This is a genomic window from Wenyingzhuangia gilva, assembly GCF_030519655.1.
Taxonomy (GTDB): domain Bacteria; phylum Bacteroidota; class Bacteroidia; order Flavobacteriales; family Flavobacteriaceae; genus Wenyingzhuangia; species Wenyingzhuangia gilva.
On sequence record NZ_JAUMIT010000004.1, the window covers coordinates 1 to 346561 of the forward strand.

Here is a 346561-nt window from a genome sequence, read left to right on the forward strand (position 1 = left end):
ACCTCTTCCCATTCCGAACAGAGAAGTTAAGCCTATTAGCGCAGATGGTACTAGCATTGCTGGGAGAGTATGTCATCGCCTTTTTTTAGAAACCTCATTCATTAAATTGAATGAGGTTTTTTTTATATCCTTCTTTTTGGGGAGGTAGTGAAGTTTGGGATTATAGAATTGTAGTGTTATAGATTCTAGTTATGCTTTCACTGTAATCATTAAAAGCTATTGAATGATTATTTTATCATTAAAAAAACTTCGTAATTAAGTTTTTCGGTCGTTTCATAGTAAATTCATGTTGACCTATTTTAAATATTTTTTACTTTTGCTTGAAAACTTTTTAGAAACGAAAAGCGATTCATTATCAATAATGAATCGCTTTTTGTTTTATAATTCGTTCATTATGAATTATGCTTTAATTTTTTTTCAATTGCTTGAATAATAGTACCAGCAATATCTTTTCCAGTTGCATTTTCTATTCCTTCTAAGCCAGGAGAAGAATTTACTTCTAAAAGCAAAGGGCCTTTGTTAGATCGAATTAAATCGACACCCGCTACAGGTAAGTTTAAAATTTTAGCTGATTTTAAAGCTAATTTTTTCTCTTCTGGAGATATTTTAACAATAGAAGCTGATCCTCCTTGATGAATATTAGCTCTAAATTCTCCTTTTGCAGCTGTTCTTTCAATAGCAGCAACAACTTTACCATCAACAACAAAACATCTTAGGTCTTTACCATTGGCTTCACGAATAAATTCTTGAACTAAGATGTTTGCATTTAAACTTTTGAAAGCATTGATTACAGATTCAGCAGCTTTGTTGGTTTCTGCCAATACAACTCCTTTTCCTTGAGTACTTTCTAATAATTTAATGATTAGTGGAGCTCCACCTACCATGTGTATTAAATCTTTAGTATCTAAAGGTGATTTTGCGAAACCTGTTGTAGGTATATGAATATCGTTTTTTGAAAACAATTGAGAAGAAAAAAGTTTATCTCTAGAAGAACTAATGGATTCTGCTTCATTTAAACAATAAGTACCAAGGGTTTTAAACATTCTTAATAAGGCACAACCATAAAAAGTCATACTGGTCTTGATTCTAGGAATGACTGCATCAAAATCGTTGATAACATTACCTCCTCTATAACGTATCTCAGGAGTCGCAGTATCTAGTTTCATATAACATTGTTGAACATTTAAGAAGACCATTTCATGTCCTCTTGCACGACCAGCTTCCATTAATCTTTTGTTAGAATAAAGTTCTGGGTTACTTGCCAAAACAGCTATTTTTAATCCTGATTTTGTAAGTACAAATGATTTATACATTTGATCAATTTCTTCAGGACTGATTTTTCCTAAAACAAATTCATCTGATGGATTTACAATCATTCTATTTTCCATGGCTTGCCTACCTAAAAGCATTTTAAATTCCATGTTATCTCTATCAGCAAGTGTAAGTTCTATTTCCCAAGAATCATCACCCATGGTAACATATGATTTAATTACATATCTTTTTTCAGGTATTCCCGAAGAACTTTTAACGATTCTATTACCAACAACTTTTGCTTCACATTCAATAGAAATACTTCTGTTTTCTGTTAGTGGTTGAATATTGAAACGAACCCAATTTTCTCTGTTTTTTTTGTACGGTGTAATATCTGTTGCTTGAATTGAAGAAGTTTTAGCTCCAGAATCTATTCTAGCTTTAATTGCAGGTATTCCTAAATGATTAAAACGACACCATTCTTGATTTCCTACTACTTTTAATTGATTCATAATCTGCATGTTTTGATATAATTAACCATGATTGTTAGTTAATTATGTTGACTATTTATTTATTTTAAAGATATGGTATTTTCTTTATTTTAAATGCTTTTAAAATCATATTGAATTGTTATATTTGTTGAATAAAATTTAGAACATGAATTCAGTAAAATTACATCATCATCACATCCAGTACTGCGCTTAAGCGAGTTGGAAGGATTATGTTGTAATATAAACATATATTTTCAAACCCGTTTGAGCTGTCTCGAACGGGTTTTTTATTTTAAAAATTGATATAAACTATATACTAATGAGCACGTTAAAAATTGCCATTCAAAAATCAGGAAGATTAAATGAAGATTCTTTACAATTATTAAAAGAGTGTGGAATTTCTATCGATCATCGTAACGCACAGTTAAAAGCTACAGCGAGAAATTTTCCTTTAGAAGTTTTTTATTTAAGAAATGGAGATATTCCTCAATATTTAGAAGATGGAGTGGTAGATATTGCAATTTTAGGAGAGAACACTTTAATTGAAAAAGGTGAAAATTTACCTATTGTTGAACGTTTAGGGTTTTCTAAGTGCAAAGTTTCTTTAGCGGTGCCAAAAGGAGTAGATTATAAAGATATTTCTTATTTTGAAGGTAAGCGTATAGCTACAAGCTATACAAATACACTAGAGAAATACTTAAAGGAGAAAAAGATCAATGCAACTTTTCATAAAATTGCAGGATCTGTAGAAATTGCACCAAATATTGGTTTGGCTGATGGTATTTGTGATATTGTAAGTTCTGGAGGAACTTTGTTTGCAAACGGTTTAAAAGAAGCTGAAGTGATGTTTTGGTCTGAAGCAGTATTGACAAAATCTCCAGTTTTATCGGCTGAAAAACAAGTTTTGTTAGATAAGCTGCAGTTTAGAATTCAAGCAATTTTAAAAGGACGTGCTTTTAGATATGTATTATTAAATGCACCAAATAATAAGGTTGAGGATATTATAAAAGTAATTCCTGGAATGAAGTCTCCTACAGTTTTACCATTGGCAGAAGAAGGATGGAGTTCTGTACATACCGTAATTCCTAAAGATAAATTTTGGGAAATTTTGGATGAGTTAAAAGCTTTAGGTGCAGAGGGTATTTTAACTACGGAGATAGAGAAAATGGTATTATAATTAAGTATCAGGTAACAAGTAGCAGGTATATAGATGAAGATTATTTAAAAATACCAGGTACCAAATACCAGATACCAGATACTAATAAAAGAATGAAAACATATAATAATCCAGCAAAAAGTACATGGGCAGCAATTACTCAACGTCCGGCTAAAGAAGCTAATACTTTAGGAGCTACTGTAAAAGCTGTGTTTGATGATATAAAGGAGAAAGGAGATGAAGCTTTAAAAAGCTACACTCAAAAATTTGATGGTGTTATTTTGTCAGATTTAAAAGTTTCTCAGCAAGAAATAGATAATGCAATTCCTTTAGTTTCTCAAGAATTAAAAGACGCTATTGTATTGGCTAAAAATAATGTAGAAAAGTTTCATGCTTCTCAAAAAATTGAGAAAAAAGTAATTTCTACAGTTAATGGTGTAGATTGTTGGCAAGAAATGAAACCTATAGAAAAAGTAGGTTTATATATACCAGGAGGATCAGCTCCTTTGTTTTCAACAATTTTAATGTTAGGAGTTCCTGCAAAAATTGCTGGAGCTACTAAAATCGTTTTGTGTACACCACCATCAAAAGATGGAAGGATTAATCCGGCAATTTTATTTGCAGCTCAGTTAGTAGGGGTTACAGAAATTTATAAGTTGGGTGGAATTCAAGCCATTGCAGCGATGACTTACGGGACGGAATCTGTGCCAAGTGTGTATAAAATTTTTGGACCTGGTAATCAGTTTGTCACGGCAGCTAAACAATATGCATTAACTCAAGGTTTGGCTATTGATATGCCCGCAGGTCCTAGCGAAGTAATGGTTGTTGCCGATAAAGATGCCGATGCTAGTTTTGTGGTAGCAGATTTATTATCGCAAGCGGAACATGGTGCGGATAGTCAGGTAATTTTAGTTACTGCTTCTCAACAATTAATTGATGAAGTTCAAGTTGAATTAGACAAACAATTAGCTGAATTACCAAGACAAGAAGTTGCAAGGTTGGCTATAGAAAATTCTAGTGCGATTTTAATTGATAGTATCGATGCTCAAAATGAGTTGATTAATGAATATGCACCTGAACATTTAATTTTAAATGTACTGAATGAAGATGTGTATTTAGATAAAATTGTAAATGCAGGCTCTGTTTTTATAGGCCCTTTAACACCTGAAAGTGCTGGGGATTATGCATCAGGAACCAACCATACATTACCAACCAATGGTTATGCAAGAATGTATAGTGGGGTAAATTTAGATGCGTTTACTAAGAAAATCACTTATCAAAAAATAACAGCAGAAGGGATTCAAAATATTGGACCAGCTATTGAATTGATGGCAGCAGCGGAAGGGTTAGATGCCCATAAAAATGCAGTGACATTAAGATTAAAGAGTTTAAAAAAATAGTTTATGGTTGATGGTTTTTAGTTATTAGTACTAACAACCAACAACTAACAACCAACAACTAAGATGAAATTTAATTTAAAAAATATAATCAGAGAAAATGTAGCTAATATGAAGGCTTACTCTTCGGCAAGAGACGAGTTTCAGGGAGCTACGGATGATATGGTGTTTTTGGATGCGAATGAAAATCCATTTGAAAATGGCGTGAATCGTTATCCTGATCCGATGCAGAAAACTGTAAAGTCAGAATTGGCAAAAATTAAAGGTGTTGCTCAAGAAAATATTTTACTAGGAAATGGTTCTGATGAAGTGATTGATTTGATTTTACGTGCTTTTTGTGAGCCAAAACAAGACAATATCATCACTTTGCCACCTTCTTACGGAATGTATGATGTGTCGGCAAATTTGAATAACATCACCATTAAAGAAGTTCCTTTAAAAGAAAATTTTCAGCCTAATGTTGCTAAAATATTAGAAACAGTTGATGTTAACACAAAAGTAATTTTCTTGTGTTCTCCTAACAATCCATCAGGAAATTTGTTTGATTATGCCAATGTAAAAGCCATTGTAGAAGGTTTTAATGGTTTGGTTGTTATTGATGAAGCGTACATTGATTTTGCTTCTGAGCCAAGTTGGATTACACGTTTGGCTAAACATCCAAATTTAATTGTAAGTCAGACTTTATCAAAAGCGTTTGGAATGGCAGGAATCCGTCTTGGGGTTTGTTATGCGTCTGCAGAAATTATTGCAGTTTTAAACAAAATTAAACCTCCTTATAACATCAACGAATTAACACAACAAAAAGCTTTAGAGCGTTTATTGGCTTATGAAGATGTACAAGAGGAAATTGAAGCTGTTTTAGTGGAGCGAGACAATTTAGAAATTGCTTTAAAAGAGGTTTCTTTTGTAGAAAAAATTTATCCTAGTGATGCTAATTTCTTATTGGTTAAGGTAGATGATGCAACAAAACGCTACCATCAATTAATAGAAAAAGGAATTGTGGTACGTAACAGGACCACTCAAACATTATGTGAAAACACCTTACGTTTTACAGTGGGAACCATTAAAGAAAATGTTTCTTTGATGAAGGCATTAAAGGAGATTGAGTAAAATAGAAGTTAAGAAATCAGAAGTTAAAAAGTCTAGATACTTTCTACCTGATACTAGATACTAAACACATGAAAAAAGTTTTATTTATAGACAGAGACGGTACCCTATGTATTGAACCGCCTGTAGATTATCAATTAGATAGTTTAGAAAAGTTAGAGTTTTACCCAAAGGTTTTCCGATACATGGCAAGAATTGCTGAGGAATTGGATTATGAATTGGTGATGGTAACCAATCAAGATGGATTAGGAACAGATTCTTTTCCAGAAGATACATTTTGGCCTGCTCAAAATAAAGTGATTCAAGCTTTTAAAAACGAAGGAGTAGAGTTTGCTGCAGTGCATATTGATAAAACTTTTCCTCATGAAAATGCGGAAACCCGTAAGCCAAGAACAGGTTTGTTAACTCAGTATTTTGACAAAGAAAAATACGATTTAGAAAATTCTTTTGTGTTAGGTGATAGAATTACCGATATGGAATTGGCTAAAAATTTAGGAGCCAAAGGAATTTTTTTATCAGAAAATTCAGAATTGGGAGCAGATGAAATAGAAGCGGATAAAAAAGCAATTCATAATTGTATAGCCTTAACTTCTACAGATTGGAAAGAAATCTATGAATTTTTAAAACTGGAAGATAGAGTTTCTGAAATCACTAGAAATACCAACGAAACTAAAATTTACATCAAACTAAATTTAGACGGTTCAGGTAAAAATGATATTGATACAGGTGTAAAATTCTTTGATCACATGTTAGATCAAATTGGTCGTCATGGTGCTATGGATTTAACCGTAAAAGTTGATGGAGATTTAGAGGTTGATGAACACCACACCATAGAAGATACTATGATTGCTTTGGGAGAATTATTCAACAAAGCACTAGGAAATAAATTAGGAATTGAACGTTATGGTTTCTGTTTGCCAATGGATGATTGTTTGGCACAAGCAGCTGTTGATTTTGGTGGAAGACCTTGGTTGGTTTGGGAAGCAGACTTTAAACGTGAAATGATTGGAGATATGCCAACTGAAATGTTTTTACATTTGTTTAAATCGTTTACAGATGGAGCAAAATGTAATTTAAACATCAAAGCAGAAGGAACTAATGAGCATCATAAAATAGAAGGAATTTTTAAAGCCTTTGCTAAAGCAATGAAAATGGCTGTAAAACGTGATGCTAATAAAATGTTTTTACCAAGTACAAAAGGGGTACTTTAGTTTTTAGTTGATGGTTTTTGGTAGATAGTGAATACCGATAACCAAAAACTAACAACCAACAACCAATTAAAAAATGAAAATAGTAATTATAAATTACGGAGCTGGAAATATACAATCTATCCGATTTGCTATAGAGCGATTGGGATACGAGGCTATTTTAAGCAACGATGTTGAAGAAATAAAAAATGCAGATAAAGTAATTTTTCCAGGAGTGGGAGAAGCTAGTTCTGCTATGAAGATGTTAAAAGCTACTGGATTAGATACTATTATTCCAACCTTAACACAACCTGTTTTGGGAATTTGTTTGGGAATGCAGTTGATGTGTAACTATTCTGAAGAAGGAGATACTACAGGTTTAGGTATTTTTAATGTAGATGTAAAGCGTTTTGAAAACATTGTAAAAGTTCCTCAAATAGGATGGAATCAAATTAAAGGATTGGGATCTAAGATTTTTAACGATGTAAAAGAAGGAGCTTATATGTATTTGGTGCACAGTTATTATGCTCCATTAACAAAAGAAACGATTGCTACTACTGAATACGGAGTGCAATATTCTACAGCTTTGCAAAAAGCTAATTTTTACGGAGTGCAATTTCACCCAGAAAAAAGTAGTACTGACGGAGCAAATATTTTAGAGAATTTCCTCAATCTTTAGATTGAGAGTACAGAGTAGTTAGTACAAAGTAATGAGTCTATGAATAAGTATCAGGATTTAAAAATATGGGAAAAGTCAATGGAATTGGTTGAGAAAACCTATTTACTAATGAAACTATTACCTGATGAAGAAAAATTTGGACTGATTAGTCAAATTAAAAGATGTAGTGTTTCTATTCCTTCAAATATTGCCGAAGGAGCCGGAAGAAATTCAAATAATGAGTTTAAACATTTTTTAAGTATCACGAATGGTTCTACCACAGAATTAGAAACACAAATATTATTAACAGTTAGATTAGATCTAGTTGATAAAAATGAAATTCAAGAAATATTAAATTTATGTACTGAAATAAAGAAGATGAATTATGCTCTTCAAAAAAGTTTAAGTTAAAAACTTACTACTTTGTACTCAGTACTTAATACTATTATAAATGAGAATAATACCAGCCATAGACATCATTGACGGACAATGTGTTCGTTTGTCAAAAGGAGACTATAACACAAAAAAAGTTTACAACGAAAATCCATTAGAAATTGCAAAGCAGTTTGAAGCTCATGGAATTGAATATTTACATTTGGTAGATTTAGATGGTGCGAAAGCGAGTCATATTGTAAATCATAAAGTTTTAGAGGAAATAGCAACCAAAACAACTTTAAAAATTGATTTTGGAGGAGGATTAAAAACAGATGAAGATTTAAAAATTGCTTTTGAATCTGGAGCTACCCAAATCACTGGAGGAAGCATTGCCGTTAAAAATTCCGATATTTTTAAAAGCTGGATTACTAAATTTGGAGCTGATAAAATCATTTTAGGAGCCGATGCCAATAACGAAAAAATTGCAGTTAGCGGTTGGTTAGAAGAATCTGATGAAGATTTAATTCCTTTTATTCAAGGTTATCAAAAAGAAGGAATTCAATATGTAATTTGTACAGATATTGCTAAAGATGGTATGTTGCAAGGACCTTCTTTTGATTTGTATGAAAAGATTTTAAAAGAATGTCCAAACGTGAAGTTGATTGCAAGTGGAGGAATTTCTACTTTTGATGAATTACCTCGTTTGAGAGATTTAGGATGTGAAGGAACCATTGTTGGAAAAGCAATTTATGAAAACAGAATTAGCTTAAAACAATTGGAAGAGTTTATTTTAAATAGTTAATAGTTTTTAGTTGCTGGTTGTTGGTAAAACCTAACAACTAACAACCAATAACAAATAACCAAAATTATGTTAGCAAAAAGAATAGTTCCTTGTTTAGATATAAAAAATGGACGTACTGTAAAAGGGGTCAATTTTGTGGATTTACGTGATGCAGGAGATCCTGTAGAATTGGCAAAAAAATATGCAGAAACAGGAGCAGATGAATTGGTGTTTTTAGATATTTCTGCAACCGAAGAGCGTAGAAGAACTTTGGTAAATTTAGTGCGTGATGTTGCGGCACAGGTAAATATTCCGTTTACGGTAGGTGGTGGAATTTCATCAGTAGAAGATGTAGATATATTGCTTCAAAATGGTGCAGATAAAGTTTCGATCAACTCATCAGCAGTAAAAAGACCAAAATTGGTGAATGAATTGTCTCAAAAATTTGGGAGTCAATGTGTTGTTGTTGCTATTGATGCAAAGAAAATTGATGGAGAATGGATCGTGCATTTGGTGGGAGGTAAAGTGCCAACCGAATTAAATTTGTTTGATTGGGCAAAAGAAGTTGAGCAAAGAGGAGCTGGAGAAATTTTGTTTACTTCTATGAACAACGATGGAACTAAGGATGGTTTTGCAAACGAAGCTTTGGCACGTTTGTCAGAAGAATTAAACATTCCTATTATTGCAAGTGGTGGTGCTGGAAATATGCAACACTTTGTAGATACTTTTAAAGATGGAAAAGCAGATGCAGCTTTGGCAGCAAGTGTGTTTCATTTTCAAGAAATTGAAATTCCAGATTTAAAACAAGAATTAAAAAGACAAGGAATACCTGTAAGAATATAATAAGTTTTTAATGTTGAAAGTTTAAAAGTTTGTAAAGTAACTTTTTCACTTTTTACTTTAAGACTTTATAAACTTAAAAATATGGAAATCAAATTTGACGAAAAAGGATTAGTTCCTGCAATTATACAAGATGCTGAAACAAAAAATGTATTGATGTTAGGATACATGAATCAAGAAGCATTTGACAAAACATTAACCACTAATAAAGTTACTTTTTACAGCAGATCTAAAAATAGATTGTGGACCAAAGGAGAAGAAAGTGGGAACTTTTTAGAGTTGGTCTCTATTAAAAACGATTGTGATAAAGATACTTTGTTAATTCAAACAAAACCTGTAGGACCTACTTGTCACAAAGGAACAGATACTTGTTGGGCAGAAGAAAATACTGAAAATTTTGGGTTTTTATCTACTTTAGAAAATGTCATCACCGAGCGAGTAAAAAACAAAGATGTTCAAAAATCTTATGTGGCTAGTTTGTTTGCCAAAGGAATCAATAAGGTGGCTCAAAAAGTTGGTGAAGAAGCTGTGGAAACTGTAATTGAAGCCATGGATAATAATGATGAATTGTTTTTATATGAAGCGGGAGATTTGTTGTTTCACTATTTAATGTTACTTCAAGCAAAAGGATTTACCTTAAAAGATATTACGGCTGAATTGAGAAAACGTCAGAAGTAAATTGTTTATAAATTTTACATTCAAGCCCTAGAAATTCTATTTTCTGGGGCTTTTGTTTTTTATATTTGTGTTCTATTGCAATTATGAAAGACACATACAAACATCAAGGATTAAGAAATAGATTGGCCACCGTTTTACAAGAAAAAGGAGTGACAGATGCTGCCGTTTTGTTAGCGATCAAAGAAATTCCGAGACATTTGTATATGGATGCTAGTTTTGAGGAATATGCTTATCAAGATGTTGCTTTTCCTATTGCTGCAGAGCAAACCATTTCTCAGCCTTATACGGTTGGATTTCAATCACAATTATTAGAAATCAAACCTGGAGAAAAAATTCTAGAAATAGGAACAGGTTCAGGATATCAAACTAGTGTTTTGGTTCGCTTGGGTGGTGTGGTTTATACCATTGAACGCCAGCAAGAATTGTATAAAAAAACACAGTTATTATTGCCTAAATTAGGTTACAAACCTAAGTACATGTATTTTGGTGATGGATACAAAGGTTTGCCTCAATTTGCTCCTTTTGATAAGATTATTGTGACTTGTGGAGCCCCTTTTTTACCAAAAGCTTTATTAGCTCAACTTAAAATTGGAGGTAGAATGGTGATTCCTGTGGGAGATGCGCAACAAATGATGACTTTAATCACTCGCAATTCTGCCAAAGAATTTGACAAACAAATTATAGAAGAATGTGCTTTTGTTCCTATGTTAACCGATAAAAGTCTTAAGAATTTTTCTTAATCGTTCTTAGATTTCTTTCGCGTTCATCAAAAGTTTTTTCGGAAAGTGGTAATACGGTTTCTTCAAATAGTTTCATAAATTTAGGACTGTGTTCAGTAGTTCTATTCTTTTCTAAATCAAAGTGAACAAAACTAATCCAAGCAATAGATTTTAGCACGGTTTTATCTTTATTAAACATTCTTACTTCAGCTTGTAAATGTTTTTTAGAATAAGCAATGGTTTGTGATTCAAAAGCAACTTCTTCCATGGTGTAAGCTGGAACCAAATAAGCCAATTGAGTGTTAGAAATTACCCAACCTATTTTTTCTTCTCTAATCATTTTAAAAATATCAAGACCATATCCGTTTAAAATTTGATCTTCTCTTTGATTGATAAAATAATCAATATAACGACCATTGTTTAAATGATTAAAAGGATCACAATCTTGAAAACGAATTTTAGTACTACTAGTTAATATTTTAGGTCTATCCATTTTTTAATTTTTTGGGGTTAAGATTACGCAAGGAATAATCATTTCTTCTAGTGATATTCCTCCATGTTGATAGGTGTCTTTATAATATTTTGTATAATGATTTTGATTGTTTGGATACACAAAAAACAAATTGTCTTTGGCAAAAACAAAAGAGCTATTCATGTTTTCCTGAGGTAAAAATATTCTTTTAGGGTCGTGTTCAGCGTATACATCTTTTTCTTGATAAGTAATGCTTCTACCTGTTTTGTATCTTAAATTAGAAGCAATGGCTTTGGTACCAATTACTTGTGTTGGTTTGCTACAATTTACAGTTCCATGATCCGTTGTGATGATTAATTTTATATTGTCTTTTTGTGCTTTTTGAATCAATTCCAACATAGGGGAATTTTGAAACCAAGTATCTGTCAAAGCTCTGTAGGACTTATCATCAGAAGCTAATTCTTTAATTACCTGTGTTTCTGTTTTGGCATGTGATAACATGTCTACAAAATTAAACACCATTATATTGAACTTGTTGTCTTTGTATTGGTTGTAATTTTGAATAAGATCTTTTCCAGATTTTTGAGAACTTATTTTATGATAAGAAAAAGGCAATTCTTTTTTAAGCGTTCTTAGCTGTCTTTTTAAAAACTCTTCTTCCTGCATATTTTTTCCACCTTCATCATTTTCATTCAACCAAATATCTTTATGTTTGGTTGCCATTTCTAAAGGTGTTAAACCTGAAAAAATAGCATTACGAGCATAATGAGTTGCCGTTGGTAAAATGCTATAAAAAGGAATCTCCTGTTGTTTTTTATAATATTTTAAAATGGTTTTTTCTAAAACTAAATATTGATCATATCGTAAGTTATCTACTACAATGACCATGGTTTTTTCACTATTTTCTATCTCTGGTAAAATAATTTTTTTAAATAGTTGATGTGATAACATTGGAGCATCTTGATCGTAAAACCAATCTGCATAATTTTTTTTAATGTATTTAAAGAAAATTTGATTGGCTTCTTGTTTCTGACTTTCAAGAATACTTAGCAAACCAGCATCGCTGATGTTTTCTAATTCAAGTTCCCAATAAATTAACTTTTTGTAAACTTCTACCCATTCTGAATGAGAGTTGACAGAAGCCAATTCCATAGAAATTTTTCTGAATTCTTGTTGATAATTAATAGTGGTCCTTTCACTCACCAATCTACTATGGTCTAAATTCTTTTTTAAACTTAGAAGAATTTGATTTGGGTTTACAGGTTTTATTAAATAATCAGCAATTTTAGATCCAATGGCTTCTTCCATCAAATATTCTTCTTCACTTTTGGTAATCATCACCACAGGAATATTGTTCTGAATGTTTTTGATACCTGTCAAGGTTTCAAGTCCACTTAAACCGGGCATGTTTTCATCTAAAAAAATAATATCATAATTGTTAGATTTTACCAAATCAATGGCATCAGCCCCGTTGGTACAAGGAGTAACATTGTAGTTTTTGTTTTCTAAAAATAAGATATGCGGTTTTAAAAGATTGATTTCATCGTCAACCCAAAGAATTTCAATATTATTCATATGGTAAGAATATGTGATTTACTAAATATAAAGGATTTAGATTTTTATATTTGTGGAACATTAAAAGTACAAAAATTGAAAACCCCCACCAATAAAGTTAAAATTATAAACGACCCTATCTATGGGTTTATTACAATTCCTAACAAATTAATTTTTGATTTAATAGAACATCCTTATTTCCAGCGTTTAAGAAGAATTACTCAAATGGGGATGTCTAATTTGGTATATCCTGGTGCCCACCATACAAGATTTCATCATGCCGTAGGTTGTATGCACCTAATGCAAAAAGCCATTACGGTACTAAAAAACAAAGGCGTTGTTATTTCTGATGAAGAAAAAAATGCAGTTTGTATGGCTATTTTATTACATGATATTGGTCATGGACCTTATTCTCATGCTCTAGAACACAGTATTGTTGATGGAGTAAGTCACGAAGCAATTTCCTTGTTGTTTATGAAAGAGTTAAACAAAGAATTTAAAGGGAAATTAAGCTTGGCTATAGAAATTTTTGAAGGTAAATATCCTCGTAAATTCTTAAATCAATTGGTATCTAGTCAGTTAGATATTGATAGAATGGATTATTTAAAAAGGGATAGTTTTTATACTGGAGTTGCCGAAGGAAATATTAGTTCAGAACGTTTGATAGATATGTTAAATGTGGTGAATGATCAGTTGGTGGTTGAAGAAAAAGGAATTTACTCTGTAGAAAAATTTATTGTTGGTAGAAGGTTGATGTATTGGCAAGTATACTTACATAAGGCAGGAGTTGTGGCTGAAAAAATGTTGGTAAACCTATTGGCAAGAGCTAAATATTTAGCCAATCAAGGAATAGAATTACCAAGTAGTAAAGCATTACATTATTTTTTATACAAAGAAGTAGAAGAAACTTTTACTTTACAAACCTTAAAAACGTTTTCTAGGTTAGACGATTACGATATTTTATCAGCCATAAAAGACTGGATTAGCCATGATGATAAAATTTTATCTCAATTATCAGAAATGATAATCAACAGAAAACTATTAAAAGTTCAATTAAGTAATAAAATTTTTGATGTTGAATATGTTGAGAATATCAAAAATAAAATGTTAGCACAAGGATGGTCTCAAGAAGATTTAAAATACTTTTTTGTGTTGGATACTATTTCTAATCAGGCATATAATGATACTTCTAGTAAAATATATTTGTATTATAAAAACGGAGATATTGTAGATATTGTAGAAGCATCAGATCAATTGAACATACAAGCATTAACAAAGCCAGTTATTAAACACTTTCTTTGTTATCCTAAAGGCATCAAATTAGCCTAAATAGAATTTAATTTTATATTTTTGCCGTTAATGGAATTTAAAGCAACACAAATAGCTGAGATTTTAGGAGGTGATATTGTTGGAGATGCCTCTGCAACAGTTTCAACGCTAGCTAAAATAGAGGAAGGAGAAAAAGGATCGATGACTTTTTTATCCAATCCCAAGTACACTTCATACATTTATACAACAAATGCATCAATTGTAATTGTTAATAAATCTTTTGAGCCTACTGCTGAAATTAGTGCTACGCTAATTAAAGTTGAGGATGCTTATCAAGCCTTTACTCAGATATTAGAATTTTATAATGAGTATAAAAATCAAAAGGTAGGAATTGATATGAATACATTTATATCAGATTCTGCTAAAATAGGTCAAGAAATCTATTTAGGAGCTTTTGCTTATATTGGAGAAAATGTAGTAATTGGTAACAATGTAAAAATATATCCACAATGCTACATTGGAGATAATGTAGAGATTCAGGACAATACCACATTATTTTCAGGCGTAAAAGTGTATGCTGATTGTGTCATTGGTAAGAATTGTAAAATTCATTCAGGTACAGTTATAGGTTCTGATGGATTTGGTTTTGCTCCAACAGAAACAGGAGAGTATAAAAGTATTCCACAAATAGGAAATGTTGTTATAGAAGACCATGTTGATATAGGGGCTAATTGTACCATTGATAGAGCAACGATGGGAACTACTTTTATTAGAAAAGGAGTAAAGTTAGATAATTTAGTACATGTTGCTCATAACGTTAGCATTGATGAAAATACAGTCATTGCTGGCCAGTCAGGAATTGCAGGTTCTAGTAAAATTGGAAAATACTGTATGTTTGGAGGTCAAGTGGGAATTTCTGGACATGTAAGTATAGGCGATAATGTTAAAATTTCTGCCAAGTCAGGAGTAACTAGAAATATAAAGAATGATGCAGTCTTAAGAGGAATTCCTTCTATGGACTATAATGAATATAATAAGGCTTACGTAATGTTTAAAAAATTACCTGAGATTATTAAAGAGTTAAAAAATAAATAAAAGCTTTAAAAGTAAAAAGGATGCTAAAACAAAAAACAATCCAAAAGGAGGTTACTTTAACAGGTGTGGGTTTACACACTGGAAAAGAAGTTACAATGGTTTTTAAACCAGCTCCAGAAAATTATGGATATGCATTTGTTCGTGTGGATTTAGAAGGATGCCCAACCATAGAAGCCAAAGTAGAATATGTTACAGAAACTGAAAGAGGTACTAATCTTGAAAAAAAAGGAGTAAGTATTAATACTTCTGAACATGTATTAGCTGCTGCAGTAGGTTTAGGAATAGATAACTTAATCATAGAAATCAATGCATCGGAGCCACCAATTATGGATGGTTCTTCTAAGTATTTTATAGAAGCTTTAGAGTCAGCAGGTCTTTTAGAACAAAATGCACCAGTTGATGAATATATTGTAAAAGATATTATATCATACAAAGATGAAGCTACAGGTAGTGAGATTATTTTAATGCCTGCAGAGGAATATCAAATTACTACAATGGTAGATTTTGGAACCAAAATATTAGGGACCCAAAATGCTAATTTAAACCATATTTCTGATTTTAAAGAAGAAATATCAGCAGCTCGTACTTTTAGTTTTTTACATGAATTGGAAACATTATTAGAACACAACCTAATCAAAGGAGGTGATTTAAACAATGCAATTGTATATGTAGATAAAAAAATATCAGATGAAACTTTAGAAAAGTTAAAGAAGGCATTTGGTAAGGATGATATTAAAGTAACTCCAAATGGAATTTTAGATAATTTAGAATTACATTGGGCAAACGAAGCTGCTAGACATAAGTTGTTAGACGTTATTGGTGATTTGGCTTTGGTTGGAACTCGAATTAGAGGAAAAGTAATTGCTAACAAGCCAGGACATAAAATAAATACTTCCTTCGGAAAGCGTTTGGCCAATATCATCAAACAAGAAAAAAGAAAAAGTGTTCCTTCATATGATTTGAATCAACCACCTTTGATGGATATTCATCAAATCATGAAATTGTTACCACACAGACCTCCGTTTTTATTAATTGATAGAATTTTAGAATTAACGGATGATTATGTGGTTGGAATGAAAAATGTTTCGATGAACGAGCCATTTTTTGTAGGACATTTTCCAGATGCACCAGTCATGCCAGGAGTATTACAAGTAGAGGCAATGGCACAGTGTGGTGGAATTTTGGTATTAAGTACCGTTCCAGACCCTGAAAATTATTTAACATATTTCATGAAAATGGATAACGTTAAATTTAAACAAAAAGTATTACCAGGGGATACCCTTATTTTTAAAGCGGAGTTAATTTCACCTATTCGTAGAGGAATTTGTCATATGCGATCTGTTGGTTATGCTAATGGAAGAATAGTAGTAGAGGCTGAATTAATGGCTCAAATAGTTAAGAAAAAATAAATAAATATGAATCAACCACTAGCTTATATTCATCCAGGTGCAAAAATTGCACGTAATGTTGTTATTGAGCCATTTACAACTATCCATAATAATGTAACCATTGGTTCAGGTACGTGGATTGGTTCTAATGTAACCATTATGGAAGGGGCTATAATTGGAGAAAATTGTAAAATTTTTCCAGGAGCAGTAATTTCTGCTATGCCTCAAGATTTAAAATATGATGGTGAAGAAACCACAACCGTTATTGGGAATAATGTTACTATTCGTGAGTGTGTAACCATTAACCGTGGGACTTCTGATAGAATGAAAACGGTTATAGGTGATAACTGCTTAATTATGGCTTATTGTCACGTTGCACACGATTGTATTGTGGGGGATAACTGTATTTTTTCTAACGGAAGTACTTTGGCAGGACACACCAATATTGGAGACAATGTTATTTTAGCTGGGATGACTGCTATACATCAATTTTGTTCTATCGGTGATCATGCATTTGTAACTGGTGGATCTTTGGTAAGAAAAGATGTACCTCCTTATGTAAAAGCAGGAAGGGAACCATTATCTTATGTAGGAATTAATTCTGTTGGACTAAGAAGAAGAGGTTTTTCTGTAGAGAAAATAAGAGAGATACAAAATATTTACAGAATCTTGTTTCAAAGTAAATACAACAATTCTCAGGCAATTAGAATTATAGAAGCAGAAATGGAAGCCTCTAGTGAAAGAGATGATATTATCAAATTCATCCAAAACTCACAAAGAGGAATTATGAAGGGATATTTTAGTAATTAAGAATAAAATTTTTTAGATGGCAACAACATCAGATATTAGAAATGGATTGTGCATTGTATATAACAGTGATACTTTCAAAGTAGTAGAATTTCAACACGTAAAGCCAGGTAAAGGTCCTGCTTTTGTAAGAACTAAATTAAAAAGTTTAACCTCAGGAAAAGTAATTGACAATACTTTCTCTGCTGGACATAAAATTGACGAAGTTAGAGTGGAAACTAGAAAATATCAGTATTTATATGCTGAAGGGGATACTTTTAACTTTATGAACACTGATGACTACAATCAAATCACTTTAGACAAAGCTGCTTTAGATGCTCCAGAATTGTTAAAAGAAGGAGAAGTTGTAACAGTAATTGTTCGTGCAGAAGATGAAATGCCATTGTCTGTAGAAATGCCTCAATCAGTAATTTTAGAAGTTACTTATACAGAGCCAGGTATTAAAGGAAACACAGCAACCAACGCAACCAAGCCAGCAACTGTAGAAACGGGTGCCTCAGTAAACGTACCTTTGTTTATTAACGAAGGAGATATGATTAAAATTGAAACAGCAAAAGGTACTTATCAAGAAAGAATAAAGGCTTAAAACTGTTAAAATGATAAGATGTAAATACCCAAAGTGAATTTTCATTTTGGGTGTTTTTTTATAAAATTATTACAGGTTCTTTAATTTTGTGATAAAAAAATTAAAAGGACAGATATTGTAAACAAATATTTATATTTGTTTGCAATGAATTTCAATAAAAAATAAATATAAATGAGTGTTTTAGTAAATAAGGATTCAAAGATTATTGTTCAAGGGTTTACAGGTAGTGAAGGAACTTTTCACGCTTCACAAATGATTGAATATGGAACAAACGTAGTGGGTGGTGTAACTCCAGGAAAAGGAGGACAAGAACACTTAGGAAAGCCAGTTTTTAATACTGTACAAGATGCAGTTGATAAGGCAGGAGCTGATACTACTATTATTTTTGTACCACCAGCATTTGCAGCTGATGCAATTATGGAAGCTGCTGATGCAGGAATTAAAGTAATTATTTGTATCACCGAAGGAATTCCAGTTGGAGATATGGTAAAAGTAAAAGCTTATTTACAAAATAAGGAAGCTCGTTTAATTGGACCTAACTGTCCAGGAGTGATTACTCCTGGAGAAGCTAAAGTTGGGATCATGCCAGGGTTTATCTTTAAAAAAGGAAATGTAGGGATTGTTTCTAAATCAGGAACTTTAACTTATGAAGCTGCTGACCAAGTAGTAAAACAAGGTTACGGAATCACGACTGCTATTGGTATTGGTGGAGATCCAATTATTGGAACTACTACTAAAGAAGCTGTAGAATTGTTGATGAATGACCCAGAAACGGAAGCAATTGTAATGATTGGTGAAATTGGAGGTCAATTAGAAGCAGAAGCTGCTAGATGGATCAAAGCTGATGGTAACAGAAAACCAGTGGTAGGGTTTATTGCTGGACAAACTGCACCTGCAGGACGTACAATGGGACACGCTGGTGCTATTGTAAGTGGTGAAGGAGAATCTGCTCAAGCTAAAATGGAAATTTTAGCAGAAAATGGAATTCACGTAGTAGCATCACCTGCAAAAATTGGTGAAGCAATTGCAAGTGTTTTGGCAGGAGTAGCAAAATAAAAAAAGTAAAGAATGGGATTATTACAAGATAAAACAGCCATCATTACTGGTGCAACAAGAGGAATAGGTAAAGGAATTGCATTAGAATTTGCTAAGCAAGGAGCAAATATCGCTTTTACATACAGTTCATCTGTTGAAGCAGCAAATGCTTTAGAGGCTGAATTAGCTGCTTTTGGTGTGAAAGCCAAAGGATATCAATCTAACGCTGCAGAATTTGATGCTGCTCAAGCATTGGCAGCAGACGTTTTAAAAGAATTTGGAACGATTGATGTATTGATTAATAATGCTGGAATTACAAAGGATAATTTGTTAATGCGTATTTCTGAGGAAGACTTTGATAAAGTAATCGAAGTAAACTTAAAATCTGTCTTTAACTTAACAAAAGCTGTAATTCGACCAATGATGAAGCAAAGAGCTGGTTCTATTATTAACATGAGTTCTGTTGTTGGAGTTCAAGGAAATGCAGGACAAACAAACTATGCGGCTTCAAAAGCGGGAATGTTAGGATTTACTAAATCTGTGGCTTTAGAGTTAGGATCTAGAAATATTAGATGTAACGCAATTGCTCCTGGATTTATTGAAACTGAAATGACAGCTAAATTAGATGAATCTGTTGTAGATGGATGGAGACAAGCCATTCCTTTAAAAAGAGGAGGTCAACCAGAAGATATTGCAAATGCATGTGTGTTTTTAGCTTCTGATATGTCTGCATATATTACAGGACAAACATTAAATGTAGATGGTGGTATGATTACTGCATAATTTACCTTTATTATAATTTTAAAAACCGCTTTAAAGATTTTCTTTAAAGCGGTTTTTGTTTTTAAGGATTTTAAATGAAACACGAAATTATTAGTTAACAGCCCCAATAAATCGTAAATTCAGAATTATTAATCTTTTATTAAATTAAGTTAAACAATGACAAATCAAAATATAAAAATCCCTAAATCCCTTCCTATTATTATAGTTGCTGTAATTGTAGTTTTGGTGTTTATTTCAAAATCAGCCATCAGTATAGATTCTGGAAAGGCAGGAGTAAAGTTTGAAACTTTTGGGGGAGGTGTTGTAACCGATGAACCTGCTTTAGGAGAAGGATTTCATTTAATAGCTCCATGGAACAAGGTTTTTGTATACGAAGTTCGTCAGCAAGAATTGTTTGAAAAAATGAAAGTACTGTCTTCTAATGGATTGGATATTTTATTAGAAGTAAGTGCTTGGTATATGCCACAAACTGAGAATTTAGGAGAATTACATCAACAAAAAGGGCAAGAATATTTAAGTAGAGTAATATTACCCTCTTTAAGATCAGCAGCTCGTTCTGTAGTAGGAAGATATACCCCAGAACAAATATATTCTAGTAAACGTGATGTAATTCAGAGTGAAATTTTTGATGAAACCAAAAAAATATTAGACGATCAATTTGTTCAGCTAAACGAGGTGTTGGTAAGAGATGTAACGTTACCTACTACAATTAAAAATGCTATTGAAAAGAAACTAAAACAAGAGCAAGAGTTTTTAGAGTATGAGTTTACCATTCAGAAAGCTCAGAAAGAAGCAGAACGTCAAAAAATTGATGCTGAAGGAAAAGCAACAGCAAACAAAATTTTAAATGCATCTTTATCAGAAAACATTTTAAAAGAAAAAGGAATTCAAGCAACTTTAGAGTTGGCCAATTCCCCAAATGCAAAAGTAATTGTAATAGGCTCTTCTAAAACTGGAATGCCCATTATTTTAGGAAATCAGTAAAGGATTGATTTGCTAAACAAGTAAATCAAACAATTAAAATATTAAGCTCAAAGATTTTCTATCTTTGAGCTTTTTTTATGCTATGATAAATTCCCTAAAATATTTATTTAAAAATTACCTATACTTCTTGGTTATTTATGCCATTTCCAGAATTGTATTTATTGTTTATAACTTAAATAGTTTTGATATTTCTTTTAAAGAAGCCATTCTTTCTTTTCTGTATGCGTGGAGGGTAGATACCGTAATGGCATGTTATATTTTAATCATTCCAACTTTATTATTGAGTCTTCATTTCTTGTATCCAAATAAAGCCACTCATTATATAGTAAAAACTGTAGTGATGATTTTTACTTTAATCAATGCTATGATTATGATTGGGGACATAGGGATTTATAAAGAATGGAACACCAAAATTAATTACAAAGCACTTACGTATTTAAAAGATGTTGATGAAGTAATGAGGACATCAACCAATGGTTTGTTGATTTCGGGTACTGTTTTGTTTTTGTTGATGTTGGTTTTATCGTATTATGTATATCAAAAAATAGTTCCTAAAAACATCCATGTAAAACAAAGTTATATGCTTCCTATTCCTTTTTTCTTGTTAGCAGGTGGAGTTGTTTTTTTAGGATTAAGAGGTACAGGGATTACGCCTATTGATCAAAGCGATGCTTACTTTTCTGAAAATGATTTTGCCAATGCTGCAGCTATTAATTCAACCTTTAACTTGGCAAGAAGTGTTGAATCTAATATAAAAGTAGGAGATGAAAATCCTTATCAGTTTTTTACCAAAGAAGAATTAAATAAAAGGATTACTAATTTATACGAGGTTAAAAAGGACACAACCATTTCAATTTTAAAAACTTCAAAACCCAATATTGTTTATATTATTCTTGAAGGTTTTTCAGCAGATTTAATTGGAGCAGATGGAGGGTATAAAAGTGTAACCCCAACTTTAGATTCTATAATTAAAAACGGGTATAATTTTACCAATGTAGTTTCTCCAGGCTTAAGATCTCATGTAGGAATGATTAGCATTTTTAGTGGTTTTCCTGCTTTACCAACCGTAAATGTTGCTACCCAAAGAGATAAATTTACCAACTTACCCAACTTTGTAAAAGACCTTAAAAAACAAGGATATGAAACGGGTTATATTTTTGGAGGAGATTTAAAACATGGAAAAGTTTTAGACTATATTTTTAATTGTCATTTTGATCATTTAATCAAAGGAGAAGATTTTTCATCTGAAATTCCTACAGGAAAATTGGGGGTTGCTGATGAATATTTATTTGAAAGAAAAATTCAAGAAATAGATAAAATGAAAGCCCCTTTTATGATGGCATCATTTACTTTAAGCACTCATTCTCCATTTGATTATCCTATGAAAGATGTGTTTAATTTCGGAGGCGGATATCAACAATACATCAACTCAGGTCATTATACAGATAAAAGTTTAAAACAGTTTTTTAAAGTTGCTGCTACCAAACCTTGGTATAAAAATACACTATTTGTTATTACGGCAGATCATAGTCATCCAACCCCAAATCATTGGGAAGAATTTGTGGCCAATAAAAGTAGAATTCCATTGGTGTTTTATGGAGAGGTTATCAAAGAAGAATTTAGAGGAATCCAAAACCCAAAATATGCTAGTCAGTTAGATATTTCATCAACAGTATTACATCAATTAGGTTTAGAGGCCAAAGAATATCAATGGAGTAAAAATTTATTCAATCCAAACACCAAAGATTTTGGTTTTTATGTATATAATGATGCTTATGGTTTGGTAAGTCAAAACGAAAATGTATTTTATCATCATGAAACAAAAAAGACGGTTTATCAACCTGAAGAAGCGTTTCAGAATAAAAATAAAGAAGAAGATCTTAAAGCATTGTTACAAGCTTTGTATGATGAGTATTTAAAATTATAGAAAATGAAAATATCCAATATTAAAGAAAAGGTGTTGTCTAATAAATGGAAGCCTTTAAAATTGTTTTCTTATCAATACACTCGCACAGACGGAAGAACCGAAGAGCAAGTAAGAGAAGTTTATGACAAAGGAGATGGAGCGGCCGTTTTTATGTACAACAAGAAAGCTAAGAAAGTACTCTTAACCAAACAGTTTAGAATGCCCGCATATATTAACGGAGTAGCTTTAGGGATTGTTACCGAAGTTCCAGCTGGGATGTTAGATAAAGATGATCCGGAAACTTGTATTATTAGAGAAATAGAAGAGGAAACGGGCTATAAAGTTCCAAAAGTTAAAAAAGTGAGACATTGTTTTATGACTCCTGGAGCAGTAACAGAAATCACCCATATGTTTGTAGCAGAATATGATGAGAGTATGAAAGTAGCAGCAGGTGGTGGATTGAATGATGAACAAGAAGATATTTTTGTTTTTGAAATGAGTTTTGATGAGGTAAAAAAAGCCGTAGAAAATAATGAGTTTAATGATGCTAAAACATTAATATTGTTACAATACGCTTGGATTCATAATTTATTAGAGGATTAGGGCAAAAAATCACAGAAAACCGTAAATTTGAGTTTCACAAAATAATAAAGTTAATTAATGGCACAAGTAATTATCAATAGCTTTGAAGATTTTAAAGCGTATGAGGGTAAAGAGATAGGAGTTTCAGAATATTTGGCAATCCCGCAAGATAGAATCAATCAATTTGCGGATGCAACTTTAGATCACCAATGGATTCATTGTGATGCTGAAAAAGCAAAAGAAGGTCCTTTTGGTACGCCTATAGCCCATGGTTACTTAACATTGTCTTTAATGCCTTATTTATGGGAACAAATTATAGAGGTAAACAACAGCAAAATGTTGGTGAATTACGGAATTGAAAAGTTAAGATTTAACAAGCCTGTTACTGTTGATAGTAAAGTTAGATTAAGAACCAAGTTAAAATCAATAGAAAATTTAAGAGGAATTTCTAAAGCCGTTCTTTCTATAAATATAGAAATTGAGGGAGAGAGAAAAACAGCTTTAGATGCTGATATTGTTTTCTTATATCATTTTGTGAATTAATGCATACTGAAGAAGAAATAAAACAATTGGTTCAAAAAAACATTCACCAGATTAAAATAAGTGAGTTTGTAACTGAAGGAGGTTGGCCTAATATTGATGAGGTAGATGTGGCTATATACAGTCAGAAAGAAATGGAAGGTGTGGAAACTATCCATTTACAAATATTGTACACGGTAGAAAAAGCTGGTTGTTGTTTTATTCCTGGAGGTGAAGAACAAAAGAGATTGTCTAAAATTGTCACCATTAGTAATAATCAGATTACAATTGTCTGAGTTGTTTTTAAAATATAGATAAGCCTGTTCTTTAATTAGAACAGGCTTTATTGTACAGGATAGTTTATTTTAAAATCTATTTTATATTGTGTCACAAAAATAAATTTTACAATGACAAAGTTTAAATCTTTTCTATTCACATTATTTATTCTCTCTCAAGTTTCTTTTTCTCAAGGAAGAAATGTTAGAGTATTAGATGTTAATTGGAAGTTTCAAAAAGGAGATGTTAAAAATGCTCAACAAGAAGCGTTTAACGATTCAAAATGGGAAAAAGTAACCGTTCCTCACGATTGGGCTATTTATGGACCTTTTGATAAAGAAGTAGACAAACAAACAGTTGCCATAGTGCAAAATGGTGAAAAAGAAGCTACTGAAAAAACGGGAAGAACAGGAGCTTTGCCTCACGTTGGTACCGCTTGGTACAGAAATAAATTTTCTATTTCTGAAGCTGATTTAACCAAAAAGACAATCATTCTTTTTGAAGGAGCTATGAGTGAACCTCAAGTGTATTTAAATGGAGAAAAGATTGGAGAATGGGCTTATGGTTACAGTTATTTTTATTTCAACATCTCTAAATTTCTTAAAAAAGGAGAGAATACTTTAGCGGTAAAATTAACTAATAAAGCGTTTGCTTCTCGTTGGTATCCTGGAGCTGGATTGTACAGAAAAGTAAGTTTAATTACTAAAAATAAAGAGAGCATTAATCAATGGGGAGCTTTTATCACCACTCCTTTTATTAGTAATGAGGAAGCAAAAGTAAATATCAAAACTAAAACATCTGTTTCAAACGGATCTTTGGTTACTACTATTTTTGATGCTGATGGAAAAAAGGTAAGTGTTGATACAACTACTTTAGAATTTGGAAAAGAATTTGATCAGAATATAAAGGTTAAAAATCCAAATTTGTGGAGTCCAGAAAATCCTTATTTATACAAAGCAGTCGCTCAATTATATGTTGGAAAAGATTTAAAAGATGAAGTAACTACTCGTTTTGGAATTAGAGAAATTAAGTACGAAGCTAACAAAGGGTTTAGTTTAAACGGAAAAGTAACCAAGTTTAAAGGAGTTTGTTTGCATCACGATTTAGGTCCTTTAGGAACGGCTATTAATAAAGCTGCTTTAAGACGTCAATTGACTATTTTAAAAGAAATGGGATGTAATGCCATCCGTAGTTCTCATAACATGCCCTCTTTTGAGCAGTTAGAGCTGTGTGATGAAATGGGATTTATGTTTTTGGCTGAAAGTTTTGACGAATGGGCAAAGGCAAAGGTAAAAAATGGATATCACAGATTTTTTAACGAATATGCTGAAAAAGACATTGTGAATTTGGTGCATGCTACTAGAAATCATCCGTCTATTGTCATGTGGAGTTCAGGTAATGAAGTGCCAGACCAGCATGGAGAAGCAGGAGTGAAACGTGCAAAATGGTTACAAGATATTTTCCATAGAGAAGATCCTACAAGACCAGTAACTGTTGGAATGGATCAAGTAAATTCAGTGATGAAATCTGGATTTGGAGCTTTGTTAGATGTGCCTGGGTTAAATTACAGAGTGCATTTATACGAGGAAGCAAATAAGAAATTTCCTCAAGGATTTATTTTAGGATCTGAAACTGCTTCAACGGTAAGTTCTAGAGGGATTTATAAATTTCCTGTAGTTCAGGAAAAAATGAAACAATATCCAGATTTTCAATCTTCTTCTTATGATTTAGAAGCGTGTAGTTGGTCTAATGTTCCGGATGAAGATTTTGTGTTACAAGATGATAAAGATTGGGTTATTGGAGAATTTGTTTGGACAGGTTTTGATTATTTAGGAGAACCGACACCATATGATACAAGTTGGCCGTCACGTAGTTCTTATTTTGGAATTAATGATTTGGCAGGTTTACCAAAAGATAGATATTATTTATACAGAAGTCGTTGGAACAAAGAGGCTGAGACTTTACATATTTTACCGCATTGGAATTGGGAAGGTAGAGAAGGAGAAGTAACGCCGGTTTTTGTATATACTAATTATGATAGTGCTGAACTTTTTATCAATGGAAAAAGTATGGGGGTTCAGAAAAAAAATAACAAAACCCCTCAAAACAGATATCGTTTGATGTGGATGGATGTTAAATATGAACCAGGAACCGTAAAGGTTGTTGCATTTGATAAAGATGGAAAAGCAGTAGCTCAAAAGGAAATTAAAACAGCAGGAAAGCCATATCAATTGGTTTTAAATCCGGATAGAAAAACCATCAAAGCCAATGGAAAAGATTTGTCTTATGTAACCGTTTCAGTGGTAGATAAAAATGGAGTTGTTTGTCCAACAGCTACCAATCAACTAAAGTTTAAAGTAAAAGGAAAAGGAACTTACAGAGCAGCTTGTAATGGAGATGCTACTTCTTTAGAGCAATTTCACTTACCAACCATGAAATTATTTAGTGGAAAATTAGTTGTGTTGGTACAATCTGAAAAAGAAGCGGGAAATATAGAATTAACAGTAACAGGAAAAGGATTAAAAACAGGAAAAGTAAGTTTGATTTCAGAGCATTAAAATAACTTAAGTAAATATTAAAAATTCCATTATATGTTAGCGTATAATGGAATTTTGTTTTATGCTATTTTGATGGAGGTCATAGAAAGAGAACCCCCCAACATATTGATCGTTAAAAATTGAAATTTCTTCATTTTTATTATCTTTTAAAGCCAAAGTATAAATCAAAGGCATATAATGTTCTGGTGTTGGAATAGACAAATTAAAAGCAGTTCCTTGTTTGTTAAAATTGATGAGGTCTTTGTGATTGTTATTCAAAATAAAATCTTTCATTTTTTCATTGGCTTCAATCGCCCAATCAAATCCATAGGAACCCGCATTCATTTTATCCCAAACAATTCTTCTTAGGTTATGAACCATATTTCCGCTTCCTACAATTAAGACTCCTTTGTGTCTAAGTTGTTGAATTTCCTTAGCTAAATCATAATGATATTGTGCAGGTTTAGAATAATCAATACTCATTTGAATTACAGGAATATCGGCATTTGGATATAAGTGTTTGATGACGCTCCATGCTCCGTGGTCTAATCCCCATTTGTCATCTAAACCAACTTCTGTTTGGGTAACTAAATTTTTGGTTTCCACAGCTAGTTCTGGACTTCCTGGAGCAGGATATTGTACGTCAAACAAGGCTTTAGGGAAACCACCAAAATCGTGAATTGTTGGTGGATGTTGCATAGCGGTAACAAAAGTTCCTTTGGTTTCCCAATGAGCAGAAATGCATAAAATAGCATTGGGTTTTGGCAATTCTTGTCCAAGCTTTCTAAAAGAGGCTACAAACTCATTTTCTTCAATAGCATTCATAGGACTTCCATGTCCTAGAAACAGCACAGGCATTTTAGGCGTATTGCTTAAAGAAGAGGTGATGTTTTTTAAATTTTGTAGACTCATTTGATATTTCTTAGATATGCATATTTGGTCGTCTCTTTTAATATAAAATATCAAAAGAAACGTGTTTGATGTATTTTCTGTTGTAAGTATATAAGATGTGAATTTTTTTATCAGAAGTTTGAATGATGGCCGGATAACTAAACTCACCTTCTGTTTGATGCTCTAAATCTAATAATTTTTTCCAGTTCAAGCCATTTCTAGAATACTCCACATCTAAGATGTTACGTCCATTAAACCAATCGGCACCTCTTGGTAAAGGATTATTTACCAGTAAAAAGAAGTTTTTACTTAAAGCAACACCGTCAATACCAGAATTAGAGTTTACCACGTTAATACTATCCATTTCAGACCACGTTTGTCCGTAATCACTTGACCAAGAGTTGATCACTTTATCGTGTTTACTTCTGCAAAGCATCTGAATTTTATTATCAGCATGGACTAAAAAAGTGGGTTGGATTACATCGAAATTAGCTTTATTATCAACCTTTGTTTTTTCCCAAGTTTTGGTAGATTCGATATAAGTTTCTACATGTACTCTCCAATTATCACTGGTGTTGCTTTCTGTACTACTACCACATAAAATCACTCCTGGAGTAACCTCTATAGGTTTGTTTTTAATAGGTCCTAAAAATCCATCAGGTAAATAAGTAGTTTTGCTCCAAGTTTGTCCGTCATCTTTAGAACTAATCATAGCACCAAACCATTCTCTAGGGTTTTTACCAACTTTATAAAACAGATACAAAACATTGCTTTTGCTTTTAAATAGTACTGGGTTCCAACAAGGTAGCGTGTCATTATTTTTCAACAAAGGTTTAACAATACATTTTGGTTTAGACCATTTTTGATTGATAAAATTAGAGGAGTAGATACCGACGTCTTTAGCACCCTCATAACTACCTCCAAACCAAGCAGCCATCAAATGGTTAGGACTCACTTCTTCTATAGTAGCAGAATGTGAGTTGTTGGTAACTGGTGGAGCTGCAATGTAAGTTTGTGTAATATTACTTATTAAAGGAGTTTTAATTGTTGTTTTACAAGAGATTAATAATGTTGTAATAAGAAACAGTGAAGGGTATTTAATTTTTAATTTCATGGGGTTATAAGTAAAATGAGCCACTAAATTAAGTATATTTTTTTTTAAAATATGAGCATTCAAACCATATTATTTGGTGTTTTTAAGAAATAAGAGAATCTTATAAAATAAGAGTGATTAATGAATAATAGATAATTAGATAACTTAATAAATGAGAAATAAATAATAGTAAATAATACAAAACCTCCTAAAGATTTGTCTTTAAGAGGTTTTGTATTAGGTATTTTGGTTCTATGTATAAGTTAAAATTTAACGTTATAAATTTCAACATTTTGAGCAGGCATATTTTGTAAAGTCTCTCCATCACCTTGTCCTACTTTTTGCACATATAAATTCAGTTTTTTCTTAGTTCTCCAAAGTTCTGTATCATAACTAGGTTCCCAACTATCTAAAGAATAATCAGTAATGGTTTTGGTTTCCCAAGAGGTTAATTCATCGTTGGTACTATAAGTCAATACCGCTTTGTTATCATATTCTATATCACGATAAATAAGCATGACTTTGGTTTTTCCTCTTTTGTTATTTACAATAACCTGTGGTCTAGAAATAGGAATTTTTTTAGTTCCACCACCTCCTAAAGTAAATGGCGTTTTACGGTTGGTCATGGCTGTGGTTTTCCATCCTTCTTTATTCTTGAAGATTAAAAAGAATTGAGGAACTGTTTCTCCTTTTTGGGTAAAGTAAGTTGCAATATATGGATTTCCATTTGCATCAGCATACATGGAAGTTTGGTTGATTAAGGTACTTTTTTGAGGAATAATAGAAACATATTCTGCCGATGCTTTGGTAATTGGCAAATTGTATTTTGTTCCATTAGATTTTTCCCAAGTCTTTCCAAAATCATTGGTTTTTGCATAACACATATCGTGGTTTGATGACACATCCCAAGTTTCTCTCCACACCCAAGAAATATGAAAAGTTCCGTTATTATCTAAAGTAGCCTGCCAATAAGCATTACGTTTGTCTTTACCATCAATTAAAGAAGAATGTACTCTTGTCCAATTTCCTTCTTTGGTATGATATCTATTAATGACCAAATTTCCGTGACCAGAACCTCCATCTCTATATAAGAAAAACAAATCACCATTAGGAAATTTGTAAAACTCAGGATAGGTAACAAAATTCTCATTTTCGCCAATCATGCTTTGTTGTTCAGAGAGTTCTAAACAATTTGGTTTTATAGATTTTGCATACAATAATTTGTTATTATGATGTCCCCACGAAACATGTAAATATCCTTTCCCATCTACAGTAAGACTAATGCTACAATGTGCATCCAATACATTTCCTTTGTATTGTGTCGTATGAACTTCCCACTTGTTAGATTTTTGTTTTCTTTTGGCCAATGTTAAAAAACCTTTAGCATCATAATAAGCTACATATTGATGTTTTTTATGAGAGATGACTGAGTTTTTTCTAAATACAGTTGCGTTTACTGAGTTTTGAGACCATCCTTTACCAACCACAGAAACTTGTGCTACAGATTTATGAAAAGGAATTAAAAGAAACAAAAACGATAAAATGAGATATTTAATTTTCATGCTTTTTAAATGATGTATTATATTTTTTAATAGGATGGGATTTTCCTGTTTGTTTAAGGGGAACAAACAAATATAAACAAAACAAGTAAGAGGGAAAGTAGGGGAATTGGTAAAATAAAGGGGAGGGAAATATGTTGGTTCAATTACCCCTTGTGTTTAGGGTTGATGCTAAAGATGCAAAAACAAAAGAAAAAAAATAGTTTAAAATTTAAACTATGCTATGAAGAAGAAAAGCTCAAACATACGTTTGGGCTTTTTGTATGTGCTTTTACCATAATTTAAGAGTTATAGATGATATTGTAATACCAATCATAAAATTTCATAACTTTGCAGTATTATGAAAAATAGTTTTCACAAATACCTGGCCGTTGTTTTAGCTCTTATTGTAGTCTTTTCTACAGTATCGGTTACGCTTACCATGCACTTTTGTGGAGAAAAAATATCTGATATAACTGTTTTACAAAATGTAAAAACATGTTGTACTGATACTCATGAATCTGATGGAATTACACAAGTATCTAAAAAAAGTTGTTGTTCTGATGTAAAAATCACCAAAGATTCACAAACTGAAATCCAGACTCAAAACACAGCGTTGAGTATCCATCAAAAAGTATTCTTTACTTCTTTTGTAACTGCTTATGTATTGTTGTTCGACAATCAAACCAAGCAAGACTTTAACTTTTTAGATTACTCACCACCTCTGGTTGTAAAGTCTATTTACAAGCTAGATGAGGTTTACCTTATTTGATTTTTTTATTTTTTAGAAGTTTAATCCTAATCTTAATTATAAGATTTAGGAAGTTTTATTTGTGCGTTAGGCACTAGTTTCTAATGAATAAAATCAAAAAATCATGCTGAATAAAAGCATCAAATTTTTAATAGAAAACAAATTGGTAGTATTCTTATTGCTACTCATATTTATAGGTTGGGGTATTATCAACGCTCCTTTTGGTTGGGATACCAAAATTTTACCTAGTAACCCTGTGGCGGTTGATGCCATTCCAGATATTGGAGAAAATCAACAAATAGTTTTTACCAAATGGGATGGAAGGTCTCCTCAAGATATCGAGGATCAAATTACCTACCCATTAACTACTTCCTTATTAGGAATTCCTGGAGTAAAAACCATTCGTAGTTCGTCTATGTTTGGTTTTTCCAGCATCTATATTATTTTTGATGAGGATGTTGAGTTTTATTGGAGTAGAAGCAGAATTTTAGAAAAATTAAATTCTTTGCCAAGTGGATTGTTGCCTAATGAAGTCAATCCAGCTTTGGGGCCTGATGCTACAGGATTGGGACAAGTATTTTGGTACACTTTAGAAGGTAGAGATAAAGATGGTAATGTCACCGGTGGTTGGGATTTACAAGAACTCCGCACCACACAAGATTATTACGTAAAATACGCTTTGTCATCAGCCAGTGGTGTTTCAGAAGTCGCTTCTATTGGTGGTTATGTACAAGAATATCAAATTGATGTACAACCAGAATTATTAAGACAATACAATATTGATTTGCAAACGGTGGTCAAAGCGGTTAAACAAAGCAATAAAGATATTGGAGCGCAAACTTTAGAAATTAATAAAGTTGAATATTTGGTTCGTGGTTTGGGCTATGTAAAATCTATTAGTGATATAGAAAATGCAGTAGTCACTTCTAAAGATTTTAGATCAATTAGAGTAAAAGATATTGCCAAAGTTCACTTAGGACCAGCAGCCCGTAGAGGAATTTTAGATAAAGAAGGTGCAGAGGTTGTAGGTGGAGTGGTGGTGGCTCGTTATGGTGCCAATCCATTAGAAGTCATCAACAATACAAAGGAAAAAATAAAAGAACTAAGTAAAGGGCTACCATCAAAAGTTTTAAAAGATGGAAGAACTTCTCAGTTAACCATTGTTCCTTTTTACGATCGTTCAGAACTAATTCAAGAAACCTTAGGGACTTTAAATGAAGCTTTAACCTTAGAGATTTTGATTACCATTTTGGTGATTGTAGTGATGGTCAATAATTTAAGAGCCTCTATTTTAATTTCTGGCTTGTTACCTGTGGCAGTCTTGATGGTTTTTGTAGCCATGAAAATATGTGGGATAGATGCCAATATTGTTGCCTTATCGGGAATTGCTATTGCCATTGGAACGATGGTAGATGTTGGAGTGATTTTATCTGAAAATATTATTAGACACTTAGATGAAAATAAAGAAAAGTTAGCAATAAATACAGTCGTTTACAATGCTACTAAAGAAATATCTGGAGCCATTGTAACAGCGGTTTTAACAACTATTATTAGTTTTATTCCAGTATTTACCATGATTGGTGCAGAGGGGAAATTGTTTAGACCTTTGGCTTTTACCAAAACTTTTGCCCTTACGGCTTCATTAATTGTAGCGTTGTTTCTTATTCCGCCATTTGCAGCGTATTTATTTAAAAAGACAGAAATCAAAAAAAAGGCTCAAAAAAGCATTCAGTTCTTGTTGTTAGTCATAGGTTTGGTTGGGGTGATTTATGGAACTTATTTAGGATTTGTATTGATAGGATTTGCCATCATTACCTTATTGAATTTGTTTGATAAAATAAAATCAAACTTAGTAAGTAAATTGCATATGTATTTGATTAGCATTACAATTGTGATTTTATTAACGGAGTTTTGGAGGCCTTTAGGAATTGACAAAAATTTATTTTTAAACTTCCTTTTTGTAGCCATCCTTTGTTTCGGAATTTTAGGTGTTTTTGCCTTGTTAAGAAAATATTACAGTGCTATTTTAACTTGGGCCTTACATCACAAAATTTTGTTTTTAAGCATTCCAACCACCATTGTAATTTGTGGTTTTATAATTATGAAAAATACAGGAAAAGAGTTTATGCCTTCTTTAAACGAAGGTTCTTTTTTACTGATGCCAACGTCTATGCCTCATGCAGGTGTTGAAGAAAACAAACGAGTGTTACAGCAATTAGACATGGCGGTAGCAAATATCCCCGAAATTGAAACGGTAGTAGGAAAAGCAGGGAGAACAGAGTCTTCTTTAGATCCTGCTCCTTTGTCTATGTATGAAAATATCATTCAATACAAATCAGAATATCAATTAAATAGTCAAGGGAAAAGACAGAAATATAAGATTGATGAAAATGATTTTTTTGTGTTAAAAAGTGGGAGGTTAGCTACGGATGGAAGTGAAAAGTTTAAAGACATCCAAGGTTCAAAATATGCATCTTTTGTAAATAAAGATGAATTGATTCCTGACGAAGATGGAGCGTTTTATAGAAATTGGAGAACCAATATCAAATCCCCAGATGATATTTGGAATGAAATTGTAAAAGTGACTAAATTACCTGGAGTTACATCAGCTCCTAAATTACAACCTATAGAAACTCGTTTGGTGATGTTGCAAACAGGAATGAGAGCTCCTATGGGAATTAAGGTAAAAGGAAATAATTTAAAAGAAATTCAAGCTTTTGGAGAACAATTAGAAACGATTTTAAAAGAAGCTGAAGGTGTAAAAAAAGAAGCAGTTTTTGCAGATAGAATTGTAGGGAAGCCGTATTTATTGATTGACATTGATAGAGAAAAAATTGCTCGTTACGGAGTGTCTATAGAAGAGGTGCAAGAAGTTTTAAAAGTAGCTGTTGGCGGTATGGAAATTACTCAGACAGTTGAAGGTAGAGAACGTTATGGCGTGAGAGTAAGATACCCTAGAGAGTTAAGATCAAATCCAGAAGATTTAAAGAAGATTTACATTCCTGTAGCGAGTGGAAAACCAGTTCCGTTGAGCGAAATGGCAAGCATTAGGTATGAGCAAGGACCACAAGTGATTAAAAGTGAGGATACTTTTTTGGTAGGTTATGTATTGTTTGATAAACAAGACGGTTTTGCAGAAACCAATGTGGTAGAAAATGCTCAGGATTTGATTCAACAAAAAATTGATTCGGGAAGTTTAACTGTTCCTAAAGGAATTAGTTATCAATTTACAGGGACATACGAAAATCAGGTAAGAGCAGAAAAAACCTTATCTTTTGTAGTGCCTTTGGCTTTGTTAATTATTTTCTTGATTTTGTATTTCCAGTTCAAATCAGTAGCAACTTCTTTCATGGTGTTTACAGGAATTACCGTGGCTTTTGCCGGAGGATTTATCATGCTTTGGTTGTATGGTCAAGATTGGTTTTTAAACTTCAGCTTTTTTGGAGAAAACATTCGTGATTTGTTCAATATGAAAACCATCAATTTAAGTGTGGCGGTTTGGGTAGGTTTTATTGCTTTGTTTGGAATTGCTACCGATGATGGTGTGGTGATGGCTACTTATTTAACCCAAACTTTTGATAAAAACAATCCTACTACGATTCAAGAAGTCCGAGCTTCTGCCATGTTTGCAGCAGAAAAAAGAATCAGACCTTGTTTGATGACTACCGTGACGACCATTTTGGCATTATTACCAGTATTGACTTCTACAGGTCGTGGAAGTGATATTATGATTCCTATGGCCATTCCAAGTTTTGGAGGAATGATTATAGATATCACCTCCTATTTTATTGTACCAGTGTTGTTTAGCTGGAGAAAAGAAGTTCAACTTAAAAAAATGTTAAAATGAAAAATATAGCTATTATTTTGTTTTTCACTTTTCACTTCGCAAGTGGACAAGATTTGCAATCATATATTTCAGAGGCTTTACAAAACAATCCAACCATTCAGAAGTTTGAATTGAAGCATGAGTTGATGCAAGAAAAAACCAATGAAGTTAACAGTATTCCAAACACAGAATTTGGTGTAGGTTATTTTGTGAGCAAGCCAGAAACTAGGGTGGGAGCACAAGATTTTAAACTGTCTGCAAAGCAAATGTTTCCTTGGTTTGGAACCATTACTTCTAGACAAAATTATGCAAATTCCGTAGCAGCAGTTTCTTTTGAAGATATTGCCATCGCCAAGAGAAAATTGGTGTCAGAAGTATATCAATCTTATTATAATTTATACACGCTTAAAGAAAAAAATAATATTGTTGATGAAAATTTAGAACTGTTAAAAGTATATGAAACCATGGCCTTGGCCTCTGTAGAATCAGGAAAAGCAACAGCAGTACAAGTGCTAAGAATTCAGATGAGAGAAAATGAATTGATTGCTTTAAAACAAGAGTTGTTAGAAACTTTTGCATCGGAAAAAACGGTTTTTGCCAAATTATTGAACAGAAGTCATCCTGATGGTATTTCAGTCGTTGATACATTGTTTATTCCAAAAGAAGAAATGGTTGTGTTAGATTCTTTAAGTATTCACCCAGAGTTGGTTAAGTTTGATAAATTATATACTTCTGTGGAAAAATCAGAATTATTGAATCAAAAAGACAAAGCACCTATGATTGGTGTTGGTTTGGATTATATATCGGTCACAGAAAGACCCAATATGACTTTGGCAGACAATGGAAAAGATATTTTAATGCCTATGCTAACGGTGTCAATTCCTATTTTTAATAAAAAATACAGTTCTAAAACCAAGCAAAATGAGTTAGCTCAGCAAGAAATTTTATCTCAAAAAAACGAAAGACAAAATGAGTTAGAAAGCTTGTTAAGTAAAGCAGTACACGAAAAAGCATCGGCAAGAATTAATTATGAAATGCAAGTAGAGAACATCACCAAAACTAGAAATGCCGAAGAAATTCTCATCAAAAAATATGAGACAGAAAATATTGATTTTTATGAGGTGTTAGATTTACAACAATTGCAATTAAAGTTTCAAATGAATCAGATAGAAGCTTTGAGAAAGTACTTTATGGCAGAGACCATCATTAACTATTTAAGTGCTAAAAAATGAGAAAACATCTTTACATAAAAAACATGGTTTGCGATCGATGTAAATCTACCTTAAAGAATGAAATCGAAAAGTTAGGGGTTCATATTTATAGTATTGAATTAGGTGAGATTTTGATTGATGAGGTGGAAGATACCGTTTTGACTCAAATAGAAAATGCTATCAAAAAAAACGGTTTTGAATTGGTTAAAGAAGAATCAGATTTGTTGATAGAGCAAATCAAAGCCATTTTAATTGAACGATTAGAGAAAGGAGTGGATGCAAATTTATCAGAAGAAATTGCTTTAAAACTTCACAAAGATTATTCGTGGGTAAGTAAGTTGTTTAGTAAAAAAATGGGGATGACGATAGAGAAGTTTTACATCAATTTAAAAATAGAAAAAGCCAAGGAATATTTGCAATTGAGCGATTTAAATTTTTCGGAAATTGCTTATGGTTTGAACTATAAATCTAGCAGTCATTTGGCAAAACAATTTAAATCTATTACAGGAATGTCTATGAGTGAATATAAAAATTCAAAGCAATGGAATAGGAAAAATTTTGACAAAATTATATAAACATTTACCAGAATGGTCATAAGAGATTAGCGTATCGATGTATAACTTTATATAATAAAAGATGAACGAGATGATACATACTTACCATATAAAAGGAATGAGTTGTAATGGTTGTAAAAATCATGTGCAAGAAGCTTTAAACACTGTAAATGGAGTAAAAAAAGCTACGGTAGATTTAGAGCAAGCCACAGCAACCATAGAAATGGAAAGGCATATTAAACTACAGACTTTTCAAGAAAAATTGAGTAGTACTGGGAATTATAGCATTCATTTACTAGAAGAAAAAACAGCTTGTTGTTCCTCTGCACGTGAAGAGGCATCAGAAAAAATCAAAGAAAAACAAAAAGGAAAAGGAACAGGTGTTTATTATTGTCCAATGCATTGTGAAGGAGATAAAACCTATGACAAAGCAGGAGATTGTCCTGTTTGCGGAATGGATTTGGTAGAAGAGGTAAGTTTGGAAAATAAAGCAAGTCAATTTACCTGTCCTATGCATCCAGAAGTGATGAGTGATGAACCTAGTGCTTGTCCAAAATGTGGAATGGATTTGGTTCCTGTAGAAGCAGATGTTTCTGAGGAAGAGAAAACCTATAAAAAGTTGTTACATAAATTTTGGATTGCAGTAGGATTTACGTTACCAATATTCATGATTGCAATGTCAGACATGTTGAATAAGAATCCGTTGTACACTATTTTTTCTCAAAAAACATGGAATTATTTTCAATTAATATTTTCTATTCCTGTTGTTTTTTATGCTACTTGGATGTTTTTTGAACGTGCCTACAAATCCATCAAAACCATGAATTTAAACATGTTTACTTTGGTGGGGATTGGTTCTGGAATTGCGTGGTTATTTAGTTTGGTGGCTTTGTTTATACCCAATGTTTTTCCGAATGAATTTAAAACAGTTGAAGGAAATGTATATGTGTATTTTGAAGCGACTACCGTCATTTTAACCTTGGTTTTGTTAGGGCAATTGTTAGAAGCAAGAGCTCATAGTAAAACCAATGGAGCCATTAAAGCCTTGTTAAAATTAGTGCCTGCAACGGCAACTTTGGTTAAAGATGGAGAAGACAAAACCATTGCCATTGATAAAATTAACAAAGGCGATGTGTTAAGAGTAAAACCAGGAGAGAAAATACCTGTAGATGGATTTATTTCTAAAGGACAAACCTCTGTAGACGAATCTATGATTACAGGAGAACCTATTCCTGTAGATAAAAAAGAAGAGGACAAAGTAAGTGCAGGAACCATTAATGGGAATACTTCGTTTTTAATGACAGCTGAAAAAGTGGGTGGAGATACTTTGTTGTCTCAAATTATTCACATGGTAAACAATGCGAGTAAATCCAAAGCACCTATACAGAAATTGGCAGATAGAATTTCCAAATATTTTGTGCCAATTGTGATTGCTGCTTCCCTTATCACTTTTGTGATTTGGGCTATTTACGGACCAGAACCGGCTTATGTTTATGCTTTTGTAAATGCCATTGCCGTATTAATTATTGCTTGTCCTTGTGCTTTAGGATTGGCCACTCCAATGTCTGTAATGGTCGGTGTAGGTAGAGGAGCACAATCTGGAGTGTTAATTAAAAATGCGGAAGCTTTAGAAAAAATGAATAAAGTAGATGTGTTAATTGTTGATAAAACAGGAACTATTACAGAAGGAAAACCATCAGTAGAAAATGTAGTGGTTTTTGAAGAGTCAAGAAAAGAAAACATTACCATGATGATTGCTTCCTTAAATCAATACAGTGAGCATTCTTTGGCAACTGCTGTGGTAGATTATGCTAAAGATCAACACATAAAATTAGTAGAAGTAGAAGATTTTGATGCTATTTCAGGAAAAGGAGTGCTTGGTAAGATTGATAAAAAACAGGTAGCCTTAGGAAACGATCGTTTGTTGGCACAATTGTCCATTGAAATTCCAAAAGAGATTCAAGAGCAAGTAGTTGAAAAACAAGAGCAAGGTAAAACGGTTTCATATATTGCTATAGATAAAAAAATAGTTGGATTTGTAGTTATTTATGATGTCATTAAAAAAAGCAGTAAACAAGCCATTACGACTTTACAAAACAAAGGAATTGAAGTGATCATGTTAACGGGGGATAATATAAACACAGCTAAATCAGTAGCGGAAACCTTAAACTTAAAACATTTTAAAGCTTCTTGTTTGCCAGAGGATAAATTGAATGAAATTAAAAAATACCAAGAGCAAGGAAAAATAGTGGCCATGGCGGGTGATGGAATTAATGATGCTCCTGCGTTGGCACAAGCTGATATAGGAATTGCTATGGGAACAGGAACTGATGTGGCGATTGAAAGTGCAACGATTACTTTGGTAAAAGGGGATTTAGATGGCATTGTAAAAGCCAAAGAATTAAGTACAGGCGTACTTAAAAATATCAAAGAGAATTTGTTTTTTGCCTTTGTTTATAATGTGATTGGAGTGCCTGTAGCGGCTGGAGTTTTATATCCATTTTTTGGCTTGTTATTATCGCCTATGATTGCAGCAGTGGCCATGAGTTTTAGTTCAGTATCGGTAATTACAAATGCCTTAAGATTAAGAAATTTAAAAATTTAAAATGAAAAAATACGTTGTATACATATTGCTTATAGCATTAGGAGTGTTATTAGGTAGAGTGTTGTTTAGTGTAACAAATAATAATACAGAAAAACATGAGCATTCTTCTGTAAAACATGAAAAACAAATGTGGACTTGTTCCATGGATCCTAGTGTGATGAAATCTGAACCTGGAGATTGTCCTATTTGTGGTATGGATTTAATTCCAATAACTGTTAGTGATGAAGAGGAGGAAGCAATAAATCCCAATCAATTTAAAATGACAAAAAACGCCATAGCTTTGGCAGATGTTGAAACCATAGTAGTTGGAAATAGTCAAAGAGAGGAGAAAAATGTTGTTTTGTCTGGATTGATTTCAGAAAACAAAGACAAAACAGCCACACAATCTGCCCATTTTGATGGACGTATTGAAAAATTATATGTTAGCTCATTAGGACAGATGGTTACCAAAGGTCAACCTGTTGCAGAGGTGTATGCTCCAGAGTTGATTACGGCTCAACAAGAATTAATCATAGCAGCTAAAACTAAAGACAATCAACCATTATTATATAATGCAGTAAGAAATAAATTTAAAAATTGGCAGATACACACTCATCAGTTAGATGAGATTGAAAAAAACGGAAAAGTAAAAACCAATTTAATGATTTATGCCCATGTGTCTGGAGTAATCACAGAAATTTCGGTTGATCTTGGAGGACATATTATGACGGGGAAACCTATTTTTAAAGTGGCTGATTTAAGTACCGTTTGGGCAAATTTTGATGTGTATGAAAATCAATTGTCATTGTTTAAAGTGGGACAAGAAATTGACATTACCACCAAATCTGCTCAAGGAAAAACAGTCAAAGGAAAGGTTGATTTTATCGATCCTATTTTAGATGAACGAACAAGAACGGTAAGTTTAAGAGTGGTGATGGATAACAAAAATAGATTATTAAAACCTGGAATGTTTGTTGAAGGAACTATTGAAAATCATATGGAAGCATCTCAACAAATACAAGTTCCAGAAACGGCTGTGTTGTGGACCGGAAAAAGATCTATTGTGTATGTGAAAGTTGAAAATGAAGCTCCTGTTTTTGAGTTGAGAGAAGTGACTTTGGGAAGTAAAGTAGGAAACTATTATATTATTTTAGACGGACTACATAGTGGTGAAGAAATTGTAAGTAAAGGAACTTTTACCATTGATGCTGCTGCACAGTTGCAAGGAAAAAAATCGATGATGAATTCCGATGGAGATACCGATTCAAGCTCCCATGAAATGCATATGAATCATTAAATAAAAATCAATAACTTTTAAATAAAAATAAAAATGAGAAAATTAGTTTTAAGTGCCTTATTTATAGGCTTGATGACAGTAGTAAGTTGTGGAAGCAAATCAGAAAAAAAAGCAGCTGTAGTAAGTGAGAATACCACAAGTATGAATGTAGGTGTTCGTGGTAATTGTGCCATGTGTAAACATACCATAGAAACGGCAGCTAAAGATGTAGATGGAGTAGTAACAGCGGATTGGAGTGTTGAAAAGAAAAAGATTGAAGTAAGTTATGACAAAACAAAAACCAACCAAGCAGCAATAGAAAAAGCCATTGCTGAGTCTGGTTACGATACTGAAAATGTAGCAAGTAACGGGGCTTCGTATGAAAAGTTACCAGGTTGTTGTCAGTACGACCACAGTATGGAAATGAATCAATAATTATAAAGGCGATATTATTAAATATCGCCTTTTTTTATTTCTTTAATTTGCTACCAACCCAAAGTGTGATAAGTGATAAACAAATCCAAAAAACATCTATAAAAAATAATTGATATTGATGATTTTGAAATGTATTCCAAATCCAATTTCCTGTACAAATACCATTAGCAACAGGAATACATAAACCTATATAACTTCCTAGTTTTAAAGTCCACTTATTAGTAAAGTAGATATCTTTTTTTACAATGAAAAATACGGTAAATAACAGCCATCCTATAAAGTAAAATGTATAAATAAAAGATTGACTCATAGATGCAGCAAATACTTTAACCACAATAAAAGACAATGCAGTAATAGGATACATACTTAAGCAAATAGCTAAGTAAACAATTACTACTTTTTTGTTAAAGCGTTTTCTTTTTTCGGGCACATTCTTTTTATCTCTGGCAATCAACCAAATCATGACTCCAGAAATAATCACAAAACAAGAAGTCAATCCCAGTAAAAAACTGATGATTTTTAGCAAATAGCCACCATAATCAGCAAAATGAATTCTATAAAGAATACTCTTAACACTCTCTAAATAAGAAGTTGTTTCTTCTGGTTTTTTCTGAAATACAACTTTCTGACTGGTTACGTTGTAAGTTATTTTTCCAAATCCATTAAATTTTAAACTTCTATCTGAATGTCCTTCAAAAGTGATATGTTCATTAGTATCTCCAAAATTTTGAATCAATATTTTAGTAACGTTAAAAGAAGGCCATTGTTTTTGTAGCTCCTTTAAATAAAGGTTGTAATCAACTACTTTTTCTGTTTTTTGTTGATGAAAAGTGTAATCGGTAGGAGTATAGCCCAAATCTTCATACAATTCTTGTTGATTTCCATTGTAAATCACCATCACATTGGGAGCCACCAAAAGTAATTTAATCATAAAAAAAGCTCCGGTAACGGCATAAACAAATTGAAAAGGCAAACCTATCATTCCTAAAGCAGTATGGGCATCTGTCCACATAGCTTTTAATTTTGCCAAAGGTCTAAATACATAAAAATTAGAAATGATTTTTTTCCAGTGAATTAAGACCCCTGTAATGATGGCAAATAAGAAAAAGAAAGCCGTAAAACCTGATAAATAATAACCTACAGGATATTTAATTTGCGCTAAAAAATGCAATCGATATAAAAATTCTCCTAAAGAATAAGAGTCGATATAGTTGTGTTGACTAAAATTTTGAGTATCTAAATAAAAGAAAGCACTTTGCTTGGCTTCTTTAGTTGCCAAAGTATCTTTGGTAGCAGAAATGGAAACATTTACCCTTCTTTCATGTCCGTGTTTTACAAAAGTCACATCACTCCCAAATAGACTTTTAGTTTTCTGAATGGTATCAATTGCTTGGTTGATGTCAAAAGAAATATTTTCGGAAACTTTTGTGCTTTCATTTCTTTCCCAATTAATGATATCATCTCTAAAAAAAGAAAAAGACCCCGCAAAAAAGATGATGTATAAAACCACACTAATTACAATTCCGCTAACGGTGTGTGTGTGAAATAAAATATTGTGTTTTCTATTATCCATAAATTTATTGAATAGGAAAGTAAAGCTTACTTAAGTAAATAATACTAGAAAAGATGAAAGAAATGAAAAGATAGATTCCCCAAATTTTCCATCCATTTTTTGCTAAAAAAGCTAAAACTAACAAAGTTGTCCAAAGAATAAAGCCCGTAAAAGTTGCTGTAATAATTACGTTTACGTGGTTAAACCAATAACAAATAGCTAAATGAAAGGTGATGCTAACAAGATAACCTCCTAAAATTCCTGCTGATATTTTTGCAAAACGTTGCCAGTTGGATGCGGTTAAATATTTTGGATTTGCAGGCATTTTAAATAGAAGTTATTTGTTGAAACCATTCAATTAAAAAACATAAAACAAAGGCAATGCAAATGTTTTTATATGTAATGAGTTGCAAAGGTGTTAGTAAAACAATCAAGCCTCCAATAGTCATAAAACCAATCACGTTGAATAAGATTCCGACACAAAAACCTAATTGATCTATTGAGATGATAAAACTTATCAGCATAAGCATCAATCCTATCTTTTTTGCTAAAGATGGATGTGCTTGAATGTTTTTTTCGAATCTTAAATTAGAGACGATATTTATCCTCTTGGTGGTGACATAGAAAATATAAAAAGTAAAAAAGAGGAGTATGATTAAAATTGAAATCATATATTTTAAAAAATTATAATATCCCTAAGAGTCATAACAAACTCTTAGGGATATTTTTTTAATAATTGAGTTTATAAAATAGTGTAGGTTACACAGTGCCAAATAAATTCATACTCTTTGTTGTTGTATTTACCAGGAGCTTCCTCTTTGTAGGTAGTTTCTACAATATATTTGGTTTCCCATGGCAAATTAAAAATTACAAATCCATTTTCATCTGTGGTTAAAGTTTTTGTCCATAAATCGGCAACATAAACTTTTACTTCGTTTTTCGGCAATGCTTTGTTTTTGTATAGTACTTGTAGTTTTACTGTTCTTTTGCTTTCTGAAATATCTTTTACAGTAATACCCTCGTCATTTAAAGTAGCAGTAGCATTGTCTTTTTTACCTATTTGTATTTTTGCAACGGAATGATAGTGTGTTTTAAAAATTCCAAAGTTGTATTGTGTATAATCAATAACATCAATATTATTGTTGTCTAAAATTACTGTATAAGTTCCTTTGTTTTTTGGAGTAAATTCAGCAACAAAATAAGTGTCCTTTGCTACGGTTTTTAATGCCGTTTTATTTCCTTGAGCATCTATAGCCCATAAACTAAAGTTTTGAACTTTTTTAAAAGCATCTCCATTTGCTTCTTCAATTTCTCCATAAGTATATTCTCCAAAGAAAACTTTTACTTCTTGTGATTTTCCAACTTTTCCATTCGGATTGGTTTCTACCCACATATAATGTGCAAAACTTTGTAAGCTAGAAAAAATGACAATACTAAGCGTTAATATAAATTTGTTCATGATGTTTGTTTTTTAATGTTTTTAGAAAGTATAAGAAACAGTGATTCTTCCGTTAATACCTGGTTCAGATTGCCAGTATAAATAGGTTCCGTAGTTAGAACCAGAATACAGATACTCATTTAAGAGATTGTTAATATTGGCCTGTACTTTTATTTTATCATTTTTCCATGAGATGGCTCCATCTAATCTAAAGTAATCGGGCAAATCAGTTTGATTATTTGCTCCCCAAGCCCAAGAAGATCTATCTATTTGATATTGATATCCTAAAGAAGCTCCAAAACCATTTAGTTTAGAATTTTTAGAAAAATTGTAGTTTACCCATGCATTGGTTACATGTTTAGCATGTCCTGCTATTCTTTGCCCCACTTTAGTAGCATCTGTATCCTCAGTAATTTCTACATTGGTGTTTGCATAATTTAGGATAACATTTAATTCAGGTGTAATTTGTCCTTGCATATCAAACTCTACCCCTTTAGATTGAATTTCTCCAAGTTGTACTGAATATGGAAAAGACTCAGTATCATCTGCTGTACCAGGAATTCCATCAGGCCCATCGCCTGTTAAAGGATTATCATAATCTGTATTCGCTACATTTTGTTTGGTGATTTGATAAACCCCTAAAGAAGTTTTTAATTTTCCACCAAAAAATGTTTTTTTAACTCCTCCTTCAATATCTACTCCATCAACAGGGGTTAATGGATCTCCGTTTGCTGTGATTCCATTTTGAGCAGTAAAAGCTTGATCGTACATAGCGTATGCTGTAAACGTAGGTAAAATGTCTACACTTAAACCAATTCTAGGAGTAAATTTGTTATCTATTTCATCCTTACCATTGGTAACCAATTCGGTGTATCTACCAGCTAAAGTCAATCTTGCTTTATCATTAAAAAATCCTAATTCATCTTGTACATAATAAGATCTAACTAGATATCCATTATAAGGTTTTCCTCCATTTCTGTATTTTAAAGCAATAGATCTATCAAATACTGGAGCATCGGTATTTCCATATACAGGATTATAAATATTAAATGGTTGATTTTGGTCTATACTAACGGATTGATTAAAATCAGCCCAGTAATTTTTGTCAGTAAAATCAAATCCACCTAATACTTTATGAACTATTTTTCCGGTATGAAATTGACCAGATAAATAAGTTTGGAAATATTTACCAACTGATAAGGCATCCCAAACACTAATAGATCTACTTGCATCACCTGTATCAGTAATACTAGCCCAAGCAGAATTACCAACTTGATCGTACTTTAAGTAAGCAAGTTTTGTTTCAAAAGACCAGTTTTTAGAAATTTGATGTTTTAAGTTGGTGAACACTGTTAATTCCTGAATATTTGTAACAGGATAATTATTGTCCGTAAATTTAAAGTCTCTATCTAAACTTCCGTATCCATCTCCAACGGGTGCAAAAATATAAGCCGAACCAAGATAACTTTGAGCATCTTGTAAATTTAATTCAGTAGTAATAGAAGTTTTATCACTAAAATTATAAGTTAGAGCAGGAGCAATACCGTATCTCTGTGTGTTTTCATTTCCTCTGTGGGTATCAGTAGTTTGGAACATTCCATTAAAACGATATAATAATTTTCCATCCTCAGTTAATTTCCCCCCAAGGTCAATAGTTGTACGTAAATAATCAAAACTACCAGCAGATACAGATATATTAGCCACTTTGTTAGCTGTTGGTTTTTTAGTCACCACATTATAGAAACCACCGGGTTCTCCAGCAGACATCATAAATCCAGCAGGTCCTTTAACAAACTCAATTCTTTCAACGGTATTCATATCCTCTGACAATGGCCCCCAAGAATCTTGAAAATTAAAACCATTTCTAAATGCTGGTAATCTGAAACCACGCATATTAATACGTGCAAAATTTCCCCAGTGTTCAATCATGGTAACACCACTCACATTTCTAGTAACTCCGTCCATAATATTCGTGGTTTGTTGGTCTGCCAACAATTCACTACTTAGCACTTGTACGTTTTGAGCTAATTTTTGAATTGGTGTATTAATTCTTAATGAGTTTGAAGGAGCTTCAACAGTGTATTTATTTTGTTTATGACCTTCTAAAACAACTTCTTTTAGCTCTTCTTGATTTTCTATTAAGACAATAGCAGGAAGCGTTGTAGTTTCATTTGGATCTATAATTACTTTGGATGTATATTCTTTATAACCTAAAAATTTTACACTTAAGATATATTCTCCCAATTTGATGTTTTCTATGCTAAACTGACCTTTCCCATCTGTAATAGTTTTATAGTTGGTATTGTTTAACTGAATATTAGCATAAGAAATAGGATAACTATTTTTTGATATTATTTTACCAGATAACGATCCTGTTTGTGCATTTGCAAAAACACTTATCAATGTTACAAATGATAAGATGATTAATTTTTTCATTATAATTATTATTTAGATTTATTTAAAACAAGACAAAAGTATAAACAATTTGTAGATCTATAAAACTTATCAAGACTTATTTTAAATAAACTTATATTAAAATAAAATTCACTTCAATCCACTACTTTTGGATGATGATTTGGAGAGTTCTTAAAATCATAAAAAACTAAAATAATTACCCCATGAAAAAACTATGTACACTGATTTTGTTCTATTTAATTTCTAATTTTTCTTTTTCCCAAATCATTGGTAAAGTGACAGATAAAGAAAGTAAGGATGTTTTAGAATACGCAACAGCAACATTATATAATCAAAAAGGAGAAGTTGTTACAGGTGTTGTAACCAATCAACAAGGAATGTTTTTTATCGAAAATGTAAATTCAGGAACCTATTCTTTAGAAACTACATTTATTGGATATCAACCTAAAAAAGTTGAAAACATTAGAGTTGATAAAAAAAATGCTTTTATAGATTTAGGAACATTGGTATTATCAATAGCAAGTAGCCAATTAGATGCTGTTGTTATTAAAGGACAAGCAGCAACTGTATCTCATAAAATAGATAGACAAGTTTTTGAAACTAGTAAATTTCAGACTAGCCAAGGAGGTAGCGCAGTAGATGTAGTTAAAAATTTACCATCGGTAACCGTAAATGGTGAGGGAGCTATTAGTGTAAGAGGTAGTAATAGTTTTGCTGTTTTATTAAATGGAAAACCAACCCAAGGTGATGCGGCCTCTATTTTAGCACAACTTCCTGCAAATGCTTTAGAAAAAGTTGAATTGATTACGGCTCCATCTGCCAAATACGATCCAGAAGGAACAGCAGGTATTTTAAACATCATTACCAAAAAAGGAGCAACCAATGGAGACTATGCTCAAGTAAATGTTCGTGGTGGTTTTCCTCCCATTCAAGATTATAATACCAAGGAATATCCTCAACGTTATGGAATTGATGCAACCTACAATACCAGAACCGATGATTGGAACTTTTCTGTTGGAGCTAGTTACCAACGTAATGATATTTCTGGTAGAAGAGAAGGAGGATTGGATATTGTGAATACTACTAATGATACTCATAGATTTTTACCTTCTGATGGAGAACGTAGTTTTGATGAGGTAAGCTATAACGGTAGATTTACAGTTGATTATACACCAAACGATGCTGATGAATTTTCATTAGGAATGTATGCAGGAAAAAGACAAAAAGATAGATTGGCAGATATTTTTTATAATAATTATACAGTGTCTCCAATTGGAAGTGGAACTATAGAAAATGAATTTTCTTATTATAATCACAACTTAAGAACTCGTAAAGGAGATTTTGCTTTGGCAAGTTTTGATTATGCCCATAAGTTTTCAGATAAATCTAAATTATCGACTTCTGTTTTATATGAGTATACTTTTTTAGGTGGCCCAACAGAAAATGATAATGTTGAGGGAACCGATTTGTCAGATGATTATTTAACAGATGATAGTATTAAAATATATCAGCAAGAAAAAAACACCAATGACAATCCACTAAATGGTATTCGTTTTAACTTAGATTATCAATGGAAACCTATGAGTTTAGGAACCTTAGAAACAGGCTATCAATTTAGACATCTAGACCATAAAGGAGATTTTGATTATCAACGTAAAAATGTAAGTCAAGGAGAAACAGATTTTAGTCAAGTACCTGAATTCTCTAGTAATATTGAACTAAAAAGAATTATACATGCTGCTTATGCTCAAGTAACAGGAACAAAAGAAAAGTGGAATTATAATGCAGGGATTAGAGCAGAATTAATGAATAGAGAGTATAAAGAAAAGTTGGTTTCTGAACCCAATCAAAATACATATCAGTTTGATTATTTTAAATTGTTTCCATCAGCATCTTTACAATACAAAGTTGATGATAAAACCAATATTAAAGCAGCTTATAGTAAGAGGGTAGATAGAACTACTACATTTAAAATGAATAGTTTTGCAGAGCGAGAACACTCAGAAGTTTATGAACAAGGGGATAACAAATTAAAACCAGAATTTATTGATTTGGTTGAATTAGGAGTCTACAAAAAGTTTAAAGGAGGAAACTCAATGTTTGCAACAGCTTATTTTAGACATACTAAAAATGTAATTAATAGAGTAAATGCATTGGCTTATGAATCTAACGGAGTAGTGATTGACAGTATTTTAAATAGAGTGTATTCTAATGTAGGAAAAAGTAACGCTATTGGACTAGAAATAGGAGCAACCATAAAACCTTCAAAAAAATGGACAAATTTTATTGGAGCAAATATTTATAATTATGCTATTGATGGAGTGATGAGTTTTAATCATAGAGATGGTATTAGAAGATTATACAATATAGATAGTAAGGCTACTATTTATTCCTTTAATGTAAACTCTACTTATTCATTTTGGAAAAACGCATCACTACAATTTACCTTAAACTATATTTCTGATAGAAATACAGCGATGGGACAAGATTCTAGGTTTTACACACCAAATTTAACTTTTAGAAAAACGTTTTGGAATGATAATTTAACAGCCACCTTACAATGGCAAAATATAGATATGGGACTGTTAAATAGTAATGAGCAAAGAATTACTACTTCTAGACCTGGTGAGTTTTATACCACCACTAATTATGTGTATGAGGTAGATGTAGTGTCTTTAAACTTAACTTATACTTTTAACAAACTAAGAAACAAATCTAAGTTTATTGAAAGTGAATTTGGAAAACGAGAATTCTAATCACTCAACAAAATAAAAAAGGCGAATCTTATTTAAGATTCGCCTTTTTTATTTTATCTATTTTAAAAGATTCCTTGGTTTTTAAGAACCTTTTTTATTTTCATTCTTAGTGTAATCATACGCCCTACAATAATACCAGCAGAAAACCACATTACATAAGTTGATAATTGATGACCTGCCAACCAATGAGAAAAAAAATGCTTTTTAAAAACGACAATTAAGATGTAAAAGATTAGAATTAAGATTCCAAAAACATCCATTTTGGAAACTGCTTGTCCTACTTCTTCATTCCAAACAATACGATGCATTCTCCCAATAAAAAAACCAAGCCCCATACCTCCTAAAAAGTATAAAATACATTTATAGACTGGGAGTTCCCAGGCATAAATATCATAAAAACCAATGGCACTCATCCCTAAAAAAATAAAAGTCAAAATACGTAGTCTATAAATAAGTTTACGTTGTAAATATTTTTTCTTTTCTTTTTTCATTCTTTAATTTAACATCAAAGATAGTGTTTATGAAAAAACAGTAAAATAAATAAAGGCAGCATAAGTAGCTAGTAAAACAATCCCTTCTTTAAATCCAAATTTTAACTTGGTAGGAATAAAGCACAAAGGAAAAACCAATAAAGCCACACCTAGCATCCAATAAATATCATTGGTTATAATGTTTAAATCTCCCACTTTTACTGGAGTAATCATTGAGGTAATTCCTAATACTGCTAAAATATTAAAAATGTTAGATCCTATTAAGTTTCCTAAAGAAATAGCTTTTTCTTTTTTAATGATGGCAATAATAGAGGCTGCAAGTTCTGGAATACTAGTTCCTACAGAAACAATGGTTACGCCTATAATACGTTCACTTATTCCTAAAGCCTCAGCAAAACCAACAGCTCCTTTTATTAATAATTCTGAACCACCCCATAATCCAATACCACCAATGAATAATAAAAACAATGTTTTTATTAGAGGTGTTTCATCATTTTGTATATCTAATTCTTCATCCGTAATGGTTGTTTTACTTTGTAAGCGTAGCAAATAATATAGGAAAGCTATGAGTATTAAAAATAAGACGGTTCCTTCAGTTCTGTCTAAAATCAAATCATAACCAATAAATAAATAAAGTAGCACAGATGCAACCATCATCATAGGCCAGTCAATGGTGTAAAAAGATTTTCCAACATCAATGGTTCCTAAACATATAGTAACTCCTAAAACCAAAGCTAAATTGGCTATGTTAGATCCTATTACATTTCCTAGGGCTAAATCTGGAAATCCATCTAAAGCAGACTTAATACTTACAATCAATTCGGGAGCTGAGGTAGCAAATGAAACGACCGTCATTCCTATCACTATTTTGGAAATATTTAATTTTAAGGAGATGTTTACAGAGGCTTTTAAAAGCCAGTCTCCACCCAAAATTAGTAGAACCAAACCGATAATAATGTAAAGTATGTTCATTTTTTATTAATTTAGTGCGAATATACTTTTAATTTATATGCCATGAAAAAAAGAATCTTTAGATCTTTAGCTAAATGTAACAAAGTATTATTGCCCTCTTATGGACGTAAACAATTGGATATTAGTAGAGCATCTAAAACACAATTATTATTAATAGGTTGGAGAGCTTTTGTGACTAAAAATTCTCTATAAAAAGTTTATATTTATTTTGCGACATTGTAATAAAGCACTATATTTGCATCCGCAATCGGCCTCGTAGCATAACTGAATAGTGCACTTGATTACGGCTCAAGAGGTTGGAGGTTTGAATCCTCCCGAGGTCACAAAAAACTCATCATATTAATTTATGATGAGTTTTTTTATGTATTTAGATGTATAAGATTTATGAATATTATTATAAATAAAAAAGGAAGCTACTTATAGCTTCCTTTTTTGTTAATTATAATCTAAATATTGTTGTACCACTTTTCGATGATCATTATCGTCAAGTTTAAAGTCTTCAATTAATGTATTTAATCCATTAGGCTTTTGTTTTCCAATGTCCTCCTTGGAATCGTAGCTAGTAAAATGTACGTTGTAAAGTTCCTCTTTTTTTTCTAGTACAAGATATAAGTCATCTTTAATCCAAGCATAGGCAATGGTATCAAAAAAAGAAGAAAGGTCTTTACTGAAATCTGAAAAGTTGTAATAGTCTAAAAACTGTTCCATATTATTGTATTTCAGCAGACAATCCTAATTCTAATAGTTTAGAACATTTAGGTTTTAATTCTTCATAACTTCCTGTTTTTACAGCGCATTTTCCTTTGTAATGAACCAGCATGGTACATTGCTCAGCTTGAATTAGATCATGCTCACAAACGTTTATCAAAGCATCTATTACATAGTCAAATGTGTTTATATCATCGTTGTATAAAACAATTTCATAGTCCTTAATCAGTTGTTCAAGGACATCTATACTTTCTGATTTTTTTTCTATAGTACTCATAATCAAAGTAAAAATAAGAATTATTTATCTAATTGTAAACCAACCCAGTTATTTTTAGTATAAGTTTTTTGAATGGTCAACCCTAAATCTTTGGTTTTTTCTTCAAGAAATGGAATGTCTTGTGTGTAAAATCCGCTTAATAACAATTTACCACCTTTATTTAAACATTTATTATAAGTTTCCATATCGTTTAACAGAATGTTTCTATTGATATTGGCAATAATCACATCGTATTTTTGATCTACCAACATAGAAGCATCTCCTTGGTAAGCTGTAATATGTTTACAGTTGTTTTTAATCACATTTTCTTCAGTATTGATAAAACACCACTCATCAATATCAATAGCATCAATAGGATGTGCTCCTTTCATTTCAGCAAAAATGGCTAAAATTCCAGTTCCTGTTCCCATATCTAAAACACTCTTATCTGCTAGATCTAATTCTAACAAATGTTTGATCATTAAATGAGTAGTTTCATGATGACCTGTACCAAAACTCATTTTTGGTTCTATCACGATTTCATACTCCATTTCTGTTTTTTCATGAAAAGGAGCAATGACACTTACTTTATTATCTACATGAATTGGTTCAAAATTCTTTTCCCATTCCAAGTTCCAGTTAACTTGTTCAATTTCTTTATAAGTATAAGAAATGTTAAACTCCTCAGATTGTAAAGCAAAAACATCGTCTAAAATATCTTCGTTCCAATCTTGTGTCTGAATGTAAGCTTCTAAACCTGTAGTTGTTTCTTCAAAACTTTCAAAACCTAATTCACCCAATTCAGCAATTAAAATTTCAGTAGCGGGTTGTAGTGGTGTAATGGTAAAAGTGTAACCTGTGTAATTCATTTGTATATGATATTTCTGGATACAAAAATAGCTAAAAGCAAAAGCTTTTAGCTATTTAAGAATATATTTTGTTGTTTTCTTAGATTGCCTTAATCACAGCAGCAAAATCAGCAGCAACTAAAGAAGCTCCACCAATTAAACCTCCATCAACATCAGGTTTAGAGAAAATTTCTTCAGCGTTAGATGGTTTACAAGAACCTCCATATAAAATAGACACGTTTTCAGCAACTTCAGCACCGTATTTATTAGCAACAAATCCACGGATAAATGCATGCATTTCTTGTGCTTGATCTGCAGAAGCAGTTAATCCTGTTCCAATAGCCCAAACTGGTTCGTATGCCAATACGATGTTAGACCATGCAGCAGCATCTAAATGAAATAATGCTCCAGAAATTTGTTTGGCAACAACTTCTTCTTGAGTATTAGCTTCTCTTTCTTCTTTTACTTCACCAAAACAGTAAATTACTTCTAATCCGTTTGCCAAAGCAGCATCTGTTTTTTTAGCTAATAAAGCTTCATCTTCACCAAAGTATTCTCTTCTTTCAGAGTGACCTAAGATGACAGTTTTAATTCCTGCACTAGTTAACATTTCAGCAGAAATTTCTCCTGTATATGCTCCGTTAGCTTCTTGGTGCATGTTTTGAGCAGCAACTTCTACAGCAGAACCTTCAGTAGCTGCTAATACAGTAGTTAAGTTTACAAATGTAGGTGAAACAATAACTCTTGTGTTGTCTAAAGCAACATCTTTTAATTCGTTTACCAATCCTTCTGCTAAAGCTTTAGACTCGGCAACGTTTTTGTTCATTTTCCAGTTACCTGCTACAATTTTACTTCTCATTTTATATAAATTTAGTTTTCTAATACTTTTATTATTCTAGAATCATCAGCCTCAATGGCTCTGTAGATTAGTACTTTTCCAGTTTCATCAATGACAATGTATCTTGGAATCCAATCAAGGTCTATGTTTTTAGCAAATATACTTTTCCATCCACCTTCTACATAGTAATGATTTCCTTTTATACTAAAACGATTGATACCCTTTTTCCAATCAGTTTGATTCTTGTCCAAAGATATAAATACATAGTCAGCATTTGGGTGTTTTTCTTGAAGTTTTTTAAGTTTTGGAAGCCCTTTGATACAGTCGCTACACCACGATGCCCATACTTCTATAACGGTAGTTTTTCCTCTTTGGTTATCTATTAATTCTTGAAAAGTAAGATCATCACCAGCCAACGTGACCATTGGTGCGGCTAATACTTCTTTACTAAATGCTGTTTTTTCTTGTGCTTTGCAAGCAAAGAAAATAAAGGCGACTAAAATTAAGGTGATTTTTTTCATAATATTTTATTTTAATTCAACACTTGGGTCTAATATGCTGTAAGAAATATCTACCAAAATATTTAGGAGGATAAAAAATGCAGCAATGGTTAATATACTTCCTGAGATTACAGGTAAGTCGGAAGAATTTAAAGCGTTTACAATTTCTTTTCCTAAACCGTTCCAGTTAAAAATATACTCTACAAAAACCGCACCAGCTAATAAAGAAGCAAACCAACCAGATAGTGTGGTAATTACTGGGTTTAATGCGTTTTTTAAGGCGTGTTTTTTAATGATGACATAAGTAGACAATCCTTTAGATTTGGCTGTTCTGATATAATCTTTACTTAAAATATCTAACAAAGAATTTCTAGTTAATTGCACAATAACAGCTAAAGGTCTAATTCCTAAAACAATACTTGGTAAAATGGCATTTTTCCACACAATTTTAGTTCCCTCTCCAAAATCATCAACTTCCACAATATTACCTGTCATTCCTAAACCTGTGTATTCGTGTAGCACAAACCCAAAAAACCAAGCGAATAAAATGGCAGAGAAAAAAGAGGGTAAACTCATTCCCAAAGTACTAATCACCATAATACATTTGTCTAAAAAAGTATTGACTTGCAAGGCAGATACAATTCCTAATAACAATCCAATCACAAAAGCAATACTAATGGCTGTTATAGCTAACAACAAGGTGTTTGGCAATGTTTCCATTAAAATACTACTCACTTCTTTGTCGTTTTTTTGAAAAGAATTTCTAAGATTTGGGAATTTTAATACTCCTACAAAAGTATCAGTATTTAAAAAGGTAATTCTTGATTTATCCTCAGGTAAAAAAGAATAATCATTTAGATTTTTACTGTGAAAAGAAATAGGAGACAAATCATTTAAATAATTAAAATACTGCGTGTGTAAAGGTAAATTTAATCCGTATTTTATTTTGATGTTCTCCAATTGTTCTTGATCTTCTCTTTGGTCTAACAACATTCTAGAAGGATCTCCCAATAAATTAAACAAAAAGAAAAGTAGTGTTGCTACTCCAAACAAGCTGATAAATCCTTTAAAGATGTTTTTAATTAAAAATGAAATCAATGGAAATGTGTTTTAATCTCAAAGATATCATTTACAATAATTATATACACAGGAAGTGTTTAAAAGATTTGAAATAATTAAATTGCTATCGTTAATCAAAAAAGCACTTATCAATGTCAAAAATCATCAAAACAGGATTGTTATCTTTTGGACTTTCAGGAAAAGTTTTTCATGCACCTTTTGTAAATGAGCACAAAGGATTTGAACTAACGGCTGTGGTAGAAAGAAGTAAAAAAACAATCAAAGAGGTGTATCCTAATGTAATTAGTTATGATTCTTTAGATGCTATTATAAATGATGATAATATTGATTTAATTGTTGTAAACACGCCCAATAACACACATTACGATTTTGCTTTACAAGCTCTACGAGCAAAAAAACATGTATTGATGGAAAAGCCATTTGCCATTACATCAAAACAAGCAAAAGAATTGTACGACGTGGCAGCTGAAAATAATTGTAAAATTTTAGCATATCACAATAGAAGATATGATAGCGATTATCTTTCTGTTAAAAAAGTATTGGAATCAGGTGATTTAGGCAAAGTGGTAGAAGCACATATTAGGTTTGATAGATACAAAACCGATATAGGTCCAAAAGTTGCGAAAGAAACGGCAACTATTCCAGGGAGTGGAATTACTTATGATTTAGGTTCTCATATTGTTGATGCAGCAATTTCATTATTTGGATTGCCTGTAAGTTGGCATAAAAAGAAAGGGTATTATCGTGAAAATACTCAAGTAGATGATTTTATGTATGCTTTTATTGAATTTCCTAACAACGTTCATGTTCATGTAACGGCAAGTATGTTGGTCCCAAATCCGCAACCGTCTTTTGTGGTACACGGAACCAAAGGAACTTATATAAAACAAAGAATTAATTTACAAGAAGAACAGTTAATGGCAGGCATGCAAATTACTGATGTAAATTATGGTACAGAACCCAAAGGAGTAGAGGGAGAGTTAACCATTGCTCCTAATGAATTAGATAGAAAAATGATTAAAATTCCATCTGAACCTGCAACCTATATGCATATTTTTGAAGCTGTTTATCAAAACATTGTTAATGGAAAAGAGTATCCCATCACAAAAGAGCAAATTATTAAACAATTAGAAATTCTAGAGGATTAATTATTGTTGCTGCTGCTGTTGTTGAGAAGCTGATCCCGGAATTTGCATTTGTGTTTGTTTATAACCACCATCAGGTCTAATATCTACAGATACTTTTAAGGTGCTTTTTCCACTACTATATAACACTCCTTTTAAGGGAGCAACATCGTAATAATCCCTTCCCCAGGCCACTACAATGTGTTGGTTTTTGGGGATTTGATTGTTGGTAGGATCAAAATCTAACCAACCAAAAGTAGGAATGTAAACAGAAAACCAAGCGTGAGAAGCATCGGTTCCAATTAATTTTTCTTTTCCAGGAGGCGGTAAAGTTTCTATATAACCACTCACATATTTTGCAGGTAATTTTACAGATCTTAAACAAGCAATAGCAATTTGTGCAAAGTCCTGACACACTCCTTTTTTTTCTTTCATCACCTCACTAATAGGTGTTGCTACGTTAGAAAAGGTAGTGTTAAATTCAAAATCTTTAAAAATTCTTTGCATTAATTCATAACTAGCTTCATACACAGATCTATCTGGTTTAAAAGAAATTTCTGCATAAGCTTTGATGTTTTCATCAATGTTTTTGATGAGTACAGATTCTAGCTGAAATTGTCTTGCTTCTAAAATATCATCACTTACTCCTTTTAAAACTTCTAAGGCTTCCGTTAGAGTAATGTTTTTAGCAGATTCAAAATCATCAATGTTTGGAGCAAGTAAAATATTTCTTTCCACTTTACTAACAGCAGTTACTTTTAATTGTTTGTGATGTTCCTGAATGGAAAAACGAGTAATAGTGTTCCCAAAAAAATCAAGCCTTTCCGAAAATTCTACAGGTTTTGGACTGATTTGCAAATCGTATGAAATCAATCTTTGACCAGGAATATTCTTTGGTTTTAAAATTGCCATGTTGTGACAAAAGGTTACACCTTCCTCATAATCATATTGGGTAGTATGGATGACTTTATAAACCATTATATCACAATTTTTTGTTTAACCATTTGTGTTTGCTGATAGGTATGATCAAAATAAGTGTTAGAAATTGACAATGAAGTTTCGTGTAACAAATCACTTAATTCAGACAAAAGATCTTCAAGGTTGTTTCTAAGCGTTAAATCTTCATTTAAACTTAGCAAAGTTTCAGAATCAATATTGTTGATAATTTTATTGGCTACTCTTATGGTTTCTACAGATTTAGAAAAACCTAAAGTTCCTTTTGGAATAGGCAATCTTTCTATGTCTTTTTCTATTCTTTTTAATTGATAGGATAAAGATTTTGGATATTCTTTGTCTAACAAAATCAAATTGACCACATTGTCTATACTTAGATAAGAACGATAACTATATCTGTAAATATTTAAACTTTCGTGACTAGATAATAGCGATTCTAAGATTTCGTAGTTTAATTGCTCTTCGTAATTAAAAACAATTAAAGATCTACATTTGGCAATATTCATGGTAGCTTGTTCCATTTGTAAACCAATAAAATAAAGTAACAAACCTTGGTTTACTAAAATACTTTCTTCTATTAAGCCCATAAAAGCAATCAACCTTGTAATGGTTCTGTCTAATAATTTGGTTAACGAAGCAATAGAGGGTTGTTCATCTGTATTGTAGTTTTTCCATAGTTTTTTAATACTATCAAAAACCCTCCACATATCTTTAGACCAAAGGTTTCTTAGGGTGTAATATGAATTGTTAAAACTATTTAGGGTTTGAGCCAAACTACCTATTCTGTTTTCATCTAGAATTAAAGATTGAATTTCGTTTAATGGATTTTCTAAGTTTTTTTCAGAACCTTCTCCCACAAAACCAGGAAAAGTAGAGGTGATGTTTGTAATGGCTTTGTATAAATAAGTTAATATTTCTGATTCTGATTTTCTTGAATTGTATTGCTCATTGTTCATGTTGTTCAACACCATTCTAATAAATCTAGAAGTTACCAAAGCTCTACCTAAATATCTTCCAGACCAAAATAAATTTTCGGCTGTGTTACTTGGTAAATCATTAATATCAGACACCGAAATGTTTTGAGAACTATTCCATGTGTATTGCTGAATGTTGGTTTGTAGTTCATTACTAATTACCCAAAAATCTTTGCTAACGCCTCCACGTTGATTGGATACTCGCAATTCTTGACGTTCTGATGCCACACGCACCAAACCACCCGGCATTACTGTATAACCATTTTCTTTAGCAATGGTAAAGGTTCTGCATACAATTTTTCTAGGTTCTAATTTTCCGTTGATATAAGTTGGTGCTGATGAAAATGATATTTTTTCTTGAGCTACAAATCGACAAGGATTTTTTAGAATTTCTTTTTTTAGGACTTCAATTTCTGTTTCTGATAAAAACTCGCAAAAGTATAAACTTTCTCTGTTAGATCTATCGATCCTTTTGACAACAAAATTTTTGATGTTTTTAAGTACAAAATTCAATTCCTTTTCTTGTCCACACCACCAAGATGCAATTTGAGGAAGAATTAAATCTTCTTTAAAAAAGTAGTTACAAATGGCGTTCATAAAAGGAACCAAACCAGAATTTTCTATTACGCCACTTCCTACAGGATTAACAACAGTAATGTTTTGATTTCTGACCACTTCTAACAAGCCAGCAATTCCTAAATAGGAATCTTCTCTTAATTCTAGTGGATCCACAAAAACGTCATCGACACGTCTTAAAATAACATCAACTTTTTTAAGTCCGTCTAAAGATTTCATCCAAACAAAACCATTACGAACAATTAAATCATTTCCTTTTACCAAGGGATATCCTAGTAAAGAAGATAAATAGGCGTGTTCAAAATAGGTTTCGTTATGAGGTCCAGGTGTTAAAATAACAATATTAGGGTTTTCAACATCTTTTGGAGCAGCATCAATTAACATTTGATTGAAGTCATTAAAGAAGGCTGAAGGTTGTTTTACATTGATATTATTGTATAATTCTGAAGCAATTCTACTGGTTGTAAATCTGTTCTCTAAGGCATATCCCATTCCTGATGGTGCCTGAGTTCTATCATTCACCACCCACATTCTTCCATCAGGGCCTCTAGAAATTTCTGCAGAATAAATCATTAAAGATTTTGCAGTAGTATATTTTATGTTGTCACATTGTCTTAAAAAACCTCTGTGTTCATAAACAACTTCTGGAGGAAGAATTTTGTTTTTAATTAATTTTTTTTCTCCATAGATATCTTTTAGGATTAAATCTAAAAGCTCAGCTCTTTGTTTAATCCCTCTTTCTACCTCTGTCCACTCATCTTCATTTATAACAAAAGGAATAATGTTTAAGTTCCACGGTCTGTGTAAACCATTAGGGTCATTATATACGTTATAAGTAACCCCGTTCTCAACCATTAACCAATCAATCTCACTTTGAAGGTTTTTTAATTTATCATCACCAATGGTGTTGATGTTTTCCAATAATGCATTCCAATTTTGGTTGATTTCTTTATTGGGTTTTAAAACTTCATCATAATTCTTAATATCAGATAAATAATCTTTAAAAAGTTTATTCGAATTACTAGTCATTTAGGGTACTCTATTTTTTACGCAAATCTAAGGTATTTGGGAATTCTTTGTCGACTGGAATTGTTTTATATCTGAATTTTTTTGAACTACCTAATTCTTCAACAGTTCTCTTAGGAGCTTCTGTTTCACTTTGGGTGATTTCCTCTATGTTATCAACATAAGTTTGTGTTTCACCAATGTCCCAAAAACGGTTAATTCTTCTAGATTCAGCTTCAAAACTATTCACAGGGAAGGTTTCGTATGATCTACCACCAGGGTGTGCTACAAAATATTTACAACCTCCAATAGATTTTCTACTCCAAGTATCTACAATATCAAAAGCCAAAGGAGTATCTACTCCAATAGTAGGATGCAAAGCAGAATATGGATCCCATGCTTTGTACCTAATTCCAGCTACAAACTCACCTTTTACTGGTGTAGGTTGCATTTGTACTTTTACGCCATTACAGGTTAGTACATACCTTTCATTCACAAAGTTAGATACTTTTACTTGCAAACGCTCTAAAGATGAATCTACATAACGAGCCGTTCCACCACCAGTCATTTCTTCTCCTAAAACATTCCAAGGTTCAATACCTGCTCTTAGTTCTAAGTGGATGTTGTTGATGTCTACCATTCCGTGTAAAGGGAATCTAAATTCAAAGAAAGGATCAAACCAATCTAACTCGAACTTGTATCCAGCTTTGTTTAATTGGCTAACAATGTCTTTAATATCTTCTCTAACAAAATGTTCTATTAGGAATTTGTCGTGTAATTCTGTTCCCCATCTTACTAAATCATGTTCGTATGGTTTTTTCCAAAACCAAGCTACTAAAGTTCTAACCAATAACATTTGCATCAAGCTCATTTGTGGATGAGGAGGCATATCAAACCCACGAAGCTCTAATATTCCTAATCTACCCGAAGAAGAATCGGGAGAATATAATTTATCAATACAGAATTCTGCTCTGTGTGTATTTCCTGTTAAATCGGTTAATAAGTGTCTAAACAATCTATCGGTTAACCAAAAAGGAACTTCACCATCTTTAGGAATTTGACTAAAAGCAATTTCTAACTCATACAAGTTTTCCATTCTAGCTTCATCAATTCTTGGTGCTTGACTCGTAGCTCCAACAAAGGCTCCAGAAAATAAATAAGACAATCCTGGGTGATGTTGCCAAAAGGTAAGTAAACTTCTTAACAAACTAGGTTTTCTTAATAACGGACTGTCGGCAGGGCTTGTTCCTCCAAGAGTTACGTGGTTTCCTCCACCTGTTCCAGTATGTTTTCCATCTAACATAAATTTTTCAGTACCCAAACGAGACTTTTTAGCTTCTTCGTACAAGGTCAAAGTATTGTTTACCAATTCTTCCCAAGTTTTCATTGGATGTACGTTGATTTCAATCACTCCTGGATCTGGTGTAATTTTCATAGACTCCACTCTGTTGTCATGTGGAGGGTTGTATCCTTCTAGAATAACAGGGATGTTTAATTCTTTTGCAGTTGCCTCAATAGAAGCAATTAAGTCTAAGAAAGCATCTGCTGAATCTAAAGGAGGTAAGAATAAATACAGTTTATTGTCTCTTATCTCTGAACAAATAGCTGTTCTTACAAAATATTTAGGTTTGTTAGTGTCTAAACCATTAATACAGAAATCCTTATATCTTGTGTTTACCAATCTTTTAAAACTAGGTAAAGGTTTACGTTCTTTAAATAAATCAGGCTCGTAAATAGGAAAAACTTCGTATTCTGGTTTGGTGATTAATGAGCTTAAAGGTAGTCTTAAGCCAATAGGAGAAGTTCCTGGAGTTAAGTGCAAGTTTTTACGTCTAAACACCCATTCACTTGTAAACCATTGTTCTTTGTGTTTGTTTAATGGCAGTACATATCCTACTGCTTTATGAGTTCCTTGTGCTAATATTTCAGCCAATCTTTTTCTAATTAAATCTTCGCTGTCTTCTTTGCTAATATCAATATCTACAGGAATATTTCCTTCTTCCCAAAGCATATAAAAAGCATCTTCGTAAGTAGGAATTATATGTTGATGGGATACATTTAAATATTTAGTTAGAGTTTTTAAAAATTTAAGATCACTCCCTGCTGGAACTATTGGATTAGGAGCAAAGCAAGAAAGTAATTCAGGATTGTGCCAAATGTTTTTTCCATCTTTTCTCCAATACAATTGAATTTCCCATCTAGGTAAAGGTTCTCCAGGATACCATTTTCCTTGGGCATGATGTAACATTCCACCCACACCAATTTTTTCCATCAACCTTTTGGTTAAATCGTTGGCTAATTTTCTTTTATGAGGACCATCGGCATCGGTATTCCATTCTGGAGATTCCATGTCATCAATAGAAACAAAAGTAGGTTCTCCACCCATGGTTAATCTAACATCTCCTTTTTGTAAATCTTTTTCTACTTTATATCCTAATTTTTCAATGGCTTTCCATTGTTCTTCTGTATAAGGTTTTGTAACTCTTGGTGATTCTAAAATTCTAGTGATTGAATTTTCAAATTCAAATTCGGTATTAATTTTTTTATCACTAAGAATTCCTCCACTAACAGCAGCTGCACTTTCATAATGTGGTGTACAAGACAAAGGAATATGTCCTTCACCTGCTAATAAACCAGAAGTTGAATCAAAACCAATCCAACCAGCACCAGGAATATAAACTTCTGTCCATGCGTGTAAATCCGTAAAATCTTCTTCTGGACCAGAAGGACCATCTAAAGATTTTTCATCGGCTTTTAACTGTACAATATATCCAGAGACAAACCTTGCTCCAAATCCTAAATGTCTCATGACCTGTACAAATAACCAAGAGTAATCTCTACAAGAACCTGTTCCACAAGCTAAAGTTTCTTCAGAACTTTGTACTCCGGGTTCTAATCGGATGTTATATTTTAAAAACTCATATATTTTTCTATTGATATCAATTAAAAAATAAATGGTTTTTCTAGGGGTATAATCAATGGTTTTTAAAAACTGCTGTAATAAATCACTATCCTCATTCACTTCTAAGTAAGGAGCAAGTTCTTTTTTAGTAATTTCATTGTATTCAAATGGATATTCTTCAGCACTATCATCTACAAAAAAGTCAAAGGGATTAATTGTTTTTAAATCTGCTACAATTTCTACCGCAATGGATAATTCTTTGGTTTTTTCAGGAAAAACAACTCTCGCTTGATAATTTCCAAAAGGATCTTGTTGCCAATTAAAGAAATGATCTTCAGGTTCTATTTTTAAAGAATAAGATTCAATAGGTGTTCTACTATGTGGAGCAGGTCTTAATCTAAATATATGTGGCGATAGGTTTACTGAACGATCGTATTTGTACTTTGTTTTATGAGAGATTACTACTTTTAAAGCCATGTGTTTTTACTTGTTGATGGTTTGTACGGGCTTATATGGCCACTTTCTATAACAAACTAAGTTAAATGATTTCTATTATATATTATCTGTGTTTCCTCAGTTTTAACAAAGATTTATTGATAGGTCAATCTAAGGTTTAAAACTTTATGGCTTTGTTAATATAGAATGTTTTTATAAAAGTTTAATTTACATGTTTTGCATAGTGATTAGGGTGGAGTCCTTTACCATATTTTGAGGCATATACTTTTGTAAATTCTGCCCCTAAAAACAGAATTAAACAAGAGTAAGAAACCCATAAAAGTATTAAAATAACAGAACCAGCAGCCCCAAAAGTAGAACCAGGATTTGTAGTGCCAAAATAAATACCTAATGCAAATTTACCTATACTAAAAAGCAAGCTAGTAACAAAAGCACCTAACCAAACATCTTTCCATGAAATAATTACATCGGGCAGTATTTTAAAAATAAAAGCAAACAGTACAGTGATTAATCCTAAGGGGATAATAAAGTTTATGATTTGAAAAAGATATAGAATAAAATTAGAAAAATGACTTTGAATCCAATCTGTTAGGATGGTGATTAAAGTAGTTAGGACCAAAGAAATTAATAGTAGAAATCCTATAATTAAAACCACACCTAATGAAAACAATCGATCTTTTACAATTTTATAAAAACTGTTATTAGGTAAAGGTGCTACCTTCCATATGTTGTTTAGAGCTTTCTGCAACGCAATAAACATTCCTGTAGCACCATAAATTAAAGTTGCTACACCAATAATTAAAGCGATTTTGGATTGTTGGTCATCAAAAGAGTTTTGAAGCATGGTTTCAATTAAATTAGCAGAGTCATTTCCTAAAACACTAGATATCTCATGAATAATTTTATTTTTCACTTCGTTTTTATCATAAATCAGTCCTACAGAATGAATGGAAATAATCAGTAGTGCAGGAAATGAAAATAAAGCATAATAACTAACAGCAGCACTCATTTGAAAAGGACTGTTTTTATTCCAATTTTTATAAGTTTCAACACTTAGACTTTTAAATATCGCAAAATAAGTTAGGAGTTTTTTCATTGTTAATGTCTTTAATGTGTTGATAATATTAACGAACTTACTTTTAATTTTATAAATATTAAAGAATTCAATTTAATAGCGTTCATGTTTAATTTATATGGGTTCATAAAAGGGATGATTAGTGTTTAACTTGTAAATAGTTATGAAAACAAAGAACAAAATCATTTTAATCTTACTTTTTCCTATCACATTAGGATTTTTCTACAGCATGAATTCAAAAAAAATATCACATAAAATTATACCGAAAACAATTAAGGAAGAGGCATTAATTGCTTTGTCTCATTATCCTGATTTAAAAGATACAGCTATCGAGTTTGTCATCAAGCCAAGTTTAAAAACGTCTTTTATGAAAGCGCAGCCTGTTTTTAAAACCATTTTAAATCCATCAAAAAACAGAAGTTATAAAATTTATATCAGTGAGCATTTTATGGTTGAAAACAAAAAAGTAAGTCTTAATGAAATTCCTAAGAACGTATTAATTGGTTGGTTAGGTCATGAGTTAGGACACATCATGGATTATAAAAATAGAAGTGGAGTGGATTTAATTGCTTTTGGAATTAGGTATTTGTTCTCCAAAACGCATATTAGAGAGGCTGAAAGGGTAGCAGATTCATATGCAGTTTCTAATGGAATGGGAGATTATATTTTGGCAACCAAAAATTACATTTTAAATCATGCAGATTTTTCTGATGCTTATAAAAATAGAATCAAAAGATTGTATGTATCTCCTGATGAAATTTTAGAGTTGATTGCAGAAACAGATAGTATTAATAATTTAAAAGAATAGAAATGGCAATTATAGGAAGTATTATAAAAACAGCAATAGAGTTAAAAGAAACTTTAACACCAGAAATAGAACCCAAAGAAGCTCAGTTAGAAGTTTTAAAATATATAATTGAAAGAGGAAGAGATACAGAGTTTGGTCAGGCTTATGGATTTAAAGAAATTTTAGCATCCGACAATATTCAAAAAGCCTTTGAAGAAAAAGTACCTTATTTTGATTATCATCAAATGGAAAAAGAATGGTGGCATAAAACCATTAAAGGAAGACCAAACGTTTCCTGGCCTGGTAGTCCTCATTATTTTGCATTGAGTTCAGGAACTACAGGTAAAAAAAGTAAGAGAATTCCTGTAACCGAAGAAATGATTACGGCTATTAGAGATGCAGGAATTAAACAAGTAGAAGCTTTGGCTAATTTTGATTTGCCTGCAGAATTTTTTGAAAAAGAAATGATGATGTTAGGTAGTTCAACAGATTTACATGAAAATAATAATAAGTTAGAAGGAGAAATTAGTGGAATTTCTGCAGCCAATATTCCGTCTTGGTTTAGGGGATATTACAAACCAGGAGAAGACATTGCTAAAATTGATGATTGGGATGAGCGTGTAGAAGAAATTGCAGAAAGAGCCAAAGATTGGGATATTGCAGGATTGAGTGGAATCCCATCGTGGATGGAAATGATGATGCAAAAAGTAATTGAATATCATGGAGCAAATGATATCCATGATGTTTGGCCAAGTTTACAAGTCTATACTTCTGGAGGAGTGGCTTTTTCTGCTTATGAAAAAAGTTTTAATAAATTATTAAAACATCCTATTACGGTTATTGATACTTATTTGGCTTCAGAAGGTTTTATTGCTTTTCAAGAAAGACCAGAAACTTCTGCTATGAAATTGGTGTTAGACAACGGAATTTATTTTGAATTTGTGCCTTTTGAACCAGAGTATATTCTAGAAGATGGTTCTTTGGATCAGAAGGCTCCTGTGTTGAGTATTGATGAGGTTGAAAAAGATAAAGATTATGTGTTGTTAATTTCTACCGTGGCAGGTGCCTGGCGATATTTAATTGGAGATACCATTGCATTTACAGATGTTGAAAGAGCAGAAATTAAAATTACGGGTAGAACTAAATTCTTTTTAAACGTTGTAGGATCTCAACTATCCGTTAGTAAAATGGATGCAGCACTAAGAGAATTAGAAACAAAGTATGAGGTAGAAATTCCTGAATTTACTTTGGCAGCTACCAGAATTAATGAAGAGTTTCATCATCATTGGTATTTAGGAATTGATGATTCTTCTTTAAGTAATGAGGATATTGCTAAAACTTTAGATGAGTTGTTGTCAGAAGCTAATAACAATTACAAAGTAGCCAGAACAAAAGCATTAAAGGGTATAAAGATGAGTATTGTACCCACAAATGTTTTTACGGAATGGAATGCACATCAAAAGAAAAAAGGAGGACAGGTAAAAATGGCCAGAGTGATGAATGAAGAAAAATTTAAAGAATGGGAAGATTTTGTTTTTTCATTAAACAAAGTTTCATAAAAAAATAGAAGTAAAAGTTCAAATCATAAAATTTATGATTTGAACTTTTTTTTAGTTTAAAGTATCTAAATATTTGTTGATTTCTTCTTCCTTAATAGCAGGGTTAGCTCCTTGGCTACTAGCTACAATAGATCCTACGGCACAAGCAAAATCAATGGCTTTTTGCGGATTACCATTACTTAATAGTTGACTAATTAACGAAGCTAAAAAAGAATCTCCTGCACCAACAGTATCTGCTACTGTAATAGGAAATCCAGGATTGTAATATAATTTTCCTCTCCACAACAACACTGCTCCATCTTTTCCTTTGGTTACACATAAAGAATCTGTCTGGGTGTGTTTTGAAATAAAGTCAATATTATCTTCAATAGAAGTAAAAGTAGATCCTAGCTCTGAAGAAATTTCTAATAATTCTTCATCATTAAATTTTATAAAATCAGCATGGTTCATTAATATTTTTAAGGTTTCCATTTGGTAATGAGGAGCTCTTAAATTAACATCAAAAACTTTATAAGGCTGTTTGTTTTTTAATAGATGATATAACGTGTTTCTAGAAACTTCATCACGACAAGCCAAACTTCCAAATAAAAAAACATCGGATGTTTTTACAATTTTATCTAAGGTCTCATTAGGCTCCATTTTATCCCATGCAGACGGATGTTCAATAATATAGGTTGCTGATTTATGTTGATCTAACTCAACATTCACCAATCCTGTTGGATAGTTATTAGTTATAATACCCCTTGTGTTGATACCATTTTTTTGTAAATAATTAAGCAATGTTTTTCCATCCTCATCATTTCCAATAGCGCTAATCATAGACACAGGAAAACCAAAAGAATTTATTCTAGAAGCTAAATTTAAAGGAGCTCCACCAATTTTTTTTGCATGTTTAAAAACATCAAATAATATTTCACCGTAACTAACAAACTTTAGGTCTTTATTTTGAAACATATTAATAAGTAAATTTATTTTTAAAATAAAAAACCAGAGAAATTTCTCTGGTTTTGGAGCATATAAATTTAGGTTTTTATTCTTAAACTTAAATGAGGGTAAGTATTTATCTTTTTATAAATTATTCAGCAACATCTTCTGCTTCATCAGCAACTTCATCGGCTGCATCTTTTACAGCATCTCCAGCATCGTGTGCAGCATCATCGATGTCATCACCTACTTGTTCTATTTTATCTTCTACTTTTTCTGATTTAGATTTTTCTTTACAAGAGAAAGAAATGATAGATATAAATAATACGATTGCAATTGGTAAGATTGATTTTTTCATGATTTTTTTGTTTTTATGATTAATATTTAAGTTTTTGATTTTATTTAATAGGTTATTCAGTAGCATCTTCTACTTCATCTGCAACTTCCTCGGCAGCATCTTTAATTTCATCTCCCGCATCGTGTGCAGCATCCCCTATGTCATCACTTATTTCTTCTATTTTGTCTTCAACTTTTTCAGAAGTTGATTTCTCTTTACAAGAAAAAGTAAGGATTGAGGTAAATAATATAATAGCGATTGGAATGATTGATTTTTTCATAACGTGTTTTTTAAAGGTTGATAAATAAGTGTTTAAATCATTCTTTTCCCAAATAAAAGGGAGAGTACAAATAGAACGATAAAAATAAAGAATAGTATTTTTGCAATACTAGCAGCTCCTGCTGCAATTCCTGTAAATCCGAATAAACCTGCAATAATAGCAAGGATAATAAATGATATTGTCCATCTTAACATAGTATTTTTTTTAAAATTAATTACAGGTAAAGGCTTGCTTAAACCTGCTACTGTAAAGATAGTGAGAGAAGAAGGTTATAATTAACCCAATCGGTTTTGATCTGAACTCAATAGATTTTGGATTGTAAATTTTTCATGAATAATAAAATCCATAAGCTTATCTTTACATAAAAAATCCCTACTATGATAGAAATTAACATTACCGCCACCAATTTAAAAGAGTCTGTAAAACAGATACAACTTGTTTTAGGTGGTGAGATTAAAGAAAGATGGGGAGAGCATACCTTAACGATTAACAACCAAAAGGCTTTTGGGACCATTCGTTATATTGAGTTTGATAGAGGAGTGAGTATGTTTGAAATAGATATGCTTTTTAAGGAAGAAGTTTTATTGCTTAGAGATACTTCTTTGTACAATCCTATTCGTTTTTCTTATTGTTTGGAAGGATTTTACGAACATCATTTTCATCATACAACTGTTAGAAAAAAGATAGATCAGTTCCAGTCTGTTATTATTTCTGGTAAAGATGGTGGATATACTTATAGTTATTTGCCTAAAGAAGTAAAGTTAAGAACTAATGAGATTCAGGTATTGCGAAATAAATTTATGGGGAGAGCTTTAACACCTATGGATACCTTGAACGATCAGTTGCATGAAGTATTTTTAGATACAGATCATGAGAATAAGTTTTCTTATTTTGGAGCACATAATTTAAAATTGGCAGATCATATTAACTTTTTATCGAACATTAAAAAGAAAGGGTTGATTAAAATGTTGTTGATAGAAAGTAAGGTTTATGAAATTTTATCGCAACATATTTTTCAGCATAACCAGGCTATGAATGGTCAAACATTGGAGACTTCTTTATTAAAAAGTGAACTAAAGTTGGTTAGAAAATATGCTAAAAAAATAATAAAAACACCTGCTGTTAATTATTCTTTAGAATCTATATCCGAAGAAACAGGATTAACTCAAGCCAAGCTTCAGGAAGGTTTTAAGTTATTATATAACAGAACTGTTACCGAGTATATTAGACATATTAGATTAAAAGAAGCTAGAGATTTGATGAATACTACTGATTTGAACGTATCTGAAATTGTATATACGGTTGGTTTTAGTAGTAGAAGTTATTTTTCAAAAATATTTAAAGCTAAATTTAATATTAGTCCAAGTGAATATTTAAAAATGAGGAATGAAAAAACGCTTCTTCAAAGTGAAGAAGCGTAATGTTTATTGGGCTTTGTTTCTATTTCTAAATAAAAAATCAATTCCATATTGGGTTGCTTTTTTTAAGAAATAAGTTTGAAGCCATTGGTAAGGTTGAAAGTTTTCTACGGTACTATTTTTTACGTACTTTAATTCTTCAATCGCAATTTTTCTTTTTAGCTGCAATACTTTTAAGTCTCTATTTATTTCCGCTAAGTTTTTATACTCTTTCATGTTGATGATATTATTCTGTTGAGAAAAAAGTTTTAGAAACCATTTTTATTACACGACCTTCTATTAGTGGTTTTCTAAAAAGATAAATAAGAATTGTAATTACAAATAAAACTCCGGAAGAAAGTAATAATGCATAATGAATACTACCTAATAAGTCTTCAAGTAACATGATACTTTCTATAATTAGTAAAATAAGTACCATAAGAAGTAAAGAACCAATAATAAAGCTTTTAAAGAGTAAAGCAAAAACTTTGTTTATTTGCTCAAAAGTTTTTAACTCAACATAATCTTTGGTAGCATTTATATAGTCCTCACTGCTTTTGGCAATTTGCCTCGAAGTTTTATTGATGTTTTTTAATAAACTCATTATGATTTCTGTAATTTCTTATTTTTCTCTTTCAAAATTTCTAACTGTTTTTCTAAGGATGTTATCACATCTTCTGCCTTATGGCTTCCAGTAGAAACTAAATCCTCTAATTGCTCTTCTAAAGTTTCTTTTTTAGAGCTAATGCTATCAGCAACACTGTTTCTTAAAGATTCTGCTTCGTTCACTAGTGTTTCTCCAGTTTCAGTTACTTTGTCTTTAATTACTTTTCTTGTTTTACTTCCTTTTGCAGGGGCAAATAAAACTCCCAAAAGTGCTCCAGTAGTTAATCCTGCTAATATTCCCAATGCTGTGTTTGTATTCTTACTCATGTTTTTGATTTTAAAGTTAATAATATTTTTTTTGATGATGCTATGAATACTCCAAAGAGTCTTTCACTTGTGTAATATTTAGTGGTAGGCAAGAAGAATTTGGAATAAATCCTTCTATTTCATCTATGCTTATATCATCAGATAACCATAAATTTTTATCATTACTATTTATAATAGTGGGCATATATTTGGTCAAGTTTTGATACTTTTTTATTGCTTCATTTTGTGGGGTAAGCAATAATGTAAAAGTTAAAAAACCATCATTTAATTTGTTGTAATAACCTGCTAAATAAAAAGGTTGATTTTCTTTAACAGAAACGAAGTATTGATGTGTTTTACCATTTTTTAAATAAGTAGTAAAAAAACCTGTGACTAAAATTAAACAACGATTGATGTTTTTAATTTTATTAATAAATTCACTGTTTTTTAGTTCATCACTTTTAATGGTTAAAGTATCTACCAAATTTTGAAACTCTAGCCAATCTTCGTTATAATTTTCAGGTAATAATCCCCATATGGCAAAAGATATTTCATGTTGATTTTCTTGCGTAATAATGGGAACTATGGTTTCTTCTTTTCCAGTAATCATATAAGATTCTTTATATAGCTCTGGATGCTTTAATGGAATTCCTGTGAACTCTATTAAGGCATTTTTTGTGGCCATATTTGAAATTTTAAATTTCATAAAAATCTTGTTTTAATTTCTGTATTCCTTGTTTTTTAACTAGGCAGTTTCTACTTCTTTTTTGGTACTTTTTTTAGACCAAGCATTTAACATCCAACTTGTTTTTTCAAGCTCTCTAATGTATGCACCAATCAAATCAATAGTTCCTTCATCTTCTGCATTTTCACAAACTTTAATGATGTGAGACATTTTGGTGATTAAAATTCCGTGGTCAGATAATAAGGTTTCTACCATTTCAATATCTTCTAACAAAGTATCAGATTCTTCAATTTTAGACATTTCTAAATAATCACTGTATTTACTTACAGGGTGATGTCTTAAGGTTAAAATACGTTCTGCAATTTCATCAATTTTGGTTCTTGCATCAGTGTACATTTCTTCAAACTTTTCATGTAAGTCAAAAAAGTTTCGACCTTCTACGTTCCAATGAAAATTTCTTAGTTTTTGATAATAAATATGATATTCGGCCAATAAGCCATTTAACTCACTTACTACAGGTAGTAATTTTTCGTTATTTTGATTTAAATAATTCATTTTAAAAATGTTTTTTTGAGTTCATAAATAGGTTGTTAATAAGTACCTAACAACTGTGTATTACAAAGGTAATGTAGATGTGTTTTGAAGCTTAGCTCATATAATTTACATATGAACTCTTATGCTATAAAGATTAAGAATCTTCGTTGTTAGATGAGTTAACGGTAAAGTTTTTGGGCATGTCCAAAGTTCTAATTGGGAACGGAATATTAATATTGTTCGCTTTATAAGCTTCTTTAATTAACATAATACATTCACTTTTGGCTTTGGCAACTTCTAAGGCAGAAGTAGAATTGATCCAAAACCTTAGTTCGTAATCAATAGAACTATCTCCAAACTCTCTCCATAAAAACAAGACTTCTTTTTGATTGGTTACCACATCAAAATTTTTTACAACTGTATCAATAGTTAAATCTTTTACCTTTCTTAAATCCGATTCATAACCAACGCCACATTCTAAAATTACTCTAGATTGTGCTGTAGAAGAAAAGTTTTTTATAGGATGTTCTACCACTAATTTGTTTGGAATGTAAACCAAATTGTTGTCAATTTGTTTAAGGGTAATGGCTCTTAAATCAATATCAATCACTTCCCCTTCATAATCATTGGTTTGAATCCAATCTCCAAATTTTACTTGTTTGATGTAGGACAATACAATTCCAGAGTATGTATTAGATAATACTCCTTGTAAAGCCAAACCAACAGCCAAACCAGCAACCCCAACACCGGCTAAAATGGTGTTTAAAACTTTGTTAAGATTAAGGATTCCTAATATTAGGAAAAGACCAAATAGAATAACTACAATGGCGATGAACTTAGAAATTAAGCTCTTCATTGAATGTTGTAGCTTGGTTTTGTGTAAGAGTTTTAAACTGAATCTGCTAATGTATTTAGAAGCGATGATCACAATAAAAAAAACTACAATAGCAATTACCACATTGGGTAAGTTTACCACAATAATATCTAACCAAGAAATGATTTTTTCGGTCATTTTATCCCAAGCATCATTAGCTCTATTGGTAATCAATTCTGTAATGTTTGGAGCCATTTTGTAGTTTTTAAGTTTGTTTCCACAAAACTAAAGTATCATTACAGTTTGTCTTGGCTCATATAATTTTGATGTGAACTCATTTACTATTCATAAATAATTAACAATTTAAAAACCTTCAAAAACCCCCAAGCCGAATAAAGCAAAGTCATATTTAACAGGATCTTTCTTATCTAGCTTTCTTAGGTTGATGTCTAACTCTAACAAGGCTTTGGCATCATTTTGTTTTCGAGTAATCAAACCTAGTTTTCTGCCAACATTTCCGGTGTGTACATCTAATGGACATGATAAATATGATGGAGAAATATTTTTCCAAACACCTAAATCTACACCTAATTTGTCTTGCCTTACCATCCAACGTAAAAACATATTAATGCGCTTGGCAGCAGAACCTTTAAAAGGATCGGAAACATGTTTGGTTGTTCTGGCAGGGTGTGGAATTTCAAAAAACACTTTTTTAAACTCGTGTATGGCTGGTTGTAAAGAGTTGTTAGAAATATTATTCGCAAAAATTTGTTCCAATCCACCGTGATTTGTGTATATGTTTTTTAAAGATTTTATAAAAAACTGTAAATCAATTCCGTTAAAGGTTCGGTGCTTAAAATCCGTTAATTTTTCTAAATTTTCTTCGGTGTGATGCATCACAAAATCAAAAGGAGTATTGCCAAGTAAATCCATCATTAATAAACAGTTTTTAATAATCATGGGGCGTTTTCCCCAAGAAATAGTAGCAGCCAAAAAACCTGCAATTTCTATATCTTCTTTTTTAGTAAATAAATGTGGTATTTGTACTGGATCACTATCAATAAAATTTCTGTTGTTATATTGTTGTGCTTTTTTGTCTAGAAATTCTTTTAATTCGGTTTGGGTCATGTCTTAAATATATAAAGCATACTAAAAGTACAAATTTGCTCTAAGCCCAACCTTTTAAATTCAATATTCATCAACTTTTAAAACTATTTACTTTTTATTTTTTGAGTTTGTAAACCTTTATAACCAATATAAATAAGTGTGTAAATAAGTGTTAACACCGTAAATCCCTTAAACATAAGGGTTCATGAAAAAAAAGGTAGGTCAGGGTAAACTTTTCTTAACAAACTTTACATAGAACTAACAAAAATAGCAGGTTTTCTTAAAGCTTAGCTTACATACTTTATTAAGATCCACCGTTATGTTTGTCACATCAAAAAACAAAACAAATTTATTTAAAATGAAAAAATTATTAAGATTATCATCATTAGCTTTAGTTGCTGCAGTGGCAATTTCTTGTGGAGAAGATGGTTTAGACGGAATGAATGGAGTTGATGGAGCAAATGGAAAAGATGGAAAGGACGGTCAAGATTATACACCTCCTACTACAGAGACTATGTTTGAGAACAAATCAAATTTATACCCATTGGTTAAAATGCACTCAGACTTTAGTGGTGTAGAAGCTTATTCTTTGTTAAGTTCTTCAGACAAATTATCTAACGGATTTCAATTGTTAGGTGCTCAAGACGGAGCAGGTTTATTAAATGATCCAAATAGTGATGGGTATTTATATCTTTCAAATGCAGAAGATGATTATGCAGTATCTCGTATTTATTTTGACAAAAACATGAATCCAATCAAAGGAGATTGGTTGTTAAACGGAGAGGTTGCAGATAGAGCACGTCAATGTTCTGCAACTATGTGGGAAGCTGCCATTCATGGAGGAGATAAAGATTTATTTTTATCGGCATCAGAAAGCATTTCTTATGACGTAAAAGGAATAGATCCTTATATAGAAACACCTACACCAACAGCAGATTTTGGATTAGACGCTTTAGGAGAATTCTCATGGGAAAATGCAGTGCCTTTACCAAAAGATGCTTTTTCTGGAAAAACGGTGATTATTGGAGGTGACGATGATTCTAGTGGTTCTGAAGGACAAGTAACTATGTACTTGTCAGAAAATGGAGATGCTGATTTAGAAAATGGAAAAATTTATGTGTTAAGATTAAAGCAAATTTCTGATGGAGCAGGAGGAGTTCAAGCGGTAACTCCTGGAAATATTTATAACGAAAGTAACTTAGATTTTCAAAAAACTTACGATGTAGAATTTGTAGAAATTGTAGATGGTAAGGATATGACTAAAGATGAAATGGAAACAGCTTGTATTGCTGTACAAGCTTCTGCTTTTATGAGAGTAGAGGATGTAGATTATCAAAAAGGTTCTGACGCAAATGGTAGAAATGTGTTTTTTGCAGTAACAGGTCGTGGACCAGGTAAAGGTACCTATAATGACTGGGGAACAGTATATAATCTAAAATTAAATGAAAACAATCCTTTAGAAGGAACATTAACTCAAATAGTTAGTGGAAATACGGATTCAAACAATGCGGATGGAAATGTAGCTAGTTTACAAAGTCCTGACAATATTTGTGTCACAGAAAACTACGTATATTATCAAGAAGATCCTAATGCTTTTTCTAGAGGACATGCAGCTTACATTTATCAATCTGATTTAGAAGGTAACAATAGTAAGGTTGTTTTGGAGTTGATAGTAGAGCAAAATTTAGCTGAGAATGGAACTACTGGGTTAAGTGGAGAATTTGGAGCTTTAACAGATGTTTCGGATAAAGTAGGAGAGCCAGATACTTTTATGTTAAACTTACAGCCACACTACTGGAAAAGTGCAGATTTTGTAAAAGGAGCTGCCTTTCAACACAATCAAGGTGGTCAAATTGTATTGTTAAAAGGATTGCCTAGATAATTTTAGACCAAGCAAAATATAATAAAAAAGGCCTCCATTATATCCATGGAGGCTTTTCCTATAATTTATAATTAAATAAAAAATGAATCAATATAAATATTGGCTGTTAGTAGTAATGGTTTTTCTTGTTTCTTGTAAAGAGAATCATGATAAACAAGAAAAGAAAGTGAATTTTGAAAAAGCCCATAAATTTTATAGTGATCACATCAATCAATCTTTAGTGTACATAGATTCTTTAGCTATGTATTCTAATGATGATTCTATGGCAAAAGAAATTTTTAAAAAATTAAGAATTGAATTTAAAAAAGCAGAGCCTTTTGCGGCCTGTTTAAGCCCAGAAGTAGGACATCAGGCAAATGGACCAGCTTTACCATTTTTCACGGATGATACACAAAGAGTACTAAGTCCTATTGGACTTCAAAAAATAGAAGAATCCATTTATGAAGGAGGCGTACCAGAAAATGTTTACCAAGAAGAAATAAAGTTAACCAAAGGGTTGTTATATGTTTTGAAAAAAGCAATCGATAAAAGAGAGCTAACTCCCCAACGTTTTTTTGTAGCAACACATCAGCAACTAATGAGAGTAGTAAGCTTGGCTATGGCTGGTTTTGATACACCAGTAAGTCAATTAAGCATACAAGAAACAGCAGTCTCTTTAAATAGTTTGTTATATGTATATCAAAATTCAATTCAACAGTTAATTATTGATAAGAATAAAAAGTTAAATGATGAATTTGTTGTAAACGTCCGAGAAGCTGTAAAATATATTGCTAATCATCCTGATTTTATCACTTTTGATAGATTTACTTATACTAGAGATTATCTAAATCCAATTACCAGAAATTGGGTGGCTATAAGAAAAGCAAGTGATTTGTGGGAACCATCTGAATACTATCCTTTTAATTTTGATGCTCCTACTTTTTTTGAGGAAGATTCTTTTAATAAAAAATATTTTGCAGAACCTAATAACAGAACGCCATCAGAAGCACAAATAGCTTTAGGAGAAAAATTATTTTTTGATAAAAACTTATCAAAAAATAATGATATGTCTTGTGTTACTTGTCACGCTCCAAGCAAAGCTTATATAGATGGAATAAAAGTTAGTAAAGACAATCAAGGAGGTTTCCAGCTCAGGAACACACCAACGTTGATTAACTCAGCTTTTCAGAAAGCTTTTTTCTTAGATGGGCGTTCCACTACTTTAGAATCTCAAATAACAGGAGTCTTTATAAATAGCAAAGAGTTTGATGTAACTGTACATCAGTTTTCTACCGATATTTTAAAAGATTCTAGTTATGTAAAAGATTTTAAAAAAGTATTTGGGAACGTACCTAGTAAAAACACAGATATTATTAAGGCTATTTCTTCTTATGTAGCGACCTTAAATGGTTTTAGTTCTAAGTTTGATAAAAATATTAGGGGAGAAGAAAATACGTATACAGAGAGTGAAAAAAGAGGCTACAACTTATTTATGGGAAAAGCATTGTGCGCAACATGTCATTTTATGCCTTTGACTAATGGAACAGTTCCTCCCTTTTTTAATCAAACAGAAAAAGAGGTGATTGGAGTTCCTAAGACAAATAAAAACAAAGAATTAGATGATGATTTTGGTTTTTACACAATGTATAAAGAACCTATTCATAAAGGTATGTTTAAAACACCAACACTTAGGAATATTGAGTTAACAGCTCCTTATATGCACAACGGAGTCTACAATACTTTAGAAGAAGTAATGGATTTTTATAACAAAGGAGGGGGAGCTGGTTTAGGTTTTGATTTGCCACATCAAACCTTACCTTTTGATGAATTGAATTTATCGGAACAAGAAATTAAAGACATTATTGCTTTTATGAAAACGTTAACGGATGTTATATAAAAAACTATTTTAAAATAAAAAACATGAAAAAGAATGGTTGGTAACAACTATTCTTTTTTGTTTGAAAGAGGTTTTAAGCTGTTTTTTTTTTAATTATATTTATAAATAAAAAAAAGCAAAAAATGAAAGAAAAATCTATTATAACATTAATAGCCATTATGTGCTTCTTAAGCTCGGTAGCTCAAGACACTGAAAGTTTTAATAAATTATTATCTGAAAATCAATTGGTTTTTGAAAAGCCTGAAGGTTTTACAGAATGTGAAGTCGTTAAGAATCCAAATTTATTTTACAATTATGCTATGAAACATAATCAAGATTCATTTGAGGTTAGATATAGTATTGTTCCATTGGACTCCATAAATAATAGAGTAGGAGATGCGATGTTTATTGCTACTCTTGTTAATGTTTCTCAAGCAAAAGTTGAAAATTTGCCTAAGAACGGAGCTATACCTCCAAAAGACGTTAAAACTCAGTATGGAGCTGATTCTGCAAGAGTAACTGCAATTTTTGAAGCAAATTCAACATTTGCAAAAGATTATAAATATTGTATGATGGTATTTTTACATAAAGAGAATGCCGCGAATGTTTATATGTCATATCTTAGTAACGATAATAATCATGAAAATTATAAAAAAAATCTTATAAAAGTTTTACCAGCACTGAGATTTAAACAAGGTGTTATAGGATATAAATAATAAAAGAACCTCCTCTATTTTAGGAGGTTTTTTTGTATAAATATGTAGCTAATAAAAATAATAGTATGCCTCCTAGAGTAGAAACCATCAAGTTGATAATAAATGGAAATATGTTTATCTGATGATTCATCATAACATCAGTTGGAGTAAAACCCAACCTACCAAAAGTTTTCATCAATAAAATACTTCCAAAAACACCAATAATGGTATTTCCTGTAAAACCAAATTGCTTTTTGTTTGAGATATAAGCATATAGGTTTACGCTTATAATTCCAACAAGAATACTTAATAAAGAAATAGAAGTTTCAGTCATATTAGTGTCCGTAATCCATATCATCAATTTTACCTGCTAATAATTTCTTTTGAATGATGAAATAGATAATTAATAATAGAATTCCAATAATCATCCATGGAACAGCAACAGACATTCCGTAATCGCTTGTAGCGGTATTATAAATAGTTAAATCTGGATTTACATCATTGGTAGAAGGCAATAAGGTAGGGAACATGGTTGCTAAAGTAGACGTGACTCCTCCTGTAATAATCAAACAAGAGCAGATAAATCCATATACTTCTTTTTTAAATTTTTTGATGAAGAACAAACCAATCAATCCTACAAAATATACCATAGGAAATATTAAAAAGATGGGGTATTCTAAATAGTTTGCCAAAGGATGAGGTTCTATAATATGCCAAATACTTACCGAAAAAACTGTTAAAACAGTCAACGTGATGTTTAAATTAAAGATGACAGATTTTAATTTTGTATTGATACTAGCATTGGTTTTTAAAATAATCCAATTGGCACCATGAATGGCCAAAGTAACTACAGCAATAATTCCGATGACAATAGTAAACCAATCTATTACGCCAGGGTGAGTAGTAGAAGGACTAAAACTGGCATTCCATAAAGGCAAGAAAAAATAATGAGCTTCATAAATTGAAGTACCATTTTCTACTCCTCCTAAATTAACTCCTCTAGCAATATTTCCTAAAGCAATACCAAAAAACAAAGCCAATAACAAACTAGAAACACCAAAAGATTTATCCCAAATGGTTTTCCAAATAGGGTGGTCTATTTGACTTCTTAGTTCTAATCCTATAGCTCTAAAAATAATCAACCAAAGCACAATAATTAATGGTAAATAAAATCCACTAAAGGCAGATGCGTATAAAGTTGGAAAAGCCATGAATAACAATCCACCAGCAGCTACTAGCCAAACTTCGTTAGAATCCCAAAAAAGTCCTGCTGCTTTGGCAATGACTTCTTTGTCCTTTTCTTTTTTAGCCAAAAATAAATGAATAATTCCTGTTCCAAAGTCGTACCCATCTAAAATAAAAAAGATGGTTAAAATAATTGCTATGATAACAAACCAAAAGATTTCCATAGTTTAATGTTTTTGATGTTGAGGTCCGTGATAAATTGTTTTTCCTACCAATACTAAAAATAACAAGCCTAAAAGCATGTAAAGGGCTACAAATCCTAATAAGGTGAATAAGGTATTTCCTGATGATACGGTTGGAGAAACACCATCAACAGTTTTTAACAATCCATAAACCAGGTAAGGTTGTCTTCCTAATTCTGCCACATACCAACCGGTTAAATTGGCTATAAAAGGAAAGGGAACTAAGAATAAAATAGTCCACAATAAAGGTTTAAAACTGTATAGTTTTTTTCGGTATAGAAATAAGACTGAAACGGCCATAATTCCAATAAAAATAGTTCCCAAACCAACCATAATATGATAGGAATAATACAACGCAGGAATGTTGTCTGGTAATTCACTTTTATCAAAATGATCCATTCCAATAATTTGCTTGTCCCATTCTTGATAGGTTAAAAAGCTAAGAATGTTTGGAACGGCTATTTTGTTGTCTAATTTTTTTTCTACCATATTGGGTTGACCAATCAATACAATTTCTGCTCCAGCATCTTCTGTTTCAAAAATTCCTTCCATAGCAGCAAAAGCAGCAGGTTGATATTTTGCTACATTTTTAGCATTTAAATCTCCTGTTGGAAAAGCGACTAATAAACTTGAAATCAAGCCGATGATGACTCCTGTTTTTAAGAATAATTTTCCGTGAGCTTCGTGTTTTTTAATCAATAAATAAAAAGCACCTATACTTCCCACTACAAAAGAGGAAGTAACCAAAGAGGCCATTTGATTGTGCAAAAAGGCTGGTAATAACCAAGGATTATTAAAGAGTTGAGAAAAATGTGTCAATACAAATTTTCCATTTTCTAAAACCTCAAATCCTACTGGGTGTTGCATCCAAGCGTTGGTGGCTAAAATTAAATATCCACTTGCCCATGAACCTAAAAAAACAAAAAATCCTGTCAAAAAATGAAGTTTTTGTCCCATCAACTTTTCACCAAAAATAAAGAGTGCTAAGAAAGAAGATTCTAAGAAAAATGAAAAGGTTCCTTCCATGGCCAATGTCTGACCAATAATTCCTCCTGTAAGTTCAGAAAATTTAGCCCAGTTGGTTCCAAACTGAAACTCCATCGGAATTCCAGTAATAACTCCCATTGTAAAATTGATGGCAAAAATTTTCATAAAAAATTTAGCTGCATCATTATAAATTTCTTTGTTTGATTTTAAATAATATCCTTTAAAAAGAATAATTATTAAAGAGAGTCCCATGGTTAATTGTGGGAAAATGTAGTGGAACGTGATCGTGAATGCAAACTGCAAACGATCATAAAAAATCATGTCTTCCATGCTTGATCTAATTGTGACTATGAAGTCTATAAAATTGGAGTCTAAAACACTAGATTTACTAAGGTTTTAGCGTTTAAATTGAACACTTAAATTTAAGTTATTTTTTTAGTTTAAACTTTATTTAAAAGAGAAAATGAAGTGTGTTTTCGCATGAATTTGTACATTTATAAAAATCAAAAACAATACAGCATGTCTATACAAATTCAACCGTCTATTTTTAAATTTTTGAATGCTTTAAAAGAAAATAATACTCGTGAATGGTTTGCAGAAAACAAGGCTTGGTTTACCGAGGAAGAAATTCAGTTAAAAGCCTTTTTTACCAAAATTATGGAAGGTTTAAGAATAGAGGATGATATTGAAGGAATGAAAGCTTATAGAATTTACAGGGATGTACGATTCTCTAAAGACAAGTCACCTTATAAGATTTACAGAAGTTGTAGTTTTAAACGAGCAACAGAAGCATTAAGAGGAGGATATCATGTAGAAATTACTCCTGGTGGTTCTTTTCTTGCTTGTGGTTTTTGGGCTCCTAGTAAAGAGGATTTGTTAAGAATTAGAAAAGAGTTTGAAATGGATAGTGATGAAATTAATGAAATCATCAACTCTGTAGCCATTCAGAAAACTTTTGGAGGTTTTCATAATGGAGAGGCTTTAAAAACAGCTCCCAAAGGTTTTGATAAGGAACACAAGGCTATAGATTTGATACGCAAAAAAGATTTTATCCTATTAAGAAAATTCACTGATGAAGAAGTACTTGATCCAAATTTCTATAATGAAGTGATAAAATCTTTTAAAGTTGCAAGACCTTATTTAGATTATATGAGTGATGTGCTAACGACTAACTTAAACGGAGAGTCTTTAATTTAAATTATTTTGTTTTGGAGGTATTTCCGTTCTTAACAGCTCTACGATTGTCGTAACATTCTAAAACAGCTTCGATTAATTGTAAATCGGTAGCCTTAGTTATAAAATAAGGAGAGTAATCACAATCTGATAAAACTTCGGTTAGCTTGTTAATATCCATTTGTAAATAATCTAAAATAATCTCTCTATCAAATCGATCTGCTAATATTTTACGAGTAGCATCTTTGTCTTTTAATTCTTTTAAATCTTTAAGTTTTCTGGGTTTAGATCCAAAAAGGTTATAAACAAAATCAGCAGGATTGCTAATGGTAACTCCACCAGCTCCTAAACTTGTTCCAACTCTACTGTTTTGTGTTTCATAGGTTTGTTTTAAACCATTGATATGAATTCTATTATATCTGTCTTTAGGGACATTTTTAACGTCAATTTCTAAAACTCCAATAATTTTATAAGCTTGTACATTTACTTCTGGTAATTGTTCTACTCTTGGAAATAAATCAACATTTAACTCTGTTCCTTTGGACAAATCTCGGGTAATTTTTAATTTGATGGATTCAAATCCTAAACTAGAAATTAAAAGGGTATCACTTTCAGTAACATCAATTTCAAAAAGACCTTCTTTGTTAGACACAACACCATCAATATTTGTTAAATTTAACAAAGTTGCTCCTTGAATAGAAGTACTATCTACAGCACTGGCAATTTTTCCTTTAATGGTAAATTTTAATAAATCTTGTGCAGAACTGTAAGTATAGGTTAAAAGACAAAGTGCAAGGGTTATATATGTAATTTTTTTTCTCATAATCTAGTATTTGTAAAGTGTTATTTACTTTGCCTGTAGGAATTTTTTTTATATGGTATGTCTCCTTTTTGGCATTTGTCAATAGCAGGAGTAATGTTAATAAATTCAGAATCTAATACTTCTTTAGGACCTCTGTCTAAATACCAAAAAGTCAATCTGATTCTTTTTCCATTTCTACATCTAAAAGTATACATTCCTTGGTCTGTAACCCAACCATTGTATCTTAGGTCAGAGGTGTTGATGTTTTCTCTGACAGGAATTCTAAAATCATTAAATATAGAATAAACTTCTACTTCTTTTTGTGCATCAATTTCTTGATATTTTTTTTCAATATCTTTATCAGTCTCTTTTACTTCTTCCTCAAGTGGTACCTCTCTTTGCGAAAAAGCATCCATACAGACAAAGCTACAGAGGATGTAAAATAGTATAAAAAAACGTTCTTTTATCATTCTAAAATAAAGATACTAATTATTTAAATTGATTCTTGCCATCACCGGATAGTGATCCGATAAATTTACATCATAAGTTGTAAACTTACCAACTTCCATGCTATTATCTGGTAAAATAAAATCTATTCTAAATGGAAAGAAATAATGATAAGATTTACCAAAATTGATGCCAGCTTCTACAAAAGCATCTTTTCTTCCCTCCATAATTTCATGATAATTCCATGAAAAAGCAGTATTGTTGAAATCTCCAGCAACAATGGTTTTATAAGGACAATCTTGAATGTGTTTTTTTAAAACTTTAATTTGATGTGATTGTTCACTAAAAACAGATTTAAACCTTTTAATCAAAGCTTCGTTATCCTTGTCTCCGTAATGTTTTTTTTGGGTGTCTAGCCTAAAAGACTGTAAATGAACATTGTAAACTCTAATGGTTTCTTTGTTTATTTTTAAATCAGCATAAATAATATTGTTCGCTGTATTTTTAAAGTTGATAGCTCCTTTGTCTAAAATCTTGTATTTGGTGTAAATTGCAATACCGCTAGCACTTGTTTTGTAAACATATGAATTGGTTATTTTAATGTGCACATTTTTTTCATTGGTATATTCTTGAAAACAAACAATATCGGGGTTTTGTTTATTAATAAAATCACTAATGTCTTGCTTTACAGTTGGAGACTTTATCCAATTATAAACATTAAAACGTCTTACATTAAAAGACAATAGTTTGATGTCATTGTCTTTAATTACTTCTTTATCATCAAAAGAAAAGAAGGCGTTAAAAGTTGACAAACCAATAAGTAATACAATGGTTGATAGTAAAAATTGAACTTTAAGTTTGAGGATCCAAAAAACCAGAAATATACAATTTGTAATTACGATAGCAGGATAAGCCAAACTTAATATAGCAATGGTTGGATGTTTTTCGGGATCTATAAAAGGCAAAGCGTAGGTAAATAACAATAAAACAGCTACAAGACTGTTTATAAAAAACAGCAACTTGTCAAAAAAGTTTAGTTTTTTCATTTTTTACCTTGTTGAAACAAAAATTCCTTTTCTTCTTTGCTCAAAGAGTCATAACCAGATTTACTTATTTTTTCTAGAATGATGTTTATTTTCTGTTGTACCTCACTTGGTGTAGGTGTTGGTTTTCTTTTGTTAGTTGATTTGTAACTTGTCTTCAACGGAGATTTTCTTTTAAAAGTGTTTTTAAATGGGTTAGAAAAAGAAATTTTATTTTGATAATAAATGGCTAAAAAACCATACAAAGCTCCTCCTAAATGAGCTAAGTGTCCGCCTGCATTTCCATCGGGTAGTTGAACCAAGTCTAAAGCCACAAAAATTAATGCAATGACCCAAAGTTTTACAAAACCTATAAATCTAAGTTTTAGTTCATAATTAGGCATGTAGGTGGTCAATCCAATTAAAATAGCCATAATTCCAGAAGAAGCTCCAACCAATGTTGCATTTTGACTTTGTAATGCAGGAAAATAATTATAACTAAAAATAAAAATAAGTCCTCCAAAAACAGTTCCCCATAAATAAAAAGAAAGGAGTTTTTTAGGAATAAAATAATCAACAAATAAGTTTCCTATATAGTATAGAAAGATAAGATTGAACAATAAATGAATAAATCCACCATGCATAAAACCATAGGTAATCAATGTCCATGGCTTTATTAAAAATGCATCAACAGAAGCGGGTAAAGCTAGCCAAGTATAAAAAACATTGCCATTACTACCAAAAAGCCATCCCAAACTACCTAATAAATAAGTAAGTATAAAGACAGCAATGTTTACAAATATGAGTTTTTCAACCACTGACCCATATTGGTACTTATGTTTTATTTGTGCAAAAATATCGTTCATATTTTAATACATTCTATATTGATTTTTCTTCCAAAAATAAGCCATAATTAAACCAATAACGGCTCCTCCTACATGAGCAAAATAAGCGGTGTTTACAGGACTTAATAAAGGTTGTCCTGTAATTCCAGAAATTAAATCGGCAATAAAAATTACAGGAATAAAATACTTGGCTTTTACAGGTAATACAAAATATAAGTATACTTCGGCATTTGGAAAATACCAAGCATAAGCGGCTAACAAACCAGAGATGGCTCCAGAGGCCCCTAACATTTGCATGTTGTATATGCTGTTGGCAGTTTCTAATTGTTCATTTTTATAAATTTTTGTAGCACTGAACAAATCATAAATTTCTTGTTTGTTAGATCCCATATTTATCAAAGCATCAACAGCTCCAGTAAATTCAAAATGACGTTCCAATAAATAAATCAAACTGGCTCCAATTCCTGCAGAAAAGTAAAAGAATAAAAACTTATTCTTCCCAAATAATTGCACCATTGGAGTTCCGAAAAAATACAAAACCAACATGTTAGAAAAAATATGCATAAAACTACCATGCATAAACATACTGGTTACCAACTGCCAAGGTTTAAAATCAGGGTTTTCAAAATAATGCAAGTTAAACATCGCTCCAAAATCTACATTTTGCATGCTCATTGTAGCTACAAAAAATAAAATATTGATGATGATAATATGTTTAATAATGTCTGGTAATCTGTTCATAATCCTAGTCGGTATTAAAAATAATGTCTAGTTTTTTACTGTTAACCGTTGTGTAAATTTTCTTTCTAAACGGCGATATATTGGCTTCTTTACAGGCAAATAAATCTTGTATCAAAACTTCTTGTTCTACATCCGTTAATTTTGTTCCTGTCTTTATAGCTAGTGTTTTGGCTAATGATTTAGCTATCATATCTAACTGACTAAAACTGTTTTCTTGAATGTCTTCTTGAAAATCTTCTATCAATTGTTCAAAAACCATGCTAATCTGACTCTCACTAATCGTGGTAGGAATACCTGACACAATTACATGGTCTTTAGACATATCTTCAAACATAAAACCAGTACTTTCTAGTTCTTCTTTAATATTTTGTAAAATGTATAACTCTTGTTTGCTGTAATTAATGCTAATAGGAAAAAGTAGTTGCTGACTAGAGGCTTCTTTTACCGTAATGTTAGCTAAAAAGTTTTCGTACAACACTCGTTGATGTGCCAAATGTTGATGTACCAAATACGTTCCTGTATTTAAATTGCATAAAATGTATTTGTTCTGAATTTGAAAGGTATCCTTAACCAGTTTTGTTTCTTTGGTTTCAAACAATTGAGGATTCAATTCGCTTTCTATCACAGGCGTATTGGCAATAGATTCTAAACCATTGTATAAAGTTTCCCAATTTCCTTCGTTCTTTTTTGATGATAAAGATTTACCATTACTAAAACTACTTGTGGTAGATTTTGTTTCTTTTTCTTGAAAAGGGTTAAAATTAGACTCCGTTTTAAAAGGATTAAAATCAGGATCTACTTCAATTCTTGGGGCACTAATAGGTTTGTCTTTGTAACTGTAAGGCGTTTCTAAATTTTTGTCTTTGGTAAAATCTAGTGCAGGCATAATATTATATTGACCCAAACTGTGTTTTACTGCAGCTCGTAATATTTCGTATAATACTTTTTCGTTATCAAATTTCACTTCTGTTTTGGTAGGGTGAATGTTAATATCGATGGTATTGGTAGGTACTTTTAAATATAAAAAATAACCAGGATGCGTTCCTCTTTCCGTCAATCCTTCAAAAGCTGCATTGATGGCATGATGTAAATAAGGACTTTTGATGAATCTATCATTTACAAAAAAGAATTGTTCTCCACGTTTCTTTTTGGCAAACTCAGGTTTCATAATAAATCCACTAAGTTTTAAAACATCAGTATCTTCATTAATAGGAATTAAACGTTCGTTGGTTTTTCCTCCAAAAATATTGACCACTCGTTGTTTTAAATTCCCTGCTGGAAGATTAAAAATTTCTGAGTTATTATGATTTAACACAAAATGTACATCTGCATGAACCAAAGCCACGCGTTGAAATTCATCAATAATATGTCTGGTCTCTACCGCATCAGATTTTAAGAAATTCCTACGAGCAGGAATGTTAAAAAATAAATTCTTTACCGCTGTATTGGTGCCAATAGGAGTAGGGACAATTTCTTGATTGATAATTTTACTTCCTTCAATTTGAATACAAGTTCCTAATTCGTCATCAACTTGTTTGGTTTTCATTTCTATTTGAGCAATAGCCGCAATAGAAGCCATGGCTTCTCCACGAAAACCTTTGGTAGATAAATTAAATAAATCTTCTGCTTCTCTAATTTTAGAGGTTGCATGTCTTTCAAAACAAAGTCTCGCATCCGTTTCAGACATACCCGTTCCGTCATCAATTACTTGAATAAGGGTTTTTCCTGCATCTTTTAAAATTAGGTGTATGTTTTTTGCTCCAGCATCAATAGCATTTTCTAATAGTTCTTTAACTACGGATGCAGGTCTCTGAACCACCTCACCAGCTGCTATTTGATTGGCAACATGATCAGGTAATAGTTGAATAATGTCAGACATTAAGAATATGAATTATCTTAGTATGTAAATTGCTGTGATGGATAAAATGGCAATGATAATAGCCAATCTATAGGTAGATTTTCTATCTGCATTTGAAGCAGATCTACTTCTATTCCATTCGTGTTTTAGATTGTTTTTAGAAAGCGTTACAGTATAATCAATATCTTCATCTTCCTGCCTTTCTCTTTTATAACGTTCTTCTAAAGCCTGTAAACGTTCCTTACGCTCGTCGTAATAACGAGGTTTGTAGTTAAATACATAGTGACCTATGGGTTTGAAAGGGGTTTTAAACATGGCTTATAAAAAAAACATTATTGTCAAATTTAAGAAAAATTCGACAATAATGCTTAGTATTTGGTAGGGGATTAGCGTTTGTTTAAAGCAGCCATTTTAATAGCAGCCACAGCACACTCAATTCCTTTGTTTCCTAATTTTCCTCCAGATCTATCTAGAGATTGTTGTTTGGTGTTATCTGTAAGTACACAGAAAATAGTTGGCGTATCGTATTTAATGTTTAAATCTTTGATTCCTTGAGTAACCCCTTCGCAAACAAAATCAAAATGTTTTGTTTCTCCTTGAATTACGTTTCCAATCGCAATGATAGCATCCACATTTCTGCTTTCTAGCATTTTTTTACATCCGTAAATCAACTCAAAGCTTCCTGGAACTTTCCAAGTGATGATATCTTCTTCGGCAACACCGTTGTCTAACAAAGTATCAATAGCTCCTAAAGTTAAATTTTCTGTAATCTCAGGATTCCATTCAGAAGTAACAATTCCAAATCTAAATCCTTTTACATTAGGTAAATCATCTTTATCGTATGCTGATAAGTCTGTAGTAGCCATGTTTTTTTAGTTTATAGTTGTTTGTTGTTAGTTATTAGCTATGAACTAAGAACTAGAAACCAACAACTAATTATTAGCGTATTTAGCTTGATTGATATATAAATCGATGTTTTTTGCTTGAGATGAATTTGGGTAATTTTCTTTTACATATTCAAATAAATCTTCAGCCTTATCAAAGTTTTTCAAAGTTAAAGCAACTTTACCAGCTTTCATTAAGTAAACAGGAGCAATCGCATCATTTGTAGCGTTTTCACCAGCTTTAGCAAAATATAATAAAGCTTCGTTAGGATCATTACTAGCCAAAGATGCATCTCCAATATTTCCTGCCACAATTGCATTTAAAACAGGATCTTTAGTATCTACCCCTTTTAAATATTCAATTGCTTTGCTGTATTCTTTTAAGTTCATGTAAGAAATTCCTGCATAATATTTAGCCAAGTTACCAGCTTCAGTACTAGAATAGTTTTCAGCAATATCAATCAATCCGTAATTTCCTTCAGCACCTTCTAAAGCAGTGGTAAATAATGTTTCATCAGTACCAGCTGTTGCTTTTGTAAATTCTTGTTTTGCAAAAAATAAGGCATCAGCAGCTTCTTTTTCTTTAGGAGCAGCAATAAATTGACTGTATCCCATGTAACCAAAAATGATTAATACAGCAGCAATCAATCCAATAAATAGTGGTTTGCTATTTTTCTCAATCCATTTTTCAGAAATGTTAGCGGTTTCATCTAAAGTGTTAAACACTTCTGCTGTAGTACTGTGTTCAGCATTTCCTGCATTGTCTACGATTACTTCTTCTTCAACCTCATTCGTCTTTTTGTAACCTCTTTTTTGATATGTAGCCATTGAAATATGTTATGTTTTTAATAATTAATTTAAATCTGAGTTGGACAAAAATAGTTTTTTTAATCGAATATCAAAACACAGGATTCAGCAAAAAAAATGATAAATTGCACTTCCTTTTTTAATCACGTAAAAACAAACATGCATCTTCAGAAATTATCTTTGGTAAATTATAAAAATATCACATCAGAAAACTTTGATTTTGATGCGAAAATTAACTGTTTTATTGGAAACAATGGAGTGGGGAAAACCAATGTGTTAGATGCCATTTATTACTTGTCCTATACCAAGAGTTATTTTAATGCGGTAGCTACCCAAAACATTAAACACGGAGAAGAATTTTTTATTATTGAAGGTGATTATTTGTTAGAAGATGAACGTATAGAAAAGATTGTTTGTAGTCTTAAAAAAGGAACAAAAAAAGTAGTAAAACGCAACGGAAAATCTTATGATAAGTTTTCGGATCATATAGGAAATTTCCCTTTGGTGATTATTTCTCCATCGGATAGAGACTTAATTATAGAAGGAAGTGAAACCCGAAGAAAGTTTATGGACGGGGTCATTTCTCAACAAGATAATATCTATTTACAAAGTTTAGTGAGCTACAATAAAATATTGGCACAGCGTAATGCTTTGTTAAAGTATTTTGCGGCCAATAGAACTTTTGATGCGTTAAATTTGAGTGTTTACAATGAACAGTTATTAGAATTAAGCGATTATATTTATGAGAAGCGTATTTGGTTTTTAAAAGAATTTGCTCCTATTTTTAATGAGTGTTATCAAGAAATTAGCAATTCTAAAGAGGAGGTTAGTTTGTTGTATAAAACGCAGTTGGATGAAGCTCCATTGTTAGAGTTGTTTGAACAAAATTTAGGAAAAGACAGGGTGTTACAATATACATCTGTGGGAATTCATAAAGATGATTTGCAGTTTGAATTGAATGGATATCCTATCAAAAAATTTGGTTCTCAAGGACAGCAAAAATCTTATTTGATAGCTTTAAAATTAGCTCAGTTTGAGTTTATGAAACAAGTAACAGGTAAAAAACCGATTCTTTTGTTTGATGATGTTTTTGATAAATTAGATGAAGATAGAGTAACACAGGTCATAAATTTAGTAAACAAAGATCATTTTGGTCAGATATTTATTACCGATACTCATGGAGATAGAACTGAAAACGTAGTTAAAAGAACAGATCAACCTTATAAAATATTTCACTTGTAATGGCTAAAAAAAGAATAGATCAGCGAACTGTTAGAAATAATGAAGCCAATCCTTTAAGTGATTTGATGAAGCATTTTATCAAAGCAAACAATTTAGAAGAAGGGTTTCGAAAAATTAATGTAGAAGAGGAGTGGGTAAAATTAATGGGACCTGGTGTAAAATCTTACACTGAAAAAATAAGTCTTAAAGGAGGAACCTTAATTGTTAAAATATCATCTTCATCATTAAGAACGGAGTTGAGTTATGGAAAGGAAAAAATCTTAACCATGATGAACGAAGCTCTTGGAGAAGAATTGATTAAAAAAGTAATTTTAAATTAATTACTTCTTCCTCTTAGCAGCCACGACCAATTCAATTTTGTCTAAGGTAGTAGCGGTGGTAAACATTCCGTAGTTAATGGTTACTTTTTTCTTGTCTATTTTTTCTATAATTCCACTAGCTCTACCATCAATCAATCTAACTTTGTCGTCTACCTTAAACACATAGCTAGCTTTTTTCTCAGCCGCTATTTTTTCTTCTTTTATTTTTTCTTTTCTAACTTCAATTACTTTTGTTAAAACTTCTTCTTCTGTTTTTTTCAAAGCGATTTCGGCCTTTTTCTTAGCCACCTTTTCCTTAACTTTTTGTGGTTTTGATTTTTTTACTTTTGGATGTGCTATGTCATATTTAGACTTTTCTATCATCACCCATTTGTCCAATTCCGTTTTAAACTCTTTTTTGTTATTGGTTTGGAAATATTTATTAATCAATTCATTTATTTTTCTACCAATGCTCAATATTTTTTGATTGGTATCATATAAAGTTTGAAAACTCTCAAGTTTTTCCTGAATTTTATTTTCTTTTTCAGCCAATACATCAGCGTACTCTTTAGCCTTAGAACTTTGTTGTTCCATGTCTAAAGTATTGCGTTGTAAATTGGTGCGTTCTTGTTGTAGCTTAGAAATGGTTTTGTCAAAACGTACTTTAGATTTGTCAATTTTCTTTTTAGCACGGTTGATTAAACTGAATGGAATTCCGTTTTTTTGAGCAACCTCAAAAGTAAAAGAACTTCCAGGTTGACCAATTAATAAAGTAAACAAAGGCTCCAATGTTTTACTATCAAAAGCCATATTGGCGTTTACCACATTTTCAAGTTCATCAGCCAAAACTTTTAAATTGGTGTAGTGAGTGGTAATCACTCCATAAGCACCAACTGTATAAAATTCTTCTAAGAAAATTTCTGCCAAAGCTCCTCCTAGTTCAGGATCAGAACCCGTTCCAAATTCATCAATCAAAAACAAGGTGTTGTTGGTGCATTTTTTTAAAAAACCACGCATATTTTTTAATCGATAACTATAAGTACTTAATTGGTTTTCTATAGATTGATTGTCTCCAATATCCGTTAAAATATGATCAAAAAAGTGAGTCGTACTGTTTTCATGCACCGGAATTAAAATTCCACTTTGAATCATAACTTGTAGTAATCCAATGGTTTTTAAGGTAATACTTTTTCCTCCTGCATTGGGACCAGAAATCACAATAATTTGCTGTTTTTCTGCTAATAAAAGTGTTTGTGGTACCACAGGTAATTTTCTCACTTTGTTTTTTTCTAACAAAATAGGATGATAGGCATTGATGTAGTTAACTTCTTTAGTGGTAGAAAATTCAGGTTTTACTCCTTCAATTTCTTTGGCATAAAAAGCTTTGGCTTTTAAAACATCTAAGGCTACTAAAAGCTTGATGTATTCTTCTATTAAAGGAGCAAAAGGTCTAATGTCTTGTGTAAGAATTCTTAAAATTCTATCCACTTCTTGTTTTTCTTCTAATAACAGTTCTTGTAATTGTCTGTATAAATTTAACGTGTTTTGTGGGGCAATAAAGACAATGCTTCCTGTTTTAGAAGTTCCTAAAATACTTCCTTTTACTTTTTTTCTGTGAATGGCTTGTACTGCTAAAACAGGTTGATTTTCTATGATAGATTCTCTAATGTCATCTAAATAACCTGCTTTGTTATATTTTGATAATTCGCTGTTAAAAGAAGTGCTGATTTGACTACGAACATCATTTAATCTTTTTCTAATTTGATTTAATAATTCCGATGCTTTACTTTGAACTTCTCCATAATTGGTGATAATTTTAAAAATAGTATCCACAATTTGTTTGGTAAATTCAATGTTTTCAGTCAGCAAAGATAAAGTAGGGTAGTAGTCTTTAAATTTTTGAAAATGTACAATAAGCTCATTAGAGGTATTAGAAATATTGGCAATTTTTAAAAAAGCTTCAGGTAAAAGTTTACTGTTTTCAATTTTTAAAAGTTTTACCTCTTTGTCAACATCATCAAAGTAATGATTTGGAATTCTGTTTTCACTAACCAAAGAACCCAAGTATTCGTTTACTTGTGCTAAGGCAATTTCTAAGTCAGGTTTATTTGCATAAGGAACGATGTTTGAAATTAATTCTTTTCCCTTATCCGAAGTACAATGTTTAGAAATACTTTCTAAAATGATAGAAAATTCTAAATCTTGTAATGTTTTACTGTGTATTTGACTCATGCTTTAATTGTGTACTTACGGTAGATGTTGTTATTTTGTGAGTAGTACAAAAATACACATTCAAAACAAATATGCAGACCCTACTACCAAATGATTGGCAAGAACTATTAAAAGAAGAATTTACCAAAGCATATTGGTTTGATTTGGTAGAAAATGTAACGCATGCGTATAAATCAAACACTTGTTACCCAATTAAAAATGAGGTGTTTAATGCTTTTAAATATTGTTCTTTTAAGGAGGTGAAAGTCGTAATCATTGGTCAAGATCCTTATCACGGAAAAGGACAAGCAAACGGATTGTGTTTTTCATATGTTGGGAATCAAAAGTTTCCACCATCACTTAAAAATATTTATAGAGAAATTTCTAGTGATTTAGAAGTTGAGATGCCTAATGATTTTGGTGATTTAACTGCTTGGGCAACACAAGGGGTTTTGTTGTTAAATGCTACTCTAACTGTAGAGGAAGGGAAACCTAATAGTCATCAAAAATTTGGATGGAATCATTTTACAGATGCTGTGATTCAGAAAATATCAGAAGAAAAACAAGACATTGTGTTTTTACTTTGGGGGGGATTTGCTCAGAAAAAAGAAGCTTTAATTGATTTGCAAAAACACAAAATTTTAAAAGCTACACATCCTTCACCATTAGGAGCCAATAAAGGCGGATGGTTTGGTTGTAAGCACTTTTCTAAAACAAATGAGTATTTAAAAAGTATAGGGGAAAAAGAAATAAAATGGAAGTTAATTAATGAAAATCAACCTCCAACTCTTTTTACTTTATAACCATCTTTGGTTAAAATTTCCATGATTTTATCTCGGTGATTTCCTTGAATGATGATTTCGCCATCTTTAATACTTCCACCTACACCACACTTGTTTTTAAGATTTTTTCCAAGCGCTTTTATATCTTCATCAGTTCCTACAAAACCTCTAATAATAGTTACTATTTTACCACCACGTCCTTTATTAGAAAAAACGGCTTCTAGCTGTTGTTTGTTATTTGGTAAGGTTTCAGTAGTTTCTTCACCGTTATCAAAATAAACATCTTCGTTGGTAGAATAGGCAAAAGCTCCTAAAGCTGATAAATCATTTAATTTTTTAGCCATTTAAATCTTTATTTGTTTTTGTTTTACAAATATAAGGATTGATAATAACTCAAGAAACAATCCAAAAATTATTGGATAATAAAAGGGTAGCGTGTATTCAGATATTTTTACCTCTCCCACAAATACACCAAATAAAATAGAAACGGTTCCTAGTAATATAAATAATAGCTTGGGTCTGTCTAATATCCTGTTTTTTCTTTTAGAGGTTCTTTTTCTTCTATCATGGGGCCTTTTTTCACGCATTCTTCTTTTTTTAACTAATTTAATGAAAAAAAATCATTAAGTGGGGTTGTTTATTGCTATTTGATTAATCCTAAGTCTTTTAGTCTTTCATATAAGAACTCTCCAGCAGTAATATCTTCAAAACTTTTAGGATTTTTTTCTGATACACAGTTATCTAAACAGGTTAAGTCCATAGTTGGCACAGGATGCATAAAAAATGGAATGGAATAACGAGAAGTTCCCCAAAGTTCTTTAGGTGGGTTGATGACTTGGTGAATGGTAGATTTTAATTTGTTATTGGTTAGTCTTGATAACATATCTCCCACATTAATCATCAATTCATCTGGTTGTGCAATGGCATCAATCCAGTTTCCTTGTAAATCTTGTACTTGTAAACCTTTTCCTTGAGCTCCCATTAACAAAGTAATCAAATTGATGTCACCATGGGCAGCAGCTCTTACAGCTCCTTTAGGTTCTGATTGAATAGGAGGGTAATGTATAGGTCTTAAAATACTGTTTCCGTTGTGAATAAATTCATCAAAATATTGTTCCTCTAATTCTAAATAAATAGCTAAAGCTCTTAAAACATATTTAGCTGTTTTTTCTAATTGCTGATAAACTTCTTTTCCTACTTTATTAAAATTAGGAAGTTCCTCAACCATAATATTTGGAATCAATACTTTTTGTAAAGCCTCTGACAAAACTTCATTTTGATCCACATATTGGCCAAAATGCCAAAATTCTTTTAAATCTCCTTCTTTTTTCCCTTTGGCACTTTCTTTACCAAACGAGGTATAACCACGTTGTCCTCCCAATCCATCAATTTCATATTTGTCTTTGATTTCTTGAGGTAGGTTAAAAAAGTTCTTAATTTCTGTATATAATTCTTCTATCAATTCCTCTGATAAAAAATGTCCTTTTAAGGCAACAAAACCAATATTACTAAAAGCACTTCCTATTTGTGATACAAAGGCTTGTTTGTCTGAAGTGTTGTTTGATAAAAATTGTTGTAAATCAACAGATGGAATTTTTTGCATGATTTATTTTTTATATAAAGGAATTCTGTATGAAATGGTGTAATTAATATTTGCTCCTGATCCGTTTTTGGTTATTTTTCCAATTCCGGGACTGTAGGTGCTTTTGTAATTATCAGGATCATTGGTAGATATAACTTTGCTAAAACTAACCATAAATCCTAAAAATAAATTCTTAAAAGTTTCTACTTTAATACCTGCAACAAATTCAAACCAATGCGTATTGATATTGTTGTATTTTTGTCCCTCTACAGTTTTAGGAGGAAAATATTCACCGTTTTGAGCAATAGTATAACTGCTTAAATTGTCGTTATAAATACTGGTACCATATCTAGCTCCAAGGAAAGTTTCATTGTCCATGTCTAGCCAATTGGTATATAAATTATAGTTTACTCCTAATTTTAAATAGCTTCCGTTAGCGGTGTGATTAAAATAATCTTCTTGAAGGGTTCTTTTGGTGTATCCCATTTCTCCAGCAACAAACAAACGAGTATTGATTCTGTAATCAGCAACAATCTCACCACCACTAAAATCATTTTGACTAAAAGATAAGGCAGGTTTTACCAAATCAACTCCAATACGCAAACCGTAGGTTTTTGGATTGTAAAAAGCTCCAACACTATCTCTTTTAATGGTTTTAATGGTATTTATAGTGTCTATTTTTTTACTTTGTGCAATGCTAACTAAAGAACAAAGTAAAATAGAACAACTAATGAAATATTTTAACATGCGCTTTAGTTTGATCTGTGATATTAAATGTTGAAGTAGGAGTAGCAGTAGACAACCAATCGTTGTTGGTGGTTGTAATATTAACCTCTTTAAAAATACTTTTATAGCCACATGCTTTAGACACAAATACATCTTCAATCGTATAATTAATATCGATGTCTTCCTGACTATTTTCACTGTCTAAAATAGAAAAGTGATACGTAACATTATTATTTTGTGTGTCTAAAGGAATGGATAAAGAATCTGTTGTCACACCATTATATAAAGTGTCTTTTGAATTAGCCCAAACAATTAATTTAATTGATTTGGTTTTTGTAATGGTGTCTTTATCGTAAAAACGAATAATTAGATTAGGCGTAGTTGCATCTAAGCAAAATTCATCTTGACAACTAAATATAGCTGTAGTGAAAGTTACTAAAAAAAGCAATGATAGTAATTTTTTCATGTTGTCAAAGATAAAAGATTTCATTAGAATGTAAACGGAGAACGACACAACTTAGCATAAAAAAAGAGGACCATTGATAGTCCTCTTTTTTTTATATGTTTTGTGAAAGATAATTAATCTCTTTTACGCCCCCATGATTTGTTTTGAACACGTCCTGAAGCAGCACTGCGGCTAGAAGTTTCTCTACTTCCTGATCCTTCTCTACGTTTTCCTTTAAAATCACCACTGTCTCTACGAGGTCTATCGTTTCTATCTCCACTACGGAAATTTCCACCATCTCTACGTGGTCTTCTGTCTCCACCACGTCCACCACCACCGCCTGAACGACGTTTTTTAGTGATTTCAACATTTACACCTCTTCCTTCAAATTCAGGAGCATTTGCTAAAAAAGCATCAAGGGTTTCTTTTTCAAAGTTTTTGTCTAACTCAAAGAAAGAAAAAGTATCTAAAATTTCAATTTGACCTATTTCTACATTATTTGTAATGTTTTGATCGTTGATCAATCCCATCAAACGAGGAGGGGTCAAATTGTCTTTTCTACCAATGTTGATAAAGAAACGAGACATGTTTTCGTCATCTCTTTTTCTTCCTCTGTCATCACTTTCTCTAGCTGGTCTGTTGTCGTTAATGTCATTTGCTTTAGAGTAGTATTCTAAGAAAGCATTAAATTCAACAGATATAAATTTTTGAATCAACTCTTCGCGAGACAATCCTTCAAATTGTTCGTATATATTATCTAAGTATCCAGAGATTTCTTTGGTGTTGATTTCAGTATTTTTTACTTTTTCAACCAATTTAAACAATTGAATCTCACAAATTTCTTTTCCGCTAGGAACTTCTTTTTTGATGAATTTCTTTTGAATTTTACGTTCAATAGGTCTTAGTTTACCAACTTCTCTCGCTGTAACTAATACAATAGAAACTCCTTTGTTACCAGCTCTACCTGTACGCCCACTACGGTGTGTGTAAGCTTCGTTTTGGTCTGGTAATTTGTGGTTAATTACGTGCGTTAAATTGTTGACATCTAATCCACGAGCAGCAACATCTGTTGCTACCAACATTTGAACTGTTTTGTTACGGAACTTTTGCATTACGTTATCACGTTGTGCTTGTGATAAGTCACCGTGTAAAGAATCTGCATTGTAACCGTCAGCGATTAATTTTTCTGATACTTCTTGACATTCACGTCTAGTTCTACAGAAAATAATTCCATAAATATCAGGATTTACATCCGCAATACGTTTAATAGCAGCATAACGATTTCTTTCTGTAACAACGTAATATTCGTTACTTACATCATCAGAACCAGTATTCTTTGTACCTGCAGAAAGTTCTACAGGTTGGTGCATATAATTACGTGCAATGGCTTCAACTTCTTTTGGGAAAGTTGCAGAAAACAATAAGGTTTGTTTGGTTGATGGAGTAGATTCTAACACAGCATCCAAATCATCTTTGAATCCCATGTTTAACATTTCATCTGCTTCATCTAAAACCAACCATTGTAAGTTTTCTAGTTTTAGTCTTCTTCTGTTGATTAAATCAACAGTTCTACCTGGAGTTCCCACAACAATTTGTGCTCCTCTGTTTAATTTTCTAGTTTGGTCTTCAATACTTGCTCCTCCGTATACAGTCACAACTTTTAAACCTCTAATGTTTTTAGAAAACTTTTCAATTTGATCTCCAATTTGAACAGCCAACTCACGTGTAGGAGACAAAATAATTGCCTGTACATTGTTGTTGTTAACATCAATTTGTTGAATAATTGGTAAACTAAAAGCAGCTGTTTTTCCAGTTCCTGTTTGTGCAAAAGCCTTTAAATCATCAGTGGATGATATTACTTGTGGAATTGCTTTTTCTTGAATTTCTGATGGAGTTTCATACCCCATCTCTATCAAAGCTGAAAGAATTTCTTCTTTCAACCCTAATTCGCTAAATGTCGACATATAAGTTTGTTTATGATCCACAAACCTATACGACAAGTTTGCAAATCTGATTATAAAAATGCAAATGTACGCTATTTACTTAGAACTACCTATAGATTATGCAACTCTTTATATTCTAACCAATCTAAGTATAAATTTTCTGTACGTTTCCTAGCCCAAGGCATGGTTCTTAGGAACTTTAAGCTACTTTTAAAGGTAGGATTGTTACCAAAACATTTAATTCCAGTCTCTTTTTCCATCTCTTCCCAACCTAAATTTTCAATTAATTCAGTAAGAATATCAGCTAATTTTATTCCGTGTAGTGGATTGTTGGGTTGTTGGTTTGAGGTCATTTCTTCGTTTTTGAGTCAAATTTAAGTTAAATCTCTGTTTAGAAAGACAAGTTTGTTGCTAAAATAAATTGAAATCCACTAGAATTATTTCCTAATAGACTTTCTTTTAATAGATGTGAATATCTAATTCCGACTGTGATGGGTAAAACATTAAAGTAAACATTATCAAATAAAACTTCTGTTCCCACAGAATTATAAGTTTGTGTTTTAAGTTCTTTTATGATGTTTTCATTATTTAATTTCCCCACACCATAATCATAAAATAAATTGGCTCTAATACGTTTAAAATAGATCAAACCTGCAAAACCAAAATCAGGATAAGCCAATGGCATACCATAGTTAAAGCTAATAGATTTAAATTCGTCATTTAAAGGAGCACTGTAACCCCTAGGATAAATATAATAATCACTAAACTGATAAGTGTTGCTTAGTTTTTCTTTTTGATATGCTCCTCTTATCCTAAGGTTATGGTTTTTATAAATCCCTGGTAAATAGAGCGTTGTGTTGATGTTAAACTGGTCAGCATTATCAGCATTTACAAAGTCAGCCTTTTTACTCATGTCTATGGCAAAACCCATGCGAGGACCAATATTCTGTAAAGCGGTTCTTTTATAGGTACTAAAAGTTAGCCCTGTGTTGTATGCGGTAAAACTCTTTTGATTAAATACAGTTTTAAAATTGTTTAAAATAAATTGATTTCCTTCTATATAGGGCTCAAAACTAGTGATGTAATTTCCTTTGTACCAAGTAAGCGGAATACCTATTTTTAAACCTAAATTGGTTTCATCAAAATCTAGAATATTGTATGGGGGATTCACATTGTTTTCAACAATAGTTTGTCTATTTGTTTTGCTGGCACTAAACTTTATTTCGGGATAAAATCTTGAAACCACAATATTTCCATTGTAAAAAATAGCATTATTTTCATTATGATTGATTCCACTACTAAAATTTAGAGCAACATCATTCAACATATTTACGGCTCTTAGGTTTATAGAAGATACTGAAGGTGATGGAGCAATGCCCCAAGTATGTAATTTTAATCCTTTAAATAACCCATTGTATTTTTTTGCGTTATAGGTAGTTGTTGTATCAATATTACTTAAAATATTTCCTCCTTCTGTTTGATTGGCTACTGTCTTGAATTGCTTCATTTTATTAGGTTCTTGGTAACTAATAAAAGAATTATTTTGTCTTATTTTTTGTGATGAAATTTGAAAACCTTTTGAGCTAAATTCTGTAAACATCAATTGATTCTTCTCAATACTAGGCTGAAAAGCCCCAACTTTTACAGAAGTCTCTTTTTTAACTTGTTTACTTCCAAGTAAATCAGTACTGTAAATATTATCAATTCCAGAATAGCTAGCGTTAAAATAAACCTTATTTTGAGTCACAAACGGAGTTTCTATCGTATGCGCAGTCCATGGTGTTAATTCTGTTATTTCTCCATTTTTAATATTTATTTTAATCAAACAAAGTTTTCCGTTTTCTTTAAGGATAGTAACTATGTTTTTTCCATCGGTGGTCCAAGCAGTTCTAGATAAAAAGTTGTTTTTAGGATTGTCAAAAGTTTTTTCTATCTGTCCCGTTTTACTGTTTATGATGCAAAGGTTGAATTCCTCCGAAGGACTAATATTAATGATGGCGATTTGGCTTCCATCGGGAGAAATAGAAGGTGAAAAATAACGAGTTGATTGGGTCAATCTTTTTTTATGATTTGTTTTTAAATCATAAAGAATGATGTCAGAATAATTTTGTGCTCCTCTACGAGGATTTTTAGTGCTTTCTGTCCATGCCAATAAATTGTCATTGTACGATAGAAAATCATCATTATTAATACCGATGGAAGTAATTTTAGTTTCTTTTCCTTTGCTAATTTTTACCAATTCATCCGTTGTATTGTAACTTTTTTTTCTGGCAATTACAGTGCTGTCATTTAAAAAAATAGGATAACTATAAGTCGTAATTGTTTTTGGTAGTTTTTTAAGGAGCGGAGTTGTGGGAATCAACTCTGTGTTTTCTATTTGAGTTTGTGTTTTGTCTTTGAATTCTTCCCAAGCTTTTTTGTAAAGTTTTGTGGTGTTTTTAATCTTTGTATGTCTTTTAATGGCTTTAGAAAAAGGATAAATCAGCCCGTCAAAAGCGGTTGATTCCTTTAAAATATCAGCAATGACATCATTCCCATAATGATTTCTTAAATAAGTCAACATCATATAGCCTAAAGGATAATGATTTGGAAGCATGTCTTTATAAGATCCATTTCTGTTTTTTAAATAAGAATAATCAATGTTTTCAGCAATCAAAGCTCTTTGTTGTAAGGTGAAATAAGGACTTCTACCTCTACCAGCATCACTCAAAGCAGTTTCTGTAATCACTGCATCTCCCTCATAATACCAATTGGGCAACACCAAATTGTTTACTACAGCCCAATAAGATTCTCCTCCCAAATAATAGAAAAAGTTAACAATTCCATTTTTTGCATTGATGTTTTGCAACACATGTCTGTATTCATGAATAGACAATACATCTAACCAATTTAAAGATCCAAGAGACAAATTACTTTGTGGAGGTGTTCCATAAAATTCACTTCTAAAAGGAGCTAAGCCTACATATCCATTAGGAATGGTGGTTTGGGTTTGCAAAACAATGTCAATCTGTTTTTTTTTATCTCCTACAGAGCGTCTGTTGTTTTGATCGATGTAATTAATAATTCTAGCAATCCTTTCTGCTTCAGGATTCATTCCATTAGGATAAATAATTCTAACAGCCGGAGAACTTATGATTTGCCAATTTTGCCCCAAAGGATGTCCTCCAAAATATTGCTGTGCATTTACATATGTTGATAGGAGTATGAATATTTTGATGAATAGTTGTTTATTCTTCATGATGATGTAAAATCTAGTTTTTAGGAGTTTTAATGTAACTATCAAAGTTAAAATCATCTTTAGGAATAAAACCTTTAAGAGTCATAAAAATCCCAAAAACAATTAAGATAATTCCCATTATTTTTTTGATTTGAAACACCACTTTTGGAGTTAATTTGTGTTTTAATTGTTTGGCTAAGATTATTTTTCCAATGTCAGTCATAAAATAGCTGATGATAATAATGGTAAAGTACCAAAAGATTGAAGTAGCATTCATGTCTAAAGCAGGACCAATTACAACAATTAATCCTAACCAAAAAGCCAATACACCAACGTTGATAAAATTCAATAGAAATCCTCCTATAAAAAGTTTTAAATATTCATTGGTAGAAGATATTTTAAGATTGATTTCATTGTTAGGTTCTTTTTTGTTTTTCTTATTAAATACAGTCAACAATCCATAAATAATTAAAATAATTCCTCCGACTAAAAACAACTTAGGATCATTTTTAATCTCTTTAAGCAAAGGTCTGCTTCCAAAATAAGCGATTAAAATAAAAGAAATATCACCCATAATAACGCCTAAATCAAAAGCAATAGCATACCTAACTCCTTTTAAAATACTGGTTTGGATAAGTTTGAAAAATACAGGTCCTATCATAAAAGCTAGAAAGAACCCAATAAATATTGCGTTTTTAATGTGAAAAAAATCCATTAATTAAAGATATAAATTCTTGTGAAAGCTCTTTGAATTCTAAGCATTTTTCTTTATCAATTTTGTACTTTTGCACCAAATTAAAAATAAGAGTCATGTTAACAGTTTCAAATTTATCGGTACAGTTCGGAAAAAGAGTGTTGTTCGATGAAGTGAATACAAAATTCGTACAAGGAAATTGCTATGGTATTATAGGTGCCAACGGAGCGGGAAAATCTACTTTTCTAAAAATATTATCAGGAAAAATGGAACCAACTTCTGGTCATGTTACTTTAGATCCTGGAAAGCGTATGTCTGTATTAACTCAAGATCATTATGCTTTTGATGAATATACTGTTTTGGAAACGGTGTTGATGGGGAACAAAGAGTTACACAAAATCAAAACAGAAATTGATGCTTTGTACGCTGATTATACGGATGAAAATGCAGAAAGAATTGGAGAGTTACAAGTTCGTTTTGAAGAAATGGATGGATGGAACGCCGATGCTGCTGCAGCAACCATGTTGTCTAACTTAGGAATTAAAGATGAGTTACATTATACTTTATTGGCCGATTTAGATGGTAAAACCAAAGTACGTGTGTTATTAGCACAAGCCTTGTTTGGGAATCCAGATGTATTGATTATGGATGAGCCTACCAACGACTTGGACTTTGAAACCATTGCTTGGTTAGAAAACTTTTTAGCAAATTATGAAAATACGGTAATTGTAGTATCGCATGACCGTCACTTTTTAGATGCTGTTTGTACACATATTTCAGATATCGATTTTGGAAAGATCAATCATTACTCAGGAAACTATACTTTCTGGTATGAGTCTTCTCAATTAGCGGCAAAACAACGTCAACAAGCCAACAAAAAAGCAGAAGATAAAAAGAAAGAGTTAGAAGATTTTATCCGTCGTTTTTCTGCCAACGTAGCAAAGTCAAAACAAGCTACTTCTCGTAAAAAAATGATTGAAAAGTTAAATGTTGATGACATTCAACCTTCTAGCCGTAGATATCCAGCTATTATTTTTGATAGAGATAGAGAAGCAGGTGATCAAATTTTAAATATAGAAAATTTATCAAAATCTTTTGAAGGAGAAACATTGTTTAAAGATGTAGATATCAACTTATCAAAAGGAGATAAAGTATTAGTGGTTTCTAAAAATTCTAAAGCAGTGACTTCTTTCTACCAAATTATTATGGGGAATGAGTCTGCTGATACCGGAGAATACAAATGGGGGATTACTACGAACCAATCTTATTTACCATCTGACAACTCATCATTCTTTGTAGATGAGAAATTAAACTTGGTAGATTGGTTACGTCAATACGCAAAAACTGAAGAAGAAAGAGAAGAAGTACATTTAAGAGGTTTCTTAGGGAAAATGATTTTTAGTGGAGAAGAAGCTTTAAAAAAATGTAATGTATTGTCTGGAGGGGAAAAAGTACGTTGTATGTTGTCTCGTATGATGATGACTAGAGCAAATGTATTGGTGTTAGATGAACCAACCAACCACTTAGACTTAGAGTCTATCCAGGCTTTAAACAACTCATTAAAAAACTTTAAAGGAACGGTCTTGTTTTCTACACATGACCACGAGTTTGCCCAAACTGTAGCGAATAGAATTATAGAAATTACCCCAAAAGGAGTGATTGATAAATATGCTACTTTTGATGAGTATTTAGATGATCCAAAGATTAAAGAATTAAGATCTAAAATGTACGAATAGTATATTTATCCAAATAAATAAAAATCCCCATTTGAAATTTCAAATAGGGATTTTTGTTATTATATATTGATTATTCTTCGGTTCCCTGTAAAGCTAAATCTTTAGCACCTTTAATTTCAGTCGAAAGTTCCCCTAGAAAGCCTAAACTTTCTTGAGCTCCAGTATATACTTTTATAAAGTCAACTCCTTGTAAAGAAACAGGATTTAGATTCTGATCTACAGCCCAATCAATATCAAAAACATTTCCATTACCATTGGCTTGGTAGTTAGCGTTATAATTGTCTACATATCCCCATTCTAAAGGTTCTGTACTAATAATACCACCACTGTTTATGGTTGGAAAAATTCTAGTTCCAGAAAAAGTTACTTGTTCTTGTTCTACAATAAAAAGAGGATATCTATTGGTGGTTCCTGCTTTAATTGTTCCTGAACCTCCGTTATTATCTGTCCATATAACTTCTTCAGTATCACTATTTGGATTTACGTATGTAACATTATAATTGTGTAAAGTCTCTTCATTAGAATGCGCGCTACCAGCTATTTCATACCAAGTATCATCGGCAATACCGTTACCATTTTCATCAAAAGAAACTTGGACAATTCCTGGTTCAGAAAAACCAGAAAATGCATTTCCGTAGATAATGAAGTCATTTTCATTTTCTTTATTTATAACCGTATGATCAAAAGTAAAAATGATAGAACCTCCCATGGCTCCAAGAGAAACCAATCCGGTTTTATTTCCAATAATAGATTCAGACGATTCAATGTTTCCAAGGTTTTTATTAGTGTATTGTCCAGGTCCAGGTCGGTAAGATAAGACTTCAGAAATATACTGACTACTTTCAGTGGTGATTGGTCTAGAGTACATTTCAAAGACATCTACTTCTTCAATAGATTCTTCTTTTTCACAAGCTGTAAATGTACTTAATGAAAGGCCTAATAAGGCGATTAAAAATGGTTTGTTGTTCATTTGTTTGTATTTAAAATAATTAATAATATTTTTTATTTTAAAAACAAAACATCAAGGAATAATCGGATAAATCCAAGAAAAATTTACCCAAAGCTATAACTCCCGAAAGCTTTGTTTTTTCGATTAATGGCAGGTATTCTGACTCGTTTCATTTGTTTAACCCTTCCCATCAAAAAAGACAGTGGTATTGTTAACAAACTTTTTCTAAGTAAATAGAGAAACTTACAGCAGCGGGTACTGTTCAGGATTTACACCTGATTCCCTTTTCATTACTATTCTATAATATCTTAAAGAATTAGTAAACCAAAAATCAGCGCGAAAGTAGTTTATTTTAAGAGGATTGTACCAAGGTTTTATGAAAAAAAGCCCAACTTTAAATGTAAAGTTAGGCTTATATATAAGTTGTTATTGTTCTTTACTTTACTTGTAAGTATTTTTTATCAGCGTAAAAAGTTCCAAAAGGCAAAATGGAACACACCAATATAATTGCAAACTCTTTTGTAGACCATTTTTGTTCACTTTTTAACAAAAAAGCCATGATTATATAAGTTACAAATAACAAACCATGTGGCATTCCTAGAGTTCTAACCAAAACATCATTCCCTGTAAAATGTTTTAAAGGAGATCCTATTCCTAATAGTAATAAATATGAAATACCTTCTAATAAGGCAATAATCTTAAAGTTTTTTAATGTAATCATCTGTTTAAAAATTGAGTAGCTCAAAAATACTAAAACAAAAAATCCCAACCTTTATAGTTGGGATTTTTTTATGAATGTTTTATCAAAGATTCAATTTTGTGTTTTTTCCAATATTGCATTAAAATAAAAGTACTAATAACACAAGAAGCCATAGCTTCTATGGTCATAGAAAAAACCACTTTGGGTAAGGTTAAATTATTTCCCCAAAAAGATGTGCTTTGCAAGGTCATCATCAATGAACTATCAATAAAAGTAATGTATAAAACCATAGAAGCAATCACCCCTATAATACCTAATAAACCGGTAGAAAATCCCATGGATAAGTTGGTTAAATAATTATTATCCATGTTTTGATGAATATTGTTTTTTATAGAACTGTTGATTCCCCATATTACAAATAGAATGTTTAAAATTCTAAATTCTACAACGTCAGACATTCCAATAAGTTTCATAAAAAAGTAAAAACCAACAATAGCTGCGTATATTTTAGCAGCATTCTTTAATACTATTTTTTGATTTGTCATAATGATAATTTTTAGGTTGTTCTACCTAATTTACTTAAAATTAATGAGATAACAAAATACAGATTAAGGACTCAATGCAAAATATTAATAAGCTCTTAAAAAAGAAAAGAGTGAATGATGACGACTTATTTTATGAATTCTCTTATTTTTGAAAACATAAGATTTTAATAGGTACCTAATCAATTATAGGAACATAAAAATTAAACATGATGAATGTAAACAACTCAAATTTCACAAGAGACGAAGACCATAACAATGTGTGGTTATCACAAAAAAACAATCAAGATTTTAGTTTTACGGATTTTGGAGTGAAGCCTACTGTTCTTAACACTGAGGCAGAAGTTGGAAAGGCAATGTTGAACGAACTATACAATACCGCAGCATCTAAAGAAGGAGATATTAATATTGCGCTTCTTGGAGGTAGAGGAGCTCAGGAATTACATCGTTTGTTAGGAGCATTGGCAAAGTCATCTGAACAAGATGCATTGCTTGCTAGGTTGAATGTGTTTACGCAAGATGCACTTGCTCCTATGAGTATGGACAATGGTTTTAGTTTTGTGAGGGATTTTGAGCGTATTTTGGGTGATGCCTTTTTTAAGAAAATAAAAAGCTTTACCCCAATGAGAACGGATACAGAAGATTTAGAATATGCTTTGATAGAGTATTTAACCAAATTAGAATCACTAGGAGGCTTGGATATTTTTTTTATTGGTCATGGGCCAGAAGAAAATCAAGCATCACATCTTGCTTATATTAAGCCTTTTTCTGGGGCAAAAAATCATCATGTTGCTGGAATCATTCCGATATCTAACAGTATTTTAGAACATCACATTAGTAAGTTTAAAGCAGGGGGAAGTGTTGTAAATGAAAGTGATGAAAAGGAATGTAGAGAAGCTAAGTATATCCTTACTTTAGGACCAGCCGCAATATTACAAGCTAAAAAAGTGGTTCAGTCTGTAGTAGATGCTGATTCTGCTCCTGCTAAAATTAAAACTTATGCAAATGTTCTTAATACTGCCATAAGTTCCAACATAGAAGAAGCCATGGAGCAATTAAATACAAACCCAGGATTGTGGATAAGATTACATGCCAATAGTAAATCTTTTGTATTGCCAAATTTAGGTTTTTAACAGATAGGTTGTTAAATTCTAGATGAATTGGTTTGTAACAGATAAAAGTAAGTTATTAAAGCTTTGTATTATTAATAGGCTTCCCTTTAAAGTTAGAGGGCATTAAATCAATGTTTCTCTTTTCTGCTGCTTTCAATAAAAAAGGAATAATAATACTGGCACCTGGTAATAAAATAAAAGGGATTCCAATTCCCGCTATTTTTAGCATATCATAAACATACAGTTTTAAAAACTTTTCATCTTCTTTGGTAATATCACCACTGTGAAGAATATATTTTTGGATAATGCTCGTTGTTTTTTTAGTGTCTTTGGCTCCAGTTTTTAATCCGTAAAAAAAAGTATCTAAAGCATGAGATACTTTGGTTCTGTTTTTAAAGATAAATATCCTAAAAAGTCTATAAGACCTACTGTGTTTTTTGGTTGACATCTTATTGTGAATGATGATATAAAAATACGACTTATCTTTATTTTATGATATAAAAATAAGAGCTTATTCTAAAATTGAATGATTATAATTCATTGTCATTTTTAACATAGGTTAGTTTTGGCATAGTATATGTACATTTTAAAGTGAATTAATTTTAAAAGGATAGATTATGAAAATGGAAACAATTAAATTAAGTTTTAAAAAAATGGCACTTACGGTAATGTCATTAACTTTAATAGGTTTAATGCAAAGCTGTAGTGATAATGACGGAACTGGAACAGCTCAAGTTAAATTTAAACTAGTGGATGCTCCAGGAAATTACGAGCAAGTAAATGTTGAAATTATAGACATTCAATACAATACAGGAGATGATGATGGATGGCAAAGTTTAGAAACTTTTGAAGGACCTTTAAATGTTGATTTAACAACTTTAGTAGGTGGAGAAAATGAAATTTTGGCTGATGAAGTGGTAGAGGCCAATACCATGCATCAAATTAGATTGGTTTTAGGAGATAATAATACCGTAGTTTTAAAAGGGGAAACAGAGGCAAAGTCTTTAAGTACTCCTAGTGCGCAACAATCAGGTTTAAAAATTAATATAGATGAAGCGCTTGAAGCAGGTTTCTCTTATACTTTTATTTTAGACTGGGATGCGCAAGAGTCTATCGTAGCTCAAGGAAATGGAAGTTATAGTTTAAAGCCAGTCATTAGAGTAAATGCTGAAAAGAATTCCGGAATTATTCAAGGAAAAGTTTGGGAGGATTTAGGAGATCAAGTAGAAGACAATCCAAAGGTCATTGAAGGTGCAACGGTTTCATTATATTATACTGTGACAGAAGAATTAGTAACAACAACAGAAACAGATGCCTTAGGAACTTTTGTTTTTCAAGGAGTTTCAAGCGGATCTTATAGTTTGGTTATTTCTAAAGATGGTTTTGTAGAATATACTTCAGAGAATGCTATAGAAGTAACTGTTGGTGAAACAGAAGAGTTAGGAAACATTAAATTACAAACCGTTCTGTTGACACAATCAGCAATATAATTTGAAATTATAGTTAAAAGAAAAGCCTTTCAGTTTTACTGAAAGGCTTTTTTGTTTTTTATATTAATGCTAATAAAAAGACCAGCCAAGAGAGTAGTAGACTTAGTCCTCCTAATGGAGTAATAGGCCCTAAAGCTTTTGCTGATTGTCCTTTGCTTTTTAAAATGCAAATACCATATATACTTCCTGAAAACAAAAAGACACCGATGATTGCAAATATAACAGCAAACTTTTCGGTACTTGAATCAAAAGGTAAAATGATTCCTACCAAAAGCAAGAATAAGGCATGGTACATTTGGTATTTTACGCCAATTTCAAAACTGTCTAAAATTTCTTTAGACCATTTTTTCTTGAGTAAATGACTACCAAAAGCTCCTAGTACAATGGACATAAATCCAAAAAGCCCTCCAAATATAAATGCTGTTTGTTGCATTAGTCTTCTATAGGTTCTTCTTCTTCCTCTTCTTCAGTAAACTCTTCTTCTAATGCTTCATCATCAATGTTTTCGTCTTCAGAAAAAGAATCTTCCGTATAAGTTTGTGGAGTAGCAGCTACAGTTGGTTCTTCATCTCCATCAAAGAAAGGGAAAATATCAATAATTGGAGATTCTGTAATACTTGGAATTGAATAATCAGAAACGGTATCAGCAAATTGCTCTGTTAAGTAGTCATAAGCATCCTTTACATCATTTGCCTGAACCAAAACATAAGTATTTGTTCTACGCTCTAACCCTTTGTCCTCATCTAAAGTAACTAAAGAAACCTTACACTTAAACCAACGATCTCCATTTTCATTAGGAAATAGTTCAGAAAAGTTGGCTACTTTGATGTTGGTAATTTTAAAACCTTCAGACAAATATTTACCCATTTCCTCTGTAGCACGAGCTTCTGCTTCGGTAAAAGTTAAGGCATCAAATAAATAAGGTTGGTTGAAAGTTTTGATTCTTTCGTTATCGTCTATTTTGCTGTATTTAACTTTTACTTCGTACCACATAAGATTTGTTTTTTAAGAGTGACAAATGTAAAAACAAATCCGAATTTTGAAGAAACAAATTTAAATTAATTTACAATTTACTTTTCAAGGCTTTGATTTCATCACGGAACTTGGCAGCAGTCATAAAATCTAAAGTTTTGGCTGCTTTTTCCATGGCTCGTTGTTTTTCTCTAATACGTTCTTCAATCGCAGCTTTAGATAAGTAACTAAGATCTTCTTCTGCAGCTAAATTTTGTTGAATATCTTCGTAATTGGTTCCTTGGTTATCTGTTAAATTGTTTCCTAAATCTTTTTTGATTTGAGTAGGCGTAATACCATTGGCTTCATTATAAGCAATTTGTTTTTCACGTCTACGAGCCGTTTCATCAATGGTTAACTGCATACTTTTGGTAATTTTATCAGCATACATAATAGCCATTCCGTTAACATTACGTGCAGCCCTACCCACGGTTTGGGTAATAGACCTATGAGAACGTAAAAATCCTTCTTTATCTGCATCTATAATAGCGACCAAGGAAACTTCTGGTAAATCCAGCCCTTCACGTAATAGGTTCACTCCAATCAACACATCAAACAAACCTTTACGTAAATCTTGCATGATTTCTACACGTTCCAAAGTATCTACATCGGAATGTATATAACGACAACGTACCTGAATTCTGGTTAAATATTTGGCCAATTCTTCCGCCATACGTTTGGTTAAAGTAGTTACCAATACACGTTCATCAACCTCAATACGTTTGTGAATTTCTTCAATCAAATCATCAATTTGGTTTTGACTAGGACGAACTTCAATGATAGGGTCTAACAATCCAGTAGGACGAATGACTTGTTCTACCACCACACCACCAGATTTTTCTAATTCATAATCAGCAGGAGTCGCAGTTACATAGATTACTTGATTTTGAATGGCTTCAAACTCCTCAAATTTTAACGGACGATTGTCCATGGCTGCAGGCAATCTAAAACCAAATTCTACTAAATTTTCTTTTCTAGAACGGTCTCCACCGTACATGGCATGGGTTTGTGGAACGGTTACGTGACTTTCATCAATGACCATTAAAAAATCTTCAGGAAAATAATCAATCAAACAGAAAGGTCTTGTTCCGGGTTCTCTACCATCTAAATATCTAGAATAGTTTTCAATTCCGCTACAATATCCCAATTCACGAATCATTTCTAAATCAAATTCCGTACGTTCTTTTAAACGTTTGGCTTCAAGTGTTTTCCCGATTTCATTAAAATAATCGTATTGTTTCATCAAATCATTTTGAATTTGATGAATGGCATCTTGTAAAATATCGGGAGAAGTCACAAATAAGTTGGCAGGATAAATATCCAAATTATCAAAACGTTCAATGACTTGCTTATTTTCTAAATCGTAAGACTCTATATCTTCTATTTCATCACCAAAAAAATGAACTCTGTAGGCATATTCTCCATAAGAAGGAAAAATGGTAACCGTATCTCCCTTTACTTTAAAACTTCCACTTTTCATATCAGCTTCTGTACGTGCGTAAAGACTTTGTACCAACATGTGCAAAAACTTAGTTCTACTTAAAGTTTGATCTACTTGAATACTGATGACATTTTTTTTGAACTCTACAGGATTTCCAATACCATACAAACAAGAAACAGAAGCTACCACCAACACATCTTTTCTACCTGAAAGTAAGGCAGAAGAAGTACTGATTCGCAAACGTTCAATTTCATCATTGATAGATAAATCTTTTTCTATATATACTCCAGAGGAGGGAATGTAAGCTTCGGGTTGATAATAATCATAATAAGAAACAAAATACTCAACCGAATTGTTAGGGAAAAAGTTTTTAAACTCAGAATACAACTGCGCAGCCAAGGTTTTGTTATGTGCCAATACCAAAGTAGGTTTTTTTACTTCTTGAATGACATTGGCAACCGTAAAAGTTTTACCAGAACCTGTAACTCCTAATAGAGTTTGGTATTGATCTCCATTATTGATTCCTGCAACCAATTCTTTAATAGCATTGGGTTGATCTCCGGTGGGTTTGTATTTAGAAACGATTTTAAAATCCATAAAGCAAAATTACACAATCCATTTAAGAATTAAGCTATGTTAATTAGTTGTAAATACAATGTTTTTAAATTGTTTAGTTAACATTTAGATAATGGTTTGTTGGGGTTTTAGTTATGATTTGTTAAACAGCAGTGTTGTTCTTGTTGTCTAGTTTTACGGCTCAAAATAATAAACAATAACAATGAAAAAACTAAGACTTTTAATTTTAACATCATTAATGACTGTGGTCAGCTTTGCACAAAGCAAAGGAAGTATTGTAGGGCATGTTACAGATCCAAACAATTTACCTATTCCAGGAGCTGTTATTAAAATAGAATCTCTAAACATGATGGCAGTGACTGATTTTAATGGAGATTATACTTTTGTAGGAATTGCCAATGGAGATTATCTATTAAAATCTAGCTGTCTAGGATGTAAAGACTTAACAAAAGTGGTAAAGGTGAATGGAAAAACTGTTGTAGCAAACTTTCTATTAGATTCAGCATTGAATGAGTTAGATGAAGTGGTTTTAAAAGGAAGTAATTCTAAAGGGCAAGCAAAAGCATTGAACAAACAAAAATCTAATTTTAACATTACTAATATTGTGGCAGCCGATCAAGTAGGGAAATTTCCAGACGCAAATATTGGAGATGCTGTAAAAAGAATTCCTGGGATTGCGGTTCAGAATGATCAAGGAGAAGCAAGAAATATCATCATTAGAGGAATGGCTCCTCAATTGAACTCTGTTACCTTAAACGGAGAAAGAATCCCATCTGCAGAAGGAGACAATAGAAATGTACAAATGGATTTAATTCCATCGGATATGGTACAAGCTGTTGAGGTAAACAAAGTATTGACTTCTGATATGGAAGCAGATGCAATTGGTGGTTCTGTAAACTTGGTTACTAGAAAAGCAGGAGAAAAAACTAGAATCACTTTAACAGGTGCTTACGGACAAAACCCTGTAAGAAATACACCTATGTACAATGGTGCTGCGGTACTTGCCGGGAGAATGTTTAATAACAAATTAGGAGCAGTGTTAAGTACTTCTATTCAGTCTAATGAATTTGGTTCTGACAATATTGAGTTTGAATGGGATAAATATCTAAATAATACAGCTGTAGTTGTTGCTCAAGACATCAGAAAATACGATGTTACTCGTGTAAGACAGAGTGTTGCTTTAAATTTAGATTATAAAATAAACAACAACAACACACTTTACTTTAATACAGTTTTAAACAATAGAAAAGACTGGGAAAATAGATACAGAGTACAATATAAAGATATTGAAGAAACAACTCCTGGGGTATATGAATCTGAAGTGAGGAGAGAAACCAAAGCAGGAACTAAGAAAAATGCAAGATTAGAAGAACAACAAATTAAAAAGTATTCTTTGTTTGGAGAGCATATTTTATTTAACTCTGTGAAATTTAATTGGAAGACAAATTATTCTAAAGCTTCTGAAACCAGACCTGACGAAAGATATATCAGCTACCGTTTAAAAGATGTTGAATTGACTCAAGACTTATCTGATACAAGATTTCCAGGAATCAACCCAACCGGAACAGATTTTAACAATCCAAGCGCACTAAAATTAAAAGAAATTTCTGAAGAAAATCAATACACACAAGAAGAAAACTACGGAGCTAAGTTTGATTTAGAAATTCCAATGTTACAAGGAGATTTTGAAAATACGTTAAAAGTAGGATATCGTTATAAAAATAAAGAGAAGAGTAGAGACAATACTTATAGTGAATATGAGCCAGTTTCTGGAATGGACAATATGAGTGATGTTGCTTATAGCGATCAAACCGTAAATGGATTTTTACCAGGAGACAAATACAAGTCTGGTTTCTTTGTAGATAAAGAGTTTTTAGGTTCATTAGATTTAAAAAACACCAACTTATTTGATGCCAAACCTATTTTAGAAGAGTTTGTGCCTGTAAATTACAATGCTAAAGAAACGGTTAATGCTGCTTATGGAATGATTACTCAAAAGTTAACACCAAAATTATCTGCATTGATAGGACTTAGAGTTGAAAGAACAGATTTAGATTATACGGGTTATAGAATAGATATTAACACAGCAACAAGTGTAAATGATGCGACTAAAATAGAAGCTTCTAAAAATTATACTAATTTTTTACCAAACTTACAGTTTAAATATAACTTGCAACCTAATACTATTTTTAGAGCAGCTTATTCAACTTCAATCGCTCGTCCTAATTATTATGATTTGGTTCCTTATCAAAACATCAATTCTGAAGATTTAGAGTTTGAAGAAGGAAATTCAAGTTTAGAAGCAAGTTATGCTAACAATTTAGATTTTATGTTTGAGCATTATTTCTCGTCTGTAGGAATTATTTCTGGAGGTGTTTTTTATAAAAACATAGACAAATTTGTATTCACTTATGTAGAAGATAATTATACAGATGCTGCTTTCCCAGGAGAATCTTTTGAATATTCTCAACCGAGAAATGGAAACAAAGCAAAGGTTTATGGATTAGAGTTATCCGTACAAAGAAGATTAGATTTCTTACCTAAGTTCTTAAAGAACTTAAATGTATATGCAAACTATACTTATACAGATTCTGAAGCAGATGGTGTAGAAGGTAGGTCTAAATTGGCTTTAGCAGGAGCAGTTAAAAATATGTTCAATGCTTCTTTAGCGTACGAAACAAAAAAATTAACGGTAAGAACATCTTTAAACTACGCAGGAGCTTATATTGATGAATATGGAAGTGAAGCTTTTGAAGATATTTATTATGATTCTCAAATGTTTTTAGATGTAAATGCTACTTATGAAATCTTTAAAGGATTAAGGTTGTTTACAGAGTTTAAAAACTTAACCAATCAAGAATTGAGATATTACCAAGGTAAAAAAGACTTAACGGCACAGGCAGAGTACTACAACTTTAACTGGAATGTTGGGGCAAAATATAATTTTTAATTAATTAAAAAACATCATAAATGCCTATATGATTTTAGTATAGGCATTTATGTATTTATATATATGAAAAGAATTTTAATAGTAGGATTGATTGCGTTACAAGTAATTTCTTGTCAATCAGTAAAAAAAGATGCTAATTTGGTTTTTCCGGTACAAGCAGTAAGAGAAACCACACCTGTAGAGAGCTTAGAGGATGCAGCAGATGATGCTTGTATTTGGATCAATCAAAAAGACGTAAATGCTTCTTTAATTATTGGAACCAATAAAAAACAAGGTTTATGTACTTATAATTTACAAGGAGAGTTGTTAAATAATGATCCTGTAGGAAAAGTAAACAATGTAGACATAAGAGATCAGTTTTATTATAAAGGAGATACCATTTCTGTCGTTACTGCTTCTAATAGAACCAATAATACCATTACAGTACATCGAGTACATGCAGATGGAACTTTCGAAAATATCGCTAAAGATGCTATAAAATCTAACTTAAATGAAGTGTATGGCTTGTGTATGTATCAAAACTCAGGAAATACTTATGTGTTTATTTCTGGAAAAGATGGAGAGGTAGAAAAATGGCAATTAATTGCTCAAGAAGATGGAGTTGTGGGAGCATTGATAAGTACGATTTCTGTAGGTTCTCAAACTGAAGGAATGGTGGCTGATGACGAATTAGGATTTGTTTATATTGGAGAAGAAGATGTGGCTTTGTGGAAATACAACGCAAACAACTTAGAAGAAAATAGAACTTTGGTGGCTAAAACATCTGACGTAAATATGAAAGATGATTTTGAAGGAGTAACGCTTTACAAACAAGAAAACAATACAGGGTATGTAATATTATCTTCTCAAGGAAACAATTCTTATGCGATGTTTGATAGAGTGACTAATCAATACATCAAGAGTTTTACACTTGTAGATGGAGAGATTGATGGTACTAATGATACCGATGGTATTGATGTAACTTCAGTAAGTTTCAAAGATTTTCCAAAAGGATTTTTTATTGCTCAAGATGGAACCAACATGGATGGAGAAGTAAAGAAAAATCAAAACTTTAAAATAGTAGATTTTAGAGAGGTGTTAAAGGGACTTTAATTCCTCTATTTAAATAAATTTATACAAAAAAAAATCCGCTTCATTCACGTAGCGGATTTTTTTTGTATAAACCTATATAATCATTAACCAAAAATCCTATTCAACATTTGTTTGTCTGCATTTTTAATACTCCAATCGCAATTTGGATAATTAATTTCTATGCATACATTTTTCTCATTCATATCGTGAATAAGACTTTTATCTTTTCTACTTAATAATCCATTAATCATTAATAGTTTTTGTGTTAGCTTAGAACGTTTGTTTTTTAACATTCGGTGCATCATTACACTTCTATCACTAGATTTGATAATCACATTTTTAATAAATTTCATAACGGTTTTGTTTTTTAAGATTCCTCATTAATATACAAAAAACCAATGAATTAATCAAGATATGTTTAGCCAAATATTCTATTGATGAGTTTCTTACTGGCATTTTGTATTTTCCATTCTCCGCTATATCTGTATATGTAAAGCGTAGCATTTTCTTCATTTATCAAACGGATGATTTTTTTATCTCTGTTTTTTAAATAATTGATAATTCTATCTAAAATAGCTTTAGATCTGTCGTACTTTTTTAAATCAGGATTGTGTAGTTCAAGGCTACCGTCAAAAACTACAATGTTGTTGATTGTGTTCATAACTTAAATGATTTTAAGACCTCTTTAAATTACGAAAAAAATGTCTAATTAAATAAAAAACACAATATTTAAAACAAGCTAGAACAGTATCTTTATCCATCAAAATAACAAAGCATGAAATCATATCAAGACAAAGCATCTGATAAAAAAAATAAAAAATCTAAAATAACCATGGCTGCAGCTTTTAAGAGCATTATTTGGCCAAGACGTAAACTGGTTTTTATAGGTTTGATTTTAATAGTCTTAAGCCGTTTGGCAAGTTTGGTTTTGCCATGGAAAACAAAGATTTTGTTAGATGAGGTCATTCCTAACAAAAATTTTGAGGAGCTTAAAAATTTATTGTTAATCGTGGCTGGAGCTATATTGGTACAAGCCGTTACGTCTTTTTTGTTGACCAAAATATTAAGTGTACAAGCTCAGTTTTTAATTTCTGAGTTAAGAGCACAAGTGCAAAAAAAAGTATTGTCTTTACCCATTAGTTTTTTTGACAACACCAAATCGGGAGCTTTGGTTTCTAGAATTATGAATGATGTAGAAGGAGTTCGTAATTTAATTGGAACTGGTTTGGTGCAATTGGTGGGAGGAACTATTACGGCCGTGATTTCTTTGATTTTATTGATTAAAATTAGTTGGTCCATGACTCTTTTTGTCTTGGTTCCCGTTGGAATTTTTGGATTTATTGCCCTAAAAGCTTTTGCTTACATAAGACCAATTTTTAAACTAAGAGGAAAAATAAATGCTGATGTCAATGGTCGTTTAACGGAAACCTTGGCGGGAGTTAGAGTTATTAAAGCCTTTAATGCCGAAGAGCAAGAAAATAAAGTGTTTGAAAAAGGTGTTGATTTGATGTTTCAAAATGTAAAAAAGAGTTTAACGGCTACGGCTTTAATGACTAGTACTTCTACTTTTTTATTAGGAATTGCTTCTACTGGAATTATGGGGATTGGTGGTTATAAAATCATTCAAGGCGAATTAACCATTGGAGACTTTTTATCATTTACTTTATTATTAGGATTTATGATTGCTCCCATTGTACAGATGAGTAATATTGGGAGTCAGTTAACCGAAGCTTTGGCAGGTTTGGATAGAACGGAAGAGTTGATGAATATGCAAGCTGAAGATGAAGATGAAAATAGAACAGAGGTCATCAACTATTTTAAAGGAGACATCGAGTTTAAAGACGTCTCTTTTGCTTATGAAGAAAATAAAAATGTGTTAAACAACATTAGTTTTAAAGCAGCTTCGGGTTCTGTGATTGCCTTAGTAGGTAGTTCAGGTTCTGGAAAATCTACCATTGCAGGTTTATCAGCTACTTTTTTAAACCCAAAATCAGGGACGATTACCATTGATGGTCATGACTTGTCTAAAGTAAAATTAAATAGTTTTAGAAAGCATTTAGGAGTGGTTTTACAAGATGAGTTTTTGTTTGAGGGAACGATAAAAGAAAACATTATGTTTCCCAGACCCAATGCGACTGAGGAACAATTACAAAATGCCGTAAGTGCCGCTTATGTAAATGAATTCACAGATAGATTTGAAGATGGATTGGATACTTTGATCGGAGAAAGAGGGGTGAAGTTGTCGGGTGGACAAAGACAGCGTATTGCCATTGCTAGGGCTATTTTAGCAGATCCTAAAATTATTATTTTAGATGAAGCGACTTCTAATTTAGATACAGAAAGTGAAGTATTGATCCAAAAAAGTTTGGCACAATTAACCAAAAATAGAACAACTATTGTCATTGCACACCGTTTGAGTACTATTAGAAAAGCAGATCAAATATTAGTAATAGAAGGAGGGCAAATTGCAGAACGTGGTACGCATGATGAATTAATAGCTTCTCAAGGGCGTTATTATGATCTGTACACTTATCAAGGAAAGATTTAACAATCATTATCTATACAACAAAAAAACAGCCTTAAAAAAGGCTGTTTTTTTGTTGTCACTATTTTCTCAATTATAGTTTTTCTTTTAACCCTTCCATTAATTTAATTAGTGTTTTCTGAAACTCGATAGCTTCCGATAACGAAATTGTATCTGTTTTAAATGATTGTATAATCTTTTCAGGAATACAAACTGCTTTTTGTTTTAGGTTTTCTCCTTCTTTAGTAAGTGATATCAATACGGTTCTTTCATCTTTAACAGAACGTTTTCTTAAAATAAGTTTTTTTTGTTCTAATCTTTTTAATAGGGGAGTTAAAGTGTTAGATTCTAATAAAAGTTTTTGACCAATATTGCTTACACTCTGTTCTTTGTATTGCCACAAAACCAATAAAACAAGATATTGAGGATAAGTAATATCTAGTTCCTCTAAATAGGGCCCATACATTTTTGTGGTGAGTCGTGAAACTGCATAAAGAGGAAAACATAATTGATTTTCAAGATGTAGATTTTCATAATTTTCATCCATCCTTAAAGAATTTTTGTAATCAACTTTTCCATTTTCTCAGGCTTGGTAATGGGTGCAAAACGTTTGACGGGCTTTCCGTTTTTATCAACAATAAACTTGGTAAAGTTCCATTTAATTTTGCTGCCAAAGCATCCTCCTAATTTTGACTTTAAAAATTTAAAAATAGGATGCGTGTTAGTTCCATTCACTTCAATTTTCTCAAACATAGGAAAACTAACCCCATAATTAATTTGACAAAATTCTTGAATATCCTCTGAACTTCCAGATTCTTGTTTTCCGAATTGATTACAAGGAAATCCTAAAATAATCAATCCCTGTTCTTTGTATTTCTGATATAAATTTTCCAGTCCTTCGTATTGAGGGGTTAGCCCACATTTACTAGCGGTGTTTACTATTATAATGGTTTTTCCTTTGTACTGTTCCATGGAAACAGTTTCACCGTTTAATAACGTTGCTTTTAAATTGTAAAAATTCATTTTATTTTTTCTTAAGGTTTAATAAATATTTAAAGGCTCCTGTAGACCAAAGTACCCACATGATTAAAACAGGTTGAAAAAACAATCTGATGAGTCTTTTTCTATCAGTGTCTAACCCAAAAGCATCAATCCCGTTGGTGTACTGTGAAATATTTCCAGGAAAAATTAGAACATAAAAAATGGCCAAACCAATTCCGATTTTCACTTTGTTTTTAATCCAAAAAATCAAAGCCAAGCCAAGAGCTATTTCTAATATCCCCGAGGATATAACTACAAAGTCCATGAATTCAGGACTGCTAGGAAGCCATCTAGGAACTTGAGCTTGAAACTCTTGTCTTTGAAAAGTTAAGTGTCCAATACCCGCTAAGGTCATCAAACCACCTAAGAATATTCTCATTAAATTTTGAATGTTATTTGTTTTCATAAGTATCTTTTAAGATTATATCGTTTACGATATAAATGTACGGAATAAATATTAATAAAAAAAGCGTCTAGTTGAACAACTAAACGCTTTTTCATGGATGATAAAACCTTAAAACTAAGGTTGTGTTACTGTGCTACCTTCTAAAGTAACGGCAGCAATTCTTGCCAATAACCTACCATTAACAGTGGCTCCAGTGTTTAACGAAATAGATTGATCTGCCAAAATAGTTCCTTTAAAGACTGCAGTGCTCCCTAAGGTTGCTGAAGTTCCAACTTGCCAAAAGATGTTAGAAGCCAACGCACCCCCCGAAAGAATCATTCGACGACCAGAAGTCATATTCAACGTAGAGGCGATCTGAATGATGAATACTGCGTTTGCATTTCCTTTAGCATCAAAAGTCAAATCCCCTGAAGAAATTTCTAAAGAACCACTAGATTTATATAAACCAGGACTTAATGTTAGACCACCAATATTGCCCGCCAAAAGTACCACATCAGTTGAGGTACGTCCTGCAGCATCATTATAGGCAATGGTTAAATCTCCTTTAGCAGCCGTAAGGGTGGTTGCATCGGGCACTGAACCAGCAGGTCCAGAAGCATCAGAAGTATAAACCGTTCCTGTAATTTCATTGTCACCAAACCCACTAATATAACTACCTGCAGCCGGACTCAACCCAATGTTACCTGTAACGGCAGAAGTCGGAACATTTGAAATTAATGAACCTGCAAGAATGGTAAAATTAGCAGCAGATTGCATATTAATAGTTGTTTGAGTTATAGTTTGAATAGGAATGTTAATTTTGTCATCTTTTGTAACATCTTCATCTTTAGAACATCCAGAAAGCATTACAGCGAATACCAATGCCGCACTTATCATTGTGTATTTATATGTCATATTGATTTGTTTATGTTGGGAATGAATTTTCTCAACCTAGATAAGGTACGATGGCTTTAGGTCTTTGTTGTTACATACAAATCAGAATAATTTACATAAATCACACTTTTTCTAAGTTCATTCTACGTTTTTTGGCAATGCCTTTATAAAAAGTAGGCGTTAATCCTGTAATTTTTTTAAACTGATTGGACAAATGTGCTACACTGCTGTAGTGAAGGAGTAAGGATATTTCTGTAAGAGATAACTCGTTATAAAGCAAGAGTTCTTTAACTTTTTCAATTTTATTCAAGATGATAAAATGCTGAATGGTAATGCCTTTTACTTCGGAAAAAACATTAGATAAATAGGTGTAATCATATCCAAGTTTTTCACTGATATAATCAGAATTGTTGACCAATGGAATTTCATCTGAATAATGAATCATTTTGGTGATGATGTTTTTGATGCTTTCTACCAAAATACTTCTTTTGTTATCTAGTAATTCTAAGCCTGATTTTCGCAGGTTTATTTTTAACTGATCGTGTTGTTCTTTAGTAATGTCTTTTTGAATTTCTACCAAACCAAGATCTACAGCATGATAAGAAATTCCTAATTTTTTTAATTCTTCTTTCACCATTATTTTACAGCGAAGGCTTACCATGTATTTAATATATAATATCATTGATTTGTTTTTTTAAAATATTGATTATCAATATTTAAAGTCAGCTTTTTTTCTAGGAGCTTTTGGTGGATAGAGAATGCTCTAAAGTACTTCCTTTTAGAATCTATTCAATTTTATTTGATGAAAAAATACATCATGCTGTGTTAGGGAAACTTTAAATAAATATGATTTATTCCTAAGCGATTATTAAGACGGAGAGTTTCATACCTTTGCTCAAATTATTTTTTATGACAAAGCTGTTTTCAGATTTAGGGTTATCATCTACACTTATCAATACTTTGGAAGGTTTAGGAATTACAGAACCTACAGAAATTCAAATACAATCCATTCCCGTAATTTTAAATCAAAAGGATGATTTTGTAGGACTGGCTAATACAGGTACAGGTAAAACAGCTGCTTTTGGATTGCCCTTGTTACAAATGGTGGATGTTTCAATCGAATCTATTCAAGTCGTTATTTTAGCTCCGACCAGAGAATTGGGAAAACAAATTCATAACAATTTAACAGATTTTGGTGCAGACATTTCTGGACTGTTTATTGCTGAGGTTTGTGGAGGAACTTCTGTAAAACCTCAAATAGAAATTTTACAGCAAACTACCCATGTGGTAGTAGCCACTCCAGGTCGTTTGATTGATTTGATTCAGAGAGGAAAAATTGACTTAAAACAAGTAAAATATTTTGTGTTAGATGAGGCCGATGAAATGGTATTGTCTTTAAAAGAAGGGTTGGATAAAATTGTGGAGGTAATGCCTAAGCAAAAAAGAACTTTTTTATTCTCGGCAACTTTACCAGGTTCGGTAAAACAATTGGTTCAGAATTATTTGTCTAAACATGTAACACAAGTTGGTGCTGAAACCAATTATACGGCTCATAAAGATGTAGCTCATCATTATGTAGTGGTAGAACCTATAGAAAAACTAAACGTGTTATTGCACTTTTTGTCTAGTAAAGAAGGAGAACAGGGAATTATATTTTGTAAAACCAAAGCAGCAGTTAATAAGTTGGCAAAGAATTTAGCCATCAATAAAATTTCTTCGGGAGCCATTCACGGGAGTTTAACACAAGGAATTCGTGACAGAATAATGGAGCAATTCCGTGAAGGGTATATCAATACTTTGGTAGCGACAGATGTTGCAGCGAGAGGAATTGATATTAAAAATGTATCGTACGTAGTTCATTACCATTTACCAGATGCCATGGAAACGTATATTCACCGTAGTGGTAGAACAGCTAGAGCAGGAGCAAAGGGAATGTCTTTAGCCGTATTACAAGCCGATGAAGTTGAAAAAATGAAGTTTTTAGGAGAAGAGTATGAAATTGATTTACATACTTACACCAAACCCAATGCAGTGAGCATTGAAGAAAATAATACAATTCTCTGGGCAAAAAAGATATTTAAAACCAAACCCAATAGAGCAGTTTCTGAGGAGGTAAAAGCAGCGGTAAAAAATGTATTTCATCATTTAACCAAAGAAGAGTTGGTTGATAAAATTTTAGCCAATTATTTACTAGAAAACAAAACAGCTGATTTGTTAGCAACAGACAAACCAATAAAGAAAAAGAAGAAAAAATAATATAATAGATAACGTATCCTAATCCATGCCTAAAAAGATTACCATCCTTGGAGAGAAAATTTTACCTGGTATAACGTATCAGATAAAAACAGATATAGCTCGTTTACATACACGAACAAAAGTAGAGGTGCCTATTATTATCAGTAGGGCCAAAGTAGATGGTCCTTGTGTTTTATTGAGTGCGGGGATTCATGGTGATGAAGTGAATGGAGTAGAAATTGTTAGACAAATAGTGGCAAATAAATACAACATTCCAGATGCAGGAATTATTATTTGTGTTCCCGTAGTAAATGTTTTTGGTTTTTTAATTAAAACCAGAGAGTTTCCGGACGGTAAAGATTTAAACAGGAGTTTTCCAGGAGCAAAAAATGGCTCTTTGGCGAGTAAGTTTGCTCATTTTTTTATGAATGAAATAGTGGATCATGTAGATTATTGTATTGATTTTCACACAGGAGGAGATTACCGATTTAATTATCCTCAAATAAGAATTTCAGATGATGATCCATACACTTTTAATTTGGCTAAAATATTTGGAGCTAAGTTTGTCAAGTATTCTTCAGAAAGAGAAAAATCATACAGAGCCTCGGCAGTAGCTTGTGGTAAAAAAGTATTGTTGTTTGAAGGAGGAAAATCCTTAAACATCAATCCTAAAGTTACAGAGGTTGGAGTCACAGGTGTTTTAAATGTGTTAGATGCTTTGGGAGTGAAAAGTTTTCCAGAAGCACATACGCCTTTTAAAGAAGAAAAGGAGCAGGTGGTTTTTAATGAATCTAAATGGATTAGAGCCAATGCCTCAGGAATGTATAGGTCTTTGGTAATTAATGGAGAGCCTATAGAAAAAGGAGAAGTCATAGGCTTGATTACCGATCCTTATGGTTTTTTTGAAAAAAAAATAAAATCTCCAGTATCAGGTTATATTATTTGTTTAAACCATTCTCCTATTGTCAATCAAGGAGATGCCATAGCGCATGTAGCAATTGAAAATATGGAAGAATAAATGAATAGGTTTTTATATTTAATTAGTGCAGAAAGACACGTTTTTTCCAGAAATTATTTTTCTCTTTAAGATTTAAAATATAAAATCCAGGGGTAATTCCTTCTATTTGTCTTTGATTTATTCCCATTTCTAAATTGGAAAATCTCATTACAACTTGCCCCATTGAATTTATTAATTCAGCATTAAAGTCATGGTTGTTTCCGTCCTTTATATCAATATAAAGAACACGTTGGGTAGCGTGCTGCCAAATTTTTAAAAAATGATCGTTTTCTATTTGATTCACAGACATAGATTCTTGGTAAGTGAATTTTAATATTGCTCCAGGGTGTTGCAAGGTTGTTTCAATATTCATTCCAGATTCATCTGCTGTTTTTCCAGATTCATCAGTGATGACATAAATAGATTTTCCATCAGGATCTATAGCGATGTCTCTGTATCTGTTTGTTGTGTAAAAGTATGCCGTCGGATTTCCAATAACACTAGTCCCTTCTTCGTTTAATTGTACCCTGTATATTTTTCCTCTTTTTAAACTGGTAATTAGTAAAGAATTTTTCCAATTAGGGATTCCTTCTCCTTTATAGAAAGCAATACTAGAAGGAGCTATATTAGGTCGGCACATCCAAGAATTGGTACAGTTAGGGTCTTTTTCTGAGTTTGGTGGGAATAAAGAAATAATAGGATCTTGATAATTAGCTTCTGTAAAAGAGGTTTCATTAGCATGACAACCATCAGAATCATAGACTAAATTGTCTTTTAATCCAGCAACATATGGCCAGCCATAATTTTTTCCAGAATTGATAATATTTATTTCATCATCAGAACTTGGGCCGTGTTCATCTGAATATAATATTCCATTACTTCCATAAACAAGTCCTTGAGGGTTTCTGTGTCCATAAGAATAAACATGACTTTTAACACCGTTAAGGATAGGGTTATCTTCTGGAATAGAGCCGTCCAAGTTAAGTCTTAAAATTTTACCTGGATAATTTTGCCAGTTCTGTTGATTTATTTCTTCTTGAGTAGGTAAAAATTGTGCTAAGTTACTAGCACAAACCTTTACGGCTTGATCTCCAATGGTATGATAAAGTTTTTTGTCAGGTCCAAAAATCAAACGTCCAGATTGATGGTCATCAGAGGAAGGAAGGTTGTCAAAAATGACTAAGGGGGAAGATAAATAACCATTATCTTGATTTATATTGTAAGTGTATCGGACTAATTTTTGTTTGTTTTGTCCAGAAACTTTGTGAGTGTAGGATAAATAAACATATGGGCTTCCTGTTTTAAACTCGTTATGAAAAGCCATTCCTAAAAGCCCATCTTGGTTACCACCAAAAGATATGTCAGAGAGTGTAATCAACTCGTCTCTTTGACCATTTATTGGATTTATTCTAACAACAACCCCATTTTTTTCTGTAACCCATAAATAATCATCTGGACCATAGTGTAAATCAAAAGGTTTGTTTAGTAAAAAGTCTGAGCCAATTTGTGTCATCAAAAAAGACTCATTTTGTGAATATGATATTTTATTTAATAAAAGGGTAAGGGATATATAAAGAATACGTTTTATATATGAAAAATTCATTGTTATATTTTTGTTTAAAGAAACGAAATAATATTTATATGGTAATATATTTACTTTTAAATTCGGTCATTTTTGTTTGAGTTTTTTTAATACTGTGAGCAACTTCCAAGTTCCTAAATTTTCTTAGAAATTTATTTTTTATCAAGCTAGTTTATTTCTCTCTAAGCAGTTACATTAATAATAGTTTGTTTTCATTTACTAGATTTCTTATAAGTTGAAAAATAATAAAATCATAAACTTTTGAGGTGTTTTAAAGTTTAGCTTTTAAAACTTCAGGCATTAAATAGTATGCGCTTTTTAGTTAAAATATTGCCCATAGTAAAATATAATGGTTCAGTATAAGCGTTCGTATCGGAAGGTAAGAGAGGTAAGGACTAATTTTAAGATACTACACAAATGCAAAACGATCAAATTAGGTTTGACTAAAGGCTTTGTGTCCGTTAAAGTAATTTTTGGTATTGTTATGCACTTTTGCATGTGCTAACAATTCTTGTTTGCTAGCCCACCAATATTCAGAATGTTGTGCTTTTGGGAGTTCGATGTTTTTTTGCTTTAAGGTCACATGAAAAGCATTCACAATATAATGGGTACCAAAACCTTCAAGCTCTGCATAGTTGGTAGGGTATAGGTGCTCGTAAACCCCTACAAAAGTAGCTTCGTGTAATTGAATTTTAAACCCCAATTCGGCTTCAGATATGCGTTGAAAAGCCTCGGTAAAAGGTTCGTTTTTTCTAATCACACCTCCAGGAACAAACCAAGTGTGTTTTGCTGGACTATTCAAGCGGTACCCCAATAATATATTTCCCTCAATATCTTCAATAATTAAATCTATGGAAACCAAAGGCGTGTTTTTTACCACTTCGATGTATACTTCTTTAGGGAGCTTTTTCATGTTTTTCTTGTAAAAATAGTTATAAAAGTCTAAATGTTAGTTCTGTTATAATTGCTCTTTCTAAAAGGTTAAATTTTTTGATGACGGTCTTTGCAGATCAATTTAACTTATTTATGTTGCGTTTTATTTTATAAATTCCAAAGCTTTAAGTGTTAATTCTTTTCTTAGTTTAGGAAATAATTCTTTGTTTGTGTTTTCATTAGGTTCAATATTAGTAGCGAAAAAGTAAGTGTTGTTTTTTGTTTCTACATAACCTACAAACCAACCATTGTAGTTTCCGTTTCTAATAGATAATCCAGTTTTTCCGTATAATTTATATTTTTTGTTGTCTTCAATAAAAGAGATTCTTTTTAGAATTTCTTCTGTCCTTTTAGAAATTTTTAATTCAGAATTCACCAGACGTTTTAAAAAATCTATTTGTTGAAATTGATTGATTTTTGAGGTTCCTTCTAGCCAGAATACGTCTAAATTTTTAGAAGTAACATTCATCTCTCCAAATTGTAATTTTTTGAGATATTCATTCATTCTTTTTTCTCCAATTTTATTGGCAATTTCTTGGTAACACGGAACGCAGGAGTATTGAAAAGCATCTCTTAACATTAAATCTTGCTCCCAAATTTTATAAGCTCTTTTTTCTCCATTCCATTTAAATAATGTACTGTCATTTTCTACAACTTTAGTTTCTAAAGCAATTATAGAGTGCGGAATTTTATAGGTAGAAGCAGGCAAACGACCTGTTTTAGCCCAATCAAAGTTATTTGAGTAAAACACATCTTTTTGTGCATCATAAATCAGTATGGAACCTTCTACATGATTTGAGTTTATTATTGATTGAAATTCGGACTTCAGTATTTCTTTTGTATTGTTTTTTTGATGACAAGAAATTAAAATACCTACCGTTAAAATAATATTTAATATTTTCATAATGTTACTGTTGTTAACCACTTTGTATAAAGAGTGGCAAAAGTAAAGAATACTACTAAAAAACGGTTTGGATAAGTGTTCAAAACCATTGTTTATTGTTGCAAAATATTTAGGGTGTTTACTTTATTTTTTTTCCTAAGTTGAATATTTTATCCAACCACTTTTTTCTAAAATCAGGGCTTGAATTTTTAATGGGTGAAATATAAGTTACTTTAACAGGATTGATGCCGCAAAATTGCAAAGTCCCTTTTTTAAATTGATTGATAGTTGGGCTTTTCATGATTAAATAATCATACCATTTTGGGGTGTCAGCCGTAATAATTAAACGTGCCGATTTTCCTTTTAAGAGCTTTTTAGGCAATGGTTTTCCCTCAATTGGCTGATAAGTGATTCCAGGTAAAAATGTTCTGTCTATAAATCCTTTCATTAATGCAGGATAACCATACCACCACATTGGAAAAACCCATACTATATGATCTGCATTTTTTATCTTATCAATGGCTTCAACCAAATCGGGTTCTAATTCCATTCTTTTTCGATACCCAAATTTTAAATTAGGATTAAATTCTAATTCAGAAATGTTCATTTGAGTTATTGTCGCCTGTGTATTACTGACTCCTTTTACATAAGCTTCGGATAAAGCATTGTTAAAACTCTCTTTGTCAGGATGTCCATTTATGATGAGTACTTGTTTCATGTTTGTTCTATTTTTTTACAAAGAACTACACTATTAAATTTCTTTAAAAGGACATTTGTCTAATTTGAAATGGACTTTCTTATTCGACTCAAATGTCTTTGAGTAATCCCCAAATATGAAGAAAGAAAATGAAGAGGGATGAGCTGTAAATATTCTGGTTGATTGGTCAATAAATCGAGATAACGTTTTTCAGCACTTTCTCTTTGTAACATAAAAATTCTTTTTTCCAATTTGATGTATTCTTGCTCAGCCATCATTTTTAAAAACGTTAACCAATTAGTACTTGATTGTTCTAATTTTAAAAGCTGATCTTTGGATATTGTTAAAATTTCAGTATCGGTTAAAGCTTGGATGTTTTCTACCGTTTTATTTTGAGACAAAAATGAAGAATAGGCACTCACAAACGAATTAGAAAAGGTAAAACAATAGGTAACTTCTTCTTCTGTAGAGGAATGATAAAATGATCTAAATAATCCAGAAACGACAAACCCTACTTCTTTGCAAGTTTGACCTTCTTTGATGAAAAATTCTCCTTTTTTTAGTTTTTTACGAACTACTTTTTTTTCAAAAAAATCAATTTCATCCTTGGTAAGGATATTAAATGTTTCTAAATATTTTTTCATTTTCGTCAAAAGCTAAATCAAAAAGGATTTGGCAACCCGCTAAATATACACAAAACTTTAGGGTAGTACAGAACTAGGGTTCGTTGTAGTATTTTTAATCCCATATTTGGGGTCTATTAATTTTCATGGCTCTTAAATATGAAAGAAATTGTCCAGCGTGTACAGATTCGTGATATCCAATTCGTAATAAATATTCTCCTAGGTTTTTTTGATCTCCATTTCCAGGGTGAATGATTTCGGTTTCTTTTAATGCGATATCTGAAAATTGTTTAACACTTTCTAAAAATGTTTTTCTATAGGGGGCAGCAAATTCAAGTTCGTCTGCCACACTTATAAAGGGTCTATTTTCCCAAGGAGTTTTATACTGGGTCATGTCCTCATGATTAATGATCATATTCCATCCATAATCGGCTTCTAAAACGTGTCTTACAATTTCTATGGCAGTCATTGCTTTATCGTCAGGTTTCCAATTATAATATTTTACAGGCAACCCATTCCAAAGTTTTATACTTCTTCTCCTTATTTCTGTAAAATTTAAAATGATGAGTTCAGATTGAGTCATTTTCTTTATTTTTCGAGAGTCTTGTTTCGGTGCTAGAGGAATTTTTGCTTAGGGGTTGTTACGTGTTTTATGCACTAAAATTAATAAATATTACCGAACAAAATATCCGAAAGGTTTTTATGAAGTAGGCAATGAATGATATGCGATGAAGTCTTAAGGCTTTATTTTGATTGTAATAATTCGTTTATAATATTTTTTTGTCTATTGCTCAGTTTTTTAACCCAATATGTAACTATAACATCGTAACCCGCAGAATGAATTTTTTTCAATTTGTTTTGTATTCAGTTCAACAACCCAAGTTGCGATTTTATTTCCGTTTTTATTCCATTCTTTGATATAGTCAAAATAGTTAGATTTAGTTCCAATTGTTTTTCCACTAACTCCAGTGATAAAAAGTACTTTTTTTCCAGTAAAATCAAAATCTTTTCTTTGGACATCGTTCATATACTCGTTTAGAAAATTAGATTCTGTTTGAGTGAATTTCGGATTATTATCGATTCCACATTCAGCTAGGTTTTGTCCAATTGAATTGATTGAAATGAACATTAATAATAATATTGCAATTTTGTTCATAAGTTTGATTTTCAGTATGTAGGAACGTGTTTGTATATGAAAAGTAGCGGATTTTTATAAGCTAACTTTTTCAGATTATAATTGACCTTTAATTTGTTCATTTTATTTCGATTAAGCGATTAAACCGCTATTTTTTATATACGTTGTTAGGTGTAGTTTTTTATTATTTCAGATACATCATTATCAATATGAATTTGAGTTGGGTAATAATTCCTTTCTGATAATGGAATTTTTATATTATTGTATATATATGATGAACATTCGTCAAACGTTCCATTTGCATCGTAGAATTTAAAAAAATCCTTGAATCCAATTATTAAATTAGTCGATTCTAACAATTTAAGAAATGCTTTTTTGAAAACTAAATCTCTTTGATGCCATATATTATTTAAAAAGAAAATGATAGCTCCAGGACTTTCATCAAAGTCTGGTTTTTCTTCTATGAGTCTATTAAAAAAAACACTCCAAAAATGCTCGTCAAATTGTTTAAAATTTTTATTTAAAACTTCAAAATAATAATTAGGATGTGTTGATAAACACATTAATATTGCTGTTTCATTTGGTAAGTTTTTTAACACCTTTACTTCGGGAATTCTTGGTGAAGCACTCAAATATTTTGCTGTTAAAAATTCTTGTAATGACTTATGTGAAAATTGATAAGAATTATAACCCGTTTGAACAAAAACACCAGTATGGTTTTCTAATTCAGTTACGACTTTTTTTGCTTGGGAACTAGGCAAGTTATGGCTTTTATGAATTTTGTTATAACATTTACGAATATCATCACTACTGAATACATTTTTACCCAAATGAAATGAAAGCCAATATGATAAATGAGCTAAAAATTCTTTTTTCTTTTCAATATAAAAATCAGCATATTTTGATGGTCGTACAATACTTCTTTGTTGATCCCAAGCCTCCAACAAAAGGTTTAAAACAAAATCATAAATATACCTTGGTTTTGGCGGAATAGTTTTTTTTCTCTCATAAATAGCGCATAAATGAGACAGTGTTAAAGGTCTCATTGTAGTGTCATAATATGGTGAATCTTTGATTTTCTCAAATAGGTCTTTAGATTTTTTTCTATTTGTAATCCATTTTTCAATTAGTGATTTTATTTGTCGGTCATTTAAAGGACAGATTTCATAGGTGTTCGTGTTAGTTAATTGCAATAAAAAATCATTACTTCTTGACGTTAAAATAAATTTTGAGTCAACAAGGTTTAAGGATAGTTCTTGAAATTCCTTTTCAATTCTAGATTTTAATTTAGAATCAGGAATTTCATCGAACCCATCTGCAATAAGAAGTACTTTACTCTCATTGAAGAATGATATAACAGTATTTTTAAGCAGATTATAGTATTCAAATCCAAAATCCTCAAGATATTCTGCCGGAAATTTTATATGTATTCCAAGTAAATCAACCAATATTTTGAATAGTCCAAATGATTTTTTATTGATATGATTTTCATAATCCAATTCTCTAAATCTAATAACTAATGGGAAGGAAAAATCGAATTCTTTATGGTTTGCTAGGTAATCGTTAAATACCTTTTTAATCAAAGTTGTTTTGCCAGCACCAGCTCCTCCATAAACTATTTTGTTTTTTTGAAATTCTTTTAAAATTTTTTTGCTACTTATTTTATTCGTTTCCTCATCTATATCAAAACGTGTTTTTAAAGGGGATAGATATAAATCTATATCTACGAAAATATTTTTCAATTCTTTGGAAGATATAGCAGTACTAAAGTTAATTTCATTAGACCAAGTTATAGCAGCATTTAAATTATTTTTGACATGTGTAATGACGGTAGATTCAGAAATATCGAGGTCATAATTTTCTTTGAAAAAGTTAAATTCTTCTGTTTTTAACTGCTTTTTTGCTTTAGAGTTAATATTTACTAGTTGCTTATCAAAGAAAGAGTCAACTCCTTTGATACCTTTATCTATTAGGTTTTTAAATAAAACTTGTGCAAATATTGTTTCTATGTCAATCATTAAATTTCAGAATTATTTTTCAAATTACACCTAACTTCCGAATATCCCAACCTTTAATAAAACAGGGTTTCCAGAAAAGTATATTTTTATAAATCTACAGATATTAAACCATGAATCATAGACTAACTTATTCACAACGGTTAAAAGTTTTTAACAAATAACCAAAGTCTTATGTTTTGGTATTTTTCTTGGTTACGTGTTTTAAAAAAAAATATCTCATAAGAAGATGCTTTTGAGGTCTTATTTTTTGTAAAAAAGGGCATGCAAAAAAAAGAAACGTTCCTTTTTTTTATTGGTACGTTGCTCTTGATTAAGAGCAACGTTGCTCTTTTTAAACTGAAACGTTCCTCTTTTTAAACTGAAACGTTGCAGTTTACTGAGAGCAACGCTTCTTTTTTTAAGATTAAGTGGTTTATAAAACAAAAAAACTCCCTTAAGAAGTTTCTTAAAGGAGTTGTAGTGTTATACGTTTTTGTTTGGAATAGTTACAGACCTATTCGTTCTTAACCAAGTCTAATTCAGTAACAATATTAAATTTTCTATATTCTTTAATTCTTGCATCAAAAAATTCTTGAGTTACATAAGCTATTTTTATGTTTTTATCTTGTAATTGAGAGTAGTTATCAATCAAATCAGTCGTAGATTTTATAAAAGTAAACCAATAGAATTTAATGGTTTTTCCAGTGTTGTCTTTTACTGAAAATTCAATAAACTTGTTGTCGTCTATGTTTGTTACTGTCCCCTCAAATGTAAGTTTTGCAGATTTATTTGGTTCTTTTTTTTGCATTTGATCATTAATTTTTAATAATATATCAGGACAAGACGTAGCCATTTTTGTTCCAATTAAATTTCCTAATTTTTCACCATCAATACTTAAATTATCAAAGTCAATTCCATGGTCTTTTTTTAATTGTTTGGCATAAGGAGCTGCACTGTTAATCATACATACACCTATTTTAAGGTTGTATTGATCAGTACTTAGGGTGTCTGAAATACTATCAGAGCATTCACAAGATTTTAAAACGATTTTTTCTAAGTAATCCTGACTAAAGACAAAAGAATGAAATAATAAAAAGGTTACTGATAAAAGGATAGTTTTTTTCATGTTGATTTTTAAGAGTGTTTGTAAAAGAATTAAATATACTATTTTATGTTTTTTTTAATAGTTGAGTATTTATACAGTTTAAGGTTTTTTATTGATGGTCTATTTCACTTATTATTTTTTTAACTCTTTCTAGCTCATAAGATTCTACTTGAAGTTCCATTTCTAATGTTGGCACATAATTCATGATTTGAGTTGATAGCTCATTTTTTAAGAAACATTTAATTCCCTCTGATTCTAATCGGCTTTTTAATATTGATAAATCCGCCTCAATGTTTGATGTTTTGATAGTAATTAAACTCATAGTTTTTAAAGTTTATAGTAGCCTGTTATTTTATGTTTTCAAAATTAATTATTAAGTGGTTTACCTCTGCAATAGTATCAGTCAAGTTAAGACCATAAATTGAACGTAATTGCTTTTTAATATCTGTTGTGTCTGCGGTGTTTAGTTTTATGTTATATCGTCCGTCTATCTTATCTTTCAGAAATATATTTTTCGATGTTGATTCTTGTATTGCATAAGCAATACCATTCAATTCCACCCTATGAATTGATGCACTATCTTTTGAAACATTAACATAACTTCCTCTAACAGAATCGGTTCTATACGATATTAGTTTCAAAGAATCTTCAACAACCAATTTCCAACTTTTAGTTGGTCTCGATTCCCAATTTATTTTATAGTTGCATGAATCCATTAAATATTTGTTGATTACTTTTCGATTAATAAAATTAGAATCAGATTTATTTTTGTAAGTTAGATTATACTCCTTATCCATTTTTCTGATGTTATTCGATTCCACAAGAAATACGTTTGTATTATTTGTGAAAGCAATAATATTCTTCAATTTAGCTTTTCTTACATAGATAGAATCTCGATATATGTTAAATTTGGGGTTTGTTTCTTCTTGAACTGTTTCTTCTATTTTAATGAAATAATTATCTGTGTTTGTTAAATCATCATAGTTATTTCCAATAAATAGAAATGGTAGAACACACACTAAGTTATGAATGGCATGTAATAAATATCCCCAAATTAAATTAAAACGTACTCTTAAATAGCCAGCTAAAATCCCAACAAAAATTTGTGGAAGTGTTATTATTGGCATAAAGATTAGTAGATTTTTGTTTAAATCATAATTGAGAATATGTACAAATCCAAATAGAATTGCAGAAAAGTAGAATATATAGCCATATTTACTGTACCATATTTTTTTAATTCGTTTTTCGATGAGATTTTTTCTATTTCTTCCGGTTATATAAAACAATGAGACTAAAAGTCTAAGAAGGTAATTGTTCTTATATCTTAGATACAGCCTGAAAATTAGTTCTTCAATTATAGGTATAACAATTATACACAAAATAATAACTTCACTCTTAGACATTGACTTAAGTAACTCTAGTTTATAATTTTCTGTTGAAAACAGTCCATATTTCTCAAGGATTGATAACAATAATATAATTATAGTACTAATTACAAGGTCTAAAATTAAAATCAAAAACAGTTTTAAAATTTTTTCATTTAATGTTGTGTTATTGTCAGGTTTGTCAACAGGTTTTTTTAGAAATAAAAATAATTCTCTATAGGAGTTTTTAATAAGTTTAATCATATTTAAAATTTCAGTCGTTTGTATTTGATAATTTCTGTTTTCTTCCTATTATAAAATACAGGATAGCACCTATAAAACTTGTAAATAAAACAACTAAAAGCCATGCAATTTTATTATTTCCAGTGAACTCATTTTTTAAAATATCAATAAGAGCCAGTATTGTAGGTAAAATTACAATCAGCATTATTGTTACTAAAACTAATTCTCCAATACCAATTATTCCTAAATACATCATTCTATTATTATTATTATTGTATTTATGCAAAACTTTCTATAAATGAACTTTTAAAGTTCAATATTGTTTTTAAAGATACTTTTTAATGTTTTTATAAACAATTGTGTTTTTACACAGTATAAAATTCTATAAAAAAAATCCCGCTAGAAATACTAGCGGGATTTTAGTTTGTTTTATGATATTCTGAAACGAGTTCAGAATGACGAAAAGTTTTACTAACCTATTAATACTCAATACTATTTATTCAGTACTCTATATATTACTTCGTTAACCATTCTTTAGCGTTTACAAAAGCTTCTAACCAAGGAGAAACTTCATCGTTTCTGTCCGTAGGGTAGTTTGCCCAGTTCCATTGGAAAATAGAACGTTCAATGTGTGGCATCATTACCAAGTGACGACCATCTGTAGATGTCATCATTGCAGTATTATAGCTAGAACCGTTAGGGTTAGATGGATAACCTTCATAACCATATTTAGCTACTAAGTTATATTTACTTTCTTCGTAAGGCAAGTTAAATTTTCCTTCTCCATGAGAAATCCATACTCCTAAGGTACTTCCAGCCAAAGTGTTTAACATTACTGAATTGTTTTCTTGAATGCTTACAGAAGTAAATCCAGATTCGTGTTTATGAGAATCGTTGTGTAACATTACAGGTTTTTCTGCATGGTCTGGGTTGATCAATCCTAATTCTATCAACAACTGACATCCGTTACAAATTCCCAAAGACAAGGTGTCTTTACGAGCGTAAAAATTGTCTAAAGCAGCTTTGGCTTTTGGGTTGTATAAGAAAGCTCCTGCCCATCCTTTGGCAGATCCTAAAACATCTGAGTTAGAGAAACCTCCAACGGCTGCTAAAAAGTTTACCTCTTCTAAAGTTTCACGACCTGTAATTAAATCGGTCATGTGCACATCTTTTACCTCAAAACCAGCTAAGTATAATGCGTTGGCCATTTCACGTTCAGAATTCGATCCTTTTTCACGTAATACTGCTGCTACGGGTTTTTTAGCTGCTGCTATTTTAGGTAATTTTCCTGTAAAATGAGTAGGGAAAGTAAAGTCTAAGGCTTGATTTTTATAATTGTTAAATCTTTCTGTCGCTTTTGCTTCTCCAGATTGTTGCTTGTCTAATAAATAAGAGGTTTTGTACCAAACATCTCTTAGCTCAGCTACATTAAATATTTCAGAGGTTTGTCCGTTAACCAAAGTCACTACTTCAGTTTCAACAGTGCTACCAATATTTGCAAATTTTAGTCCTGCTGCTGTTAAAATAGTTTCTACTTCTGAAGGATTTAAAGTTTGAACCAAAACCCCTGCGTTTTCTGCAAACAATACTTTGGTTGTATCTGCTTCTCCTAATCCAGTAATATCAATATTAGCTCCTAAGTTTACATCAGCAAAACACATTTCTAATAAAGCTGTGATCAATCCACCTGCAGAAATATCGTGTCCTGCAGTAATCAATCCTTTTTCTATTAAAGTTTGAATTGTATTAAAAGCCTTTTTAAACTTGGCTGCATCTTTAACATCTGGTGCTTCGGTTCCAATTTTGTTTAAGGCTTGTGCAAAAGAAGAACCTCCTAATTTGAATGCATCAGAAGAAAAATCGATATAGTAAATAGCATTTCCTTCTTTTTTAGAGAAGACAGGCTCTACTACTTTTTTGATATCGTTACAGTGTCCTACTCCAGAAATAATTACAGTTCCAGGAGCAATGACATCCTTATTAGGATATTTTTGTTTCATAGACAAAGAATCTTTTCCTGTTGGAATGTTGATTCCTAGATCAATAGCAAAATCAGAAACTGCTTTTACAGCATTGTACAAACGAGCATCTTCTCCTTCATTTTTACAAGGCCACATCCAGTTTGCAGATAAAGAAACTGAAGTCAATTGCTCTTCTAATGGAGCCCAAACCAAGTTGGTTAAACATTCAGCAATCGCATTACGAGAACCTGCAGCTTCATCAATCAAGGCAGCAACAGGAGCATGTCCAATGGAAGTGGCAATTCCTTCTTTACCATTGTAATCTAAAGCCATTACCGCTACATCATTTAACGGTAATTGTAAAGGCCCTGCACATTGTTGTTTGGCAACTTTACCACCCACACAACGGTCAACTTTGTTGGTTAACCAGTCTTTACAAGCCACGGCTTCTAACTGTAAAACAGTCTGTAAGTTTTGTTGTAAGTCTTTATTGTCATAAACCACTTCTTCGTATTTACGAGGAGTTGTTTTGTCGTGCATAAATGTTTTTGGAGAAGATCCAAACATATCATTTAAATCTAAATCCATAGGAGCAGCTCCTGTAGTGCTAGATTTAAAAGTAAAACGGTTGTCGTTGGTTACATCTCCCACTGTGTGCATTGGAGAACGTTCACGAGACGCCACACGCTCTAAATAATCAATATCTTTTTGGTTGATGACCAATCCCATTCTTTCTTGAGATTCGTTACCAATCAATTCTTTTGCTGATAAAGTAGGATCACCTACGGGTAATTTATCTGTATCAATCAATCCCCCAGTTTCTTCTACCAATTCAGACAAACAGTTCATGTGTCCTCCTGCACCATGATCGTGAATAGAAACAATTGGGTTGATATCACTTTCTACCATTCCACGAATGGCATTGGCAGCACGTTTTTGCATTTCTGGGTTAGAACGTTGTACTGCATTTAATTCAATTCCCGAATCCATCGCTCCAGTATCAGCCGAAGATACTGCTGCACCTCCCATACCAATACGGTAGTTGTCTCCACCAAGAATCACAATTTTATCTCCTGCTTTAGGGTCGTGTTTTAGCGCTTGTTCAGCTTTTCCGTATCCAACTCCACCAGCTTGCATGATTACTTTATCAAACCCTAAAGTTCTTAAATCAGCATCAGCAAAATCTTTATTTGCTTCTTCGTGTTCAAAAGTTAATAAAGAACCAGAAATTAAAGGTTGACCAAATTTGTTTCCAAAATCAGAAGCTCCATTAGAAGCTTTGATTAAGATGTCCATAGGTGTTTGGTACAACCACTTTCTTTCTTCTAAGTTTTCCCAAGGTCTGTTGGCTTCTAATCTTGAATAAGAAGTCATGTAAACAGCAGTTCCTGCCAAAGGCAAAGAACCTTGTCCACCTGCCAAACGGTCTCTAATTTCTCCACCTGCACCTGTTGCAGCACCATTAAAAGGTTCTACAGTAGTAGGGAAGTTATGCGTTTCTGCTTTTAAAGAAATCACAGACTGGTATTCTTTGGTTTCGTAAAAGTCTGGTTTGTCTGCTGTTTTAGGAGCAAACTGAATAGCTTTAGGTCCTTTTACAAAAGCAACGTTGTCTTTGTAAGCAGATACAATTCCGTTAGGGTGTTCGTTAGAAGTTTTACGAATCATTTTAAATAATGAAGTTTCTTTTTCTTCACCATCTATCACAAATGTTCCGTTAAATATTTTGTGTCTACAGTGTTCTGAGTTGATTTGTGAAAATCCAAATACTTCAGAATCTGTTAATTTACGTCCAATTCTTTTAGACATGTCTTCTAAGTAAGCAATTTCTTCATCACTTAAAGACAATCCTTCTTGTATATCAAACGCTTTGATGTCTTCAATTTCTAAAATAGGTTGAGGTTTTACATCAATCGTATAAGTTTCTTGATTCAATCCTTCGTACATTTTTTGTAACATAGGATCAATAGCTGCTTCTTTAGAGTCAACTACGGTGAATTCTTCAATTCTTTCAATACCGGTGATACTCATGTTTTGAGTAATTTCTACAGCATTGGTACTCCATGGAGTAATCATTTCTCTACGAGGCCCTATAAAGAAACCTTCAAGATGATTACTATTTACTTGTTTAGCGTTTCCAAATAACCATTCTAGTTTTTGAATGTTTTCAGGAGATTGAGCTGAAGTTTGTACTGCAAAAACAGTCGTATTTTTTTGAAAGAATAATATCATTATCAATGAAGTTTGTTCAAATTTTACTTAAAGCGCAAATTTAGATAAAATCAGGGACTTTAAAGGAGGTATTTTTCAAAGATTTTTAACAAAAAACGAGACTATATAGAGCTTGTTCTATATTGTATTTTTCTTTTCACTATTTTAAATCTGACTTTTAGTCTTTGCAACTGATTCACCAAAACAGGCTCGTATTGTGTCCAAGCTAAAAAGAAGAATACAAAGGTAATGGCTCCAGAGATGGCAAAAAACGGGTTTAAATTGTCTTTTAAATAAGCACCAAATTTAAATCCAAAAAATCCTTGATACAAAATAATTACATGAAGTACATAGACCGATAGTGTGTTTTGACCAATGTTTAAAAACGTGGCATAATTCCATCCTGTTAACTTCCAAAGCGTAATCACAATAGGAACAAAAAATAAGGTATAAGCAATGATGTTTTGTGAGGTGCTTTCTAAAGGAAAAGTAAAAGAATAACATCCCAAAGCAAATCCAACCACTAACAACACATGAAAGACCAAACTAGGCATTTGTAGTTGTTTGGATTCTTTGATAGTAATGATGATTTTATGTAACAATACAATAATTCCAATAAAAATTAAAACCTGAGAAAAACGAACAGGTTCATATTCATATTGAAAAGGTTTTAAAGAGCTAAATCCTGGTAAATATTGAATTCCGGTCAATATAGGATAAGTAAGGTATTTGATTAACAATCCCAAACCAATCAGCCCAAACGGAAAAGCAAAGTGATGTGCTTTGTCTTTTAATTTTACGATGACACTTCCCAAAGCACCTCCCATAAAAACATATCCACACCAAGGGAATAATGGAAAAACAGAGGTGTTTAAGTTGGTGTTTTTGCTCACGATTAATATGTTTTCTAAAAAACGAGGAACGTAAGCATAGTTCAACTCATAAATAGTAGGGGAAATGATAATAACAAAAAGTCCCAACACGCCTAATATAAATCCCAAAGAAATTTTTAAGACATAATGATTGAAAAGATATAGGCTGATTAATAAAAACAATGACAATCCTATACATTGCAACACATGGAATATTTGGGTAAGACTTGTAAACAAAGGTCTGTCCCCAAAAAAGTGTGTGTATAAGTTAAATTGTAATAAGTATCCTAATAATATTAAAACACCAGTTCTTTTAAAACCTTTTTGAACCCTAAGGTTGTTCCAACCTTGTGTTTTGTTTTTTAATAGTAAATAAGTAAAAATTAATCCTGAAATGGATAAAAATAAAGGAGCCGTAATTCCCCTAGAGAATTTCCAGAAACTATAAATAGGGTTTTCCGGATCTCGAAAAGCAGGTTGTAAACTAAGGGTCATAAAATGTCCCTCTAACATCATGATAATAGCAACAGATCTAACAATGTCTATAAAATCTAATCGATTTGTTTTCAATAATTTAGGTTATTAATTTTCGGCAAAAATACAAAAAAAAACATAGCTATTTTATTAATTCTTGATATGCTGAAAAATATCTTTTTCCTAGTTCTCTTTGCCCTTGGGCATCATAATGAATTTCATCAACAGTGTTGTTTGTTTTATGAATAACAAAAGGGATTTCAGGATCAGCATAACTCGTGTTTGAGATTCTATTAGGAGTATCTTTAATGATGTTTTGTTGATGGATTCTACTTTCTTGTTGATTCACCCAGTATGGAACCATACCTCCTAAAATAAAAGGAATATCCTCGTTTAAATCTATTCTTACTTGTTTTATAAACTCATCTAACATTTTTTGATAATCTGAATTAGTCACATCAGATTCTCCTTGGTGCCAAAGAAATGTAGTAATGGTACTTTTGGGATATTTTTTTTGAATGAATTTTACACGTTCAATCAAATCTTGATATAAAAAGTTTTCAAACTGCCAATCTTTTTTTAAAGAACTACCTCCGTATCCGCAAGGAATAATTAAAATAGGATTTTTATTTGCCTTTTCAGTTTTGTTATACAGTTTGGCAAAAGTTAATCCAAATCCAATTTTATCATCGTCAGAAGTATGGTGTTGTAAAGGTTCATGGGCAGGAATAATAACGTGGTTGTATAGAGAATAACGGCCTAGTTGATAAATATTAGAATCGGTTTTGTCAATCTCAGAGTTCATACCATATCCTTGGTTTGTGTTAGATTGTCCAGCAATGATGATGATATCATAAGCGGTATTAAAATCTTCTGTTTCCAGGTTGCATGAACAGATACTTAGAAATACAAAGAGAATTTTAATTTTATTGAACATGTTATTAAAAATAAAACCTTAGAATAATACTACTTGTGGTTTGTAAATAGTTCTCATAGGTAGTTAAATAGTTTAATCCAATTTCATTACTAATAGACCAAGATTTGTAAAAGAAATATTCACCTCCTATGTGAGCATTGAATAATTTAGTTTCATTAGTGTTGTAACCTATTTTAGGTCCAAAATAAATATTGACCTTGTCATTTAGAGGTTTTAAAAAATCAAAACCAAATGTAATAGAACCTCTAGATTTTAAAATTCTATCTTCTTTGTTGTCGATGATTGACAAGTTTAGGATGGTTTCTATTCTGTATTTTTTATTGATTAGTAGGCTTACAAATACAGGGCTGGAATTGTTATAAAAGAATAAATTGTCAAAGCTTTCATTTAAATTGAATAAGGAAGTTCCCAATCCAACTTTAGTAGATTTTGTTTGTTCTTGAGCGTAGGTGTAAACAACACTTACAAAGAATAAAACAATCAGAAAATTAAAAGATGTTTTCATGAGATAAATATATGTTTTTTTCATCCGCTAATAAAGTCTAATTTTGCATCATGGAAGAATTTAAAGAACTTTTTGAAGAGATTCAAAGCAGCATTGTGGCTGATACGTTTGTAAAGATGACGTTTAGCAAGCCGATTCGTAAAAACGATGGTTTAAGAAATATATACGTTCGTTTGGTGACCATTCAGGATCAACAAAAATTTCAGTTTACGTATCGTAACAAAACCAATGATGTGGTGAAGAATTTTTCTATGGAAGAGGCTTTGGAACAAATTTCAGATTTGTTGATGAATACTTTTCGTTCTGCGGTGGTATTTACTTTGCCAGATGACATTCAGGTGTTTGTGTCTAAAAAGAAAGCGGTAACGCTTAAAAAAGTAGCTCCTAGTTTTACCAACAAGTTGCCAGAAACGCACGACAGGCCTAAAGAAAAACGTGCTGCTAACAGAGAGTATTTGTTTCATTTAGGAGTCACCGACAAAGAAGGAAATGTTATTCCTAAAATGGCGGATAAATATCGCCAGATAAATAAGTATTTAGAAATTATTGAAGGTTTAATCAACGGTGCAAAATTGCCTAAAAAGATTCAGATTGTAGATATGGGGTCTGGAAAAGGGTATTTGACTTTTGCCTTGTATGATTATTTAAAAAACGATAGACATAAAGAAGTTTCTGTCACGGGAATTGAATTGCGTGATGGTTTGGTAAAATATTGTAATGATGTGGCAACAAAATGTGGATTTGAAGAATTGCATTTTGAAAACAAATTGATTCAGGATTACGACAATAAAAAGATTGATATATTAATTGCCTTACACGCTTGTGATACTGCCACAGATGATGCTATTGCCAAAGGAATTGTAGCCAATGCAAGTTTGGTAATTTGTGCTCCTTGTTGCCATAAACAAGTCCGTCAACAATTAAAAGGAACAGAGCAGGAGAGTCCTATTTTAAAGTATGGGATTTTTAAAGAACGACAGTTTGAAATGATTACGGATACCATTCGTGCTTTGATTATGGAAAAACATCAATACAGTACCAAAGTGTTTGAGTTTATTTCTAACGAACACACTCGTAAAAATGTGATGTTGGTGGGTTCTAAAACCACTAAAAAAGTAGATGCCAAAGACATCAATAATAAGATTAAAGATTTAAAAGATCAATACCATATAGATTTTCATTATTTGGAAAAACAACTGTAAAAAAAAGCGCTTAGAAATTTCTAAGCGCTTTTTTATTGATTATTCATTTTTGTCTTTATGAATATTTACATTAAAACTAGGAGCCTTATAGTTTTTATCTAAATAATCTTTTGGAATGGTGGTCATGTTTCCATCTCTATTGGCACGGTAGTGAGGAGATAAAATTTCTATGCCCATTTCGTTACAAACATCTTGAATGTTTTGATGTAATTCTGAATAAATAACGGCTTGTTTTGCTACTATTTTGGTGTAAGCATTTATTTCGTAAGACACATAATTGTCATCCAAACTGGTTTGTAATACAAAAGGTCTTGGGGTGTTAGATAAGGCTTCGGTTCTAATAGCAGCTTCAATCAAAGCTTCGTGAACTGTTTTCCAAGGCACATCGTAACCAATGGTAACTGTGGTATGTAGTATCAAACCATTTTCATCGGCAATACTAGAATAGTTGATGATATTACTCGCTAGAATAGTAGAGTTTGGAACAGTAATGATTTCATTTTTTACTGTTTTTAATCGGGTAATTAACAAGGTTTTTTCAATCACATCTCCTTTTAAATCATTCACTTTTATCCTGTCTCCAATTTTAAAAGAACGCATATAAGTAATCACCAAACCAGCCACCATGTTTGCAATGGCAGTAGAAGAACCTAAGGAAAATAAAATACCAACAAATACTGATACCCCTTGGAATACCCTGGAATCATTTCCTGGTAAATGAGGAAAAATTAACACAATGGTAAAGGCATATAATAAAACCCTTGCAATTCCAAAAGTAGGCATGGCCCAATCTGGATGAAAACCATTGATTTTTAATTTTTCGTTTTTAATTTCATTAAAGATATAGCGTACAAATCTGATGAAATATCTCATCACCACATAAATAACGGCAATACTAAATAAGTTGGGTAAAAAGGAAACAAAGCTACTAAATACATTGGTTAAGGGATTCCAAATCAATCCAAACAAAGTATCAGCCCAATCTCTTGTAAATGGAAAAATACTAAAGATAATGGGTAGGGTAATGTAAAGTAAAAGGAAATAAACAATAATCTTTAAGGCTGTAAAGATATATGAAACCAATACCAAAGCTTGTTCTGTTGAAACCAATACATAATCATTGTATTTTAAATCTTTTAGCCAATTTTCTTGATTTTTTTTGATGATATTATCAAGCCTTACAAAAAGGCGAGTCACCATTTTAATGATGAACCAAGTAAGCAAAATAGCCCCTAAAGTTAAGGCAATACGAATCAATAGTTTTTTTAAACTGTTTTCTTCTCTAGCAGTAATGATGGCTTTTTGAATGGTGTTCTTAAATCTATCTGCAGTGTCTTTAATGGTGTGATTGTACCAAATACCATCTGCCTCAGAAATACTCATAATGATGATTTCTTTATACACAATATCATAGCTATTCTCGTATTTTGTTACTTGAATTTCTTCAATATTTAGAAAATCATCATTGTATAAATTTTCAATTTTTTTAGAAATGTTATTCGCTCTTTCTTTTGGAGTTGAAGATCCAATTTTGGTGTAAATAGAGAATAAAGTATCTTGTAAAACGCCTACTACAGGAAAACCTTTGGCTGTTTTTCTAAGGGCATCAATTCTGGCTTTTTTTTCAGAAATTCTGTCTAATTCACTTTGCTCAATTTCTTGCAACTGCTTTAATAATTCTTGTTTTTGAATATTATCAGTTGTTTTAAGAGATTTTAAAGTATTTTCTAATTCTACTTTTTTAATAGAATCGGCTATTCTTTTTATCTGAATTTCTTGAAGTTTTTTGTTAAAGCTATCTAACAAAGCAAGATTGATAGAATCATTGTTTTGGGCAATACTATCATTAGATTTTTGGATGCTATCTGTAACAATTTTGTCTTGAGAAAAGACTAAAGTGTTAAAACAAAGTAAAAAAAATAGTATTGTATGGGTAAAAATATGCTTCATGTTTGATCTTTCAAATAATAAACAATAACAATATACATTTTTTAAAGAAACCCTTAGGCAATTTTTTCTAAAGGATTTGGAAATGGTCTGTAAGCATAATATTGTAGTACTTCTTCTATGGCTATTTTAAGTGCTTTGTTGACTGGTAACATTTGATTTCCCAAATGAAAATCTATTTGATTTAATTGCATATAGTAATCGGTAAAAATAGGCACAGACAAACCATTGTTGATGGCTTCTACAGTACTGTTGTAGTTTTTAGACTGACCTTCTTTAATAATTTTACAAGTAGCCAGTCTTAATTTTCCGTACTTGTCTGTATTGGCTGCAGAACCAAACAAGCGACAAATTAATCCTCTGTATTTATAATTGCTACAACTACCACTGTTATTGTCTATAATAGAAAGAGGTGAGTATAACAAACAAGTAGGGGATTGTCTTTCGTTAAGCGTATCTAGCATTTTTTCTGCTTCTCCGTGTAAAAATAAATGAAATGCCCATGGTAAAAATTCCAAAGGAGAGGCTTCAATAGTTGGGTGTGTGCAACATTTTCCGCAACCAGCAACACAACCAATGCCTGATGCTTTTTTAAATTGAGCGGTATCTTGCTCTAATTGGTAAAACAAATTTTCTACCAATTGTACTTTGCGTTCCATCGACTATATTTTTATCGAATGTAGGTCAAAAAAACATAGGTTGTTAAAATATCTTGTAAAGAATTTTAATGATATTTTTTTTTCTTTAATAAGTATAAAAAAGTTAAAATAATGGTTGCAGCAACAATACCAATGACTTCTGCTTTGGTTAAACTAAAAAGCAAAGTAATGATGATGATTGCAGATAAAATTGGAATGGTAGCTCCTCCAGGAAGTTTAAAATCATTCTTATCAAAAGTTTTGTTTTTTCTAAGTTTGATCACAGATAATGAGACTCCCAGATAGACCAAAAGGATGGTGGCACTTGCAATAATGGCCAATTCTTGAAAACCACCTAGAAGACTAAATACAAAAGCAACTACACTGTAAACAATCACAGCCGTATAAGGCGTTTCAAATTTTGGATGAATTTTAGCCAACCATTTAATTGGTAAAGTATTGTCTTTTGCTGCTTTGTATAAAACCCTAGGAATTCCCAAAGATTCACTGCTTAAATAACCAAACATAGAAACTCCTGCTCCAATGGTTAATACCGTAAAACCGATAGGTCCAACCAAATGATTGGCTACTTCGCTCAAAGGATTTTTACTAAAATTAGGAAGCGTATCTCCCAAAACTCCCTGAGATACGGTTTGTATTAAAATATAAAGGATCAACACCCCGGTAATACTTATGAATATAGCTTTTGGGATGTTCTTTCTAGGATTAATGATTTCACCACTAATAGACAAAGCCGATTCTGCTCCTTGAAAAGCAAAAAATAACAGTAATGATGTTTTCCCAATTTGAGTAAAATCAGGAATGTTATTAATAGCAAGATTCTGAACAGTAACATCTTGCCAAGAAAAGAAGACCAATAACAAAAGAGGGATTAACTTAATAATGGTAATGATTTTAATCATTCGGATACTCTCTTTAATTCCAATCACATTTAAGTAGCCTAATCCAAAAAAGACAAGGAAAGAGAATATTATTTTTACCGTTTTAGATTTAAAAAAAGGAAAGATAGAACTTAACAAATCTGTAATGGCATTGGTAACGGCAGCATCGGCAGAAATGGCAGAAATCACAAATAGTATGGCGGTTAAAAAACCAAAATAAGGGCCAAAAGAAGATTTTATATAAGAATAAACCCCTCCTGATGAGGTAACTTTACTACCCACTTCTGCAAAACAAAGCATGACCAAGGTAATAAGAATTCCACAAAATAAATAAGCATATATACTAGCCGATCCTAAGTTTGCCGCCACAATAGCAGGTAAAGCAAATATTCCTGCTCCTACAATGGTGTTGATAATGTTTGCACTAAGACCTAATACGCCAACTTTTCTCTTTAAGCTTTGCATTGATTTTTTTTGGTTGATAAAATTTTTCCGCTAATCTAACATATTAAATATTTAGTTGATAAATATTATGTCATGTTTACACTTGTGATAAGACAGTTATTTTAGGTTTTTACTGATCCAATCTAAGATACGATGACGTGTAGTGGTAGACACCCAATGTTCGTTGATAGGGGTGATTAGTTTTTCTTTTTTGCTATGAATGGCATTGTATACAATATAACTGGTGGTTGGTGGACAAGTATTGTCGTTATATCCCCAGGTCATAAATACAGGTACATCAATGATTTTTGCAAAATTTACCACATCATAATAAGACAAAGTATTTATTTTTTCTGGAGTCAACATATTGTCAAATTTATTCGCCAAATGAGGGTAGCCTCCAGCTCTGTTGGCTTTGTAACCAGCCATGTCACTTAATGCAGGATGATTGGCAGCGCAGGCGGTAATTCTTTTGTCTAATCCTGTGGTGATTAAAGCCAAGGCACCTCCTTGACTTCCCCCTTGGGCAATTACATTTTTACCATCCCATTCTTTTAATGAGGTTAAGTAATCAATGGCACGAACGCAAGATAAGTAGACTTTTTTCATGTAATAATTGTCTCTATCATCTAAACCATTTACCAAATAACTGTTGTTTTTATCTCCAAAAGCTTTACTGATTTCTTTGTAAGTTTCTTTGTCTAAATTAGGTCTAATACCATGAATTTCCATATCAAACCTAATATAACCACTTTCTGCATAAAACAGGTGTTTTAAAGGATTCATGGGTTTGATTCCAGCTCCTGGAGGAGAGAATACCACAGGAAATTTTCCAGATTTTTTAGGAATTGTTAAATAACCGTAAACATAATTTCCTTTTTCAAAAGTTTGTAGCTTGATTAGATAACAATCTACTTTGTTATTAGAGTATTCTGGAACAAATTCTTTGGTAAAGTCCACTGGGCATTCATATGCTTTTTGTTTGTTATTTTGCCAAAATTGAACAAAATCACTAGGGAACATAGTATAAGGTCTCAGTTTTTCAGGATCAAAACCAAGTTTGATATGATGTTTGTATTCTTGTCCGTTTAAAGTAAGTTTTAATTGACAATCTTTAAAACCAGGTTCAGTCATGGTTCCAATGGAAAGTAATCCTTGTCCGTTCTTAAGCGTAATGGTTCCTTTGTTTTCACTAGGCATTAATTCGGGTCCATAACTATAGGCAACTTCAATATCTTTTTGTAAAATACCATATTCATAAACTGAAATGGTAATGCTTGCTTCTTCGTTTGTGTGGTATAACCAATCTAAATGGTTGGGAGTGGTTACCCATAAAAGATCACTTCGATAAGGTTCATTTTGTGCTTGATTGTTAAGGGTAATGAAAAAACAGATAAATAATAATAATACTTTCTTCATTTGAATATAGTGTTGTATTAAGTTTGGAAGATGAAGATAATGAAAAAAGAAAAAGGATGAAGTTTTTACTCCATCCTCTTTTTTTGATAGCATTGGACTAAAACCATGCGTTTTTTTTTATATCAAGCTCATTATTATGGGAAGTGAACTGGCAAGCGCTGTAACAATTCCGGTGACAATGATACAAATCCCAATCCATTTTATGATTTTGTGAATATCTTCCTTTTTCTTTAAAGGAGTTTCATGGTCGGGTATAAGTTTATTGGTGATGAGTAATAACAAAAAATCATGATGTTTGTAAATTAAGATTCCAAAAGAAATCCAAATCCCTGCTTTTGCAAGAGAAAGGATAAAAGAGGATAAGAATGTGATGGCCATGGTTTTTAGTTTTTATTGTTTATTTAATTCTTCCTCTAATATTTTTTTGATATCACTATTGCTGTGATGTCCCAATTTAGGATTTACCAATTCACCTTTTTTATTCACCAAAGCATAGTGAGGAATTCCTGAAATTTTGAACTTATCTTTTAAATAATTCCATTCATCTTGGGTAACTCTGTAATGTTCTCCTTTGATATTTGGAATGGCATTTTTCCAAGTTTTTTCTGGGGAACTAGGAGCAGAGATGTATAAAAACACCACGTCTTTATCTATCATTTCTTCTTTTAAGGGAGCAATTCTCTGAATCCCAGATCTACACGGTCCACACCAAGTAGCCCAAAAATCTACATAAATCACTTTTCCTTTGAACTTAGCAATCATACTTTCAAAAAGTTCATCACCTTCTGTTTTTTCCACTTTGTTCACGTGGTAACCTGTTTTGGTTTTGTTGGCTTCTAAAGTCTCAATGGTTTTGTTGTTGGCAATATCTATATAATTGGCTAGGTCTTTATTTGTAATATCTTTTTTTATGTTTTTTAATTCTGTAGCGCTATAAGGGACTAGATCGGTAGTCAACGGTCTGGCATACATTTGTAAGGTGAATATATCAAACACAAAAGAAGTGTCTAAACCTAAAATTTCTTTCATGTTCTCTCTTTTAGATTCGTAATACTTTTTAGTTGAAAGACTAATAAACTTACTAGAATACTTGGTTTTGAATTCTTTTAGAGCTTCTCCATGCTTTTCTTGAAAGGCTTTTACTGCTGCTTTTTCTTCTGGAGAAGTTATGTTATCCATTGCAATCAACATTTCTTCGTCTAAAGGACTTAGTTTTCCTTCATTTTTCAGTTGTTCTTTTAAAATTTGGTAAGTATCTTCGTTAGGTTGCTCTTTCTGTATTTTTTGAATCGTAGCCAAATTTGTTCTGTAAAAAGAATTTAACCTCATGCCATACTTTTGATTAAAAACATCTTGTCTTTCTTGTTTTTCAGGAGTGTTTAAAAGTTCATTAGCTTTAACAGCAGCTACTTGCTCTTGAGGAATATTGATGTTTTGTGTTTGTAGATATGTTAAAACATCATTTGATGTAATAGGGTGATTTACTTTGCTGTTAAAGATATCTAAAAAAGTAAAATAATTTATAAAAAAGCTGTAACCATTAGCCATGATTGCTTTTTTATTATTTAAAATCTCAGGAGTAATTTCTGAAAGATAAGTTTTATCTAGTTTATAATTAGGAAGATCTTTTAATTCTTCTGGTTTTAAATTTCTTTTGGCTGATCTTGAATACATATCGTAAGAAAGCACCTGTGTTAAAGTTCTGTATTCTAGGGCTAGTTTTTTTAGTTCTAAAGCTTTTTTACTGATAAAGGTTGTTTGGGTTAGTGTTTCTAACTCTTGTAAAGCTTCCGCGTGTTGTTTGGTATAAATCGCTTTAAAATCTTCTGGTTTTATTTGTAAGATGTTTTCTCTTGTTTTTTGATCAATTCCGTTTATTCTAATATCCTTCATTTTCTCTAAATCGGTATTTACTTGCGCTAAATCACCCATAAATAAGTTTTCTTTTCCGTTAATTACATGAAAAGTTTCTTTTCCTGGGGAGATGTAAAATGAAGTACTATTGTTAAAAACTCTAGAAAAAATAACTTGAGGATGTCCAATAGAAAGTTCTACTTTAAATGTTCCGTCTTCTGCTATTTTAACAATATGTTGCTCTTGATCTCCTGTAAAATTATTATTTACATAAACCATTCCTGTTTTAATTCCAACTCTAGGGGTGTAATCTTTAATAACTCCACTATAAATAGCTTTTCCTAATTTAATATTTGGCGTTTCTAATCCTCTATTGCTTTTTGAGGTATAGTTTGCATTGTTTTGTAAGGTTTTGGTATAGCTTCCTTTTTTGCTTTTATCTTCTTTAATGCTTAAAAGTCCATCTTTCTCTAATTTAGCTTTGATGATTTTTTCTTTTCCATCTTTTTCTAAAACTAGGGTGTATTTGTTTTTTTTAGATTTTACGGATTTGTATTTCCATAATTCTTTATTAATTAACGCTTTTTGATTGTTAAAAATATAATCACAAAGTCCACTTCCATTGGTTTGTAACCAGCTTCCTTTAATTTGTTTAGGAATGGTAGGTAAATCTTTGTTGTTAAGAACTAAGTCATAAGTAAACCATCTTCCTTCTTTAAAGTCTATTTTTGTAAGGTGTTTAGGGATTTTAGGAAAATAAACCTTGTAGTCAATTTCTCCTGTTTCATCTAAATAATGTTTTTTGTTAAAAGGAATTCCTTCTGTTTTTATAGCAAAATATTCTTTACCACTCTCAATTTCTACCAAACGAGTTTCCTTTAAAACTTTAATCCAATTTTTAGGTTTAAATTTTATATGGAAGTGTAAAATTGTAGCATCATCTAATAACTCTATTTTTGTGATAGAACCAGGAATACTATTTAAACCGTAAATAGGATCATCAATCGTTTTGTTAGCAAAAACTCCAAAAGTAATTAGAGCTAATAAGTAAGTAAAAAGTTTCTTTTTCATTTTTTTGAATTTTATTAATTAAGTGGATTTAACTTTTATTTATGTGTTGTGATGATGTCATTTAATAAACGATCAAAGTTGTACATAGGGAAATCACCATCAATCACATCTCCTTTTTTATCAATGACTACATATCTTGGAATTCCATTAAATTTAAAAAGTTGACGTAAGTAGTTATAGTCGTCTGTAGGTAGTCTGTAAATGTTTTTTAGATCTTGTTCTTTTACAAATTTATCATAGGTTTTTTGTGGAGAACCTCTTTCGTCAGTAATAAATACAAAATCAAAATCTGGGTTGTCTTTGTATTTTTCTCTGGTTTCTTTCATGCGTTTAATTCCACCCACACATGGTCCACAAGAGGTTGCCCAAAAATCTACAAACAATATTTTTCCTTTGTGTGGAGCAATAATTTTATTAAAAACATCTGTAGCTGTACCTTTTGGTAGTTTAGTAGTTACGTTGGTGTTATCGGATGATGGAAATGCTTTGTTGAACATTCTGTCTCCTTCTTGTTTTAAAAAGGGACTTGTAATGTTTTCTTGTAGCTCATTCCAATACTGTACAGCATGTTCTTTTTTTAGACGACCAAATTCAAATTTAAGCCCTCTTATTTTGGCTGTTTCATACACTAGATTGTTCTCTAATTGCAAAGTGTTTTTTAAGATGGAATCTTTTTGTTTCCAATGTTTAATTTTTACACTATCGTATAGTATTTCTGAATGACGATATTGTTTGTATTCCTGTTCATATTTTTTTTGGAATACATTAAATGTTTCTTTGTGTTTTTTAAAGAAGTTTATTTTGTTTTCTCCGTCTAATTCATTGTGTGATGTCAATAAATTTTTATACGCTTCATCAATTTGAATATTGTTATCAGTTATATATTCAAGAAATGTTTTTCTATATTTAGATATTGAATATAAAGGTCCGGTTTTAAATGCCTCACAATACTCAAAACGGTTGATGAATTCTGAAAAATCTCGATTTACCAATAAACTTTGGTTATTTAAATCCATATCCTGTAAAAAATCATAATAATTAGTAGGAACAGGTACTTTTAAAACTTTGTTTAATGTGTCTTGCTTGGCGTAGTAATCTCTGTTCATCACAAAATTAAATAGGTGGTTTGCATTTTCTAAAGCATTTTTATTTCTCAATATAGTGGCTGCTTTGTCAGAAACTTGGTGTGTAGTTAAGTGTTTTAACAAACGGATGCTGTTGTTTTTGTGAGTTCTTGTTTGTACTTTGCTAAACTCTTTTGGTGTGATGGTTTTTTTTTGATTGCTAAATGTTTTATAATCAAAATCATTTTTATCATAAGCCAATAAATCGTAATTAACTTGTGATAAAGGACCGTAAAAAGTAATATCCTTAAATTGATGACGATCGTTTTTAAATCTATCTGCAATTAAAAATTCTTCCCAATCTAAAACCATAGCAAGCGTTTGCTCAGGTTCTATGTATATAGAAAAAACGGCTTTGTTTAATGAAACATAAGTGTATTCTGGATGTATTAATGGGAGTTCAGCTTCAAAACGACCATCTTCATAAATTTCTACAACAATAGGATAGTCTTCTCTTGTAATGTTATTAGACATGTACATAATTCCTGTTTTAAAGCCTAGTCTTGTGTCGTATCCTTTTATGTATCCAATTAACTTGGCAGGTTTTTGGTTAAAAAAGTCAGGACTGTTAAAATCTTTTAAAGGAGTGGTTTTAACTTTTGACAATTCTTTTTTGAACCATTTTTGTACTTTTTTAGGAACTTCATTTTCTTTTTTTTCTTCTTGTTGTTTTGATAATGAAATTCCAAAAATGGTGTTGTTATAATCTATTTTTTTAACGCCTTTGTCTAGAGGTGAAAAAATAACAATAGTGTTAGTTTCTCCAGAATCAGGCATCCATTGTTTTTCATCAAAGTCTACTCCTTCTACTTTTGTAATGGTATATTTTTTACCAGTATCACAATCTTTTAGATAGGTGTCTGCTTTATAAGTAACCCACCAATTAGGTAAAAAAGTATTATTTATATACACTTTGGTTTCTGTGTCCGTAAGTTCTATTTTGGTAATGTTAAATAGTCCGGTTTTGGATACTTCATAAGCAGGATTTTCAATCGTTTTTTGTGCAAATGCCCCAAAAGATATAAGGATCATGATACAGATAAGGAGTTTCTTTTTCATTTTTCTTTTTTTTATAATTAATAGCAGTTATATTTCTATTTCAAATTCATAGTAATCGGGTACACAGCCTTCTTTGTTACAAGCCATATAATCAATTACTCCAGAAATTTTAAAGTCTTTTTTAGAGGTTTTAATACGTTGTTTAAAAGTAGTTTTGTCTTTAAAATAAGTGACATTCATTTTAAAAACTTCTTCGTATTTGCTCATTCCTTTTTCTTCGGTGGTTTTTCCTAAAAGTTGAATGTCAGCATTTTTATCAAAGCTAAAAACGGTAGGTAAGGGACCATCTTCTGGTAAATTCATGGAATATAATACCCAGTCTTTTTTAATCATAGCCGTGAAAATTAGCAAGTATTCTGTTTCTGTAATTTTTTTGACTGAAGTTTCCCAAGTGACGGGTTTGTGAATTTGTGAAAAGCTGAGACAGCTAATCAATAGCATTAATAAGAAGATCTTTTTCATAGCTCTTTTTTCTTTTTGATGGCAATTTGTTCTTTGTGGGGTAAAAGGGGAGGGTTGTTGTTTTAATAGAAAAAACTGTAAAACGTTTAGAAATAAACAATTATAATGCCATTTTAGTGTTTGTTATATAGTTGGCACTGGTTTTTGTGGCTTTTACGTGTTGAAAATAATATTATTCTTCTTTTTTGAAGATGACAAATTATTATGTGGTACTTTAAAAGTTGCTATGGGTAATTCAGCATTAGAATTTGGAAAGGGTAATATCCATATTTTATGATGAAACTTTTTCTTCATTTTTTTGAATAGGAACCATATCTTCTTTTTCTTTTTTGCTAAGTGCTTTATGAATGACTTTAAAGCTAATACCTACAAAAATTAAGATAATTCCAAACGTAAGATATTCCCATTCTCCAGTAATTTTAAAATTTGGTATTCTAGAATTGCTATCAGAGATTTCGGAAAAAATCATTTGAAGAATGTTTGCAATTACAAATCCAAAACCAGAAATATAAAACAGTTTGTTAAGGATAAAAATTAGATCATTGATGTTGTTTTTTGCTGTTGCTTTTTCTTGGTTGATAAACTTGTCTCTTAAAAAGTTTAAAATCAATATGATAAGATAAGTAGTAATGATAATGAATACCAACTTTACAAACAAATAGCTAAAATTATTTAAGATGTCTGTGTTTAGATTAAATGATTGATTTTCTTTCATAGTTTTTTGTTTTTAGTTGTTTTAAATAGAGTGTTTTTTGATTAAATCTAACTTTACAAATGTTTCATCATTTATGTTTAAATGTAACACACCATCATAAGTATATGGAATGGTAAATTGATGTTTTGTATTGTAAAAAAATATTTTTTGATTGGTTATTTTGTATTGAAATTTAGGATTTACTTCAATAGAATCTTTTAATAGGTATTGAATCATTTTAGGAGAAACTATTACAGAATCTTTTGATATAAAGTCAAAAACAGCATGATTAAAAAAATGATTTAAATAAGGTTCAATTTTTTGATTATCAGTGTTTTGTTGTTTGGTAAAACTAACAACAACGTATTTTTCAAGATTTAATTTTAGTTTTAAACGTTCAAAAAATAATGTTTTAAATTTTTCATGATTTACCTCAATCACAATGTCTTTGCTTTGAGAAATATTTAAAGGGAAACTTTCTTTAAAAGAGTTGTTGTACAAGGTAATAATGTTGTTGTTTATTTTATAATTAAATTTATTGTGACCGAAAAGAGTTTCTCCAATACTTTTATATCCTGTAAACTCTAAAGAATCATGATTAATGACATGGAGTGTTCCACTTACAAAGTTTAATGGGATAACAGAGTTCTTTTTAGCTGTTGATGATGTTAATTGATAATATCCTTCTTCTAATGTAGATTTTTTTCCTGTAGGATTGCAAGAGGATAGTATAACACTTATGCCAGTAATTAAATAGAGCTTATTCATTCTTTTTCTTTTTATAACGTATATATGTATGCTTTTGGTATAGTTTTTTTCTTAGTAATTATTAATTCACTAAGTTACTTTTTTTTGTACCTAGTAGTTTTTTTTACACCTGTGTTTCTTAGTTTTTTAAACTGTCAAAATCAAATAAAGTTGCAAATGGATTTTGATATAATATATTATCGTCTTTGTCAATCACAGTTGTAAACCCAGTAGCAGAGCTGTTTTGAAATAATTCATTAATATAATTCATTTCATCATCTGTAATACGAATGCTGTTTTTTAGATTGTTTTTATTAGTGAAACTTTGAAAGTAGCTTTTAGATGCAAATTTTGGACTTGTGATAAAGAGAAAGTTTGCCTCTTTTTCATACTTTTTTGAAGCAGGAATAATTTTATTATACATTTCTTTTTTTAAGTAAGGACTAATGAGTTCTCCATATACAATAAGCACTAATTTTTTATCTCTAAATTCTTTGGTGAATTGATTAAATATTTTGAATCCTTTGTTGTTTTTAGGAAGTTTAGGATGTTTTTTTGTATGTTCTGCAGCAATATTTTGTGCTGTTTTTAGAAAAATAGGATGATTGTTTTTATGAATTTTATTCCAATAGCTAATTAGTTTTTCTTTGTTATCAAACCTATTAACTTCTGATTGTAAAGCTCTGGTTTTAATCATTTCATAAATAAAATCATGTGTATTGATACCGTAGCTATAGGCTAAAGAATCTGTTAAATGAAATGCTTTTGTTTGATACTTAAGTTGCTCTAAAACATTCTTTGCATAATGGAGGTTTTGTACCATAAAACAAGGTGTGAATTCTAGTCGATTGATAAATTGAGAAAAACGAGGTGACATTAAAAAACTATGTTCGTTTAAAGGAATGTCTTTTAAAAAATGATAATACGCATCTGGGATGTCTAGTTTTTTAATTTTAAAATTGTTATTATCTTTAAATAAGAGTTGATACGATTCCTTAAAAGGATGGATCATGGTGTAATCTAATAAATTACCATAATTATATACCAAAATATTACTCTTTAAGATGTTTTTTGTTTTTTCTGAAATTCCTCTTTTTTGAGTGTAAATTTCTAAGTCTTTTAAATCTTCTTTAAAGTTTTTAAGTTGTTGTTCTTTAAAAGGCAAAGGATCTAGTTTTTCGGCTAACTCATAAAACTTATAAGGCTCATAATTAGAGGGGATAAAATTTGATAAATCATCATTTACTTCCGCTAAAGAACCTTGATAAATGATTTTTGGAATTTTTTTCACATCTATACGAGTATCTAATAGATAGCCATTGTTTAATATAATTCCTAATGTTTGTCCTGGTTCTATGTAGAATTCAACAAATTTATTATTAATCAATAATGAACTATGTATAGGGTGATGTAGTGGTAATTTTATTGTAAACCTTCCATCGGGTTCAATAGGACTAGTTTTTATAAAATTTTCATTTGTAAAATAATTTTTTAAATAAGTTATTACAGTTGTAAAGTCTAACTCTTGATTGCCATTATAGAAATCTAAATATCCAACAATAGTAGCGGTATCTTCTTTAAAAAAATGATTAATATTAAAATTAGCCAAAGGTTTTGTGGTGTTTTTTGCTAATTTTTTGTCCATCCATTTTGTAATGTGTTTTGGGATTAATGACAATTTTTCTTCTTTAAAAAAAGCTTCAACTTTTTGTGCTTTTTTTAGATCTCCTAACTCATACAAAAGATTTATATAAATTTCACTGCCATAATCTTTTTGTTGATTATATACTTTTTCATATTGTTTTGTGATAATTTTTAAAGCCTCTAGATCGTTAAAATACTTATAGTTATTTAATATGTAATCAGCTCTTTTGTATAGTTTTTCAGCACTTATGTAATTGTCTATATTAATGTCTTGGTTTTTCTTAACTACCGCTATAAAATCTCTCCATTTTTCTCCATTGGTTCTATCGTTTACGCTGTTATCATAGGCAACAGATAATTCAGCATTCATATACTCAATTTCGGCACTTTTTTTATTTGCTTCCTCACGTTCAGCCTCGTGTATTTCGGAGTCAACATAATAAACTGTAATTGCTGTAAATACCAACAAGGCAAATGCAATAAAAATGTAAGTACTTTTTTTGCGTGTATGGGTTATTTGTTTTTTCTTTTTCATAACAATTCTCTTTATAGATAACTACAATGTTTTATTCTTTAGTAATTGCTTTTTGTATTTCTGTTTTAACATTGGTATAGTATAATGGAAAATCATTATTCATAATTTTTCCTTCTTTGTTTATGAATACCCAAAAATCAGTTTTAGCGTTTTTAAATAATTGTTGAATATGATGAGTTTCATCTTCAGAAATTTTAAAATTATTGCTAAGGTTGTGTTCCTTTACAAAAACGGTATATTGGTCTTTAAAGTTCTTGTCATCTTCTGTGATGTAAATAAAAACTACTTCGTCTTTATATTTTTGTTGAATAGGATTGATCGCTTTTTCTAATTCATTTTTTAATGAATGTGTCCCAGTAGCGTATGTCCAAAATTTTAAAAAAATTGTTTTGTTTTTAAAAGGTTTTATAATCTTTTTTAAAATAGTTCCAGCTTTGGTATTTGGTATCTCGACTCCTTGTTCTTTTTGGATAAAATATTGATTGATAATTTGTAAAGCTTTTTTGTTTAATATTGGATTATTGGTTGTTTTAACAGTGTTCCAAAACGTAGTAACCTTTTCTTCATTTTTTACAAATTCAATCACATATTTTAAACGTCTTATTTTTGGTAGATTATATACAAAACTTGTAACATCAATTCCTAATACGTTTTTGGCTATGGAATCTTTAGCTCGTAAATCTTTTGTTAGTTTAGGCACGTAATCATCATCAGAAGAAAAAGTCATAACACTATTGATTTGTAAACGATTCAATGTTTCAAAACGATTGATAAAAGTACTAAATTGATCTGCTAACAAAAGACTTTGGTCATTCCAAGGAATGGTGTTTAAAAACTCATAAAAATCATCTTTAGCATTGGGTTTGTAAATTTTATTTAAGGGTTCTAGTAAAACATCAGTAGGGTGATGCTGAAGAAAATCAAATAGATATACTGCATTATCTACTAAAATGGTGTTCTTTAAAATTTTTGTTGCTTTGCTAGTAATTTGTCTTTTGAAAACATAATTATGATAATTTTCTAAATTCTCTTGTAATTGCTCTTGTCTATATTTTTTATATTCATCATTAGAGAGTTTTTGTGTTTTTTTATAGTAGTCATCATAATTAAAATCTTCATGATTGTAGTTGATCAAATCATAATTTACCTGTGCCAAACTCCCTAAAAACAAGGTGTTTTTAAATCCATTTTTTCTAGGTTCTTTAGGGTATAATCCTTTAGCATCAATAACCATTGCCAATGTTTGTTGGGGTTCTAAATAAAAAGGAATCCATTTGTTGTTGATAAATATCTTTGAAAATACAGAGTGAGATAAAGGAATATCTGCTTCAAATCTACCATCAGGATGTATGTTTATTAAAATTGGAGTTCTACTTCCTTGTTCAAAAACATTTTCTGCATAAAACATCCCTGTGGTAAAGTCTAATGCTTGATTTCCATTGTATCCTTTAATATATCCAACAATTCTAGCAGGGCTGTCATTAAAAAAAACAGGAGTATCAAGACTGGTTAAAGGTATTTTAGTGTTTTTTGCCAATTCACTATCTATCCATTTTTTTACTTTTTCAGGAACTTTAGCATATTTTTCATCATGATATTTTTTTTCAATTTTCTTGGCTTGCTCTATTTTTCCTAATTCATATAAAACTTCGGCATACAAATTTGCGTTATAATAAATTTTAAACTCAAGAATACTATGATGAACTTTTTCTAATAACCTTAAAGCATTGGTATCTTTGAAGGTTTTATAGTTTCTTATAATATAACTTGTATTATGGTCTACTAAATTTATTTTGGTAGAAATTCCATAAGTTTTATTGATGTTACTATCTTCATAGTATTCTTTTATTTTTTGAATATATGATTTCCAAATCTTTTTATTTGTAGGGTTGTCTATAACTTTATATTTTGCTTTAACTATTTCTTCTCCTGAATTTATAATAATAGACTCCATTATTTCTGATCTAATTTCTTCTTTGTGAATCTTAGTATCAACAAAATAAACGGTAATAAAAATCAATATAAAAAGAACTGAAGTAATAAGGATGTAGTTACTTTTTTTCATCGCTAGTCGTTGTTTTTCAATTCGTTAAAAATTTCTTTAAAATCAGTACTGTTTAATTTTAACAGTCTTATTTTTTCTATGATATAAGGCATTTCATTTTCAAAAAAATCTTTTTTATCCTTTTCTTCTATTTTTTTTAAAGCGATATCATTCACAAAAAAACCTATTCCTCTTTTGTTTACAAATATTTCTTCATCATTTAAATAACTATAACTTCTCATTACGGTGTTTCTGTTTACTTCTAATTCAATGGCTAAATCTCTTACGGACGGTACTCTGTCTCCAGGCTGTAATTTTCCTTCTAGAATCTGATTACATAAGTTATCAGCTATTTGAAGAAAAATTCCTTTGTTTGATTTAAACTCCATATTACAGTTCTTTTTCTTTTAATTTAAAGTAGGCTAGGGGCAATAGAAGAATACTGGTTACACAGCTAATAGCTATCATTAATAAAATCATGGTATTGTATTCTTGATAAACATTTCTAGGTTGTAATTCAGGATAAAATCCGTGTGTGACTTCTGGATTAAATATATGTGAGTAAATTAATAACAGTATATAAATACCAAAAAGAAAAGCAAAAATGGTAAATACGGTTTTGAATAAGGCAAACTTTTTATAAATGGCCGACCCTGTAAATACCAAAAGACATATCGATATGATTAAAGAGAATAGAGAATATGATTTAGAAGAGTATCCGTTTTCTAAGGCAGAAAAGAAACTATAATCATAAATAACAAAGTGTTTTTTGTAATCGGTTAACATATAAAAATGATGTGCTAATTTTAAACTTATCCAAAACAAAACATGGTAGATAATAGTAAAACAGATAATTCTTATAAAAAACTGAACCAAATATTTTTCTAAAATAGAAGCTGGAATGGTTATAAAATAAATGGTTTTTGATTTGGATCTTAGTTCTGGAAAGCCTGTTCCTATTACTAAAACAGCACTTAAACAATAAGATAATGTATATATAGTAACATGTGTATTGGCTTTGTATTCATGATTAGAACACAAATAAATATAATTAGTGCAAACCAATCCTATTAACAAAATAATACAAGTAATAAAATAGGCTTTGTAATGTATGCTTAGGTTGTATCTAAAATATTTAGAAAACCTTGTTGGGTTAAAGTATTTTTCCATTTTTAAATATGTATAGCAATGTTATTAATAAGAGCATTAAACAAAAGCTCCATGTCAACTTCGGTTTCTTCGTTTTTGTTTACAGATGTGATAATATGATATCCTTCAGGACATTTTTCCGAATAAAATACTTGTTCTTCACTTTGTAGGCTTGGTACTTTTTTAAATTGAAGTTTTTCGGCTATCTCATACAAATCATGGTTAAATGTTATTTTACCATGGTCAATCACTATTATTTTGTCTATAATATTTTCAATGTCTTTTACCTGATGGGTAGAAATCAAGACCAACTGATCTTCATTAATAGATTCTATCAATACTTTTCTGAATATTTTTTTTGATGGAATATCCAATCCATTGGTTGGTTCATCAAGTAATAATAATTTGCTATTGGTAGCCAAAGCAAAACCAATGATGAATTTTTTTCTTTGTCCGTAAGATATTTTATCAAGTTTCATGTTCTCGTCCAATCGAAACTCAATCAAAATATTTTTCAGTTTATCAACATCAAAATTTGGATATAATGGAGCAAAATTCTTTATGAATGATTTTATTTTAATATTTGGAACATAAGGTTCATCTGTAACCAAATATAAGTCAGATAAAAAATGAGGATTCTTGTCATAAGGTTCAAAACCATTAATATCAATACTTCCCGATTTTTGACTTAATAATCCTGATAAAAGTTGTAATAAGGTAGATTTACCCGCTCCGTTTTTACCTAGCAAACCAACAATGCTTCCTGAATGAAGTTGTAATGTTAAATCCTGAAAGAGTTGTTTTTCTTTTGAATGGTTAAAATTTAAATTTTCTATTGTAATCATAGCAGATTGTATTAGTGTCATATTTAACTATAACACGAAGATAGTAGTAAAATTTAAATATCAAAGAGTTTTCTAAATATTTTTAAATAATGAGGAATAAAAAAACGCTCAATAACTTGATATTGAGCGTTTATAGAATGGAAATTGTTTTTTGTTTAATAAGAACCACGAATGTGTTGGTGAACTTTTTTTTGGTAAAACTCCGAAAGTTCTTTCATTGTTTTTTCTGATAAAGGAGACAAACTACTTGCTTTTGCATTTCCTTCAATGTGCTTAGAAGAACTTGCTCCAGGAATAATTGTAGTAACCGCATCGTGATCTAAAATCCATCTTAACGATAACTCTGTTAACGATAAATTATCAGGGCAAATGCTTTTTAGTTCTTCAGTTAATTCAACTCCTTTTTCAAACGGAAGTCCAGCAAAAGTTTCTCCAACATTAAAAGCTTCTCCATCTTTGTTAAAGTTTCTGTGATCGCTTTCTAAAAACTGAGTGTCTTTGCTAAATTTACCGGTTAACAATCCACTAGCTAAAGGTAAACGAACAATAATTCCCACTCCTTTAGCTTTGGCTTGTGGTAATAATTCTTTGACTAATTTTTGTCTAAAAACATTAAAAATGACTTGTAAAGATTGGATTCCCTCTTGTTCCAAACATAAAAGTCCTTCTTCTACACTTTCTACACTAGCACCAAAATGAAGAATTTTACCTTCTTCTTGTAAAGTTCTTAACCAATTAAAAATATCTCCTTTTTTTAAAGCATCTAAAGGAATACAGTGTAATTGAATTAAATCTAGTGTTTTAACACCTAATCTTTTTAAAGAACCGTCTATATGGTTTCTTAATGCTTCTTCGGTGTAATGATTTGGAAAAACTTCAGCACTTCGTCCAAACTTGGTTGCTACTCTAATTTTAGTCTCGCAATTTTTTATAAACGCTCCAATTAATTCTTCACTACGTCCATCACCATATACATCTGCTGTGTCAAAAAAAGTAATGCCTTTTTCTACAGCTTTGCTAAGAATGTCAAAAGCTTCTTCTTTGGCTATTTCATTTCCCCAATTGGCACCAATTTGCCAACATCCTAGTCCAACTTCACTTACATTAAATCCTTTGTTTCCTAATGTTCTAATATTCATTTACTTCTGTTTGTTTAATTATATATGTGGTGTTTCTTCTAAATGTTTTTGTTTTTTCTCCCCTTTATAAGCATATAGAAATAAGGCACAAATAAAAATAATGATAAATAGAAAATACAATCCGTAAGTTTTTAACCATGCTGCAATGGTTTCAAAATGTTTACTAGCCCACCAATAGTAAAATAAACCAGCTACGACTCCAATAAGTCCGCTAATTCCATATTTTTTACTAGAGGTTAAACTTTTAATATTTTGTAATAATGCAGAAAAAGAAAAGGCAATAATCACCACTACAACTAAGGTGCTTACAAAACTAAGTGTACTAGATTGTATGTCTAAAGACATCATCATTAAGATTAATAATTCGCTTATAAGTATGGTTAACAAAGCTCCAGTTTTCATATTAATTTAATTTTAAGTTTTAAAAAATAAATATAAGGATAGTATATAAATTATACTGTGTTTTTGTTTTTTATATCAACTCAAGGTAATTCAGATAAAGAATACTTTTATGATTTGTAATCAATAGTTTTATTGTGATTTGTTTAATAACGAGGTGTTTAAATTATTTTTTTTTCACATATAGGTTTGTTTTGTTGATGATATGTTTAAAATTTAAAAGTATTTGATTAAAATTTAATAGAGGTTAGGACTTTGTTTTGATATTTTCGTAATCGATTACTTTTGTTATTGATGGTTTTTAAACAATCAATAATCTTAATTAAAAAGCTAGTGCTAATATCAATAAGATTTCGTACTAGCTTTTTGTTGAAATTTTAAGAAATAAATAATAGAACCATGATGAGAATTAGATTTAAGAATATCGCCTATTTTTTAAGTGTATTATTGGTAGCAGTGTTGTTTTCCTGCAAAACCAGTAAAAAAGAAGAACAGCATAAAACTGAAAAAACGGCTACAGAATTAAAGTGGTCCGAACGTATGTTGATTTCCGAAATGAAACGTTTTCCGGAATCTTGGATGTTAGATTTTCATAAAAAACCAAAATGGAGTTATCCAAATGGATTGGTGTTAATGGCAGCTAAAAGAGTATATGATGAAACTCATAAGGAGGAGTATTATAACTACATTTATAGTTATCCTGATACGATGGTAAATCCACAAGGAGAAATTTTAACCTATTCTTTCGAAAAAACAAATTTGGACATGTTAAAGTCTGGAGATGTACTGTTGTATGTTTACGAAAAAACCAAAGAAGAAAGATTTTTAAAAGCGATTCAGACCCTAAGAAAACAAATTGATGCACAACCAAGAACTTCAGATGGAGGATTTTGGCATAAGAAAAGATATACACATCAAATGTGGTTAGATGGATTGTTTATGGCTCAGCCTTTTTATGCACAATATACTAGTATGTTTAGTAAAGGAGATGATGCAAAAAAAGCTTATGACGATATTGTTCATCAGTTTGATTTGATTCAAAAACACACCAAAGATCCAAATACAGGATTGTTATATCACGGTTGGGACGAAAGTAAAGAACAAGCTTGGGCAAACAAACAAACTGGGACTTCTCCTAATTTTTGGTCAAGAGCCATGGGATGGTATGGAATGGCTATTGTAGATGTCTTAGATAATTTTCCAAAAGATCATCCAGGAAGAGAAAGACTAATTACTTATTTAAACGAATTTTCAGAGGCATTGATAAAGGTTCAAGATGAAAAAACAGGATTATGGTACCAGGTCTTAGACCAAGGCAATAGAGATGGAAACTATTTAGAAGCAACAGGTTCCTCAATGTTTGCTTATGCTTTTGCTAAGGGAGCAAACAAAGGCTATTTACCAAAAAAATATAAGAATATTGCTTTAAAAGCCTATAACGGAATCTTAAATAATCTGATTAGTGTTGAGGAAGACGGAACGGTCAATTTAAATCAATGTTGCGCGGTGGCTGGTTTAGGAGGGAATCCTTATCGCGATGGAAGTTATGAGTATTATGTAAACGAACAAATTAGAGCCAATGATCCCAAAGGGACTGGTGCTTTTATTTTAGCAAGTTTAGAATTAGATAAATAATTAAGATAAAAAAGAGTATAAAAGATGAAAAAATTCAGTTTACTAACTATTTTTTTGATAACTGCTTTTTGTTTTGCACAAAAAAATGAAGTGTATAAATCACAAGTTTGGGTGGCAGATCAAGGAGATGGAACTTATAAAAACCCTATTCTTCATGCTGATTATTCAGATCCTGATGTGACCAGAGCAGGAAACGATTATTATATGACGGCCTCTAGTTTTAACGCTGCTCCAGGATTGCCTATTTTACATTCAAAAGACATGGTCAATTGGGAACTAATTAATTACGCATTGCCACTACAAGTGCCTGTAGAACATTTTAATATTCCGCAGCACGGTAATGGTGTTTGGGCTCCAAGTATTAGATATCATAACAATGAGTTTTATATTTATTGGGGAGATCCAGATTTTGGAATTTACATGGTAAAAACCAAAGATCCTGCAGGTGAATGGGAAGAGCCTGTATTGGTCATGAAAGCCAAAGGAGCAATAGATCCTTGTCCGCTTTGGGATGAAGACGGAAAAGCTTATTTATCAGTAGCATGGGCGGGAAGTCGTGCGGGAGTAAAAAGTATCTTAACCCTATTTAAGTTAAGTCCTGATGGAACGAAAGTATTAGATCTTGGTCGTCATGTGTTTGATGGACATGAGGATCATCCAACGGTAGAAGGAACTAAAATGTACAAAAGAAATGGATATTATTACATTTTTGCTCCTGCAGGAGGAGTGGCAACAGGTTGGCAATTAATTTTAAGATCTAAAAACATTTATGGTCCTTACGAAGAGAAAATAGTGCTAGAGCAAGGTAAAACTAGCGTTAATGGTCCTCACCAAGGAGCGTGGGTAGAAACTCTTGAAGGAGAAGATTGGTTTTATCACTTTCAAGATGTAGATGCTTACGGTAGAATTGTGCATTTACAACCTATGGATTGGAAAAATGACTGGCCTGTCATGGGGAAAGATCATGACGGAAATGGAATTGGAGAGCCTGTTATGACTCATAAAAAACCAAACGTAGGAAAAACATATGCTATTGAAACCCCAAAAGAAACAGATGAGTTTAATGGTGATGGTTTAGGAATACAGTGGCAGTGGAATGCAAATCCAAATATTTTATGGCATGCGCAGTTGCCAGGAAAAGATTATTTAAGATTGTTTAGCATGGCCATACCCGAAGAGGCAAAGAATTTATGGGATGTACCAAATTTATTGTTGCAAAAGTTTCCTGCACCAAATTTTACGGTAGATACTAAAATAACATTGACTCCAGAAGATGCCAAACAACCACGTAAAGCCGGGGTGATCGTGATGGGAAGAGATTACGCAACGGTAACTATTACTCAAAAAGAAGGGGAGTTTTACTTAGAGCAAACTCAAGCGATTAATGCTGACAGAGGTGCAGAGGAAACTATTAATGAAGAAATAAAACTAAAAGATAATCAAGTATTTATTAAAGTTGAAGTAGTAGCACCAGATGCCATGTGTCAGTTTAGTTATAGTGAAAATGGAAAAAGATTTAAAAAAATCGGAAAACCATTCAAAGCCAGAGTAGGGAAGTGGATAGGAGCAAAAGTAGGATTGTTTAGCATTAGTACACCTGAGGCTAAACGTGGAGGTTATGCAGATGTAGATTATTTTAGAATTACAAAATAAATAAATAAAGAATGAAATTATTAAAATCAGTCCTAAGCACTGTATTGGTATTAGGAATAGGGTTTGTTCAAACAAATCATGCTCAATCAAAAGAACAAGAAGCGTTGAGCACCATATATAAAAATATAGAGTTTGAAATGGCTGCTGTAAAGCAAGTAAAGTTTCTGAATAATGAAGTGAATATTAAAGATTTTGGAGCTATTGGTGATGGAGCTTTTAAAAACACAGAAGCTTTTAAACAAAGTATTGAAGCTTTGGTGAAAAATGGAGGAGGAACTGTGGTTGTTCCTGCGGGAATGTGGTACACAGGACCTATTACTTTAAAAAGCAACATCAATTTGCATTTAGAAGACGGTGCTTTGATTCTTTTTAGTGATAATTTTGATGATTATCCAATTGTAAAAACCAGTTTTGAAGGTTTAAATACAGTACGTTGTGTCTCTCCTATTAATGCAAATAATGCAGAAAACATAGCGATTACCGGTAACGGAATTATTGATGGTAATGGTGATGCCTGGCGTCCTGTTAAAAAAAGTAAAATGACAGATCAGCAGTGGAAAAAATTAGTGAATTCTGGAGGTGTACTTTCTCAAGATAAAAAAATATGGTTTCCTTCAGAAGGTTCAAAAAAAGGATTTGAAAGTAGTACAAATTTTAACGTTCCTGATTTAATTGGTGATGAAGAATTAGCTACCGTTAAAGATTTTCTTCGTCCTGTGATGGTTAGTTTGATCAATTGTAAAACAGTTTTGTTAGATGGTCTTACGTTTCAAAATTCACCTGCATGGAACCTTCACCCGTTAATGTGTGAGGATATTACTATTAGAAATTTAAGCATTCGTAATCCTTGGTATTCACAAAATGGAGATGGGTTAGATTTAGAATCTTGTAATCGTGCATTGATTTATAACAATACTTTTGATGTTGGAGACGATGCCATTTGTATAAAATCAGGAAAGGATAAAGACGGTAGAGATCGTAACATGCCTTCACAGAATGTTATTGTAAAAAACAATATTGTTTATCATGCTCATGGTGGTTTTGTGGTTGGTAGCGAAATGTCTGGTGGAGTTAAAAATGTACATGTATCTAACTGTACATTTATAGGGACAGATGTTGGTTTACGATTTAAAAGTACCAGAGGTAGAGGTGGAATTGTTGAGGATATTTATATTTCTAACATTAACATGGTTCATATTCCAACAGAGGCCATTCGTTTCAACTTATATTATTCAGGTAAATCGCCAGTTTTAGAGGAAGGGCAAGAAACAGATACTAAAATTCAAGATCAGGAATTGGTAGCTGTGACAGAAGAAACGCCTTCTTTTAGAAATATATTTATGAAAAATATTCATGTAGCTGATTCTGAAACAGCAGTGTTTTTTATGGGGTTACCAGAAATGAACTTAAAAAATATTTCTATTGAAAATTCTGTGTTCGAAACTAAAAAAGGGATTACAGCAATAGATTCTGATGGTATTACATTAAAAAATGTTACCATAAAAGCTTCGGATGATTTTGCTTTAACTATTTATAACAGTAAGAACATTACAACAAGTGGTTTTAACTTTACTGATAGTAAATCTGCTATTAAAGTTTTAGGGCCAAAAACAAATAATGTTCAGTTTGATAAAAAAGATGTTTCTAATGAAAAGGAGCAAATTCAAAGAGGGATGGGCTTAGGTAAAAATGCTGTAAAAATTAAATAAGCGAATGAAGCTTGTACAGATGTTTATCTTTAATATTTTTTTGTTCAATGCTTTCGGCCCAAGAAATAATTCCATTATGACAAAATGGTAAAATTCCTAATTCCAAAGGATTAGAACTTGAGGATGTTGAAGAACGTCAGAGAATTACACAAGTTTCTCAGCCTAATATGTTGGCTTTTTTTCCACCCAAAGAGGAGCAAAATGGTGCTAGTATTTTAAGGTTACCATCTGGAGGTATCAGAAATTGACCTATAATTTTTACGCTAAAAAATAATAAAAATGATTAGAAAAATATTAAGTGGATTTGTGATTGTAACTTGTTTCGTTACGACCATTTCATGTGGTTCTGATAAGCAAAAAGAAACAACAGAATTAAAACCAACGGTAACCACTATTTATTTAATTGGTGATTCAACGATGGCTAATTATGCGAATGACTATGATGAAAAAGACTACATGAAAACAAGATATCCGGTTACAGGATGGGGACAGGTTTTTCAGTCGTTTTTTTCTTCGGATAGTTTGAATCATGTATCAAATTTGATAAAAACAGATAGTGTTTTGGTGGATGATAGAGCTAGAGGGGGACGTAGTACTAGAACGTTTTTTCAAGAAGGAAGATGGCGTGGTGTTTATGAAACTCTAAAAAAAGATGATATTGTCATCATGCAATTTGGACATAATGATGCCGCAAAGGAAAAGCATGAAAGGTATGTAAATATTGAAGGTTATAAAGAGTTTTTAAGGTTGTATGTTTCTCAAACAAGAGAAAAGGGAGCGATTCCTATTATTTTAACTCCTGTGGCTAGAAATTACCCATGGAAAGATGATGTTTTAAATGATGTACATGGAGAATACGACCTTGCTCCGAAGGAGGTGGCTAAGGAAATGAATGTACATTTAATAGATTTAAACCTAAAATCTCGTGATTTTTTTACTAAAAAAGGAAAAGACTTTGTGTCACAAAATTACTTTATGAATTTACCAGCAGGGAAATTTGAAGCATATCCTGACGGGCAAAATGACAATACTCACTTTCAGCCAGAAGGAGCTAAGGAGGTAGCAAAATTAGTATATAAAGGAATACAAAAATTATAGAAAATATAGTCATGATAAGAATTAAGATTCAACAATTGATAGCTGTTTTGCTATTTGTTTTTTTTACCGGTGTTTCAGTAAATGCCCAAGAATTAATCCCTGATTATACGGTAGCTAAAGATGGTTCTGGAGATTTTTTAACAGTTCAGGAAGCTATTATGGCAATTCCTGATTTTAGAAAACAAGAAACGGTTGTTTATATTAAAAATGGAGTGTATAAAGAAAAACTGATTCTGCCAGCCTCCAAAACAAAAGTTACTTTTATTGGAGAAGATATTGATAAAGTAGTATTGACATATGACGACTATGCTAGTAAAAAGAATGTTTTTGGAGAGGAAAAAGGAACTACTGGATCTACTTCTTTTTATGTGTTTGGAGATGAGTTTAAAGCAAAAAACATCACTTTTGAAAATTCATCGGGACCTGTGGGACAAGCCGTGGCTGTTCGTGTAGATGGAGATATGGTGATGTTTGAGAATTGTAAATTCTTAGGTTTTCAAGATACTTTATATGTTCATGGAGAAGACTCTAGACAGTATTATAAAGATTGTTATATAGAAGGAACCACAGATTTTATTTTTGGATGGTCTGTAGCTGTTTTTGAAAACTGTGAAATTTATTCAAAAAAAGGGGGAAGTTATATTACTGCCGCTTCAACAAATCAAGGAGCGAGTTCAGGTTTAACTTTTATTAATTGTAAATTAACTGGAGATGCTCCTGAGAAAAGTGTTTATTTAGGAAGACCATGGCGTAATTATGCACAAACAGTTTTTATAAATTGTGAAATGGGAAAACATATTAAAACTGAAGGATGGCACAATTGGGGAAAAAAAGAAGCGGAATCAACAACTTTTTATGCAGAATACAATTCTTCGGGTGAAGGAGCTTCATCAGAAAGAGTTTCTTGGTCTCATCAACTTTCTGATACAGATGTTCTAAAGTATAATTTAAAGGAACTTTTAGGAGATCAGTAGTTTTTAATATTAGCAAAACTAGAATGAAAAATAGCTGTAAAATTTTAAGAATACTGTGTTTTATAATAATTAGTGGTAATACTTTTGCTCAAAAAGAAAAAGTAGATATAAGGCCTTATACTATAGAAACCACTTATAATAAGTTAAAAAAATATTATGATTTTATTTCACCAATAGCACTTACAAATTCAGAAGATGTATTGGTTGATGATCATATTGTGTATAAAAAAACAACGACATCTAATCTAGAGTTAGATGTATTTTATCCAAAGCAGCATAAGGAAAAAAAGCTACCAGGAGTTCTTTTAGTTCATGGTGGAGGTTGGGTTTCTGGAGAAAGAGAAAACCTATCTCCATTGGCAGAAAAGTTAGCAGAACATGGTTATGTTGCTGTGGTAGCATCTTATAGGTTAGGACCGGAAGCAATTTATCCGGCAGCGATGTTAGATTTAAAAGATGCTTTAAGATGGATGAAAGAACATTCAGAAAAATATCATTTAGATGTAAATAGAATAGCTAGTTTAGGAGGTTCAGCAGGAGCTCATTTAGCCATGCAGTTAGGCGTAACGCCAAATTCAAAAATTTATAAAGAAGAAAATGAAAAGACTTCGACCTCGATACAGGCTATTGTAAATATTGATGGAGTAGCGTCTTTTGTACATCCTGAAACGGGAAAAGGAGCTTTACTAGATTTTTGGTTAGGGGGAACTTTTAAAGATAGTTTAGAGGTTTGGAAAGAAGCTTCCCCTTTAGAACATGTCACCAAAAACACACCACCCACCATTTTTATCAATAGTGCTCAACCTCGTTTTCATGCAGGGAGAGATACTTATGTAGAATTACTAGATAGATATAGAATCTATAATGAGGTCCATACATTGCCCAATACGCCACATTCTTTTTGGTTAATGAATCCTTGGTTTGAGACTACTTTAAGGTATACGGTTGATTTTTTAGATAAAATGTTAAAAGATCCTTACAAAGAACCTTATAAAACCATTACAGTAGCGCAAGATGGAACAGGAGAGTTTAATTCTATTCAAGAGGCTGTAAATTCAGTAAGAGCCTTTGGTCCTTCAGAAGTATTAATCAATATAAAAGATGGCGTTTATCGTGAAAAAATTGTAATACCTTCTTTTATGCATAAAGTTACTTTAAAAGGACAAAGTAAAGAAAATACCGTCATTACTTTTGATGATTATGCAGGTAAAGTGAGTCAAATTACTCAAAAAAAATATGGAACGTTTGATTCTTATACTTTGTTGGTTTTAGGAGCAGATGTTCATTTAGAAAATTTAACAGTAAAAAATGAATCTTGTCATCAAGGGCAAGCAGTTGCGTTACATGTAGAAGGAGACAGGTTTGTGGCTAAAAATTGTAGAATTGTAGGTTGTCAAGATACATTATATACTGCTACAGAAGGGGGAAGGCAATATTATGAAGATTGTTTTATAGAAGGAACTACCGATTTTATTTTTGGACAAGCAACTGTTGTTTTTGAGAAATGTATTATTAATAGTGTGTCAGATTCTTATATAACTGCTGCTGCAACACCAAGAAATCAAGAATTTGGATATGTTTTTTTTAATTGTAAACTAACTTCAAACAAAAATGTTCATAAGGTTTACTTGGGAAGACCCTGGCGTTCTTATGCTAAAACGGTTTTTATAAATACAGAAATGGGAGATCATATCCTGCCTGTTGGATGGCATGCTTGGCCTGGAGATAAAATGTTTCCTAATAAAGAAAAAACTACTTTTTACGCTGAGTATAAAAGTGTTGGTAAAGGAGCATCTCCTGATACTCGTGTCAATTGGTCACATCAATTATCTAATTATGAATTGGATAAGTATACTTTTAAAAATATTTTTAAAGGATGGGTTCCTGTCTTAAAGGAATAGAAATCAAAGAATAACAATCAATTTGAGGTGTATTATTTATTAAATTATGATTTTAGGTGTATAAAACACACTAATTTGTTAATTTGCTAACTACTATTACTTAAACTTTTTAAATGATTCAATTCATCAAAATAAAACATTTTGTTCTTATTCTAATGCTGCTTTTTGTGACGAAAACAAAAGCACAAGTTAAATGTATTGTAGAAAGTTATTCAACTGAAAATGGTCTTTCTCATGATGGTATTATGGACATACTAAAAGGAAAAGATGGTTATATGTGGTTTGGAACTTGGGATGGAATTAATAGGTTTGATGGAACTAATTTCACTGTTTATAAAGCAAGAGCAGGGTATAAAAGTAAGTTAGATAATAATAGAATTAATAAAATAAAAGAAGATGATTTAGGCTATTTATGGGTAAAAGCCGATGATGATCAGATTTATCGATTTGATAAAAAAAAGGAGATCTTTATGGCTCTTTCTGATTATACTGGAACTCAAAAAATCAACTTTTTAAAAATTATTCCTCGTAGCGGAAATGTTTGGTTAACTACAGAAAGTCATGGGGTTTTTCTTGTAACATATAAAGATTCAACCAATATTGAGTTAACAAATTTTAATACAGCTAATAAAACACTTCATTCAAATAACGTTCGTTTTGTTTTTGAACAATCAGACGAAAATATATGGATTGGAACTTCAAAAGGATTGTCTCTTTTAAAAAAGGATTTTCAAGGAAATTTTACAAGTATCAATTACTTTAATTTATACGATTTTACAAGTATTAAAGAAGGAGGTAACAAAGTTTGGTTTACTACTAAAAATGGAATTGTTATTTATTTTGATAAAGTTTTACAAAAATTTTATCAAAATAAAATTTCTGAAAATAGCTTAAGAGATTTATATATATCTAAAAAAGTAAACACCACTTATGTGGTGAGTTCCATGGGGGAAATCTTTAAAATTAATGCCTCTACTTTAGAAATAGAAAATGTAAACAGGCTTAAAGAAGAATCTTTTTATAGTATTTATGAAGATCAAAATGGATTGTTGTGGATAGAGCCCAAAAATAAGGGCGTAATAAAATATGATCCTCAAACAAACGTGTTTAAAAGTTTTGTCCAGAAAAACGATGCAACGTTTCAAGTTTATGAAAAAAGCTACGACGTTTTTGAGGATACATTTGATAGACTTTGGGTAAGAATGAAAGGTGGGGGTTTTGGTTATTATGACAAAACTAATGATGAAATTCATCACTTTTATAATAAAAACGGAGAGACTAATTATCTGAATTCTAATATAATAACAACTAAGTTTTTAGACCCCTCTGGAATTTTATGGTTGGTTACCAATGATAGAGGAATTAATAAAGTTATTTTTCAAAAAGATGATTTTAAACATCATTTGCTTTTTGAAAAAACAGATAACAAAACAGATAATGAAATAAGAGGAATTTTATATGATTCTAATGATAGACTTTGGTTAGCTTCAAAATCTAGCAAGTTATTTGTAACTAAAAATGGGGAGTTGGTTAAAGACTTGTTTGTCAATTGGCCTAAGGAAGGAATTATGCTTATTTATGAACTTTTTGAAGATAGTAAAGGGAATATTTGGATAGGAACAAAGGGGAATGGACTGTATAAAGCTGAACCAATTAACATCAACAGATCTAAATATAAAATTACACGTTTTGTTCATGATGAAAACGATATTAATAGTATCAGTGGTGATAGAATATATAGTGTTTTTGAAGATAGAAGCGGAAATATTTGGATAGGAAACTACGGATCTGGAATTAACCTTGTTATGGAACGACATGGAGAAACTATTTTTAAAAATCCAAACAATAGTTTTAAAAACTATCCTATCAATACTTCAGGAAAAGTGAGGTTTATAAATCAAGATAAAAAAGGTAAGATTTGGATTGCGACCACCAATGGTTTGTTACGAATGAATCCTGATACTGATGATTTTGACGAGGTAAAATTTGATTCTTATCATAAAATTTCAGGAGATGTTTCTAGCATACCTAGTAATGATGTTTTATATATTTATAACGATTCTGATAGTAATATGTGGGTTTCTTCTTCAGGAGGAGGCTTAAGTAAAGTAATGGATGAAGGAGATTCGCTAACGTTTAAAAATTTTACAACCAAAGAAGGCTTATCAAGTGATTTTATTTTAAGTATGATTGAAGACAATCATAAGAATTTATGGTTAGCTACAGAAAATGGAATGTCTAAATTTAATTTGCAAGATTATACTTTTAGAAATTACGATTCTTATGATGGATTATCTAAAACAGGGTTTTCGGAAAGTTCTTGTATAAAATTACCTAACAATCACTTGTTGTTTGGATGTGTAAAAGGTTATTTGGAGTTTAATCCAGAAGAAATTACTGATTCCAAAATAAATGCTAAGATGAGTTTTACCAAGTTAGAGATCAATAACAAAGAGGTTGATTTGTATTCTGACAATACTCCATTAAAAACTAATATAAATTACAATAAAACCTTAACTTTAAATTATACTCAAAACACCATAGGAATTAACTATCAGGTATTAGATTATAGATCAAACAACAAGCAAATTTACGTGTATAGACTAAAGGGGTTTGATAAAACTTGGCACAATGTTCAAAATCAGAAAAAAGCTACTTATACTAATTTGTCTCCAGGAGATTATGTTTTTGAAGTAAAGTGTTTAAATCAAGAATTGTATTACAATACACCTTATAAAACCTTAGCCATTACTATTACTCCTCCATTTTGGAAAACTACTTGGGCTTATATTGTGTATGTTTTATTAATTATTCTTTTATCAGAAATGATAAGAAGAATTGCGTTTTCAGTCATTCGCTTAAGAAATAAAGTAGCGATAGAGCATCAATTAACAGAGTTAAAACTAAATTTTTTCACCAATATATCACATGAATTAAGAACGCCATTAACCCTTATTGTAAATCCAATTGAAGAAATTGCTATCAACGAAAATTTATCTGCTAGGGGTAATGAATACATGGAAGTTGTTAGAAAGAATACAAGCAGAATGGTTCGTTTTGTCAATCAGTTACTTGATTTCAGAAAAGTCCAAAGTGGAAAAGCAACTTTAAATGTTAAAAAAATTGAATTGATTTCTTTTGTAAATGAAATAGCTTCTTTGTTTTCCGAGGCCGCGTATGAAAAGAATATAGAATTAAAAATTGTATCAAATACAGATAAGTTTTTTGTTAGAGTTGACGATAAAAAAATAGATGTTGTTATTTATAATTTATTATCAAATGCTTTTAAATTTTCACCAAAAGACAAAACAATTACTGTAGAAATTATTAAAAATAATGATGATTCTTTTGTGGTCAAGGTAATAGATCAAGGAGTAGGTGTTGAGGAAGATAAGTTAAAAGAGATTTTTAAGTTGTACTATGAAGGAGAAGGAAACAAAGTAGAATATATAGAAGGAACAGGAATTGGTTTGGCTCTATGTAAAGAATATATAAAATTACATAATGGAGATATTTATGCAACTAACAATGAAGGTGAGGGGCTTACTGTTACTTTTAAAATGAATTCTATAAAAGAAGAAGAAAAAGAGTCTAACACCACTTTAACAACTTCGTATCCTATTAAATTAGAAAAAAATGATAACGATCGCATAGAAACAAAGGTAACTCAAGAAGAGCCTCAACAAGTAGAAGAAGAACCTCAAGAAAATTTACCATCGGTTCTTATTGTAGAGGATAATAATGAATTAAGAAGATTTTTGTCTAATCAGCTAAGGAAGTCCTATAAAGTCATTAGAGCAAGTAATGGACAAGAGGGAGTTGAAAAAGCCATGGCCAACATTCCAGATTTAATTTTAAGCGATATTATGATGCCTGTAATGGATGGTTTAGAACTTTTAGATAAACTTAAAAACAATGAAACTACAAGTCACATTCCTATTGTATTACTAACGGCAAAATCTACAGTTGATAATAAGATTCAAGCATTAAATTATGGTGCAGATTTTTATATTACAAAACCTTTTGATACAGAGTTTTTAAAAGCCTCTATTGGTAATTTAATCCAGAAAAGGAAAAAGATGTTCGATTCTTTAGTATCAGATTCTAAAACGATTGAATTATCTCCTAGTGAAATTGTGGTTACAACCAAAGACGAGGCGTTTTTAAAAGAAGTTATAGCTGTTGTAGAAGAGCAAATGGTGAATCCAGATTTTAAAATAGAGTCTTTTGCAAAATCTATCAATATGAGAAGAGCTACTTTTAATAGAAAATTTAAAAGTCTTACCAATATGACTCCTGTTGAGTTTGTGAGGGATATGAGGTTAAAAAGAGCCAAACAAATGTTAGATGCTGGAGAGAAGAATATCTCTGAAGTGGCTTTTGATGTAGGCTTTAACAGTGCAGGGTATTTTAGTACCTGTTTTAAAGATAAATACAACGTATCACCATCAGAATATATCAAACATATTTAAAAACAAATAGTGTTTGCACTATTCACTTATATCGCTATTGTTCTTTTTTAAGAATGGTAGCGATTTTTTTATGATATAAAGAATTACTTTATAAGATTGGTAAACAATAATGGAACTTTTAAGATTTTCTAAACTCAGATAGTTAAAAATTTTGACACAAAAAGGATTATAATATTTTTTTAAGAAATAATCATTTAAGTGTGTCTGTAATTGGTTATTATTTAATTAACAGTGTTTTAATTTAGTTTTTTGATTAAAATATTTTGTTTTTTTAGTTAAATGTTCAAAATTTAAAAGTATTTGATTAAAATTTAATAGTATCTAGAAAATCATTTTGATATTTTCGTAATCGATTACATTGATTATTGCATAGTTTTTAAGAATTAATAATTTTTTTTAACTTATCAATACTAATAGAATCATTAAAAACAAATATTAATTTATTTAAACAATCATTTATGCTAAACTATTATTTTTCAAACTATTTGTTTTTCTTACTGAAAGTGAGAAAAAAGAAAAGATTTACATTGAATAAAACAGGTTTGTGTTTTATAACCTTGGTGTTATTATTTTCTTTAAATGAAATGAGTGCGCAAAGCAAAACTGTTACAGGTACGGTTACAACAAAAGATTCAGAATTGCCTTTACCTGGAGCTACGGTAATGGAAAAAGGAACATCCAATGGTACTTTAACTGATTTTGATGGGAATTATTCGCTGAATATTACGTCAGCAAATCCAACCCTAGTGTTTTCATATGTAGGTTATATTACTCAAGAGGTACCAGTTGGAAACCGTAAGGTAGTAAATTTCGTTATGGAAGGTGATGAGTATAAATTAGATGAAGTTGTAGTAATTGGTTATGGTACAGCAAAAAAATCTGATTTAACAGGTTCAGTAGTTACTTTAGGTGGTGATGAATTAAGAGAAAGACCAGTTGCTAATGTTGCCGAGGCATTACAAGGTCGTATGGCAGGAGTACAGGTAACATCCACCGATGGTTCGCCAGATTCAGAAATCAACATTAGAGTTCGTGGAGGTGGTTCTCTAACTCAAGATGCTTCTCCACTGGTTATTGTTGACGGTTTTCCTGTAAACAGTATCAGTGATGTTGCTCCATCTAACATAGAAAATATTTCAGTGTTAAAAGATGCGTCTTCAACCGCTATATATGGGTCTAGAGGGGCTAATGGAGTAGTTATTATAACTACAAAGTCAGGTAAGAATGGTAAAATAACAACTAATTTAAATACTTTTTACGGTGTAAAGACCATAGCAAATACTATTGGGGTTTTAGGTCCTGAAGACTACGTAAATTGGCAATATGAATACGCATTGCTTACAGATCCTAAAAACCCTGGGGAGTCTGGTTATTTACAGTCTTACACAGATTATTTTGGACTTTGGCAAGATCGTGATCAATATAATGGTCAAAAAGGAAACAATTGGCAAAAGCAAATGTACGGTCAAATGGGAGAGGTGCATAGCCGTGATTTATCTGTTCGTGGAGGTACTGATAAGTTTAATTATAATTTTAACTATGCTCACTATAATGAAAAATCAATCATGGTTGGTTCTAAGTTTAAAAGAGATAACTTATCATTGGCTTTAAAAAGCAAAGTAAATGATAAAGTTGACTTGGCTTTTACCATTCGTTATTCAGATACTGGAATCGAGAATGGTACAGGTGCAGAGCAGTCAGAGGGTAGTACTCCTAGAGATTCACGCTATAAACAAACAGTTTTATATTCTCCTATTCCTATTTCAGGTCTTACTACAAGTAATACAGATGATGCTTTGTCTAATGATTTAATAAATCCTCTAGTAGTATTAGCTGATAATCAAAGAGAAAAGCAAAGAAAAAACTATAACTTATTAGGGAAACTTGATTGGGAGATTGTAGATAATTTAAAATTTCAAACAAGTTTAGGATTAGATAATTATAATGATTTAGATTTTCGTTATTATGGACGTTCTACTTATTATGTAAGTAATAATGCAGCAGCAGAAAATCAAGGAATGCCAGCGTTGGTTTTTTCTGATCAAAAAAGAGATCGTTTTAGAAACGCGAATACTTTAAATTATGACTTTAAGAATGTTCTAGGAGATAATCATAGTTTAAAATTATTGGTAGGGGAGGAAATGATTATTTCAAAAAATAACGAAGTTACAAACACTATTCAAGGGTATCCTAAGTTTTTTGATTTTGAAACTACTAAAAGTTTAACTACTCAAGGGGTTCCCGTTGCAATAGACAATAATTATAGTCCAGATGATAAACTGTTGTCATTCTTTGGTCGTGTTAATTATAGCTTTTTAGACCGTTATTTGTTAACAGCTACATACCGTGCTGATGGATCTAGTAAGTTTTTAGGAAACAATAAATGGGGTTACTTTCCTTCAGCAGCTATCGCTTGGAAAATTTCTGAAGAAGAATTTTTAAAAGATTCAGACTTTTTAAATGCATTAAAGTTAAGAGTGAGTTATGGTGAAGTAGGTAATAATAATATCCCTTCAGGTCAACAAGTTCAAACCTTTCAGTCTAAAAACACAACCTATTTAAATGGTGTTTCGAGTTATTGGGCAGCTTCTACAATTTTAGCTAATCCAGATTTAAAATGGGAAACTACCGTAACACAAAACGTAGGGTTAGATTTTGGTTTCTTTAATAATAGATTAACAGGATCTTTAGAAGCATATAAAAACATAACTCAAGATTTATTAATTAATTTCCCTACACCAGGTACTGGTTATAATTCTCAGTATAGAAATATGGGAGAAGTTCAAAACTCAGGTCTTGAAGCATCTTTTAATGCAGTTGTATTAAGTGATAAAGATTATGGATTAAGTTTTGGGTTAAACGTTGCGATGAACAAAAACAAAATCAATTCTTTAGGAGTAATGGATGATTTTGGTCAGGCTACAAGCTGGGCCTCTACACAAATCGGGAATGATTATGTTGTGAATGTAGGTCAGTCTATTGGAGCTATGTATGGATATCAAAATGATGGACGTTACGAGGTTTCGGATTTTGATTATGATGCTTCAACAAGTACTTATACTTTAAAACCGGGAATTACAGATGCATCAGCAGTGGTTGGTCAAGTTATGCCAGGTACCATGAAATTAAAAGATGTTAGTGGTCCTGGTGGAGTGCCAGATGGTATTGTAGATATAAATGATAATATGATTATTGGAGATGCTAATCCAGATTTTACAGGAGGTTTTACGATGAATGCCAATGCTTATGGTTTTGATTTATCAGCTATATTTAACTTTAGTATTGGAAATGATATTTATAATGCTAGTAAAATTGAATACGCAACTGCTACAGAAAATGGACAGTATAGAAATTTAAGCGATATCATGGCAAGTGGTAACAGATGGACTAATTTGGATGCTGCAACAGGTCAACTGGTTACAGATCCAACTCAATTAACAGCTATGAATGAAAACACGACTATGTGGTCTCCTTATATGCAAAGAAATGTATTTAGTGATTGGGCAGTAGAAGATGGTTCTTTTTTAAGATTGAATACCATTACATTAGGATATACCATACCTGAGGCGAAGCTTTCTAAAACAGGGATTTCAAAATTACGTTTTTACGCAACCACAAATAATGTTTTTGTTCTTACAAATTATTCTGGTCCAGATCCTGAAGTTTCTACAAGAAGAAATACGCCACTTACGCCAGGAACAGATTATTCTCCGTTCCCAAGAAGTAGATCGTTAATTTTTGGTTTAAACCTTAATTTTTAATCACAAATACTTTAGAAAATGAAAAATATATATAAAATAATAATTTCAGGATTATTGATGACAAGCCTATTTACGGCTTGTGAGGATTCTGAATTTTTAGAAGCTCCAACAAAATCTACGTTAGATGAATCCATTATTTTCTCTACACCAGGATTGGCAAGTGGAGCTATAGATGGAATTTTGGAACCTATGGGGCAAACAAATTCCTATAGAGGAAGATTTATTCCTTTTTATGGATTTAATTCAGATGTAGAATATCATTTTAGTTCTAGTCAAGCAGGGAGTTCTCAAGGGGAATTGATGATATATGATGCAAAGCCTAACAATACACAGATGAATTCTACAAACAATGCTTGGGCAATGATGTATTCAGGAATTGAACGTGCTAATATTTGTATTCGTGGTTTACGAGCTTATGGTAATCCAACACCAGGTACTGAACTAGGACAATTGCTAGGAGAAGCATTAACATTACGAGCTATTTATTATGCAGATTTAATGAAAACTTGGGGAGACGTTCCCGCTCGTTTTGAGCCTATTAACTCAGAGACTATTTATATAGCAAAATCTAGTAGAGATATTATATACAAACAGATTATAGAAGATTTAGGTGAGGCTGCTACTTTAGTGCCATGGCCAGGTGAATCTACAAGAACTAGTTCTGTAGAGAGAATTAATAAGGCTTTTGTAAAAGGGTTTAGAGCACGTTTAGCCATGGTAGCTAGTGGTTTTCAACAATATCCAGATGCTGTTAGAAGAAGTAATGATCCAGATTTATCTGTCGCTAATATGTATGCTTTGGCTTTAAGTGAAGCAACAGATGTGATTCAAAGTGGTAAAGCTTCACTAAACCCATCATTTGAACAATTTTGGAAAAATTATAATAAAGAAATAATAACAGCAGGAGAAGAATCTCTTTGGGAGATTCCTTTTGCAGATGGTCGTGGTAGAGTTTTATTCTCATTTGCGGTAAGGCATCGTAGTCCAGATCAGTATACAGGTCAAGGTAGAGGAGGTTCTGCAGGTCCTATACCTACGGTATTTTATGATTATGATGAAGAGGATAGACGTAGAGATGTAACTTGTGTGCCTTACCAATGGGGAACAGCCATTAATGATGTATCTGTACAAGAATTAACTGCTTCGGATACTTGGTATTTCGGTAAATACCGTTATGAGTGGATGGATAGATATGTAACTTCTACCAATGATGACGGAGTTAATAAAATTTATATGCGTTATGCAGAAGTATTGTTAATTGCAGCAGAGGCAGCAAATGAATTAAATGGACCTCAAGCAGCTGCACCTTATTTAAAAGAAGTTCGTAGAAGAGCTTTCCCTACAAGCTCACATGCTACAAAAGTAGATGCATATGTTGATAATTTATCAACTAAAGAATTAATGTTTGATGCCATTGTAGAAGAACATAAATATGAGTTTACAGGAGAGATGGAACGTAAACAAAATCTTATCCGTTGGAATTTATTGAAATCTAAACTAGATGAAGCAAAAACTAAGATGACAGATTTTATGAATCGTACAGGAGATTATGTTGATGTGCCAACTACATTATATTATAAGTACGAAGCCGATGGAGAAACACTAGATATTTATGGATTAAACAGGGGAGAGACCACTAACCCTGGAGTAGATTATTCTGCAAAATCATGGGATGCCTTAGATGATACTACTATTAATTCTATATACAAAGTAGGAGTAAATCCTGATGAAAGACAATTCTGGCCAATTTGGCAAGTGTTCATTGATGGTAGTAATAATCAATTGTTAAACGATTATGGTTATTAGAATTTTAAAAAATTAAAAACGATATTTATGAAAACAAAATATATATATAAAGGGTTCATAGCACTCTTGATCTTTATGGTAGCTAGCTGTAGTTACGATGAAGAAGTAGTAGAAAGTTTGTCTATCTCTAGGGAGTTTGCTCCAGTAAGTCTTAGTACGATTGTAAGAAATCAAACATATGTTGAAATGAGCTGGACTGTAAATGAAAACATAGATAATTATACAGTTGAGTTTAGTGCTGATGATCCAGATTTTACAACAATTTACAAAACTGTGGAAGTTACGGCTGAAGAGTTACCAATTACTGTAAGGCTAGAAGGAGAAACAGTTTACTCTGTAAGAGTTAAAGCTAAAAGTGCTAGAGAGTTAGATGATTCTTCATGGGCTTTAGGAGAGTTTACAACATTGTCTGAGCAAATTATGCTGCCATATGAACTTGGTGATGCTAATGATGATAATGTAACATTAAGATGGGAGGCAGGATTGAATGTAACTCATTTTATATTACAGCCAGGAGATGTTAGACATGACATTACTGCTCAGGAAAAAATAGATGGAGTTGCTAATATAACAGGATTAACATCTGAAACAGATTATCAAGCTACTTTGTATAATAATGCAAAACAAAGAGGTTATACTGAAATTACAACAGGAGTTGCGGTAGGTAATAATACTTTAGTTTCAACAACAGACGATTTAATTCAAATAATTAATAACGCCCAAGATGGAGAGATTATCTTAATAAATCAAGGAGATTTTACTGCACAAACAGGTACAGTTACTTTAGACAAGTCCATTACTATTAGAGGATTAAAAACAGACTTTAAACCTCAGTTAAGTATCAATTTTGAAATTGAAGCAGGAGCAACAGATGTAAATTTAATAGACTTAGATTTAAATGGTTTAACGACCATACAAGATGTTGTTAGGTATACAGGAGTAGGAAACTATAATTCGCTTTTAATTAAAGGATGTATGGTTCATGATTTTGATCGTTCATTTATAGCTGGTAATACTACAGATGCAATTGTACAGTCGGTAACAGTAGAGGACTGTGTTGTTACGAATATTGTAACCAATGGAGGGGATTTTATTGACTTCCGAAATTCTGATGTATTTAATGTAACGGTAAGAACAAGTACCTTTAATAATTGTGCTCCAGGTCGTGATTTCTTTAGAATTGATGATGCAGGTACTTCAACTCAAAATGGTTTGGTTTGTAATGTTTTATTAGAAAACAGTACGCTATATGGATGTTGTGATTCATCAAGTAAGAGAGTGTTGTATGTTAGATTCCAAACAAATGATATAATTGTACAAAATACTTTAATTACTGATACTAGTTCTGAAGGATATTCTGATCAAAGTAGAACAGATGATACAGTTACTTTTAGTAATAACAATTACTTTAATGCTGATGGATTCTTTGACCCTAGTCAAACAGTATTTGATGGTTCTGGTACACAATTAGATCCTGAATATGCGGATCCTTTAAATGGAGATTTTACTATTGGAAATCAAACAATAAAAGACAATTTAATAGGAGATCCTAGATGGATAAAATAAAAGAGTAACATTTTCTTAATTATATAGAAAAGAAGTGGGTTGAATATTGAAAAATACTCAACCCACTATCTTTTTTGTTTTAGATTAAAGTTAGTTTACTATTGATATAATCTTAGATGGATTGTGTTCAATTGTAAAATAATAATAAGTAAACTTCAGATTATATTTTAAAATTTAAATAAAATAGGATGAAATTATGATGCATTTAAATCTTCATAACATCATTAAAATAAAAACAACACACATAAAAAAAAGGATAAGATTATTATAATCTTATCCTTTTTCTATTTATAAGAGATTGAATTAACTAAGCAATTCCGTCTATAATTGTATTTAAAGTTTTACTAACTCTCATAACATCAAAAGTTAACTCTTGATCTAATTTGTAGTAACCACCAATATTTACAGCTTTACCTTGAGCAGAAATCATTTCTTCAACAATTTTAGCTTCGTTTTGAGTCATTGCTTCAGCAACAGGAGAAAAGATTGCTTTTAACTCAGCATCTTTATCTTGAGCAGCCAATTCTTGAGCCCAGTACAATGCTAAATAAAAGTGAGATCCTCTGTTGTCAATTCCTCCAACTCTACGTGTAGGAGATTTGTCATTGTCTAAAAATTGACCAGTAGCTGCATCTAAAGTATCTGCTAATATTTGTGCTTGTGCATTGTTATATCTACCGCTTAAGTGTTCTAAAGAAACGGCTAAAGCTAAGAATTCACCTAAAGAATCCCAACGTAAATAGTTTTCTTCAATTAATTGTTGAACGTGTTTTGGAGCAGAACCTCCGGCACCAGTTTCAAACAATCCACCACCATTCATTAAAGGAACAATAGATAACATTTTAGCAGAAGTTCCTAATTCTAAAATTGGGAATAAATCTGTTAAGTAATCACGTAATACGTTTCCGGTTACAGAAATAGTATCTAAACCTGCTTTTACTCTTTCTAAAGTGTATTTAGTAGCGTCAATAGGAGATTTGATTAAAATTTCTAATCCAGTAGTATCATGATCTTTTAAGTATTTGTTTACTTTTTTAATAATTTCAGCATCATGAGCTCTGTTTTCGTCTAACCAGAATACAGCAGGAACTCCTGTTGCAGTAGCTCTGTTTACAGCTAACTTAACCCAGTCTTGAATAGGAGCATCTTTTACTTGACACATTCTGAAAATATCTCCAGCTTGTACTTCTTGAGATAATAATACATTTCCGTTTTTATCTAAAACCTCCACAGTTCCAGCTTCATCTAATTGGAAAGTTTTATCGTGAGAACCGTATTCTTCAGCTTTTTGAGCCATCAATCCTACGTTAGGAGTAGTTCCCATAGTTGTTGGATCAAAAGCACCGTTTTCTTTACAGAAATCGATAGTTGCTTGGAAAACTCCAGCATAACATCTGTCTGGAATTAAAGCTTTGGTATCTTGTTGTTTTCCGTCTTTGTTCCACATTTGACCAGAAGTTCTAATCATAGCTGGCATAGATGCATCTACAATTACATCAGAAGGTACGTGTAAGTTTGTAATTCCTTTATCAGAGTTTACCATAGCTACATCAGGAGAGGTCGTGTAAACAGCTTCAATAGCAGCTTTTACTTCAGCTTCTTTAGCATGTCCAGCAATTTTAGCATACACATCTCCTAAACCATTGGTTGCGGTAACCCCTAATTCGGCAAACAAATCAGCGTATTTTTCAAAAACATCTTTGTAGAAAACTTCTACAATTGCACCAAAGATAATAGGGTCAGAAACCTTCATCATGGTTGCTTTCATGTGTAATGATAACAATACACCGTTTGCTTTTGCATCTGCAATCTCTTTAGCAGCATATTCTTTTAAAGCACTAATACTCATTACAGAAGTATCAATGATTTCACCAGCTTTTAAAGGAGCAAATCCTTTTAAGTCAGTTCCGTTAAAAGTAATTTTAAACTCAGTAGCGTTTTCTATGGTAGTAGATTTTTCAGAACCATAAAAATCATTAGCTTCCATAGAAGCTACATGTGTTTTAGAGTCTTTTTCCCATTTCCCCATTGAGTGTGGATTTTTCTTAGCGTAGTTTTTAACAGCTTTTGGAGCTCTACGGTCAGAGTTTCCTTCACGTAACACAGGGTTTACAGCAGAACCTAATACTTTAGCGTATTGAGCTTTGATGGTTTTTTCCTGGTCGTTAGTTGGGTTTGCAGGATAATTAGGAATGTTATATCCTTTTTCTTGTAATTCTTTAATAGCCGCTTGTAACTGAGGGATAGAAGCAGAAATATTAGGTAATTTAATAATGTTTGCTTCAGGAGTTTTGGCTAATTCTCCCAATTCAGCCAAAGCATCAGAAATTTTTTGATCATCTGTTAAAAACTCAGGGAAGTTTGCTAAAATTCGTCCTGCTAAAGAAATATCTCTAGTTTCAACCTCAATACCAGCCTTGCTAGTAAAAGCTTTGATGATTGGTAATAATGAATACGTAGCCAAAGCAGGAGCTTCGTCCGTAAGTGTATAAATGATTTTTGAATTTTCTGTTGCCATTTTAATTCTTTAAATTTTGTTTAATGAGTTTTAAAAATTATAAACATTAAGCTTATAAAGTTTTGCAAATGTACTAATAATATTATCTTTTTTTACAGGGTGTTAAAAACATAACACCTTTTATAAAAGCTGTGCTATTTTTTATACAAAAAAAGCTCAATACATGTAGTATTGAGCTTTTAGATGTTAAGAATAAAAAGAGATTATTTACGTCTAATTTCTTTAATTCTTGCTTTTTTACCAGTAAGTTCTTTAAAGTAGTAAATTCTAGCTCTACGAACTTTACCTTGTTTGTTCAATTCGATTTTTTGAATAGCTGGTAAGTTAATTGGGAAGATACGCTCTACACCAACAGTACCAGACATTTTACGAATTGTAAATGTTTCTGTTGCTCCAGTTCCTCTTCTTTGGATTACAACTCCTTTAAAGAACTGAGTTCTTGTTTTAGCCCCTTCTTTAATTTCGTAGTACACAGTAATAGTGTCTCCTGCTTTAAAGTTTGGTAATTCTTTTTTTGCTACAAATTCATTTTGTACAAATTCTACTAAAGATGCCATCTTTTATTATTTATAATGGTTGAAATCTGAAACAACATTCACGAGTTTCGTCAGAGGTTAATTCAGGACTGCAAAAATAATAACAAAATATTAGATAATCATAAAAAAATAAATATTTTATTCTTCTAATAAATCAGGTCTTACTCTTTCTGTAAGTTCATAAGCTTTGTCAGCTCTCCATTCTTCTATTTTTGGAAAGTTTCCACTGGTTAATACTTCGGGAACTTTATGTCCTTTGTAATCTGCAGGTCTTGTGTACACAGGTGGTGATAACAAATCATCTTGAAAAGAATCAGTCAAAGCAGAAGTTTCATCCCCTAAAACCCCTGGAATTAATCTAAGGATAGTATCACATAAAACAGCTGCTCCTAATTCACCACCACTTAAAACATAATCTCCTATGGATATTTCTTTAGTAATAAACAAATCTCTTACACGTTGATCAACTCCTTTGTAATGTCCGCATAAAATAATCATGTTTTCTTTCATAGAAAGATTGTTGGCCGTACGTTGGTTTAGTGTTGGGGCATCGGGAGTCATGTAAATAATTTCATCATAATCTCTTTCTGCTTTTAGTTTGCTAATACAAGCATCAATAGGTTCAATCATTAGAACCATTCCTGCACCACCACCAAATTGCATGTCATCAATTTTTCCATAATCATTAATGGCATAATCTCTTAAATTATGAAAGTGAACTTCGGCCAACCCTTTTTCTTGCGCTCTTTTCATAATAGAGTGTTCAAAAGGACTTTTGATTAATTCTGGAGATACCGTAATGATGTCTATACGCATGATGATATTTTTTTGCAAAAGTAAACTAAAAGAGTTGTAAAGTTAAAAGGTAGAAAGTAAAAAAGTTTATGGGAAGTTAAGTAATTCAGAATTTAAGAAGGTTTTATGATGTTTTAGTTTTCTTGTTTTTTTGAGCGGTTAAACAAATCAACTTTTTAAAATGTAATTGTAGAATTTCTAAATTTCATTAACCATTAACCATTAACCATTAACCATTATAAAGTAGCTTTAACCATTCTATCGTTTCCAAACATGTCTTTTTTTAGTTCGATGTTTTTAAATCCGATTTGTTTTAACAAGTCAACTGTTTCTTTGCCTAAATATTGATTGATTTCGTAGTACAAAGCTCCTTTTGGTTTTAAAGAGTTGATGGCCAATTCTGCAATTTGTTTATAAAAAATCAAAGGATCATTATCTTCTACAAATAAAGCTAAGTGAGGTTCAAAATCCAATACGTTTTTTTGCATTTCTAATTTTTCAAGATTTCTAACGTAAGGTGGGTTGCTCACAATTACATCATATTGTTGAGAAAATTGAGTGGTTGTTAAAATATCTTGATGAATAAAATGGATGTTGGTCTGATTGATTTTTGCATTTTCTTTGGCGGTTTCAATCGCTTGAATAGATACATCAATCGTGTTTACATTTGCATCATTTAAACCTTTATACAAGGCAATAGGAATACAACCAGAACCTGTTCCAATATCTAAAACCTCTAATTTTTGAGTGTTAGAATAATCATCTAGTATCCATCTAATCAATTCTTCGGTTTCTGGTCTTGGAATTAAAACATACCCGTTAACTTTTAGTTTTAAATCCATAAATTCTGTAAAACCAATTAAATGTTGAATGGGTTGATGTTGCACTAATCCATTGATAATTGAATCAATTTCAAGGCTTTCATTCTCAGAAATTAGTTTATTGGGTTCTAAGGCAAAATCAATTTTAGAAAGGTTCAGTACATCTTGTAAAATGAGTTTAAAAAAAGAATCGATTTCTGAAGTAGGGTAATGACTTTCTAAAGCTGCGTATAATTTTTGTTTAAATGAGAGTAAAGTCATTAATTGGCTTATTTATTGATATTTTTGCGAATACAAATATACAAATATGAAGTTCGTAAAGTTATTATTCGTTTTTATTAGTGTTGCCTTAGTGGTTTCTTGTTCCAATTTAAAAGCTCCAGAATATGTTGGAGTTGGAAAAGTAAATGTTTCAAAAATTATCAATGACTCTATTACCATTAAAGCAGGCTTAAAATTTAACAATCCTAACAGAATGGGAGGGAAAATTGCTTTGAGCGATTTGCATGCTGTGGTAAATGATATTGATTTAGGGAATTTGAAAAATCAAGAAGTAAAAGTGCCATCAAGAAAAGATTTTGAAGTTCCGCTAGAAATTAAATTGTCCTATGGACAAATTTTTGATTCCAAAAAAGGCTTGTTAAACTCTATTTTGAGTAGTATTTTAACCAACGAAGTAGCAGTTAAGTTTACCGGAAAGGCTACTTTTAAAAAGTTTCTGTCGAAAAAAGAATATCCAATTGAATTCAACGATAAAATTAAAATATTAAAATAATGCTTTCTATTCACGAAACATTTATGCAACGTGCTGTTTCATTAGCAAAAAAAGGAACTCGTTTGGCTTATCCAAATCCATGTGTGGGAGCAGTGATTGTTTGTGATGGAAAAATTATTGGAGAAGGTTATACTAGCGCTTATGGTGGTCCTCATGCGGAGGTAAATGCTATTAATAGTGTACAAGATGAAAGTTTATTAGGTAAATCTACTTTGTATGTTACTCTAGAGCCTTGTGCGCATTACGGTAAAACTCCCCCTTGTGCTAATTTAATTGAAGCCAAAAATATTCCAAAAATTTATATTGGTTGCATAGATACTTTTGCAGCAGTATCGGGCAAGGGAATTGAAATTTTATTAAAAGCGGGTAGAGAAGTGCATGTTGGAGTTTTAGAGGATGAGTGTATAGATTTGCACAAACGTTTTTTTACCTATCACAATAAAAAAAGACCTTACATTGTTTTAAAATGGGCAGAAACTCAAGATGGTTTTATAGATAAAGAAAGGGAGGTGAGTAGTGTTGATGAAGCCAAGCCTACATGGATTTCTAATGAATTGTCTAAACAAAAAGTACATCAAATTAGAGCTACAGAACATGCTATTATGGTAGGAACCAATACGGCTTTAAAAGACAATCCTACTTTAACCACAAGGTTGTTTGGAGGGGTTTCTCCTATAAGAATATTGATTGATAAAAATTTAAGAGTTCCCAATGAATATCACTTATACAATGGAGAAATAAAAACTATTGTATTTACAGAGCAAGAAACCAATAGTAATTTAGTACAATTTAAAAAGATTGATTTTTCTAAAAACATTCTATCTCAAATAATGGAAGTGTTGTATCAAGAAAAAATACAATCTGTTTTGGTAGAGGGCGGAAAACAATTGTTAAATAGTTTTATAGAACAAAATTTATGGGATGAAGCTTTTGTTTTTGTGGGGAATGATAAATTTGAGAAAGGTGTAGAAGCTCCTGTTTTAGAAGTAAGTCCAAGCAAAACTTTTGTTTTAGGAACAAATAGCGTAAGACATTATATCAAAGAAATATGATTTATTTATTGTTGAGCATTCTGTTTACCACAACTGTTTTTTTAACTCTAAAAGAATTTCAACGTTATCAGCTTGATAATTTTCAAGCCATTGTGGTGAGTTATTTTATGGCTTTAGTAATAGGATGCTTACATAGTATATCATCTTTTTCGGTTTCTTTTGTGCTTTCTCAATCATGGGTTTGGGGGGCTTTAGCTATTTCAACTTTATTTATCATTACTTTTAATTTAATGGCTATTACGGCTCAAAAAGGAGGATTGTCTGTAATGACAGTCGCTAATAAAATGAGTGTGGTAATTCCTATTTCTATTGGAGTCATTCTGTATCAAGAGGAAGTGGATTTTTTAAAAATATCAGGAATTGTTTTGGCTTTGTTAGGGGTTTGGTTTACTTCAAAAAAGAAAAGCGTTTATCAATTTGATAAACGCTTGTGGTATTTACCCTTTTTTATTTTTATAGGTAGCGGATTAGCAGATGCTATTATTAATCATATGCAAGCATACTATGTGCCTCATGATGCTTTGGATTTATTTTCCACTTCTTTGTTCTTTTTTTGTGGTTGCATAGGTGTTATGGTTTTACTGATAAAAATAATATCAGGAAATTTAAAATTGTCTTTTAAGAATTTAGCAGGAGGATTGCTTTTAGGAATACCCAATTATTTTTCTATTTATTATTTGTTAAAAGCATTGTCTCATCCAGATTATGAAACTTCTTTAATTTTTTCGGCAAACAATTTATTAGTTGTTTTGATCTCTGTACTTTTGGGCTTATTTCTTTATCAAGAGAAATTAAGTAAACAGAATTATATCGGATTAGGAATGTCCGTTTTAGCCATTTTAGTACTTTATTTTGCCATATGAGTAAATCACAAATTGAAACATATAAAACCATAGACAAGCCTGTAGAAGCAACGCTTTACAAAGAAAAAGGGAGTAAGTTTATAGGTTTTTTGTTTCCTGTGGCCAATGAAGAAGAAGTAAAAGAAAAATTAGAAGAAATTAAAAAACAATATCATGATGCCAGACATTGGTGCTATGCGTATCGTTTGGGTTATGATGGTTTGACTTATAGAGTAAATGATGATGGAGAGCCAAGTAATACAGCAGGTCAGCCTATTTACGGACAATTATTGTCTTATGAAGTAACCAATGTTTTGTTGATTGTTGTCCGTTACTTTGGAGGTGTAAAATTGGGAGTAGGAGGATTGATTAAAGCATATAGAACTTCTGCTGAAGAAACGCTATTAGAGGCTAACATAAAGGAGAAAATAATCAAAGAAGCATTTATCATTAAAAGTTCTTATGAACATGTTGATAAAATCATGAGATTGATTAAAACACATGATTTAGAAATTCAACATCAAGAAATGTATTTAGATTGCCAATTTAAACTACTTTCTCCTGTAGCTATTTTTAATTCCGTAATTAAATCTTTTGAAGATTTAAGATGTGTTGAGATTTTAATAGAAAAAGAAGATTAATCTTTATGTTTTAAAATAATAGCTAAAATATTTTCAGGACATTTCATGGGCCTGTTTTTTTTCATATCAACAAACACTAAAGTTGACTCTCCAGTTGTTAACAATTCATCTTTCTGATTGTAGATTTCGTAAGTAAAAATAATCTTGGCAGTAGGAATCTGTTTTATCTCAGTTTTTATGGTAAGAACATCGTCATATTTTGCAGGTTTTTTAAACTCAGTAAGTAGACTTACTACGGGGAGCATGATTCCTTGTTCTTCCATCTCTTTGTAGGATATTCCTGCCTCCCTAAGCCATTCAATACGAGCGATTTCAAAGTATTTGGCATAATTGCTGTGGTGTACATATTGCATCTGATCTGTCTCAGAATATCGTACTCTTAATTCAGTTGTTTTTGGTTTCATTGGCTGTTTTAAAATATGTTTTATGTTAGGTAAAAAAAACATGAAATACAATACCCATTCCGTTTTTTTTTAATGAATTTTATTCACACTTTTGTAGTCCCCTAGAAGTACCAATTTATTATTGATGTAGGTCAATTTTAAATGAACTTTTTTGCGAAACTAAACTAAACTGAAAACTAACCAAAATTAAAGTGCATAAGATTACAATGATTAAAACCGCTGAGACTGTTTGGGCTGCTTGCTTAGAATTTATTAAGGATAATATTACTCCAGTTGGATTTAAAACTTGGTTTGAACCTATTGTACCTGTTAAATTAGAAGGTGGAGCATTAACCATTCAGGTTCCTAGTAAGTTTTTCTTCGAGTTCTTAGAAGAAAATTATGTAAAAATTTTAAGAAGTGCCTTGGTTAGAGAATTAGGTAAGGAAGCTCGTTTGTTGTATGATGTAAGATTAGAAAATTCATATAGCAGTAAAGTGCCCCAAACGGTTAAGATTCCAAGTTCTAACCGTGCCCCAATGCAACCGCAAAATGTAAATTTCCCAAGTAAAAATATTAGCAGAGAGGTTAAAAACCCTTTTGTAATTCCAGGATTACAAAAAGTAAAAGTAGAGTCTAACCTAAATCCTAACTACTGTTTTGAAAATTTTATGGAAGGAGAGTCTAATCGTTTAGGAAGATCTGCCGGTATGGCAGTGGCGAATAAACCAGGTGGAACTTCTTTTAATCCATTAATGATTTATGGTGGAGTTGGGTTAGGAAAAACACATTTAGCACACGCAATAGGAGTACAAGTAAAAGATAAATATCCTGACAAAACAGTTTTATATGTTTCTACGGAAAAATTTATACAACAATATGGTGATGCCGTTTTAAAGAACAACAACAGAAATGATTTTTTACATTTTTATCAAATGATAGATGTATTAATCGTAGATGATATTCAATTCTTATCAGGTAAAACCAAAACTCAGGATGCATTTTTCCAAATTTTTAATGAATTGCATCAAAATGGAAAGCAGGTTATTTTAACTTCTGACAAAGCTCCTGTAGATATGCAAGACATTGAACAGCGTTTGTTGTCTCGTTTTAAATGGGGATTGTCGGCAGAATTGCAGGCACCAGATTATGAAACTCGTATCAATATTTTAAAGAATAGATTGTACAGAGATGGTGTTGAGGTTCCTGAAGAAGTAATTGAGTTTATTGCGAAACACATTAAAACAAATGTTAGAGAATTAGAGGGGGTTGTAACTTCTTTAATTGCTCAATCTGCATTTAACAAAAAAGAGTTTAGCCTTACTTTGGCTAAGACCATTGTAGATAAGTTTGTAAAAAACACCAAAAAAGAAGTATCGGTAGATTATATTCAGAAAGTAGTTTCTAAATATTTTGAAATTGATTTGGCTACTTTACAATCTAAAACAAGAAAACGTCACATAGTACAAGCAAGACAACTAGCGATGTATTTTTCTAAAAAGCTAACCAAGTCATCATTGGCAAGTATTGGTTCTCAAATAGGAAAAAGAGATCATGCTACGGTATTACATGCTTGTAAAACTGTAGATAATTTAACAGCTACTGATAAACAGTTTAAGAAATATGTTGATGATATTTCTAAAAAACTATCATTTTAGTCTATGAAACCAACCAAGGTTTTAATGGTTTGCTTAGGTAATATATGTAGGTCTCCTTTGGCCGAAGGTATCTTAAAATCTAAGCTTAAAAATAAAAATGTTGTTGTAGATTCTGCCGGAACAGGAGCTTATCATATAGGTAAATTACCTGATGTGAGATCTATTGAGGTTGCCAAAAAGCACGGGATTGATATTACAGACCAAAGAGCCAGAAAAATCACAAAATCAGATTTAGATACGTTTGATTTTATTTTTGTGATGGATGAGTCTAATTACAGAAATGTTTTGATGATGGCTAGTAATGAAACTCAATCTGCAAAAATTTCGATGATTATGAAAACCATATATCCACGTGAGGATATATCTGTCCCTGATCCATATTATGGAGGAGACAATGGTTTTGAACAAGTGTATCAAATGTTAGATGAAGCTTGTGATGTAATCGTCAACAAAATAAACGCATAAAATGAAAGGAAATTTATATTTAATACCCACAACTTTAGGAGATAATGAACCTTTAGAGGTGATGCCTATTTCTGTAAAGTCTGTAGTAGAAAGTTTAACTCATTTTATTGTAGAGAATGAAAAATCTGCAAGACGTTTTATAAAAAAAATAACCCCATCAAAATCACAACCTACTTTACAATTAAAACTGATAGATAAATATGTTGATCCTGTAGAGGTAAATACGTATTTAGATGTTTGTATGCAGGGAGAATCTATTGGTTTGTTGTCCGAAGCAGGGGTTCCTGCAGTGGCTGATCCAGGTTCTGATGTGGTTGCTTTGGCTCATAAGAAAGGAATTCGTGTAGTTCCTTTGGTAGGTCCATCCTCTATTTTAATGGCTATTATGGCTTCTGGAATGAATGGACAGAGTTTTGCTTTTAATGGTTATTTACCTATTGAAAAAGGAGATAGAAAAAGAGAAATCAAACGTTTAGAGCGTTTGTCTAAAGATCATAAACAATCTCAGATTTTTATTGAAACACCTTATAGAAATCACAAAATGTTAGAGGATTTACAAGCAACTTTGTCTCCATCTACAAGACTTTGTGTTGCTGCGGATATTACTATGCCTTCTGAATATATCAGAACTTTTACCGTAGCTGAATGGAAAAATCAAAAGCCAGAAATTCATAAAATTCCTGCTATTTTTATTATTCATGCTTAATTTAGTATTCAGTAGAAAGTAGTCAGTTTATTGTTTATAGAATAAATATCTTGATTAGATAATTATTCTATAAACATATTATTTAATGATATCATTCTGAGCTTGTTGAAAAGATTAACTTCTAAGAGAAATTAATCAATATATCTTTTGGTAATATCACCGTAGGCATCAATTCTTCTATCTCTAAAAAATGGCCAGATACGTCTTACTTCTTCGGTTCTTTTTTTATCAATTTCTATCACTTTTGTCAACTCTTCTTTTTGATTGGCTTCCCAAACAATTTCCCCTTGTGGTCCGGCTACAAAGCTAGTTCCCCAAAACTCAATTCCGTTTGTTACGTTGGTCCAATCTTTTTCAAAACCAACTCTGTTTACGGCAATGACAGGTAAGCCATTGGCAACTGCATGACCTCTTTGAGAAATCATCCAAGCACCACGTTGACGAGCTTTTTCTTCTTCTGAATCCGTACTTTCATAACCAATAGCCGTTGGGTAAATTAACATTTCTGCTCCAGCCATAGCCATTAATCTAGCCGCTTCAGGATACCATTGATCCCAACAAATTAAAACCCCTAATTTACCTACAGAGGTTTCAATAGGGTTGAATCCTAAATCTCCTGGAGTGAAATAAAATTTTTCATAATAAGCAGGGTCATCAGGAATGTGCATTTTTCTATATTTCCCAGCTTCTGTTCCATCTTTTTCAAAAACCACAGCGGTATTGTGATAAATACCTGGTGCTCTTTTTTCGAATAAAGAAGTGACCAAAACAATGTTTAGTTCTTTGGCAATAGCAGCAAATTGATGATATGATGGTCCAGGAATAGGTTCTGCCCACTCAAACATTTCTACTTCTTCGGCCTGACAAAAATAAATACCTGTGTGTAATTCTTGTAAAATAACCAATTCGGCACCATCCTTTACACATTGTTTGATGCCTGCAATAGATTTATTAATATTATCTTGTTTGTCCGTTGTACATGTTTGTTGTACAATTCCAACTTTTAATTTACTCATGATAGGAATGTTATACTTTTATAAAAATAGTAAGAAACAATAGACTATTATAATTCTTTAAGGTTTAATAAAACTTGTTCAGGATATTGCATACTAATACAGTGCAAAGAACCATGTTGATCAATTAACGGTAAACAATCTAAACCAATTACTTTCCTGTCTGGAAAAATAGATTGAATAATCTCTAAAGCTTCTTGATCTTGAGGAACATTATAGGTCGGAACCAATACTCCATTGTTAACAATTAAAAAATTTGCATAGGTGGCAGGAATACGTTCTCCATCACTGTCAAAACAAGCATTTGGCCAAGGCAAAGGAATTAAATCATAAGGTTCGTTATTACTATTGGTAAAGGTTTTTAATTGTGTTTCCATTTTTTGTAAAGCAGAAAAATGTTCGTCTTTTTCATCCTCACATTTTACATAAGCAATGGTGTTTTTGTTACACAATCTTGCCAAAGTGTCAATATGAGAATCGGTATCATCACCAGCTAAATAACCGTGGTCTAACCACAATATTTTTTTAAGTCCAAAAGTGTTTTTTAAATAAACATCAATTTGTTCTTTGGTCATGTTTGGATTACGGAATTTAGACAATAAACATTCAGATGTTGTTAACAAAGTTCCTGCTCCATCTGATTCTATAGCTCCTCCTTCTAAAACAAAATCTTCTACCTGAATCTTTAGGTTTTTAAAAACAGAAGTCTTTAAGTTTTGGGTAATTTGATTGTCTAAAGTAGCTTCAAATTTTTGTCCCCAACCATTAAAAATAAAATCTAATAAAATAGGTTTTTCATCAGCTAAAATGGTAATCGCTGCATGGTCTCTAGCCCAAGTATCGTTTGAGGGAGTTTCAATAAAATAAATAGGCCATTCGGTCTTGTTAACAAAATATGCTTGAACCATATTTTTATCAAAACAACCAACTAAAACGGGCTGAAAGCCAGCTGTGTTTTCAACAATGTTTACAAAACAATTTACGACCTCTTTGTACATATAAGCCCAATCACTCTCGGGGTGTGGAAAGGTAAATTGTATAAAACTTTGTGCTTCCCATTCTGCTGGGAAACGAACTTTTGAATGTTGATTTAACATAAAAAATAAACGTCTAAATTGTTGGCTAATTTAACCTAAGAATTTTAAATCAAAATATTTTATACATAAATTTTGAACGATTTTTAATGTGTTGATATATAGTTATATATGTTTTAGTATTATTGTTCTGTTTTAAAACTATTTTGTAGTTTTTTATTATAATTCACTGTCTTATAAAAGTTTATGTTGTTTTTTTTTAAAGAGTGTGATAATTATCATGGTAAATATATGTTAATTAATGTAGTTTTGGTTTTTACAGGTGACTGATATACAGTTGATTATGTTTAATTATTAAAATATATGATCATGAGAACTAAATATATTATACTCGTAATGGTTTACGTATTATTTCATATTACAGGATTAATAGTAGCACAAGAAAAAGGAATTATACAACTTTATTTAGACCCTAAAATGATGGTTGAAGGACCTTATGCTGATAGTAAAAGTGGTGAGTTGGATTTAATGATTAAAGCTGGATTGAGCAATAAGACCTATGAAATGGGATTTTTTGTAGAGCAATTTAAAGCTTTGAGTTATACAAGTATTGGGGCATATTATAATAAAAAAGTAAATGTGGAGAAAATACTACCGATGTTAAATAGGTTTGAATTCTCTGCAGGTTTAGATACTGGGTTTATTCATAGAATTATTAGTAATCAAAAAAATTATTCTTTTACAGCAGCTTTAAATGCAGAGACAAAATATTATATTAAGAAAAACTTTGGAGTCAGTTTATTATCAAACTATAGATATAGAGGAGACTTGGTGCACTTTTATGATACTAAAAACCCCATGTTGTTTAGTGGGTATGTAGGTTTGTTTTATAAGTTTTAAATAAAAAGTGAAAAGGGATGACTTTTTGGTCATCCCTTTTTTATTAGTTTTTATTTTTTACATAAATAAGTTTGTGTCTGCTCTTAGGTGTTTCTCTTTGTTCAATTTCAAATTCATCAATGGAATCCATCATAGGAGTTAGTTTTTCAAAACCATAGTTTCGGGCATCAAAACTAGGACGTTTTTTCTGTAACAAACTACCAACATCTCCTAAGAAAGCCCAACCATCATCATCGGAAACATCAGAAATAGTAGCTCTAATCATTTTAATTAGTTTAGGAGTAATGCTATCAATATTTTCTTTTTCGGCAGTTTTGTTATTTTCTTTTTTATCTTGTCCTTTTCTTAAAACTTCTATATAAATAAATTTATCACAAGCCACAATAAAAGGTGTTGGTGTTTTCTTTTCCCCAATTCCAATGACTTGCATCCCCGCTTCTCTTAATCGGGTAGCCAACCTTGTAAAATCACTATCACTAGAAACCAAACAAAAGCCATCTACTTTTTCTGAATATAAAATATCCATAGCATCAATAATCATGGCAGAATCCGTAGCATTTTTACCTGTAGTGTAAGCGTATTGTTGAATAGGAGTGATAGCATTTTCTAATAATAAATCTTTCCATTTTCCTAAATGGGGTTTGGTCCAATCTCCGTAAATTCTTTTAATGGTTGGAGTTCCGTATTTGGCAATTTCTTCCATCATTTCTTTAACGGGGGATGAGGGAATATTATCTCCGTCTATTAAAACGGCTAGTTTAATGTTCATGTGTTTTTATTTTTATGATCTAGTTCTTTTGGATTAATCATGTTGGGTAAAATTACGGATTGAAATCCACTTTTTAATGTATACCACCAACTATGATACATAGATCTGTTTTTTGGTCGTTTATAATACATGTTACCTGTTCGGTAATTTTTAGTATTGGGAATGTTATTTTGTTTGATTAAAAAATTATTGATCAGAAAGGTAGGGAGTTTTTCAATAATATGCTCGTCATCATCAAACAATCCTATTTTTACATTTTTATAGTCTAAAATAATGTCTCCATAAGCTTTGGTGTTGTTACCATATATAGAAAAATCTAATCGAGTACATGCTCCAGAATGAATTCTGATTCTTTTGTTTAGTAGTAAAAAAGAATTGAATTGTTCAAAGTCAAAAGGACTTACATTTCCTTTAATGGTGTATGGAAATAATTTAGGGGTTAACCAAAAATCGATATCTAAATTGATAGTGTTTTTATTTAAAACCAATGCTTTTAGTTCTAGGTTGATTTTATGTTCTTTAATATTTTGAATATCATGTATGCTAGCATTTATTTTGTTGAAAAATATTAAAGCTTTTTGTTTTGTTTTTTTGCTGATGACTTCAATATCAATTCTATTGTTTTCTAAAATGATTTCTTGAATTTTAATTGGAACTTTAGAAGAATATAGCAGCTCATTAAGTAAGGGTTTATAAGCATTTGGGTCAGGATCTTTATTCTCATCAACCAAAACAGTTAACAAAGCATCTTTAAGAAGAATTTTGTCTAGAATGATTGATTTTTTTTGAATGATAGCATTGTAATCAATATTGCTAACAGACAGTTTAGGAATCTTTAGTTCTGTAATAGGTTTTTTATAAGGGTATTTCTTTCTCCATTCAGCATCACTGATAAGAGGATTTAAATGGGCGTTATATAGAGTTGTTGTTTTTTGATTGGTGTCTATTTTATCCCAAGTAAATTTATAATCACTATTAATATTTGTGTAAATTCCTTTGGATGTAGCGTATTTAATATTTTTAAAACTAAGGTTGTTTTTGTTGATTTCTAAGTTTTCTAAATCAGCATTTAGTGCTTTAATATTTAGTTTTTGATCTGCTTTTACAGCATTTATATTAGTGTTTTCTATTTGTACATGATTTACTTTAAAAGCGAATTCAAAATTTTTAAAAGTCTTGGAATTTGTTTTATTCTTAATGTTAGATAAATTGATGTCTACGTCTTTAATTACAATTTCTTTTAAATGAATGGTTTTGTTTTTAAGTAAAGAAAACCATTGAATATTGATGAATTCTAGTTTTTTGGCAGTAACATGATGTCCGTTTTTTTTATAAATAACATCTTTTAAATAAAGATGATTACAGTGCCATGCAACACGAATATTTGTAACAGATAGTTCTTTAATATCATTTATTTTGTTTTTGATATAACCTTCTGCTGCATAAGAAATAATAGTGAAGAGTAAAACAACAAATAAAACACTACTCGTAATAAGTTTTATGATGAATTGTATTTTATTATTGAGTCTCGGTTTATTCATTAACAGCTTTTTATCTTTAAAGATATAAAATAAAAGAGGTTAAATATTTAGAGACAAAGTTTATCTGTCAAACAAAAGATTAATGTAGATCAACTTTTTGATAAAAAAAGATTTTAAGCAGCGTGTCTAAAACTGCATTCCTACTTTAAAGTTTAGAATACGGCCTGTTAAAATATTTGGAACACTGTTATAACGTTGACTATCTACATCGTAAATCCAAGTATTGGTGGTGGTATTTTGAATATCAAACATGTTAAAAAGTTCTATTCCTAATTCTAATTCTTTAAATCGACTTAAAAAACCAGAAGTATATTGTTTGTTTTGGTCTACAATAATATATGATGCTCCCAAATCAGCTCTACGGTACGGTCTTAATCTTGTTTGAAAATTATACCTATCCACCGTTGTACTATTATCTGCTCTTGCATTTATAGGAGCTCCACCGGGCAAACTACTGTTTAGAACCAAATTTAAAAACACTTTAAAATTAGGATTGCTAGGTACATAATCTTGAAACAATATGGCCAATTTAAAACGCTGGTCTGTAGGTCTAGCAATATAACCTCTGTTGTTGGTGTTTTCTTGGGTTTTTAACAAACCAAAACTTACCCAACTTTCTTTACCAGGCACAAATTCTCCACTTAACCTTAAATCTAATCCTGTGGCATAAGCTTTTGTATTGTTGTTGGCATCATATCTAACCCTAACATTATCTAAAGAATAAGCATTTACATCATTTAATTTTTTGTAATACACTTCGGAAGTCATTTTAAAAGGACGTTCCCACAGGGTAAAACTATACTCGTTAGCAAATACATAATGAATAGATTCTTGTGCTTTTAAATCACTTTGAATATCTCCATTTACATCTCTTAGTTCTTTATAAGATGGCGGTTGATGATAATAACCAGCAGACAATCTAAAAACCATATCAGTATGTTGCCAATCAGGTTTTAAAGAAAGTCTAAAACGTGGACTAATGGTGTTTTGAAATGATGAGGTTGTTTGTGTTTTGTTGTTTTTAATGTTCCAAAACTGAGATCTGATTCCTGCATGATGCCATAAAATATGATCGCCCAAATACCATTTTTTATTCCATTGAAAGTAGCCAGAAAACCTATTGATGTTTACATCGTTCTGAGCTTTTACTTTATAATACAAATCTATGGGAGCGGTAAAAGGATCAAAAGGTTGGTTGTTAACGGTGTTTAAATTCGGGTTTCTTAAAGTCAATCCATTATCATCTATAGCTTTCCATTCGTTTACTCTGTCTCTAATGTTTTCACTTTGGAATTTTGTTCCTATTTCAAAATGATGTTCGTTGATTTTATGTTGAAGAGACACTTTTACATTCTGAATTAAAATATCTAAATCATTTCTAGCATGATCTAATTGTGTTCCTACTCCAGAAGTATATAATGGATTTCCGCTGGTAGGATTTACTTCGGCAATAGAATACGCTCCATAAATATCATAATACTCTTGTTCTTGAGTGTTAAAAGCAGAACCTGTAATATCTAACTTGGTATTTTTTGTAAAGTCATATTTATAACTTAAGGCTCCAAAATAAGTATTAAAATCATCTTGTTCATTCCCTTCATAAAAAACTACTAACTCTCTAGGCTGAAATAAACCTCCAAATTTTGTAACTCTAGAAATAGGCGTAAAGTTGTAATTGTTCATGGCAATGTTTCCTAAAAAATCAACACTACTTTTGTTGTTAATTTTGTAAGATAAATAGGTTTGTATATCTGCAAAAACTGGTTTAAAATTGGTTTTGGTGTCTTTGCTACTGACCAATAATTGATTGTTACGATATCTGGCTCCTATTAAGGTAGATAACTTTTTATTTAAAAATAAGTTCTCGTAAGTATAACTAGCTCCCAACAAATTTAAGTTTACTGTAGAAAGTTCTTTGGTGGGTTTTTTATAATGGATGTTTAATACAGAAGACAATCTATCACCATATTTGGCTTCAAATCCACCGGCAGAAAAATTGATGTTTTCTGTCATATCAGAATTTAAAAAACTCAATCCTTCTTGCTGTCCAGATCTTATTAAAAAAGGACGATAGATTTCAATTCCATTAACGTATACTAAATTTTCATCAAAACTACCGCCACGAACACTGTATTGTGTACTTAATTCATTACTGTTGTTCACTCCAGGTTGAGTCATTAACAAATTCTCTATTCCTGCATTGGCACCTGGAATTCTTTTGAATTTTTTAGCCTTTAGTTTTACAATTCCTTCTTGAGCAGCTTGATAACTTTTTAGGTTGACTTCCTCCATTTCTTGAGATTCAATTTTAAGAACAGGGGAATATTTAATGGTTTTGTTTTTATATCCTTTAAAGGTTTTAAAAACAGAACCGTAACCTAAATATGAAAATTTAACTAGGGTCTGTTCGTTGGCAGGAATTTCAATTTTGTATGCACCATTTTCATCACTAACTACTCCTTTTTGATGATAGGTAATGTTTACGCCAGATAAAGGTTCTTTGTTTTCATTTGTTATTGTACCCGCTACAAATCCTGTTTGAGAAAATAGGAGAGTAGTATATAAAAAAACGAAAAGGGATAAAATTGTTTTCAATAGGTTTTTTATTTGTAAAAGCTAGCTTCGTAAGTTTTGGTATTTCCTAATACATCTTGAATTTTAAGCTTAAAAGCATGCTGTTGTTGGGTAGCTTTTAAATCTTCTAAGTCAAAAAATAATCTGTTTTTTTTAGGTTGATACTCCATTAAAATCCATTTTCCATCAATGGTAGCGTAATAGTTTTTGATGTCAGTTTCTTTGTCTTTTATATGAATACTCAACGTTTTATGATTGCTTATATTTTGTTTGTTATAAAAGCTAGGTTTGTAAATAATTGGGGGAATACTATCAAATTTTAAATAGAAATCACCTAAATATTTTGTGTTGGTATATATTTTATTGTCTTTTCTGTAAGTACTTACATAATTATAGTGACGTCCACTTTTATAGGCAAAATACACATACTTTTTTTCATTGGCAGATAAACTATCTGTAAAATACGTTAACGTATAATTTTTGTTTAAGGGTAAATTGGGTTTGTGAACATGAACGGCATTTTTACTCACACGATAGTCTAAATAAACATCCTCGTAAAAAGTGTTTTTAGGGAATCTAATTTCTGAATTCCCTTGTTTAAACACTGTATATTTATTTTGATTTACAAAATAAGGCGTTTCTAAATTTTCCTTAATAATAGGAGTGATGATTTTATTCCCTTTGATAGGAACTCTAATAATGGTAGTATTATTAGCAAAATCTTTTACAATAATTTCTACACGATAATGTTCTTGGTCTTTAATTTGTAAAAAACCTTTGTTTTGATCTGTTTTGTAAATAGACAATCTATTAGACGGATCTATATAAGTTTTTTGATATTTTTTACGATGCTTTGCATAATATCCATAATCAATTAACAAATTGATGTATTTACTTTCATCAAAAGCAAAAGTTTCTAAATCGTGATGATAGACCAAAGTATCGTTTACAGTCATATCAATACTATAAACCCCATTTTTATTGGGAGCATTGTTCAGTAAATCATGTGTGTTGATTTGTAGCCCAATTGTTCCGATAGCTTCTACTTCATCAGAAACAAATAAGTGACTGTTTATTTTTTCTACATGAATATTTTGAGCTACAGGAATTTGATTTACCGCAGCATTTTCTCCTATAGGAGTAACTCTTAGTCCACCAAAATGAGGGGTGATGTTGTCAGGAACCTCTAATCCAAATAACAATGGATTGATGATTTTTTCTGTTTTGGTATCCCTAATTTCAAAATGTAAATGAGGAGCTGTAGATCCTCCAGAATTTCCAGAATAGGCAATAATCTCATTTTTTTCTAAAGCCAATTCGTCCCTATTTGGAAAAACTTGAATTTCAAAAGACTCTTTTTCGTATTGTTTCTGTTTGATGTATTTTTCAATTTTATCACTAAACTTTTGTAAGTGTCCATAAACGGTTGTATATCCGTTAGGATGGGTAACATAAATGGCTTTTCCATATCCCCAAAGTGAAATTTTAATTCTAGAAACATATCCTTCTTTGGCTACATGAACTTCTTTTCCACTAATTCCTTTTGTTTTGATGTCTATTCCAGAATGAAAATGATTGGTTCTTAATTCACCAAAAGTTCCAGCAAGAATGATAGGGAAGTCCAATGGATTTCTAAAATCATTTTTAGGGTATTTTTGTTGACTAAATGTGATACAAAAAGTAAGTAAGTTGACTAAAAAGAGATGTTTTTTCAAAAAAATGCATTTAAGGGTTACACAAAAATATTATAATATCTTAAAATACACTTATAAAAGTCTGAGAAACAAACTTTATAATGAATTTTACAATTTAGTGTATAAAAAATTGGATTTAAGAATAACAATGCTATTTTTGTATATAAGGTTTTAGCGATATTAACTATGGGAAGTCAACAAAATATCATTGCCTCGTTAGAGGCTAATATTGAACAACTTCTAGAGCGCTACGAGTTTTTACAAAAAGAAAATCAGATTTTATCTAATAGTAATTTTGTGTTACAGCAGACTAATAAAGGATTGGAAGACGAAATTTCTTTTTACAAAGAACAGTTGCAAGTGTTAAAAATTGCTAAAACTATAGGAGGTAGTGAAGGATATAAGAAGGATACGAAAGCTAAAATTGATTTTTTAGTTGCAGAAATAGATCAATGTATTAAAGAATTAAATACATAAGCTCTTTTAAAATGGCGGATACATACAAAATTAATGTAGCAATAGGAGGTAGAAATTATCCCATTTCTGTAAAATCTACAGAAGAAGAACAAGGGGTAAGAGCCGCTGCTGTAAACATTAATAAGTTAATAGCAGATTATGAAAGTAATTATGCTGTAAATGATAAACAAGATGTTTTAGCCATGTGTGCCTTGCAGTTTGCTTCTATTTTAGAAGTAAATAAGGTCATCAAAGAAGAAGAAAATAATGCAATAACAACTAAATTGTCAAAATTAAATAGTAAATTAGAATCGTATCTAGATAAATAGAAAGTTCTTTACATAGAAATAAAAACACTGCCTACTTTGGTTTTCGTTTGATAAACTCAACACTATATCTTTAAAAAGGATGAGTCTATTGTGTTAAAGCGAGCTGTATTTTGTACAGATACTTGATCACAATGTTAGTCCTAAAACATGTTTTTTGGAGTTTATAAAACTAACCTCAGTAGGTTTTTTTATATATATAATTTAACTCAAACTAATGAATACAATCATAATACTCGTTGCTATTGCGGCCTTAATCGTAGGGTTTATAGTAGCAAAAATGCTAGAGAAGTTTAAGGCTTCTCAAATAACGGTTCAGGCAGAAAAAGAAGCTGCTTCTATTGTTAAAGAAGCAAAATTGACTGCAGAAACTGTTAAGAAAGATAAAATTTTACAAGCCAAAGAAAAGTTTATTGAGCTTAAAGCTGAACATGAAAAAGTAATTTTATCTAGAGAGAAAAAAGTTGCCGAATCTGAAAAAAGGGCAAAGGATAGAGAAACCTCTCTAAATAAAGAAATAGAACGTGAGAAGAAATTAAACAAATCTCTTGAAGAAAAAGAATCTGATTATGCGTACCGTTTAGAGTTTTTAGAAAAGAAACAAGCAGAGTTAGATAAAATGCACAAAAAGCAAGTAGATATGCTTGAGTCTATTTCTGGTTTGTCTGCTGATGAAGCCAAAATACAATTGGTAGATTCTTTAAAAGCTGAAGCCAAAACAGATGCCATGGCTTATATAAGAGATACTCTGGAAGAGGCAAAATTAACAGCAGAGCAAGATGCTCGTCAATTAATTTTAAACACCATTCAGAGAGTGGGAGTAGAGCAATCTATAGAAAACTGTGTGTCTGTGTTTAATATAGAATCAGACGATGTAAAAGGTCGTATTATCGGTCGTGAAGGTCGTAATATTAGAGCGATTGAAGCTGCTACGGGAGTTGAAATTATTGTAGATGATACACCAGAAGCAATTATTCTTTCTTGTTTTGACCCTGTTCGTAGAGAAATTGCTCGTTTGTCTATGCATAAATTGGTGACAGATGGCCGTATTCACCCTGCTAGAATTGAAGAAGTAGTAGAGAAAACAGAAAAACAAATTAACCAAGAAATTATAGAAGTTGGTAAACGTACAGTGATTGATTTAGGAATTCACGGTTTACATCCAGAATTGATTAAAACCATTGGACGTATGAAATTCCGTTCATCATATGGACAAAACTTATTACAACACTCTAGAGAAGTTGCTAATCTTTGTGGATTGATGGCAGCTGAATTAGGGCTGAATGTGAAGGCTGCAAAAAGAGCAGGATTGTTACATGATATAGGTAAAGTGCCAGATACTGAAAGTGAATTACCACACGCATTATTGGGGATGGAATGGGCAGAGAAATATGGTGAAAAACCAGATGTTTGTAATGCCATTGGAGCACACCACGATGAAATTGAAATGAAGACCATGTTAGCACCAATTGTTCAAGTTTGTGATGCAATATCAGGAGCAAGACCAGGAGCAAGACGTCAGGTATTAGATTCATACATTCAAAGATTAAAAGACTTAGAAGATTTAGCATTTGGATTCACTGGAGTTCAAAAAGCTTATGCGATTCAAGCAGGACGTGAATTACGTGTATTGGTTGAAAGTAATAAAGTAACAGATGAGCAAGCTTCAGATTTATCATTTAATATTTCTCAAAAAATACAAACTGAAATGACTTATCCAGGTCAGGTAAAAGTTACGGTAATTAGAGAAACAAGAGCGGTGAATGTAGCGAAGTAATCTTTTATTTATCATATAAAAAAAGCGTTTTTAGAAATTTCTAAAAACGCTTTTTTGTTTGTTGATTTGTGTATTCGTTGAATTGAGAATTTGTTTTTTCACTACTCACTACTCACTACTCACTACTCACTACTCACTACTCACTACTCACTACTCACTACTCACTAATTCCTCGCTCTAGGATGATATTTATTCACAACCTCACTCAGTTTGGTTTTGTCAACATGTAAATAAATTTCGGTAGTGGTTATGCTTTCGTGTCCTAATAAAGCTTGAATCACAGTTAGGTCAGCACCACCATTAAGTAAATGACTTGCAAAAGAATGCCTAAAGGTGTGTGGACTAATTGTTTTTTTGATGTTTGCTTTTTCTGCCAATTGTTTAATAATGGTAAAAATCATCACTCTTGTTAGTTGATTTCCCCTTCTGTTTAAAAACAATATATCTTCTTTTCCTTTGTTTGGTGGTGTTAAAGGTCTTTGTTGATTGATATAATTACTAATGATATTTTCGGTGTACAAGTTTGTAGGAACCAAACGTTGTTTGTTTCCTTTTCCAGTAATTTTTATAAAACCTTCATCAAAATATAAATCAGAAATTTTTAGGTTGATGAGTTCACTGACACGTAATCCACATCCGTATAAAGTTTCTAAAATAGCTCTATTTCTTTCTCCTTGTGGATGAGATAAATCAATGGCATCAATAATTTTATTGATTTCTTCTTCGGATAAAGTATCAGGAAGTTTTAGTCCTATTTTTGGAGATTCAATAATATCCATGGGGTTATCTTCTCTGTAATTTTCAATCAACAAATAATCAAAAAAGGAAGAAAGACCAGAGATCAATCTAGCTTGAGATCTGGCTTTATGTGTTTTAGAGTAATGATAAATAAAGTTTTGTAAATCAGCCGTTGTAATATTTAAAGGGGTGATTTCTGATTCAGAAAAATAAACTTTGAGTTTTTCACAATCCCCCTGATAGTTGATAATGGTATTTTGAGATAATCCTTTCTCTATGAGTAGGTATTGGGTAAATTCTTTGATGTAGGAGTTCCAGTTCATTATAAAGTAAAAATAAGGATTATATACTTAGAAATAACAAGTGTTTTTTAATGTGATATTATAATTATGTTTACTGTATTACCCTTGTTTTTTCTTATTTTTGACATTAATCAATATTTTGACAATGATGAGAATTTTAATATTAAATGGTCCCAATTTAAATTTGTTAGGAAAAAGAGAACCAGAGATTTATGGCTCAGAAACTTTTGAACAATTTTTCGAAACACTAAAAGATAAATATTCAGATATCACATTAGAATATTTTCAATCGAATAGTGAAGGAATATTGGTAGATAAAATTCATGAAGTAGGTTTTACCTACGACGGAATTGTTATGAATGCAGGAGCCTACACGCATACTTCTGTAGCTATTGCAGATGCAATTAGTGGGGTGACTACTCCGGTAGTAGAAGTGCATATTTCTAATACACACAAAAGAGAAACTTTTAGACATAAATCTTTTTTATCTCCCGTTTGTAAAGGAGTGATTTTAGGTTTTGGATTAAAGAGTTATGAATTAGGTGTGGAGAGTTTTATAAAGTAAACAATGAACAAAGAACAAAGTTGGTTATACGAAATAACCCCAAAAAACAATCTTTTTGATTTAAACTTAAAGGAAGTTTGGCGTTATAGAGATTTGTTATTTCTTTTTGTGAAAAGAGATGTGGTAACAATGTATAAGCAAACCATATTAGGACCTTTGTGGTATTTAATTCAACCTTTGTTTACCTCAATAATCTTTACGTTGGTATTTAACAAAATTGCCAATATCAGTACTGGGGGGATACCCCCTTTTTTATTCAATTTGGCAGGGATTACCAGTTGGAATTATTTTAAAGATTGTTTGACAGAAACCTCAGATACCTTTAAGAAGAATCAAGCCATTTTTGGGAAGGTTTATTTTCCTAGGGTTATCATGCCAATGTCAGTAGTCATCTCAAATCTATTAAAGTTCGGAATTCAATTCGGAATTTTTGTTTGTTTTTACGTGTATTTTGTTTTTAAAGGTAGCTCAATTAGTCCCAATATGTACATGCTAACATATCCTGTTGTATTGTTATGTATGGCGATGTTAGGATTAGGATTAGGAATGATTACATCATCAATGGTTACTAAATACAGAGACTTAACTTTTTTAATTTCTTTCGGAGTCCAACTTCTAATGTACGTTTCATTAGTGAGTTTGCCCTACAGTTTATTTAAGGAAAACAATTTAACCTGGGCAGTTGATTATAATCCTGTAGCGCATATTATTGAGTATAGTAGATATGTGATGTTAGGTGAGGGGTCAGTGAGTCAGTTTGGAATATTATATACGATAGGGATTTCGATATTTGTTTTCTTTTTTGGGATTTTAGTTTTTAATAAAACTGAAAAAAGTTTTATAGATACGATATAATATGGAAGAGAGCAATGTGATATTAAAAGTAGAAAACATCTCTAAACAATATCGATTAGGAACTTTAGGAACAGGAACCATTAGTCATGATTTAAATAGATGGTGGCACCAAATAAGAGGAAAAGAAGATCCTTATCTTAAAATTGGAGAAACTAATGATAGGTCTACAAAAGGAACCTCTGAATATGTATGGGCTTTAAAGGATATTTCTTTTGAAGTAAAAAAAGGAGAGATTATAGGAATCATTGGAAAGAATGGAGCAGGGAAGTCTACTTTATTAAAAATTTTATCTAGAGTAACAGGACCAACTACAGGAAGTATTAAAACCAAAGGTAGAATAGCTTCTTTACTAGAAGTAGGGACTGGTTTTCATCCTGAAATGACAGGACGTGAAAATGTATATTTAAACGGAGCAATTTTAGGAATGACCCAAAAAGAGATCAACGCTAAAATTGATGAAATTATTGCTTTTTCAGGTTGTGAACGTTATATAGATACACCTACTAAACGTTATTCTAGTGGAATGACCGTGCGTTTGGCATTTGCGGTGGCAGCTTTTTTAGAACCTGATATTTTAGTGGTAGATGAAGTTTTAGCAGTGGGGGATGCAGAGTTCCAGAAAAAAGCCATTGGTAAAATGCAAGACATTTCTAATAGTGAGGGAAGAACTGTATTGTTTGTGAGTCATGATATGACAGCAATTAGAAGTTTGTGTCCAACTACGATAATGCTTAAAAATGGTAGTGTGTATAAAATTGGAAGTACAGATGAAGTTATTGATGAATATTTAAAGATTTCCGTTTCCGAGCATGATGAAAATTTAAAAAAATCTAAATTCATAAAAGAAATTTCTCTTGAGACTAATACAATCAATATTTTAGATAAACTCAGTGTTGAGTTAAAGTTTAGGGATAGATTTGAAGAAAAAATCAACTACTGTTTTATAGGTGTTGAAAATATGGATCAAAAAAGAATATTTTCTATAGGAACTCATTTAGATAAAGAATTTTCAGGAGATTTTAAGCCAAATGATAAATTAATTTGTACCATAGATAATGTTAATTTGATACAAGGAAGTTATAAAGCTATGGTGGCTATTGGAACCAATATTCCTAGAGCAAATTTAGAAGTAATTCATGACGCTTTTTCATTCAAAGTTATCAATAATGATGTGTTTGAAAATGGAATGTCTCTTAATAGGCAACAAGGTGAGATAATTTATAAATCAAAATGGCTGATAAATGAATAAATATCTTGTTGTGATACCTTCAGACCCTATAGCTGCTTATGAGGCAAAAGGCACATCATCGTGGTTAAAGGATTATTATAATCCTAATGGTTATTTTGATCAAGTGTATGTACTTTCTCCAAGAGAAAATAAAGAAAGAGAAGCTTATGGTTTAAAAATAATTCCTGTAAAATCTAATAGAGATTATAAAAAAAAGTTAAAAAAAATAAATCCCGTTTGTGTTAGAGCATATGGTGGATATTGGGCAACTGATTACGCAAATTATAATAGAGTCTTTGGAATTCCTGTTGTTTCTAGTATCCATGATACAAATCCAAATTTAATTCATGACAGTTTAAAGTTTTCAGACAAGTACATTACAATGAGTAATGTTATAAAAAAGATATTATTAGAAAATAAATATGCTGAAGAAGATGAGGTTTATGTTTTAGGGAATAGGGTTGATTTAAATACTTTTAAAAAAATAGATGCTGATGTAAATATTAATGTTCAAAGTATTCGAAGTAAATTTCCATCAGGCAAAATGATTTTACATATAGGAAGAGTTAGTGAACAAAAAAATTTTGAGACAGTAATAAAAAGCTTAAAGTTTTTAAATCCAGAGTTTTTTATAGTACATATTGGTATTGGGGACTTTACAACAATAAACCCTATAGTAGAGAAGGAAAATTTAACAAGCAGAATATTTCATGTATCTAAAGTAGAAAATAATGAATTAGCATACTGGTATAATGCAGCAAATGTAGTTTGTAATCCAAGCAAATGGGAAGGGTTTGGAGTAGTCTTTATAGAAGCAGCAGCTTGTAAATCTAAAATTGTCACTTCTAACATAGCACCTATGAATGAGTTTTTAGTAAATGACCATCAAATGAATTATTTGGTTGATGATTACGAAAACCCAAAGAGAATATCTGAGGCTATTTATAAATTGTTGGATGCAGAAGAAAGTAATAATGATACGTTAAAAATTATAAGAGAGAAATTTTCTAAAGAAGTAATTTCTAATTATGAAATACTACAGTATAAAGGCATTCAGGATAAAAAGAAGTATAAGAGTGTAACTTATTTTTTTTGGAAGTTTAATTTTATATTAAATAGATATTTTAATTACGGTTTAAAAATTATTAAAATTCCAAAAAGAGTATGGAAGAAAATCAACTCGTATCTATAATACTTCCTGTTTATAATGGAGAAACATATTTAGCTCAATCTATAAAAAGCTGCTTAAGTCAAACCTATAGAAACATAGAGCTTATTATTGTAAATGATTGCTCTACAGACAATACATTAGCTATTGCAAAAGATTTTGCTAAGAATGATACTAGAGTAAGAATTGTTAATAATTCCACAAACAAGCGTTTGCCTGCAAGTTTAAATATTGGTCATAGTATGGCTAAAGGAGATTTGTTAACCTGGACAAGTGATGATAATATGTATTTACCAACAGCAATAGAAATAATGGTCAATACGATTTGTAATCAAGATGCTGATTTTGTTTATGCTGACTTTATTCAAATTGATGAAAATTCAAATGAATTAAAAACTTTCCATCTAGAAGAACCGCAAGAGGTTATATGGAGAAATGTTATTGGTGCTTGTTTTTTATATAAAAAAGAAGTTTATGTAAAAAATAATGGATACGATGAAAAGTTATTTATGGTAGAGGATTATGATTTTTGGTTAAGAGGTTTTATGAAACATAAATTTTTCCATATAAATAAAGTACTTTATAAGTATAGAATTCATAAGCAAAGTTTAACTCATGAGATTAATAATGTAAATTCTGAAAAGCAATTAATTTTTGAGAATAATAAATATAAAATGTACGCAAGTGTTTTTGATGAATATAAATTTCCAATAGAACTTCAAAAACTAATTATCCAATTTCAAAAAACACATACTATTGATAGTCATATACTAATTAAAAATATAGAGAAAATAAAACAATTTTATTCGAGTGTATTTCATTTATCAGATTATAAACAACATATTTTTTGTTTAAAAGATAAGTATATCAAAGGAGTAAGAGTAACTGGTAATACACAAGGTATTATTCCCTTTTTTAAACTAATTTATTTTTTTCATTCTGTAATGACGGTTAATGATTATAAAACAGCTTTGAAAATAGCAACATATAAAATTTTAAAAAAATAATTATGGAGCCTTTAATTACAATTTTATTAACTACCTACAACAGGGCACATTTAATAGGAGAAACCTTAGACTCTATTATTGCACAAACTTATACTAATTGGGAATGTATTATTGTGGATGATAATTCTATGGATAATACAAAAATAGTTGTTAATGAGTTTGTAAACTCTGACGATAGAATAAAATATCTAGTTAAAGACAAACTAATAAAACAAGGGCTACCAGCGGGTAGAAATATAGGAATAAAAAAAGCTAAAGGACAGTATCTAGTTTTTTTTGATGATGATGATATTGTTCATTATCAACTTATAGAAATATGTGTTAAAGAGTTTTCTAAAAATAAAAATATTGATTTTGTACATTATGAAAAACAATCTTTTGAAGGGGCTTTTAATAAAGATTCCTTAGAGTTAATCTTAAATTTTGAAACAGAGCAATTAGAAGGAAATATATATGAAAAAATAGTTTTAGGAACATTGCCTTTAGCATCTTGCACCGTAATGTGGAAAACGGAGTTGTTTGAGGAAGATTTATTTAAAGAAGAATTAATGTACGCAGAAGAATGGGAGTGTTATTCTAGGATTCTCATTAAAAATAAATTAAGAGGAGTTTATATAAAGGAACCCTTGTATTTTAATAGAAAACATAGTAAATCAAATACAGGTGAATTTTGGAGTAATGATCCTATAAGAATGTCTTCATATGTTAAAGCACAACAATTAGTTTGTGAGAATTTAATAGATTCTAATTTAATGACAAATAAGCTAAAGAAATATTTTTACCATAAAAGTTATACTTTAAAATCAAAATTGATTATTTCTAAATTATTAGAACAAAGTTTTATGAACAAAGTTTATTTTTGGATATATCCATTAAAATTTAATTTATATAAATTTCTAAAATAATTTGAAAAACATCTTAATCATATCAGAATCTATAGACATAGAAGACAGTAGTGGTTCTAAGGTAAATGTAGCTTTGATACAAAATCTTAAGAAGATAGGATATCAAATAAAGGTATTGCATTATACTAGAAAAAATATTCAATTAGGTAACGAAATTGAGTGTATTGCTATTCCTGAAATTAAATTTTCTTTAAATTATATTTTAAGTAGAACACAACGTGTTTTTCAAAGAATTACAAAATTAAATGTGTCTAAATTTTTAGAAAATATATTCGGACATTCTTTTACATTTTTTAATGATTCTAGAAGTATTACTAAAGCTGTTAATAAAAATTATTGCGAGGAAGATTTAATTATTACCCTAAGTAAAGGAGCTAGTTTTAGGCCACATCATGCTATGTTAAGATTGCCTAATTTACATAGTAAATGGATGGCTTATGTTCATGATCCTTATCCTTTTCATTTTTATCCAAGACCTTATAATTGGGTGGAGGCTGGATATCAATACAAAGAAGATTTTTTTAGAAAAGTATCCGAACAAGCTAAGTACAGTGCTTTTCCAAGTCTGTTGCTTAAAGAATGGATGGGGAGTTATTTTCCTAATTTTTTAAAAACAGGAGTCATTATTCCTCATCAAAATCTAGAAGTAGAAATTAAAAATAGCGAAATTAATTTACCTAATTATTTAGATACAAATAAATTTAATTTACTACATGCTGGTAATTTAATGAAACAACGTTCCCCTATAAGTTTAATAGAAGGGTTTAAATTATTTTTGAAAAAAAATAAAGAGGCTAAAGAAAACTCTAAATTATTGCTGTTGGGTCATGCTGCTTATTACAAAAATAAATTAATCAAAGAAATTAATCACAATATATATTGGAGTCAAGGAAATGTGCCCTTTGAGGAAGTAGATGTTGTTCAAAAAAATGTATCGGTTAATATTATTTTGGAATCTAAATCAGAAATTAGTCCGTTTTTACCTGGTAAATTTCCACATTGCATAAGTGCTAATAAACCTATTTTATTATTAGGACCTTATTATAGTGAAAGTAAACGTTTATTAGGAAATGATTATCCATATATAACAGAAGCTGACGAAGTGGAGAAAATCTCCATAAAAATAGAAGAACTATATTATAGTTGGAAACAAAATTCAGACCTAAAATTAAATAGACCTGATTTAGAAAATTACATTGGGATATTTTATTTAAAAGAAATTATAGAAACGTTGGCTTAATGAAATTTTCTATTGTAATAACAACTCGAAATAGATTAAAAGATTTAAAAATTACTTTAAAATCTTTAGGAAAAATTCTTGTTAGAAATGATATTGAATTATTGATTTGTGATGATGCCTCAATTGATGGAACTCAAGAGTTTTTAAAAGAAAAATATTCAGAACATCATTTGATTTTAAATAAAAAAAGTAAAGGATTAATTGCTAATAGAAATACACTAAATAACTTAGCAAAAGGAGAGTATATTATTTCTTTAGATGATGATGCTCATTTTTTAACAGAAAATGTTGTAGAAGAAATAGAAAAATGTTTTGTCGAAAATCCTACATGTGCAGTTCAAAGTTTAAGAATTTTTTGGGGAATAGAAACACCAAATGTTTTAGTTGAAAAAGATACAAGTCAAATTTGTAAAGGATTTGTTGGGTGTGGTCATGTTTGGAGAAAAAAAGCTTGGGATGAAATACCAAATTATCCTCAATGGTTTGTGTTTTATGGAGAAGAAGATTTTGCTTCTTTTCAATTATTAAAAGAAGGATGGGAGGTTATATACAATCCAAAAGTATTAGTGCATCATCGAGTAGATATTAAATCTAGAAAAAAACAGAAAGATTACAGATTAAGGTTAAGAAGATCTTTACGATCAGGTTGGTATTTGTATTTGCTTTTCTATCCGATAAAAGAAATTCCAAGAAGGTTTTTATATACCTTATGGATACAAGTAAAAAAGAAAACTTTTAAAGGAGATGTAAAAGCTACACTAGCTATTATACAAGCTTTGTTAGATATTTTTTATAATATTCCAAAACTGAGTAAAAACAGTAATCGATTGACAAAAAAAGAATTTAAATTGTATCAAGAATTACCCGACACAAAATTATATTGGGATCCAAATAAAGAATAAAATGTTTATCATAGCAGAAATAGCGCAAGCACACGATGGAAGTTTAGGAATGACACATGCCTATATAGATGCGGTGGCTAAAACAGGTTGTGATGCCATTAAGTTTCAAACTCATATTGCGGAAGCAGAAAGTAGTATTCATGAACCTTTTAGAGTAAAGTTCTCTAAACAAGATGCTACTAGAATGGAGTATTGGAAACGTATGGAATTCACACTAGAACAATGGAAAGATATCAAACAACATTGTGACGAAGTAGGCTTAGAGTTTATGAGTTCTCCTTTTAGCAATGCTGCGGTAGATTTGTTAGAAGAAGTAGGTGTAAAACGCTATAAAGTAGGTTCTGGCGAAGTTAATAATTTTGTGCTGTTAGAAAAAATAGCGCAAACTGGTAAGCCTGTTGTTATTTCATCGGGGATGAGTTCTTATGAAGAGTTAGATAAAACCATAGCGTTTTTAAAATCAAGACAAGTAGATTATTCCATTTTGCAATGTACAACAGCCTATCCAACAAAACCTGAGCAGTTTGGTTTGAATGTAATTCAAGAATTAAAAAATAGATACCAAGTTCCTATTGGTTTTTCAGATCATTCTTCAGCTATTGAAGCATGTATTGCTGCCACTGCTTTGGGAGCTGAAATACTAGAATTTCATGTGGTATTTGATAAAGAAATGTTTGGTCCCGATGCCAAAGCATCTTTAACCATGGCTGAAACTACTAAATTGGTAAAAGCAGTAAAAAACATAGAGAAAGCACTTAAAAATCCTGTTGAGAAATCTGATATTTCTCAATTTGATACCTTAAAATCTATTTTCGAAAAATCTTTAGCCATTAACAAAGATTTAAAAAAAGGACATATGTTAAGATTTTCGGATTTAGAAACCAAGAAACCTAAAGGATTTGGTATCTTGACGAGTGAATACGAAAAGATCATCGGGAAAAAAATCAACAAAGATTTAAATCAATGGGATTTTTTAAAAGAAGAAGATATAACTGAATAATATGGCCATTAAAAAAATATGTGTAGTTGTGACTGCACGTCCATCTTATAGTAGAATTAAAACGGCGTTAATAGCCATTAAAAATCATCCTGATTTAGAGTTACAATTGGTGATTGCTGGTTCCGCTTTATTGGGTAGGTATGGGAATGCAGTAGACTATATAGAAAAAGATGGTTTTAAAGTAGCAGAAAAGGTTTTTATGGTTTTAGAAGGCGAAAATCCTACTTCTATGGCCAAAACTACAGGATTAGGAGTCATGGAATTGGCCAATGTTTTTTATCGCTTACAACCAGATGCTGTGGTAACCATTGCAGACAGATTTGAAACAATCGCAACAAGTATTGCTGCTGCTTATCAAAACATTCCATTAGTACATATTCAGGGAGGAGAAGTTACGGGAAATATAGATGAAAAAGTTCGTCATGCCAATACCAAATTAGCAGATGTACATTTGGTGGCTTCCGAAGATGCTAAGCAAAGAGTTTTAAAAATGGGAGAAAATCCAGAGATGGTTTTTAATACAGGATGTCCGTCAATAGATTTGGCAGATGAAATTAAAAAGAATCCAACTTTAGATTTTGACCCTATTCAAAAATACGGAGGTGTTGGAGTAGAAATTAATTGGAAAGAACAAGGATACCTTGTAGTGATGCAACATCCTGTAACCACAGAATATGCATCGGCAAGAAAAGATGTAGAAGAAACTTTAAAAGCGGTTCACGAATTAAACATGCCTACTTTTTGGTTTTGGCCCAATGTAGATGCAGGTTCTGATGGAACTTCTGGAGGAATAAGGTCTTTTAGAGAAATACACAAACCACAAAATATTCATTTTTTTAAAAACATGGAACCTAATGATTTTTTAAAATTATTGACAAATAGTAAATGTTTGATAGGGAATTCTAGTGTGGGTATTCGTGAGTGTTCTTATTTAGGCGTACCTGTGGTAAACATAGGAACACGTCAAAATAAAAGAAAAAGAGGAAATAATGTGTTGGATACCGTTTATGATAAAAATGAAATCATAAAAAGCATTCAGAACAGAATTTCAGTTACAGATATTGTATCAGAAAATATTTATGGTGATGGAAAATCAGGACAAAGAATAGCCAATATACTTGCAGAGACTACATTAACTTTTCATAAAACAATTGTGTATTAATGAAAGTATTAGGAATTATACCCGCCAGAGGAGGTTCTAAAGGAGTTCCTAGGAAGAATATTAAATTATTGGGAGGAAAACCTTTGATTCAATACACTTCTGAGGTTGCTTTGGCTAGTAAATGGATTGATACAGTTGTTTTAAGTAGTGATGATGATGAGATTATAGAGGTTTCAAAAAAAATAGGAATTGTGGTTCCTTTTAAAAGGCCTTCTGATCTAGCTATAGATACAACCCCAACTTTACCTGTAATTCAACATGCTTTAACGTATTATAAAAGTATCGGTGTTGACTTTGATGCTGTTTGTTTGTTACAAGTAACCAGTCCCTTTAGAACGGTTGATTTTTTAAATAAAGCCATTGAAAAGTTTATAAAGGCAGATACGGATAGTTTAGTTTCTGTACAAGAAGTACCACATGAATACAATCCTCATTGGGTGTTTGAAGAATCTTCTAATGGAAATTTAAAAATAGCGACTGGTGATGAGCAAATTATTTCTAGGAGACAAGATTTACCTAAAGCTTACCATAGAGATGGTAGTATTTATATAACCAAAACTTCGGTTCTTTTAGAACAAGATTCTTTATATGGAAATAGTGTTGCTTATATAGAGTCTCCTAAAGAATGGTATGTAAATATAGATACGATGGAAGATTGGGCGAAAGCAGAAGAATTGTTTAAAAAAATAAAAAACTAAACATGTGTGGTATTGCTGGAATTATTGGGACTGATGCAAGTCAAAAATGTTTAGATAGTATGTTGCAAAAACAGCAGCATAGAGGTCCCGATTATATGGGGAGTTGGAAAGATTCCAATACTTTTTTAGGACACAATAGACTTTCAATTATAGATTTATCAGCAAATTCAAATCAACCTTTTGAGAGTAATTGTGGTAATTATGTATTGGTGTTTAATGGGGAGATTTATAATTATATAGAGCTTAAAAAAGAGCTTTCTTTTTATAATTTTAAAACAAGCTCAGATTCTGAAGTACTTTTAGCAAGTTATATAAAATGGGGAAAAGATTGTTTACATAAATTTAACGGGATGTTTTCTTTTGCTATCTGGCACAAAAATGATCAAACTTTATTTGCTGCAAGAGACCGTTTTGGTGTAAAACCTTTTTATTATCACCATTCACAAAATACATTGTATTTTGCTTCAGAAATTAAAGCCATACATGCAGCTGGTATCCCAAGAAATCCTAATGAAACAGTATGGGCAAGTTATTTTACTTATGGTTCTTATGGAATGCCTAATGAAACATTTTGGAATCAAATAGAGCAATTACCAGGGGGGCATTATTTAGAACATAAGAATAATCAATTAGTAATTAGTAAATGGTATTTTTTTAAAGAAGAAGTAAAAAAACATCAACAAAAGATAATATCATTTGAGGAAGCCAAATCAATATATAAAACTCTTTTATTGGATAGTATTTCTATAAGATTTAGAGCGGATGTATCTGTAGGTTTTAATATCAGTGGAGGACTAGATAGTTCTACATTATTGGCTTTTGTAAATCAATTAGAAAAAGGAAAAAACATAAAGGCTTATACTTTTTACACAGATGATGAAAGGTATGATGAATTGCCATGGGTGGAAGAAATGATAGGTTTAACAAAAAATCCTTTAAACAAAGTGTTGTTAAGTCCTAAAGATAAATTAAGAGAAAAAGTAGAATTTATTGCACAACATCAAGATGAACCCTGTGGAGGAATACCAACTGTTGCTTATAGCCAAATTTTTAAACAAGCTAGAAAACAAAATTCCTTAGTGTTGTTAGATGGGCAGGGAATGGATGAGCAATGGGCCGGGTATGATTATTATACTCAAAATAATAATAATACCATCCAAGGAATTTCTAAATCTCCTTTTAGACCAAATGTTTTAGAGTCTACTTTTTTAAAGAAAGCAGTAAAACCTAATTATCCTAATTTTTTTAAAGATGATGTGCTAAACAAACAATATAGAGATTTATTTTATACCAAAATACCAAGAGCTTTAAGGTTTAATGATCGTGTATCAATGGCTTATAGTACTGAATTGAGAGAACCTTTTTTAGATTATCGATTAGTAGAGTTTGCTTTTGCACAACCTATTGAGTATAAAATTAAAAATGGAGTTCAAAAGTATTTGTTGAGAGAGCTGGTTTCAGAATTTTTAAGTGATAAAATTACCTATGCACCTAAAAGACCATTACAAACTCCTCAAAGAGAATGGTTAGGAGAAGAACTTTTGGATGATGTGGAAAATGCAGTATATAAATTAAAAAACAGCAATATAGCTACGTGGTTTAATTTTTCTGAATTAGATAAAGAGGTTGATAAATATAGAGAGGGAGATAAAGATTCTAGTTTTCATATATGGCAATGGTTAAATACTAGTATTTTAAATTAATGAATAATGAAAGGGAAAACAATTGGAGTTGTCATTACAGACGGTGTTGGAAGTAGAAATTTTATTCTAAGTAAATTTATTTCAGAAGTAAGTTTAGCATTTGAAAATGTGGTTGTTTTTTCTGGAATTCCAATTTCTGGAATGAATAATATTGAATTTCCTAGTAATGTTAAAGTAGTTGAGTTACCGCTATATATAGAAAATAAAAGTGTATGGTTTTTTAGAAAGCTAAAAGAACTAGCACATATGTACCTGCATAGAGATTATTATGGAATCAATGATAATTTAACAAGAGGATATCCTAATACAAACTCATTACGATCTTTGTTAACTAAGCTAGCTTATGCAATTACTAAGTTATTTCACTCCGAGAATAATATTAAATTTTATGAAAAACTTCAGTTTTATTGTTTTAAAAAAGACAAAGTAACACAGGAGTTTAAAGTTTTATTAAACAATGAGTCGCCAGATATTTTGTTTTTTACGCACCAGAGACCTCCTTTTTTAGCACCCTTGCTGTATTTGGCCAAAACACTAAAAATAAAAACCAATTCTTTTATTTTTAGTTGGGACAACCTAGCTTCAAAAGGACGTATGCTAGGAGAGTTTGACGGATATATGGTATGGAGTGATTTAATGAAGAAGGAATTATTGCATTTTTACCCAAGTACTATAAGCAAAAATGTAAAAGTTGTGGGTACGCCTCAGTTTGAGCCATATGTGCAGGATGAATATTTTATAACTCGTGAAGAGTTTTACAATAAATTTAAATTAGATTCTTCTAAAAAAACTATTTGTTACAGTTGTGCAGATGCAGACATAGGTAGAAATGATGAGGTTCATATTCGTTCCGTATGGTCATATATTAAAAAGAACTCTTTAGAGAATTTACAGTTGTTGATAAGAACATCACCAGCAGAAGATGGAAAACGTTTTGAACAATTAAAAGCTGAAATACCAGAAATTAAATGGAATGTTCCTAAATGGATTTTAGCTAGAGAGGGGCATGCAGAAGCGTGGTCACAACGATTACCATCTATTGAAGACGTAAAAGATTTAAGAGCAATATTGGCTTATTGTGAAGTAAATGTGAATATGCTTTCTACCATGAGTTTAGATTTTATGTTGTTTGATAAACCCGTAATCAATACTGTTTTTGGAAATAAAGAAAATGGATTGTACGATGATCAAAAGTTTTTAAACTATGCCCATTACAAATATGTGGTAGATAGTGAAGCTGTTACTATTGCCAAAAATGAAAAAGAATTACATGAGCAATTAGAAGAGGCGATAAAGAATCCTAGTTTAAGGAAAACTAAACGAAAAGCTTTGTTAGATTTAGAAATAGGTGCTCCATTAGAGGGAACAAGTCAAAGGATTGTAAAAGAATTAAAACAGTTGGCATGAAAAAAATATTATTTTTTATTGTCAAAAGACTGCCTTCGAATTATTTGAGGATTCTATTTTATAAAATATTTTTTAAGTATAAAATTGGTAGAAGTGTTAAAATAGGAAAAAGTATTATTAATGCTAAAAAAGTAATCATAGGGGATAATGTGTTAATAAGAGATAATAATCATATCTCTTGTAACGTGTTAAAAATAGAGAAAAATGTAAGTATTCATAGCGGGAATAGAATAATGGGAACTGCTGATTTTAGCATAGGTGAAAATAGTAGGATTATAAATAATCATTTTATTGATTTATATAATAATGTTGTTATAGGTAAAAATTCATGGTTAGCAGGAAAAAATAGTCAAATATGGACTCATGGATCCGTAAGTACAAAATTAGGTAAGAATTTAGATGTTGTTGTTGGTGATAATGTTTATATAGGTTCAAATGTTTCTATTGCTCCAGGTGTGAAAATAGTAGATGTTAATTTAGTAGGCTTGGGCACTGTTGTTACCCAAAGCTTTATGAAACCAAAAACGATAATAATAGGAAATCCGTCAAAAGTTGTAAAAGAAGACATCGATTGGAGAAAAGATTGGTAAAGATGAAAAAAATACTCGTAGTATTTGGTACTAGACCAGAAGCTATAAAAATGGCACCTTTGGTGAAGGAATTATATCAGCATAGTGAATTTGATACAAAAGTTTGTGTCACTGCTCAACACAGAGAAATGTTAGATCAGGTATTAGCTTTTTTTAAAATCATTCCAGACTATGATTTAGGTTTGATGAAAGCCAATCAAACCTTAAATCAATTAAGTGCAAGAATACTAACTGCTATTGATGAGGTTTTGGTAGATTTTGAGCCAGATTTGGTATTAGTTCATGGAGATACTTCTACTAGTAGTATGGTGGCTTTGGCTTCGTTTCATAGAGGAATTAAAGTAGGACATGTAGAAGCAGGTTTAAGAACTTACAATAAACGGGCTCCTTTTCCAGAAGAAATCAATAGACAAATTACAGGTCGTTTGGCAGATGTGCATTTTGCTCCTACAAAACAATCTGCTCAAAATTTAATCAATGAAGGAGTAAACTCAAAATCTGTGTACATTACTGGAAATACAGTCATTGATGCTTTGTTATGGGGGATTCATCATGTAAATGAGCATAGAGAAGATATTCAAGAAATAAAGGAATTTATTAAAAAGAATCAAAAGCTCATTGTAGTTACCGGACACAGACGTGAAAATTTTGGAGATAAGTTTTATGAATTTTGTAGTGCTTTAAAAGAATTGGCAGATAGAAAGGATGTTCAGTTAATATATCCGGTACATTTAAATCCGAATGTACAAAAAGTGGTGTATGATACTTTGGGAAATCATTCTAATATTTTACTAATTGCTCCTTTGGATTATGAGGCTTTTATTTGGTTGTTAAATCAATCTTATTTAATTATTACAGACAGTGGTGGCGTGCAAGAAGAAGCTCCATCTTTAAAAAAGCCCGTTTTGGTTACAAGAGATGTAACAGAAAGACAAGAAGCCGTAGCGCAAGGAACAGTTAAGTTAGTAGGAACAGATAAAAACAAAATTTTAAAAGAAGCCTTTATACTTTTAGATAATCAAGAAACTTATCAAAATATGATAGGAAATAAAAATCCATATGGTGATGGAACTGCTTCTAAACAAATAGCAAAAGCTTTAAAATCATTATAAAATGAAAATAGCGGTTATCTGTAATTACGTACTTCGCCCTGATAGAATTGGAGGAATGGATCGTTTTTATCAATCATATAATCAAAAATTGATAGAGATGGATATACAGGTAGATTGGTATTTTACAAATTACACATCGTTTGAGTTTTATAAAGGAATGAATATTTATAGTGCAGAAGGAGCTTCTGTAGAACAGTTGTTTTTGAATCAAAACATTTCAAAAAACAACAACTATGAGGCGATAGTGACACATTTTACTGAATTATGTACTTCTTTCTACAAAGAATGTCATCAGTTATATCCTAACGCAAACATCATAGCGGTAGATCACAACCCAAGACCGTTAGAAGGTTTTCCTTTAAAAAAGAGAATAAAAAAAAGAATTGCTGGACTTTTATACGCTAAATATATTCATCAATTTGTAGGGGTGTCTCAATATACTGTGAATCATATTTTAAATGATTATGGAGCTTTTCTAAAGGATAAAACCAAAGTTGTTTATAACGGAATTGATACCAAAGTTTTTATAAAAAGAACACAAGAAAATAAAAATAAATTTATAGTTGCCTCTCATTTAAGGGCTTCTAAAGGAATTCAAGATTTAATCAAAGCATTCAGTTTAATTGATAATTCGGCATTAAATAATGTGGTTGTTGATATATATGGAGAAGGGCCTTATGAACAAGTACTTAGAGATTTGACAGTTAAATATAGTTTAGAGGATGTTATTTTTTTTAAAGGAAGTTCAGCTAAATTAAATGAATTATTTTGTGATTATGCTTATATGATTCAACCAACATATATGGAATGTTTTAGTTTGTCTATTCTAGAAAGTTTATCAGCAAACGTTCCTGTAATTACAACTACAGTTGGTGGTAATTTAGAAGTTTTAGAAAATGGTAAAAATGGTTTTATTTATGAACCTGGTGATTCTAAGGCCTTGGCTTCTATTTTAGAAAAGGTTATTACAGATAAAAAAAATATTACGGATGACACAGCTACATTAATCCAACAAGAATTTTATTTGGATAAAATGGTTTCAGAACACATAAAACTACTCCCATGCACATAGCTTTCATCACACCAGAATATCCGTTAGAAGCCTTTAAAGGAAATATAGGTGGAATTGGAACTTTTACTAAGGGTTTAGCCGAACAATTAGTCCATTATTCTTGTGAAGTAACGGTGTTTGTTCATAGTCAACCTAAAGAACAAGTCTTAGTAGAAAATGGAGTAGAAATTCATTTAGTAAAAAAGAAAGCTGTTAAAGGAATTACCTGGTATACCAACAGAAGATATTTTAATAAATATGTAAATAATATCATTTCTAAAAAAAACATAGAAGTGATAGAAGCTCCAGAATGGACAGGTTTCACGGCATTTATGAAGTTTACTTGTCCGTTGGTGATTCGTTTACATGGATCTGATACTTATTTTTGTGATTTAGAAAACAGAAAAGTAAAAACCAAAAATAAGTTTTTTGAAAAAAAGGCTTTAAATGGAGCAGACAAGATAGTTGGGGTGAGTGAGTTTGTGTCCCAAAAAACAAAGCAATTATTTAATATAAATAAAGAAATAAAAGTTGTTTATAATGCAATAGATGTTGATAGGTTTTCTCCAAATCATCAAAATATAAAACCAAAATCATTATTGTATTTCGGAACGCTAGTTCGCAAAAAAGGAGTGTTAGAAATAGCTAAAATGTTTAATGAATTGGTTGAAAAAGATGATGAGGTAACATTGACTTTATTAGGAAAAGACAATAAAGATGTTTTTTCTAAAGTTTCAACTTTAGAAATGATACAAGAGATTTTATCAGAAAAAGCCTTAAAAAGAACCACCTATAAAAGTGCAGTGCCTTATAAAGAAGTAATCACTTATATTCAACAAGCAGAAATTGTTTTATTACCAAGTTTTGCCGAAGCTTTTCCCATGACTTGGTTAGAAGCCATGGCACTAGAAAAAATGTTAGTGACTTCCAATATTGGTTGGGCAAAGGAATTGATGATTGATGGAGAAACAGGTTATATGATACAACCAGAAAACACAAAAGAATTTACCACTAAAGTTTTAGCTTTGTTAAACGATGAGGTAAAGGCAACTCAAATGGCAAAAAATGCTAGGCAAAGAATTATAAATGAGTTTGACATAAAGCAATCAATAGCAACAAATATTGCAATGTACAAATCAATAATAAAATAACATGCAGTTAAAAAAATATATCACCTCAAATCATGAGGTTTTGTTATATAATGGAAATCCTAATCTATATATCTTAGAAGAATTGGCTAAAGGAACTGGTGATGTTTGGCATAGTTCTTTGGAGCAAGGTTTTGCCAATTGTTTTCAAGATTTGATTTATCAAACGGCTGTCTATTGGTGGTTTTTAAATGATATAAAAAATCAAGATAATTGTGTTTGTTGGCGAGTCAATGTAAACGCTTTTGTGGTTAGGGAAACTGTATGGAATCAAATAAATGGTTTGGATTCACAATATGAATCTAGTATCATGTCTGGATTGGATTTTGGATATAATTTGTTGAGAAATCAAGCAGGGATCCCTTTAAACATCAAAGGTTTATTTCCATCAGAAGAAAATGATATTCAAATTTCTAAGCAAGATAGATATACTTTCTTTTTTAAAAATTTTAAAAGACAACATCCATTTTATATGATGTTGAGAAAAGGAATTTTTAAATTTCCTTCGGAATATAAGGCATATAATCAAGCAAAGAAAAAGGCTGTTAAGTATGTTGAAAAAACAATTAAACCTAGAGATTTAAATCCTATTGAAGGAAAACCAACAGTAAGTTTGGTCATTCCTACGATGAGAAGACAAGCCTATAGTCAGATTTTGTTAGAAGATCATAAAAATCAATCTTACCTAATCAAAGAAGCTGTAATTGTTGATGCTACTCCAGAAGAGGAAAGAAATGATAAATATTACAAAAATGAAGATTTTCCTTTTGATGTTATTGTAAAATGGCAAACTAGCAAAGGAAGTTGTAGAGCAAGAAATGAAGCCATTGAATTGTGCTCAGGAGATTATATTATTTTTGCTGATGATGATGTGAGAGTGTTGCCAGATTTTGTGGAAAATCATATAAGATTACTTCAAACCTACAAAGCAGCTGCTTGTAATGGGTTGGATGTCATGGCAGAAAATGTAAATCAAGATTTGTCGGATTTAAAAAAGAGGTTAGCAAAAATAGAAGATAAAAGATGGAAGGTTGGAGTGTCTTCTATTTTTAGCAACGCCAATTCTTGTGTTCGCAGAGAGGTGGTACAAGAATTAATTGGAAATGATGTGAATTTTGATGGTGGTTATGGTGAGGATGCAGATTTTGGTTTGTCTATTTTAAAAGCTGGACATGTATTATTGCATAATCCTTTTTCTCCAAATTTACATTTAAAACCACCATTGGGGGGGTATAGATGGTGGGGAAGTGAAGCTAAAAAGAAAGGAAAAAAACGTAAAATACAACCTTGGGAGCTAAATAAACCAGTAAAAAATATTGTACCAAAACCTAGTCCAACCATTACTTATGGTATTTTAAAACACTTTACACCAAGTCAAATAAAAGAATGGAGAGTAAAACATTTCTTTTTGTTTTTATTTAAAGGTGGAGTGAAAAAAATTCCTGTTAGATTGATTCAATTGCCATATAAACAATTACAGTTTTCAAAATCATTACAGTATGCCAAAGCATTGATTAACTTAGGAGTAAGATATAAATAAGCATATGAATTTTAGCCTTATTATTTGCACGTACATGCGACCAAAAGCTTTGTTAAGTTTGTTGGAAACAATAGCTGTGCAAACCTTGTATCCTAATGAAATTATAATTGTTGATGGTTCTACCAATGATGAAACTAAGGAGTTATTGATTCAAAACATATTTGAAAACTTAACTTATTATAAGGTAACACCAGAAGAAAGGGGATTGACAAAACAAAGAAATTTTGGAATTGAACGTGTTAGGACAGATGTTGATTTTGTGTGTTTTTTAGATGATGATACCTTATTAGAACCGGACTATTTTAAATACTTAATTGGAACTTATGAAACTTATCCTGAAGCTTTGGCTGTTGGAGGTTATATAATCAATGAAGTAACTTGGAAACTCTCAGAAGAAGTGCAATCTGATGAGTTTTACTATGATGGTTGGGTAAGAAAAGAAGGATCAAGATTTAAGCTGAGAAAAAAGTTAGGTTTGTTAGATAATACACCTCCAGGTTGGATGCCGAGATTTTCTAACGGAAGACCTGTTAGTTTTTTACCACCCAGTAATAAAGTATATCCTGTTGAACAAATCATGGGGGGAGTCGCTTCTTATAGAAAAGAAATTTTTAATGAGTTGTCATTCTCAAAATATTTCGAAGGATATGGTTTGTACGAAGATGCAGATTTTTCTTTACGATTAGCTAAAAAAGGGAAAATATATATCAATACCGCAGCAAGACTAGAACATCATCACGATGTAGCTGGAAGACCCAATCAGTTTAACTATGGAAAAATGGTGACCAGAAATGGTTGGTATGTTTGGAGAGTAAAATATAAAAATCCATCTATCATAGCTCGTTTAAAGTGGAACGCAATTGCTATTGTGTTGATGAAGTTACGATTTATAAATGTATTTACCTCAAGTAAAAAAATAGAAGCTTTTACCGAAGCTATAGGAAGATGTTATGGTCTATTAACCTTAATTTTTAACAAGCCAATAATAAAAAGATGAAATTCGGAATTATAACCCATGCTGTTCATAAAATTAAAGATGGACAATTTTATGCTTATGAACCTTATGTTCGTGAAATGAATTTGTGGGCAAAATATGTGGATGAAATCATTATTGTGGCTCCAGTTTCTATTGATGAGGTTGAGAATATTGAAATTGCTTATCAGCATGCCAATATTAAAATGATAGAAATCCCAAATTTTGATATTACTTCTATCAATAACTTTTTTAGGTCTTTATGGATAATGCCTAAAGTTTGTTGGCAGATTTATAGAGTGATGAAACAAAGTAGTCACATTCATTTGCGTTGTCCAGGTAATGTGGGCTTGTTAGGTTGTTTGATGCAAATATTTTTTCCATTAAAACCTAAAACAGCTAAATATGCGGGGAATTGGGATCCAGAAAGTAAACAACCCGTTACTTATAAATTTCAGAAATGGCTACTTGGAAATACTCTTTTAACTAAAAAGATGAAAGTTTTGGTTTATGGAGATTGGCCAAACCAATCAAAAAACATCATTCCATTTTTTACAGCGAGTTATCATCAACATGAAATTACAATGATTGAGGAAAAAGATTTAAACAATCAAATAAAATTAATTTTTGTAGGTGGTTTAACGGTTGGGAAACAGCCTTTGTTGAGTGTAAAAGCAACTCATCAACTTATTAAAAAAGGTTATGATGTTTGTTTAAACATTTATGGTGATGGTGTGATGAGAACTGAAATAGAAAATTATATTTCATCACATCAACTAGAAAATCAGATTGTTCTACATGGAAATGTAAATAAAGAAGTGGTAAAAGCAGCTTTTCAAACTTCACATTTTCTTATTTTTATCTCAAAGTCAGAAGGTTGGCCTAAAGTGGTGGCAGAAGCTATGTTTTGGGAATGTTTGCCTATCAGTTCAAAAGTGTCTTGCATCCCCTATATGTTGGGGCATAATACTAGGGGAAAAGTAGTGGATTCTTCTGTAGAAAAAGTGGTTTCTGCCATAGAAGAATACCTTTTAAATCATGACTTGTATAAATTACAAATAACCAATGCCAAAACCTGGTCAAGAATGTATACGCTAGAAAAGTTTGATAGAGAAATAGAAAAAATACTGAATGATTAAACCTTTAAATGTAATTCAGATCATAGACTCACTTGCGGTTGGTGGGGCAGAAATGATGGCAGTGAACATAGCTAATGGATTGCCTAAATATGGCATTACCTCTCATTTATGTGTAACGAGAGCAGAAGGTTTGTTGAAAGAAAAAATAAGCAAAGAAGTTGGAACTGTTTTTTTAAACAAACAAGGAGTTATTGATGTTAAGGCTTTGTTGATGTTAAAGAATTACATTAAAAAGCATAAAATCAAGATCATTCATGCACATTCTTCTTCGTTTTTTATCGCAGTCTTAGTAAAGTTCATGATGCCTAAAATAAAAATTGTTTGGCATGATCATTATGGAAAAGCAGAAGAGATTAAGCAAAGAAAATCTCTAGCCTTAAAATTTGGCTCGTTGTTTTTTACAAATATTATTTCGGTAAATGAAATTTTGGTTCATTGGGCAAAAAAAGAATTATATTGTAAAAAGGTACTTTTTTTAGCCAATTTTGCTAACTTAAATACCACTTCAAATAAAACTCACTTAAATGGTATTGAAGGAAAAAGAATTGTTTGTGTAGCTGCTTTTAGACCGCAAAAAGATCACTTTAATTTATTACAAGCTTTTACTGTTGTTAAAAATAAATATCCTGATTGGACTTTGCACCTCATTGGTCAAAAACACGATAATATTTATGCCAAACAAATAGAGAATATTGTTAAAAATGAAAAACTTGAAAATGAGGTTTATCTCTATGGTTCTTGTTTAGATGTAAAATATATCTTGAGTCAATCTACGATAGGTGTTCTATCTTCTAATTCAGAAGGATTGCCAGTATCTTTATTAGAATATGGTTTGTCTGGTTTACCCGTTGTGGTAACCAACGTGGGAGATTGTAAAAAAGTTGTGAATAATTATGGACTAGTTGTACCCAAAGAAAACTCTATGGAACTAGCAACATCTCTTGAAACATATATTCAAGACGAAAATTTAAGAAAATTAAAGGGGACTCAATTTCAAAAGCATATTTTTGAAAGTTATTCGGAAAGTGCCTATTTTTCTAAATTGCTAAAAACATATAAAGCATGTTAAAAAACAGACTTTTGTTGGTTATTTTACACTTGTTAGCAGGGTTTCTGCTAACGGTATCCATCATTCCAAAATTAGTAGCTGTTTTGATCATGATCTATGCTATTATTGATATTGTAGCTAGCAAAAATGACAACAATCAAGCTTTTTTATGGACTTCTTATTTTGTAAGTGCAGAGGTTTTATTGAGAATGACAGGAGGAACCATTTCTTGGGAAATGATTAAATACATAACCATTCTTTTTTTATTAGTTGGGATAGCAGTTGAAAAACAATCAAGAGGGGTTCCTGCAATTTTTTGGTTGTATGTTTTATTGTTATTGGTAGGTGTTGCATTTTCGGACATTCCTGCAGATGCTTCTTTACGAAAAGCAGTGGTGTTTAATTTAAGTGGCCCCATTTCTTTAGGAGTTTCTGCCATGTATTTTTACAATAGAAGGATTGAGTATAATAGATTTAAAGAAATATTGTATTTCACTTTATTGCCTATTATGTCTATGCTAACTTTGTTGTATTTTAGAACACCAAGTTTAAAGGAAATTACTTTTGGTTCTACCGCTAATTTTGAAGCTTCAGGAGGGTTTGGACCTAACCAAGTTGCGACTGCTTTAGGATTTGGTATTTTTTTACTGACCACCTTATTATTGCTTAGAGGAAAAATAACGGGTTCTATTTATGTAGATGTTTTTTTACTGTTTTATTTAATTTATAGAGGTTTATTAACTTTTTCTAGAGGGGGAATTTTAACAGGATTTTTAGCTTTTTTAGTATTGTCTTTTTTCTATTTAGTAGCAAGAGGTAAGATATTAGAACTTTTAAAATACATAGGGATTATGTTTCTTTTTTTGCTTACGATATGGGTGTACAGTACCAATGTAACAGGAGGAATGTTAGAAAATAGATATCTTGGGAAAAACTCTTTAGGCGTAGAAAAAGAAGATATTTCATCAGGTAGATTAGATATTTTTGAACAACAGCTAGAAACTTTTATGGAGAATCCGGTTTTTGGAATTGGAGTAGGGTCAGGTAAATATTTAAGAAAAGAAGAATTTGATGGAGAAGTGACAGCAGCCTCACATAATGAAATGAGTAGACTTTTAGAAGAACATGGGTTGATAGGATTATTTTCTTTAGTATTGCTTTTTTATGCTTCAACACTTAATTTTTTTAGACAAAAACTTTTATACAAAGGTTTTGTTGTAGGGTTTGCTACGCTTTGGTTTTTAACCATTAATCACTCTGCCATGCGAATTGCTTTTCCAGGGTTTATTTATGGTATGAGTTTGATTAACTTTTATGAAGATGAAGACTATGATGAAGAATTAGCAACCTCAGGAATATGAGAATATTATACATAGGAAATGACTTGTCGGATCAATCAAAATATCATAGTGCTTATGCTACGTTGAAACAAAATTTAATTGATGAAGGTTTTGATGTGATATGTTCCTCGTCTAAAAAAAATCAAATTTTTAGATTGTTGGATATGATTATAACTGTGATGATTCAGGCTAAAAAAGTAGATTATATATTGATAGATGTTTTTAGTACTTCTGCTTTTTATTATGCTTTTGTTACTTCACAACTCGCTAGAATTTTCAAAACAAAGTATGTTCCAATTTTACATGGGGGGAATTTACCAAGCAGATTAGATAAGAGTCCGAAAATGAGTGCTAAAATTTTTAAAAATGCATTTATAAATGTTTCTCCTTCAGCCTATTTACAAACAGCTTTTAAGAACAAGGATTATGATAGTGTGTTAATTTCAAACACCATCAATATAAAAGATTATATTTTTAAAGAGAGAAGTCAATTAGCTCCAAATTTATTATATGTTAGGGCTTTTGCAGAAATATACAATCCTGTAATGGCTGTGAATGTTTTGCACGAATTAAAAAACACCTATCCAAAAGCAACTTTATGTATGGTTGGTCCTGATAGAGATGGAACTTTGATCAAAGTACAAGAAAGAATTAAAGAGTTACATTTAGAGGAAAGTATCATCATTACAGGAGTTTTGCCTAAACAAGAATGGCATCAATTGTCTAAAAATTATGATGTGTTTATCAATACCACAAATATCGATAATACTCCAGTAAGTTTGATAGAAACCATGGCTTTGGGTTTGCCTATTGTATCAACTAATGTTGGGGGAATTCCTTATTTGATAAAAGACAAGGAAGAAGCTTTTTTGGTCAATCCAAATGATGTTGAACAAATGACAAATGCAATCATAAATTTGTTGAATGATAAAAATTTGGCCAATAAATTTTCTTTAAAAGGAAGAAAAAAGGCCGAAAATATGGATTGGGAAGTAGTGAAATATCAATGGTTAAAAGTTTTAAAATAAATGTTTTACAAGTGGATATTTAAGTTAGGTCAGCAATGGAGAAATCCCTCAATTAATTCTTGGTTTTCTTTTTTAAAGAGAAGTGAATCTTGGTCTTTAGAAGATTTGGAAGCTTATCAATTAGAGAAGTTAAAAGAATTGATAAAGTTTGCTTATGACCATTCTCCATTTTATAAAAAACATTTTGATGACCATCATTTTTCTGTTTCTGAGATATCCTCTTTAGAAGATATTCATAAAATTCCAACCATCAGTAAAAGAGATTTGTTAGATCATACTCAAGAAATTCATACACAGTATTCTTTTAAAAAATTAATTAAAGCCACAACATCAGGGAGTTCCGGAGAATCTTTGGTTTTTAATAGAGAGGAGGAATCAGATTCTTTTAATAGAGCAGCTATTTTTAGAGGGTATTCTTGGTATAACGTAAATCCATGGGAAAAGAATGGTTATTTTTGGGGATTCAACTTTTCTTTTAAAGAGAAAGTAAAAACGAAAATCTTAGATATTTTACAACACAGATTTAGAATTTTTAGCTACGAAAAAAAGTCATTTCAGCAGTTTGTTAATAAGTTAAAAAATGCAAGATACATCCACGGATATTCATCGATGTTGTTTCAAACAGCTAAGTTAATTAATGAAAGAGGGTTGGAAAAGCCTAAAAACATTAAAATGATCAAAGGAACTTCTGAAAAGATATTTGACACCTATCAAGAAGAAGTACAAAAAGCTTTTGGACTAAAAATCATCAGTGAATATGGAGCTACAGAATCAGGAATTATAGCTTTTGAATGTCCACAAGGAAATATGCATTTAAATATGGAGGGAGTATTGGTTGAAGAAGTAAATGAGGAGATTTTAGTCACCAATTTACAAATGAAATCGTTTCCCATTATCAGGTATCAATTAGGAGATTATATTCAATTGGCATCAAAAGAAGAAAAATGTGCTTGTGGAAAAAAACATCATATTTTAAAGGAAGTTACAGGTAGAGTAGGTGCTAACGTTTATGGTTTTAAAGAAATATATCCGAGCTTATATTTTTATTATATTTTTAAAAATTTAGTAAAAAACAAAGGGTTAAAATTAAATTATCAGGTGATTCAGAATAAAAAAGGATTCCTAAATTTTAATATAGAACAAGCTATAAATGATGATAAAATAAGTTTGTTAAAACAAGAAATAGAAAAGTACTTTAGTGATGATATGAAAGTAGAAATAAGCGTAAATGTATTATTACAATCTACAAAAGGAAAGTTTAAAAGTTTTATTTCAAATATTGAATAAGTATGGCACAACCTTTAGTTTCTATCATTACACCTTGTTATAATTCTGAAAATTTTATTGCTGATACGATTAAAAGCGTTCAGAATCAGAGTTATGAAAACTGGGAAATGCTGATTACAGATGATGGATCTACAGATTCTTCAATCAAAATAATTGAAAAATTTGCTGCTAAAGATCCAAGAATTAAATTGTTTAAAATAAGTAATGCAGGAGCTGCTGTGGCTAGAAACCATTCTATTGAACAAGCCAAGGGAACTTTTATTGCTTTTTTAGACAGTGATGATATGTGGTTGCCTCAAAAATTAGAAAAGCAAATCAATTTTATGCAAACCAATGATTATGTTTTGACTTTTACCTCTTATCAAAGAATGAGTGAAGAGGGCGTTTTGTTAAATGATATTATCAATGCTCATGAAAAATTGAGTTATAAACATATGTTATCCTCTAATAAAATAGGATGTTTAACCGCTATGTACAATCAAGAAAAATTAGGGAAAATATACATGCCACTCATCAGAAAAAGACAAGATTATGGCTTGTGGTTAAATATTTTAAAACAAATTGATTTTGCTTATGGATTACAAGAGGTTTTGGCAACTTATAGACTTCGTAATTTTTCAGTTTCAGCCAAAAAAACAGAAATGATTAAGTGGAATTGGAAACTTTATAGAGAAATTGAACAAAAAAGTATCATTAAGGCAATTTATTATGTATTATGTAACATTTGCATAAAACTTAAGAATGGTTAATTCTTTATATTTGAATTAACTAAACTAAACTATTAATGATTCCAAAAACTAAACTATATTTTTCGGAAAGGATTGTTCTATTAAGAATTATGGATTTACTCTTTATCTTTATAGGATTAGCACTCTGTAACTTATACCTAAACTTTAAATACATCAATATATTAGAAACTACAATTTCAAAAAATAGATTCGTTCTAATGATTTATTTTTTAGTGATTGCTCAAGTTTTTGAAATGTATAATTTAGTCGCTTCTGCCAGCCGATTTAAAACCACTAGAAATTTATTTGTCACAACAGTTGTTTGTGTTTTGGCTTATTTATATACGCCTATTTTAACCCCTGTTTTGCCTTCTAATAGAATTGACATCTTAATTTTCTTTTTGAGTATTTTTATTTCTGTATTTGTATGGAGGAATATTTACATTTTTACAGTTGCCAACAAAAAGTTTTACAAATATATTTTGTTGATATGTGGACAAGAAGATACTTTAAAAGATTTAATTTACCATGTAGATCATCACTCTAGGGATCATGCTATGTATGGTTATTTGAGTGAGAAAGAGGTAGATAAATCGGGGAAATTTATGGATGTGTCTAAGGCTAATTTAGATGAGGTAATTTTAAATAATAATATTAAAGAATTAGTGGTTTCTTTAAACGGGTTTACAAAAGAAAATACAGACTTATTAAATCAAAAGCTTGCGTATTATTTTGAACAAGGGATCAATATTTTAAGTTATGAGGACTATATTGAAAGAATTACTTTTTGTGTACCAGAAAAAAACTTAACCAAATATTTTTACAAGTATTTTAATTTTAGTGAAAACCACGAGAATAGATTATATCTGTTTTTTATGAGGTGTATGGATATTCTTGCGGGAGTTATTGGAATTTTATTTATGCTTTTTTTAATTCCTTTTGTATTTATAGGAAACTTAATATGGAGTAGGGGGAGCTTGTTTTATAAACAAGAAAGAGTTGGAGCAAAGGGAAAATCTTTTAAGATCATTAAATTTAGATCTATGGTGGCCTCTGCAGAAAAAAATGGAGCCCAATGGGCCATTAAGAATGATACAAGAATTACCCCTTTTGGTAAGTTTTTAAGAAAAATGAGAATTGATGAAATTCCTCAATTTTGGAATATTTTAAAAGGAGAAATGAGTATGATTGGACCAAGACCGGAACGACCTGAGTTTGTTGATGAGTTGGGTAAACAAATACCTTTATACGGTATTAGACATGTAATAAAACCAGGATTAACAGGCTGGGCTCAAGTAATGTATCCTTACGCTTCTACACTAGAAGAACAAGAGAAAAAATTAAGGTATGATTTGTATTATATAAAAAAAAGAAGCTTGTTTCTGGATTTTAAAATTATGATAAAAACAATACACACTGTTTTATACTTTAAAGGTCAGTAAAGGCTTTAGGTACAAAGGAATTAAGCAGCTGGCTAGTATATAAAAACTAAAATCAAATTGTTGAAATCCTGTAATAGCTACAAATAAAAAGATTCCTAAAACTAGTAATCCTATATAACAGATTATTTTACGTAATGGTTCTTTAACAAAAGGATAGGCTAGTAAAATAGGATTTGCCCATAAAATATTCATATTCATTTTAGTAGTACTGTGTGCTGTTAAAAACCATAAACTAAAAATAACAATTCCTAATATTCCGTAAGTGATGGCTATGGTACTAAACCAAACACGAGTGTTTTTGTTTGATAGTCTTAAATAATAAGTGATAGATATCAGAATCAAAGACAAAAACAAAGGGCTTAGTAAAAAGTTTGTTTTTGACATTATTAACGCATAATCTGGTAAAATATAGTTTTCTTTAGCTACTATTTTTTTTCCATGAATACTACTGTTCGCCAATCCTAAATGGATATAATCAGGTAAGAACATATATTGTTTTAAAGTAGCTTTTTTATCAATTACGGCTCCCAAAGCCAAATCAATTCCAAATTTTGACCAAGAATTTTTGGCTAAATATTGATGGATTAAATTTCTATGCGTTAAATCTTTTGGGAATTCATTATAGTCAAAATCAATTTTTCCAACGCTTTTTTCTATTACTTCATGCATTTTAGTAGCGCAATTATCATAGAAAAAATCATATTGATAATCTTTGTTTTCGGGTAAAACATTCCACTCTAAATAGTCAAATATTCTTTGATTTTCTTTTTGGGTAAAATTTAAAGTCTGTGCTTTAATCCATCTATTTTCTTGATAATACTCATACGGAAAATACTTAAAATCATAGCTACTTACTTGATATAGTAACAATCCTCTACAAAAATTTAGATAAAAATTGGGTTTGTTAAAATCAAAAGTACCGTAATTGTAAACCCTATCTATATTGTTTATAACGTCTTTTACTCTAATGGCACTATGCCCAAAAGAAGAGTATAATTCGTTATGACCAGGAGCACAAGTTAAAATACTAACTTCTGCTTGTTTTGATAATTCAAGTTTTTCTTGACCAAAAAAAGAGATTGAAAATAATAGGAGTATAGGGTAAAAAAACTTCATTATCTTAATTCGTTTAATTCTATTTTAAGAGAAAAAACATTAGAATAGTTTACACCAGAACTTGCTCCTACATTAGTTAAAGCATAGTCTACATAAATTCTTTTGTACTTAAATCCTATTCCAATATTAGGTTCAAAAGTAGTAGAAGTTGTGTTGTCAAAATTGATTTCTTTCTGGATATTTCCAACACCCGCTCTAAAAAAAGAAAATCCTTTATAGCCTAATTCAAACCCTAAGCTAGGAGTGAAACTAACGTATTTGGTAGAAACAATATCATTGGTTTGTGTAAATCTTCCAATCATGTCTACTGCGGTTAATAGAGAGTATTTTTGATTTAACTTTTTAAATATTGAAAATCCTAATTGGAACTTAGGAAGCGTTACTTCATACTTTTCAGGCTTTTCTTGATTTTGACCATTTTGATTGGTTTGTGCATTGGCAATATCATCAAAAATAGCATCTTTCACCGTCCAAGCAGTAAAAGTAGTGGTAACGTCACGAAGAACCAACCCAACCTTTACATTTTTGTATTGATATTGAGCACCAATATCAAATCCAAATCCGTTTCCTAAGGCAAAATCGCCAATATTTCTTCTAATAATTTTTCCGTTTACACCAACGTTTAAATGTAGTTTTGGAAAGTATTTGGCTAGACTGAAAATAGCAGCCATATCAGCACTAGAAAAGGTGCTAATATTGTTGTAGTTAATATTTCCGTTATTGTCTATTAAGTTTGTGGTATTTAAAATGTTATCTACTCCTAAACGAATCACAGAAACACCAAAGGCTAGTTCATCTCTTTCTATAGGAATTGCAGCCGCAAAATAATCATAAGATCCGATCCCTGAGAATAATGAATTATGCATTCCTGAAAATTCAATGTCTTGAGCAGTAATAATTCCCGCAGGGTTCCAATAACCAGCTTCTACTCCAGTCATAAAAGAAGATACGGATTTTCCCATAGCCATAGCCCTTGCTCCAACACCAATATTTAAAAACTCATTTGAGTAACTACGAACCAATTGTCCTTGGGAAGCAATGGAGCTAGCGAGTATTATAATTAATAATATGTATTTCTTCAAAAGAAAATTCGTTTGTTTAGTTAGCTTAATTTATTACAAATATATTGTTTCAATTTTAGTTTAGATATGAAATTTAAATTAACTTAATTATATTCATATAAACAAAACTATGATTAGATTTGTATATACTATTGAAAACCTGTTTTTATGAAATTGATAAAGTTTTTGCCTAACCTGTTAACCTTACTTAATTTATTTTCTGGTTGTATAGCAGTTGTATATGCTGTGAACAATCAAATTCAGTTTGCCGTACTTTTTGTAATGCTAGGAATTTTTTTTGATTTTTTTGATGGTTTTGTTGCTAGATTGTTACAGGTTCAGAGCGAATTGGGAACTCAGTTAGATTCTTTAGCGGATATGGTTACTAGTGGAGTAGTTCCTGGGATAGTAATGACACAAATGTTGTTAAAAGCAAGTAGTCAAGAACCTTTAGGTTTTACAGATGGTTTTGAAAATTTTCCATATTTAGCTATTCTAGGTTTTACCATTACGATGGCCTCTTGTTACCGATTGGCAAACTTTAATATTGACGTCAATCAAAAAGAGAACTTTGTAGGATTACCAACACCAGCAAATACTTTGTTTATTTTATCATTGCCTTTGATGCAAATATATGAAGAGTATGAATATGTAAGTTATATACTAGAAAATGAGTATTTATTAATCCTGATCACTATTTTAAGCTGTTATATGTTAAATGCTAAAATAGAGTTGTTTGCGTTAAAATTTAAGTCTTTTGGATTTGCAGAGAACAAATTAAAATACATTTTTTTAATTCTATCAGTAGTATTGATAGCTATTTTAAAGTTAGCTGCTTTACCAATGATTATACTAACCTATTTAGTCTTATCTATGATAAGTAATAGTAGAAATAAATAAAAATGTTTAATTGTTGAGTTGATTTTCTAGTTTTACTCACTACTCACTACTCACTACTCACTACTCACTACTCAACTTTTTTCTTAAACTTATTCTCCTTTAAAATAAAGCTTTCTCCTAAGTAAACACGCCTTACCATTTCGTCATCTGCAAGTTCTTGTGGCGTACCACTTTTTAAAATTCCTCCTTGATACATCAAATAGGTTTTATCAGTAATAGCCAAGGTAGCTTGTACATCATGATCGGTAATTAAAATACCAATGTTTTTATCTTTTAAAGTAGCAACAATAGATTGAATATCTTCTACCGCAATAGGATCCACTCCGGCAAAAGGTTCATCTAACAAAATAAATTTAGGATCAGAAGCCAAACAACGAGCAATTTCAGTTCTACGTCTTTCCCCTCCAGAAAGTAAATCTCCTCTGTTTTTTCGTACGTGTCCTAAACTAAACTCTTCTATTAATTCTTCTAGTTTTTGTTTTTGTTGTTCTTTGGTTCTATCAGTAAATTGTAATACTGATAAAATATTTTCTTCAACGGTTAATTTTCTAAAAATTGAAGCTTCTTGAGCTAAGTATCCAATACCATGCTGTGCACGTTTGTACATTGCATAATTGGTGATTTCTTTATCATCTAGATATATGTGACCTTCATTAGGTTTAACCATTCCCACAATCATATAAAAAGAAGTGGTTTTTCCAGCTCCGTTAGGGCCCAGTAAACCAATAATTTCTCCTTGTTCTACTTGTAAAGAAATTCCTTTTACCACTTTTCTACTTCCGTAGATTTTCTGAATATTATCGGCTCTTAAAATCATACTTCTTTTTGTTTTTTAACAAGAAATCTAGATACTACAATACTAACTTCGTATAATACTAAAATTGGAATGGCTACTATAATTTGACTTGTAACATCTGGTGGTGTAATAATTGCTGAAACGACTAATACAAGAACCAAAGCGTGTTTTCTGTATTTTTTTAGGAATGCTGGTGTAATCAATCCAAATTTGGTTAAAAAATAAACAACCAAGGGAAGTTCAAAAACAACTGAAACTCCTAAAAGAGTATTGGTTACTAATGTGATGTAACTATCAAATTGAAAGTTGTTTACAATGGTTTCTGTAATTTGATAATTGTAAAAGAAATACACAGACATTGGTACAATGACATAATAGCTAAAAAGCAATCCTAGAATTAATAAAAGGGTTGCAACAAATATAAACCCTTTACTCTTTTTTTGTTCTTTATCTGTTAACCCTGGAGTGATGAATTTCATCATTTCCCAAATAATATATGGAAAAGAAATAATAAGCCCTAAAATAAAGCTAGACCACATGGCGTTCATCAACTGGTTGGTAGGAGATAAACTTTGTAGTTTGGCATTAAAGGTAATGTTACAAAAATCACTTTCCATGCCTAGATTTCTAAAAACATCACAAAACCATCTATAAGTAATAAAATCAGGACTTAGGTGTGCCAATAAAAAATCATCGTAAACCGTTTTTTGGTAAATAAACAAGATAATAGCAACCACCATAATACAGATGGTTGATCTTACTAAATGCCATCTTAACTCTTCAAGATGATCTAAAAAAGACATTTCTTTTTCCGTTCCCATACTTTAAAAAATACCTTCTTTAATTAAATCGTGAATATGAATAATTCCTTTGTAATCACCATTGTCATCAATAGCTACTAACTGAGAAATATTGTTGTTTTCCATAGTTTGCATTGCCTCTATAGCCATGGCATCAATATTTATAACCTTTGGATTTACTGACATGATATCTTTTGCAGTTAAGCTTAAAAAATCATCATTTTTATTTAGCATACGTCTAATATCTCCATCAGTAATAAAACCCACTAATTTATTGTTATCTAATACAGCAGTAGCTCCTAAGCGTTTGTTGGAAATTTCTAATAAAGTTTCCTTAATGTTTGTGTTTGTATTTACTTGCGGGATTTCGTTTTTCTCAACCAAATCGTTTACTCGTAAATATAAACGTTTTCCCAAAGCTCCTCCTGGATGATATTTAGCAAAATCTTTACTAGTAAATTCATTTAATTCTAATAAAGTAACTGCTATGGCATCACCCATCACTAATTGTGCCGTTGTACTCGTGGTTGGAGCTAAATTGTTAGGACAAGCTTCTTTTTCTACATAGGTATTTAAAGTATATGTTGCCTGGGTTCCTAAAAAAGAATCTATATTTCCTGTAATGGCAATAATAGGATTGTTGTTTCTTTTGATTAAAGGAATAAGCACTTTTATTTCGGGTGTATTTCCGCTTTTAGAAATACAAATCACTACATCATCTTCTTGAATAATTCCTAAATCTCCATGAATGGCATCTGCAGCATGCATAAAAATAGAAGGTGTTCCTGTAGAGTTTAAAGTGGCTACAATTTTAGTTGCAATGGCCGCACTCTTTCCAATTCCGGTAATGATTACTCTACCTTTAGTGTTAAGAATACATTTTATTGCATTTTCAAAATTTGAATCAATTAATTTGGTTAAATTAGCAATAGCATTGCTTTCAAGGTCAATAGTTTTTTTGGCAATTGAAAGTATATTGTTATTCAAGGCTGTAATTTTTACTTAAAAAGTTATATCTTTAATTGCAAATGTATTTAAAATTAGCATACAATTATTATGAATCAAGATAAAATTGATTTGTACGGCCCGCTAAAAAAGTATTTTGGCTTCAACAAATTTAAGGGTTTACAAGAAGGGGTCGTAAGGAGTATTGCAGAAGGAAATGACACTTTTGTGATTATGCCAACAGGTGGAGGTAAATCACTTTGTTATCAACTTCCTGCGTTAATGAAAGAGGGGACTGCAATTGTAGTTTCTCCTTTAATAGCATTGATGAAAAATCAGGTAGATGCCATTAGAGGGATTTCTGAACATCATGGAGTAGCACATGTGCTAAATTCATCTCTAAACAAAACAGAAATTAACAGAGTTAAGTCGGACATAGAAAATGGAATCACAAAACTTTTATATGTGGCACCAGAGTCTTTAACCAAAGATGAATATGTTGATTTTTTAAAAGATCAAAACATTTCGTTCTTTGCCATTGACGAAGCACATTGTATTTCTGAATGGGGACATGACTTTAGACCTGAATACAGAAATTTAAGAAGAATTATTGAACGTATTGGAAATGTACCTATTATTGGGTTAACAGCCACTGCAACTCCCAAAGTTCAAGAAGATATTATTAAAACATTAGGAATGAACAATGCCAATACTTTTAAGGCATCATTTAATCGTCCTAATTTGTTCTATGAAGTAAAGCCCAAAACCAAAGATGTTGTAACTAACATCATTCGTTTTATCAAACAAAGACCCGGGAAATCTGGAGTTATTTATTGTTTGAGTAGAAAAAAGGTTGAAGAATTGGCTCAAACTTTACAAGTAAATGGAATTTCGGCTTTGCCATATCATGCAGGTTTAGATGCTAAGTCAAGATCAAAACATCAAGATATGTTCTTAATGGAAGATGTTGATGTAATTGTGGCAACCATTGCTTTTGGAATGGGAATTGACAAGCCAGATGTACGTTTTGTCATCCACCATGATATTCCTAAAAGTTTAGAAAGTTATTATCAAGAAACTGGTAGAGCTGGTCGTGATGATGGTGAAGGGTATTGTTTGGCTTTTTATGCTTATAAAGACATAGAAAAGCTTGAGAAATTTATGGCTAATAAACCAGTTTCAGAACAAGAACTAGGTCATGCATTGTTACAAGAAGTGGTTGGTTATGCCGAAACTTCAATAAGTAGAAGACAATATTTATTGCACTATTTTGGAGAGGAATTTGATCCGGTAAACGGATTAGGAGCCAAGATGGATGACAATACTAAAAATCCTAAAAAGAGAACTGAAGCTGCAGACTCTGTAGTAAAATTACTTAAAGTTGTTAAAGGTTCTAAGGAAAAATATAAGTCTAAAGATTTGGTTGCAACCTTAATGGGGAAAGCCAATGCCATGCTGATTTCTCATAAAACCAACGAACGAGATTTTTTTGGAATTGGGAAAGATAAAACCAACGAATTTTGGACAGCATTAATTCGTCAAACCTTAGTTGCAGGTTACTTGCGTAAAGAAATAGAGCAATATGGAGTGGTAAAAATAACCAAGCAAGGGTTAGATTTTATTAAAAATCCTACATCTTTTATGATGACAGAAGATCATGTTTATTTAGATGAAGATGATAAATCTATCATTATAGCCAATGCAAAGAACAAAGCGGCCATGACTACTGATGATCAATTAATGGGCTTGTTAAAATCTTTGAGAAAGGATGTTGGAAAGAAAAAAGGAATTCCTCCTTATGCTATTTTTCAAGATCCATCTTTAGAAGATATGACTTTAAAGTATCCAACAACTATTGAAGAATTATCTAACATACATGGAGTAGGAGATGGAAAGGCAAGAAAATTCGGTCAAGAGTTTATTGCTTTAATTGCTAAATATGTTGAGGAGAATAACATAGAAAAACCAGATGATTTGGTTGTTAAAACCACAGGAGAAAAATCTGGATTAAAACTATATATCATTCAAAATACAGATCGTAAATTACCTTTAGAAGATATTGCTCGTGCCAAAGGTTTGGAAATGTCTGAATTGATTAAAGAAATAGAATCTATAGTATATTCTGGAACCAAATTGAATATCGATTATTATATAGAAGATATTTTAGACGAAGATCAACAAGAAGAAATTCATGATTACTTTATGGAAGCAGAAAGTGATGACATAAAAAGTGCTTTAGATGAATTTGATGGAGATTATGATGATGAAGAATTAAGATTAATGCGTATCAAGTTTATTAGTGATGTAGCAAATTAACTATATCTATACTATATTATAAAGCCATTTAGAAGCATTTCTAAATGGCTTTATTTTTAAATATCATAACCATAATCTTTTAAAATGCTTTGTGCTTTCTCAGAAAACAAAAAATCATAAAATTTTAAAGCAGATGGATTTGTTAGGCCTTTGTGTTTTATTATCACAATTCCTTGTTCAATAGGAGTATAATTTTTTTTATCAACTTCTACCCAAGTTCCTTTATCTTTCATGGTTGGAGACATCACAACAGACATAGCTGTAAAACCAACTTCGGCAGATTGTAAAGTAATGAATTGATTGGTTTGAGAAATGCTCTCTCCAAAAACCAATTTATCTTTTACTTTATTGTAAAGTTGATGTTTTTTTAAAACTTCAATTGCAGCAAAACCATAAGGAGCAGTAGCTGGGTTAGCCAATGCTATGTGTTTTATTTTAGAATTTGCTAAGAGTTTTAAAGATGGCTTAGTTTGCTTATTCATTGTCCATAAAACCAATTTACCATAAGCATAAACTTTTGGAGCTTTATAAGAAAGTCCAGATTTGTATATTTCTTCTGGATATTTCATATTGGCTGCTACAAAAATATCATAAGGAGCTCCTTTTTTAATTTGTGCGGTTAATTTGCCAGAAGAGCTAATTACCATGTTGCACTTAACACCGCTATCTTTTTCAAAAACACTTGCAATTTTTTTCATCGCAAATTGCATATTGGCTGCAGTAGCAATAGTTATTTTATTATAAGGATTAGCATCTTTTTCTTTTTTGGTATCACATCCTGAAACTAACAGAAAGCCAAAAATACTCAAGAGATATATTATAAATTTATATTGCATGTATAACTTTAATTATTCCGCTAGAAAATTTGCTAAAGGATTGATGAACTTCTCAAAGCTTTCTATGTGCGGTAAATGGCCAATATTTTTAATTTCTACCAATTTTGCATTCGGAATTCTTTGTTGGGTTAATTTCCCTAAGTGTTCATATAGTCCCATGGTTTTTATTACTTCTTCAGATACTAATGGTTTTCCCAAAGCAGTCCTATCTCTAGTCCCGATAATTAATAAAGTAGGACATTTGATGTTTTTAAACTCATATACCACAGGCTGATTAAAAATCATATCATAAGTTAAGGCTGCATTCCATGCAATTTTTTTATAATCAGAATTTAAAGTCCATCCTGATAATAAATTTACCCATTCATCATATTCAGGTTTCCATTTCCCATCATAATAGCTATTTAATTGATAGTTTTTAATGCCATTATAAGTTTTTTTTAATTCTGATTGATACCACCAATCTATAGTTTGATAAGGCACTACCAATTTCCAATCTTCAAGACCGATTGGGTTTTCTAGAATTAATTTTTCAGTCATTTCTGGATACATCAATGCAAATCTTGTAGCTAACATACCACCCATAGAATGTCCTAGTATAGCCGTTTTTTTTATTCCTAAGGAATCTAATAATGTTTTTGAATCCTTAGCCAATTCTTGAAAGGAATATTGAAAATGATCTGGTTTTGATGATTTTCCAAATCCAATTTGGTCAGGTGCTATTACTTGATATCCTTTTGATGTTAATGATTTAATAGTTGTTTTCCAATATGCTCCATTAAAGTTTTTCCCATGAAATAATACAATGGTTTTTCCATTAAAATTATCAGGCTTTACATTCATGTAAGCCATTGTTAAATTTTGTTTTTGTGTGGTTAATGTGATGTAATTTACCTCATATGGATATTCATAATTGGTCAACATTAAATCTAACCACTGGAGTTTATCATTCTGCGAATAAGAAAGGTAAAAGCTAAGTAGTAGCGTAAAAAATAATTTGAATTTCATTTAATATATTTTTATCATGAATTTAAAATAGTACGAGGTGATAAAGTGCAAATTTCGTGCTATAATGACCTTCTTAATATTAATTTAAATGATAAAGATGAAGAAAAAAGTAGTGTTAAAAGTAAAAAGGCTTTTACCATGGTAAAAGCCTTTTTTATTCTATAAAGTTTCAATATTTATTGAACTCCAACTAAATCTCCAGCGATATCTTTAGATGGTAAATCAGATTTCCCCATTAAGAAAATATCTACTTGACGAGCTGCTTCACGACCTTCAGAAATTGCCCAAACAATTAATGATTGTCCTCTACGCATATCTCCGGCAGCAAATACATTTGGAATGTTTGTTTGGTAGTTTCCGTATTCAGCTTTGTAATTAGAACGAGCATCAGTCTCAATTCCTAATTGTTCAGCAATAGTTGCTTCAGGACCAGTAAATCCTAAGGCCAATAAAGCTAAGTCACATGGCCAAATTTTCTCAGAACCTTCAATTTCAATTAATTGAGGTCTTTGTCCTGGAACCATTTTCCATTCAACATTAACAGTTTTTAAAGCTGTTAATTTTCCGTTTTTATCTTTGATAAATTCTTTTGTGTTGATCAGCCAGTTTCTATCACATCCTTCTTTATGAGAAGTAGACGTTTTTAACTGTAAAGGCCAATAAGGCCATGGAGTAGATGGTGATCTGTGTCCAGGAGGCTTAGGCATAATTTCAAAGTTAGCCACAGATTTAGCTCCTTGACGGTTAGAAGTACCTACACAGTCAGAACCTGTATCTCCACCACCAATAACGATAACATCTTTACCAGTTGCTAATACTTGATCTTTTACTTCTTTTCCTAAAACAACTTTTGTTTGTTGTGTTAAGAAATCCATTGCTTGTACCACACCATCTGCATCAATACCAGGAGTTGGTAAAGAACGTCTTTGAGTTGCACCACCACATAAAGTAATGGCATCAAAAGCTTTTAATTCTTCTATAGAAACGTTTACTCCAACATTTGCATTTACTTTAAAAGTGATTCCCTCTGCTTCTAAAATTTTAACACGTCTGTCAATAATTCCTTTCTCCATTTTAAAGTTAGGAATACCATAACGTAACAATCCTCCAACTTCATCATCTCTTTCAAAAACAGTTACGGTGTGACCGGCTCTGTTTAATTGTTGAGCAGCAGCCAAACCAGCAGGTCCAGAACCTACAACAGCTACAGTTTTACCAGTTCTTTTTTTAGGAGGTTGTGGTTTGATCCATCCTTCTTTAAAGGCACGTTCAACTATGTTTTTTTCTATATTTTCGATAGAAATAGGATCTTCAATAATACCTAATACACAAGCTTTTTCACATGGTGCAGGACATAAACGACCTGTAAACTCAGGGAAATTGTTTGTAGAATGTAAAATTAAAGAAGCTTTTTGCCATTCTCCTTGGTGTACCATGTGGTTAAAATCAGGAATTAAGTTTCCTAATGGACAACCACTATGACAGAAAGGAATTCCACAATCCATACAACGTGAACCTTGCTCAGTAATTTCAGCCTCACTTAATGGGACTGTAAATTCATTATAATTATGTACACGCTCCTCTACAGCAATGTACGATTCGTCTTTTCTTTCGAATTCTTTAAATCCAGTTACTTTTCCCATATTATGATACTGTTAATTCTTCAAACATTGGTTCTTCATTTGCAATACGTTCTAAAGCTACCTTATATTCTTTAGGCATTACTTTTACAAACTTAGAGATATAGTTTTCCCAATCAGCTAAAATTTCTTTACCTCTATTACTTTCAGTGTAAGCAACGTGTTTTTCAATTAATCCTTTTAATTCAGCTGCATCTTCAGTAGTAATAGGATCAAAGTCAATTGTTTCTTCGTTGCACAATCCGTTGGTAAATTTACCTTTTTCATCTAAAACAAAAGCATAACCACCACTCATACCAGCAGCAAAGTTACGTCCAGTTTTACCTAAGACAACTATTCTACCACCAGTCATGTATTCACATCCATGGTCACCTACACCTTCTACAACAGCAGTTACACCAGAGTTACGAACAGCAAAACGTTCACCAGCAATACCGTTAATAAATGCTTGCCCTTGAACTGCTCCAAACAAACAAACGTTACCAACAATAATATTGTCTTCAGCTACAAAATCAGCCTTAGCAGGTTTTTTTACAATAATCTTACCTCCAGATAAACCTTTTCCTAAGTAGTCATTTGTGTTACCTTCAACAGTATAAGTAATACCATGTGCTCCAAAAACTCCTAAACTTTGTCCAGCAGAACCAGTAAAGTGTAAATTTAAAGTATCTTCAGGTAAACCTAAATGACCATAAATTTTAGAAATTTCATTAGACACTATAGCACCAACCGAACGATCTGTGTTATGGATAGGATAAGTTAAGTTAGTAACTTCTTTTCTAAAGATTGCAGCATGTGCATCTTTTAAAATAGTAAAGTCAATAACATTCTCTAGATTATGATCTTGTTTTTCTGAATTTTTAACAGGTAAATTACTATAACCTGCTGGTTGATGTAAGATTGCAGATAAATCTAATCCTTTAGCCTTATAATGCTCAATTGCATTATTGGAATTAATTTTTTGAGTTTGACCAATCATTTCATCCATGGTACGGAATCCTAACTGAGCCATGATTTCTCTTAATTCATTTGCTACATAGAAGAAGAAGTTAATTACGTGTTCAGGAGTTCCCTTAAAGTTTTTACGTAATTCTTTATCTTGGGTAGCAATACCTACAGGACAAGTATTTAAGTGACACTTACGCATCATAATACAACCCGAAGCTACTAACGGTGCAGTTGCAAATCCAAATTCTTCTGCTCCTAATAAAGCAGCAATTGCAACATCACGTCCAGTTTTTAATTGACCATCACATTCAACAACAATACGAGAACGTAAGTTATTTAATACCAATGTTTGTTGTGCTTCTGCCAAACCAAGTTCCCAAGGCAAACCAGCGTGCTTTAGTGAAGTTAAAGGAGAAGCTCCTGTACCACCATCATATCCTGAAATTAATACAACATCTGCTTTTGCTTTTGCAACTCCGGCAGCAATGGTTCCAACCCCAACTTCTGATACTAATTTTACGTTAATTCTAGCCTCACGGTTAGCATTCTTTAAGTCGTAAATTAATTGAGCTAAATCCTCAATTGAATAAATATCGTGATGTGGAGGGGGAGAAATCAATCCTACGAAAGGAGTTGAGTTACGAGCAGAAGCAATCCAAGGTAATACTTTTGTACCTGGTAATTGTCCACCTTCTCCTGGCTTAGCACCCTGAGCCATCTTAATTTGTATTTCTTTTGCAGAGCTTAAATAGTGAGATGTTACCCCAAAACGTCCTGAAGCTACCTGCTTAATAGCAGAGTTTTTATTATCTCCATTCGCATCTGGTTGGAAACGTCTTCTGTCTTCACCACCTTCACCAGAGTTAGATTTTGCACCTAAACGGTTCATGGCGATGGCTAAGTTTTCATGCGCTTCACGAGAAATAGATCCGTAAGACATTGCACCCGTTTTAAAACGTTTTACAATTTCTGTCCAAGGTTCAACCTCTTCTAAAGGAATTGGATCGTAGTTGGTAAACTCGAACAATCCACGAATAGTTAATAAGTTTTTAGCCTGTTCGTTGATTGCATTTTTATATACATCGTAAGAAGCTTGATCATTTAAACGTACTGCTTGTTGTAATTTAGCAACAGTAGTAGGATTAAAAATGTGTCTTTCTCCGTTACGTCTCCATCTATAATCACCACCAATGTTTAATCCTAAACGTTTGTCGATGTAAGTATCTGGATATGCATATTTATATCTTTCGTTGATTTCTTTTTCAATTTCGTATAAACCAATACCTTCAATTCTTGAAGCAGTGTAAGGGAAGTATTTGTTAACGAACTCTGAATTAAATCCAACAATTTCAAAAATTTGAGAACCTCTATAAGAATGTAATGTAGAGATTCCAATTTTGTTCATAATCTTTAAAATACCTTTACCAATTGCTTTGTTAAAGTTATCTACAGCTTTTTGCTCATCTAACTCAATAAATCCTTCTTGAACTTGTAAACGGATAATTTCATTTACCATATAAGGGTTAATTGCAGAGGCACCATATCCAAATAATGTAGCAAAATGGTGTGGTTCACGAGGTTCTGCTGATTCGATAACGATATCAAAATAAGAACGCTTACGTAAACGGTTCATTTGATGATGAACATATGAACATGCTAATAAAGCAGGAATAGGAGCTTTTTCTTTGCATGCACCTCTATCAGATAAAATAATGATGTTCACACCATTGTCAACTGCTTTGGTGATTTTAGTGATGATTTCTTCTAAACCATCTTCTAAACCATTCATCCCCTTAACCTTAGTATATAACATTTCAATAGTTTCAGCTTTGAAACCATCGATGTTAATATTTCTAATTTTTTCTAAATCATTGTTAGAGATGACAGGGTTTTGAATTCTTAATTTGTGACATTGCTCTGGAGTAATATCAAAAATGTTTTTGTCATTTCCTAAAGCCAAACTAATGTCTGTTACTACTTCTTCACGGATACCATCTAAAGGTGGGTTGGTAACCTGGGCAAATAACTGTTTAAAATAGTTAGGTAATAATTGAGGTCTATCTGATAAAACAGCAATAGGAGTATCAATACCCATAGAACCTAATGCTTCTTTACCATCTTGTGCCATTGGTACAATTACTTCTTGAATATCTTCAATAGTATAATTGTATAAACGTTGACGAGTTTTTAAGTCTAATGTTTCTAAAGGACAAGCTTTGTTATCATTAGGAACGTCTTTTAATCTTAAACTATTTTTGTTTAACCATTCTTTGTAAGGTCTTTCAGAACATATTTTGTTTTTGATTTCCTCATCATCAATGATTCTACCTTCGTTCATATCAACCAAAAACATTTTCCCAGGCTCTAAACGACCATGGCTTACTACATCTTCGGGAGCAATATCAACCACACCAACTTCTGATGACATGATTAATTTACCACTTTTAGTTACAGTATAACGAGAAGGTCTTAAACCGTTACGGTCTAATAAAGCTCCAACATAATCTCCATCAGTAAAAGGAACTGAGGCAGGACCATCCCAAGGCTCCATAATACAAGAATTGTATTCGTAAAATGCTTTTCTGTCTTCAGACATGGTAGCGTGTTTTTCCCAAGCTTCAGGAATTGTCATCATCATTACTTCTGGTAATGAACGACCTGTTAAAGTTAATAACTCAACAGACATATCCATAGAAGCAGAATCCGATTTACCTGGTAAAATAATTGGGAATAATTTTTCCATTGTGTTAGCATCAAAAACATCAGATTTCATGATTTCCTCACGAACACGCATTCTTGATACGTTTCCTCTTAATGTATTTATTTCCCCATTTTGACATAAGAATCTAAATGGTTGTGCCAATTCCCAAGCAGGCATAGTATTGGTAGAGAAACGTTGGTGTACCAATGCCAATCTAGTTACTAAGTCTGGTTGTTGTAAATCTGTATAATAAGGACCAATATCCTCAGGCATAATAATACCTTTGTAGATAAGAGTCGTATTTGATAAAGAAGGTAAGTAGAAATAACTAGCTTCAGACATTTTAGAGTTACGTATTGTATGCTCCGTAATTTTACGGGCTGCATATAATTTAGCTCTAAAAATATTTTCATCTAAGTCACCTTGAGCAACAAATACTTGTTCAATATTTGGTTCAGATGCTAATGCAATTTCTCCTAATTGTGAAGAATCTACAGGGACTTCTCTCCATCCTAAAACTGTCAATCCTTGCTTGGCAATTTCTTTTTCAAAAGCTTCTTTACAAAATTTGTGTTGATTGGTGTTCTTTGGTAAGAATACCATTCCTACAGCGTATTTACGTTGTTCTGGAAGCTCAAAATCACAAACTCTTTTAAAGTAGTCATGAGGGATGTCAATTAACAATCCAGCACCATCTCCGGTTTTCCCGTCAGCACTAACACCTCCACGGTGTTCTAGTTTCACTAAAATTTCTAATGCATCATGAATGATTTGGTTGGTCTTTTCACCCTTAAGGTTACAAATAAAACCTGCCCCACAGTTTTCATGTTCAAATTCTGGTAAGTATAGTCCTTGTTTCTGTATCATATTTTAAATAAATATAGATGACAAAATTACGCAAATATTAATGAATAACAAACTATACAAGTAGTTACATAGCTTTGTTATTTGATTATTGCAGTTTTATTACGAATAGTAGTTTTTTTAGGTATAAATACTGATAATATGATAAAAATAGACCTTATATTTTTTTGAGTTCAAAATATCTCATAATGAATATGTTAAATGCTTTTATTTTAAAAACCTGCTATAAAGCAGTTTAGCTTATTTAGATTCAATATGTATTGTTAAATGTGGAAAATGTAAAATATTTTTATGTTAATAATTTAATTTGCACTGCAACAAATCAAGAATAATCACTATAATTACTTTATATTAAGACTTAAGTTTTTATGATTATTAAAGAATACGATGTAATCGTAATAGGAGGTGGGCCAGCAGGTGGGCAATCTGCAAGAGAGTTGTCAGCCAAAGGTTATAAAGTACTTTTAACTGAGAGACACAAAAGCTTTAAAGAGAATAATTTTTCAAGCGCTGGAATGACATTAGATCCTTTAACGGAATTTGATATTCCTGAAAGTGTTGTAGGTGCTTATTGGAAAAATTTAGAGGTTCAATGTTCAAAAAATTTATATTCTTGGAAAGGGAATAAGAGCAAAGGTGTTGTTTTAGATTTTGGAAGACTACGACAGTTTTTAGCTGATGAAACTATTAAGTATGGAGGTGATGTTTTAATGGGACATACTTATTTAAAAAAGGAACTTATTTCAGATGGTGTTATCGCAAGTTTTAAAAATGCTGTATCAAATGAAGTAGTTCAATACAAAGCAAAACTTTTGGTAGATGCAACAGGACCAGGTAGAAGAGTTATGTATAATTCTTTAGAGGATCAGCCTAAATTAATCTGTGGAGGAGGAGTTGAGTATTTGATTGAAGTAGAGCAAAAGATATATGATAAATACAAAGACTCTTTGTTTTTTTTCTTAGGTGATGAATGGGCTTATAAAGGATATTCCTGGATTTTTCCGATGGAAAATAGAATCTTAAAAGTGGGAGCTGGAAAAATCTATATTCAGGTTGATAAAGAAGATGAGTTTAAAGGTTCTGTAAAAAAAATGACAGAAAAAGTTATTAAAGATTATTTAAAAGCAGATGAATATAATTTAATAGATATTCACGGAGGTACCTTAAAATATAGTCCTAGTATAAAAGATACCTTTTATAAAGACAAGGTAGTGGCTGTTGGTGATGCAGTTTCTACGGTAAATCCATTAGGAGGAGAGGGGATTAGATATGCTATGCAAAATGCAAGATTGGCTTCTAATTATATTGATCATTACCTAAAGTCGGGAAGGGAGAGTTTTAGTACATATAGGAAAAAATGGAGAAACAAACATTTGCTAAAATGGCAACTGAGTGAGGCTTCTTGTAGAAGAATGTATGCCAAATACACTGATGATAAAATAGAAAGAAGGATAGGGTATATTCATAAAACAACCAATATCGACAGTATCATAGAAATGTTGTTTAATTTTAAATTCAATAAAATGATTACGCGTGTTTTTGAGGTGTATAAATTAAAGTTAATTTATAAGTTTAATAAAAACCCCAAAGTTAAATTTAGATAAAAAAAGGCTATCTCAAAAGATAGTCTTTTTTTTCTGCTAAAAATCATAGCAGAAAATGATTTTTAGTGGGGATAGTTGTAACATTATTTATAAAACTTTGTTAAAAAAAAATATATTTATGTAAATTGATTCTAAATAATAAGATATTGATAACTTTGTAGTCTCTAAAATATTTAAGTAAAAAATGAAAAAAAATACTCCAAACGATATTTTCCATTTTGAGAACTTTGTAGCTGGAAGTGAAAAAGCTTTTGAGTATTTCTTTCGTAAATATTATAATCACGTACTTGGTTTTTCAATCAATATTTTAAATGATGAGAAAGAAGCTGAGCATATTGCTCAAGAGGCTTTTGTGAATCTTTGGATGAATAGAGGTAGAATAGAAAAATGTATAGGTATTGAGTCATTCCTATATACTTATGCAAAATCTAAATGTTTAAATTGTCTAAGACATCAAAAAGTAAAAAAACGCTATGTTGACGATTCTTTAAATGCAAAAGAACAGCAATTAAATCATGAAGTATTAAAGTCCATGGAGTTTGATGCTTTTGATTTGGTTGAATTAAAAGATTTGATTCAGCAAGCTATTGATAACTTGCCAAGGCAAACAAAAATAATTTTTGAAAAAAAGCGCTTTCAAGAAAAAATGAATAAGCAAATAGCAGAAGAGTTGGGAGTAAGTGTAAAAACTGTTGAGGCACATATTACCAAAGCTTTAAAGTCTTTAAGACTTAGTTTGTCGTCTTATTTACCTATTTTTTTATTAGCTTTTTTGTTTAATAGTTAATAAAAAGACTAATTTTAAATAGGGTTTTTTAACACATAGGGGTACTAATATATAAGGAGCTAATAACAGTTGTTTTAGTGAGTTTAATGATAAGCCAATGAGTGTTGAAAAAATGAATATTAAATTATTGTATAAATATTTACAAAATAATGCTACAGAAAAAGAAGTAGCAGAAGTTTTTAAATGGATTGAATTATCGGTTGAAAACAAACAACAGTTTTTGTTATTAAAAAAATCTACCTTATTAACTGCAAAAGCTTCTGCAAATTCTCAAAATGCTTTTAAAGTAGTTCAAGAACAAATTCAAAACACAACGGAAAGAAAAACAAGTAATTTCTATAAATACGCTGCTGTTATAGTGGTAAGTGTGGTTATTTCTATGACTTGGTATTTTAAGACCCCAAAAGATATTGAACAGCAGGGTTATGTGGAGTTAGAAATAGAGGGAGGAGAAACAAAAGAGCTTACAGAAACTCATAAAGGGTGGTTAATAAATAAAGTAGGAGTGTTGTTGGCAAAACAAAATCAGCAAGAACTATCGTATCAAAATCAAAATAAGAGGTTAAAGAATCATATTCCTGTACACACATTAAAAGTACCTCATGGAAAAACATTCAAAGTAGTATTGTCCGATGGAACTACAGTGTTTTTAAATGCAGGAAGTTCTTTAAGATATCCTGAATATTTTGATGTAGAAGGTGCTAGAGAAGTTTATTTAAAAGGAGAAGCATTTTTTAATGTGACCAAAGATGAAGCACATCCTTTTATTGTAAAAACACAAGATGCTTTGGTGCAAGTATTAGGTACTCAATTTAACTTGAGTGCTTATGATGATGATGAAACTGTTCATTGTGAGTTGTTAGAAGGAAAAGTACTCTTTTCCAATCTATCAAAAACATCAGTAGCTTTGACTTCAGGAGAACAAGCCTTGGTCAATAAAGGTTCTAGTGATGTTCAAAAATCAACAGTTGCTGTTTCGGAGTATACTTCATGGATGCGAGGTGAGTTAATTTTTAGTGAGACTCCTTTTCCACAGATTGTAAAAAAAATAGAAAGATCTTTTAATGTAAAAATCAACAACCACTATGCTGTATTAGGAAATCAAGTATTTTCGGGTATTATTAAAGTAAAGAATGGTGATGTTAAGGAGTTGTTTGAATTGTTTAAAATAGATACTCCTTTCCAATATAACATTACAGGAACAATTATAGAAATTACCGAGCCACAGCCCTAATATTCTTTAACCTCAAATTTTATGATTTTTTTTAAACTATATAATATTGCAAAAAAAACAATAGTCTTAGTATGTTTTATAGCTAGTCTTACTATGTTTTCGCAAGAAAAAAAGTTGACGTTAGATTATAAAGACAGTCCGTTAGATCAAGTTTTAGAAAGCATCGAAAAACAAACTTCGTATCGGTTTTTATTTAATGCTAACAAAATAGATTCTAAAAGTAAAGTTACTATCATTATAGAAACAAACGATTTAGATTTAGTCTTGTCTATGTTGTTTATGAATTCTGATATAGAATATGTTATCAGAAAAGAACAGATATTATTAACAAAACAGTCAGAAAAATCATTAACATTTGTTACACAAGAGCAAAGAACGGTCAAAGGAAAGGTATTGAATGCCCAAACTAAAGAGCCTTTAATGGGAGTAATGGTATTGGTAAAAGGAACCAGGCAAGGAGCTATTACAAACGAAAAAGGAGAGTTTCAATATTTATTAAAAGGAGCTAACATAAAAAATAAAGTGCTGGTGTTTTCTATGTTAGGAATGAAAAGTCAAGAAACATTAGTAGGTAATCAATCTTTTTTTGAGGTGTTTTTGGAAGCTGAAACTGATTATTTAGAAGAGGTTGTGTTAACGTCTTCTTATGGAACTAAAAAGATAAAAGAAGAGTTAGTAGGGAGTGTAACCACTTTAACAAGTAAAGATATTCAAGTAGAGCAAACATTAGAAAGTGTAGATAAAATGCTTGAAGGTCAGATTGCAGGGGTGTTGATAGAGAATACCACAGGGGTAGGGAATCCGGTAAAAATACATGTTAGAGGACAAGGAAGTTTAACACCTCTAAATAATGCAGTTTTAGGAACATCTACACAGCCTTTAATTATTATTGATGGTGTTATTTTGGCTGAAGAAGCGGCTGTAGATAGTGAGTTTTTTGATGGGAGTGGACGTTTTACCGAAGATTTATTAAATCCTTTAACCCAATTGTCTTCAGAAAGTATTGAGAGTTTTACTGTATTAAAAGATGCTGCAGCCACAAGTCTTTACGGTGCCGATGGTGCCAATGGAGTTATTTTAATTACCACTAAAAAGGGAAAAAGAGGGAAGCCAAAATTTAACTTTTCTACTCAATTGGGAGTTTCTTCGGCAATCAATAGAATTAAATATTTAAATGGAGAGCAATACCATGAACTTAGAAGTGAGTATTTAAAAAATACTACGACCAATTATACTCCAACAACGTATAATGGTGTGGATACCGATTGGTTTAAATTGTTAAATGAGCAAGGATTTTTTAATAGAACAAATTTTGGAGTTTCAGGAGCCAATCAAAAAATATCATATAGAGTTAATGTGGGGTATTCTAAAATAGACGAAGCTCAAAAAGGAAACGAAACAGAACAGCTAAATGCCAGTGTTAATTTAGGATACGAAGTTAAAAAGTTTTCAGCCAGTTTATCATTACAACCAAGTTACTTGCAAAAAACAAATCCTAATATTTATTATAGTTTTGCTTTTGTTCCTACCATCAATCCTTATACAGAAGATGGAGCATTCTCAGAAATAGGAGTTACGGGAATGGCCAATCCTTTAGCAGCAATCGCTCAAAATAAAAATGTTACCAAAACCTATGCATTACTAGGGAGTTTAAATCTAAATTATCAGTTGTCAGATGATTTTAGTGTTTCAACTTTGTTTGGTGTTTCAGCATCTGATAAAGAACAAGATCGATATTTTTCTGGAGCTAATGAAAGTGGAAGAAGTAGTGGTTCTTTTACTTTAAATGGAGTTACTTATCCTAATTGGGGAAGGAGAGTAATTAATGAAAGAAGCAATCATAAGTGGAATTGGCATGCTCAATTAAGTCATCAAAAAAACATCAATAATCAACATTATTTTAACAGTATATTGGGAGTTGAGTTGGCAGCAGACGAGGCTAATTTAGCTTATCAGAGTGGATTAGGATTTGTGAATTATGAGCAAGTAAACAGTGTTGCAAATGCTATTAGAGATGATAATCCTGATACCGTTGTTGATGAATCGACCAACAATCAATCATACAGATCGGATATTAACAACAATTCTAGAGTCTCTATTTTTTCTCAGTTTAATTACAACTTTAAAAAACGATACTTTTTTTTAGCAAACCTACGTAGAGATGAAAGTTCTGTTTTTGGAACAGATACTAGTGTGGCTTATAACGGAGGAGCTGGTGCTAGCTGGATGTTGTCTAACGAGAATTTTTTAACTCATGTGCGTTGGCTTGATTTGTTAAAACTAAAAGTGAGTTATGGAACTACGGGAAATTCTAGAATAGGATCGTATAGATCTAAAGGGTTGTACAATAGCTCTCAAAACGGATATAATGGAAACAAGGGAGCTACCACCTCTACTGCTCCAAACATTGCGCTAGGATGGGAAAAAAACACCAAGTTTAATACAGGAATCGATGTCAACATTTTCCAACGATTAAATCTTTCGGTAGAATATTATTACGATGCTATTTCAGACTTAATAACTAGCAGAAATATTCCATCAGAACTCGGTTATAGTAGCATGCAATTAAATGCTTCGGACATGTACAATAGAGGTTGGGAATTGTCTGCTTTGATGAAATGGATCAGACAAAAAGATTTTAAATGGATGACCTCTTTTAATGTTTCTACAGTAAAAAATAAGGTGACAAAATTAACTGGTTTGGGAAGCGAGTATTCTACTTCAGAACGAGCGTTGGCACAAAAAGTAGGATACAGTACTACGGCTATTTGGGGAATAAAATGGGTAGGTATAGATCCTGCTACGGGAAGAGATTTATTAGAGAAAGAGGGACAAGTATACGATGCAGTTACTTACAATAGATTGCTTTCAGAAGCAGACTGGGAACCCATAGGAAACAGTCAGGCAAAAGCCTATGGAGGGTTTAACAATACGTTTACTTTCTTTAACAAATTAGATGTTTCGGTAAGAGGTTCTTATCAGTTTGGAGGTGATGCGTTGGTGCAAGATGAATTAATATCTAAATACAATATTACATCTAACAGAAACTTATCGATAAACGCTTACGATTATTGGAGACAACAAGGCGATGTTGTTCAGCAACCAGTGGTTACTAGCAACAATCCTCCATTGTCTAATCTTATCAAATATTTATACGATGCTAGTTATATAAAAATCAACAACATCAATATTAAATACAATTTTAACACAAATACACTTCCTTTTATAAAAAGATTATCAGCCTATGTAAACGTCTCTAATGTAGGTTACTGGTATTTAGAAAAAAGCCAAGAAGGAAGAAATGGAATTAGAGAATTTATGTTTACGTATCCGCAATCAAGAACCTTTACGGTAGGAGTAAGTGCTGGATTTTAAAAAAGAGAAATATGAAGAAATATAGCCTCTATATAATCACTGTTTTAATGAGTTTTGGTTTTACAGACTGTAGTGATTTTTTGGAACAAGAAACAGGAAATAGAAGTTCTGTAGACGAGCAATTAGCAACCAAAGAAGGTGTTGTAACAGCGTTGTACGGTGCTTATACATCTTTAGAAAATTTATTGAGAAGTGAGGCTTTTACGGTATATGCCGATTTGCAGGGAGGGAATTTATCTTTTTCTCCTACGGCTTCAGGAACCAATAAAGGTCAAATTTCTGTTTCAAGCAATGTAGAAAATGTCTATGCGTTTCAAGATCTTGCATTGAGTAGCCATTTCAGTTCGTTTTATAGCAGTGCTTATAGTGTTATCAATCAGGTGAATCTTATTTTAGAATTCGTGCCTTTGTTGCCAAATACTAGCGAGCAAGATCAAGCAGCAATACAAGCACAATGCAAAACTATTAGAGGATATGTTCATTTTTTATTGTTGCAGTTGTATGCTCAAAATTATACCTATACAACCGATGCTAGTCATTTAGGAGTGGTGTATCAAACATTAACATTAAATTCTGGAATTTCATATGCTGAAAGAGCAACGGTTAAAGATTGTTTTGATTTTTCAATTAGCGATTTAAATGATGCGATAAGCCTGTATCAGCAAGAAAATACTTTATTGGAAGGGCCTGATTATTCTTACTTTAACAGTTATAGTGCTAAAGCATTGTTGGCTAGAATTTATTTGGCTCAAAACAATTGGGAGCAAGCCTATCAGTTGGCCAACGATATTATAGAAAATAGTGGATTTACATTGAGTTCTTCAGCGACCTATGTTGAAGAATGGGAAAATACTGATGCTCCTATCAACGAAGTTTTATTGGAGTTTTCAGTTCCTAGAGATGCGGAAGGTAATGTGGGGGCTTCAATGTCTGCTTATTACGGAATTAATTCAGTTACCAATTATGGAAAATATGTAGCTTCTTTAGATTTGATCACTCTTTTTGAAGAAAACGATGTGAGAAAAAAATTGTTCATCTCTAATCAACTTGCTACTCTTTACAATGATGAGTTGGTTGATGAAACCTATTACTTTACCAAAAAGTATCAAGACAATGCTGGCTATATCGCTTTTAGATTAAGCGAGTTGTATTTTATTAGAGCAGAAGCAGCGATTTATTTAAAGAATGAGACTGTGGCTATGCAAGATATAAATACTATTAAAGAAAGAGCGGGGGCAGCTAGAATAACAACTACAGCTAATTTACTAGCGGAGCTTTTGCTAGAAAAAAGAAAAGAATTCTGTTTTGAAGGGCATTTGTTTTTTGATATCGCTAGAACCCATCAAAATGTAGAACGAAATCAAGGATGTATTTCTAATGTTTGTTCTTTAAGTTATCCATCACCAAAATTTGTGTTGCCAATTCCTCAATCCAGTATCAATATTAATTCAAATTTAGAACAAAATGAATCGTATTAATATCCAATATTTTTACTTGCTGTTTGCTATGTTGTTAATGGCTTGTTCAAAAGAAGAAGTTGAAACTACTACTATAGACTCTCATGTAAGATTTCATTTTTTAGTGAGTTCTAACAATCAACCTTTGGAATATCCTCAGGTAAGTAGTGGGTTGATTGCTCAGCCATCTTATACACATCAAAGTCTTGTAACGCTAAAAATTCCTGTGGCTTTGTCAGCTAATCAATTAAAAGAAAAGGTAACGGTTTCTTATGAGGTTTATACCGAAAATGAGTTGGATTTAGTGACTATGACTCCTGAAAATCAATTGACTTTTCAGGCTGATAAGTTGGTGGACACGCTGTATGTAAATTTTAATCAGCGTTGGGAAACACCTCAAGGTATTTCAATAAAATTAACTGCAGTTTCTGATGAAACTATTCAGATTGGTGCTTTAAACGATACATATAAAAATGATGAATTTAGTCTGACTCTAGAAAGTGTAAATACTACTTACGCGTTGGTTCAAAATAGAATAGAAATTCAAGGACAACAAGGAGAGCAAGTGCGGTTTGATGTACAGTTTCCTAATGGTTTTGTTACTGATGAAATTGATAATTTACAAATGTTTACAGAGTTAAAAGGGTTTGATTATCGTTTGGAAAAATTATCAGAAAATCCGTTTAAAAAATCCATTACTTATCAGTTAACACTGAATGAGGCTATAGATAATGATGAAGTGTATTACAAAAGCACCGTAGGCTTACAAAGCACCAATTTGTATGCTACCAGTGGAAATAGCATTTTAGAAATTATAAAACCTACTAAAACAGACAGAGATGTTTCGTTAAATACAGCAGCAAATTTTTACAATTTATCCGATCCTTTTCATAGAACTTATGGGGAAAATTGGATGGATAGTAATAATGACGGCGTGTGTAGTTGGCAATCTTTTTTTGCGTTTACCTATCCCGTAGTTGTAAATGCTGACGATGAAAATGCTGTTTTGTATGATGATTTAGGAACTGAAGATCCCTCAGATGATATTTATCATCATGCGTTTAGAATTGGGTTTAACGCCACAACATCCGCAACGGCTACTACAAATTCATTTAATTTAAAAAGATGGTTCAATGGAGAGTCTAGTTCATCACGAAATTCTCCAGGTTTGAATATACAAGAAGCATTAGAGTTTTTTCCAGCAGAGGGAACCAATGCGAAAAGTGGAAAAGTATTAGTAGTTCCTCAAAATATTACTGTAGGAACAAGTGCTGGTAAGAGTTACAATATTGCTATTTCTGGAGAGGGAACTTATAAGGAAATTAGCGAAGGAGTTTTTCAGTTAGATTTTGAATTAAACGCTACCAATCAAGAACTTTTTGGAGGCACTGTTACCTCAGTTTATAAAATATACAATACTTCAAATTATGAAGATCCCGAAGATTTAATCACTAATAATTGTCTTGTTACTTATGATTTATAAAAACTATAAAATACTGTTAATAGCAGTTGTGTCTGTTTTGTTTGGTTCTTGGATAAAAAAGAATGGAACGACTACTGCTGATATTGTTTATTTAAGAAAAGTATATGCAAGTGGAAATACTGCTTTGTGGCCTAAGCCAGATTTACATTCATCTGTAGATACTTTATTGTTTAAAGATATTGGACCGTTACCTAAGGTACCCGATCCTAGTTACAATCCCTATTCTGTAGAGAAAGCTAAGTTGGGAAAAATGTTGTTTTTTGATCCAAGATTGTCGGTTAGTGGACAAATAGCTTGTGCTTCTTGTCACAATCCAGAGTTGGCATGGACCGATAATTCTACTCGTTCATTTGGACATAACAGACAAACAGGTAAGAGAAATGCCATGACTATTTTAAATTCTGGTTATGCAAAAGAATTGTTTTGGGATGGTAGAGCTACTAGTTTAGAAGATCAGGTACGTTTTCCTATTCAAGATCCTTTGGAAATGAATCAGGATATTCATTTAGCAGTCAATACCATCCAAAACATTAAAGGATATCAGCCTTATTTTATAAAAGCATTTGGAGATACGTTGGTTACACAACAAAGAATTCAGTATGCCGTGGCTACTTTTGAAAGAACTGTGAATAGTTATAAGAGTAGATTTGACAAATTTGTGTTGGGAGATGCCAATCAGTATACTGATGAAGAAGTATTAGGACTTCATTTGTTTAGAACCAAAGCCCGCTGTATTAACTGTCATAATACTCCTTATTTTAGTGACAATCAATATCATAATGATGGTCAAACTTTGTTTGGAACAGAGAACGAAGATTTTGGTAGGTATCATGTAACTCAGCAAATGGAAGATTTGGGAAAAATGAGAACTCCAACACTAAGAGAAGTTTCAAGAACAGGACCTTGGATGCATCATGGACACTTTCCTTCTCTTTTAGATGTGGTAGAGTTTTATAATTTGGGAAACCCAGCACCCATTCAAAAAAAATATTTGGGTATAGGAAGAGATTCTTTAATTCCTAATACATCACCAATCCATCAAAAACTATATTTAAACAAAACAGAGATCAAAGCTTTAATTGCTTTTATGCAGACCTTAAAATCCAGTAAGGGAAGAACCTTGTTGCCGGAGTTACCGAATTAAATTAAAATCAACAAAAATTTATAAATATTAAACCTTTTAATTATGAAAAAAACAGTACTTAGTTTCTTAACCATGGTAACGGCTTTTAGCCTAAATGCCCAAGTGGTACAAGTAAAGGAGATTAACAATAGTGGAATATTAAATGCTAGTCCAGCAAATTTATTTGTATATCAGAACCATATTTATTTTGCTGCAGACGATTCAAGTGGATCTAACAGTCCAAATGGTGAAGATTTAGGAAAAGAATTGTGGAAATCTGACGGTACTGAAAGCGGAACTGTTTTGGTAAAAGATCTTAGAATTGGTAGTGACAGTTCTTCTCCTAATCATTTCTTTAACTATAACGATATATTATATTTTTCTGCAAATTCAGGAGGTGGAAACGTATTGTTTTCTACAGATGGAACTGAAGAAGGGACAAATGCAACAGGTGGCCCTTTTATTTTTAATCAGGTAGAATTAAATAACAAGATATATTATGTGAATTCTGTAGATAGTAATAAGCTTTATGAGTTTAACGGAACTTCAGCTAGCACTGTAATCAATGTAGGAACAGGAATAGAAAGTATTGTAGGAGCCAATATTGTTGCTTTTAATAATAAGTTATACGCTTATATGGATTATTCAGAAGATGAACCTACGGTAGGAAGAGAGTTGTATGTTTACGATCCTGAAACAGGAGTTTTCAGTTTGATAAAAGATGTAGATTCAGGAACCGGGGATTCAAGCATTAGTAATTTTACAGTAGTAGCTAACACGTTGTTTTTTGAAGCAAAAAATGCTTTGTGGATGACAGATGGAACTACCGAAGGAACTCAAGCGGTTGAAGTAGCTTTGAGTGTAACAGGAGTAAATAATTTTTATGGTTGGAATGGAACTTTGTTTTTTGAAGGAGATGATGGAGCAGGAGATCAATTGTGGAGTTATACCAAAGAGACCAATGTGCTTACCAAACTGAGTGATGTTGCAGGAGAAAATAGTGATCATGATCCTTCTGATTATGTGGTTTATGAAGGGTATTTATACTACAGTGGAAAAGACGCAAATGATAGTGATAAGCATTTGTTTAGAACCGATGGAACTACTGTTCAGCAAATAGATACAGCTATTAAAGATGTTGATGATTTAGTAGAAATGAACGGAGTTATTTATTTTGAAGGAGATAATGGAACAACAGGGAATGAATTGTATAGTTTTGATCCCGAAAGTTTATCAACATCAAGTGTATTTTCAAAAAGTATAAAAATATATCCAAATCCTGCGCAAGAATATATTGTTGTACCATCAGAGCTTATAGGTAATGAATATTCAATAGTGAATATAACAGGAAGTGTAGTAAAAAAAGGATTTGTTGTATCAGAAAAAATAGATTTAAAACTTTCTTCGGGAGTGTATATTATAAGTTTTAAAACAAGTAAAGGACTTGCAAGTAAAAAACTAGTGATTAAAAATTAAATACAAAAACAAGCCCCTTACTACTCAGTAAGGGGCTTGTTTTTTAGAATATTATCCATTCATTGATATTAAAAATTCTTCATTGTTTCTAGAAGATTTAATTCTGTCTTTGATAAATTCCATGGCTTCCACAGGATTCATGTCTGCCAAGTATTTTCTTAGTACCCACATGCGTTGTACTGTTTTTTCATCTAATAATAAATCATCTCTACGAGTACTAGATTTAATCAAGTCGATAGCAGGATAAATACGTCTGTTGGCAATGTTTCTTTCTAGTTGTAGCTCCATGTTACCAGTTCCTTTGAATTCTTCAAAAATAACCTCGTCCATTTTAGAACCAGTTTCTGTTAAGGCAGTTGCTATAATGGTTAAAGAACCACCACCTTCTATATTACGAGCTGCCCCAAAGAAACGTTTAGGTTTGTGTAATGCATTGGCATCAATACCTCCTGATAATATTTTACCAGATGCAGGTGCAACAGTATTGTATGCTCTTGCCAAACGAGTAATAGAATCTAAAAGAATTACTACATCATGACCACATTCAACCAAACGTTTTGCTTTTTCTAAAACAATATTGGCAACTTTTACGTGTTTTTCTGCAGGTTCATCAAAAGTAGAGGCAACTACTTCTCCACGTACACTACGTTGCATGTCTGTAACTTCTTCAGGTCGTTCATCTATCAATAAAATTAATTGATACACTTCAGGATGGTTAGAAGCAATAGCATTGGCAATGTCTTTTAACAACATTGTTTTACCTGTTTTAGGTTGTGCTACAATCATACCACGTTGTCCTTTACCTATAGGAGCAAATAAATCCATAATTCTTGTAGATAATGAACTTCTACCTCCTGATAAATTGAATTTTTCTTCTGGAAAAAGAGGTGTAAGGTGCTCAAAAGAAACGCGATCTCTAACTTCTTTAGGTGATAATCCGTTTATTTTAGAAACTCTAATTAATGGAAAGTATTTTTCTCCTTCTTTAGGAGGTCTTACATTCCCTTTTACAGTATCTCCAGTTTTTAATCCAAATAATTTTATTTGAGATTGAGACACATATACGTCATCTGGTGATGAAAGATAGTTGTAGTCTGATGATCTTAAAAAACCATAACCATCAGGCATCATTTCTAACACTCCTTCACTTTCTATAATACCATCAAACTCATAGTTAGGGTCTTTTAGACTTTTACCTTTGTTGTTTTTGTTATTTCTATTGGTGTTTTTGTTATTTCTTGGAGGATTATTAGGGTTGTTTTGAGGCTGATTAGGATTGTTATTTCCATTATTTCCTTTATTGTCAGTGTTTTTTTCCTCGTTGTTTTTGTGATTGTTTCTAGGGGCTTTTTGAGGCCTTTCCTGAGGTTTTTCTGTACTTTTAGGATTTTTCTCCTTTGCTTTAAGTACTTCTTTGCTTTCTTCTTTTTCAACAGTAACTGTTTCCTGCGATGTTTCAGGAGTAGATTTAGGCTTTCTAGGTACCCTAGCTTTTTTAACAGGTGTTGATTTGATTTCTTCAGTTGTTTTTTGACTAGTAACTTGTTTTGCAGCTTCGTGAGCTGCTTGCTCATCTAGAATTTTGTAAATCAAATCCAACTTTTTTAGTTGACTGGTTTTTTTTAATCCAATTGTTTTTGCAATTTCCTGCAAATCTGCAAGAGTTTTTGCTTTTAATTGAGAAATTTCGAACATTTAAAATGTGTATAATGAATATTAAAATCTCTTAAAATGGGCATCAATATTATTAAGAGAAAATTGTTTGTTTTAAAATTGAAAATAATATAACAGGTAAGTGTTTCTGCTATAATTGTTTAATTAGATATGACAAATATAGTTTTTTTTTTTATCTGACAAAGTCTTTATAAATAAAAAGAAAATGTAAATTTGTAATCGTTATTTAAAGAGTATGATTCAAAGAATTCAAACATTGTATTTATTATCTGTATTTATTATTACAGGAGTGTTAACCAATTTCGTTTCTTTTTTTACTTTGAATGATGGTAGTCATTTGTTTTTAACAAGTACCATTGTGAATAACTCAGTTCTTTTAAAATCAGTAGGAATATTTTTAGTGTTGTCTGCAATTTTGTCTTTAATTGCTATTTTTAGTTATAAAAAAAGACAAAATCAATTTGTGATTAACAGGTTAAATATTCTGATTAACTTCTATTTATTAAGTGTATTGATTTACTTATCTCTAAAATTACCTGGAGAAATGCAAATTTCTGAGAAAGGTATTGGGATTTATTTTCCTATTGTTAATATTGTTCTGCTAGTCATGGCAAACAAGGCAATTAAGAAAGATGAAGATCTTGTAAAATCTGTAGATAGGTTACGATAAGCTTAACATCTTAGTTTATTTAGTGCGACTAAATCCCAAGACATTTGTTTTGGGATTTTTTTTATGCTTTTTCCTTATTTTACGTGTATGAATAAACTTCGGCATTTCAATTTTAAATTGTAATTTTGCAGTCTACAAAAAATGTAACATGTTAGATAAGTTAAGAATTGTTAAGCAACGTTTTGATGAAGTATCAGATTTAATTATTCAACCAGATATTATTTCTGATCAAAAGCGATATGCTAAACTTAATAAAGAATATAAAGACTTAAGTAAAGTCGTAAAAAAAGGAAACGAATATGAAAATTTGCTTTCTAATATAAATGAAGCCAAAGAAATAATTTCTGATGGTTCTGATGCCGAAATGGTAGAGATGGCAAAAATGGAGTTAGAAGAAGGAAGTGAAAGAATTCCTCAATTAGAAGAGGAAATTAAGTTCATGTTAATTCCTAAAGATCCAGCTGATGGTAAAAACGTAATTGTAGAAATTAGAGCAGGTACAGGTGGAGATGAAGCAAGTATTTTTGCGGGTGATTTATATAGAATGTATACCAAATATGCTGCTTCTAGAGGTTGGAAAACTGAAGTTGAAGATATTGCAGATGGTACTTCTGGAGGATTTAAAGAAATTATTTTTAGTGTAACAGGTGAAGACGTTTATGGAGATTTAAAATTTGAATCTGGAGTTCATCGTGTACAACGAGTACCACAAACAGAAACTCAAGGACGTGTTCATACTTCTGCAGCAACAGTAATGGTTTTGCCAGAGGCAGAAGAATTTGATGTACAAATAAATAATTCTGATGTACGTGTAGATTATTTCTGTTCTTCAGGACCTGGAGGACAATCTGTAAACACAACGTATTCAGCAGTTCGTTTAACACACATTCCAACTGGAATTGTAGCACAATGTCAGGATCAAAAATCTCAACATAAAAACAAAGATAAGGCCATGAAAGTATTACGTTCTCGTATATACGAAATGGAATTAGCAAAAAAATTAGAAGCAGATGCGGCTCAACGTAAAACAATGGTAAGTTCTGGAGATAGATCTGCTAAGATTAGAACTTATAACTATCCACAAGGTCGTGTAACAGAGCACAGAATTGGTTTGACTTTGTATGATTTATCAAAAATTATTGATGGAGATATTCATAAAATTATTGATGAATTAAAATTAACAGAGAATACAGAAAAGTTAAAAGAATTGGGAGAAGCTAATCTTTAATTCTAAGAACAAGTATAAAATTTAAAAGCCCTTTACAAAAGTAAAGGGCTTTTGCGTTTAGTAATAAAAAATTGCTATGAGTTTTACTAAACGCTTCTCCTCTAAATGTTAAAAACATATAGAAGAATCGCTATAATCGCTATGAAAAAGTTGCTACAGCTAAATTACAACTGATGTTTTGTTTTGTTTGGTCTTATTCGTTAGTTGGTTATTAAATATCGGTGAATAGTAATTTTTTAGAGATAAAGATTCATTCAGAGTTGAAAAATGTATAATAAATAGAGTGCTCGTTTTTTAGAATTTCTAATAAAAATCGTATTAAAGTGCTCCTTAAAACGCATTTTAATATAAAATACCAATATTCCCCTTTTTAGATATCATAATAGCCCTTAGTAAATTCATAAAAATTATATTTATTTGTAGCTTTGAACGATTAAGTGTTATAATTACATCTAATTTTAAGAAATGAATAAAAACAATATTATGAGATTAAAACATTCATTAAGTATCCTTATTGCTCTAACAACAGTTCTTTTGGTTGGTTGTAAATCAATAAAAAAATCAACAGGAATAAATGAATCAATAGGAATAAATGATTCTAAAAAAGAGGTGATTGGTATGATTAACAAGGTAAATAATCATTGGCAAAACTCTCATCCTAAGCATGGAGATGCTTTTTGGAACCGAGCAGCTTATCATACAGGAAATATGGAAGCTTATAAAGTCACAAAAAACCAATCTTTTTTAGATTATTCTTTGGCTTGGGCTGAGCATAATGAATGGATGGGAGCAAAATCTCAAAACAAAGCTGAATGGAGATATAATTATGGTGAAAATGATAGACATGTATTGTTTGGAGATTGGCAAATTTGTTTTCAAACATACATAGATTTATACAATTTTACGGGTAAAAACGATCCTACTAAAATTGCTCGTGCTCGTGAAGTGATGGAATATCAAATGAGCACAGATAAAAATGACTATTGGTGGTGGGTAGATGGTTTGTATATGGTAATGCCAGTAATGACAAAACTTTACAATGTAACAGGAAACGAGCTATACTTAGAAAAGTTAGAGGAATATTTAACTTATGCTAATAGTATAATGTATGATGAAGAGGCTGATTTGTATTTTAGAGATGCTAAATATGTATATCCAAAACACAAAAGTGCCAATGGCAAAAAAGACTTTTGGGCGAGGGGAGATGGATGGATTTTTGCTGGATACGCCAAAATTATTCAAGATTTACCTAATGACTCTAAATACAAACAAAAATACATTCAACGTTTTAAAGATATGGCAGTAGCTTTGGCAGCTGCTCAACAAAATGAGGGATATTGGACACGTAGTATTTTAGATCCAGAACATGCTCCAGGGCCAGAAACTAGTGGAACTTCTTTTTTTACTTATGGATTTTTGTGGGGTATTAATAATGGTGTTTTAGACAAAGAAACTTATTTGCCTGTAGTTCAAAAATCATGGAATTATTTAACAACCGTTGCTTTGCAAGAAAATGGTGCGGTAGGATATGTACAGCCTATTGGTGAAAAGGCTATTCCTGGTCAGGTAGTTGATGTAAATTCTACAGCAGATTTTGGAGTGGGGGCATTTTTATTAGCAGCATCGGAAATGGTTCGTTTTTTAGAATAACATAGATTATATATTGATGTTTAAAAAAAACGACTAAAAATAATATGATAAAATTTAGATTTTCCATTCTAAGTGGCATATGTTTTTTTGTTTTAATTAGTTGTACTTTATTAAATACAAATAACATTCCTAAAATAGAAGGGTATCAATTGGTTTGGAGTGATGAATTTAATGTTGATGGCATTCCCAATCAACAAAATTGGAGTTATGAAATTGGTTTTGTGAGAAATCAAGAAAATCAATGGTATCAAAAAGAAAATGCTTTTTGTAAAGATGGGAATCTAGTCATTGAAGCGAGAAAAGAAAACAAAATAAATCCTAATTTTATTTCATTAGATCATAAAGATTGGCGTAAAAACAGAGATTCTATTCATTTTTCTTCAAGTTGCATCATCACTAAAGGAAAACATGCTTTTAAGTATGGTACGTTTGTAATGCGAGCTAAAATACCAACAGAAATGGGATTGTGGCCAGCCTTTTGGACACTTGGATTAGAACCTAATTGGCCTGCTAATGGTGAGATTGATATTATGGAATTTTACAAAGGAGATGTACTGGCTAATGTTGCTTGGGAAGCAAATCAAAAATGGAAACCTATTTGGGAATCAAAAAAATATCCTTTAGAGCAGTTTAAGAATAAAAGTTGGGGAGAGGAATTCCATATTTGGAAAATGGATTGGGATGAAAATTCAATCAAATTATATGTGGATGATCAGTTGCTAAACCAAGTTGATTTAAAACAGACCTATAATTTAACAAACCAAAAAAATCCATTTCATAAACCGCAATATTTACTTTTAAATTTAGCTGTAGGAGGATTAAATGGGGGTGATATTTCTAATACACATTTCCCTGCTCAGTATGTAATTGATTATGTTAGAGTCTATCAAAAACAAGAATAAAATGATTAAAAAAATTGTTACACTAAGCGTTTTTTTTATGTGTTTGTTTACAATCGCACAAAACAAAGAAGTATTATCTAGTAAAAAAAATAGCTCTGTTTTTATAGTAGAAAATCCAAACTATGAGTTAAGTCCTTATACAGGAATGACTAAACAACACTGGAAAGATGCAGCCATGTATTTGTTAGAAGGAGCATTTAGTTACATTCATACTTTAGATGACCCAATGAAATTTCCTAAACAACCCGGGAAAAGTTATCCTCATAATGAAGATAGAGTTCCGACTGAAAAATTAGAAGGATTGTGTAGAACATTGTTTGTGGCTTCTCCTATTTTAAAAGAGAATCCAGATTTAGTCATTAACAATATTAATGTTGCAGATTATTATCGATATCAAATAGGGAAATTAATAGATCCTAAAAGTAAATCATATATTGTTCCTAGAGCTAAAAATGGTGGACCTAGTCAGAATTTAGTTGAATTTGGAGCCTTAGCTTTATCAATGTTGGTAAATCCTGAAGTCTTGTGGGAACCATTACCACATGATCAAAAAGATGAATTGGCTAGAATTATGTTGAGTTATGGTGATGGACCAACGGTAGATTCTAACTGGAAATTTTTCAACATTTTTGTGTTGAGTTTTTTTAAAGAACATGGATATAAGGTTAATGAAGAGTTGTTAGTAAAGTACTTAAATAAATCGTTAACACATTATAGAGGAAATGGTTGGTATAATGATAGTCCTGCTTATGATTACTATAGTATGTGGGCTTTTCAGATGTACGGAATGGTTTGGTCACAATATTTTGGAGATCAACATTACCCAGAAATTGCAAAACAATTCAAATCAAACTTTAATGGTTTAAAAGATAACTATCCTTATATGTTTAGTAAAGACGGAAAAATGATTATGTATGGTAGAAGTATTAGTTACAGAACTGGATCTATTGTTCCTTTTCCGTTGATGGGATTTCAGAATGATGAAAATGTAAATTACGGATGGATGAGAAGAATTTCATCCGGAGTCATTAAGCAGTTTTTTACGCATCCTGATTTTATGAATGACAATGTTCCAACTTTAGGTTTTTATGGAGCATTTGAACCCGCAGTTCAAAATTATAGCTGTAGGGGAAGTGTGTATTGGATGGGAAAAGCCTTTTTTGGTTTATTAGTACCTGATGATAGTCCGTTTTGGACGGCCAAAGAAAATAATGGTGCTTGGGATGATGAGTTAAAAAAAGATAAGGTTTACAACAAATTTCAAGGAAAATCAGAAGTGTTAATTACAGATTATCCAAATATTGGAGCTTCAGAAATAAGAGCTTGGTGTCATGAAAAAGTGAAAGATGATTGGCAAAAGTTTAGATCAACAGAAAACTATAATAGATTATCATACAGTAGTGCTTTTCCTTGGCAAGCCGATGGAGAACATGGAGAGGTAGCTATGAATTATGTAATCAAAAACAAACAAAACAAATGGGAAGCTTTTAGATTGTATACATTTAAAAAGTTTAAAGAAGGTATTTATTATAGAGATGTGGTTCTGGAAACAGACGAAAACATCAAATTTAATTTGGCAGATATTCCTTTGGCAAATGGAATTTTAAGAGTTGACAAAAATAATAGTGATCAACCTATTTCTATGAGGTTAGGTCATTATGCTTTACCAAAATTAGATAAAGAGATTACGAAAACTATCAAAAAAGTAAAAGGTTATGAGGTAACTATTATTGATAATGGAATTTATCAATTAGCAATGATTCCATTATTAGGATGGCGAAACTCAGAAGTTGTAACTGCAAAAGGATTACATCCCGAAAGTGATGAAAGTTATGTAATTAATGTAATATGTGAAGAAAATGGTAAGTCAAAAAAGTCAAATATTTATGCAACTTTAATGCTTTGGAAAAAATCTGGAGAAAAATGGAAGTCTAAGGAATTGGTTCCCGTAAAGAGTATTACATCGACAACAAAAGAAGATATAGTTACTATTATATTTAGAAATGGTGAAAGTAAAGAAGTGAAATTTGATTAATTTCTAACATTTATAAATGATTGTAAAAAGACCTCAAACAAACTTGAGGTCTTTTTTTTAGGAAAATGGAAGCATACTTGATTTTAGATAGCTGTTATTTATTTTATATTTATTATCATTTTTTTATATATAATAGATAGAATTAAATAGTTTTTATTGTTAATAGTACAATTTTCTTGCTTTATAAGTACGATATTCTTGATGTAAAAAGATAAATGAAACTTAATTTGTGATTATAATTAAAACTAAAAATTAACTTTTTATGAATCAGAAAATGGTACTGCTCAAGCAAATATTTAAACTTTATATCATGTTTGTACTTTTTATTTCATTTGGAAATTTAAAAGCACAAACGTTAGCGTTTCCAGAAGCAACAGGTTTTGGTAAATATACTACTGGAGCAAGAGGATATGCGAATCCAGAAATTTATTTGGTAACCAATTTAAATGACAGTGGGGCAGGTTCTTTTAGAGACGCTGTAAGTCAGCCTGGTAGGTTTGTTATTTTCAGAGTAGGAGGAATCATCAACTTACAATCTCAAATTGTAGTAGCAAAAAACACAACTATTGCAGGGCAAACAGCTACTGGAGAAGGAATTGTGTTATATGGACCAAGAGTCACTTTTACAGGAGCTAGTAATACCATTGCTCGTTATATTAGAATTCGTTTTGGTGGAGCAGCAAAAAATCAAGACGCCTCTGGTTTGTCTAATGGAGAGAATATGATTTTTGACCATATGACATTTTCATGGGGAACCGATGAAGTTTTCTCAATCAACTGGGATGGAAAAGGAACAAGTCCAGACAATATTACTGTTCAAAACTCTATCATCGGTCAAGGATTACATCGTCATAATCACTCAGCAGGAGGTTTAATTCAGCCTTCAGGAGGTAAAATAAGTCTTATAGGAAACTTATATACAGGAAATAAAACTCGTAACCCAAAAGTAAAAGGAATCAACGAATTTGTAAACAATGTAGTTTACAATTGGGGAAATTATGGAAATACTTATGGACATACTGAATCTGGTGAAGCATATATTATGGGGGGAGATTCTGATGGTGTTTCCAATGTAAATATCATTAATAATTATTTTATAGGAGGACCTAATACCAGTACTACTAGAACAACACCTTTTAGTAGAGGAAACTCTAATTTTTATTTATACGGATCAGGAAATTATTTTGACAATGATAGAGATGGAACTTTAAATGGATCTTTAGTTTCAGCCGATACAGATGGTTATCCTACAGGTGATTCGTCTACTATCTTAAACACTCCTTATGATTATCCAATGAAAAACCCAACATTAACAGCAGAACAAACTTTTAATCAGGTAGTTTTAAATGTGGGAGCATCCTATCCAAAAAGAGATCAGGTAGATAGTTTGATGATTGATGATTTAAAGTCTAAAGGACTAAAGGCTTTTTATGTGTATAGAGAAACCGATTTACCTTTTATAAACGGTGGGGTTGGACATGTATACGCAGCTCCAGCTCCTTTAGATTCGGATAATGATGGAATGCCAGATGATTGGGAAGATGCAAACGGATTAAACAAAAATGACAATAGTGATGCTTTGGCTGTAAGTAGTTCAAATGCACCGTATTTAAACATTGAGGTTTATATTAATGGATTGGTAAATACAACGCCACCAGATTTTATCACACCACCATCAAGCATTAGTTTTTCTAATCAGACATCTACAGAAACGCCTCCTAATAGTACCTTAACGGTTCAATGGAGTGATAATGCTGATAATGAAGAGTCTTATATTTTAGAGCGTTCTACCAATGGTACAGATTTTACAGTTATTGCGACTTTAAATGCTAATATTACTAGTTATAATGAGGTTGCTTTAGTACCCAATACTAAATATTATTATAGAGTAAAAGCAACAAATAGTTCAGGGTCTTCTGTATATAGCAATGTATCATCGGTAACCACTCCGCAAATACCAACAGCACCTTCTAAAACAGCTATTGTTTCTCCTAGCATGGGTTATGATTACGTTGAACTATCTGATGGAAAAGCAACTTTAAAATGGACAGGAAGTGATAATACATCAACTTTTGCTATTTATTTTGGAACAGAAGAAAATAATCTTACTAAACTATCAGATGTTACTTATAGCGGTAATCCACTATACGAAGTAATAAATTTATCCTCTAACGTAAATTACTATTGGAGGATAGATGCTACAAATGATAAAGGAACAACAGAAGGAGATGTTTGGAATTTTAAAACAATTGCTAATATTCAAGAAGAAATGGTCGGATATTGGCCTTTTAATGAAGCTGTTTTTGATGGTGGAGATTTAGATGATAAAACAAGCTATAACAATGTTGGTGTTTTAGATGTTAATTATGATAATACAGATGTTAGAGTTACAGGAAAAGCTGGAAATGCTTTAGATTTTTCTACCTCGCCCAATGATACTTATATGGTAAACATTCCAAATAAAGATCAAATATTTTTAAATAATAGTTCTTTCACTATTTCTATTTGGGTAAAAGCTGCATTTGAGTTAATGCCTACAGGGTCTAATAGTGCTTATTTATTATGTAAAGGTTCTTTTAAAGCCAATGAAACTACCGGGGCTACAGGAAAAAGATATAATATTGAATTTAAAGACAGTCAGTTTCGTTTTGCCATAGATGACAATGTTGTTAAGAAAGAGTTATCCACTAGTGCAACTCCTTTTTTTACAGGAGATTGGGAGAATATTGTAGTGATGAGAGATGTCATAAATCATAAATTAAAATTATATATAAATGGTGTTTTTTCAAATGAAATAGATGAAACGGGAGTAACTGGAATTGCGGAAGTAAGTGATTTAATACTTGGAAACATTGGAGAGTACGAATTATTGGTTGGTACAGGTTCTGCACCTTATAAAGGAATGATTGATGAACTAAAAATATTTAATTACGCTTTAAATGAAACCGAAGTTTTAGAGTTATATCAAAATGTATTGTTAAGTAATAAAAACATAATTAAGAATAGTAGCAAAGTAAAAATATATCCTAATCCAGCAAAAGAGCAAATAAATATAAATATACCTTTATATAACAAAAATAGAGTTACAGCAATTTTAAAAGATATTGCAGGAAAGGTTGTGTTTAAACAAGAATTGATAGCAAAAAGTCAGCATCAATTTATCATGCAAAGATCTAATAAAATAAAATCAGGAATCTATGTTCTACATATTATTGGAGATGATTTAAATAATACTTTAAAAGTAATTATAGAATAAGATTTTATAAAACTCAGTTGATTTTACTTATGAAGAATTGACCAATGATCAATTTTGAAAGTTTTAATAGTAAAAATTCAATTAATTTGCAGTGGTTGTTAAAAAAAAACCTACTAGTTGGTTTTTTTATGTGTTGTTTGGTCTAATAATTGATTGTTTTTTTTAAAATTACTACAAAATTAAAAAATTGCTAAAAGATGAATATGTTAAAAGATTTAAGATTTGATACAGATCCCAATAAGTTTAAGTATCAACAGATAGTTGATTGTTTTATTGATAATATTTCTAAAGGAAATATAAAAAAGAATCAAACATTACCATCTATTAATGTATTTAGTAAAGAGTATAAAGTTTCTAGAGATACAGTAGAAAAAGCATACAAAGTTTTAAAAAGAAAAAATATAATTGCGGCTAATAAAGGAAAAACAACCTATGTTAATAGTACAGAAATATCTTTAAAGAAAAATGTTTTGTACTTAATGAATAAAATGAATGATTATAAATCAAAAGTTTATAATTCGTTTGTTGATGAACTAGGTGATGAATTTAATATAGATATTGAAATATATCATTGTGATGAATCACATTTTTTAAAATTATTAGAAAAGAATATAGGTCATTATGATTATTATGTAATCATGCCTCATTTTAAAAGTAATTACGCTAAAGAGTACTCTTTTTCTAATGAAGCTCTGGAAATAATAAAAAAAATACCAAGAAATCAATTGGTCGTTTTAGATAATAATGATTTGTCTGTCGATGGAGATATTATTGAAATTTATCAAGATTTTGAAAATGATGTATACAATGCTTTATTACAAGGAAAGGATAAAATTATTAATCACGAAAAAATGATTGTAAGAATTCCAGAAAGTGAGCAATTTTCATATCAACATAAAATATCAAGAGGTTGCAAAAAGTTCTGTTTGGAGCACAATATGGATTATGAAGTTTTAAGTATAGATCATTTAAATTTACAAAAAGGAGAGTTACAGTTTGTTATTGATGATGATGATTTGGTAAATGTAATTGATGTTATTAACGATAATAAATTAAAACTAGGTAAAGAAATTGGTGTTTTATCTTACAATGAAACGCCGTTAAAAAGATTATTAGGAATAGCAGTTATTTCTACAGATTTTAAAAAAATGGGAAAAACTGCCGCTAATATGCTTACTAATGGTGAAAACGGAAAAATTAAAAACCCATTTAGGTTTATTGATAGAAAATCAATTTAAAAAAAGCGCTCAATACATATTGAGCGCTTTTTTGTTTCATTCTTTCACATTATAGAGGAATAGACAATTCCTTTGCATATTTATTTGAATTATGGATAAAATGAAATACATTTGTTAACGTTAACGATTAGTAATTTCGAAATAAATAATATATAAAATGAAGAACTTCATTAATGATCATTTTTTGCTTCAAAATGATAAAGCAGTTGAGTTATACAATGCAGTAAAAGATTTACCAATTATAGATTATCACTGTCATTTACCTCCAGATGAAATAGCAAACAATACCTCTTTTCAAAACATTTCTCAAGCTTGGTTAAAAGGAGACCACTACAAATGGAGAGCTATGAGAACTTTAGGTGTTGACGAAAAATACATTACTGGAAATACTCCAGATGAAGAAAAGTTTAAAAAATGGGCTTCTACTGTTCCTTATGCTGTGTTAAACCCTCTTTATCACTGGACTCATTTAGAAATGAAACGTTACTTTGATATTGATGAGTTGCTTACAGAAAAAAATCACGCAAGTATTTACGAACAAACTTCTGCTAAATTACGCTTGCCAGAATTCAGTACTCAAGGATTAATAAAGAAGATGAATGTTGAACACATTTGTACTACTGATGATCCTTTGTACGATATGGGCTACCACGACGCTATAAAAGCACAAGGGAATTCTTTTAAAGTAACTGCTTCTTTTAGACCAGATGGGTTTATGAACATAGAAAGTGAAGGCTTTATTGATTACATGGAGAAATCAGAAGAAATTTATAAAAAAGACATCAGTTCTGTTTATGATTTAATTGATTTTATTGGAAAAAGAGTAGACTTTTTTGACGAAAAAGGATGTAGAATTTCAGATCATGGTCTAGAAAATGTTTGTGCTGCAGATTTTGATTTAAAATCAGTTGATGCAACTTTTAAGAAAAGAAAAGACGGTAAAACTTTAACAGCTCAAGAGATTGAAGAATACAAATCTGCTATTTTGGTTATTTTGTTCGAAAAATATCATGAAAAAGGTTGGGTTCAACAATTACATTTAGGAGCTTTAAGAAATAACAACTCAAGAAAATTAAGTATTTTAGGACCTGATACAGGTTGGGATTCTATTGGAGATTTTCCTCAAGCACAAAGTTTGTCTAAATTCTTAAATCGTTTAAATAAAGAAGATAAATTAGGGAAAACCATTATTTATAACTTAAACCCTGCAGATAACTACGTTTTTGCTTCTATGATTGGAAACTTTAACGAAGGAACCATGAAAGGTAAAATTCAATACGGTGCCTCTTGGTGGTTCTTAGACCAAAAGAAAGGAATTGAAGATCATTTTGATGCTTTGTCTAGCTTGGGATTAGTTTCTTGTTTTATTGGAATGTTAACAGACTCAAGAAGTTTCTTATCTTATCCAAGACACGAATACTTTAGAAGATTATTATGTAACTACTTTGGAGAAAAAATTCAAAGTGGAGAGTTACCAAATGACATGCCATGGTTAACAAAAATAGTTCAAGATATATGTTACAACAACGTTAAAGGATATTTAAACTTTTAAGAAATATATCTTAATGATAAACATAAAGGCTTGCTATTAAGTATATTTAGCAAGCCTTTTTTTATTTATAAATTTTGCTTCTTTGCAAAAAGATTAATCTTAATAATTTAAGATGGAAAAACCTGTAGGAATAAAAGAAATAGCCAAGCTTTCAAATACATCAATAGGTACTGTAGACAGAGTTATTAATAATAGAACAGGAGTTGCTCCTAAAACAAAACAAAGGATTTTAGAGGTAATTAAACAAACGGGCTATGTAAAAAATAATATTGCAAGTCGGTTAAAATTATCAGCAGGAAAAAAGGTTAATATAGCGGTGGTTTTGCCCCATGCAATTAGCGGTGTTAGCTATTGGAATCTTCCTAAAAATGGAATTAAAAAAGCTTTAAGTGAGTTGAGTGATTTTGGAGTTGAAGTTGATTTTATGGATTTTAGTTCTGATGATAAATTTCGTTATAATACTATTGTCAATAAAATTATAAATCATCATTATGATGGAATTATTACGGTTAGTTTATTTGAAGAAATTTCAAAAAGACTCGTAGATTTTTCTAATAAAAATGATAAACCTTTGATTTTTATAGATAGCAAAAACAATGCAGTTACCAAAGCTAATTTTGTTTGTCAAAACTCTATTAAAGCCGGTGAGGTAGCTGCTAGATTGTTGTATAACAATATTGGTAATAATGGTGTATATATTGCACTAACTTTAGTTGATAAATCGGAATTTCAAGGAAATCAAAAAGAGCGTGAATTAGGATTTAAAAATTTTCTACAATCAAAAAATAAAGAAATTAAAATTCATTCTATTGTTCATACGATTGATGAAAACTTAGAACATAATCTAGAGTTACAAAAATTAATGAATGTAGAAATGATAAAAGGAGTCTTTGTTACCAACTCTAGATCTTATATTTTTGCCAAATTTTTAAAAGAGAAGACTTATAAAAATGTTCAAATTATTGGATTTGATTTAAACCAAAAAAATATTGAGGAGTTAAAAAATGAAAGTATTCAATATCTAATCAATCAAAAACCAGAATTACAAGGATATCAATCATTGATGAAAATTTTTCAAAAAATTACTCAGGACGATACAGTTTCTCTAAATATAGATATTCCTATTGAAATTATTGTCAAGGAAAATCTACAAGATTCGAATGAAATATTATAAGATCAATCACAAATGCAAAAGGGATTTCAAAATTAATTATGAAATCCCTTTTTTAGTTTTAAACTTAAAATATTTTTATTTTTTTTTCTTCTGAAAGTATTTACTAAATACCATAAATAAAACTCCACATAATAACCAAGAAGGAAGCGTTACAAAAGATAAGAAAATATCAAATTTTATAGAAATAAAATAAAACAATCCAAAGCTAATAGCCCATGCAAATAATACTGCTTTGTTGTACTTAATTCCAGCAACTTCAGCATAGTTTTTAGTAATCCCCCATTTCTCATGGAAAAAGTGTTCAAATGCAATTACAGCACCAAATGGAGCCAATATAAATCCGTACAAAGCAACAAAACCTAAAAGTTTCATAGCAAAGGCAGGAAATAAACCAGCAATGGTAGCAATAGATCCAGCTAAAATAGTGACTTTAGCAGTTGATAATTTTGGCATAATAGCTTGAAAAGCTAAACCAGCTCTATAAATAGTTGGGTTTGCAGTTGTCCAACCTGCTAATACTACCGCTATAATTCCAAGAATTCCAATAGCATTGTATGCCAAAGGACCTGGAGCTACAGGAGGAGCTTCACCATTACTTAAAAATGCTTGAGCTTCTGGAGACTGAACATATACTGCGTATAATAATGCAGCGGCAATCCATGCCATGTAATGACCTACATACATACCCGCAGCAGTTGCCCAACCCGCTTTAGCTTCTTTAGCAAAACGGAATACCGATAAGTCAGACATACCAATATGCATAGCACCGTTAGCAAACCATGACCAAATAACTACATGCCAAAAGGTAAATTTTATTTGACCAGGAAACGGCTCTGCTCCATTTCCCCAAATATCCCAAAATTCAGATAAATTACTTACCCCTAATTGATTGATTGCAACCACACCACAAGCAACAAATGCTAATACAATAATTGGAGACATCCAGTTAGCGGCTTTTGTTACAGTATCATACCCTTTTGCAGCAATCATGGAAATAACCGCACCAATAGCTATTACAATAATAATCCATGTCATTCCATTAGGCATGGTATCTGTAAGTTTAGGCATTTCCATATTAAATGGAATTCCTACTGCTGTTGCAGATACGGTAATCATAGATCCAGCTAAAAAACAAAACAGAATTCCGTTTGCAAGGTTGTATCCAGTTACTAATTTTTTACCACATATTTTTTCTAATTGAAAATATAAAGTCAATCTATTTTTAATCGCAATTTCAGCCGTTAAAAATCGCCAACATAAAACCGCTAAAATATTTCCTAAAAGCAATCCAACAATTAAATCAAAAGCACTTACACCAGCCGTTAAAAAAAGTGGTCCAATCATAAATTCTGTACCTGCAGCGTGTTCTCCAGCATACATTCCTATAAAACTTTTCCATCCTTTTAACTTGGATTGAGGAACGGGCTCTCTTTCGAATTCCCCCCCAGCAATTTCTTCAATTTCGTTTATCTCGTTGATATTAGTTTGACTCATAGTAATAGTTTGAATTTTATTTTAAAAAATTACGTAATAATAAATGGTACGTGTTTTTTTAGTGAATAATTAGTTTTTAAAAACTTTGAATTTAATTTTGAATCTGAAATAGCAATGGCAGCTCCTAAAGCCGATCCCAATGATGAATTGGTAGATCTCAACTTCATTCCTCTAAAGTGATGTGATAGCAATTTGATAAAAATATCATTATCGCTAAATCCACCATCAACAAATAATCGTTTGATTTCAGGATCTTCACCTGTTGCTATTTTGATGTTTTCTACTTGAATCAACACCAATTCAATCATTAATTGATGATAAGCTTCTTCAAAAGTTTTGTGCTTAAGAATTGTTTCTTCTGGAGCATTTTTATCTTCTATCACATTCCACTTATAACAGTAAGAAAAATCTTCCATTAGTTTTGTGTAAATATCATAGTTAAAAGCTACAGTTTTATGATTTTCTTGAGGAACATTATATATTTCTGTTAGCTTATGAGCTTGAGATTTATATTCACTTCCTAATAACAAACGTGCAGATTTTACAGCTTTACCATTAATTCTCATATAATTTAAACAACCGCTTAGAATTTCATCTTTGGTTAAATTTGTTTGAGTAAATGGATTTAATGAAACACTCCAAGTTCCTGTAGAAATCAACACAAATTTTTTCTTAGAACTTCTTACGTAAGGTAATAGGGCAGAAGAGCTATCGTGAATACCCACACCAATTTTAATACGCTTACCATTGTAATTCATATTAATACTAGTTTCTGTAGATACTATTTGTGGTAATTTTAAGTTAATTCCTTCCTTATAAACCCACTCGTGATAATCTTTCTTTTCGTAATCCCATAAACCTGTATGACACCCAATGCTTGTGTACTCACTTAAAGCAATACCTGTAAATATATAGCTCATGTATTGAGGCAAGTGTAACGAAAATTTAATCTTTTTATAGATTTCGGGTTTGGTATGTTTGATCCAATATAATTGCATACCAGAATTTAACATTCCTGAATTTGGAGAACCTGTTTTTCTTGTAAATTCTTCTTCAGGACCATATTTTTCGTAAAATGAAGCAATCAATGCTTCATCCATAGGCTTGGTGTAGTTGTATAGGGGAGTTAATAACTCTCCGTTTTCATCTAAATGAACAAAACTAGCTCCGTAGGTTGAAAAATTGATTGCTTTTACATTGTACTCTTCCGAATCCAAAATACGATGAAATAACTCTTTCAACCATTTTTGTAATTCAGGTAAGTTTTCTGTAGGATAACCGTCTTCGTCAGTTATTTCATCAAAACGAGCATATTCTCTATAAACCTCTTTGTACTTTTTGTCAAAAAGAAAGAATTTTTTATTCGTTTTTCCAATGTCGAAGACTGCAGTTACTTTTTGTTTCATGTAAATAGATTATAGACCAGTTGCTACTGTATTTCTACCTCTTTCTTTAATTAAATAATTTCTTAAATCTAACTCACGATATGCTTTTATTGGACTAATAGCACCACCTCTGTTAACTCTAGCTTTTTCAATTAAAGGACGAACGTCTGTTCTATAAGCTCCTTGTAAAATTTCTTGACATTTAACGACATCATTATCTAATTGAGCAGCTTTTAAGGCAGCTTGATCAACTAATAATGCTTTTGCAAATGCTTCTTGAATGGCTTCTAAAGATTGAATTAAATCTTCTAAAGGATCTTTGATATTGTGACTTGCATCAATCATCCAAGCTAGATCTGGATTTTGAGGATTGTTAGCCATACCATAAACCAATTCGTTAAAAATTAAGAATAAAGCATAAGGTTTGATACTACCAACAGTTAAATCGTCATCTCCGTATTTACTATCGTTAAAGTGGAAACCTCCTAATTTACCTTTTAAACTTAAAATAGAAACAATTTGTTCTATATTGCTATTTGGTAAATGGTGACCTAAATCAACTAAAGTATAAGCTTTTTCTCCACATTCGTTAGCTAACATTAAAGAAGCTCCCCAATCTTGGATAACTGTGCTGTAAAAGTTTGGTTCGTAAGGCTTGTACTCAATTAACATTTTCCAATCTTCAGGAATGTCTTTGTAAATTGTTTTTAAACTATCTTGAGTATTTTGAAAAGCTGTTTGGAAGTTATTTTGACCTGGGAAACAAGAACCATCAGCCAACCAAACTGTTAAAGCTTTAGAACCTAATTTTTCTCCAATTTTGATCACATCAATGTTGTGCTGAATTGCTTGTTCACGAACAGCTTGACTTGTATTACTTAAAGAACCATATTTGTATGATTCCTTAGCATCTTTTTGATCTTGAAACGTGTTAGAGTTTACAGCATCAAATTTAATATCTAATGAAGAAGCTAATTCTTTAACAGTATTATAATCTTGTGGTACATCCCATGGAATGTGTAAAGACACTGCTCCAGCAGTTTGCGTTAATGCGTGTAAAATTCCAACATCTTCTATTTTTTGTTCAAGTGTAGTAGGTTCTCCATAAAAACCAAAACGTCCAAAACGAGTTCCTCCAGCACCTAAAGCCCAGCTAGGGATTGCTACTTGAAATTCTGCTAATTTTGATAATATAGTGTTTACATCATGACCATTTTTAGTCAATTGATTTGCTAAAAAATCAAAGTTATCATTATGATTTTCAAGAAGATTTTTATTGGCATCTTGAATATGTTGATCTTGTATTTTCATTTTTTTATTATTTTGGAAAAAAAACTCCCATAATGGTGTGACCTCTATGGGAGTTTTAGAAAGTAAATATTGTAATTATCTTACGAAAGCGTTAGCCATACCACCATCAACATTGATGATGTTTCCTGTAGACTTGTCTAAAATTCCTACGAAAGTAAAAACTCCGTTTGCAATATCTGCAGGGGTAATAATTTCATTCAATAAATTTCTTTTTGCGTAAAATGCTGGTAATTCTTCAACAGTAATTCCGTTAGCTTTTGCTCTACCTTCGGCCCAAGCACCTTCCCAAATTTTACTACCTACAATAACTCCGTCAGGGTTTACTGTATTAACACGTACTTTGTCTTTAGCCAATTCAGCAGCTAATAAACGCACCATGTGTTGTTGAGCAGCTTTAGCTGTTCCGTATGCAACATTGTTTGGTCCTGCAACCAATCCGTTTTTACTTGCAATAGAAATATAATCTCCTCCTAATCCTTGTTTACGAGTAATTGCAGAGAATTGTTTCGCTAAGTCAAACTGACCTTTTACTAAAATACTTTGTAAAATATTCCAATCTTTATCAGTTGTATCTTCTAAAGCTTTAGAAATTGCCAATCCAGCGCTGTGAACAACAATATCAACACCCCCAAATTCAACACAAGCTTTTTTGTATGCTGAAGCAATTGAATCAGTATTTGTTACATCACAAATAGCGTAAGTAGAAACGTCTCTTTTGTATGTAGCATTAGCTTCAATTAAACTTTGTTCGTTAATATCAGTTAAAACAACATTAGCTCCTTCAGCAGCTAATTTATCAGCAATAGCTTTACCAATTCCACCACCTGCACCAGTTACCAATGCAACTTTACGAGATAATGGTTGTTCTTTTGGCATACGTTGTAATTTAGCTTCTTCTAATAACCAGTACTCAATATCAAAAGCTTCTTGTCTTGGTAAAGAGGTGTACTCAGTAATTGCTTCAGCACCACGCATTACGTTAATTGCGTTTACGTAAAATTCGTTAGCTACACGTGTAGTTTGTTTGTTTTTTGCAAAACTAAACATACCTACCCCTGGGTAAATAATAATTACTGGGTTAGCATCACGAATAGCAGGGCTATTGTCTTTTTTACAAGTATTGTAGTACTCAGCATATTCAGCTCTATAAGCTTCAAATGCTGGTTCTAATTTCTTTAAAACAGCTTCAGTATCAGATAAATCTTCGTTTTTGTCTAATGTTAAAACTAAAGGCTGAATTTTAGTTCTTAAGAAGTGATCTGGACAAGAAGTTCCCATAGGAGCCAATCTTTCTAAATCATTACTATTGATATATTCCATGACTACGTCGGAATCAGAGAAGTGACCAATCATTCTGTTTTCTGAAGAACATAGACCTCTTAATAAAGGCATGATTTGAGCTGCTTTTTCTAAACGCTCTTCTTTAGGTAAGCTTTCAATTTTTTGCCCTCCAAAAACACTTCCTTTTTCTGCTATTTTTTTCTCGATGTATTCAGAAGCCATTTCAATTACTTCTAAACTGTTCATGTAACACTCATAAGAAGTATCTCCCCAAGTAAATAAACCATGTGAACCTAAAACGATTCCTCTAATTCCAGGATTGTCAGCTAAACATTTTTCTAACTGTAAACCTAAATCAAATCCAGGACGTTGCCAAGGCACCCATCCCATGGTGTCTCCCCAAATTTCTTTGGTTACTTTTTCACTGTCTTTAGCTGCAGCAACTGCAATTAAAGCATCAGGGTGTAAATGATCTATATGAGCAAATGGTAATAAACCATGTAAAGGTGTATCAATAGATGGAGCTTTACTATCTAAATCGTAAATACAGTGGTCAAATAAACCAACCATACGATCTTCATCAGCCATTCCACCGTATACATTTTTTAAATCTCTTAATCTTTTAGTGTATAGACCAGCAATTCCTGCTCTGTCTAAAGTTCCGATGTCTCCTCCAGAACCTTTTACCCACATAACCTCAACTTCTTCATTTGTTAAAGGATCTGTTTCAATTGTTTTACAACTAGTGTTCCCACCACCGTAATTGGTAATTCTTAAATCTGCTCCTAAGATATTAGAACGGTATAAGAATAATGATACTTGATCATCTCCTAAAGCATCTGCTTTTTCATTGTCCCACAGATAGTCAACGTATTTGAAGTTTTTAGTCTGATTTCCCATTGTTAATTTTGATGTAATTATATTATGTAATAAATCCAAAAGTATAATAAGAGCACAGGGTTTCTATCCTGTACTGTACTGTTGGAATTAAAATTATTTTAAAAAAAAACCAATTTAATATATATTAAATTGGTTTTTTGATTTTTTTTAGATTGATTTTCTGTCAATAAAGTTAAACGGAATTTTTACTTTTCCCTTTTCCTTGTTCATAATCATTTTAGCGGCAGTTTCTCCCATAATTTTAAAATCTGTAGACATTACCGTAATGCCAAGAAGTTCTTTTAAAGGAGTATCATTATAGGAAATAACCCCAATTTCTTTTCCTAAAACATATTCATCCTCTCTTATTTGTTTGATTAGTTTAACTAGGTCAGATTCTTCAATGGTAACAAATAAATCTCCTCTTTTTAAAACGATATCATCGTAAACTTCGTCAAGAATTTCAAATTCAAGTTTGTTTTCTATACAAAATTTTCTGAATCCATGTAAAATTCTTCTAGGATATGGGTATACAGATTTAGAAGGGTATACCAATATAATGTGTTCGTATTTAGCTATTTTATTAATTCCTGTGTTTAAAGCTTCATAAATATCATTTTCAAAATCTTGATAAACTTCAATAATATCACCATCAGCTCCAAGCTTTGTATTGTCTAATACAACTAGTTTTTCTTTAGGGATTTTTTGAATAGCATTATATACTTCATCAGTAAAACTAATATGTCTTAAGTTATCAGTTTTAAAGTGTGGCATAATTACATAATAATCATAGCTAGATTTGTATTTGTTTAACAAACTTAAAAATACAGATTCATCGCAGTGATATACGTGGATGTCAACATGAGAATTTGCTCCAATTGTATTGATAAAAGAGTCGTAAATTCTAGTTTTATAAGTACTTAGTTTATTAACAAGAAATAAAATATTAACCTTAGAAATTAACTTGGTTCTTGTAATATAATAACCTTTACCTCTAATAGAAGATATAATGTTACGTTGCTTTAAAATACTATAAGCTTTTTCTACAGTATCTCTAGATAAATAAAACTCCTCACTAAACATATTAATAGAAGGAATCTTTTGATCAATAACAAAGTTTCCTACAGATATGTTGTGAATAATAGAGTCTACTATTTGTTGATATTTTGGTACCCTTGAATTTTCATCAATGGTAATAAATTTGGTCATCCCCATTGTAATGGTTGTGTTTGGTTAAAAGTAACAGGAAGTAAAGAAATGTTGATTATTTGATTAAACAAAAATAAATACGATTTAATAGTTGTTATATTATTAAAATTGATACTAAATTATTGCTTATTCCATAACACAAATTAAGTTAAATTATACTTTAAAACAAAATATAAATAAGGTCAAAACAAGTAAGTACAATTTGTTTTATTTCTAATGTCGGGTCACAACAGGATAGTTTATGGTAATTGAATAAATACTTTTACAAAATAAATGATGATGTTATGAATGTTTAGGTACACAACATAATTATTTCCTGTTCATCCAGATATTCGATTTATAATGATATCATTTGAGTATATGGAGGTGTAAATTTGTCTATATTTTTTAGTTTAGTATAGTGATTAAGTATTTTTTTTACATAAGAGCCTTTCAAGAAATTGAAAGGCTTTTTGATGTCATCTAATTATATAAAGACATATAAGATTAAGTGAATATATTTTTTATCTTCGATAGTTAGTAAGAGATTTAAACGTCTAATTAGAATTAATGAAAGTATCTGTTGTTATTGTAAATTATAATGTCCGTTATTTTTTGGAGTTATGCTTATATAGTGTTAAAAAAGCGCTTCAAAATGTTGAAGGGGAAATTATAGTGGTCGATAATGTTTCTAAAGATACTAGTTGTGAAATGATTAAGGAACTTTTTCCTGAAGTTATTTTAATAGAAAACACTGAAAATGTAGGTTTTTCTAAAGCCAATAATCAAGGAGTTGCTATTGCAAAAGGAGATTATGTATTAATTTTAAACCCAGATACAGTAATAGGAGAAAATCTTTTTGATGAAATTTTATCTTTTGCCGACCATCAGAGCGATTTAGGAGCTTTAGGAGTTAGGTTGGTAGATGGAACGGGTGAGTTTTTACCAGAAAGTAAAAGAGGTTTACCAAGACCAAAAACGTCTTTGGAGAGAATGATAGGTTCTAATCATAGTGGGTATTATTCTACCTACTTAACTAAAGATGGAATTGGTAAAATTGAAGTTTTGGTTGGGGCTTTTATGTTGATGAAAAGACAACGTTATTTGGAGGTGAAAGGTTTTGATGAAGATTATTTTATGTATGGTGAAGACATAGATTTAAGTTACAAATTAACGAAAGCAGGTTATACTAATTATTATTATGGAAAATCTGTAGTGATTCATTATAAAGGAGAGAGTACTCGTAAAGATGTAAAATACTTAAGGCATTTTTATGGAGCAATGAATATTTTTTATGAAAAACATTTTAAGTTCACTGGTTTTGATCATTTTTTAATGAAAACAGGAATTAAGATTTTATTTTTAATAAAGTATTTTCAACTTAGCAATGCACCTATAATTGCAAATGATACTAGTAGAATTCTTTTTGTAGGGAATAGGGATGTTACTTCTAATTTACAATTACAAAAAAAAATTCTCCAAATTCCTGTGGAAGAATTGATAAAACTAGAAGAGTATATCAGAGAGTATGATATTGAAGAAATATGGTTTGAAGAAGGGGGGTTAACTTATCAGGAAATCATCAATCAAATAGGAACTCATAGATTTAGCAAGGTTTTATTTAAAATTTTACCAAAGAATACTAACTTTTTAATAGGTAGTAATTCTATGGATGGTAGGGGAGAAGTAATCTTTTTAAATTAAAAAAAGGCATCAAAATTATTTGATGCCTTTTTTGTTATAGTTGTTTTTCCCAGTCTTTTTTGGTTCTTAATTTTTTGTAAAGTTTTACCATCATCATTAATGTTATGGAAAATAGTAAGATTCCTATTACTCCCCATATCCAACCAATAGCATTTTTTAATACTACTAAGAATACTACTGCAAATAAAATAACGGTTGCCACTTCGTTCCATAATCGTAATTGCATGGTACTGTATTTACAAACATTGTTTTGTAATTGTTCAAAAATTCTATGACAAATGTATTGATATAAATAAAGAGCTAAAACAAAAGATAGTTTTACCCACATCCAAGGTTGTTCCAAATAATGAGGCATTAAATACAATAAATAAAACGCAAATAAACTTGCTAAAATGGCTGATGGCCAGGTAATAATATACCACAAACGCTTTTCCATTAATTTGTATTGCTTTTGTAAAATAGCTCTGGCAGGTTCTTCTTTTTCTTCGGCTTCTGTATGGTAAATAAAAAGGCGAACCATGTAGAATAAACCAGCAAACCAGGTAACTACAAAAATAATATGCAGAGATTTTACGTATAAATATTCCATAGTATTTTATTTATTTAGCCATTCATTTAACCAATTACTCACTACGGCTACCCAATCATCTCTATCGTTTAAACAAGGAATTGTGGTGAATTTTTCTCCTGTGTTTTCCTCAAACTCATGTTTGGCTTCCATTCCAATTTCTTCAATAGTTTCTAAACAATCGGCAACAAAAGCAGGGGTGACTACCGCTAGTTTTTTTATTCCATTCTGAGCTCTATCATTAATGGTTAAATCAGTATATGGCTGTAGCCATGGGTCTTTTCCTAATCTAGATTGAAAAGAAGTGCTGTAAAAACCAGGTTTTAAATTTAGTTTTTTTACAACTCCCTGAGTAGTGGCATAGCATTGATGTCTATAGCAAAATTCATGAGCTTCAGATTTTGTGTTACAACATTCTCCGTTTAATGAACAATGATTTCCGGTAACGTCAGAGTTTTTAATATGTCTTTCTGGAACCCCGTGATATGAAAACAACAAGTGATCATATTCGTCTTTTTCTAAAGTTTCATGAATGCTTTTAGACAATACATCAATATAATCTTGTTTGTTATAAAAAGCTGGTAAAGAACTTAGTTTGATGTTTGGGAATTGATCTCTAATAATTCTTTCAGCCAAAACCACAATAGTTTCTGTAGTTGCCATGGCGAATTGAGGATACAAAGGTGCTAATAAAATATCTGTAACTCCTTTGTTTACCAATTCCGTAATTCCAGTTTCAATAGAAGGTTTTCCGTATCGCATGGCCAAAGCAACAGGGGCTTTTACATGTTTTTTTACTTTGTTGATAAATTTTTCTGAAATCACAATTAATGGAGACCCTTCATCTGTCCATACCTTGCTATATGCTTTGGCAGATTGTTTGGGTCTGGTGTTTAAAATAATTCCTTTTACCAACAAGCATCTTGTTAAATAAGGAACATCAATTACACGTTCATCCATTAAAAATTCATCTAAATAATTTCTTACATCTTTTACTGATGTGCTATTAGGAGAACCTAAGTTTACAAGTAATATTCCTTTCATTATAAATTACTATTATTTGTTAGTTGTTTTGTGATTTCGTACAAACTCACACTAAGACTATTAATCACATTCATAGAAGAGTTTTTTCCGTACATAGGAATATGAATACTTTCATCACAAAGATTTAGTGCTTCTTGGTCAATTCCAAATCTTTCGGAGCCAATTAACAAAGCTATTTTTTGATGGGTTGTAAAATTGTATTGTTGTATGTTTTTACTCTTGTCTGTAATTTCTAAAGCAATAAGAGTATAACCTTCATTTTTTAAAGTGGATATCAACGAGATGATATCATTGTAACTAATAATATCAATATTTTTATCGGTATTTCTAGCGGTTCGTTGTACTAGTCTGTTTTCTGTGTTTGGAGAATTGATATTTAAGTAAAACGTTTTTACCCCAAAAGCTTCAGATACTCTTAAACCCATGCCCACATTTTGTGGTGTTCTTAATTCTTCACCAATAACAATTAAAGGGAAGTCAATTTGATTGTTTACCGTTTTGTTGTGATTTAATTGTTCCATTAAGCATTAATTTGTTTGGTAAATTGTTTAGGAGTAATACCAAACTTACGTTTAAATGCAGCAATAAAATGACTGGAATTACTATAGCCAATTTTATTACCAATTTCATTTACATTCAAATGATTTTCGATTAATAACTTTTTAGAAAACTCTAGTTTATAGTTTAATAAAAAAGTAAAAACAGGAGCACCATAAACTTCTTTAAATCCTTGTTTAAGTTTTTTGATGTTCAATCCAACTGTTTTAGAAAGTTCCTCTAAAGATGGAGGGTCAGCCATTTGATCAATAATAATATTTTTTACTTGTCTTAATTGATTAATAGTGTCTTCATTAGCCATAAAAGGACATTTCTCATCTGTATTTTCATCAGCATTACTAAAATAAAGACTAAGTAATTCATATACTTTTCCTTTAATAAACAATGTGTGTAAAGGTGTGCTTTTTGGTTTTGTAACCAGTTGATGTAATACTACTTGTAAGGCAGTGTTGGTTTCTTTTTTTTCTATAATAGGTTTCCCAATAATAAAATTATCATAATTAAATAGATAATTGTTTTCTTCTGTAAAAAGAGAATGAAAATATTGAACAGGAATTAGTAATAAAATCAAATTACTATTTGTGGGTAATTCAAAAAGTAAATTCATTTTGGTTTCTTTAAAATAAACCATGCACGAAGTGTCTTTTTCTAAATTTACGGCACAATGCTCCATGTTAAAAGCAACTTTGCAAGGGTCATTTAAATTAAAAAAAACATAAATGTAGTTCTTGTCATCACTGTGTTTATAATACTGAATATCAGTTTCGTAATTAGTGATTTGAAGAATGCTAAAGTCTTGAGATTCATTCAAAAAAGTAGCAGTACTTTTATCGATGTTTTTGTATTTGTTAGGGTCAAAATGAATCATTTTTTTAACGCTATTTTTTGTTTTAATTGCTACAAAATTAAGTTAATTACTCTTAATTCCATCTAGAAATATGTTTTTTTAATAGAGTTTTGCTTAAAGCATAATTACATGATTTTTATCATAAGATCAATATAAGTTCTAGGTTTTTGGGTTATTTAGAGATGTTTTAAATTACTGTGTTTACCTTATGGAGTTGTTTATAGTTCTTTTGTCGATGTTTTTAAAAAAATAATGGTGGTACTTTTGTCGATACTTATGGTGTGTAAACATATGAATACAGATGAAATAGGAACCAAACTCTATAATATTGGAGTTAGTTATAAAAAGGCGGATGTGGAAACACGTAGCGCTTTTAGTTTGTCTAAGCAAAAACAAATTGCTTTACTAAAAGATGCTAAGTCCAAAGGGATTGATGGTGTAATGGTGGTTTCTACTTGTAACAGAACAGAAATTACTGGATTTGCAAAACATCCTTTTGAATTGATTAGTTTGCTTTGTGAACATTCAAATGGTACAGTAGAAGAATTTGTTAAGTTTTCTAACATCTTTAAATCTACCGAAGCTATTTTACATTTGTTTAAAATAGGAACAGGGTTAGAAAGTCAAATTTTAGGAGATTATGAAATTGTAAGTCAGTTAAAACAGGCTTACCAATTGGCTCAAAAATATGGAACCATCAATACTTATTTAGAAAGATTGATGAATTCAGTTTTACAAGCAAGTAAAGAAGTAAAAAATCAAACAGAATTAAGCTCTGGAACAACGTCAGTTGCTTATGCAGCTACGCAGTATATTATAGATAACGTAGAGAATTATAACTCTAAACGTGTATTGGTATACGGTTTGGGAGAAATTGGTAAAAATGCTTGTAAAAATTTACTTGAATATACAGAGAACAATAATATTCACTTAATTAACAGAACACATGCAAAGGCAATTGAATTTGCTGAAGTTCATCAGAATATTGCCATCAACACTTATGAGAATTTAGAGGTGGAAATAGAAGATGCAGATATTTTAATAGTATCTACAGGTTCCGACATGCCAACCATTACTACTAAAAACATCAAACCAGATAAGGCTATTTTAATTTTGGATTTATCTATGCCAGAAAACGTTCATAAAGATGTAAAATCATATGAAAATGTTACTTTGGTTAATGTAGATCAGTTGTCTAAAATTACAGATAAAACTCTAGCAAAACGTACGGCTGAAATTCCAAAAGCAATGCTCATTATTAAAAAACATAAGCAAGATTTTAATGAGTGGGTAATGCATAGAAAGTTTACACCAGCAGTAAATGCATTAAAAGAATCTTTGTTAGCCATTCAACACGATGAATTGGACTTACACAAAAAACGTTTGGAAGGTTTTAATGAAGAACATGCCGAAATTATTACTTCTAGAATGATTCAAAAAATCACCACTCAGTTTGTAAAACATTTAAAAGATGAAAATACATCTGTCAATCAAAGTATTGATGTGGTGAGTAAAATATTTAATTCTTCTATATAAAAACTCTATAATGAGTAAAATCATCAGAATTGGTACAAGAAATAGTGAGTTAGCCTTATGGCAAGCACATTTGGTACAAGGCAAATTACAAGATTTAGGATATCAAACAGAAATTGTTGAATTATCATCTATTGGTGATGAAATTTTAGATATTCCCTTGCATCAAATTGGAAGTATGGGGGTTTTTACCAAAACGTTAGATGTTGCCATGTTACGTGGTCAAATAGACATTGCGGTACATTCTCTAAAAGATGTACCAACACAATTGCCAGAAACCATTGTACAAGCAGCTGTTTTAGAAAGAGCAGATGTACATGATGTAATTGTTTATAAAGGAACAGAAGAAGATTTAGTAGCAGATGGAGTTACCATTGCTACAGGTAGTTTGCGTAGAACTGCTCAGTGGTTACACAAATATCCCACTCATACTTTAACAGATTTACGTGGAAATGTAAATACTCGTTTACAAAAGTTACAAGACAATAACTGGAACGGGGCAATTTTTGCAAAAGCAGGATTAGAACGTATTAATTTGTTGCCAGAAAATCATTTGGTATTAGATTGGATGATTCCAGCACCAGCACAAGGGGCAATTATGATTACTGCTTTAGAATCTGACAAAGAAGTTTTAGAGGCCTGTGCTAAAATAAATCATGAAGAAACAGCTTTGTGTGTAGGAATAGAACGTGATTTTATGAGAACTTTAGAAGGTGGATGTACAGCACCCATTGGGGGAAATGCAGAAATTGTTGCAGATAAAGTTACTTTTAAAGGTTTGTTAAGTGCTATTGACGGTAAAGAACAAAAAGGTGTTTTTAAAATTGCTGATTTAAAAGATGCTAAAGATTTAGGAAAGCAATGTGCTCAGGAAATTTTAGCCAATGGAGGTGATGTTTTAATGAAAGAAATTAAAAAAGTAATTAAAAAATAACTCTGTCACTTCGAGTGATTTTGAGGAACGAAAAATTGTATCGAGAAGAAATGAAAATTCTATCAACAAAAGTACTAACCAATCATCAACGAGACTTATTAAAGGAGTTTGATGTGAAAGAAGTATCTATGATTGATATTTCCTTTGGAGAAAATTTTAAGGTAGAAGAAAACATTCCTTATGCTGTTTTTACCAGTGCAAATGCTGTGAGATCAGTATTTGAAAAGAATAAAAATAAAGCAGAAAGCTTTCAAAAAGTATATTGTGTTGGATTAAAAACCAAATCTTTGTTAGAAAGTTTTGGAGTGCAAGTAGAAAATGTTGCAGACAATGCTTTAGCGTTGGCAGATATTTTAGTAGCCAAAAAAATACAAGACATTCACTTTTATTGTGGAAACCTACGTAATAATGATTTGCCTAATGTAATGGCAGAAAATGGAGTGTTGGTTACAGAATATATTGTTTATAAAACAGAACTATGTAAACATACTTTTAACGAAAGTTTTGATGCTATTTTGTTTTTTAGTCCAAGTGGAGTGACTAGTTATGTAAAAGGAAAAAACAATTGTAATGTAAAAGTTATTTGTATTGGATATACCACTGCTACAGAAGCTTTAGATGCATTTGAAGAAGTATATGTTGCAGAGGAAACAAGTGTAGAATCTGTCATTCAAAAATTAAAAGAAATTACAAAAAGTAGCTAGTAGCAAGTATCAAGAGGCTAGATATAGTTTACCAGATACCAGATACCAGATACCAGATACCAGATAAAATGAATAGAACAAGACGATTAAGAAAATCCGAAGGAATTAGAAGATTGGTAAGAGAAAATAATCTTACGGTAGATGATTTAATTTATCCTTTGTTTATAGAGGAAGGAGAAAACATAGAAAAAGAAATTGTTTCTATGCCTGGTATTTTTCGTTTTTCATTAGATAGAATTTCTAAAGAATTAGATGAGGTAGTGTCTTTAAACATCCCTGCTGTTTTGTTGTTTGGTATTCCATCAGAAAAAGATGAGGAAGGAACAGAGACTTGGAATGATAATGGAATTATGCAACAAGCAGTTCGTTTTATTAAAAAGAATTATCCTAGTTTGTATGTCATCACCGACGTTTGTTTTTGTGAATATACAAGTCATGGTCATTGCGGAATTATTCATGAGAATGATGTAGATAATGATGCTACTTTAATCAATTTAGCCAAACAGACCATTTCTCATGCCAAAGCAGGAGTAGATATGGTAGCTCCTTCAGGAATGATGGATGGAACCATTGCTACCATGAGAGAAGCGTTAGATAATAGTGGTTTTCCAAACATCCCAATTATGGGATATTCCGTAAAATATGCATCTGCATTTTATGGGCCTTTTAGAGATGCTGCAGATTCTGCTCCAACATTTGGAGATAGAAGAACGTATCAAATGGATCCATCAAACAGATTAGAAGGGCATAGAGAAGCTTCTTTTGATGATGAAGAAGGAGCGGATATTTTAATGGTAAAACCTGCTTTGTCTTATTTAGATATTATTAGAGATTTAAAAGAAGATTTTGATAGACCTATTGCTTGTTATAATGTAAGTGGAGAATATGCCATGGTAAAGGCAGCAGCAGAAAAAGGTTGGATTGATGGAGAACGTGTTATGATGGAATCTTTATTGTCTATGAAAAGAGCAGGAGCAGATATTATCATCACCTATTTTGCCAAAGAAGTAGCTAAAATATTAAGAAACAAGTAGCAGGTATCAAGTATCAAGAGTTTAAAATCTAGATACCAGATACCAGATACCAGATACTAAAAAAATGAACACAAAAAACTCAGAAAAACTATATAAAAAAGGATTAGTAAATCTAGTAGGAGCTGTAAACTCTCCTGTTAGAGCCTTTTCATCAGTAGGAGGAAATCCTTTGTTTATTGACAAGGCAAAAGGAGCTTATATCAAAGATGTAGATGGAAACAAATACATTGATTTGGTATTGTCTTATGGACCTATGATTTTAGGACATAGAAATAAAAAGGTAGAAAAAGCGGTTACTAAGGCAATTAAGAAAGGAACCTCTTTTGGAGCTTCTACCAATGCTGAAATTAAATTAGCAAAAATAGTTTGCGATGCTTTTCCGGGAATGGATAAAGTCCGTTTTGTAAACTCTGGTACCGAAGCGGTATTGAGTGCTATTCGTTTGGCAAGAGCTCACACAGGAAAAGATAAAATTATTAAGTTTTCAGGTTGTTATCACGGGCATATGGATGCCATGTTGGTAGCAGCAGGTTCTGGTTTGGCAACTTTAAGTTTACCAGGTTCAAAAGGAGTGCCTGCACAATCTGTAGAAAACACGTTGATTGCTGAGTACAATAATTTAGAAACTGTAAAAGCTCATTTTGACAAGCATGATGATATTGCTGGTGTTATTTTAGAACCAGTAACAGGAAATATGGGAGTGGTACAACCAAGTGATGAGTTTATCAAAGGATTAAGAGCTTTAACCAAAGAGAAAAATGCGTTATTAATTTGTGATGAAGTGATGACAGGTTTCCGTTCTAAATTTGGAGGAGCACAAGAATTGGTTGGAGTTGAAGCAGATATTACTTGTTTAGGAAAAGTTATTGGAGGTGGTTTTCCAGTAGGAGCTTATGGAGCTCGAAACGAAATTATGGAAAATGTTGCTCCCTTAGGAGGAATGTATCAAGCAGGAACATTGTCAGGAAATCCTATTGCGATGGCAGCAGGAATTTCAACCTTAACAGAGTTAAAACATCAAAATCCATATGACAAGTTCAATACTGTTGCAGAAAAAATAGAAAAGATGTTATTGTCATCAGCTAAAAAATATGGTGTTGATTTAGTGGTGAATAGATTTGGTTCTATGATCAATCCATTTTTTACCAATAAAGAAGTAACAAACTTTACTGATGCACAAACTTCAGATACAGATAGGTTTGCAAAATTCTTTTGGGCAATGATAGAAAACGGTGTGTTTTTACCACCATCACAATTTGAAGCTTGGTTTTTATCGTCTACGATTACCATGAAAGAATTAAAGAAATTAGAAGTTTCGATAGAGAAATCGATGTTGGTAGTTGGTAATTTGTAATTGGAGAGACAGTAAGAATTATAATTATATAAGATGCATCATAATTTTAGAGAATTAGAAATTTGGAAAGAATCAAAAGATTTAAGTATTCAAATTTATAAAATAACCCAAACATTTTCTAAACAAGAAGTGTATGGAATTGTTTCTCAAATTTGTAGAGCATCTGTATCAATTCCATCAAATATAGCCGAGGGATCTGGAAGAAATAGTAATAAAGATTTTTCAAGATTTATTAATATAGCATTGGGTTCTTCTTTTGAGTTAGAGACTCAGTTAATAATAGCACTTGAATTAGAATATATAAGCAAAGAAGATTTTGAAAACTTGATAAATAATCTACAAATGATTCAAAGAAAGTTATCAGGTTTTAATAAATATTTACAAAAATAGTAGTTAGGTATTAAGAGTAAGTATTTGGATAATGATATCCAACTACCAACTACCAACTACCAACTACCAACTACATCAATATGATAAAAAACGACTTATACCTAAGAGCCTTAAAAGGCGAAACAGTAGAAAGACCTCCAGTTTGGATGATGAGACAAGCAGGGAGATATTTACCAGAGTTTCAAGAAATAAAAAAGAAGTACGATTTCTTTACTCGTTGTCAAACGCCTGAGTTGGCAGCAGAAATTACAGTACAACCAATCCGTAGATATGGAATGGATGCTGCTATTTTGTTTTCGGACATTTTGGTCATTCCACAAGCCATGAATATTGAGGTGGAAATGAAATCAGGAATTGGGCCTTGGTTGCCAAATCCTATTCGTACCATGCAAGATGTGGAGAAAGTAATTGTTCCAGATATTGATGAGACTTTAGGATATGTAATGGATGCCATTAAACTAACCAAAGAAATGTTGAATGATGACATTCCGTTAATTGGTTTTGCAGGTTCTCCATGGACTATTTTGTGTTACTGTATTCAAGGGCAAGGATCAAAGAATTTTGACATGGCTAAGGAGTTTTGTTTTACACAACCTTTGGCAGCTCATGCATTGTTACAAAAAATAACAGATACGACTATTGCTTATCTTAAAAAGAAAGTAGAGGCAGGTGTAAATGCAGTTCAAGTATTTGACTCTTGGGGAGGTATGTTGTCTCCGGTAGATTATCAAGAATTTTCTTGGAAATATATCAATCAAATTATTGAAGCTTTAAAAGATGATGCCCCAGTCATTGCTTTTGGAAAAGGATGTTGGTTTGCTTTAGAAGACATGTCTAAATCTAACGCATCTGCTTTAGGAGTAGATTGGACAATTACTCCAGAATGGGCCAGAAAATTAACGGGTGGAAACATTACTTTACAAGGTAATTTTGATCCTACACGTTTGTTTTCTCCACCCGCAGAAATAAAAAAGCAAGTAACCACTATGATTGATGCTTTTGGAAAAGACAAATACATTGTGAATTTAGGTCACGGTATTTTACCAAATATTGGTTTAGATAACGCCAAAGCATTTATTGAAGCGGTTAAAGAATATGGAAATTAGTAGTTAGTACTGGGTACAGAGTATTAAGTTTTTAATCTCTGTACTCAATACTTTGTACTTAATACTAATATCATGAAAGAACAATTTTACAACTACATACAACAATTACAAGACACCATTTGTGAAGGTTTAGAAGCGGTGGATGGTGATGCAAAGTTTGTAGAAGATTTATGGGATAGACCCGAAGGTGGTGGAGGAAGAACTCGTGTAATTTCTAATGGACAAGTGTTTGAAAAAGGAGGAGTGAATATTTCTTCGGTACATGGAGAATTACCCATGGCTTTACGCAAACAATTTGGAGTAGAAGCAGGTAATTTTTATGCTTGTGGGTTGAGTTTGGTAATTCATCCTAAAAATCCAATGGTACCTACAGTTCATGCCAATTGGCGTTATTTTGAAATGTATGACGAATTAGGAAATGTAGTAACACAATGGTTTGGTGGAGGACAAGATTTAACACCTTATTATTTGTTTGATGAAGATGCTATACATTTTCATCAAGTTTGTAAAACAGCTTGTGACAAACATAATGCTGAATTCTATCCTTTATACAAAAAGAAATGTGATGAGTATTTTTGGAATGCTCATAGAAATGAAGCACGTGGAATAGGAGGCCTGTTTTTTGATTATTTAAAACCTACAGACGAAATATCATTACATCAATGGTATGATTTTGTAACAGAAGTAGGAAATAGCTTTTTAGAAAGTTATGTACCTATTGTAGAGAAACGAAAAGGATTGACATATACCAAAGAACAAAGAGATTGGCAAGAAGTGCGTAGAGGACGTTATGTAGAATTTAATTTGGTTCATGATAGAGGAACCTTATTTGGTTTAAAAACCAATGGTAGAATAGAATCTATTTTAATGAGTTTACCACCACATGTTCAATGGCACTATTGTCACGAGCCAGAAAATGGGTCAGAAGAAGAAAAATTAGTGGAAATATTAATGAATCCTAAAGAGTGGGTATAAATGAGAATGTTAAGATTTATTTTCTTAATATTTACATTTTCTGTTTTTAGCCAGGAAAAGGATTCTTTGTATATAGAAAACTATTCTTATAAAATAAATGTCAAAACTTCTTTAGAGTTAGAAGAACAGGCATTAGAAGTTACGAATTTAAATACTTTAAATAATTATTCTCTTAGGCAGAATGAAGTAGGTAAACTAGCTTTATCATTAAATTATGATATTTTAGGAATTAAAATTGGTTTTTCTCCTGATTTTTTAAAAAATGATTTTGCTTTAAAAGGCCCTGCACAATATAGGCACTATAGAATTAGGATTTATTTTCCTAAGTTATATCAACAATTTTATTATTATCGCACCAAAGGCTTTTATGTTAAAAATACCGAAGACCATCTAGAAAATTGGGAAAAAGGAAAAGATCCTTATTTGCAAATTTCTAATTTAAATACCTTGGAAATTGGAGGAGAAACTAGATACTACTTTAGCAATAAATTTGGGTATAGAGCCATTTTTTCAAATACAGAAAGACAGTTAAAATCTAAAGGAACTTGGATGGGGTTGTTAAAATACAATTACTCCAAAATAGACAAAACATCAAAGGATTACTTTATGTTGGATGATGAAAGTTATAATATAAGCCTAATGGGAGGTTATGTATATAATTTAATCTTTGATAATAATAAATATTTGTTTGGTCAAATAACACCCAGTATTGGACTAAAGTATGTTAGAAACATGCATGATAATAGTAGTGGAGGAATAGAAAACGATCATCTTTTAATTCCTAATATTGGATTGAGAACTCGTTTAGGTTTAGGGTATAATTCAAGTAAATTTTATTACGGAGTAAGTGTTTTGATTACTTCAACATCTTATCAAGAATATTCTAATATAGACCTGGTAGACTCTAGAATATTTGCTTCTATTCATTTAGGATATAGATTTAAAGCTTTTAAAGGTCTTGAAAGATTATTCCAAAAAATTGGTTTATGACTTTAAATTTTACAATAAATAAGTATAATTATGTTGTAAATCTTATTTGTTTTGTTAATTACTTTTAACCAGTATTTCTTAAAAAAATAGTTATATTATCTTTTTTAGTATAAAATACTTAAACTCTACACTTGTAGAGTTTAAATATTTTTCTATATTTGTAGAACAACATAAATTGCTATAGATATGAAATTATCAAAAACAGAAGAAGAGTTAATGAATTATTTATGGAAGCTAGAAAAAGCTTTTATGAAAAACTTGTTGGAGTTTTATCCAGAGCCTAAACCAGCAACAACAACTGTTGCAACACTTTTAAAACGCATGACTGATAAAGGTTTTATTAGTTATAAGCTGTATGGGAAATCAAGAGAATATTATCCTTTAGTAAAAAAGGAAGATTATTTTTCCGAACATGTAAATGGGTTGATTAAGAATTTTTTTAATAATAGCGCTTCTCAATTTGCTTCTTTTTTTACTCAGGAAACTAATTTGACCAAGGAAGAGTTGGAGGATTTAAAAAAGCTTATTGATAACGAAATAAAAAATAAATAGTTATGTTTCTGTTTATTTTAAAATCAAGTGCTTGTTTGGCTAGTTTTATATTGTTCTATAGGCTTTGTTTAGAAAAAACGAGCGTACATGTTTTTAAACGATTTTATTTATTAGGTGCTTTGTTATTATCAATAGGGATTCCATTAATAACATTTACGCAATATATAGAAGTAGAAAGATCTGTTTCATTTTTATCTACGCAAAACTTTATTTTAACCGATACTATAACTAATGAACCTATAAACATAGATTATACATCCACTATTTTATGGAGTATTTATTTATTAGGTGTTGTTCTTTTTTTGTTTAGATTTTTAAAGAATTTATTTCAATTAAATCAAAAAATAAGAAAAAACGTAAAATTTAAGAATAAAGAATTTACCAATGTTTTATTAAATGATTTAGTTCATCCACATACTTTTTTGAATTACATATTTCTGAATAAAACTAATTACGAAAATAATCAACTTCCTGATGAAGTTTTATTACATGAGGAGACTCATGCTAAACAAAAGCATACCATAGATATATTATTTATTGAGTTTTTACAAATTACATTTTGGTTTAATCCTTTATTGTATGTTATAAAAAAAGATATAAAATTAAATCATGAATTCTTAGCAGATCATGCGGTTTTAAAAAGAGGAGTAAACAAATCTACTTATCAAAAAATATTATTAGCATTTGCTACTCCCAATAATTATATTAAAAATCATTCCTCTTTAGCAAATTCAATCAATTATTTATTAATCAAAAAAAGATTTACAGTTATGAAAATACAAACATCAAAAACAGTCTTTTGGTTTAGAAGTTTACTACTACTACCAATATTATGTGTTTTAATTTATGGTTTTAGTCAACACAAAGTAGTTGAAAAACCTGTTGAGATTCATGAAACAGAGGTTACCGAAGCTATGATACAAGAATATATAGAATTTATAGATAAATATGAAAAAACCAAAATAATTGATTTTTTAGTATATGAAAGAATAGTAGCTATCTATGAATTAATGTCAGATAAACAACGTAATACGGTTAAAAAATATCCTGACAATATGATACCTAGCTTGGCTAAGGTTAAGTATAAAATACCTATTGAAAATGAATTTAATCAATGGAAGAATAGCGAAAAATTTGCTATTTGGATTAATGGAAGATCAGTAAAAAATACTGAATTAGATAATTATAAAGCAACGGATTTTAAATATTACACTAGTAGTTTTGTTCATAATAATGCTAGAAGTAAAAAATATCCTCAACCATATCAAAATCACTTATACACGGAAAAAGGATTTGAAGAAACATATTTAAAATATGGTATAAATAAGTTTAGAAGATTATTTGATGAATATAAAAAACTAGATGATATAAATGATTTTGAAAAACAACTTATAAAAGTACAGTTAGAAAAGCTATACAAATCATTATCTAATCAAGATATTAAAAAATATAATATTAAGAATCCTGCTACTTTAAATGTTTTTAAGAAAAACATTAATAAAGACACTATCCCTAAAAATATAGAGAGTTATGTACAGGCAAGAACATATGTATTGAATTTTATAAAAAAACAAGATATAGATTACCCGTTAGGTTATTTAACTCTGTCAGAAACTGAGCAAAAATATTTTAACAAACTATACAGGCTAATGTCTGATGAATATATGAAATTAAGTGAAAGTGAAAGAAAAAGTGCTCCTTTACAAATAGCTCCTCCTCCTTCACCAAAAGAATATGAATTAATAGACGGAAAATTTCACAAGAAAAAGGTTGTAGGTACGTTTCCTCCTCCGCCACCACCACTTTCTCCACTGCCTAAAAATCCATCAAAAGCACTGATAGAATTAAAGAAAAAATATGATGAGCAACAAGAGATATACGGTAAGTTAATAAGTTCTCTTATAAATGAGAAAAAAGGAACTACAGAAGAACTTAGAAAAGCTAGTGTGCATGTTACAAATTTGTATAAGGAATATTCAGCGATGGCTGAAAAGGAAAAAGACAAAAGAAATAAATCAAAAGTAGAAGGGTTTCCTCCTCCGCCACCACCACTTTCTCCACTGCCTAAAAATCCATCAAAAGCATTGTTAGAATTAAAGAAAAAGTATGATCAGGAAATAGCAATATACGGAAAACTAATAGGTTCTTTTATTAGTGAGAAAAAAGGAACTACAGAAGAACTTAGAAAAGCTAGTGTGCATGTTACAAATTTGTATAAGGAATATTCAGCGATGGCTAAAAAGGAAAAAGAAAATTAAAAAAAGATTTGTGAAAAAAGCGAAGTTTTAAACTTCGCTTTTTTTATGATTTTAAGTTTTCTAACAAATGAGTATAGTCATGTTGTAAGTCTTCATGCAGTGTACTCGTTTTTTTTTCAATATTTTTAAGTTCTCTAGTAAAAATATTTAATAATTGTTGGTTTTTAGTTACAGAAGGTTTCATCCTTCTAAGTTTTTTACAAAAATAGAGTAACAACTCAATTTCTGTTTCTTTTACGTTTGAATAACGTATATATGTTTTAACTGATTTTAGAATTTTACGAACACTTTTTTTGATGTAGAAATAAGAAGTGGTATTAATTACTTTAAAGGCTTCATCCATCTCTATTTTAATATCCTGAATATATTCTTGTTCGTTGGCAGATTCAAAAAGTAAATAGGTTAAAAGTTCTTTGTTCTCTTTTTTAAATTTAGAAAATCTTAAAATTATATTGATGAGGTCAATTCTATCAATATTATTTAACTCTTTTTTAAGTTGTGTAACAGTTGCTGTATTCATAATCTAAACGAAGATAAAACAATTCTTTGTATAACTATAGTGTCTTAAAAATCATAAATATTATATTGAATTAATAATTTTGGTGTCTATTTAATGGAAAAATAGTTTTTTGTTTTTAAATATTATTGTTTTGTATAAATTAGCTAAACAAGTATTAATTATATTAATACTGTAACAACTAAACTAACTATTTTTTAAACTATTCCAGTGTGTATTTATAACTTTAGTTATAATGCACACTTTTTTAAAACACTTAAGAGTTGTTTAATTTGAACATCATCTACAGAAATTTTTTGATATTCATTAATATCTTTGTTTTTTCCCATTTGAATATCTGGATTAAAATAAGTCATCTCACTTTTTTCAAATGTTTTACATGAGGCATGGTATTCTGTAGCTTTTGTTTTGATGTAAATTTCTTCAATATTTTTATCATTAATTCCGCTTCCAGGCATGATAATAATATCTTTTTGAGCCAGTTCTACAAGGTGCTTTAAAATATTAACACCTTCATAAGCAGTGTTTTTTCTACCTGAGGTTAATATTCTGTCAATCCTTAATTCTTTAAGTTGTTGTAACGCTTTAAATACATCATTACACATATCAAAAGCTCTATGAAAAGTACATTCTAAAGGGAATACTAATTCTTGAATCTCTTTAGTTTGATAAATATTAATATCACCTGAAGCTGTTAGCATTCCAAAAACAATACCATTGGCTCCAAGTTCTTTAACTTTTAAAGCATCTTGTTTCATGATTTCAAATTCGGCATCGTTGTATAAAAAATCTCCTCCTCTGGGACGAACAATTACATTTACAGGAATATTAACATGATCTAAAACATATTTAATGGTTGCATAGGATGGGGTAGTACCTCCTTCGGTAAAATTTTCACAAAGTTCAATTCTATCAGCTCCAGCTTCTGCTGCTTTAATAGCTGAAGTTGCAGAATAACAACATATTTCCAGGGTATTCATCAATCTTTTAAGGTTTATAAGGTTTTATCACCTTTAATTTATCACCAGACAAATCTATTTCAAATAGATGAGGAACTCTATGGTATTTACCATTAATCACAGCATGGCTATGAATGGCCATTAAATTTTTTCCTTCAAAAGTCGTAAAGATCATTCCATGACCGAAATTGGGAGGCGTAATAGGATTTTTTTCTTGTATCCAAGGCCCATCTAATGTACCGCTTTCAGAATAAGCCACTCCTTGTACGTATACATCATGAATCCAGCTAGTCCAAATCATTCCTAAACGTTCAGTTCCTGTTTTAAATAAAAAACACCCGTCAGTTACCTTGTTTGGACCAATAGTACCATCTTTATTTTGTTGTTTACTCCAAGGAGAATCACTTGCTCTAAATAACAACTTTCCTTTTCCAATAGAACCACTTAAATCAGGTTTAAGTTCAATTTTTTCTATGGTACCGTTTTCGTTTTGTAACCATTCATAACAATAAACCATATAAGGTTTGTTGTCTTTATCTATCCAAAAAGTTCCATCAAGTGTGGGCATATTTGCAGGTAAGTAAGTTTTGTCTTTCATTGGAGTGTAAGGTCCTTCTGCTTTATCGCTTACCAAAATATGGCTCGCCCTACGATCTATGATGTTTTCACCAACAGTATCAATTTTAATTTTTTCATTTGTGAATGTAGCAAAGTAATAATACTTGTTTTTATATGAGTGAATTTCAGCAGCCCAAATCATCGGTTTAGGTCCCATCCATGAAGTTGGATCTGTTTTAGCAACTCTATATGGTCCTTCCCATAAAGCTAAATCTTTACTTTTCCATAAATATCCTCCAGTTCCAGTCATATAATACCTCTTGGTTTTAGGATCAGCTAAAATATAAGGATCACTAAGTCTGATCCCATTTAATGGAATATCTTTTTTGATTACTTTTTTATTTTGACCTAGACAATTTGTTGATTGAAAAAAGTAAAATAGAGAAAGGGAAATAGTTAAAAGAAATTTTATTTTCATTTTCATGTGTTGGTTTATTTCAGTTTATCATTAAAAAAATCAATAGTTCTCTTCCAAGCTAGCGTAGCTGCTTTTTCATTATAACGAGGAGTGGTGTTGTTATGAAACCCATGATTTACATCAGGATAAAAATAAGCTGTATGTTCTATGTTGTTTTCTTTTAAATTGATTTCATATGCTGGCCAACCGGCATTTACACGTTTGTCTAATCCTGCATATTGCAATAATAGAGGTGCTTTAATAAGTGCTGTTTCTTCAGCAGAAGGTTGTCCACCATAAAATGGAACAGCAGCTAAAAGTGTTGGAATTTTTACAGCCATCATATTAGAAATCCATCCACCAAAACAAAAACCGACCACGGCAATTTTTCCGTTACAGTTAGGATGTCCTTTTAGATAATCATAAGCAGCAATAAAATCTTCTAACATTTCATATCTATCACGTTTTTGTTGTAATGCTCTACCATCATCGTCATTTCCGGGATATCCACCTAAGGGACTTAGCGCATCGGGAGCAAGACTGATGAAATTTTCTAAAGCCGTTCTACGTCCCACATCTTCGATGTAAGGATTTAAACCTCTATTTTCATGAACCACAATTACACCCGGTAATTTTTGATCATGTTTTTTAGGAATAGAAAGCAATCCTTTTATAGTACCACCTCCTTTGGGTGAATGGTAAGTAATATAATCAGAATTAATATTAGGATCATTTTTGGCTACTGTAATCGTATCGGTATAGTTGGGAGAAATAAAACTAAGCAATGAGCTCATGGTAATTCCACCAACAGCATACAACGATAACTTTTCTAAAAACTGAGAACGATTGATTTTGTTATGTGCGTAAGCGTCATACAAATGAAATACTTCTTGATTGATGTCTTCTTTTTTAAGGGAACTCATAGATTTTAATTTTCCATTAAAATACCTAATAAAAAAAGGCTATCAAAATTTAATATTCTTCTTTAGACCAAAACTTTATCTAACCAAAGTAGCTCCCATTAATCCTATCACCAAATCGTTAGAATAGGTTTCTAGTGTTAATGATTTTAATTGTTTATGCTCATTTAGAGGTAAATCTAATAATTGAGCAGCCCCACCATCAATTTTATTGGTTCCATTCTTTTTTAGTACTTCATAAGAATCCATATGCCAATCTCCCGTTTTTAAATACAAACGAGGAGGTTGCGGTTTTCCTGTATTAAAAGCAAAGCCATCTTGATAATAATCTTGTTCTATAGGCCACCAATTTTCTGGACTGATGAGTTCTAATTTGTCTGAACTTCCATCGGTATAGTTAACAGTTATAATTCCATTCACCATTCTGGTTTGCATATGATGTGCAGATCCAGCCATTAACAAATAAACATGTTTGGCATTTCCTTGTAAAGGAATGTTTACAGATTCAGGGTAATTATCCCACTGAGAAGTAAATACAATATTATCCGTAGGCTCTCCTAAAATGTTAAAAGGAATTCCTTGTGGAGAAATAATTTGATTGTTTTTTCCTGCTTTGGCAATTATTCCTTCATCATTAATTTCCTCCGTTTCTTTGTAAGAACACCAATCTCCAATTCCTTGTACAGGAATACTAAGTGTTGGATAAGGAGAACGAGGAGCAAAATATTGTTCTTTAAAAATATTAACAACCCTATCGTTATAATAATTTTTTAGGTTGATGGTTTCAAAAACAGTATTGGCATTGGATTTTACATTCCAGTTTAAATAAGATTTTTGATGTTGAGTTTCTTTTGTTGTAATTGTTACTGGATTGGTTCCTGGCAATAAAAAATTGTTTGGAATTTTGATATTTTTAGAAATACCATCATTATCGATACTTATTTTCTCTTGATATTTGTTGATTTTAACAGTTCCATTAATCAATTTATGTGTATTATTTTTTAACGCTATTTGAAAATCATCATCAGTTTCTTTTTTGATGATTTCAATAGGTGAAATGATATTTAACTGAATAGGTTGCCACCATTGATATTCTCCCTGTTTTAGTTGTACAAATAAAGTCTTGTTTCCAACTGATGATTTTAACTTTAATTGAATATCATTTGTGTGTTTTTCTATGGTTGAAAAAACATCTTGAGGATTAAATAAATTTATGATTTTAGCCTTGTTAAAAGGAATTTTTATGATGTCATTTGTAGTTACGGTATAATTGTTTTTGGTTGAATTAAAGTCAGAACCTCCCCATGTGATTTGAATATCAAAAGTTGAATCAATGGGTGTTTTGATGATAATTTGTGGTTGGCCTACGGCATTTTCTTTATTTTTCCATTCAACCTTTTTTCCGTTTACATTTACGTTCTCAATTTTTTCTGTTTTAACATTTAACACCAATTCTAAATAAATATCGGTGTTAAAGTTTGTGGTGATGTTGTAGACATCAGTATTTTTATTTTGTTTGTAATCAATATTGATGTCTTGGGTTTTCATGGCTGCAAATTTCCAATCTAAAGGCCAACCTGGAGAAATTTCTATTTTTTTATTGATGATATCTGGTTTTACCCCAAACAAACCTTCTACAAAAGCTCTAGAAGCCACACCAACAGGATCAGCAAAATCACGATACAATTCCCCTCTAAAAGCATCAAAATGTGATAGCTGCCCAAAATTTCCCGGAGAACTTCCCATGTACATATAATCGTACATGGTTCCTTTCATCAACTTAAAAGCTTCATTATTTCTTCCCGATTTCCAATAGGCTAGGGCAGTGTGTAAAACTTCGGCCATGGCTACATTGTTAATAGACCAAGTGTAGGGCATCCAATTACTGGTTGATAAAGTGTACAGATTTTCTTGTGTTTTATCATTGGTGTAAACAGGAATATGTGGAATGTTGTCATCTACATATTTTGTTGCTTGATATGCTTGAAAAGGATTGCTAATTTCTTCATCAATAGCGTGATAAATGGTCCACAAAGCAGGAGTAGGGTGGACTAATTTTTTTCCTAATAAATCTTGATATTCGGCATAAGTTCCCTTGTTTTCTAGCCACAAACGTTTGTTAATGGCTTTTAAAATTTTATCAGCTTCCTCTTGATAAGGAGTAGGATTTACATCAATAAGTTTTGCCAGTTCTGCCGCTTGTTTGTTAGCACTATAATTGTAAGCAGATGCATGAGTAACCGCTCCTCCACTATATTGTAAAGCATCACTAGCCCAAATAGCTGCATAAGCATTGTAAAGCCCATCATTATCAGGATCAAAATTTCTTTTTTCCCATTCTAAATGTCTTTCTATTACTGGCCAACTTTCTTTTAAAAACTCCGTATCACCTGTCCATTTAAAATGCCATAACAACTGGTTGATAAACACCAAATTCATGTCGTAATGATGAGGTTTACTTTGTTTGTTTGGATTTCTACTAATGTATCCAGAAGTAAAAATAGAAGTACCTTTTTCTTCTTTATTTCTGGCTAAATGTGTTTTCGGATCAGCCACTACAGGTCCACTTTTAGGATCGGTATATTGTGCCGCAAAATAACCTCTAAAATGTGTTTTGGCTCTGTCGTGATTTCCTAACCAATCGGCAGCATAAGCACCTCTCCAACCTGGTAATGGCATTCTCCAAGCTACGGCTCCATGCATAAAATAAGATTCAGTATCCCAAACAGCATCGGCAGCAGTTGCCAATTGAGCTCCAGCAGCATTTAAATATTCATCGGGAGTGTTCATCCAGAATCTATCCGCAATTTTTTTACGAATTTTATCAGTTTTGTCAAACAAACTTGGCATTGATTTATGCGTTACAGGGTTTCCTGTATCAGGATTGTAGAGCATAAAATAACTTTCTTTTGAATGACTAAACTCAAGACTACCCATGACAACTGGAGCATCAGATTTTTTTGATTTTAGTAATTCATTAGGCGTTTCTAAATGATGAGCATCTCCAATTTTTAAAGAACTATTTGTAGGAACAATTCCTGCAATTCTTTTTTTTGTGATGAGTTTATTATTGTTGATTTCATCATTGTTAGGTTTAGCATTTTTAGGAAGTTCCCTGCCTTTGCTGTAGTATAAATGAAAAGTTCCATCATTTAAATAGATATCATTTTCAACACAGTTTTCTGCTTTTAAATAAAAGTTTGATTCTGGATCTGCTCCTAAATCACCTTCTCTAGAAAATCTTTTTCCAGTAGCTCCACCAAAAGTCCAAACTAACTTTACATCCTCAGGAATATTATGAGAATTTACTTTTAAAATCATTCCATCAGCCTCTTGTAAGGCTAATAATTCTAAATCTAAGATTCCATCTTTTAAAATAGGATCTGTAATGCTGTATTTTATAGCCCCAGCACCATAGGTCATTTTTATGTTTTCAGTATCAATTAGCCAAATGGAAGTATCATTATTTGCTAATCCTAACTTTAGCGTTCCACCATAACGAGTCATGTACAATCCAAATTCAGGCAAATCACCTGCTTCTACACGAAAGCCTGTATTGGTTCCGTATAGAGCGCGGTTGAATCTTTTTTCTCCATTATGAATCACAAATTCATTCCCCTCAGGATGATAACGAAGTTCACGAGTTTGATTACGCCAAGTTTTCTGTTTTTCTATGGGAGCCTTTTCTGAGTTACAAGAAATAAAAATAGTTGCTGCTAAGAGAAAGAAAATATGTTTTTTCATAAATGGAAATTAATATATTGATTGGAGTTGATAGAAAGTTAAGAATTAAAAAACAGGTTCTAAGTTTTCCCATTTTACCTTCCATTTTCCATTTTTAGGAAAACCAGGGTTTTCTACAGAACATCCATCCCAACCAGCACACATCATGGCAACAGTTTGTAACAAACCTCCATTTCCAGGCAAATAAATTCGCAAACGATCATCTTGATAATTATGACCATTTTTTAAATAGGTGTTTTTTTGAACATCTTTTAATAACAAATCTAAAGCTAGTGCTGGTTTTCCCAAACGAACAGCAGACATAGAAGACATAGGATAATCCCATCCCCAAGTGTTAGGCCAATCCCATTTTTTGGCAATTACTTCTAAAGTAGATTCCATGATTTTTGGATCAATTTTATCCCAATGAGGTAAAATTCCATAAGCTCCTAAAACCATTGGATGATCTCTCATCAATTCAATATCGTTATAAGATTCCGTAGCTCCTTGAATCCCTAAATACAATCCATCAGCTTGATCTGGAGTGGCAAGATTCATTCTAACTTTTTCCCATTTTTCATTTTTAGGTTTCTCTAATCTTTTTAACCAATTCTGAGCAGTAGTTAATCCCCAATACCAATAAGCCAACTCAAAAGGAGGATTATAAGTTGTAGTTCTTTCCCAATGTTCTTGAGCAGGAATTAAAGGTGGAGCAAGATCAAATTGTTTTTTTTCGTCATTCCAAATTGGGAAATCAGCCATAAAGTTTGCAGTTTCTACAATTAATGCTTCATATTTTTTTAAAGTTTCAGGTGATTTGTTTTGACGGTACATTTGCTCTGCCAACCAAATAATATGAGGTTGTTGCCAAATTAAATAAGACCCTACAGAAGAGGGACTGTTTTCTCCATCAGGACCAATCATTTTTGGCCACCTAACTCCTTCGTATCCTTGGTCTAAAGCCGTTTGTTTGGCTTTTTCCATCATGTCAAAATAATAATCTAATTGTTGTTCTATTAATGCTCCACGTTGCCATTGTGCAAAATGTGCCACATGCCACCAATGCATTTCTAAGTGAAATTTACCAAACCAACTGTTAAATGTTAAACCTGTTTCTGCCGGAGGTAAATCTCCTGTGCTTTGAATTTTAGTTAAGTATTGAGATAAAATCACTCTTCTTTCTAATTCTTTAGCTCTCTCATCTGTACAAGCTCCAAAATCTACAAATCCACCTTTAGACCAATAACTGTGATAAGCTGTTTTACTATTTTCTTCGGTGCTTTTAAAAGTTGGAACATTGTTCGTAATTTCATCAGGAGAAAACTGACAAGAAAACTGAATTTGATCTTCGTTTTTGTTTGATAATTTAAATTGATGTTTGTCTGTTTGAGTTATTTCTGAGTTTCCTTGCCAATCAATTTCTACAAAGTAATCATCGTTGTCAAGTTGTCTTTTTAGAGTGATGTTATTATTGTTTTGATTTATAATATCACTCTTATGAGTATCAACATTTTGCATATCAATTCCGCTACCTGTATGCGCAATTTTTGGTGCTGGAAAATTCCATTCTACAGAAAGTTGTCCTTTTTTAATTAAAGGTGACTTAACATTTACAGCCACCAAATCATTTTCTTGATGCGAGTAAACTTCTACATGAACAGGTTGGTTATCAAAAGTAAAATCTGAAGTAATTTTTCCTGTCCATAAATCTAATTCGTGTGTTGGATTTTTGATGTCAGAAAGTTTCGCCTTTGTTCCATCTTTAAAATGCAAATCAAAACCAATCAATCCTAAATGAATTTTGTGGGCATTTTCTCTAAAATAATCACAAGCTTCTTTAGCTCTTTCATTGTCTTTTATTTGATGGCGATAAGGAACTTTTCTTCCTTCAACCTCAAAGTATTTAAGGGTTTCTTCCCAAGTATAATTTTCTGTATTGGGTAAAGTATGCCATCCCCAGTTAGACATGGTTCCTAAAGAAACACCATTGTCATATTCTGCCCAAAAGGTTTGTAATCCTGTAATATCAGTAGTAAAAGTAAAATTTCCATTTCCAACAGAAAGTGATGCTAAAGTATCTACTTCTTTAATCACAACATTGTTTCGGGTAACAACTTCTTTTCTGTTGATTAGCGTGTCTTCTTTTTTAGAATTAGTACAAGCAATAATTCCTAAAAATAAGAGACTAAGGATTCCTTTTTTCATAGTTTGATTTTTTTGGTATTAAATAACAATCGATTTTTATGATTTTTAAAAATAAAAGGATGCTGGTTGTTTTCCATCCTGTACCGTTAGGTAATTTTTATATGATTATGATGTTTATAGTTTTAAAATTATGAATCATATATTTATATTGTAGATTCTTTGTTAAAACAACGATCAAAAGTAAGTTTTAAAGGATTTTAGAAAGAGTAAAATAGTCTTGAAAATACATGAAAATTGTGCAGTTAATGTCAAATATAAAATGATAAAACATAAAAAAAAAGGGACTATTAAAGTCCCTTTTTTAGATGAAAAGTATTGTTTAATGTTCAATTTTTATTGATAACCATTTTTCAAGGGTAGAAATAAACTCTTCTTTTTCAGAAGTATTCATTCCTTTAATTCTTGCATTACCATGATGTTTGTTTTTTAAAATAAACCATTTAGAGTTTACCTTATTACTAAGAGGAACAGCACTAGCAGTCCAAGTATCATTTCCTCCATAAATATAAATAATATAATCTCCTTTCTTCTTTAACCATTTGTTTGTTTTTTCTAATATTTCTCCATTAAAAGGTTCTTCCATTTTAAAAGTAAAAAATAAAGCCATTGGATTTTTATCCGTTGGTAAGTCAACCAATAAATCTTTAAATTTACTAGTTTCATAACCATAATATCCCATTTCGGTTGCTGCTTGGTAATAGTGAGAATTGTATTTTTCTATAGATTGATCGCTAAAAAAAGTTAGATCACAAACTTCGATAAAGTATTTGGTGATTTCTTCTATAGATGCTTTTTTTGTTGGAATTTCATCACAACTAGCACCCCATTGCCAAAAAGAAAAAGGATATTCCATAACCGCATATTCAAAAGCTTCTCCAATAGTTAAATAAGAATATTTAGCTCCAGCTCCCATGCTGTAGAATTTTAAAAGGGGTAATATTTTGTCACGATTTTTTAAGATTTGAATCTGAAAGTCTTTAATTTTTTGACGACATTCATCAGTACCAACAGTATTTAAAAATTCATAAATTCTAGGTTCTTCAAAAGTATTATTTATTGGAGCCACATAAGGCACGCTAACATCAACATCATTAGGATAAAAATATCGATAGAAGATAGTAGTTGCTCCACCTTTACTAATTCCCGTACTGATCCATTTTTTAGGATAAATATCTTTAAAAATTTCCTTTATATGATGTAAATCTGCAGTCGCTTGTTCTATATTTAAGTATTTGTAGTTTAGGCTATCTGGCATACTTTCTCCAAAAAATCTATGTTCAACTAAAATTTGATTGGCTTTTAATAAATCAGTTAACTCATAAATCCCATTGTTATTAACTTGATAACCAGCAGTCACGATTACAGTTGGTTGCTCAAAACTTTTATGTGACAGATATACTTTTTGAGTAAAGAAACCTTTACTAGGATCATTATGATCAATAGGTTGTTTTACTTTTAAAACATAATTAGAATTGTAATTTTTAGTATTTGAAATTTGTTGGTAGGTTACTTCTGGTAATAAGTTTAAATCATCCTTAATTTGATTTTTTTGTGCCTGACCATATATAGAAACAATTAATAATAAATATAAAACAATGTTTTTTTTCATGAGGTTTAAATATGCTAAAAGTTAAAATGTTAATGTTACAATAAAACTAGTTTAGTTATTTTAATTAAAAAAGTAAAACATTACTATTATTGTTGATAGTAATTTTAAATTCTATGTATATTTTTTAATCCACTAAAAAAATGATGCCTATTTTTACCCCTCTAATAATGAATAAATATGAAAGTTTCAATAGAATTAACTTTATTACCCTTACATAACAATTTTGAAGAACACATTATCAATTTTATCAAAAGATTAAGAGCCTCAGAATTTACAGTGTTAGAAAACCCAATGAGTACTCAGGTCTATGGAGATTATGATAAAGTGATGCCGTTCTTAACAGAAGAGATAAAAAAATCATTTGAAGATCAAGAAAATGTAGTGGTAAATTTAAAAATGGTAAAGTCTGATAGAAGTAATTATGAACCACATTTTTAAATTTTTTTTTAGTGCCTACGAACATACTCCTGTTGTAGACATTGTTTTAGAAGCCATTGCCTTTGTGTTTGGAATAGCCAGTGTGGTGTATTCTAAAAAAGAGAACATATTGGTGTATCCTGTGGGTTTGGTAGCTACAGTTATTACTGCTTATTTGCTTTATAAAGCTCAGTATTTTGGAGATATGATGATGAATTTTTACTATTCTGTCATGAGTATTTATGGATGGTGGAACTGGTCTAGAAAGAAAGATAACAAAAAAGTAATTCCCATTTCTAGAACTACTTTTTTAGAAAAAATAATAGGAGTTTTACTAGTAATCATAACTATGGTTATTACCTATGAAGTGTATGAATATTTTGGATATCAAATTAAACCAGAGAATTATATAGATATTTTTACTTCTGGAATTTTCTTTACTGGAATGTGGTATATGGCCAAGAAAAAAATAGAAAATTGGACCTTGTGGATTTTTGCTGATTTAATTACAGTTCCTCTTTATGCTTACAGAGGTTTAGGAATGTTATCCTTACAATATCTTATTTTTACAATACTAGCCGTACAAGGTTATTTAGCATGGAAAAAAAGCTTAGACAAGACCCCAGTAATTTAATTAAAGTTGTGCTGTTTGGACCAGAATCAACTGGTAAAACGACCCTTTCTCGTCAGTTGGCGGAATATTATAAAACAGTTTGGGTACCCGAATTTTCTAGAAATTATTTACAAGAAAAATGGGATAAAGAGCATAAAGTTTGCGAAATAAAAGATATAGTTCCTATTGCTATTGGTCAAATGAAATTAGAAAATACTTTGGCTAAAACAGCAAATAAAATTTTGATTTGTGATACAGATTTACTTGAAACCAAGGTATATTCAGAAGCCTATTATAATGGTTTTGTAGATGAATATGTTAAAAATGCAGCTATAGAGAATCAGTATGATTTGTATTTATTAACTTATATTGATGTTCCTTGGGAGGCTGATGATTTAAGAGATAGACCGGAACAAGCTGAAGAAATGTTTTTGGCTTTTGAAAATACTTTAAAAAAATATCAAAAACCTTATGTTGTAATGAAAGGTGATAAGGAAACACGATTAAAAAATGCAATACAAGTAATAGATAGGTTGTTAAAAAAGTAAAGGATATGAACAAAGAAGAAATTGTAAAAGAGCTAAATTTTAAAGCTATCAGAAGTTCTGGGGCAGGAGGACAGCATGTAAACAAGGTTTCTTCTAAAGTTGAATTGACTTTTGATTTACAAAACTCTTATGCACTTTCAGACAGAGAAAAAGAATTATTGATAGAAAAATTATCCTCTAAGCTAACCAAAGAAAATCAGCTTGTATTGTTTTGTGATGAAAGTAGGTCTCAGCATAAAAATAAAGACCTTATTATTAAAAAGTTTTTGGAACTATTAACTCAAAATTTAATTCGTCCTAAAAAGAGAAGACCTACAAAACCTAGTAAATCTGCTATTCAAAAAAGAAAAGAGGGTAAACAGCGTAATGCTGAAAAGAAAAACTTAAGAAAAAAGCCAAATCACGATTAAATAATAATTCACTTTTAGGTTTTTAGTTCATAAAATACAGCGTATTTTTGCAGCGTTCTCATAAAGGGGTGCTAATTATAGTTTATTTGTTTTAGCGTGTTGAATTTAGGTTGTTAAAGCTTGAATTTTAAACTGTAAAATTTTGAACTAAATAATGGCTGAGATCATACCCAAAGAACCTAGAACAGGCAATGCTGTTTAGGGAAAAAGAATGTCATTAATAATGATATTCACAAAAAATTATTCAAAATAACTACAGGAATAATGACCTCTTTTTATTCGTTTTAAAATTTTTAAAATGAAAAAAATATCTATTTTTTTATTCTTGTTTGCAAGTATTTTTGCAAACGCCCAAAAATTTACACTCTCAGGAAGTGTTACCAACCAAAACAATGAAGCTTTATTAGGAGCCACGGTTTTAGTTTTAGATACGACTAAAGGAGGGTTAACAGATATAAATGGAGAATTTAGTGTTCAATTATCTAATGGAGATTATACTCTTCAAGTTTCTTATTTAGGGTACAACACCGTTTCTAAAGATATCAAGTTATCTAAAAACACTTTTGTTTCATTCAAATTAGAACCAAATTCAACCGTATTAGAAGAAGTTTTGGTATCAGCAGTTAGGGCAAATTCTGATGTGCCAGTAACGTTTTCTAACATTTCTAAAAAGGAATTAGAAAAACGTAATTTGGGACAAGATATTCCCATATTGTTAAAATACACACCATCGGTGGTTTCTTCATCAGATGCAGGGGCTGGAGTAGGGTATACCTATATGAATATTCGTGGTTCTGATGCTACACGTATCAATGTTACAGTCAATGGTATTCCATATAATGATGCTGAAAGTCAAGGAAGTTTTTGGGTGAATTTAGGAGATTTTGCCTCTTCTACTCAGAATTTACAAATTCAGCGTGGAGTAGGAACATCAACCAATGGATCTGGTGCTTTTGGAGCCAGCATTAATATTTTAACAGATGCTGTTTCAGAAGAGGCTTCAGGTGAAATATCAAATTCTTTTGGTTCTTATAATACTAGAAAACATACGGTAAAATTCAGCACAGGAAAATTAAACGATCATATAGAAATTGCAGGACGTTTGTCTAATATTTATTCAGATGGTTATGTTGATAGAGCATATACAGATTTAAAATCTTTTTATTTACAAGCCAGTTATACGGATGAAAATACGCTAATCAAAGCCATTACTTTTGGTGGAAAAGAAAAAACATACCAAGCATGGTATGGGTTGACAGCTGAGGAGTTAAAGGAAGATAGAAGGCAAAACCCTTATACTTATGATAATGAAGTGGATGATTATACTCAAACTCATTATCAATTGCATTGGAATGAAAAGTTAAATCAAAATTGGTCAACAAATTTGGGGTTGAATTATACCAAAGGTGCTGGTTTTTTTGAACAATATAAAGCAGACAAAGATGCGCAAGAATTTAATAATTTAATTATTGATGGTAGTGATTTGATTGTTAGACGTTGGTTAGATAATGATTTTTATGTAGCTAACTTTAGTACCAATTATAAGGTTGAAGGAGTAGATTTTATTACAGGAATTTCTTACTCTAATTACACAGGAGATCATTTTGGAGAAGTTATTTGGGGTAGTGATTTGGCCGCTAACACAAACATTAGAGATCGTTATTATTTTTCAGATGCAAAAAAATCAGATTTTTCAGTATTTGCTAAAACAACTTTAAGTTTAACAGAAAAGTTATCTAGTTATATAGATTTACAAGGTCGTTTTGTAGGTTACAAAACCAAAGGAATTACTTCTGATATTATTCCAATAGATGTTAATAAAAACTATAAATTTTTTAATCCAAAAGTTGGGTTAACATATAAAATGAATGCGAATAATAGTTTGTATGTTTCATATGCTAGAGCTAATAGAGAGCCTAACAGAAATGATTTTGAGTCAAATAATAATGTAAAACACGAAAAACTAAATGATTATGAATTGGGATGGCGTTTGAATGATGACAAAATTAAATTGAATAGTAATATCTATTTTATGCAGTATAAAGATCAGTTAATTTTAACAGGAGGTCTTGATGGTACAGGTAATTATAAAAGAAAAAATGTAGATAATAGTTATCGTTTAGGTATTGAAATAGATGCAGATATTGAATTAACTCCTCAGATTTATTTACGTCCAAATATTGCTTTAAGCACCAATAAAATTAAAAACTTTATTCTTGATAGAGATAATATCATTACAAATATAGGAACTACAAATATTGCTTTTTCTCCAAATGTTGTTGCAGGAAATGCTTTTGTATATCAGCCAATTGCTTCATTTCAAATTTCTTTATTATCTAAATATGTTGGTGAACAATATTTGAGTAATACAGATACTAAGGCTTCTAAGTTAGAGGATTACTTTACAAGTGATTTAAATTTGGTGTATGAACTGAAAACAAAGTCAATTTTTGAATCAGTTTTATTTACTGGGTTGATTAATAATGTTTTTGATAAAGAATATGTAGATAGAGGTTATACTTACTTAGATAATTGGTCTGGTCCAACTTCTTTTGAAGTTCAAGGATATTATCCACAAGCCACTAGAAACTTTTTAGTAGGAGTTACTTTAAAGTTTTAAGAAATGTTTTAAACTAAAAAAATCCCATCAACTTATGTTGATGGGATTTTTTGTATGGATTATTTAAGATTGATGTTGTTTGCCTCCGCTTTAAAATAATCAATCATGGTAGTAGAGCCTCCGTGATATTCAATTCCAAAACTTGTAAAATGAAAAGGTTCAATTGTCGTTTGAATAGCTGCTTTAGGGATTACTTCATTTGGATAGTTATCTTCATTATAACTAGCTTTGGTAGTAGCAGATGCACTTAATGTATACCCTTTTAAAGATAAAGTAATTTCACAAGGAGATCTAAAACAACTTGTAGATACTGGTTCAGAAATAGCGGTGGTTTTATTCTGATGGTATTTTACAAAATAGCAATCTACGGCATTTCCATATTTAGTTGTTCTAATAAAACGCAATCCATAACCTGTTTTTGTTTTAGGATCAAAATTAATAACTACATCCATATAGAGTGGAGCCACACTAAATCCTTGTCCTGCTGTTTTGTAGGGAGAAACAATTAAGCTTAATTTGATGTCTTTTATATTGTTATTTACAGGCGTATAATTCATGCTGGCAGCTCGTCCGTTTTGTAACAAGCCAAACTTACTTGAAGAACCTTGACTTCCTTCTGCATATATCCATCCTTCTTTTTTTCGGTTTACTTCTTTGTCAGATTTTAATGGAGTAAATGTCCATGTACCAGGAATTATTTCTGTTTGATTTTCTACAGGTATATTTTTAAAATCAGTTTCAAAAATATTAGGATTTGTTTTTACGTCTGTAGTATTAATTTTGTTATTAAAAAAAGTGATGTATTCCTCGCCAGCATCGGAACGTTGATGTTTTGGAGCAATTGTAACAGATATATAATATCCAATATCTGCATAAGATAATGAATATTGTACCATAGGATTATTCAATCTAGAAACGCCAATTTTTATTTTATGAGTTCCTTTTTTATCTTTTGATTTATACCAGGTAATAATGGATTCATCTTTAAATTTAAAATCTTTAAAAGTATAATGAACTTTTAAGCTTTCATTTCCCATTTGATTAATAGTAGGTTTCTTATAAAAAATAGGAGCTTTTAATTTTGATGGTTTTACAATAATAACAGAGGCTGCCTCTAATCCTGTTTTTGTCTTAGAAGAAATGATGATTTTTTTGCTGAAATTAGTATCGTTGGTTGGAATTACTACGCAAGAATGTCCTTTTTTACCAGGAATTAGTTGTACAAAATTTTCATCACTTGCAGATACACTCCAAGTAATTTCATCAGGATTTTTAACCAATACATTTCCAAATTTATATAAGGAAGCCTTTAATATGATACTATCTTTGTTGGTCTCTATAGTTTTTTTGTTAGGCAGTGTGATTAGTTGAACAGGAAGATTTGTTAATAATTGTTTTTTTGCTTTTTCAGCTTTCATAACTAAAGGTTTAATACCTTCTGGATCCCAACCATCTTTTCCTTTTAAAAGGTTATAAGTGTTATAAATTGTTTTTCCTTGATAGCTAAATTTATAGGTGTTCAGCAATCTTTCATCATTAATATCAATGGTGTTTTCTGGATTTATTTGGTTAACCAAAACACGCTTTCCGTTTAAAGTAACACGATGTTGATAATTTTTGATAGGAATGTTTGCTACATCTCTCCAAGCAATATTTTGTAATTTTTCTCCAACAATTCTTGTGTCTATTAAAGCAACTTGTCCGTTCGCTTTGGTAAAATATTGTGTTTGGTTGGTGTAACTTGTAATGTCACAATTTAAAAACACCACGCCAGTTCCTATAGTCTGATAAAAAGGTTTAGAACTAAAAAATGTAAACGTACAATCCTTATATACGGCAGTTCCACAAAGTGCATCATCGGTAGATTCAAAATGACATTGGTTAAAAAACACTCTTTTTCCACCTACAAAAGGGCATAGGTTTAATCGACTAATAAAACGAGTATTGGTAGCGGTAATTTTATCGCCATTACAAATAATTAATTGGGCTTGTACAATGGCTGTTGCTCTTTTCTTTTTGTTTAAGCTCGGTTTTAAAGGATAAACCAAATCAACATTGCAATAGTTACCAAATGTAATATTTTTAGAAGAAGTTCCTTCTCCATCAATGTGCAGCATGGTAAAATTACCTTTTGCTCCAATGGTTTGCCCTCTGTTACAGGCCAAAACTACATTTTTAGCATTTTTGGTTAAACCATTAAAAGTTAGCCAATCGCACTGTATTTCTAATCCAAAAGGAATACTTCCTGTTTTTGGAACTCTTATTTTAGGGTCATCAGGATTGTCTATCCAGTAAACATAAGGGGCAATGTGTAAAACCATAGGGTTTGTTTCTGTCCCTTTTTTTAAATATTTAACCGCTTTGTTAATTGAGTTATATACAAAAGGATATTTTTTGGCTTGCTCATCTGTTAATTGCCCATCAATAAAAAAAGAAGTTGGACTTAAAAAAATTGTGTCTTGTTGATAAATAATATAATCTCCTTTAAATTCTATAGGATTTTTTAGATCTAATGATTTGTATTTTTTTTGTTGTGAAAAACCAATAAGAGTTAAACACAAGAAAGAAACCAGAAGAACGTAATTTTTCATCACCATAATTTTTATTGATAAGTTTTAAAGATAAAAGATTTTATGGTACTCATAAAAAAGAAAAGTGTGATGTAAATTAAATACATCACACTTTTTATTAGAATATTTTAAAAAAAAATTAATCTCCTTGCTTTTGCATAAAGTCAGGAAAACCATTTTCAGACCACTTTACAACTCTTGCTCGTGTAGCGCGATTTGGGTCCGATAATTCAGCTCCTTCAATTTCTCTATAATCTCTTGCATGATAAATCATAATATCAGTTTTTCCATCTTCAGAAGTTGTAAATGAATTATGACCTGGACCATATCTTTTTACATCTGCATTTGAATAAAATACAGGAGCTGGAGATTTGTGCCAATTGTTAACATTTAACAAATCAGTATTTTCATCAATCCATAAAAGCCCTACGGCATAATTATCATTGGTAGCGCTGGCAGAATAGGTTACAAATATTTTTCCATTTTTCTTGATAACAGCAGGACCTTCATTAACATTATATTTAATTCTTTCCCAACTAAAGTCTGGGTTGGTAATTACTATTTCTTTACCCTTTAATGTTGTAGGGTTTTCCATTTCAGAGATTACTAATGAAGTTCCGTGGGCTCCTTTATTCACATTTTGTGCCCAGATTAAATATCTTTTTCCTTTGTGTTCAAAAGTGGTAGCATCTAAAGAAAAAGATTCTATTTCTGTTTTAATTTGTCCTTCTTCTTTCCATTTTCCTTCCATAGGGTTCTCAGAGGAGTTAGATAGTACCCACATTCTTATATTCCAAACATTTTCTGCTTCTCCTGCAGCAAAATAGATGTACCATTTTCCGTCAATTTTGTGTAATTCAGGAGCCCAAATATGATGTCCCATCACCCCTTTTTTATGTTTTACCCAAACGGTTTTTTCTTCGGCATCTTTTAACCCATTAATTGTAGTTGCTTTTCTGATTACAATTTTATCATAATCTGGAACAGTGGCAATTAGGTAATAAATACCATCATCTGTTTTAAATACCCAAGGATCTGCACGTTTTTCGGCAATAGGGTTGTTGTATTTTTGGTCTTGTGAATAACCATGATTTGAAATCAATAATACTACACTAAGCAGCCAAAATATTCTAAGAAATTTCATGTTTGTTAATTTAAAACTTTAGTAAATATATTAAAAAACAAATATAAATTTGTTTTTAAGATTTGTTTTTGGTTTATCAATTTTTATAATAAAAGAGAGTAAAAGTATTATCTTTTATTTATGTATTTATGAGATCCATCACAATTAGGCATTTTTTTAGATAAGTTACATACACAGTCATTCATACCTTTACCATTAAGAATTCGTTCTTTGTATTTCTCAATTCTTGACATTCGTGTTTTAGGTTGTTTGGCTGTAGAGAAAAATATATTATAAGCTCTTTTTCGTCAAGGAGTTAAAGCGTTAAATGCCTTTTGGAATGTCGAATCTTGATTCATTTTATCAATTAACTCTTCAACCAAATCTAGATCGGTACTTTTTTTAAGGTCTACTTTTAATCCAGCTTTTTCCACTTCAATAGCTTCATAAACATAGGCTTTAATTATAGGTGTTAATTTTTGAACTTCTTGACTTTTGGTAAATTTTAGATATTTTACAGATCGTGAGTTTTCTCCAGGTGAAACCAAAATATTTTCAGTGTCTTTTAACAAAGTTCCTTTTAAAAAACTAATAGCACAGTAATCCTTAAAGTTAGCTAGTATCAAAACATTCTTGTTGTTAAAAGTATAACACGGAACTCTCCATTTTATTTCTTCGGTAAGCATGCAGTCTAAAAGAATGGCTCTTAACAATACCAATTCTTCTTGCCAATTTTTTAGTTTATCTAAATATTCATCTACTTTAGGATTCATGTTTTAATGTTTTTTAATCATATAACATCTCTAATATAGAGAACCTATCTCATTATTTTTATTGCTGTATATTATTTTTTAGCAGGACTCTTAATAAGGTTTAATTAACGTATCTTTACTAACGTATTTATCTGTTGATATTTATCATCTCTTCGCAATTCTTATAGCGAACTGTTAAGGTTTTACTTATAAACCCTTATTTTGATTGATGAAACACTAGTAGCCAAACTAATGACTGATTGCTAGGATTGTAACTATTTAGTAGTGATTTTTTAATCTTACGCCTTGCTAATCTCATTAGTCTGCAATCCGTTTCAAAGCAATAAACATGAATTTATTAAAAATGGGAGTTATTGGAACTTCTAAAAAAGAGGATGAAAGACGTGTACCTATTCATCCAGAGCACTTACATAGACTACCTGAAAATATTCGTAAACAATTAATTTTTGAAGAAGGCTATGGAAAACCATTTAACATCAGTGATGAAGAAATTAGCAATTTAACGGGAGGAGTTGCCTCAAGAAGTGAATTGCTATCAGACATTGGTTCTGTGATTATTGCAAAACCTATTTTATCAGATTTAAAAGAAATTAAAGAGGATGGAATTATTTGGGGATATCCTCATTGTGCTCAGCAAATACAAATTACCCAAACGGCTATTGATAAAAAACTAACCTTAATTGCTTTTGAAGATATGTATGTTTGGCATCCTAGCGGACAAATGGGAAGACATACTTTTTATAAAAACAATGAAATGGCTGGTTATTCTGCGGTGATACATGCACTTCAGTTAAAAGGAATTGATGGACATTATGGAAATCAAAGAAAAGTCATCATTTTTAGTTTTGGAGCTGTGAGTAGAGGAGCTATTTATGCTTTAAAAGCTCATGGATTTAGAGATATTACCATTTGTATACAAAGACCCGATCACGAGGTAAGAGAAGAGGTTTTAGATGTAAATTATGCAAGACTAAGAAAAGGTAATAAAGATGAACCAAGGTTGATTGTGGTGGAACATGATGGTTCTGAACGTCCTTTGTTAGATTTGATTCACGAATCTGAAATTATTGTTAACGGAACTTATCAAGATACGGATGATCCTATTGATTATGTTCTGGAAGCAGAAAAAGAGAGTTTAAAACCAGGAACTTTAATTATTGATGTAAGTTGTGATGAAGGAATGGGTTTTTATTTTGCCAAGCCGACTACGTTTAAAAATCCACTAATTTCTATAGATCAAATTGATTATTATGCCGTTGATCACACTCCAAGTTATTTTTGGGAAAGCGCTTCTAGATCTATTTCAGCAGCGTTAATAACCCATTTGCCTACCGTAATATCTGGTAGAACAAGTTGGGATGATAACAAGACTATTAAAAATGCTATAAACATCAACAAAGGTGTTATTGTAAAAGACAATATTCTTAGGTTTCAAAACCGAGATATTACTTATCCACATCAAGTTAAAGAGTTAAAGATGGCTCTATAAATTCATCAATACTATCCATTTAAAAGCGTTTGTAAAATGCTTTATACACACAAAATATTATCAATGATTACAGATATAAATGTAAACAAACCAGAACCTATAGTATCTGGAAAACGATTAGGGATGTTTAATGCTGCTACCGATGTAAGACGTACGATTAAAGATTTAGAAGCAGGAAAACCAGTATTAATTACAGCTTTTTATAGCAATGGATTGTTGCTTCTTAAGGAGTTGCATGTGTACTTATCAAAAAAGTTACCTAACGAAACTTTTTTAGAACAACGAGCATATAGAGCAGAATATCATAAATTATCAAATTTAGTGTTGATAGAAATTGTAGCAAATCAATTGATTGTTAAAAAATCTCCAACGATTGGTTGGTTAAAAAAAATGTATCCTGATACCGAAAATTTTTTATTGACTTTTCCACAAGTTCAAGGATTAAATAGTGCTTGGCAATGGTATGTTAATGGAATTACCATTCCTGTATTAAGAAATAAAATACATCCTTATTATGGAACTTATTTTCCCACTCGTTTTGATCATTTAACCCTTTTTGATAATTGGTTGCATCGTTATAATGGAGCTAAAAAATCTGCTATTGATGTTGGAGTAGGGAGTGGGGTGCTTTCATTTTTAATGGTTAAACACGGTTTTCAAAAAGTTTTTGCCACAGACAGCAATCCTAATGCTATTGTTGGACTGAAGGAATTTATGGGAAACACAAAACTGTCTAGGAAACTAGAATTAGATTCAGGATCTCTTTTTGGAAAATGGGGAATTCAAACAGAATTAATTGTTTTTAATCCGCCTTGGTTACCAGAATCTGATGACGTTAACAATCTTGATGAAGCGATTTATTATAACCAAAAGTTATTTCCTGAGTTTTTTGAAGCAGCTAAAAAAAGATTGTTGCCAGATGGAAAGTTACTTGTCATCTTTTCAAATTTGGCACAAATCACTGGAGTTACAGAGGAGCATCCTATAGAAAAAGAATTGGCAGAAGGAGATAGGTTTCAATTAGAGAAATGTTTTAAAAAATCTGTAAAAAATGCTTCTGATAAAACCAAAAGAGAACAACATTGGCGTGCTGCCGAAGAAGTTGAATTATGGGTGTTGACGAATCAATAAAATAATAGTTATCTATTAAAAACTCCCTTTGCGATCATCACAAAGGGAGTTTTAGTTTGATTCTGTTTTAAACTTATCTACTTAATAATTTTTTAGAAACTTTATAAGTAGCAGCATATAAAAATCCTTTTTGTTTGTTTTTTAAGGTTTTAAAAACGCCTTTGTACCAAGTAGGATCTGTTGCTTTTTTCTTAAAAGTTTCGTGATGTGCAGAAGCTCCAGCAACTCCGTCTAAAGATGATTTGATATCATAAATAGAAACTCCGTAATGTTCCGCTTTATTTAAAATTTCAGAAAAACCTTCTTCAGAAAAATATAAAGTATCAGGATCATTTTCTACGGTATAAGTAGGTTGTGTATTGTATACGTTTTCGGCTAAAAATTCTTTTTGTGTCATAATTTTATTTGTTTTTTAGTAGCTATTCGCTAGTCTTGTTAGTCTTTTGGAAAATATTGAGGAATTAATTCCTTTAGTTTATTTAATGTTTCAGTCACAGTTAAGTCACTCATTCCACCAGAAGCATTCGCATGTCCACCACCATTAAAGTGTTCTGTAGCCAAAACATTTACAGGATTTTCTGCTCCTTTAGATCGGAAAGATATTTTCATGATTCCATCTCTTTCGGTAAATACAATGGCAGCTTTCATTCCTTTGATAGATAATATCAAATTAGCCAAACTATCGGTATCTCCTTTTTTATAATTGTATTTGGCCAACTCTTCTTTAGATAATGAAATAATTGCTACATGATAGTCATACAAAATCTCTAATTTTTCGCTCATGGCATATCCTTGTAAACGCAATCTACTTTCTGTATTGTTGTCGTTTAACTTTTCATGAATAAGGTGATGTTCCACTCCAGTGGCTAATATTTTAGCTAAAATTTCATGAGTTCTTGGTTGTACGGAATTGAATCTAAAACTACCGGTGTCTGTTAAAATTCCTAAGTATAAAGGAGTTCCAATTTTTTCATCCAGCAAATCACCATGTCCAGATTGTTCTATCAATTCTACAATGAGTTGTGAGGTAGAGCATACCGATGTTTCTGAAACAGTTAAGAAAGGAAATTCTTCAGGATTTAAATGATGATCAATCATGATTTTTTTACAAGTAGCTTGTTCCAACAATACTTGCATTTCTGGTCCAACACGATTGGTTGCATTATAATCTAAACAGAAAATTAAATCAGCTTGTTCAAAAGCATTGGTTACTTTTTCTGGAGTTTCTTCCATCAATAAAATTAAAGAAGTATCTAACCAATATAAAAAATCAGGAGCTTTATCTGGGTGACAAATAATTGCTGATTTTCCTAGTTTTTCTATAAAATGTAACAAACCTAAAGAAGATCCTATAGAATCCCCATCGGCAGATTTGTGGGCAGTAATTACTATATGAGAAGCAGCTTGTATTTCTGCTTCAATTTGTTGATAAATATTCATGTGGTGTTTGGATAAAATGCTCTTTTTTAAGAGTTTGTAAAATTACGATTATTATGAAGAGGAAATTACTTTTTAATTGTCCATCTTAATTTTTTCCAAGCGATTTGTGCTTCTTTGGTAAGAAAAGTCCAAGCAATAATTTGACTTGATTTGTTTCCAATTCCCATTGGGATCACTTTTGTTTGTGTGGCTCCTAATTCTTCTAAGAATTCTACCATTCCTTTTTGGTTAGATTGTTTGCTAACCAAGGCCGAAAACCAAAAGCAGTTTTCAGCAAACTTTTTACTTTCTTTTACATATTTCTGTAAAAAACCGGTTTCTCCACCATCGTAAATAAGTTCCTCTTTAATTTCGGAAGCGCTGTATGGTGCATTTTTTTTCTGTGTTCCTTTTTTAGCATCTTCTAAAGAAGCATATAAAGGAGGATTGCAAATGGAAAAGTCTACTTTTTCCTCTTTGTCTATAATTCCGTAAAAAAAGTCTTTAGGAGTTCCTTGTAATCTACAAACAATTTTATTTTTTAAAGATTCGTTTTTACTAATGATTGATTGAGCAGAAATAATCGCGTTTTCATCAATGTCAGAACCTATAAAATTCCAATCGTATTCTGTAACTCCAATCATGGGATAAATACACGTAGCACCCATTCCAATATCATAACAGGTGATGTTATTTCCCAAAGGTAAATTCCCAAAATTACTTTCCATCAATAAATCCGCCATGTGGTGAATATAATCTGCTTTATTAGGTATGGAAGGACATAAATAATCATCAGAAAAAGTCCAGTTTTCTATACCATAATAGTAATGTAATAAGGATTTATTAAGGGCTTTTATAGCCATTGGATTTGTAAAATCTATGGTGTCTTCTCCTTTAATATTAGGTTTGATGTAGTTCTTTAATTCGGGATTGATACTGATCAAAGCTTTTAAATCATATCGTTCTTTGTTTCTATTACGAGAATGAATTTTATTTTTAATAGGTTTCGGTTTCCCTTTAGACATGATTTTTTATTTCGAAAAGATTGTGTTACTCAACTAGTAAACAAACTTAAAAGTTTTTAGTTGTTGGCAAAGATACACAAAGCATTGCAGTTAGTTGTGATGTAGGGCAGAACTAAAGTTTTGTATTGTTAAGGAAATAATTTGTTTTTAAGATGTTATCATTCTAATTTTTAAGTGATACAAGAAATTTAGAGTTTAAAGGTTTTTCTATAAAACCAACAATATTGTCATAGTTTTTTACTCTTTCTAAGTCAGAGGGTTCTACTGAGGAAGAAAGCATGTAGATTTGTAAATTTTCTTTAACATTTATATCAGCTTGATTTATTTGCTCAATAAACTCCCAGCCAGTCATTTCTGGCATGTTGATATCAAGAAATAGAAAATATTTTTTTGTTAAATGAGTTGATATAAATTCAAGACCTTTTATAGGATTTGTATAAGGAACCACTTCTGCATCCGGATATTCTATGCGGATCATTCTTTCATTAATAAAATTACTAATGTTATCATCATCAATTAATATAAATGACATATTCATTACTCGTGTTGATTTTTTAATTTTTAAATTCTATTTTGAACTCTGTTCCTATATTAACTTCACTCTTTATAGAAATCTGTCCACCTAATGCTTCTACTTGTGTTTTCACCATGTATAATCCCATTCCTTTACCGTCTGTGTGAAAATGAAATCTTTTATAGAGTCCAAAAACTTGTGCTCCTTTTTTTTCTAAGTCTATTCCAAGTCCGTTGTCTTTATAAATAATTTCAAATCCAACTTCATTTAAATTACTTTTTATTTCGATGATTGGATCTCTATCTGGATGTTTATATTTAATACTATTATTAATTAAATTGTAAAATATACTATATAAATAACTTTTGATAGTAAAGAATTCTTCTTTTGATGAAAAATCCACCATGAAAGTAACATTTTCTTGTGAAATTAAATTAGCGATACTCAATTTAATTTTTGATAATATTTCAGAGAAATTAGTTAAATCTTTATTTTCATTAATTTCTCTTTTCATTTGTAGTATTTGGTTTAGATCTTTAATGACAACATCTAATCCATGAACGGATTTACTTAAACCTAATAACAATTCATTGTCTTTTGAAATTAATTTTGAGTGTTCTAATAAACTAGTAATTCCAATAATATTAGCTACTGGAGCACGAAGGTTATGAGAGACAATGTACGAAAACTGTTCTAAATCTCTATTTCTTTGTACCAAATCATCAATTATTTCTTTTCGTTCTCGTTCTAGTTTTTTTCTAGAGGTAATATCTCTTATAATTTTAGAAGCTCCTATAATTTTTCCAAATTCATCAAAAATAGGAGAGATGGTTAATGATACGTTAAAAATAGTACCATCTTTTTTTACTCTTAGCGTTTCAAAATGATCTACAGGTTGCCCAAGTTTTATGTTTTCAGAGAGTAAATCTTCCTCATAATAAAAACTATTTGGAATTAACTTATAAACTGATTTCCCCATAATTTCTTCAGCAGTATAACCAAATATTTTTTCAGCTCCATGATTCCAAGATGTAATAAAATTATCATTTGTATTACTAATAATGGCATCATCTGAAGAATTAATAATTAATGCAGATAATGCTAGTTTTTCCTCAGATTTTATACGTTCGGTAACATCTTTAAAGCTTAAAACAATTGCACCAGGATTGTTACTTTTTTTCATATTAATAACAGTTCCTTCAATCCATATCCAATAACCTTTTTTATGAAGAAAACGTAGTTTAAAAGTATAAAAACTATTTACTTTACTAATTGCTTTTTTTATACTTTTAAGTGTTTTATTTCGATCTTCATCGTGAATTAGATTAAGAAAAGGGATTTGCTTAAAATCTTTATCAGAGTAACCGGTAATTCTTTTATTTGCTGGACTATGATAAATAATATTAAGGTCTTTGTCTATTAGTAGAATTGCATCTGTTATATTTTCTGTAATGGTTCTGTATCTTTCCTCACTTTTTAACAGTTTGTTTTCTGCTTGTTTTTCTATAGATATATCAGTTGCAAAAATCATTATTTGGTTGGTCTCACCATCAACAGTCATGGGAATAAAACGAGAACGTACCCAGCCTCCTGTATCTATAGTATTCTCAATCTCTTGATTTTCGTTAGTTTCAAAACATTTAATAATTGCTTGTCTGGCAATTTCTCTACTTTCAGAAGGTAATACTTCTATACAATCCATACCCACTAATTGTTCTGGAGTATATTTTCCTCCTCTATTTATTTTTTCAATTTCAAAGTTTTTATTTACAATTAGGATAATATCTGGTGCATTGTAAAATTGATAATTGATTAATTCTGTAGTTTTTTTACTTTCAGTAATATCGCGACCTATAGAATAAAATTTTCCTGTTTCTTTATCAGGGAATACATTCCATTCAATCCATATATATTCACCATTTTTTTTACGTTGTCTGATTTGAAAATTATTTGTGATTCCTCCAGAAGAGAGTTTGTCAACTTCAATTTTTGTATTGATGATATCATCAGGATGGATGAGATCATAATATGGTTTTTCTAGAAACTCTTTTTCTGAATAACCAAAAACTTTAATCATTTGTGAATTTACAACTTCGCAGTATCCTTCTTTGTTTGAAATATTTAAAAAATCATTGCTATTATGAAAAAAATGTTTGTATTCGTTTAGTTTGTTTTCTAATTGTTTTTGAGGAGTAATATTTATGTTAATCCCTATCATTTTAATAGGTTTTCCATTGGCATCATCTATAACTAGTGAATCAGATTTTATATATGCAACTTCTCCATTTTCTTTAATAATTCTATATGTAGTATTTAATCTTTTTTTATCATTGATAGCCTGAAATGTATCATTAATAGTTTTTTCTTTGTCATCAGGATGCAAAGAATTGGTCCAAACATCATATTTGTTTTTTGTATTGTTTTTATCAATTCCATTGATTTCATACATTCTATCATCCCAAATAATTAAGTTGTTTTTAAGATTCCATTCCCAAATACCAATTTGCGCTGCATCTAAAGAAAGTTTTAGTCTGTTTTCGCTTATTTCTATTTTGTTTTTTGCGGCAATTAATTCTTCTTCAATTAATTTTCTTTCAGTAATATCTTGGCAAGTACCAAAAACACGGCTAGGTTTTCCGTTAATATTTTTAATAACCTTCCAACGTTCTTCAACGTATTTTAATTTACCTTTAAAGGTTATAATTCTGTGTTCAATAGAATTGTAATTTTCGGTATTAAAAGAGTCAACAAAAGCTTTGTCTACTTTGATTTTATCTTCGGGATGAACAAAACTTAAAAAAGATTCGTGCGTAGGTTTGAATGATTTAGAGTTTAATTCAAAAATATTAAATGTTTCTTTAGACCACGTAACATTTAATGTTGTTAAATCTGTTTCCCAACTACCTGTTTTAGCAGCTTTTTGTGCCTCAATTAAGCTTGCCTTACTTTTTTTAAGTTTTTCTTCGGCTATTTTACGATGGGTAATGTTTTCTGTAAGCATAACAATACCTCCAATTTCTTGTGAAGTAGTATACCATGGTCTAACTTCCCATTTAAGCCAATCTACATTTCCATCAATTCTTTTGAAAGAATCTTCATCTCTTTTTTCGATGTTACCCTTTAAACAGTGTTGATGAATGTCTTTCCATTCCTGTGTTATTTCAGGAAAAACATCATAATGAGACTTACCAATTATTTGTTTTCCTGATAGTTTGTAATCTTCAATCCATTTATTACTAACAGATAAGTATTGCATTTCTTTATTAAACATTGCAATAGCAGCTGGGCTATTTTTAATAAATGCAGCCTGTTGATTTATATCGCTAGTAATAGAAGTTATTTGTTGAGTAACATTTTTAATTTCCTCAGTTTGTACTAATACAGTGTCTGGTTGAATATAAGTAAACTTAACTTTTTGAGATTTATAAGATTTGGGATTGTCAATATTAATTTCACTTTCAAAAGAAGATTTTTCTTTAAAACATTTGTGTAAATCTGATAAAATTTGTGGTTGACTTTTATAAAATATACTAGCTTTTTTATGTAGATACTCTTTAAAAGTATTACCATTGGTATTTAAAACGGCTATGTTAATGTCAATTAATTCAAAATCTTTGTGATTTTTTGCCCATATATAAGTAGGCACGGGAATGCTTTGGAAAATTGCATTAAGTCTTTCTGTATGATTTCCAGCTACTTTATTTGTTCCCATTTTATTGGTTAATTTTTCAATATTGATTTAATAATAATGCTTTTATAAAAATCTTATATCCTAAAATTAGCCTTTTATTTTTTAATTTATAGTAATAAAATAGAAGTTGACCGTTATTTTTGTTGTTAACGTATATTTTTTTACCGATTAGCTCTCAATATAACTCTTTTAATTATTAAAGAGAAAGAGATTATTGATTTATTAAAGTGATTTATTGTTTAAAATAATTAGTTATTTGTATTGTAAAAGTAGAAGAGGAGTTCGCTTTTTATTTTAATTGTTTTTGTAATTAGTTTTTATACTTTACTTAATTCAAACAACGTAATTTCTGGTCTTACATTAAATCTAACTTGCCATAAGTGCCCCAAAGCTCTATTTATATAAAGAGTCCTATTGTTAGATAACTCAATTTGTCCAGCAGCATATTTTTTATTTTTTACAGGTAACATTGGAGGGTGTAAAAAAGTAGGTTTTACTTGACCTCCATGCGTATGTCCAGAAAGTATCCAACTATTATAATCTTTCCATATATTTAAATCACAAACGTCAGGATTGTGGCATAGAACAATATTAGCTTCATTACTTTTTATTTCTGATAGTGCTTTTTTAGGATTAAAATTTGTACCCCAATAATCATCAATTCCAATAATATTTAATCCTTGAACTTTCTTTTGTTCATTTCTTAAGATTTCAATATTTGATGATTTTAATATTTCAACGATAGAATTCGCAACATCATCTTCAGACCAATCTTTTCCATAATCGTGATTTCCTAATACTCCTATAGTGGCTAATTTTCCATTAACACTATTTTTCATAACAGTTGTTAACTGCTCTAATTGTTTATGATTTTCATAACTAACAAAATCGCCAGTATAAACTACAATATCCGGATTTAATATTTGAGCTTTTTCAAATGACTTAATGATATATTTCCAATCAAATCTATTTCCAACATGAATGTCACTAATTTGCATTAAAGTTTTACCAATTAGGTTTTCGGGAAGGTTTTTAATAGGCATTTTTACTTTTACAAATTCAAGCCAAAAAGGTTCAATTTTCCATGAATAAACCCCTGAAAGAAGTCCAATTCCAATAGCACTAAGAACTCCTTTTTTTATAAATTTTCTTCTTTTCAAATTTTTTGTATTATTTCAAAATAGGTTGATTTTATTTGGTTTTCACAAAGCCATCCCGAAGCTTAGAGACAACAAGATTTGGCGACTTAGTAAATATACACAAAACTTTGAAGTAAGCACAAAACTCGCATGAAGTTTAGCCGGTGTTGTAAGCTGTAATTATAATTCAGTTTTTAATATTCTGTTTATTGATTTTTCTATTTCGTCATTTTCAAAACCAATAAATTTATCTCTTATGATTCCATCTTTATCTATTAAAAAACTTGTAGGGTAGCCATAAACATTATATTTTAAAACAATTTCATCGTTGACTCCTTTTAAGTTAGAGAGATTAACCCAATCTATTTTATCACTTTTACTAGCGTTTGACCATAATTTTTTATTAATATCTGCGGAATAACTAATTATCTCTAAATCTTTATATTTTTTCTTAAGTATAGGGAAAACATTTTTATTTTGATCGTGACAATAATGACACCAAGATGCCCAAAAATCGAGTAAAATTATTTTATCTTTATAATCTGAAATTTTTACAGAATTATTTTGTAAATCATTTGCTTCAAAATCTATTAAAGAATCCCCAATCTTTATTTTAATTGAGTTAATATAATTTCTTAAACTAGTTCCTTGAATTGAATTTTGTGATTTTTTGGGAAGTCTATCATAAAACAATTTTAATGTATCTTTTGAAATTATTTCTTTATTAGAAAGCATTGTTGAGATAGAGACTGGGTTGTTAATGTTTTTAAAAATTAAATCAATAGTTTCATTAATTTTTATCTTTTTATATTTATTATAATCAATCAGACCATTTCTATATTTAGCATAATGTTTTTCATTAATTTCTTTAATCTCATTTAATAAATTTGTTAAAGAAGAACCAACAATATCTATATTGTTTATATCATTAAAATCTCCATTTATGTTTATTTTAGAATTTTCAAGATATAAATTTATACTCTTTTTTGAATATTCTTTAATTAATGAATCATTTAACTTTTTAGGCACAAATGTGATAACAAATTGATCTTTTTTGTTTTTTTTACCTTTAAACTCAAACTCATAATTTTTAACATAAGTAGAATCTAATCTTTTATAAAAGTAATTGTCTAAATCTATTTTACCCAAATAAACAAGAGTACTATCTTTTAAGTTCTTTAATTTTCCGGTTAGTGTAAAAGTGTTTTTTTCATTTTGAAAATTACAAGAAAAAAGTATTAATACAATTATAAGAATTAACTTTTTCATAGATGTTGCATTCAAGTTTCTAACGTAACAAACGTTGCTTTTTTTAAGTTGATACTAAGCTACATTTTTTAGTTCAAAATCCATAATTTCTTTGGGTGTTTTATAACCAATTATTTTTCGAGATCTATTGTTAAGTTTTTCTTGAATTTTCATGAGTAATTTTTCATCAATTTGATTAAAGTCTGTTCCTTTGGGAAGGTATCTTCTAATGAGTCCATTAGTATTTTCATTGGTTCCTCTTTCCCATGAAGAGTATGGATGCGCAGAGAAAATTTTCATGCCTGTATTTTGCGTTATTTTTTCGTGTTTTGCCATTTCAATTCCGTTATCGTAAGTCATAGATTTTTTAAAAATGTTGTTTAATTGATTTAGATTTTGAGAGAACATTTTAGCAATTTCTTCAGCTTTTTTACTCTTTAAGTTTAACAATTAATGTAAACCTTGATTTTCGTTCTACAATGGTTCCGATAGCGCTTTTATGGTTCTTTCCAATGACTAAATCACCTTCCCAGTGTCCAATTTCTTTTCTCAAGTCAATATGCTTAGGTCTATTATCAATACTGACTTGGTTGATTATTTTACTACCAGTTCCACGTTTCTTTTTAGTATGTTTCCGTCTTGTTTTTTTACGAACGAGTAGTTTGATTAACTTCTTGTTTAAAGCTCCTTGAGGCGTTAAATAAATGTGCCTATAAATAGCTTCATGAGAAATAGACATTATTGTATCTTTAGGATATTCAATTTTGATTCTACCAGCAATTTGCTCAGGAGTCCATTGTTTTAAAAGTCCTCTGTAAACGTATATTCTAAGTTTTCTATGTGTGGATATCTTATCTCTGTTTCTTTTGTTCAAATAATCATCCTTAGCCGCCCAATCGGCAAGTTTAGCACTGTATTTATCTTCTGAATTAGTGATCCATTTATTCACTTCACGAGTTATAGTTGAACGAGATCTTTTTAGTGTTTTAGCGATATAAGCTTTGGACTTATTCTCGTTTAAAAGTGTTTCAATTTTAATTCTCTCAGAGAAGGAAAGTCGTCTATGTTTTTTACTCATTTTACAAATCTATTTAATTTTAGATTTGTTGCGTTAAGTTATTGAATAGAGCTCATTTTTCTCAAATATTTGGCAACGGTTTTGGCTAGGCTTTGTGCGGGAAGAAAATCGACAAGATTTTCGAACACGTACTAAGCCGAAGCTTTTTGTTTGGTTTTGTTTTTTGTGGTTTCACAAAGCCAAATCAACAAGATTTGGCGACCTAGTAAATATACACAAAACTTTGAAGTTAGTACAAAACCCGCATGAAGTTTAGCCGGTGTTATATGCTGCTTTTAATTTTTTTTAAATTCATAAAAATATGTCCTTTTGTTTTTTTCTAAAAAGGTTATTCCATATTGGTTTTCAAGTTTAAGAAGTGCTTTTTTTAGATTATTTTTTGGTAAAACAAAATTAAACTTATTAGTATTTTCATCATTTAATTCGACAACGAGATTATAATTATTTTCCAGGAAGCTTTTCAATTTTTCTAATTTTATTCCTTTAGATTCCCAATTATCATATCTAATACTAGTTCCCTCATATTTTTCATTAGAAATAAATGTATTTAATTTTTTATTGTCGGATATGATTAATTCATGCACCAATGAGTTTTTAGTTATTTTTTCATATTTCAACCCGATACTATTTAGATAATGGAATCTAAATATATCTAAACTGTTTTTTTGATCAATAACTTTTTTATTTAGCTTTAGTTGAACATCATAACTTTTTTCAAGAAACAAAGAGTCACTTGTTATAATTCTTGAATTATTAATTCCATAAAAATCATTTAAAATGCTTTTTACTTTTTTATTTAATAACATAATATCAAATGGTTGAATACTCAAACTAGAAGCTGGCCCCATTTCAAGAGTATGTTCTTTAATATTCATTGAATAGGAACTTTGCTGATTCCATTCATTTTTTTGAGATAATTCGAAATTACTTTTATTTTGTTTTCCTTTTGATAATTTATCAAGAGCTGAACTTAAATGTATCGGATGTCCTTGCCAAATTATTATTCCCTTTTTATCTATGATAAATGTTTCAGGAAAGCCACTCACTTTAAACTTTTTGATTAATTTTCTATCTGTATCAATTCCTATTGGATAATACATTGTCGCTTTTTTTAGAAAGCTTTCAATTATTTTTGTATTGTCAAAAGTTATTGATAGAAATCTAATATTTGGATTTTGTAAGCTTAGATAATTAAGTTCTGGAATTGTTGCTACACAAGGAGCACATTTAGTAAACCAAAAATCAACTACAGTGAAATCTTTCGTTTCATTTGAGGTAACCACTCCGTCAGGGTAAATCCATTTATCTGGGTTTAATTCTGGAGCTTTTGTTCCTATTAATGTGTTTTGAGAATTTGAATAAAAAAAAGTACTTAAAAATAATAATATTAAAAGTTTAACTTTCATTGTGGTTTTTTTGGAGTTGTATATAACGTTTTTGGCTAGGCTTTGTGCGGGAAGAAAATCGACAAGATTTTCGAACACGTGCTAAGCCGAAGCTTTTTGTTTGGTTTTGTTTCTTTTTGTTTCACAAAGCCAAATCAACAAGATTTGGCGACTTAGTAAATATACACAAAACTTTGAAATAGGACAGAAACCCGCATGAAGTTTAGCCGGTGTTAGCCACTGTTATTAGTCCAATTCTTTTAATATGAATTGTTGTAAGATCATTAATAAACTTGTTTTTTCTTCTAAATATTTCATGAAGATTTTAGTAGTAACTTCATCTTGCTCTTCAGTTAATTCTATGCCATGAACATCTTTAACTAAATTAATTATGTTACAAATAGTGTCAATAAGTGTCTGTATTAATTCTTTTGTTTCATCTTCATATATAATTGGAAATAAATAACTTTTTTGATTAGAAAAATTTACTAAATAAATATTAGCAGCGCTTAATTTAGAAAGTATTACATTAATTTCTTCACTGCCGTCATTTATAGTAGGTTTATCAAGTTCAAGTGTTAATTTATCTAATTCATTTTGTCGAAATTGAGTTAAAGTGAGTAGTTTTTGGTTGTTAATATCTCTATTATTACTGTTTTCATTTATATCATTTATCAAGGAGGATATATATATAAAAACAAATAGATTTATGACACTTATTATACCTCCTAAATAACTTCCGAACGCTCCCCAATCTTCAGTTTTATTAGAAAATATATTATTGTCAAATGTTATAAAATATGGAACTAATAGTATTAATGCTATCACTATAGCTATTAAAATAGGATTTGTTTTTTTATTTGTTTTCAATTTATCTTATAATTTTCATAACGATGCTATCTAATTGTGGCTAACGTTTTTGGCTAGGCTTTGTGCGGGAAGAAAATCGCCAAGATTTTCGAACACGTACTAAGCCGAAGCTTTTTGTTTGGATTTGTTTCTTTTAATTTCACAAAGCCAAATCAACAAGATTTGTCGACCTAGTAAATATACACAAAACTTTGAGAAAGCACAGAACCCGCATTAAGTTTAGCCGGTGTTGTGTGTAGTTTTTTATTTTGATTTTATGAATAATTTAGATATTTCTACCTCGATATATTTATCAAGTTTTATATCTGGGATATTGGAAATACTATAATTTTGTTCCTTACGTTTTTCTTTTTTTAATAAAAGATAGTAAGTTTCATTTTCAAAATAATATTGATTGTCTTTTAGAATTTCGTCTTTAAAATTGTTCGGGTTTTCAATATTTAGTTTTGCTAATGTTTGTGAAGCAAAAACAAACAAATTAGTAAGTGCCTCTTTTTTTTCTTCGGGATTCTTAATATTCAGTATTATTTGAATTTCATTCACATAATTTTTTTCAGAACCTAATAATTGATATCCAATATCATTTATTTGTCCATTGTCAGAGGTTTTTCCAAATGTATTTATAGCTGAATGTGCTCCCCATTTATTTTTTTCATTTAAATAACTTAATTCACCCCAACCAGTAAAATGTATATTATTTTTGTTAGTTAATATTTCTATTAATTTTTCTGGGTTTTTGAATGATTCTAATTTTGGAGGATTAGTATATTCTTTTGAAATTACTTTTGAGATTTGACTATTAATTTTTTTGTTTTCACAACTCGTGAGTATACATATAGTTAATAAGGTAAATAAAATGTTTTTCATAGTTTTTCAGGTTTTTGGTTAATTACATACAACGGTTTTGGCTAGGCTTTGTGCGGGATTGAAAATCGACAAGATTTTCAGACACGGACTAAGCCGAAGCTTTTTGTTTGGATTTGTTTCTTTGGTTTCACAAAGCCAAATCAACAAGATTTGGCGACTTAGTAAATATACACAAAACTTTGAAGTTAGAACCAAACCCGCATGAAGTTTAGCCGGTGTTGCCTGTTGCTTTTATCTTATTTTATGAATATTTTCAATTTCATTTTTTAATAGTTTCTTTTAAAAAATATTCACTCTTTATTTTAATTTCATTTTCTTAATAAATCAGGGATTGTAGATTTTTTAAACTCCAGTATTATCTCCGTAAATTTCAATCATTTTCTCAAGCTGTAAAATTGTTGATTTAATATATGATTGGTCACTTATTATTTCAAATTCAAGTAAATTATTTTCATGATGTTTTTCAATAAATTTCCCTTTTAAAGTAGCTTTTCCGAATTTGTCAAATGTTAAAACCGAAACTAAATTATTCTCATACGAGCTTAATTGAGCTTCCCCTCTTAAATTTTCATAACATTTCTTCAATTTTTCATAAAAGAAATATAAATCTCCTGTTGAAATCCAAACTAGTCCTTTAACATTGTAACTTGATGCTTTAATTTCGATTGAACTTTCTGTGTCGTATCCACCAAATGGACAAGTTGTTTCAGGGAAATCAAAAATCTTTTGAGTATTGATTTTTAAGTAATTTCCATTTTCTCCATATATTAAAATTTCTATCATTATTTTATTTTTCAAGAATTTTTCGAAGTTACAGGCAACGGTTTTGGCTAGGCTTTGTGCGGGAAGAAAATCGGCAAGATTTTCGAACGCGTACTAAGCCGAAGCTTTTTGTTTGGATTTGTTTCTTTTGTTTTCACAAAGCCAAATCAACAAGATTTGGCGACTTAGTAAATATACACAAACTTTTGAGAAAGCACAGAACCCGCATGAAGTTTAGCCGGTGTTGGCAATAGTTTTTATTCCGTTTTTACTTTTTCAGTCAATTTATTAAATATATTTCTCAATTCAGTTTCTTTAGTCAAATCAAAAATGTCTAATAAATAACAAACACTTTCTGCTTCCCAAGTGTATTGAGCAATATTCCGATTATATTTTTTCAAGAGTTTGTTCAGACTTGTTTTGGTCACATTTCCACCAACTTCTTTCTCTAGTATAATTATAAAATCGTTTAAAGAGTCAAGTGATATTCTCCAATCTCTTTCCGCTTTTATAATTTTTTCCGCAATCTTTCTGTCAGTTTCGTTTTCAAATTGATTTTCTTCGATTAAGTCAAACAATTTGTCAAAAGTCATTAAAGGTATTTCAGTCATTTCATTAAGTTCAGATAAGTTTTTATCAATCATTTTCTTTATCAGCTTTGCGCTCTCCTTTCCAGAAAAATCGCTTTCCAATTTTCCTTAAATGTTTGTGCCATTCTATATCAGTCGTTAATTGACCTTCTCGTTTGTGTACCATTTTTTCAAATTATTGCCAACGGTTTTGGCTAGGCTTTGTGCGGGATTGAAAATCGACAAGATTTTCAGACACGGACTAAGCCGAAGCTTTTTGTTTGGATTTGTTTCTTTGGTTTCACAAAGCCAAATCAACAAGATTTGGCGACTTAGTAAATATACACAAAACTTTGAAGTTAGAACCAAACCCGCATGAAGTTTAGCCGGTGTTGTAAGTAGTTATTAATCATATCCATTTTCTTCTCCCCAATCTGAAATATCAATATTTTCAATTTCTTCTTTTTTCAGTTTCTTTTGACCAATTATTATAATCTTCTAGAAACTCTTTTATTTTTGTAATTTTCTTTTTTAAATTCCTCTCTTTATTTAGTCTATCAGAGTTTTTGTTTTTTATTATTCAATTTTTTATTCCGTTTAAATTCATCATTCAATAAAAACCCAAAAACTTCTATTCCTATTAGTATTAATGAAATCCAAATCAGTTTCATGTCAGTTAATAGGTAAATAACAAAAATTGTTAGCAGAATTGTACGAAGTATAAAATGAATTATGTCAATTAAATAGCTCTCTTGTCTTATTTTATTTCTTACCATAAACTTTTTGATTACAAAAAATATTGCAATAGCTAAAATAGCAACAACTATGGATGAAAAAACAAAACCTAAAATTATTTGGTCTAGATAATTCGTAATTAAGTTTTCTAAATAAGGAAATAGAATTATACCTAAAGATATTGTTATAAATATTCTTAAAAGTCTTAACGCTATTTCTTTTCTAGTATTCATTAAAAATTACTTACAACGGTTTTGGCTAGGCTTTGTGCGGGAAGAAAATCGACAGATTTTCGAACACGCAACTAAGCCGAAGCTTTTTGTTTGGTTTTGTTTTTTTGATTTCACAAAGCCAAATCAACAAGATTTGGCGACTTAGTAAATATACATAAAACTTTGAGAAAGTACAGAATCCGCATGAAGTTTAGCCGGTGTTGGCAGCTTTAATTTTTTCTTAATTCATCTATTTTTTCATAAAAGTCATTTCCTTCTCCTTCAAATATTCCTTCAATAATTCCTTTTGAATTTATTACAATTTTTGTTGGATACCTCATTACAGCAAAAATTACAGAAACATCTTTTTCTAAATCATCGTTATTGATAAGATTTTCCCATTTTAAGTCATATTTTTTAACAGCATTTTTCCATTTGTCTTCTTTGTCATTACAGGCAATTCCAATAAAATCTATTTGATTATTATATTTTTCGTAATATGCTTTCATCTTCGGAAACCCAGCAATACAAGGAGCACACCAACTACCCCAAAAATCAAGTATTGTAAGTTTATTACTTGAATAATCTATTGTAATTTTTTCTCCATTAATGTTTTTTAGTGAAAATTTTGGAGCTTCTTTTGCAATTTTAATACTCAATTCAGCTTCTTTTACTTTCTTGTATTTTTCAAATGTGTTAAATTGTGTTTTTAATAAATCTTTAAAAACCCCTTCTTTTACTATTTTTTTTAATTGATTAAAATACTTTCCTAAAGTATCTAAAGGTTGTCTTGTGAGGTAAAATGCAGATATATCTTTATCTAAATTATTCTTAATATAATTTAATTGAATGTTACTTGCTTTAACTGCTTTTTCTTTTCGTTTTCTAAAGAGTGTATTAATCTCATTTCTATCTCCATTTTTAGACATTAATGAATCAATTTTTAATTCAATTGCTGATTTCTCTATAAGTGCATTAGAATATTCATTTCTAAAATTACTATAAGATTTATTTATTAAAGAACCTTTTGCTTGATATTTTAGATTCGTTTTATCTAAATTCCCTTTTACTGAAATTTTATCATCAGGTTTCAATATTAACAGAATTGATTTTTCAAACGGTCTATAAAAACTTTTATTTAATCTTACATATTGAGCTTTTTTAGGAGTTATTAAAGATAGAATAGGTTCGTTTATTTTTAAATTATAAATAAATTTTCCATTTTTAGAATATAAAGTATCTAAAATTGGGTCTTCTCCAAAATTTGAAATTTTATAGTTCTCTACATAAATTGTATCATTTCCAATTTCAGGGATTTCAACCTCTAAATTATTTTTTTGTGAGCAGGAAAAAATTACTAATGTTAAAATTACTAATGTTAAAAATTTAATTTTCTTTTTCATAGTTTTTTTGATTCTCTTATTGCTGCCAACGGTTTTGGCTAGGCTTTGTGCGGGAAGAAAATCGCCAAGATTTTCGAACACGCAACTAAGCCGAAGCTTTTTGTTTGGTTTTGTTTCTTTGGTTTCACAAAGCCAAATCAACAAGATTTGGCGACTTAGTAAATATACACAAAACTTTGAAGTAAGAACTAAACCCGCATGAAGTTTAGCCGGTGTTAGCTTTAGTTTTTTTAATCAACAAAAGTTTCTTTCATTACTAATTTAAATTCTTTGATTTCAGGTTTTGACATTTTTCCTAAACGTTTCACAATTCTAGTTTTATCTACAGTTCTGATTTGGTCAATAACAATCCAACCAATTTTATCATTATGTTTGATTTCAATTCGTGTTGGATAATTTCTCGAACTTGTGGTCATTGGAGCAACAATAATTGTTCTCAAATACTTATTCATTTCGTTTGGAGAAATAATTACACAAGGACGAGTTTTATTGATTTCACTACCAACTGTTGGATTAAGATTAATCAAGACAATATCATATTGTTTTAATTCCATTCTTCAAAGGTTTCGTCTTCAAAGACATCATTAAACAATAATTTATCATCTCCATTCTCAGCCATTTGCTTAAAAGAGTCTTCCCATCCTTTTCTCGGAGTTGATAAAGGTTGAATAATGATTTTTCCTTTTTCAAGAATTAAATCTACTTTATCTTTGATATTGTATTTTTCAAGAATAGTTTTACTGAAACGTATTCCTTTTGAATTTCCTATTTGAATAACTGAAACTTCCATAATTTAACATTTTTCGTTATTACAAAGTTATTACTATTTTTTCAATTACACAATTAAAGCTAACGGTTTTGGCTAGGCTTTGTGCGGGGTTGAAAATCGACAAGATTTTCGAACACGCACCTAAGCCGAAGCTTTTTGTTTGGTTTTGTTTCTTTGGTTTCACAAAGCCAAATCAACAAGATTTGGTGACTTAGTAAATATACACAAACTTTGAAGTTTTAACTAAACCCGCATGAAGTTTAGCCGGTGTTGCCATGCGTTTTATCATTTCAAAATTTTAATTTAATAGAATTTTAGAAAATTATTAATTATTTTAATATTAGGTCTTTTTCAGTGTTAAATTCATTTTCAGAGATTGATACCATTTTTTCAATTTCTCCTTTTTTAGATAAATATACTTTTCCGTAATTTGGAAGATTCGAAGTTATCGAATTATAATCTCCATTGATTAGAGGAGTTGCTTCAACAACAAATTTTTGTTGTCCATAAACATAAGGTATATACCAAAATTTCGAATAAATTACAACATCTAAAAGAGCAATGCACCCAGGCGAATTTTCTATGATTTTGTCTATAACATTTTCAATTTTAGCTTGTTTAGTAGGTATCAAAATAATAATATGCGTTTTGTCTTCATCACTAACTCTTTTTTCAGACTTTTTAAGATTCGTGAGTTGATTTAATTCAATGTTTTTAGTTGAAATAAGAGTGAAGTCATGTAGTCTAGTACTACAACTAATCATAAATAAAGAAATAGATAACGTTAATAAGATTTTTTTCATTTTTACAGTTTAAGTTTTTTAATTTATGCTTGGCAACGGTTTTGGCTAGGCTTTGTGCGGGCTTGAAAATCGCCAAGATTTTCGAACACGTACTAAGCCGAAGCTTTTTGTTTGGTTTTGTTTCTTTGATTTCACGAAGCCAAATCAACAAGATTTGGCGACTTAGTAAATATACACAAAACTTTGAAGTTAGCACAAAACCCGTATGAAGTTTAGCCGGTGTTGTGGTGTCGTTTTTTATCTATTAAATTTACTTAAATCAATTCTGTCCAAATATTTATTCTCAATATTTAAACGAAAAACTCCATCATCAATATAATTCATTTCAATTTTTTTATCTTTTTTATACAGAATTAATTTATCGTTTGTTAATTCATATTCAAATTCAGTATTTCCAAAAAAACGTTCTCCTAACTCAGGGCTTATATAGACTTTATTGTCAATAAATTCAAAAGGAGTTTTTCCAAAATTAAGGACTCCTAAAGATCTTAATTTTTCCATACTATATTCAGGTTTCATATGAAATCCACCGATAGAATACTTTCCTTTTAAAACAGTAGTCTTCTCATTTGAGCATGAATATAAAAGCACCAATATTAATAGTATAGTCAGTTTTTTAATCATTTTTATAAGTTTAATTAGTTATTATTTTAGGTTTCTTGATAAATGCACCACAACGGTTTTGGCTAGGCTTTGTGCGGGAAGAAAATCGGTAAGATTTTCGAACACGCAACTAAGCCAAAGCTTTTTGTTTGGATTTGTTTCTTTGGTTTTCACAAAGCTAAATCAACAAGATTTGGCGACCCAGTAAATATACACAAAACTTTGAGAAGGCATAGAACCCGCATGAAGTTTAGCTGGTGTTAGGTAACGTTTTTTTCAAAATGTTTTATTAAATTAAAATCTTTAGTTTTTAATAATAATTTTTAATGAATTTTAAGTTTTTTCAGAACTACCATAATTTCATACACGTTGCTCTGGTAAATTAATTTTCAAAGAATGGAGAAGTTAAATTTTTAAATAATTTATCAAGCAGAAGTAAACATTTCTTAGCTACAATAACATAAACTTAAGACACCATTTTTCAGATTAAAAATTAACTTTCAAATAATAATCTCTATTCACAGCTACGATTTTTCAAACACGCAAAGATTGTATTTCAGCTTTTCTAAGCGATTTTAGATTTTGATTTATCAACTTAAACGACCGAATTAAAAAAACGTCAAATCCAACCGTTAAATTGTTTTAAACGACTTTTCACTGTTAGAAATTTGCTTTTTCAGAAATAGAAATATTTCAAAATAGGAGAGAAGCAAAATTATCGGTTTTTAGAAAAGTTTCTTTGGAAAAACGCAGCTACGATTTTATGTTACCTAACGGTTTTGGCTAGGCTTTGTGCGGGGTTGAAAATCGACAAGATTTTCGAACACGTACTAAGCCGAAGCTTTTTGTTTGGTTTTGTTTCTTTGGTTTCACAAAGCCAAATCAACAAGATTTGGCGACCTAGTAAATATACACAAAACTTTGGAGTAGGAAAGAAGCCCGCATTAAGTTTAGCCGGTGTTACCTGCTGTATTTTTTATCCAATTGAAATTCCATTTATATTAAGATAAATTAATAAAAAAACTAAAATAATTATTTCAATAATCCATATATATTCCTTTTTAACTGTTTTTAAATTTTTAATAATTAATTGCTCAATAACTAACACAATAATAAAAAGTATAAATCCAATTAATGCTATTGAACCACCTAAAGCTTTTCCTCCATTACTATCTATTAAGAGATAATAAAAAGCAATACAAAAAGAAATACTTCTAAGATTAGAATAGCAATTAAGACAGGAGTAACAATTATTTTTTTCATAGTTATAAAATTATTCAGAATATAACAACTTGATTGCTTTGTCAAATTTTATAAGAAAATTAAAGTTTGAGGGAATTTTTTTTCGTTGAGAACCTATTTCAGCAGGAGTCCATTCATTTGGGATTAATTTCACAAGTCTTAAAGCTTCTGGATTTAATTTTTCATTATTACTTTTCACAATTTTCGTATTCTTAATATTACCCAAACTATCAATTTCTATTGAGACTATAACTTTTCCTTTTTCACTTATTACATTCATGTTAGAGTAAATGATTTTCGAAATACTATCAAGTCCGTATTTAAATTTTGCAGGATATTGAATAGGATCAATTATTGTGTGATAATTACTGTCTAATAATTTATCATTAGATGATTCATATTTATTATGCTCAGTCCTACAACTAAAAAGAATTATAATAATTAATAGATTGAGCATTTTTGTATCGTCCTGAAATAGGTTGACCTTTTTTGTTTATTTAAAAGGTTAACAATTCCAGTTTGTTTTTATTTCTTCGGTACGATTTGTATTTTATATTTTGATTTAAGTGCACGTGTTTCGGT

At 31.0% G+C, this 346561-nt stretch carries 301 protein-coding genes, 1 tRNA gene, 1 rRNA gene, 1 other RNA gene, 2 pseudogenes and 1 riboswitch; of the genes and pseudogenes, 140 read left to right on the forward strand and 166 right to left on the reverse strand.

Going from position 1 to position 346561, the window contains the following annotated elements; translation table 11 throughout:
* A 5S ribosomal RNA gene (rrf, locus tag QVZ41_RS08750) occupies positions 1-84 on the forward strand; the annotation flags it as partial.
* A gap of 308 nt (positions 85-392) precedes the next feature.
* Here the strand turns inward: rrf and rimK are convergent.
* Positions 393-1763 carry a 30S ribosomal protein S6--L-glutamate ligase gene (gene rimK, locus QVZ41_RS08755; RefSeq protein WP_302884190.1) on the reverse strand — a complete coding sequence of 457 codons (1371 nt, stop codon included), beginning with the start codon at positions 1761-1763 and terminating at the stop codon, positions 393-395.
* Positions 1764-2061: 298 nt separating this feature from the next.
* On the opposite strand from rimK, the gene hisG reads away from it, so the two are divergent.
* The 10 genes from hisG (at position 2062) to QVZ41_RS08805 (ending at position 10661) form a co-directional block, all read left to right on the forward strand.
* Entirely contained in the window at positions 2062-2919 is an 858-nt protein-coding gene (gene hisG / locus QVZ41_RS08760; protein ID WP_302884191.1) for an ATP phosphoribosyltransferase, read from the forward strand.
* Positions 2920-3011: 92 nt separating this feature from the next.
* Positions 3012-4298 (forward strand): histidinol dehydrogenase, encoded by a 1287-nt coding sequence (hisD, locus tag QVZ41_RS08765; RefSeq protein WP_302884192.1) that lies wholly within the window; start codon positions 3012-3014, stop codon positions 4296-4298.
* Between the two features lie 63 nt (positions 4299-4361).
* Entirely contained in the window at positions 4362-5405 is a 1044-nt protein-coding gene (gene hisC / locus QVZ41_RS08770; protein WP_302884193.1) for a histidinol-phosphate transaminase, read from the forward strand.
* Positions 5406-5473: 68 nt separating this feature from the next.
* Positions 5474-6613 (forward strand): bifunctional histidinol-phosphatase/imidazoleglycerol-phosphate dehydratase HisB, encoded by a 1140-nt coding sequence (gene hisB, locus QVZ41_RS08775; RefSeq protein ID WP_302884194.1) that lies wholly within the window; start codon positions 5474-5476, stop codon positions 6611-6613.
* 73 nt (positions 6614-6686) lie between these two features.
* Positions 6687-7268, forward strand: a complete 582-nt coding sequence (gene hisH / locus QVZ41_RS08780) for an imidazole glycerol phosphate synthase subunit HisH (protein ID WP_302884196.1) — start codon at positions 6687-6689, stop codon at positions 7266-7268.
* A 39-nt stretch (positions 7269-7307) separates the two neighbouring features.
* On the forward strand, positions 7308-7658 hold the full coding sequence (locus tag QVZ41_RS08785) for a four helix bundle protein (RefSeq protein WP_302884197.1): 351 nt from the start codon (positions 7308-7310) through the stop codon (positions 7656-7658).
* Between the two features lie 40 nt (positions 7659-7698).
* Complete coding sequence (hisA, locus tag QVZ41_RS08790; protein WP_302884198.1) at positions 7699-8424, forward strand: 1-(5-phosphoribosyl)-5-[(5-phosphoribosylamino)methylideneamino]imidazole-4-carboxamide isomerase; 726 nt, start codon at positions 7699-7701, stop codon at positions 8422-8424.
* 66 nt (positions 8425-8490) lie between these two features.
* A complete protein-coding gene (gene hisF, locus QVZ41_RS08795; RefSeq protein ID WP_302884199.1) occupies positions 8491-9246 on the forward strand; it encodes an imidazole glycerol phosphate synthase subunit HisF in 756 nt (251 codons plus the stop codon).
* Between the two features lie 81 nt (positions 9247-9327).
* Positions 9328-9921, forward strand: coding sequence for a bifunctional phosphoribosyl-AMP cyclohydrolase/phosphoribosyl-ATP diphosphatase HisIE (gene hisIE / locus QVZ41_RS08800; RefSeq protein ID WP_302884200.1), 594 nt, complete (start codon positions 9328-9330; stop codon positions 9919-9921).
* An 83-nt stretch (positions 9922-10004) separates the two neighbouring features.
* A complete protein-coding gene (locus QVZ41_RS08805; RefSeq protein WP_302884201.1) occupies positions 10005-10661 on the forward strand; it encodes a protein-L-isoaspartate(D-aspartate) O-methyltransferase in 657 nt (218 codons plus the stop codon).
* On the opposite strand, the gene QVZ41_RS08810 is transcribed toward QVZ41_RS08805, so the two are convergent.
* Complete coding sequence (locus QVZ41_RS08810) at positions 10645-11133, reverse strand: acyl-CoA thioesterase (RefSeq protein WP_302884202.1); 489 nt, start codon at positions 11131-11133, stop codon at positions 10645-10647. The two genes, QVZ41_RS08805 and QVZ41_RS08810, sit on opposite strands and share 17 nt — an antisense overlap.
* Positions 11134-11136: 3 nt before the next feature.
* The gene (gene porX, locus QVZ41_RS08815; RefSeq protein ID WP_302884203.1) at positions 11137-12687 is read right to left on the reverse strand and encodes a T9SS response regulator signal transducer PorX; all 1551 of its coding nucleotides are present in this window, start codon (positions 12685-12687) and stop codon (positions 11137-11139) included.
* Between the two features lie 75 nt (positions 12688-12762).
* Between porX and QVZ41_RS08820 the strand changes: the two genes are divergently transcribed.
* The 13 genes from QVZ41_RS08820 to QVZ41_RS08880 all read left to right on the forward strand — a co-directional run bounded on the left by QVZ41_RS08820 (position 12763) and on the right by QVZ41_RS08880 (position 26454).
* Positions 12763-13995 (forward strand): HD domain-containing protein, encoded by a 1233-nt coding sequence (locus QVZ41_RS08820; RefSeq protein WP_302884204.1) that lies wholly within the window; start codon positions 12763-12765, stop codon positions 13993-13995.
* Positions 13996-14025: 30 nt separating this feature from the next.
* A complete protein-coding gene (lpxD, locus tag QVZ41_RS08825) occupies positions 14026-15030 on the forward strand; it encodes a UDP-3-O-(3-hydroxymyristoyl)glucosamine N-acyltransferase (protein ID WP_302884205.1) in 1005 nt (334 codons plus the stop codon).
* 20 nt (positions 15031-15050) lie between these two features.
* Positions 15051-16439, forward strand: a complete 1389-nt coding sequence (locus QVZ41_RS08830; protein WP_302884206.1) for a bifunctional UDP-3-O-[3-hydroxymyristoyl] N-acetylglucosamine deacetylase/3-hydroxyacyl-ACP dehydratase — start codon at positions 15051-15053, stop codon at positions 16437-16439.
* Positions 16440-16445: 6 nt separating this feature from the next.
* On the forward strand, positions 16446-17228 hold the full coding sequence (lpxA, locus tag QVZ41_RS08835) for an acyl-ACP--UDP-N-acetylglucosamine O-acyltransferase (protein ID WP_073119905.1): 783 nt from the start codon (positions 16446-16448) through the stop codon (positions 17226-17228).
* Positions 17229-17244: 16 nt separating this feature from the next.
* Positions 17245-17811 carry an elongation factor P gene (gene efp / locus QVZ41_RS08840; RefSeq protein ID WP_302884207.1) on the forward strand — a complete coding sequence of 189 codons (567 nt, stop codon included), beginning with the start codon at positions 17245-17247 and terminating at the stop codon, positions 17809-17811.
* Between the two features lie 171 nt (positions 17812-17982).
* Entirely contained in the window at positions 17983-18867 is an 885-nt protein-coding gene (sucD, locus tag QVZ41_RS08845) for a succinate--CoA ligase subunit alpha (protein ID WP_302884208.1), read from the forward strand.
* A 12-nt stretch (positions 18868-18879) separates the two neighbouring features.
* Positions 18880-19629 carry a 3-oxoacyl-[acyl-carrier-protein] reductase gene (fabG, locus tag QVZ41_RS08850; protein WP_302884209.1) on the forward strand — a complete coding sequence of 250 codons (750 nt, stop codon included), beginning with the start codon at positions 18880-18882 and terminating at the stop codon, positions 19627-19629.
* 156 nt (positions 19630-19785) lie between these two features.
* The gene (locus QVZ41_RS08855) at positions 19786-20613 is read left to right on the forward strand and encodes a prohibitin family protein (RefSeq protein WP_302884210.1); all 828 of its coding nucleotides are present in this window, start codon (positions 19786-19788) and stop codon (positions 20611-20613) included.
* Between the two features lie 82 nt (positions 20614-20695).
* Positions 20696-22540 (forward strand): LTA synthase family protein, encoded by a 1845-nt coding sequence (locus QVZ41_RS08860; RefSeq protein WP_302884211.1) that lies wholly within the window; start codon positions 20696-20698, stop codon positions 22538-22540.
* Positions 22541-22543: 3 nt separating this feature from the next.
* Positions 22544-23122 (forward strand): NUDIX domain-containing protein, encoded by a 579-nt coding sequence (locus tag QVZ41_RS08865; protein ID WP_302884212.1) that lies wholly within the window; start codon positions 22544-22546, stop codon positions 23120-23122.
* Positions 23123-23179: 57 nt separating this feature from the next.
* Positions 23180-23644: a MaoC family dehydratase gene (locus QVZ41_RS08870; protein ID WP_302884213.1), complete on the forward strand. Its 465-nt coding sequence runs from the start codon at positions 23180-23182 to the stop codon at positions 23642-23644.
* Positions 23644-23916 carry a hypothetical protein gene (locus QVZ41_RS08875; RefSeq protein WP_302884214.1) on the forward strand — a complete coding sequence of 91 codons (273 nt, stop codon included), beginning with the start codon at positions 23644-23646 and terminating at the stop codon, positions 23914-23916. Before QVZ41_RS08870 ends, QVZ41_RS08875 begins: the two co-directional genes overlap by 1 nt.
* Before the next feature lie 111 nt (positions 23917-24027).
* A complete protein-coding gene (locus QVZ41_RS08880; RefSeq protein ID WP_302884215.1) occupies positions 24028-26454 on the forward strand; it encodes a DUF4982 domain-containing protein in 2427 nt (808 codons plus the stop codon).
* 59 nt (positions 26455-26513) lie between these two features.
* Here the strand turns inward: QVZ41_RS08880 and ygiD are convergent.
* From ygiD to QVZ41_RS08895, 3 genes and pseudogenes are all read right to left on the reverse strand, one after another.
* Positions 26514-27345: pseudogene (gene ygiD / locus QVZ41_RS08885) on the reverse strand (4,5-DOPA-extradiol-dioxygenase).
* Positions 27346-27382: 37 nt separating this feature from the next.
* Positions 27383-28438 (reverse strand): sialidase family protein, encoded by a 1056-nt coding sequence (locus QVZ41_RS08890; protein ID WP_302884216.1) that lies wholly within the window; start codon positions 28436-28438, stop codon positions 27383-27385.
* A gap of 242 nt (positions 28439-28680) precedes the next feature.
* Positions 28681-29979 (reverse strand): BNR repeat-containing protein, encoded by a 1299-nt coding sequence (locus QVZ41_RS08895; protein ID WP_302884217.1) that lies wholly within the window; start codon positions 29977-29979, stop codon positions 28681-28683.
* A gap of 337 nt (positions 29980-30316) precedes the next feature.
* On the opposite strand from QVZ41_RS08895, the gene QVZ41_RS08900 reads away from it, so the two are divergent.
* The 7 genes from QVZ41_RS08900 to QVZ41_RS08930 all read left to right on the forward strand — a co-directional run bounded on the left by QVZ41_RS08900 (position 30317) and on the right by QVZ41_RS08930 (position 40592).
* On the forward strand, positions 30317-30727 hold the full coding sequence (locus tag QVZ41_RS08900) for an HYC_CC_PP family protein (RefSeq protein WP_302884218.1): 411 nt from the start codon (positions 30317-30319) through the stop codon (positions 30725-30727).
* Positions 30728-30830: 103 nt separating this feature from the next.
* On the forward strand, positions 30831-34553 hold the full coding sequence (locus tag QVZ41_RS08905) for an efflux RND transporter permease subunit (RefSeq protein WP_302884219.1): 3723 nt from the start codon (positions 30831-30833) through the stop codon (positions 34551-34553).
* Complete coding sequence (locus tag QVZ41_RS08910) at positions 34550-35764, forward strand: TolC family protein (protein WP_302884220.1); 1215 nt, start codon at positions 34550-34552, stop codon at positions 35762-35764. The genes QVZ41_RS08905 and QVZ41_RS08910 overlap by 4 nt, the downstream gene beginning before the upstream one ends.
* The gene (locus tag QVZ41_RS08915) at positions 35761-36318 is read left to right on the forward strand and encodes an AraC family transcriptional regulator (RefSeq protein ID WP_302884221.1); all 558 of its coding nucleotides are present in this window, start codon (positions 35761-35763) and stop codon (positions 36316-36318) included. Before QVZ41_RS08910 ends, QVZ41_RS08915 begins: the two co-directional genes overlap by 4 nt.
* Before the next feature lie 70 nt (positions 36319-36388).
* Positions 36389-38902 (forward strand): heavy metal translocating P-type ATPase, encoded by a 2514-nt coding sequence (locus QVZ41_RS08920; RefSeq protein WP_302884222.1) that lies wholly within the window; start codon positions 36389-36391, stop codon positions 38900-38902.
* Between the two features lies 1 nt (position 38903).
* The gene (locus QVZ41_RS08925) at positions 38904-40178 is read left to right on the forward strand and encodes an efflux RND transporter periplasmic adaptor subunit (protein ID WP_302884223.1); all 1275 of its coding nucleotides are present in this window, start codon (positions 38904-38906) and stop codon (positions 40176-40178) included.
* Between the two features lie 33 nt (positions 40179-40211).
* Positions 40212-40592: a heavy-metal-associated domain-containing protein gene (locus QVZ41_RS08930; protein ID WP_302884224.1), complete on the forward strand. Its 381-nt coding sequence runs from the start codon at positions 40212-40214 to the stop codon at positions 40590-40592.
* A gap of 34 nt (positions 40593-40626) precedes the next feature.
* Here QVZ41_RS08930 and QVZ41_RS08935 read toward each other — a convergent pair whose 3' ends face one another.
* The 5 genes from QVZ41_RS08935 to QVZ41_RS08955 all read right to left on the reverse strand — a co-directional run bounded on the left by QVZ41_RS08935 (position 40627) and on the right by QVZ41_RS08955 (position 46018).
* Complete coding sequence (locus QVZ41_RS08935; RefSeq protein ID WP_302884225.1) at positions 40627-42165, reverse strand: PepSY-associated TM helix domain-containing protein; 1539 nt, start codon at positions 42163-42165, stop codon at positions 40627-40629.
* Between the two features lie 4 nt (positions 42166-42169).
* Positions 42170-42469, reverse strand: coding sequence for a hypothetical protein (locus QVZ41_RS08940; protein ID WP_302884226.1), 300 nt, complete (start codon positions 42467-42469; stop codon positions 42170-42172).
* Between the two features lies 1 nt (position 42470).
* Positions 42471-42815, reverse strand: a complete 345-nt coding sequence (locus QVZ41_RS08945; protein ID WP_302884227.1) for a hypothetical protein — start codon at positions 42813-42815, stop codon at positions 42471-42473.
* Between the two features lie 71 nt (positions 42816-42886).
* Entirely contained in the window at positions 42887-43603 is a 717-nt protein-coding gene (locus QVZ41_RS08950) for a DUF4198 domain-containing protein (RefSeq protein WP_302884228.1), read from the reverse strand.
* Between the two features lie 21 nt (positions 43604-43624).
* Positions 43625-46018 (reverse strand): TonB-dependent receptor, encoded by a 2394-nt coding sequence (locus QVZ41_RS08955; RefSeq protein ID WP_302884229.1) that lies wholly within the window; start codon positions 46016-46018, stop codon positions 43625-43627.
* 182 nt (positions 46019-46200) lie between these two features.
* Here QVZ41_RS08955 and QVZ41_RS08960 point away from each other — a divergent pair, with 182 nt between their 5' ends.
* Positions 46201-48753 carry a TonB-dependent receptor gene (locus QVZ41_RS08960; protein WP_302884230.1) on the forward strand — a complete coding sequence of 851 codons (2553 nt, stop codon included), beginning with the start codon at positions 46201-46203 and terminating at the stop codon, positions 48751-48753.
* A gap of 62 nt (positions 48754-48815) precedes the next feature.
* Here the strand turns inward: QVZ41_RS08960 and QVZ41_RS08965 are convergent, their stop codons facing one another.
* Together QVZ41_RS08965 and QVZ41_RS08970 are read right to left on the reverse strand one after the other, a co-directional pair.
* Entirely contained in the window at positions 48816-49244 is a 429-nt protein-coding gene (locus QVZ41_RS08965; protein ID WP_302884231.1) for a hypothetical protein, read from the reverse strand.
* 27 nt (positions 49245-49271) lie between these two features.
* The gene (locus tag QVZ41_RS08970; protein ID WP_302884232.1) at positions 49272-50216 is read right to left on the reverse strand and encodes a calcium/sodium antiporter; all 945 of its coding nucleotides are present in this window, start codon (positions 50214-50216) and stop codon (positions 49272-49274) included.
* Between the two features lie 42 nt (positions 50217-50258).
* On the opposite strand from QVZ41_RS08970, the gene QVZ41_RS08975 reads away from it, so the two are divergent.
* Positions 50259-50408: an SsrA-binding protein gene (locus QVZ41_RS08975; protein WP_302884233.1), complete on the forward strand. Its 150-nt coding sequence runs from the start codon at positions 50259-50261 to the stop codon at positions 50406-50408.
* Between the two features lie 57 nt (positions 50409-50465).
* Positions 50466-50539, forward strand: a tRNA-Arg gene (locus QVZ41_RS08980).
* A gap of 112 nt (positions 50540-50651) precedes the next feature.
* Here QVZ41_RS08980 and QVZ41_RS08985 read toward each other — a convergent pair.
* The 6 genes from QVZ41_RS08985 to QVZ41_RS09010 form a co-directional block, all read right to left on the reverse strand.
* Positions 50652-50924, reverse strand: coding sequence for a hypothetical protein (locus QVZ41_RS08985; protein ID WP_302884234.1), 273 nt, complete (start codon positions 50922-50924; stop codon positions 50652-50654).
* A 1-nt stretch (position 50925) separates the two neighbouring features.
* Positions 50926-51201 carry an ATP-dependent Clp protease adaptor ClpS gene (locus QVZ41_RS08990; RefSeq protein WP_302884235.1) on the reverse strand — a complete coding sequence of 92 codons (276 nt, stop codon included), beginning with the start codon at positions 51199-51201 and terminating at the stop codon, positions 50926-50928.
* A gap of 20 nt (positions 51202-51221) precedes the next feature.
* Positions 51222-52049: a 50S ribosomal protein L11 methyltransferase gene (gene prmA / locus QVZ41_RS08995; RefSeq protein ID WP_302884236.1), complete on the reverse strand. Its 828-nt coding sequence runs from the start codon at positions 52047-52049 to the stop codon at positions 51222-51224.
* A 79-nt stretch (positions 52050-52128) separates the two neighbouring features.
* A complete protein-coding gene (tpiA, locus tag QVZ41_RS09000; RefSeq protein WP_302884237.1) occupies positions 52129-52887 on the reverse strand; it encodes a triose-phosphate isomerase in 759 nt (252 codons plus the stop codon).
* Between the two features lie 11 nt (positions 52888-52898).
* The gene (locus tag QVZ41_RS09005) at positions 52899-53387 is read right to left on the reverse strand and encodes a TlpA family protein disulfide reductase (protein WP_302884238.1); all 489 of its coding nucleotides are present in this window, start codon (positions 53385-53387) and stop codon (positions 52899-52901) included.
* A 6-nt stretch (positions 53388-53393) separates the two neighbouring features.
* Positions 53394-54464, reverse strand: coding sequence for an ABC transporter permease (locus QVZ41_RS09010; RefSeq protein WP_302884239.1), 1071 nt, complete (start codon positions 54462-54464; stop codon positions 53394-53396).
* A 113-nt stretch (positions 54465-54577) separates the two neighbouring features.
* Between QVZ41_RS09010 and QVZ41_RS09015 the strand changes: the two genes are divergently transcribed.
* Positions 54578-55594 carry a Gfo/Idh/MocA family oxidoreductase gene (locus tag QVZ41_RS09015; protein ID WP_302884240.1) on the forward strand — a complete coding sequence of 339 codons (1017 nt, stop codon included), beginning with the start codon at positions 54578-54580 and terminating at the stop codon, positions 55592-55594.
* On the opposite strand, the gene QVZ41_RS09020 is transcribed toward QVZ41_RS09015, so the two are convergent.
* The 4 genes from QVZ41_RS09020 to QVZ41_RS09035 form a co-directional block, all read right to left on the reverse strand.
* The gene (locus tag QVZ41_RS09020) at positions 55595-56548 is read right to left on the reverse strand and encodes a transglutaminase family protein (RefSeq protein WP_302884241.1); all 954 of its coding nucleotides are present in this window, start codon (positions 56546-56548) and stop codon (positions 55595-55597) included.
* Positions 56548-59103 (reverse strand): circularly permuted type 2 ATP-grasp protein, encoded by a 2556-nt coding sequence (locus QVZ41_RS09025; protein ID WP_302884242.1) that lies wholly within the window; start codon positions 59101-59103, stop codon positions 56548-56550. The genes QVZ41_RS09020 and QVZ41_RS09025 overlap by 1 nt, the downstream gene beginning before the upstream one ends.
* 10 nt (positions 59104-59113) lie before the next feature.
* A complete protein-coding gene (locus QVZ41_RS09030; protein ID WP_302884243.1) occupies positions 59114-62458 on the reverse strand; it encodes a transglutaminase family protein in 3345 nt (1114 codons plus the stop codon).
* Positions 62459-62639: 181 nt separating this feature from the next.
* Positions 62640-63533, reverse strand: a complete 894-nt coding sequence (locus QVZ41_RS09035; RefSeq protein WP_302884244.1) for a YihY/virulence factor BrkB family protein — start codon at positions 63531-63533, stop codon at positions 62640-62642.
* Positions 63534-63675: 142 nt separating this feature from the next.
* Between QVZ41_RS09035 and QVZ41_RS09040 the strand changes: the two genes are divergently transcribed.
* Positions 63676-64320: a hypothetical protein gene (locus QVZ41_RS09040; protein WP_302884245.1), complete on the forward strand. Its 645-nt coding sequence runs from the start codon at positions 63676-63678 to the stop codon at positions 64318-64320.
* 2 nt (positions 64321-64322) lie between these two features.
* Complete coding sequence (locus QVZ41_RS09045) at positions 64323-65858, forward strand: GH3 family acyl-acid amido synthetase (RefSeq protein WP_302884246.1); 1536 nt, start codon at positions 64323-64325, stop codon at positions 65856-65858.
* Between the two features lie 51 nt (positions 65859-65909).
* Here QVZ41_RS09045 and QVZ41_RS09050 read toward each other — a convergent pair whose 3' ends face one another.
* The 4 genes from QVZ41_RS09050 to QVZ41_RS09065 form a co-directional block, all read right to left on the reverse strand.
* Positions 65910-66839, reverse strand: coding sequence for a carbohydrate kinase family protein (locus QVZ41_RS09050; RefSeq protein WP_338140798.1), 930 nt, complete (start codon positions 66837-66839; stop codon positions 65910-65912).
* 94 nt (positions 66840-66933) lie between these two features.
* The gene (locus QVZ41_RS09055) at positions 66934-67140 is read right to left on the reverse strand and encodes a hypothetical protein (RefSeq protein ID WP_302884247.1); all 207 of its coding nucleotides are present in this window, start codon (positions 67138-67140) and stop codon (positions 66934-66936) included.
* 52 nt (positions 67141-67192) lie between these two features.
* The gene (locus QVZ41_RS09060; protein ID WP_302884248.1) at positions 67193-67399 is read right to left on the reverse strand and encodes a hypothetical protein; all 207 of its coding nucleotides are present in this window, start codon (positions 67397-67399) and stop codon (positions 67193-67195) included.
* A gap of 32 nt (positions 67400-67431) precedes the next feature.
* Positions 67432-67593, reverse strand: a complete 162-nt coding sequence (locus QVZ41_RS09065) for a DUF1328 domain-containing protein (RefSeq protein WP_073120065.1) — start codon at positions 67591-67593, stop codon at positions 67432-67434.
* Between the two features lie 183 nt (positions 67594-67776).
* Here QVZ41_RS09065 and QVZ41_RS09070 point away from each other — a divergent pair, with 183 nt between their 5' ends.
* Positions 67777-68820 carry an AraC family transcriptional regulator gene (locus QVZ41_RS09070; protein ID WP_302884249.1) on the forward strand — a complete coding sequence of 348 codons (1044 nt, stop codon included), beginning with the start codon at positions 67777-67779 and terminating at the stop codon, positions 68818-68820.
* Positions 68821-68823: 3 nt separating this feature from the next.
* On the opposite strand, the gene QVZ41_RS09075 is transcribed toward QVZ41_RS09070, so the two are convergent.
* The 7 genes from QVZ41_RS09075 to QVZ41_RS09105 all read right to left on the reverse strand — a co-directional run bounded on the left by QVZ41_RS09075 (position 68824) and on the right by QVZ41_RS09105 (position 72869).
* Positions 68824-69033 (reverse strand): hypothetical protein, encoded by a 210-nt coding sequence (locus tag QVZ41_RS09075; protein ID WP_302884250.1) that lies wholly within the window; start codon positions 69031-69033, stop codon positions 68824-68826.
* A gap of 10 nt (positions 69034-69043) precedes the next feature.
* Entirely contained in the window at positions 69044-69400 is a 357-nt protein-coding gene (locus tag QVZ41_RS09080) for a hypothetical protein (RefSeq protein WP_302884251.1), read from the reverse strand.
* Positions 69400-69729: a YtxH domain-containing protein gene (locus tag QVZ41_RS09085; protein WP_302884252.1), complete on the reverse strand. Its 330-nt coding sequence runs from the start codon at positions 69727-69729 to the stop codon at positions 69400-69402. Before QVZ41_RS09085 ends, QVZ41_RS09080 begins: the two co-directional genes overlap by 1 nt.
* A gap of 40 nt (positions 69730-69769) precedes the next feature.
* Positions 69770-70414, reverse strand: coding sequence for an SOS response-associated peptidase family protein (locus QVZ41_RS09090; RefSeq protein WP_302884253.1), 645 nt, complete (start codon positions 70412-70414; stop codon positions 69770-69772).
* Positions 70415-70453: 39 nt separating this feature from the next.
* Positions 70454-70948, reverse strand: a complete 495-nt coding sequence (locus QVZ41_RS09095; RefSeq protein WP_302884254.1) for a Dps family protein — start codon at positions 70946-70948, stop codon at positions 70454-70456.
* Between the two features lie 133 nt (positions 70949-71081).
* Positions 71082-71996, reverse strand: a complete 915-nt coding sequence (locus QVZ41_RS09100; RefSeq protein WP_302884255.1) for a mechanosensitive ion channel family protein — start codon at positions 71994-71996, stop codon at positions 71082-71084.
* Between the two features lie 108 nt (positions 71997-72104).
* Positions 72105-72869, reverse strand: coding sequence for a TIGR02757 family protein (locus tag QVZ41_RS09105; protein WP_302884256.1), 765 nt, complete (start codon positions 72867-72869; stop codon positions 72105-72107).
* A 337-nt stretch (positions 72870-73206) separates the two neighbouring features.
* On the opposite strand from QVZ41_RS09105, the gene QVZ41_RS09110 reads away from it, so the two are divergent.
* The 3 genes from QVZ41_RS09110 (at position 73207) to QVZ41_RS09120 (ending at position 77301) form a co-directional block, all read left to right on the forward strand.
* On the forward strand, positions 73207-74730 hold the full coding sequence (locus tag QVZ41_RS09110) for a PhoX family protein (RefSeq protein WP_302884257.1): 1524 nt from the start codon (positions 73207-73209) through the stop codon (positions 74728-74730).
* An 82-nt stretch (positions 74731-74812) separates the two neighbouring features.
* Positions 74813-76606 (forward strand): cytochrome-c peroxidase, encoded by a 1794-nt coding sequence (locus QVZ41_RS09115; RefSeq protein WP_302884258.1) that lies wholly within the window; start codon positions 74813-74815, stop codon positions 76604-76606.
* A 122-nt stretch (positions 76607-76728) separates the two neighbouring features.
* Complete coding sequence (locus QVZ41_RS09120; protein ID WP_302884259.1) at positions 76729-77301, forward strand: hypothetical protein; 573 nt, start codon at positions 76729-76731, stop codon at positions 77299-77301.
* Positions 77302-77320: 19 nt separating this feature from the next.
* On the opposite strand, the gene QVZ41_RS09125 is transcribed toward QVZ41_RS09120, so the two are convergent.
* The 3 genes from QVZ41_RS09125 to QVZ41_RS09135 are packed head-to-tail and all read right to left on the reverse strand — an operon-like array spanning position 77321 to position 80024.
* A complete protein-coding gene (locus QVZ41_RS09125) occupies positions 77321-77638 on the reverse strand; it encodes a hypothetical protein (RefSeq protein ID WP_302884260.1) in 318 nt (105 codons plus the stop codon).
* Positions 77616-78689, reverse strand: coding sequence for a cytochrome d ubiquinol oxidase subunit II (cydB, locus tag QVZ41_RS09130; RefSeq protein ID WP_302884261.1), 1074 nt, complete (start codon positions 78687-78689; stop codon positions 77616-77618). Before cydB ends, QVZ41_RS09125 begins: the two co-directional genes overlap by 23 nt.
* Positions 78690-78692: 3 nt before the next feature.
* Positions 78693-80024, reverse strand: a complete 1332-nt coding sequence (locus QVZ41_RS09135) for a cytochrome ubiquinol oxidase subunit I (protein ID WP_302884263.1) — start codon at positions 80022-80024, stop codon at positions 78693-78695.
* Positions 80025-80213: 189 nt separating this feature from the next.
* On the opposite strand from QVZ41_RS09135, the gene QVZ41_RS09140 reads away from it, so the two are divergent.
* Positions 80214-80891 carry a DUF2461 domain-containing protein gene (locus QVZ41_RS09140; protein WP_302884264.1) on the forward strand — a complete coding sequence of 226 codons (678 nt, stop codon included), beginning with the start codon at positions 80214-80216 and terminating at the stop codon, positions 80889-80891.
* Between the two features lies 1 nt (position 80892).
* Here QVZ41_RS09140 and QVZ41_RS09145 read toward each other — a convergent pair whose 3' ends face one another.
* The 9 genes from QVZ41_RS09145 to QVZ41_RS09185 form a co-directional block, all read right to left on the reverse strand.
* On the reverse strand, positions 80893-81690 hold the full coding sequence (locus tag QVZ41_RS09145; protein WP_302884265.1) for a carboxypeptidase-like regulatory domain-containing protein: 798 nt from the start codon (positions 81688-81690) through the stop codon (positions 80893-80895).
* A 20-nt stretch (positions 81691-81710) separates the two neighbouring features.
* On the reverse strand, positions 81711-82085 hold the full coding sequence (locus tag QVZ41_RS09150; protein ID WP_302884266.1) for a hypothetical protein: 375 nt from the start codon (positions 82083-82085) through the stop codon (positions 81711-81713).
* Between the two features lie 69 nt (positions 82086-82154).
* Positions 82155-83162, reverse strand: a complete 1008-nt coding sequence (locus QVZ41_RS09155; RefSeq protein WP_302884267.1) for an endonuclease/exonuclease/phosphatase family protein — start codon at positions 83160-83162, stop codon at positions 82155-82157.
* Positions 83159-84004 carry a rhomboid family intramembrane serine protease gene (locus tag QVZ41_RS09160; protein WP_302884268.1) on the reverse strand — a complete coding sequence of 282 codons (846 nt, stop codon included), beginning with the start codon at positions 84002-84004 and terminating at the stop codon, positions 83159-83161. Before QVZ41_RS09160 ends, QVZ41_RS09155 begins: the two co-directional genes overlap by 4 nt.
* Positions 84005-84007: 3 nt before the next feature.
* Complete coding sequence (locus QVZ41_RS09165) at positions 84008-84724, reverse strand: rhomboid family intramembrane serine protease (RefSeq protein WP_302884269.1); 717 nt, start codon at positions 84722-84724, stop codon at positions 84008-84010.
* A gap of 4 nt (positions 84725-84728) precedes the next feature.
* Entirely contained in the window at positions 84729-86603 is a 1875-nt protein-coding gene (gene mutL / locus QVZ41_RS09170) for a DNA mismatch repair endonuclease MutL (protein ID WP_302884270.1), read from the reverse strand.
* Between the two features lie 12 nt (positions 86604-86615).
* Complete coding sequence (locus tag QVZ41_RS09175; RefSeq protein ID WP_302884271.1) at positions 86616-86897, reverse strand: hypothetical protein; 282 nt, start codon at positions 86895-86897, stop codon at positions 86616-86618.
* A 71-nt stretch (positions 86898-86968) separates the two neighbouring features.
* A complete protein-coding gene (gene ribH, locus QVZ41_RS09180) occupies positions 86969-87448 on the reverse strand; it encodes a 6,7-dimethyl-8-ribityllumazine synthase (protein ID WP_302884272.1) in 480 nt (159 codons plus the stop codon).
* A 66-nt stretch (positions 87449-87514) separates the two neighbouring features.
* Positions 87515-88294 carry a YfgM family protein gene (locus tag QVZ41_RS09185; protein ID WP_302884273.1) on the reverse strand — a complete coding sequence of 260 codons (780 nt, stop codon included), beginning with the start codon at positions 88292-88294 and terminating at the stop codon, positions 87515-87517.
* A 138-nt stretch (positions 88295-88432) separates the two neighbouring features.
* Between QVZ41_RS09185 and recF the strand changes: the two genes are divergently transcribed.
* Both recF and QVZ41_RS09195 read left to right on the forward strand, forming a co-directional pair.
* A complete protein-coding gene (gene recF, locus QVZ41_RS09190; protein WP_302884487.1) occupies positions 88433-89515 on the forward strand; it encodes a DNA replication/repair protein RecF in 1083 nt (360 codons plus the stop codon).
* Positions 89515-89835: a DciA family protein gene (locus QVZ41_RS09195; RefSeq protein ID WP_302884274.1), complete on the forward strand. Its 321-nt coding sequence runs from the start codon at positions 89515-89517 to the stop codon at positions 89833-89835. Before recF ends, QVZ41_RS09195 begins: the two co-directional genes overlap by 1 nt.
* On the opposite strand, the gene QVZ41_RS09200 is transcribed toward QVZ41_RS09195, so the two are convergent.
* The gene (locus QVZ41_RS09200; protein ID WP_302884275.1) at positions 89836-92046 is read right to left on the reverse strand and encodes an endonuclease MutS2; all 2211 of its coding nucleotides are present in this window, start codon (positions 92044-92046) and stop codon (positions 89836-89838) included.
* A 71-nt stretch (positions 92047-92117) separates the two neighbouring features.
* On the opposite strand from QVZ41_RS09200, the gene ung reads away from it, so the two are divergent.
* Positions 92118-92828 (forward strand): uracil-DNA glycosylase, encoded by a 711-nt coding sequence (gene ung / locus QVZ41_RS09205; protein WP_302884276.1) that lies wholly within the window; start codon positions 92118-92120, stop codon positions 92826-92828.
* Here ung and QVZ41_RS09210 read toward each other — a convergent pair.
* From QVZ41_RS09210 to QVZ41_RS09250, 9 genes are all read right to left on the reverse strand, one after another.
* Positions 92801-93151: a translation initiation factor gene (locus QVZ41_RS09210; RefSeq protein ID WP_302884277.1), complete on the reverse strand. Its 351-nt coding sequence runs from the start codon at positions 93149-93151 to the stop codon at positions 92801-92803. The two genes, ung and QVZ41_RS09210, sit on opposite strands and share 28 nt — an antisense overlap.
* On the reverse strand, positions 93152-93394 hold the full coding sequence (locus QVZ41_RS09215; protein WP_302884278.1) for a hypothetical protein: 243 nt from the start codon (positions 93392-93394) through the stop codon (positions 93152-93154).
* Between the two features lie 56 nt (positions 93395-93450).
* Positions 93451-94410 (reverse strand): isopenicillin N synthase family dioxygenase, encoded by a 960-nt coding sequence (locus QVZ41_RS09220; RefSeq protein ID WP_302884279.1) that lies wholly within the window; start codon positions 94408-94410, stop codon positions 93451-93453.
* Between the two features lie 3 nt (positions 94411-94413).
* Positions 94414-95136 (reverse strand): DUF6048 family protein, encoded by a 723-nt coding sequence (locus QVZ41_RS09225; RefSeq protein WP_302884280.1) that lies wholly within the window; start codon positions 95134-95136, stop codon positions 94414-94416.
* On the reverse strand, positions 95117-95581 hold the full coding sequence (locus tag QVZ41_RS09230) for a DUF6452 family protein (RefSeq protein ID WP_302884281.1): 465 nt from the start codon (positions 95579-95581) through the stop codon (positions 95117-95119). Before QVZ41_RS09230 ends, QVZ41_RS09225 begins: the two co-directional genes overlap by 20 nt.
* Positions 95582-95694: 113 nt before the next feature.
* A complete protein-coding gene (locus QVZ41_RS09235) occupies positions 95695-97524 on the reverse strand; it encodes a DEAD/DEAH box helicase (RefSeq protein WP_302884282.1) in 1830 nt (609 codons plus the stop codon).
* A gap of 89 nt (positions 97525-97613) precedes the next feature.
* Positions 97614-97856, reverse strand: coding sequence for a VF530 family protein (locus QVZ41_RS09240; RefSeq protein WP_302884283.1), 243 nt, complete (start codon positions 97854-97856; stop codon positions 97614-97616).
* A gap of 38 nt (positions 97857-97894) precedes the next feature.
* Positions 97895-100741 (reverse strand): TolB family protein, encoded by a 2847-nt coding sequence (locus QVZ41_RS09245; RefSeq protein WP_302884284.1) that lies wholly within the window; start codon positions 100739-100741, stop codon positions 97895-97897.
* A 13-nt stretch (positions 100742-100754) separates the two neighbouring features.
* A complete protein-coding gene (locus tag QVZ41_RS09250) occupies positions 100755-101435 on the reverse strand; it encodes a LysE family translocator (RefSeq protein WP_302884285.1) in 681 nt (226 codons plus the stop codon).
* A 95-nt stretch (positions 101436-101530) separates the two neighbouring features.
* Here QVZ41_RS09250 and QVZ41_RS09255 point away from each other — a divergent pair, with 95 nt between their 5' ends.
* On the forward strand, positions 101531-103150 hold the full coding sequence (locus QVZ41_RS09255; RefSeq protein ID WP_302884286.1) for an ABC-F family ATP-binding cassette domain-containing protein: 1620 nt from the start codon (positions 101531-101533) through the stop codon (positions 103148-103150).
* Between the two features lie 70 nt (positions 103151-103220).
* On the opposite strand, the gene QVZ41_RS09260 is transcribed toward QVZ41_RS09255, so the two are convergent.
* The 3 genes from QVZ41_RS09260 to QVZ41_RS09270 form a co-directional block, all read right to left on the reverse strand.
* Positions 103221-104120 carry a PKD domain-containing protein gene (locus tag QVZ41_RS09260; protein WP_302884287.1) on the reverse strand — a complete coding sequence of 300 codons (900 nt, stop codon included), beginning with the start codon at positions 104118-104120 and terminating at the stop codon, positions 103221-103223.
* Between the two features lie 111 nt (positions 104121-104231).
* A riboswitch (cobalamin riboswitch) is annotated at positions 104232-104443 on the reverse strand.
* A gap of 92 nt (positions 104444-104535) precedes the next feature.
* The gene (locus QVZ41_RS09265; RefSeq protein WP_302884288.1) at positions 104536-104820 is read right to left on the reverse strand and encodes a DUF3817 domain-containing protein; all 285 of its coding nucleotides are present in this window, start codon (positions 104818-104820) and stop codon (positions 104536-104538) included.
* 68 nt (positions 104821-104888) lie between these two features.
* Positions 104889-105344 carry a hypothetical protein gene (locus tag QVZ41_RS09270; RefSeq protein ID WP_302884289.1) on the reverse strand — a complete coding sequence of 152 codons (456 nt, stop codon included), beginning with the start codon at positions 105342-105344 and terminating at the stop codon, positions 104889-104891.
* Positions 105345-105553: 209 nt separating this feature from the next.
* Here QVZ41_RS09270 and QVZ41_RS09275 point away from each other — a divergent pair, with 209 nt between their 5' ends.
* On the forward strand, positions 105554-106474 hold the full coding sequence (locus tag QVZ41_RS09275) for a hypothetical protein (protein WP_302884290.1): 921 nt from the start codon (positions 105554-105556) through the stop codon (positions 106472-106474).
* Between the two features lie 55 nt (positions 106475-106529).
* On the opposite strand, the gene QVZ41_RS09280 is transcribed toward QVZ41_RS09275, so the two are convergent.
* Positions 106530-106901 carry an LETM1 domain-containing protein gene (locus tag QVZ41_RS09280; protein ID WP_302884291.1) on the reverse strand — a complete coding sequence of 124 codons (372 nt, stop codon included), beginning with the start codon at positions 106899-106901 and terminating at the stop codon, positions 106530-106532.
* A 169-nt stretch (positions 106902-107070) separates the two neighbouring features.
* Between QVZ41_RS09280 and QVZ41_RS09285 the strand changes: the two genes are divergently transcribed.
* Positions 107071-107943 (forward strand): DUF4382 domain-containing protein, encoded by an 873-nt coding sequence (locus tag QVZ41_RS09285; protein WP_302884292.1) that lies wholly within the window; start codon positions 107071-107073, stop codon positions 107941-107943.
* A 58-nt stretch (positions 107944-108001) separates the two neighbouring features.
* Here the strand turns inward: QVZ41_RS09285 and QVZ41_RS09290 are convergent, their stop codons facing one another.
* The 3 genes from QVZ41_RS09290 to uvrB all read right to left on the reverse strand — a co-directional run bounded on the left by QVZ41_RS09290 (position 108002) and on the right by uvrB (position 110992).
* Positions 108002-108376 (reverse strand): DUF423 domain-containing protein, encoded by a 375-nt coding sequence (locus tag QVZ41_RS09290; RefSeq protein ID WP_302884293.1) that lies wholly within the window; start codon positions 108374-108376, stop codon positions 108002-108004.
* Positions 108376-108936, reverse strand: a complete 561-nt coding sequence (locus QVZ41_RS09295; RefSeq protein WP_302884294.1) for a DUF4494 domain-containing protein — start codon at positions 108934-108936, stop codon at positions 108376-108378. Before QVZ41_RS09295 ends, QVZ41_RS09290 begins: the two co-directional genes overlap by 1 nt.
* Before the next feature lie 70 nt (positions 108937-109006).
* Positions 109007-110992, reverse strand: a complete 1986-nt coding sequence (gene uvrB / locus QVZ41_RS09300) for an excinuclease ABC subunit UvrB (protein ID WP_302884295.1) — start codon at positions 110990-110992, stop codon at positions 109007-109009.
* 181 nt (positions 110993-111173) lie between these two features.
* Between uvrB and QVZ41_RS09305 the strand changes: the two genes are divergently transcribed.
* Both QVZ41_RS09305 and QVZ41_RS09310 read left to right on the forward strand, forming a co-directional pair.
* Complete coding sequence (locus QVZ41_RS09305) at positions 111174-113921, forward strand: TonB-dependent receptor (RefSeq protein WP_302884296.1); 2748 nt, start codon at positions 111174-111176, stop codon at positions 113919-113921.
* Positions 113922-113984: 63 nt separating this feature from the next.
* A complete protein-coding gene (locus tag QVZ41_RS09310; protein ID WP_302884297.1) occupies positions 113985-115013 on the forward strand; it encodes a phytase in 1029 nt (342 codons plus the stop codon).
* Positions 115014-115096: 83 nt separating this feature from the next.
* Here QVZ41_RS09310 and QVZ41_RS09315 read toward each other — a convergent pair whose 3' ends face one another.
* A complete protein-coding gene (locus QVZ41_RS09315; protein WP_302884298.1) occupies positions 115097-115345 on the reverse strand; it encodes a hypothetical protein in 249 nt (82 codons plus the stop codon).
* A gap of 65 nt (positions 115346-115410) precedes the next feature.
* Positions 115411-115653, reverse strand: a complete 243-nt coding sequence (locus QVZ41_RS09320; protein ID WP_302884299.1) for a hypothetical protein — start codon at positions 115651-115653, stop codon at positions 115411-115413.
* A 114-nt stretch (positions 115654-115767) separates the two neighbouring features.
* Between QVZ41_RS09320 and QVZ41_RS09325 the strand changes: the two genes are divergently transcribed.
* Positions 115768-117540, forward strand: a complete 1773-nt coding sequence (locus QVZ41_RS09325) for an ABC transporter ATP-binding protein (RefSeq protein ID WP_302884300.1) — start codon at positions 115768-115770, stop codon at positions 117538-117540.
* Between the two features lie 70 nt (positions 117541-117610).
* Here the strand turns inward: QVZ41_RS09325 and QVZ41_RS09330 are convergent, their stop codons facing one another.
* The 5 genes from QVZ41_RS09330 to QVZ41_RS09350 form a co-directional block, all read right to left on the reverse strand.
* The gene (locus QVZ41_RS09330; RefSeq protein WP_302884301.1) at positions 117611-118063 is read right to left on the reverse strand and encodes a MarR family winged helix-turn-helix transcriptional regulator; all 453 of its coding nucleotides are present in this window, start codon (positions 118061-118063) and stop codon (positions 117611-117613) included.
* Positions 118064-118065: 2 nt separating this feature from the next.
* A complete protein-coding gene (locus tag QVZ41_RS09335) occupies positions 118066-118539 on the reverse strand; it encodes a glutathione peroxidase (RefSeq protein WP_302884302.1) in 474 nt (157 codons plus the stop codon).
* Between the two features lies 1 nt (position 118540).
* Positions 118541-118963 (reverse strand): DoxX family protein, encoded by a 423-nt coding sequence (locus QVZ41_RS09340; protein ID WP_302884303.1) that lies wholly within the window; start codon positions 118961-118963, stop codon positions 118541-118543.
* Between the two features lie 114 nt (positions 118964-119077).
* On the reverse strand, positions 119078-119857 hold the full coding sequence (locus tag QVZ41_RS09345; protein WP_302884304.1) for an ice-binding family protein: 780 nt from the start codon (positions 119855-119857) through the stop codon (positions 119078-119080).
* Between the two features lie 100 nt (positions 119858-119957).
* Entirely contained in the window at positions 119958-120518 is a 561-nt protein-coding gene (locus QVZ41_RS09350) for a helix-turn-helix domain-containing protein (RefSeq protein ID WP_302884305.1), read from the reverse strand.
* A 227-nt stretch (positions 120519-120745) separates the two neighbouring features.
* Between QVZ41_RS09350 and QVZ41_RS09355 the strand changes: the two genes are divergently transcribed.
* Together QVZ41_RS09355 and QVZ41_RS09360 are read left to right on the forward strand one after the other, a co-directional pair.
* On the forward strand, positions 120746-122092 hold the full coding sequence (locus QVZ41_RS09355; RefSeq protein ID WP_302884306.1) for a DEAD/DEAH box helicase: 1347 nt from the start codon (positions 120746-120748) through the stop codon (positions 122090-122092).
* Positions 122093-122117: 25 nt separating this feature from the next.
* The gene (locus QVZ41_RS09360; protein WP_302884307.1) at positions 122118-123089 is read left to right on the forward strand and encodes a succinylglutamate desuccinylase/aspartoacylase family protein; all 972 of its coding nucleotides are present in this window, start codon (positions 122118-122120) and stop codon (positions 123087-123089) included.
* Positions 123090-123111: 22 nt separating this feature from the next.
* Here QVZ41_RS09360 and QVZ41_RS09365 read toward each other — a convergent pair whose 3' ends face one another.
* The 16 genes from QVZ41_RS09365 to QVZ41_RS09440 form a co-directional block, all read right to left on the reverse strand.
* Entirely contained in the window at positions 123112-124671 is a 1560-nt protein-coding gene (locus QVZ41_RS09365; RefSeq protein WP_302884308.1) for a PQQ-dependent sugar dehydrogenase, read from the reverse strand.
* Positions 124672-125083: 412 nt separating this feature from the next.
* Positions 125084-125563: a GDP-mannose mannosyl hydrolase gene (locus QVZ41_RS09370; protein WP_302884309.1), complete on the reverse strand. Its 480-nt coding sequence runs from the start codon at positions 125561-125563 to the stop codon at positions 125084-125086.
* A 123-nt stretch (positions 125564-125686) separates the two neighbouring features.
* Positions 125687-126487, reverse strand: a complete 801-nt coding sequence (gene blaOXA, locus QVZ41_RS09375; protein ID WP_302884310.1) for a class D beta-lactamase — start codon at positions 126485-126487, stop codon at positions 125687-125689.
* A 118-nt stretch (positions 126488-126605) separates the two neighbouring features.
* Positions 126606-127184, reverse strand: a complete 579-nt coding sequence (locus QVZ41_RS09380; RefSeq protein ID WP_302884311.1) for an NAD(P)H-dependent oxidoreductase — start codon at positions 127182-127184, stop codon at positions 126606-126608.
* Positions 127185-127243: 59 nt separating this feature from the next.
* A complete protein-coding gene (locus QVZ41_RS09385) occupies positions 127244-127807 on the reverse strand; it encodes a Crp/Fnr family transcriptional regulator (RefSeq protein WP_302884312.1) in 564 nt (187 codons plus the stop codon).
* Positions 127808-127901: 94 nt separating this feature from the next.
* The gene (locus QVZ41_RS09390; RefSeq protein WP_302884313.1) at positions 127902-128369 is read right to left on the reverse strand and encodes a DinB family protein; all 468 of its coding nucleotides are present in this window, start codon (positions 128367-128369) and stop codon (positions 127902-127904) included.
* Between the two features lie 216 nt (positions 128370-128585).
* On the reverse strand, positions 128586-128942 hold the full coding sequence (locus QVZ41_RS09395) for a DUF8192 domain-containing protein (protein WP_302884314.1): 357 nt from the start codon (positions 128940-128942) through the stop codon (positions 128586-128588).
* Positions 128943-129088: 146 nt separating this feature from the next.
* Entirely contained in the window at positions 129089-130939 is a 1851-nt protein-coding gene (locus tag QVZ41_RS09400) for an NACHT domain-containing protein (protein WP_302884315.1), read from the reverse strand.
* Positions 130940-131432: 493 nt separating this feature from the next.
* Positions 131433-132044, reverse strand: a complete 612-nt coding sequence (locus QVZ41_RS09405) for a hypothetical protein (RefSeq protein WP_302884316.1) — start codon at positions 132042-132044, stop codon at positions 131433-131435.
* A gap of 88 nt (positions 132045-132132) precedes the next feature.
* Complete coding sequence (locus QVZ41_RS09410; protein WP_302884317.1) at positions 132133-132345, reverse strand: putative signal transducing protein; 213 nt, start codon at positions 132343-132345, stop codon at positions 132133-132135.
* A 25-nt stretch (positions 132346-132370) separates the two neighbouring features.
* Positions 132371-133651 carry a CPBP family intramembrane glutamic endopeptidase gene (locus QVZ41_RS09415; RefSeq protein WP_302884318.1) on the reverse strand — a complete coding sequence of 427 codons (1281 nt, stop codon included), beginning with the start codon at positions 133649-133651 and terminating at the stop codon, positions 132371-132373.
* A 10-nt stretch (positions 133652-133661) separates the two neighbouring features.
* Positions 133662-133886 carry a PLD nuclease N-terminal domain-containing protein gene (locus QVZ41_RS09420; RefSeq protein ID WP_302884319.1) on the reverse strand — a complete coding sequence of 75 codons (225 nt, stop codon included), beginning with the start codon at positions 133884-133886 and terminating at the stop codon, positions 133662-133664.
* A gap of 259 nt (positions 133887-134145) precedes the next feature.
* The gene (gene purL, locus QVZ41_RS09425; protein WP_302884320.1) at positions 134146-137823 is read right to left on the reverse strand and encodes a phosphoribosylformylglycinamidine synthase; all 3678 of its coding nucleotides are present in this window, start codon (positions 137821-137823) and stop codon (positions 134146-134148) included.
* Positions 137824-137924: 101 nt separating this feature from the next.
* Positions 137925-139244 carry a heparan-alpha-glucosaminide N-acetyltransferase domain-containing protein gene (locus QVZ41_RS09430; RefSeq protein WP_302884321.1) on the reverse strand — a complete coding sequence of 440 codons (1320 nt, stop codon included), beginning with the start codon at positions 139242-139244 and terminating at the stop codon, positions 137925-137927.
* A 46-nt stretch (positions 139245-139290) separates the two neighbouring features.
* The gene (locus QVZ41_RS09435) at positions 139291-140085 is read right to left on the reverse strand and encodes a sialate O-acetylesterase (protein WP_302884322.1); all 795 of its coding nucleotides are present in this window, start codon (positions 140083-140085) and stop codon (positions 139291-139293) included.
* A gap of 4 nt (positions 140086-140089) precedes the next feature.
* Positions 140090-140590 (reverse strand): hypothetical protein, encoded by a 501-nt coding sequence (locus tag QVZ41_RS09440; RefSeq protein WP_302884323.1) that lies wholly within the window; start codon positions 140588-140590, stop codon positions 140090-140092.
* A 50-nt stretch (positions 140591-140640) separates the two neighbouring features.
* Between QVZ41_RS09440 and QVZ41_RS09445 the strand changes: the two genes are divergently transcribed.
* On the forward strand, positions 140641-141792 hold the full coding sequence (locus tag QVZ41_RS09445; protein ID WP_302884324.1) for a class I SAM-dependent methyltransferase: 1152 nt from the start codon (positions 140641-140643) through the stop codon (positions 141790-141792).
* 39 nt (positions 141793-141831) lie between these two features.
* Here the strand turns inward: QVZ41_RS09445 and QVZ41_RS09450 are convergent, their stop codons facing one another.
* From QVZ41_RS09450 to QVZ41_RS09535, 18 genes are all read right to left on the reverse strand, one after another.
* Complete coding sequence (locus QVZ41_RS09450) at positions 141832-143742, reverse strand: mechanosensitive ion channel family protein (RefSeq protein WP_302884325.1); 1911 nt, start codon at positions 143740-143742, stop codon at positions 141832-141834.
* 53 nt (positions 143743-143795) lie between these two features.
* Complete coding sequence (locus tag QVZ41_RS09455; protein ID WP_302884326.1) at positions 143796-144398, reverse strand: YkgJ family cysteine cluster protein; 603 nt, start codon at positions 144396-144398, stop codon at positions 143796-143798.
* Positions 144399-144463: 65 nt separating this feature from the next.
* Entirely contained in the window at positions 144464-145744 is a 1281-nt protein-coding gene (locus tag QVZ41_RS09460) for an APC family permease (protein WP_302884327.1), read from the reverse strand.
* A 96-nt stretch (positions 145745-145840) separates the two neighbouring features.
* A complete protein-coding gene (locus tag QVZ41_RS09465; protein WP_302884328.1) occupies positions 145841-147142 on the reverse strand; it encodes an acetylxylan esterase in 1302 nt (433 codons plus the stop codon).
* A gap of 117 nt (positions 147143-147259) precedes the next feature.
* Positions 147260-147520, reverse strand: a complete 261-nt coding sequence (locus QVZ41_RS09470) for a hypothetical protein (RefSeq protein WP_302884329.1) — start codon at positions 147518-147520, stop codon at positions 147260-147262.
* Between the two features lie 12 nt (positions 147521-147532).
* Positions 147533-150067 (reverse strand): TlpA family protein disulfide reductase, encoded by a 2535-nt coding sequence (locus QVZ41_RS09475; protein WP_302884330.1) that lies wholly within the window; start codon positions 150065-150067, stop codon positions 147533-147535.
* Between the two features lie 35 nt (positions 150068-150102).
* Positions 150103-152250, reverse strand: a complete 2148-nt coding sequence (locus QVZ41_RS09480) for a TlpA family protein disulfide reductase (protein WP_302884331.1) — start codon at positions 152248-152250, stop codon at positions 150103-150105.
* Between the two features lie 27 nt (positions 152251-152277).
* Positions 152278-152712 carry a protein-disulfide reductase DsbD domain-containing protein gene (locus QVZ41_RS09485; protein ID WP_302884332.1) on the reverse strand — a complete coding sequence of 145 codons (435 nt, stop codon included), beginning with the start codon at positions 152710-152712 and terminating at the stop codon, positions 152278-152280.
* Positions 152713-152865: 153 nt separating this feature from the next.
* On the reverse strand, positions 152866-153006 hold the full coding sequence (locus QVZ41_RS09490; protein ID WP_302884333.1) for a hypothetical protein: 141 nt from the start codon (positions 153004-153006) through the stop codon (positions 152866-152868).
* A complete protein-coding gene (locus tag QVZ41_RS09495) occupies positions 152984-153427 on the reverse strand; it encodes a hypothetical protein (protein ID WP_302884334.1) in 444 nt (147 codons plus the stop codon). The genes QVZ41_RS09490 and QVZ41_RS09495 overlap by 23 nt, the downstream gene beginning before the upstream one ends.
* A gap of 21 nt (positions 153428-153448) precedes the next feature.
* Positions 153449-154174, reverse strand: coding sequence for a hypothetical protein (locus tag QVZ41_RS09500; protein ID WP_302884335.1), 726 nt, complete (start codon positions 154172-154174; stop codon positions 153449-153451).
* Positions 154175-154292: 118 nt separating this feature from the next.
* A complete protein-coding gene (locus QVZ41_RS09505) occupies positions 154293-156332 on the reverse strand; it encodes a hypothetical protein (RefSeq protein WP_302884336.1) in 2040 nt (679 codons plus the stop codon).
* Positions 156333-156363: 31 nt separating this feature from the next.
* A complete protein-coding gene (locus tag QVZ41_RS09510; protein ID WP_302884337.1) occupies positions 156364-158397 on the reverse strand; it encodes a TlpA family protein disulfide reductase in 2034 nt (677 codons plus the stop codon).
* Between the two features lie 2 nt (positions 158398-158399).
* Entirely contained in the window at positions 158400-158765 is a 366-nt protein-coding gene (locus QVZ41_RS09515; protein WP_302884338.1) for a GntR family transcriptional regulator, read from the reverse strand.
* A gap of 1 nt (position 158766) precedes the next feature.
* Positions 158767-159546 (reverse strand): hypothetical protein, encoded by a 780-nt coding sequence (locus QVZ41_RS09520; RefSeq protein WP_302884339.1) that lies wholly within the window; start codon positions 159544-159546, stop codon positions 158767-158769.
* 2 nt (positions 159547-159548) lie between these two features.
* The gene (locus QVZ41_RS09525; protein ID WP_302884340.1) at positions 159549-160370 is read right to left on the reverse strand and encodes an ATP-binding cassette domain-containing protein; all 822 of its coding nucleotides are present in this window, start codon (positions 160368-160370) and stop codon (positions 159549-159551) included.
* A gap of 155 nt (positions 160371-160525) precedes the next feature.
* Positions 160526-161509 carry an aldo/keto reductase gene (locus QVZ41_RS09530; protein WP_302884341.1) on the reverse strand — a complete coding sequence of 328 codons (984 nt, stop codon included), beginning with the start codon at positions 161507-161509 and terminating at the stop codon, positions 160526-160528.
* A gap of 18 nt (positions 161510-161527) precedes the next feature.
* On the reverse strand, positions 161528-161911 hold the full coding sequence (locus tag QVZ41_RS09535; protein ID WP_302884342.1) for a hypothetical protein: 384 nt from the start codon (positions 161909-161911) through the stop codon (positions 161528-161530).
* 396 nt (positions 161912-162307) lie between these two features.
* On the opposite strand from QVZ41_RS09535, the gene QVZ41_RS09540 reads away from it, so the two are divergent.
* The 10 genes from QVZ41_RS09540 to QVZ41_RS09585 all read left to right on the forward strand — a co-directional run bounded on the left by QVZ41_RS09540 (position 162308) and on the right by QVZ41_RS09585 (position 182483).
* Positions 162308-163543: a glycoside hydrolase family 88/105 protein gene (locus QVZ41_RS09540; RefSeq protein WP_302884343.1), complete on the forward strand. Its 1236-nt coding sequence runs from the start codon at positions 162308-162310 to the stop codon at positions 163541-163543.
* A 24-nt stretch (positions 163544-163567) separates the two neighbouring features.
* Positions 163568-165196 (forward strand): glycoside hydrolase family 43 protein, encoded by a 1629-nt coding sequence (locus QVZ41_RS09545; protein WP_302884344.1) that lies wholly within the window; start codon positions 163568-163570, stop codon positions 165194-165196.
* Between the two features lie 11 nt (positions 165197-165207).
* A complete protein-coding gene (locus QVZ41_RS09550) occupies positions 165208-166905 on the forward strand; it encodes a glycoside hydrolase family 28 protein (protein ID WP_302884345.1) in 1698 nt (565 codons plus the stop codon).
* Positions 166906-167184: 279 nt separating this feature from the next.
* The gene (locus QVZ41_RS09555) at positions 167185-168003 is read left to right on the forward strand and encodes a rhamnogalacturonan acetylesterase (protein ID WP_302884346.1); all 819 of its coding nucleotides are present in this window, start codon (positions 167185-167187) and stop codon (positions 168001-168003) included.
* An 11-nt stretch (positions 168004-168014) separates the two neighbouring features.
* Entirely contained in the window at positions 168015-168977 is a 963-nt protein-coding gene (locus QVZ41_RS09560; protein WP_302884347.1) for a pectinesterase family protein, read from the forward strand.
* Between the two features lie 23 nt (positions 168978-169000).
* Complete coding sequence (locus QVZ41_RS09565; RefSeq protein WP_302884348.1) at positions 169001-170878, forward strand: pectinesterase family protein; 1878 nt, start codon at positions 169001-169003, stop codon at positions 170876-170878.
* 113 nt (positions 170879-170991) lie between these two features.
* A complete protein-coding gene (locus QVZ41_RS09570; protein ID WP_302884349.1) occupies positions 170992-175350 on the forward strand; it encodes a hybrid sensor histidine kinase/response regulator transcription factor in 4359 nt (1452 codons plus the stop codon).
* Between the two features lie 527 nt (positions 175351-175877).
* Entirely contained in the window at positions 175878-179111 is a 3234-nt protein-coding gene (locus tag QVZ41_RS09575) for a SusC/RagA family TonB-linked outer membrane protein (protein ID WP_302884350.1), read from the forward strand.
* An 18-nt stretch (positions 179112-179129) separates the two neighbouring features.
* Entirely contained in the window at positions 179130-180917 is a 1788-nt protein-coding gene (locus QVZ41_RS09580; RefSeq protein WP_302884351.1) for a RagB/SusD family nutrient uptake outer membrane protein, read from the forward strand.
* A gap of 27 nt (positions 180918-180944) precedes the next feature.
* Positions 180945-182483, forward strand: coding sequence for a DUF5123 domain-containing protein (locus QVZ41_RS09585; RefSeq protein ID WP_302884352.1), 1539 nt, complete (start codon positions 180945-180947; stop codon positions 182481-182483).
* A 307-nt stretch (positions 182484-182790) separates the two neighbouring features.
* On the opposite strand, the gene QVZ41_RS09590 is transcribed toward QVZ41_RS09585, so the two are convergent.
* The 4 genes from QVZ41_RS09590 to prmC all read right to left on the reverse strand — a co-directional run bounded on the left by QVZ41_RS09590 (position 182791) and on the right by prmC (position 187414).
* Positions 182791-185001, reverse strand: coding sequence for an NADP-dependent isocitrate dehydrogenase (locus QVZ41_RS09590; protein WP_302884353.1), 2211 nt, complete (start codon positions 184999-185001; stop codon positions 182791-182793).
* 203 nt (positions 185002-185204) lie between these two features.
* Positions 185205-185558, reverse strand: a complete 354-nt coding sequence (gene rplS, locus QVZ41_RS09595; RefSeq protein WP_302884354.1) for a 50S ribosomal protein L19 — start codon at positions 185556-185558, stop codon at positions 185205-185207.
* A 117-nt stretch (positions 185559-185675) separates the two neighbouring features.
* Positions 185676-186353: a tRNA (guanosine(37)-N1)-methyltransferase TrmD gene (gene trmD, locus QVZ41_RS09600; protein WP_302884355.1), complete on the reverse strand. Its 678-nt coding sequence runs from the start codon at positions 186351-186353 to the stop codon at positions 185676-185678.
* A 215-nt stretch (positions 186354-186568) separates the two neighbouring features.
* Positions 186569-187414 carry a peptide chain release factor N(5)-glutamine methyltransferase gene (gene prmC / locus QVZ41_RS09605; protein WP_302884356.1) on the reverse strand — a complete coding sequence of 282 codons (846 nt, stop codon included), beginning with the start codon at positions 187412-187414 and terminating at the stop codon, positions 186569-186571.
* A gap of 46 nt (positions 187415-187460) precedes the next feature.
* Between prmC and QVZ41_RS09610 the strand changes: the two genes are divergently transcribed.
* The 4 genes from QVZ41_RS09610 to QVZ41_RS09625 are packed head-to-tail and all read left to right on the forward strand — an operon-like array spanning position 187461 to position 190463.
* On the forward strand, positions 187461-187928 hold the full coding sequence (locus QVZ41_RS09610; RefSeq protein WP_302884357.1) for a hypothetical protein: 468 nt from the start codon (positions 187461-187463) through the stop codon (positions 187926-187928).
* Positions 187928-188980 (forward strand): bifunctional diaminohydroxyphosphoribosylaminopyrimidine deaminase/5-amino-6-(5-phosphoribosylamino)uracil reductase RibD, encoded by a 1053-nt coding sequence (ribD, locus tag QVZ41_RS09615; protein ID WP_302884358.1) that lies wholly within the window; start codon positions 187928-187930, stop codon positions 188978-188980. The genes QVZ41_RS09610 and ribD overlap by 1 nt, the downstream gene beginning before the upstream one ends.
* On the forward strand, positions 188977-189843 hold the full coding sequence (locus QVZ41_RS09620) for an EamA/RhaT family transporter (RefSeq protein ID WP_302884359.1): 867 nt from the start codon (positions 188977-188979) through the stop codon (positions 189841-189843). Before ribD ends, QVZ41_RS09620 begins: the two co-directional genes overlap by 4 nt.
* Complete coding sequence (locus tag QVZ41_RS09625; protein ID WP_302884360.1) at positions 189840-190463, forward strand: IMPACT family protein; 624 nt, start codon at positions 189840-189842, stop codon at positions 190461-190463. Before QVZ41_RS09620 ends, QVZ41_RS09625 begins: the two co-directional genes overlap by 4 nt.
* On the opposite strand, the gene QVZ41_RS09630 is transcribed toward QVZ41_RS09625, so the two are convergent.
* A complete protein-coding gene (locus QVZ41_RS09630; RefSeq protein WP_420896128.1) occupies positions 190460-190867 on the reverse strand; it encodes an acyl-CoA thioesterase in 408 nt (135 codons plus the stop codon). The genes QVZ41_RS09625 and QVZ41_RS09630 overlap by 4 nt on opposite strands.
* Positions 190868-191073: 206 nt before the next feature.
* Here QVZ41_RS09630 and dnaA point away from each other — a divergent pair, with 206 nt between their 5' ends.
* From dnaA to QVZ41_RS09645, 3 genes are read left to right on the forward strand one after another with little or no spacing between them, the layout of a single operon-like run.
* Positions 191074-192504, forward strand: coding sequence for a chromosomal replication initiator protein DnaA (gene dnaA, locus QVZ41_RS09635; protein WP_302884488.1), 1431 nt, complete (start codon positions 191074-191076; stop codon positions 192502-192504).
* A gap of 3 nt (positions 192505-192507) precedes the next feature.
* A complete protein-coding gene (locus QVZ41_RS09640; RefSeq protein WP_302884362.1) occupies positions 192508-192969 on the forward strand; it encodes a low molecular weight protein-tyrosine-phosphatase in 462 nt (153 codons plus the stop codon).
* Position 192970: 1 nt separating this feature from the next.
* A complete protein-coding gene (locus QVZ41_RS09645; RefSeq protein ID WP_302884363.1) occupies positions 192971-193675 on the forward strand; it encodes an SAM-dependent methyltransferase in 705 nt (234 codons plus the stop codon).
* A gap of 131 nt (positions 193676-193806) precedes the next feature.
* Here QVZ41_RS09645 and QVZ41_RS09650 read toward each other — a convergent pair whose 3' ends face one another.
* The gene (locus QVZ41_RS09650) at positions 193807-194691 is read right to left on the reverse strand and encodes a carbon-nitrogen hydrolase (RefSeq protein WP_302884364.1); all 885 of its coding nucleotides are present in this window, start codon (positions 194689-194691) and stop codon (positions 193807-193809) included.
* 47 nt (positions 194692-194738) lie between these two features.
* Entirely contained in the window at positions 194739-195785 is a 1047-nt protein-coding gene (locus QVZ41_RS09655; protein WP_302884365.1) for an agmatine deiminase family protein, read from the reverse strand.
* Between the two features lie 306 nt (positions 195786-196091).
* Between QVZ41_RS09655 and QVZ41_RS09660 the strand changes: the two genes are divergently transcribed.
* A complete protein-coding gene (locus tag QVZ41_RS09660) occupies positions 196092-196622 on the forward strand; it encodes a hypothetical protein (RefSeq protein WP_302884366.1) in 531 nt (176 codons plus the stop codon).
* A gap of 43 nt (positions 196623-196665) precedes the next feature.
* Here QVZ41_RS09660 and QVZ41_RS09665 read toward each other — a convergent pair whose 3' ends face one another.
* The 4 genes from QVZ41_RS09665 to QVZ41_RS09680 form a co-directional block, all read right to left on the reverse strand.
* The gene (locus QVZ41_RS09665) at positions 196666-197391 is read right to left on the reverse strand and encodes an NYN domain-containing protein (protein ID WP_302884367.1); all 726 of its coding nucleotides are present in this window, start codon (positions 197389-197391) and stop codon (positions 196666-196668) included.
* Positions 197388-198932: a hypothetical protein gene (locus QVZ41_RS09670; RefSeq protein WP_302884368.1), complete on the reverse strand. Its 1545-nt coding sequence runs from the start codon at positions 198930-198932 to the stop codon at positions 197388-197390. The genes QVZ41_RS09665 and QVZ41_RS09670 overlap by 4 nt, the downstream gene beginning before the upstream one ends.
* A 126-nt stretch (positions 198933-199058) precedes the next feature.
* Positions 199059-201527, reverse strand: a complete 2469-nt coding sequence (locus QVZ41_RS09675) for a TonB-dependent receptor (protein ID WP_302884369.1) — start codon at positions 201525-201527, stop codon at positions 199059-199061.
* 8 nt (positions 201528-201535) lie between these two features.
* On the reverse strand, positions 201536-203221 hold the full coding sequence (locus QVZ41_RS09680) for a M23 family metallopeptidase (protein WP_302884370.1): 1686 nt from the start codon (positions 203219-203221) through the stop codon (positions 201536-201538).
* Between the two features lie 165 nt (positions 203222-203386).
* Between QVZ41_RS09680 and QVZ41_RS09685 the strand changes: the two genes are divergently transcribed.
* The 4 genes from QVZ41_RS09685 (at position 203387) to rny (ending at position 205759) form a co-directional block, all read left to right on the forward strand.
* On the forward strand, positions 203387-203677 hold the full coding sequence (locus QVZ41_RS09685; protein WP_302884371.1) for a hypothetical protein: 291 nt from the start codon (positions 203387-203389) through the stop codon (positions 203675-203677).
* Positions 203678-203688: 11 nt separating this feature from the next.
* Positions 203689-203985, forward strand: a complete 297-nt coding sequence (locus QVZ41_RS09690) for a cell division protein ZapA (protein WP_302884372.1) — start codon at positions 203689-203691, stop codon at positions 203983-203985.
* A 54-nt stretch (positions 203986-204039) separates the two neighbouring features.
* Positions 204040-204148, forward strand: a non-coding RNA gene (ssrS, locus tag QVZ41_RS09695) — 6S RNA.
* Positions 204149-204199: 51 nt separating this feature from the next.
* Positions 204200-205759 carry a ribonuclease Y gene (rny, locus tag QVZ41_RS09700; protein ID WP_302884373.1) on the forward strand — a complete coding sequence of 520 codons (1560 nt, stop codon included), beginning with the start codon at positions 204200-204202 and terminating at the stop codon, positions 205757-205759.
* Between the two features lie 164 nt (positions 205760-205923).
* Here the strand turns inward: rny and xerD are convergent, their stop codons facing one another.
* The gene (xerD, locus tag QVZ41_RS09705; protein ID WP_302884374.1) at positions 205924-206820 is read right to left on the reverse strand and encodes a site-specific tyrosine recombinase XerD; all 897 of its coding nucleotides are present in this window, start codon (positions 206818-206820) and stop codon (positions 205924-205926) included.
* Positions 206821-206944: 124 nt separating this feature from the next.
* Here xerD and aroQ point away from each other — a divergent pair, with 124 nt between their 5' ends.
* From aroQ to QVZ41_RS09835, 26 genes are all read left to right on the forward strand, one after another.
* Positions 206945-207364, forward strand: coding sequence for a type II 3-dehydroquinate dehydratase (gene aroQ, locus QVZ41_RS09710; protein WP_302884375.1), 420 nt, complete (start codon positions 206945-206947; stop codon positions 207362-207364).
* A gap of 3 nt (positions 207365-207367) precedes the next feature.
* The gene (locus QVZ41_RS09715) at positions 207368-208219 is read left to right on the forward strand and encodes an ABC transporter permease (RefSeq protein ID WP_302884376.1); all 852 of its coding nucleotides are present in this window, start codon (positions 207368-207370) and stop codon (positions 208217-208219) included.
* A gap of 1 nt (position 208220) precedes the next feature.
* Complete coding sequence (locus tag QVZ41_RS09720; protein WP_302884377.1) at positions 208221-209468, forward strand: ABC transporter ATP-binding protein; 1248 nt, start codon at positions 208221-208223, stop codon at positions 209466-209468.
* Entirely contained in the window at positions 209461-210639 is a 1179-nt protein-coding gene (locus QVZ41_RS09725) for a glycosyltransferase family 4 protein (RefSeq protein WP_302884378.1), read from the forward strand. The genes QVZ41_RS09720 and QVZ41_RS09725 overlap by 8 nt, the downstream gene beginning before the upstream one ends.
* Complete coding sequence (locus QVZ41_RS09730; protein WP_302884379.1) at positions 210612-211622, forward strand: glycosyltransferase family 2 protein; 1011 nt, start codon at positions 210612-210614, stop codon at positions 211620-211622. The genes QVZ41_RS09725 and QVZ41_RS09730 overlap by 28 nt, the downstream gene beginning before the upstream one ends.
* A 2-nt stretch (positions 211623-211624) precedes the next feature.
* Positions 211625-212527, forward strand: a complete 903-nt coding sequence (locus tag QVZ41_RS09735) for a glycosyltransferase family 2 protein (RefSeq protein WP_302884380.1) — start codon at positions 211625-211627, stop codon at positions 212525-212527.
* 1 nt (position 212528) lies between these two features.
* The gene (locus QVZ41_RS09740; RefSeq protein ID WP_302884381.1) at positions 212529-213767 is read left to right on the forward strand and encodes a glycosyltransferase family protein; all 1239 of its coding nucleotides are present in this window, start codon (positions 212529-212531) and stop codon (positions 213765-213767) included.
* Entirely contained in the window at positions 213767-214669 is a 903-nt protein-coding gene (locus tag QVZ41_RS09745; RefSeq protein WP_302884382.1) for a glycosyltransferase family 2 protein, read from the forward strand. The genes QVZ41_RS09740 and QVZ41_RS09745 overlap by 1 nt, the downstream gene beginning before the upstream one ends.
* A gap of 1 nt (position 214670) precedes the next feature.
* The gene (locus QVZ41_RS09750) at positions 214671-215669 is read left to right on the forward strand and encodes an N-acetylneuraminate synthase family protein (RefSeq protein WP_302884383.1); all 999 of its coding nucleotides are present in this window, start codon (positions 214671-214673) and stop codon (positions 215667-215669) included.
* Between the two features lies 1 nt (position 215670).
* Positions 215671-216831: a UDP-N-acetylglucosamine 2-epimerase gene (gene neuC, locus QVZ41_RS09755; RefSeq protein ID WP_302884384.1), complete on the forward strand. Its 1161-nt coding sequence runs from the start codon at positions 215671-215673 to the stop codon at positions 216829-216831.
* Positions 216831-217529, forward strand: coding sequence for an acylneuraminate cytidylyltransferase family protein (locus tag QVZ41_RS09760; RefSeq protein WP_302884386.1), 699 nt, complete (start codon positions 216831-216833; stop codon positions 217527-217529). The genes neuC and QVZ41_RS09760 overlap by 1 nt, the downstream gene beginning before the upstream one ends.
* Before the next feature lie 2 nt (positions 217530-217531).
* Complete coding sequence (gene asnB / locus QVZ41_RS09765) at positions 217532-219232, forward strand: asparagine synthase (glutamine-hydrolyzing) (protein ID WP_302884387.1); 1701 nt, start codon at positions 217532-217534, stop codon at positions 219230-219232.
* A gap of 6 nt (positions 219233-219238) precedes the next feature.
* Complete coding sequence (locus QVZ41_RS09770) at positions 219239-220639, forward strand: glycosyltransferase family protein (RefSeq protein WP_302884388.1); 1401 nt, start codon at positions 219239-219241, stop codon at positions 220637-220639.
* A complete protein-coding gene (locus QVZ41_RS09775; protein WP_302884389.1) occupies positions 220636-221229 on the forward strand; it encodes an acyltransferase in 594 nt (197 codons plus the stop codon). The genes QVZ41_RS09770 and QVZ41_RS09775 overlap by 4 nt, the downstream gene beginning before the upstream one ends.
* 2 nt (positions 221230-221231) lie before the next feature.
* On the forward strand, positions 221232-222341 hold the full coding sequence (gene wecB / locus QVZ41_RS09780) for a non-hydrolyzing UDP-N-acetylglucosamine 2-epimerase (protein WP_302884390.1): 1110 nt from the start codon (positions 221232-221234) through the stop codon (positions 222339-222341).
* Position 222342: 1 nt separating this feature from the next.
* Positions 222343-223413 (forward strand): glycosyltransferase family 4 protein, encoded by a 1071-nt coding sequence (locus QVZ41_RS09785; protein WP_302884391.1) that lies wholly within the window; start codon positions 222343-222345, stop codon positions 223411-223413.
* Positions 223404-224543, forward strand: a complete 1140-nt coding sequence (locus QVZ41_RS09790) for a glycosyltransferase family 4 protein (RefSeq protein ID WP_302884392.1) — start codon at positions 223404-223406, stop codon at positions 224541-224543. Before QVZ41_RS09785 ends, QVZ41_RS09790 begins: the two co-directional genes overlap by 10 nt.
* A 1-nt stretch (position 224544) precedes the next feature.
* Positions 224545-226080, forward strand: coding sequence for a glycosyltransferase family 2 protein (locus QVZ41_RS09795; protein ID WP_302884393.1), 1536 nt, complete (start codon positions 224545-224547; stop codon positions 226078-226080).
* Positions 226081-226084: 4 nt separating this feature from the next.
* Positions 226085-227077 carry a glycosyltransferase family 2 protein gene (locus QVZ41_RS09800; RefSeq protein WP_302884394.1) on the forward strand — a complete coding sequence of 331 codons (993 nt, stop codon included), beginning with the start codon at positions 226085-226087 and terminating at the stop codon, positions 227075-227077.
* Positions 227074-228192, forward strand: coding sequence for a glycosyltransferase family 4 protein (locus QVZ41_RS09805; RefSeq protein WP_302884395.1), 1119 nt, complete (start codon positions 227074-227076; stop codon positions 228190-228192). Before QVZ41_RS09800 ends, QVZ41_RS09805 begins: the two co-directional genes overlap by 4 nt.
* Positions 228185-229261, forward strand: a complete 1077-nt coding sequence (locus tag QVZ41_RS09810) for a glycosyltransferase (RefSeq protein ID WP_302884396.1) — start codon at positions 228185-228187, stop codon at positions 229259-229261. Before QVZ41_RS09805 ends, QVZ41_RS09810 begins: the two co-directional genes overlap by 8 nt.
* Positions 229255-230601, forward strand: coding sequence for an O-antigen ligase family protein (locus tag QVZ41_RS09815; RefSeq protein ID WP_302884397.1), 1347 nt, complete (start codon positions 229255-229257; stop codon positions 230599-230601). Before QVZ41_RS09810 ends, QVZ41_RS09815 begins: the two co-directional genes overlap by 7 nt.
* Positions 230598-231608: a glycosyltransferase family 4 protein gene (locus tag QVZ41_RS09820; RefSeq protein ID WP_302884398.1), complete on the forward strand. Its 1011-nt coding sequence runs from the start codon at positions 230598-230600 to the stop codon at positions 231606-231608. Before QVZ41_RS09815 ends, QVZ41_RS09820 begins: the two co-directional genes overlap by 4 nt.
* Positions 231609-232895: a phenylacetate--CoA ligase family protein gene (locus tag QVZ41_RS09825; RefSeq protein WP_302884399.1), complete on the forward strand. Its 1287-nt coding sequence runs from the start codon at positions 231609-231611 to the stop codon at positions 232893-232895. It begins immediately after the preceding gene.
* Positions 232896-232897: 2 nt separating this feature from the next.
* The gene (locus tag QVZ41_RS09830) at positions 232898-233644 is read left to right on the forward strand and encodes a glycosyltransferase family 2 protein (protein ID WP_302884401.1); all 747 of its coding nucleotides are present in this window, start codon (positions 232898-232900) and stop codon (positions 233642-233644) included.
* A gap of 89 nt (positions 233645-233733) precedes the next feature.
* Complete coding sequence (locus tag QVZ41_RS09835) at positions 233734-235065, forward strand: exopolysaccharide biosynthesis polyprenyl glycosylphosphotransferase (protein WP_302884489.1); 1332 nt, start codon at positions 233734-233736, stop codon at positions 235063-235065.
* On the opposite strand, the gene QVZ41_RS09840 is transcribed toward QVZ41_RS09835, so the two are convergent.
* Positions 235045-236181 (reverse strand): lipoprotein N-acyltransferase Lnb domain-containing protein, encoded by a 1137-nt coding sequence (locus QVZ41_RS09840; protein WP_302884402.1) that lies wholly within the window; start codon positions 236179-236181, stop codon positions 235045-235047. The genes QVZ41_RS09835 and QVZ41_RS09840 overlap by 21 nt on opposite strands.
* Positions 236181-237263 (reverse strand): putative type IX sorting system protein PorV2, encoded by a 1083-nt coding sequence (locus QVZ41_RS09845; protein ID WP_302884403.1) that lies wholly within the window; start codon positions 237261-237263, stop codon positions 236181-236183. Before QVZ41_RS09845 ends, QVZ41_RS09840 begins: the two co-directional genes overlap by 1 nt.
* A 147-nt stretch (positions 237264-237410) precedes the next feature.
* Here QVZ41_RS09845 and QVZ41_RS09850 point away from each other — a divergent pair, with 147 nt between their 5' ends.
* On the forward strand, positions 237411-238142 hold the full coding sequence (locus QVZ41_RS09850; RefSeq protein WP_302884404.1) for a CDP-alcohol phosphatidyltransferase family protein: 732 nt from the start codon (positions 237411-237413) through the stop codon (positions 238140-238142).
* A gap of 67 nt (positions 238143-238209) precedes the next feature.
* On the opposite strand, the gene lptB is transcribed toward QVZ41_RS09850, so the two are convergent.
* From lptB to QVZ41_RS09865, 3 genes are read right to left on the reverse strand one after another with little or no spacing between them, the layout of a single operon-like run.
* On the reverse strand, positions 238210-238959 hold the full coding sequence (gene lptB, locus QVZ41_RS09855; protein WP_302884405.1) for an LPS export ABC transporter ATP-binding protein: 750 nt from the start codon (positions 238957-238959) through the stop codon (positions 238210-238212).
* A complete protein-coding gene (tatC, locus tag QVZ41_RS09860) occupies positions 238956-239759 on the reverse strand; it encodes a twin-arginine translocase subunit TatC (protein ID WP_302884406.1) in 804 nt (267 codons plus the stop codon). The genes lptB and tatC overlap by 4 nt, the downstream gene beginning before the upstream one ends.
* Before the next feature lie 3 nt (positions 239760-239762).
* Positions 239763-240725: a KpsF/GutQ family sugar-phosphate isomerase gene (locus QVZ41_RS09865; RefSeq protein ID WP_302884407.1), complete on the reverse strand. Its 963-nt coding sequence runs from the start codon at positions 240723-240725 to the stop codon at positions 239763-239765.
* A gap of 69 nt (positions 240726-240794) precedes the next feature.
* Here QVZ41_RS09865 and QVZ41_RS09870 point away from each other — a divergent pair, with 69 nt between their 5' ends.
* Entirely contained in the window at positions 240795-242999 is a 2205-nt protein-coding gene (locus QVZ41_RS09870; protein ID WP_302884408.1) for an ATP-dependent DNA helicase RecQ, read from the forward strand.
* 56 nt (positions 243000-243055) lie between these two features.
* Here QVZ41_RS09870 and modA read toward each other — a convergent pair whose 3' ends face one another.
* From modA to gltB, 4 genes are all read right to left on the reverse strand, one after another.
* A complete protein-coding gene (modA, locus tag QVZ41_RS09875; RefSeq protein ID WP_302884409.1) occupies positions 243056-243835 on the reverse strand; it encodes a molybdate ABC transporter substrate-binding protein in 780 nt (259 codons plus the stop codon).
* 12 nt (positions 243836-243847) lie between these two features.
* Positions 243848-244843, reverse strand: a complete 996-nt coding sequence (locus QVZ41_RS09880; protein ID WP_302884410.1) for an alpha/beta fold hydrolase — start codon at positions 244841-244843, stop codon at positions 243848-243850.
* Between the two features lie 176 nt (positions 244844-245019).
* Positions 245020-246486, reverse strand: a complete 1467-nt coding sequence (locus tag QVZ41_RS09885; RefSeq protein WP_302884411.1) for a glutamate synthase subunit beta — start codon at positions 246484-246486, stop codon at positions 245020-245022.
* A gap of 1 nt (position 246487) precedes the next feature.
* Positions 246488-250999 (reverse strand): glutamate synthase large subunit, encoded by a 4512-nt coding sequence (gltB, locus tag QVZ41_RS09890; RefSeq protein WP_302884412.1) that lies wholly within the window; start codon positions 250997-250999, stop codon positions 246488-246490.
* Positions 251000-251364: 365 nt separating this feature from the next.
* Between gltB and QVZ41_RS09895 the strand changes: the two genes are divergently transcribed.
* The 8 genes from QVZ41_RS09895 (at position 251365) to QVZ41_RS09930 (ending at position 263535) form a co-directional block, all read left to right on the forward strand.
* A complete protein-coding gene (locus QVZ41_RS09895) occupies positions 251365-252600 on the forward strand; it encodes an NAD(P)/FAD-dependent oxidoreductase (protein ID WP_302884413.1) in 1236 nt (411 codons plus the stop codon).
* 184 nt (positions 252601-252784) lie between these two features.
* Positions 252785-253387, forward strand: a complete 603-nt coding sequence (locus QVZ41_RS09900) for an RNA polymerase sigma-70 factor (protein ID WP_302884414.1) — start codon at positions 252785-252787, stop codon at positions 253385-253387.
* A 112-nt stretch (positions 253388-253499) separates the two neighbouring features.
* Positions 253500-254621, forward strand: a complete 1122-nt coding sequence (locus QVZ41_RS09905; RefSeq protein ID WP_302884415.1) for a FecR family protein — start codon at positions 253500-253502, stop codon at positions 254619-254621.
* A gap of 93 nt (positions 254622-254714) precedes the next feature.
* On the forward strand, positions 254715-257996 hold the full coding sequence (locus tag QVZ41_RS09910; protein ID WP_302884416.1) for a SusC/RagA family TonB-linked outer membrane protein: 3282 nt from the start codon (positions 254715-254717) through the stop codon (positions 257994-257996).
* An 11-nt stretch (positions 257997-258007) separates the two neighbouring features.
* Positions 258008-259474 (forward strand): RagB/SusD family nutrient uptake outer membrane protein, encoded by a 1467-nt coding sequence (locus QVZ41_RS09915; RefSeq protein WP_302884417.1) that lies wholly within the window; start codon positions 258008-258010, stop codon positions 259472-259474.
* Positions 259461-260936 carry a hypothetical protein gene (locus QVZ41_RS09920; protein WP_302884418.1) on the forward strand — a complete coding sequence of 492 codons (1476 nt, stop codon included), beginning with the start codon at positions 259461-259463 and terminating at the stop codon, positions 260934-260936. Before QVZ41_RS09915 ends, QVZ41_RS09920 begins: the two co-directional genes overlap by 14 nt.
* A complete protein-coding gene (locus QVZ41_RS09925) occupies positions 260926-262080 on the forward strand; it encodes a cytochrome-c peroxidase (RefSeq protein ID WP_302884419.1) in 1155 nt (384 codons plus the stop codon). Before QVZ41_RS09920 ends, QVZ41_RS09925 begins: the two co-directional genes overlap by 11 nt.
* Before the next feature lie 42 nt (positions 262081-262122).
* Positions 262123-263535, forward strand: coding sequence for a T9SS type A sorting domain-containing protein (locus tag QVZ41_RS09930; protein WP_302884420.1), 1413 nt, complete (start codon positions 262123-262125; stop codon positions 263533-263535).
* A gap of 51 nt (positions 263536-263586) precedes the next feature.
* Here QVZ41_RS09930 and rho read toward each other — a convergent pair whose 3' ends face one another.
* Positions 263587-265230, reverse strand: coding sequence for a transcription termination factor Rho (gene rho / locus QVZ41_RS09935; RefSeq protein WP_302884421.1), 1644 nt, complete (start codon positions 265228-265230; stop codon positions 263587-263589).
* Positions 265231-265444: 214 nt separating this feature from the next.
* Between rho and QVZ41_RS09940 the strand changes: the two genes are divergently transcribed.
* From QVZ41_RS09940 to QVZ41_RS09980, 9 genes are all read left to right on the forward strand, one after another.
* A complete protein-coding gene (locus QVZ41_RS09940; protein WP_302884422.1) occupies positions 265445-265879 on the forward strand; it encodes a DUF4293 domain-containing protein in 435 nt (144 codons plus the stop codon).
* Positions 265880-266027: 148 nt separating this feature from the next.
* Positions 266028-267107 carry a peptide chain release factor 1 gene (prfA, locus tag QVZ41_RS09945; RefSeq protein ID WP_302884423.1) on the forward strand — a complete coding sequence of 360 codons (1080 nt, stop codon included), beginning with the start codon at positions 266028-266030 and terminating at the stop codon, positions 267105-267107.
* Positions 267108-267590: 483 nt separating this feature from the next.
* Positions 267591-268757 carry a glycoside hydrolase family 88/105 protein gene (locus QVZ41_RS09950; protein ID WP_302884424.1) on the forward strand — a complete coding sequence of 389 codons (1167 nt, stop codon included), beginning with the start codon at positions 267591-267593 and terminating at the stop codon, positions 268755-268757.
* A 44-nt stretch (positions 268758-268801) separates the two neighbouring features.
* Positions 268802-269659, forward strand: a complete 858-nt coding sequence (locus QVZ41_RS09955; RefSeq protein WP_302884425.1) for a glycoside hydrolase family 16 protein — start codon at positions 268802-268804, stop codon at positions 269657-269659.
* Between the two features lies 1 nt (position 269660).
* Complete coding sequence (locus QVZ41_RS09960; RefSeq protein WP_302884426.1) at positions 269661-271694, forward strand: DUF2264 domain-containing protein; 2034 nt, start codon at positions 269661-269663, stop codon at positions 271692-271694.
* 310 nt (positions 271695-272004) lie between these two features.
* Positions 272005-274950, forward strand: a complete 2946-nt coding sequence (locus QVZ41_RS09965; protein WP_302884427.1) for a LamG-like jellyroll fold domain-containing protein — start codon at positions 272005-272007, stop codon at positions 274948-274950.
* Positions 274951-275147: 197 nt separating this feature from the next.
* On the forward strand, positions 275148-276188 hold the full coding sequence (locus QVZ41_RS09970; RefSeq protein WP_302884428.1) for a GntR family transcriptional regulator: 1041 nt from the start codon (positions 275148-275150) through the stop codon (positions 276186-276188).
* A 157-nt stretch (positions 276189-276345) separates the two neighbouring features.
* Positions 276346-277740, forward strand: a complete 1395-nt coding sequence (gene uxaC / locus QVZ41_RS09975) for a glucuronate isomerase (protein ID WP_302884429.1) — start codon at positions 276346-276348, stop codon at positions 277738-277740.
* Between the two features lie 112 nt (positions 277741-277852).
* Positions 277853-278914, forward strand: coding sequence for a substrate-binding domain-containing protein (locus tag QVZ41_RS09980; protein ID WP_302884430.1), 1062 nt, complete (start codon positions 277853-277855; stop codon positions 278912-278914).
* A 75-nt stretch (positions 278915-278989) separates the two neighbouring features.
* Here QVZ41_RS09980 and QVZ41_RS09985 read toward each other — a convergent pair whose 3' ends face one another.
* The 5 genes from QVZ41_RS09985 to QVZ41_RS10005 form a co-directional block, all read right to left on the reverse strand.
* Positions 278990-280408 carry a purine-cytosine permease family protein gene (locus QVZ41_RS09985; protein WP_302884431.1) on the reverse strand — a complete coding sequence of 473 codons (1419 nt, stop codon included), beginning with the start codon at positions 280406-280408 and terminating at the stop codon, positions 278990-278992.
* A 29-nt stretch (positions 280409-280437) separates the two neighbouring features.
* Complete coding sequence (locus tag QVZ41_RS09990; protein WP_302884432.1) at positions 280438-281814, reverse strand: FGGY-family carbohydrate kinase; 1377 nt, start codon at positions 281812-281814, stop codon at positions 280438-280440.
* A 9-nt stretch (positions 281815-281823) separates the two neighbouring features.
* Positions 281824-283104 (reverse strand): sugar isomerase, encoded by a 1281-nt coding sequence (locus QVZ41_RS09995; RefSeq protein ID WP_302884433.1) that lies wholly within the window; start codon positions 283102-283104, stop codon positions 281824-281826.
* Positions 283105-283179: 75 nt separating this feature from the next.
* Positions 283180-285285: a bifunctional aldolase/short-chain dehydrogenase gene (locus QVZ41_RS10000; RefSeq protein WP_302884434.1), complete on the reverse strand. Its 2106-nt coding sequence runs from the start codon at positions 285283-285285 to the stop codon at positions 283180-283182.
* 147 nt (positions 285286-285432) lie between these two features.
* Positions 285433-286473, reverse strand: a complete 1041-nt coding sequence (locus QVZ41_RS10005) for a GntR family transcriptional regulator (RefSeq protein ID WP_302884490.1) — start codon at positions 286471-286473, stop codon at positions 285433-285435.
* 549 nt (positions 286474-287022) lie between these two features.
* On the opposite strand from QVZ41_RS10005, the gene QVZ41_RS10010 reads away from it, so the two are divergent.
* A complete protein-coding gene (locus QVZ41_RS10010; protein ID WP_302884435.1) occupies positions 287023-288156 on the forward strand; it encodes a glycosyltransferase family 2 protein in 1134 nt (377 codons plus the stop codon).
* 34 nt (positions 288157-288190) lie between these two features.
* Here QVZ41_RS10010 and QVZ41_RS10015 read toward each other — a convergent pair whose 3' ends face one another.
* The 4 genes from QVZ41_RS10015 to QVZ41_RS10030 are packed head-to-tail and all read right to left on the reverse strand — an operon-like array spanning position 288191 to position 291194.
* A complete protein-coding gene (locus QVZ41_RS10015; protein ID WP_302884436.1) occupies positions 288191-288745 on the reverse strand; it encodes a CopD family protein in 555 nt (184 codons plus the stop codon).
* A gap of 6 nt (positions 288746-288751) precedes the next feature.
* Positions 288752-289768, reverse strand: a complete 1017-nt coding sequence (gene hemH, locus QVZ41_RS10020; RefSeq protein WP_302884437.1) for a ferrochelatase — start codon at positions 289766-289768, stop codon at positions 288752-288754.
* A complete protein-coding gene (locus tag QVZ41_RS10025) occupies positions 289768-290289 on the reverse strand; it encodes a TrmH family RNA methyltransferase (protein ID WP_302884438.1) in 522 nt (173 codons plus the stop codon). The genes hemH and QVZ41_RS10025 overlap by 1 nt, the downstream gene beginning before the upstream one ends.
* A complete protein-coding gene (locus QVZ41_RS10030) occupies positions 290289-291194 on the reverse strand; it encodes a helix-turn-helix transcriptional regulator (protein WP_302884439.1) in 906 nt (301 codons plus the stop codon). Before QVZ41_RS10030 ends, QVZ41_RS10025 begins: the two co-directional genes overlap by 1 nt.
* A 270-nt stretch (positions 291195-291464) precedes the next feature.
* On the opposite strand from QVZ41_RS10030, the gene hemA reads away from it, so the two are divergent.
* The 11 genes from hemA to QVZ41_RS10085 all read left to right on the forward strand — a co-directional run bounded on the left by hemA (position 291465) and on the right by QVZ41_RS10085 (position 303003).
* Positions 291465-292709, forward strand: a complete 1245-nt coding sequence (gene hemA, locus QVZ41_RS10035; RefSeq protein WP_302884440.1) for a glutamyl-tRNA reductase — start codon at positions 291465-291467, stop codon at positions 292707-292709.
* Between the two features lie 10 nt (positions 292710-292719).
* The gene (gene hemC, locus QVZ41_RS10040) at positions 292720-293640 is read left to right on the forward strand and encodes a hydroxymethylbilane synthase (RefSeq protein WP_302884441.1); all 921 of its coding nucleotides are present in this window, start codon (positions 292720-292722) and stop codon (positions 293638-293640) included.
* Between the two features lie 50 nt (positions 293641-293690).
* Positions 293691-294344, forward strand: coding sequence for a uroporphyrinogen-III synthase (locus QVZ41_RS10045; RefSeq protein ID WP_302884442.1), 654 nt, complete (start codon positions 293691-293693; stop codon positions 294342-294344).
* A 68-nt stretch (positions 294345-294412) separates the two neighbouring features.
* Positions 294413-295378 (forward strand): porphobilinogen synthase, encoded by a 966-nt coding sequence (gene hemB, locus QVZ41_RS10050; protein ID WP_302884443.1) that lies wholly within the window; start codon positions 294413-294415, stop codon positions 295376-295378.
* Positions 295379-295442: 64 nt separating this feature from the next.
* Positions 295443-296732 carry a glutamate-1-semialdehyde 2,1-aminomutase gene (gene hemL / locus QVZ41_RS10055; protein ID WP_302884444.1) on the forward strand — a complete coding sequence of 430 codons (1290 nt, stop codon included), beginning with the start codon at positions 295443-295445 and terminating at the stop codon, positions 296730-296732.
* Positions 296733-296765: 33 nt separating this feature from the next.
* A complete protein-coding gene (locus QVZ41_RS10060) occupies positions 296766-297122 on the forward strand; it encodes a four helix bundle protein (protein ID WP_302884445.1) in 357 nt (118 codons plus the stop codon).
* Between the two features lie 80 nt (positions 297123-297202).
* On the forward strand, positions 297203-298228 hold the full coding sequence (gene hemE / locus QVZ41_RS10065; RefSeq protein WP_302884446.1) for a uroporphyrinogen decarboxylase: 1026 nt from the start codon (positions 297203-297205) through the stop codon (positions 298226-298228).
* Between the two features lie 72 nt (positions 298229-298300).
* Positions 298301-299203: an oxygen-dependent coproporphyrinogen oxidase gene (gene hemF / locus QVZ41_RS10070; RefSeq protein ID WP_302884447.1), complete on the forward strand. Its 903-nt coding sequence runs from the start codon at positions 298301-298303 to the stop codon at positions 299201-299203.
* The gene (locus tag QVZ41_RS10075) at positions 299204-300193 is read left to right on the forward strand and encodes a DUF4421 family protein (protein ID WP_302884448.1); all 990 of its coding nucleotides are present in this window, start codon (positions 299204-299206) and stop codon (positions 300191-300193) included. It abuts the gene before it with no gap.
* 186 nt (positions 300194-300379) lie between these two features.
* Positions 300380-300745, forward strand: a complete 366-nt coding sequence (locus QVZ41_RS10080; protein WP_302884449.1) for a BlaI/MecI/CopY family transcriptional regulator — start codon at positions 300380-300382, stop codon at positions 300743-300745.
* A 2-nt stretch (positions 300746-300747) separates the two neighbouring features.
* Positions 300748-303003 carry a M56 family metallopeptidase gene (locus tag QVZ41_RS10085; RefSeq protein WP_302884450.1) on the forward strand — a complete coding sequence of 752 codons (2256 nt, stop codon included), beginning with the start codon at positions 300748-300750 and terminating at the stop codon, positions 303001-303003.
* A gap of 43 nt (positions 303004-303046) precedes the next feature.
* On the opposite strand, the gene QVZ41_RS10090 is transcribed toward QVZ41_RS10085, so the two are convergent.
* From QVZ41_RS10090 to QVZ41_RS10120, 7 genes are all read right to left on the reverse strand, one after another.
* Entirely contained in the window at positions 303047-303523 is a 477-nt protein-coding gene (locus tag QVZ41_RS10090) for a hypothetical protein (RefSeq protein ID WP_302884451.1), read from the reverse strand.
* Between the two features lie 227 nt (positions 303524-303750).
* Entirely contained in the window at positions 303751-304500 is a 750-nt protein-coding gene (locus QVZ41_RS10095) for a copper homeostasis protein CutC (protein ID WP_302884452.1), read from the reverse strand.
* Positions 304501-304507: 7 nt separating this feature from the next.
* A complete protein-coding gene (locus QVZ41_RS10100; RefSeq protein WP_302884453.1) occupies positions 304508-305521 on the reverse strand; it encodes a glycoside hydrolase family 43 protein in 1014 nt (337 codons plus the stop codon).
* Positions 305522-305529: 8 nt separating this feature from the next.
* Positions 305530-306417, reverse strand: coding sequence for a dienelactone hydrolase family protein (locus tag QVZ41_RS10105; RefSeq protein ID WP_302884454.1), 888 nt, complete (start codon positions 306415-306417; stop codon positions 305530-305532).
* 75 nt (positions 306418-306492) lie between these two features.
* On the reverse strand, positions 306493-310158 hold the full coding sequence (locus tag QVZ41_RS10110; protein ID WP_302884455.1) for a DUF4450 domain-containing protein: 3666 nt from the start codon (positions 310156-310158) through the stop codon (positions 306493-306495).
* A gap of 45 nt (positions 310159-310203) precedes the next feature.
* Positions 310204-312342 carry a hypothetical protein gene (locus tag QVZ41_RS10115; protein ID WP_302884456.1) on the reverse strand — a complete coding sequence of 713 codons (2139 nt, stop codon included), beginning with the start codon at positions 312340-312342 and terminating at the stop codon, positions 310204-310206.
* Positions 312343-312661: 319 nt separating this feature from the next.
* Positions 312662-313951: a S28 family serine protease gene (locus QVZ41_RS10120; protein WP_302884457.1), complete on the reverse strand. Its 1290-nt coding sequence runs from the start codon at positions 313949-313951 to the stop codon at positions 312662-312664.
* Between the two features lie 177 nt (positions 313952-314128).
* On the opposite strand from QVZ41_RS10120, the gene QVZ41_RS10125 reads away from it, so the two are divergent.
* From QVZ41_RS10125 to QVZ41_RS10145, 5 genes are all read left to right on the forward strand, one after another.
* Positions 314129-314389, forward strand: a complete 261-nt coding sequence (locus QVZ41_RS10125; RefSeq protein ID WP_302884458.1) for a thiamine-binding protein — start codon at positions 314129-314131, stop codon at positions 314387-314389.
* A complete protein-coding gene (pnuC, locus tag QVZ41_RS10130; RefSeq protein ID WP_302884459.1) occupies positions 314373-315002 on the forward strand; it encodes a nicotinamide riboside transporter PnuC in 630 nt (209 codons plus the stop codon). Before QVZ41_RS10125 ends, pnuC begins: the two co-directional genes overlap by 17 nt.
* A complete protein-coding gene (locus QVZ41_RS10135; protein WP_302884460.1) occupies positions 314966-315529 on the forward strand; it encodes an AAA family ATPase in 564 nt (187 codons plus the stop codon). The genes pnuC and QVZ41_RS10135 overlap by 37 nt, the downstream gene beginning before the upstream one ends.
* Positions 315530-315534: 5 nt before the next feature.
* Positions 315535-315939 (forward strand): alternative ribosome rescue aminoacyl-tRNA hydrolase ArfB, encoded by a 405-nt coding sequence (arfB, locus tag QVZ41_RS10140; protein ID WP_302884461.1) that lies wholly within the window; start codon positions 315535-315537, stop codon positions 315937-315939.
* Positions 315940-316237: 298 nt separating this feature from the next.
* Positions 316238-318559, forward strand: a complete 2322-nt coding sequence (locus QVZ41_RS10145) for a TonB-dependent receptor (RefSeq protein ID WP_302884462.1) — start codon at positions 316238-316240, stop codon at positions 318557-318559.
* A gap of 59 nt (positions 318560-318618) precedes the next feature.
* On the opposite strand, the gene QVZ41_RS10150 is transcribed toward QVZ41_RS10145, so the two are convergent.
* From QVZ41_RS10150 to QVZ41_RS10160, 4 genes are all read right to left on the reverse strand, one after another.
* Positions 318619-321150, reverse strand: a complete 2532-nt coding sequence (locus QVZ41_RS10150; protein WP_302884463.1) for a pectinesterase — start codon at positions 321148-321150, stop codon at positions 318619-318621.
* Between the two features lie 118 nt (positions 321151-321268).
* Positions 321269-322273 (reverse strand): glycoside hydrolase family 43 protein, encoded by a 1005-nt coding sequence (locus QVZ41_RS10155; protein WP_302884464.1) that lies wholly within the window; start codon positions 322271-322273, stop codon positions 321269-321271.
* A gap of 107 nt (positions 322274-322380) precedes the next feature.
* Entirely contained in the window at positions 322381-322506 is a 126-nt protein-coding gene (locus QVZ41_RS14555) for a CDGSH iron-sulfur domain-containing protein (RefSeq protein WP_338140796.1), read from the reverse strand.
* Positions 322507-322560: 54 nt separating this feature from the next.
* Positions 322561-323025 (reverse strand): YdeI/OmpD-associated family protein, encoded by a 465-nt coding sequence (locus QVZ41_RS10160; RefSeq protein WP_338140797.1) that lies wholly within the window; start codon positions 323023-323025, stop codon positions 322561-322563.
* A 328-nt stretch (positions 323026-323353) separates the two neighbouring features.
* Here QVZ41_RS10160 and QVZ41_RS10165 point away from each other — a divergent pair, with 328 nt between their 5' ends.
* Together QVZ41_RS10165 and QVZ41_RS10170 are read left to right on the forward strand one after the other, a co-directional pair.
* The gene (locus QVZ41_RS10165; RefSeq protein ID WP_302884465.1) at positions 323354-324514 is read left to right on the forward strand and encodes a N(5)-(carboxyethyl)ornithine synthase; all 1161 of its coding nucleotides are present in this window, start codon (positions 323354-323356) and stop codon (positions 324512-324514) included.
* A 63-nt stretch (positions 324515-324577) separates the two neighbouring features.
* Positions 324578-325645, forward strand: coding sequence for a methyltransferase (locus QVZ41_RS10170; protein WP_302884466.1), 1068 nt, complete (start codon positions 324578-324580; stop codon positions 325643-325645).
* A 73-nt stretch (positions 325646-325718) separates the two neighbouring features.
* Here the strand turns inward: QVZ41_RS10170 and QVZ41_RS10175 are convergent, their stop codons facing one another.
* The 20 genes and pseudogenes from QVZ41_RS10175 to QVZ41_RS10275 all read right to left on the reverse strand — a co-directional run bounded on the left by QVZ41_RS10175 (position 325719) and on the right by QVZ41_RS10275 (position 346259).
* Complete coding sequence (locus tag QVZ41_RS10175) at positions 325719-326042, reverse strand: hypothetical protein (protein WP_302884467.1); 324 nt, start codon at positions 326040-326042, stop codon at positions 325719-325721.
* Between the two features lie 38 nt (positions 326043-326080).
* Complete coding sequence (locus tag QVZ41_RS10180) at positions 326081-327085, reverse strand: DHH family phosphoesterase (protein WP_302884468.1); 1005 nt, start codon at positions 327083-327085, stop codon at positions 326081-326083.
* Between the two features lie 65 nt (positions 327086-327150).
* Positions 327151-328089 carry a 23S rRNA (adenine(1618)-N(6))-methyltransferase RlmF gene (gene rlmF / locus QVZ41_RS10185; protein WP_302884469.1) on the reverse strand — a complete coding sequence of 313 codons (939 nt, stop codon included), beginning with the start codon at positions 328087-328089 and terminating at the stop codon, positions 327151-327153.
* Positions 328090-328252: 163 nt separating this feature from the next.
* On the reverse strand, positions 328253-328621 hold the full coding sequence (locus QVZ41_RS10190) for a response regulator (RefSeq protein ID WP_302884470.1): 369 nt from the start codon (positions 328619-328621) through the stop codon (positions 328253-328255).
* 22 nt (positions 328622-328643) lie between these two features.
* Positions 328644-332315 (reverse strand): PAS domain S-box protein, encoded by a 3672-nt coding sequence (locus QVZ41_RS10195; protein ID WP_302884471.1) that lies wholly within the window; start codon positions 332313-332315, stop codon positions 328644-328646.
* Between the two features lie 296 nt (positions 332316-332611).
* Positions 332612-333454 carry a metallophosphoesterase gene (locus QVZ41_RS10200; protein WP_302884472.1) on the reverse strand — a complete coding sequence of 281 codons (843 nt, stop codon included), beginning with the start codon at positions 333452-333454 and terminating at the stop codon, positions 332612-332614.
* A gap of 159 nt (positions 333455-333613) precedes the next feature.
* On the reverse strand, positions 333614-334702 hold the full coding sequence (locus QVZ41_RS10205; RefSeq protein WP_302884473.1) for a TlpA disulfide reductase family protein: 1089 nt from the start codon (positions 334700-334702) through the stop codon (positions 333614-333616).
* Positions 334703-334756: 54 nt separating this feature from the next.
* Positions 334757-335759, reverse strand: a pseudogene (locus QVZ41_RS14605) (IS30 family transposase).
* A gap of 275 nt (positions 335760-336034) precedes the next feature.
* Positions 336035-337165 carry a TlpA family protein disulfide reductase gene (locus tag QVZ41_RS10220; RefSeq protein WP_302884475.1) on the reverse strand — a complete coding sequence of 377 codons (1131 nt, stop codon included), beginning with the start codon at positions 337163-337165 and terminating at the stop codon, positions 336035-336037.
* A 225-nt stretch (positions 337166-337390) separates the two neighbouring features.
* Entirely contained in the window at positions 337391-338014 is a 624-nt protein-coding gene (locus tag QVZ41_RS10225) for a hypothetical protein (protein WP_302884476.1), read from the reverse strand.
* A gap of 243 nt (positions 338015-338257) precedes the next feature.
* Positions 338258-338881: a hypothetical protein gene (locus QVZ41_RS10230; RefSeq protein ID WP_302884477.1), complete on the reverse strand. Its 624-nt coding sequence runs from the start codon at positions 338879-338881 to the stop codon at positions 338258-338260.
* Positions 338882-339223: 342 nt separating this feature from the next.
* Complete coding sequence (locus tag QVZ41_RS10235) at positions 339224-339664, reverse strand: WapI family immunity protein (RefSeq protein WP_302884478.1); 441 nt, start codon at positions 339662-339664, stop codon at positions 339224-339226.
* 236 nt (positions 339665-339900) lie between these two features.
* A complete protein-coding gene (locus tag QVZ41_RS10240; RefSeq protein WP_302884479.1) occupies positions 339901-340287 on the reverse strand; it encodes a hypothetical protein in 387 nt (128 codons plus the stop codon).
* A 482-nt stretch (positions 340288-340769) separates the two neighbouring features.
* Positions 340770-341180, reverse strand: coding sequence for a hypothetical protein (locus tag QVZ41_RS10245; RefSeq protein ID WP_302884480.1), 411 nt, complete (start codon positions 341178-341180; stop codon positions 340770-340772).
* 209 nt (positions 341181-341389) lie between these two features.
* Positions 341390-342562, reverse strand: a complete 1173-nt coding sequence (locus QVZ41_RS10250) for a TlpA family protein disulfide reductase (RefSeq protein WP_302884481.1) — start codon at positions 342560-342562, stop codon at positions 341390-341392.
* A gap of 230 nt (positions 342563-342792) precedes the next feature.
* Positions 342793-343116 (reverse strand): type II toxin-antitoxin system PemK/MazF family toxin, encoded by a 324-nt coding sequence (locus tag QVZ41_RS10255; RefSeq protein WP_302884482.1) that lies wholly within the window; start codon positions 343114-343116, stop codon positions 342793-342795.
* A complete protein-coding gene (locus tag QVZ41_RS10260; protein WP_219041326.1) occupies positions 343107-343352 on the reverse strand; it encodes an AbrB/MazE/SpoVT family DNA-binding domain-containing protein in 246 nt (81 codons plus the stop codon). Before QVZ41_RS10260 ends, QVZ41_RS10255 begins: the two co-directional genes overlap by 10 nt.
* Before the next feature lie 308 nt (positions 343353-343660).
* Positions 343661-344134: a hypothetical protein gene (locus QVZ41_RS10265; protein ID WP_302884483.1), complete on the reverse strand. Its 474-nt coding sequence runs from the start codon at positions 344132-344134 to the stop codon at positions 343661-343663.
* A gap of 237 nt (positions 344135-344371) precedes the next feature.
* Positions 344372-344758: a hypothetical protein gene (locus tag QVZ41_RS10270; protein WP_302884484.1), complete on the reverse strand. Its 387-nt coding sequence runs from the start codon at positions 344756-344758 to the stop codon at positions 344372-344374.
* A 1252-nt stretch (positions 344759-346010) separates the two neighbouring features.
* Positions 346011-346259 carry an energy transducer TonB gene (locus tag QVZ41_RS10275; RefSeq protein ID WP_302884485.1) on the reverse strand — a complete coding sequence of 83 codons (249 nt, stop codon included), beginning with the start codon at positions 346257-346259 and terminating at the stop codon, positions 346011-346013.
* Between the last annotated feature and the right edge of the window lie 302 nt (positions 346260-346561).

Bases quoted from the DNA above. Each gene is read 5' to 3' on its own strand.
- QVZ41_RS09370 (WP_302884309.1), bottom strand. From the start codon at position 125,563: ATGAAAAAGCTCCCTAAAGAAGTATACATCGAAGTGGTAAAAAACACG.
- QVZ41_RS08905 (WP_302884219.1), top strand. From the start codon at position 30,831: ATGCTGAATAAAAGCATCAAATTTTTAATAGAAAACAAATTGGTAGTA.
- QVZ41_RS09435 (WP_302884322.1), bottom strand. From the start codon at position 140,085: ATGTTCAATAAAATTAAAATTCTCTTTGTATTTCTAAGTATCTGTTCA.
- ribH (WP_302884272.1), bottom strand. From the start codon at position 87,448: ATGGCTACTACAGACTTATCAGCATACGATAAAGATGATTTACCTAAT.
- QVZ41_RS09410 (WP_302884317.1), bottom strand. From the start codon at position 132,345: ATGAGTTTAATTACTATCAAAACATCAAACATTGAGGCGGATTTATCA.
- QVZ41_RS09340 (WP_302884303.1), bottom strand. From the start codon at position 118,963: ATGAAAACAAATAACATTCAAAATTTAATGAGAATATTCTTAGGTGGT.
- QVZ41_RS09225 (WP_302884280.1), bottom strand. From the start codon at position 95,136: ATGTTAAAATATTTCATTAGTTGTTCTATTTTACTTTGTTCTTTAGTT.
- hemL (WP_302884444.1), top strand. From the start codon at position 295,443: ATGAACACAAAAAACTCAGAAAAACTATATAAAAAAGGATTAGTAAAT.
- QVZ41_RS10090 (WP_302884451.1), bottom strand. From the start codon at position 303,523: ATGAATACAGCAACTGTTACACAACTTAAAAAAGAGTTAAATAATATT.
- QVZ41_RS09195 (WP_302884274.1), top strand. From the start codon at position 89,515: ATGGCTAAAAAAAGAATAGATCAGCGAACTGTTAGAAATAATGAAGCC.
- QVZ41_RS09355 (WP_302884306.1), top strand. From the start codon at position 120,746: ATGACAAAGCTGTTTTCAGATTTAGGGTTATCATCTACACTTATCAAT.
- efp (WP_302884207.1), top strand. From the start codon at position 17,245: ATGGCAACAACATCAGATATTAGAAATGGATTGTGCATTGTATATAAC.
- QVZ41_RS10110 (WP_302884455.1), bottom strand. From the start codon at position 310,158: ATGAAAAAACATATTTTCTTTCTCTTAGCAGCAACTATTTTTATTTCT.
- QVZ41_RS09570 (WP_302884349.1), top strand. From the start codon at position 170,992: ATGATTCAATTCATCAAAATAAAACATTTTGTTCTTATTCTAATGCTG.
- QVZ41_RS09640 (WP_302884362.1), top strand. From the start codon at position 192,508: ATGAAACCAACCAAGGTTTTAATGGTTTGCTTAGGTAATATATGTAGG.
- QVZ41_RS09320 (WP_302884299.1), bottom strand. From the start codon at position 115,653: ATGAACACAATCAACAACATTGTAGTTTTTGACGGTAGCCTTGAACTA.
- QVZ41_RS09460 (WP_302884327.1), bottom strand. From the start codon at position 145,744: ATGCAAAGCTTAAAGAGAAAAGTTGGCGTATTAGGTCTTAGTGCAAAC.
- QVZ41_RS08975 (WP_302884233.1), top strand. From the start codon at position 50,259: ATGAAAAAAAGAATCTTTAGATCTTTAGCTAAATGTAACAAAGTATTA.
- QVZ41_RS09060 (WP_302884248.1), bottom strand. From the start codon at position 67,399: ATGAAAAAATCAATCATTCCAATCGCTATTATATTATTTACCTCAATC.
- QVZ41_RS08955 (WP_302884229.1), bottom strand. From the start codon at position 46,018: ATGAAAAAATTAATCATCTTATCATTTGTAACATTGATAAGTGTTTTT.
- QVZ41_RS09145 (WP_302884265.1), bottom strand. From the start codon at position 81,690: ATGAGAAAAAAAATTACATATATAACCCTTGCACTTTGTCTTTTAACC.
- QVZ41_RS10025 (WP_302884438.1), bottom strand. From the start codon at position 290,289: ATGGAACAATTAAATCACAACAAAACGGTAAACAATCAAATTGACTTC.
- QVZ41_RS09285 (WP_302884292.1), top strand. From the start codon at position 107,071: ATGAAAATGGAAACAATTAAATTAAGTTTTAAAAAAATGGCACTTACG.
- QVZ41_RS09825 (WP_302884399.1), top strand. From the start codon at position 231,609: ATGTTTTACAAGTGGATATTTAAGTTAGGTCAGCAATGGAGAAATCCC.
- QVZ41_RS09990 (WP_302884432.1), bottom strand. From the start codon at position 281,814: ATGAAACAAAAAGTAACTGCAGTCTTCGACATTGGAAAAACGAATAAA.
- rho (WP_302884421.1), bottom strand. From the start codon at position 265,230: ATGTTCGAAATTTCTCAATTAAAAGCAAAAACTCTTGCAGATTTGCAG.
- QVZ41_RS09405 (WP_302884316.1), bottom strand. From the start codon at position 132,044: ATGAAAAAAACTATCCTTTTATCAGTAACCTTTTTATTATTTCATTCT.
- QVZ41_RS09200 (WP_302884275.1), bottom strand. From the start codon at position 92,046: ATGAGTCAAATACACAGTAAAACATTACAAGATTTAGAATTTTCTATC.
- QVZ41_RS09250 (WP_302884285.1), bottom strand. From the start codon at position 101,435: ATGGATTTTTTTCACATTAAAAACGCAATATTTATTGGGTTCTTTCTA.
- QVZ41_RS09790 (WP_302884392.1), top strand. From the start codon at position 223,404: ATGCACATAGCTTTCATCACACCAGAATATCCGTTAGAAGCCTTTAAA.
- QVZ41_RS09620 (WP_302884359.1), top strand. From the start codon at position 188,977: ATGATTTATTTATTGTTGAGCATTCTGTTTACCACAACTGTTTTTTTA.
- QVZ41_RS09910 (WP_302884416.1), top strand. From the start codon at position 254,715: ATGTTTTCGCAAGAAAAAAAGTTGACGTTAGATTATAAAGACAGTCCG.
- QVZ41_RS09095 (WP_302884254.1), bottom strand. From the start codon at position 70,948: ATGAATTATTTAAATCAAAATAACGAAAAATTACTACCTGTAGTAAGT.
- QVZ41_RS09310 (WP_302884297.1), top strand. From the start codon at position 113,985: ATGAAAAGAATTTTAATAGTAGGATTGATTGCGTTACAAGTAATTTCT.
- QVZ41_RS09155 (WP_302884267.1), bottom strand. From the start codon at position 83,162: ATGAAAAAACTAAACTTTTTTGACAAGTTGCTGTTTTTTATAAACAGT.
- QVZ41_RS09455 (WP_302884326.1), bottom strand. From the start codon at position 144,398: ATGGAACGCAAAGTACAATTGGTAGAAAATTTGTTTTACCAATTAGAG.
- QVZ41_RS08990 (WP_302884235.1), bottom strand. From the start codon at position 51,201: ATGAGTACTATAGAAAAAAAATCAGAAAGTATAGATGTCCTTGAACAA.
- QVZ41_RS09360 (WP_302884307.1), top strand. From the start codon at position 122,118: ATGCCTAAAAAGATTACCATCCTTGGAGAGAAAATTTTACCTGGTATA.
- QVZ41_RS09305 (WP_302884296.1), top strand. From the start codon at position 111,174: ATGAAAAAACTAAGACTTTTAATTTTAACATCATTAATGACTGTGGTC.
- fabG (WP_302884209.1), top strand. From the start codon at position 18,880: ATGGGATTATTACAAGATAAAACAGCCATCATTACTGGTGCAACAAGA.
- QVZ41_RS08915 (WP_302884221.1), top strand. From the start codon at position 35,761: ATGAGAAAACATCTTTACATAAAAAACATGGTTTGCGATCGATGTAAA.
- hisH (WP_302884196.1), top strand. From the start codon at position 6,687: ATGAAAATAGTAATTATAAATTACGGAGCTGGAAATATACAATCTATC.
- QVZ41_RS09440 (WP_302884323.1), bottom strand. From the start codon at position 140,590: ATGAAAACATCTTTTAATTTTCTGATTGTTTTATTCTTTGTAAGTGTT.
- tatC (WP_302884406.1), bottom strand. From the start codon at position 239,759: ATGGGAACGGAAAAAGAAATGTCTTTTTTAGATCATCTTGAAGAGTTA.
- QVZ41_RS10060 (WP_302884445.1), top strand. From the start codon at position 296,766: ATGCATCATAATTTTAGAGAATTAGAAATTTGGAAAGAATCAAAAGAT.
- QVZ41_RS09485 (WP_302884332.1), bottom strand. From the start codon at position 152,712: ATGAAAAAGATCTTCTTATTAATGCTATTGATTAGCTGTCTCAGCTTT.
- QVZ41_RS10260 (WP_219041326.1), bottom strand. From the start codon at position 343,352: ATGGAAGTTTCAGTTATTCAAATAGGAAATTCAAAAGGAATACGTTTC.
- QVZ41_RS09810 (WP_302884396.1), top strand. From the start codon at position 228,185: ATGATTAAACCTTTAAATGTAATTCAGATCATAGACTCACTTGCGGTT.
- QVZ41_RS10105 (WP_302884454.1), bottom strand. From the start codon at position 306,417: ATGAGTTCCCTTAAAAAAGAAGACATCAATCAAGAAGTATTTCATTTG.
- QVZ41_RS08900 (WP_302884218.1), top strand. From the start codon at position 30,317: ATGAAAAATAGTTTTCACAAATACCTGGCCGTTGTTTTAGCTCTTATT.
- QVZ41_RS09840 (WP_302884402.1), bottom strand. From the start codon at position 236,181: ATGAAGTTTTTTTACCCTATACTCCTATTATTTTCAATCTCTTTTTTT.
- QVZ41_RS09160 (WP_302884268.1), bottom strand. From the start codon at position 84,004: ATGAACGATATTTTTGCACAAATAAAACATAAGTACCAATATGGGTCA.
- QVZ41_RS08930 (WP_302884224.1), top strand. From the start codon at position 40,212: ATGAGAAAATTAGTTTTAAGTGCCTTATTTATAGGCTTGATGACAGTA.
- QVZ41_RS09185 (WP_302884273.1), bottom strand. From the start codon at position 88,294: ATGGCTACATATCAAAAAAGAGGTTACAAAAAGACGAATGAGGTTGAA.
- hisB (WP_302884194.1), top strand. From the start codon at position 5,474: ATGAAAAAAGTTTTATTTATAGACAGAGACGGTACCCTATGTATTGAA.
- gltB (WP_302884412.1), bottom strand. From the start codon at position 250,999: ATGATACAGAAACAAGGACTATACTTACCAGAATTTGAACATGAAAAC.
- QVZ41_RS09120 (WP_302884259.1), top strand. From the start codon at position 76,729: ATGAAAGAAAAATCTATTATAACATTAATAGCCATTATGTGCTTCTTA.
- blaOXA (WP_302884310.1), bottom strand. From the start codon at position 126,487: ATGAAAATATTAAATATTATTTTAACGGTAGGTATTTTAATTTCTTGT.
- QVZ41_RS09245 (WP_302884284.1), bottom strand. From the start codon at position 100,741: ATGAAGAATAAACAACTATTCATCAAAATATTCATACTCCTATCAACA.
- wecB (WP_302884390.1), top strand. From the start codon at position 221,232: ATGAAAAAAATACTCGTAGTATTTGGTACTAGACCAGAAGCTATAAAA.
- QVZ41_RS09475 (WP_302884330.1), bottom strand. From the start codon at position 150,067: ATGAAAAAGAAACTTTTTACTTACTTATTAGCTCTAATTACTTTTGGA.
- QVZ41_RS09500 (WP_302884335.1), bottom strand. From the start codon at position 154,174: ATGAATAAGCTCTATTTAATTACTGGCATAAGTGTTATACTATCCTCT.
- QVZ41_RS09220 (WP_302884279.1), bottom strand. From the start codon at position 94,410: ATGCAAAAAATTCCATCTGTTGATTTACAACAATTTTTATCAAACAAC.
- QVZ41_RS09045 (WP_302884246.1), top strand. From the start codon at position 64,323: ATGGCAATTATAGGAAGTATTATAAAAACAGCAATAGAGTTAAAAGAA.
- QVZ41_RS10250 (WP_302884481.1), bottom strand. From the start codon at position 342,562: ATGAAAAAGAAAATTAAATTTTTAACATTAGTAATTTTAACATTAGTA.
- pnuC (WP_302884459.1), top strand. From the start codon at position 314,373: ATGAACCACATTTTTAAATTTTTTTTTAGTGCCTACGAACATACTCCT.
- QVZ41_RS08945 (WP_302884227.1), bottom strand. From the start codon at position 42,815: ATGATTTCAATTTTAATCATACTCCTCTTTTTTACTTTTTATATTTTC.
- QVZ41_RS09415 (WP_302884318.1), bottom strand. From the start codon at position 133,651: ATGATTAAACTTATTAAAAACTCCTATAGAGAATTATTTTTATTTCTA.
- QVZ41_RS10195 (WP_302884471.1), bottom strand. From the start codon at position 332,315: ATGGGAACAAATAAAGTAGCTGGAAATCATACAGAAAGACTTAATGCA.
- aroQ (WP_302884375.1), top strand. From the start codon at position 206,945: ATGATGAGAATTTTAATATTAAATGGTCCCAATTTAAATTTGTTAGGA.
- QVZ41_RS09100 (WP_302884255.1), bottom strand. From the start codon at position 71,996: ATGGCTCCAAACATTACAGAATTGATTACCAATAGAGCTAATGATGCT.
- QVZ41_RS08875 (WP_302884214.1), top strand. From the start codon at position 23,644: ATGCATACTGAAGAAGAAATAAAACAATTGGTTCAAAAAAACATTCAC.
- QVZ41_RS09390 (WP_302884313.1), bottom strand. From the start codon at position 128,369: ATGACTCAATCTGAACTCATCATTTTAAATTTTACAGAAATAAGGAGA.
- QVZ41_RS08890 (WP_302884216.1), bottom strand. From the start codon at position 28,438: ATGAAATTAAAAATTAAATACCCTTCACTGTTTCTTATTACAACATTA.
- QVZ41_RS10125 (WP_302884458.1), top strand. From the start codon at position 314,129: ATGAAAGTTTCAATAGAATTAACTTTATTACCCTTACATAACAATTTT.
- QVZ41_RS10150 (WP_302884463.1), bottom strand. From the start codon at position 321,150: ATGAAAAATTACGTTCTTCTGGTTTCTTTCTTGTGTTTAACTCTTATT.
- xerD (WP_302884374.1), bottom strand. From the start codon at position 206,820: ATGAACTGGAACTCCTACATCAAAGAATTTACCCAATACCTACTCATA.
- QVZ41_RS10275 (WP_302884485.1), bottom strand. From the start codon at position 346,259: ATGAATGTAATAAGTGAAAAAGGAAAAGTTATAGTCTCAATAGAAATT.
- QVZ41_RS10235 (WP_302884478.1), bottom strand. From the start codon at position 339,664: ATGATAGAAATTTTAATATATGGAGAAAATGGAAATTACTTAAAAATC.
- rny (WP_302884373.1), top strand. From the start codon at position 204,200: ATGAATACAATCATAATACTCGTTGCTATTGCGGCCTTAATCGTAGGG.
- QVZ41_RS09015 (WP_302884240.1), top strand. From the start codon at position 54,578: ATGTCAAAAATCATCAAAACAGGATTGTTATCTTTTGGACTTTCAGGA.
- QVZ41_RS09030 (WP_302884243.1), bottom strand. From the start codon at position 62,458: ATGGCTTTAAAAGTAGTAATCTCTCATAAAACAAAGTACAAATACGAT.
- QVZ41_RS09610 (WP_302884357.1), top strand. From the start codon at position 187,461: ATGAAGTTCGTAAAGTTATTATTCGTTTTTATTAGTGTTGCCTTAGTG.
- QVZ41_RS09540 (WP_302884343.1), top strand. From the start codon at position 162,308: ATGATGAGAATTAGATTTAAGAATATCGCCTATTTTTTAAGTGTATTA.
- QVZ41_RS09555 (WP_302884346.1), top strand. From the start codon at position 167,185: ATGATTAGAAAAATATTAAGTGGATTTGTGATTGTAACTTGTTTCGTT.
- QVZ41_RS09400 (WP_302884315.1), bottom strand. From the start codon at position 130,939: ATGATTGACATAGAAACAATATTTGCACAAGTTTTATTTAAAAACCTA.
- QVZ41_RS09020 (WP_302884241.1), bottom strand. From the start codon at position 56,548: ATGGTTTATAAAGTCATCCATACTACCCAATATGATTATGAGGAAGGT.
- QVZ41_RS09520 (WP_302884339.1), bottom strand. From the start codon at position 159,546: ATGGAAAAATACTTTAACCCAACAAGGTTTTCTAAATATTTTAGATAC.
- QVZ41_RS09085 (WP_302884252.1), bottom strand. From the start codon at position 69,729: ATGAGTAAGAATACAAACACAGCATTGGGAATATTAGCAGGATTAACT.
- QVZ41_RS10145 (WP_302884462.1), top strand. From the start codon at position 316,238: ATGAAAAAAATATCTATTTTTTTATTCTTGTTTGCAAGTATTTTTGCA.
- uvrB (WP_302884295.1), bottom strand. From the start codon at position 110,992: ATGGATTTTAAAATCGTTTCTAAATACAAACCCACCGGAGATCAACCC.
- QVZ41_RS08965 (WP_302884231.1), bottom strand. From the start codon at position 49,244: ATGAAAAAAGAAAAGAAAAAATATTTACAACGTAAACTTATTTATAGA.
- QVZ41_RS09995 (WP_302884433.1), bottom strand. From the start codon at position 283,104: ATGAAAATACAAGATCAACATATTCAAGATGCCAATAAAAATCTTCTT.
- tpiA (WP_302884237.1), bottom strand. From the start codon at position 52,887: ATGAGAAGTAAAATTGTAGCAGGTAACTGGAAAATGAACAAAAACGTT.
- QVZ41_RS09650 (WP_302884364.1), bottom strand. From the start codon at position 194,691: ATGAGTAAATTAAAAGTTGGAATTGTACAACAAACATGTACAACGGAC.
- QVZ41_RS09235 (WP_302884282.1), bottom strand. From the start codon at position 97,524: ATGTCGACATTTAGCGAATTAGGGTTGAAAGAAGAAATTCTTTCAGCT.
- QVZ41_RS09505 (WP_302884336.1), bottom strand. From the start codon at position 156,332: ATGAAAAAGAAAAAACAAATAACCCATACACGCAAAAAAAGTACTTAC.
- QVZ41_RS09035 (WP_302884244.1), bottom strand. From the start codon at position 63,533: ATGAAAAAACTCCTAACTTATTTTGCGATATTTAAAAGTCTAAGTGTT.
- QVZ41_RS09795 (WP_302884393.1), top strand. From the start codon at position 224,545: ATGCAGTTAAAAAAATATATCACCTCAAATCATGAGGTTTTGTTATAT.
- QVZ41_RS09165 (WP_302884269.1), bottom strand. From the start codon at position 84,724: ATGAACAGATTACCAGACATTATTAAACATATTATCATCATCAATATT.
- cydB (WP_302884261.1), bottom strand. From the start codon at position 78,689: ATGGAAATCTTTTGGTTTGTTATCATAGCAATTATTTTAACCATCTTT.
- QVZ41_RS09470 (WP_302884329.1), bottom strand. From the start codon at position 147,520: ATGGCCATCACATTCTTATCCTCTTTTATCCTTTCTCTTGCAAAAGCA.
- QVZ41_RS09805 (WP_302884395.1), top strand. From the start codon at position 227,074: ATGAAATTCGGAATTATAACCCATGCTGTTCATAAAATTAAAGATGGA.
- QVZ41_RS09685 (WP_302884371.1), top strand. From the start codon at position 203,387: ATGGGAAGTCAACAAAATATCATTGCCTCGTTAGAGGCTAATATTGAA.
- lpxD (WP_302884205.1), top strand. From the start codon at position 14,026: ATGGAATTTAAAGCAACACAAATAGCTGAGATTTTAGGAGGTGATATT.
- QVZ41_RS09735 (WP_302884380.1), top strand. From the start codon at position 211,625: ATGGAGCCTTTAATTACAATTTTATTAACTACCTACAACAGGGCACAT.
- QVZ41_RS09925 (WP_302884419.1), top strand. From the start codon at position 260,926: ATGATTTATAAAAACTATAAAATACTGTTAATAGCAGTTGTGTCTGTT.
- QVZ41_RS09770 (WP_302884388.1), top strand. From the start codon at position 219,239: ATGAAAGGGAAAACAATTGGAGTTGTCATTACAGACGGTGTTGGAAGT.
- QVZ41_RS09110 (WP_302884257.1), top strand. From the start codon at position 73,207: ATGAAAAAATTATTAAGATTATCATCATTAGCTTTAGTTGCTGCAGTG.
- prmA (WP_302884236.1), bottom strand. From the start codon at position 52,049: ATGAATTACACAGGTTACACTTTTACCATTACACCACTACAACCCGCT.
- QVZ41_RS09625 (WP_302884360.1), top strand. From the start codon at position 189,840: ATGAGTAAATCACAAATTGAAACATATAAAACCATAGACAAGCCTGTA.
- QVZ41_RS10075 (WP_302884448.1), top strand. From the start codon at position 299,204: ATGAGAATGTTAAGATTTATTTTCTTAATATTTACATTTTCTGTTTTT.
- hemC (WP_302884441.1), top strand. From the start codon at position 292,720: ATGAGTAAAATCATCAGAATTGGTACAAGAAATAGTGAGTTAGCCTTA.
- QVZ41_RS09005 (WP_302884238.1), bottom strand. From the start codon at position 53,387: ATGAAAAAAATCACCTTAATTTTAGTCGCCTTTATTTTCTTTGCTTGC.
- QVZ41_RS10080 (WP_302884449.1), top strand. From the start codon at position 300,380: ATGAAATTATCAAAAACAGAAGAAGAGTTAATGAATTATTTATGGAAG.
- QVZ41_RS09335 (WP_302884302.1), bottom strand. From the start codon at position 118,539: ATGAATTTTTACAATTTAAAAGCAACGTTATTAAACGGTGAAACTGTT.
- hemA (WP_302884440.1), top strand. From the start codon at position 291,465: ATGAATACAGATGAAATAGGAACCAAACTCTATAATATTGGAGTTAGT.
- neuC (WP_302884384.1), top strand. From the start codon at position 215,671: ATGGCCATTAAAAAAATATGTGTAGTTGTGACTGCACGTCCATCTTAT.
- QVZ41_RS08925 (WP_302884223.1), top strand. From the start codon at position 38,904: ATGAAAAAATACGTTGTATACATATTGCTTATAGCATTAGGAGTGTTA.
- QVZ41_RS09585 (WP_302884352.1), top strand. From the start codon at position 180,945: ATGAAAACAAAATATATATATAAAGGGTTCATAGCACTCTTGATCTTT.
- rlmF (WP_302884469.1), bottom strand. From the start codon at position 328,089: ATGTCTAAAGGGAAACCGAAACCTATTAAAAATAAAATTCATTCTCGT.
- QVZ41_RS09960 (WP_302884426.1), top strand. From the start codon at position 269,661: ATGATTAAAAAAATTGTTACACTAAGCGTTTTTTTTATGTGTTTGTTT.
- QVZ41_RS09880 (WP_302884410.1), bottom strand. From the start codon at position 244,843: ATGAAATTCAAATTATTTTTTACGCTACTACTTAGCTTTTACCTTTCT.
- QVZ41_RS10270 (WP_302884484.1), bottom strand. From the start codon at position 344,758: ATGATTAAAAAACTGACTATACTATTAATATTGGTGCTTTTATATTCA.
- QVZ41_RS10220 (WP_302884475.1), bottom strand. From the start codon at position 337,165: ATGAAAGTTAAACTTTTAATATTATTATTTTTAAGTACTTTTTTTTAT.
- QVZ41_RS09345 (WP_302884304.1), bottom strand. From the start codon at position 119,857: ATGACATATAAATACACAATGATAAGTGCGGCATTGGTATTCGCTGTA.
- purL (WP_302884320.1), bottom strand. From the start codon at position 137,823: ATGATATTATTCTTTCAAAAAAATACGACTGTTTTTGCAGTACAAACT.
- QVZ41_RS09745 (WP_302884382.1), top strand. From the start codon at position 213,767: ATGAAATTTTCTATTGTAATAACAACTCGAAATAGATTAAAAGATTTA.
- QVZ41_RS09730 (WP_302884379.1), top strand. From the start codon at position 210,612: ATGGAAGAAAATCAACTCGTATCTATAATACTTCCTGTTTATAATGGA.
- QVZ41_RS09985 (WP_302884431.1), bottom strand. From the start codon at position 280,408: ATGAGTCAAACTAATATCAACGAGATAAACGAAATTGAAGAAATTGCT.
- QVZ41_RS10085 (WP_302884450.1), top strand. From the start codon at position 300,748: ATGTTTCTGTTTATTTTAAAATCAAGTGCTTGTTTGGCTAGTTTTATA.
- QVZ41_RS09510 (WP_302884337.1), bottom strand. From the start codon at position 158,397: ATGAAAAAAAGTAACTACATCCTTATTACTTCAGTTCTTTTTATATTG.
- QVZ41_RS09105 (WP_302884256.1), bottom strand. From the start codon at position 72,869: ATGACCCAAACCGAATTAAAAGAATTTCTAGACAAAAAAGCACAACAA.
- QVZ41_RS09970 (WP_302884428.1), top strand. From the start codon at position 275,148: ATGAATATGTTAAAAGATTTAAGATTTGATACAGATCCCAATAAGTTT.
- QVZ41_RS10120 (WP_302884457.1), bottom strand. From the start codon at position 313,951: ATGAAAAAAAACATTGTTTTATATTTATTATTAATTGTTTCTATATAT.
- QVZ41_RS09515 (WP_302884338.1), bottom strand. From the start codon at position 158,765: ATGGAGTTTAAATCAAACAAAGGAATTTTTCTTCAAATAGCTGATAAC.
- QVZ41_RS09265 (WP_302884288.1), bottom strand. From the start codon at position 104,820: ATGATTACATTAAAAAACTTTAAGATTATTGCCTTATTAGAAGGTATT.
- QVZ41_RS09905 (WP_302884415.1), top strand. From the start codon at position 253,500: ATGAATATTAAATTATTGTATAAATATTTACAAAATAATGCTACAGAA.
- QVZ41_RS09590 (WP_302884353.1), bottom strand. From the start codon at position 185,001: ATGGCAACAGAAAATTCAAAAATCATTTATACACTTACGGACGAAGCT.
- porX (WP_302884203.1), bottom strand. From the start codon at position 12,687: ATGAATAATATTGAAATTCTTTGGGTTGACGATGAAATCAATCTTTTA.
- QVZ41_RS08950 (WP_302884228.1), bottom strand. From the start codon at position 43,603: ATGAACAAATTTATATTAACGCTTAGTATTGTCATTTTTTCTAGCTTA.
- QVZ41_RS09670 (WP_302884368.1), bottom strand. From the start codon at position 198,932: ATGAATAAACCGAGACTCAATAATAAAATACAATTCATCATAAAACTT.
- prfA (WP_302884423.1), top strand. From the start codon at position 266,028: ATGTTAGATAAGTTAAGAATTGTTAAGCAACGTTTTGATGAAGTATCA.
- QVZ41_RS09725 (WP_302884378.1), top strand. From the start codon at position 209,461: ATGAATAAATATCTTGTTGTGATACCTTCAGACCCTATAGCTGCTTAT.
- QVZ41_RS10190 (WP_302884470.1), bottom strand. From the start codon at position 328,621: ATGTCATTTATATTAATTGATGATGATAACATTAGTAATTTTATTAAT.
- QVZ41_RS09350 (WP_302884305.1), bottom strand. From the start codon at position 120,518: ATGATATTATATATTAAATACATGGTAAGCCTTCGCTGTAAAATAATG.
- QVZ41_RS08985 (WP_302884234.1), bottom strand. From the start codon at position 50,924: ATGGAACAGTTTTTAGACTATTACAACTTTTCAGATTTCAGTAAAGAC.
- QVZ41_RS09850 (WP_302884404.1), top strand. From the start codon at position 237,411: ATGAAATTGATAAAGTTTTTGCCTAACCTGTTAACCTTACTTAATTTA.
- QVZ41_RS10175 (WP_302884467.1), bottom strand. From the start codon at position 326,042: ATGACACAAAAAGAATTTTTAGCCGAAAACGTATACAATACACAACCT.
- arfB (WP_302884461.1), top strand. From the start codon at position 315,535: ATGAACAAAGAAGAAATTGTAAAAGAGCTAAATTTTAAAGCTATCAGA.
- QVZ41_RS08830 (WP_302884206.1), top strand. From the start codon at position 15,051: ATGCTAAAACAAAAAACAATCCAAAAGGAGGTTACTTTAACAGGTGTG.
- uxaC (WP_302884429.1), top strand. From the start codon at position 276,346: ATGAAGAACTTCATTAATGATCATTTTTTGCTTCAAAATGATAAAGCA.
- QVZ41_RS09280 (WP_302884291.1), bottom strand. From the start codon at position 106,901: ATGTCAACCAAAAAACACAGTAGGTCTTATAGACTTTTTAGGATATTT.
- QVZ41_RS08940 (WP_302884226.1), bottom strand. From the start codon at position 42,469: ATGCCTGCAAATCCAAAATATTTAACCGCATCCAACTGGCAACGTTTT.
- QVZ41_RS09065 (WP_073120065.1), bottom strand. From the start codon at position 67,593: ATGTTAAGATGGACAATATCATTTATTATCCTTGCTATTATTGCAGGT.
- QVZ41_RS08860 (WP_302884211.1), top strand. From the start codon at position 20,696: ATGATAAATTCCCTAAAATATTTATTTAAAAATTACCTATACTTCTTG.
- QVZ41_RS09630 (WP_420896128.1), bottom strand. From the start codon at position 190,867: ATGAAACCAAAAACAACTGAATTAAGAGTACGATATTCTGAGACAGAT.
- QVZ41_RS09915 (WP_302884417.1), top strand. From the start codon at position 258,008: ATGAAGAAATATAGCCTCTATATAATCACTGTTTTAATGAGTTTTGGT.
- QVZ41_RS08865 (WP_302884212.1), top strand. From the start codon at position 22,544: ATGAAAATATCCAATATTAAAGAAAAGGTGTTGTCTAATAAATGGAAG.
- hisC (WP_302884193.1), top strand. From the start codon at position 4,362: ATGAAATTTAATTTAAAAAATATAATCAGAGAAAATGTAGCTAATATG.
- QVZ41_RS10010 (WP_302884435.1), top strand. From the start codon at position 287,023: ATGAAAGTATCTGTTGTTATTGTAAATTATAATGTCCGTTATTTTTTG.
- QVZ41_RS10205 (WP_302884473.1), bottom strand. From the start codon at position 334,702: ATGAAAAAGTTAATTCTTATAATTGTATTAATACTTTTTTCTTGTAAT.
- modA (WP_302884409.1), bottom strand. From the start codon at position 243,835: ATGCAATATAAATTTATAATATATCTCTTGAGTATTTTTGGCTTTCTG.
- QVZ41_RS10245 (WP_302884480.1), bottom strand. From the start codon at position 341,180: ATGAATACTAGAAAAGAAATAGCGTTAAGACTTTTAAGAATATTTATA.
- hemB (WP_302884443.1), top strand. From the start codon at position 294,413: ATGAATAGAACAAGACGATTAAGAAAATCCGAAGGAATTAGAAGATTG.
- QVZ41_RS09325 (WP_302884300.1), top strand. From the start codon at position 115,768: ATGAAATCATATCAAGACAAAGCATCTGATAAAAAAAATAAAAAATCT.
- QVZ41_RS09720 (WP_302884377.1), top strand. From the start codon at position 208,221: ATGGAAGAGAGCAATGTGATATTAAAAGTAGAAAACATCTCTAAACAA.
- QVZ41_RS09080 (WP_302884251.1), bottom strand. From the start codon at position 69,400: ATGAGTTTATTAAAAAACATCAATAAAACTTCGAGGCAAATTGCCAAA.
- QVZ41_RS10115 (WP_302884456.1), bottom strand. From the start codon at position 312,342: ATGAAAAAAGGAATCCTTAGTCTCTTATTTTTAGGAATTATTGCTTGT.
- QVZ41_RS08920 (WP_302884222.1), top strand. From the start codon at position 36,389: ATGATACATACTTACCATATAAAAGGAATGAGTTGTAATGGTTGTAAA.
- QVZ41_RS10015 (WP_302884436.1), bottom strand. From the start codon at position 288,745: ATGGAATATTTATACGTAAAATCTCTGCATATTATTTTTGTAGTTACC.
- hisG (WP_302884191.1), top strand. From the start codon at position 2,062: ATGAGCACGTTAAAAATTGCCATTCAAAAATCAGGAAGATTAAATGAA.
- hisD (WP_302884192.1), top strand. From the start codon at position 3,012: ATGAAAACATATAATAATCCAGCAAAAAGTACATGGGCAGCAATTACT.
- QVZ41_RS09940 (WP_302884422.1), top strand. From the start codon at position 265,445: ATGATTCAAAGAATTCAAACATTGTATTTATTATCTGTATTTATTATT.
- QVZ41_RS10230 (WP_302884477.1), bottom strand. From the start codon at position 338,881: ATGAAAAACATTTTATTTACCTTATTAACTATATGTATACTCACGAGT.
- QVZ41_RS10030 (WP_302884439.1), bottom strand. From the start codon at position 291,194: ATGATTCATTTTGACCCTAACAAATACAAAAACATCGATAAAAGTACT.
- QVZ41_RS09965 (WP_302884427.1), top strand. From the start codon at position 272,005: ATGTTTGTACTTTTTATTTCATTTGGAAATTTAAAAGCACAAACGTTA.
- QVZ41_RS09835 (WP_302884489.1), top strand. From the start codon at position 233,734: ATGGATTTACTCTTTATCTTTATAGGATTAGCACTCTGTAACTTATAC.
- QVZ41_RS09815 (WP_302884397.1), top strand. From the start codon at position 229,255: ATGTTAAAAAACAGACTTTTGTTGGTTATTTTACACTTGTTAGCAGGG.
- QVZ41_RS09530 (WP_302884341.1), bottom strand. From the start codon at position 161,509: ATGAATATTAGAACATTAGGAAACAAAGGATTTAATGTAAGTGAAGTT.
- QVZ41_RS08805 (WP_302884201.1), top strand. From the start codon at position 10,005: ATGAAAGACACATACAAACATCAAGGATTAAGAAATAGATTGGCCACC.
- hisF (WP_302884199.1), top strand. From the start codon at position 8,491: ATGTTAGCAAAAAGAATAGTTCCTTGTTTAGATATAAAAAATGGACGT.
- QVZ41_RS08870 (WP_302884213.1), top strand. From the start codon at position 23,180: ATGGCACAAGTAATTATCAATAGCTTTGAAGATTTTAAAGCGTATGAG.
- dnaA (WP_302884488.1), top strand. From the start codon at position 191,074: ATGATTAAAACCGCTGAGACTGTTTGGGCTGCTTGCTTAGAATTTATT.
- hemH (WP_302884437.1), bottom strand. From the start codon at position 289,768: ATGAAAGGAATATTACTTGTAAACTTAGGTTCTCCTAATAGCACATCA.
- lptB (WP_302884405.1), bottom strand. From the start codon at position 238,959: ATGATTTTAAGAGCCGATAATATTCAGAAAATCTACGGAAGTAGAAAA.
- QVZ41_RS09885 (WP_302884411.1), bottom strand. From the start codon at position 246,486: ATGGGAAAAGTAACTGGATTTAAAGAATTCGAAAGAAAAGACGAATCG.
- QVZ41_RS09580 (WP_302884351.1), top strand. From the start codon at position 179,130: ATGAAAAATATATATAAAATAATAATTTCAGGATTATTGATGACAAGC.
- QVZ41_RS09525 (WP_302884340.1), bottom strand. From the start codon at position 160,370: ATGATTACAATAGAAAATTTAAATTTTAACCATTCAAAAGAAAAACAA.
- QVZ41_RS09290 (WP_302884293.1), bottom strand. From the start codon at position 108,376: ATGCAACAAACAGCATTTATATTTGGAGGGCTTTTTGGATTTATGTCC.
- QVZ41_RS09655 (WP_302884365.1), bottom strand. From the start codon at position 195,785: ATGTTAAATCAACATTCAAAAGTTCGTTTCCCAGCAGAATGGGAAGCA.
- QVZ41_RS10095 (WP_302884452.1), bottom strand. From the start codon at position 304,500: ATGAATACCCTGGAAATATGTTGTTATTCTGCAACTTCAGCTATTAAA.
- QVZ41_RS09240 (WP_302884283.1), bottom strand. From the start codon at position 97,856: ATGACCTCAAACCAACAACCCAACAATCCACTACACGGAATAAAATTA.
- QVZ41_RS10265 (WP_302884483.1), bottom strand. From the start codon at position 344,134: ATGAAAAAAATCTTATTAACGTTATCTATTTCTTTATTTATGATTAGT.
- QVZ41_RS09955 (WP_302884425.1), top strand. From the start codon at position 268,802: ATGATAAAATTTAGATTTTCCATTCTAAGTGGCATATGTTTTTTTGTT.
- QVZ41_RS09230 (WP_302884281.1), bottom strand. From the start codon at position 95,581: ATGAAAAAATTACTATCATTGCTTTTTTTAGTAACTTTCACTACAGCT.
- QVZ41_RS09785 (WP_302884391.1), top strand. From the start codon at position 222,343: ATGAAAATAGCGGTTATCTGTAATTACGTACTTCGCCCTGATAGAATT.
- QVZ41_RS09125 (WP_302884260.1), bottom strand. From the start codon at position 77,638: ATGATATGGATTACGGACACTAATATGACTGAAACTTCTATTTCTTTA.
- trmD (WP_302884355.1), bottom strand. From the start codon at position 186,353: ATGCGTATAGACATCATTACGGTATCTCCAGAATTAATCAAAAGTCCT.
- QVZ41_RS09365 (WP_302884308.1), bottom strand. From the start codon at position 124,671: ATGAATTTTTCATATATAAAACGTATTCTTTATATATCCCTTACCCTT.
- QVZ41_RS09445 (WP_302884324.1), top strand. From the start codon at position 140,641: ATGGAAGAATTTAAAGAACTTTTTGAAGAGATTCAAAGCAGCATTGTG.
- QVZ41_RS09275 (WP_302884290.1), top strand. From the start codon at position 105,554: ATGAATGTAAACAACTCAAATTTCACAAGAGACGAAGACCATAACAAT.
- hisA (WP_302884198.1), top strand. From the start codon at position 7,699: ATGAGAATAATACCAGCCATAGACATCATTGACGGACAATGTGTTCGT.
- QVZ41_RS09830 (WP_302884401.1), top strand. From the start codon at position 232,898: ATGGCACAACCTTTAGTTTCTATCATTACACCTTGTTATAATTCTGAA.
- asnB (WP_302884387.1), top strand. From the start codon at position 217,532: ATGTGTGGTATTGCTGGAATTATTGGGACTGATGCAAGTCAAAAATGT.
- QVZ41_RS10100 (WP_302884453.1), bottom strand. From the start codon at position 305,521: ATGAAAATGAAAATAAAATTTCTTTTAACTATTTCCCTTTCTCTATTT.
- QVZ41_RS09175 (WP_302884271.1), bottom strand. From the start codon at position 86,897: ATGTTTAAAACCCCTTTCAAACCCATAGGTCACTATGTATTTAACTAC.
- rplS (WP_302884354.1), bottom strand. From the start codon at position 185,558: ATGGCATCTTTAGTAGAATTTGTACAAAATGAATTTGTAGCAAAAAAA.
- hemE (WP_302884446.1), top strand. From the start codon at position 297,203: ATGATAAAAAACGACTTATACCTAAGAGCCTTAAAAGGCGAAACAGTA.
- QVZ41_RS09140 (WP_302884264.1), top strand. From the start codon at position 80,214: ATGTCTATACAAATTCAACCGTCTATTTTTAAATTTTTGAATGCTTTA.
- QVZ41_RS14555 (WP_338140796.1), bottom strand. From the start codon at position 322,506: ATGTCAAGAATTGAGAAATACAAAGAACGAATTCTTAATGGTAAAGGT.
- QVZ41_RS08970 (WP_302884232.1), bottom strand. From the start codon at position 50,216: ATGAACATACTTTACATTATTATCGGTTTGGTTCTACTAATTTTGGGT.
- QVZ41_RS08880 (WP_302884215.1), top strand. From the start codon at position 24,028: ATGACAAAGTTTAAATCTTTTCTATTCACATTATTTATTCTCTCTCAA.
- QVZ41_RS09070 (WP_302884249.1), top strand. From the start codon at position 67,777: ATGATAGAAATTAACATTACCGCCACCAATTTAAAAGAGTCTGTAAAA.
- QVZ41_RS09690 (WP_302884372.1), top strand. From the start codon at position 203,689: ATGGCGGATACATACAAAATTAATGTAGCAATAGGAGGTAGAAATTAT.
- QVZ41_RS08960 (WP_302884230.1), top strand. From the start codon at position 46,201: ATGAAAAAACTATGTACACTGATTTTGTTCTATTTAATTTCTAATTTT.
- QVZ41_RS09775 (WP_302884389.1), top strand. From the start codon at position 220,636: ATGAAAAAAATATTATTTTTTATTGTCAAAAGACTGCCTTCGAATTAT.
- QVZ41_RS09660 (WP_302884366.1), top strand. From the start codon at position 196,092: ATGAGAACTAAATATATTATACTCGTAATGGTTTACGTATTATTTCAT.
- QVZ41_RS09135 (WP_302884263.1), bottom strand. From the start codon at position 80,024: ATGGAAGACATGATTTTTTATGATCGTTTGCAGTTTGCATTCACGATC.
- recF (WP_302884487.1), top strand. From the start codon at position 88,433: ATGCATCTTCAGAAATTATCTTTGGTAAATTATAAAAATATCACATCA.
- QVZ41_RS09950 (WP_302884424.1), top strand. From the start codon at position 267,591: ATGAGATTAAAACATTCATTAAGTATCCTTATTGCTCTAACAACAGTT.
- QVZ41_RS09150 (WP_302884266.1), bottom strand. From the start codon at position 82,085: ATGGATGCTTTTTCGCAAAGAGAGGTACCACTTGAGGAAGAAGTAAAA.
- QVZ41_RS08895 (WP_302884217.1), bottom strand. From the start codon at position 29,979: ATGAAAATTAAATATCTCATTTTATCGTTTTTGTTTCTTTTAATTCCT.
- hisIE (WP_302884200.1), top strand. From the start codon at position 9,328: ATGGAAATCAAATTTGACGAAAAAGGATTAGTTCCTGCAATTATACAA.
- mutL (WP_302884270.1), bottom strand. From the start codon at position 86,603: ATGTCTGACATTATTCAACTATTACCTGATCATGTTGCCAATCAAATA.
- QVZ41_RS09750 (WP_302884383.1), top strand. From the start codon at position 214,671: ATGTTTATCATAGCAGAAATAGCGCAAGCACACGATGGAAGTTTAGGA.
- QVZ41_RS09075 (WP_302884250.1), bottom strand. From the start codon at position 69,033: ATGAAAGAGTATAAAAACTTAGCGGAAATAAATAGAGACTTAAAAGTA.
- QVZ41_RS10165 (WP_302884465.1), top strand. From the start codon at position 323,354: ATGAATTTATTAAAAATGGGAGTTATTGGAACTTCTAAAAAAGAGGAT.
- QVZ41_RS08810 (WP_302884202.1), bottom strand. From the start codon at position 11,133: ATGGATAGACCTAAAATATTAACTAGTAGTACTAAAATTCGTTTTCAA.
- QVZ41_RS09760 (WP_302884386.1), top strand. From the start codon at position 216,831: ATGAAAGTATTAGGAATTATACCCGCCAGAGGAGGTTCTAAAGGAGTT.
- QVZ41_RS09820 (WP_302884398.1), top strand. From the start codon at position 230,598: ATGAGAATATTATACATAGGAAATGACTTGTCGGATCAATCAAAATAT.
- QVZ41_RS09270 (WP_302884289.1), bottom strand. From the start codon at position 105,344: ATGACAAATCAAAAAATAGTATTAAAGAATGCTGCTAAAATATACGCA.
- QVZ41_RS10240 (WP_302884479.1), bottom strand. From the start codon at position 340,287: ATGATTGATAAAAACTTATCTGAACTTAATGAAATGACTGAAATACCT.
- QVZ41_RS08910 (WP_302884220.1), top strand. From the start codon at position 34,550: ATGAAAAATATAGCTATTATTTTGTTTTTCACTTTTCACTTCGCAAGT.
- QVZ41_RS10000 (WP_302884434.1), bottom strand. From the start codon at position 285,285: ATGGGAAATCAGACTAAAAACTTCAAATACGTTGACTATCTGTGGGAC.
- QVZ41_RS10160 (WP_338140797.1), bottom strand. From the start codon at position 323,025: ATGAATCCTAAAGTAGATGAATATTTAGATAAACTAAAAAATTGGCAA.
- QVZ41_RS09395 (WP_302884314.1), bottom strand. From the start codon at position 128,942: ATGAACAAAATTGCAATATTATTATTAATGTTCATTTCAATCAATTCA.
- QVZ41_RS09260 (WP_302884287.1), bottom strand. From the start codon at position 104,120: ATGAACAACAAACCATTTTTAATCGCCTTATTAGGCCTTTCATTAAGT.
- QVZ41_RS09930 (WP_302884420.1), top strand. From the start codon at position 262,123: ATGAAAAAAACAGTACTTAGTTTCTTAACCATGGTAACGGCTTTTAGC.
- QVZ41_RS09645 (WP_302884363.1), top strand. From the start codon at position 192,971: ATGAAAGGAAATTTATATTTAATACCCACAACTTTAGGAGATAATGAA.
- QVZ41_RS09565 (WP_302884348.1), top strand. From the start codon at position 169,001: ATGAAAAATAGCTGTAAAATTTTAAGAATACTGTGTTTTATAATAATT.
- QVZ41_RS09055 (WP_302884247.1), bottom strand. From the start codon at position 67,140: ATGAAAAAATCAATCTTACCAATTGCAATCGTATTATTTATATCTATC.
- QVZ41_RS09490 (WP_302884333.1), bottom strand. From the start codon at position 153,006: ATGAAGAAAAAGTTTCATCATAAAATATGGATATTACCCTTTCCAAAT.
- QVZ41_RS08935 (WP_302884225.1), bottom strand. From the start codon at position 42,165: ATGGATAATAGAAAACACAATATTTTATTTCACACACACACCGTTAGC.
- QVZ41_RS09980 (WP_302884430.1), top strand. From the start codon at position 277,853: ATGGAAAAACCTGTAGGAATAAAAGAAATAGCCAAGCTTTCAAATACA.
- ribD (WP_302884358.1), top strand. From the start codon at position 187,928: ATGCTTTCTATTCACGAAACATTTATGCAACGTGCTGTTTCATTAGCA.
- QVZ41_RS10045 (WP_302884442.1), top strand. From the start codon at position 293,691: ATGAAAATTCTATCAACAAAAGTACTAACCAATCATCAACGAGACTTA.
- QVZ41_RS09040 (WP_302884245.1), top strand. From the start codon at position 63,676: ATGAAAACAAAGAACAAAATCATTTTAATCTTACTTTTTCCTATCACA.
- QVZ41_RS09450 (WP_302884325.1), bottom strand. From the start codon at position 143,742: ATGAAGCATATTTTTACCCATACAATACTATTTTTTTTACTTTGTTTT.
- sucD (WP_302884208.1), top strand. From the start codon at position 17,983: ATGAGTGTTTTAGTAAATAAGGATTCAAAGATTATTGTTCAAGGGTTT.
- QVZ41_RS09315 (WP_302884298.1), bottom strand. From the start codon at position 115,345: ATGAAATTTATTAAAAATGTGATTATCAAATCTAGTGATAGAAGTGTA.
- QVZ41_RS08785 (WP_302884197.1), top strand. From the start codon at position 7,308: ATGAATAAGTATCAGGATTTAAAAATATGGGAAAAGTCAATGGAATTG.
- QVZ41_RS09545 (WP_302884344.1), top strand. From the start codon at position 163,568: ATGAAAAAATTCAGTTTACTAACTATTTTTTTGATAACTGCTTTTTGT.
- QVZ41_RS09480 (WP_302884331.1), bottom strand. From the start codon at position 152,250: ATGAAAAAGAAACTCCTTATCTGTATCATGATCCTTATATCTTTTGGG.
- QVZ41_RS10135 (WP_302884460.1), top strand. From the start codon at position 314,966: ATGGAAAAAAAGCTTAGACAAGACCCCAGTAATTTAATTAAAGTTGTG.
- hemF (WP_302884447.1), top strand. From the start codon at position 298,301: ATGAAAGAACAATTTTACAACTACATACAACAATTACAAGACACCATT.
- QVZ41_RS09380 (WP_302884311.1), bottom strand. From the start codon at position 127,184: ATGAAACAAGTACTCATCATAAATGGACATCCTGACAAAGAGAGTTTT.
- QVZ41_RS10005 (WP_302884490.1), bottom strand. From the start codon at position 286,473: ATGACCAAATTTATTACCATTGATGAAAATTCAAGGGTACCAAAATAT.
- QVZ41_RS09895 (WP_302884413.1), top strand. From the start codon at position 251,365: ATGATTATTAAAGAATACGATGTAATCGTAATAGGAGGTGGGCCAGCA.
- QVZ41_RS09535 (WP_302884342.1), bottom strand. From the start codon at position 161,911: ATGAAAACTGGAGCTTTGTTAACCATACTTATAAGCGAATTATTAATC.
- QVZ41_RS09330 (WP_302884301.1), bottom strand. From the start codon at position 118,063: ATGGATGAAAATTATGAAAATCTACATCTTGAAAATCAATTATGTTTT.
- QVZ41_RS09560 (WP_302884347.1), top strand. From the start codon at position 168,015: ATGATAAGAATTAAGATTCAACAATTGATAGCTGTTTTGCTATTTGTT.
- QVZ41_RS09255 (WP_302884286.1), top strand. From the start codon at position 101,531: ATGTTAACAGTTTCAAATTTATCGGTACAGTTCGGAAAAAGAGTGTTG.
- ung (WP_302884276.1), top strand. From the start codon at position 92,118: ATGCAGACCCTACTACCAAATGATTGGCAAGAACTATTAAAAGAAGAA.
- QVZ41_RS09465 (WP_302884328.1), bottom strand. From the start codon at position 147,142: ATGAAGAAAGTATTATTATTATTTATCTGTTTTTTCATTACCCTTAAC.
- QVZ41_RS09420 (WP_302884319.1), bottom strand. From the start codon at position 133,886: ATGATGTATTTAGGAATAATTGGTATTGGAGAATTAGTTTTAGTAACA.
- QVZ41_RS09715 (WP_302884376.1), top strand. From the start codon at position 207,368: ATGAACAAAGAACAAAGTTGGTTATACGAAATAACCCCAAAAAACAAT.
- lpxA (WP_073119905.1), top strand. From the start codon at position 16,446: ATGAATCAACCACTAGCTTATATTCATCCAGGTGCAAAAATTGCACGT.
- QVZ41_RS10255 (WP_302884482.1), bottom strand. From the start codon at position 343,116: ATGGAATTAAAACAATATGATATTGTCTTGATTAATCTTAATCCAACA.
- QVZ41_RS09090 (WP_302884253.1), bottom strand. From the start codon at position 70,414: ATGAAATTTAAAATTTCAAATATGGCCACAAAAAATGCCTTAATAGAG.
- QVZ41_RS10155 (WP_302884464.1), bottom strand. From the start codon at position 322,273: ATGAAATTTCTTAGAATATTTTGGCTGCTTAGTGTAGTATTATTGATT.
- QVZ41_RS09495 (WP_302884334.1), bottom strand. From the start codon at position 153,427: ATGAAAGAAAATCAATCATTTAATCTAAACACAGACATCTTAAATAAT.
- QVZ41_RS09800 (WP_302884394.1), top strand. From the start codon at position 226,085: ATGAATTTTAGCCTTATTATTTGCACGTACATGCGACCAAAAGCTTTG.
- rimK (WP_302884190.1), bottom strand. From the start codon at position 1,763: ATGAATCAATTAAAAGTAGTAGGAAATCAAGAATGGTGTCGTTTTAAT.
- QVZ41_RS10170 (WP_302884466.1), top strand. From the start codon at position 324,578: ATGATTACAGATATAAATGTAAACAAACCAGAACCTATAGTATCTGGA.
- QVZ41_RS09385 (WP_302884312.1), bottom strand. From the start codon at position 127,807: ATGAAAAAATATTTAGAAACATTTAATATCCTTACCAAGGATGAAATT.
- QVZ41_RS08855 (WP_302884210.1), top strand. From the start codon at position 19,786: ATGACAAATCAAAATATAAAAATCCCTAAATCCCTTCCTATTATTATA.
- QVZ41_RS09550 (WP_302884345.1), top strand. From the start codon at position 165,208: ATGAAATTATTAAAATCAGTCCTAAGCACTGTATTGGTATTAGGAATA.
- QVZ41_RS09870 (WP_302884408.1), top strand. From the start codon at position 240,795: ATGAATCAAGATAAAATTGATTTGTACGGCCCGCTAAAAAAGTATTTT.
- QVZ41_RS09295 (WP_302884294.1), bottom strand. From the start codon at position 108,936: ATGTGGTACGAAGTAAAAGTTAAATACAGCAAAATAGACGATAACGAA.
- QVZ41_RS09665 (WP_302884367.1), bottom strand. From the start codon at position 197,391: ATGAACATTAAACTAGCCGTTTTAATAGACGGAGATAATATTCCCTCA.
- QVZ41_RS09900 (WP_302884414.1), top strand. From the start codon at position 252,785: ATGAAAAAAAATACTCCAAACGATATTTTCCATTTTGAGAACTTTGTA.
- QVZ41_RS09215 (WP_302884278.1), bottom strand. From the start codon at position 93,394: ATGCGTGAAAAAAGGCCCCATGATAGAAGAAAAAGAACCTCTAAAAGA.
- QVZ41_RS10180 (WP_302884468.1), bottom strand. From the start codon at position 327,085: ATGAATATTTATCAACAAATTGAAGCAGAAATACAAGCTGCTTCTCAT.
- QVZ41_RS09025 (WP_302884242.1), bottom strand. From the start codon at position 59,103: ATGACTAGTAATTCGAATAAACTTTTTAAAGATTATTTATCTGATATT.
- prmC (WP_302884356.1), bottom strand. From the start codon at position 187,414: ATGACTTTACTCTCATTTAAACAAAAATTATACGCAGCTTTAGAAAGT.
- QVZ41_RS09920 (WP_302884418.1), top strand. From the start codon at position 259,461: ATGAATCGTATTAATATCCAATATTTTTACTTGCTGTTTGCTATGTTG.
- QVZ41_RS09115 (WP_302884258.1), top strand. From the start codon at position 74,813: ATGAATCAATATAAATATTGGCTGTTAGTAGTAATGGTTTTTCTTGTT.
- QVZ41_RS09210 (WP_302884277.1), bottom strand. From the start codon at position 93,151: ATGGCTAAAAAATTAAATGATTTATCAGCTTTAGGAGCTTTTGCCTAT.